The sequence below is a fragment of the Promicromonospora noduliphila genome (assembly GCF_056951025.1).
On record NZ_CM167806.1, the window covers coordinates 687,964 to 1,147,183 of the forward strand.

The following is a 459,220-nucleotide window of genomic DNA, read 5'->3' on the forward strand; positions in this document are numbered from 1 at the left end:
GTTGCGAACGTCGGACCGGAGTTCCCGACTACGACTGTGTGGAGGTTGGGCTCCTTCGAGTCTGGCCGGATATCGACCCAGACGTACGGCTGAGTCGCATCCTGGTGAATCTTGCGCTGCAGCCCTGTTTGCCTGATCGCTGCCCACGCACTCAGCCCCGCGAAAACGGTGGCGAGAACGGCAATCGCCGTTGGCAGCAAGGTGACCAATACGTTGGGCTCATCCATGGGCAGAGCGTCCCACGAGCCATGCCGGGGGCACCGGATCACACCGGGTGACATACGGATGCAGTCCAGTCCGACGCTCGCACAAGCCCCCTTGACTTGATCCAACAAGACCCCTAGACTTACGATATGCAGCGTAGGGATCTGATCAGACGGATCAACAGGATCGCCAAGGACGCGGGGGTTGCCGCCGAGTACACCGAGGGCGGCAGTCATACCAAGGTCCGCGTGGGCGACAAGCAGACCACGATCCCGCGTCACAACGAGATCAACGAGCACACCGCCCGAGGCATCCTGCGCTACCTGGAAGGGAAGAACTGATGGACGTCACTGCACACGCGACACGGTCCGGCGACTGGTGGGCCGTCGAGGTCCCCCAGATCCCGGGGCTTTTCACCCAGGCTAAGCGACTCGACCAGGTCGAGGCGCTGGTGGTCGATGCCGCCGCAATGTTGGGGCACGACGATGTACGCGTTGACGTCGTGGCCGACCTAGACGCCGACGACCGCCGTGCGATCGACGATGCCAGGGAGCGCGGCGAGCGGCTCGCCAAAGCCGAGCGCGAGGCTGCCACCGCGTCCCGCGAGGCGGTCGAGCGCCTGCGTAGCCGTGGCCTGCCCGTGCGCGACGTCGCGCGACTTATGAAGATCAGCCCGCAGCGCGTTTCGCAACTTGCCAAGGTGCCGCAGCTCCCCAAGGTGCCGCAGCTCGCCAAGGTGCCGCAGCTCCCCAAAGTTCCGCAGCATGTCTCGGAACTTGGCAAGGCACAGCAGCGCATTTCGGACCTGGGCAAGGCCCAGCGGCAACTCTCGAAGCTCGGCAAGACCCAGGCCACTGTTAAGGCCCCATCCGACAGCAAGGGTTCCTCCGCCGGCAAAGATGCGTGACGACGACTGAGACAACGTCACGGCTGTACCGGCGTTCTTGTCGGAAGGGGCCTCGGAGGACCGGGCCTCTTTCGGATGTCAGCATCCCAGCTGATGGCGCGGGTTTGGTTCCCGTCACCCGCTCCACAAGGCTCCGCCACAGGTCAGGGGTGTTTTCTGACCCGGGGTGGAGTCGCTTCGCGGCAGCATGCCGCGTCTGTGGGCCCCATACGGGCCCCAACGCCGCTCAATCCGTCTCGGATGACGTCTCGGATCCGGCGCCCTCCAGTCGACGCAGTTGCTCTTCCCACGTCTCGGCCGACTCGCCATCCTCCAGTTCGCGCACCCAGACACCATCGACGGCAACCTCCCGCGCCTCGGAGCGTGCGTCCGAACAGTTGTCACGCGGGTTCGGCGATGTGTCACATGCGGCAACTTCAAGAAGCGCCAAGTAGAGCACCGTGAACCGCGCCAGTTCGGGTTCGTCGTCGACCACGTCGCCCGTCAAGCCGAAGTTCATCGGCAGCGTCGGTTCGATGGCGTGCGCGAGCAAACCCGCTTCATCACTCGCCACGAGCTCCATGTGGGGCTTCTGGCCCTCGAAGGTGTCCCTGGCGGTTCGATACTCGCCAAGGGTCGGTTGACACGGCACGTCCGGGGCAAGCCGTTTGTCAGTGCCGGGAATGCAAGATTCCCAGCGTGCCGCCGCTGCCGTCGCGTATGCGTCCAGGGCATCGAAGTACTCGATGTACGCCGCCCGCCTGAGGTCTCTCTCCTGGGCTTCGGCGACGGCATCAGCGGCTGCGCTTGTCCCGGCCATGGTGAACCCGCCACCGATCAGAGCACCCCCCAGCCCCACTGCACCCGTTATTGCAGCTACCGCGACGTTCGACCTGGACGTTGCGGCGGTGTTCCTTGATGAAACTCTGGACTGCCCAGCAATACGGCGAGATGTCCGCATGCCCGACATTCAACAGCACCGCGTGCCCCCGGTCAGGGTGACAGGTTGACTTCACCCCAGGTCGTAACCGACCTGGGGTGAAGCCTCTCCGCCGCTACAGCGGTTCGACCCGCGTCATCTCCACGAGCTGCAGCACCAGCGCAGCCAGTCCGATTGCCTCGTCGGTCGTGCCGCCAAGTTCCAGCACGACGGCTGCGGAGATGCCCGCGAGCACAACCAGCCAAGCGCGCCGCGCCCCTCGATTTCCACTCACGTGGTCATCCTTTACACTCACGAATGTTCCTCTCTTCCGAAGCCCATGGAAAACGAGGACGTCAGGCCCCATCTGCTCGCTACAGCAGATGGGGTCACCTCGTTGAAGGAGATCGAACCACGAACCGTTGACAGTCACGTGCCGCCACCCACGACCACGCGGACACGAACCGGACCGCACGGACCGAAACAAGACCGAATCGGTCGGTCCGGTCCGTAAAACCGCAGGTCACAGAGGTATGTGAAGGGTTGGTGATCGCCCCGGTCTGCGCCACGAAGCCGTTGGCGGTGTTGGGGGATGCGGACTGGCTCTGGGCCCAGACTTAGGGCCCGGGCAGACCTGGCCACGGTCACGGACCACGCGGTCCGGGGCTTCGTCATGCTGCCGGGCGCGTGACTACTCCGCCGCCTGAACGATCTCCTCGGCGGCGATGAGCACGGCCTCCTCCACGCGGCTCCGATCCCTCGCCGCCGCGAGGGTCAGCCGGAGGCGGTCCTTCTGGCTGGGCGGCATGTCTTCGAGGAGCTGCCGCCCGTGCTCGACGAACTCGTCGAAGTGCTCGCCGAATCCGACGTCGGGGCGGACGATGCCGTCCAGCTCGACGACGTAGAACAGGTCATCGACGTGCTCGGTGCCGTCGGCGATCCGGGCACGCACGTCGTCGGGCAGGTAGTGACGGGTCGCGGCGTCGGCCATCGCGGCGTGCATGGTCAGGACCCAGTCGGCGTCTTTGGTGCTCATGATCTTGCTCCTTACGTGTGGTCTAGGTGATGGGTGCCGGGACGCGAGTGCGCCTCGGGACTCTCGACCTTGCTCCGGTGCCTACCGCTCGGCCACTGGACCGCCTGCGAAACCACTGTGTCCTACGACTCGAAGGCCTGCGCTACCCTTCCTCGCTGACGTGGCTGTTCTCCGCGGAACTATCAGTTCCGCGTAATGCCGGTACAAGTTCGGTGGGGCGACCTACCGACACGTACCGCCCCGCCCCAACCTTGGAAGTGCACTCGGATCACTCCGCTTCCAAGGGGAAGACATGCACCAACACGCGGGCGCCGCTTCAGCATGGCCAGCAGTGTGCGCTGCTCTGTGCTCGCCCACGGAAGTTATCCGTTGACCGGGCCCGGTCCGGTGGCAGTGGCGTATGTGTGCGCTAGCGAAGCCGCCGATCTGGATCAGCAACGCGCCGCCGTCACCGGGTACGCGCGCGACGAAGGCTTGGCCTTGGCGCAGATCATGACGGACCGGTTCGACGGGTTCACCATCAGTCAGCTCGTGCAGGCGGCCCGGTTCCACGACGCTCGCCTGGTCCTCATCCCAGCCGCCGCACGCCTTGCCACAGCGCGTGCGCGCGTCGCGGCCGACCTCGAGTCCCACGGTGCCGCGTGCATCGTCATCGGCGAGAAGCCAGCGGCCACGACGACGCGGCGCCCCCGGCTCGCCGAGAAACTGCCCCGACGCACCATCCCAACCACACCAGAGGTAGATCAGTGAAGACGACCGAAGACGGCGTGCGAACGCGGACCAAGGCCATGGTGGCGCTCGATATCGACGGCACTCTCCTCGACACGGGCAAGCCCGTCCCTCACGAGACGGTGGCGATGCTGGACTTGGTCCGGGCGGCCGGGCACGGCGTTGCGCTCGCCACCGGGCGGTCCCTCACCGGGGTGCTGCCCGTCGTTCGGCAGCTCGGCCTGACCGACGAGTACGCCGTGACGTCCAACGGCGCGCTCACCGCCCGTCTCGATTCCGGCGCACCTGCCGGGTACCTGATCGAGGAAGCTCACCACTTCGACGCCGCGCCGGTCATCCACCGGGCAGCCACGCTCGGATCAGAGGTGCGGATCGGTGTGGAGGAGGTCGGATGGGGATGGAGAGTAAGCCGTCTGTTCGACGACGGCCAGGTCAACGGTGACCAGAAGCAGGTCCCACTAGCCGACCTGCACAACGCTCCCGCTACCCGGGTGGTCGTCCAGGCGCCAGGCATTCGTCAGCACGCAGACCTCTTGCGCGCGACCGGCGTCACCGTGACCCCGGCTGGCCCGGATTGGCTCGACGTCACCCTCCTGGGAATCTCTAAGGCGACGGCGCTCGAAGGGATCCGCCAGCGGCTCGGGGTTGCGCCGGACCGCACGATTGCGGTTGGGGACGGCATGAACGACGTGCTCATGCTGGAGTGGGCGGGACGTGGAGTCTCGATGGGCCATGCGCCAGCCGCCGTGCGAGAAACGGCCGGTGAGGTCACGGGAAGCATCACAGAGCAGGGTGTGGTTCCCGTTCTCCGCTCGCTCGTGCCCGCCGCTGCGACCAGCGCACATCTTCCCTCGCTTGGCGCCCAACTTGTCGCGGCTCTTGCGACGGCCGCAGGCCATGCGGTTCTGCGGGTCTGGCACGGCACTGACGCCGAGTTGGTCAAGTGTGAGGTCTGGACCATCGGCCACGGACGCTGGACTCGTCACGCTCCGATCCCAGGCGGGATCGGGTCCACGATGCGTGAGATCGAGGTCGCCGCCGCTATGGCCGGCGTGACCTATCCTCTCGGCGACCTGGGGTTGCGCGCCCGGTGGACCAGGACGCCAGCCGCCCTTGATGGCCCGGACTCTTTCGCACTCCCCATCACGCACTAAGCCCACCGCTACGGCCTAACTGAAGGCCCCCAACCGCAGAACCATGCAGATCTGGGAGCCGTCGTGATGCCGGGCACTCCGTTTCACTCCGAGTTGGCTTCCGGGGCGTCGTCCGCCTCAGCCTTATGGACGAGCCAGTCGATGACAATCCGCAGGGGTGAAGAGTGCCAAAATGGCGCGACATGCCGCCCATCGATCGTGCGTTTGGCACGCTGGCGTGCTGCGACGGCGGTAGCCTGCGGACATGGCAGACGGGACAAGTATCGAGTGGACCGAAGCCACCTGGAACCCGGTCACGGGGTGCGACCGCATTTCCTCCGGGTGTGACAACTGTTACGCGCTTACGCTGTCCAAGCGCCTGAAGGCCATGGGCGCTGAGAAGTATCAGACCGACGGCGACCCGCGGACATCAGGGCCGGGATTCGGCGTAGCGACTCACCCGAGGACGTTGGAGCAGCCGTACAGGTGGCGGTCGCCGAAATTGGTTTTCGTGAACTCGATGAGCGACCTGTTCCATGCGAAGGTGCCGCTCGAATTCGTTCAGGACGTGTTCCGCGTGATGGCGGAGACGCCCGAGCACACATACCAGGTGCTCACCAAGCGGCCGCTGCGGGCGTTGCGTATGGCGACCAAGTTGCCGTGGCCGCCGAACGTGTGGTTGGGAACTTCCGTCGAGAACCAGGACACGCTGCACCGGGTCGGCCACCTGCGGCAGATCCCTGCGGCAATCAGGTTCCTGTCGTGCGAGCCTCTGCTCGGGCCGTTGGACGGCATTGACCTGAAGGGGATCGACTGGGTCATCGCAGGTGGAGAGTCGGGACCGGGTTACCGTCCCATGGACCTGGCCTGGGCGCGCGGCATACGTGACGCCTGCACGGAGTCGGGAGTGGCCTTCTTCTTCAAGCAGTGGGGCGGACGTACACCTAAGGCGCTGGGCCGCGAACTCGACGGCAAGACCTGGGACGAGATGCCCGTCGGTCTGGCGGGCTGAGGCTCAGACGAAGGTGATCCGGGTGCCTTCCGGGAAGGTACCCTTACGCTTCTGGCCATGGCAAATGATCCTGCCGTCGTCCTGCATCGGCTTGAGGGTCTTCTTCCTGACGTGCGACGCGGCGAAAGGCGTATGTATCACCACGTGCTCTTCAACCTCTTCGACCGTCACCGTCGTACCGCTAAACTTGCGGCCCAGCTCTTCTTGCAGGGGTGTCGTGTCGACGTCCATCGTGAACAGCACCGGCTGTCCGTGTAGCAGGTCGGAAAACTTGTACTCGCCAGTGGGATCTATCTTCCACATCGCCGCCTTCATGGCCTTGAGGCCGGTGTAGCTGCGGGTGCAATAGAAGATGTAGTTTCCGGTCCTGCCCTGGGAATTAACCATCGCGAAACGCTGCACGTACGGGAACTGACATACGTCTCGCAGTTGGGCTTCGTAAAGTTCGGTTAGGAACGGTCCACGCCCTTGGTCGCCCGCGGGTGGCGCCTGGGTGAAACGGTCAGTGCCGTAGAGCTGCTCGAAGCTCTTGTCCACTTGCCCGGATGTTGCGAAGCGGTTGGCGCTGTTGAAGTCGAAGTAGATGAACAACTCGCACTTGGGAAACTCGAGAAACTTCTGGAGTTGGGCCATCGACACGTCCTTGTAGCCGAACGGGTCGACGAACGCGAAGGTCGGCGCGAGCTGGTTCTCGCCGAGGGAGTCGAGAATCTTGGCCACCAAGTCGGAGAAGTTCGCGTTCGACAGGCTGACCTTGACGTTCTTCGGCAGTGCCCCCAGCTCGGCTTCGAGCTCGCCGAGGCTCTGCTGGAGCCGGGCGTAGCGGCCTCGCTCATGCTCGTTGAACAGGAACACGAACTCGCAGCCCGTCATCTTGGTTGCGTAGTGGTGCTCGGCCAGCGTCCGCAGCGCGATGACCGGCGAGCCGGGCTCTCCACCCTCGTAGATGCCTGGGCCAGCGAACCCGTCGAACATCACCACTCGCTTGTTGAACTTCGACATGATCGGGAACCACGCCCCGAGGTACGCGCGAAGGAGGTCGTGCTTAGCACGGGTGTGCGGCTCCATCTTCCAGGTCACCGTCTCGGGCATCGTCGGCTCCTCGCATCGGTTCGTGGGCGTCGTCAGACCCGCGCCCTGCGATGTAGACCCGCGACCCCGCCCCGCCGCTGCCAAGCATAGGGTTGTACGCCCAGGTAACGGCGTTCGCCGAGCCGGTTTTGTGCAGTTCACCCGCAGGCTCGCCACCATCACGGATGACGAGTAGGTGTGCCGAGATGCGACACGGCACTCCGCTGACTTTACGATCTTGCTTAGTGGCCCGAGGTCGCCCGAGCGCATGACGTGTTCTCGATCGGCCAGGCAAGACCCTCGCGCGAGGACGAGCTTGCCGCCGCTGAAGCCCGTGCCTTCACGGTCCACATGTCGGCTCGCATTGCAGTCCCCGTGGACCGCCGGCAACGTTGCCGAGTTGACCTCAATAAGATCAAGGGCGCGGCGCCGCCGGTGGGGATGCGGACCCCCGCGCTCCGGGCGCTGCGCGCACCCCCACCGCACCCCGCCTACTGCAGCGTGGATGAAAACTGCCACCACCTCCAGTCTGTGCTCGTGTTTATGCGCGCTTCCATGGAAGATGTCTGCCATGGATAACCGCGAAAGTAGCGCGTTCGGGATCGGGTTCAAAGACTGGACCGCAGGCGACCGCAGTGGACATGAAATCCAGAGTCCCGATTCTGCGCCGGATATTCTCGACGCGATCGACGGCGCGCTGGCTGGGTGGCTCACTCACTACATGAATGCAACAGCACAGATTTCAGGAGGAATCTACGGACTCCTCGAAAACCACGCTCAAAAGCTGATGCTAACTGCTGCGGTGAACGACTTCGTTGGTGTCGTTCGACACGCTCTGCATCTAGACGGTCGTTCGGCGGCGCACAGTGCCAGGGTTCTATTCGAGCATGTTGTCAACCTATATGACATTACCGGATCCAGCAAAAACACGCCTGCACGTTATAGCGAGCACAGGGTCGCCGTCGAAATGGTTGCGGCCGGTCGCCGATCCCACCTACCGCTCCTGCCACGCGCCGAGAGGAGGAGGGAGGTCGCGCGGTTGGACGCGCTAAAAAAGCGATCTGCGCCGCGCCTCGCGCGAGCCATTAAGGCATATGGTTCGTCGTTCAAGCGTCAGTGGGCCAAGGGAAGTTTGGCGGATCGGGCTGCAAGCCATGGTCTCGGCTCGCACTACGACGGCTACCGCGTACTGTCCGCAGTCATCCACGGATCGAGCGGATCTATGGCTGGTTTGGTCCGTGATATTAAGGAGGTGCCAGTGCATCGCACCGGGAACGACCTTGAACTGGCGGCGGTGGCGCTATTCGAAGGTTTGACATTCTTCAAGCTATTTATGGAGAAGATAGATACTATCAGTGACTCCTGGGAGGCCCGAAACATCATCGAGGCTACTGACGAGGCGCTTTCCGAATGGCCGACCATTCGCAACGGCTTCCGTAAACTCGATCGAAAAATGTGGCCGACCGAACCAGAGCCTGTGCCGGCGGCCTTGATTGCCTTCTACCCTGGCGGCGAAAAGTGGTATTACTACCAACCAATCGATCAGACCCTAATTTTGGCTCATCCGCCGCGCACGGAGCCACCGACTCTTGATCGGGTGCGCCGCGAGGTGAAGCGTACCGGCCCGAGGAATTCAACGGTCGGCCGATGACGGCCCTCGTTCCTGAAGTTCGCGTTGAGCCGATGAAAGGCCATCGGGAGTTCCCGGCGAGCGCGATCATGGTTCCCTTTGATCACCCTGCTGCTCGTAAGTTCCGCATGTCCAAGACGTTTCGGCGCCTTGAGCCGTGATGGGGCATCACGTCCTACTTCGCGATGTGCGTGGGTGCCAAGGTATCGTCTCCTAGGCCCCCACAGACGCTGTGTGACCCCAGACGGTGGACGCGAAACAGTGTCGGCGCAGGCGAGGTCACTCCGCCACGGCCTGTGCTACTCCGTCCAAGGAGCGCGAGGAATGCCGGCGTGGAGCAACGCGGATCTGCGGCCGGAGTCAGCGAGCTGGGGGTGCGGCCGGAAGTTCCTCGGCGAGGACGACGCATCGGAAGCTGGTGTCGTCGTCGAGCATGGTGGCTGAGGCATCGTTGAACGTTGACGGTGTGACCCGTGCGAACGGGCTGGTCCATGCACCGGCCTTGAGCTCGTACCGGTCGGGTTCCGTGGCGCTGGAGGTCCATTCCCAGCAGTTGCCGCACAGGTCGTAGACGCCGTAGACGCTGACGCCGGACTGGTAGCGGTCGACGGGTGTGGTCGACCGGATGCCAGACTCTCGCGTGTTGCACTTCGCGGGTGTCGGCTGGTCGCCCCAGGGGTACACGTCGCCGTGCGGGCTGCGAGCCGTCTTCTCCCATTCCTGGGCGGTGGGCAGGCGCTTGCCCGCCCACTCGGCGTACGCGTTCGCGTCGTGCCACGTCACGAAGACGACGGGGTGCGTGCGGATCGCGGCGGGCGCACGCCGGTCTGGCCAGTGCTGCGGCGGAGTGTGACCGGTCGCGGTGACGAAGTGCTCGTAATCAGCATTGGTGACCGGGTAGACGTCGATGTAGAAGTCCGGGAGCCACACGGGCTCACGGCTCGTGCCCGCAAGGTAGACCCCGGCGCCGACTAGAGCCATCTCCCGCCCATCGGTGGGATGGCGAATGATCTGCGTAGTCGGCAGTGACGTGCTCGGTAGTTCCTCGTCGTCGCTCTCGGTCGTGTCGCCGCCGAGCAGCTTGGCGAACCGGGTTTGAACGTCCGCTGTCGCGCGGGACAGGGCAGTGTCGAGTGCGGCCTGGTTGGTCGGGCGGATCTGCATGGTCTCGCCTCTGGCCTCCCACTTGGAGACCATCCGGTCGCTCACGCCCAGGTGCTGCGCGAAGTCCTCCAGGCTCATGCGCAGCGCGTGCCGCAACGCGCGCACCTCGACCCCGGTCCACCGCTCGACGCTCGCCACTCGTCCCCCTCGTTGCCGAGGCGTGAGACTAGCGGCCGGAGCGGTCTCGTGCACTGTTAACACTCAGAGCACCTGCTCCCCGATCTTGGCGTAGGCCTGGCGGAGGTCCGCGATCACGGGGTGGTCGCCATCGAACGTGTGATCGTCAATCTTGGTGATCGCTCGCACGCCGATCCCGGAGCTCGTGGCGAAGGCCACCGGGAAGTCCGCCAGATCCGAGACATGCACTGCCCGGCGCTGGTCGTAGCCGGCGCCGGCCAGGAGTTCCATCGTGACGCCCTCCAGGACCTCGGCCGCGGGCCAGATGACGTCGCTGCCGTCGAAGAAGCCGATGTTCCAGGTGGCGCCTTCGCTCACTGCGCCATCGGGAGCTGTGAACAGGACGTCGTCGTACCCGGCCAGGCGTGCGGTACGCCGGTGCGCGAGTGTCGCGAACAAGCCCGTCGACTTCACACTCGGGAGGTCTCGCTCGTAGACCGAGGTCCGTACTTGGAAGGGCGACAGTTCCAGCGATCCGGCCGGGCGGGACGTCACCAGGACCCGAGGCTGGGTTGCTTCCTCGGGGCTGCCGAGGGTGATGGTCGGGTCGAAGACGGTGACCCGGACCATGCCGGCACCGGTCTCGGGTGCGAACCGGCGCGCGAGGTCCCTAACGCGTTCGGTGTCCAGGTCTGCTCCGAAGAGCGCCTTGGCATCGCGGGCAAGGCGCGCCAGGTGCAGATCAAGGCCGCGCACGGCGCCGTTGTCCACCCGCATGGACGTGAAGTGCCCGTAGGCAGTCAGGGCCAGAGCCTCTAGTTCCTCAGGCGTGACCGGCACGCCATCCAGTTCCGCCGTCATGGCGCCAGTCTGCACTCCGGGCTGGCGTCAGAGAACCACCTACCCGCCTAGCGGGCCCGAAGTTCGGTGAAAGTTCGGTCCCGCGCGCAAGAGAGTTCCTTCTCAGCCCGTGGAGACGTTGGTTGGCTGGTCCTGCACTCGCCGGAACGCGGCAACCGGCGGGACATCTCCCGCCGGACAGACCAGAAGGGGAACCGGATGAACGAGAACACCACCGACACCGGGTCGGCCACGCTGATCGAGGAGCCCGTAGTGACCGAGCTGGGCTCGGTGACGAAGCTGACGCTCGGCACGCAGACGAAGGACACGGCCGACATGAAGGAGTACTACTACTGAGCGCCCACCTCGGACACCAGTAGATAAACACGACGGGAGGCCCGATGGTGATGCGTTGTTTCGGTGGAACCCGCACGGCGTCGGGTTTCCCGCTCGTTCCCGACGGGAGCCAACTGCTCCGTCTGGGGCGTGAGGTCGTCTGGACGCTCGGTGACTGGGCGGATGATCAGGTCCGGGTACTCGAAGGTCCGGGCTGGTGGTGCGCAGTCCTGGGCGATGTGGTCGCGGACCATGCCGAATTGGCTCGGCAAGCGCGCCGGTTCGCGTCCCGGCTCGATGACACGCCGCTTGCTGAGCGGGGCGGCTCCAGCCACGTGGTGTGGGCTGACGACCACGAGATGATCGTGACGGGCGACCAGGCGGGCACCCGCCTGGTGTTCCACGCCGACTATGAGGGAGCGACGCATTTCGCGTCGTCGGCCACGATCCTCGCTGACCTCATTGGCTCCGACCCGGACCCGGCGTGGTTGAGCCTGCGCCTGGCCAGTCGAGACCTCGTCCCGTCATCAAGCCGCTCGGCGTTCGACGGCGTCAGCACCGTCCCAGCGGACGGGATGCTGCTACTCGACATCCAGGGACGAGCGCGCACCGCGGCCTTGCACCGTCCGTCGCCATCGACGTCTTTCGCCGACGGCTCCGGCGCGCTACGAGAGGCGATGCTGGCCGAGGTCCGGCCGTTCGTCAGCGCTGGCACCACTGCCGACCTATCCGGTGGGCTTGACTCGACCGTCGTCGCGGCCGTGGCGAGTCGCGCGTCTGCACAGCCGGTCACGGCGCTGACGCTCGACTCCGCGCAACCCGACAACGACGACGTCGAGCGCGCGAGCATGGCCGCGGCGCTGCTGACCAACGTGCGGCACGAGACGAGGACGATCCCGGACGCGGTGCTGCCCTACACCGCGATCGACGAGGTCCCTGTCACGGACGAGCCATGGACCGATGCCGTGGTGCACGCTCGCACGGCGTGGTGGCACACCGAGTTGCTTCGCCTGGGCAGCAGGGCACACCTGACCGGAGATGGAGGAGACGCAGTCCTGGTCGGGCCGCTGGCATACCTCGCCGACTTCGCACACCATCCCGCGAGCCTGGTCCGTGAGGCACGCGGCTGGGCCACGCTGCGCAACTCCCCGAGCTTGCCGGTGATTACTGCTGCCCTCCGGCTCGCTGCTACTTCTCCCGATGCGGCGTTGGCATCGCTGGCCAGAGAAGCACTCCGGCCCGCACCCCGTGCGACATCAACGGCCGCGCAAGTGCGCTGGTTCGACCAGCCGAACACCGCGTGGCTCACCGAGGACGCACGCCGCGCAGTTGCCGGCGCGATCCGCGAGTGCCTCCTTCCGAAGCGCCCAGGCTGGTCCGTCGGCGACCATGCAGCTCGGTCGGCCGTGACCTCGTTCGCCCGGCAACAGCGCCTCGATCAACAAGCCGCCGACGTCAACGGTCTGCGGCTGGTCTCCCCGTATCTGCACGACGGCGTCGTCACCGCCGCTCTCTCGGTCCCGGCGTCCGAGCGCACGACGGTTCATGCCGCGAAGCCACTCCTGCGTGCCGCACTATCGGGGCTCGTGCCCGACGGCCTGCTGTCCCGGTCGACGAAGGGCAACTACTCCGCGCTGCACTATCGCGGGATCGCCCGGAACATGGACCTGCTGCATGACCTGCTCACCGGATCCCGCCTGGCGGACATCGGGCTGCTCGACGCGCCATCGGCCCGCCAGGCGCTGGCACAGGCCGGCCGGGGCGTCGATGTCCCGCTGGCTCGTCTGGCATCGGTCGTAGCCGCCGAAGCCTGGTACCGGGCACACGAACGACGTACCCGCGCACGTTGGACACCTGTGAGAGAGGACAAGGCATGTCTCGCTACGAGCTGGCCACTCACGTCACCATGACTCCCACGCCGGACGGCGGTTCCGTCCTGGTGGACCTGCGCGGAGGCAATCTCTTCGCGCTGAACACGACCGCGACCGTCCTCCTCACAAGCCTGACGGACCCGGCCAACGAGTCCACGACAGCGGCCGTCGAGGAACTGGCACGTGCGGACTACCAGCGCGCCGTCGAGTGGACTGACCGCCTCTCTGGCGACCTGCTTCGCCGCGGTCTCATTCAGGAGGCGGCATGAGCGTCTCCATGGCGGTCCCTGCTGCCCGCTCCGTGCCGCGTGTCATGCAGATGCAAGCGGCCATGCTGATCGTGGTGGTCATCGCCTGCCTGCGACTTCTGCCGTTCCGCGTCGTGCATGCCATGACCACCCGGCTCAACCGACTCCCCGGCAAACCAGCCGACCACACCGCCGCCCTGATGATCGTGGTCGCTGTCCGGCGCGCGGCCTCATGGTGGCCAGGACGCGCCGCCTGCCTCGAGACGTCCCTGACCGCGACGTGGCTCGCCGCATTGCGCGGCCAGCCGGTCACCTGGTGCCACGGAGTCCGACCACACCCGTACACGTTCCACGCCTGGGTCGAAGCCGGCCAGACACCGGTCGACGAACCAGCAACGACTCGCGCTTACCTGCGCACAACGTCCATCCCCGCCCGCACCATCGAGAGGAACCACCGATGACCAGCCAGGTCACAGCCGCCGTCGAAGAAACGTCCTACGCCTACTTCGTCACCGAACCTGATGGATCGAAGCTGCCCCAGTCGTCCGCCATCGCGGCGGTCTCCGAGACCTTGACCCTCCTGGACGTGCAGCCCGGCCAGCATGTCCTGGAGATTGGGACCGGCTCCGGCTACACCGCAGCCCTCCTGTCCCGCCTGGTCGGCCCTCAGGGACACGTGCACTCAGTTGAGGTCGACCCCGACCTGGTCCACCGCGCTCGCGCGCGCCTCGTCGAGGCGAGGATTACCAACGTCACTGTCACGCACGCCGACGGATACGCCGGAGACCCCGACGGGGCGCCGTACGACAGGATCGCCGCCTGGTCCACCCCGCACCTGGTACCCGCGCCGTGGATCGACCAGGCCACACCCGACGCCGTCATCGTCACCCCGGTCAAGGTTGCCGAGCTCGCGGTCGCCAACGCGATCGTCACGATCCGCCTGGCCGACGGCGTCCCGACCGTGACCGACGTACGCCCCGGGTCCTACATCGAGATGCACGACGACGTCGTCACGACGTTCGCCCTGCCCATCCGATACGTCGACGCCTCGATCCCCAACGACATCCCGAACGACACCGGGACTGACGGCGCCCCGTGGTGGCTCAGCGGCGCGCACCTGCACGACGACCCGGCCACCGCACACGACCTCCTGGATGTCATCGCGAAGTACCCGACTGAGGAGCCGTCACCGCTGACCGCCGACGAGCTGGGAGACTTCACCGCGTGGCTCTACGCCACCCGGCCCGACGGGCTGGTCACCGCTGGGCTACCCGACCACCTCCTAACCATCGGGGCCGCCACCAGCACGGGACTCGCCCTGCTCGGACGCCGCACCGCAGTCCACGCCGGGACTCAGGACGCACTAGACCTGCTCCATGAGTGGATCGCTCAGTGGCGCGACGAAGGCGCCCCCGGATGGGACCGTCTGACCGGCACCACGATCCCGGACGCCGAAGGATGGATCGTCCGACTTGAAGGGTAGGTGGGTCCAGCAACGCTGGTCGTCACGCTCTCTCCTCGGATACTGAGTTGAGGCAAGCCTCGGGTGGCGTCGGGACGTGACCAGCTACTCGACGCCATGGCTCGCGGCGGCTGGGCGACGAGCGAGGCTTGTTCGGGTTCGCTGAACCACGCCTCGATCGTCGCGTGGCGCGCCGATCCTTCATGTAGGCGAGCACCTGCGGCAGAGCCAAGGCCGCAACAATGAAGGTCACAGCTACGACCGCTTGGGGCCAGGAGGTGATCCCGGAGACCCCGAGGTCTTCGATCACCGCGCCACCTCTCGCATCCTGCGGACCGTTGCGGGGGTCATCCTGAACGCGGACGTCGGCCGGACAGTTGACGTCCGGGCGGATCCGCACCAGGGCCGCGTTGTAATCTGCACACACGGACTACTCCTCACGAGCAGGTTCGTGCCCTCGCCCGGCTTCCGCCAAGATCCCGGGCGAGGGCTTTTACTTTTCCGCACGAACGGTGCGGACACGAAAGGACGGTACGTCCGCCAATTGCGACCCGCCAACCCGAATCCAGAATTCGTCTCGCGCTTCACCTAACTTTCACATACGTCTAGGGATACCGTACGCGCAGGTCAATGTGCTAGACGTGCTAGCACATATAGCGATCCAATCGTCCCTAGAATGCCATCATTAATCCAGCCCACCGTCCGTTCGGGGGTCGCCTTGTTTTTGTCCGCACAAAAACACCGGCGAGCCGTCGATTATCGCATTACTGGGGCCAATGTCGGCGCTTAGAGAGACGGTCCTTCAGGTCGTTGCCGTCGGTCGACTCTGGCCGCTCCGGGGTACGAGGGCGCCCCTCGCCGGTCCGGCGCCTGCGTGGGCCGCAGCACAGCCTGGACCCGCCGGGCGTGATCGCGCTGGGTGAGAGTGGTGGGCGGGTCGCCAAGCAGGCTGTCTCCAGTCACGCCATAGAGATCCCGGTAGGCGGCCACAGCGGCGACTGCGTTCTGCCAGGCCTGTTCGCCGGGTCCATCGGGGCGTGGGGGCAGGTGCCGGGTCCAGGGCTCATGATCGCCGAGTGCTTCCTGGGCGAGGGCGCGGGCGCGGTCCTCGATGAGTTCGGCGCGCCGGTCGAGGGCTTCGTGGACGTCCTGTGGGAACTGTCCCTGGGCTTGTGGGACCAGCCCGGCGATCCGGTTCCGCCCGGTGGCCGCGCGGGCGGCTGCGTGGCTGAGGCGGTCGTGCAGGACGGCGGCGATGTCGTTGGCGTCGTACAGGCTCCTGGTGGCTGTGATCCGGGGCAGGAGGCGGTAGACGTCGTGCCCGTCTGCTTCGGCTCGGCGTAGTTCAGCGCATAGTGGCCCGAACGCGTCGGACTCCACGACCTGGGCGATATCGCGTCGTGTGAAGCCTTCGCCGGCCAGGGTGTGCGCAACGAGTTGGGTCCAGCGTGGGCGTTGGGCGTGGGTGGCGATGGTGTCGTACTCCGCGGCGAGCTGCGCGATGGATCCCCAGCGGTGTTCCTCGTCGCGGCGCGCCTGGTGTGCGGAGGGTTCGGCGCCGACCCGGTGCAGGATGCCCGCCAGGACGGCGCGCGCGGCGGCCTGCTCGGGCAGGTCGGGGTCGATGTTCGCACCGATGGCGTGTTCGTGGTTGTGGTTCCGGTCGGGCTGGTCGACGGGCACGAACACGGTGTTCGCCTGGCGGCCTCTCGTGAGGGCGACGTACAGGTTCTCCCGGCTCATGCTCGGGCTCGCGACCGTGTGCGCGGTGTCGACGGTGAGGCCCTGGGCGCGGTGTCCGGTGATTGCGTATCCGAGGTCGACGTGCTCGGCCACGTACGCGGCGGGCAGCCGGACCGTCCCACCACTGAGTTGTTGCCCGCGCTGACCGTTGCGGGCGTCGGTGTGCGCGTCGGGGTCGATGCGCTCGGCCGTGACCGACCCGTCCCGGTGGACGGCGGTGATCTGCCAGCGGTCGCCGTTGCGGACCCATCCGGCGTGCCCGTGGCGCAGGGTGCGGTCGTTGCGCCGGGTGAGGATCAGGTCTCCGGCCGAGGCTCGGGTCTGCCCCGCGAGGCGGACGGTGCGGCCGTCGGAGACGCGTCCGGTCAGGACGCGTTCGGCGCGGGCGCGGCGGTTGAGGTCGTTCATCGTGGCGGTGTCGGGCACGACCAGCACCGATGACAGCCCGGTCTCGGTGTCGGCCTTCCACGCCGTGTACGCGGCGGCGGTCATGTTCTCGGTGGTGCCCGCCTGGATGCGCCCGTGGTCCTCGTATGTGCGCAGGATGCCGGGGTCGCCGTCGCGCAGCCGGAGCGTGGCGTGCTTCTCCCAGCCGGAGTGGAAGCGGTGCACCTCGACCAACGTCGGAACGTCACCGCCCGTCCGGGCGCGTTCACCGGCCAGGAGCGTCAGGGCTCCGCCGGTCTCCACGGCGGGGAGCTGGGCGGGGTCGCCGACTAGGAGCACCTTCGCGCCGGCCTCCGTCGCCGCCCGGGTGAGGCGGTCCAGGGTGTGCGTCCCGGCCAGGGATGCCTCGTCCACGATCACCAGTTGCCCGGCCTTGAACCGGGCGCGGCCGTGCCGCTGCCGGGTGAGCCACATCGCGGTGTTCTCGCACTCGATCCCGAGCTCACCACTCAGGACGTCGGCAGCGGCCGCAGAGGGCGCCAGACCGACAACGGTCCCGGGCCCGTGCTGTCCTTCCCACAGGGTGCGAAGTGCACGCAGGGTGGTGGTCTTCCCGGTCCCGGCTGGTCCGATCAACAGGTCCAGGCGGCGGCCCGAACCGGCCACCATGGCGATGGCTTCGGCCTGCGAGGCGTCGAGCGCACCGTCTCGGACACCGTGGTTCAGGATGGCCCTGAGCAGGTCGGCACCCAAGTGTGGTGCGGTGCGGTCGTCCATGAGCGCGAGGAGGCGTTTCTCGGCGTCCAGCACGGCCTGGGAGGTGAACACGACGGAGTGCTTGGGGCGCAGCGTGCTGGACCCGTCCGCACGCAGCATCGCTACCGGGGTGGGTGCCAGCTCGGGTGGGGTCAGGGTGACCGAGCCGCCTTCGGTCTGCGCGACGATCCTCGCCACGACCTCGACTCGGTCCTGATGCGAAGCCATGCGCCAGTGCATGGTCTGGCGTTCGGCTTCGGCCCACAGGTTCCAGTGCTTCCACGTGGCCTTCTTGTCCCCCACCACGCCCAGCACCACGGAGGCCGCCATGTCGACCACGTCCTGGGGGACATCACCGGCCGTGAACACTTGCCCCGGTTCGGCCAGGGCAGCAGACAAAAGGCCCTGTGCCCACTCGGTGGGGTCCTGGCCCAGGATGCGTTGGGCTCGCTCGCGCCACTGCGCCGAGAGGTCGGCCAGGGACGCGATCGTCTTCGGTGGGCGGGTCTCCAGGTTCGCCTGCTCACGCAGCCGGTTGATCGTGCCTGACGACGGCGCACGCCCGTGCTTCTCGCGGTACTCGGCGATGAGCTGGTCCGCGCAGTGCTCGATCTCGGCCGACCGGTTCGAGAACTCCTCGATCAGCTCGTCACTGACGCCGACGATCTCCATCCGCGGGCTGCGGTCCTTGCCCCGGACACGGCGTTCCCACTTCACACCGAGGGCGGCGGTAAGGCGGTCGGCCAGGACCGCGTTGTAGTGCTCGCTGAACGCGACGTTCGCGTTGAACAACGCGCGCGAGTCCAGGGTGCGCCACTTGCCGTCGATCAGAGCCCGGACCTTGTTCGCGATCACCACATGGGTGTGCAACTGCGGGTCGTGCGCACGGGAGTCCCAGTGGTCGAACGCCGTGGCGACCACCCCGGTGACCTCCACCTGCATGATCGACCCGTTCCCGGCATCGGTGGCCATCCTCGTGGCCGCGATGTGGTCCTCGATAAACCGGATGGTCTCGGCCATCGCTGCCCGGTGCGCACCCAGGATCACCGCCTTCGTGTTCCGGTCCGACAGGCCCCACAGCACCGAGACCGACTTCGCGGGCGAGAACGTCAGGTCGAACCCGGCGACCGGTGTCCGCTTCCCGGCCAGCGTCTCGTCCTGGACGATCGCGTCAACGGCGGCCTGCCGGTCTTCCGGGCTGAGGTTCGCGTCCAGGGCGGCGGTCCGTTTCTCGATCCGCTCACGCAGCGTGGCGATCTTCGGGTAGGCCCGGCCCAACGGCTCGGTCGTGACCGGGTCCCGACCCGCCTCCAGGAGCCGCTGGAGCTGCGTCGTGGTCACCCGCTGCCCCGGCGCGAGCACACCGCCACCGCCGAGGCCGCTCACGCCGCGTCCCAGCCAGTAGCCCGGCGGGGTGCCTACTGCGGTGTAGTACGCGGTGACCGGGTCCATCCCCAGCCCATCACCGGGGCTGGGGAAATCGCAGTCGCCGTTGGCCACAGAACCGGTCAGGTACTCGGTGCCGTTGCCGACGCTCATCGGATGGATGCTCACCGTCACGACCCACCACCGACCCTGGGGTGTGCAGGCGAGGTGTGCGGCCATCGCGCCAACGCTGCCAGCTCGTCCCATCGCCAACGGTGCCGTCGCTCCTCAACTGCCTGAGGTGTGCTGCCTTGTGGGTAGGTGTGTGGGCTGGGGTAGGTGGTGGTTGCGTGGTTGGTGTGGTGTGGGCTGTGGTGGGTAGGTCTGTGGTGTATTGGAGTTGATGTGGTGGGCTCGGTGTGGTTTGTAGTGGTTGGGCTGGTTGGGCGGTGCTGGGTCGAGTGGGCCGGGCGGGGAGGAGCGGTGGGGTGGGACCTCCGCCACATCCGCACCCGCGCCACGGCGACGGCCCGCTCCCGGCCGCCGAGGGACGGTGCGAGCCGCAGTGGGAGGCGTCTGGGGTCCTGGCCGGCTCTCGGCCGCAGGGCACAGCTCATGGGCCGTCCATCCCGGCGACGTCACCGGGAGCCCGTCGGACCGGTCCCGCACGCAAGGGCCCGGCGCCGTCGGGTGACGGCCTCGCCGGGCCTGCGTCCGCCTTGCTCGTTCGCCGGGCTTGGCGGTCGCGGTCGTGGCGATCGACCAGGCGCCACCACGACTCGTCCAGGAGCCGGAACGCCCGCGCCTGCACCACGGCCTCGTCGGGATCGTCGGGCAGAGCCAGGGCTGCACGGCGTGCCGCCGCGTGCGCGGCCTCCCACAGCAGGGTGCTCGCCGTGGTCTCGGAGAGGCGGTACGAACGTCGGTAGGCGAGGTGACGCGCTGCCTCCGGGCGAGCACGTGCCTCGGTCCCTGCGTCCTCGATGCCCGGCCTGCGGGCCTCGTCCGGGTGACGGCCTCTCATGGCTCGCTCACCCCCATCGCGGCGAACAGCGTCTGCTGCTGCGCGGGAACGGGGGCACCGCCTGGTCGACGACGCGCACGGCGCGGGCGGGACGCTCCGGCCGGTTGCGGCGAGGCGGTGTCGCGGAGCCGCACGGGACCTGCGCGGCCAGCGGGCTCTGTTGTGTCCGTGGTTCCTGTGGCTGCTACGGGCCGTGCGGTCTCGGCGGGTGTTGTGGCCGCTGCGGGATCTGTGGTGTTCGCGAGACTCGGGGTGCCTGCGGGCCGCGCGTCAACGGTGGTGCCGACGTCGGCGCGGAGCCGCCAGTAGGTCTTCTGCGCCGTGCCGAACCCGATCCGGACGGTGTCGGCCACCTTCGGCCGGGCATTCTTCAGCGTGGACGCCGGGAACCCCACCGGGCGGCCGGCTTCGATCACCTCGGCGGCCAGAGCCTCGCCCCCGTGCGCGGACAGATGGCCGGCGATCCACTCCTTCGCGCCACACGGACGCGAGGACGATGGCGTCGATGGCGGGGTACGGCTCGCGACGGTGGCGTTGGCCGGAACAGCAACGAGGCCCGGACACCGAAGTGTCCGAGCCCCGTTCATTCGCCTGCCCTGGGAGGGATCAGGCCATTGTGTGGTTGGCACCAGCCGCCTCCTGCGCCGCGAGCCAGGCCAGCACCTTCGAGCGCCGGTAGACCACCCGGCGCGGACCGAGCCGGAACGAGTCCGGACCCTTTCCCTCGTACCGCCACCAGCGCAGCGTGTTCTCCGGTACGCCGAGGAGGTCAGAGACCTCTCGGGTGCGCAGCATCGGATCGGACTCGTCCATGATCAGCCTCCGTTGTTGTGGCAAACCTTGAAATCTAGTAGATCACGAGTTCTTGTGGCTGTAAACAAGATTCGCCGATATGGTTGGGGCGTGGCAGCAGACGAACGAGACATTCACATCGGCAAGAACCTCGCTAGCAGGCGCGGCGTACGCAGCCAGCAAGCGCTAGCCCGCGCCATGCGCAACCGAGGCTGGAAGTGGTCCCAGGCCACCGCCTCAGCCATCGAGAAAGGAGAACGCCCACTCAAACTCGCCGAAGCGATCGACCTCGCCGACGAACTGAACGTCCGCCTCGAAGACCTCATCCAGGAACCCGAACAAGCCGCCGCCACCCGCGAGGTCGGCTACCACACGCGCCAGGTCGCGTTCCACGCCGCCAGCGCAATCAAAGTGCTCGTCGAGTTCGAACGCGAACGACGGACACTCCTAACCGCCATCGAGGAAGCAACGAAGATCCCCGGCTGGGAACGTCCCCAAGCCGCAGCAGCGGCTCTGCACGAGCACACCCTCGAAAAACTGATCCACATGGCCCGAATCCTGCTCGACAGCGAGCAACTCACACCGCTCAACCTGGAATCCCTGACCCCCGACGAACTAGCCAGAGTCCTCACCGGAGACGACCCGGACCCCACGGAAGGAGACACAGATGGCCTCGATCAAGAAGAGACCGAACGGTAAGTGGCGCGCCCGCTACCGCGACGAAGCCAAGAAGGAGCACTCCCGCCATTTCGACCGCAGGACCGACGCCCAGGACTGGCTCGACGAAGTCACCGCAAGCATCGTCACTGGTACCTATGCCGACCCGCGACGCGGACGTGTCACGTTCGAGCAGTGGTGGTCGGACTGGTCCCAGCGCCAGGTGTGGGAGCGGACGACGCGTTCTGCCGCCGGCCAGGCGTACGACTGCGTGACGTTCCGACAGATCCAGATGCGCACGCTCCGTCCTTCGCACGTCGAGTCGTGGATACGGGACATGCAGAAGCGTGGACTGGCGGCTACGACGATCAAGACTCGCGTGGCCTACGTCAGTGCGTCACTCCGTGCCGCAGTGCGCGACCGGGTCATCTCGGAGAACCCCGCAGAGCATGTTCGCCTGCCGCGCGTCCGCAAGCCAGAGCACGCCATGACAATCCCGACCTCGGAGCAGGTCGGGGCCGCGATCGCGGCGTCGGCGAAGCACTTCCGGCCTTTTATCGCGGTGTGCGCGTTTGCCGGTCTTCGGCTCGGTGAAGCGGCGGGGCTCCAGCTCGGCGACGTTGACTTCCTCCGGCGAACGATCCAGATCCGCCGACAGATCCAAGGCCGCACGCCCGAGACCGCGTACGTGACCGAGCCGAAGTACGGATCGGAGCGTGTGCTCTCGGTCCCGCTCGCGCTCGTCGAACTGCTTGCCCGCCACGTCGAGGTCTACGGCACGCGTGGTGACGAGCAATGGCTTCTATCCAATGAGAACGACCGGACGTGGCTTGTCGACTCGGCCGGTCACCAGTGGCGGCGCATCCGAGCCCGCGTGACGGGCATGGACGTCTTCACCCTGCACGACCTCCGGCACTACTTCGCCTCTGGCCTGATCGCCGACGGCTGCGACGTCGTGACCGTCCAGCGCGCCCTGGGCCACGCGAACGCGAGCATGACGCTCGACACCTACTCCCACCTGTGGCCCTCCGCTGAGGACCGCACGCGCGCCGCAGCGACGAGTCTCATGGCCGATGCGCTCGGTCTTGCGGACTCTCCGCGGACTGCGGGCGCAAAGTAGCCTGCTGACCTGCGGTCCTAGTAGTAGTACGGAAACCCCGACCAGTCCGGCTCGCGCCGCTCCAGGAACGCCTCCTTGCCCTCGACCGCCTCGTCCGTCATGTACGCCAGCCGCGTCGCCTCGCCCGCGAACACCTGCTGGCCGGCGATGCCGTCGTCGGCGGCGTTGAAGGCGAACTTGAGCATCCGGATGGCCTGCGGCGACTTGGTGGCGATGATCCGCGCGTACTCCAGCGCCAGCCCCTCCAGGTCGTCGTGCTCCGCGACCTCGTTGACCGAGCCCCAGCGCTCGGCGTCGTCGGCGGAGTACTCGCGGGCGAGGAAGAACACCTCGCGGGCGCGCTTCTGCCCGAGCTGCCGGGCGAAGTAGGCGGAGCCGTACCCGGCGTCGAAGGAGCCGACGTCGGCGTCGGTCTGCTTGAACTTGCCGTGCTCGCGGCACGCCACGGTGAGGTCGGCGACGACGTGCAAGGAGTGCCCGCCGCCGGCGGCCCAGCCGTCCACCACCGCGACGACCACCTTGGGCATGGTCCGCATGAGGCGCTGCACCTCCAGGATGTGCAGCCGGCCGGCCTTGGCCGGGTCGATCGAGTCGGCGGTCTCGCCCTCGGCGTAGCGGTAGCCGTCGCGGCCGCGGATGCGCTGGTCACCGCCGCTGCAGAACGCCCAGCCGCCGTCCTTGGGGGAGGGGCCGTTCCCGGTGAGCAGTACCGTGCCGACGTCGGAGGTCATGCGGGCGTGGTCCATGACCCGGTACAGCTCGTCCACCGTGTGCGGGCGGAATGCGTTGCGCACCTCGGGCCGGTCGAACGCGATGCGGACCACCGGCAGGTCGCGCGGCTCGTCACCGCTGCGGTCGACGCCGCGGTGGTAGGTGAGGTCGGTCAGGTCCTCGAAGCCCGCGACCGTGCGCCAGCGCTGCGGGTCGAACGTCTCGGAGACCTGACGGGGGAGTTCGGTGCTCGTGCTCACGCGGGCAAGCCTAGTTCGGGCGGTGTCGGTGGTGGTGACGTGCGGAGAGCCTCAGTGCCAGGGGCCCAGGTTCGGAACGAACTTCCTCATCGCGGCGACGATGTCCTGTGAGTCCGCGAGAGCGAGCGTCACCTCTTCGGTGGTGATGGTTGGAGTCTCTATGCCTGGGTACTCGGAGTCGTGGCGGCGAAGTCGGAGAGCGCGGAACGTCCTCACGACTTTGCGTGCATTGACTCCAAGCTGGGCCTCGACACCTTCTTGGACCGCGCGATGGCCGTTCTTGTTGGTCGGTCGTAGTCCCTGTCGTGCGAGGGGTGCGGTCATGGCCTTGCGCGCGGCGTCGTAGAGCATCGCCAGGGCGCCGGCCGGGTCGTCATCGACCAGCTTGGCAGCCGAGGTGAGGTGGATGTCAGCCTGGTCGAGAAGAAACTCTGCGTGCTCCTCGGACGGTTCGACCTGCTGGAGCTCGCCTTCGTCGATGAGGTTCTGGACCTCAGGCTCGCCGACCGGCCAGCGTTCCCTACCCGTCGTCGTCCGTGGCACTCGGATCTCCTTCGTTCTCGACTAGCTCGACGATCGGCGAGCTCATGACTGTTCGCTTGAACGGGCCGTCGTCGTCCGCCCATGCGGAGGTGGAGACGCGGCGCACGTTGACCTCTCTGTGCAGCGTCTTCTCGGCTTCCTCTACGACGTCGGCGAGTTGATCACGGTCAGGATCGCCGATGACGAGCACGTCGATGTCACCAGGCACTGAACCAGGCTGCTCGTTGTAGCGAGCCGCCCATGATCCATAGATGAAGGCACGCGTGATGCCTTCGACGTCGGTGAGGAGGCCGCGAAGCACCGCCAGGGGACCGAAGGTCACCGCTAGAAGTTCTGCTAGAGGAGCGTAAACGGGGTTGTCCGTTCGTGCGCGGGCAAGTCGTGTGTTGCCGAGACGGCGGGTCGAGACGAGACCGGCCTTGTCAAGGCGGTCGATCTCGCGCAGGACGGTCGCGGGGGACACATCGACGAGCCTGGCGACGTCGGACAGGCTCTGCTCCTCTTCTGGCCGGAGGAGTACCGCCGCCAGGATGTCGCCCTGCGAGCGAGTGCGCAGAAGTGGGAGAAGTAGCGGCGCAGCTCTTTTCATAAAACCGAGTCTATCGTTCGTTTTATGAAAAGAGAGGTGGTTGAGGTCGTGTGGGTGTCGACCAGTAGGGTGACGGCTGGAGAGGAGCCCACATATGCTGATCCGCCATCGTGGTCTCGAACCGACCATCGATCCGTCGGCGTACGTCGCGCCGTCGGCCACCGTCATCGGTGATGTCCGCATCGCCGCCGGGGCCAGAATCCTGCACGGGGCCGTGCTCACGGCGGAGGACGGCGCCGTCGTCATCGGCGAGGACACGGTGGTCATGGAGAACGCGCTGGTCCGCGGGCGCGGAGGGCACCCTGCCGAGATCGGCTCCGCCGTGCTGATCGGCCCGCACGCCCATGTCAACGGCAGCAGAGTCGAGGACGAGGTGTTCCTCGCCACGGGCGTCTCGCTGTTCCCGGGCAGCGTGATCGGCGCGGGCGCGGAGGTGCGCATCAACGGCGTGGTGCAGGTCAACACCGTCGTCGCCCCAGGAGGGCTCGTGCCCATCGGCTGGGTGGCCGTGGGCGACCCGGCGACCATCCTGCCGCCGGACAGGCACGAGGAGATCTGGGCGATCCAGCGGGAGCTCGACTTCGACGGCACCGTGTACGGAGTAGGCCAGGACGCGTCGATGCGCGAGATCATGCGTGGGCAGTCGGACTACTACGGCGCGCACCGTGACGACGTGCCCGTCGTCGACAAGACCTAGTTCCGGCGGTCCAGGGGTTCGGCCGGCGCGAGCTCCTCCGGCCGGACGGCGGGCCGCGCGCCCCGCGTGGCGCCCACCGAGGCCACGACCACGCACAGCACCGCGATCCACTGCGACCAGTGCAGCAGCTCCCGGAGCACGACCAGGCCGACGAGGGCCGCCATGGCCGGTTCGAGGCTCATCAGGATGCCGAAGACGCGTGGCGGCATCTTGCGCAGCGCCTCCAGGTCCAGCGAGTACGGGACCACCGACGACAGCAGCCCCAGGCCGAGCCCCGCGACCAGGACCCACGGCTGGACCAGCGCCGCTCCGCTGTCGGCCACGCCGATGGGCACCGCCACCACCACCGCGACGAGCATGCCCAGAGCCAGGCCGTTGCCTTCCGTGGTGTGGCGGCCCAGCGCCGCGCTGACCACGATGTACAGGCCCCAGCACGCGGCCGCGGCGAGGGCGAACAGCAGGCCGACGAGGTTCACGTCGCCGCCACCGCCCATGAGCAGGAAGACGCCGGCCGCCGCGAGCACCGCCCAGAGCACGTCCAGCCATCGCCTCGAACCGAGGATGGCCACCGTCAGCGGTCCCAGGAACTCGACGGTCACCGCGATCCCCAGCGGGAGCCGGTCCAGCGCCAGGTAGAAGCAGAGATTCATCAGGCCGAGGGTCAGGCCGTAGGCGACCACCACGGTCCACGCGCGACGGCTCATGCGCGGTGAGGGCCGCCACAGGAGCAGCAGGATCGCCGCGGCGAAGAACAGGCGCAACGCGACGGTCCCGAAGCTGCCCACCTCGCTGAAGAGCTGCTTGGCCAGCGCGGAGCCGAGCTGGACGCTGACGATGCCGAGCAGCACCAGGACCGTCGGTGGGACCCCGCCGAGGCCACGCCCGACCAGACCGGTCAGTGACGGCCGGGGCGTCGGGTCGTGTCGAGCGTCGTCGTCGTTCATGGGGGCCACGCGTGGAGTATTGACGACCAGATGGTCGTGCAACACCTCATTTCGCGCACCCTGTGGATAACTCACACTCACCATCCGAACGCGACGAAGTAGTCATGCGGATCGTTAGCCTGGGCCTGTGCTGATCGGTGAACCCGTCGTCTGGTCGACGCCCCTGCGCACCCGCTTCCGCGGGATCGACGTGCGCGACGGCGTCCTCCTGCGCGGCCCAGTGGGCTGGGGCGAGCTGTCGCCGTTCTGGGACTACGACGACGAGGAGTCCTCGACCTGGCTGCGCGCGGCATACGAAGCCGCGACGATCGGCTGGCCCGAGCCGGTTCGGCAGAGCGTGCCCGTGAACGTCACGGTCCCCGCCGTCGGCCCGGAACGGGCACGGGAGCTCGTCCTGGCGTCCGGCGGGTGCCGCACCGCCAAGGTCAAGGTCGCCCAGCGCGGCCCCGACGGGACGCTCGAACCCGTCGTAGCCGAGGCCGAGCGGGTCGCCGCCGTCCGCGACGCCCTCGGGCCCGACGGCGCGATCCGCATCGACGCCAACGCCGCCTGGACGCCCGGGGAGGCCCTGGCCCACCTCGCCGAGATCGACCGCGCCGCCGGCGGGCTCGAGTACGTGGAGCAGCCCTGCGCCGACGTCGACGAGCTGGCCCTGGTGCGGCGCAAGCAGGACGTGCCCGTCGCCGCCGACGAGTCGATCCGCCGCGCGGCCGACCCGATGCGCGTGGTTCGCCAGGAAGCCGCCGACATCGTGGTGCTCAAGGTCCAGCCGCTCGGCGGCGTCCGCGCCTGCCTCGACCTGGCCGAACAGGTCGGGCTGCCGGTCGTCGTCTCGTCCGCGCTGGAGAGCTCGGTCGGGCTCGCCGCCGGCGTCGCCCTCGCGGCCGCGCTCCCCGAGCTGCCCTACGCCTGCGGGCTCGCGACGTCCCAGCTCCTGGTGCACGACGTCGTCGCGGAGCCGCTGCTGCCCGTCGACGGCGCGCTCCCCGTCCGTCGCCCCGAACCCTCGCCAGAGGCGCTCGCGGCGGCGGTCCCCGACGGCCCGACGGCGGAGCGCTGGCTCGCCAGATACCACCGACTGACCCGGATCCTGGAGGACGCATGACGATCCCGCCCGCCGTGACCGCCGCCCGCGCACTGGTCGCCGACCTGGTCAGCCGGGGTGTGACGGACGTCGTGCTCGCTCCCGGCTCGCGTAGCGCCCCCCTCGCCTACGCGGTGGCCGAGGCCGCCGACGCCGGCCGCCTCACCCTGCACGTACGGATCGACGAGCGCGCGGCGGGGTTCCTCGCGCTGGGCCTGTCGAAGGGCATGGAGGGCACGCCGGTCGCCGTCGTCACGACGTCGGGGACCGCCGTGGCGAACCTGCACCCCGCTGTGCTGGAGGCGAACCACACCGGCCTGCCGCTGATCCTGCTGACCGCGGACCGGCCGCACGAGCTGCGCGGGACCGGGGCGTCGCAGACCACCGACCAGGTCGGCATCTTCGGGTCGGCGGTTCGGTTCGCGGCGGACATCCCCGCGCCGAGCGGGCCGTTTGGCGGGGCCGGCCCGTCCGGGGAGTTCGGCGAGGTTGACCCGTCCGGCGGAGTCGATCCGTCCCGTGGGGCCGATCCGTCTGGCCCCGCCGACTTGTCTGGCCGCGTCGGCTCGTCCGGCCGCGCCGACTCGCCCGGCGGAGCCGCCGAGGCGGCGTCGCTCCGGGACCTGCGGCACATCGCGGGCCGCGCGGTCAGTGCCGCCCTGGGCTTCCGCTCCGGACACCCGGGCCCGGTGCACCTCAACCTGGCGTTCCGAGACCCGCTGGCGCCGTCGGCCCCGCTGCCCGGCCCGCCCGCGGACACCGCGCAGGAGGGTTATCCCAAGCCCGACCCGCCGCTCGTCGTGCCGGCCGTGCTGCAGCACTTCGGCTCGCCCGCGCTGCCGGGCGACCCGGCGCGCACCGTCGTGATCGCGGGCGACGGCGCGGGGCCCGAGGCGCGGCAGCTCGCCGAGGCGCAGGGTTGGCCGCTGTTCGCCGAGCCGTCGTCGGGCGCGACGGGCGGGCCCAACGCCGTGGCGGGCTACCGTGTGCTGCTCGGCTCCGACGAGCTCGCCGGGACCGTCGAGCAGGCGGTGGTCTTCGGCCGGCCCACGCTGTCCCGCCCGGTGCAGCGCCTGCTCGGCCGCCCGTCGGTCACGGTCACCGTGGTCGCACCGGGTGCGGGTCCGTGGCCCGACGCCGCGCGCAACGCCGCCGTCGTGCTGCCCGGCCTGGCTCCGGTCTGGTTCGAGGCGGCGTCGTCCGACGTCGTGCCGCCCGACGCCTCCGCGTCCGACCCTGCCGCGTCCGACCCTGCCGCGTCCGACCCTGCCGCGTCCGACCCTGCCGCGTCGCCCGAGCCGTCGGAGTTCCTGGCGCGCTGGCGCGCCGCCGGCGCGCAGGCCGCGCGCGTCCTGGACGACGTGACCAGCGACGAGGCGGTCCTCGGCGGACCCACCGCGCTCTCCGTGGCCCGGGCTGTTGCAGCCGTCCTCGGCCCGGACGACCTGCTCGTCGTCGGCTCGTCCAACCCCGTACGGGACCTGGAGCTCGTGCTCGGCCTCGACGGCCCCGGCCCCGCGGTGCTGGCCAACCGCGGCCTCGCGGGCATCGACGGCACCGTGTCGACGGCGGTCGGCGTCGCGCTCTCCGCCGCTCGCCGCGGCCTGCGCACGCGCGCGCTGCTCGGCGACCTCACGTTCCTGCACGACGTCGGCGGCCTGCTCCGCGGGCCGGACGAGCCCCCCGTCGACCTCGAGATCGTCGTGGTGAACGACGACGGCGGCTCGATCTTCGCGACCCTGGAGCACGGCGAGCTCGCCGCGACCGGCAGCGCCGCGACCGCCACGTTCGAGCGGGTCTTCGGGACGCCGCACGGGTCCAACCTCGCGCAGCTCTGCGCGGGGTACGGCGTGGACCACCAGCTCGTCAAGGACGTGCCGACCCTGCGGCACGCGCTCCAGGCGCCGAGCCATGGCGTGCAGGTGATCGAGGTGCGGGTGCCGCGCGCCGACCGGTTCGCGGAGTCCCGTGACCTGGCGAAGCGCGTGGTCGAGGCGGCGACGTCCTGACGCCTCATGCGTACGGGTCACCCGGGCGACCGCAGGTCTGAGTGCCCGGGCGACCGTGCGTTTGGCACGGAGTGGTGAGCGACGGCCACCGCGCCATGACCGGCGCCGCGGCGTGCAGGGAACTCACAGACTCATCCAAGGGTCGGGCAAGGATCGAGGTGTCAACTGGTTCTGACTTCAAGGAGGGTCACGATGACCGACCAGAACAGCACCACTCCGCAGCCGGACCAGCAGCCGTCCGGGGTGCAGCCCACGCAGCAGCTCCCGGTCGCCGGCCCGGCACCCGCCCAGAACGCGGCAGCGGGGCAGACCCCGAGCACCGCGCAGCCGCCGAGCGCGCCGCAGCCCGCCGACGCCGCGCAGTCCGCCGGCGCCGCGCAGTCCCCGGCGCCCGGACCCGCGCCGGCCCCGTACGCGGCACCGGTTCAGCACGTGACACCCGCCCAGAGCGCCCGTGCGCAGAGCGCGACGTCCGCCCATGGCATTCCTGCCCATGGCGCCCCCGCTCAGAGCCCGGCGCCCGCGCAGCACACCCCCGCTCAGAGCCCGGCCCCCGCGCAGCACACCCCCGAGCAGAGCCCGGCGCCCGCGCAGCACACCCCCGCTCAGAGCCCGGCCCCCGCGCAGCACACCCCCGCTCAGAGCCCGGCCCCCGCGCAGCACACCCCCGAGCAGAGCGCGGCGTCGGCCCAGCACTCGGCCCCCGCCCAGCCCTCGGTGCCCGTGCAGAACGCGACCCCCGCCCCGGGCCCCGGCTACGTGAACCCGTACTCCGCCCCCGCGGCCACGGCGGCCGAGCCGAAGACCAGGAACCGCGCCTGGGTACCCGTGGTCAGCGCCGCGGCGGCCGCCGCCCTGCTGGCCAGCCTGGGCACCGCCGGTGCCATCGCGGTGACCGGCGGCTCGGACGACAACGCCTCCCTGGCCGACGTCGGGCAGACGACCAGCCAGAACGTGCCCGTGCGGAGCTCGACCGAGCAGAACCCGGACTGGACCGCCGTCACCTCGGCGGTGCAGGAGTCCGTGGTCTCGATCCAGGTGGAGAGCCAGGCGGGCGGCGCGGAGGGGTCCGGCGTCGTGCTGGACACCGAGGGCCGCATCCTGACCAACAACCACGTGGTGTCCGGCGCGACGACGGTGCAGGTCACGCTGAGCGACGGCCGCGTGTACGACGCCGAGATCGTCGGCACCGACCCGACCACCGACCTCGCCGTCGTGCAGCTCTCGGACCCGCCGTCGGACCTCAAGCCGGCCACCTTCGCGGACTCGTCGGAGGTCGTGGTGGGCGAGCCGGTCATGGCGCTCGGCAACCCGCTGGGCCTGGCCAACACCGCGACCACCGGCATCGTGTCCGCCCTGGACCGCCCCGTCACGGCGAGCGCAGAGGACGGGTCCGACCAGGTGGTCACCAACGCCATCCAGATCGACGCGGCGGTGAACCCCGGTAACTCGGGCGGGCCGCTGTTCAACGCGTCGGGCGAGGTCATCGGCATCACGTCGTCGATAGCCACGCTGTCGAGCGGCATGTCCTCCAGCAGCTCCGGCTCGATCGGCCTGGGCTTCGCGATCCCGTCCAACCTGGCCAGCCAGATCGGCGACCAGCTCGTGGCGGACGGCACAGCCGAGCACGCCTTCCTCGGCGTCACGATGTCGGACGGCACGGCCACCGCCGACGGCGTGACCCGCCGCGGTGCGCAGGTGGAGACCGTGGTGGCCGACTCGCCGGCCGGTGACGCGGGCCTCCGGCAGGGCGACGTGATCGTCGCCATCGACGGCGACCCGGTGAACGGCGCGGAGTCGCTCACGGCGTTCGTGCGGGAGAAGGAAGCAGGTGACGAGTCGGTGCTGACAGTGGTGCGCGACGGCGAGACCCAGGAGATCACCGTGACGCTCGCGGTGCGGGACGAGACGACCGCCGAGGACCCGGGTTCGCAGCAGCAGCCCGGCCAGGACGGCTCCGGCTCGGACCAGACGAACCCCAACAACATCCCGGACTGGCTGCAGGACTTCTTCAACAACCAGAACCAGGGCTGAGGCCTGAGTCAAGACAACGACAAGATAATGGCAGCGAGGTCAACCGCATCGCTTATCGCGATTGGCCTCGCTGCCATTTGCCGTCCCATTCTTCTGGGTAGTATTACGCGTTCAGCGGGTGAACTTGGCGTCGCAGGCTTAAGTTGGTCGGCGTGTCTGGGACGTACACCGTGGTCAGAACCCTCGGCCGGGCGGATGCCGCGCACGACATCCTCGAGGAGCTGCCGGAATGGTTCGGCATCGACCGGTTCACGCACGAGTACGTCGAGGCGGCCGCCAAGTTCCCCAACTACATGGCGGTCGCGGCGCCCGAGCCGGTCCGGCCGGCCGGGACGCGGGGCCGGGCAGAGCCGGCCATCGGCGCCGACGGCGGCGCGGTCTCCACGGAGGACGTGCTCGGCGTGCTGCTCCTCGACCAGCGCTATCCGACGTCGGCGGAGGTGCACCTGCTCGCCGTGCGGCGCAAGCACCACCGGGCGGGCATCGGGCGCACGCTCCTGAAGCGTGTCGAGGACGACCTGCGTGCCCAGGGGGTGCAGCTCCTGAGCGTGAAGACGCTCGGCCCGTCGGCGTCGGACCCGGGATTCGACAAGACGCGCGCTTTCTACAGCGCGTGCGGCTTCCACCCGGTGGAGGAGTTTCCCGATCTGTGGGCCGACAATCCCTGCCTGCTGATGGTCAAGGCTCTTTGATCAATTCCCGGCAAGATCAGAGCGTCGACGTCGACGGAACCCCGAACAGCGCCTCCGACGCACCCGGCACGACGGCGGCGACGACGCCGCCGAGGCTGCGCTCGAGATAGCCGACGAGCTCTTCGGCGGCCAGGTCGGAGTTGATGCCGCCGTCCACGAGCGCCTGCTCGGCGAGGGCCACCCACGAGCGCACGGCGATGCGCAGCAGCTCGGAGTCGGGCACGTCCAGCTCCAGGAGCACGGCCAGGGCGCGCTCGGTCTGCTCGCGGCGGGCGTCCTCGATCACCGCGCGCACCTCCTCGTCGCCGCTGGCCGCGCCGCGGACGAGCGAGTAGAAGGTGGGCCCGTGCTCACGGACATAGGCGACGAGCCTGGTCAGGGTGCTGGCGAGGCGGTCGGCCGGCGGGAGCTCCGGCTGGGGCTCCGAGGCGTGCAGCATGGAGTCGCGTGCGCGGCGGACTATCTCGTGGTGCAGGCCGTTCTTGGAGCCGAAGTAGTAGTAGACGAGGCCCGTCGAGACACCGGCTTCGGCGGCGATCTCCTCGACGGTCACTTCGGCCAACGGGCGGTCCGCGAGGGTTGCGACTCCCAGTGCCACGAGCTGGTTGCGGCGTTCCTCCGGACGGAGTCGCGTGCGTCGGGCTGTTGCCATGCGTCGAGCATATCCGGCAAGCTTTGCGGCGCCGTCAGGGGGTCAATTGACGGTGACTCAGTAATCGCGCTAACGTCGCGACGGGACGACGGTGCAGTCGTCCTCCCATTGGCATCGAGGGGAAACCAATGAAGCTCAGCAAGATCACGGGGTCGCGCAAGGGTCGCGTGGCCCTCGCCGTCGTTCCGGTCGCCATCGCCGCCAGCGTCCTGCTCGGCGGCGTTGCACAGGGCGCAGTGCCCGTCTCGTTCGCCATCTCCGGCAGCCAGTTCAAGATCGGCGCCGACAAGCTCGAGGGCGTGGGCTTCTCGCAGTACGCGGGCGTGGCCACCGCCTCCGACGGCACGCAGCACCCGGCCGCCATCGCGAACATCAAGGACGCGAAGCTGTACAACCTGTGCCAGTCGGTCGTGCAGGACACGCCGCTGGGCAAGGTGGGCCTCCTCATCTCGGCGGGTGACGGCGACGCGCCCGCGACGGCCACCGACCTGCAGATCGGCATGAACGACCTGTCCGGTACCGCGGTCTTCAAGAACATCCGCATCGGCGTCGATGCCTCGACCGTGAACACCGCCAAGAAGGGCGACACCGGCGACTTCGCCATGGACTCGGACTCCGTCGACATCGACGGCCTCCAGCAGGTCTCGTGGAGCACGCAGGCCGCCGTCTTCCAGCTCACGGACCTCAGCCTCAAGATCACGGACGGCACCGAGTGCTTCTGAGTCCGGGTGACGGCCAGGCGAACGCCGGCCGCCCCGGACTTCGCGCGAAGCTCGCTGACTGGCGCAGGGACTTCCGCCCCTGGCGCAGGCAGCGGCCGTTCGTCGGGGGTGTGCTGGTAGTCCTCGCAGGCCTGGAGATGCTCCTGTCGGGCCCCATCAAGCTGGACCAGCTCGGCATGAACGTCGTGCTGCAGTTCGGGGTAGAGGGTGCGCAGGCGACGATCCTCCCGCTTGCGCTGGTGCTGCTCGGGATCCTGTCGATCGCCCAGCCCGTGCACCGGATCTTCTACGGCGTGATCGCGCTCGCGATCTCCGTCTACTCGATCGCTGGTGTGAACCTCGGCGGCTGGGTGGTCGGGTTCCTGCTGGGCGTGATCGGCGGCATCGTCGTCGTGTCCTGGGCGCCCTCGGCGGCGGACGCCGAGGCGGCCGAGGGACCGGCGGCGACGGGTGAGCCCGTGGCGACGGAGGAGCCTGCGGCGACGGCGGCCGAGGCCGACGTCGCTCCTGAGGCGGAAGGTGCGTCCGGCACGGGCGCTGCGTCGGATACGAACGGTGCCGATGGCGATGGTGCCGACGCCTCCGGTTCGGACGGCGACGCCCCGCCCAAGACCGATCCATCGGCGGGTGCGGCGTCTCCATCGTCGACGGCGGACGTCGCGTCCACGACGGACGTCCCACCCGCGGCAGCCACGGCCACGACCGGCACCTCGCCCAAGGCCGACCCCGCGACGTCGGACAAGGAAGCCTCGCCTGCCCCGAAGGCGGACGGCGACGCACCGCGCGCCGGCGGCGAGCCGGCCGCGGACACGGAGGCGATCCCCCAGGTGGAAACGCTCAGCAGTGCGCTGCGCGCCCTGTCCCAGAAGTCCGCGGCGGTGGTGGTCGCCAGCGCGATGGCGCTCGGCGGCATGAGCATGCCCGCATCGACGTCGGACGCCGGGACGCAGGATGACGACTCGATCTGGTGCGTGATCTTCGGCGCGTGCGAGGACGGTACGGACGACCCGTCCACCTCGCCGTCGCCGTCGCCGAGCACGTCGGACCCGGCCACCGGTGAGGACGACGCGGGCGAGGACCCGGTGGGCGACGCCGTCGACGACGTCACGGACGGCGTGACCGACCCGGCCGACGGCGGTGGGAACACCGGTGACCAGGCGGGCGACCCGGCCGACGGCGGCGCGGGTACCGGCACGGGCGACGACAAGTCCGAGTGCCAGGAGCCGACCCAGGACGGCGAGGTGCCGCCGGACGCCGGGGAGAACTCGCCGACGGACCCGTGCGGCGAGATCGACCCGCAGGCGACCATCGAGGATGCGCTGAAGACCGAGCTCGGCACGTGCGTCAAGGTGACCTTCGGCGGCAAGTACGACCTCAACATCGACCTGCCCGGCCAGTGCGGCGCCCGGGAGGACGGCTCGGTCTTCTCCCTGCCCGCCGACCTGGAGAGCCGGGACCTGACCATCCCGCTCACGGGCATCAACGGCATCGGGCTGGCGAACGTGCCGGTCAAGGGCGGCGGCGAGCGCCGGGACACCATCAAGATCTCGGCGGACAAGGTGGTCGTCGACGGCTTCTGGCTGCACACCTACGCCTACGACCACGGCACCACCGCGGGCACGGACACCCGGGCCAACTTCGTGTCGCTCGAGGGCAACGCGGAGATGTACGTGTCGTCGATCCACGCGAACCTGCCCGACGGGCAGGACCTCCTGGAGGTAGCAACCAAGGTGCTCCAGGGCGCCTCGCTCATCGAGATCCTGTTGACCGCGACGGACGCCCGGATGGGCTTCATGGGCGCGACGTCCGACATCCAGGTGTGGGATAACTTCCGCGAGCAGGTCTGGGGCGACGAGACCGACCCGATCGGCAAGGGCCCCAAGGCGGGCGACCCCTGATCCGCTGACGCCTGATCCGCCGACGCCGCAGCGTGGCGACACGAACGGCGACGAAGCAGAACCTGGGCTCGATGCTCGGGTTCTGCTTCGTCGCGGTTCTGTCCCGCTGCGCTTTCCCGGCGTGACACCGCCGGCGCTTGACCCGGCGTGACGCCGGCGCTGATGCGGCGTGACGCCGACGCTTTCCCGTAGCGACGTCGGTGCTTTCGCTAGCGACGTCGGCGCCTCGCGGCCAGCCGCCGGCGCTATCCCGGCCAGCCGCGGACGCTATCCCGGCCAGCCGCGGACGCTATCCCCGCCAGCCGCCGGCGCCCATGTGGCGCGACGCCGGCGCTACCTCGGCGAGACGCCGAGGGCGTAGCGCATCGGCTCCAGCTTGGCCTCGGACTCCGCCAGCTCGGCCTGCGGGTCCGACGCCGCCACGATGCCGCAGCCGGCGAACAGCCGGATGTGCCGCCGGTCGGTCGGGGAGATCTCGGCCGACCGCAGCGCGATGCCCCACTCGCCGTCTCCGCCGGCCCCGACCCAGCCTACCGGCCCCGCGTACCGAGCGCGGTCCAGGCCCTCGATCTCGCGGATCAGGCTGCGCGCGGCGACGGTCGGCGTGCCGCAGACCGCCGCGCTCGGGTGCAGCGCCGCCGCCAGCGAGAGGGACGACGGCGCACGCCGGCCGGACGCCGCGTGCTGGTCGGTCAGGACGCCCGTCACGTCGGTCGCCAGGTGCATGACGTTCGGCAGGTGCAGCACGAACGGCGCCTCGGGCACGTTCATGGACGAGCAGAAGGGTTCGAGGGCCGCGGCCACCGAGCGCACCGCGAACTCGTGCTCCTCCAGGTCCTTGGACGAGCGGGCGAGCTGCGCGGCGTGCAGCAGGTCGGCGTCGTCGCCGGTGGGGGCGCCGTCCGCGCCGCGGCCCGTGTCCGCGCCGTGCCGCGTGTCCGCGCCGCGCCCTGCGTCCGCGCCGTGCCGCGTGTCCTCGCCGCGCCCCGCGTCCGCGCCGGTCCCGGGGGAAGCGTTCTCGCCGGTCCCCCGGGAAGCGTCCGCGCCCCTCCCCGGAGAGGCGTCCTGGTTGTTGTTCTGGGAGGCGAGCGCGGCGGTCGACGCCGACCCGTGCTTCCGGCGGATCGTGCCCGCGAGCACCCGCGAGGCGACCAGGCCCTTCTCGCTGCGGACCAGGAGCTCCGGCGTCGCGCCGACCATGCCGTCCACGCTGAACGCCCAGCAGGCGTCGTACGTGGACGCGAGGCGGCCCAGCAGGTGCCGCGTGTCGAGCGGGTGCTCGGCGGTGGCGACGACGTCGCGCGCGAGCACCACCTTCTCCAGCTCGCCGGTGCGGATCCGGGCGATCCCCTCGGCGACCACCGCGGGCCAGTCGGCCGCGCCGACGGCGCCGTCGGCCACCACCACCCGGCCCGGCTCGGCGACCGGCTGGTGCGGGTAGGCGGACAGGAGGTCCTCGCCGGTAGGTGCTGACCGGTCGCCCACCAGCGAGATGGTCGTCATCCAGGCCCGCCCGCCCCGCCGTCCGACGACGATGCGCGGCACGATCAGGACACCGCTCGCGCGGGCCGGGTCCTCCGCCTCGTCGCCGGGGGAGACGTCGTCGAAGGCGAAGCTGCCGAACGCGACGAGGCCGCTGCCGGGCACGTCCACGTCGTCGTGCACGACGGCGCGGTCGAGCACCTGGCGCCAGGCGTCGTCGGCGTCGGCGAAGCGGCCGGGGCCGAACGTCTCGAACCGCAGCGTCTCGCCCCAGCCGACGACGCCGTCGCCGTGCCGTACCCAGGCCAGGGCGTTGGTGTCGGGGAGCCGGTCCACGAGCGCGGTGGGGTTATCGGGCAGGTCGTCGATCGCGACGGTGCGGACGACGAGCTGCGGGCCCCGCGGAGCGCCCGGCGGGCGGTCGGGCAGGCCCGGCGCGACGGCGGTCCAGGTGGCGGACGCGGTGACGCCGGTCGACGCACCAGGGGTGCCTCCGGCAGGTGAAGCGATCATCGGCCTCAGGATAAGCACGCCGCCACCCCGGGAACTGCCCGGTGTTCCCGACCTCACACCCGCGGGCTGATGCGGGGTGGGGACGCCGGGTGGTCGGTGAGGGTGCGGGGGCGGTCGGTCGGCCAGGTGCGGGCCGAGTGGTCGGCAATCCGTCAGGTGATCGGTAGTCCGTCGGGTGCGAGGCCGAGCGGTCGGCCAGGTGAGGGGCCGGTGGTCGGTAGTCCGTCAGGTGCGGGGCCGAGTGGTCGGTAGCCCGTCGGGTGATCGGTAGTCCGTCGGGTGCGAGGCCGAGCGGTCGGCCGGGTGAGAAGCCGGTGGTCGGTAGTCCGTCAGGTGCGAGGCCGTGCAGTCGGCAATCCGTCAGGTGCGAGGTCGGGTGGTCGGTAATCCGTCAGGTGATCGGTAGTCCGGAATACCGATCACCTGACGGATTACCGACTACCTGACGGACTGCCGACTACCCGACGGTCTACCGGCTTCCGACGGTTCACCGACCACAAGCCGCCCCTCCCCACCTGGGGTGCACCCCGTCTCGTGCCTTCCCGGCGTGGGAACATGGCCGCATGTCTCGTGCGAGCCTGGAGAAGAAGCCGGCCGAGGTTGCGTCGATGTTCGACGGGATCGCCGCCCGCTACGACCTGACCAACGACCTCATCTCCCTGGGCCAGGACCGGCGCTGGCGCCGCCTCACGGTCGAGGCGGTCGCCGCGATGCCGGGCGAGCGCGTGCTCGACCTCGCCGCGGGCACCGGGACCAGCAGCGAGCCGTTCGCCGCCGACGGCGCGTTCGTGGTCCCCTCCGACTTCTCGATCGGCATGCTGCAGGTCGGCAAGGAGCGCCGTCCGGACCTGCCGTTCGTGGCGGGCGATGCGACGCGGCTGCCGTTCGCCGACGAGTCCTTCGACGCCGTGACCATCAGCTTCGGCCTGCGCAACGTGGTGGACACGAGCGCGGCGCTGCGCGAGATGCTGCGCGTGGTCCGGCCCGGCGGACGCGTTGTGATCTGCGAGTTCTCCACCCCCACGTGGGCGCCGTTCCGGACGGTCTACCAGGAGTACCTGATGCGCGCGCTGCCGGTGGTGGCGGGCGCGGTGACCAGGGACAAGGGCTCGTACGACTACCTGGCCGAGTCGATCAGGAGCTGGCACGACCAGGTCTCTCTCGCCCGCCTCATGCTGGAGGCCGGCTGGGAGCACGCCGCCTACCGCAACGTCACAGGCGGCGTGGTAGCCCTCCACAGGGCAGTCCGCCCCTCCTGACCCCGCCGTCCACCTCTCCTGACTTCGGCAGTCCGCCCTTCCTGACCCTGCCGACCCTTCCTGACCCTGCCGACCCTTCCTGACCCTGCCGACCCTTCCTGACCCTGCCGACCCTGCCGACCCTTCCTGACCCTGCCGACCCTGCCGACCCTTCCTGACCCTGCCACCCCTCCTGACCCTGCCGCCCGCCCCGGCCGGGGTCGGCCGTCCGCTCTGGCCGGGGTCGGCCGCCCGCCCAGGCCAGGTCGGCAGCCGGCCCCCTGACTTCGCCCGCCTGCCACACCTGACCTCGCCAGCTCGCCCCGCCAACTCGGCAGTTCCGCCCCGGCCGGCTCAGTTCCGCCCCGCCAACTCGGCAGTTCCGCCCCGGCTGGCTCAGTTCCGCCCAGCCGAATCGGCAGTTCGCATCGAGATCGGCACAGGCCTGTAACGATCTGGGTGCCAACTGCCGACCTCACGCGAGAGTGCCGATCATGAGCGGCCAGGTAGCAGCCCCGCTTCAGGTCCCCGGGCGCCGTCCCAAGTAAGGGGAACCTTCCTACACAATCCCCCCTAAGTGTGGCTAGGGTGTCGGTGTTGTGACAGGGTTCACAAGGGCTTGTCATGAAGCCCCATCGAACCCCGCACATGAAGGACAGCAGCGGGTTCCCAACGGGGGTGAACGTGCGAGGAGTGAGACGCGACGACGCGGACGTCATCGTGGTGGGCGCCGGTCCGGCCGGCTCGTCCACCGCGCACTGGTGCGCGGCCGCGGGCCTCGACGTGCTGCTCCTGGAGAAGGGCGAGTTCCCCCGGGACAAGATCTGCGGTGACGGCCTGACGCCGCGCGCGGTCGCGGAGCTGGTCCGCATGGGCGTGCCCACCCGCGCCGAGGACGGCTGGATCCGCAACCGCGGCCTGCGCGTGCACGGCGGCGGCCGCTCCTACGAGCTGGACTGGCCCACCCTCACCACCTACCCGGGCTACGGCATGGCCCGCACCCGGATGACGCTGGACCAGACCCTGGCCCAGCACGCCCAGGCGAGCGGCGCCAAGCTGCTGCAGCGCACCAAGGTCACCGGCCCGCTCCGGGACGACGACGGCCGCGTCGTCGGCGTCACCGCCCAGCCGCTCGACCCGCGCGGCCGCGCCGAGGGCCCGGTCAAGGAGCTGCGCGCCCCCGTCGTGGTCGCGGCCGACGGCGTCAGCTCGCGCTTCGCGCTCTCCGTGGGCCGGGAGCGCCGGGACGACCGGCCCATGGGCACCGCCGTCCGCGCCTACTACCGGACGCCGCGCCACGACGACCCGTTCATGGAGTCGCACCTCGAGCTGTGGGACGGTGAGCCGGGCAAGAGTGACCTGCTGCCGGGCTACGGCTGGATCTTCCCGCTGGGCGACGGCACGGTGAACGTCGGCCTCGGCAGCGTGGCGTCCACACCGGCCCGCCAGTCCGCGGCGGGCATCGACTACCGCCGTCTGATGGAGACCTGGCTGGAGAAGAGCGCGCCGGAGGGCTGGGACCTGGTGCACGAGCCGGAGCGCGGCCCGATCCGCGGCGCGGCCCTGCCCATGGGCTACAACCGCGGCCCGCTGTACGCCGACGGCGTGCTCCTGGCCGGCGACTCCGCCGGCATGGTCAGCCCGTTCAACGGCGAGGGCATCGCCTACGGCCTGCAGGCCGGCCGGGTCGCGGGTGAGGCGATCAGCCAGGCCCGGCACAAGACCACCGACGCCGCCCGCGAGGCCACGCTCGCCACCTACGCCGACCGCATGCGCGCCGACCTCGGCGGGTACTACACCCTGGGCCGCTGGTTCGTGCGGCTCATCGAGCACCCGGAGATCATGCGGATCTGCGTGCGGTACGGCCTGCCGCGCAAGGTCGTCATGCAGTTCACGCTCAAGCTCCTGTCCGACTGCTACGAGCCCGACGGCGGCGACTGGATCGACCGCGTCATCGCCGGCCTCACCAGGGTGGTCCCGAGCTCATGAGCATTACGTCGATGAAGGGCACGTCGTCCACGAAGGGCACAGCATGAATCCCTATGTACCCGTCCTGATCCTCATGGCGATCGGGGCGGTCCTGGCACTCGGTGGTGTCGCCGCGAGCGCGATCATCGGCCCCAAGCGGTACAACCGCGCCAAGCTCGACTCGTACGAGTGCGGCATCGAGCCGACGCCGCACGCGGTGGGCGGCGGCCGGCTGCCGATCAAGTACTACCTGGTGGCGATGACATTCATCGTCTTCGACATCGAGGTCGTCTTCCTCTACCCGTGGGCCGTGGACTTCACGACGCTCGCGACGTTCGGGCTGGTGGCGATGCTGGCGTTCCTGGCGCTGATCACCGTGCCGTTCGTCTACGAGTGGCGCCGCGGCGGGTTCGACTGGGTCTGAGCAAGCAGCGACTTCATGCGCGGCGCCCCGGGGGCGCCGGGCAGCGACGCCGGGCGGGGCCCGGCAGCAAGGAGGGGACATGGGTGTCGAGGAAGCGCCGTCAGGTTTCCTGCTGACGACGGTGGAGGACCTCGCGGGGTACCTGCGCAAGGCCTCGCTCTGGCCGGTGACGTTCGGCCTGGCCTGCTGTGCCATCGAGATGATGGCGGCCGGCGCGTCGCGGTACGACCTGTCGCGGTTCGGCATGGAGGTGTTCCGCGCCTCGCCGCGCCAGGCCGACCTGATGATCGTGGCCGGCCGGGTGAGCCAGAAGATGGCCCCGGTGGTGCGCCAGGTGTACGACCAGATGAGCGAGCCCAAGTGGGTGCTCTCCATGGGCGTGTGCGCGTCGTCGGGCGGGATGTTCAACAACTACGCGATCGTGCAGGGCGTCGACCACGTGGTGCCGGTCGACATCTACCTGCCCGGCTGTCCGCCGCGCCCGGAGATGCTGATCAACGCGATCCTCGGCCTGCACGACCAGATCATGAAGGAGCCGCTGGGCGTGAACCGGATCGAGGCGGCGCGGGCCGCCGAGGCCGCCGCCATGGAGGCAACGCCCACCTTCGAGATGAAGGGCCTGCTGCGATGAGCGAGATCACGCCCGCCGGCGACCAGGGCAGCGTGCAGCCGCCCGAGGGCGCGGCCACCCTCGAGGTGGTCGAGGTGCGGCGCGGCATGTTCGGCGCCGCCGGGTCGGGCGACACGTCCGGCTACGGCGGCCTGGTGACGCCGATCGTCATGCCCGCCGCGTCGCCCCGCCCGTACGGGAGCTGGTTCGACCAGGTGGTCGACGTCCTGGCCGAGGTGCTGGAGGAGGGCACGGCCGCGGGCGGCCCGGGCTTCGACGATGCGGTCGAGAAGGTGGTCGTCGACCTGCACGGCGCCGACAGCGCGGAGGCCCCGCAGACCGAGCTGACGATCCACGTCGCCCGTGAGCACCTCGTCGCCGTCTGCCGGGCGCTGCGCGACGACCAGGACCTGCGGTTCGAGCTGTCGCTCGGCGTGAGCGGAGTGCACTACCCGTACGAGGCGGGCCGCGAGCTGCACGCCGTCTACCACCTGACGTCGGTCACGCACTCGCGCCGCCTGCGGCTGGAGGTCGCGGCGCCCGACGGCGACCCGCACATCCCGTCGACCACGTCCGTGTACCCGGCCAACGACTGGCACGAGCGCGAGACCTTCGACTTCTTCGGGATCGTCTTCGACGGCCACCCCGCCCTGACCCGCATCGAGATGCCGGACGACTGGGTGGGCCACCCGCAGCGCAAGGACTACCCGCTCGGCGGCATCCCCGTCGAGTACAAGGGGGCCACGGTGCCCCCGCCGGACACGAGGAGGAGCTACTCATGAGCTCACCCCACGAAACCACTCGCTTCGCTCGCGCTTTCGCGGGGGCCCCGAGATGAGCGCTCCCACGACGGCCCCCCACGCCACCCGGCCGGCGGGCAACGATGACATGTCCTCCACCGTCCGCGCCTTCGAGGCCTACGGCGACGGCGACTGGGACGACATCGCGCGCGAGGCGATCGGCGAGGAGCGGATCGTCGTCAACATGGGCCCCCAGCACCCGTCCACGCACGGCGTGCTGCGCCTCATGCTGGAGATCGACGGCGAGACCGTCACCGAGGCCCGCGCCGGCATCGGCTACCTGCACACGGGCATCGAGAAGAACATGGAGTTCCGGACGTGGACGCAGGGCACCACGTTCTGCACCCGCATGGACTACGTGGCGCCCCTGTTCCAGGAGGCCGCCTACTGCCTCGCCGTCGAGCGGCTGCTGGGCATCACCGACGACGTGCCCGAGCGCGCCTCGGTCATCCGGGTCCTGATGATGGAGCTCAACCGGATCGCCTCCCACCTGGTCTGCCTCGGCACCGGCGGCAACGAGATGGGCGCCACCACCGTGATGACCATCGGCTTCACCGCCCGCGAGGAGATCCTGCGCCTCTTCGAGGCCGTGACCGGCCTGCGCATGAACCACGCGTACATCCGCCCCGGCGGCGTCGCCGTCGACGTGCCCGACGGCTTCACCACGCAGGCCCGTGACGCGCTCAAGAAGGTGCGCGGGTACCTCAAGCAGCTCAGCGACCTCATGCTCGCCAACCCGATCTTCAAGGGGCGCCTCACCGACGTCGGCGTGCTGAACCTCACCGGGTGCATGGCGCTCGCGATCACCGGGCCCGTGCTGCGCTCGACCGGCCTGCCGTACGACGTCCGCAAGGACAACCCGTACTGCGGCTACGAGACGTACGACTTCGACGTCCCCACCTCCAAGGGTGCCGACTGCTACGACCGGGCGGTGCTCCGCATCGAGGAGTGCTACCAGTCCCTGAAGATCATCGACCAGACCCTCGAACGGCTCGACCGGACCGAGGGCGAGCCCGTCATGGTGGCCGACAAGAAGATCGCCTGGCCCGCCCAGCTCGCCGTCGGCGGGGACGGGCAGGGCAACTCGCTGGAGCACATCAAGAAGATCATGGGCACCTCCATGGAGGCCCTGATCCACCACTTCAAGCTGGTCACAGAGGGCTTCCGCGTCCCGGCCGGCCAGGCGTGGCAGACCGTGGAGCACCCGCGCGGCGAGCTCGGCGTGCACGTCGTCTCCGACGGCGGCACGCGCCCCTACCGCGCGCACTTCCGCGACCCCTCGTTCAACAACCTCCAGGGCGTGTCCGTGATGTGCGAGGGCGGCCAGGTGGCCGACGTCGTCGTCGCCGTCGCCTCCCTGGACCCCGTGCTGGGAGGTGTGGACCGATGACGGCAGAACCCGTACAGACCAGGACCCGCTACGACGCCGAGACCCTCGCCGCGCTGACGACCGACGCGACGACGATCATGGCGCGCTACCCGGACCCCCGGTCCGGCCTGCTGCCGATGCTGCACCTGGTGCAGTCCGTCGACGGGTACGTCAGCAAGGACGGCATCCTGTTCTGCGCCGAGATGCTCGGCATCACCGCGGCCGAGGTCTCGGCCGTCGCCACCTTCTACACCCAGTACAAGCGGCACCCCAACGGCACCTACACCATGGGCGTGTGCACCAACACACTGTGCGCGGTGATGGGCGGCGACGCGATCTTCGACGAGCTGAGCGACCACCTCGGCGTCGGCCACGACGAGACCACCCAGGACGGCGCGATCACGCTCGAACGGATCGAGTGCAACGCCGCCTGCGACTACGCGCCCGTCGTGATGGTCAACTGGGAGTTCTTCGACAACCAGACACCCGAGTCGGCGACGGCGCTCGCGGACAAGCTGATCCTCGGCGAGGACGTCGTGCCCACCCGCGGCGCCGCGTCGGTGTGCTCGTTCAAGCAGATGAGCCGGGTCCTGGCCGGGTTCCCCGACGGCCGCGCCGACGAGGGCGTCGGCGCGGGCGAGCCGACGCTCGCCGGGCTGCGCATCGCCCGCGAGCGCGGCTGGACGGCGCCGTCGGCCGAGCAGGGTGACGAGCGGGGCGTGCCGGCGGGCACCGGACCGGTCGGCCGGCCGGGGTCGAGCGCCGAGCGCAAGCCGGCCACGCCGTCCGACACCGAGGTGGGCAAGGACAAGAAGCCCGGAGAGGACGCCAAGTGACCACGCTGACTCCCGTCCTGACCGACACCTGGGACAAGGACCGCTCCTGGCGCCTGGACACCTACGAGCGCAACGGCGGCTACGCCGGGCTCAAGAAGGCCCTGACCATGGCGCCCGCCGACCTCGTGCAGACCGTCAAGGACTCCGGCCTGCGCGGCCGCGGCGGCGCGGGCTTCCCCACGGGCATGAAGTGGGGCTTCCTGCCTCCGCCCGACGGCGGCCCGCGGTACCTGGTCGTCAACGCGGACGAGTCGGAGCCGGGCACCTGCAAGGACATCCCGCTCATGCTCGCCAGCCCGCAGCACCTGATCGAGGGCGTCGCCATCACGAGCTTCGCGATCGGCTGCGACCACGCGTTCATCTACGTGCGCGGCGAGGTGCTGCACGTGTACCGGCGGCTGCTGAACGCCGTCGAGGAGGCGTACCGGGCGGGCTACCTGGGCAAGAACATCCAGGGCTCGGGCTTCGACCTCGACGTCACGGTGCACGCGGGCGCCGGCGCCTACATCTGCGGCGAGGAGACGGCGCTGCTCGACTCGCTCGAGGGCCTGCGCGGTCAGCCGCGGCTCAAGCCGCCGTTCCCCGCCGTCGCCGGCCTGTACGCGCGGCCGACCGTGGTGAACAACGTGGAGTCCATCGCGTCGGTGCCTGCGATCGTCGCCAACGGCGCCGACTGGTTCTCCTCGATGGGCACGGAGAAGTCGCAGGGCCACGGCCTGTTCTCCCTCTCGGGCCACGTCACGACGCCCGGCCAGTACGAGGCGCCGCTCGGCATCACGCTGCGCGAGCTGCTCGACATGGCGGGCGGGGTCCGCGCGGGGCACGAGCTGAAGTTCTGGACTCCCGGCGGGTCGTCCACGCCGATCTTCACGCAGGAGCACCTCGACACCCCGCTCGACTACGAGTCGGTCGGCGCGGCGGGCTCGATGCTCGGCACGCGGGCGCTGCAGATCTTCGACGAGACCGTGTGCGTGGTCCGGGCGACGGCCCGGTGGACCGACTTCTACGCGCACGAGTCGTGCGGCAAGTGCACGCCGTGCCGCGAGGGCACCTACTGGCTCAAGCAGGTGCTGCACCGCATCGAGGACGGCGAGGGCCAGGACGGCGACCTGGAGCTGCTGCTCGACCTGTGCGACAACATCCTGGGCCGGGCGTTCTGCGCGCTGGGCGACGGCGCGGTGTCGCCGATCACGTCCAGCATCCAGCACTTCCGCGACGAGTACCAGGCGCACATCGACGGCCACGGCTGCCCGTTCGACCCGAGCGCGTCGGCGCTCTTCCCGTACACCCCCAAGACACGGACACCGGGCGCCCTCGCTGGCGCCGGCGCGGGAGGTCACTGATGACCGTCACGACGAACACGCCATCGACCGAGGCCGCCCCGGTCGAGCTGGTCACCTTCACCATCGACGGCACGGAGGTGAGCGTCCCCAAGGGCACGCTGATCATCCGGGCCGCCGAGCAGGCGGGCATCCAGATCCCCCGGTTCTGCGACCACCCGCTCCTGGCGCCCGCCGGCGCGTGCCGGCAGTGCCTCGTCGAGGTGGCCATGCCGGACCGTGAGGGCAACGTGCGGCCGATGCCGAAGCCGCAGGCGTCGTGCACCATGACGGTCGCGCCGGGCATGGTGGTCAAGACGCAGCACACCTCCGCCGTCGCCGACAAGGCGCAGCAGGGGGTCATGGAGCTGCTGCTCATGAACCACCCGCTGGACTGCCCGGTGTGCGACAAGGGCGGCGAGTGCCCCCTGCAGAACCAGGCGATGTCGAACGGCCGGTCCGACTCGCGGTTCGTCGACGTCAAGCGCACGTTCCCCAAGCCGATCGCCCTGTCCACGCAGATCCTGCTGGACCGCGAGCGCTGCGTGCTGTGCCAGCGCTGCACCCGGTTCAGCGAGGAGATCGCGGGCGACGCGTTCATCGCGCTGCAGGACCGCGGGGCGCACCAGCAGATCGGCCGGTTCGACGAGGACGTGCTCGGGTTCGCCGGCGCCGAGTCGAGCACGGGCCCGGTGGACCGCCCGGTCGGGGAGGCGGTCACGGACACGTCCGGGCGGCCGTTCTCCTCCTACTACTCGGGCAACACCGTGCAGATCTGCCCGGTGGGCGCGCTCACCGGCGCGGGCTACCGGTTCCGGTCGCGCCCGTTCGACCTGGTCAGCAGCGAGAGCATCGGCGAGCACGACTCGTGCGGGTCCGCGATCCGCATCGACCACCGCCGCGGCCAGGTGCTGCGCCGGCTGTCGGGCGAGGACCCGGTGGTCAACGAGGAGTGGATCACCGACAAGGACCGCTTCGCGTTCACCTGGCAGTCCGCTCCGGACCGCATCACCACCCCGCTGGTCCGGGACCGCGCCGCCGACGGCACGCGCGGCGAGCTGCGGCCGGCGTCCTGGGTCGAGGCCCTGGAGATCGCGGCGGCCGGCCTCGCGCGGGCGCAGGACAACGGCGGGGTGGGCGTGCTGCCCGGCGGCCGCCTCACGGTCGAGGACGCCTTCGCGTGGTCGCGCTTCGCACGCACGGCGCTGGGCACCAACGACGTCGACCAGCGGGCGCGCGTGCACTCCGCGGAGGAGGCCGCGTTCCTCGGCCGCGTCGTGGCCGGGTCCGGCGTCGGCGTCACCTTCGGCGACCTGGAGCAGGCGCCCGCCGTGCTGCTCGTCGGCCTGGAGGCCGAGGAGGAGGCGGGCGTCACCTTCCTGCGGCTGCGCAAGGGCTCGCGGGGCAAGGCCGCGACGAAGGTGTTCTCGGTGGCCCCGTACGCCACCCGCGGCCTGGCCCGCCTGGGCGGCACCCTGCTGCCCGCGGCCCCCGGCACCGAGGCCGAGTGGCTGCGCAGCCTGACCACGAGCCTGACGGGCGGCCTCTCCGCCGCGGACGCACCGAGCTCCGACATCGACACCAGCGCCCTGGCCCAGCCGGGCGCCGTGATCCTGGTCGGCGAGCGGCTCGCGGGCTCGCCCGGCGCCTACGCCGCGGCGCTCGGGCTCGCCGAGGCGACCGGCGCGCGGCTCGCGTGGATCCCGCGGCGTGCGGGCGAGCGCGGTGGCGTCGAGGCCGGCCTCCTGCCCGACCTGCTGCCGGGCGGCCGCCCGGTCGCCGACCCCGCCGCACGGGCCGAGGTCGCGCAGGCCTGGGGTGCCGAGCTTCCGGCGACCCCCGGCCGCGACACCGCGGGCATCCTCGGCGCGCTCGCGTCGGGCGCGCTGGGCGGGGCCGTCGTCGGCGGCGTCGAGCTCGCCGACCTGCCCGACCCGGACGCGGCCCGCGCCGCGCTCGACGCGGCGGGGTTCGTGGTGAGCCTGGAGGTCCGCGCCTCCGAGGTGACCGAGCGGGCCGACGTCGTGCTGCCGGTCGCGCCGCCCGTGGAGCGCGCCGGCTCCTACTGGAACTGGGAGGGCCGCGTGCGGTCCTTCGGCGCGGCGCTCGAGTCCAGCGCGCTGCCCGACCACCGCGTGCTGCACGTGCTGGCCCAGCAGCTCGGGGTGGACCTGCACGCGGCGTCGCCCGCCGAGGCCCACCTCTCCATCGCGCTCACGCAGGGCGCGTGGGACGGCGAGCGGGTGGCGGTCCAGGAGGACGTGCCCGCCGAGCCGCCGAGCGTCGGCCCCGGCCAGGCGGTGCTCGCCACCTGGCGGCTCCAGCTCGACGCGGGCCGCGGCCAGGACGGCGAGCGGTTCCTCGCCGGCACGGCCAAGCAGCCCGTCGCCCGCATGTCCGCCGCCACGGCGGACGGCTTCGGGGTGTCCGACGGCGCCACGGTCGCCGTCGGCACGGCGCGCGGCTCCGTCCAGGTGCCGGTGGCGGTGACCGACGGGATGGTCGACGGCGTCGTCTGGCTGCCGCTCAACAGCGTCGGCAGCCGCGTGCACGACACGCTCGGCGCGACGGCGGGCGACCTCGTCACCGTGTCGGACGCCCAGGTCACCCGGGTGGCCCACGCGGCAGGCACCTCGGAAGGCGGTGCGCGATGAACCCGATGACGCTCGCGGCAGCGGCGCCCGGCGTCGCCGCCGACTTCTCGCAGGAGACCATCTGGGCCTCCATCGTGAAGGCCGTGCTGATCGTGGTGTTTCTGCTGACCAGCGTGCTCTTCGCGATCTGGTTCGAGCGCAAGGTGGTGGCGCGCATGCAGGTGCGCCCCGGCCCCAACTGGCACGGGCCGCTCGGCCTGCTGCAGTCGCTCGCCGACGCCATGAAGCTCCTGCTCAAGGAGGACATGACAGTCACGCGGGCCGACCGGTTCGTGTACCTGCTGGCGCCGATGATCTCGGTGTTCTGCGCGCTGCTCGTGTTCGCGGTGATCCCGTTCGGGCCCAGCCTGCCGTTCCCCTGGACCGACTGGACCACGCCGGCACAGCTCACGGACTTCCCCGTGGCCGTGCTGTACGTGCTGGCCTGCGCGTCGCTCGGGGTCTACGGCATCGTGCTGGGCGGCTGGGCCTCCGGCTCCACCTACCCGCTGCTCGGGTCGGTGCGCTCGACGGCGCAGGTGATCAGCTACGAGCTCGCGATGGGCCTGTCGCTGGTGAGCGTGTTCATCATGGCGGGGTCGATGTCGACGTCGCAGATCGTGGAGAGCCAGACGCAGATCTGGTGGCTCATCCCGCTCGCGCCGGCGTTCGTGATCTACGTGATCTCGATGATCGGCGAGACCAACCGCCTGCCGTTCGACCTCCCCGAGGCCGAGGGCGAGCTGGTCTCCGGCTACATGACCGAGTACTCGTCGATGAAGTTCGCCTGGTTCTTCCTGGCGGAGTACATCAACATGCTCAACGTCTCCGCCGTCTGCGTGACGCTCTTCCTGGGCGGCTGGCGGGCCCCGTTCCCGCTGTCCGCCATCGCGGACGGTGCGCTCAACGAGGGCTGGTGGCCGATCCTGTGGTTCCTCGCCAAGCTGTGGCTCGTCATGTTCGTCTTCGTGTGGGTGCGCGGCACGCTGCTGCGCCTGCGCTACGACCAGTTCATGGTGTTCGGCTGGAAGGTCCTCATCCCGGTCGCGCTCGGCTGGGTGGTCGTGCTCGCCGTCGTGCAGTGGCTGCAGCGTGTGCAGGGCGTCACCTACCAGCAGTTCATCCCCGTGATCATCGGGGCCGCCATCGTCTTCGTCGCGGTCATGTGGTTCTGGCCCGAGAAGAAGGAGCCGCCGGAGGCGGACACGGAGCAGGAGCCGGTCGACGTGTTCGCCGGCGGGTTCCCCGTGCCGCCGCTGCCCGGCGAGAAGCTGCCCCCGTCCAAGCGGTTCGGAAAGGAGGTTCACGGTGAGTGAGCGAAAGCCCGGCGAGTACGAGCCCCTGCGGCCGAAGCCGGGACCCATCGGGGAGCTCTTCGCCCCCGTCGCCGGCTTCGGCGTGACGCTGTCGTCGATGTTCAGGCCGACGGTTACAGAGCAGTACCCGCGCGAGAAGGTGCCCACCCAGCGCAGGTACCACGGGCGGCACCAGCTCAACCGGTACGCCGACGGGCTGGAGAAGTGCATCGGCTGCGAGCTGTGCGCGTGGGCGTGCCCGGCGGACGCGATCTACGTGGAGGGCGCGTCCAACGCGGACCTGCCGGAGAACGCGGGCCTCCAGGTGAACGCCGACGACGCGGGGGGCGCCCACATGAGCCCCGGCGAGCGGTACGGCCGCGTCTACCAGATCAACTACCTGCGCTGCATCTTCTGCGGGCTGTGCATCGAGGCCTGCCCCACGCGCGCGCTGACCATGACCAACGACTACGAGCTGGCCGGCAAGACGCGCGCGGGCATGATCTACGAGAAGCAGGACCTGCTGGCCCCGCTCTCCGAGGGCATGCTCACCGCGCCCCACCCCATGGTGGAGGGCACGACGGACACCGACTACTACAGCGGCGACGTCCTCGGCCCGACGGCGGCGCAGGTCGCCTGGGTGCGCGAGCACCGGCCGGACGACCCCACGCTCGACGCCGCGGACGCCGCGGCCTCGGGCAAGGCGCCGGCGCCCACCCAGCGGCAGCACGAGCTGCGCCCCGAGCAGGGCCCTGGCCCCGCCGAGCGGTCCGCCGGCGAGGCCGCCGTCGGGTCCGTGCGGGTCGCGGTCGTCTCGACCACCGGGTCGTCCGGGTCGGAGGTGACCGCATGACCCCCGGCGGGCTGGTGATCTCCGGTGGCGAGACCGTCCTGTTCTGGGTGGTCGCACCGCTCATGGTGCTCGCGGCGCTCGGCCTGCTGTTCGTGAAGCGGGCCGTGCACGCGGCGATGTGCCTCGTGTTCGTCATGGTCAGCATGGCCGTCCTGTACATCACGCAGGAGGCGCCGTTCCTCGGCGTCGTGCAGGTGGTGGTGTACACGGGCGCCGTGATGATGCTGTTCCTGTTCGTGCTGATGCTCGTGGGCGTCGACGCGTCCGACTCGCTCACCGAGACCATCCGTGGGCAGCGCTGGATCGGGCTGCTCATCGGCCTCGGCCTCGCCGTGGTGCTCGGCGGCGTCGTGACGCGGGCCGCGTTCCCGCCCGCCACGGGGCTGGACGGGGGCGACCCGAACGGCGTCGCCAATCCCGCGGGCCTGGCGCGCGTGCTGTTCGGCGACTACGTGCTGGCCATGGAGGCCGTCGGCGTGCTGCTCGTGACGGCCGCGGTCGGCGCGCTGGTGCTCACGCACCGCCGCCGGCTCACGCCGAAGCACACGCAGCGGGCCGTGGCGGATGCGCGCGTCAAGGCGCTGCCCGACGGCGTCGTGCTCACCCCGCTCCCGTCGCCCGGCGTCTACGCGCGGTCCAACGCCATGGACACGCCCGCGCTGGGGCCGGACGGCGAGCAGGTGCCGCAGTCGGTGTCGCGCGTGCTGCGGATCCGCGGCCAGGAGCGGTCCGCTGCGGACATCCTGGCGGTCGAGGCCGCGGCCAGAGAGGCGAGCGACGCGTCGGAGGGGAAGGCCTGATGGACATCACCAACTACGTGGTCCTGGCCGCCGTGCTCTTCGCCATCGGGGCGACGACCGTGCTGCTGCGCCGCAACGCGATAGTCGTGTTCATGGGCGTCGAGCTCATGCTCAACGCGACCAACCTCGCCTTCGTCACCTTCGCCAGGATGCACGGCGACCTGACCGGCCAGGTACTCGCCTTCTTCGTCATGGTCGTCGCCGCCGCAGAGGTCGTCGTCGGCCTCGCCATCATCGTGACGATCTTCCGTACCCGCCGCTCGGCCTCGGTCGACGACGTCAACCTGCTCAAGGGCTGAGGGGGAGACAGTGAACGACGTGATCGGGCTCGCCCCCTGGCTGGTCGGCTTCCCGCTGATCGGCGCAGCGATCCTGCTGCTGGGCGGCAAGGCCACCGACCGATGGGGCCACTGGCTCGGGGTGCTGGCCTCCGCCGCCTCCGCGGCCGTCGGCTTCGTCCTGATGTTCCGCATGATCGGTACGCCCGCCGAGGAGCGCGCCGTCGACCACCACCTGTGGACGTGGCTGTCCGCCGGCGGCCTGGACGTGGACCTCGGCATCCGGCTCGACCCGCTGTCCATGACCTTCGTGATGCTCGTGACCTTCGTCGGCACGCTCATCCACGTGTACTCCGTGGCCTACATGGACCACGACCCGGACCGGCGCCGGTTCTTCGCGTACCTGAACCTGTTCGTCGCGGCCATGCTCACGCTGGTGCTCGCCGACTCCTACCTCCTGCTCTTCGTGGGCTGGGAGGGTGTGGGCCTCGCGTCCTACCTGCTCATCGGGTTCTGGGACACGGGGCGGCCGTCGGCCCGCGAGAACGCGGTGGCGGCCAAGAAGGCGTTCGTCATGAACCGCATCGGCGACATGGGCCTGATCGCGGCGATGACGCTGCTGTTCTCGACCACCGGCGCCCTGGACTTCGCGACCACCCTGTCCGACGACGCCGTCGGCTCGCTCTCGGAGGGCATGGCCACGGCGATCGGCCTGTGCCTGCTGCTCGCCGCGTGCGGCAAGTCGGCGCAGTTCCCGCTGCAGGCCTGGCTCGGCGACGCGATGGCGGGCCCGACGCCGGTGTCCGCGCTCATCCACGCGGCCACGATGGTCACGGCGGGCGTCTACCTCATGGTGCGCTCGGGCCCCATCCTGGAGGCGGCGCCGACGGCGCAGCTCGTCGTGGTGCTGGTCGGCGCGGTGACCCTGCTGTTCGGTGCGATCGTCGGTACCGCGAAGGACGACATCAAGAAGGCGCTGGCCGCCTCCACGATGTCGCAGATCGGGTACATGATGCTCGCGGCGGGCCTGGGCCCGGCCGGGTACGCGTTCGCGATCTTCCACTTGATCACCCACGGCTTCTTCAAGGCGGGGCTGTTCCTCGGCGCCGGCTCGGTGATGCATGCGATGGGCGACCAGACCGACATGCGGCGCTTCGGCGGGCTGTCGCGGTTCCTGCCGATCACGTGGATCACGATGGGGCTGGGCTGGCTCGCGATCCTCGGGATCCCGCCGTTCTCCGGCTACTGGTCGAAGGACGGGATCATCGAGGCCGCGTTCATCCCGGTCGAGGGCCAGCCGTGGCGGGCCTGGGTGTTCGGCTCCGTCGCCGTGCTCGGCGCGGCGATCACCGCGTTCTACATGACCCGCCTGTTCTTCATGACGTTCGGCGGACGGCGTCCGCGCTGGACGGAGGGCCAGCGCCCGCACGAGGGCTCGCCCCTGATGTGGTGGCCGCTGGTGTTCCTCGGCGTCGGCTCCGCCGCGCTGGGCGCCGTGCTCGGCATCGGCGGGACGTTCACCACCTGGCTGGAGCCGGTCGTCGGGCACGCGGAGCACCACGAGCCGGTGCTCCCGGTACCCGTGATCATCACCGTCACGCTCGTGGTGGTGGTCCTCGGCGCGCTGCTCGCGTTCCGGATGTATGCGGTCCGGCTCGTCCCGGAGGAGGCGCCGCGCGGCTCCTTCCTGACCCGGGCGGCCCGCAGCGACCTGTACCAGGACGCCACCAACGAGACGCTCGTGATGCGGCCCGCACAGGGCCTGGCCCGCGTGGTGCAGGCAGGTGACCGGGACGTCGTCGACCGCGGCTGGGCCGTGCTGCCGCAGGCGGTCTCGTGGTTCGGCGGGGTGTTCCGCAAGGCCCAGAGCGGCTACGTCCGCTCGTACGCGGCCGGCATGGCGGGCGGTGTGCTCGTGGTCGCCGCCGTCGCGTGGCTCGTGGTCGGGCTCGGTGGTGCCCAGTGATCGGAGGAGAGATGTTTCCCTGGCTGACCGTGCTCATCGTCTGGCCGCTGCTCGGCGCGGTGGTGGTGGGACTGGGCGCGCTCGGTCGCTCGCGCACCGGCTCGGCGAACGCGGGGACGGGCCTCGCCCGCCCGCTCGCGCTCGGGTTCTCGCTGGTCGAGGTGGTCCTGCTGGTCGGGACGTTCGCCGCCTTCGACACGAGCGCGGCCGCCGAGTACCAGCTCACCGCCACCTACCCGTGGATCCCGCAGATCGGCGCGTCCTACGCGGTGGGCGTCGACGGCGTCGCCCTGCTGCTCGTGGCCTTGGCCGTGGTGCTGGTGCCGCTGGTGATGCTGGCCGCCTGGCGGGAGCAGGGCGGGGACGAGGTGCGCCTGCGCCGGTTCGTCGGCCTGGTGCTGCTGCTCGAAGCGTTCATGGTCGCCGTGTTCTGCGCGCGCGACGTCTTCCTGTTCTACGTGTTGTTCGAGGCCATGCTGATCCCGGCCTACTTCCTCATCGGGGGCTTCGGGCAGGGCGCCGGACGGCGTCAGGCAGCCGTGAAGTTCCTGATGTTCAGCCTGGGCGGCGGGCTGATCATGCTCGCGGCAGTGATCGCGCTGTACTTCCAGGTCCCGGTGGACCCGGAGACCGGCCTGCGGGCCTCCGACGCGTTCCTCACCGCGAACCTGGCGGGCCTCGAGCTGGACCCCGTGGTCGAGCGCCTCCTGTTCGTCGGGTTCTTTATCGCGTTCGCGATCAAGGCCCCGATGGTCCCCGTGCACAGCTGGCTGCCCGACGTCGCGGGGAACGCGAGCCCTGGCACGTCCACGCTGCTGATCTGCGTGCTGGACAAGGTGGGCACGTTCGGCATGCTGACCCTGTGCCTGCCGCTGTTCCCGGAGGCGTCGCGCTGGGCGGCCCCGTTCGTGGTCGCGCTGGCCGTGATCTCGGTGCTGTACGGGGCGATCATGGCGATCATGCAGAAGGACCTGCTGCGGCTGGTCGGCTGGACGTCGGTGAGCCACTTCGGCTTCATCATCCTGGGCATCTTCACGTTCACGCCGCTGGGCACCGCCGGGTCGAGCTTCATGATGCTCAACCACGGCCTGGCCACCGGCGCGCTGTTCCTGGTGGCCGGGTTCCTCGTGGCCAGGCACCCGGAGCGGTCGCAGCGGATCACGGACTATCGCGGCCTGCGGTCGGTCACGCCGGTGCTCGCGGGCACGTTCCTCGTGGCGGGCCTCGCGACGCTGTCGCTGCCGGGCCTCGCCACGTTCGTCAGCGAGATCATGGTGCTGATCGGCGCGTTCGGCGGGTCGCCCGCCGGCTCGGCCGCGTGGGCGATCGCGGCGGTGCCCGGCGTCGTGCTCGCGGCGGTCTACGTGCTGCTGACCTACCAGAAGATCTTCACCGGGGCGCCGGCAGTAGGGCTCGAGGCCCTGCCCGACCTCAAGGCGCGTGAGCGCATCGTCGCGGCCCCGCTGGTGGCCGGACTCCTGGTGCTCGGCCTCGTGCCGGGCCTCGCCCTGACCTACGTGGACGCGCCGGCGCAGCAGTCGGCGGAGCTCATCACGGTGGTCGACGAACCGGCGGACGCCGCCGCGCAGATGGGGAGCGACAAGTGACCGAGTTCGTGGCACCCGAGATCGACTGGCTCGCCCTCGCACCCATCCTCGTGGTGCTGGGCGCCGGCGTGGTCGGCGTGCTCGTCGAGGCCTTCGTGCCGGCGAGCTCGCGCCGCACCACCCAGATCGTGCTGACCCTCGCCGCCCTGGCCGGGGGGTTCGCGTTCGTGGCGGTCCTGTGGCCGCAGATCGTGGCGCAGCCCGTGCAGGTGGTCGGCGGCAGCGTGACCCTCACGCCGTTCGCCCTCGGCACGCAGGGCATCATCACGGTGCTCGCCTTCCTCGGCGTGCTCGTGGTGGCCGACCGCACCGCCACCGGCCAGGACGCGTTCGCGCCCACGGCCGCGGCCGTGCCGGGCACGTCGTACGAGGACCTGGCCCGCCGGTCCGGCCTGGAGCAGACCGAGATCTACCCGCTGCTGCTGTTCGCGGCGGGCGGCATGATGCTCTTCGCCTCGACCGACGACCTCATCGTCATGTTCATCGCCCTGGAGGTGCTGTCGCTCCCGCTGTACGTGCTGTGCGCGACGGCGCGCCGGCGTCGGCTCCTGTCGCAGGAGGCGGCGGCCAAGTACTTCCTGCTGGGAGCGTTCGCCTCCGCGCTGTTCATCTTCGGCGTCGCGCTGATCTACGGCTTCGCCGGCACGGTGCGGCTCCTGGAGATCGCGACGGCGGTGCAGCAGGGCGGCCTGCCGCTGGAGGGCATGACCGGGCTGCTCGTGGCCGGGGTGCTGCTGGTGACCGTCGGCCTGCTGTTCAAGGTGGGCGCCGTGCCGTTCCACGCCTGGACCCCCGACGTCTACACCGGCGCGCCCACCCCGATCACCGGGTTCATGGCCGCCTGCACCAAGGCGGCAGCCGTCGCCGCGCTGGTCGAGGTGCTGTACCGCATCTCGATCGGCGTGGGGCGCATCAGCCCGGACACGGTGCAGCAGCTCCAGATCGTCATCGTCGTCGTGGCCGTGCTGACGATGGCCGTCGGCACCGTCATCGGCTCCGTCCAGACCGACGTCAAGCGGCTGCTGGCCTACTCGTCGATCGCGCACGCCGGCTTCCTGCTGGTGGGCGTGGCGGGCTTCAACGGGCAGGTCCAGTCGTCGACGCTGTTCTACCTGCTCGCCTACGGCATCGCGACGATCGGCGCGTTCGCCGTCGTCACGCTGGTCCGCGAGCGGCGGGTCACCGTCGGCTCGGGTGAGGACAACGGTCCGGTGGAGGACGACGGCGTGGTGCTGGGCGAGGCGACCGAGCTCGCGCAGTGGGCCGGCCTTGGCCGCAGGGCCCCGTGGCTCATGGGGGCGTTCGCGCTGTTCCTGCTGTCGATGGCGGGTATACCGCTCACGGCCGGGTTCATCGCGAAGTTCGGCGCCTTCGCCGGGGCGACGTCGGGCGGCCTGTGGTGGCTCGCGGTGCTCGGTGTGCTCGCGTCCGTGGTCGCCGTCGCGTTCTACCTGCGGCTGCTGGTGATCATGGTGTTCCAGCCGGCGCCGATCACGCCGGGGGTCGAGGCGGCGGAGACTTCGGTGGGTTCCGGTTCGGACTCGGCGGGCTCGGCTGGTGCTGGCTCGGCCGGTGCGGGCTCGGCAGGCTCGGCGGGTGCAGGCTCGGCCGGCGCGGGCCCGGAGGGCTCGGCCGGCGCGGCGACCGCTACCGCCACCGCGACCAAGGCGCAGGTCACGGCCGCGCAGCGGGTGGTGGTGACCGTGGTGCGGTCCCGCGGCCCGGCCGCCGTCGCCATCGCCGTCTGCGCGATCGCCACCGTGATTCTCGGCGTTTTTCCGTCCCTGGTTCTCGATCTGGCGCAGCAGGCAAGTAAGTTCGTGCCGTGACCTCCGCACCGCTGCCGCCCCGGACGACGACGGGTACGTCGGCGTCCGCCCCGCCGGCCGCTCCGACCCACCTGCCCGACCCGACCGCGCTCGGCTTCCCGATCACGGACCCGGAGCTGGCATCCCGGCTCGCGGAACGGCTGACCGGCGTCGACGACGCGCTCTCGGAGGCCGTCACCAGCGCGGACAAGCTGGCCGACGGCGCTTCCCGGCACCTCGTCGACGCGGGCGGCAAGCGGTTCCGTCCCCTGCTCACCCTGCTGACGGCCGAGCTGGGCGACGGTGCGGCCCCCGAGGTCGTCGACGCCGCCGTGGTGGTCGAGCTGACGCAGGTCGCCTCGCTGTACCACGACGACGTCATGGACTCGGCGCCCATGCGGCGCGGGGCGCCGTCGGCCCACGTAGTGTGGGGCAACTCGGTGGCGATCCTGGTGGGCGACATGCTGTTCGCGCGGGCCTCGGCGCGCGTGGCGGAGCTGGGGCCCGAGGCCGTGATCCTGCAGTCCAGGACGTTCGAGCGGATGTGCCTGGGCCAGCTCCACGAGACCATGGGCCCTGACGACGGCGAGGACCAGGTGGCCCACTACCTCCAGGTGCTGTCGGACAAGACGGCGTCGCTGCTGTCGGCGTCGGCCCGGCTGGGCGCGATGCTCGCCGGGGCGCCGAAGGAGCAGGTCGAGGCCGTCGGCGCGTACGGCGAGAAGGTGGGCGTCGCGTTCCAGCTCGCCGACGACGTGCTCGACGTCGCGTCGTCGGGCGAGACCTCGGGCAAGACGCCGGGCACGGACCTGCGCGAGCACGTGCCGACCATGCCGGTGCTGCTGCTGCGGCAGCATGTGGAGTCGGGCGCGGCCACCGAGGAGGACGCGGAACTGCTCGCGGCGCTCGACGGCGACCTGTCCTCCGACGAGGCGCTGACGGCCGCGGTGGAGCGGCTGCGCGCGCACGCCGTGCTCACCGAGACGCGGGACCTGGCGGTGCAGTGGGCGCGCGCGGCGTCGGCCGAGCTGGCGCCGCTGCCGGAGGGACCGGTCAAGGAGTCGCTGGAGCAGTTCGCGCGGGCGTTGGCGGATCGGGCGGTCTGACGGTCTTGCTCGGTTCCACTGCAAATTGACAAACCTACACTCTGATCCGGCCGAATATTGTATATTTGCGGGGTGGAAAGTGTAGGTTTGAGTGTCGAGGACGTTGTCGATCTGCTTCGTGCCGAGGGGAGCGACGTCAGCGGCATCGAGGCAAAGGCGGCGCGCGAGGGATACCCGCAGGATCTTGCGCCGACGCTGTCGGCGTTTGGCAATATGCCTGGTGGTGGTGTCGTCGTCCTCGGTTTGGACGAGCGGTCTGGCTTCGAGGCGGTCGGCGTCTACGACGCTGCGGATGCGCAGGCTCGCCTCGCAGCCCAGGCACGCAAAGCCGTTGCTCCCCCGCTTCAAGTGTCGTTCACGACTGGAGACGTCGAAGGCGGCACAATCGTCCTGGCTCGGGTACGCGAGCTGCCGATCACTGACAAGCCCTGCGAGGTGACGGCGACAGGGCATGCTTACCTGCGTTCTTATGACGGGGACTACCCGCTCTCAGAACTCGAGCGACAGGGGTTTGTGGCGAACCGTGGGGTAGCACGGCACGATCAGGCCGCTGCCGAAGGTGCCACGCGCGATGATCTCGACGACAGTCTGGTAGGGACCTATATCGCAAACTGCCGAGCGCGGTCCCCGCGACTCGCCGCGATGCCCGATGACGAGGTCCTGCGCTCCACGCGGGTTGTCACTCGAGAGGGCGCCCCGACTCTCGCCGGGATCTACGCGCTCGGCAGCTATCCGCAGACGTACTTCCCGACGCTATCGATCACCGCGAGTGTTGCTGCCCGTCCGGAGGATCCAGTCGGGACGCGTAGCGGCGACATCGCCCATTTCGACGGGCCGCTGCCGGAACTACTCGACCAAGCAGTCGCGTGGGTCCGGCGAAATACCGCGACGCGCGTGCGGTTCGGCACCGATGGTCACGGTCGGGACGAGCCGGAGTACCCGACTGAGGCAGTGCGCGAACTCGTCGCCAACGCACTCGTCCATCGCGACCTGGGTCCGCATGCTTTGAGCACACGGGTAGTGATGACCTTGCGGAACGATCGGCTGGTCATCACGAACCCGGGCGGTCTGCATGGTCTGACCGTCGAACAACTCGGTGCAGGGACCGGCGGCAGCGCTCGCAACCAAAGCCTGTATGACATCAGCAAGGATGTACGCACCAGCGACGGACGTCGCGTGATCGAAGGCATCGGTTCTGGGATTATCACCGTCCGGCAGGCGCTGAAGGAAGCGGGAATGACCCCTCCCCATTTTGTCGATGCCGGCATCCGGTTTACCGCGATTGTGCCGGAACACGCGTTGCTGGACCCGGGCGATCTCGACTGGCTCGCAACCCTCACGGCGGCCCGTGGCTTGACCGACATTCAGAGGCATGTCCTCGCGGCGATGCGCCACGGTGAGTCATGGACGAACCGATCTCTTCGTGACAGGTTCCCGATGGACTCCACTGAAGCGCGTTCTCTCTTGACCGATCTCGTGGAGCGCGGCCTCGCGAAGGCGTTGGGAGAGGGGCGAGGACGTGCCTACAAGCTGGGGCCTGCCGCCAAGTTCCAGTTTGAGGTGGTGCCGATTCCCGTGAAGCGTCCGAAGCACGGCGAACTCATCCTGGGCATTCTCGCAAACACTCCACGTTCGGTGAGAGACCTTATCGACGCCACCGGGTTATCGGAGCGTCAGGTGAGTTACACCCTCGCACGACTCCGCGACACCGGAGACGTTGAGGTGCTCGGTGGGGCCGGGCGGCGTGGGACGCTCTATCGCCGGATCTGACGTCGCGTCGCACACAGCCATGCACGAGGACCGGAAGCTACTCAAGGAGTCGCTAGAACAGTTCGCCCAGGTGCTGGCCGACCAGGCAGCGAGAGCGATGCACTTGCTGAGCAGGTACATGCCCTACTCCAAAATGTAAGAGTAAGTGCATGTAAGAGTGGCGCCCGAGCCTGGTCAACTTGTCTATCCTTCGAGGCTTGGCGGCAGCACCATCGGGTCCCCCGGCCTCTCCGGCAGCCCGAGATCCCGCGCGAGCTGCGGCACGAACACCGCGAGCACGTCCCAGACGATCACATCGTTGACGTCGTCGTGCCGGTGCGCGGCGATGTTTCGCATACGCGCGATGCGCCGCCAGGGCACCCGGTCGAAGTGGTCGCGAACCCGTGGGTGCAGCTTCTCGCCGACCGTGGCGATCTCGATGACGAGGTAGGTGGCGGCGGCGCGCGCCTGCCAGTTCCGCTCGTCGTGGAAGGCGTCCGGCCCGGCCGCGACGATCTCGGCGGCCTGCGCGGCGAACACCGCGAGGTCGCCGAGCCGGCGTCGCGTCTGCTCGGGATCGTAGGGGCGGGTCCCCTCCCTCGGCTCGCTCGGCTGGGCCGCGTCCGGTGCCCCGGCGCCCGGCGGCTCCGGCGTCCGCTCGAAGCGGCGCTCACCCGACGTCGCACTGTTCACAGGGCGAGCGCCTCGCGCTTCGCCTGCTCGGCCGCCCTGCCGGTCGAGGCATCGTCCACGACGTCGACGTCGACCGTGAGCAGGGCTTCGAGCTCCTCGACGAGGTCGAAGTAGGCGAGCCGCGTCGCGGCGTCGGCCGCAGCCGAAACACCTACCCCACGTACCAGACAGACTCATACAATCTGGACGGGCGGCATGGGTAGTCCTGCCCGTCGAAATTCCACGACTATTCACCCACCCTCCCGGTAAGGTGCTGCCGTTGCGCCTGTGTGTGCTGTCCGGGCGACCAGACTTCGGTGGAGTAAAGAAAGAGGAGGACGCATGAGCCTGGCCTCACGCGTGTGGGAGAACCGCAGATCAGCGGCATCGATCGGCGTGGTGACTCTCTTCGGTGCGGGTCTCCTCGGGTTCGCTCTGCTGTACGAGGGCGAGGCCACCGCCGACGTCGACCTGAACGACTCGGGCGTCTGGGTGACGCAGACAGCCTCCGGCAAGCTCGCCCGGTTCAACTACGAGGCCAAGGCTCTGGACGGCGAGCTGCTGGCTGGCTCGAGCTTCGACGTCCAGCAGGAAGCGCAGCGCGTGCTCCTGGACAGCGTGGGCGACTCGTCCGCTAGCCCGGTGAACCCGGCGCAGCTCGCACTCGACTCGACCATGAAGTTCCCCGCCGGCGCGCAGGTTGCCTCGGGCGGCGCGACGATCGCGGTGTACGACGAGGAGTCGGGCAAGGCGTGGGTGATCCCGTTCGACTCGGCGGCGTTCGACGAGAAGGAGCTGAAGCCGACGCTCAAGGCTGGTCAGGGCGGCAAGCTGGCGGTGAGCAGGAACGGCACGGTGTTCCTGGCGGTCCCGGCCGACAACAAGCTGTACACGGTTCCCACCAGCTCGCTGGGCGTCGCCGAGGACGCCGAGGAGTCGTCGCTGCCCGTGTCCGCGGACGCCGAGGTTCAGGTCTCGGCGGTGGGCGACGAGCCCGTGGTGCTGGACCTGACCTCCGGGAACCTGGTGCTGCCGGGCGGGGACACGGTCGAGGTCGAGGACGGCGCGCAGGGCATGTTGCAGCAGCCGTCCGACGAGGCCGACGACGTCGTGCTGGCCACGCCGGGGGGCCTGGTCTACCAGCCGCTGGGCGGCGGGGACCTGACCATGCGGGCGGGCGCGTCGTCCGGAACTCCCTCTGCGCCCGTGCAGCTCGGCGGGTGCATCTACGGCGCCTGGACCTCCGGCCAGGTGATCCGCGACTGCGAGGGCACGGACAACGACCTCGACCAGGTGCTGGAGGGCGTCGACGACTCCATGAGCCTGGTCTACCGGGTGAACCGCGACGTCATCGTGCTGAACGACGTCGCGAACGGGTCGCTGTGGATGGCCGCCGAGAAGTTCGAGCTGGTCGACGCGTTCGAGGTCAAGGTGCCCGAGGACTCCGAGGGCAAGAAGACCGAGTCGGAGCAGACCACGCCCGAGCAGGTGGACCAGTTCGTCGCGGAGCGGGACAAGAAGAACCGGGCGCCCGAGGCCAAGGACGACTCCTTCGGCGTGCGGCCCGGCCGCACCACCGTGCTCAACGTGCTGGGCAACGACATGGACCCGGACGGCGACGTCATGGTCGTGGACGTGAAGGACGCGCCGGAGGGCGACGTGGGTGTGGACCGGGTGCTGGGCGGCCTCGCCCTGCAGGCCGACGTGCCCGCCGAGGCGTCGGGGACCACCTCCTTCACCTACGAGGTGAACGACGGCCGCGACGGCGTGGACGAGGCGACCGTGGACGTCAAGGTCGTGCCGCTCACGGAGAACAACGCGCCGACGCAGACGGGCGAGCCCGTCCTCAAGGTGGGCCAGGACGGCCTGGCCACCATCAAGGTGCTGCCGTACTTCAAGGATCCCGACGGGGACGACCTGTACCTGTCCAACGCGAGCACGGCGGACCCGCTGGACGAGGTGCGGTTCCGGCCCGACGGCACCATCGAGTTCCGCGACGGCGGCGCCACCACGGGCCGCAAGATCGTGGACATCGCGGTCGCGGACTCGCTGGGCATGCCCGTCGAGGGCAAGCTGCTCATCGACGTGGTGGCCACCAACGTGCCCCCGGTGCCGGTGCAGGACCACGTGACCGTGCTCGCGGGCGAGCCGATCACCGTGGACCCGCTGAAGAACGACTTCGACGCCAACGGCGACGAGCTGCGCCTGACGTCGGTCGCGGAGAAGGACGGGACGGAGATCGTCCCGAACAACCACGCGGGAACCTTCCGGTTCCAGAGCGACGAGCCCGGCTCCTACGACGTCACCTACCAGCTCTCGGACGGGCCCAACGCGACGATGGGTCTGGTGCGCGTCGACGTGCTGACGCCGCCGGACGAGGCCGGCTCGCCGGTGGCCGTCTCGGACCAGGTGCTGCTGCCAACCGGCGGTACGGCCCTGGTGGACGTGCTGGCCAACGACACCGACCCGGCCGGCGGTGTGCTGGTGGTGCAGAGCGTGGACGTGCCGTCCGACGCCCCGGTGAAGGTCGCCGTGCTGAACCACCAGATCCTGAAGGTCTCCGAGGTCAAGCGCCTCGGCGAGCCGGTGACGCTGAACTACACGGTCGCCAACGGCACCGGCACGACCACGGGCCAGGTGCGCGTGGTGCCCATCCCGGCGCCGGCGCAGCTCCGGCCGCCGGAGGCGGGTCCTGACCTGGCCACCGTGCACGTGGGCGACGTGGTCACGATCCCGGTGCTGAAGAACGACACCCACCCCGACGGCCTGGAGCTCACCCTGACGGACGAGCTGCAGGAGTCGCCGCCGGCGTCGGCGGGCGAGGCGTTCGTCTCGCAGGACACGGTCCGGTTCCGCGCGGGCGACAAGGCTGGCACGTTCCACGCCGTGTACGAGGTGGAGGACGCCAACGGGCAGAAGGACTCCGCGCAGGTCACGATCAACGTGCTGGACGCCCCGGAGAACACCGCCCCGCAGCTCCCGGACGTCGAGGCGCGCGTGCTGGCCGACGGGCTCGTGCGGATCCCGCTGCCGCTGGACGGTACCGACCCCGACGGCGACTACGTGACGCTCAGCTCGATCTCCGCGGCACCGGCGCAGGGCACCGCCACCATCGTGGACGGGTTCATCGACTACAAGGCCGCGGCGGACGCCGCGGGCCTGGACACCTTCACCTACCAGGTGACCGACACCCGCGGCGCGGTCGGCGAGGGCCTCGTCAGGGTGGGCATCGCGCCGGCCCCCGCCACCAACCAGCCGCCGCAGGCCGCCGACGACGAGACCACGGTGCGGCCCGGCCGCACGGTCGCGGTGGCGGCGCTGGAGAACGACACCGACCCGGACGGCAACCAGATCGGCCTGTACGAGAAGGGCTTCGAGGGCACGGAGGACCTGGAGCCCAAGGCCGTGGAGGACGACGTGGTGGTCACCGCGCCGTCCGAGGAGGGCGCGTACTCCTTCTACTACGGCATCCAGGACACCTACAAGGCGCGCGCCAGCGGCGCCATCACCGTGAACGTGGACCAGAACGCGCCGCTGCTGCGCCCCATCGCGCGCGACGACGTGGTGACGGTCGACGACGTCGAGGGTTCGGCCAGCGTGACCGTCAACGCCCTGGAGAACGACACCGACCCAGACGGCGTGGCCGCCGATCTGGAGGTCTCGGTGGACCCCGGCCTGGAGAACGTGCAGGTGGGCGAAGAGGGTGAGATCGAGGTGCAGCTCACCGAGAGCGCCCAGGTGATCACCTACACCGTGACCGACATGGACGGCCTGGAGGCCAAGGCGTTCGTGCGGGTGCCGGGCGACCAGTCGCGGCCGCACATCAAGCCAGGCCTGGAGCCGCTGAAGGCGTTCAGCGGGGAGCCGCTGACCATCGACCTGGCCGACTACGTGGTGGTCCGGGACGACCACGAGCCGCGGATCACCGAGGAGGAGACGGTCAAGGCCCTGGAGGGCACGGTCGAGGTCTCCGACCACGACACGGTGGTGTACACGTCGGCGGAGGACTACGCGGGCGCGGCCTCGGTGAGCTTCGAGGTGACCGACGGTGACGGCCCGGACGACCCCGAGGGCCTGACCTCGGTGCTGACGCTGCCCATCGACGTCACGCCGTCCACCAACCAGCCGCCCAAGATCACCGGCACGCCCGTGCTGCAGGTCGCGGCCGGTGAGGAGGCGCCGGTGGACCTGTCGCGGTACGTGAAGGACCCGGACAAGGACCCGCTGACCTTCGAGGTCGAGGGCAAGGACGGCATCACGACCACGGTGACCGGCACCACGGTGACCGGCGAGGTGGAGCCGTCGGTCTCCAAGGGCACCTTCATGCAGCTCCCGATGACGGTCTCCGACGGCAAGAACCCGCCGGTCGCGGCCGAGCTGACGGTCGAGGTCGTGGCCTCCACCCGGCCGAGGGTGCAGACGACGGAGGACGTCGTGCTCGACGCCCACCAGGGCGAGGCGACGACGATCCCGGTGCTGGCCAACGACACGAACCCGTTCCCGGAGGACGAGCTCACGCTGTCGGGCGCGCCGGCGGTCGAGACCGGTAGTGGCACCGCGACGTACGAGGGCAACCAGCTCGTGGTCACGCCCGCCGAGGACTTCACGGGCACGATGCAGGTGCGGTACACGGTGCAGGACGCGACCGAGGACCCGGACCGGCAGGTCGACGGCATGGCGAAGCTGACGGTGCTGGGCAAGCCCGACGCGCCCCGGGCCCCGCGGGTGGAGGAGGTGCGCTCGGAGACCGTGGTGCTGAGCTGGGAGCAGCCCAACAACAACGGTGCCGACATCACGAGCTACACCCTGACGACCAACACCGGCCAGGAGCACGAGTGCGCCACGACCACCTGCACGTTCGACGGCCTGCAGAACAACGTGAAGTACACCTTCACGGTCACTGCGACCAACGAGGTGGGCGACTCGGAGCCGTCGCCGGCCTCGCGTGAGGTGCGTCCGGACGAGAAGCCGGACAAGCCCGAGCCGCCCACCCTGAAGTTCGGCGACCAGAGCCTGACGGTGTCCTGGACCAACCGGTCCTACACGGACCGGTCGCCGATCGAGTGCGTCAACCTGGAGATCAGCCCGGCCCCGGCCAACGGCGTGATCCAGAAGACGTGCCAGAGCTCCAGCCCGATCACCTGGGAGGGGCTGGAGAACGGCACCGCCTACACGGTGCGGGTCCAGGCCAAGAACCAGGCCCCGGACCCGTCGGAATGGTCCGACCCGTCCGCGCCGGAGACCCCCGCCGCGCCCCCGGCTCAGCCGGCCGCGCCGGTCGCGAGCCGGGTGGACACCGCCGTCGGCGGCCAGATCAGGGTGAGCTGGACGGCGCCGGCCAACAACGGCGACGCGGTCAAGACGTACTACCTGACGGAATACCAGGACGGGAGCAGGACCAGGACACTGACGGTGGAGGGTGCCACCTCCGAGGTCATCCAGGATCGGAGCACCAACTCGACCTACACCTACACCGTCCAGGCCGAGAACAAGGCAGGCAAGTCGCCGGTCAGCCCGCAGTCCAACGGTGTGGTGCCGTACGGCACGCCCAGCGTGCCCGGTGGCGTGCAGGCCAGCCCGGGAAACCAGCAGGCCAACGTGAGCTGGAACGCGATTTCTGGCGCGGAGTTCCGAGGGCCTGGGCCCCGGTACGAAGTCTCGGCGAACGGTTCGGGCAACGCCAACGCCGGAAACGCGACCACCTACACCTACCCCGGCCTGAGCAACGGGACCACGTACACGTTCCAGGTGCGGGCCTGCAACCAGTACACCTGCTCCGGTTGGTCGGCGGCGTCTAACGAGGTGGTCCCCTATGGTCCGCCGCACCGGCCCACGATCAGCGCGACGGGCGGGAGCAACAAGGTGACGTTCACGTGGGACGGCGGAGCCAACAACGGTCGACCCACCACGGTGCGGGTGACCGGCGCGATCACCAGCACGAACTGGAGTGGCACCCAGTCGGCGAGCGCCAGCCCTGGCCAGGCCAGGGAAGCCTGCATCGTCGCCACCAACTCCGAGGGACAGTCGAGCGAGACCGTATGCGCCTCGGCGTCCGCCTTGGAACCAAGGGCGTATGTGAGCGCGGGCGGTAACCGCGACTGCTCCGAGGTCTGCAAGTACTGGGTCGTGAACTGGTCGGGCTTCGAGCCGGGCGCCCACAAGGTGGCCTGCTGGGCCGGTGACACGTCGGCCCAGGGCGGCCCGTCGTACTGGCACGACATCCACGAGCCGCACCCCACCACGTGGGACGCCAGCCCCAAGTACGACATCAGCGGTGACAGCGGTAACCAGCAGCTCCCGTGCTTCATGGGCAGGAGTTACAACGGCGTGCAAGTGGCGGTGATGATCGACGGCGTCCGATACGAAGCCAGGTCCTGGAATGCCGGCTGACGCAGGCTGACCCCGGCCCGCCGCGCCGTCCGCGGCGGGCCACGCCATCATCGATGCAACTACATCCGATAATTTCACCCGACGAACAGCGGTAACGAGCAGTAGGGAAAGACGAGATGACCACGATGACCCCCGAGCAGGCGGCCTGGTTCGCCCAGACCTTCGACCGGCTCGTCGGCAACGTCGGCCAGGCGATGCTGGGCAAGGCCCCGGTCGTGCGCCTCGCGCTGACCTGCATGCTCGCGGAGGGCCACCTCCTGCTGGAGGACGCCCCCGGCACGGGCAAGACTATGCTCGCGCGCTCCATCGCGGCGTCGGTGCAGGGCACGCACAACCGCATCCAGTTCACGCCGGACCTGCTGCCGTCGGATGTCACGGGTGTGACGATCTACGACCAGCACACGGGCAAGTTCGACTTCCACCCGGGCCCGATCTTCGCGTCGATCGTGCTGGCGGACGAGATCAACCGTGCGTCGCCGAAGACGCAGTCCGCGCTCCTGGAGGTCATGGAGGAGGGCCGCGTCACCGTCGACGGCGTCGCGCACGAGACCGGCCGCCCGTTCATGGTCCTGGCCACCCAGAACCCGATCGAGCAGGCCGGCACCTACCGGCTGCCCGAGGCCCAGCTCGACCGCTTCCTCATGAAGACGTCGGTGGGCTACCCGGACCACTCCTCCACGGTGGAGATCCTGTCGGGCTCTGCGGTGAAGGACCGCAGCCAGGCCCTGCAGCCCATCATCACCACGAAGGCCGTCACGGAGATGGCCGACCTCGCCTCGACCGTGCACACCGACACCGCGGTGCTGGAGTACGTGTCCCGTCTCGCCGAGGAGACGCGCAACGCGCACGAGGTGCGCGTGGGCGTCTCGGTCCGTGGTGCGCTGGCCCTGGTGCGCTGCACCAAGGTCTGGGCCGCCGCGCACGGCCGCAACTACGTGCTGCCCGACGACGTCAAGGAGCTGGCCCAGCCGGTCTGGGGCCACCGCTTCGTGCTGGACCCGGAGGCCGAGTTCGCGGGCGCACGCCCCGACGTCATCCTGGCCCGGATCATGGCCGACGTCGCCGCGCCGCAGGAGCGGGCCTCGGCATGACGGCGACGAGCACGATGCCCGGCACGGCGGCAGCTCCCGCGTACGGCAAGCGTCAGGAGAAGCCGCGCGGCCTCGCCGGGGCGGTGGCGGCCGGGCGGGCGCAGGTGCAGCGCGGCCGCCGCGGCTGGGTGACCTTCGCGGCCGGCGCCCGGACGCGGGCGGCGGCGGTCAGCCGTGCGCTCGCGCCGGTGCGCCGCACGTTCAGCACGTTCGGCATCGCCGTGACGCTCACGGCGGTCGCCGCCTGGGCGGCCGGGCTCATGCTCGGCTGGCTCGAGGTGCTGGTGGCCGCGATCGTCCTCACGGTGACGCTCGTGTGCGCCGTCGTGTTCGTGCTCGGCCGGTTCAAGTACGACGTCGTGCTCGACCTGGCGCAGGCCCGCGTGACGGTGGGCGACCGCGCCGTCGGCCGCCTCGACGTGCGCAACGCGTCCAGCCGCCCGCTGCTGCCGTCGGTGATGGAGCTCCCCGTGGGCACCGGCACGGCGGCGTTCCCGGTGCCGCGGCTCAAGGGCGGCGGCACGCACGAGGAGATCTTCACCATCCCGACCCGCCGCCGCAGCGTGATCACGGTGGGCCCGGTCAAGTCCGTGCGCGCCGACCCGCTGGGCCTGCTGCGCCGCGAGATGACGTGGACCGACGAGCAGGAGGTCTTCGTGCACCCGCGCGTCAAGAACCTCACCGGCTCCTCGACCGGCTTCCTCAAGGACCTCGAAGGCCGGATCACCAACGACATCACCAGCTCGGACGTCAACTTCCACGCCCTGCGCGACTACGTGCCCGGCGACGACCGCCGGCACATCCACTGGAAGACGACGGCGCGCACCGGCCAGCTCATGGTGCGCCAGTTCGAGGAGACCCGGCGCTCGCACCTGGCGGTGCTGCTGTCCACGCGTGCCGAGGACTACGCGCACGAGGACGAGTTCGAACTCGCCGTGAGCGTGTGCGGCTCCCTGGGACTGCAGGCCATCAAGGAGGACCGCGGCGTGACGGTGCTGGTCAACGAGGCCACGCTGCACGGGGACCACCGCACCCGGCTCATGGACGACCTGTCCCGCATCGAGCTCGAGTCCCGCAAGTCGAAGCTGGTGGACCTGGCCCGTTCGGCGGGGATGGCTGCCACCGACTTCTCGGTGATCGCGTTCGTCGTCGGCAGCAGGGTGACGCCCACCGAGCTGCGCGCGGCGTCGGCGCGGGTGCCCGCGGGGGTGCAGGTCATGGCCATCCAGTGCGTGCCCGGCGCGTCCCTCGGCCGGCACGCCATCGCCGAGATGGGCGTGCTCACCCTCGGCCGCCTCGGCGACCTGCCCCTCGCGCTGAAGAAGATGAGCGACGCATGAGCGACGAGAACACGCGGGGGAACCTCCCGGCGGGTGCGCAGGGCGGCCAGCCGCAGTACCGCACCGGCACGGGGTACCGGACCGGGACCGGCCGGGGCACCACCCGCCGTAGGGAAGCGGAGCACCCGCGTGCGCTGACCCGGTTCGCCCTGGTCGACGTCGCGGCGCTCGGCGTGATGCTCGCCGCCGTCGCGATCGGCTTCGGACCCGTCTGGGGCTCCCTGGGCTACCTCCTGCCGACGATCGGCGGCGCCGTCGTCGGGCTGGGTGTCGCCTGGGTGGGTGCCGCGCGGCGGTTCCCCGCCGTCATCGTGACCGCGCTCGCCGTGGTCGCCTACCTCTTGTTCGGCGGTGCGCTGGCCCTGCCCCACACCACGATCGCAGGGGTCGTGCCGACGCTCGACACGCTGCGCGAGCTGATGCTCGGCTCGGTGCAGGGCTGGAAGCAGTTCGTCACCACGGTGCCGCCCATGCAGTCGTTCCCCGACCTGGGCGTGGTCCCGTTCCTGCTCATGCTGGTCGTCTCGCTGGTGGCCGGCACCATCTCGTGGCGCGCGAAGCACGCCGTCTGGGCGGTCGTCCCGGTCGTCGTCGGTCTGGTCGGCGTGATCCTGCTCGGCACGCTCGACGCCGCACTGCCGATCGTGCAGGGCCTCGTGATCGCGATCGTCGGCCTCCTCTGGGGCGCCGTGCGGGTCATGGAGGCGCGCGTCGGCACCCACTCGATCACCACGGAGTCCAGCCGCGAGGCCACGCGACGGCTGCGTTGGTACCGCGTCCGCACGGGTGCGACGATCCTGGCCGCCGCCGCGCTCGTCGCCGGCTTCACCGGTCCCGTGCTCATGCCGGACCAGCCGCGCATGGTGCTCCGCGAGACGATCGTCCCGCCGTTCGACATCCACCAGTACCGGAGCCCGCTCGTGGCCTTCCGGCACTACGCCAAGGACGTCCGCGAGGACGAGCTGTTCACCGTCAGCGAGCTGCCCGAGAACGGTCGGGTCCGGCTCGCGACGCTCGACCGGTACGACGGCGTGGTCTACGACGCGGCCGGCGACGGCGGCGACACCGGCGTCTACACCAGGGCCGGCGAGGAGATCGCGACGGCGGACGAACGCACGCCGGTCTCGATCGACATCACGGTCACGGGGTACAGCGGCGTCTGGGTCCCCGAGATCGGCAACCTCACAGGGGTGCAGTGGAAGGGCCCGAACGCGGACGCCCAGAACGACGGCACCTACTACAACTCGACCACGAGCACCGCGATCACCACGGCGGGTGTCGAGCCGGGCGACTCGTACCGGCTGAGCACCGTGGTGCCGGAGGTGCCGGACGAGGACACCCTGAAGAAGGGCACGATCCTCGACGCCGACCTGCCGGAGACGGAGCCGACCGACCTGCCGCCGGGCCTGCCCGCCAAGGCGGCGCAGTTCACGGGCGAGGAGACCGATCCGGCCACCAAGCTGTTCCAGATCCGCGACGCCCTGCGGGACTCCGGCGTGCTGTCCAGCGGGCTCGACGGCGAGCTGCCGTCCCGCCCCGGCCACTCCGCCGCCCGCATCGACGCGCTCGCCCAGGTCGAGGAGCCCGTGGGCGACGACGAGCAGTTCGCCGTCGCCCTCGCCCTCATGGCGCGCCAGTCCGGCATCCCGGCTCGCGTGGTCATGGGCTTCTACCCGGACGAGGACAGCGACTACCAGGAGGGCGAGCCCTGGACCGTGCTGGGCGGCGACGTGCACGCCTGGGTCGAGGTGCCGTTCGAGGGTTACGGCTGGGTGCCGGTGGACGCCGTCCCCGACAAGAACCCGCAGGTCCAGCCCGAGCCCAAGAGTCAGCAGGTGCCCAAGCCGCCCGTGCTGCAGGACCCGGAGCCGCCGGAGGAGCCGGACAGGGCCAAGGCGGGCAGCGTCGAGGACGACGAGAAGGACGACGCCGAGAACGACCCCTTCGACTGGGGCCTGCTCGGGATCATCCTGCTGGCGGTCGGCATCCCGCTCCTGGTGATCGCGGGCCCGATCGTGGCGATCCTCGCCTACAAGGCCCGGCGACGGGCGGGGCGCCGCACGGCCGAACAGCCCGCCGACCGGATCAGCGGCGGCTGGCACGAGGTCGTCGACGTCGTGACCGACCTCGGGACCTCCGTGCCGCGCGGGTCGACCCGGCGCGAGAGCGCCGGGGTGATCGCCGGGGCGCACCAGGTCCCGTCGAGCCTGCAGCTCGCGCATCGTGCCGACGCGTCGGTCTTCGGACGTGAGGAGCCGACGCAGGCGGAGGTCGATGCCTTCTGGGCCGAGGTGGACCAGCTCGTCGGCGGGCTACGCTCAGGCGTCAGCACGCGACGGAGGGTGCGAGCGGCGTTGTCGCTACGCTCCGTCGTGGCACGGATGGGCGGTGGCCGCGGCTTCCTCGCAGCACTCGGGGAGATCGGGTCCCGGCGGACGAAGGAGAGTCGATGACGGACGTGGTCTGCGCTGGATGTGGGTCCACCCAGCAGGAGGGTGCGCCGTTCTGTGCCGCGTGCGGGCGGGAGTTCCCCCGTACCGGGCGGCCCGTGGTGGACCCGGCTCCGGTGCCGCAGGGCCAGGTGCAGCAGGCCGCCGCGGCGGCCCGGGGCGGCTCGGGCGCCGTGCCGATGGTGCACAACCGTCCTCCGATCACCACGGAGGTCGAGGTGTACACCGCCACGCAGATCCCGGCGGCGGGCAGCGTCCCGCCGCCGCTGGCGGAGCCGTATGCCGGTGTGGGCAAGCGCTTCGTGGCCTGGCTGATCGACGGCTTCCTCGCCGGCGTGGTGGCGGGCGTCGTCGCGGGTATCGGCATCGCGCTCGTCGACGTCCCGTCGGGTCTGACGGTGCTGTCGCAGGAGCAGGCGGCCGAGCTCGCCGCGCAGATGCTCCGGGTCTACCTCATCGCCGGTGCGGTGGCCTTCGCCTACCAGCTCGGGATGTGGATCTGGGAGTCGAGGACCGGACGCACCGTGGGCAACTCCGTCATGGGGCTGCGGACGGTCTCGGCGGAGGACCGCGCCCCGATCGGGTTCGTCCGCGTGCTGCTGCGTGTGCTCGTGCTCGCCGCGGGTTCGATCGTCTTCGGCATCGGCCAGATCGTGGTGCTGCTGAGCCCGCTCTGGGACAAGGGCGGCAAGGTCCAGGGCTGGCACGACAAGGCCGCGCGGGCGGTGGTGATCGACGTCCGTGCCCCGAAGATCGTGGTGTCGACCGGCCTCGCCCCGGTGGCTCCCGGCCCGCGGGCACCGGGTCGGCCCGCGCTGCGCACGCCGTCGCCGTCGGCCCCGGCGCAGGGGCAGTACGCCCCGGCGCAGATGCCGCCGCTGACTCCAGCGGCCCCGCAGACGCCGCAGGCGCCCGCCGCCCCGGACCCCTGGGCGTTCCCGCAGAGCCCTGCGCCGACCTCGGGTGACGGCGGCATCATCACGGGGATCCCGGGCAGCGCGCCCAGCGCGCCGCCGCCCGCTCAGCCGGCCCAGCCCGCGCCCGCGCAGCAGCCGCTGGCGCCGCAGCAGCCACCAGCGCAGCAGCAACCACCGGCGCAGCAGCCGCCCGCGCCGGCCTGGCCGGCCAAGACCTGGCCGGTCCAGCAGGAGCCCGCTCCGCCCGTGCAGCAGCCGGCGGTCCCGCCGCAGCAGCACCCGGAGTCTCGTCCGACCCGGCCCGCGACCTTCCCGAGCGAGGGCGCCGCCCCGGCGCAGCCCGTGCCGGGCGGCCTGCCCCCGCAGCGGGAGGAGCCGTCGGACGCCACCCGGATCCAGGCCCCGGTCATGGAGCCGGCGGCGGTCGTGACGGTGGCGCTCGAGCTCGAGTCCGGCGCGCGGCAGGTCATCGACGGGCCGGCGCTCGTGGGCCGCAACCCGCAGGCTCCGGCGGGCTCCCCCTTCATCCTTGTCCGGATCGAGGACCCCACGCGTTCGGTGTCGAAGAACCACGCCGAGCTGGGCGTCGACTCGGCAGGGCTGTGGCTGACGGACCGTGGCTCGACCAACGGCACCGTCGTCTCCGCGCCGGGCCGCTCGCCGCAGGTCGCGGAGCCCGGTGCCCGGGTCCGTGTGCCCATCGGCTCGACCATCCACGTCGGCGACCGTCGCCTGGTCGTGCGCCCCCACGAGTCCAGGGCATGACGGACCACGAGCAGGGACTGACGACGATCTGGGGTGCCGCCTCGCACCAGGGTCGCCGCCGGTCGCTGAACGAGGACGGGTACCTGGCCACCGGCCGGGTGTTCTTCGTCGCCGACGGCATGGGGGGCCACGAGGCGGGCGAGGTCGCGAGCTCGGAGGCGCTGGCGGCCCTCAGCGGGCTCGCCGACGTCGACCAGGTGGAGCCGGCGCTCGTCGAGGCGTTCCTGGAGATCGCGCAGCAGCGGGTCCGTGCCATCGAGACCGACTCGGGCAACGCGCCGGGGACCACGCTCACGGGCGTCCTGGTCGACGAGCGGGAGGACGTGCCGTACTGGCTGTTCGTGAACGTGGGGGACTCGCGCACGTACATGCTGTCGGGCGGGGTGCTGGCCCAGGTGAGCGTCGACCACTCCGAGGTGCAGGAGCTGGTGGACGCCGGCACGATCACCGTGGACGAGGCCCGTCGGCACCCGCGGCGGAACGTGATCACGCGCGCGCTCGGGGCGGAGGAGGGCGTCCGCGCCGACTTCCGGTACATCCCGGTCGCGCTGCACGACCGCGTGCTGATCTGCTCCGACGGGCTCACGGGGGAGCTGACCGACGAGCAGATCACGACGATCCTGCTGGAGCAGCCCGACCCGGAGCGGGCGGCGGCGCACCTGGTCGACGCGGCGATCCAGGCGGGCGGCCGGGACAACATCACCGTGGTCGTGGTCGACGTGACGGGTGTCGACTACGAGACCCTAGGCTCGTCGACGGCACCACGGCCGGGTGCCGAGCCCGACGAGGACACCCGGCCGCGGGAAGAGCACGACGCGAGAAGCCAGGGGGCCTGAGATGACGGTGCACTACAGCGAGGGTTCCGCGCGAGCGGTGGTCCGGAACGGCACGGTCGTCGTGCTGCCAGGGCCGGCGGCCGCCGGCGTCGTCGACGCGCTCTGGACCGCGCTCGACCGGTCCGACGGCGGCGTCGCGGCCACCCTCGGCGTGCTGGCGGCCGGCGGTCTGAGCGAGACGCCGCCGTTCGCCGTCGTCTCGCTCTCCGGTGGCGAGCCGGCCACCGCCGCGCACGTCGCCGTGCGCGGGACCGGCGTGAAGGTGGTCGTGAGCGCCGAGGGCGCCGCCGGCCCGGTCGAGGTGACCGGGGCCGGCGTGGTCACGTGGTCGGAGCGGGTCGTGGACGGTCCGACGTCGTTCGCGATCACCACCGACGAGGCCCCGGCGGACGAGGAGTACCCGGTGCAGGCCGCCGTGGTGCGAGCGAGCGCCCTGCGCCGCAACCTGGTGGACGTCCCGGACAGCCAGGACGCGCCGGCGAACCCTGCCGTGCGGGACTCCGGCGCCAGCCTGGGCGCCGGTGGGGGCCTCGGCGCCGGCACGAGCGGGCGCACGCCCGCGCCGCCCCTGACGGGAGTCCCGATCTTCGCGTCCGGCGGGCAGACCTCCGGCGAGACGATCGTGCCGGGAGCGCCGGACGTACCGAAGGCCGGCGCGGAGCCCGCGAGCGAGCCCGACCCGGCGCCCGAGCCCGCGCCGCTGCTCGGGCTCGGTACCGTGTCCGAGCCCGCTCCGCGCACGGACGTCAACGAGGCCACGCAGTTCGGCGCCGACGACGACTACGGTCACCTCTTCGGCGACACCATCATGCGCCGGGTCGAGGACGCGGCGGTGCGCCAGGGCGACGACGACGAGGAGGAGGGCGAGGACGAGCCGGCCGCGAAGCCCGCTCCGGCTCCGGAGCCCGTCCCACTGCCTCCCGTACCCGACCCGCCGTCGCCCGCCGACACGGCGGGGGACGCGCTGATCTCCGGGGTGCCGGGCGGCTGGACGCCGCCTGCCGGGGCTCCCGGTGGCGCGGAGCAGCCCGCCGGGGCGGCCGAGAGCCCCGCGGGGGCTGCATCCACCGAGGCGATGGACCACGACGGCGAGACCATGATGTCCTCCGACCTCGCGGCGCTCCGGAAGGCGGCGGGCACCAGCGCGCCCAAGTTCTCCGCCGGCATCCTGGCGGGTGGCCCGCAGATTCTCGGCCGCCTGTGCCCGCAGGGACACCCCAACCCGCCGACGAACGACCGGTGCCGCACGTGCGGCCAGGAGCTCGAGGGCGATGCGCAGCAGGTGTCCCGCCCGTCGCTCGGGCAGATGCTCGTCACGGGCGGCGTGCAGCCGGGCCCCGGCGGCCCGCAGGTCGTCGAGCTCGACCGGCCGGTGATCGTCGGGCGGCGCCCGCGGACCAACAACGCGTCCGCCGACCGCACCCCGCGCCTGGTCACCGTGGCGAGCCCGGAGCAGGACATCTCGCGCTCGCACGTCGAGGTCACCCTCGAGGAGTGGCACGTGCTGGTGGCGGACCTCGCGACCACGAACGGCACGACGCTCCTGCGGCCGGGCCAGCCGCCACGGCGCCTGCACCCGAACGAGAAGGTGATCGTGGTCGAGGGCGACGTGGTGGACCTCGGCGACGGCGCCACCCTGACCTTCGAGGGCATCTGGTGACCGCGCAGCGTGTGCCGCACCAGGTGACCGTGGACCATTCCAAGGGAGAAAAGTGAGTAGCAAGCGCGCCCCGTCGGCGCCGCCCCAGATACCCGGGTTCGAGTACAAGAAGCTGATCGGCTCGGGTGGCTTCTCGGACGTGTTCCTGTACGAGCAGCAGCGCCCGAAGCGGCTGGTCGCCGTCAAGGTGCTGCTCAAGGAGCACGCCAGCGACGCCCAGCGGGCGGCGTTCGACTCCGAGGCCGACCTGATGGCGATCCTGGGCAACCACCCCTCGATCGTGACGATGTACGAGGCGAGCGTCGCCGCCGACGGCCGCCCGTACCTCGCCATGGAGTACTGCTCGCGACCGAACCTCGGCGCGCGGTACCGGACCGAGCGGTTCTCGCTCGCCGAGGCGCTGCGTACCACCATCCAGATCGCCGGCGCCGTCGAGACCGCGCACCGCCTCGGGATCCTGCACCGCGACCTCAAGCCGGCGAACATCCTGGTGACGCAGTTCGGGCACCCCGCGCTGACCGACTTCGGCATCTCCTCGACGGTGGACCAGGCCTCCGCCGCCGAGGGCATGTCCATCCCGTGGTCGCCGCCGGAGTCGTTCGGCGACCCGCCCGTCGCGGGCAAGACGACGGACGTCTGGGCGCTGGCCGCCACGTGCTACACCCTGCTCGCCGGGCGCACGCCGTTCGAGGTGCCCGGCGGGTCCAACACGTCGGCGGACCTCGTGGCGCGCATCGAGCAGGCGCCGCTGCCGCCTATCGGGCGCAACGACGTGCCGCCGTCGCTGGAGCAGGTGCTGCGCATCGCGATGGCCAAGCAGCCCACGTCGCGGTACCCGTCGGTGCTGGCGTTCGCGCGGGCGCTGCAGCAGGTCCAGGTGGGCCTGGCGCGCGACATGACCCCCATCGACCTCCTCGACGAGACCGGCGCGGTGGCCGAGGAGGAGGGGGACGACGACGGCACGCGGCTGAAGAACGTCACGGCGATCGACCCGGGGCAGCAGCCGTCGTCCACCGCCTCGCCGTCGACCGGCAGCCCCGCGATGTCGTCGTCCGGCACCTTCGCGCCGCCGCCCGCCCGGGAGACGTCCGGGTGGGCGCCGCAGGCGGGCACGGCGGCCGGTGCGCGGACCGCCGTCCCGGCCATGGACGTGCCCGAGGCCAGGGTCGGGTGGGAGGCGCCGCCCGTCGAGGAGACGGTGCACCGCACGCAGGTGCCCCAGGCGCCGGAGTCCCTGCCGCAGGAGGCCGAGCCGGAGCCCCGGTCGGTGTGGGGGACCGTGGCGCTGGTGGGCGGCGCGGTGGTCCTCGTGGCGGTAATCGCCATCGGCTGGTTCGCCCTGCGCCCGGGCGGGGAGGAGCCCGACCCGGGGGATACCGCGACGGTCGCCGGCGACCCGGCCGATCCCGCCCTCGGCTACGTGCCGCCGGTCCGGGACCTGACGGGCGAGGCGAGGGGTGACGAGGCGGTCTTCATGTGGAAGCCGCCGGAGGACCAGGTGGAGGGCGAGGAGTACGGGTACCGTGTGCTGTCGCTCACCGAGGAGACGCTCTACGAGCCCTCGGTGGGTACCAGCGCGACCGTGCCGCGTCTCGACGGCGAGCCGACGTGTGTCGAGGTCGTGGTGGTGCGTTCGGGGAAGCCTTCGGCACAGCCAGAGCAGGCCTGCGTCCCGGCAGGCTGACGGATCCCGGCCGACCGGCCGGCTGACAGGGGGAGAGGGGACGACGTGGGCGATCTCGCGCTGGAGTTCTGTGGAGAGTGGTTCACCCCTGCCCAGACGCCGGAAGGGTTCGACATCGGCCGGGAGGGTGACCTCGCGATCGACGACAACCCCTACCTGCACCGGCGCTTCCTGCGGGTGACCCAGGAGGACGGGATCTGGTGGCTCTCCAACGTGGGGTCCCTGATCTCGGCGACGGTGTGCGACGCGGGCGGCGGCGTGCAGTCGTGGCTCCCGCCAGGGCACCGCCTGCCGATCGTCTTCCCCACCACCTCCATCGTCTTCACCGCCGGCCCCACCACCTACGAGATCACCGCCCAGCTCACCGACGCGCCGTACCACGAGGTCCGCTCGGAGGACCCGGAGTCCGGCGCCACCACCATCGGCTCCATCAGCTTCACCACCAGCCAGAAGCAGCTCATCGTGGCGCTCGCCGAGCACATGCTGCGGCGCGAGGGCACCGGCCTGAGCGAGATCCCACCCAGCAGCGACGCGGCGCAGCGTCTGGGCTGGGCCATGACGCGGTTCAACCGCAAGCTCGACAACGTCTGCGAGAAGCTCGACCGGATCGGCGTGAAGGGGCTGCGCGGCGGCCCCGGATCGCTCGCCACCAACCGGCGCGCGCGGCTCGTGGAGTACGCCGTCGCCTCGCGCCTGGTGACCGCCGCAGACCTACCCCTCCTCGACCTGAAGGACGACGCCTGAAGTGCGCATCAAGCTGACGCTGAACCGGCCAGACGAGTCCGGTGTGAACGTCGCGGTCACCGCAGACGCCACCGCCACCGTCCGTGACGTGGCCGAAGCCCTCTTCTCGGGTGACCCCACCCGCAACGGGGCCGCCGCGCCCGAGAACCTGACCCTGCAGGTGCTCGGCGACGGCTCGACCAACGCGAGCATCTCGGGCGGCCGGGTGCTGACCCCGACCAGCGACCTGGTCCAGGCCGGCCTGCGCTCGGGGTCGGTCGTGTCGATCGTCCGGGTCTCCGACCAGTTCGTGAACCCCGGACAGGACCGCGGCACCGCGGTCGCGCAGCTCCGCGTCCTGGACGGGCCCGACGCCGGGCGCGAGTTCCCGCTGCCGGTCGGCACCACCTACATCGGCCGCGACCGGGGCATGGACGTCCGGCTGCACGACCCGCAGGTCTCCAAGCGGCACGCGCGCGTGATGGTCGGCGAGTCCATCGAGGTGCACGACCTCGCCTCCGCGAACGGCCTGGTCATGGGCGGCAAGCGGATGACGCGAGCCACGCTGACGTCGTCGGACACCGTGACCCTCGGTGAGACGACGCTGTCCGTCGTCGCCCTGCACCGCTCCACGAGCCTCGCCCCGACCAGCCCGGTCGTCGAGTTCAACCGGTCGCCGCGCGTGGTCACGCGCTTCGGCGAGATCAAGATCAAGGCGCCCAAGCCGCCGCGGCCGCCGGAGCCCCAGCGCCTGCCGTGGCTCATGATGTTCGCGCCGATGGCGATGGGCGCCGCGATGTTCGCGATCTCCCGCAACCCGTTGTCGCTCATGTTCATGTTCATGAGCCCGATGATGATGATCGGGATGTACTTCGACCGGAAGATGTACACCAAGCGGCGGTTCCGGGAGGCGTCGGAGCAGTTCGACAAGCAGGTCGAGGCCACGGCCGAGCGCATCGACCGCACCCACGCCGTCGAGCGGGCCGTCCGGCTCGCGGAGGCGCCGTCCCTCCCTGAGGCGCTCGACGCCGTCCGCCGCCTCGGCGGGCTCATGTGGACGCACCGCCCCGAGCACCGCGGGTTCCTCACCGTGCGGTTCGGCCTCGGGTCGGCGCCGGCGCGCACCGAGTTCGACGAGCCGCGCGAGAACGACGCCATCCCCGAGCACTGGCAGCAGGTGCTGGAGCTGCAGGCGCGCTGCGCCACGATCCACGACGCCCCCATGGGAGCGGGGTTCCGGTACAGCGGCAACGTCGGCATCGCCGGGCCGAGCGGGGTGGTCGAGCCCGTCGGCCGGTCGGTCCTGCTGCAGCTCGCCGCGCTCCACTCGCCCGCCGACGTCGTGGTGACCGCGCTCACCTCGTCCCGGTCGCGCGAGGACTGGGAGTGGCTCGAGTGGCTGCCCCACACCGGCTCCCCGCACAGCCCGCTCGGGGCGTCCGACCACCTGGCCGACGACCCCGGCTCCGGCGTCTCCCTGCTGACCCGGCTCGAGGAGCTCGTCGAGGCGCGTGGCGTCAGCCTCGACGGTCCGGCGCCCTTCGTGGGTGAGCGCGACTCCGAGAAGGACCGCACGGAGGCCCCTATCAAGCCCGTGCTGCCGTCGGTCGTCGTCCTCGTCGAGGACGACGCGCCCGTCGACCGGGCCCGCCTGGTGCGCCTCGTCGAGTACGGCCCCGCCGCGGGCGTGCACGTCGTGTGGATCGCGCCCACCGTCGAGCAGCTTCCCGCCGCCTGCCGCACCTTCGTGCTGCTGAACCCCGAGTCCACGGACAACGGCGCCATGACGGGCGAGGTGCACTACGGGCAGCTCGCCTACCCCGTGCGCTGCGACGCCGCCGACCTCGCCACCGCGCGCGAGGTCGCCCGGAAGCTGGCCCCCGTGATCGACGTCGGCGCGCCGACGGACGACGAGTCCGACCTGCCGCGCTCGGTGTCCTACCTGGCGCTCGCGGGCACGGAGCTCGGCAAGGACTCGAACGGCGTGATCGAGCGGTGGAAGGAGAACCTCTCCCTCACCCCGCGCGACGGGTCGCCGCCGGTGCGTCGCAAGAGTCCCACCAACCTCCGGGCGCTGGTCGGGCACGACGGCGTCGAGCCGTTCTACCTGGACCTGCGGACCCAGGGTCCGCACGCCCTCGTGGGCGGGACCACCGGTGCCGGTAAGTCGGAGTTCCTCCAGTCGTGGGTGCTCGGCATGGCGGCAGCGCACAGCCCCGACCGCGTGACGTTCCTGTTCGTGGACTACAAGGGCGGCGCGGCCTTCGCCGACTGCGTCAACCTGCCGCACACGGTGGGCCTGGTGACCGACCTGTCGCCGCACCTGGTGCGGCGCGCGCTGTCGTCGCTGCGCGCGGAGCTGCACTACCGCGAGCACCTGCTGAACCGGAAGAAGGCCAAGGACCTCGCGTCCCTGGAGCGCACGGGCGACCCGGAGGCGCCGCCGAGCCTGATCATCGTGGTCGACGAGTTCGCGGCCCTGGTCGGCGAGGTCCCGGAGTTCGTGGACGGCGTCGTCGACGTCGCCCAGCGTGGCCGGTCGCTCGGCCTGCACCTGATCCTCGCGACCCAGCGCCCCGCCGGCGTCATCAAGGACAACCTGCGCGCCAACACGAACCTGCGCATCGCCCTGCGCATGGCTGACGAGCACGACTCCAAGGACGTGCTCGGGGACGAGATGGCCGCGCACTTCTCGCCGTCGATCCCCGGCCGTGGCGCCGCGAAGACCGGACCGGGCCGCCTCACCACGTTCCAGACCGGCTATGCGGGTGGGTGGACCAAGGACGAGCCGGAGCGGGCGTCGCTCGACGTCCAGGAGATGGACTTCGGTACGGGCCGGCGCTGGGAGCTGCCGGCCCCAGAGGTGGTCGACGACCAGGACCCCGGCCCCAACGACATCGCGCGCGTCGTCACGACGATCCGCCGCGCGGCGAGCGAGGCCGGCGTGCCGACGCCCCGCAAGCCGTGGCTGCCGGAGCTCGCGCCGACCTACGACCTGGCGCTGCTGCCCAACCGGCGTACCGACTCCCAGCTCGTGCTCGGCGTGCTGGACAACCCGCCGCAGCAGGCTCAGCCGACCGTGCACTACGAGCCCGACACCGACGGCAACCTCGCGGTCTACGGCACCGGTGGTACCGGTAAGAGCACGACGCTGCGCACCATCGCGGTGTCGGCGGGTCTGACGCACCGCGGCGGACCCGTGCAGGTCTACGGGATCGACGCCGGCTCGGGCGGTCTGTCGATGCTGGAGAACCTGCCGCACGTGGGCGCGATCATCTCGGGCGACGACGAGGAGCGGGTGACCCGCCTGCTGCGCCGGCTGCGCGACACGCTGGACCAGCGCGCCGAGCGGTACGCCGCCGTGCGCGCCGCGACCATCGACGAGTACCGGCGGCTGGCGAACAAGCCCGACGAGCCGCGCATCCTCCTGCTCGTCGACGGCATCGGGGCGTTCCGTGATGCCTACGAGACGGTCACGGGGCGCGGGTTCTCGGTCTTCGGCGCGTTCACGCAGCTCGCGACCGACGGCCGGCCGGTGGGGATCCACCTGGTGATGTCCGGCGACCGCGCGGTGTCGGTGCCGCCCTCGCTGGCCTCGACGGTGCAGAAGCGCATCGTGCACCGGATGGCCAGGGAAGACGACTACGTGATGCTCAACGTGCCGAAGGACGTGCTGACCCCCGCGTCGCCGCCGGGCCGGGCGATCATGTACGGCCAGGAGGCGCAGATCGCCGTCCTCGGCGGGGACTCGAACGCGGCGGTGCAGTCGCGTGAGCTGGCCCGGCTGGAGCAGACGATGCGCTCGGTGGGCGGTGTGGCACAGGCGCCGGGCGTCGAGCGGCTGCCCGACACGTTCACGCTCGACCAGCTCCCGCAGCGCGCCCAGGAGCTGGCCACGATCGGCCTGCGCGACTTCGACATCGCGCCGGTCGGCCTGCCGATGCGTGGCCCGTTCATGCTGGCGGGCCCGCCGGGCGCAGGCCGCACGACGGCGTTCGTGACGCTCGCGACGGCGCTGAGCCGCAACGGGGGCACGCGGCTGGTGTACATGTCGTCGCGGCGGTCGAGCGTCTCCGTCCTCGATGTGTGGGCGTCGACGTCGTCGTCGCCGGAGGAGATCGTGGAGACGCTCAAGGACCTGACGGCGGCGCTCGAGGCCGACCGGCTGGCGCCGGGACAGCTCACGGTGATGATCGAGAACTACACCGACCTCACGGGCACGGCGGCGGAGAAGCCGCTGGAGGCGTTCGTCAAGCTCGCCACCCGCAAGGAGCAGCTCGTCATCGGGGAGTCGGAGTCGTCCACCTGGAGCAAGGCGTTCGCGCTGGCCGGGCCGTTCAAGTCCGGCCGCAACGGCCTGATCCTCACCCCGGGGGACAGCGACGGCGAGATGCTCATGAACACCCCGCTGGGGCGGATCCGCCGCAAGGACTTCCCGCCCGGCCGTGGCTTCCTCCTCACCGCGGGACGGGCCACCAAGATCCACGTCGCCCTGCCGGGGTGACGGGTACACGGATGGGGAGTCCTCCCCATTTCGCGACGTCAGGGGCGATGGAATAGTTCGTGACGTCGAAGAACCGCAGGTTGTCCACCAGGACAGCCACGAACGAAGGAGCACGACATGGTTGCAGAGGGTGGCAACGTCTTCGGTCTTGACGTCGAGGCAGTCCGGAGCCTCGCCAACACGCTGCGCACGCAGGCCGAGCAGGTCCGCACCGTGGTCACGACGATCACGTCGCAGATGGGTCAGACCCAGTGGAACGGTCCGGACGCCGTGCAGTTCCAGGAGGAGTGGGACGGCACCCACTCGGCCAAGCTGAACGAGATCGCCGCGGCGCTCGAGCAGTACGGCACCACCGCTGACAACAACGCCAACATGCAGCAGGACACCTCGACCTCGTACTGACCGAGTCGAGTTCTTGCAGGCGGGCCCGGCACACGCCGGGCCGTCACCAAGGGGTGCGGGACCGACAACGGGCCCGCACCCCTTGAGGCAGTAGTGCAGTCGTACCCAGGCGATGCTCAACGCCGTCACCGGCGGGACGTGAGGAGGAGACATGAGCGGGGGAATGTACGGCGCCGACATCGAGGCGTTGCGCCTCCTTGCCGACAAGTTCGACGAGGGCAGCGGGACGCTCGACACCGTCGCTGCCACCGTGGAGGGGGCTATCCCGCAGGGGGACGGCTGGAGCGGGCCGGACGCAGAGGGGTTCCGGCAGGAGTGGACCGGTAGCCACCTGGTCAAGCTCCGGGAGACGGCCGTCGCGCTGAGCGATGTGGCCAGCAAGGTGCGGGCCAATGCCGACGCACAGGAGACCACGTCGAACGAGTACGCAGGAGGCGGTCCGGGCGGCACGGAGGTCGCCGGAGCATCCGACCGGCCGGGCAGCATCTGGGACGTGTTCGAGACCGGGGCCGGACTCATGGTCCTGAGCGATGCCTGGAAGGCGTTCAAGTACGGCCGCAACCTCCTCAACCTGTCACGTGCGTTGGACACCGCCGGCGACGCCGCCGCCGCCGCGACGACCTTCATCCGGGCCGGGATGCTGGAAGACGCCATGGGCTACATCGGTACGCTGGGTAGGGTCGGGAAGTTCCTGGGTGCCGCTGGTGGTGTCTTTGGCGTGGTCGGCGGGCTCGACCAGATGTTCAACACCCAGTACGACGGCTGGCGCGGGACCGTCGACCGGGTGATGGGTGGAATCGGCGTCGCCGGAGGCGTCGCGACGGTCGGCATGTTCCTGGGTGTCGCGGCGTTCGCGAACCCCGTGGGCATCGGTATCGCTGTCGGGGCGGGCCTGGTCACCGGTGCCTGGGCGCTGGGTAACCTGGTGGCCGACAACTGGGACACGATCTCCGCGTTCGCCTCTGACCCGTTGCCGTACCTCGCGGACGGCTGGAAGGAGACGACGGAGTTCGTCAGTGACGTCGCCAGTGACGTGGGTGACGCCGTCGGCGGTGCCGTCGATGCCGTCGGCGATGCTGCCGGAGCCGTTGGCGACTTTGTGGGAGGCTTGTTCTGATGAGCGAGAACAAAGCGATGGAGTTCGGTCCGGAGGACGTGACAGCCGCGCGGGCGACGCTTGCGCAGGCCCACGACGGCGAGGTCGTCAGCGTCGTGATCCTCACGGATGAGGAGATCATGATCCTCGACGGCCTGGAGCACGAGCAGCTCGTGCCCACCCCGTGGGTCGATGCCCAGGGCGCGGCCGACCGGACCCTCATGGGGCGGGTCGCGCTGCGGTCGCTGGTGTCCCGCGAGATGGTCCTGCCCGCCGGCTCGGACGCCGAGGGCCGGGTGACCGCGATCAAGGCGCACCCGGGCATCACCGGTCCGCTGGTGCTGCGCCGCACGGCCCAGGAGATCCTGTCGGTCGAGCGTACGAGCGCCAACGGCAAGGACTGGCTGTTCGCCTATGTGCACCACGAGGACGGCCAGTCCACCGTGTTGGAGGAGGAGATCACCGGTGCGGGGCACCACGCCTTCTCGGTGTACCCCGAGGCACTGCTGGGCGAGCGGTTTGAGAAGTTCTTCGACCCGACCGGCACGGCACTGCTGGGCACACCCCCGAAGAGCTACTCCGCGGCGGAGTTCGAGGCCGCCGTCCCCAACATGCCCCAGCTGAAGGAGGCAGTGGCGGTGAGCATTGCGTCCGGTGTGGCGCGGGGTAGCGACAAGCTGCTCAACGCGTCGGTGTATGCGGGACCGCACGGCGTGCACGTGGTGCGCGGTACCGAGCATGACGCACAGGGGACGCCGCTGACGTACACGCTCCAGGAGATCGGCTCGCGCGGGCTGCGCGCGCTGCCGAGCGAGTTGGTTCCGGCATGAGCGGCCTCGGAAAGTGGAGCCTCTGGATCGGCCTCGGACTGCTCGTCCTGGCAGTGCTCTCCAGCGTCCTGAACCTGATCCCGGTGGCCGTGATCGTCGGCATCCTGGGCCTGATCGCGGTAGGCATGGGCGGCTACGACGCTCTCTACGAAGCGGGTCGTCGGGCCGAGCTGCGGCGTCGTGCCCGCAAGGTGCAGCGCGAGCGCGAGCAGGGTCGCTGAGCCCGGGGCGCGAGGATTCTCACAGGAACGCCACGTCCCACCCCCTGAGCGGGGGGTGAGGCGCGCCTTACCCGGTCGGTAGAATCGTGGGCGGCCTTCGCTTCCCTCCTGACCTCTCGACCGGAAGGCGCCCCTTCGTGAGCACCACCCGACCCTTGCGCGTCGCCGTCGTCGGCGCCGGCCCCGCCGGCATCTACGCGAGCGACATCCTGTCCAAGACCGACCTCGACGTCAGCATCGACCTGTTCGAGCGCCTCCCCGCGCCGTTCGGTCTGGTGCGGTACGGCGTGGCCCCGGACCACCCGCGCATCAAGCAGATCATCGTCGCGCTCCACAAGGTGCTGGGCCGCGGCGACATCCGCCTGCTCGCCAACGTGGACTACGGCGTGGACGTGAAGCTCGAAGACCTCCGCCAGTTCTACGACGCCGTCATCTTCTCCACCGGGTCCATCAAGGACGCCGAGCTGAACATCCCGGGCATCGACCTGGACGGCTCCTACGGCGCCGCCGACTTCGTGTCCTGGTACGACGGCCACCCCGACGTGCCGCGCACCTGGCCGCTGGACGCCCAGCAGGTGGCCGTCGTCGGCGCGGGGAACGTCGCGCTCGACGTGGCGCGCATCCTCGCCAAGCACGCGGACGACCTGCTGCCCACCGAGATCCCGGCCAACGTGCACGAGATCCTGAAGGCCTCCCCGGTCACCGACGTGCACGTGTTCGCGCGCCGCGGCCCGGCCCAGGTCAAGTTCTCGCCGCTGGAGCTGCGCGAGCTGGGCCACGTGCCGGACGTCGACATCGTGGTGTACCCAGAGGACTTCGAGTTCGACGAGGGCTCTGAGGCCGCCATCAACTCGTCCAACCAGACCAAGCAGGTCGTGAAGACCCTGGTCGACTGGACTCTCAAGGACCCGGCGCAGAACAAGGCGTCGCGCCGCCTGCACCTGCACTTCCTGCACGCGCCGGCCGAGGTGCTCGGCGAGGACGGCAAGGTGGTCGGGTTCCGCACCGAGCGCACCGCGCTGCAGGGCGACGGCACGGTCAAGGGCACCGGCGAGTTCCACGACTGGCCGGTGCAGGCCGTCTACCGCGCCGTCGGCTACTTCGGCTCGTCGCTGCCGGAGATCCCGTACGACGACGTCAAGGGCGTCATCACCAACCGTGAGGGCCGCGTCGTCGACATCGACGGCAACCAGGTCCCCGGCGTGTACGCGACCGGCTGGATCAAGCGCGGCCCCGTCGGCCTGATCGGCCACACCAAGTCGGACGCGTCGGAGACGATCCGGCACCTCGTCGAGGACGTCACCGGCGTGGCCGACGGCGAGGCGCCGGGCGACCTGGACGGCGGCCGCACCGCGCCGCAGGGCTCGCCGGAGGCCATCACCGAGTTCCTCGCGGGCAAGGGCGTCGAGTACATCGAGTGGTCCGGCTGGGAGCTCCTGGACGCGCACGAGCGCTCGCTGGGCGAGGCGGCGGGCCGCGAGCGGATCAAGGTCGTCCCCCGCGACGAGATGGTGGCGATCAGCAGGTCGCAGGTCTGATCCCGGCCCCGTGAGCATGAGGACGGCGCGCATCCCGATCGGGTTGCGCGCCGTTTTCATCCCGGCAACCAGAGTGCGCGATCATGACTCCTGGGAACCGCCGCCCGGCGTGGCGCGTTCGGCTGGCAGGGAAAGGAGTGCGATGCACAGGCACTACAACGGGCTGAAGACCGCAGCCCTGTTCGGTGGCATGTGGGCCGTGATCCTCGGGCTCTGGGCGCTCTTCGGGGCGCGATCCAACTTCCTGTGGATCTTCGTGCTCATCGGGCTCGGGACGACGGCCTACGGCTACTGGAACTCCGACAAGCTGGCGATCCGGGCGATGCACGCGTACCCGGTCACGGAGCTGCAGGCCCCGGAGATGCACCGGATCGTGCGTGAGCTGTCCACGGCCGCCCGGCAGCCGATGCCGCGGCTGTACATCTCGCCCACCAAGGCACCCAACGCGTTCGCCACCGGGCGCAACCCGCAGAACGCCGCGGTGTGCTGCACCGAGGGCATCCTGCAGCTCCTCAACGAGCGCGAGCTGCGCGGCGTGCTGGGGCACGAGCTCATGCACGTCTACAACCGCGACATCCTGACGTCGTCGGTCGCCTCGGCGCTGGCGGGCGTCATCACGGCGCTGGCCCAGTTCCTGCTGTTCTTCGGCGGCGGCGACCGCCGGGAGGGCGGCAACCCGCTCGCCGCGCTCGCGATGGCGCTGCTCGCCCCGATCGCGGCGATGCTCATCCAGATGGCGATCTCTCGCACCCGCGAGTACGACGCCGACGAGGACGGCGCCCGCCTCACCGGCGACCCCCTGGCGCTCGCGTCCGCGCTGCGCAAGCTGGAGCAGGGCACCCAGCGCGCGCCGCTGCCGCAGGACCGCGACCTCACCAACGTGTCGCACCTGATGATCGCCAACCCGTTCCGCGGCGCCGGCATCGGCCGCCTGTTCGCGACCCACCCGCCGATGCCGGACCGCATCCGCCGCCTCGAGGCGATGGCGGGCGGCCCGTCGGGCGGGTACGGCGGGCCGACGTCGGGCCCCGACGCACCGCCGTGGGGCACGCCGCCCGGGATGCTCTGAACTCACCCGCGCGCCGCGGGTGGAATCCGTTCGTCGCGGTCCGTGGCGACGGATACGGTGGTGCCGATCCCGACCGGACGTGCAGGGGCGTCCGGGTTTTACGCAGAAGGAGCACCACACATGGCCGACTCGTCGTTCGACATCGTCAGCAAGGTCGACCGCCAGGAGGTCGACAACGCGCTGAACCAGGCCGCGAAGGAGATCTCGCAGCGGTACGACTTCAAGAACGTCGGCGCGTCGATCTCCTGGAGCGGCGAGAGCATCGTGATCGTCGCCAACTCGTCGGAGCGGGTGCTCGCCGCCCTCGACGTCTTCGAGACCAAGCTGGTAAAGCGCGGTATCTCGCTCAAGGCGCTCGACGTCGGCGATCGTGAGCCCAAGGCCTCCGGCAAGGAGTACCGCCTCGCCGCGAGCCTCAAGGAGGGCCTGGCGGGCGAGTCGGCGAAGAAGGTCACCAAGATCATCCGCGACGAGGGCCCCAAGGGCGTGAAGACGCAGATCACGGGCGACGAGGTGCGCGTGACGAGCAAGTCGCGCGACGACCTCCAGGAGGTCATCAGCGTGCTGAAGGGCGCGGACCTGGACTTCGCTCTGCAGTTCACGAACTACCGGTGAACATGCAGGTCAGCAGCCTGTTTTGGGCTTGCGGTCCGCACACAGTCCGCAAGAGCGGACGCTGAGCACAGGCTGACGGGTGGTTGCCGGGATTCCGGTGGCCGCCCGTTCGGTCTGTCAGGAGGACTTCGCGGCCTCGGCTGCGGGCTCTGCGGACAGCACCGATTGCATGAGCGACGTGGCCGCCGCTCGGGTCTTGTCCTCTGCGCTCGGCCACAGGTGCGCGTACGTGCCGAGTGTGATGGTCGGGCTGGAGTGCCCCAGAGCCCGCTGGACGGTGACGACGTCGCAGTTGTCAGCAATCAGGCCCGACGCGTAGAAGTGCCGCAGGTCGTGGAGCGTGTATGAGTCCAGCCCCACCTGACGGCGCGTCGTTCGCCACGCCTGGGACGCGCTGTTGCGGTTCCAGAGGCCCCGCTCGTCACCGTTGGGGTTCCAGAAGATCCACTGCTCGTCACCGCGCGGGGCGAACTTCTCGATGTGGCTGGAGATCATCGTCAGCAGATCGCGCGGGACGTGGATGGTCCGCTCCGAGCCGTACTTCGGCGGCTCGATGGTCGTCGTCTTTGCGGTGGAACCCTGAATCTGCCGGTTGACCGTAATCGTTCGGCGCAGAAAGTCGATGTCGCTGACCTGGAGCCCGGCCGCTTCTCCAAGTCGGAGGCCGGCGAACGAGCAGACGGCGATGAAGCCCGAGAAGTACTTCGGGGCGGCTTCCAGTGCCTTGCGCACGGCAAGCGCTTCGGGGATCGCCATCGCGGCCTCAGCGCGCCTGCGCCGAGGGAGCTTGATGTTCTTAGCCGGATCGATGCCGATCACACGATCACGAACGGCAGCCGCGAAGGCTGCCCGGACGTAGTTGAACCGCGTCGTGATGGTGGACGGCTCCAGGCCCTTCTTTCGGGTCTTGGTGGGCTGAGACATCGCCTTGACCCATTTCTCCAGGTGCGAAGGCCTGATATCCCGCATCCGAACTGATCCGAACGTGACCGACTCGAACGCGGTGGTTGCCGCTTCGGTCGTGCCGGTCGCCCAGACCTGGCGCTCGGACCATACGCCCCACCACTGGTCGAACGTGATCGCCCCGCGCTTGGGATCGGCGTACGTACCAGTCACAACTGTGGCAGTGACCTCATCCAGCCAATCCTGAGCGTCAGTCCTGCGATCGAAGTGGCGTGAGTGTTCCTTCTTGGCTTCGTCGCGGTAGCGGGCGCGCCACTTTCCGTTCGGTCTCTTCTTGATGGAGGCCATCACTTCTCCTTTGTTCCGTGGATGTCGTCCCCTCCGGGTGGGGTGGTGGAGGAGTCGGTCTTGTGTCCTGGGCGTGCTTCGTTGAGGGCGTGCTCGATCCAGCGCCGGCTTGCGGGGTTGAGGTCTGTGACGTTCCGGAGGAATTCTTCGGCTTCGTTGCAGATGTCGTTGAGGCCGTCCCAGGCGGATTCGTAGGCGTCGGCTGCATAGGTGAGGTTGCGTGCGAGCTTGGCAGCGTCGCGGTCGATGTCGGCTTCGGGGTCCAGGTCGTAGAGCGCTTCGGGCTTGACGTCGAGGACGCGTGCGGCGACGAGTCCTTCGAAGAACCGCAGTGGTCGCTGGCCGCGTTCGATCTTCTGGATGGTCTGCGGGTACATGCCGCCGACGCCGTTGCTCATGAGCGCCATGGCGAACTTCGCCTGGGTGATGCCTCGTGCCGTGCGGTACCGGCGCAGGTTGTCGCCAATGACTTCGTCTTCGTCCATGCCTTCAGCGTAACCGTTCTGGTGCGCACTGTCTCGGTACGTCAAATTGGTGTGTGATAAATTGGTGTGCTACGGAGGCGGCGCGCATCCGTGGTGGCACCGGGTCATCCCGCGCCGACGCTGTCGGAAGAGGGTGGTGCTCGTGGCTGTCACGACGGTTGCTGGAACGGATTCGAACGCGCAAGAGGACGATCCGCTGCTGCGTACCCGGGAGGTCTCCGAACTCCTGAACGTGCCGGAGAACACGCTGCGGTGGTGGCGGTACATCGGTACCGGGCCGGACTCGTTCCGGCTTGGTCCGCGCCGGGTGGTCTACCGGCGCTCGAAGGTGTTGGCCTGGCTCGCGGCGCAGGAGGCGGCCGGTGCCGACCACATCGCCTGATCCCTCCCGCAACGGCGGGCAACGGAACGGGGCTCGGACACTTCGGTGTCCGGGCCCCGTTGCCGTTGCGGCCAACGACACCGTCAGCGCCCGTACCGCGCCATCGTCCGCGCGTCCGTGCGGCGCCAGGGAGTGGATCGCCGGTTACCTGTCTGTGTGTGCGGGCGAGGCTGTCGCTGCCGAGGTGATCGAGGCCGGCCGTCTGCTCGGTTTCCCGGCGTCTACGCTCAAGAACGCCCGGCCCAAGGTGGCCGACACTGTCCGCATCGGGTTCGGGCCGGCGCAGAAGACCTACTGGCGGCTCCGCACCGGTCTCGACCACGCCGACGCATCGCCCGCAAGTGCCACAGGTCTCGCGGGCACCACAGATCCCACAACGACCGTACGGCCCGCAGCCACCACACGGCCCACGGATGCCTCAGGTCTCGTAGAGCACGCAAGTTCCGTGCGGCCCAGTGATACCGCCTCGCCGCAACCATCCCGAGCGGCCCGGCCGCGCCCGCGTCGTGGTCGGGCTGCTGCCCCGGAGCCGGAGCAGCAGCCGACGCTGTTCGCCGTGATGGGCGTGAGCGAGCCATGAGGCGCGACCATCCGAAAGAGGCCGGCGTGCCTGGCGTCCAGAACCCCGGGGCCGAGGCACACGCTCGCCGTGAGGCGGCGCGCCACCTGGCCTTCAGGCGTTCGTACCGCACCATGCGGACCACGGCGAGCGAGCTGCTGTGGGAAGCAGCGCAGCTCGCCGCCCGCCAAGCGGCCCTGGCCCTGCCGGACGACCCCGAAGAAGCCGGGGTGCAGGCCCGGGCGTTCCGGCTCCTGGACGAGTCCTGGTGGCGCCTGGTCGACCGTCACGAACGAGATCGCAAGGCCAGGCACGTTGGCGACGCGGAGGCAGGCCTGGTGGGACCGTCGTCCGACGTCGTCGAGCCTTGGAGCGCAGGCCCAGCCCGACGGGATCGCGGTGACGTTGCCGGGGTGGACGGCCCATGAGCTGGGCCCTGCGGCTGCGAGACGGTCACGACTGCACCGTCGGTCCTGTGGCGGGCGTGGCGACCGCCGTCCACGTCGCGTCCGCCATCCGGCTGGGGCGGGGGTCCCACCCCGCCGGTCCTCCCCGCCCGACCCAGCACCGCCCCATCAGCCCAACCACACCAACCAACACCACACCACACATATCCACACCCATAAACCACAGACCTACCCATCACAACCCACAACACACCAACCACACACCCACCGCCTACCCCAGCCCACACACCCACCCACAACGCAGCACACCTCAGGCAGTTGAGGAGCGACGGAACCGTTGGCGTTGGCGCGATTCGGCACCGTTGGCGCCTCGCCCGCACACCCTGCCCGCGCACCCCTGGAGCGGTGGTCGGTCATGACGGTCAGCATCCAGCCGATGAGCGTCGGCAACGGCACCGAGTACCTGACCGGGTCGGTAGCCAACGCCGACTGCGACGGCCCGAACCTCGGCGATGGCCTCGGGATGGACCCGGTGACCGCGTACTACACGGCGGTCGGCACCCCGCCCGGGTACTGGCTGGGACGCGGCATCGACGACCTCGGCGGCGGAGGCGTCCTCGCTGCCGGTGACCGGGTGACCACGACGCAGCTCCAGCGGCTCCTGGAAGCGGGCAGGGACCCGGTCACGACCGAACCCCTGGGCAGGGCCTACCCGAAGATCGTCCCGTTGCGTGAGCGGATCGAGAAGCGCACCGCCGCCCTCGACCCCAGCCTGAGCCCCGAGGATCGGCAGGCCGCGGTGGAGCAGATCGCCCAGGACGAGGAGTGGGCCGGCGACCGCCGGGCGGTGGCCGGGTTCGATCTGACGTTCTCGCCGCCGAAGTCCGTCTCGGTCCTGTGGGGCCTGTCGGATCCCACCACCAAGGCCCTGATCCTGGGCGCACACCGTGCCGCCGTGACCGACACCATCCGGTTCATCGAAGACCACGTCGCCGCTACCCGGACCGGCACCGACGCCGGGGACGGGTCGATCGCCCAGGTCGATGTCACTGGCCTGATCGCCACGGCGTTCGATCACTGGGACTCCCGCGCTCACGACCCCCAGCTCCACACGCACGTCGTGGTGCCGAACAAGGTGCGGGCGGTGACCGACGGGAAGTGGCGCACGCTGGACTCGCGGGCGTTGTTCAACGCGAACGTCGCGTTCAGCGAGCACTACGAGGCGGTCTTGTATGACCGCCTCGGCGCCAGCCTCGGCCTCCAGGGGGAACGACGCCCCGCACGCGGCAAGAACCGCAACCCCGGGTTCGAGATCACCGGCGTGAGCGACGACCTGATCACCGAGTTCTCCTCCCGGTCGGCCGACATCGAACCCGCCACGGACAAGTTGATCGCCGAGTACCGCGAGAAGCATGGGCGGATGCCGTCGCGGGGCACGATCAACCGGCTGCGCGAACAGGCGAACCTGGCTACCCGTCCGCCCAAGTCGATCGAGTCCCTGGCCGATCTCTCAGCGCAGTGGCGCCAGCGCGCTGCACGAGTCTTGGGAGAAGATCCGGGCGAGTGGGCGCGGAACCTGATCGCCCGGGCGGCCGACGAACCCGGCCGGGCGTTCACCGCCGCCGACGTACCCCACGAGGCCGTGGAGAAGGCGGCTGCCGTCGTGCTACGTGTGGTCGGGGACAAGCGGGCGACGTGGAAGCACTGGCACCTGTGGGCCGAAGCCGAACGCCAGACCATGCACTGGCGCCTGACCACCCACCAAGATCGCGTCCAGACCGTGGCACGGATCGTCGCCCAGGCCGAGGGCACCTCGGTCCTGTTGACGCCGCCGGAACTGGCACCGACACCGGACTTCCTCCTCCGGGCAGACGGCACCAGCACCCTGCGCCCCAAGCACTCCAAAGTGTTCACCTCCCAGGCTGTCCTGGACGCCGAGACCCGACTCCTGGACGCCATGACCCAGTACGCCGCGCCCCGCATCGACACCTGGCGGTTACGGGCCGTCTTCGCCGAAGGGATGCGGCGGGGAGTGCTGGATACGTCCCAGGCCGACGTCGTCACCGCCGTCGCAGCCTCGGGCCGTCGTCTGGACCTTCTCGTCGGTCCGGCCGGGACCGGGAAGACGACCACGCTGCGGGTGCTGCTCGCGGCCTGGGAACAGCAGCACGGCCCCGGCAGCGTTGTGGGCCTGGCACCCTCGGCCGCCGCCGCCGACGTCCTCGGTGCGGAGCTACGGGTCGAGTGCGAGAACACGGCCATGTGGCTCACCCGCTACCAGCACGGCCACGCCCAGTTCGAGCCGGGGCAACTGGTGATCGTGGACGAGGCGTCCCTCGCCGGGACGCACACCCTGGACCGCCTTACCCGATACGCGGCCCAGGCCGGCGCGAAGGTGCTCCTGGTCGGCGACCCCGCACAGCTCCCCGCCGTCGAGACCGGCGGCGCCTTGAACCTTCTGGTCTCCGAACGCGCCCGCACCACCGGCGACGTCCCGACCCTGACCGACGTGCACCGCTTCCACGCCGACTGGGAAAAGACCGCCTCCCTGCGCCTGCGCGACGGCGACCCGGACGTCCTGGGCGTCTACGAGAACCACGGGCGCATCCGGGCCGGGGACACCGACGAGATGACCGACGCCGCCTACACCGCCTGGAAGACCGACACTCAGGCCGGACGGTCCTCGGTCCTCGTCGTGGCCGACACCACGACAATGAACGACCTCAACCGCCGCGCCCGCGCCGAACGCGTCCTCGCCGGACACGTCTCCCACGGCCGCGCCGTGCGCCTGGCCGGAGACGTCCGTGCTTCGGCCGGTGACCTGGTCATCACCCGGGACAACGACCGCCACCTCCGATACGGGCGCGACGGATGGGTCCGCAACGGCGACCGCTGGCAAGTCCGCCGAGTCCACCGCGACGGGTCGGTCACGGTCCAACGCGTCGACCTCGAACCCCGACCGCACACCACGGTGCGCGGCGACGCCTCCAGTGGACGGTCTGGGGGCACCGTGCGGCTGCCCGCCGACTACGTGGCCCAATACCTCGACCTGGGGTACGCGATCACCGCACACCGCGCCCAGGGCCTCACCGTCGACACCGCCTACACCGTCGCGAGCCCGAGCATGAACCGGGAGAACCTGTACGTCAGTCTCACCCGAGGCCGCACGAACAACACCGTGTTCGTGCCCGTCGACCAACCCGACCGCGACCACAACCACGAACACGCCATCGGTGCGCACACCGACCCCGACCAACCCGAGCAGGCCGCCGCCCGCATGGTCCTCGCGGGCATCCTAGGCCGCGTCGGCGCCGAACCGTCTGCACACCAGGCCCGCCAGGACCAGCAACACCGCTGGGGCTCGACCGCACAGCTCGCCGCCGAGTACAACACGATCGCGGGTGCCTTCCAGCACTCCCGATGGGCGCTCCTGCTCGAACACACGCTGGTCGGGGAAGGCTTCGCCCCGGCCGAGGTCACGCAGGCCGTGGAGTCTGACGCGTTCGGAGTCCTCTGCGCCGAGCTGCGCCGCGCCGAAGCCGACGGCCACGACGTGAACCGGCTGCTACCCCGTCTCGCGGCAGCCCGAAGCCTGTATGACGCCGACGACATCGCCGCCGTTCTGCACCATCGCCTCAGCCACGCAGCCACCCGGAACAACAGTGGGCGCAACCGGATCGCTGGCCTCATCCCACGAGCCCTCGGCCACTTCCCTCAGGACATCCAAGAAGCCCTCGACGCCCGCGCCGACCTCATCGAACACCGCGCCCGCACCCTCGCCGCCCAAGCCCTCCACGACCACGAACCCTGGACCAGACACATGCCACCCCGCCCGTACGGACCGGCCGAACGTGAATGGCTTGACGGCGTCGTCGCCGTAGCCGTCTACCGCGACCTCTACGAGGTCACAGGAGACAGCCTCCTCGGCGAGTCGCCGACCATGCTGGCCCAACGCGACCACGCACGCCGCCTCCACACACTGATCCGCAACCTCGTCGGCGTCACACTTGACCAGACGAGGCGCTCTTCCAGCTCACGGGCACGAGCCCAGCCTCGGCTGATCCGGGCACAGCGCCTGGATCAGCCCGTGCGATCCCTCCCAGCCCATACGAGTTCGGTACGTGATGACCAACGCCCGCACTTGTAGACCTGGTCGCGCCATCCGACCCGCGCGGCGCACCCGCGGGGGAACACTGCGGGGTTTCCGTGATGCGGAACATCGCTAGTACTTCACCTTCTCGGAGAACACGCCCACCGCCCGCTCCGTGGCACGATGGCGCATAGCCAGAAAGCAATCCAACCTCAGTGGATTATCAGGCTCCGTTGTGTGCGCTGTTTAGGTCTGCACGACATGCACCGGCGCTGGTTGAATAGCAGGGAGTAGAGCATGGACGGACACACTCGCGGATCTGAGTGGCGGAAGTGGGATCTCCACGTCCATGCTCCCGGCACCAAGCTCGGGGATGGCTATGCTAAGAATAATGGAATCTCCGACATCGATCAGTTTTGCCAGGTTATTCACGATTCTGACGTGGCCGCCGTTGGCATCGCGGACTATTTCTCCCTGGACGGCTACTTTGCCGTGAAGGAGAGGTACCAAGAGCTCTTTCCCGGAATTGGGAAAACGCTCTTGCCAAACCTTGAACTGCGCCTTCCTGTTGCCGTCAACAGGGCGGTTCAAGAAGTTAACATTCATCTCATATTCCACCCTAGGCTAACGCGAGAGTTGGCCGGCAAATTTCTCGGACGCCTGAACACCGCGGCTACGAATGGCCCCGACCGCACAACTGTTACATGTGCCGACCTCACGAGCCAAGACCAATTCGAGAGTGCAACAGTTTCTTTGGATGCCATCAGGAATGCTATCAGAGAAACGTTCGGTGACCATGCAACCGCTCCGGGGCGGCGGCAAGACCATCTCTTGGTCATTGCTTCAGCTAAGGGTGATGGAATACGGCCTGGCGGAAGTGGCGTTCAGCGAAAACTTCTGCTGACCGACGAAATTGACAAGTTCTCGGACGCGTTCTTCGCCAACATGGGCTCGCGGGACTACTTCCTTGATGTCGGCAGGCTCGAAACTTCTGAACTAGCTGTGCCGAAGCCGGTTTTCGATGGTTGTGACGCCCACACATTCCCGGAGCTCAAGAGCACCCTCGGCAAGCAGGTTTCGGAGGAAGGGCGTCAACGAAACGTCACGTGGATCAAGGCTGATACTACTTATGCAGGCCTGCTTCAGACACTTGTCGAGCCCTCAGAACGAGTGGCAATGCAGGCAACCGAGCCTGACCTAAAAGAGCCATACAAGGTAATCAGAAGCATCAAATTCTCGGGGACCAGTGATTTTCCGGGCGAACTAGCGCTTAATCGAAATCTGAATTCGATAATCGGCAGTCGCTCCTCCGGAAAATCGGCACTGCTCGCACACATCGCGTACTCGGTTGATCCCATCGAAACGGTCCGTTTGCAGGTGCAGGCTCATGGGCTCGATGACCCTCAGGATGCCGGTCCCGCGGCAGGATTCTTTTGGCGCGAGGTGTCAGCGGTAAAATGCGACGTCGAATGGGAATCTGGAGAGGATACAAAAGGTAAGGTTATCTATATCCCCCAGAACTCCCTCTACACACTCAGTGAAAAGCCGGACGAGATAACCCAGAAGATCTCGCCTGCGTTGTTCCGCACGTACCCTGAAGTGAAGGCCGCGTATGACGGGGCAAACGGCAAGGTCATTGCTGCAAATTCAGCCATTAAGAAGGCTGTTGATGATTGGTTCAGGCTCGCCAAGCGGATCGAGGAACGTGACGAGGAGATTAGGGACCTAGGCGACAAGGCCGCAATAAGCGCGGAGAGGGACCGCCTTCAGGCCTCGATCGACCGGATCAGGACGACGGCATCCTTGACCGACGAGGACGCTATTGAGTATGAGGCAGTTTCCAGTGCGCTTGATGATAGAGCGACGCGTATTGCGGAGCTAAGTGCTGAGCTGGAGCAATTGCGCTTCTATGTTGTAACGCAGGAAGGTGCTTCTGGTGCCGAGAGCGTTCCGGGTGCAGTTGAGGTGGTGATAACGGTTGGGCCGGCGGATGCTGAGTTGCCAGAGACGGTGGCTACCCAAGTCGAGCACATCCGATCGGCTGCGGTGGAAGATCTCATCGCGAAGGTCGAATCTCAATTGGTCGCTTCAGTGATTCGGCTTAGTGAGGAGCGGAGGATGATTCGTGACGAAGTTTCCACGATCGAATCGGAGAACGCCGAGCTTATTGCACGACATGAGGCGAATGAGGAGCTAGCGGGTGTCGTCGCCGACCACAAGAAGCAGGTTGCGCGGCTCGACGATATTCGCAAGCGCGAGCAGATCAGAGACCGGCTTGTTGCTGAACAGGAAGAAGCGGGGCGGGCGATCACGAAGGGAATCGACGATCGCCGGAACGTTCTATCGGGACTAGTTGAAGTCTTTGATTCCGAGGATAGAGTGCTGGCGGATCTAAAGTTCGGTATCGAGATCGACGTACCACCTGGGGTGGTCGAACATGCCTCGCTGGGGTTCAGTCAGCGGACGACGAACGCTTACGTGAAGAACAAGGGAGACTTGGTTTCATACGGGGATGCTCAGGGTGACCCGACCGCGTTCCTGCACGCCTTGCACGGTGGTGCTGTCAAGTTGAATAAGTCCTACGATGCGAGCGCAGTCGCAGCGACTGTTCTCACGGTGACCGAGGATATTAGGTTTTCTGCGGAGTTGGATTCCGATCGTATCGGCGGGTTTAGTAGATCGTCCATGACTCCCGGAAAACAGGCTCTCTTCGCGCTGACTCTTATTCTCAACGAATCGCAAGAACCGTGGCCCCTTCTCATCGACCAGCCGGAGGATGATCTCGATAGTCGGTCGATATACGACACCATTGTGCCCTATCTTGTGGCGCGCAAGAAGGAGCGTCAAATTATCATGGTGACTCATAATGCGAATCTGGTGATCGGATCGGATTCAGAGCTTGTGATCGTCGCGAATCGTCACGGAGATGACAGGCCGAACGACGCTGGGCGCATGTTCGAGTATAGGACGGGCGCGCTGGAAAACTCTCAGGAGCTCGATAATGAGAGCCCAACGGCACTGGGTCGGTTCGGCATCAGAGAACATGCCTGTGAGATCTTGGATGGTGGCGAGGAGGCGTTTCAGAAGAGGCGCAACAAATACAAGTTTTAGCGGCGGTTCGCGGGCCTGATATCCCCGGTTTATTCATGCGATCTGGGCTCGTCGAGAGTCATCCGAAGACGATCTCGCGAAACTGTTCGCGCACACGCGTGAGGGGTTCGCGGTCGCGGGTGTAGTAGAGCTTGTTGGTGAGCAGGACCGCCCAGCGGTCCTGCTTGGGGTTGAGCCAGATGGCGGTCCCGGTGAAGCCATAGTGGGTCCACGTCTGGTCGGCGGGATCGGTGCCGGATGCCGGGTGCCAGAACAGGCCTCGTGCTGGTTCGAGGCTGCCGGTGTGGATGTTCAGGGACTCACGCGTCCATTCGGGTCCGAAGCCCGGAGGAGCCACGGTGGTGTCGGGGTCCAGTAGGTAGCGCAGGAGTATTGTCAGGTCGCCGAGGGTGGAGAACGCCCCGGCGATGCCGCTCACGCCGCCGAGCAGGCGGGCCGAGAAGTCGTGAACGGTGCCCTTGAGGTGGGCGCCGGTCTCGTCGTCGAGTTCGGTCGGGGCGCAGCGCGCGACCAGTTCCGTCGGCAGAGGACCGAAGCGGGTCTCTCGCATGCCGAGTGGGCCCCAAACTCGGTCGGTGGCGAGTTGGTCGAGCCGTTCCCCGCTCAGGAACTCGGCGAGGTAGCCGAGGATGAGAGCGGCGCGGTCGGTGTACTCCACGGCCTCGCCGGGCTCGCGGTGCAGGGCTTCGTGCAGGACGCCGTTTCGGATGGCGTCATGGTTGGTGCCGTAGAGGCTCTTGAGGTGGGCACGTAGGGGCAGGCCAGCGGTGTGGGTCAGGAGCTGGTGGGCGGTGATGCGTCCGAGGGGGCGTCCGGCGACGTCGGGCCAGAACTCACCTAGGGGTTCATCGAGGTCGAGGTGGTCGTCCTGCCAGAGTGCCCCGATGGTGGTCCAGACGGCGAGGATCTTGGTGAGGCTGGCGATGTCGAACACGGTGTCCGGTCTCATGGGCTCGTCGGGGCGTGTCGGGTCCAGCAGGCCGGTAGCTTCGTGGTCGATGGTGCCGGTCGCGTCGCCTACGGCCCATACCGCGCCGGGGTAGACGCGGTCGCGTACTCCGGCGGTTACGAGGTTACGGAGTTGTTCGGTGGTGGAGGGCATCGTTTCCTCTGCTTCTCGGATGGGCCGTCCTGGTCAGCGTAGGGGTGTCCAGGGCGGCCCGGCTGGACCTGTGTGGTTAGGAAAGGCTGTCGCTGAGCGCGACCAGTGCGGAGGCGGTGGCGGACAAGGGGAAGCGAGCGGCGTTGGTGCGCGCGGATTCACGGAGATCGTCGGCCAGGCCGGGCGCGATAAGGCGACGTAGGTTCGCCGCGACTTGATCCGGGTTGGTGAAGTCCGTGGGCAGGGCGGAATCGCCGAGGGCCTCGTCGAGTCCCGGTACCGGCTGGTAGAGCACGGGTAGTCCACAGGCTTGCGCTTCGAGGGCGACCAGGCCCATGGCCTCCAGGGTGGTGGATGGCATGAGTAGCGCGTCGTGGTTGGCGAACGTCTCCCACAGTTCAGACCGAGGCAGCCACCCGAGGTAGTGGACGTCGAGTCCGGCCCGGCGCAGTGCTGGGCGGAGCGCGTGGAACTCGTGGGGTGGCGCGGCGATGCTGAGGGTGATGTCCCTGACGTCCGCGAGTGCTCGGATAAGGCGGTCGCCGCCCTTCTCGGGGGCGAGCCTGCCCGCGTACAGCAGCCGGGTCGTGCTTTCCTGGGGCGGCCGCTGGGGAGGCGGCTCGATGAGGAGATGGTCGGGTATGCCCCAGGGGATCTTCACGACCCGATCCGCGGCTGGGGCGAGCGTGCGGAGCCGGTCTGCCATGGCCGAGGTGGGTACGACGATCGCGTTCGCACGGCGAGCTGTGTTGCGCAGGACTCGCAGTTGGTCGGGGTAGGTCTCGGCGAACAGCAGGTCGGTCCCGTGGACCAAGGCGAGTGCTGGGTGGTCCGGGAGCGTTCGTAGGACAGCCGGAGTGGCGCCGAAGGTGAGGTGTTGCAGGTGGACGACATCGACGTTCGCGGGGTCGAGCACGTCGGCCAGCGCACGGTGCAGCGCCGTGACGTATGGCGTGAAGCCGGGCTCGTCGAGGCACTTGCCGTCGACCGCAAGCAGGCCCAGACCCGCCACCGCCGGGTGCTGGTCGTGGCCGGGGTCGAGCATGAATGCTCGTGCGGGGATGAGTGGTTCGGCGCCGGTGTACAGGTCGCGGAACAGTTCCACGCTGCCGCCGGGGCTTCCGGCTGGTAGGTCGAGGAAGGTCGCCACACGAGCGGTCATTGGATGTCCTCCTGGAACTCTTCGTGGAGCCGGGAGATGTCGATGCCGTCGGTCGAGGTGTACTTGCGTCCGAGCTGCTGGTAGCTGGCCGTCGGCCCGTAGGTGCGCAGAAAGATCAGCTTGCCGAACGTCATCCCGGGGTAGATGCGAACGCGTCGGACGGCGCGGATCTCCAGCGTCCAGCGGATCGCGTGCCCGACATGGCCCAGGGGTGCGGAGACGTGGACCCAGATACCGTGACTGCCGGTGACACGGTCGCCGTTGAGCATCTGGGCGTACCGGTCAGATGCCGTCCGTTCCAGAGTTACTCCGAGGTACAGGACCCCGGGCTCCAGGACGTAACCCGACTCGGGGATAGTGACCTCGGTGAACGGCGTCGGCAGGGCGGCGTCCAGATCCGTGGCGCAGACCCGGAGCGTTGCTCCGAGGCGCCAGTCGTACGCGTTCGCGGACAACCGTTCGGGGTCGAACGGATCGATGGTGATATCCCCGGCCGCGACTGCTGCGGCGATGGCGGGGCCGGTCAGGATCATGAGGCCGCCGCCGGTCGAGGGATGTCGTGCCAGTAGCGCGAGGCCTGCGGGCCCTGCGCTGCCTGATATTTGCCCGCGTACAACTCGAGCGGGCCAGCAGCGACGAAGAACATGATCTGGCCGATCTTCATCCCAGCGTAGACACGCAGCGGGCGGGTGGCGGCGAGCATGAGGGTCCATTGGCCGTGGAAGCCGATGTCGCCGATCGGGGCGGTGATCTCCACGAACAGGCCGAGCCTGCCGACCGAGGAACGGCCGAACAGCAGCGGCACGAACTCGTCCGAGCCGACTTCCTCCAGGGTGTGCCCGAGGTAGAGCTCGTTCGGTTGCAGGACGTACCCCTTCGGCCCGATCTCGATCGTGGATGTCGGATTCGGCCGGTGCGCGTCGATGACCGAGTCCGTGTAGGTCATCAGCGTCGGGCCCAGGCGCACGTTGTAACTGTTCGGGTTGACCTGTGTGGGCTCGAATGGAGTGACTCGCAGCCGTCCGTCGCGGACTGATGCGGAGATCTCGGGACCGGTGAGGATCATGGCGTTACCTCCTGGCAGAGGACATGACGGACGGCCTGGCTGAGGTCGAGAACCGTGGTGGGCGGGCCGGCAAGCGGAAGCGTCTCGGCGAGGTAGTTCGTGGTTAGGACGCTGCCCACCCGACCGATACCCGAGTGGGTACCGACGACCAAGGGACCAGAGCGCTGCTCGAACTCGTCGAGCAGGGCTGAGAGCACGGCCCGCGGTTTGAGCCGGGCGTGCAGGATGTGGTTGCCGAACGGCTCGATGGCCATCAGGTCAGCGGCGGTCAGTACCTGCCCGAGAGGGGCCTGCCGCAGCGCGGACTCATTGAGGATCACGACGTCGGGAGCCGCGCTCGGCTGGAGGTTCCGGGCGACCTGTTCGAGCAGCGCCCGACGATCCAGGGAGCGATCCCTCCAAACGGGACCGAGGGGCCCGATCGGAGCGGTCAACTGGTCGCGGAGGAGTTGGATCTGATGGCCAACCGGCTCCAGCGAACCTGGAAGCGCATTGATGGGCTCGAACCGGGCGGTACTCGCCTCCCAGCCGCCGCTTGCTGGTGCAGCGGACGAGAAGCCAGCAGCGAGTTCAGCTCCCTTGACGATGACGGTCGAACCGACCCGCTCAGGTCCGTGACGTTCGCTGTGGCAGTGACCCGCGAAGATGACGTCGAGGAACGGGCACGCTTGCGCGAGCCGAAGATCGTGTTCGAAGCCGGAATGGGACAGCAGCACCCAGGCATCGACCTCGTGGTGGTGCTCGTCCCACAGGCCCGTGAGCGCTAAGGCGGGATCGACGATGCGGTGCCCAGAACGCTCACCCATCGGTATGGCGCCGAACGCCTGCTCACCGATAACAGCCGTCACGCCCACCCGCTGCCCACCAACGACGGTCTGGTGCAGGCGGCGAAACAGCGCCTCTCCGCTTGATGTCTCGACGGCGTTGGCGCACACGGTCAGCTCGCGCAGACTGGGCTCCAGATGATGACGCCATCCGTGATTTCCGGGGGCGACGACGTCATAGACCGAAGCCAGTATCTCCTTCTCGATCCGGCCCCGGCCGAGGCGGTAGTAGCCGCTTCCCTCGAAGAAGTCCCCGCAGTCCACGACCAGGCCGTCTCGCCGTGCCTCATGCAGCCCAGCGAGCAACGGACCGATCTCCCCAAGCTGGGAGTGCACGTCGGTCGTCGCCACGATCCGCGCCAGGACACGTTCAGTCACGGTCGCTCTTGGAGGTCCGCGCCGAGCGCACGAAGCTTGCCAGGCAGATCGACGTAGCCACGTCGAAGCTGCGCGAGCCCAGTAACCGTCGTCTCGTCGCGGGCAGTCAACGCCGCGATCAATAGCGCCGAGCCGGTCCGGATATCTGTGGCTTCCGCCGTCCCCCCGGCAAGATGCTGAGGGCCGGTCATGCGGGCCGTGGTCGCGGTCAGCGCCTCGATGTCCGCGCCCAGGCGGGCGAGCTGCGCCAGCAGGTTGCCGTGGCGTCCGGGGTTGATCGTGTCAGAGAACTCGTGCGTGCCAGGCAACCGCAGTGCCAGCGCCATCAGCGCCGGTTCGAAGTCGGCGTCCAACCCCCCTGGGTCCAGAGACGAGATGGCACGTAGGCCTTGGCCGATTCGCTCACCCTCGTCGAGGACGACGAGCCCGTCGTCCTCGACGAGCACGCGAACACCGACAGCGTTGAGCAGCCGGGCGACGTACGCGACGTCACGGCCGGCGACGCCCTCGATACGTCCGGAGCCGCCCGTGGCTGCGATCGCGCAGGCCAGGGTCCCTGCCTCGATCTTGTCCCCGGGAACCCGCCACGACGCCGGAGCATCCTCGGCACCTTGCGGCGGCTCCATCCGGAGACGGGACGGGTGCAGATCTATGCGCCAGCCGACGGAACGCAGAGCGTCGAGAATGCCGGTGAACTCCGGAGACAGGTTCGGATTGCCCAGCTCTATCCGCACCCGCCCGACGACGGCTCGGAGCACAGCCACGACGCTCGCACCCCGGGAACGGAACGGGAGATCGATCTCCGCCCGGACCGAAGTCTCCCGGGCCGTCACGTGGTACCCGGCAGCGTCCAGGTCGATCGAGTCACCGAACGCGGCGTAGACATCGAAGTGCAGATCCATCCCGCGATCCCCGATCCGACAACCACCAGGCCAGGGCAGATCGGCACGACCCTGGGCCGCCAGGAGAGCAGGCACCAGGTAGTAGGAGGCTCGGATCGTTCTGGCGGGCTCCAGATCGCCAGTACGAAGCCCCGACGCCGGACGGACCGTAACGGAGCGCCGATCATCCAGTGTGCGCTCGACTCCGAAACCAGCAGCGCCAAGAAGCGTGAGCATCACAGCCACATCCGCGCTCGACGGGATGTTCGACACCCGTACCGGTCGCTCCATGACCGCAGCGCAGGCGAGCAGCGGCAAGGCCGAGTTCTTCGAGCCGTCTACGCGGACCCTGCCCGAAAGCCGAGCGCCTGGACGAAGGACAACGGACGGTGCTGTCGCGCTGCCCAAGCCGTCGGGCTGCTGGGTGCGTGCTGTCCTATCTACGGTCTGGCTCATGCGTCTCTCCTTGGGCTGGGAACCGTGCAGCGCCGCCATGACGTATCGCGTGCGGCGCCACTTCTGCTGTGCGGAGTGCTCGCTTGAGGGCGGCTGAGGCTCCCGGGGGCGGGAGCCTCAGCCTGGATCCGCCGTCTGGGGGCGGCTCACAACCGGTCCGGGACAAGGACGGTCGCAAGTTCGGAAAGCGCGGACTGACTACACGTCACTCAGGGGAAGTTCGAACCCGGCCGGTCCATCACCGGCCACGCTGCGCCACTGCGCCCGGCGGCGACCCTCGTCCCCACGGGGGTAGGGCAGCCCGGCCTCCAGTGCAGCGGTCTCGATCGCGCGCATAGTGGTGCCGACGCCGGACGGGATCGGCGCATGCCGGGTCCACCGCCCGTCCTTGAGAGTCCAGGCCTCGCACCGAGACAGGTCCGTTCCGGCGCCGTGCCACACCCGCAGCGCCACAGGCCCTAGGGCGCTGGCCTCGGCTGTGGCGATCTGCGCGGCCAACGGAGACAGAGAACTGTCCACGGCAGGGACGAGGGAGGCCAGCACCGGCAGCACACCACCATCCGTGATCGTGCCGGTGGTCTCGTCGGCGGCGCTGCGCACGATCGCCGGCGCGTGACCCATCGCCACCGACCGCCCGGCCCAGGCCAACATCGGCAGATCATTCACGCCATCCCCAACAGCGACTGTCCGCTCGGGAGGGATGCGCAGGTGCTGGCGGACACCATCCAGCGCAACCGCTTTGTTCACGCCTCGGCCCGCGATATCGGCCCAGTCCGGTCCCATGGGGGTCACTGTGACCCCGGTCGCGTGCAGCGCGTCGGTGTACCGCCGGATCCCCGGCGCGGCGAGAACGATCCGCGTGGCAGGCCGTGCGACCAGATCATCCAGAGTGACGAGCTTCTGCTGCCCATTGAGCTCTCCCGGCTCGAACGGCTCGCTCGTCTTCCAGCCCCACCCGGCCTCCTCGACCGCGACCCGCACGCCTGGGGCGAGGTCCAGGGCACGCTGGATCACCTCGGCCGGGTCGAAGGTCCGGCCCTCCACGACGTCGTATCCCGAAGGCGCCGACCGGTCCAACCGCACCGTCAGCGCGCCGTTCGAACACACGCCCCAGCCGTCGGTCAGCCCCAGACGGGTAGCGATCGGCAAGAGGCCGACTAGGGACCGCCCTGTGGCGAGCACGATGTGGTGACCCCCGGCACGGGCCAGGTCCAGGGCGTCAACCGTTCCAGACGGGACCCGCCCGTCGTCCACCAAGGTTCCGTCGATGTCGAGTGCTACGAGCGTGCGAGTGTCCGTGACCGTCGCGGCGTTCATCGGGTGACCACCCGACGCAGTACCGACCGGACCTGCACCTCAAGGCCATCGCGCTCTCCGGTCCACACCGTGTTCCCAGGCACGAACATTCGGTGATCCAACGGCACGGTCAGTCCGAGCGTGTGGGCGATCTGCTCGCCCTCCTTCAGGTCGGATGGCAGGAGGCTGACCCGGTTGGCGGTCACGGTCACCAGCTCGATGCGGTCAGGTCCGACGAGATCGAGGAACCGCGATGCCGCAGCGAGACCGTCGTTGATGCCCGTGAGACGTCGCGTCTGACGACTTGTCGTGCTGTGCGGTGGAGTGGGCGCTTCAAGGCGCCGCGTCGCTGCTGCTCTGTGGTTCACGGGACTCTCCGAAGTTTGCCGGGCCGTCTGGGATCGGTCGTTGGGATGCGTCTGCTCGCTACTCTTGTTGCGATTCACTCGCCAGGGCAGGGCAATCAACGGGACAATCTGGAGAACGCCTGCCCGGACGGCCCGCAGGTGGGGAGGGGGCGAGGGGATGGTCAACGAGTTGCTTCGGGAGCGGCGCGAAGCCCTACCGTCGCGCCTGCGCCCCGGCGAGCCCATGTCACGCGCAGAGCTAGCGGATGCTGTGAACGCGCACGTCTGGGCCTCGACCGGGCAACGCATCGCTCTCGATGCCCATGCGATCGCTCGGTACGAGCGCGGCAAGTCGCACTGGCCCGGACAGCAGTACCGCGACGGTCTTCGCGCCGTCCTCGGAGCGTCAACGGACATCGAGATCGGGTTCTACCCGACCAAGCGCGGGAGCGCGGCGCGAGAAGTTGGTCATTCGTCCACGTGGGATCTGGATACGCTTGCCGGGCTGGCCGACCTGGGGAGCAAGTACGTGGATCTCACCCGACGGGGCCTGCTCGGTCTGGCGGCCTACTCGACCGTCGCCACCGCACTACCCAGTGAGTCGTGGTGGACCGAGATGGTCCGCCGATCAGCCGAGCGCGCCGCCCGCGGCGTGCGCTCGGTCGGACGCGGCGACCTCGAAGCTGTCCGTGAATCCGTCGCGTTCTTCTCCCGGATGGACCAACGGCACGGCGGCGGGCACGCACGAGCTGCCGCCATGCAGTACCTGACTGACGACGTCCACCGCCTTCTGAACGGATCGTTCGCGAACGACGCACTCAGAGGCGAGATGTTCTCTGCCGCTTCCGAACTGGCCTACGTCGCCGGCTGGATGGCGTTCGATAACGGTGAGCACGGCATCGCCCAGGGATTGTTCACCTCGTCGGTCAAGCTCGCGGCCGAGGCCGCCGATCCCGCGATGGCAGCGCACACACTTCGTGCGATGGCACACCAGGCGATCGACCTCGGACATCCGACCCAGGCCCAGGAACTCGCAGCGGCGTCGGTCGACGGGGACCGGTACAAGGCAGCCGCACCCCGCGAACGCGCGCTGCTGGGCGTGGTGCACGCCCGGGCACTGGCCGCGACCGGCCAGGGGAGTGCGGCGTCATCCGCGCTGCTTCGAGCCGAGCGCGACCTCTCGGCCGCGATGCCAGGCGGAGACGAGCCTGCGCGTGTGTTCTTCTTCGGGGAAGCGTCCCTCGCGCACGAGACCGGCAACACCCTGCGGGACATCGGAGACCTCGCCGGGGCGGAACAGCAACTGGTTCACTCGGTCGAGACCCGGAAGGCTGCCACATTCAAGCGGACGCATGCGGTCACGCTGGGGTATCTCGGGGACGTGCAGGCCAGGCGCGGCGAGCTTGAGCAAGCAGTAGAGACATGGAACCTGGCTCTCGACGCGATGGACGGCGTGCAGTCGGCACGGGCCCGCCAGACCATCGTGGAGATGCGCTCCGCGCTCGCCGTCTACAAGGTCACCAGCTCGGACGCCGCTATCCTCGATGAGCGAGCCAGCGCCTATCTCGCTGCCACGAACTGACCTGCGGAGGAACGTTGACCGACCCCATCGTCATGACCCCTGTCGCGCACGTCGTCGGTGGTCGCACCGAGCCGACCGACGACTACTGGGGCGGCACCCGCTCGATCATCCGGATCGACCCGGACGCCTACACCGAGGAGTCGGTCGCTGGCCTCGACGAGTTCTCCCACCTGGAGATTGCCTTCTTCTTCCACCTGACCGACCAGTCCGATCTCCACCCTGGTGCGCGCCGCCCGCGTAACAACCCGGACTGGCCCGAAGTCGGGATCTTTGGGCACCGGAACATGCGCCGTCAGAACTGGCTTGGCGTCTCGCGCTGCCGACTCCTGTCCATCGACGGCCTGGACCTCCACGTCGAAGACCTTGACGCCGTCGACGGGACTCCGGTGCTGGACATCAAGCCGTGGTTCGCGGAGATGGGGCCGCGCGGCGAGACACGGCAGCCGACGTGGGTGTCGGAGATGCTTGGTGACTACTTCGCCCCGGCCCGGGGCGAACAGCTTCAGCCCTGACTTCCGCAGGTGCTAGGGAGCCCAAGACAGACCTTTGGCCCATTGGCTAACGGGTGGCCAATTATCCTTCACCTCGACAAATTTCGAGACGAGGAGATCCGGTTGGCCGACGCTACACCAGGAACAAGTTAGCCACTCGCATTGCGCGACCGCTTGAAGGGTACTCACTGGTCTGCGCGTACTGGATCCCAGTCAAACAGAACGTCTGCATTTTCCTGCCCACGCCCGTAAGAAAATCCACGTAGACCGAGGTTTCGCTCACACGAGACGGCCGCGGTATCGAAGAGACCTGCCCCATGTTTCTTTTCCCACTGCCATGGGTGTTCGTCGTCCCAATAGTGCCGTGAAAGGTCCGAACCAGTTAGGACGAGCGGCAGGTTTGGCACGGTCTGGCCAGACGTAGTCTCGACTTCGGGCGCCCGCTCAATCAACTCGCGCAACAGATCCACTTCGTCTTTGCCAAATTCATCCTTGAGCGTGGCAAACAAGAGAAGGCATCGAACGCCCTTGGCGCCGAGTCGATCACGAAGAAACTCGAGGTTTTCAACATCGCGCCTATCTATGCGATTTCCGGCCTTGACCTCACCCAATACGAGCACCCATTGCCTATCCGCGATATAAGTGGCTACGTCAACCTCAACCAAACGACGACCGATCTTAACCGCCAGACCGAGCACGAGCGGCGGCGATTCGGCGCTACTGCGCAATTGGCGGAGCAGTGATGTCGTTGCCAGCGCTGGAAGGAGTGCTTCAATCTGGTCAGCCCTCAAGTGTGCAGCCAATCGATACCGCCACTCGGGCCGAGAGAGACCGTGGGAGAGCGCCAGATTGAACGTTTGCCCGCAGAACTCACAGCGCATCGTTGCCCCAAGTTGATCCGCAGACACATAGCTTTCAACCCGACACTCGCTACAATGCACTTTTAGCGTAGGCACAAAAATCCCACTATTGAACAAACGATTTACCCAAGCGATGGCATATTCCCGAGGTGATGGCTGCGGTCCCCCAAGGCTGTCGGGCCAGTTTCCCCGCTTTTCTTCGACCACTCTTCGCAAGTGAGGGAGTGAAACGCCAACAGGGCGGCCTGCGGCGAGAGTCACAGCAGCTCGAACTCCAGGTTGGTTGAACACGCCGCTGAACGGGCCTCCGAATTTTTCTGCGGCGCGTGTCTGGAATTTCCCTACGTCCGACTGTTCAACCTCGCACTCATCATCGTCGAAGAATAGTCTCATTACCTCAAGGTTGTATGCGAACGGGATCCGGACCTCGGCGTAATCTGCATCCAATCCAAGCACAAGTCCGTCATATCCGGTACGGGCCTGCTGGACCCCCTCCATAAAGTAGAGATTGTCGACTAGTGCCGAGTGGCGCCGCAAAGGGGGTATCGCTGCGGTGATTCGTGGATCTTGGCCTTGGACCTCATCTACCTCGACCTCTGCTGCGACCACTCCTCGTGCGAAAGCGTACTCATCCAAACTCTCGCGCAGGGGGATGCGGGGTAGGTCAATCTCGACCCACGGGGTTTCGGGGCGAAATTCGGATCGAACTGAACGCGTGAACGGCGTGTCCAAACCCTGAAAGAGAAAGCGCGGCGGCGGTGGTAGCTGTTTCGACGGTGCGGGGCGCCCCGACGCGCCTGCATAATCTTCGATCGCGGCAGACGCGTCCGCCGAGGCGTGGTCGATTCCGTAGACGTCCAGACTTCGCTTCGACCCGCCTGAGTTGGGGTCGGAGGCATTATCGTAATCAAGTCTCGAGAGCAAGTGATGGGCGAGTTCGCGTTCGCAATCTGCTGGGAGACCAATCGTGGGGTTTCCGTAAGCTCGATGATTCCAGAATGCAACTGCGTTACTGGGCTCGCTGGGTTGTATCACAAACACGCTGTCAGGAGCAGAGGGTTGAGGGCGTCGGTGCTTCTTTATGTGGATAAGTGTCGCCGACAATGCGCCGACAAGCGTTTTCGGGGATAGATTGGCCGTCGGCAGATCCGCATAGTGAATCGTCTGAAGGTTAGGCGTTGTAATTTTGTCTGCAACACCCCAAATTGCCGCCATGGACAGATCTGAGTTCTCGGCGTCCCACCGTGGGATCACCAAGTCCTCCGGATTTAGGAGAGCTTCGATCGGCAGTAGTTGCTTGCGCATCGAACGGCTCTCTTCATTGCCGAACGGACCCCAACGTCCACGGCCGCGCCAAAGCCATCCGGGCTTCCGTAGAAAATCGGCCAGGACGCCCTCTGTAACGTCGGCGTATAGCGAATCGACATCGTACGCTCGACCTAGGCGCTCAAGTTCCTCGATCGGCGTTTTGATGTCAAATATCGGCATTGAGGCACCGCCCCACACAGAACTCAATTCGGCGATCGCTAGTCGAACCTCGGCGGCCGAATTTGTATCAACTAGCATGCCTACTCGCCATGGCCGAATTGTCACCCGGCCTCGAAGCTCAGCAGATTCCCGTGCCATGCTGTGATCCTAGGGTTCGGCGCACTGAAAGTCTCGCGAGTTCGGCGTCTGCGATGGCCCGGGGCCGCTGGTCAACGTCGTCCGAACAGGCCACGCCTTCGCCTTCGCCCGTTCATGTCGAGCCTGGTCCTGCGCTTCCATCGCTGCCCCGTGCAGTCCAGTCACGCCTGTATGCCAGGGGTGCGGGGACTCGCAGTGCCCCGTGCGATCACGGGGCCCCTCGGGCTCGGCCCGGCTCGAAGAGGTTAGCGAACGTCAGAACTGCTAGATTCCAACGATCCCAACGTGGCCAGCCCAGGCCGTCTGCCAGGTACGACTTCGAACTCAGTTACAACATCCGCTCAGCGTGAAGTGTCAGCGGAAGCGCGCGTCAGTACGTGGCCAAGGGCTGACATAGGTGAGGCCGGTCATGAGCTCCTGAGCGTCGCTGTGGATCGCTACGAGACGCCGGAGCGGATCGGCTGGGTAGGGGACGTCTTCTGGGGCAGGCTGCGGAGGCAACGGGGTGGACGTGCCAGACTCCCGCTGCACCCGAAAGCAAGCCTCGTTGTGAGCCTTCCACGTGTCGTACAAGTGGGGATGCGTCCCGAGGAACCAGAAGTGCGATGTCACTAGTTGCGCAGCGTTGAGCACCTGCTCAGCCTCATCTGCATTCGACAGGCCTGCTACCGGTTGCCCATCGAGTGAATGGAGGATGTTCCTTAACTCCAGAACGCCCAGTGTGATCGCATACAGCAGAACGAGTTCACTGGTGTAGTGGTCGTACTTTGGCCAGCCGAGGAGAGCGTTCTGCCCGTACGACTCGCGACGATGGTCAACGACGGGATGGGCGTACCCGCTGAGGAAACGGTAGTGGGCCGCTAGCCGCCCGGCGTCGATGTCATCGACGAGACCGTTCTCCTTCAGGTTCTCGACCAGAGAGGACCACCTCAGATAGACGCGCCACAACGTCTGGTTCTCGCTCGCCATCTTCCGAAGCTCCTCCCTACTGATCGCCCAATCCTCGGTCTGGATGCTTGGCGGGCCTAGCGTCGGACGGTACTGCTCAAGAAGGAAGTAGTAGATGCTGATCTGGCGGCGGTTCCCGTCGCCGTCGGGCTCCGAGTACAGACCTTCGCGCACGATACGGACCTCCCCCTTTCTAGTCCGCGTCCACTCGCGAATGGTGTTGGTCCAGTCCGCGCCTGCAGCTCGGGCTTCCTGCCACTCGTCCCACTTGACCTCGTCCACGCCGCTGTAGTGCTGCACGAGCGTTCGGCCCTGGAACACAAGCCAGTCGAGCACCGTTTGCTCCAGGCCGGTACGCAGCAATGCCAGCGCCGAGTCGTAACGGAACTTGTTGGCGAGCAGGACCGCAGAGTCGAGATGGATGGCCAGTCCACGGACTCGGTCCGCCATGTCGGTCAGGTCCATGTACTGGACGCCATCCCATCGAATCAACGACGGGAAGCGCTCCATCAGTCCGTAGAGCGACGCCCATACGCGGACAAGTTCGGAATGCTGGTCATCGGCAGTCACGAAAGGATTGTGACGCGAACCTCTGCCACTGCGACAGCACACGGCGGAGGACCGTCGATCGACCCGTTGATCGACCCGTTGTCGAGACTCCCAGAGTCCCTAGACACACCTGCCGCCCTCTCGCGAGTCACCTAACACATGAAGGAGAGAAGCATCATGGACATCAGCGTCATAGATCCGGCAGAGCGCGCCCGTCTTGTCGCCGGCATGCCATCGGGCAGCGACACTCAGGTCGCCGAGCGCCTGATCGAGCGTTGCGACACTCTGGCCGAGGCCGAAGAGATCGTCCGTCGGATGACTCCCGCGTTCCCGGCGCCGCAGGCCGTACCGCCACCGATGTGGGCGAACGAGATCGACGGCCCTTGGGCGTGGGAGTACCCCGACCGGCGCTGGGCACGCCGTGTCGCGCGCAGTGGCGAGATCGCAGGCCGGTACATGGCCATCGACGCGTTCCAGTACGTGGAGGCAGACAGCGACCCGGTAGTTCTCAGCCACCCCGGTACGAACCTAGGTGACATTGACGGTCGTGAGCTCACGCCGGAGCAACTGGCGGACTTGGGGCGGTGGCTCATCGATGCGGCCGACGCCGTGCGGCGCGCTGGAGACACACTGGCGTAGGAAGCGGGAGGGCCCGAGGCCTGAGTGCTGATGCGAGTCTGGTCGTAACTCATGGGCAGGCCGTAGCGGCCGCATTGGCGCGTTCGCCGTTTCGCGTCTTTCGCGAGTCGTTTCCTCAGGGCTGCCAGAGGCTTGGGGCGCCCCGTGCGATGACGGGGCGCCCCCGGACTCGGCCCGGCTTGAACGGGCTGCCACCCTCTCCAATCGGGCGCGGTCATCCGGAGCCAGCGCGCCTTGGGCGAGGACCGGGGGAAGAGCCTACTGGCGAGGTCTGTGGCGGCGTTCAGCGGGGGCGGCTCGGTACACATCGGGTACACATGACCGCCGTCTGAGCCCATCTCACGCCACCCTCGCCAACGCACCGCGGCACCGGCAGAACCGCGAAATTCCAACGATCTCGCGGTGCCCAACCAATTCGGCGGACACCGCGAGACATACCGGTACACCCTCCGGGAGAACCCGGCGTACAGTCCAGCTCATCGTTCGCGTGGATCTGGCTCGTCTCCAGGGCGTTAGGGTGCAGCGTGGACCGTGTGCACCTTCAGAACTCGTTCGACGAGGTCTTGGACCAGGCCCTGATCTTCCATGGCTTCGCCGATCACATGAGGGACTACGACCTCTACGTCTACGCGACGGCGGATCCACGCACTGGAATCTCGCCGGAGCACCTGCGTTATCGGTTCACTCACTGTGTTCGTGCGACCGTCACGACCGCTGTGCGCCGCGATGCCTGGGCGGTGTCGCTCGGCGACGAGTTCACCGACTATTCCCAATGGGAGGGGGCCGGCGAGCCGGACGGGTACGTGTGGGGTGTGCGGTGGCACGTCCTCTATCCGGGGATCCGTCTCCTGCCGGAGTCGACCGAGGCGGGGCAATGGTCGGCCGAGCTGGGAGTCCCGTTCCACACGGCGCGCGTGGAGACGAACGCTCACGTTATCGAGCTCGTCTTCTCCGATCTCCGTATCGACCGGATCGCCCCCGGCCACACCGTCCTCTTCATCGACGAGACCGGTCCCGACGGCAAGATTCCGCTGAGATGACACAGCCACGGTGGGCCGGGCTGGGAGGATTCGACTGTGAAGGACCCGGATTCAACGATGCCAGCAGCATGGACCCACGCGGACGCATGGGTCATGACCGCCGTCGCGGGCGCAGCAGGGCCCGCGCTGAGTGACGTGATCGCTTATGGTGACGCGTGCAACCACGCGATCTTCACCGACGAGGAACTCGCCATCGGTGTGGGGCGGCTGGTCGCCTCCGGCCTCATGGAACCCGCCGCGTCCGATCGACTCACACTGACGCCTTCGGGCGTCGAACTTGCAGGCCGCCGAACGGGTGGCTTGTTCGGGCAGGTGGACTCGGTGCTGCGGCTCCTGAACCACGTTGAACTGGTCGAGGGCCGCTGGGACGTCGAGGCCGACAGCATCACCGCCGCAGTCCGCACATACCAAGACCGCGTCCGACGTCGCTGACCACACCGCGATCATGCGCATCATGCAGTCCGCAGATAGTCCGCAAGAGGTTCGCACCAGGCCGTCTGGCCCCAACGCAAACAACGGCCGGGAACGTTGGAATTCCAACGTTCCCGGCCGTCGTCGCTCTCACCACACCGTGCCGGATGTCCGGACTGCGATCCCCGTACTACCGGTGACGGCGGCCCGCGGGCCGGACCTCGGCTAGTCGAAGACTTCGAACCGGTTCAGGAGCACGCCGTCCTCGTCGGACAGCACGGCGGCCTCCAGCTCCAGCAGGGGTATCGCGTCGTTTCCGTCGTCCTGTTCGACGAACGGCTTGCCCACGTAGGGGTTCTTGCTGGTGCCGGTCGGGTCGGGGTGGTAGCGCCAGTGCGCGCCGCGGTGGCGCCGGGCGATCTCGCCGAGATACCAGACCGCGCCCTGGACGAAGTCGTCGTTGGCCGGCTCGCGCACGGCGTCCCTGGTGGCGATCCGACGGCGGAGGACCTGCTCGAGCGGCAGCAGCGAGTCCGGGCTGAAGTCCAGGTCGCCGGCCCGGCCGGTGGCGGCGGACCACTCGGGGAACCGTTGCTCGCGGACGGTCAGCCAGCGCGTGAGCCACGGGTCCGCCGGTGCGGCGCCCGAGAGTCCCGTGCGGAGGGCCGGCCGGTCCGTGCGGTGCGGTTCCCAGAAGGGGTCCTCGACCCGGTGCGCATCGGCCAGTGCCTGGATCCGTGCGTACTCGGCCGACCACACCGTGCCCGAGCGTCGGGCGAGGGCGTCGACGACGAGCCGCATGGGCTCGGCGGTCTCGCCGACGTCGAGGTCGGCGACGGGGAGGTCGGAGTCCGGGTCCCACGCCCAGGCGCCCCCGCCGATGGTGAGCAGGACCTCCCCGAGATAGCCACCGGCGGTCTCGGCGAGTCCCTCGCGGGGCGGCTGCCCGGCCGGTGTCTCGGCGAGCAGGATCTGTTCCAGGTTGTGCAGGGACTCCACGGAATGGTCGAGGGGTTCGTCGGGTCCCACGACGAAGTCCTGGAGTCCCGCAAGCATCGGCTCGAGCCGCTCGCGCCAGTCGTCGAGCTTCGCATCGGTCGCGTCCCGCATGAGGGTCACCGTATCCGCCGCGCCGAACGGCCGCTGCGGATCACCGAAGTTTCGGCCAGGGCCGAATTGGGTTGAAACGGGTGGCCGTCGGAGGTGAAGTTGCCTCACTTGTCAGAAGCCACGACGTCCGCTGTGAGAGACGTGTGCGGACGCGACGACTCATCGGAGAGGAACGCGCGTGCCCTACACGACCGAAGCTCGACGGCGCAGTTCGCGCCTGCTGGCGATCCTGATGTCGTTCGGCCTGCTCTTCGCGCTGGTGACCGTGCCGCAGGCCGACTCGGCACACGCGGCACCCCTCACCGGCAGGCTCTGCCGGGACTACTTCAACCTCCCCAAGCCCAGCAACCCGCGCACCACCATGCCGACGCCGGACGAGATCGCAGAGCTCGGCGAGCTGCCGCTGGACTACGAGAACCCCGCCGAGCCGGTGCGGAACACCGAGCTGCCGAGCGACGACCCGGAGGAGGTCCGGCGCCAGTACGGCACGGACTACCGGAAGCACGCCGTCGGTACCGAGGAGCACCTGTTCAAGCGGTGGAACGCCTACCTGAAGGCGCACCCCGAGATCGAGGACCCCAACGAGTACTTCCCGAAGTACCGCGCCTCGTACGTCACCGTGCACGACAACAACGCCCGCGGTCACGCGTTCCACAAGCTCGTCGTCGAGCGGCTCGGCCTGACCGGCGACGACTGGCTGTGCGAGAAGACGGTCGGCCCGCGGGGCAGCCGGGTCCGGGTGGACATCGTCCACCGGACCACCAGGTTCCCGATCGAGGTGAAGGCGGGTCCTGGGCACACCCCCGGCCAGACGCGCAACTACCAGGTCAACATCGGGAACGGGAACCTGTCCCGCGGGATGTTCGTCCACGCCCAGACGCCCGACGCGACGACTCGCGAGGCGATCCGGCAGGCCGGCATGGACTCGACAGAGATCCGGGCCAGGGCCAACAAGACGAACGCGGTCCCCAACCGCGGCAGCACCACGCTGGCTCCGAACCTGCGGGGGTCCATGAGCGTCGTCGACGACATGGGCCGGCAGTCGGGGCGGAACGCGGCCGAGGCCCGCCAGCTCCAGAACGTCCCGCGGGACCTCGGGGCACGTGACTACGGGTTCCGGCGGCCCGGCGGCATCGACTGGTCGACGCTCCAGCTCAACTACCTGGAGATGGACCCGGGCACCGGCGACGTCGGCTACGCCTTCGATGCGGCGGAGAACCCGGACGAGGCCGCGAACCCGTCGTTCGGCGGCGAGGAGGCGATCGACCTGACGTCGGATGCCTTCTTCACGTGGCTCGCGCTGCCCGACCAGGTGTTCTGGGTCAACCTCAACCCGGACCAGCCGGACCAGATCGTCGACCCCCTGTTCGGCGACACCGACGCCGCGCGCGTGCTGCTCGAGGCCGACCTGGAGATGAAGCGCGACTACACCAACCTCACCAACCCCGAGACCGAGGTCGGTGCGGCGTACTGGGACTCGCTGCAGACCAACCCCGACGGCAGCGTGTGCTGGCCGAGCAGCCGGCAGTGGATCACCGCCGCGCCCGCGACGGTCCGCCAGGAGGGCGACCGGCTGTACATCCTCGACGCGCCGCTCAAGGTGAACAAGGAGCGGATGGAGTTCACCACCTACCCACCGGGCTACGAGCCGTGCGAGGCGACCGACGAGGTCATGGAGCACAACTTCCAGATGCTGCAGGAGCACATCACGCCGGTGGTCGAGGAGCTGGTGAACACCGATCCGAAGTACGCCGACCTGCGCCGCGTCTACCAGGCCCGCGTCGCGGCCGCCTGGGTCAAGCAGCGCAACGCGGCGGACCCCGGCCCGTACGACGAGATCATCAGGAGCGGCGACGCTTCACGCTGGCCGGAGGGCACCGCATGGGAGCCCAGGGACGTCTGGGACGAGATGATGGAGCAGGACTGGAACCGGGTCCAGTTCGAGGTCACGCGCACCGAGATCGTCAACGGCGAGGAGTGGACCTTCACCTACCCGATCTACGGCGGCGTCGAGTGGGACAAGGCCCCGCAGGACCCGATGCCAGCCGCGAGGTTCGAGCGCGAGCACCCGGAGCTGCCGCGGACCGTCGAGGAGTCCCGGGTCGATCCCGTGAGCTACGGCGAGGAGGGCGACGTCTTCCTCGGCGGCGGGACGCTGCAGGAGCAGTCCGACCCGCCACCGGAGCCCACGCCGACTCCGACCCCGACTCCGCCGGCCGAACCGCCGGCCTCGAAGGATCCGGAGGACCCGCCGCTGTTCGCCACGGGGTGATCGCCTCCTGCGGGCCGGGGCAGTGGCCGGGGGGTGGCCGAACCGCAGGTTGAACGTGATCCACACGCCGAACCGCAAGTTTGACGTGACCCGAGCGGCCGAACCGCAAGATGTACGTGGTCCTGGTGCCGAACCGCAAGTTAGATGTGACCCGAGCGGCCGATCCGCAAGTTGCACGTGGATCGGTGCGCTGGAGCACCCGCACCTTGCGGTTCGGCCCCTCGGGTCACATACATCTTGCGGTTCGGCCGGTCGCGTCACGTTTCACTTGCGGTTCGGCCGCTCGGATCACGGGTGCGTTGCGGTTCGGCCGCCGCGGTCAGAGTAAGTTGCGGTTCGGCGGAACCCGAACCGCATGGATCTTGCGGTTCGGCCCCCGCGACCGAGGAGGCATCCGCATGACCGACGACGTGACCGACCCGGACGCGGCGGGTGTCGCGAACTTCGCGCACGAGCTGGGTGTGCTCAAGCGGCTGCGCCGTGCCGGCTGGTGGCAGGTGGGGGTCCGGGACCCCGAGTCGGTCGCCGAGCACAGCCTCCGAGTCGCCCAGCTCGCCGCGCTGATCGCGGCCGAGGAAGGTGCCGACCCGGCCCGCGCCGCCTACCTGGGCCTCTGGCACGACTCCCAGGAGACGCGGACCACCGACCTCCCGCACTCGTCGCGCGCCTACCTCACCAGGACCGTCGACAACGTGACCATCACGCGGGACCAGGTAGCCCACCTGCCCGACGCGGCGGCGAAGTCGGTCACCGAGGCCGTGACCGAGTACGAGGCCCGGGACACCCTGGAGGCGCAGTGCGCCAAGGACGCCGACAAGCTCGAGTGCCTGCTGCAGGCGCTGGAGTACCGGGCGGCCGGCCACCAGCACGTCCAGAAGTGGATCGACAGCTCCCGCGCCGGCATCACGACGTCGTTCGCAGCGCGCGTGGCCGACGCAGCCCTGGCCGGCAGCACCATGACCTGGCACGACCAGGCCCAGCCCTGACCGACAGTCTGATCTCTGTTGCTTGGTACGGCTTGTGGAGAACACGGGGGCGCCAGTGACGTCGGACCCAGCCATCCAGTGGGCCGTGACCGGCCTCTTCGCCGCCCTGAGCGCCCATTCCCTGTGGCGCCTCGCCACGACCCGCGCCCTGTTCGTCGCCCTGGGCTACCTGCTCCACCTGAGCATGAACCTCGACATGGCCGCCATGGCCTGGCCGTGGTGGTCCCGGCTCCCGGCGCTGCCCCAGCTCGCCCTCTTCTCCGCCGCCGCGGTGTACTTCGCCGCCGCGGCGGGCTGGTACGCGACCGAGGCGCTGCCCGACGGCGCGGCCGCCGTCCGCCAGCGATCGCACCATCACCAGGACGCGCGGACCCAGGCGACCCACGCGGCCATGATGCTCGCGATGGTCTGGGCGGTGGCGGTCATGAGCCGGGCGCCGCAGGCGCACCACCTCGGCCACGGCGCGGGGCTCGGCTCCTGGACCACAGCGGGAGGCGCGGCGCTCGCCGTCGGCGGCACCCTGTTCGTGGTCGACGCCGCCCGGCACCTGCGCGAGCGCGGCTCGATCTGGAACGCCACCGGGTCCGACCATCTCGCGGGCGCTCTCATGAGCTTCGGGATGGTCGCGATGTGCGGGCTCATGCTCGTCGTCTGACCGGCCGCCGGGCAGGCCCGGCGCGCGCGGCCGGTCCGGTACGCCCGTCAGACGGGTCCGGCACGCCCGTCAGGCCGGTCCGGTATGCCCGTCAGGCGGGTCCGGCACGCCCCGCGGGCTGAGATGATCGGCCGACGGCGCCGTCCGCTCAGCCCGCCTGCTGCCTCCCCGTCGTATGCCGGGGCCGCAGCGCACGCTCCAGCATCTCGGCGTCACGCGCCGTCAGGTGGTCCGCGAACCGGAGCAGCGCCCCCTCGCGGTCGCCCGTGCCTTCGAGCGCCGACAGCATCGCGGCGCTCGCGCGCTCACCCTCCGAACGGGTCGGCCGGAAGCGGACCTTCCGGGGCGACGTCGCTACCCGGACCACCTCCCCCTTCTTCTCGAGGCGGTCGAGCACCGTCAGGAGCGTCGTGTACGCCGGGACGTGCTCGTCCCCGAACGCCTCCTGGATCGCCCGCGCCCCGATCGCATCCTCGTGGTCCCAGAGGATGCGCATGACTTGCGCTTCCAGCTCTCCGCGCTCGCGAGTCCTGCCTGACATGTTGCCCTCCTGGGCAGGACCCTACTGCACGGGTGGCCGCGCGCTTCGGAGCGGGCGGCCACCCGTGCCCGCGTCAGGCCGGCTGGAGCGCCGCCGCGTCCAGCGCGCCGCTGCGGGCCTGCTCCACCAGGTCCGCGAGCTGGTCGTGGCTCATCTGGATCCGCTGTCCGAAGTCGTCGGTGATCACGATCTGCCGCTCGGGCTCGGCAGTCGGGTCGACGAACAGCTCCGGGCAGCCGCAGTCGCACTTGCCGCAGAACGTCGCCACATGAAGAAGTCGGGAGTTGTCGCTCATCACTTTCTCCTCTGCTGGGAACGGAACGGTGCGGGGCTCGCGCGCTGCCCTCTACGAGGGTCACGTACATCTCTACAAGACGTCAAGATATCGACCCGTTGCCTTCGAACCCGTCGCCGTGGTTAGACTCGCCGCGCGCGGGCCGGGCTGACCGACGCGACATCCGACGCCTGACGGCTGGAGCGAGATGACCACCGACAACCACGACGTCCCGGCAGCGCCCGAACCGGCACCGTCCGCGCCGTTGCGGGACCTCGTGCCGTTCCGGACCGCGGTGCGCACCTGGTTCGCCATCTCCTGGCAGACCTTCGGCGGACCGGCCGGCCAGATCGCCGTCATGCAGCGGACGCTCGTGGACGAGAAGCGGTGGATCGGGCAGGGCCGGTTCCTGCACGCGCTGAACTACTGCATGCTCCTGCCCGGACCGGAGGCGCAGCAGCTCGCCGTCTACACCGGATGGCTGCTCAACGGGTGGCGCGGGGGAGTGGTCGCCGGAAGCCTGTTCGTGCTGCCCGGGATGCTCGCCCTGCTGGTCCTGTCCGCCGTGTACGTCGCGTTCGGCGACACCACCGCCGTCTCGGCGGTGTTCGCGGGCCTCGCCCCGGCGGTGCTGGCGATAGTGGTCCAGGCAGTGGTCCGCGTCGGACGGCGTGCCCTGACCAGCCCCGCCCTCATGGTCCTCGCGGTCGGCGCGTTCGTCGCTCTGACGCTGTTCGCGGTGCCGTTCCCGCTCGTCGTGCTCGGGGCGGGCGTGGTCGGGTGGCTGGTGCACCGGTACGCCCCGGGCTGGATCGCCGCCCCCGCGGGCCGCGAGCAGGCCGACGGTCCGGCGCCCCTCATCCCCGACGACGCCCTGCACGCCGAGCGCCCGTCCGGCCGCCGGGCGCTGCGGATCCTGGTGCTGGGCGTCCTCGCGTGGGCGCTCCCGGTCGTGGTGGTCGCGCTGCTCACGGGCGTCGGCAGCGTGTTCACCCAGCAGGGCCTGTTCTTCTCCGGCAGCGCGCTGGTCACGTTCGGCGGCGCGTACGCCGTGCTGGCGTACGTCGCGCAGCGCGCCGTCGAGACCTATGCCTGGGTGACGCCAGGGGAGATGACCCGCGGCCTGGCTCTGGCCGAGACGACGCCTGGGCCCTTGATCATGGTGGTGCAGTTCGTCGCGTTCCTCGGCGCCTACCGCAACCCCGGCGACCTGGACCCGTGGGCGGCCGCGGTGCTCGGTGCCCTGCTGACCACGTGGGTCACCTTCGTCCCGTCGTTCCTGTTCATCTTCCTGGGCGCCCCGTACGTCGAACGGCTGCGCGGCAACCAGGCCCTCGGCTCCGCGCTGACGGCGATCACGGCAGCGGTGGTCGGCGTGATCGCCAACCTGGCGCTGTACTTCGCCACGCACACCCTGTTCGGCTCGTCGAGCGCCTGGGCCGCCGGGCCGCTGCGGCTGAGCGTCCCCGACCTCGCGACGCTCCAGCCCGCCGCGCTCGGCATCGCGGTCCTCGCGGCGCTGCTGCTGTTCGTGGTGCGCTGGTCGGTGCTGCGCACGCTCGGTGTGTGCGCGGGCGTCGGCCTCGCGCTCGGGCTCACCGGGCTGCTCTGACGGGCGGGGCCTCATCCCGGGTCCGGCCGGCGGGCACCGTTCCCCGATACGGTTGCCGCGTGATGCAGCACCTGCGCGTGGTCAGTCCGTCCGCGACCACTGCCGACGTCGTGGACCTGCTCCGGTCCAGCCCCGCCGCGACCAACGTCGTCGTGCTCCCGGACTGCGCCGTCGACCCGCCGGGCGACGTCGTCATGGCCGACGTAGCCCGCGAGGCGCTCACCCCGGTCCTGAACCGGCTGACGGAGATGGGTCTGGACCGCGAGGGCTCCCTCGCCGTGGAGGCGGTGGACACCTCGCTGTCGCACCACGCCGCGCGCGCGGAGGACGCCGCCCCCGGCCTCTCGGAGGACGCGCTCGTCTGGCACGAGGTCGTGGACCGCACGGAGTCCGAATCGCGCACCTCGCTGGGCTACCTCGCGCTCATGGCCCTGGCCACGACCATCGGCATGATCGGCGTCCTGTTCGACCAGCCGATCCTCGTCGTCGGAGCGATGGTGGTCGGGCCGGACTTCGGCCCGCTCGCCGCGATCTCGGTGGCGCTCGTCGGACGGCGGTGGCGCACCGCCGGGCGGGCCGTCGCGACGCTGGCGGCCGGGTTCGCGGCGGGCTTCGCGGCGTCCGTCGTCATGGCCCTGCTGCTCCAGGCGTGGGGGCTGGCCGACCAGGCCACGCTGCTCGCCGACCGGCCGCAGACGTCGTTCATCTGGGCGCCCGATGCCCTGAGCTGGGTCGTCGGTGCCCTCGCCGGAGCCGCCGGCATGATCTCGCTGACCACGGGCCGGTCCGGCGTCCTCGTGGGCGTGCTCATCTCCGTGACCACCGTCCCGGCCGTCGGCAACGCCGCCGTCGCGCTCGCGTACGGCGTCGGCGAGGAGACCACCGGCTCGCTGGCGCAGTTTGCCATCAACGTGGCCATGATCGTGGCGGGCGCGGTGCTGTGCCTCGTGGTCCAGCGGACCTGGTGGCGGTTCCAGGGCAAGTCCGCCGCCCGCCGCGCCGAGGTGACGAGCGACCGGTAGCCGACGACGCGCGTCGGGCGGCTACCGACGGCGGCCGCCTGCTCTGGGAACCCGGCGGACGTGCTAGCGTCCTCATGATCGTGACCTACCAGCAGGAGGTGAGACCCGTGAACGCAGTATCCGCACTGGGTGCTCCCCCGCGGCCCACGATCGCGCGACTGAGCTAGTCGCCACCGGGAGCGCCCGCCAGGCAACCGCGAAAGGCGACTCCCATGAACACAGCATCTTCTTCAGCTCTGCCGCCCACCCCGACGACGGCGTCCGACCGGTCGAGGTCCGACCGGGATCAGCCGCAGGTCGACGCCACCCGGCGGGTACCCGCATCGGGCGAACGAGCGTTGGTCCTCGGCGGCGGCGGGTCGACGGGCAACGCGTGGCTGGTCGGAGTCGTCGCCGGCCTGTTCGACGCCGGGCTGGACGTGACCACGGCCGACCTGACCGTCGGGACGTCGGCCGGCTCGACGGCCGCGGCCCAGCTCGCCGGCGCGACCCCGCCCGAACTGTTCGCCGCCGCCCGCACCCCCGTGCCTCAGCGCGGGCCTGCGCCTCAGCGCGGGACCGGCGCGGTCGGATCCGACCGGGGACGCGCTGCGGCCAGGCCGGTGGTGGACCACCTGGAGCGGACGGGCAGGATCATCGCCGCCGCCGAAGGTCCGGCCGACATGCGCCGCCGGATGGGCGCGGCGGCGCTCGAACTCGCCGCGGCGTCGGGCGGCTCCGCGCAGACGAGGTGGCGCGCCACCGTCGCCGCGCGGCTGCCCAGCCAGCTCTGGCCGGAACGAACGGTGCTCATCACGGCCGTCAACGCCTCGACCGGTGAGCCGGTCGTCTTCGACCGCTACAGCGGCGTGGACCTGGCGGACGCCGTCGCCGCGAGCTGTGCCAGCGGCTTCGCCTACCAGATCGGCGGCGGCCACTACATCGACGGCGGCTACCGGTCCAACGCCGAGAACGCCGACCTGGCGGCCGGATACCAGCGGGTGCTGGTGCTGGCGCCGTTCGGCGGCAGGACGCGGACCCCGGAGGACTGGGGCATGCATCTCTCGACACAGGCCGAGGCGTTGCGGGCGCGCGGCAGCAAGGTCGAGACGATCTTTCCGGACAGCGCCTCGGAGCACCTGTTCGGCGTCAATGCGATGGACGTTTCCTTGCGTCCGTCGGCTGCCCGGGCCGGGTATGACCAGGGGATAGCTGTTGCGGAGCGGCTTAGCGAGTTCTGGCGGTGAGGGCCAGACGCTTGCAGCGGCTGGTCCCGGCCCAGACCCGTACGACTGCGGCGGGCCCGGATGCGGTGCGGACGGCGGCGAGCTTGGACCATCCCGGAAGCGGTCTACACGAGACTCGGTGTGCGGCCGCTAGCCGTGTCGCGCAGCAGGGCGGCGTCCTGGCTCGGCGGCAGGCCGAACTGGCGCCGGTACTCGCGGCTGAACTGTGACGGGCTGTCGTAGCCGACCCGTAGCCCCACACCTGTCACGTCGCCGGGACGCGTGGCGAGCAGCAGCCGCGCCTCCTGGAGCCGGATCTGCTTCTGGAACTGGATGGGGCTCATCGCCGTCACCGACTGGAAGTTCCGGTGGAACGCCGAGACGCTCATGCCTGACAGGGCCGCCACGTCCTGGACGCGGAAGGGCTGCGCGTAGTGCTCCCGGATCCACTGGACCGCCCGGGCGATGTGGGCGAGTCCGCTGTCGGCCAGGCCGAGCTGGCGCACGGTGGCGCCCTGCTCCCCGGTGATCAGACGCCAGAGGATCTCGCGCTTGATGAGCGGTGCCAGGACCGCGGCGTCGCGTGGGCTGTCGAGCAGCCGGAGCAGTCGCACGACCGCGTCGAGGAGGGGTGCGGGAGCGTCGCTGACCACCATGCCGGGCGGGGCGGCGGCGCTGCTCGGGGGGAGGTCGCCGGGAGCGGCCTGCAGGAGGAGCTCGGCGATCAGGGCCGGCCGGAGGACGAGTCCGAAGCCGAGTGCCGGCTCGTCGGGTCGGGCCTTGGTGAACAGACCAGTCACGGGCAGGTCGACAGACGCCACCAGGTACTGGCCCGGGCCGTACTCGTGCACGCTGCTGCCGAGCGCTATCCGCTTCTCGCCCTGGGCGATCAGCGCCATGACCACGCCCGACATGGACGGCACGGGCGGCGCGGACTGGTAGACCACCGAGACCAGGACGTCGTCGAGCGTCGTCGTGTAGGTGTCGCGCCGGGCATGTCGGGCGAGCAGAGTACGCAGCTCGTCGAGGTTCCCACCGTTCATGCTGCGATCCTTGCACATTCACGATGCTCGCCAGCGCGGGAGGATCGTGCAAGCAGACAGGACGGTCGATGTGTCGGGACGGTGGGTCTCCACGGTGTGACGGACGCTCATGGGGGGCACGAGCGGCGCCGCTGACCGAGCAGCAAGACCCCACGCCGGCCGGCGCGTCAGGGCTCGAGATCAGTCACCCCCCGACCCGTCCGGAAGTCGAGCGGTACCGAGACCTGGTCGTGCGTGATCAGCCAGCCGCCGTCGTCGGCCCTGCGGAAGCCGTACGTGACCCGGACCCACATGCCGTCCGTCGTCGCGCCGGTGCGTAGCGTGCCGCTGAGCCGGCCGAAGGCGTGTCCGAAGGCGACCTGCTGGTCGACGGTGAGGGTGAGGTCGCGCAGCTCGTAGCGCACGTCCGCGAACATCGCGAAGGCGTTGGCCCAGTTCTTCAGCTTCGCCGCGATCCCGAGGTGCTGCAGGGGCGGCTCGACGTCGAACGACACGAGGTCCGGCGCGTAGAGCCGCTCCAGCGCTTCGAGATCCTTGGCCTCGACTCCCTCGATGATCCTGGCGGCGTGCTGGCGGAGCGCGATCTCGTCGTGCGTGGTCATCATCCGGTCCTCCCGGTCGGTGGTCCGGCCTGCGCCGGCCTCACCATGACGACGCGGCCGGCCGCTGGGATGTGACACGGCCCGGCCGCCCGGGCCGCGTGGCGGCAACGGGCGGCCGGGCCCAACTCAGCCGATGTCGTGAAGGCTCAGCCGACGGCCACGGGCTCCGCGGCCGGTTCGGCAGGGGCCGGCTCGGTGTGCGCGAGCGAGAGCCCCTGACCGCGCCGGCGGAACAGCAGGGCCGCCAGCACGGCGCCAAGGGCGAAGAACCCGGCGCCCCACCAGTACGCCGTCGCGTAGCTGGCGAGCGCGGCCTGCTCGCCGACCGCCTCGGTCACCGGCGCGTGGGTCGCGAGGTAGTCGGCAGCGGCGGTGGCCGCGAGGGTGTTGAGCAGGGCGGTCCCGATCGACCCGCCGACCTGCTGGCTCGTGTTCACCATCGCCGACGCGACGCCGGCGAACTGCCGGTCGACGCCCAGCGTGGCGGTCTGCATCGAGGCGGGCATGATCGTGCCCATCGCGAAGCCGAGGACCATGAGGCCCGGCAGGACGTTCGTCGCGTACGTGCTCGAGCCGTCGAGGAACGTGAGGTCGATCATGCCGAGCGCGCCCAGCGTCATGCCCGCAGGGACCAGGATCTTGGGGCCGAACCGCGGCACGAGCAGGTTGGTGCCGAGCTGCGCGGCGAGCACCAGCATCGCGATCATCGGCAGGAACGAGAGGCCCGTCTGGATCGGCGAGTACCCGAGGGTGAGCTGCAGGTAGTAGGTGACGAAGAGGAAGATGCCGAACATCCCCGCACCGGCGATCAGCACCGAGATGTACGCGGCGCCGCGGTTCCGGTCGAGGACTATCGACAGCGGCAGGAGCGGGTGCGACGCCCGCGTCTGCCAGGCGACGAACGCGGTCAGCAGGACGACGGCGGCGGCGAGGAAGCCCCACGTCAGGGGCGACTCCCAGCCCTCGGCCTCGGCGTTCGAGAAGCCGTAGACGAGGCTGAAGAGCGCGCCGGACACGAGCACGGTGCCGGGCACGTCGAGCTTGGGCCGCTGACCGCTGCGCGCGATGGACGGGACGAAGACGAGAGCGCCGACCAGGGCGAACGCGGCGATGAACACGTTGATGTAGAGGTTCCAGCGCCAGTCGAGGGCCTCCGTCAGGACACCGCCGAGCAGCAGCCCGATGGCGCCACCCGCCCCGGCGATGGCGCCGAAGACGCCGAAGGCGCGTGCCCGCTCCCTGGGGACGGTGAACGTCGTCGTCAGGACGGCGAGCGCGGTGGGGGCGAGCAGCGCCCCGAACACACCCTGCAGGGCCCGGGCGGCCACGAGCAGGTCGAACGAGGTGGCGCCGCCGCCCAGCGCCGAGGCGGCGGCGAAGCCGATGAGGCCGATGAGGAAGGTGCGCTTGCGGCCGATGAGGTCGGAGAGGCGCCCGCCGAGCAGGAGCAGACTGCCGAAGGCGAGCGAGTACGCGGTGACCACCCACTGGCGCTCGCCGTCCGTGAAGCCGAGATCGGCCTGGGCCGAGGGGAGTGCGATGTTCACGACTGTCGCGTCGAGCACGACCATGAGCTGGGCGAGCCCGACCACGACGAGCGTGATCCAGCGCCGGCCGTCGGTCGCGGGTGCTGAGGTTTCGGACATGCGCCCACCATATACGGAACTGAAGAGTTCCGGATATGGCTGGTTCAATAATTCACCTGACGGTAAGGTCGAGTCGGACAGGGAGGAGGCGGCTGCGATGACGCAGATCGAGGACGTCGAGGCGAAACCGCGCCTCGGGCGCAAGAGGGACCACACCCGCGATCCGGAGATCCTGGAGGCCGCGCTCGACGTCCTGGCCGAGACGGGCTACGACGGGATGACCATCGACATGGTCGCCACGCGGGCCAAGGCGGGGAAAGCGACTCTGTACCGCAGGTGGCCGTCCAAGGCCGACCTGGTGCTCGACGCCGTCGTGTGCATGAAGTCGCGCGACATCGACCTCGACGCGCTGCCGGACACGGGCACGCTCCGCGGCGACCTGATCGCCATGATCAAGACGCCGAGCATCCGCCAGAGCGAGCGCAAGCTCAAGGTCATGGCCGGGATCGCCTCCATGATCGCGCGCAACCCGGAGCTCGCCGCCGCGGCCCGCGACGCCATGATCGAGCCGCGCGCGTCCGTCAACCGCATCCTCTTCCGGCGCGCGATCGACCGCGGCGAGATCCCCGCGGACGCGGACGTCGAGCGGCTGTGCATGATCGGCCCCGCGATGGTCACCTACCACGTGCTCGTGCTGGGCAAGCCCGTCGACCGCGAGTTCTTGCTCTGGAGCATCGACGGCGTCGTCCTGCCCGCCGCCGGACTGCGCGCCGCCTGACCTGGTGCACGTCAACGGCGCGGCCCTCTTCGGTCTGATCTTCGTGAGTGCTTGCCTTCGCCGGCGACAGGTCGTGGCTCTGTACCTTCGGTCGCATACAACGTAGGATGTAGGTACGTACCTACATTGGGGGTGGTCGTGGATGAGCGTTGTCACTTCTCGCGAGCTGAATCACGACGTGAGTGCGGTCAAGCGTGCTGCCGCCCGCGGTCCGGTGGTCATCACGGACCACGGTCGGCCGTCGCATGTGCTACTCACCTTCGCGGACTACCAGCGGCTCACGGGCACCGACGTCAGTCTGGCGGACGCGTTCGTGATGCCGGACGAGATCGAGTTCGAACCGGTGCGTCCCGAGGGCTCGACGCGGGAGATCGACTGGTGAAGTTCCTTCTGGACACCAACGTCGTGTCCGAGCTCCGGAAGCCCGCTGAACGGCGCTCGGAGCAGTTCAACGACTGGGCCGGAGATCTGTCGCCGTCGGATACCTCGCTCTCGGTCATCACCGTGCTGGAGCTGCGGGCCGGCATCGAGTCCAAGCGGCGGCACGACGCTCGGCAGGCAGAGATTCTGGACGCCTGGCTGGAGAAGAGTGTGCTGCCCAGCTACCTGGGGCGAGTGCTGGACGTCGACCAGGCCGTGGCTGATGCTGCGGCTCGGCTCCATGTGCCTGATCGTCGGCCTGCTCACGACGCTCTCATCGCGGCGACCGCGCACGTACACGGTCTGACCCTTGCGACACGCAACGTTGCGGACTTCGAGCCCATGGCCATCCCGTTCGTCAACCCGTGGGACCGGTCGTGACCCGCCTGCCCCGCGTCGTCGCCACCGACCTCGACGGCACGCTGCTGCGCAGCGACGGGACCGTCTCCGACCGCACCCGCCAGGTCCTCGCCGACCTGGACGCGGCCGGCGTCGAGGTGGTCTTCGTGACCGCCCGCCCGCCGCGCTGGCTGACCCACCTCGCCGACACCGTGGGCGCGCACGGCCGCGTCATCTGCATCGGCGGGGCGTGCGTGCTCGACCTCGCCTCCGGCGAGACCCTCGACACCTGCGGTTTCGACGACGGCGCCGTGCGCGCCGTGGTCGGCGGCATCCGGGCCGCGCTGCCGCACGCCGCCCTCGCCTTCGAGCGGCCCGACGGCGTCGCGTTCGACCCGCACTACCCGAACCGGGAGCCGGCGCTGGACCTCGGCCTGTGGTCGGTGCCCGTCGAGGACACGCTGGGCACGGTCGGCGCTCGCGGCCCGGTGTCCAAGATCCTCGCGCTCGACCCCGCGCACGTGCCGCCGCCGGGCATCGTCGTCGACCCGCCGGAGGAGGTCCGGGCCGCGCAGGAGGCGTTCTTCACCGCGGTGCGCGCCGCCGTCGGCGACTACGCGCACCTGGCGTACTCGGGCGCCGTCGGCCTGGCCGAGCTGATGCCGCCGGGCGTCGACAAGGCCGCGGCGCTGGCCCGGTGGTGCACGCGGCTCGGCGTCGACCCCGCCGACGTCTGGGCCTTCGGCGACATGCCCAACGACCTGCCGATGCTCACCTGGGCGGGCCGGGGCATCGCCGTCGCCAACGCCCACCGCGACGTGCTGGCCTGCGCGGACGCCGTCGTCGGGCACCACGACGCCGACGGCGTGGCCGAGGAGCTGGCGGCCGTGCTGAAGGTCGCGGCGGGCTAGCCACGGAGGCCGCGCCGCGCTAGCGCGGCGCGCAGGTCCCGGGCCAGTACAGCTAGCGGCCGCCCGCGTCGTCGTCCAGCAGCGGGCTCAGGTGCTTGCTGGCGAGGGCGCGGGTCGCCTGGCGCGCGCCGGCCCTGAGGCATTCCGCCGTGCCCTCGCCGGCGAGGTGCGCCGCGAAGAACCCGGCGAAGAACGCGTCGCCCGCGCCGTTGGTGTCGACCACCTCCGCGGGCTCGGCCGGGCACTCGAACCAGCCCTCCGCGGTGCGTGCCACCGCCCCCTTGGCGCCGAGCGTGCACACCACCGTGCTCGCCCCGCGGTCCAGCAGGGCGGTCATGAGGGCCAGGTGGTCGTCCGTGCCGTCGTCGTTGAGGAAGACGTACGAGCACGCCTCGGCGAACGGCCGGTGGAACTCGGCGACGCCGTCGTAGTCGTGCAGGTCGGTCCAGAGCGTCGCGCGGCTCGCCACGGCGGCGGGCAGCATGCTCAGCCCGACGGCGCCCAGGTCCAGCACCACGTGCTCGGCGGCGGCCAGGCGCGCGACGGCGGCGGCATCGGGCGCAGGGGACGCGACGGGGACCGCGAGGTAGATCGAGAGCCGCTCGCCGGCGTCGGTCATCAGGTTCAGGTGCTGCTCCGACGCGCCGACCACCCGGCGGGCCAGCACCTCGGCACCCCGTGCGCGGCGCAGCGCGGCGAGGATCAGGTCCCCCTCGGGGTCGGTGCCGACGTCGGCCACGAGCGTGCTGGGCACGCCGAGGTCGGCGAGGTGCAGCACCTTGCCCGCGCTCGTGCCGCCCAGCGTGCGCACGGACCCGCGGGCGAACACGGTGTGCGGCCGGGGCTCGGGGAGCCGGTCGAGCCGGACCATCGTGTTCCACGTCGCCGGCCCGGCGACCACGGTGCGAGGAGTATCCATATGCATAACCCTGCCACCTGACGGCGTCCCGCTCGAAGGCGCCGCCCGGCCCGGGCTTCCGGAGGCGCCGTCCGGCTCTGCTCAGCTCGGCCGAGCCCGCGATCCCGGGCGCGTGTTTCGTTCCTCGGCCCGCACCCTGCGCCGCAGCTCCGGCTCAGCCGAGCAGCACGATGTGCATGCCCTCGACGGCGCTCGGCTCGGCCGTCAGGTCGATCGCGGCGATCCGCCCCTCGTGCACGACGAGCGTGAACACGAAGCGCGGGATGCCGCCCGGCGCCCCGGCGAACCCGACCGAGCCGTCGATCAGCGCGGGCACCGCGAGCTTCGCCCGGCCGCGGAACGACTCCGCCACCGCTGCCGCACCACGGATCTCCCGGGCCAGCAGCGGCGCGCCCTGGTCGGCGTTGGCGGCGGCCGCCTCGACGGCGGACTGGTCGGCGTGCAGCACCACGTCCGGTGCGAGCAGGGCCAGCAGCCCCGCGAGATCGCCCGTGCGAGAGGCCAGGAGGAACGCCTCGACCACCTGCCGGTCGGTGCGGGCCCCGCCGGCGGGCCCGTCGTCCTGCGTGGTGGACTGCGCCGCGAGCCCCGACTGCATCCGGCGCCGCCCGCGGCTCGCGAGCTGCCGCGTCGCGGCGACCGACCGGCTCAGCACGGGCGCGATCTGCTCGTACGGGATGGCGAACAGGTCGTGCAGCACGAACGCCAGGCGCTCGGCCGGGTCCAGGCTCTCCAGGACCACCTGGAGCGCCACGCCGACGACGTCGGCCAGCTCGGCCTCCTGCTCCGGGTCGGGGGCGCCCTCGTCCAGGATCTCCGGCGCCGGGTCGTCGGGCCGGCCGGTCGGCAACGGGTCCTCGCGGCGGGTCGACCGCGAGCGGAGCATGTCGAGGCAGATCCGGCCGGTGACCGTGGTGAGCCAGGCCGGGAGGTTGTCGATGCTCGTCGCGTCGGTGCGGTTCAGGCGCAGCCAGGCCTCCTGGAGCGCGTCGTCGGCGTCGTCCGGGTTGCCGAGCATCCGGTAGGCCACCGCCCGCAGGCGGGGGCGGTGCTGCTCGAAGGCGAGCGCGAGGTCGTCGGGGGTCATCTGTCACATCCTCGTTCTTGTGGCCGTCGGTGGGATGACGGCGCGCAGGGCGCCGATGTGACGAGCCGCGCGGCGCGGGCGCCGCTCGCAGGCATGCCCGGCCCTGGCGCCGCGGCCGAACCGGCCCGGCTCCGGCGCCCCGCTCAGACCGGACAGGGCCGGGTGACCACCTCCCCGTGCGTCGGCCGCACGGAGATCACCACGCCGTCGACGTCCCGGCCCGAGGCGGCGACCACGGCGGCGGCGGTGCAGATGATCTGGTCGACCCCGACGTCGCTGATGTCGGCGCGGCGCAGGGGCAGGTAGATCGTCACGTAGTCCCCGGCGTCCTCCACCACGGTCCGCGTGGCGGTCGTCGGCACCTCGTTGTGCAGGCCCGCCGCCGTGGGGTCGGCGTCGGCGACGAGCAGCTGGATCGCCCCCAGCACCGTGCCAAGGCGGCCGGTGCTCCTGGGGTCGGGCTGCAGCCGCCCCGCGGCGTCGACGAAGTAGAGCGTTGGACCCGCCGCCAGCCCGGTGGGCGCCTCGCCGCCGTCCTCGACGCCGCTGGGCCCGACGCCGCAGCCGCTGGTCAGCGCTCCGACGGTCAGGACGAGGGCCGCCGCGGCGGCGGGGGCCGATCTATGCATGCGCATCGTTCTCCTCCCCGTGTGGCTCGCTCGGCCTTTGGCCGGGCCGTCCGGCTGATCCTCGGCCGGGCCCTTCGTCCGGCCCGCGGCCGGTCCGTTTCTCCGGTCCGACGCCGGTGTCCTGGTCCAACCGTCGGGGCAGGCGCAGCTCGAACCGCGCGCCGGCGCCCGCGCTGTTGCGCGCGGAGACGTCACCGCCGTGCAGGCGGGCGTTCACCAGCGTGATCGCGAGGCCCAGCCCGCTGCCGTCCGACCGCGTCCGGGACGAGTCGGCCTTGTAGAAGCGGCCGAACAGCCGGTCGGTGGCGACACCCTCGGGCAGCCCGGGGCCGTGGTCGGTCACCACGACGACCACGTCGTCCGCCTCCGCTCGCACCTCGACGACGACGGGCGGGCTGCCGTGCCGCAGGGCGTTGCCCACGAGGTTGGCGACGGAGATGTCCAGCCTGCGCACGTCGACCCGGGCGGGTACCGGCCCCGGCGCGACGACGTCCACGCCGTCCCACCCCCGCGTGCGCACGGTGTCGGCGACGACGTGGGCGACGTCGACGTGCTCCAGCCGTAGCTCGACGGCCCCCGCGTCGAGCCGGGAGAGCTCCAGCAGGTCCTCGGCCAGCCGGGACAGCTTCCGGGTCCGGTCGACGGCCATCGTCGCGAGCTCCAGCTCCTCCGGCGACCGGTCGCGCGCGTCGGCCTCCAGCATCTCCATGATCGAGGTCAGCGCCATGATCGGCGTCCGCAGCTCGTGCGAGACGTCCGCGACGAACCGCCGCGCCTCCGCCTCCCGGTCGCGCAGCTCGCCGACCGACCGCTCCAGCGCCGCGGCCGTGTCGTTGAACGTGGACGCCAGGTCCGCCAGCTCGTCCCGGCCGGACGGCGTCAGGCGGGTGCTGAGGTTTCCCTCCGCGAGCTGGTTGGCGCTGTGCGCGAGCCGCTGGATGGGCCGCAGCACGCTGCGGGACACCAGGAGCGCGAGCACGACGGCCAGCGGCAGGGCGCCCCCGATGGTCAGCGCCACCACGCGCGTCCACTGGTCGAGCTGCTCCTCGGTCGGGGCGAGGTCCTGCACCACGTAGACCTCGATGCCGGAGTCACGCCGGCTGCCGTCCACGCCCGTCAGCAGGACCGGGGTGGCCAGCACCAGCTTGGGGCCCGAGTCGTCGACGACGCGCTGCACGGCGAACCGGTCGCCCGCCGCGACGTCGGCCCGCAGCTCGTCGCTGATCAGGCCGAGGGCGCTGCCCGACGCCGACGTCAGCTCCCCGAAGGTGACCATCGAGTCCTGGCCGAGCGAGGTGCGCAGCCGGTCCAGGGCCTCCTGGTCGGGCGGGTACGCCACCTCGGGCGCCAGCCGCGTGACCTGGTCGCGGACGGCGTAGACGGCGCGCCGCTGCGTCTCGTCGACGAGCGAGGCCCGCGCCGCCGCGTACCCGGCGGCGGACGCCGCGGTGGCGGCCACCATCGCGACCAGCACGAACGCGAGGACCACCCGGGCGCGCAGGCTCCTGGGCCACCAGTTCCTGGGCCGCCAGATCCGGGGCCGGGCCCCGGCCTCGCCGCTCATGCCGTCCAGAGGCCTACACCGGCCCGAACCGGTAGCCGAAGCCCCGCACGGTCTGGATGTACACGGGGGCCGCCGGATCGGCCTCGATCTTGGCGCGCAGGCGCTGCACCCCGTTGTCCACCAGCCGCGAGTCGCCGAGGTAGCTGTGCTCCCACACCGACTCCAGGAGCTGCTGCCGGCTCAGCACCTGGCCGGGCGAGCCGGAGAGCTCCAGCAGCAGCCGCAGCTCCGTGGGCGTCATCGCCACGGGGTGTCCGGCGCGGGTCACGGTCATCGCGCCGCGGTCGATCACGAGATCGCCGTAGGCCGCGGTGGCCTGCCCTGCCCGGTCCGAGGCCCCGCGCCGGAGCACCGCCCGGATCCGGGCGTCGATGACGCGGGGCTCGACGGGCTTGACGGCGTAGTCGTCGGCTCCGGCCTCCAGGCCGCTCACGACGTCGACGTCGTCGCCGCGGGCGGTGAGCATGATGATCGGCACGGTCCCGGCGGCGCGGACCCGCCGGCACACCTCGAAGCCGTCCATCCCCGGCAGCATCAGGTCCAGCACGACGAGCTCCGCCGCCTGCTCGCGGTACAGCCGGAGGCCCTCCTCACCGGTCGCGGCGGCGGCGACGTCGTGCCCGTACCTGCCGAGCGCCTTGGCGAGGCTGATCCGGACCGAGTGGTCGTCCTCGATCAACAGGATGCGGGGCATGGCTCCAGTATCGAGGACGCCCCGGGGCCCAGCCACGCCGTCGCGCCGCCTGCGACACGGTTGCGACATGACGACGACGGCGCCGGGACGCGGGCGCCGGAGCGTGGGCCGCATGAACAGAACACGACGACTCCTGACCCTCGCCGTCGCGGCCCTGCTGCTGGCCACGGCTGGCTGTACGGCGTACAGCGCCCTCGGCCCCGCCGCGGCGGCGGGCAACGACGAGAAGGTGCTCTACCTGACGTTCGACGACGGTCCAGGGGACGAGACCGTCGAGATCCTGGACCTGCTGCGCGAGCACGACGCCAAGGCCGTCTTCTTCGCGCTCGGCCAGAACCTCGCCCGGAACACCGACCTCGGACGCCGGATCGTGGCGGAGGGCCACGTGCTCGCCAACCACACGTGGAGCCACGACGACCTCACCACGCTCGACACCGACGGCCGCGACCAGGAGCTCGGGCACACCGCCGAGCTGCTCGGCCGGTTCGGCTCCGACAGCCCGTGCGTCCGGCCGCCGTACGGCGCCACCGACGACACGGTCGTGGCCGACCTGACTGCACGCGGGATGCGGCAGGTGCTCTGGAACGTCGACACCGCCGACTGGACCGGGCCCGGGGCTCGCGCCATCGCCGCCAGCCTGCTGGAGGCGCCGAGCGGCGCCGTCGTGCTGATGCACGACGGCGGCAGCGACCGCACACAGACCGTCGAGGCGCTCCGGGCGGCGCTCCCCGAGCTGGCCGCGGCGGGCTTCACCTTCGATGCCGTCCCGGGGTGCTGAGCATGAACCAGGTCATGACGGGACCGGCGGACGGCGGGGCGCGCGCGCTTCCGGCGCCGTCGGGCGACGTGCGTGGCGACACCGGCGAGACGCGGGGCGATGCCGGTGACACGCGCGGCGACGTTGCCGACACGCGTGGCGACGTTGCCGACACGCGTGGCGACGCCAGTGACACGCGGGGCGACGCGGGCGAGACGCGGGACGATGCCGGCGACAAGGGCGGAACCGCACGCCGGCCGCACCTGCCCGCCCTGGACGGCCTGCGCGGCGTGGCGATCCTCGGCGTGCTGCTGTTCCACGCGGGCCACCTCGGCGGCGGCTTTCTCGGCGTCGACCTGTTCTTCGCCCTGTCCGGCTACCTGATCACTGACCTGCTGCTGCGCGAGCTCCGGGTCAGCGGCACCGTGTCGCTGACCGAGTTCTGGGGGCGGCGGGCCCGCCGCCTGCTGCCCGCGCTGGCCACGCTGCTGGTCGTCGTCACCCTGCTGACCTGGGCCGTGGCCGACGGCGACCTGTGGCGGTCCGCGCTCTCCGACGGCCCGTGGGTGCAGGCCAACCTGGTCAACTGGCACCTGCTCGGCGAGTCGGCGGGCTACTGGGACGGGTTCGGCGCGGACCGGGTCTTCGGGCACCTGTGGAGCATCGCCGTCGAGGAGCAGTTCTACCTGGTGTGGCCGGTTCTGGTGCTGCTCGTCGCGGGGCGCTCGGGGCGCTCGCGGCGGGCGTGGCCCGACGGGGGCGTCGGGTGGGCCGAGACGGGGCGGGCCGAGATGGGGTGGGCCGAGACAGGGCGGGCCGAGACCCGGGTCGCCTGGATCGCGGCCCTCGTCTCCGTGGCATCGCTCGCGCTCATGCTGCTGCTGGTCGACCCGAGCGACACCACCCGCGTCTACACCGGGACCGACACCCGCGCCTTCTCCCTGATGCTGGGCGCCCTCATGGCGACGGGCCCGGTACGGCGGGCCGTGCAGCGGCTGGTCGGCCGGCGGGCCGGGATGGTTCTGGCCCTGCTGGTCGTCGTCCTCGCGGCCCTGTGGTGGGTGGCCGACGGCGAGAGCAGCCCGTGGCTGTTCCAGGGCGGGCTGTTCGCGCACTCGCTGCTCGCCGCCCTGCTGGTGGTGCTCTGCGTCCAGGCGCCGGGCAGCGTGGTCGCCCGCGCGCTCGGCTGGCGGCCGCTCCGGTGGCTCGGCCTGGTCTCGTACAGCCTGTACCTGTGGCACTGGCCGGTCTTCCTCCTGCTGTCCGAGGATCGGCTCGGCCTGACCGGGTGGACCCGCACCGCGATCGTCTGCGCGGTCTCGGTTGCGCTCGCCGCCCTGTCCACCGTCCTGGTCGAGAACCCGGTGCGGTTCCGGGCGGGGTGGGCCAGGGGGCGATCCGGTGTGGTCGCCTTCGTCGCGACGATGGCCGCACTGGCCCTGTTCTGGGTGGTCGCGCCGCGGCCGGCCGTCGAGGAGGTCGACGCAAGCGCCGTCGGCGGGGCCGGGTCCGGCGCCGTCGAGCCGGGAGCCGGCGGCTCGGGGGCGGGCGGCTCGGGCGGTGACTCCGGCAGGGACCTGTCCACCGTCCTGTTCATGGGCGACTCGATAGCGGCGGGGGAAGCGCTGCCGCTCGACGCCGCGATGACGGCGAGCGGCCTCACCCTGGAGTCCATCGCGTCGGACGGCGGCGGCGGAGTGGTCGGGCCCATCGCCGAGTCGACCTGGGCCGACCTGCCCGGTGCCGTCGCGTCGTCCAAGCCGGACGTGATCGTCTACCAGATCACCACGTACGACTGGGGCACGGAGCAGGAGCAGCACGCCGGCTACCAGCGGCTGGTCGACACGGCGGCCCGAGCCGGAGCCGAGGTGGTGTTCGTGCCGTTCCCGCCGATCCGGCCGGACGAGTTCTACGCGCCGCACATGGCCGAGCTCGACCGCACGGACGACGTCGCGCGGGACGTGGCCGCCGGGTCGGGCCGCCGGGCGGTGGTGCTGGACAGCGCCGTCGTGTGGGGCGACACCTACCAGCGGATACGCGACGGCAGGCCGGACCGCAGTGCCGACGGCATCCACGCCTGCCAGCAGGGCGCCGCCCGGTTCGCGGGCTGGCTCCTGGACGAGCTGGACCAGCGGTACTCCGGCTTCACCCCGGCGGACCCGCAGGAGTGGGTCGACGCCGGCTGGGCGGCCGACGACCGCTTCAAGGGCTGCTGACGGGCTTCCAGGGGCTGCCGCAGGTCCAGCACTTTGCCGCGAGGTCGGTCCGTGAGGTCGGCACTTTCTCGTGAGGTCGGCAGTTAGCATCGAGATCGGTCTAGGCCTGTGCCGATCTCGATGCTAACTGCCGACTTGGCGATGCGAACTGCCGACCTCGCCGGGCGAACTGCCGATCTCGCCGGGCGAACTGCCGACCTCGCCGTCAGGCCAGGCCTGGCCGGGGCGCCCGCCGGGTCTGGCGGATCCCGTCCGTGGTGAGCAGCACGAGCGCCACCCACACCAGCACGAACCCGACCCAGCGCGCGGGCGGCATGTGCTCGCCGAAGACGAACAGCCCCACCAGGAACTGCAGGGCCGGGCCCAGGTACTGCAGCATGCCGACCACTGACAGCGGCAGGCGGCGTGCGGCGGCGCCGAACAGCAGCAGCGGCAGGGCCGTCACGATGCCGGAGGACATGAGCAGCAGCGCGTGCCCGACGCCGTGGCCGGTGAACGTCCCGGCGCTGCCGAGCCAGACCAGGTAGCCGAGCGCGAGCGGCGTGGCGACGACGGTCTCGACCGCGAGACCCGGCAGCGCGGGGACGGTGCGGCCCACCCGGTTCTTCACGAGCCCGTAGAAGCCGAAGGACAGGGCGAGGGCCAGCGAGATCCACGGCAGCCCGCCCAGCCCGGTGGACAGCACGACGACGGACGCGACGCCGCAGCCCACCGCCACCCACTGCGCGGGCCGCAGCCGCTCGCGCAGGATGAGCACGCCGAGCAGCACCGTGAGGACGGGGTTGATGAAGTAGCCGAGGGCGGCGTCGAGCACCCGGTCGGTGTTGACGGCGTACACGTAGACCGTCCAGTTGACGACGATCAGCACCGCCGCCGCCGCGAGGGTGCCGAGGGTGCGGGGCGAGCGCAGCGCAGCGCGGAAGTCGCCGAGCTGCCGCAGGGCGGCGAGGCCGATCAGGCAGAACACGAGGCTCCACACGATGCGGTGGGCCACGATCTCCAGGGCGTCCGCGGGCTCGAGCAGCGGGAAGAACAGGGGCATGCCGCCCCAGATGCCGAAAGCGCCGATCCCGAGCGGCAGTCCCCAGCGATCGCGGTGTTGTGTCACGGCGTCACGATAGGCCGCGTGTGCAGGCCCGAACCGCGGCGTGCCCTGTGGGCCTCGTCACCCGGTCGGGGCGCCTTTTCGATTTCTCGCGGGGGCCCGTGGGGGGCTATGGTTGGCTCCGTTCACGGCTGGTTGCCCGAGCGGCCAAAGGGATCTGACTGTAAATCAGACGGCTCAGCCTTCGGGGGTTCGAATCCCTCACCAGCCACGTACCGGACGGGGCGTCATCCATGCGGATGGCGCCCCGTTCTCGTTCCCATGCGGGACGCCGGGGTCCCGGTGCGGGCCGCCGGGCGAGGCGGCGCACTTCACACCAGATTCGATTTCACGCCAGGCCGGAGGGCATGTAGAGTCTTCCTCGCTGCCCCGATAGCTCAGTCGGCAGAGCATCTCCATGGTAAGGAGAAGGTCAAGGGTTCGATTCCCTTTCGGGGCTCTGTGATCGACGCGGGGTCGTCTCACCAGCCCATCGGCCAGCCGATGGGGATCAACGGCGGACGGCCTCGCGTTCAGTCACGCGCGGCGGGGTAGCTCAGCTGGTCAGAGCGCACGACTCATAATCGTGAGGTCGCGGGTTCGAGCCCCGCCCTCGCTACCAAGCAAGTACATCTGTTCGGCGTCCCGTGCCGGACGACGAGTAGACACATGGCGCCTCCCTTCGAGGCGCGGAGGTGAGAGCCATGGCAAGCAAGAGCGCGGATGTCCGCCCGAAGATCACGCTGGCGTGCGTGGACTGCAAGGAGCGGAACTACATCACCAAGAAGAACCGCCGGAATGACCCCGACCGCCTGGAGCTGTCGAAGTTCTGCCCGCGCTGCGGCAAGCACACGTCGCACCGCGAGACTCGCTGAGTCTCGCCGCCAGCTCACACCGACGTGGCGAACGCTGACTTCGAGGGCCGGGTCTACCCGGCCAACGCCCCCTATTCCGTAGGCCGTGAGAAGATCCGCGAGTTCGCCGCCGCCGTCGGTGCCACGCACCCCGCGCACCACGACCTCGTGGCGGCGCGGGGTGCCGGCTATCCGGACCTGGTCGCCCCGCCCACGTTCGCCGTGATCGTGGCCCAGCGCGCCGAGGCGCAGTACATCGAGGACCCCGCCGCCGAGGTGGACTTCTCGCGCGTGGTCCACGCGGACGAGCGCTTCACCCACCACCGCCCGATCGTCGCCGGCGACGAGCTCACGACGGTGCTGCACGTGGACCGGATCGTCTCCCGCGGTCTCATCAGCACGGTGACCACGCGCTGCGAGATCTTCGCCCTTCCGGCCGACGCCGAGGCTCCGGCCGGCACCGAAGCCCCGGCTGAACCTCCGGCCGCCGCCGAGCAGCCCGCCACCGAGCCCCCCGGCGAGCCGGTCGCCACCGTCACCTCGACCATCGCCATCCGGGGTGCGGACGCATGACCCGCCCCGACCTCACGGCCCTCGCCGTCGGCGAAGTGATCGGTAGCCGCACCGTCACCTTCGACCGCGCCGCCCTCGTCCGGTACGCGGGCGCCAGCGGCGACTTCAACCCGATCCACTGGAACGACAAGGTCGCAGAGGGCGCCGGCCTGCCCGGCGTGATCGCGCACGGCATGCTCACCATGGGCACCGTCGTGGGCCTGGTCGTGGACTGGGCGGGCGACCCGGGCGCCGTCGTCGACTACCAGACGCGGTTCACCAAGCCCGTCGAGGTGCCCAACCCCGGCACCGCCTCGGTCGACGTCACCGCAACGGTGGGCGCCATCGACGCCGAGGCGGGCACCGTCCGCATCGACCTCACCGTCACGGTCGACGGCGCCAAGGTCCTGGGCCGCACCCAGGCCCTCGTCCGCCTCTGACTTCTTCCCGGCGGGGTCGGGTCGGCTCGACAACGGTGCTCTGACGTCGGTTCAGCAGGCTCAGCGGTGCCATGACCGTGGGAGCAGCGACATGGTGAACGTGAGTCAGTTGATGCGTCGCGGCCACCGACCCGATTTTTTCACCCGTAGGACTTCTCATGCGCCCCCCGATCGGGTGTGATTCTCTCGTCCCGTTTGTACGGAGCCCGACGAGAGGAACTCTGCGTGACGTCCCGACGACGCATCACAGCCCTGGCCGCAGCGGCCGGGATGCTCCTTCCACTCCTGCCCCTCTCGGCGGCCTCCGCCGCTCCCACGGCGACGGCGCCCGACGACGCAGTGGTCTCCTGCGCTCCGGTCCTCGCCGTCGGCTCGCTGGACGAGGCGTTCGCGGCGGCAGCCGACGTCACGGGGGTTCCGGAGGACCTGCTCAAGGCCGTGTCCTACATGGAGTCCCGCTGGGACCAGCACGCGGGCCAGGTCAGCGCCGACGGCGGCTACGGGGTGTTCAACCTCGCGGGCGGCCACGGGCTGGGCCACGCGCACGGCGCCGGCCTGCCGCTGTCGGCGATCAACGACAAGGAGGGGCCGGCGCGCGAGGGCGTCGCCGAGCTCACCCGGGCGGCCACGCTCACCGGCTTGTCCGAGGCCACCCTGAAGTCCGACGCGCAGGCCAACGTCTGCGGCGGCGCGGCGCTGCTCGCGTCCTACCAGGCCCAGGCGGTGCGCGACGGCGCCGCCGGCACCGGGCCGGCCACCACGCCGTCCGCCACCACAACCGCGTCCGGCGCCACGCCGTCCGGCACCACGACGCCGTCCGCCACCACGTCGTCCGACGCCGCACCGACGTCCGACAGCCTGGCCGCATGGGAGAACGCAGTGTCCCGGATGAGCGACATCGAGGGCTTCGTGACGCGCGTCTACACGACCCTCCGGCGCGGTGCAGGCACCACCACCCCCGCCGACGGCGCGGTGATCCTCGCGGCCAACCGGAACGTCGTCGCGCCGCGGACCGCGAGCACCAGCGACCCCGAGACGGACTGCCCGGCCGACCTCGGCTGCGAGTGGCTGCCCGCCCCGTACGAGAAGGGGTCGCCCGACCTCCCGGACAACACCGGCGACTACGGCAACCACGACCAGGCCGACCGCACCGGCGCGGGCGGGCCGACGCTCGACTACATCCTGATCCACGACACCGAGACCCTCTACCAGCCCACGGTCAACCTGGTGCAGGACCCGACCTACCTGGCATGGAACTACACGCTGCGGTCGGAGGACGGGCACGTGGCGAACCACCTCGACCCGGCCGACATCGGCTGGCACGCGGGCAACTGGTTCATGAACATGCACTCGATCGGCCTGGAGCACGAGGGCTGGGCCGGGACCGGCACCTGGTACACGGAGGCGATGTACCAGTCGTCGGCGGCGCTGGTACGGCACCTCGCGGCGGAGCACGACATCCCGCTCGACCGCGCGCACATCATCGGCCACGACCAGGTGCCGGGCATCCTGCCGGGATACACCAAGAACGTGCACTGGGACCCGGGCCCGTACTGGGACTGGGACCACTACTTCGAGCTGCTGGGCGCGCCCATCGGCGGCGACCTGGAGGCGACGACGAACGTCCAGCCGGGCGACGTCGTCGAGGTGCGCACCGGGTACGCCGACAACCCGAACACCGTGACCGGCTGCAACGAGGCCTCGCCGGGATCCGGTCCGTGCGTCCAGGGGGCCGGGACGAACTTCCGGTACCTGTACCAGGCGCCGTCGGCCGACGCGCCGCTCGCGAAGGACCCGGGCTGGAAGCCGGACGGCGCGGACGGCACCACGTACGCGAGCGACATCAGCGCGCGCGTGCAGTCCGGGCACAAGCTCGTCGTGGACCGGGTCGAGGGCGAGTGGCTGGGCGTGTGGTGGGCCGGGTCGCTCGTGTGGCTGCACAACCCGGCCGACCGCCCGGTGGTGGTGCCCGCGACGGCGAAGACCATCACGGTCGCGGGCGAGAACCCCGCGCCGGTCTACGGCCGGGCCTACCCGGAGGCGGCGGCCTACGCGGAGCACCCGGACGTCCCCGTGCAGGCCGTGACGCCCATCGAGTACACGGTCGGCGTCGGCCAGACGTACGCCGTCGCCGATGACCACGTGCCCTCCGACTACTACCGGGCCACCACGTTCGACGGCTCGGGACCCGGCGACCGCACGGTCGTGCGGGGCGACGACGTGTACTACCAGGTGTGGCTGGCGCACCGGCACCTGTTCGTCAGGGCCGCCGACGTCGAGCTGCACGACCCCGTCGTGGCGGACGTGTCCGGCCCGACCGTCCAGGGCAAGGCCAAGGTGGGCCGCATCCTCACCGCCGACGCCGGCACGTACCTCCCGGCCGACGTCGACGTCGCCTACCGCTGGCTGCGCGACGGCGAGCCGGTGCCCTGGGCGATCGGCAGCCGGTACCTGGTGACGGGCCGCGACCGGGGCACGGAGCTGACGATCCAGGTGACGGTCTCGGCTCCGGGCCACACCACGGCGACGTACATCTCGGAACCGAGGCTGGTCCCGTAGAACACAGGTGGTCGGTAAAACGTCAGGTGATCGGCACTTCAGAATGCCGATCACCTGACGTTTTACCGACCACCCTGAGCCGTCACCAGTTCTTCGTGACCCCAGGGACGTTGCTGGGGAGCGGGACGTCGCTCGGGTGGTAGACGTAGGCCAGGCCGTCGGTCGATGTCTGCCAGACCCGCTCGAAGTTCTCTCGCGTGTACACGACCCGCACCGCGTCGTTGGTCGCCCCGTGCGGGTCGTTGAGGATCGGGTCGCCGTCGGCGGTGAACCCGCGCAGCACCACCAGGTGCCCGTCGGTCTCGTACCCGGCCTCCGGCATCTCCTCCGCCGAGAAGTTGATCGAGAAGACCAGCGGGATCCCGGCCTCGATGAACCGCTCGGCCTCGGCCAGCGACCGCAGCCGCGTCACGAACGACTCCAGGCCGAACGTGTTCGCGTAGGCGGCGTTGAACGGCCAGTTGCCCGCGCCCTCGTAGGTGTAGTCCCACGTGTTCATCGCGGCGTAGTCGACCTGCGGGTCACCGTTCGGCGCCTCGATGCCCTCCAGCTCCTCCGGCGGCACCTCCAGCCCGTAGGAGTAGATCACCATCGTGGACGACGTCGGCGAGCACCACACCTGGCCGCCGCCCCCGAACTCGGGGTACTCGCCGCGGTGGATGTTCTGGCTGTACTGCGGCACGTCGAGCTCCACCTCGCGCCCGAGCGTGAAGTCGGTGGTGCCGGGGTAGTGCGAGTCGGGCAGGTACTCGTTGGTCATGGTGCTCACGGCGTCCAGGCGCGGGGAGACCCGCGTGCCCTGCGGCCGGTACAGCGTGACCCGGGTCTGGTACGCGTCCGGCTCGTGGCCCGACTTGGCGACGTACGTGTCGGTGAACAGGTACGCGTCGTCGTCGGCCTGGCCGTTCACGGAGGTGCGGTGGATGTCGCCGACGCGACCGCCCGCGGGCGCGAACTCGTCGCCCGACGCCCAGCGGCCCATCACGAACCACTTGGTCCACGTCCCGTCGGCCTTGCGGCCGCGGAACTCGATCTCGACCCACGTTCCCGTGGGCGTGTGCGCGTTCCACGAGCTCACGGACTCGTCGATCGGGTAGCCGGCCTCCACGACGGGCGACGTCCACCGGCCCGTGTCGTAGGTGACCGGCGTGCCGTCGCCGAACGGGTCGGTGTACTCGACGGGGTTGCCGCCGCGGTGCAGCACCAGCCCGCCGTGGATGCTCGGCCGCAGGTTCGAGGTCTTGCCCGCGTGGAACTCGCGCAGCTCGTCCCACGTCGTCAAGGTGATCTGGTTGTCCGACGCCGCCGTGCCCGGGTCGGGCGCTCCCGTCGCCGGCACCGCACTCGCCACGATCCCCGCCTGCACCACGAGCGCTCCCGTCGCCGCCAGCGCGAACGCCCTCGTCCGCAGATCTTTACGTATCGACATGTCTGCCTCCATGTCTACGGGCCCACCGTTCGGTGGAGTGGGCCGTGGAGGCCTATCTACCAGAGTGGGGCGCCAGACAGAAGTAAATTCGGCGCTCCCCAAAGGAGCCTGGGCGGACGGCGACCCGCCGGCCGCCCTAGTCCAGGTCGGGTACCGGGCCCGTCGTCGTGCCCTCCACCAGGGTCACGGGCAGCGTCACCGAGTCGGGCTCCTCGCCGGCGAGGAGCGAGACCACGGCCAGGCCGAGCGCCCGGCCCTTCTCGACGAGCGGCTGGTGCACGCTCGTGAGCACGTCGGGGGAGAGCCACGGCAGGTCGAGCCCGTCGAACCCGGCCACCGACACGTCCTCCGGCACGCGCAGGCCGAGCTCACGCGCCGCGATCACCGCACCGGCCGCGAGCAGGTCGGAGTGGGCGATGATCGCCGTCGGCCGGTCCCGGGCCGGCGCCCACTCGGACAGGATCTCGGTGGCGGCGTCGCGCCCGTGCTCCACGAGCGAGGCCGGCGTCTCCCACGACATGACCGGCTCGATGACGTCCCGCACGCCGGCCAGGCGGTTGCGCGTGGGTGTGCGGTCCGCCGTGGCGAGCCGGTCGGCGTCGACCAGGCCGGAGCGCTCGTCGCGGCCGAAGGGGAGCGTGATCTCCGCGATCCGCGTGTGCCCGAGCTCGACGAGGTGGCGTACGGCCTCCGCCGCGCCCCTGCGGTCGTCGACGCCGACCACCGGCACTCCGGGCACGTCCTGCCCCTCGCCGATCACCACGGGCACGCCCCTGCGCTGCAGCGCCGCGAGGTTCGGGTCGTCCCTGAGCGTGCCCCACACCAGCACCGCCACGTCCATCGCGGCGGCCTCGACCAGCGGGTCGACGGCGGCGGGCAGCCCCGCCTCCGCGGCCAGCCCAACGGACTGCGCGGTGGCGCCCTGCCGCGTCCCCGGCACGAGCAGCACGCCGAGCCCCTGCTCGCCGATCGCGGAGACCAGCCCGTGCAGCACCTGCGTGGAGACGGGGTCCCGGAACGAGCGGCCGAGCTGGTCGCCGATCACCACGCCCACGATCCCGGAGCGGCCCGACCGGAGCTGCCGCCCCAGCGGGTTGGGCCCGGAGTAGTCGAGCTCGCGGGCCGCCGCCAGCACCTTCTCCCGGGTCTCCGGGGTGATGGGGCCCGCGCCGGAGAAGGCGAGCGACGCGGTGGAGACGGAGACACCTGCCAGCTCGGCGACCTTCGCGAGGGTGGGTCGGCCTGCGGTCTGGCGGTTCATCGCGGTCCTGCTCTCGCATCGGGCACCTGGGTGGTGCGGGGACTGGGAATCTGCTGGGCTGATCCAAGATTGTGGCTTACGGTCGGGAGATTCAATCGCACCGAGGAGTTCAGTGCCTACTGCACACGCCGCCGCTCGTGCGGTCTTCGTCGTCTTCGCAGCCAGCGGGTTCGGGTTCGCGAGCTGGGCATCGCGGCTCCCGGCCGTCCGCGACGGCCTGTCGTTCTCCGAGCAGGAGATGGGTCTCCTGCTGCTCACCGGGTCCGTCGGCTCGGTCGCGGCGATCCCGCTGTCGGGCCTGGTCGTCGAGCGGATCGGCACCGCGCGGACCGTCCTGTCCTTCGCCGGGCTCCTGGTGGTGGGGCTCACGGTGGCCGGCTACGGCGTCGCCATGGGGGAGCACCTCGCCGTCCGGCTCGGCCTCATCCTGTTCGGTGTGGGCGCAGGGGTCTGGGACGCCGCGATGAACCTGGAGGGCGCCGCCGTCGAGCAGCGCCTCGGCCGCGCGGTCATGCCCGTCTTCCACGCCGGGTTCTCGTTCGGCACGGTGCTCGGTGCGGGCATCGGCGCCCTGGTGGCCACCGCGGGCGTGCCGGTGGGCTGGCACATCGTGGCGGCGGGGCTGGTGGCCCTCGTGTCGGTGGTGATAGCGGTCCGCTACTTCTCGCCCAGCACCGTGGCGGCAGCGGTGCCGGACGGCGTCGCCACCGCTGAGGCGGGCAGCGTGGACGGCGCCGGACCGGGTGAGGTGACCCCTCCGCCGTCCGGCGTGGCGGGGCTGCTCGCCGCCTGGCGGGAGCCGCGCACCCTGGCGATCGGGCTCGTGGTGCTCGCGGCGGCCCTCACGGAGGGTGTCGCCAACGACTGGGTGAGCCTGGCGGTCGTGGACGGGTTCGGTACGTCCGACGGCATGGGCGCCGTGGGGCTCGCCGTCTTCCTCACCGCCATGACGACGGCCCGGCTCGCCGGGACGCGGGCCATCGACCGGTTCGGGCGCGTGCCGGTGGTGGTGCTCTCCGCGGCGCTCGCCTTCGTGGGCGTGCTGACGTTCTCGCTGGTCCCGGTCCTGTGGCTGGCGCTGGTCGGGGTCGGCCTGTGGGGCCTGGGCGCCGCGATGGGCTTCCCGCTGGGCATGAGCGCGGCGTCCGACGAGCCACGGCGGGCCGCGATGCGGGTAGCCGCGGTCTCGACCATCGCGTACACGGCCTTCTTCGTGGGGCCGCCGCTGATCGGCTTCGTCGCGCACACCACGGGCTACCGCCTTGCAGTGCTCGTGCTCCTGGTCCCGATGGCGCTCGGGCTGGCCGTCGCGCGCTCCGTCCGGCCGCTGCCGACGGCCGCGGGGGCGCGGAGGTAGTCCACACGTCTGCGGACACCAAAAGGTTCCAGAATTGGCAGACATCACCCACGCCATGTCGAAGATGTGCACAAATCCAACCCGTCGGGTAGATAGGCTTGCACGGTGACTCCATACCCGGCAGACACCGTCCAGGCCCAAGCGGTGGTCCCCAGCCTCGCCGACCTCACCACGCTTCGAGTGGGTGGACCGGCTGCCTCGTTCGTGGAGGCCGAGGAAGAGGCCGCTCTGATCGAGGCGGTGCGGACCGCCGACGATGACGGGGTGCCGCTGCTGGTGGTGGGCGGCGGCTCGAACCTGCTGGTGGCGGACGAGGGTTTTGACGGTGTGGTCGTACGCGACACACGTACCGGGATCACCGTCGAGTCGGACGACTCCTGCGGCGGCGCCGTGGTGAGCGCGCCGGCCGGGCAGAACTGGGACGAGCTGGTGGAGCGGGCCGTCTCGGACGGCTGGGTCGGGGTCGAGTCGCTGTCGGGCATCCCTGGAACGGTCGGTGCCGCCCCCGTGCAGAACATCGGCGCGTACGGCCAGGAGCTGTCCGGCGTCGTCTCGCTGGTTCGCACCTGGGACCGGGCGGAGCGGCGGGTGCGCACCTTCTCCGTGGGCGAGCTGGGCTTCGGGTACCGCACGTCGCTGCTCAAGCGGTCCATGCACGTCGAGGAGACCTCGTGGGGTGCGGGCGACCCGGGCGCGCCCTGGTACCCCTCGCCGCGGTACGTGGTGCTGAGCGTCCAGTTCCAGTTCCGGCTCGGCACGCTGTCCGCGCCCGTCGGCTACGGGGAGCTGGCGCGCCGCCTCGGTGTCGAGGTGGGCCAGCGCGCTCCGATGAAGGACGTCCGCGAGACGGTGCTGGGGCTGCGCGGCAGCAAGGGCATGCTGCTGGACGAGCCGCTCTTCGGCGGCGAGCCGGACCACGACCGCTGGAACTCCGGGTCGTTCTTCACCAACCCGGTGATCCCCGTGGAGCACCTGGAGCACCTGCCGGAGGACGCCCCCCGCTACCCGGTCCGCTCCGCGACGCCGGAGACGACCACGGGTCCCAGCCTCGGCGCCATCGACCCGACGCTCGTCAAGACCAGCGCGGCGTGGCTCATCGAGCGGGCCGGCTTCGGCAAGGGCTTCGGCCTGGCCGGGGAGCACAGCCCGGCGCGCCTGTCGACCAAGCACACGCTCGCGATGACCAACCGCGGCGGCGCGCGGGCCGAGGACGTCATCGCCCTGGCCCGGACGGTGCGCGACGGCGTTCGCGACCGCTTCGGCGTGACCCTGGTCCCGGAGACGGTCCTGGTGGGCCTCTCCCTCTGACGGGGCGAAGCCCAGGTCACCCGGTGTGACCTGGGCTTCTTTGCGCGGACGGCCCTAGTAGACGACGACCGGCGTGCCCAGCGGCGCGCCCCAGGTGTCCCAGATCCAGTCCATCGCGCTGTTCGACACCCGCACGCACCCGTGCGACGCCGGGAACGCCGGCACCGACGACGAGCCGTGCACCGCGATGCCGCCCGTGAAGAACTTGGGCCGCCACATGTCGCCCAGCTCGAGCTGCGACGAGTACATCCGGTTCTCCTCGCGGTACACCGCGAACGAACCTCGCGGCGTGTACGCCGTGTAGGTGTTGCCCTTCGCCTGGTACGTCTCCCCGTTGCCGGACGACGCGTTGATGACCATCACGACCTGGCCGTTCTCGACCGCCAGCACGAGCTGCCGGTCGATGTCGATCTCGAGCACCTTGCCCGACGACGTCTGCGGCTGCGGCACCACGCCGTCGTCCGCCGCTGCCTGCGTGGCCGGGCCGACCACGCCGTCGCGGTACAGGCCGCCGGCCTTCTGCAGCGCGAAGATCGCCTGCTGCGTCTCGGCGCCGTACGCGTTGTCGACAGAGGTCACGAAGTAGCCGAGGTCCTGCAGCCGCTGCTGCAGCTCGCCGACGCGGTCGCTGACCTCGCCGTACTCGATGTAGTCGGGCTCCTCCGGCTCGTCGTCCTCGTCGTTCGCGCCGTTGCCCTTGCCCTCCGACCGGTCGCCGCCCTGCGACTTACCGTTGCCCTCGTCGGTCTTGTCGTCGTCGGACTCGTTGTCGCCGCCCTCGGCCGCGTCGTCACCCGGGTCCTGGCTCGCGTCGTCCTCGGGCGCGTCCGTACCGCCGTCGCCGTCGCCGCCGCTGTCGGACGGCGACTCGCTCGCCCCGGGCTCCGCGCTCTCGCTGGGTTCAGGGCTCGGCGAGCTCTCCTCGGGCGCGGGCGAGCTTGTCGTCTCCGCCTCCGACGGCGGCTCCTGCCCCGCGCCGCAGCCGGACAGCAGCGTCGCCGTCAGCGCGACCGCGCCCAGCACGCCCATGACCCGCCGACCGGCGGCCCTCGTGCCGGCCTTCCGGGCAGGCCGACCCTGTAGTACCCGCATCGTGACTCCTCCTCGGCCGCACCTTCTGGGGGTGGCACGGCACCGCACCCACGAGACGACGTCGTCCCCCCGCGAGTGTCCTGTATCTCTGACCGACGCGCGGCTGCTCGGAACCGTTGGGCGCGTCGATCGTCACCCAATCGTGACAGTACCGCCGGCGCGGACGGCGTCCAGGGCGTCGGCCGGGTCGGGCGCGGCCAGCCACGCGTCGACGTCGGCTACCAGGCGCGTCTTGGTGGCCGACGACGCCCGGCTCGCCCGGATCGACGACCTCGCCAGCGCGGCGAGCTCGGTGTCCGTGAACCCGTGCGCGGTGCGCGCGATCTCGTACTGGTCCACGAGCCGTGACCCGAACAGCAGGGGGTCGTCGGCGCCGAGCGCGACGAGGGCCCCCGCGTTCACCAGGGTGCGCAGCGGCACCTCACCCGCCTCGCTGTACACCCCGAGGCCGATGTTCGATCCGGGGTTCACCTCGAGGGCGACCCCGCGGTCCACGATCTCCGCGAGGACGCGCTCGTCCTCGGCGGCCCGCACGCCGTGCCCGATCCGGTCGGGGACGAGCTCCCGCATGACCTCGCTGATGTGGTCGGGCCCGAGCAGCTCGCCGCCGTGCGGCACGGCGGCCAGGCCGGCCCGCCGCGCGATGTCGAAGGCGGGCCCGAACTGGGCGGTGTCCCCGCGGCGCTCGTCGTTCGACAGGCCGAAGCCGACCACGTCGCCGACGCCGTCGCCCGCGTACCGGGCGGCCAGCCGCGCGAGCGTGCGCGCGTCGAGCGGGTGCTTCATGCGCGACGCCGCGACGATCACGCCCACCTCGATCCCGTGGGCGGCGCTCGCGGCCTTCGCCGCGTCGATGACGATCTCGACGGCGGGGGTGATCCCGCCCACGAACGGCGCGTACGAGGTGGGGTCGACCTGGATCTCGAGCCGGCCGGAGCCCTCGGCGGCATCGTCGGCAGCCGCCTCGTCGACCAGACGACGCATGTCGGCCTCCGAGCGCACGCACGCACGGGCGGCGTCGTACAGGCGCTGGAAGCGGAACCAGCCGCGCTCGGTGGCCGGCAGGCGGAGGGGGTCGTTGTCGACGAGGGCCTCGGGCAGCCGGACGTTGTACGCGGCTGCCATGTCGACGAGGGTCGGCACCCGCATGGATCCGGTGAAGTGCAGGTGGAGGTGCGCCTTGGGGAGAAGTGCGAGGTCGCGCATCTGCGTAGTCTGGCAAAGCGGTGGTCCGGCGGCAGCCGCGATCGTGATACTCCGCACTACTCACACATCCTGGCGGTTCATCTTTGGTGCGCGTGCGCTCCGCTCCGTATCCTGGGAGGAACATGCCCCAGATAGCCGAAATGACTGATTTGCTCGATGCGCACCAATGGACACCGGTGAACCAGTGAACGAAGAGAACACGGGCGAGGACAACACTGCGGACCTTCCGGTCCACGTCGTCCTCGGCGGCAAGTACGAGCTCGTCGACGTGCTCGGTACTGGGGCTACGTTCACGGTCTACGAGGCGCAGCGGGTGGTGCCCGCGGTGCCGGAGCCTCCGGTTCCCGAGCCTGGGGCGGGGGACGACGGCGGGGCGGCTGATGCCGCTGAGGGCGCTGGCGCGGAGGGTGCTGGTGCTGGAGGCGCCGGTGCCGAGGGTGAAGCGGGCTCGGGCAGCGCCGAGGCGAGCACCGGTGACGACGCGGCTTCCGCCGACGGCGACGCGACTGCTGAGGACGCGGCCGTCGAGGGCACGACGGCCGGGGACTCGACGGTGGAGGACGCGGCCGAGGACGGGTCCGCCACGGGCGCGTCCACCGACGAGGCGCCCGCCGCGGACGTGGACGGCGGCGCCGGCACGGACGCCGTCGAGCCGGGCGATGCGTCCGCTGACGGCGACGCGACGGCGGAAGCCGCAGGGCCCGCGGAACCGGCCGAGCCCGAGATCGATCTCGACCAGCCCCTCGTGGTCAAGGTGCTGCACCCGCACCTGGTGGACGACCAGAACGCGCGCGCCTCGCTGCGCCGCGAGGTCGAGGCGTCGGCGCTGGTGACGCACCCCGGCGTCGTGAAGGTGCTGGACTCGGGCGAGGAGGACGTCGCGGGCGCGAGCGTCCCCTGGACCGTGATGAACCGGATGCCGGGCGTCTCGCTGTCCGACCTCGCCGGCGACAGCGGCCTGCCCTGGCGCGACGCGCTGGCGATCATCGACGGTCTGCTGGAGGGTCTGGCCGCCGTGCACGCGGCGGGTCTGGTGCACCGTGACGTCGCGCCGCGCAACGTGATGGTCGACAAGCGGCCGGACGGCACGTTCGCCGTCGGCCTGCTGGACCTCGGCCTGACCCAGCCCGCCGGCGGGGACGGCGAGGGCGCGACGGTGTCCGGCTCGATCATCGGGATGTCGCCGGAGCAGGCCCGCGGCAAGCCGCTCGACGCGCGCAGCGACATCTACGCCGTCGGTGCGCTCGCGTACTACGCGCTGACCGGGCATGCGCCGTACGAGCGGGGGAACGCCGAGGACGTCCTGCGGGCGCACGTGAACGCGCCGGTGCCCGCCGCGTCGGCCCGCCGTGCCGCCGTCCCGGCGTCGGTGGACCGCCTCGTGTCCCGGGCGATGGCCAAGGACCCGGCGCGCCGGTTCCCCACGGCCGAGGCGATGCGCGGGACGGTGACGATCCTGCTCGGCGGCCCCGCCGGCCGGATGGGCACCAGCGACGAGACCATGCAGCTCGGCGTGGGTGCCGGCGGCACCGAGGTGATCGACCCGGTCGCCGGTTCCGGCACGATGAAGCTGGGCCAGGCCGACGAGAGCGCCGACCGCACCGTGATGGTCGGCGCCGTGGGGGCCGCTGGTGTCGCTGCTGCTGCCGGGGCCGGTGCCGCTGCTGGGGCCGCTGGTGCTGGCGGGGCCGCTGCTGCCGGGGCGGCCGCCGCCGTGCCGCCCCCGGAGGAGCCGCCCGCCGAGAAGAAGTCGTTCTGGCAGGCCATGACGACGGGCCGCGGGCGTGTGTGGACGATCATCGTGTTCGCGCTCCTGGTGTTCGGCGGCGCGGGCCTCGTGATCGCGAACATCCTCGGCAACGACGGCACGCCCGAGGTCACGCCGAGCGTCACCCCGTCGCCGCAGGAGCCGTCGCGGAGCCCGACGCCGTCGTCCACCCCGACCCCGTCCGAGACGGAGGAGGAGTGGACCCCGCTGCCGACGCCTACCCCGACGCCGACTCCGACGCCGACCCCCACTCCTACGCCGACGCCGACCCCCACTCCGACGCCGACGCCTACCCCGACGCCGACGCCCACTCCGACACCGACGGGCGAGCCGACGCCGACCGAGGAGCCGACGGGCGAGCCGACGCCGACCGAGGAGCCGACGGGCGAGCCGACACCAACCGGCGACCCCTCGATCGACCCGACCGCCGGCGGCGGCGCGGGAACGAACGGCGACGCGGGGACCTGATGCACGGGGCTGGCCAGGCACGGGGGCTGGCCAGGCACGGAGCTGATGGTCGGCAAAGTGTCACGTGATCGGCATTCCGGGGTGCCGATCACGTGACATTTTGCCGACCGCAACGGTGGGTACTCCCCCGGCGCCCATCCTGTGGCCAGCGCGGGACCGGTGGGGGGCGGATCAGGGCCCCGGGGCGGGTGGGGCTGGTCAGCCTCCTTGGAGTTGGCAGTTTGCCCCTGTGGTCGGCAGTTTGCCCAGCGAACTCGGCAGTTGGCATCGAGATCGGCCTGGGCCTGTACCGATCTCGATGCCAACTGCCGACGTCACAGAACCGCCGAACCTGAACCAGCCAGGTGCGCGTCTCGAACCAGCCAGGCGCCTGTCTCGCCGGGGTTCAGCACGGGGTCACAGTTCCTTGAGGCGGGTCACAGCTCCTTGAGGCGCTCCTTCAGGGCCATCGCGGCGCGGGCGCGGAGCATCGGCGCCTCGGCCTCCTCGTCCGACTCCGCGGCCGCGACCGTCGCCATGTGGGCGGCGAACCGGGCGTCGGCAGCCGCGAGGACGGCGTCCGGCTCGGTGCGGTACGCCTCGGCGACGTCGTCCAGCGCGCCGTCGTGGAAGGTCACGCCCATCTCTTCGATCGGCAGCACGACGTCGTAGATCGCCGACGCGACCGCCGCCTCGACAAGCGCCGTGATGTCGTTTTCGCCTGAGTTGTTCATGCGGGCAACCTACCGGGAGGGCCCCGGCGGAGTCTCGCAAAGGCGCCGTGCCGAGTTCCGTACCAGGTCAGGGGATCCAGCCACGCTCCTTGGCCACCGTCACTGCCGCCGTCCGGTCGGCGACGCCGAGCTTGGCGAACGCCCGGATGAGGTGCGTCTTGACCGTGGCCTCCGTGATCGACAGCTCCCGCCCGACCTCCGCGTTCGACCGGCCGCGCGCCACCAGCGCGAGCACCTCGGCCTCCCGCGCCGAGGGCCGCTCCGCCGCCGTGCGGACCGAGCTGACCAGGCGCGTCGCCACGCTCGGCGCCAGCACCGTCTCGCCCCGGGCCGCCGCCCGCACGCCCGCGACCAGCACGGCGCGGGGCGTGTCCTTGAGCAGGTACCCAGTCGCCCCGGCCTCGACGGCGCGCAGGATGTCGGCGTCGGTGTCGTAGGTCGTGAGCACCACGACCCGCGGCACAGGACCCGATGCCCCCGCGCCGAGGATCTCCGTGGTCGCCGCGACGCCGTCGAGCACCGGCATCCGCAGGTCCATGAGCACGACGTCGGGCCGCAGCTCCGCCGCCAGCCGCACCGCCTCCTGGCCGTCGGCGGCCTCGCCCACGACGTCGAGGTCGTCCTCGACGCTGAGCATGCCGACCAGCCCGGACCGCACCACCGGATGGTCGTCCACCACCAGCACCCGGATCACCGCCCCACCCCCTGTGACCCGTCCTGTGTCCCGTCCTGCGCGCGGGCGCCTCCGCCGCGGGCGCCTCCGCCGCCGGTGACCCCGGCGCCGCCCACCCCGGCGCTGCCCGCCCCGGCGCTGCTCGTGCTGACATCGCTCGCGCCGACATCGCCCGTGCCCACGTCGCCTCTGGCGTTGTCCGTTCTGGCCTCGCCTGCTTTGACATCGCCTGCTCGGCCTTCGCCTGCTCGGCCTTCGCCTGCTCGGCCTTCATCCGCTCGGGCTTCACCCGATCCGGCCTGATCCGCTCTGGTGTCGCCCTGCCCGGCATCGACCCGCCCGGCATCGACCCGCCCGGCATCGACCCGCCCGTCGTCCACCCCGGCCGGAACCCGCGCACACAACGTCGTGCCGCCGTCCCCGTCCCCCGACCGGACCGTCAGCGTGCCGCCCACCGACCGCACCCGGTCCCGCATCCCGGCCAGCCCGAACCCCTCGGTGACACCCTCGCCGATGCCCCTGCCGTCGTCGGCGACGGTGAGCGTCACCTCGCCGTCGGCCTGCCGCAGCCGCACGACGACGGACTGCGCCCGCGCGTGCCTGCGCACGTTCGCCAGCGCCTCCTGGGCGGACCGCAGCAGCACCACCTCGATCGCCGGCGGGAGCGCCCCGACGTCGTCGGCGCGGAAGTCCACCTCCAGGTCGGACTCCAGGGCGAACCGGTCCGTGAGCCGACGCAGCGCCTGGGGGAGGGAGGCGTCCTGCAGTGCGACGGGCGCGAAGGCGGCCACCAGGGCGCGGGCCTCGGCCAGGTTGTCGCGCGCGGTCTCCTCGACCAGGTGCAGGCGGTCGCGGACGGCGGCGTCGTTGCCGAGCTCGAGGGCCGCCGTGGCGGCCTGCGCCTGCATGACCACGCTCGTGAACCCCTGGGCCAGCGTGTCGTGGATCTCGCGGGCGACGCGCTCGCGCTCCGCCGTCACCCCGGCCTCGTGGTTGGTCCGCGCCAGCTCGGCCTGCGCCGCCTGCAGCTCGCCGAGGAGCCGCGCGTGCTCCTCGGCGCGCCGCATCGCGACGTGGAACCAGAGCCCCAGGCCGATCGCGAATACGAGCGACACCAGCATCTGCGGCACCACCTGGGCCACGACGGCGGCGTCGAACCCGTACCCCGCCGCGATGCCGACCGAGACCGCCACCGTGAGCACCACGCAGCCGACCAGCCCGTCGCGGATCGACTCGAGCAGCATCCAGACCTGCGCGAACGCGATGAACAGCAGGAACGACGCCACACCGCCCTGCGACACGGCCACTCCCGTGCCCAGGACCAGCACCACCAGGTAGGCCACGGCAGGCCGCCGCTCGCGGTTCCGGGCCGCCCGCGCCCCCCACAGCACGTAGGCGACCGCTATCGCGCCCAGCGCCACGTACGCGACCACGAGCTGCGTACCCCGCGTGCCCTGCATCGGCAGCGCGACGGCGGTGAGGGCGACGATCACCCCGAACGCCGCGTCCCACCACCGGACCTGCTGCTCCCACCCGGCGTACAGCCGCGCGACGGCGCGCTCACCCGCCGGCGCGCCGTCCGCCGTCGAGTCAGCCGCTGTGTCCTCCTGACGGCTTCCTCGTGCTCTGCTCCGGGCGGGTGCCTCGTCCCTCGGCTCCCGCCCTACGCTCCGCTCGTCAGCCGTCATCGTGCCGGCGCCACCGGAATGTTCGTGTGCCGACGATCAGCGCCACCACCAGCCATGCCGCCAGTACAGCAGCCGTGGCGCCGGGCTGCCAGGCCCCGGCCGGCTCGGCGACGGCGAAGGTGTCCGGCAGGAACACCGACCGCATGCCCTGCGCTATCCACTTGAGCGGGAACAGGGACGCCAGGTCGAGCATCCAGCCGGGGATCTGGCTCACCGGGAAGAACACGCCGGAGGTGAACTGCAGCACCAGGATCGGCGTGACCACCACGGCGCTCGCGGACCGACCGGAGCGCGGCACGGACGAGTACGCGACGCCGCACACCGCGCCCGTGGCCGTCGCCAGCACGAACACCCAGGCGAAGGTGGCCCAGTGCTCGGCATCGGTGGGCAGCGGGACGTCGAAGGCGAGCGCGGCGACCGCGAGCAGCAGGGCGGTCTGCACGAGCACGGTGACCAGCGACAGGAACACCTTGCCCAGGAAGTACGACGTGGCGGGCAGCGGTGTGGCCCGCAGCCGCTTGAGCGTCCCGTCGTCGCGCTCGACGGCGATCGAGATCGCGAGCGTCTGGTAGGTGGACAGCATGACGCCGGTCGCGACCATGCCGGGCAGGAAGTACTGCGCGAAGCTGACGGTCACACCGTTCGCGGCGATCGGGTCGTCGTCGCCGAAGACCGTCGCGAAGATCGCGAGCATCACGATCGGGTAGGCGAAGCCGAAGATCATCGAGTCGCGCTCGCGCACGAACTGCAGCAGCTCCACGCCGCCCCGCACCAGCCCGAGCCGGAGCGTGCCTGGCAGCCTGCGGACGGTGTCCGCCGCCGTGCCGGTCGCCGTGCTCGTGGTTGCCGTCGTGCTCATCACGCCGCCTCCTTGTCGTCGCGCTCATCGGTCGGGGCCTCGCTGATCAGGGACAGGTACACGTCCTCGAGCGTCGGGCGGGTCACGGACAGGCCGGGCACCTCGCCGTCGGGCCCGGCGTCCGCGATCAGCCGCGCGACGACGGCGGTGGGCCGGTCGGTCCGCTCGGTGCGGCGCACGCCGCCGTCGTCCCATGCGACGACGGGGGTGCGGGCCCCCGGCCCGCCGAGGGTGTCGGGTGTGCCCTCCGCCACCACGACGCCGTCGCGCACGACGACGACGCGGTCGGCGAGCTGGGCGGCCTCGTCGAGGTAGTGGGTGGTCAGCAGGATCGTGGTGCCGTCGTCCCGCAGCCCGGTCACGAGGTCCCAGAAGGAGCGGCGCGCCTGCGGGTCGAACCCGGTGGTGGGTTCGTCCAGGAACAGCAGCTCGGGGCGGCCGACGATCCCGAGTGCCACGTCGAGCCGCCGGCGCTGTCCGCCGGACAGCCCGCGCGTCCGGGTCCGCGCCTTCTGGTCGAGCCCGACGGCGGCGATCACCTCTGCCGGGTCGCGCGGGTCGGGGTAGGCGGCAGCGGTGGACCGTACCTTCTCGGCGACCGTGAGCTCGCTCAGGTCCCGCGAGTCCTGCATGACGACGCCGATGCGCGCCCGCCAGGCGCGGCCGGCCTCCCTCGGGTCCTCGCCGAGCACGGCGACGGAGCCGTCGTCCCGGTCGCGGAACCCCTCCAGGAGCTCGACGGTCGTGGTCTTGCCCGCGCCGTTGGGGCCGAGGATCGCCACGATCTCACCGCGGTGGACGTCGAGGTCCAGGCCTGCGACGGCGTCCTTGAAACCGGTGCGCGCACTGCCGTACCGCTTGCGGAGGCCGCGTACCCGCACGGCCGGGGAGCCGGATGTCTGCATGCCTCCAGCATGGTCCGCGGGCGCTCCGGACGGGACGCCCGTTCGGCTGCATCTGCTGTCCATCGTTCGGTGGACAGGGGCCCACGAGGGGCGTGCCGGGCCGCCGGGAACGAGTTCGACCTACGGCCGTGGGTACCGTACAGTTGTGCCTCGGTGATTCGATGCTCACCTCAAGTGGCGTGCCCCTCCGGGGGCCGTGCGGACATTTGACCAAAGGCATCGGACACAAAGGGTAGTGGCGCAATTGGTAGCGCAGCGGTCTCCAAAACCGCAGGTTGCAGGTTCGAGTCCTGTCTACCCTGCCAGCGTGAACCCCAGCGGGGCCGCGCGCAGCGGGCCCATGTGAGTGGACCCGGAACGGCAGTCCGCGCCGCACGGCGCGCCGGGCCACAGGAGTGGGGTAGCAGTGAGCGACACCGAGGTGATCCAGAGCGCCGCGGAGCGTCCGAGCAAGGGCGGCGGCAACATCTTCGCCCGGATCGCGCTCTTCGTGCGCCAGGTGGTGGCCGAGCTCAAGAAGGTCGTCTCGCCGACGCGCTCCGAGCTCATCACGTACACGACAGTGGTGCTGGTCTTCCTGGTCGTGGTGATGATCTTCGTGGTGGCGCTCGACTACGCCTTCGGCACACTGGCCGGCTGGGTGTTCGGCTGACCGGGTCCTCCCGGACGGCGACCGGCACGGTCGTCGTCGGCCCCGGGCGGGGGCCCGAGCCGGTCCGGGTGCGCCGGACGAGCACATGGGGCACGCTGCGCAGTACTTCGCTGTGACCGTTCTCGCCGGCCGCTGATTGTCCTTCCGCGGCAGTTTCGCGTGACAATGGGCGGACACAGCTCGTAGAAGTACGCACACCCGTGCCGGGGCGCAGCCCCGGCGCACGAAGAGAAAGCAGGTTCGTTCGTGTCCCAGGACTCTCTGGACCAGACGGAGAACGTCTCGCCGTCCGACGGCGACGACGAGGCTGTCGACGCGCCCGTGGACGCCGCGAACGCTGACGTGCCTGTGGACGCCGAGACCCCGTCCGAGACCGACGCCGCCGACGAGACGGTCGACGCCGCCGACGAGCGCCCCGTCGACGCCGACGGCGACGTCATCGTGGACGAGGTCGAGGAGTTCAAGCGAACCCTCCGCAACCAGCTCGGCGACTGGTACGTCATCCACTCGTACGCCGGCTACGAGAAGCGCGTGAAGACCAACCTCGAGAACCGCATCCAGAGCCTGAACATGGAGGACTACATCTTCCAGGTCGAGGTTCCGATGGAAGAGGTCGCCGAGATCAAGAACGCGCAGAAGAAGATCGTGAGCCGGGTCCGTATCCCTGGCTACGTCCTCGTGCGCATGGACCTGACCGACGAGTCGTGGGGCGCCGTGCGGCACACGCCGGGTGTCACGGGCTTCGTCGGGCACACGCACCAGCCGGTGCCGCTGAGCTTCGACGAGATCTACTCGATGCTCGCGCCGTCGATGCTGCCCCAGCAGGCCCAGGCCGGCCAGCAGGCGGCCGCCACGGGTGGCGCCGCCCCGGCCGGTGGCAAGGCCCCGGTCCAGGTCGACTTCGAGGTCGGCGAGTCGGTGACCGTGACGGACGGGCCGTTCGACACGCTGCCCGCCTCGATCTCCGAGATCAACGTCGAGGCCCAGAAGCTCAAGGTCCTCGTCTCCATCTTCGGCCGGGAGACCCCGGTCGAGCTGGGGTTCAACCAGGTCGCCAAGATCTGATCCGTTCGTCCCCAGCACTGCAACCGGGTCATCGCCCACGGCGTCGGCCCATCCAACAAGAAGGTAGAAAAGCATGCCCCCGAAGAAGAAGGTCGCCGGCCTCATCAAGCTCCAGATCCAGGCCGGTGCCGCGACGCCGGCCCCGCCGATCGGCCCCGCGCTGGGTCAGCACGGCGTGAACATCATGGAGTTCTGCAAGGCGTACAACGCGGCGACCGAGTCGCAGCGCGGCAACGTCGTCCCGGTCGAGATCACGGTGTACGAGGACCGCTCGTTCACCTTCATCACCAAGACCCCGCCGGCCGCCGAGCTGATCAAGAAGGCCGCCGGTGTGGCCAAGGGTTCCGCGACCCCGCACACCGTCAAGGTCGCCTCGATCACGAAGGACCAGGTCCGCGAGATCGCCACGACCAAGATGCCGGACCTCAACGCGAACGACATCGAGGCTGCCTCGCTGATCATCGCGGGCACGGCCCGCTCCATGGGCATCACCGTCTCGGAGTGATCCCGCCGTCGTGGGCGCGACAGTGCCCACGACGACCCGACAGACCAAGGTGACCGGCGGACGCCGTCGGACACCGCAGTGGCAGGGCCAACGGGCCCGCTACGACCACAAGGAGAGAAACATGGCAAAGCGCAGCAAGGCGTACCTCGCCGCCGCGGAGAAGATCGACAGCGAGACCCTGTACTCGCCGCTCGAGGCGGTCCGTCTCGCCAAGGACACCGCCACCGTCAAGTACGACGCGACCGTCGAGGTCGCGTTCCGGCTGAGCGTGGACCCGCGCAAGGCGGACCAGATGGTCCGCGGCACCGTCAACCTGCCGCACGGCACCGGTAAGACGGCCAAGGTCATCGTGTTCGCCAACGCGGCCAAGGCGGAGGAGGCCCGCGCGGCCGGTGCCGACGAGGTCGGCGGCGACGACCTGATCGAGAAGGTGGCCGCCGGCTACACCGACTTCGACGCGGCCGTTGCCACGCCGGACCTCATGGGCAAGGTCGGTCGCCTCGGTAAGGTGCTGGGCCCCCGCGGCCTCATGCCGAACCCGAAGACCGGCACCGTGACCATGGACGTCACCAAGGCCGTGTCCGACATCAAGGGCGGCAAGATCGAGTTCCGTGTCGACAAGCACGCGAACCTGCACTTCATCATCGGCAAGGCCTCCTTCACGGAGACCCAGCTCGTGGAGAACTACGCCGCCGCCCTCGACGAGGTCCTGCGCCTCAAGCCGTCGTCCGCGAAGGGTCGCTACATCAGCAAGGCGACCATGACCACGACGATGGGCCCCGGCATCCCGCTGGACCAGAGCAAGACCACCAAGCTGCTGGAGGAGGCCTCGGCCTGAGCCGAGCGCTCCAGAGCGGAGGAAGGCCCGCATCCCTCGGGCAGTTTCTAGGGGTCCTTGCAACATCTGATGGCTTATGTGGTCGTCAGTAGATCACGCAGACGCTCGGCTGGGGTATCCCAGCCGAGCGTTTGTCGTGGTCGGCCGTTGAGTTCCTGGGCGACGTGCTTCAGGTCCTCGCGGCCGTAGGCACGCAGGTTGGTGCCCTTGGGGAAGTACTGCCGCAGCAGCCCGTTGGTGTTCTCGTTGCTGCCGCGCTGCCAGGGCGAGTGCGGGTCGCAGAAGTAGACCGGGACGCCGGTCGCGACGGTGAACTGCTTGTGCGTGGCCATCTCGCAGCCCTGGTCCCAGGTCAGGGAGTTGCGTAGGTGGGCCGGCAGGGTGCCGATCAGGCCGGTCAGGACGTTACGGACCTCTTCGGCGGTGTGCCCGCCGGGTAGGTGCCCGAGCATGACGTACCGGGTGGAGCGTTCCACCAGGGTCACGATGGCCGACTCGCTGCGGGTGCCCACGATCAGGTCACCTTCCCAGTGCCCGGGCACGGCCCTGTCGGCGACCTCGGCGGGACGCTCGGAGATCATCACCATGTCGTCCACGAACCGGGGTGTGCGCTGATCCGGCGACTTGCGCGGCTTGCGGCGGGTGCGCCCGGTACGCAGCGCTGCCGCGACCTCCCGTTTCAGCGCGCCGCGGGCCTGGACGTACAGCGCCTGGTAGATCGTCTCCACGCTCACCCGCATGTCCTGGTCGTCGGGGTGCTCCTTGATCAGAGCGTGGCAGATCTGCTGCGGGGACCACCGCAGCCGCAGTCGCTCGGCCACGAACTCGCGCAGCGGCCCGTCCAACAGCAGCTTGCGTGCCTTGGGGCGAGGCCGCGACGTCGTCCAAGCGCGCTGAGCCCAGTAGGGCCGGTAGATCCCGTCCTGGGACCGGCGATCGATCTCGCGCTTGATCGTCGAGGCCGGCCGTCCCAGCGGAGCCTGTCAACTTCTCTGTGTAAAGGGCCTGGTCAGTAGGTTAGGTAGGGGTTGATGCGCTCGGGGTAGGCGAGCGCGAGCTGGGCCAGGGCCTGCTTCCAGTTCGTGGTGACCTGACCCTCGACGAGCCTGCCGTGGGCCTTGCGCTTGTCGGCCGGCAGGCCGCGTTCCTTGGCCCGGTCGCGGGCGCGTTTGTCCTCGATGTTGCAGATCGCCAGCCACAGCAGCTTGCGCACCGCGTCGTCGGTGGGGAAATGACCGCGGTTCTTGATCACCTTCCGCAGCTGGTAGTTCAGCGACTCGATCGAGTTCGTCGTGTAGATCACCCGGCGCAGCTCGGGCGGGAAGGCCAGGAACGGTGTAAACCTCTCCCACGCCGCCTTCCACGTCGCTACCGCGTGCGGGTACTTCGCCCCGAGCGGCGAGGCCTCGAACGCCGCCAGCTCGGCCTGCGCAGCCTGGTCGTTGGCGGCCGTGTAGATCGGGCGCAGGGCCGCGCTGACGGCCTTGCGATCGGTGTAGGACACGAACCGCATCGCCGCGCGGATCAGATGCACCACGCAGGTCTGGACCACGCTGTCGGGCCAGGTCGCCTCGATCGCCTCGGGGAAGCCCTTGAGGCCGTCGCAGCACACGATCAGCACGTCCCGCACTCCGCGGTTGGCCAGATCGGCACACACCGAGGCCCAGAACTTCGCGCCCTCGGCGTTCTCGATCCAGATACCCAGGACGTGCTTGATGCCGTCCAGGTCCACTCCCACGGCCAGGTGCGCGGCCTTGTTACGCACGTGCGCCCCGTCACGGACCTTGACGATGATCGCGTCGAGGTAGATGACCGGGTAGAACGCCTCCAACGGACGGTTCTGCCAGGCCATGACCTCCTCGCCGATCTCGTCGATGACGTTGCTGATCGTCTCGTGCGACAGCTCGGTCCCGATCGTGGTCGCGAGGTGGTGCTCGATATCGCGGATCGTCATCCCGCCCGCGTAGAGACTGATGATCATCTCGTCCAGCCCGCCCACCCGGCGCGCGCCCTTGGGCACCAGCATCGGGGTGAACGTCCCGTCCCGGTCCCGCGGCACGTCCAGGGCCACGTCCCCGACCTCGGTCGCGACCGTCTTGGGCGTCGTGCCGTTACGCGAGTTCTCGAACAGCTTCGCGTCCGGGTCGCCCTTGTCGTAACCGAGGTGATCGGACAGCTCGACGGCAAGCCCCCGCTCGAGCGCCGCCTTGATCATCGCCGGCAGCATCCCGCCGTCCCCGGTCAGCTTGACCTCGCCCGCATCGATCCGGGAGAACAACCCGTCCAACGCACCCGACGCGACCAGCTCCGCAGCCATCGCCGCCGTAGCGTCCTGCTTCTCGCCCGTCACAGACACACATACTCCTCTCCAAAGGCCCGTGATCAGGCCTTACACAGAGAAGTTGACACCCCCTCCCAGCGCCCGTCCGATCGCCCGCAACGAGGAACCCTCACGACGCATGTCGGCGATCCGTTCCCGTTCGGCCAGGGTCAGGAACCGAGGATGCAGCTCCCGCTCCAGCGAGCCCAGCAAAGCTCGCGACTCGACGATCGTGGTCATGCCAGTGTTGTAGTCCACCCGGCGCCCATCAGGGTAAGTGCGAGATTCCTTCGTCTTGCGGACCCCACGGTCCCAGTCCCTCGCGGTTCGCACGTTCACCCCGACTTGCTGCGCAGCCGGCCGCTGACCCACTCCCGCCGCCCGCAACCGCGCATACTCTGCCCGGCCCGGATGCGGCGGCCGCCCGCCGCCCGCACCCGGTACCCGCACGGACCGCACACCCGCCTGACGCGCCCATCTGTAAGCAGCGCTCCGGCTCACGCCAAGCCGCCGCGCAGCGACAGTGACGCTCTCCACCTGATCAAGCAACTCAAGAAACTGCGCACGCAGACTGCCGGCACCCGACGAAAACGACACGGTCCTCGCAACCCCCAGAAACTCTGGATGTTGCGAGGACCGCTAGAACCCGGCTCGGGGGATGCGGGCCTTCCTGATTTTTCCTCAGCACTTTTGTATCGAACTCGGCGTTCGCCCCTCTTGTCTGGTGAGCGGCATGCTGCCGACGTCGACCGAGGAGAGAGGGGAGTGCCTGATGGGCACCATCTTCTACCTCCCCGGATCCGCGAGCGCGGCCGTAGACTCGGCTGGTCCAAGTGGTCCACGTCCGGTATCGGACCTGGAAACATCCGCCAGCAGAGAATCCCGTGGTGCAATGACAGGATCAAGGGAGGCCCTGCCCGACGTCGACGGGTCCGGTCTCACGCTAGGCGATCGTGCTGCGATCGCACTGACCGAGTACCGCGAGGGCAACCACCAGGCGCTCGGCGAGCTCGTCCGCGAGGCGACGCCGCTGCTGTGGCACACGGTCCGCGCACAGGGGGTCGACCGTGACACGGCAGAGGACGTGGTGCAGAGCACCTGGGTGGCGCTCGTGCGGCACGCGGAGTCGATAGCGGAGCCCAAGGCCGTGCTGAAGTGGCTCCTCGTCACGGCGAAGCGCGCGGCCTGGGAGGCGGTGCGCAAGCACCGTGACGACGAGAAGCGCCGTACGGACCTCCCCGACGACAGCCCGGAGCATCCGATGTCGCTCCCGGCGAGCGATCCGCTGCCGGACGCGGAGGTGCTCCGCGACGAACGCGATCGCATCCTGTGGATGTCGCTCCAGAGACTGCCCAGACGCTGCCAGGAGCTGCTGCGTCTGGTCTCGCTCGCCGACCGGCCGGACTACCGGTACATCTCGGCGGCGATCGGAATGCCGATGGGCTCCATCGGCTCGACCCGCGGCCGCTGCTTGGCGAAGCTGCGCACCATCCTCGACGAGCAGGGGGACTTCTCGTGGGCCTGACGCCAGAACCGAACCAGGACGACGAGGCCGTGGGGGACCTCTCGTTCGACCCGAAGGGCGTGCTGGACGCTGAGGACGGCGCCGTGCTGACGCGCCTCGCCCACGCGGTGGAGGCGGTGGACCCGGTGCCGGACGAGCTCGTCGAGCGCTCGCTGTTCGCCATCACGCTGGCCGGCCTCGAGGCCGACATGATGGAGGCGGCCTACCTCGACGCGCCGCTCGCGGGCGTCCGGGGGGCCGCCGCGGCAGCACGCGCCGACGACACCGCGCCCGCCGAGGCGAAGACGATCACCTTCACGCACGACTCGCTGACCGTCATGATCAGCCTCTCCCCGGCTGCGGGCGGCCGCGTTCGCATAGACGGCTGGGCCGCGCCGGCGGCCGGCCTCTCCGTGGAGTTGCACCGCCCGGGGGTCGACGTCGTCACGGTCGCCTCCGACGAGGACGGCCGGTTCGCGTTCGACTCGGTCGAGCGCGGCCGCGCGAGCCTGGTGGTCCGCCGGACCGACGGCGGCGGCGGGGCCGTGAGCACACCTGTCATCGAACTGTGAACTGCATGAGTTCCTGAACTTCTGACATACGAATCTTGAGACCCGGCCGAGGGGCGCGGCGGGTCTGTCGAGTACGCCTATCGATGGAGAGGTACTGCTGTGAGTGAGCCCATGCCCGAGGGAATGCACGTTCGGGACCACGCCGGAGGATGGCGGCCGGTTCGCGAGGTCGATCCCACGTCGGACAGGCTTCCCGGTGGCGGGCGGGTTGCTCCGACCCGTTACGTGCGTGACCGTGTCATCGTCCGAGGCGATGCCGAAGGGGGCCACAACGCGCTGCTGGACCTGATCACGGCCCGAGCCCGCGAGAACGGTGTGACCGTGACGACGGGGGAGTTCGACCAGGCACCGTCGCGTGGGGTGGCCGACGTTCTTGGCACACGGCCTGACGTCGAGGTCCGGCTCGACGACGTGCGGGACGACTGGGACGCGCTGGGGCTGATGGCAGCCGTCGCGGAGGATGCCGGGGACGACCGCGTGCGGGTGTCGCTGGACCATGTGATAACGGGGCACCGGCAGAACGGCGGGTTCGGAGATCCGAACAAGCGGGTGCCCGCGACCTATCCGGGGTCTGCGCCGATTCGCGCCGCCAATGGGATATCGCCGTTGACGACGTCGGACGGTGTCGATCGGCCCGTCGTCGCGATTCTGGACACTGGAATCGGACAGCACCCCTGGTTCGACGAGCCGGAAACCGTCGTGCTCCGCGACGCCACGCTCGATGGCCGACCCATCGGGACCTATCCCGAGGAGGACATCGACGCAGAACGTCAGGGGCGCCGTGACGGTGAGGCATCGCACCTGGACCCGTACGCGGGCCACGGCACCTTCATCGCCGGAATCGTTCACCAGACGTGCCCCGACGCCGCGCTTCTGCCTGTCCGCGTGTACGGCGGGGATGGCATGTCGTCCGAGTGGGACTTTGCACGCACGGTCGAGCGGCTGCTGGAGTTCCATCTCCGTGGGCTCGCAGGTGTGCCCGGGTACTTCCCTGTCGACGTCGTTGTCATCGCCAGCGGCTACTACTTGGAGCACCCTGAGGACGATGACGACTACGAGGGCATCTATCGTGGTCGGCTCCGGGACCTGCGCCGAGCCGGTGTGCTCGTCGTGGTCTCAGCAGGTAACGACGGCTCCACGCGCAAATCGTTTCCTGCAGGCTGGGCGCCGCTCGTCCGACGGACGAGTGACGGGGTCGCGCCGGCTGATGTGCGCGATATGAATCCGCATTACACACCTCTGCTCGGTGTGACTGCATCGAACCCGGACGGTACGCTGGCCGACTTCAGCAACGACGGTCCGTGGATCGCTGCTGTTCGTCCTGGCGTACAGGTTCTGAGCACGATGCCGACGACATTCGACGGTGCTGCCGAGGGCAAGCGGTCGGCTGACGGTCTGCGGTACGAGGTCGATCCGGATGACTTCACGCACGGATTCGGGACGTGGAGCGGGACTTCGTTCTCGTCGCCGCGCCTTGCCGGAGAGCTCGCGAACCAGATTCTTGCGCGTCGTGCGGGTGGCCAGTCGCCGTCATCGGATGCGCGAGGACGTGTCGACGAGGCCTGGCATGCTGTGCTTGGGGTCGGGGATCTCTATTCGGAGATGCCTGGGGTGCTGACGTAATGGTGTGATCCGGAGGTCGCGGTGAGTGGGACGGGCTTGGACGCGCTCGCGGTGCGGTTCGAGCGTGCCCGCGAGTGGAACGTTCGCGTGAAGCCACGACGCGCACGTCGTGAGTTCCGGACCCTCCTCCGAGACCTCGATCGAGTGCGTGCTGTGGACCTGGCCGAGGCGGACAGGCGGACCTGGGTCTGGCTCATAGCGCGGTCCTGGATGGGACTCGCGCAGGCTGATCTGGCCTGTACCGGAGACCTTTCCGCCGCCCTTGAGCAGCTCGATCGCGCACGTGAAGCCGCGCAACTCCTCGAAGGTGTGGAGCGCCAACGCATCGAGGCCGTGACCGATGGGCAGCACGGGTTGTTCTTGCTCCGAGTCGCGGGTGAGCCAGCAGAGGCAGTACGCCTCTTTGATCGGGTCATTGCTGTGAGCGACTCAGGTGCGCCGCGCGACCTGGCGATGGCGTACCTCAACAGAGGTATTGCCTTGTCAGATCTTGGGGACGTCCACGGGGCACTGGCGGACACGCTCAAGGCTGTTCAGTATGCCGAAGCGACCGGTACTCCGATGCTCGTAGCCTTTGCGCGACACAACTCGGGCTATTACTTGAGCATGCTCGGGGATGCGCCCGCGGCCCTGGCGGAGATGGCCGCCGCGCGCGAGATCGCGCCCGATCAGGATGATGGCATCCCGATGCTGGGTCGTGCCGAGGTGCTGTACGGCGTCGGTCTCCTCGACGAGGCGGAAGCGCTCTTGGGTGAGGCGATCCCGCAACTGTTGGCGGCGGGACGACGCACAGACCACGCCATTGCCGAATACGTCCGCGCTCGTTGTCTCCTCGCGCTCTACCGCTTCGATGAGGCATCAGCACTTGCGGCCAGGGCGCGGGCTCATTTCACGGCCGCTGGCTACGAGCAGTGGGCAGTGTTGTCTCGCGTCCTGGAGTTCGAGGCGGCCCTCGCACCATTCCGTCGTGGAGGTCCTGGAGCACCTCCACTGTCGACGAGCGAGATCCGGCGGTGGGGAAGGCGAGCGCTCACCGCCGCGAGAGATGGGGATGCCGCCGGACCGGTCCTGGGGCAGCACCCGGGTCACGCCGCGCGACTGGTTGCCGCTCAGTGGTTCCTGCTCGCTGGTGACCTAGATGCTGCACGATCTGCACTGCGGGAACTTCCTCGCGGACTTACGAGTGCTCCCTTGACGATGCGGATCCAGCACTACACGGTGCAAGCAGAGTTGGCGTTTGCGGCGAACGACCGTGCGAAGGGGCTCCGCGCAGTGCGGGCAGGTTTGAACCTCCTTGCTGACCATCGAAGCAGGCTCGGTGCCGTGGAGTCGGTTACCGCGGCCGCCGCTCATGGTGTGGAGCTGACTCGCGTTGATGTCGAAGCTGCTGCGCGAACCGGACGGGCCGGAGCGCTGTTCGACGCGTTGGAGCGCGGGCGTGCCACCTTTGCTGGGGTCGGCCGAGTTACGCCGCCTGACGATCCGGAGGCCGCCGCACTCCTCGCCGAGGCACGGGGTCTTCTCGCCAGGGCTCGCGAGCTCCCCGCAGATCAGGCGAAGGAGCGTGAGCAGTTCACACGCCGAGCCCATCGTGCTCAAGACGAGGTTCGGGAACGCTCCTGGCGTCATGCGGGTAATGCGCGGGGCGTGCAGCGCCCGGTCTCGGTGCGTGAGCTCCGCGATGTCTTGGCGCAGCGCGGCCATCGCGCTCCCGTTGTCGCAAACTTCGTGTCAATGAACGGCACGCTCCGCTGTGTTCGCGTCGACCCAACCGGCGTCACCACAGTGGACATCGGCCCGGCGAACGACGTGATCGAACGCGTCCGTCGCCTCACTGCCGACTTCGCCATGGCCGCCAACGACCTGATCCCTGCACCCCTGCGCGCCGCCGCCGGCTCCTCGCTGGAGCGGAACCTCAAGGCGCTCGACAACGTTCTACTCGCCCCGCTGCGGGCTGACGGCGACCTGTACGTCGTGGCCCGCGAGCCTTTGCTCAGCGTGCCGTGGGCGGCGCTACCGTCCCGCAGCGGGCTACGCACCTCGGTCAACTCGCACGTCGGTCGTGGTCGCACGCACGCGCGACCCACCGCCCAGCGGCGGCTGCTGGCGGCAGCCGGCCCAGGCGTGGCGCATGGTGCCAAGGAGGCCCGAGCAGTCGGCCGCCAGTGGCCGGGCGCAACCGTGCTGACCGGCAAGAACGCCGTCACCGAGCAGGTCCGCACGGCGCTCGCCACGCACGACGTCGTGCACCTGGCGACCCACGGCCAGCACGACGCCGACAACCCGCTCTTCGCGAGCATCGACCTCGCGGACGGCCCGCTGTTCGCCCACGAGCTCGACGGCACGCCGCTGCCGGGATCGGTCGTGATCCTGTCCTCGTGCGAGGTCGGCGGTTCCACCCAGGTGCTCGGGGGTGAGCTGCTGGGCTTGACGTCCGTCCTCCTGCGCCTGGGCGCCCGCGCCGTGATCGCGTCGGTCGCCAAGCTCTCCGACGAGCTCGCCGCGCGCGTCATGCCCCGCCTGCACGCGCACCTGCGCGAGACCGACGACCCGGAGGCGGCGCTCGCGGCCGCCCTCACCGACGTGGCGGAGCCGGTACCGCTGGTCTGCTTCAGCTCCGTGGAGGGGCTGGCGGCCACCTGAGCCGCCAGCGACGTCGTCCCGACGGTCCACCGACGTCGTCCCGACGGCCCGGTGACGTCGTCCCGACGGCGTCGCGGCCCAGCCCGCACCAAGCCCCCGACCGCAGAGCCAGCCGGCCACCAAGCCTCCCACCTGCGACGTCGAACCGGACAGTGACATACCGCACCACGCCCCGCTAGTCTTTCCGGCCCGATGCTCCGAGGCACGGGAGAGACGAGGGGCAAAAGACATGTGGCCGGAGCTCGAGGCGGAGCTGTTGGCCGCCCGGGATCTGACCGCCCGGTCGCGGCCGGGCGACGCGCTGCCCCGGTTCCGCGAGGTCTTCGACCGGCTCCGGGTCATCGACCCCGCCGGGCTCGGCCCGGTCGACCACGAGCGCTGGGCCGAGGGCATGGTGCGCTCGCTGATGGGCGAGGCCATCGCGCTCCAGGCGGTCGAGGGCACGCTGGACAAGCCGCTCGCCCTGCTGGACGACGCCGAGGGGCGTGCCGCGACGGCACCCGCTCACGCCAGGGTCGGGCTGGCCACGGTCATCGTCGGGGCGCGTGGTCTGCTGCTGCAGCGTGCGGGCCGGCTCAAGGAGGCGGTGGCGGCCTTCGACGAGGTGCTGGCGAACCCGGCGGTGCTCCCCGCACGCGACCGCGCGACGGCCCTGCTCAACCGGGGTGCCGCCGCCATCGAGCTCGGCCGGCTGGACGCGGCGCTCCGCGACTTCGATGCGTGCCACGACGAGGCGGGGCGCGCCGGGCTGTCGAGCGTCGCGTCGCTCGCCCTGCACAACACCGGGTTCGTGCGGTACGCGCTCGGCGATCTCCCCGGTGCGCTGCAGGCCATGGCCGCCGCCCGCGCCGTCGACCCGGAGCGTGCCGACGGCGTGCTCGACATCGGCCGCGGCGCCGTCTTATACGAAGCAGGTCTGCTCGAGGACGCCGAGCAGGTGCTCACCCAGGCGATCTCCCGCATGGTGGTTCCCGGCCGCGCCCACCACCGCGCGGAGGCGGAGTACTTCCGCGCCCGCTGCCTCATGGCGCTGCACCGCTGGGACGAGGCGCGCGCGAGCGCGGCCTTCGCTCGCCGGTACTACACCGGGATCCGGCACCCGCAGCGCGCGGCGGTCGCCCGCGTGGCGGAGCTCGAGGCGATCCTCCTGCCGATCCGGCGCGGTGAGGCGCCCGTCCCCGACGACGTGCGCCGCCGTGCCGAGCAGGCGCTCGAAGCAGCGGAGGCCGGTGACGAGGTAGACCCGCTCCTGGGGCAGCACCCCGGCCTGACCGCGCGGTTCGTCGCCGCCCAGTGGTATCTCCTGGCCGACGACGTCGATGCGGCACGCGCCGTCGTCGACAACCTTCCGGAGACCATCGCCGACGCTCCGCTGACCACGCGGATCCAGCGGCAGACGGTGCTCGCACAGATCGCCTTCGCGTCGGGGGACCACGACGCAGGGGTGGCCGCCGTCCGTGCCGGACTCGCACTGCTGGCCGACCACCGCATGGGCCTCGGCTCGGTGGAGTCCGTGACCGCCGCCGCGGTGCACGGCGTCGACCTGCAGCGGACGGACGTCGAGGCCGCCGTGCGCCTCGGACATCCCACGGCGCTGTTCGAGGCGCTCGAACGCGGCCGCGCCACGTTCGCCGGGGCGGGCTGGGCCGCCAGGCCGGACGACCCGGCGGTGGGTGCGCTCCTCACGGAGGCGCGCGGGCTCGTCGCCCGGGCGCGGACGCTCACCGACCGGGCGAGCGAGGCCGAGCGCCGCAAGCTGTTCGCCCGCTCCCGCAGGCTCCTGGCCACGGCGCGCGAACGCGCGTGGCACCGCACGGGCGACGACGCGGCCACCGAGGAGCGCGCAGCCACCGTCGCAGAGGTGCGCGACCTGCTCGCCGCTCGCGACGACGGCGCCGTCGTCGCCAACTTCCTCGTGATCGACGGCGTCCTGCGGTGCGTCCGGCTGGACGCGCACGGCGCGCGGACCGTGCACCTCGGGCCGCGGGCCGAGGTCACCGAGCGAGTGCTGCGCATCCGCGCCGACCTCCTCGCGGTGTGCGCCAACGACCTCGTGCCCGCCGAGCTGCGCGCCGTCGCCCGCCGCTCCCTGCACCGCAACCTCGCCGCGCTCGACAGGCTCCTGGCCCTGCCGCTGGAGGCGGACGGCTCCCTGTACGTCGTGGGGCGGGACCCGCTGGTCGGCGTGCCGTGGACCGCGCTCCCGTCCCGCCGCGGCAGGCGCACGACCATGCGCTCGTACATGGCGCGGGGGCGGGCCCACCCCCGCCCGGGGGACGGGCACCGGCTCCTCGCCGCGCACGGCCCCGGCGTGACGCTCGGCGCGAGCGAGGTGCGGGCGGTCGGGGAGGTGTGGTCCGGCGCGACCGTCCTGACCGGTGCGGCCGCCACGACCGCCGCGGTCCGCGAGGCGCTGGCGACCCACGACGTGGTGCACCTGGCGACCCACGGCAGGCACGACGCCGACAACCCGCTGTTCGCCTCGGTCGACCTGGCCGACGGCCCGCTGTTCGCCCACGAGCTCGACGGCATGCGCTTGCCCGGGTCGGTGATCATCCTGTCGGCATGCGAGGTGGGCGGCTCGTCCCCGGTGGTCGGCGGTGAGGTGCTCGGCCTGACGGCGGTGCTCCTGCGGCTCGGCGCCCGCGCCGTCGTCGCCGCCGTCGGACCGCTCTCCGACGCCGTGGCCGCGCGGGTGATGCCGCGGTTCCACGCCCACCTGCGGGCCACGGACGACCCGGAGGCGGCGCTGGCCGCCGCACTCGCGGACGAGCCGGAGCCGGTGCCGCTGGTGTGCTTCGGGTCGCTGGAGGGGCTGGAGCGCTGAGCGTCCGGTCGGCGTCGGGACTGGGCCTGGTGCGGCGGGTGCCCCCGGGGCGGCGGCCTACGGTGGGTGCTCCCAGGCGGTGCGCCCCCGGTGTCCTCCAGGCGGCGGCCCGCGCTGTGTGGTGGAGCCAACGCTCCCCGGTGTGCCCGGCGTCCCGGGGATCGTGTAATCTTGTCGTGTAACCCAAGACCGCCGGTCGTCCGACGCTGCCCGCTTGAAAGAGCACAGGGCGGAAGAAGACCGAAGTCCCGCACAGAGCGGGGGCCTGCGCAGGTGACGAACTCGAGCGTGGCCTTGCCGCGCGAACCGAGCCCCGTGCGCCTGCGCCGGGGCTCTTTCTCGTTCCGGGGCGAAGCCCGAGGCTCATGCCCCAGGGAGCCGGTGGTACCACCACCGGAAGGATTGCCATGGCGAGGCCGGACAAGGCAGCCGCCGTCGCGGAGATCGCGGACAAGTTCCGTGACTCCAGCGCGGCCGTGCTGACCGAGTACCGCGGGCTCACCGTCGCGCAGCTCAAGGAGCTGCGTCGGTCGCTCAGCGGCAACGCAACCTACGCCGTGGTGAAGAACACGCTGACGGGGATCGCGGCCAAGGAGGCCGGTGTCGAGGGTCTCGACGCCGACCTGAAGGGCCCGTCCGCCATCGCATTCGTGACCGGTGACCCGGTCGAGGCTGCGAAGGGACTGCGTGACTTCGCCAAGGCGAACCCTGCTCTGGTCATCAAGGGCGGCGTGCTCGACGGCCGCCCGATGTCCAGCGCAGAGATCACGAAGCTCGCGGACCTCGAGTCCCGCGAGGTTCTGCTGGCCAAGGTGGCCGGCGGTCTGAAGGCCACGCTGACGCGTGCCGCGTACGCCTTCTCCGCCAAGCCCGCCCAGGTCGCCCGCGCTATCGATGCCCTGCGTCAGAAGCAGGAATCGGAGGGCGCTGCCGCCTGACCAGGTGGCCGCGCTAGAACACAACCCCTGCTTCTGGTGGGCCGCGAGCGGCCCGCGAAGCGCAAACCGAAAGGAACGCCATCATGGCGAAGCTCAGCACCGACGAGCTCCTGTCCGCCTTCGAGGAGCTCACCCTCATCGAGCTCTCCGACTTCGTGAAGGCCTTCGAGGAGAAGTTCGACGTCACCGCCGCCGCCCCGGCCGCCGTGGCCGTTGCCGCCCCCGCCGGCGGTGCCGGTGGCGAGGCCCCGGCCGAGGAGAAGTCGGAGTTCGACGTCATCCTCGAGGCCGCAGGCGACAAGAAGATCGCGGTCATCAAGGAGGTGCGTGGTCTCACGTCCCTCGGTCTCAAGGAGGCCAAGGACCTCGTCGACGGCGCCCCGAAGCCCGTTCTGGAGGGTGTCGACAAGGAGGCCGCCGACAAGGCCAAGGCCGCTCTCGAGGGCGCCGGCGCCACCGTCACCCTCAAGTGACCCCTGGCACTACCGCCTAGGTGTGACGGCGCCCGTCCCGGGCGCCGTCCGCCGACCGCAGAGCCCCGCATCCTTCGGGGTGCGGGCCTCTCGTGCGCTCGGGATCGATCGGGAATCGCGCGCGGGCCGCGCCGTCCGGGGCCCGCGGATCGCGACGGCGCTGCGCACGGACAACGACGGTGCGGATACGCAACGATTCGACACCGCGGGTGATCTCGACGTGCGGAACCCGAGGGGACTGGACATACTAGAGGGTGGTAGGTATGCTAGCGCTTTGCGCCCGCGTGTGCCCTCGACGCCTCCCCCTGCTTCCCGAAAGTCCTGGTGACATCCCCGCCTGTGGGATGCCCTCCGGCGACGGGTGAAGTCCGGCAGAGCTTCCTGCGGCACCGCAGAGCGTACAGCGTTCACCCGAACTGCAGGGAAGGACCCCTCTTGGCTGCCTCGCGCACCCCTTCAGCTCCGTCCGCCGAAGCCATTGCGAACCGTACCGCTTCCCGTCGCGTCTCCTTCGCAAAGATCTACGAGCCACTCGAGGTCCCGGACCTGCTTGGTCTTCAGACCGAGAGCTTCGACTGGCTCCTTGGTAACCCAGCCTGGCAGGCCAGGGTAGAAACTGCCAAGGCGGCTGGCCGTAATGATGTCCCGGAAACCTCGGGTCTGGAAGAGATCTTCGAGGAGATCTCCCCGATCGAGGACTTCGGCTCCTCGATGTCCCTCTCCTTCTCGAACCACCGCTTCGAGCCGCCGAAGTACACGGCGGACGAGTGCAAGGAGAAGGACTTCACGTACGCGGCCCCGCTGTTCGTCACCGCGGAGTTCGTGAACTACACCACCGGCGAGATCAAGAGCCAGACGGTCTTCATGGGCGACTTCCCGCTCATGACGGCGCGCGGCACCTTCATCATCAACGGCACCGAGCGCGTCGTCGTCTCGCAGCTCGTGCGTTCGCCGGGTGTCTACTTCGAGCGCACCCCGGACAAGACCAGCGACAAGGACGTCTTCTCCGCGAAGATCATCCCGTCGCGCGGCGCCTGGCTCGAGTTCGAGATCGACAAGCGGGACTCCGTCGGCGTGCGCGTGGACCGCAAGCGCAAGCAGTCCGTCACGGTGCTGCTCAAGGCCCTCGGCATGACCGAGGCGCAGATCCGCGAGGAGTTCGCCGAGTTCCCGTCGGTGCTCGACACGCTGGAGAAGGACCACGTCCACACCGAGGACGAGGCCCTCGTCGACCTGTACCGCAAGATCCGCCCGGGTGAGCCGCCGACGGTCGAGGCCGGCCGCGCGCTGCTCGAGAACTTCTACTTCAACCCGAAGCGTTACGACCTCGCCAAGGTCGGCCGCTACAAGGCGAACAAGAAGCTCGGTATCGACGCGGAGCTGGCCGAGTCCACGCTGTCGCTGACCGACGTCGTCGCGACCATCAAGTACCTCGCGTCGCTGCACGCCGACAAGCAGGTCATGTCCGGCGTCCGCAACGGCCAGCCCGTCGAGGTGCGCGTCGAGGTCGACGACATCGACCACTTCGGCAACCGCCGCATCCGCGCCGTGGGTGAGCTCATCCAGAACCAGGTGCGCACGGGTCTGTCCCGCATGGAGCGCGTGGTTCGCGAGCGCATGACCACGCAGGACGTCGAGGCCATCACGCCGCAGACGCTGATCAACATCCGGCCGGTCGTCGCGTCCATCCGCGAGTTCTTCGGTACCTCGCAGCTCTCGCAGTTCATGGACCAGAACAACCCGCTGGCCGGTCTGACGCACAAGCGTCGCCTGAACGCGCTGGGCCCGGGCGGTCTGTCGCGCGACCGCGCCGGCATGGAGGTCCGCGACGTCCACCCGTCGCACTACGGCCGCATGTGCCCGATCGAGACCCCTGAGGGTCCGAACATCGGTCTGATCGGCTCGCTTGCGTCGTTCGGTCGCATCAACCCGTTCGGCTTCATCGAGACGCCGTACCGCAAGGTCGAGAACGGCAAGGTCACCGACACCATCGAGTACCTGACGGCCGACGACGAGGACCGTTACATCATCGCCCAGGCGAACACGCCGCTGGCCGAGGACGGCACCTTCCAGCTCGACCGCGTCCTGGTCCGCACCAAGGGTGGCGAGACCAACGACATCCCGGGTGCCGAGGTCGACTACATGGACATCTCGCCGCGCCAGATGGTGTCGGTCGCGACGGCCCTGATCCCGTTCCTCGAGCACGACGACGCGAACCGCGCCCTCATGGGCGCCAACATGCAGCGCCAGGCGGTGCCGCTGGTCCGGTCCGAGGCCCCCGTGGTCGGTACCGGCATGGAGCGGCGTGCGGCGGTCGACGCCGGCGACGTCATCGTGGCGACCAAGCCCGGTGTGGTCACAGAGGTCTCGGCCGACCTGGTGCTCGTGGCGAACGACGACGGCACGACGGGCTCGTACCGCGTGCACAAGTTCGTGCGCTCGAACCAGGGCACGAGCTACAACCAGCGCGTGCTGGTCGACGAGGGCGCGCGGGTCGAGGCCGGCTCGGTCCTCGCGGACGGCCCGGCCACGGACGAGGGCGAGCTCGCGCTCGGCCGCAACCTGCTGGTCGCGTTCATGTCGTGGGAGGGCCACAACTACGAGGACGCGATCATCCTGTCGCAGCGCCTCGTGGAGGACGACGTCCTCTCCTCGATCCACATCGAGGAGCACGAGGTCGACGCGCGCGACACCAAGCTGGGCCCCGAGGAGATCACGCGGGACATCCCGAACGTCTCCGAGGAGGTCCTCGCGGACCTCGACGAGCGCGGCGTGATCCGCATCGGTGCAGAGGTCGGCGCGGGCGACATCCTGGTCGGCAAGGTCACCCCCAAGGGTGAGACCGAGCTGACCCCTGAGGAGCGCCTGCTGCGCGCGATCTTCGGCGAGAAGGCGCGCGAGGTGCGCGACACCTCGCTCAAGGTGCCGCACGGCGAGTCCGGCACGGTCATCGCGGTGCGCGAGTTCAACCGGGAGGACGGCGACGAGCTGCCCGCCGGCGTCAACCAGCTCGTGCGCGTGTACATCGCGCAGCGCCGCAAGATCACCGTGGGCGACAAGCTGGCCGGCCGCCACGGCAACAAGGGCGTCATCTCGAAGATCCTCCCGCAGGAGGACATGCCGTTCCTCGAGGACGGCACGCCCGTCGACGTCATCCTCAACCCGCTGGGTGTGCCCGGCCGCATGAACGTGGGCCAGGTGCTGGAGACCCACCTCGGGTGGGTCGCCAAGCAGGGCTGGGACGTCTCCCTCGCCGAGGACAAGGGCGGCGACTGGCTGGAGCGCCTGCCCGCCGTCGCCCACCAGAGCGAGCCGGGCCGCCCGGTCGCCACGCCGGTGTTCGACGGTCTGGAGGAGGACGCGCTGCGCGGCCTCTTCGGGGCGACCCTGCCCAACCGGGACGGCCAGCGCATGGTCAACCAGGAGGGCAAGGCCCGGCTGTTCGACGGCCGCTCCGGCGAGCCGTTCCCCGAGCCCGTCTCGACCGGCTACATGTACATCCTGAAGCTGCACCACCTGGTCGACGACAAGATCCACGCGCGCTCGACCGGCCCGTACTCGATGATCACGCAGCAGCCGCTGGGTGGTAAGGCGCAGTTCGGTGGCCAGCGCTTCGGTGAGATGGAGGTCTGGGCGCTCGAGGCGTACGGCGCCGCGTACACGCTCCAGGAGCTGCTCACCATCAAGTCCGACGACGTCCCGGGCCGCGTGAAGGTCTACGAGGCGATCGTCAAGGGCGAGAACATCCCCGACTCGGGTATCCCGGAGTCCTTCAAGGTGCTTCTCAAGGAGATGCAGTCGCTGTGCCTGAACGTCGAGGTGCTCTCGAGCGACGGCGTCTCCATCGAGATGAAGGAGTCCGACGACGAGGTGTACCGCGCCGCTGAGGAGCTCGGCATCGACCTCTCGCGGCGGCCCAACGCCGCCTCCTCCGTCGACGAGATCTGACAACCGGTCGGCGCCCGGGGCACCGGGCGCCGACCTGGACACCACGAGGATTTTCGAGAACTTCAGGAAGTAGGACATCTTGCTCGACGTCAACGTCTTCGACGAGCTGCGTATCGGCCTCGCCACGGCCGAGGACATCCGTGCCTGGTCGCACGGCGAGGTCAAGAAGCCAGAGACCATCAACTACCGCACCCTCAAGCCGGAGAAGGACGGGCTCTTCTGCGAGAAGATCTTCGGTCCGACCCGGGACTGGGAGTGCTACTGCGGCAAGTACAAGCGCGTGCGCTTCAAGGGCATCATCTGCGAGCGCTGCGGTGTGGAGGTCACGCGCTCCAAGGTGCGTCGTGAGCGCATGGGCCACATCGAGCTCGCCGCCCCGGTGACGCACATCTGGTTCTTCAAGGGTGTGCCGTCCCGCCTCGGCTACCTGCTGGACCTGGCCCCGAAGGACCTGGAGAAGGTCATCTACTTCGCGGCCTACATGATCACCTCGGTCGACGAGGAGGCCCGCCAGGAGGACCTGCCCAACCTGCAGAACGAGATCGACCTCGAGAAGAAGGAGATCTCCGACCGCAGGGACAACGACATCAACACCCGCGCCCAGAAGCTCGAGGCCGACCTGGCCGAGCTCGAGGCCGAGGGTGCCAAGGCCGATGCGCGCCGCAAGGTGCGCGACTCCGCCGAGCGCGAGATGGCGCAGATCCGCAAGCGTGCGGACCAGGAGCTGGACCGCCTCGAGCAGGTCTGGGACCGGTTCAAGAACCTCAAGGTCGCCGACCTCGAGGGTGACGAGATGCTGTACCGGCAGCTCCAGGACCGTTACGGCACCTACTTCGAGGGCGCCATGGGCGCGAACGCGATCCAGCAGCGCCTCCAGAGCTTCGACCTGGAGGCAGAGGCCGAGTCGCTGCGCGAGACCATCCGCACCGGCAAGGGCCAGCGCAAGACCCGCGCCCTCAAGCGGCTCAAGGTCGTGAACGCGTTCCTGACGACCACCAACTCGCCCACGGCGATGGTGCTCGACGCCGTCCCGGTCATCCCGCCGGACCTGCGCCCGATGGTGCAGCTCGACGGTGGCCGGTTCGCGACGTCGGACCTGAACGACCTGTACCGCCGCGTGATCAACCGGAACAACCGCCTCAAGCGGCTGCTCGACCTGGGCGCGCCGGAGATCATCGTCAACAACGAGAAGCGGATGCTCCAGGAGGCCGTCGACTCGCTGTTCGACAACGGCCGCCGCGGCCGCCCGGTCACGGGTCCCGGCAACCGTCCGCTGAAGTCGATCTCCGACATGCTCAAGGGCAAGCAGGGCCGGTTCCGCCAGAACCTGCTGGGCAAGCGTGTCGACTACTCGGGCCGTTCGGTCATCGTGGTCGGCCCGCAGCTCAAGCTGCACCAGTGCGGTCTGCCCAAGCAGATGGCGCTCGAGCTGTTCAAGCCGTTCGTCATGAAGCGGCTCGTGGAGCTGAACCACGCGCAGAACATCAAGAGCGCCAAGCGCATGGTCGAGCGCACCCGCCCCGTGGTCTGGGACGTGCTCGAAGAGGTCATCACGGAGCACCCCGTGCTCCTGAACCGTGCGCCGACGCTGCACCGCCTGGGTATCCAGGCCTTCGAGCCGCAGCTCGTCGAGGGCAAGGCCATCCACCTGCACCCGCTCGTGTGCGGCGCGTTCAACGCCGACTTCGACGGTGACCAGATGGCAGTGCACCTGCCGCTGAGCGCCGAGGCGCAGGCAGAGGCCCGCATCCTCATGCTGTCGAGCAACAACATCCTCAAGCCGTCCGACGGCCGTCCGGTGACCATGCCCTCGCAGGACATGATCATCGGTCTGCACCACCTCACGAGCGACCGTCCGGGCGCCGTGGGCGAGGGTCGTGCGTTCGGCTCGGTGGCCGAGGCCATCATGGCCTTCGACCGGGGTGAGCTGGACATCAACGCGCAGATCAAGCTGCGGATGTCGGACCTGGTGCCGCCGCTGAAGGGCTTCGAGGCCCCCGAGGGCTGGGAGCCGGGGCAGCAGCTCCTGTTCGACACCACCCTCGGCCGGTACCTGTTCAACGAGGCGCTGCCCGTCGACTACCCGTACGAGAACGGCGTGGCCGACAAGAAGCGCCTGTCCGCGATCGTCAACGACCTCGCGGAGCGCTACCCGAAGGTCGAGGTGGCCGCGGCGCTCGACGCGCTGAAGGACGCCGGCTACAAGTGGGCGACCCGCTCGGGCGTCACGATCGCCATCTCGGACGTCGCGGCGCCGACCGTCAAGGGCGAGATCCTCGACGAGCACGAGGCTCGGGCCCTCAAGGTCCAGCAGCAGTTCGACAAGGGTCTGATCACCGACGACGAGCGTCGCCAGGAGCTCATCGAGATCTGGACGCAGGCCACCGACCGCGTCGCGTCGGCCATGCGGGACAACCTCGAGAGCAACGCGCGGAACACCGTGATGCGCATGGTCGGCTCCGGCGCCCGTGGTAACTGGATGCAGGTCCGCCAGATCGCCGGTATGCGCGGTCTCGTGGCGAACCCGAAGGGTGAGATCATCCCCCGCCCGATCAAGTCCAACTACCGCGAGGGCCTGTCCGTCCTCGAGTACTTCATCGCGACGCACGGTGCCCGCAAGGGTCTGGCCGACACGGCCCTCCGTACGGCGGACTCGGGTTACCTGACCCGTCGTCTGGTGGACGTCTCGCAGGACGTCATCATCCGCGAGGAGGACTGCGGCACGGAGCGTGGCCTCACGCTGCCGGTCGCGGAGAAGCTGGCCGACGGCTCGCTCGTCCCGCACGACCGGGTCGAGACCAGCATCTACTCGCGCACCTTCGCGACCGACGTGGTGGACGCCGACGGCAACGTCATCGCGCCCGCCGGGTCGGACGCCGGTGACGTCGTCATCGACAAGGTGATCGCAGCGGGCATCGAGAACGTCAAGGTCCGTTCGGTCCTGACGTGCGAGTCCCGCGTGGGCACCTGCGCCAAGTGCTACGGCCGCTCCCTGGCCACGGGCAAGCTCGTGGACATCGGCGAGGCCGTCGGCATCATCGCGGCGCAGTCGATCGGTGAGCCGGGCACGCAGCTCACGATGCGTACCTTCCACACCGGTGGTGTGGCGGCCGCCGAGGACATCACGCAGGGTCTGCCGCGTGTCACCGAGCTCTTCGAGGCCCGCACCCCCAAGGGTGAGGCGCCGATCGCGGAGTACACGGGCCGCGTGACGATCGAGGACACCGAGCGGACGCGTCACCTCGTGCTGACGCCGGACGACGGCGGCGAGGAGATCAAGTACCCGGTCACCAAGCGTGCGCGCCTGAAGATCGCGGACGGCGACCACGTGACCGTCGGTACCCAGCTCGTCCAGGGCGCCGTCGACCCGAAGAAGGTGCTGCGCATCCTCGGCCCGCGGGCCACGCAGACGCACCTGGTGGACCAGGTCCAGGAGACCTACCGCAGCCAGGGCGTGGACATCCACGACAAGCACATCGAGGTCATCGTGCGGCAGATGCTGCGGCGCGTGACCGTGCTCGACTCGGGTGACTCGCAGCTGCTGCCGGGTGAGCTCGCGGAGCGCATGCGCTTCGAGGACGCGAACCGCAAGGCCGTGTCGGAGGGTGGCCAGCCGGCCGCCGGCCGTCCGGAGCTGATGGGTATCACGAAGGCCTCGCTCGCCACCGACTCGTGGCTCTCGGCGGCCTCCTTCCAGGAGACCACCCGGGTGCTCACCGAGGCGTCGATGAGCGGTCGCCGCGACCCGCTGCTCGGCCTCAAGGAGAACGTCATCATCGGTAAGCTCATCCCGGCCGGTACGGGTCTGCCCCGGTACCGCAACGTCGAGGTGGAGCCCACCGAGCAGGCCAAGGCCGAGCTCTACCCGAGCTTCGGCTACGACGAGATCGACTTCCCGACGCTCGGCATGGGCTCGGGCGAGGCGATCCCGCTGGAGGACCTGGACCTCGGCGACTTCCGCTGACCTGGTCGCCTGACCGAGAGGTCGTCTGACCGCGAGGTAGAGCGCCTGTCCGGCTCCGCACGGTTCGTCCGTGCGAGGGCCGGGCAGGCGCTCTACTTGGCGGTTCTTCGGGTGCACCTCACACCCGATTCGTTTTGACCCCCCGTAAACACGCGGGTAACCTAGGAGTCTGTGCCTGCGCCGTCGGGCCGCACCTCTTGCAGGCCGCCGCAGGGCGGCCTCGGAAGCGGCCGATGTGAGTGCGTGGGCACCCCGGCGAGAACCTCCCGGGGCACGTCGTGCCCCGACGGCGGAGCCGGGCCATCGAGCCGGTGGTAAGTGGCGTAGCAGTCCCCGTGGGGCTGTGGGTGCCGCATGCGATCGGCACGCACAAGCCAGAACCATCGACGGGGACGCCGGCAGGGCGTCGCCGAAAGCTCAAGAAGACGACGGAGACGTAGTGCCTACGATCCAGCAGCTCGTCCGCAAGGGGCGGACCTCGAAGGCCGGGAAGTCGAAGACCCCGGCCCTCAAGGGTTCCCCCCAGCGGCGCGGCGTGTGCACCCGTGTGTACACCACCACCCCCAAGAAGCCGAACTCGGCGCTCCGCAAGGTCGCCCGCGTGAAGCTCTCCTCGCAGGTCGAGGTCACCGCGTACATCCCAGGTGTCGGCCACAACCTGCAGGAGCACTCGATCGTGCTCGTGCGCGGCGGCCGTGTGAAGGACCTTCCCGGTGTTCGCTACAAGATCGTCCGCGGCGCGCTCGACACGCAGGGCGTGAAGGGCCGCAAGCAGGCCCGGTCCCGTTACGGCGCCAAGAAGGAGAAGAGCTGATGCCCCGCAAGGGTCCGGCCCCGAAGCGGCCGCTCATCGTCGACCCGGTGTACGGGTCCCCTGTTGTCACGCAGCTGATCAACAAGGTCCTGCTCGACGGCAAGAAGTCGACCGCGGAGGCGATCGTGTACGGCGCCCTCGAGGGCGTCCGCGCCAAGACCGACGGTGACCCGGTCGTGGTGCTCAAGCGCGCGCTGGACAACGTCCGTCCCGCGCTCGAGGTGCGTTCGCGCCGCGTCGGTGGTGCCACCTACCAGGTGCCGGTCGACGTGCGCCCGACGCGTGCCACCACGCTCGCGCTGCGCTGGCTCACCGACTTCTCCCGCGCTCGCCGCGAGAAGACGATGACGGAGCGCCTCATGAACGAGATCCTCGACGCGTCGAACGGTCTCGGTGCCGCGGTCAAGCGCCGCGAGGACATGCACAAGATGGCCGACTCCAACAAGGCCTTCGCGCACTACCGCTGGTAGTAGCTTCCGAGCGGCCCCGGGTGACCCCCGGGGCCGTCGGTGGATGCAGAACCGCCGGCCCCCACCCACCTTTAGACCAAGGGGTAACAGACCGTGGCACTCGACGTGCTGACCGACCTGAACAAGGTCCGCAACATCGGCATCATGGCCCACATCGATGCCGGCAAGACCACGACGACCGAGCGCATCCTGTTCTACACGGGTGTGAACTACAAGATCGGTGAGACGCACGACGGTGCGTCGACGATGGACTGGATGGAGCAGGAGCAGGAGCGCGGCATCACGATCACGTCCGCCGCGACGACCTGCTACTGGAAGAACAACCAGATCAACATCATCGACACGCCGGGCCACGTCGACTTCACGGTCGAGGTGGAGCGTTCGCTCCGCGTGCTCGACGGCGCCGTCGCCGTGTTCGACGGCAAGGAGGGTGTCGAGCCCCAGTCGGAGACCGTGTGGCGCCAGGCGGACAAGTACGACGTGCCGCGCATCTGCTTCGTCAACAAGATGGACAAGCTCGGTGCGGACTTCTACTTCACCGTCGACACGATCGTCAACCGCCTCAAGGCGAAGCCGCTCGTCATCCAGCTCCCGATCGGCGCGGAGAACGACTTCGAGGGCGTCGTCGACCTGGTCGAGATGAAGGCGCTCACGTGGCGCGGCGACACCAAGATGGGCGAGGAGTACGAGGTCGAGGAGATCCCGGCCGACCTCCAGGAGAAGGCGGAGCAGTACCGCGCCCAGCTCGTCGAGGCCGTCGCGGAGACCGACGAGGAGCTGCTGGAGAAGTACCTCGGCGGTGAGGAGCTGACCGTCGCCGAGATCAAGGGCGGCATCCGCAAGCTCGTCATCAGCTCGGAGGCCTTCCCGGTCCTGTGCGGTTCGGCGTTCAAGAACAAGGGTGTGCAGCCCATGCTCGACGCCGTGATCGACTACCTGCCGTCGCCGCTCGACGTGCCCTCCATCGAGGGCCACGACGTGAAGGACGACGAGAAGGTCGTCGTGCGGCACGCGGACGCCACCGAGCCGTTCTCGGCCCTCGCGTTCAAGGTCGCCGCGCACCCGTTCTTCGGCAAGCTGACCTACGTCCGCGTGTACTCCGGCAAGGTCGCCCAGGGCGCCCAGGTGCAGAACTCGACCAAGGGCAAGAAGGAGCGCATCGGGAAGCTCTTCCAGATGCACTCCAACAAGGAGAACCCGGTCGAGGAGGCCCAGGCGGGCCACATCTACGCGTTCATCGGGCTCAAGGACGTCACCACCGGTGACACCCTGTCCGACCCGCAGAACCAGGTCATCCTCGAGTCGATGACCTTCCCGGAGCCGGTCATCGACGTGGCCATCGAGCCGAAGACGAAGGCCGACCAGGAGAAGCTGTCGACCGCCATCCAGAAGCTCGCCGAGGAGGACCCGACCTTCCGCGTGAAGCTGGACGAGGAGACCGGCCAGACCGTCATCGGCGGTATGGGCGAGCTCCACCTCGACATCCTCGTCGACCGCATGCGGCGCGAGTTCAAGGTCGAGGCGAACGTCGGCAAGCCGCAGGTCGCCTACCGCGAGACGATCCGCCGCACGGCGGAGAAGATCGACTACACGCACAAGAAGCAGACGGGTGGTTCCGGCCAGTTCGCCAAGGTCCAGGTGACCTTCGAGCCGCTGGAGACGACGGAGGGCGAGCTCTACGAGTTCGAGAACGCCGTCACCGGTGGCCGCATCCCCCGCGAGTACATCCCGTCGGTGGACGCCGGTATCCAGGCGGCCATGCAGCAGGGTGTGCTGGCGGGCTTCCCGGTGGTCGGCGTCAAGGCGACGCTGATCGACGGTGCGTACCACGACGTCGACTCCTCGGAGATGGCGTTCAAGATCGCCGGTTCGATGGTCTTCAAGGAAGGCGTCAGGCGCGCCGACCCGGTCCTCCTCGAGCCGGTCATGGCCGTCGAGGTGCGGACGCCCGAGGAGTACATGGGCGACGTGATCGGCGACATCAACTCCCGACGTGGCATGATCCAGTCCATGGAGGACGCGACCGGTGTGAAGGTCGTTCGCGCCCAGGTGCCGCTCAGCGAGATGTTCGGCTACATCGGTGACCTCCGGTCGAAGACCCAGGGTCGCGCGGTGTACTCGATGCAGTTCGACAGCTACGCCGAGGTTCCCAAGGCGGTTGCCGAAGAGATCATCAAGAAGACCCGGGGCGAGTGAGTCCCCACAGGTCGACCCGCACAACCAACCTGTAGGAAAAACCGCAACGCCCCGCAGTTGTAGGCTTCTTGGCCGACCATCTGCAAACGTTCGGAACATCTACCCAAGTCCCAGGAGGACCCACAGTGGCTAAGGCCAAGTTCGAGCGGACCAAGCCGCACGTCAACATCGGCACGATCGGTCACGTCGACCACGGCAAGACGACGCTGACCGCGGCGATCTCGAAGACCCTCGCGGACAAGTACCCGGACCTGCCGGCGAACGTCCAGCGCAACTTCGACGAGATCGACGCCGCGCCGGAGGAGAAGCAGCGCGGTATCACGATCAACATTGCGCACATCGAGTACGAGACGCCGAAGCGTCACTACGCGCACGTTGACGCCCCGGGTCACGCCGACTACATCAAGAACATGATCACCGGTGCCGCCCAGATGGACGGCGCGATCCTGGTGGTCGCCGCCACCGACGGTCCGATGGCCCAGACGCGTGAGCACGTGCTGCTCGCCCGCCAGGTCGGCGTGCCCTACCTGCTCGTGGCGCTCAACAAGTCCGACATGGTCGACGACGAGGAGATCCTCGAGCTCGTCGAGATGGAGGTCCGTGAGCTGCTGTCGTCGCAGGAGTTCGACGGCGACAACGCTCCTGTCGTCCGCGTCTCGGGCCTCAAGGCTCTCGAGGGCGACCCGGAGTGGGTCGAGAAGATCGTCGAGCTGATGGACGCCGTCGACGAGAACGTGCCGGAGCCCCAGCGCGACCTCGACAAGCCGTTCCTCATGCCGATCGAGGACGTCTTCACGATCACCGGTCGTGGCACCGTCGTCACCGGTAAGGTCGAGCGCGGCACCCTGGACATCAACTCCGACGTCGAGATCGTGGGTATCCGCGAGCCGCAGAAGACCACCGTCACGGGCATCGAGACGTTCCACAAGCAGATGGACCAGGCTCAGGCCGGCGACAACACCGGTCTGCTCCTGCGCGGCATCAAGCGCGAGGACGTCGAGCGTGGCCAGGTCGTCGTGAAGCCGGGTTCGATCACCCCGCACACGAACTTCGAAGCGCAGGTCTACATCCTGGGCAAGGACGAGGGTGGCCGCCACAACCCGTTCTACTCGAACTACCGCCCGCAGTTCTACTTCCGCACCACGGACGTCACCGGCGTCATCACGCTGCCCGAGGGCACCGAGATGGTCATGCCCGGCGACAACACCGAGATGACGGTCGAGCTGATCCAGCCGATCGCCATGGAGGAGGGTCTGGGCTTCGCCATCCGCGAGGGTGGCCGCACGGTCGGTTCGGGCCGTGTCACCAAGATCCTCAAGTGATCCTGGAGCACTGACTCGGCTGACGGAAGTCGGCTGAACGATGGGGCCCGGGTGCTTCGGCGCCCGGGCCCCGTTGCGTGGGTAGTGGGCATCACACCGCTTTGCGTTTGGTGCCTGCCCAGTCGTATGGCAAGATTGCATAGTTGCCTGTCACAGGCGCGCTCTTTCAAGTGTCGAACAGTGTGCAGAACCGCAGTCCTTGGTCCCGGCTCGCTCGGGGTCAGCAGAGGCTGGAGCGGTCACCCTCCCGGGGAGAACCCGGACGAGGGGTCGCGGGGGTTTTCGCCTGGTCGATGCGTAGGGCGCCCCGCGGAGCACACGCACTCCGGATCTCCGGAGGCACTGTTCCGAGCAGGCTCGGCAAACGTCGTGGTCGGTCCCGGCTGAACAGTCAGGACGGATCACTTCCCAACGGCCCCGGCACCAGCAATGGTGTTCTGCGCCCGGCTGTGTCGCTCTAGGCGACACGCCCGAGTGCGTGGGTCGGTCAGTAGCGGTTCGAGAGAGAGAGTCAGACGACGCCATGGCGGGACAGAAGATCCGCATCCGGCTCAAGTCCTACGACCACGAGGTGATCGACAGCTCGGCGCGCAAGATCGTCGACACGGTCACTCGCGCTGGTGCGACGGTCGTGGGTCCGGTGCCGCTGCCGACGGAGAAGAACGTCTTCGTCGTGATCCGGTCGCCTCACAAGTACAAGGACAGCCGCGAGCACTTCGAGATGCGCACGCACAAGCGGCTCATCGACATCATCGATCCCACGCCCAAGGCCGTCGACTCGCTCATGCGGCTCGACCTGCCGGCGGACGTGAACATCGAGATCAAGCTCTGAGGCTGGAGGACATCATGACCAACCAGCAGAAGAACGTGACCGCGTTGCTCGGGACCAAGCTCGGCATGACCCAGCTCTGGGACGAGGCGGGTCGCCTCGTGCCGGTGACCGTGGTCTCCGTCGGCACCAACGTGGTCACCCAGATCCGTACGGTGGACGCCGACGGCTACGCGGCCGTCCAGCTCGCGGCCGGCCAGGTCGACCCCCGTAAGGTCACCAAGCCGCTCAAGGGCCACTTCGAGAAGGCCGGCGTGACGCCGCGCCGGCACGTGGCCGAGATCCGCACCGAGAACGCCGGCGAGTTCACGCTCGGCCAGGAGCTCACCGCCGAGGTCTTCGAGGCGGGCGCCCGGGTCGACGTCGTCGGCACCACCAAGGGCAAGGGCACCGCCGGTGTCATGAAGCGGCACGGCTTCGCCGGCGTGGGCGCTTCCCACGGTGCGCACCGCAACCACCGCAAGCCGGGTTCGATCGGTGGCGCCTCGACGCCGTCGCGCGTCTTCAAGGGCCTGCGGATGGCCGGTCGGATGGGTAACGCCCGTCAGACCACCCAGAACCTGACCGTTCACGCGGTCGACGTCGAGAAGGGTCTGCTGCTCGTCAAGGGCGCGGTTCCCGGCCCCAAGGGTGGCGTCGTCCTCGTGCGTAACGCCGCGAAGGGAGCGTGACCGCAGCCATGACCACGCAGACCGCGCTGTCCGTTGACGTCGTCGACGCCCAGGGCAAGAAGTCCGGCACGGCCGAGCTCCCCGCTGAGGTGTTCGACGTCGCCGTGAACATCCCGCTGATCCACCAGGTCGTCGTCGCGCAGCGCGCCGCCGCCCGCCAGGGGACGCACGCCACCAAGACCCGCGGCGACGTCCGCGGCGGTGGCAAGAAGCCGTACAAGCAGAAGGGCACCGGCCGCGCCCGCCAGGGTTCGACGCGCGCCCCGCAGTTCGCCGGCGGTGGCACCGTCCACGGCCCGCAGCCGCGCAAGTACGACCAGCGCACCCCGAAGAAGATGAAGGCCGCCGCCCTGCGCGGTGCGCTCTCCGACCGCGCCCGTGCGGGTCGCGTACACGTCGTCACCGGCTTCGGCGTCGACGGCGTCCCGTCCACCAAGACGGCGCTCGCCACGATCAAGAAGCTGACGGAGCGCGAGCACGTGCTCGTCGTGACGCAGCGCGACGACGTGGTGACGATCAAGTCCCTGCGCAACGTGCCCGAGGTGCACCTCCTGGTCGCCGACCAGCTCAACACCTACGACGTGCTCGTCTCCGACGACGTCGTCTTCACCGAGGGCGCGCTCGCCGCGTTCCTCGAGGGCCCGGCCAAGGGCGCGAAGGCTGTCGCCACGGAGTCCGAGGCCGAGACCGCTGAGGAGACCGCCAAGTGAGCGTCACCGTGAAGGACCCGCGCGACATCCTGATCGCGCCGGTCGTCTCCGAGAAGAGCTACAACCTCCTCGACGAGGGCAAGTACACCTTCATCGTAGACCCGAGCGCCAACAAGACCGAGATCAAGATCGCCATCGAGAAGGTCTTCAGCGTCAAGGTCGCCTCGGTGAACACGATCAACCGCAAGGGCAAGACGCGTCGCACGCGTTTCGGCCTCGGTAAGCGCAAGGACACCAAGCGTGCGATCGTCACCCTCCGCGAGGGCACGATCGACATCTTCGGCGGGCCGGTCGGCTGAGCCGGACGAGAGCAGATTGAGGACAGGTTTCCATGGGAATCCGTAAGTACAAGCCGACGACGCCCGGCCGCCGCGGCTCCAGCGTCGCCGACTTCGTCGAGGTCACGCGCTCGCAGCCGGAGAAGTCTCTGATCCGCCCGCTGAGCAAGACCGGTGGTCGTAACAACACCGGTCGTATCACCACGCGGCACAAGGGCGGCGGTCACAAGCGCGCCTACCGCGTCATCGACTTCCGTCGTCACGACAAGGACGGCGTGCCCGCGAAGGTCGCGCACATCGAGTACGACCCGAACCGCACGGCACGCATCGCGCTCCTGCACTACGCCGACGGCGAGAAGCGGTACATCATCGCGCCGAACAAGCTGTCGCAGGGCGACCGCGTCGAGGCCGGTGCCGGTGCCGACATCAAGCCGGGCAACAACCTGCCGCTGCGCAACATCCCGACCGGTACGGTCGTCCACGCCATCGAGCTCCGGCCCGGCGGCGGCGCGAAGATCGCCCGTTCGGCCGGTGCGTCCGTGCAGCTCGTCGCCAAGGACGGGCCGTACGCGCAGCTCCGCATGCCGTCCGGCGAGATCCGGAACGTCGACCTGCGCTGCCGCGCGACGGTCGGCGAGGTCGGCAACGCCGAGCAGTCGAACATCAGCTGGGGCAAGGCCGGCCGCATGCGCTGGAAGGGCAAGCGCCCGACCGTGCGCGGTGTCGCCATGAACCCGGTGGACCACCCGCACGGTGGTGGTGAGGGCAAGACGTCCGGTGGTCGTCACCCGGTGAGCCCGTGGGGCCAGCCGGAGGGTCGTACCCGCCGTCCGAACAAGTCGAGCGACCGGCTGATCGTCCGTCGCCGCCGTACCGGCAAGAAGCGCTGATAGGAGCCTGAAACATGCCTCGTAGCCTGAAGAAGGGCCCCTTCGTCGACGACCACCTGCAGAAGAAGGTGGACGCCCAGAACGAGAAGGGGACCAAGAACGTCATCAAGACCTGGTCCCGTCGGTCGGTCGTCACGCCCGACTTCCTCGGTCACACCTTTGCCGTGCACGACGGTCGCAAGCACGTCCCGGTCTTCGTGACCGAGGCGATGGTCGGCCACAAGCTCGGCGAGTTCGCTCCCACGCGGACCTTCCGCGGCCACGTGAAGGACGACAGGAAGGGTCGTCGCCGCTGAGGCGTGGGGTTTCTCCCCACCACAGCAGCGATGACCTGGACTGTCTGAGAAAAGGAAGCAGGACAGCAATGGAAGCCAAGGCGCAGGCGCGGTTCGTCCGTGTCACGCCCCAGAAGGCCCGGCGCGTCGTGGACCTCATCCGTGGCAAGCAGGCCTCCGAGGCCGTCGCGGTGCTGAAGTTCGCACCGCAGGCCGCCAGCGAGCCGATCCGCAAGGTCGTGGAGAGCGCGATCGCCAACGCCCGGGTGAAGGCCGACCGCGCGAGCGAGCGCTTCGACGAGGGCGACCTGGTCGTCTCCGCCGCGTTCGTCGACGAGGGGCCGACGCTCAAGCGGTTCCGCCCGCGGGCTCAGGGACGTGCGACGCGCATCCTCAAGCGCACGAGCCACATCACCGTGGTGCTCGCCGACAAGCAGACCGTCAAGGAAGGGGCCCGATAGTGGGACAGAAGGTTCACCCGCACGGGTACCGCCTCGGTATCACCACCGACCACCGGTCGCGCTGGTTCGCCGACAGCACCAAGCCCGGTCAGCGGTACCGCGACTACGTCCGTGAGGACGTGCAGATCCGCAAGCTCATGGGTACAGGCCTCGAGCGCGCCGGCATCTCCAAGGTCGAGATCGAGCGCACCCGCGACCGCGTCCGCGTGGACATCCACACGGCGCGTCCGGGCATCGTGATCGGCCGTCGGGGTGCCGAGGCGGACCGCATCCGGGGCGAGCTCGAAAAGCTCACCGGCAAGCAGGTTCAGCTCAACATCCTCGAGGTCAAGAACGCGGAGATCGACGCGCAGCTCGTCGCGCAGGGCATCGCCGAGCAGCTCGCGAGCCGTGTCTCGTTCCGTCGCGCGATGCGCAAGGGCATGCAGTCCGCCCAGCGCGCCGGCGCGAAGGGTATCCGCGTGCAGGTCTCCGGCCGCCTCGGCGGCGCCGAGATGAGCCGTTCGGAGTTCTACCGCGAGGGCCGTGTGCCCCTGCACACGCTCCGCGCGTACATCGACTTCGGCTTCTACGAGGCCCGTACCACCTTCGGCCGCATCGGCGTGAAGGTGTGGATCTACAAGGGCGAGACCACCGAGAAGGAGTTCGCCGCCCAGCAGGCCGCAGCCGCGCCCCGTCAGGGTCGTGGCCGTGGCGAGCGCGGTGAGCGTGGCGAGCGCGGCGGCGAGCGTCGCGGCGGTCGCCGCAACGAGCGTCCGGCCGAGCGCAGCGCCGAGTCCGCCCCCGCGGACCAGGCGGCTGCCGCTCCGGCCGCAGAGACCGGAACGGAGGCCTGACCATGCTGATCCCGCGCAGGGTCAAGCACCGCAAGCAGCACCACCCGTCGCGCTCCGGTGCGGCGAAGGGTGGTACCCAGATCGCGTTCGGCGACTTCGGCATCCAGGCTCTGGAGCCGGCGTACGTCACCAACCGCCAGATCGAGGCGGCGCGTATCGCGATGACCCGTCACATCAAGCGTGGCGGCAAGGTGTGGATCAACATCTACCCCGACCGTCCGCTGACCAAGAAGCCTGCCGAGACCCGCATGGGTTCCGGTAAGGGTTCGCCGGAGTGGTGGGTCGCCAACGTCAAGCCGGGCCGGGTCGTCTTCGAGCTGGCCGGTGTCGACGAGTCCCTTGCTCGTGAGGCCATGCGCCGCGCGATGCACAAGCTCCCGATGAAGTGCCGTTTCGTGGTGCGCGAGGGTGGTGTCTGATGGCTATCGGTACCCAGGGGCTCGCCCCTATCGACCTGGACGGCATGGACGACGAGACTCTCGTCGCCAAGCTGAAGGAGGCCAAGGAGGAGCTGTTCAACCTCCGCTTCCAGTCGGCGACCGGCCAGCTCGAGAGCCACGGCCGGCTCAAGGCCGTGCGTCGCGACATCGCCAGAATCTACACGATCCTGCGCGAGCGCGAGCTCGGCATCCGTACGGCTCCGAGCGTGAGTGAGTGAGGCAATGAGCGAGAACACGACTGCCGAGGCCCCAGAGGTCCGGCGCACGACGCGCAAGGTGCGCCGTGGCTACGTGGTCAGTGACAAGATGCAGAAGACCATCGTGGTCGAGGTCGAGGACCGGGTGAAGCACCCGCTCTACGGCAAGGTCATCCGTCGCACCACGAAGATCAAGGCGCACGACGAGCAGAACACCGCCGGCATCGGCGACCTGGTCGTCATCATGGAGACCCGCCCGCTGTCCGCTACCAAGCGGTGGCGTCTGGTGGAGATCGCCGAGAAGGCCAAGTAAGACTTCTCATCCCGCCGGGGGCGCTGCGTGACACACGTACGCGTGACGCCCCCGGCACAGCAACTATCCGTTCGACCAGGCTCGCCGGAAGCAGTCCGCGCGAGAACCAGTTCGACGACAGGAGTTCACTCACATGATCCAGCAGGAGTCGCGACTTCGGGTCGCCGACAACACGGGTGCCAAGGAGATCCTCTGCATCCGCGTTCTCGGTGGCTCCGGCCGTCGCTACGCCGGAATCGGCGACACCATCGTCGCCACCGTCAAGGACGCGATCCCGGGCGGCAACGTGAAGAAGGGCGACGTCATCAAGGCCGTCGTCGTCCGGACCGCCAAGGAGCGCCGTCGTCCGGACGGTTCCTACATCAAGTTCGACGAGAACGCCGCCGTCATCCTGAAGAACGACGGCGAGCCTCGCGGCACCCGTATCTTCGGCCCGGTCGGTCGTGAGCTGCGTGACAAGCGGTTCATGAAGATCATCTCGCTGGCTCCGGAGGTGCTCTGACCATGGCGAAGATCAAGAAGGGCGACCAGGTCATCGTGATCTCGGGTCGCGACAAGGGCAAGACCGGCCGCGTGCTCGAGGTCCTCAAGGACTCCGACCGCCTCGTGGTCGAGGGCGTCCAGCGCGTCACGAAGCACACCAAGGTGGGCCAGTCGCAGCGCGGCACCCGCACCGGTGGCATCGAGACGGTTGAGGCGCCGATCCACGTGAGCAACGTGATGATCGTCGACCCGGAGACCAAGAAGGGCACCCGCGTCGGGTACCGCCTCGAGAAGGTGGAGCGCGACGGCCGGGAGAAGACCGTCCGGATCCGCGTCGCGAAGCGCTCCGGGAAGGACATCTGATGACCGAGACGACCATCGAGGCCCCGGCCCAGCCGCGCCTCAAGCTCAAGTACCGCGAGGAGATCCTCCCGGCGCTGATCGAGGAGTTCGGCCACAAGAACGTGCACCAGGCCGGCGGTCTCACCAAGATCGTCGTCAACATGGGTGTGGGTGACGCGGCGAAGGACTCCAAGCTCATCGAGGGCGCCATCCGCGACCTCTCGGCGATCACCGGTCAGAAGCCGCAGGTCACCCGGGCTCGCAAGTCGATCGCGCAGTTCAAGCTGCGCGAGGGCATGCCGATCGGCGCGCACGTCACGCTGCGCGGCGACCGCATGTGGGAGTTCCTCGACCGCCTGCTGGCGATCGCGCTCCCGCGCATCCGCGACTTCCGCGGCCTGTCGCCCAAGCAGTTCGACGGCCACGGCAACTACACCTTCGGTCTCACGGAGCAGTCGATGTTCCACGAGATCGACCAGGACAAGATCGACCGGGTCCGCGGTATGGACATCACGGTCGTGACGACGGCGACGACCGACGACGAGGGCCGCTCCCTGCTGCGCCGTCTCGGCTTCCCCTTCAAGGAGAACTGACATGGCGAAGAAGGCCCTGATCAACAAGGCGGCCGGCAAGCCGAAGTTCGCGGTCCGCGCCTACACCCGGTGCCAGAAGTGCGGTCGCCCGCACTCCGTCTACCGCAAGTTCGGCCTGTGCCGCATCTGCGTGCGGGAGATGGCCCACCGTGGCGAGCTTCCCGGCGTCACCAAGAGCAGCTGGTAACACAACTACGCCGTAGGTCCGGCCGGTCCGTCGAGACCGTTCGGATACCCCGGCGAGGAAGGGCAAGAGCCCGATGACTATGACCGACCCCATCGCAGACATGCTGACCCGTCTGCGTAACGCGAACTCGGCGCACCACGACACGGTCACCATGCCGTCGTCGAAGCTGAAGACGCACATCGCTGAGATCCTGCAGGCCGAGGGCTACATCGCAGGCTGGACCGTCGAGGACGCCCAGGTGGGCAAGACCCTCACGATCGAGCTGAAGTACGGCCAGAACCGGGAGCGCGCCCTCGCCGGCGTGCGCCGGATCTCGAAGCCCGGCCTGCGCGTCTACCGCAAGTCCACCGATCTGCCCAAGGTCCTCGGCGGCCTCGGCGTGGCGATCCTGTCCACGTCCTCCGGCCTCCTGACCGACCGGCAGGCACAGGCCAAGGGCGTGGGCGGCGAAGTCCTCGCCTACGTCTGGTAATCCGGAAAGGAGAAAACGCCAATGTCTCGAATCGGCAAGCTTCCCGTTCCGGTCCCGGCCGGCGTGGACATCACCGTCAGCGGCGCGCTCGTGACCGTGAAGGGCCCCAAGGGCTCCCTCGAGCACACGGTGCCCGCCCCCATCAACGTCGCCCACGAGGACGCCCAGATCGTGGTGTCCCGTCCGGACGACGAGCGGAACTCGCGCGCCCTGCACGGCCTCACGCGGACCCTGATCGCCAACATGATCACCGGTGTGACCCAGGGCTACGAGAAGAAGCTCGAGATCGTCGGTACCGGTTACCGCGTCGTGGCGAAGGGTTCGAGCCTCGAGTTCGCGCTCGGCTTCAGCCACCCCGTTGTCGTCGAGCCCCCCGCTGGTGTCACCTTCGCGGTCGAGAGCCCCACCAAGTTCTCGGTCTCTGGCATCGACAAGCAGCAGGTCGGCGAGGTCGCAGCGAACATCCGCAAGATCCGCAAGCCCGAGCCCTACAAGGGCAAGGGTGTGCGCTACGCCGGCGAGAACGTCCGCCGCAAGGTCGGAAAGGCTGGTAAGTGACGATGGCTATCAAGATCCTGGGCAAGGGCAAGTCCGTCGCTCGCCAGCGTCGTCACCTGCGCCTGCGCAAGAAGATCACCGGCACCGCCGTTCGTCCGCGCCTGGTCGTCACCCGCTCCTCGCGCCACATGGTGGCGCAGGTCGTGGACGACAGCGTGGGCAGGACCGTCGCATCGGCGTCGACCCTCGAGGCCGACCTGCGTGCGTTCGACGGCGACAAGACGGCCAAGGCCCGCAAGGTCGGCGAGCTCGTCGCCGAGCGTGCCAAGGCTGTCGGCGTCGAGACCGTCGTGTTCGACCGCGGCGGCAACAAGTACCACGGTCGTGTCGCCGCAGTGGCTGACGGCGCCCGCGAGGGCGGTCTGGCCCTGTGATGACCAACGCACGGAAGAAGAGGACTCTCTGATGGCTGCAGGGCAGCGCAGCGGCGCCCCCCAGGGTGCCGCCACCGAGAACAAGGACCGCAACGACGGCCGCCAGGACCGTAACGACCGCCGCGGTGGCGGGCGTCGGGACGACCGTCGCGGGGGGCGCGAGGAGAAGAGCGCCTTCCTGGAGAAGGTCGTCACCATCAACCGCGTCGCCAAGGTCGTCAAGGGCGGCCGCCGCTTCAGCTTCACCGCGCTCGTCGTGGTGGGTGACGGCGACGGCACCGTCGGCGTCGGCTACGGCAAGGCCAAGGAGGTGCCCGCGGCGATCGCCAAGGGTGTCGAGGAGGCGAAGAAGAACTTCTTCCGCGTCCCTCGTATCCAGGGCACCATCCCGCACCCCGTCCAGGGTGAGGCCGCCGCCGGCGTCGTGTTCCTGCGTCCGGCGTCGCCGGGTACCGGTGTGATCGCCGGTGGTCCGGTCCGCGCCGTGCTGGAGTGCGCGGGCATCCACGACGTGCTGAGCAAGTCGCTCGGCTCGTCGAACGCGATCAACATCGTGCACGCGACGGTCAAGGCCCTGCAGGACCTCGAGGAGCCGGCCGCCGTGGCCGCTCGTCGTGGGCTCGCGCTCGAGGACGTGGCTCCGGCCGCGCTGCTCCGCGCGCAGGCCGCCGGCCGTGCCGAGTCGACTGCGAAGGCGGGTGCGTGATGGCTCGGCTCAAGGTGACCCAGACCAAGTCCGCCATCGGCGGCAAGCAGAACCAGCGTGACACGCTGCGGACCCTCGGCCTCAAGCGGATCGGCGACACCGCCGTGAAGGAGGACCGCGCGGAGATCCGTGGCATGGTCAAGACGGTGGCGCACCTCGTCACCGTCGAGGAGGTCGAGTGATCATGGCGGAGAACAAGCCGCTGAAGGTCCACCACCTCCGTCCGGCCCCCGGCGCCAAGACCGCGAAGACCCGCGTGGGTCGCGGTGAGGCGTCGAAGGGTAAGACGGCGGGTCGTGGTACCAAGGGCACGAAGGCCCGTTACCAGGTGCCCGCGGGCTTCGAGGGTGGGCAGATGCCTCTGCACATGCGCCTCCCGAAGCTGCGCGGGTTCAAGAACCCGTTCCGTGTCGAGTTCCAGGTGGTGAACCTGGACAAGCTCTCGACGCTGTTCCCCGACGGCGGCTCCGTCACCGTCGAGGACCTCGTCGCGAAGGGCGCGGTCCGCAAGGGCCAGCCCGTGAAGGTGCTCGGCAACGGCGAGGTCACCGTCAAGCTCGAGGTCGCGGTCGACCGCGTCTCGGCGTCCGCCAAGGAGAAGATCCTGGCGGCCGGCGGCACGGTCTCGGAGGCCTGAGACAGCAGACAGGGCCGGCGGCGCACGATGCGCGGCCGGCCCTGTGTGCTCTCTTTGATATTCCCGGAACTCGCTTGCGTATTCCCGGAGCGAACGTGGTCCCCCTGACCCCGTGAGCAACGTAGAATCCGACACGGTCTGGCTGCACCGTTGTGGTCTGGCCCACGTTCGACACACCTCGCCGGCGCCCCTCGCCGGCGACACGAGATCCCGCAACGGCGGGCCAGGAGGATAGGGTGCTCAGCGCTTTCGGCCGGGCTTTCCGGACGCCAGACCTGCGGCGCAAGCTGCTGTTCACGATCGCGATCATGGCGATCTTCCGGCTCGGGTCGTTCATCCCGACTCCCGGCGTGGACTACCAGAACGTGCAGCTGTGTATCGGTGAGCAGGGCGAGAACACCCTGCTCGGCCTGATCAACGTCTTCAGCGGCGGTGCCCTGCTGCAGCTGTCGATCTTCGCCCTCGGGATCATGCCGTACATCACGGCGAGCATCATCGTGCAGCTCCTCCGCGTGGTGATCCCGCGCTTCGAGGCGTTGCACAAGGAGGGCCAGTCGGGTCAGACCAAGCTGACCCAGTACACGCGCTACCTCACGATCGGCCTCGCGATCCTGCAGTCGACGACCGTCATCACGACGGCGCGGCAGGGCCTGCTCTTCCAGGGCTGCAGCGTGGCCACCGAGGTGATCGCGGACGACAACATCCTGACGTCCATCTTCATGGTCATCACCATGACCGCCGGTACGGGCCTCGTCATGTGGCTCGGCGAGCTGATCACCGAGCGCGGCGTCGGCAACGGCATGTCCCTGCTGATCTTCACGTCGATCGCCGCGAGCTTCCCGACGTCGCTGTGGTCCATCGCCGGTGGCGCCAACGGCGTCCTGAACTTCACGATCATGATCCTGGTCATCATCCTGGTGATCGGTCTCGTGGTGTTCGTCGAGCAGTCGCAGCGCCGCATCCCGGTGCAGTACGCGAAGCGCATGGTCGGCCGCCGCATGTACGGCGGGACCAGCACGTACATCCCGATCAAGATCAACATGTCCGGCGTGATCCCCGTGATCTTCGCCGCGTCGATCCTGGCCATCCCCGGCCTCATCGCCCAGTTCGGGGACCAGCAGTCCGACTGGGTCGTCTGGATCTCGAACAACCTGGTCCAGCAGTCGTCGCCGCTGTACATCGCGATCTACACGCTGATGATCATCTTCTTCTGCTTCTTCTACACCTCGATCACGTTCAACCCGGACGAGGTCGCGGACAACATGAAGAAGTACGGCGGCTTCATCCCCGGCATCCGCGCCGGCCGCCCGACGGCGGAGTACCTCGACTTCGTGATCACCCGGATCACCTCCGCCGGTTCCCTGTACCTCGCGCTGATCGCGCTGATCCCGACGCTGGTGCTCGTCTTCCTCGGCGTCAGCACCAACCTGCCCTTCGGCGGTAGCTCGATCCTCATCGTGGTCGGCGTCGGGCTGGAGACGGTCAAGCAGATCGACTCGCAGCTGCAGCAGCGCCACTACGAAGGATTCCTCCGTTGAGCCAGACTCCCACCACCACCTCTCGCCGCGAGCTGCACGCTCGTCCGGACCAGGAGGGCCAGGTCACGCGTCTGGTCATCATGGGCCCGCAGGGCGTCGGCAAGGGCACGCAGGCCGCGCGCCTCGCCGAGATCTTCGGGATCGTGGCCATCTCCACCGGTGACATCTTCCGCGCCAACATCAAGGGCAGCACGGACCTCGGCACGACGGCCAAGGCCTACATGGACAAGGGTGAGCTCGTCCCGGACGAGGTCACCAACGCGATGATCCGCGACCGCCTCGGGGACGAGGACGTCAAGGCCGGCTTCCTGCTCGACGGCTACCCGCGCAACGCGGCCCAGGTCGCCGAGCTGGACACCGCGCTCGCCGACTTCGGCTGGGAGCTCGACGGCGTCATCGAGCTGACGGCGGAGCGGGACGTGCTGATGGAGCGCCTCACCAAGCGCGCCAAGGACGAGGGCCGCGAGGACGACACCCCCGAGGCGATCGCCCGCCGCCTCGACATCTACGACACCGAGACGGCACCCCTCACCGCGGCGTACGCGGAACGCGGGCTGCTGGCCCGGGTGGACGGCGTCGGGGAGATCGCGGAGGTCACCGACCGCATCGTCGCCTCCCTCGCCACCCAGCTGGGCTGAGCGGTGGTCTTCGGCCGGGAGCGGATCGAGTACAAGACGCCGGACCAGGTGCGCCTCATGCGGCGGGCCGGGCTGGTGGTCGCCGACACGCTCGCCGCGGTCCGGGCGGCTGCCCGCCCCGGCCTGACTACCGCCGACCTCGACGCGGTCGCCGCCCAGGCGATCGCCGCGGCGGGCGCCACGCCGTCGTTCCTGGGGTACCAGGGCTTTCCGGCGGTGATCTGCACCTCGGTCAACAACGAGGTGATCCACGGCATCCCGGGCAGCCGCGTGCTCGCAGCGGGCGACCTCGTCTCGATCGACTGCGGCGCGATCGTCGAGGGCTGGCACGGCGACTCGGCGCTCTCGTTCGTCCTCGGCCCGGAGGGCCCCCTGGACCACCGCCTGCTCGACGACGACCTGGTCGCCTCGGGCTGTATCGACAGTCGCTCCGATCCTGCGCTCGCAAGCTCGCTCCGGACCGACGCTCCGGACCTCGCCGACATCGCGCTCGTCCGGGCGACCGAGACCGCCATGTGGGCGGGCATCGCCGCGCTGGCCTCGGCCAAGCGGCTGAACGCCGTGGGCGAGGCCGTCGAGACCGCCGTCGAGCTGGCGGGGGAGATCGCCGGCGTCGAGTTCGGCATCGTCGAGGAGTACGTCGGGCACGGCATCGGCAGCGCCATGCACCAGCCGCCGGACGTGCACAACTACCGGACGTCGGGCTCGGGCCCGCGGCTGCGCTCCGGGATGTGTCTGGCCATCGAGCCGATGATCACCCGCGGCGGGTCCGATACCAGCGTCCTCGACGACGACTGGACGGTGGTCACCGACGACGGCTCACGCGCGGCGCACTGGGAGCACTCGACGGCGATCCTCGAGGACGGCATCGTCGTGCTGACCGCCGTCGACGGGGGAGCCGAGCGCCTCGCCGACTTCGGCGTCGCGCCGGTCTCGCTGGGCTGAGCGCGGAGCCCGGCTGGCATGACGAGCGGCTGAGCCCGCCACACGACTGAACCCGCGCCGTTCGGAACGTCGTCCCGCGCGAGTCTCGTTCCGGCAACTCTTTCACCCGGGGTCTATTTAACTCCGGGTCAGTTGGCTACGATCGCCCGCGTGACCGATGAAGCCCACAGTCTGCCCGCCGCCTCCGGCGCCCGGGTGTCCGGCGCGGACGCCGGGCTCCGCGCGGACACCACCTACGCGACGCCCGCGCACGCCGAACCGGGGCCGGAGCGAGGGCCCTGGTACACGCGGATCCTCCCGGCCGTGGGCCGGGGCCTCAGGCGGTTCGGGCGCTGGCTCGCGGCGTGGAGCCGGCGGCTGGCGCCGAACCCCTTCCTCTGGGCCGGGGTCGTGCTCGGGTTCGGCACGTCGCTCATGCTGTGGGAGTCGGTGCTGCTGCTCGGCGTCGTGGTCTGGCTGCTGGGCGTGTGGCTCTGGGCCGCGCGCGGGCGCTCGGTGCTGATCGCGCTGGGCCTCGGCATCGTGCTCGGCTGGCTGCCGATGCTGTTCTTCTTCGTCGACAGCCTGCCGCACACGATGATCGGCCTGCCGGGGGTCGAGTACGACCTCTGAGCAGGTCCCCGCGTGGTGAGGCTCACGGCCCGGGGCGCGCGCCGGCGTCGTCCTGCGCTTTGAATGCTTTACGAAGTGACGTAGGCTAGATCGCTGGGTGTAGTCCGTTCAACGCCTCCAGTTCTGAACAGGGTGCCATCGGCGCCTGCCGGTCCCCGCGCATGCGGGGCGCAGGCCGAGGCACACGAGGTCGGCGGTACACGGGCACACACGACATCCACACCCGACTGTCGGCTCCGCGGGGTTCCCGCGGCGCCGTGGGCGTGGAAGCAGTCACGACGAGAGTTAGCGGAGGATATGGCAAAGAAGGACGGTGTCATCGAGATCGAGGGCAGCGTGATCGAGGCTCTGCCGAACGCGATGTTCCGCGTCGAGCTGTCGAACGGTCACAAGGTTCTCGCGCACATCTCGGGCAAGATGCGCCAGCACTACATCCGGATCCTCCCCGAGGACCGCGTGGTGGTTGAGCTCAGCCCGTACGACCTGTCCCGCGGCCGGATCGTCTACCGCTACAAGTAGTCAGTCCCCGATCCGGGGCTACGTTCCTCGCGGCCTGGCCGGAGGCGACGTCGCCGCACGATCGACCACCCACGACACTGCCGCGTGCGCACCGGGAGACCGGACGCGCGTGGCGGAGGAAAAACCCGATGAAGGTCAAGCCGAGCGTCAAGAAGATCTGCGACAAGTGCAAGGTGATCCGCCGGCACGGTCGCGTCATGGTGATCTGCGACAACCTGCGCCACAAGCAGCGCCAGGGCTGATCACGCTCCGGGCATCCGCCCGGGTCGGTGGCTGAGGCCACCACCAGCGCACCACCTCGAACCACCCTCGCGCCAGCGCGGGGGCGGGGAACCCTCGGTCCGGAGGCCGGGGCCCGCGAAGCGTCGCGGGATGGCGGTGCGGCAGACCTCCGACGAGCAGTACAGGAGCCGGAAGGCACATGGCACGTCTTATCGGCGTCGACCTCCCCCGCGACAAGCGGCTTGAGGTTGCGCTCACTTACATCTTCGGTGTGGGTCGTACCCGCGCGAAGGAGACCCTGGCCGCCACGGGCATCAGCCCGGACGTCCGCGTGAAGGACCTCGGCGACGCCGAGCTCGTCGCGCTGCGCGACTACCTCGAGGGCAACTACAAGCTCGAGGGTGACCTCCGCCGCGAGGTCGCGGCCGACATCCGCCGCAAGGTCGAGATCGGCACCTACCAGGGCCTGCGCCACCGTCGCGGCCTGCCGGTGCGTGGTCAGCGCACCAAGACCAACGCGCGCACCCGCAAGGGTCCCAAGCGCACCGTCGCGGGCAAGAAGAAGGCCCGCTGATAGCAGTCCGTGGAGCGGTCGGCTCACCGAGCTGAGACCGCCCCGGTCCGATCAGACCAGGAGATTTCAGAACACATGCCTCCCAAGACTCGTTCCGCCGCCGGCCGTAAGCCGCGCCGCAAGGACAAGAAGAACGTCCCGCTCGGCCAGGCGCACATCAAGTCCACCTTCAACAACACGATCATCTCGATCACCGACCCGTCCGGTGCCGTGGTGTCGTGGGCCTCTGCCGGCCACGTCGGCTTCAAGGGCTCCCGCAAGTCCACCCCGTACGCAGCGCAGATGGCTGCCGAGTCGGCCGCGCGCCGCGCGCAGGAGCACGGCGTCAAGAAGGTCGACGTCTTCGTGAAGGGCCCGGGTTCCGGTCGCGAGACCGCCATCCGCTCGCTTCAGGCGACCGGCCTCGAGGTCGGCTCGATCCAGGACGTGACGCCCCAGGCGCACAACGGCTGCCGTCCCCCGAAGCGCCGCCGCGTTTGATACCTGTCGCATCGCGGTGCGGCCGCGCGGTCAGACGGCCGCGGGACCGCACCGCGACGGCGACGTCCGCTCACCGCTCGCGGTGAGCACCTTCCCCGGACGGTGACAGAGATCCGCCCGGGCTGCGAGAGATCGCATGCCGTGATGCGTCATATAGCGGACGCACACTGAAAGGACACTCACAGTGCTCATCGCACAGCGCCCCACGCTGACCGAAGAGGTCATCTCGGAGAGCCGTTCCCGCTTCTCCATCGAGCCGCTCGAGCCCGGCTTCGGCTACACGCTCGGCAACTCGATGCGTCGCACCCTGCTGTCGTCCATCCCGGGCGCTGCCGTCACGTCCATCCGCATCGACAACGTGCTGCACGAGTTCAGCACCGTGCCGGGCGTGAAGGAGGACGTCACCGAGATCATCCTCAACATCAAGAACCTCGTGGTCTCCTCGGAGAACGACGAGCCCGTCGTGATGTACCTGCGCAAGCAGGGCGCAGGCACCGTGACCGCCGCGGACATCGTGCCGCCGGCGGGGGTCGAGGTGCACAACCCCGACCTGCACATCGCCACCCTGAACGACAAGGGCAAGCTCGAGATCGAGCTGACCGTCGAGCGGGGTCGTGGGTACGTGTCCGCCGCGCAGAACAAGCAGTTCGACGCGGAGATCGGGCGGATCCCGGTCGACTCGATCTACTCGCCGGTCCTCAAGGTCACGTACAAGGTCGAGGCCACCCGAGTCGAGCAGCGCACCGACTTCGACAAGCTCATCGTCGACGTCGAGACCAAGCAGGCGATCACGCCTCGCGACGCGCTCGCCTCGGCCGGCAAGACCCTGGTCGAGCTGTTCGGCCTGGCACGTGAGCTGAACGTCGAGGCAGAGGGCATCGAGATCGGTCCCTCGCCGACGGACACCGCACTGGCCGCGGACCTGGCGCTGCCGATCGAGGAGCTCAACCTCACCATCCGTTCGTACAACTGCCTCAAGCGCGAGGGCATCCACCAGGTGGGCGAGCTCGTGGCGCGCAGCGAGGCGGACCTGCTCGACATCCGCAACTTCGGTGCCAAGTCGATCACCGAGGTCAAGGAGAAGCTGGCCGAGCTCGGCCTCAGCCTCAAGGACTCGCCGCTGGACTTCGACCCGGCAGGCGCCTCGTACTTCGAGGGTGGCGACTCCGCGGCCTACAGCAGCGACGAGCAGTCGTACTGACGTCCCGCGCCCGGCGTGAGCCGGGCGCGCGGAACCACTTCCAAGGAGACAAGCAATGCCTACCCCTACCAAGGGTCCGCGACTCGGCGGTAGCCCGGCTCACGAGCGTCTGATCCTCGCGAACCTGTCGACCTCCCTGTTCGAGCACGGCCGCATCACGACCACCGAGACCAAGGCCAAGCGCCTCCGTCCGCTGGCCGAGCGCCTGATCACGTTCGCGAAGAAGGGCGACCTGTCCGCCCGCCGCCGCGTGCTCACCGTCGTGCGCGACAAGGGCGTGGTGCACACGCTGTTCACCGAGATCGCCCCGGCCATGGCCGAGCGCAACGGTGGCTACACGCGCATCACCAAGATCGGCACCCGCAAGGGCGACAACGCGCCGATGGCGGTCATCGAGCTCATCACCGAGCCCGTGAGCCCCAAGCAGGCAGTCGTCAAGGAGGCCACCAAGGCCACCGAGAAGGCCGCCCCGGTCGAGGACGCTCCCGTCGAGGACGCCGTCGAGGAGACCCCCGCCGAGGACGTCACGGACGCCCCGGCGGAGGAGACCCCCGCTGACGGGGCCGCCGCTGACGAGGCCACCGAGGAGAAGAAGTAGGCCAGAGCCGCTTCCGCCCTGCACGACGCCGGGCCGCACCTTCCGTACGGAAGGTGCGGCCCGGCGTCGTCGTCCCTGGACCACCCCAGGCCCAGCGCCGAACCGCAACCTAAGTGTCACGTCCGGCGCCGAGCCGAAACTTGATCGTCGATCACAGGTCGTATCGACCAGCAGATTTCGGTTCGGCGCCGGGGACATCGTGGGTCGGCGGAATGGGGACTGTCCGGCGGTCTAGGGTGATGCCGGGAGGTCCCAGGCGCGGGCGCCGCCTACCAGGGCCGCCGAGTTGGGGACGATGACGACGTCGTCGCCGAGGCGGGCCAGGGCCGACGGCGTGATGCACCGCGCGTTGCCGCCCCCGATGTAGAGCCGGTCCCAGTGGAAGACGGGTCGCAGCCCATCGACGACGGTGACCACGCGCCGGGACCACAGCCCGTCGCCGAGCCGGCGGCGTTCGGGCTCGCCGATGTACTGGTCGTAGGTGAGGCTCCGGCGGACGGGCGCGCGCGACCACTCCAGGTGCGGCGCGATGCGCCCGCCGTGGAACATCGCCGTCCCCAGGCCGGTGCCGAGCGTGATGACGAGCTCGAGGCCCGACGCGGCGACCACGCCGGCCCCGTGCACCTCGGCGTCGTTCAGGACGAGGGCGGGCAGCCCGAGGCGCGCAGAGATCGCCGCGCGCATGTCGAAGCTGCGCCACGCGTCGGCCAGCGCGGGCACCACGCGGGAGCGCGGCCCCGACCGGGTGATGTAGTGCGGCGTGTGCACGACGACGCCGCTGCGGATCATCCCAGGCATGCCGACCGTGACCCGCGCGGCGGGCGGCAGATCGGTGGCGATCTTCGCGATCGTGTCGACGAGCAGCTCGGGCGGCAGCGGATACGGCGTCGGCACCCGGACCGGGGTCGCGTGGGCGGTTCCTGACGTGTCGAGGACCGCCGCCTTGATCCCGCCGCCGCCGCAGTCGACGGCCAGCGTGAGGGTGTCTGCCATGAAGTCACTTTACGGACCCCGGCGCAGGGATCGGGGAAGATGGCTGGCGTGAACGAGTTCATCAGGGTCCGCCTCGACCTCGCCTACGACGGGACGAACTTCGCCGGCTGGGCGCGTCAGCCGGCGCTGCGCACCGTGGAGGGGACCCTCGAGGAGGGCCTCGGGCGGGTCCTGCGCAGCGAACAGCTCGGCCGCCCGGCGCCGCGGCTCACCGTCGCGGGCCGCACCGACGCGGGCGTCCACGCGCGCGGCCAGGTGGCGCACGTCGACCTCGACACGAGGGACTGGGCGCGCCTGCCCGGCCGTTCCACCCGCACGCCGGGCGAGGCGCTGGTGTCCCGCCTCTCGGGCGTGCTTCCTGCCGACGTCGTGGTGCGTGCGGCCGCGCCGGCGCCCGCCGGGTTCGACGCGCGCTTCTCCGCCCTGCGCCGCCGCTACACCTACCGGATCGCCGACGACGCCGCGCTGCGCGACCCCCTGCGGCGCGCACACGTCCTGTGGTCCCGCAAGCCGCTCGACGTCGCCGCGATGGACGACGCCGTCCGCCCGCTCACCGGGGTGCGCGACTTCGCCTCGTACTGCAAGCCCCGGCCCGGGGCGACGACGATCCGCGAGCTGCAGCGCATCGCGTGGGAGCGGCCCGCAGAGGGGCCCGACGCAGGGCTCGCCGTGGCGCACGTCGTCGCCGACGCGTTCTGCCACAACATGGTGCGCGCGCTCGTGGGCGCGTCGATAGCCGTGGGGGAGGGGCGCCGTCCCGTGGGCTGGCCCGCGGAGCTCCTGGCGCGGCGGGAGCGCGGCGCGGGCGTCTTCGTCGTGCCACCGGAGGGCCTGTGCCTCGAGGAGATCACCTACCCGCCGGACGACGAGCTCGCGGCCCGCGCCGACGCCGTCCGCGCGAAGCGGATGGACGAGGACGTCTGGGACGCCGCGCCGCAGGCGACCTAGGGCGGGGCCGGGGCGGGCGGGCCGCTCGCCCCGGCCCGCGGTACGTCAGGGCTCGTCGACCCAGTGGACCGCCGCTTCCTCCGCGCTCGCACCGGCGCCGTCGATGCCGGCGTCCGTGCCGTACAGGTCGTTCTCGCGGTTGCCGTCCTCCGCGGCGTAGCTGCCGGGGTCGGCGTCCGGGTCGGAGACGAGCCGCCCCGCGCGGGACGTGTCGGCGCGGTAGAGCGGGTCGACCTGCCAGATGTCCGGCTCCTCCTGGTCGAGGCGCTGGTCCATCGGCTCGCGGTGCCGCTCCTCCCACGAGGTCTCGCCCCAGTGGTTCCGCCGCGGGCGCTCCGGCGGCGAGTAGCCCTCGTCGAGGATGTCCTTGGGGCCGCGGCTGAACAGGGTGTCCTCCGACGGGAGCTGGTCGGTGTCGCCCTCGGCGATCCCGTCCGGCCCTGGCATGGTGGCTGGGGTTTCCTCGGTCATGGTCCTACCGTGACACCAGTTCGGCGCGGACGCCAGACACGGACGTGTCGAACCTCATGCCCGCGAACCCGTGCCGCACGGCCGCTACGCTTTGACCCCCGGCGAAACCGCCAGGTACTCTATTGAGTCGTTGTGCTCTGTCTCCGACGTTCCTGCGTTGGCACCGAGCCCACTCTCGTGCCGACGACCGGCCCGGACGTCATCATGACCCCCGCGCACAACGACCTGACTCTTCGGGCGCCGCTTCTCGCCCGACGACACCGAAAACGAGAAGGTTACGAACCGTGCGTACGTACACCCCCAAGCCCGGCGACATCCAGCGCGACTGGTACGTCGTCGACGCGACCGACGTCGTCCTGGGCCGCCTGGCGAGCCAGGTCGCGACCCTGCTGCGCGGGAAGCACAAGCCGACGTTCGCCCCGCACGTCGACGGCGGTGACTTCGTCATCGTCATCAACGCGGACAAGGTCGCGCTGAGCGGCAACAAGCGCGAGACCAAGCTGGCCTACCGCCACTCGGGCTACCCGGGCGGCCTCACTGCCACCCCGTACGGCGAGCTCCTGGACTCCAAGCCGGAGCGCGTCATCGAGAAGGCCGTTCGCGGCATGCTCCCCAAGACCTCGCTCGGTCGGACGCAGATGACCCACCTGAAGGTCTACGCAGGCTCTGAGCACCCGCACACGGCACAGCAGGCCAAGCCGTTCGAGATCACCCAGGTTTCGCAGCAGGCCTGAGGCCGCTGCCGGATCGCAACGCGAAGGACGCGAGGACACCACAGTGGCTGAGACCACCGTCGACATCGAGCAGGGCGCGGACGAGACGCCCAGCACCTACACCACCGAGACCGCCGCGCCGGCGACGCGCGGCTCGTCCATCACCGCCCCGGGCCAGGCTCTCGGGCGCCGCAAGGAGGCCGTCGCGCGCGTGCGCCTGGTCCCCGGCACCGGCACCTGGAAGATCAACGGCCGCACCCTCGAGGACTACTTCCCGAACAAGGTGCACCAGCAGCTGGTGAACTCTCCGCTGACCCTGGTGGAGGTCGAGGGCCGCTTCGACGTCATCGCCCGCATCACGGGTGGTGGCACGTCGGGTCAGGCCGGCGCGCTGCGCCTGGGCATCGCCCGCGCGCTGAACGCCATCGACCAGGAGGCCAACCGCGCCGACCTCAAGAAGGCCGGGTTCCTCACGCGTGACGACCGCAAGGTCGAGCGCAAGAAGGCCGGTCTCAAGAAGGCCCGCAAGGCTCCGCAGTACTCGAAGCGCTGATCCGAGCGCTTGGCTGGTGGCCCTGCTGAACAGTGTCGACACTGTTCAGCAGGGTCATCTGCATTTCCGGCGAGCGCCGGGCGCCCACTACGGTGAGCTTCGAACGATCTGAGGAGATACGGGCATGGGCAGGCTGTTCGGCACCGACGGAGTTCGGGGTCTTGCCAACAAGGACATCACGGCGGAGCTGGCGCTGGAGCTGGGGGCCGCCGCGGCGCGCGTCCTGACGGCGCAGGGTGAGCTGCTGGGCCCGAGACCGCGGGCCGTCGTCGGGCGGGACACGCGGGCGTCGGGCGAGTTCCTCGCGGGCGCCGTCGCCGCGGGGCTCGCGTCGGCGGGCGTGGACGTGGTGGTGCTCAACGTGCTGCCGACGCCCGCGCTGGCCTATCTGGTGACCGAGCTGGAGGCCGACCTCGGCGTCATGGTCTCCGCCTCGCACAACCCGATGCCGGACAACGGCATCAAGTTCTTCGCGCGCGGCGGGCTCAAGCTCCCCGACGCCGTCGAGGACGCCATCCAGGCCACGCTCGGCGACGACTGGGCGCGCCCGACCGGCGCGGACGTCGGCCGTATCCGCACGGACGGCCGGGCGGCCGCCGAGCGCTACGTGCGGCACCTGACCGACAGCGTCGGCACCACCCCTGACCACCGGCCCCTCGAAGGGCTGCGCATCGCGCTCGACTGCGCCAACGGCGCGGCGAGCGAGGTCGGCCCGGAGGCGCTGCGGGCAGCGGGTGCCGACGTCGTGGTGATGAACGCCAGCCCGGACGGCCGGAACATCAACGAGAAGTGCGGCTCGACCCACCCGGAGCAGCTCCAGGCCGTCGTGGTCGCCTCCGAGGCGGACTTCGGCGTCGCGTTCGACGGCGACGCCGACCGCTGCCTCGCCGTCGACCACACGGGCGCCATCGTGGACGGCGACCAGATCCTCGGGATCCTCGCCACCGCGCTCAAGGAGGAGGGCCGGCTGCCCGGCGACACCCTCGTGGTGACCGTGATGAGCAACCTCGGCCTGATCCTCGCGATGCGGGAGCAGGGGATCACGACGGTGCAGACCGCCGTCGGCGACCGGTACGTGCTGGAGGAGATGCGCGCGAAGGGTTACGGCCTGGGCGGCGAGCAGTCCGGCCACATCATCCTGGCCGACCACGCGACCACCGGCGACGGCGTCCTGTCGGCGCTGCACCTGGCCGCTCGGGTCAAGGCGTCGGGCAAGCGGCTGGCCGACCTCGCGGGCGAGATCGAGCGCCTGCCGCAGACGCTGGTGAACGTGCGCGGGGTGGACAAGTCCAGGGCCGGCACCGACGAGGGCGTGCAGGCCGCCGTGGCCGACGCCGTCGCGCTGCTGGGTGACTCCGGGCGGGTGCTCCTGCGCCAGTCCGGCACCGAGCCGGTGGTGCGCGTCATGGTCGAGGCCCCGGTCCAGGACGAGGCGGACAAGGTGGCGGAGGACCTGGCCGCCGTCGTGCGGGAGCGGCTCGCGCTGTAGCCGGGAGGCGGGCGTGAACGGCCCGTGAAGCGTTCGGAAGCGGGGTTCTACCAGGGGCACCCCTGATGCGGTTCAGGGGTACCCCTTGCGTAGGCTGGTCGCAGGCGCTATGAGGCGTCCTTCTCCGCCCCCCGGGTAGTGCCCGGCCGAGCCCTTTCGAGGTCCCGTGCTCGATGTCATCTCCACCGTCCTGAGCGCCACCGAGGCATGGATCCTCGCGATGGCCGCCTCGCCGTGGATCTACCCGGCCATGTTCGCGTTCGCGACCATCGACGGGTTCTTCCCGCCCCTGCCGAGCGAGTCCGTGGTGATCACGCTGACCGTCTCGGCGCACAGCACCGGAACACCCTGGATGTGGCTCGTGCTCGTGGCCGCTGCCGCCGGCGCGTGGGTAGGCGACCAGATCGCGTACCAGATCGGCAAGCTGATCGGCACCGAGCGGGTGCCGTTCCTGCGCTCGCCCCGCGGCCGCAAGGCCGTCGCCTGGGCCGAGCGCGCGCTGGCCCGCCGTGGGGCCTCGTTCATCCTCGCGGCGCGCTACATCCCGATCGGCCGCGTCGCGGTGAACATGACGGCGGGCGCCGTGGGCTACCCGCGACGCCGGTTCATGTTCATCGCCTCGATCGCCGCCGTCATGTGGGCGCTCTACTCGGCGGGGATCGGCCTGGTCGCCGCGCAGTGGCTCGGGCACGACCCGCTGCTGGCGATCGTCATCGGCGTCGTGCTGGGCGTGGCGATGGGGTTCGTCGTGGACAAGGTGGTGAGCTGGTTCTCGCGCAGGCACCTCGACGAGGTGCCGGAGCCGGTCGCCAGCGGCGCGCCGGCCGCCGCCGACGGGGGCGCCCGCGGGGCCGACCGGAGCGCGCCCGGCGCCGACTAGTGCGCGGGCTGGAGCGTCGGCTAGAGCTTGCGCAGGCGGACCCGCTGTACCGCGTGGTCGGAGCCCTTGGTGAGCACGAGCGTCGCGCGGCCCCGGGTGGGCAGGATGTTCCGCTCCAGGTTCGGCGCGTTGATGGACTCCCAGATCTGCAGGGCCCGCTCGGTCGCCTCCTGGTCGGAGAGCGACGCGTACCGGCGGAAGTAGGAGTCCGGCTTGGTGAACGCGGTGCGGCGGAGTTCGAGGAACCGGTCGACGTACCACTGCCGGATGTTCCGCGTGCGGGCGTCCACGTAGATCGAGAAGTCGAAGAAGTCGCTCACCGCGACGGTCGACTCGTCGACGGCGGACGGGCGGGCCGGCTGCAGCACGTTGAGGCCCTCGACGATCAGCACGTCGGGCTTGCGGACCACCAGCTCCTGCCCCGGCACGATGTCGTAGATGACGTGCGAGTAGACGGGCGCGCGCACCTCGGCCTGGCCCGCCTTGATGCGGGACAGGAAGCGGATGAGGGCCCGCCGGTCGTACGACTCGGGGAAGCCCTTGCGCTCCATCAGGCCCCGCCGCTCCAGCTCGGCGTTGGGGTACAGGAACCCGTCGGTGGTGATCAGCTCGACCCGCGGCGTCTCGGGCCAGCGGGCGAGCATCTCGCGCAGGACGCGCGCCGTCGTCGACTTGCCGACCGCCACCGACCCGGCCACGCCGATGACGTAGGGGGTGCGGGGTGGGTCCTCGTGCAGGAAGGTCGACGTCGCGTCGTGCAGGGTGCCGGTGGCCTGCACGTAGAGGTTGAGCAGGCGCGAGAGGGGGCGGTAGATCGCGTCGACCTCCGCCAGGTCGATCGGGTCACCGAGACCGCGCAGGCGCTCGACGTCCTCGTCGGTCAGCGGCAGCGGGGTGGACGCCGAGAGGCGGCTCCACGCCGCGCGGTCGAGGTCCACATAGGGTGAGGACGGGGCGAGGGAGAGCAGGTGCTCACCGAGGTCCGTCGTCGAGAACTGAGAAACCACCTGCAGCATTGTGCCCCACCTGTGGTGGTGCGTGGTCTTCCGCCGTGGTGCGGCCGCCCGCGCCGGGCACGGCCGGCCGCGCTGTGAACCCTGTCATGGGAGCCCGGGCGCAACGCTCGTTAGACTCGCCCGCATGTGCGGGATCGTTGGTTACACGGGAACTGCTGCGACTACGGCGGACGGCGTCGGCCCGGGTGCCGTCACGCCGTCGGGTGCGCCGCTCGACGTCGTCATCGAGGGGCTGCGGCGCCTGGAGTACCGCGGGTACGACTCGGCGGGCGTCGCGCTCGTCGCGCCAGGGCTGGACGGTGTCGCCTGGGCCAAGAAGTCCGGCAAGCTCGCCAACCTGATCGAGGTGCTCGACCACGACCCGCTGCCGGCGGCCACCGCCGCCATCGGGCACACCCGCTGGGCCACGCACGGCGGCCCCACCGACGCGAACGCCCACCCGCACCTGGCCGACGGCGACCGGCTCGCCGTGATCCACAACGGGATCGTCGAGAACTTCGCCCAGCTCAAGGCCGAGCTGCTGGCCGACGGCGTGGTGTTCCGCTCGGAGACCGACACCGAGGTGGCCGCCCACCTCGTGGCCAAGGCGTACCGGGAGACGGGCGACCTGACGGAGGCCATGACCGCGGCGGCCGGCCGGCTGGAGGGCACGTTCACGCTGCTCGCCGTGCACGCCGACGCGCCGGAGACGGTGGTGGGCGCCCGGCACGACTCCCCGCTCGTGGTGGGGCTCGGCGAGGGCGAGAACTTCCTGGGGTCCGACGTCGCCGCCTTCATCGCGCACACCAAGGAGGCCCTGGAGCTGGGCCAGGACCAGGTGGTGACCATCACTCCGACGTCGGTGGCCGTGACCGACTTCGACGGCAAGCCCGCCGAGGGCAAGCGCTACACGGTGGACTGGGACGCGGCGTCGGCGGAGAAGGGTGGCTTCGGGTCCTTCATGGACAAGGAGATCCACGACCAGCCGCAGGCCGTCGCCGACACGCTGCTCGGCCGCACCGACGCCGCCGGCGCGCTCGTGCTGGACGACCTGCGCATCGACGAGTCGGTGCTGCGCGCGGTGAACAAGATCATCGTCGTCGCGTGCGGCACCGCCGCCTACTCGGGGCACGTGGCCAAGTACGCGATCGAGCACTGGTGCCGCATCCCCGTCGAGGTCGAGCTGGCGCACGAGTTCCGCTACCGCGACCCGATCGTCGACGAGCGCACGCTGGTGGTCGCCGTGACGCAGTCCGGCGAGACCATGGACACCCTGATGGCCGTGCGGCACGCGCGCGAGCAGGGCGCCAAGGTGGTCTCGATCGTCAACACCCACGGGTCCACGATCCCGCGCGAGTCCGACGCCGTGCTGTACACGCACGCCGGACCCGAGATCGCCGTCGCCTCCACGAAGGCGTTCCTGGCGCAGATCACCGCCGCCTACGTGCTGGGCCTGTACCTGGCGCAGCTCCGCGGGAACAAGTTCCCCGACGAGATCGGCGCGCTGCTCGACGAGCTGCGGGCCATGCCGCGCAAGATCCAGACGGTCATCGAGCGCGGCGAGTACGTGCGCGCGACCGCCCGGTCCATGAAGCAGTCCGACAAGGTGCTGTTCCTGGGCCGGCACGTCGGGTTCCCCGTGGCCCTGGAGGGCGCGCTCAAGCTCAAGGAGCTCGCCTACATCCACGCCGAGGGCTTCGCGGCGGGCGAGCTCAAGCACGGGCCGATCGCCCTGATCGACGAGGGCCAGCCCGTCTTCGTCGTCGTGCCGTCGCCGCGCGGCCGCGACTCCCTGCACTCCAAGGTCGTGTCCAACATCCAGGAGATCCGGGCGCGCGGCGCGCGCACCCTGGTGATTGCGGAGGACGGCGACGACGCCGTGCGGCCGTACGCCGACGAGATCTTCTGGATCCCGCAGGCGCCCACGCTGCTCCAGCCGCTGCTCGCGGTGGTGCCGCTGCAGATCTTCGCGATGGCGCTCGCGACCGCCAAGGGCCTGGACGTGGACCAGCCGCGCAACCTCGCGAAGTCGGTCACGGTCGAGTAGCCGATCGTGCTCCGGTGATGGGCGGCGTCAGCTCGACACCGCTACGACGATCAGCAGCGTGACGATCGCGACGATCACGACGCCGAACACGACGACCATGACCACGGGGAAGGGGAGCTTGTCGTCGTCCTCCGGCATGGTGACCTCCTACGCACGAAAGGTGGCCGCCCGCAGGTACGATGCAGGCGCCACCTTTACCTCTGCATTACGCACATAGAGTGCCCTAAAACGGGCATCAGGCGCAAGACCCGATCATGCGCTCCGGTTGGCACCCGCGCCCGACGCCGGGACCTATCCTGAGCGCATGATCATCGGGACGGGCATCGACGTGGTCGACGTGGACCGGTTCATGGCGACCCTCGACCGCACGCCCCGGCTCCGCGAGAAGCTGTTCACCGAGGCCGAGCGCGAGCTGCCGCCGTCGTCCCTTGCCGCGCGGTTCGCGGCGAAGGAGGCGATCGCCAAGTCGCTCGGCGCGCCGGGCAACCTGCGGTGGCACGACGTCACGGTGCACCGCACCGTCGGGGGCCCGCCGCGGATCGACGCGAGCGGCACCGTCGCCGCCCGCGCCGCCGAGCTCGGGGTGCGGACCCTGCACCTCACCATCTCGCACGACGCCGGGATCGCGTCGGCGATGGTGATCGCGGAGGGCTGACCGGGCTACCGGGACGGCCCGGTCACTGGAGCTCCGGGATCACCTGCTTCTCGAAGAGCTCGATGCCCGTCTGGTCGTAGGCGGCCTCCTGGAAGTACGTGATCGCGTAGTCCAGGCCGCGCGCCCGCATGCCCTGCAGCCGCTCGACGATCTGCTCGGTGGTGCCGACCAGGTGCCCGGACCGCCAGATGCTGATCTCGTCCTCGCCCTTCTCCGGGGCCCACTTGCGCAGGTGCGCCTCGATCCAGGCCATCCGCTCGGCCACCTCGGCCTCGGTCTCGCCGATCACCACGTTGTAGTTCGACGACCGGGTGATCTCGCCGAAGTCCCGGCCCAGGTCCTTGCAGTGGGCCTCCAGCACCTGCGACTTGTGCGCGAACACGTCGGGCGCCCCGCTGAAGTTGGTGTACTGGGCGTGCTGCGCGGCGATGCGCAGCGTCTTCTGCTCGCCGCCGCCCGCTATCCACAGGGGGATGGACGGGACCTGGGCGCCGCCGTCGCCCACCGGGAGCTGCTGCAGCGGCTGCGGGTAGCACAGGGCGCCGTCGACCTGGTAGCGCTTGCCCTCGAACGTGCCCGACGACCCGGTGCGCCACATGCTCGCCATGATCTGCACGCCCTCGTCCAGGGCGCGCAGGCGCTCGCCCGCCGACGGGAAGCCGTAGCCGTAGGCCCGCCACTCGTGCTCGTACCAGCCGGCGCCGATGCCCATCTCGACGCGCCCGCCGGAGACCGTGTCGATGGTCGAGGCCACCTTGGCGAGGTGGGCCGGGTTGCGGTACGCCATGCAGGTGCACATCTGGCCCAGGCGGATGCGCTGGGTGGCCGCGGCGAACGCGGCCATGAGGGACCACGCCTCGTGCGTGGCCTGCGTGGTGGGCTGCGGCGTGGTGTGGAAGTGGTCGTAGACCCACGCCGACTCCCAGGCGAACTCACCGCCGGGGACGGCCTCCCCCGCGGCCTGGTTCTCCGCGCGGTGCAGAAGGGACAGCATGGTGGCCCACTGGTCGGCCGGGGCGATGTCGACCAGGTCGAGGCGCCAGCCCTGCGGGATGAAGAGTCCGAATCGCATGCCTCGACCCTATGCCGACAACGGTTCCGGGCGGGAGTGGCGTCCCAAAACGCCGGCGTGGTACCTCGGACGGCGGCGGAGGCGGCACTATAGGGCTGTGAAAGACGCGTGGAGCTCCGACGAGGTACGGAAGGCCGAAGAGCCGCTCATCGCCGCAGGTGAGCCGCTCATGGCCCGGGCGGCGTACGCCCTGGCCCAGGTGGTGCTCCGGGAGGTCGCGGCCCGGGTCGGCGGGCGACCGTCCGCCCGCGCGGCCGACCGCCCCGGTGCCGTCCGCCTGCGCGGCAGCCTCGGTTCCGACGGGCTGCCCGGCACCGCCCGGGTGCGGCCGGTCGCGGCCCGCCCCGGCCGCGCGGCCGGCGCCCGCGGCGACGTGCGCGGTACGCGCGCGCTCCTGCTCGTCGGCCCCGGCAACAACGGCGGCGACACCCTGTTCGCCGGCGCGCACCTCGCGCGGCGCGGCATGTCGGTGACGGCGGTCCTCGCGTCCGCCCGCGCGCACGACGCGGGCCGCGCGGCGTTCGAGGCCGCCGGCGGGCGCGTCGTCACGCTCGCCGACCTGCGGGTACCGTCCGTCGTCGAGTCCGCCCGCACGTCCGACGTCGTGCTGGACGGCCTGGTCGGCGTCGGCGCACGGGGCGCGCTGCGGCCGCCCGCCGGCGGCCTCGTGCGCGCGCTCGCGGAGGCCCGCGAGGCGGCGGGGAAGGCGTGGCCGTACACCGTCGCCGTCGACATCCCGAGCGGCATCGGCGTGGACGACGGCGTGGTGCTCGGCCCCGTGCTGCCCGTCGACCGGACGGTGACGTTCGGCGCGCTCAAGCGGGGCCTCCTCCTGCCGCCCGCCGCGCACCTCGCCGGCGAGGTCGAGCTGATCGACGTCGGCTTCCCCGGCGCGGCCGACCAGCGGGCCGGCGCGACGCAGCGGCTGGGGGCCGGCAGGCACGCGATGGGCGGAGCGGACACCGGGTCGGACCGCGTGCTGCGGGTCGAGCCCGCCGACGTGGCCGCCCTGTGGCCTGCGCCCACCGTGCACGACCACAAGTACACGCGGGGCGTGGTCGGCGTGATCGCGGGGACGGAGACGTACCCGGGCGCCGCGGTGCTCGCGACGTCGGGCGCCGTGCAGGCGGGCGCCGGCATGGTGCGCTACCTCGGGCCCGAGGCCGTCGGCACGCGCGTGCTGCTCGCCCGGCCCGAGGTCGTCGTCGCGGGCGGCCGCGTCCAGGCGTGGGTGCTCGGGCCCGGCGTCCCCGCCGTCGACCCGGACGAGGGACCGGACGACGACGGCCAGGCGCGCCGGATCTTCGGGGCGCTCGCTGCCGTGACCGGCGTGCTGTCCGAGGACGTGACCGGCGGCAGGACGCCCGCCGTGATCGACGCGGGCGGGCTCACGATGCTGGAGCACCGGCTCCCGGCCTGGGCCGTCCTGACCCCGCACGCGGGCGAGCTCGCCGAGCTGCTGCAGGGTCTCGGGCACGAGGTCGACCGGGCCGCCGTCGAGGCGCGGCCGCTGCACTGGGCGCGCACGGCACACCACGCGACCGGCGCGACCGTGCTGCTCAAGGGCGCGGTCACGCTGGTGGCCGGCCCGGGGGCGACGTACGCGCAGGCGGACGCGCCCGCGTGGACCGCCACCGCAGGGGCCGGCGACGTGCTCGCGGGCATCCTGGGCACGCTGCTCGCGGGCCGCTCCGCCGACGTCGTCGCCGACGAGACCCTGGCCGCGCGCCTCGCGGCCGTCGCGGTGCTGGTGCACGGCCGGGCGGCGGCGCGGGCCTCGGCGGGCGGTCCGGTCGCGGCGCTTGAGATCGCCCGGGCGGTGCCTGCCGTGGTCGCAGAGCTGCTGGGTTCCTGAATCCCGCGGCGCTCGGCATTCCAGGGATATCTGCGAATGCATGGGATTTCGGCATGCCTGAGATGTACTGAGTGAAGCTGGAATTTCCCGTATCACACCCTCGCCCTGCACGATTCATCTCTTGTCATAGACTCCCTGACGCGTCCCCATGGATATTCATCTGAGCGTCGAATAGGGGTGTGCGTGCTATCAAGCTACGGGCCTTCCGTGGTGGTGCCATCGGCGTTGTCGTCGGAATGGCAGAGCCGGGCGGGCAGCAGGGGGAGGGACCACGTGGTCCACGGGCGTGATCGAGAGCTGCGGGTCATCGGGCACTTCGCCACCGACCTGGACCCGACGGTCCTGGTCGTGCGGGGGCTGAGCGGGATCGGCAAGACCGCGACGGTGCTCCACGCGCTGAAGCAGGTGGGTGCCGGATCGTCGGCGGTGCGGGTGGTGCGGCCGTGCTCGCCACGGCCCTCTGCCCACGACCTGGAGAACAGCCGGCGCATCGACCTGTCGGCCTGGTCGGTACCCGACCACCTGGAGCACGACGGCGACTTCGACGCCGCCGGGTTCCTGCGCGCCGTGTCGGCCTGGGCGGCCGAGGACGGCGGGGAGACGGGGCCGCGCGTGCTCTTCGTCGACGACGTCGGCGTGCTGACCGCCGACCGCGCGCGCTGGCTGCAGCACCTGGCGGACGAGGCCTACGGGCAGGACTGGCGCGTGATCGCCGCCGTGCGGAGCATCGCCGTGGAGACGCTCTCCGACGACGTCGAGGTGCTCGAGCTGGGCCCGCTCGACCGGGGCTCCCTGCGCCGCGTGCTCGACCTGGAGCTGAGCATCCCGGTGGCCGCCGACGTCGTCGAGCACCTGCGCTGGTGGAGCGCGGGCAACCCGCGGCTCGCGCTGGAGCTCGCGGGGTCGCTGAGCGTCGCGGAGCTGCGCGGGGACACCTCCTGGGCCGGGCCGGACGCCGTCGGCCCGGCCGCCCGGCGCGCCTACCGCGCGATGCTGGCCGGTCTCGACCCCGCGACGATGACCGCGCTCGCCGCGGTGCCCCTTGGCGGCCCCGACATGCTCCGCAGGGACGGGCGCTCGACCGTGCGGCACCCGCTGCTGTCCCTGCTGTGCCGGGAGGCGCGCGGGGCGGACGGCCATGCCGACGGCCACGAGGCCCACCCGGTGGACCGCGACGTGACGGCGCCCGGCGCGGCGGTGCGCATCCTCGACGGGCTGCACCTGGCCGAGCTGCCCGCACGTGCCTGGGCCGTCGTGGCGGCGGCGCCGGACCCGCGCCTCGCGGCGCGGGCGGCCGGGGTGTCGCTGATGACGGGCCGCACCTGGGTGGACCACAGCGACGGACCGCTGGTGCCGGACGGCGTCGGCCCGGAGTGGACGGACCACCTGTGGTGGCGCGACCCCGACGACGTCGACCGGGCGGCCCGTGCGGCGGGCGCCCGCGTGGCGACGACCCTGCTGCGCCTCGAGGACACCGGCGACCTGCCGGACCCGGGCGCGCTCCGGGCGGACCTGCGGCAGATCGGGCCCACGCTGGGCCAGGACTGGGTGGGCGTCGACATCCAGGTGCGCGCCCTGCTGATGCTGGGCGACGTGGTGGGCGCGCGCAGCCTCCTGGCCGACCACTCCGGTGACTCGTCGGCCAGGACCGTGGCGGAGATCGTGGCGCGGGACCTCGCGGCGGCCCGCGTGGCGGCGTTCGACGGGCGCGCCGTCGACGTCCGGACGCACCTCGCGCACGCGGTGGAGCTGCGGCCCTCGGTCGACGAATGGCTGCCGGCCCGCGGGCTGCGCGCGTCGGCCGACGCCGTGATCGACGGCACGGTGCCCGCCAGCACGATGCCCGCGCAGGCCGGTAGCTGGTCGGCGCGGGCGCTGGGTGAGTACGCCGCCGACCTCGGCGCCGCGCACCTCGTCGTCGGACAGGCCGAAGGGGCCGTTGCGCTGCTGACCATCGCGCTGGAGCACTGCGCGTGGCCCTACCGGGGCCGCGTCCAGGTCCGGTGCGACCTCGTGGAGGCGGTCATGGCGTCGACGCCGCCGGCCCAGGTGGGCCCGCGGGCCCAGCGGCTGCTCGAGCCGCCCGTCGCGGCGGAGGAGCGGTCGGCGGTGGACGTCGCCGCCGCCTGGTCCCGCCTCCACGCGCTCCTGGCCGACGAGGGCGTGCCGTCGCCGACCTTCGAGGCCGCGCTGCACGCCCCGCCCGCACCCATGTCGCCCTGGCAGCGCGTGCGCACGCTGGTGGCCTACGGCCGGTACGCCGCGACGCGCGGGGGGCGGACGACGGGCACGGCGCTGCTCGACGAGGCCAGGACGCTCGTGCGGCTGTCGGGGATGGCCGGGTGGCTGCGCGGTATCGACGTGTTCCTCGCCGAGGCGAACGCGAGCGGCGCCGCGGACCCCGAGTGGGAGGTGCTCGGCCGGCCGGAGCGGGAGATGGTCCGGCTCGCCGTGCACGGCGCGACCAACTCGCAGATCGCGCAGGCGACGTTCGTGTCGGAGCGGACCGTCGTGAACCGGCTGCGCCGCGCGTACGCGACCCTCGGCATCCGGGACCGCCGGGACCTGGTCCGCCTCGCCGAGACCCGGCCGCCGGCCTGGCTCGCCGGCGGGTGACGCGCTCGAACGCAGATTTTCACCCGTCATAGGGGCTACTTTTCACCCGGCATTTCGGACGTCTTTCACTTCTCTCCGCCATTACGCCAGCGGTTGCCTCGGCCGCGCTTGTGCTCGCGCAGAACGCACGTGGAGTTGCGTTCTGTTGCGTCAGCGCACGATTACGGCCCTGCCTGGCAGGAGGCTGAGAAGCACTGTTCCCTGAGGGCCGGAGCCGGTGTGTATTGCGCCACCGCCCCGACGAACCGGACGTGATCACGTACCGATCCGGACGCTTTTCTCTCAGCGCGAATGTGGAGGAGTGAGTTCTTTTGAACCGAACGCTAGTACCGTCACGCCGACGTCGGAGGGGTGGCGTCCTGGTACGCCGATCCCTGGTGACGGTCGCGGCGACGGCAGTCGTGGTCACGGCCACCGGCTTGCCGGCAGTCGCCGTTAACAACTACCCGGACGAGCCGTCGGAGGCCGCTGCGAGCGTCCTCGACTCGACGCTCTTCCAGCGGGCGCTGCTCGCAGCCGCCTACTCGGACGCGGGCTCTGAGTCGAACCCGGGGCCGAACGAGGGCAACCTCAACGCCGAGCTGCTCGGGTCGGAGCTCATCAGTCTCGGTGACGTCGAGGTCCCCCTCGACGAGTTCCTGGACTTCGGCCAGCTCGGTGCGCTGGCCAGCAAGAGCGAGGCGTCGTCCCCAGTCGACGCGTACGCGGTCTCCGGCCTGGCCGGCGCCGACGGCGGCGTGACCCTGGACGGCGCGACCGAGGACTTCGGCAAGGCGTCCGTCGACGTGCTGTCCGTCGCGCGCCTGCTGGGCGTCGACGGCCTCACCGACCAGATCGTGGACCAGCTCCTGCTGGAGGCCGGCGCCGGTGCTGCTGAGGTCAAGGCAGAGGACGGCGTGATCCTGGACCAGGACGGCGTGGGTGGCCTCGGCCAGTACCGCGTGGGCGACCTGGACCTGTTCGTGCACTCGCCCCTCGTCGAGGACTTCGCCTCGTCGATCTACGACATCGGCGGCAGCATCGACACGACCGTCGAGAGGCTCGTCAACGAGAACCTCGACGACAGTGCGCTGACCGGCCTGTTCGACGCGGTCCCCGGCGTCCCGACGCCGTCGATCACCGTGGACAGCAACATGCAGGAGAACCTGTTCCAGTCCGTCGTGGGCGAGCCGATCACCTCGGCGAACCAGCTCATCACGATCGACCTGTCGACCGGCCAGCTGGAGATCCACCTGGACAAGCTGGTGGACAACCCCGACGAGACCGAGGGCGGTCTCAACGAGCTGCCCCCGAACTACGAGCTGGTCGACGACACGATCTACCCGCTGATCGCGGAGACCGTGCACGAGCTCATGGAGGAGATCACCAACATCCTCATCGGCGCGATCGAGGACTCGCTGAACTCGGTGACGATCAACATCGCGTTCTACGAGGAGGGGCCGCTGGGCACCCTCGACGTGTCGTGGTCGCTCCCGCTGGCCGACGCCGTGAACGGCAACTTTCCCGAGGCCGTGAACAACAGCACGGGCACGATGGCTCCGGTCGCCGAGCTCCTCGTCAACACCATCAACACGACGGGCGGTGCGCTCGCGCCGATCCTCGCGCCGGTGTACGACCTGATCATCAGCGACGAGGGTGACAAGATCTTCGACCTGCTGATCAACGACCTCAAGACCGACGGTCTCACCGCGATGAACCGCCAGCTGCTCTCGCCCGTCGTCGAGCTCCTGGCCAAGGTCATCTCGATCCAGATCAACCGCCAGGTCACGGAGACCTCCACCACGCCGGAGGGCGAGGAGGTCGTCAGCTCGCTCGACCTGTCGGCGCTCAGCATCGGCCTGCTGCCGGGTGACAACGAGCTCGGCCGGATCAACCTGGGTAACGCCGCCGTGCGCATCACGCCGGGCGGCGACGGCGGCCCGGGCGAGATCGACCCGTCGCTCACCGTGAACCCGGACACCGTGGCCCCCGGTCACTCGACCGTGGCCACCGGTGACGGCTACACGCCGGACTCGACCGCGACGGTCCAGCTCGAGGACGCCGAGGGCAACCCGGTGGGTGACCCGATCCCGGTCGAGACCGACGAGAACGGTGGCTTCACCACCGAGGTCCCGGTTCCGGAGGACGCGGAGCTCGGCGACTACACGGTCGTCGGCACCGACGACACCACCGGCGAGGCCGCTGAGGCTCCGCTGACGGTCGTCTCGGGCTCCGACATCTGCGCCATGGACCCGACGCTGACGGTCGAGCCGAGTGCCGCCTACCCTGGCGACACCGTCTCGGTCGTGGGCCAGGGCTTCCCGGCCGGCGTGCCGGTCGTCGTGCAGCTCCGTGACGCGGAGGGCAACCCGGTCGGCGACCCGATCACGGTCACCCCTGACGAGTCCTGCGGCTTCATCACGGACCTGACCGTCCCCGAGGACGCCGAGCCCGGCGACCACGTGGTCGGCGCGGAGCCCGAGGACGGCAGCGAGGGTGCCGAGGCGCCGCTCGAGATCCTCGACCCGGGCACGAACCCGCCGGGTGAGTGCACGGACCCGGCCATCACGGCCGAGCCGAACATGGTCGAGGCGGGCGACAAGGTCACGATCACCGGTACGGGCTTCCCGGCCGGCGTGGGCGTCACGATCCAGCTCCAGGACACCGAGGGCAACAACATCGGTGACCCGGTGCACGTGGTGGCCGACGAGGACTGCGGCTTCACCATCGAGATCACGGTTCCCGAGGGCACCCCGCCGGGCATCATCATCGTGGACGCCCAGCCCGACGACGGCAGCGAGGGCGCGCAGACGCCGATCGCCGTCTGCGAGTCGGTCGGTGGCGGCGACGGTCGTGAGCTGACGGCGTGGTTCGAGCACCCTGTCGTCGAGCAGGGTGACGAGCAGACCTTCTACGCGTCGGGCTTCGACGCTGGTGAGCTCGTCGTCGGCATCATCAACTCGGAGCCGCTCGCGCTCCCGGCCCAGGAGGCGGACAGCGAGGGCAACGTCCAGTGGACGTTCACGGTCACCGAGAAGCAGGAGGTCGGTACCCACCACGGCTACGCCATCAGCACGGTCAACGGCGACACCGCCATGGCCGAGTTCGAGGTCATCGCGGCCTCGGTCGGCGGCGGTGACGGCGACGGCGGTGCCGGTGACGGTGACGGCGACGGCGGTCTGGCCGCGACGGGTGCCAACGTGGCGGCCCTGATCGGCGCAACGGTGCTGCTCCTCGGCGCCGGTGCGGTCATGATCAAGCGCCGGCGCGAGATCGGCCAGGCCTTCGCCACCGCGATGGGCCGGTTCACGGACGACTCCCGAGCCGTCTGACGAGCTGAGTCTCTGACCCAGCAGGTGCCTCCGGCACGGCCGGAGTCTCCGATGCGGTAACGGCCGGCCCGGTGCGACGACGTCGCACCGGGCCGGTCCTGTCGGGCCGGTCCGCAGCGGGCCGGGGAACAAGATCTGAGGGGGAGACGTGCGCCAGGTGTCGCCGAAACGCCGGATGCTTCCGGCGATCATCGCGGCGGCCGCCATCGTCGCGCTCGTCGTGGCGGCGGTCCTGGTGGTGGAACGGGCGCAGCCCGCAGCCCCGCTCCCGCGCGACGAGGGCTCGGCGCCCGCGGGCGCGGTGGACCTGAAGTGTGCGGAGAACGAGCCCGTCGCGCAGGAGCTCGCCGGTGGTTCCACGTGGACCATGTGCTGGCGGGTCGACCCGAGCAGGGGGCTGGTGCTCGACGACGTGCACTTCACGCCTGCCGGGCACGAGCCGGTGCAGGTGCTCGCCGAGCTGTCGATCGGCCAGCTCGAGGTCCCGTACGACACCGGCCTGCGCAACACCGAGGACATCACCACGCAGGGCTTCGGCGGCAGCCAGATGATGACCCTCACCGAGACGGAGTGCCTGGGCGACCGGCTCGAGACCTACCTGCCGAACATCGGCGACGGCTCGATGGGCGGCGGTGGCGAGCGGCGGCCCGTGCTGTGCCAGGAGGTGGTCGACGGCGGGATCGCCTACCGCAGCAGCGACACCACAGGGACCGAGGTGGCCCGCCGCACCGACCTGCGGCTCGCGACCATCTCGAAGGTCGGCTGGTACGAGTACGTCAGCCAGTACACCTTCGGCAGCGACGGCAGCATCCGGTCCGACCTCGGTGCGACCGGCGACCTCTCGCCGGAGGACTACGGGAACGACCCGGCCCACGGCTGGCCGGTCGGCCCGGGCGAGACGGACTACGCCACCAGCCACTCGCACAACGCCGTGTGGCGGGTGCACTGGGCGCTCGGCGGGCGCGGCGGCCAGGTCGTCGAGCAGTACGACGCCGCGCCGACCGGCGAGCAGGGGCCGCGGTCACCGCTCGTCGAGGGCCGCCTGACCCGGATCTCGCACGAGGGCACGGCCACGGCGGCCGACCGGCGCTGGTGGCGCGTGGTGAACCCGGACGTGGTCAACGAGGACGGGCACGAGATCTCCTACCAGGTGGACCTGGGCGCGACCACGCCGTTCGAGCTCACGCAGGACCACCACCACGGCGACGGCGGCACGGGCGGGTACACCATCGCGTTCACCGAGGCGGACGACTGCCAGCTCTTCGCGACGGCCAACACGGAGGGCACCTGCGGGTCGGGCGTGCTCGACTTCGCGCAGGACGCCGCCGAGCTGTCCGACGTCGTCACCTGGGTGGCCGTCGGGTTCCACCACGTCGCGCGCGACGAGGACCAGAGCCCCATGGAGATGCACTGGCAGGGGTTCACGCTGACGCCACGCGACCTGACGGCGCAGCGGGTTGCCCCGCCGTCGGCCCGCGAGCACGTGAACGGGAAGCCCAGCGAGACGCACTGAGGCCGCCCCGGCCGCTCAGGCTCTCCGTGCCTCCACCAATGTGCGGCGGCTGTGGCAGACGAACGAGCCGTGCTCGGCGATGTGGTCGTACAGCGCGTGCAGGCGGTCGCGGTACCGGTCCACCGAGAAGTCGGGCACCGTCCACAGGACCTTGCGCAGGAAGTGCACGACGGCGGCCAGGTCGAAGAACTCCACCCGCGTCAGGGCGTCCTGGAGCTGTACCAGGTCGAGGCCCGCGTCGGCCACCGTGGCGCTGACCTGGTCCAGGTACTCGGCGTCGTGGTTCTCCTGCGGCCCCATGAGGAACTCGTACAGCGCACGGTTCGAGCCCGCGCCGACCTCCTGGACCAGCAGCGTGCCGCCGGGCGCCAGCACCCGCGCCGCCTCGGCGTACGGGAACGAGACCGGGTGGCGGCTCAGGACGAGGCCGAACCGGTCGTCGTCGAAGGGGAGCTGCGCACCGCCGCCGTCGACTAGGGTGACGATGCCGCCGAACGGCCGCAGCGCGGCCGAGGCGAGCGAGTGGTTGGGCGCCCAGGCCTCGGTGGCCCGCACCACGCCGGGGACCCGGTCGGCCAGTCCGAGTGCTTCCGCGAAGACCTCGCCGCCGCCCGTGTCGACATCGAGCACGGCGTCGACCTGACCCAGGCGCTCGCCGCACAGCCTGACGTAGCCCCAGCCAGGGCGTTCCTCGGTGGCCCGGCCCGCGAACCACGAGAAGTCCCAGCCGTCGGTCGGGATGGCGAGCCCTTCCGCGATCTCCTGCGCGAACGTCATGCCGTCGACGCTATCCGGCGGAATCCCCCGGCCACCAGCCGATATCCCCCAGCGGGGGGAGGGAGCGCGCGTCAGTCGCGGGGCAGGACCATCTCGACCTCGTCGGGGAACGGCGCGTACTCCGCTGCCTTGGTGCGGCCCGTGCGGCGCCAGCCGAGGTGCTCGTAAAAGCCGATGGCCTGGTCGTTGTCGGCGAGGCACCAGAGGCGCGGGTCGCTCATCCCGGCGACCGCCCGGTCCATCGCGGCCCGCGCGAGGCCGGTGCCCCAGCGCGAGGGGTGCACGGCCAGGTGCCGCAGCAGCCGCTCGTCGTGTGCGACGAAGCACGCCAGGCGGGCGCCACCACCCGGGCGAGCGGCGCGGCCGTCGTCGTCCAGCACGAGGATGCGGACGCCCGGCTCCGCCAGCGCCGCCTCCCACTTGGCCAGGACCTCGTCGGACGGGAACGGGTACAGGCCGGGCGGGAAGATGTGGCCGAGGGCCGCGATCCCGGCGGCACGCTCCACCTCGAGGAGCGCCTGCGCGTCCTCGGGTGTGGCCTGCCGGAACGGGTTCGGATCCATTGCCCCAGCGTACGACCCAGCCCGCGCCGGGGCACCACCGCACGAGGCGTCCGGCGAGGGCCGGTCCCCGCCCGGGTGAAGTTGGTCTGCAACATTTCCTCGAAGTGCTGTGACCTCCAGGAGATCCGCGCGTCAAGGGGGCATGGATAAAGCATTCAGTGCGGTGATGTCCCGCCTCTCGGCGCTCGATACGCTCTCGCTTCGAGTGAGTCAGGACTGGCTCGCGTTCGGCCTGGATCGGGTGGACGTGCTGGTCATCGACATTCTGACGGTCAGCGAGCTCACGGCTTTGTCGCTGGTGAGCACGCACCGGCTGTCTTTGGAGGAGCCTGATCCGGGCCGGGAGCTCGGCCTGACCAAGGTCTGGACCGGTTGGTTGGGGGACGCCTCTGATGTGGTGCCGGTCGCGATGCGGCTCACGCTCGCGGGAGGCGACGGGTGACGCGGGGCCCGGATTGTCAGCGCGGCAGGTGCGCCTCGATCTCCTCGATGATCGCCGGGTCGTCCGGGACGGTCTTGGGCGCGTACCGCCGCACCTCGCCGCCGGGCAGGACCAGGAACTTCTCGAAGTTCCAGCGGATCCTGCCGGAGTGGCCGGTGGCGTCCTCCGTCTTCTTGAGCTCGACGTAGAGCGGGTGCGCGTGGCGGCCGTTCAGCCGGATCTTGTCGAGCACGGGAAACGTGACGCCGTACGTCATGGAGCAGAACTCGGCGATCTTCTCGTTCGTGCTCAGCTCCTGCAGGAACTGGTTGCTGGGAAAGCCCAACACCGTGAAGCCCCGGTCCTGGTACTTCTTCTGCAGCTTCTCCAGGGTCTCGTACTGCGGCGCCAGGCCGCACCGCGAGGCCACGTTCACCACCAGCACGACGTCGTCCCTGTGGTCGGCCAGCGAGATCTCGGTACCGTCCATCGTCTTGAACGGGATGTCGTAGAGGGTCACCCGACCATCCTCCACCCGTTGCCCTGGTCGACGGAACCCTTCGCGCAACACTAAGTACCTGCCGGGTTAGGTTGACGGGGTGACCCACCCCGCGCCGGGCGCCCGCCGCACCCCCGGCCCCGCCAAGCACCGCCCCCCGCTGCCCGTGCGGGACGGGCTCAACCCCACGCGGCTCGTGCTGCCGCACGACCCCGACGTCGTCGCACGGTTCCCCTTCGCGCTCGACTACCTCCTGGACCGCTTCCGCGACGACGCGGACCGCCTGCGCGAGAAGCTCGCCCTCGGCGAGATCGTCACCGGCCACGGCGAGCCGCTCACCCCGGCGACGCCCTACGAGCCGCGCGGCTTCCTCTACCTGTACCGCGACCCGCCGGCGCACGAGGAGCCGATCCCCTTCGAGCCAGAGGTGCTCCACCGCGACGACGACCTGCTGGTCGTGGACAAGCCGCACTTCCTGGCCACCATGCCGCGCGGGCGGTGGGTGCGAGAGACCGCCCTGGTGCGGCTCCGGGTGGCCCTCGACCTGCCGGACCTCGCCCCGGCCCACCGGCTCGACCGCGGCACGGCGGGCGTGCTCGTCTTCACCGTGCGGCCGGAGGTGCGCGGCGCGTACCAGGAGGCGTTCGCCCGCCGCGAGGTGCGCAAGGTCTACGAGGCGGTGGCTCCCCTCCCGCCGTCCGGCGGTGCGCCCCGGCCCGGCGACGCGCGGGCCGACGGCGTCCGGGTCGCCCTCGGCGAGCCCGTCACCGTCCGCAGCCGCATCGTGAAGCGCCGCGGCGTCACCCGCGCCGAGGAGGTGCCGGGGGAGCCGAACGCGGAGTCGCTCGTCACCCTCGTCGCCGCCGACGACGCCCGGGGGCTGGGCCTCTACCGCCTGGAGCCGCACACCGGCAAGACCCACCAGCTCCGGCTGCACCTGGCGTCGCTCGGCCTGCCGATCCTGCACGACCCGTTCTGGCCCGTGCTCCGCGACACCGACCCCGACGATTTCGGCCGTCCCCTGCAGCTCCTGTCCCGTTCGCTCGAGCTCACCGACCCGCTGTCCGGGCGGCCGCGCCGCTTCGAGTCCCGCCGCACGCTCGCCGAATGGACCCGCCGGCCGCCGGCGTAGGCGTCAGACCCACCTCACCCGAAAGACCTCTACGGCTGACAGGTACGCCGGGATCCGACAGGTGCGAGAATCGACGGGATGAGCACCACCCCCGACTACCCCGCCCGCGCGGTCGTCGATCTCGACGCGATCCGCGACAACGTGCGCGCCCTGCGGACGACGGCACCGACCGCGCAGGTCATGGCCGTCGTCAAGGCCGACGCGTACGGGCACGGGCTCGCGCCGGCGGCCCGGGCGGCGGTCGCGGGCGGCGCCACCTGGCTGGGTACGGCCCAGGGACGGGAAGCGCTGGCCGTCCGCGCCGCCGTCGGACCCGGACCGCGCGTGCTGACCTGGCTGCACACGCCTGGCGCACCCTTCGCCGACCTCGTCCGCGCGGACGTCGACGTCGCCATCGCCGGCGCCTGGGCCCTCGACGAGGTGGCCGACGGCGCGCGCGTGGCCGGTCGTGCCGCGCGCGTGCACCTCAAGGTCGACACCGGGCTCGGCCGCAACGGCATCATGCCGGAGGACCTGCCGGCCGTGCTCGACCGCGTGGCGGCGCTGCGGGCGGAGGGCGCGCTCGACGTCGTGGGCCTGATGTCGCACTTCGCGCTCGCGGACGAGCCCGACGACCCCTCGGTGAAGATGCAGACCCACGTCTTCGAGGACACGATCCGGACGGTCGAGGCCGCCGGGATCGACCTCGAGGTGCGGCACATCGCCAACTCCGCCGCGACCCTGACCAACCGCGCGGTGCACTACGACCTCGTGCGCCCGGGCATCGCCGTCTACGGGCTGTCGCCCGTCCCGCACCTGGGCGTGCCGGGCGACTTCGGCCTGCGTCCGGCGATGACGCTGGAGGCGCGGCTCGCCACGGTGAAACGGGTGCCCGCGGGCCACGGCGTCTCCTACGGCCACTTCCACACCACGGAGCAGGACACGGTGCTCGGCGTGATCCCGCTCGGGTACGGGGACGGCATCCCGCGGCACGCGTCCGGCGGCTCGCTCGGCCCCGGCGGTCCGGTCCTGGTCGGCGGCGGCGTGGACGACGTCGCCGCGCCCGGCGCCGGACCCGGCACCACCCGCGTGCTGCGCGTCGCCGGCCGGGTGTGCATGGACCAGATCATGCTCGACCTGGGCCCGTACGCGTCCGAGCAGGCGGGCGACGTCGTGACCCTGTTCGGGGCGTCGGACGGGCTGGCCCGCGCCGGCGCGCCCAACGCGGAGGACTGGGCGCAGGCGGCAGGCACCATCAGCTACGAGATCGTGACGCGCCTCGGGGCGCGCGTCCCGCGCGTGTACGCGGGCACGGCAGGAAGGGAGAGCACCGGTGAGTGATGCGGGCGGGACGACGACGTCGGAGGCGGTGACGCTGGAGCTGCCCGACGCCGACTCGACGCGTGCCCTCGGCGCCGCGGTCGCGGGGCTGCTGCGCGCGGGGGACCTGGTGATCCTCACGGGTGAGCTCGGCGCGGGGAAGACGACCCTGACCCAGGGCATCGGCGCGGCGCTGAACGTGCGCGGCCAGGTCGCGTCGCCCACGTTCATCGTGGCGCGCGAGCACCCGCCGCTGCCGCGGGCCGACGGGACGCGCGGGCCCGGGCTGGTGCACGCCGACGCCTACCGGCTCGGCGGGCTGGGCGAGCTCGACGCGCTCGACCTGGACTCGTCGCTGGAGGACTCCGTGACGGTCGTGGAGTGGGGGCGCGGCCTGGCCGAGACGCTCGCCGACGACCGGCTGGAGATCGACCTGGAGCGCCCGCGGGGCGCGGCGACCGGCGGCGCGGACGAGGACCCGGAGGCGGGAACACGCACGGTGACGATCCGTGCGGTGGGGCCCCGCTGGGCGGGCGTGGACTTGGGGGCGCTGCGGGGCTGAGGCCGGGCAGCCGTGATCGGTAATCCGTCACATGATCGGCAGCCCGGAATACCGATCACCTGACGGATTGTCGACCACAACCCCTGGAATGCGCCGTAATAGGCTGGGCGGGTGGCCGTTCTTGCTCTTGATACCTCTGCAGCCGTCGCCGTCGCGCTCCTCGGGGAGGACGGCGCGCGGCTCGCGTCTCGGGCCTCCGACGAGCGGCGCAGGCACGCCGAGTCGCTCGCGCCCCTGATCACGGAGGTCCTCTCCGATGCGGGGATCGAGCGCACCGACCTGACCGCCGTCGTCGCCGGTACGGGGCCCGCCCCGTTCACGGGGCTGCGGGTCGGCCTGGTCACGGCGCGCACGCTCGGGCTCTCGCTCGGCATCCCCGTGCTGGGTGTGCCCAGCCTGGACGCCCTGGCCGTGCAGGCCGTGAGCGACCTGGGCCTGACGCCCGGCGCCGAGATCCTCGCCACCTCCGACGCGCGCCGCAAGGAGGTCTACTGGGCGCGGTACCGCGTGGTCGCGCACGAGGGCCCGCACGGCGTCCCGGTCGTGGACCGGCTCGCGGGGCCCGACGTCGACCGCGCCGGCTTCGTCGCACAGGCGCAGCTTCCCCCGCCCGACGCCGGGGGCGAGCAGCCGCCCGTCGTGATCGGCGAGGGCGCGATGCTCTACCCGGAGTTCCTCCCCGTGGCGGACGACGCGCCACTGGTCCCCGACGCGACGGTCCTGGGTCGCCTGGCGCTCGTGCGCCGGGCCGCCGGCGAGGACCTGCCGACCGAGCCCCTGTACCTGCGCCGTCCGGACGTGCACGAGCCGGCGGCCTCGACGGGCTCCACGGCCGGGACCGGCTCAGCCACGGCGGTGCCGGCCGGAGGCGCCGCATGATCACCGAGGTGCGCCTGCGCCCGCTGCGCAATGCCGACTTCGACCGTGTGCTGGAGTTGGAGCGCCAGCTCTTCGGCCGGGGCGCCTGGACCTACGGGATGCTCGCCGACGAGCTCGCCGCGCTCGGCCGCTGGTACATCGTGGCGGAGCCGGAGCGGCTCGACCGCGCGGGCGAGCAGCCCGTCGTCGGCTACGCCGGCCTGTGGTTCGACGGGGACGTCACGCAGATCATGACCATCGGCGTCGACCCGGCCGTGCAGCGGCACGGCGTGGGGCGGCAGCTCATGACGGCGCTCATCGAGCGGTCGTGCAAGGTCAAGGCCGAGGCGGTGCTGCTGGAGGTGCGGGTCGACAACCTGCCGGCCATCCAGATGTACCAGGACTTCGGGTTCCGGATCCTGGGCGTCCGCAAGCGCTACTACCAGCCCGAGGACAAGGACGCCTACACGATGCGCCTCGAGCTGGCCGACGCCCCCGACACGACACAGGACGCACCGGTGGACACGCCTGACGACGCGCCGGAGGACGCGGCGTGAGGCGGCCGTCGAAACTACCTACTCGAACCTGCTCAACGTACTAATCCGAGCTAATCCGAGCCTCGGATTAGTACGTTGAGCAGGTTCGGTCAGAGGATCGGGCGCAGACGACGAAGGGTCGCGCACTGTGAGGGAACGAGTTCTGGTCGACGCCGCCACGCTGGCGGCGGACCTGGGGATCGGCGGTGGCGCCGACCCCGTCGAGGGCGGCCCGCTCGTCCTCGACGTCCGCTGGGCGCTCGGCATGACCGACGGCCACGCGCAGTATCGCTCCGGGCACATCCCCGGAGCCGTGTACGTGGACCTGGAGACCGAGCTCGCCGCTCCGGCGTCGGCGGCGGCCGGGCGGCACCCGCTGCCCTCGGCGTCGGCGTTCCAGGAGGCTGCCCGCCGGTGGGGCGTCTCTGCCGACTCCCGCGTCGTGGTGTACGACTCGGTCGGCGGTACGTCCGCCGCCCGCGCCTGGTGGCTCCTGCGCTACTTCGGCGTCGCGGACGTGCGCCTCCTCGACGGCGGTCTCGCCGCCTGGACCGCGGCAGGGCGCGCCCTCGAACCGGGTGACGTGACGCCCGAGCCGGGCGACGTCGTCGCGCGACCGGGCGGGATGCCCGTCATCGACGCGGACGACGCGGCCGCCCTGGCCGACGGCGAAGGTGTGCTCCTCGACGCGCGCGCCGCCGAGCGCTACCGGGGCGAGGTGGAGCCCGTCGACCCGCAGGCCGGGCACGTGCCGGGCGCCGTCAGCGCGCCGACCACCGAGAACCTGGGCGCGGACGGCAGGTTCCTGTCGACCGGTGACCTCAAGCGCAAGTTCGGGAACCTGGGCGTCTCGACCGGCCCGGCCGCCGACGGGACCGGCCGCACGGTGGGCGTGTACTGCGGTTCGGGCGTGACGGCGTCGCACCAGGTGGCGGCGCTCGCCGTCGTCGGGATCGAGGCGGCGCTGTACCCGGGCTCGTGGTCGCAGTGGTCGAACGACCCTGCGCGTCCCGTCGCGACGGGGGCGTGACAGCGGGACGAGGCGCGACGGCGGGACGGGGCGTGACGGCGGTCAGACGGTGACCGTCGTGAGCGGCATCGACGAGTCCACCGGGATGTCGAGGCGGCTCGGCGCCACCCCGGCACGGACGACGGCGGAGCCCAGCGCCGCGATCATCGCGCCGTTGTCGGTGCAGTAGCGGATCGGCGGGATGCGCAGGTCGATGCCGGCCTCGGCGCAGCGCTTGGCCGCCATCTCGCGGAGCTGGCTGTTGGCCGAGAACCCGCCGCCGATGACCAGCGTGTCGATGCCGTGCGTGTGGCACGCGGCGATCGTCTTGGCCGTGAGCACGTCGGCGACGGCCTCGGCGAACGACGCGGCGACGTCGTGCACCGGGATGTCCTGCCCGGCGTCGGTCCGGGCCTCCACCCAGCGGGCCACCGCCGTCTTGAGGCCCGAGAAGGAGAAGTCGTAGGCGTGCTTGGCCTGGTCCTTCGCCGCGGTGAGGCCGCGCGGGAACCGGATGGCGGTGGGGTCGCCCTCGCGAGCGAGGCGGTCGATGTGCGGGCCGCCGGGGTAGGGGAGCCCGAGCAGGCGACCGACCTTGTCGAAGGCCTCGCCCGCCGCGTCGTCCAGGGTGGAGCCGAGCTCCGTGACGTCGGTGGCGATGTCGTCGACCAGCAGGAGCGAGCTGTGGCCGCCGCTCACCACGAGCGCCATCACCCGCTCGGGGAACGGCCCGTCCACGAGCTGGTCCACGCACGCGTGCCCGATCACGTGGTTCACGCCGTACAGCGGCTTGTTCAGGCCGATCGACAGGGCCTTCGCGGCGGACGCGCCGATCGTGAGCGGCCCGACGAGTCCGGGGCCGGCGGTGACCGCGACGGCGTCGACCTGGCCCAGGTCGACGTCCGCCTCACCCAGCGCCTTCTGGATCGTGGGGATCATGGCCTCGAGGTGGGCGCGGCTGGCGACCTCGGGGATGATGCCGCCGTAGCGGGCGTGCTCCTCCATCGAGCTCGCCACCGCGTCGACCAGCAGCTCGTCTCCACGGACCAGCGCCACGCCGGTCTCGTCGCAAGAGGTCTCGATGCCGAGCACCAGGGGTTCTGCCATGGGCTCCAGCCTAATTCCTCACCTCGACCGGTGAGATCCGCACGACCCGGTGGCCGGCCGACGTGTGCCACGTCACGGTTGAATCTGGAAATGTACGCGGCAGCAACTTGTTGTGGCGGGTATGACTGAGACCGTTCTCGAGGCCCCGGGCCTCGCCATCGACGACGCGACCGCCGACCGCCTGTTCCGCACCGCGCGGACCGTGACGACGTTCGCCGACTCCGACGTGACCGACGAGCAGCTCGCCGCCGTCTACGACCTCATCAAGTGGGGTCCGACGATGATGAACACGAGCCCGCTGCGCGTGCTCGTCGTCCGCACGCCGGAGGCCCGGCAGCGCCTCGTCGCCAACGCGCCGGAGGGCAACCAGGAGCGCATCGCGAAGGCGCCGGTCACCCTCGTGCTCGCGTACGACACCGACTTCCACGAGCACCTCGACGTGCTGGTCCCGCACATGCCAGGCGCCCGCGAGATGTTCGCCGGCGACGCCGGGGCGCGTGCCGAGGCGGCCCGCACCAGCGCGCTGCTCCAGGCCGGGTACCTGATCGTCGGCCTGCGGGCCGCAGGCCTGGCGGCCGGTCCGATGCACGGGATCTACGACGCGATCGACGCGGAGTTCTTCGCCGAGAACGGCTGGAAGAGCTTCCTGGTCGTCAACGTCAGCGCGGCAGAGGGTGCCGACACCACCCGTCCGCGCGCACCGCGCCTGAGCTTCGACGACGCCGCGCAGGTCGTCTGACGGCGGCCCGGCCCCGGCCGCTGGACGGTCGGGGCCGGTCAGCCGAGCCTGCCGCGGGGAGCGGCAGGGCACTCGTCAGCCGCGCCCCGACCGCCCGGACCCGGTCAGCCCACCAGCGGCCGCCCGGCCCGCATCTCCTCCACCATCGAGCGCACCACGGGCACCAGGTCGCCGTCGTGCGCCGCCGCCACCACCTGCTGCCGCCGGTAGGAGGGCCCGGCGCGGACGATGTCCCGCACCCCGGCCAGCTCCGCGGCGCAGCCCAGCCGCTCCGCGACGGGTTCGAGCTCGACCATCAGCTTGGCGATCGAGTCGACGACCGACCCCTGGTTGCCGTCGGCGTCCAGGATGATGGTGGCGTCCAGGCCGTAGCGCGCCGAGCGGAACTTGTTCTCGGCCACGAACCACGGCGGCAGCGCGGGCAGGGTCCGGCCCTGGTCGAGCTGCGTGGACAGGTGCTCCACCAGGCAGTGCACGAGCGCCCCGAGCGTGAGGGCCTCCGTCAGGTTGGTCGGTCCGTCGCACACCCGGACCTCCAGCGTGCCGAGCGTCGGCGAGGGGCGGATGTCCCAGTGCACCTCGTTGAACCCCTCGACGGCGCCGACGTGCAGCAGGTCGCCCGCGTACGCCTCGAGCTCCTGCCACGTCTCGAAGGCGACGGGCAGCCCGGCGCTCGGGATCTGCTGGAACAGCAGCGACCGGTTCGAGGCGTACCCCGTGTGCTGGCCCGCCCAGTACGGCGACCCGGCCGACAGCGCCTGCAGGTGCGGAAAGTAGGGCAGCATGCCGCGCATCAGCGGCAGCGCCTTGTCGCGGTGCTCGATCCCGACGTGCACGTGCAGCCCCCAGATGATGAGCTGCGCGCCCCACACCCCGGTGCGCTCGCGGATGCGCGCGTAGCGCGCCTTGTCGCCGATCTCCTGGTCGGCGGCGCGCGCGAACGGGTGCGTGCCGCCGCCCATGAGGTCGAGGCCCAGCGGGTCGGTCACCGTCCGCACCCGCTCGATCGTGCGCGTGAGATCCCGGCCCGCGTCGGCGACCGTGCGGCAGACGCCGGTCACCAGCTCGATGGTGTTCTTCATGAACTCGCCGGTGACGTGCGGGGGATAGCCGTCGGCGTCGCCGCCCTGCGGATTGCCGGCGTCGCGCGCGAGGGCGTCGAGCACCTCCGGCCCGGCCTGGGACAGTTCGGCGGTGCTGGGCTCGACGAGCCCGATCTCCCACTCGAGGCCCACGGTCGAGCGTGGGGATTCGCCGAAGCTGAGCCGCGCCGGCGAGCTCATGCGGCTCCCAGGGGTTCGACGAGAAGTACCTGTTGGCTGCCTGCCACGCGTGTGAGCACGATCGTCGCCTCCTCGGTCCCGGTGAGCACGAGCTGCTTGCGAAGTTGTTCGGGCACGACGGCGGTGCCCCGCTTCTTGATCGTGATGCGCCCGACGTTCCGGTCGCGCAGGTAGGACTTGAGCCGCTTGAGGCCGAACGGCATCGTGTCGAGCACCCGGTATCCGGTGGCGATCGGAGCCTGCGCGCCGGCGGGCTCGGCGGGCCGGGCCGACGGCAGGTCGGCGCGGTCGTCCGTGGTGATGTACGCGATCGTCGGGTCCACGAGGCGTCCGCCCAGCTCGGCCGCGGCCTGGCCCACGAGGCCGGCACGGATGACCGCCCCGTCGGGCTCGTAGAGGTACTGGCCGACGCCGCCGACGTCCGGGTCGCCGCCGTCGCCCCGGACGGTGCGGCTGAGGGTGTGCTCCTTGCCGTCGTCGTCCGTGAAGGTGCGCAGCACGAGCGCCGAGCGGCCGGGGCCGTCCGGTGCGAGCGGACCGAACCAGAGGCCGGCCTCGACCACGTCGCCGTCGACGGAGACCCACTGGGTCTCCGCGTCGTCGGGTAGCCCGTCGTGCGCGATGCCGGGGCCCACCTTGATGCCGACCGCCGGCACCGCCTCGCGCAGCGCCCAGACGGCGTCGAGCGGGGGCTCGTAGGCCCGGGGGTCGAAGATGCGGCGGCTCTGGCCGCCCGCGCCGCCGCGCACGCGGCGGGCCGGGTCGGCGTAGACGCCCTCGATCCCCTCCGCACGCAGGTCCAGCGTGAGGCCGTCGGCCTGCCGCACCTCCGCCTCGGGGAAGTGGCGCAGGTTCCACTGCGCGATGGCGGCGGTGCACTCGTCCAGGTCGGTGGCGACGACGCGGAGCCCCGTCCCGGCGAAGGCGAGCGAGTCGGCGCCGATACCGCAGGTCAGGTCGGCGACGGCGGTGACTCCCGCCTCGAGATAGCGGCGGGCGTGCAGTGCGGCGACGACGAGCCGGGTGGCCTGCTCCAGACCGTCCGCCGTGAACAGCATCCCGTCCGCGAAGTCACCGAACTTGTCCCGGGCCCTGGCGCGCAGCCGGGACTGGGTCACGACGGCGGCCGCGAGGTCCGCCGAGACGCCCCTGGCGCGCAGCGCCGTGACGGTCTTCATCGCGTCCCGCTCGTCGTACGGTGGGAGGGAGCCAAGCAGCGCCCAGCCTTCGGGGCTGAGCAGTTTGCTTAGAATCGCCGCATCCATGGGAAGATCTTTCCACGTTTGTCCTGGTCATGGCGAGTAGCGCGACGCAACCTTTTCGTAGAGATGACGAGATCCCGGGGTGTGGGTGGTGCGGCGGCCGGGCGGTGTGTGAGCTGCCCCGCCCCGTTGGCACTCGCCTTGACCGAGTGCTAGCGCCGACCTAGATTTGGGGTTGTTCACCGCCGTGGATCCCGGTCGCCGGGGCCCGTGGCGGAGGACCCAGACGTTCGTGCCCGCCGGCACCCGCGACGACGGCGGACCGTCGAACGTTCGAGCCACTCAGTCAACCAAGCAGCCGATCTCTGATCCGCTCACGAAAGAGGAGGTCCGACGTGTCGGTCCCCATCAAGCCGCTCGAGGACCGGATCGTCGTCAAGGCTCTCGAGGCCGAGACCACGACCGCTTCCGGCCTGGTCATCCCGGACACCGCGAAGGAGAAGCCCCAGGAGGGCGAGGTTCTGGCCGTCGGTCAGGGCCGCATCGACGACAACGGCAACCGTGTGCCGCTGGACGTCGCCGTCGGTGACAAGGTGATCTACTCCAAGTACGGCGGCACCGAGGTCAAGTACGCGGGCGAGGAGTACCTGGTGCTCTCGGCCCGCGACGTCCTCGCCGTGGTCGTGAGCTGACTCCAGCCCACGCCAGGTAGTAATGAGGGCCCCGCACCACACGGTGCGGGGCCCTCATCGTGTCGTCAGGCGGAGACCGACTTGCCGGCGAGGATCGCCGACCGCTCGTCCTCGCTGAGCCCACCCCACACGCCGTACGGCTCGCGCACGCGGAGCGACTGCTCGCGGCACTGCATCATCACAGGGCAGGAGCGGCAGATCGCCTTGGCGGCCTCGGCGCGCCGGCGCCGGGTCGACCCCCGCTCACCCTCGGGGTGGAAGAACAGAGTGTCGTCCGCGTCGCGGCAAGCGCCCTGGTACTGCCATTCCCACAGCTCCATCACCGGACCGGGAAGCCTCGAGATCTCCGTCATGGCGAACAACTTACAAGTTGTGCAGAAGTTGTTCAAGGGGCAGTTTTTCGTCATGCGACCCGAAACGGGTCAGCCCCAAGCGCGTCAGTACTGACCGGATTTGTTCCGCTGTGAACCGAAATCGACCGAGATCGGCGGCACGCCGGTTTTCGCAGTGGCGCGGAGAGGGTCCGGTCGGCAGAATCGAGACCATGACATCTTCGCGACCCGCCCAGAACTCGGGCGGGTCACGTACTTCCAGCCCCGGACTGGCCGTCGCTGCGGTGGCCAGACGCCTCGGGGTCGCACCGGCGACCCTGCGTACCTGGGACCGCCGGTACGGGCTCGGCCCGTCGGGCCGCACGGCTGGATCGCACCGCCGCTACACCCCGGACGACGTCGCCAGGCTGCTCGTCATGCGCCGGCTGACCCTCGAGGGCGTGGCGCCGGTCGACGCCGCCCGCGCCGCCGTCGAGGCAGGGGACGCGGAGCTGGAGGTCGCCACCCGGAGCGCCCCGGCGCTGCCCACGGTGCAGGTGGAGGGTGAGCCGGGAGACGGGGCGCCCGAGTTCACCGAGAAGTTCCTTGGCACCATCGAGGCGCCGGCCGCGGGCAAGCAGGACGACCCGGCGCGTCCGGCGTCGGGCGGCGAACGGAAGGACGAGCCGCGCGGCCGCGGGCACCTGCGGGCCCTGCCCGGCGGCGCGGTCGGACGCGAGCCAGCCGCCCCCGCCGGGTCGGGGCCGCGGTCGGCCACGTCCCCCGCGCCGACGTCGGGCCGGGTGTCCGCCCTGGTCGACGCCGCCCTGGCGTACAGCAGGACCGCCTGCGACAACCTCCTCGCGCTGGGCCCCGACGGCGACCCCGCCACCTGGTGGACCGAGCTCGTGGAGCCGGCCTGGCTGCGGCTGTCCGAGCGGACGGTCCTCGCGGGCCCCGGCGAGATGCCCGAGGTGGTGCTCGCGACGGCGGCGCTGCGCGCGCTGCGTCACTACACCGAGGAGTTCGAGCGGGCGGTGGTCGAGGCCGGCGGCCCGCCGGCCAACCACCCGAGCCGGATGCGCAAGATCGTGCTGGTCTTCGCCGCGCCTGACGAGGTGGTGCCGCTCTCGGCGCACGCGCTCGCAGCGGCCCTGGCGGCGCAGGGCTCGATGGCGCGGATCGTCACCGGCCCCGCGAGCACCCACCGCTCGGTCGAGCTGGTCACGATGGTCCGCCCGACGGCGGTGGTGCTGGCCACCACGCAGAACAAGCCCGACCTCGACGTCGTGCACGCGGTGAACGAGAGCTACCCGGAGCTGCCGATCTTCGTGGGCCTGCGGGCCGACGCCGCCGCGACGGACCTGCCGTTCGGGCCGACGGTGCAGCGGGTGCGCTCGTTCACCGGGCTGCTGCACGAGGTGCTCGCCGTCATCAAGGCGAGGTGACGCACGCCTCTGGCCGGTACCACGCCCCGGCCGAGATCTGTGGCCGCACCGGCCGTAGACTTGCTGCATGACGGACCAGACCTCGCCGGCCGACCCGTTCGGTTTTCTCGGGCTCACCTATGACGACGTCCTGCTGCTGCCTGGTTACTCCGACCTCGCGCCGTCGGACATCGACACGACGTCTCGCCTGACGCGGGAGATCTCGCTCAAGGTCCCGCTGCTGTCCGCGGCGATGGACACGGTCACCGAGTCGGCGATGGCCATCGCGATGGCGCGCCAGGGTGGCCTGGGCGTGCTGCACCGCAACCTGTCGATCGAGGACCAGGCCTACCAGGTGGACCTCGTGAAGCGGACGCAGACCGGCATCATCACCAACCCCGTCACGATCGGCCCGGACGCCACGCTCGAGGAGCTCGACACCCTCGCGGGCCAGTTCCGGATCTCCGGCTTCCCGGTGGTCGACGCCGAGAACAAGCTGATCGGCATGGTCACCAACCGCGACCTGCGCTTCACGCCCGTCGCCGAGTGGGCCACCACCAAGGTGGACGAGGTCATGACGCCGCAGCCGCTGATCACGGGCCCGTCCGGCATCTCGCGCGACGATGCCACGCTGCTGCTGCGCAAGCACAAGCTGGAGCGGCTCCCGCTGATCGACCCCGACGGCCGCATCACCGGCCTCATCACCGTCAAGGACTTCGTGAAGTCCGAGCAGTTCCCCGACTCGTCCAAGGACAGCCAGGGCCGCCTGATGGTGGGCGCGGCGATCGGCTACTTCGGCGACGCGTGGCAGCGTGCCACCGCCCTGATCGAGGCCGGCGTGGACGTGCTGGTGGCCGACACCGCGCACGGCAACGTCCGCATGCTGATCGACATGGTCAAGCGGCTCAAGGCCGACCCTGCCACCAAGGACGTCCAGGTGATCGGCGGCAACGTCGCCACCCGCGAGGGCGCGCAGGCGTTCGTCGACGCCGGGGCCGACGCAGTCAAGGTCGGCGTCGGGCCGGGCTCCATCTGCACCACCCGCATCGTGACCGGCGTCGGCGTACCGCAGATCACCGCCGTGTACGAGGCGTCGCTGGCCTGCAAGCCGGCGGGCGTGCCCGTCATCGCCGACGGCGGCCTCAAGCACTCGGGCGAGATCGGCAAGGCCATCGTGGCCGGCGCCGACACCGTGATGCTGGGCTCGCTGTTCGCGGGCTGCGAGGAGACACCGGGCGACCTGGTGCTGGTCAACGGGAAGCAGTTCAAGTCCTACCGCGGCATGGGCTCGATGGGCGCCATGTCGTCGCGCGGCAAGAAGTCGTACTCCAAGGACCGGTACTTCCAGGCCGAGGTCACGAGCGACGACAAGATCGTGCCGGAGGGCATCGAGGGCCAGGTCGCCTACAAGGGGCCGCTGGCCACGGTGGCGCACCAGCTCATCGGCGGCCTGCACCAGACGATGTTCTACACCGGCGCGCGGACCGTCCCGGAGCTGCAGGCCAACGGCAGGTTCATCCGCATCACGTCGGCATCGCTCAAGGAGAGCCACCCGCACGACGTCCAGATGACGGTCGAATCCCCGAACTACAAGGGCTTCTGACCGGAGCCGGATCCGCGAACCGGTAAGTGCGCTTCTACCCAGCCATTCGGCCCGGATTCGGGTCGGTTTTCGGGCCTGATGACTGGGTAGAAGCGCACATCGGGTGGTCGGCTCGGGGTCGGGCGCGTCAGTTCGACATGACGCGGGTGTGCAGGGTCTGGACCGCGTAGCGGGCGGACCAGAAGGCGCCGTGCTGCCACGCGGAGATCTCCGACATCCAGTCGCCCGCGAAGTAGACGTTGCCCGCACCCTGCTGCAGCAGCCGGAAGCCGGGTGACGTGGTGTTCGGGAAGGCCCAGGCGCCCTCGATGTACGGCACCTTGTGCCAGGCGATCGAGAAGGAGCTGTCCAGCTCCGTGCGGTACTTCTCGCCGTGGATCTTCACACCCTGCGCGACGGCGCGCAGCTCCCGCTGCTTCGGGCTCATGTCGGCGTAGGTGCGGGCGTTCGCGCCGGTGTTGTAGTAGCCGACGATCAGCCCCTTCCGCTCGCCGTACCCGTAGGACGGGTACCACAGGTGGGCGAGGTCCATGTCGGTCTCGGTGATCCCGCCGTAGATCCGGTGGTCGTCCTCCCAGAACCGCGACCGGTACTGCAGGCCGATCTTGCCGGCGGGCGAGCCGACGGCGAACTCGCCGAGCGCCGCGTCGATCTCCGGCCCCCAGTTGGTGTCCCACCGCCGCATGAGGCCCGCCGGCGCCGCGACGATCGCGAGGTCTGCCTCGAGCTGTCGCTCCCTGCCGTTCCGGGCGGTGTAGGTCACCTTGACGCCGTCGCTGGTGTTCTCCACACCGGTGACCGGCGAGCCGAAGTGCACGTTGTGGGCGCCGATGGCGCGCACCAGGTACTGGTAGATCGTGTCCATGCCGCCCTTCGGCTGGAACATGAGCATCGACTGCTCCCAGTTGATCTCGAACGGGAAGTACTGGCCCACCTTCGAGGCCAGCACCTCCGAGACCGTGCCGGGTCCGGGCAGCGGCGTGCCGTGCTCGTTCCACGCCGACGGGTACACCTCGAAGCCGCGGTTGCTGCCGCCCGCGTAGCGGCCGTCGGACGTGAGCGAGCCCCAGCTCCGCAGGAACGAGCGCAGGTTCTCCTTGTCCTCCGCGGTCAGTTTCTGGTCGAGGGCGCCCTGGTCTACGGCGTGGTGCAGCAGCTCGGACGTGTAGCCGAAGACGTCCGCCTTGGCGGTGCGGTAGCGGACCGGGTTGCCCGGCGTCGCGCCGGACCTCTCGTTGTACAGGTACGCGTCGGCGTTCGCGTTGGTGAACACCTCGTACGGCACGCCGAGCTCGCGGATGTAGTCCATGGTGACCATCCACTGCGCGATGCGCGCCGCGCCGGCGTTCAGGTAGATGCCGTCGGCGAACCGCGCGGTCTGCCGCACGCCGTCCACATCGGTCTCGGTGTCCCCGCCGCGGATCGTCAGCGTTCGCCCGCCGGGGCGGTGCCGCGCCTCGAGCACGGTCACCCCGTAGCCGGCCTTCTGCAGCTCGTAGGCGGACGCAAGCCCGGCCGGGCCGGCGCCGACGACGACCACCTTCTTCGCCGACCGGCCGGCCAGCGTGAAGTCGCTGCCGCGCGGGGGAGTCCAGGACTCGGCCCTCGGCTGGGCGGCGGCGGTCGGGGCCAGACCCATCGCGCCCATCGTCGCGAACAGGACGCCGGCGCTGGAGCCCGCGCCGACGGCCTGGAGGAAGTTGCGGCGGGAGACGCCGGAGGTGTCGTTCTCGGTGACCACGGTCCCTACCTCTCGTTTCGACAGGCCTGACGGGCCGCGCACCCCGGACCGGAGGCCGCAACCGTCGTCAGTACCGCGCCGGACGCTATGGAGCGCAGGTCACCGGGGCGAGTCTCCGCCGTTTCTCCGCAGTTGCCGGTAGTAACCATGTTGTTTCGGTCATTTCGGCGGAACACGGGCCGTCCTGGGCGAACGCGGACGGCACCGCGGGACGTGTTCCCGGCGCGACCCGCGACGTTCATGCCCCGGAAATGCCCCCTGGTTAGCGTCACGCGCCACCCGGTGCCAGCCGCCGGACCATCGCAGCCGTGCGCCGTCGTGGCGCCCGGCCGGCCTGTTGGAGGAGCGTCATGAAGAACCGCACCAAGCTCATCGCCGCCGTCATCGTCACCGCGGCGGTCGCCGTCCCCGGCACGGCCTTCGCCGCCTCCCACGTCTTCCGGCCCGACCCGTACCGGACCCACTCGTTCGTCACCGGGGACACCCCGCTCATCGCCGACGGCGTGGCCATCGGCAAGAACGTCTCCTGGTACAAGTCCTCGGGCCTCGGCCCCGCCGCGAGCAACACCACGCCCGGCGCGTCGGTCGAGGAGCGGTACATCCCGACCGACGTCTTCCCGGGCGGCGAGCTGCCGGACGGCGTGACCATCACCGAGGCGCAGGGCATCAACGTCCTCACCCGCATCGGCCAGAACCTGGAGCGGGCCGGCCTGTCCTACGACGACGTCATCTCGATGCGCGTGTTCCTGCAGAACCCCGAGGGCGAGGAGGAGATGGACTTCGCCGGGTGGAACCGGGCCTACCGGCAGTTCTTCGCCAACACGAACCTCTCGACCGGCGAGGTGCTCGACGTCCAGCTCGGGTCAGCGACCACCGAGCCGATGGTCGTCAACGCGGCCCGCCCGTCGCGGTTCGCCCTGGAGGTCGAGAACCTCCCGGTGGACGGATGGCTCGTCGAGGTCGAGGTGGACGCCGCGTACGGCCGCTGACCCCGGCCGTCCGTCAGGCGCCGGCCGCGTGCTGCACCGGCCACGCGCCTGACGCGCCGGGGCCCTCGAGCCCCTGCTCGCGGCGCCACTCGTTGAAGCTCACCGCCCACTGGCGGTGCGCGCCGATCTGCTGCTGGTGCAGGTCCGCCAGGGACATCCGGGCCAGGTACGGGAACCGGCGGGCCAGCGCCTCCAGCACGTCGAGCGTGGCGAGCACGTCGACCTCGGCGGTGTGCAGGTCGCCGTCCGACGTGACGCCGTACCACTCCGACAGGTCGCCCAGACGGCGCTTGCCGGGGCGGTACCGGTCCAGCCAGCGGTCGATGACCAGCGGGTCCACGACCGGCTCCACCGGACGGCCGAGCCGCTGCGGGAGGGTCTTGAGCCCGTGGCGCAGCAGCTCGGCGTCGAGCAGCGAGAGGTCGAACGCCGCGTTGTAGGCGACGACGGGGACGCCGTCGGCCAGGTGGGTCGCGAGCTCGCCGGCGATCTCCTCGAGCGCGTCCCGCGGCGCCACGCCGTGGGCACGCGCGTGCTCGGTCGAGATGCCGTGGATGGCGGCGGCCTCCTCCGGGATCTCCACACCCGGGTCCATCAGCCAGGTGCGGACCTCCGTGCCCACCCCGGGCGTGCGCAGCACGAGGGCCGCCGTGACGATCCGGTCGCCCGCGACGTCCACCCCCGTCGTCTCGGTGTCGAAGCCAAGCAGCGGCCTGTGGATCCAGGTGTCGTTCATGGTGTCCTCCCTGCTCGTCCGGGTTGTCGTAGCCCCTGCGCGGCCGCCCGGTGCGTCCACGGAGAACCTTGCCACCGGACACTGACACTGTGGCTCGTGCCACCCCGGGGATCACCGGATGCTGCGCGCCCGATCAGGTCGGATGGGTAGGCTTGGCGGGTGAGCAACGAGATCGAGATCGGACGCGGCAAGCGCGGGCGGCGCGCCTATTCCTTCGACGACATCGCGGTGGTGCCGTCGCGGCGCACGCGCGACCCGAAGGACGTCTCGGTCGGCTGGCAGATCGACGCCTACCACTTCGACCTGCCGATCGTCGCGGCCCCGATGGACTCCGTGATGACCCCGGACAGCGCCGTCGCGCTGGGCCGGTTCGGCGGCCTCGGCGTGCTCGACCTCGAAGGCCTGTGGACGCGCTACGAGTCGCCGGAGCCGCTGCTCGCCGAGATCGCGGCCCTGCCGGGCGCCGAGGCGACGCGGCGCATGCAGGCGATCTACTCGGAGCCCATCAAGCCAGAGCTCATCACGCAGCGGCTCAAGGAGATCCGGGCCGCCGGCGTCACGGTGGCCGGCGCGCTCACCCCGCAGCGCACGCAGGAGTTCTACAAGACGGTGGTCGACGCCGGCGTCGACCTGTTCGTCATCCGCGGCACCACGGTCTCGGCCGAGCACGTGTCGGGCAACGCCGAGCCGCTCAACCTCAAGCGGTTCATCTACGAGCTGGACGTGCCGGTCGTCGTCGGCGGGGCCTCGACCTACACCGCCGCGCTGCATCTGATGCGCACGGGCGCGGCCGGCGTGCTGGTCGGCTTCGGCGGCGGCGCCGCCCACACCACGCGCGTCAGCCTGGGCATCCACGCGCCCATGGCCACCTCGGTGGCCGACGTCGCGGCGGCCCGGCGCGACTACCTCGACGAGTCCGGCGGCCGCTACGTGCACGTCATCGCCGACGGCGGTGTGGGCCACTCCGGCGACATCGTCAAGGCCGTGGCCTGCGGCGCGGACGCCGTCATGCTCGGTGCCGCGCTGGCACGTGCCGCCGAGGCGCCGGGCAAGGGCTTCCACTGGGGCCCCGAGGCGCACCACCCGCAGCTCCCGCGCGGCGAGCGCGTCGAGGTGGGCACCGTCGGCACGCTGGAGGAGATCCTCTTCGGGCCGGGCAAGCAGGCCGACGGCACGCTGAACCTCGTGGGCGCCCTCCGGCGCGCCATGGCGACCACCGGATACTCCGACCTCAAGGAGTTCCAGCGGGTCGAGGTCGTCGTGTCGCCGTACCAGCCGCGGTGACCGCGCCGTCGAACCGCGAGCCGCTCGCCCCGGTCCTCGCGGCGGCTCCGGCGGCGGACGGTGAGTTCGTCGAGATCGGCGACGCCGACGTCGACCAGGTGGTCGAGCTGTGGCACGCCTGCGGGCTGACCCGGCCGTGGAACGACCCGCACCTCGACATCGCGGAGGCCCGGGCGGGCGACACGTCGACCGTCCTGGTCGCGCGGTCCGGCGGCCGCGTGGCCGCCTCGGCCATGGCCGGGCACGACGGGCACCGCGGCTGGCTCTACTACGTGGCCGTGGCGCCGGAGCTGCAGAGCACCGGACTGGGCCGGGCGGCCGTCGTCGCGGCGGAGGCGTGGCTGGTCGCGCGCGGTGCGCGCAAGATCCAGCTCATGGTGCGCACCACCAACCCGGACGTGCTCGGCTTCTACGAGCGGCTCGGCTATACCGACCAGGACTGCACGGTGCTGGGGCGCTGGATCGAGCCGCGCCGGGCGTGACCTGACTCGGTGTGACTCGGCGCGACTCGGCGTAGCCGGGTCGCGTCCGTCCGGGCCCGCATGAAGTACTGTGCGTCGTGCCGGTGCGGCCGGTGCGATCAAGACGCTATGAAAGTCAGTTTCACACATCTATCAATACGTGGTGCAGGATTTTGCGCGTAGGGTGGCCGCCATGATCGACGACGCAGCAGCCGACGCAGCCGCGAGTGGTGCCGTCGGCGGCGTGCTCGACCCCGAGCACCCGCAGGGGACCTTTGTTCTCGAACCCGGGGTGATGGCCCCGCTCGTGGCACGGATCGCGACCTCGGAGGGATCGGGCACGCACCGGTCGATGTGCCCGTTCACGGGCGCACCGCTCGTGACGTTCCCGATCTCCTCCGCCGAGGACGTCGCGGCGTCCGTGGTCCGGGCGCGGGTCGCGCAGCGGGCGTGGGCCCGCCTGCCCGTGCGGGACCGGGCCGACGTGCTCCTGCGGCTCGGCCGCATCGTCCTGGAGCGGCAGTCCGAGGTGCTCGACCTCGTCCAGCTCGAGACCGGCAAGGCGCGCCGCGCCGCCTTCGAGGAGGTCGCCGACATCGCCCAGGTCGCGCGGCACTACGCCGTGCGCGGCGAGCGTTACCTCGCCTCCCGCCGCGTGGCCGGCATGGTCCCGCTGCTCGCGGGTGTGCAGGTGCACCGCAGGCCGGTCGGCGTCGTCGGCGCCATCGCGCCGTGGAACTACCCGCTGGTGCTCGCGCTCTCCGAGGCGCTGCCCGCGCTGCTGGCCGGCAACGCGGTGGTGCTCAAGCCGGACCCCCAGACCACCCTCACCGCCCTGTGGGCGGCGGAGGCCCTGGACGACGCCGGCCTGCCGGCGGGCCTGTTCCAGGTGGTCGCGGGCGGCCGGGAGGTCGGGGAGGCGCTGATCGAGCACGTGGACCACATCGCGTTCACCGGCTCCACCGCCACGGGCCGCAAGGTCGCTGCGCGCGCGGGCGAACGGCTGATCGGCGCAACGCTCGAGCTGGGCGGCAAGAACGCGCTCTACGTTGCCGACGACGTCGACGTCGATGCGGCGGTACCCGGCATTGTGCGGGCCTGCTTCTCAAATGCGGGCCAACTGTGCGTATCCGTCGAACGACTGGTGGTGCACGAGGCGGTGGCGGAGGAGTTCGTGGCCAAGTTCGTGCGCGCCGTGCGCAACCTGCGGCTCAGCCCCGTCCTCGACTACTCGGCCGACGTCGGCTCGCTCACCTCGGCGGCGCAGCTCGACAAGGTGACGGCGCACGTGGACGACGCGCTGGCCCGCGGGGCTCGGGTGCTCGCCGGCGGGGTGCACCGCGCCGACGTCGGCCCGTACTTCTACGCGCCCACCGTGCTCGACGACGTCCCCGCGCAGGCGGTGGTCGCGCGCGAGGAGACCTTCGGCCCGGTCGTCTCCATCACCCGCGTGGACTGCGACGAGGACGCGGTGGCCGTCATGAACGACACGGAGTACGGGCTGCACGCCGCCGTCTGGTCCCGGGACGTCGCCCGCGCGCGGCGGGTGGCGGCGCGCGTCGAGACGGGGTCGGTCGCGATCAACGACGGGTACACGATGACCTGGGGCTCGGTCGCCGCGCCGATGGGCGGCTGGAAGGCCTCCGGTCTGGGCGCGCGGCACGGTGTGGCGTCGATCGACGGGACCACGCGGCAGCAGACCGTCGTGACGTCTCGCGGCGCCAGGATCGGGGCCACGCTCGACCGGCTGTACGGCCTGGGCGGCGACACGCCGAGCCGCGTGCTCACCACGGCGCTCACGGCGATGCGCCGGCTGCGCATGGCGTGAGGCCGGGGGCGGCGCTCCCCGTCTCGCGCTGCGCGTGCCACGCTCGCCTCGCGCTGGGCGCGGCGCCCGGTCTCGCGCTGGGCGCGGCGCGGCGCGCGGTGAACGGTCGTCACCGCGCCCGGGTACGCTCGCCCGCATGACGACGCAGCTCCACGCCTTCTGGAAGACCGCGAACTCGCTGCCGGTGGTCGGCGGCCTGCTCGGCAAGCGGATCTTCACCACGGCCTTCGTGCTCAAGGCCCCGTACTTCGGCAGCATCGCCCCGCGCGTCGTGGACATGCGCCCGAACTACGGTGAGGTCGTCGTGCCGAACCGGCGGCGCAACCGGAACCACATCGGCACGGTGCACGCGATTGCCGTCTGCAACGGGCTGGAGATGGCCATGGGCTCCCTCGCCGAGGCCACCGTGCCCGACGACAAGCGGTGGCTGCCCAAGGGCATGGAGGTGGTCTACCTCGCGAAGTCGACCGGCGACGTCACCTGCGTGGCCGAGACCGACCAGGCGCAGTGGGACGGCGACGACCGGGACCTGCCGGTGCGCGTGCGCGGCGTCCTGGCCGACGGGACCGTCGTGGTCGAGGGAACGATTCACCTGTGGGTCACGCCGAAGAAGAAGTGACGCGATTCGGGGAGCGCCGGGTCATCCGGCGGTGACGCGATTCCGTCCGGTTCAGCGAGGGCGTCCCGGTCAGCGCAGGGCCGTCCGGTCGGCGCGTACCGCGCCGGGTCCGCGCGCGGCGTCCGGTCAGCGTCGTCCGGTCAGCGCGGACTGGGCCGCGTCAGCGAGCGGACGGCCGCCTTCCAGCTCGCCGGCAGCTCCCGCACGTGCCACCAGGCCGCCCGCACCGGCGTCACGCTCGCGGCGCTCACGCCCACCCCCACGGCGTCGAGCCCGGCCTCCACGCAGGAGTAGAGCGCGCGGCGCAGGTGGTAGTCCTGCGTGACGACGACGGCGGTGCGCGCGCCGTACACGTCGTACGCGCGGCGGCAGGTGGCCGTGGTGTTGAACCCCTCGCGGTCCAGCACCAGCGCGTCGTCCGGGACGCCGAGGTCGTTGTCCAGGATCCAGCTTCGCATCGACGCGGGCTCGTCGTACCGGGTGCCGTCGGCGTTGTCGTGCGCGTCGCCGCTCAGGATCACCGTCGGCGCGATGCCGGCGCGGTAGAGCTCGGCGCCCGCCTCGACCCGGCGGCGCAGGTACGACGACGGCGTCCCGTCCGGGCGCAGCCCCGCCCCGAGCACGATCACGGCGTCGGCCTTCTCGATCTCGCTCGGGTCGTGCCGCACCCTGCTGTGGCCCGTGGCCTGCACGGCGACGACGGGGACGGCGAAGGCGACGGCGAGCACACCCGCGACAACGGCGGCAACCTTGAGGGGACTCACGCCGGGAAGGTTACCGTGTCGGCGAGGGTGTGATCAGCGGGAGCGTGGTCGGCAAAGTGTCAGGTGATCGGCATTCCGAGTTGCCGATCACCTGACATTTTGCCGACCACCCGGGTCATGCCGCCAGCAGGGCCAGCTCGGTGCGGAGGTTTGTCTCCGCCGGGGCCTGCCAGCGGGCGGCGCCTAGGGCCGTGCGGAAGAGGGGGGCGGTGGCCAGGAGGGTGCGGAGCACCTCGGAGCGGCCGGCGCGGAACAGCGGGTCGGGCACGTCGCAGTACTCGGCGCGGACCTGGTGCGTGTACCGCGTGTAGACGGCGGGGCTGCCGCCCAGCACGGCCAGGTCGGCGTCGCTGACCAGGGCGCCCACGACGTCGTCGGGCGCCGGGTCGTGCTCCGCCGTGACCATGACCAGGCGGGCGACCTCGTCGACGTCCGCGACGGTGACCCCGGTCCCGGCCAGCGGGCCGAGCAGCTCGGCGACGAGCTCGGCCGAGCGCTCCTCGTCCTGGCGTGCGACGCCGTCGTGCACCGCGTCGTGGAACCACAGGGCGAGGCGGGCGCGCCACAGGGCGCGGTCGGAGACGCCGCCGGTGCGGCTCGTGCCGCGGGTGCCGGCGCTGAGGGCGTTGCGCCCGGAGACGTGGCCGCCGCCGCTCGCGCCGTAGTTGTTCGTGCCGCCGGTGTCCGAGCCGAGGGCGGTGCGCCCGGGGACGCGGCCGCCGTCGTTCGTGCGGTAGTCGTCCGTGCCGTCGGCGCCGAGGGCGTCCAGCGCGTCCAGGGCCGCGGCGAGGTGCAGGGTCGTGTGGTAGACGCGGTGCGGCTCGCGCCAGCGGTCCACCAGTTCCTCGCCCGCCGCGCGGGCCAGACCCGGATCGGCCCACAGGGCGTCCCAGCGGGTCAGGAGGGCCGCCCGCTTGGCGCGGTTCCGCTCGGCGCCCGAGACCCGCAGCCCCGAGCTCGCCAGGCGCCGCGCCAGGTCCCCGCCGTCCACGGGCACCGCACCGGCCGCGACCAGCGCGTCGTACCGTTCGGCGGGGACGTCGTAGTGGTCGAGGTCGAGCGCGCGGTCCCGCACGTCGGCCCCGCGAGCGAACAGGCGCAGCTCCCGCAGCGACCCGTCGGAGACCAGGTGGGAGAACAGGGTCCCGTGCGCGGGCCAGGCCGGCGGGTCGATGAAGAGGGTCACGGAGCGAGCCTACGGCGCCCGGCGAGCCGACCCCAGCCCCTACCGACCCCAGCCCCTACCGGCCCTGGCCTTCGACCAGGGCGGTGGCCTGGCGGGCGATCGCCAGCTCCTCGTTGGTCGGCACCACCATGACGAGGGGGTTCGCGTCCGCCGGCGCCACGGAGATCACGCGGGCCTCCTTCGAGCGGGCCTCGTTCGCCGCCGGGTCGATCGTCAGCCCCAGGAACTTCAGGTCGCGCACCACGCCCGAGCGGATCCGGTGGTCGTTCTCGCCCACCCCCGCGGTGAAGGTCAGCACGTCGAGGCCGCCCAGCACCGCCGCGTACGCGCCCACGTACTTGCGCAGCCGGTGCAGGTAGACCTCCAGCGCCAGGCGCGCATCGGCGTCGCCGGACTCGGCCAGCCTGCGCACCTCGCGCATGTCGTTGGCCCCCGCCAGCCCCAGCAGCCCGGAGCGCTTGTTGAGCAGCGTGTCGACGTCGTCCGCGGACAGGCCCGCGCGCACCAGGTGGAACACGATGCCCGCGTCCAGGTCGCCGGGCCGGGTGCCCATGACGAGCCCCTCCAGCGGCGTGAGCCCCATCGACGTGTCGACCGGCCTGCCGCCGAGCACCGCCGACGCCGACGCCCCGTTGCCCAGGTGCAGCACCACCTGGCGCAGCGTCTCGGCGCCGCGGCCCTCCCCGGCCAGCTTCGCGGTCACGGCGGGATGGGTGGCCACCGCGGAGGACACGAACTCGTGCGAGGTGCCGTGGAACCCGTACCGGCGCACCCCGTGCTCAGCGGCCACCTTGCGGTCCAGCGCATAGGTCGCGGCGGGGGCCGGCAGCGGCGCGAAGAACGCGGTGTCGAAGACGGCGACGTGCGGCAGGTGCGGCAGCAGCTCGCGCGCCACCTCCATACCCGTGACGGCCGCGGGGTTGTGCAGCGGTGCCAGAGGGATCAGGTCCCGCACGGCCGCCACGACGTCGTCGTCGACCAGGGTGGGGGCCGTGAAGACGGCGCCGCCGTGCACCACCCGGTGCCCGACGGCGGCAATGCCCGCCCCGTCGAGCGACGGGCCCACCTCGTCGAAGAGGTCGAGCACGAGCCGCAGGGCCGCGCCGTGGTCCGGCACCGGGGCCTCGCGGGTCGTCTCGTCCCCGCCGGACCGGTGCGTGGTCGACCCGGCGTCCTCGCCGATGCGCTCGACGATGCCGCCGGCGACGGCCTCGCCCGACGCCGGGTCGACGAGCTGGTACTTGAGCGACGAGGAGCCGGAGTTCAGGACGAGGACTGTTGCCACAGGACCGAGCCTTTCACGAAGTCCGAGTGCCGCGGGTGCGAGGTGCGCCACGTCGCGCCGGTACGGGCGCACTGCCCGCGTCCACGGCCGAAGGGTCAGGGAGCGGAGGTCTGGGCCTGGATCGCCGTGATCGCCACCGTGTTGACGATGTCCTGCACCAGCGCGCCGCGGGACAGGTCGTTCACCGGCTTGTTCAGGCCCTGCAGCACCGGGCCGACGGCGACGGCGCCCGCCGACCGCTGCACCGCCTTGTACGTGTTGTTGCCCGTGTTCAGGTCGGGGAAGACGAACACGGTGGCGCGTCCGGCGACGTCGGACCCGGGGAGCTTGGACGCGGCGACCGACGCGTCGACGGCGGCGTCGTACTGGATGGGACCCTCGACGTCGAGCTCAGGGGTGCGCTCGCGGACGAGCTGGGTGGCGGTGCGGACCTTGTCGACGTCGGCGCCCGTGCCGGACGTGCCGGTGGAGTAGGACAGCATGGCGATGCGCGGCTGGACGCCGAACTGCGTGGCGGTGGCGGCCGAGGAGACCGCGATGTCGGCGAGCTCGTCCGACGTCGGGTCGGGGATGACCGCGCAGTCGCCGTACACGAGGACCCGGTCCTCCAGGCACATGAAGAAGACCGACGACACCGACGACGTGCCGGGCTTCGTCTTGATGATCTCGAACGAGGGCCGGATGGTGTGGGCCGTCGAGTGGGCGGCGCCCGACACCATGCCGTCGGCCAGGCCCAGGTGCACCATCATCGTGCCGAAGTAGGACACGTCGGTGACGATCTCGCGCGCCCGCTCGACCGTCATGCCCTTGTGGGCGCGCAGCCGCGCGTACTCGGCGGCGAACTTCTCTACGTGCCCGGGGTCGTGCGGGGACAGCACGCGGGCGGCCTCGATGTCGAGGCCCAGCTCGGCGGCGCGGGCGCGGATCGCCTCCTCATCGCCGAGGATCGTGAGGTCGGCGATGTGCCGGGCGAGCACCGTGGAGGCCGCCCGCAGGATCCGGTCGTCGGAGCCCTCCGGGAGCACGATGTGCCGCCGGTCGGCCCGGGCCCGCTCGATGAGCTGGTACTCGAACATGAGCGGCGTGACGACCTGCGGCCGCGGCAGGTCGAGGCGGGCGGCGAGGGCGGCGGAGTCGACGTTGCGCTCGAACAGGGCGCGGGCCGTCTCCACCTTGCGTGCCGAGTCCTTGTCCACCCGGCCGCGGGTCGTCGCCGCGGCGCGGGCCGCGCGGTAGGTGCCCAGGTCGGTCGTGATGATCGGCAGCTTGGGGCGCATCGCCTCCAGGAGCTCGGCCGGGCGGCCCTGGGGGTAGAACCCGCCGTTCAGGATGATCCCGGCCAGTGAGGGGAACGACGGCGTCAGGTGCGTCGCGAGCAGGCCGATGAGCAGGTCGGTGCGGTCGCCGGGCGTGATGACGACGGCGCCGTCGGTGAGCCGCTCCAGCAGGTGCTCGAAGCTCATGGCGCCCACCTGGACGTCGAGTGCCTCGCGGCCCAGCAGCTCCGGGTCGCCCAGCACGAGCTTGCCGCCGACGGCGTCCAGGAGCTGGCCCACCGTCGGGGCCTGGAGGAACGGCTCCTCGGGGATGGTCCACACCGGCAGGTCGGGCTGCGCCTGGGCCAGCAGCGTGCGCACGTCGAGCGCGCTGTGCGTGTCCGCGCGGTTGACCACCAGCCCGATCGCCTGCGCGTGGTGGGCCGCCAGCTCGGCGAGGCTCACGTCGGCCAGGGCGCGCACGCCCTCCGGCGTGCGCTCCCGGCCCGAGACGACGAGCAGCACGGGCGCGCCGAGGTTCGCGGCGATGCGCGCGTTGAACGAGAGCTCGGTGGGCCCGGCGACGTCGGTGTAGTCGGTGCCGAGCACCACCACCGAGTCGCAGCGCGCGGCGAGGTCGTGGTACCTCGACACGATGCGGCTCAGCGCGGCCTCGGGGTCCGTGTGCAGGTCGGCGTAGGTGACGCCGACGGCGTCGTCGTAGGCGATGTCCACGCCGTCGTGCTCCAGGAGGAGCTCGAGCACGTGGTCGCGCTCGTCCTCGTGCGCCGGGGTGGCGCGGGAGACGGGACGGAAGACGCCGACCCGCTGGCCCTTGCGGACCAGCAGGTCGAGGACGCCGAGCGCGACCGTCGACTTTCCGCTCTCGCCCTCGGGGGACGCGATGACGATGCTGCGGGTTGCGCCGGTCACATGCCGCTCCGTGTTCACTTCGTGGGATTTACCGCTACTCGTTGTCTCCACCGGTGCCGAGCGTAGCGTCAACCTGACCGTCGTCGGACTGGTCCTGGGCGTCGGGCCAGACCCAGTCGCGCACCTCCGGGATGTCGTCGCCGTGCTCCCGGGTCCAGGCGCGGGCACGCAGCCGCGCGTCCTGCATGCGCTGCCGCAGACCGGCCTGGGCGCTGCCGAGCGACGGCACCCGGTCGATGACGTCGATCACCAGGTGGTACCGGTCGAGGTCGTTGAGCATGACCATGTCGAACGGCGTCGTCGTCGTGCCCTCCTCCTTGTAGCCGCGCACGTGCCAGTGCCCGTGGCCTGTGCGGCGGTAGGTGAGGCGGTGGATGAGCCACGGGTAGCCGTGGTAGGCGAACACGACCGGCCGGTCGTTGGTGAACAGGCCGTCGAACTCGGAGTTGGTGAGGCCGTGCGGGTGCTCGGTCGCGTCCTGCAGCCGCATGAGGTCGACGACGTTCACGACGCGCACCTTGAGGTCGGGCAGCTCGCGGCGCAGGATGTCGGCCGCGGCCAGCACCTCCAGCGTGGGCACGTCGCCCGCGCAGCCCAGGACGACGTCCGGCTTCTCGCCCGCCACCTCGCTGCCCGCCCACTCCCAGATGCCCAGCCCGCGCGTGCAGTGCTCGATCGCCGTCGGCATGTCGAGGAAGTTGGGGGCCGGCTGCTTGCCCGCCACCACCACGTTGACGTACTGCCGGCTGCGCAGGCAGTGGTCGTAGGTGGACAGCAGGGTGTTGGCGTCCGGCGGGAGGTACACCCGCACGATCTCGGCCTTCTTGTTCACCACGTGGTCGATGAACCCGGGGTCCTGGTGGCTGAACCCGTTGTGGTCCTGCCGCCACACGTGGCTGGACAGCAGGTAGTTCAGGGAGGCGATGGGCCGCCGCCACGGGATGTGGTTGGTGACCTTGAGCCACTTGGCGTGCTGGTTGAACATCGAGTCGATGATGTGGATGAACGCCTCGTAGCTGGTCAGCAGGCCGTGCCGGCCGGTGAGGAGGTAGCCCTCCAGCCAGCCCTGCACCTGGTGCTCGCTCAGCATCTCCATGACCCGGCCCGCCCTGGCCAGGTGCTCGTCCACCTCGGGGCCGAGGTACTCGGCGTTCCACTGCTTGTCCGTCGCCTCGTACACGGCCTGCAGGCGGTTCGACGCCGTCTCGTCCGGCCCGAAGATGCGGAAGTTGTCGGGGTTGCGCCGGATCACGTCGGTGAGCCACTGGCCCAGCACGCGCGGTGCCTCGGACCTCGACCCGCCGGGCACGGGGACGTCCACCGCGTAGTCGCGGAAGTCCGGCAGGCGCAGGTCTTTGAGCAGCAGCCCGCCGTTGGTGTGCGGGTTGGCGCTCATCCGCAGGGTGCCCTTGGGCGCCAGCTCGGTGATCTCCGGCAGCACGCGGCCGTCGGCGTCGAACAGTTCCTCCGGGCGGTAGGACCTGAGCCACTTCTCCAGCACCGCCAGGTGCTCCGGTGTGTCCCGGGCGTTCGCGAGCGGCACCTGGTGCGCGCGCCACGACCCCGTCGTCTTCTTGCCGTCGATCTCCGCCGGGCCGCTCCAGCCCTTGGGCGTGCGGAACACGATCATGGGCCAGACCGGGCGGGCCAGGTCGCCGGAGGTGGAGCGGGCTTTGATCGCGGCGATCTCGTCGAGCACCTCGTCGAGCAGGGCCGCGAACCGGCGGTGCGTCTCCAGCGGCGGCTCGCCGTCGTCGTAGCCGCCGTCGAAGAAGTACGGCTTGTGGCCGTAGCCGACCATGAGGTCGTTGAGCTCCTGCTCCGAGATGCGGGCCAGCACCGTGGGGTTCGCGATCTTGTAGCCGTTGAGGTGCAGGATCGGCAGCACGACGCCGTCCTTGGCCGGGTTGAGGAACTTGTTCGAGTGCCAGGAGGTGGCCAGCGGCCCGGTCTCTGCCTCGCCGTCGCCCACGATCGCCGCGACGAGCAGGTCGGGGTTGTCGAAGACCGCGCCGTAGGCGTGGCTCAGGGAGTAGCCGAGCTCGCCGCCCTCGTGGATCGACCCGGGAGTCTCCGGCGCGACGTGGCTCGGGATGCCGCCGGGGAACGAGAACTGCCGGAACAGCCGCCGCACGCCCTCGGTGTCCTCGGTGATGTCGCTGTAGACCTCGGAGTAGGTGCCGTCCAGGTAGGCGGACGCGACCAAGCCCGGCCCGCCGTGGCCGGGGCCCGTGACGTAGACCGTGCTCTGCTGCCGCTCCTTGATGGCGCGGTTCAGGTGCGCGTACAGGAAGTTCAGGCCCGGCGTCGTGCCCCAGTGGCCGAGCAGGCGCGGCTTGACGTGCTCCGCGGTGAGGGGCTCGCGCAGGAGCGGGTTGTCCAGGAGGTAGATCTGGCCGACCGAGAGGTAGTTGGCCGCCCGCCACCAGGCGTCGATCCGCTCCAGGTCGGCGGGCTCCAGCTCGGCGACGCCGGTGGTGCGCCATGCGGTGGTGGGGGAGTCGGGGGCTGCTGTCGTCGTCATCGCTCACGCTCCTGCTGCGAGTTACGTGCGGGATCGGTGCCAGGTTGACTGCCACTTTCATTCGAACGCAGAACCGCCGGGTTCGCGAGAGGTGCACGCGTGTGACGTGTCAGACGTACCGGTGACGCCGGTGGCCGGTACGTCCGACCCGTCCGCGGCGGTTACCGTTGAGGCTATGCCCGTCAGTGCCCCCAGCACACCCGCTCCGCGGGTGAGCGACGCCGAAGCCGCCACCGAGCGCCGCACGTTCCTCCAGGTCGCCCGGCAGCCCCGGATGATCGGGCTGCTGCTCCTGTTCGTGCTGGCGGCGTTCGTGTGCGGACGGCTGGGCGCCTGGCAGCTCGACCGGGCGTACGAGCGCGCCGAGCTGGCCGCGCAGCAGGAGGCGGCGGAGGCAGCGGCGGCGGGGCCCTCCTGGCTCGGCGACGTGCTCGCGCCGCAGCAGAGCTTTCCCGGCGAGCTCGTGGGCCGCGAAGTCCGGGTGGCCGGCGAGTACGACCCGGCCGGCACGCTGCTGGTCCCCGGCCGCGCCCTGGAGGGGCGCACGGGCTACCTCGTCCTCACCCCCTTCCGCGTGTCCGACGACGGCACGGGCGGCGAGTCCTGGGCCGGCCTGTCGGGCGCGCCCGTGCTCGCGGTGGTCCAGGGCTGGGTCGCGTCGCCCGCCGACGCCGAGGCCCTCGTCCTGCCCGGGGGCGAGGCCACGGTGACGGGCTGGCTGCAGGCGGGCGAGTCGACGTCGGGCAGCGCAGCCGTGGTGGACGGGCAGACCGAGCAGATCGCCCTCAGCGCGCTGGTCAACGAGTGGGGCGGCCCGATCTACACGGGGTACCTCGTGGCCACGGAAGGGCCGGGATCGCCGGAGGACGGCGGCGTCGCCGCCCTGCCCCGTCCCACGCTGGACGGCGGCTCGGGCGCCAACCTGCAGAACGTCTTCTACGCGCTGCAATGGTGGGTGTTCGGCGGGTTCGCGGTGCTCCTGTGGGTCCGCCTGGTGCGGGACGAGATGGCCGGCGGGCGCCGGGGCGGCGAGCCCACCTCGGCCGACACAGGGATCGCGGGGCTGCCGGCCGGGTGAGGCGCGGGGCGTTTGGTGCGGGGTGCTCGGAGCTTGGTGCGGGGTGCTCGGAGCGGGGCCGCTCGGCGCGGGTCAGGAGAGGTAGCGCTCCTCGAGCGCGGCGAGCTTCGCCTCCGCCTCGGCGTGGATCTTCTTCTCCAGCACGAACGACATCACCGGGACCACACCGGCGAGCACCATCGTGGCCAGGCGGCCGAAGCCCCAGCGCATCTTCGACCACAGGTCGGCGACGGTGACCAGGTAGACCACGTAGATCCAGCCGTGCGCGAACGGCACCCACGCGATGAACTGCATCACGCCGTCGACGTCGGTCAGCGCGCCGAGGCCGTACTTGATGCCCATCTCGACGCAGAGGACCAGCAGCATGACACCGGTCAGGATCGCCATGAAGCGGTAGCGGGCCATGGCGCCGCGGGCCTTGCGGATGGCGGTGGCGGCTGCCTCGGCGGAGATCTCGGGAGCGGTCTGCGGGGTACTCACAACCACCGAGGATATGCCTTCTCCGCGGTGCCTTCTGTCGCTTCCACAGTGGCTCTCGCCGCCGGTCCGGGGCTGATCCTCGCATCTGGGGATAAAGCGTGGATCGATGTCAGTGGTCGTCCGTACGGTGTTGGTCGTGCGCTCCCTCCCCTTCGCCGATCCCGGCACCCCGCCTCTGCGCGGCCCGCTCACCCTGCTGCTGTGGCTCGCCCGGAAGCAGGTCCGGGTGCTGCTCGTGGCGATGGCGTTCGGCATGTTCTCGTTCGCCTGCAGCGCCTTCCAGCCGTTCCTGCTGGGCCGGATCATCGACAGCGCGAGCGAGTCGGGGCTCGGCCGGACCACGTGGGCCTGGGCGGGCACGATGCTGGCCGTCGGCCTCGCGTGGATCGCCTCGAACGCGATCGGCCACCGCTGGGACATCACGGCCTGGATGCACGCGGCCTTCCGCACGTCCCAGCTCGTGACGCGCACGGTGGCCCGGTCGGGGCACAACATCACCAAGGAGCTGCCGACGGGCGAGGTGGTGTCGTCGGTCGCCAACGACACGATGCGGATCGGCGAGGTCTTCGGCATCGCGGCGCAGACCATCGGCAGCGTCGTCACGTACGGCATCGTGGTCGTGCTGATGCTCACCCAGTCGCTCACGCTCGGGCTGGTCATCGCGCTCGGCCTGCCGGTCGTCGCCGCGATTCTCGCGCTGCTGGTCAAGCCGCTGCAGAAGCACCAGAAGCACCAGCGCGACGCGCAGGGGCGGCTCACGACGCTCGGCGCGGACACGGTCTCCGGGCTGCGGATCCTGCGCGGCATCGGCGGCGAGAAGGTGTTCACGGGCCGGTACCGGGCGCAGTCGCAGAAGGTCCGGGAGGCCGGGGTCGACGTCGCGGGCACGCAGTCGGTGCTCGACGCGCTGCAGATCCTGCTGCCCGGGCTGTTCATCGCCCTGGTCGTGTACCTCGGTGCGGCGGAGGCCATCGCCGGCCGGATCACCACGGGCCAGCTCGTCGCGTTCTACGGGTACGCGTCGTTCCTGTCGTGGCCGGTGCACCTGCTGGTGCAGTCCGTCAACGTGGTGACAAAGGCGCACGTGGCGGCGGGCAAGGTGGTCAAGGTGCTGCAGGTGGTGCCTGCGACCGGTGCCGAGCCGTCGGACGCCGCGATGCCGCCGGCCGGGGTACCGCTGGTCGACGAGACGACGGGTGTCACGCTGCCGTCCGGCCGGGTGGTCGCGCTGGTCAGCGCCGACCCGGACGAGTCGGCGCAGGTGGCGGTCCGGATGGGCCGGTTCGACGACGAGGCGGAGGCCGGCACCCCGGTCACGCTCGGCGGCGTCCGGCTGGCCGACCTCGACAAGCACGAGCTGCGCGAGCGGATAGTGGTCGCGGACGCGACGTCCGCGCTGTTCTCCGGCCGGCTCGCCGGCGAGCTCGACGTGCGGGACTCCGCCGACGCGGAGGCGCTGCTGCGCGCCATGCACATCGCCGACGCGCACGACGTGCTGGAGTCGCTGCCCGACGGCATCGACGGCGAGATCCCGGAGAAGGGGCGCTCGCTGTCCGGCGGGCAGCGGCAGCGGGTGGCGCTGGCCCGTGCGCTGCTCACCGACCCGGAAATCCTGGTGCTGATCGAGCCCACCTCCGCGGTCGACGCGCACACCGAGGCGCGGATCGCGCAGCGGCTCACCGAGTGGCGGAGGGGCAGGACCACCCTGATCGTCACCGCGAGCCCGCTGGTGCTCGACCACGTGGACGACGTGATCTTCCTGGAGGACGGGCACGTCGTCACGCACGGGACGCACCGCGAGCTGCTGGACCTGCCGACGGACGCCGACGGTGGGCGCGAGGCAGCCCGCTACCGGCGGGTGGTGGGCCGCTCGCTGGACGAGGACCTCGACACAGGGCTGGACCAGGAGCTCGACGAGCTGCTGGGCGCCGCGAACGCACAGGAAGGAGGCGCGGCATGAGCACAGGAAAGATCCTGCCGATCGCCGACGCCGCTGAGACCTGGCGGTACACCCGCGCGCTGCTCGGCCGGCACCGGACGCCCCTGGTCATCATCACGGTCGCAAACACGGTGGCGGCCGTCGCCGGGCTCGTCGGGCCGTACGTGCTCGGCAAGCTCGTCGACGCCGTGACCAGGGGGACCACCCTCGAGGTGGCGCGGAACCTGGTGCTGGTCGCCGTCGCCGCGGTGGTGCTGCAGTCGGTCATCACGCGGTTCGCGCAGCGCCGCGCCATGGTGTTCGGCGAGACGGTGTTCGCCGACATGCGCGAGGAGTTCGTCGACACCGTCACGTCCCTGCCGCTGTCGACGGTCGAGACCGCGGGGACCGGCGACCTCATCGCCCGCACCACGCGGGACATCAGCCGCATCCAGAACGCCGTGCGCTTCGGCGTGCCGCGGCTGGTGATCGCCGTCGTGACGCTCGTGCTGACGTCGGCGGCCAGCGTGGTGGTGTCGCCGCTCGTGGCGATCGCCATGTTCGTCGGCGTGCCGGTGCTCGTCGCGGTGGCCCGCTGGTACCTCAAGCGGGCCACGCCCGCCTACCAGCGGGAGTCGGCGGCGTACGCCCGGCTCGACGGCACCGTCACGGAGTCCGTCGAGGGTGCACGCACCATCGACGCGCTGAAGATCGGCCGCCGCCGTACCACGCGCGGCGACGACGACCTGCACGAGGCCTTCGAGGCGGAGCGCGGGACGCTCAACCTGCGGACCGTGCTGTTCCCGGGCGTGGACTTCGCGTTCATGATCGCGCCCATCGCGGTGCTGGTCTGGGGCGGGTTCCTGGCCTCGGAGGGCACGGTGACCATCGGCATGGTCGCCACGATCGTCATGTACACCTACCAGCTCCAGGGTCCGGTCTGGGAGCTCATCTTCTGGCTGGACGAGATCCAGGTGGCCGCCACGTCCCTGTCGCGCATCATCGGCGTCCGGCTGGTGACGGCGGACCGCACGGCCGGCGACACGGTCCCCGGGGACGAGCAGGTGCGCGGCGCCGGCGTGCGCTACGCCTACCGCGAGGGCACCGACGTGCTGCACGGGATCGACCTCGACCTCAGGGTGGGGGAGCGGCTGGCGATCGTCGGGCCGTCTGGCTCCGGCAAGTCGACCCTCGGCCGCATGCTGGCCGGCATCCACCCGCCCACGGGCGGCACGGTGAAGGTCGGCGGCGTGCCGCTCGTGGACCTGCCGCTGGAGGACCTGCGCAAGCACGTAGCGCTCGTGACGCAGGAGCACCACGTGTTCGTGGGCTCGCTGGCGGACAACCTGCGGCTGGCCAAGATCGACGCGACCGACGACGAGCTGATGGACGCGCTGCGCGCGGTGGACGCGCACGGGTGGGTCGAGGCGCTCGACGAGGGCCTGGCCACCGAGGTCGGCTCCGGCGGGTACAAGCTCACCCCGGCGCAGGCGCAGCAGGTGGCGCTCGCGCGGCTGGTGCTGCTCGACCCGCACACGCTCGTGCTCGACGAGGCGACGTCGCTGCTCGACCCGCGTGCGGCCCGGCACCTGGAACGCTCGCTCAACGGCGTGCTCGAGGGGCGCACGGTCGTGGCGATCGCCCACCGCCTGCACACCGCGCACGACGCCGACCGCGTCGCCGTGCTCGACGACGGCCGCATCACCGAGATCGGCCCGCACGACGAACTGGTCGCGGCGGGCGGCGACTACGCCAAGCTCTGGCACAGCTGGCAGCACGAGTAGTCGGCCGTCTGCCGGAGGTGTGCCCTTGCGGCTTGGGCCCTGTGCACTGACTCCGCCGGTTGGACTTCGGCAGTTGGCACCGAGGTCGGTAGTTGGCATCGAGATCGGCACAGGCCTGGACCGATCTCGATGCCAACTACCGACCTCAGCGGGCCCCGAGGGGTAGTCCTGGCCCCGAAGGGGTTAGTTCTGAGGTGGGTGCCAGCCCAGGGATGCCGAGATGCGGGCGGCGGCGTCCTGCACGATCGGGGCGAGCGTGTCCAGGCGTTCCGGCGGCATGTACGGGCGGGTTGCCGTGACGCTGATTGCCGCGACGATCGAGCCCGACGTGTCGCGCACCGGCGCGGCCACGCAGAGGATGCCCAGCTCGTTCTCCTCCAGGTCGAAGGTCACCCCTCGGCCGGCCGAAGCCTCCATGACCTGCACGAACGAGTCGGCGGTGAGCACGTCGTGCTCCAGGCCGTGCCCGGCGCCCGCCGGCCGCTCGGCGAGGAACTGCTCGCTCCACCGCCCCGGGCTGTCGAGGAGCAGCGCCTTGCCGATCCCCGTGCGGGTCAGCGGCATGCGGTGCCCGATCTGCGAGCGCATCACCGCGCCGCGCGTTCCCGGGATCTTGTCGAGGTACAGCACCTGCCCTCGGTCCTCGATGGCGAGGTGGACCGTGTCGTGCACCCGTTCCGCGAGGGCGCGCAGCACCGGCGCGGCCACACCGGTCACCGGGTTCTCCTGCAGCGCCTGGTAGCCGAGCTCGATGAGGGCAGGCCCGAGCGCGTAGGCGCCGTCGTCGAGCTGTCGCAGGTAGCCCGTCGCCAGGAGGAGCTGGAGCAGGCGGTGGGTGGTGCTGCGCCCGACCCCGGTCTCCTCGGCGATGTCGCGCAGGCGGGTCCGGCCGCGCGCGACGGCGTTGACGACGGCGATGCCGCGCGCGAGGGTCTGTGTGCCCGGCGGAGCGTGGCCGGACGGCGTGGTGCTGTCGGGCGGGGTGACCATCGGCATACCGTATCCCGATAATAGGGACGAGGTTCGTATAGTCGGGATCCCGCCTCTACGGTCCAGAACATGGCTGACGACGGATCGAGGCGCGACGCCGCGCTGGTGGCCATCGACTGGGGCACCACGACGTTCCGTGCCTGGCTCCTGGACGGCGCGGGCCGCGTGCTCGACCGCGTGCGGACCTCCGACGGTGCCCTCACGGTCTCGGCACGGTCAGGCTCGGTCGGGACAGACTCGGCTGGCGTCGGTTTCCTGCGCCCGAGCGCTGCTTACGCGGAAGCGCCTGCGGGCTTGTCGACCTCAGACTCACCGCGTGCCGACTCCGCATGGGCCGCCCGCCGACGGGCCGCCGCGTTCGAAGAGACGTTCGCGCGGCTGTGCGAGCCCTGGCTCGGCGAACATCCCGGCATCCCCGTCCTGTGCGCCGGGATGGCCGGGTCGAACCACGGCTGGGCCGAGGCCGGGTACCTCGACGTCCCGGCGGAGCTCAGCGGACTCGCCGACCGGCTGACGGTCGTGCCCGCCGGCGACTCCGTCGTCCACATCGTTCCCGGTCTGCGGGCCACGGGTCCGGACCCGGACGTCATGCGCGGCGAGGAGGTCCAGCTTCTCGGGGCGCTCGCGACCGAGGCGAACAGCCCCGGGATCGCGGACCACCCGCAAACCGTGGTGCTCCCCGGGACCCACTCGAAGTGGGTCCGGCTCGACGGCGCCCGTGTCACGGGCTTCACCACCGCCATGACCGGCGAGCTCTACGGCCTGCTGATGCGGGACAGCATCCTCGCGCGCCTGGCGATGTCGGCCGACGTCGGCCCTGAAGTATCGGATGCCTTCACACGCGGGCTCGAGACCGAGGCCGCGCGCGGGGACGAGCGCGGGCTGCCTGCGCTGCTGTTCACGGCCCGGACGCTCGTGCTGGCCGGACGGCTCGAACCCGCCGAGGTGGCCGACTACGTCTCGGGGCTGCTGATCGGCGCTGAGGTCCGGCACGCGCTCCGCGGCACCCCGTCGGGCGCCGTCACCCTGTGCGGCTCGGCGTCGACGGCGCACCGCTATCGCCTCGCGCTGGAGCGCGAGGGTGTATCCGTCCGCACCGTGGACGAGGACGTCGCCGCCCGCGGCCTCTGGCGCGTCGCCCTCGACGCCGGCCTCGCCACCGCCCTCCTGACCGCAGAGGAGCAGTTCTCGTGACCTCGCGACCGTCCGCACAGAGGCAGCCTCCGCGACCGTTCGCACGGGGCAGCTTCCGCGACCGTTCTCCCGACCACACAGGAGCAGTTCTTATGACCTCCCGTCCGACCACACAGGAGCAGCTCCCATGACCCCCCGCCCCACCGGCCTGGTCGCCATCCTGCGCGGCATCACCCCCGCCGACGCCGTCGCGGTCGCCGAGGCGGTCTTCGCCGCGGGGTTCGACGCCGTCGAGGTGCCGCTCAACTCCCCGGACCCGCTGGAGTCGATCAGCCGGATCCGCGCCGCCGGACCGGCGGGCCGAAGGGTCGGCGCCGGCACCGTGCTCACCCCGGACGACGTCCGCCGGGCCGCCGACGCCGGGGCCTCGCTGATCGTCTCGCCGAACACGCGGGCCGACGTCGTTGCCGAGACGGTCCGGCTCGGGCTCGACAGCTACCCGGGGGCGGTAACGCCCACCGAGGCGTTCGCCGCGCTGGACGCGGGCGCTCGGGCGATCAAGCTCTTCCCCAGCACCGCCGTCGGCATCTCCGGGATGCGGGCCTGGGCCGCCGTCCTGCCCCCGGACACCGGACTGGTCCCCGTCGGCGGGGTCGACGCCGGGAACCTGGCGGACTGGGCCCGGGCGGGCGCGTCGGGCGCCGGGATCGGGACCTCCCTCTACCGTCCTGGCGACGCCGCGGACGCCGTCGGCGTGCGGGCCGCCGAGTACGTCCGGATCTGGGCGCAGTCCGCCGGCTAGGCCCGCCACAAACCCAGTTCCTGGCATGACCCGAAGGCGCGTCACGACCCGAAGGACAGTCACGACTCCAGACCCCGACACAACCCGGTCCACCTGCGAAAACGTCGCCAAGTACCGGCGAAGCCCGCCAAGCACGACGCCATGAAAGCGAAAGGCACCCCGTGAAGATCACGTCGATGACGACCTTCGTCCTCCCCCCGCGCTGGCTCTTCCTGAAGATCGAGACCGACCAGGGCATCGTCGGCTGGGGCGAGCCCGTGCTGGAGGGCCGCGCCGCGACCGTCGCGGCCGCCGTCGAGGAGCTCTCCGACTACCTGGTCGGCAAGGACCCCCGCCGCATCGAGGAGCACTGGACCGTCCTGTACCGGTCCGGGTTCTACCGGGGTGGCGGCATCCACATGAGCGCCCTGGCCGGGATCGACCAGGCGCTCTGGGACATCAAGGGCAAGGCCCTCGGCGTCCCGGTGCACGACCTGCTCGGCGGGCGCCTGCGCGACCGCATCAAGGTCTACTCCTGGATCGGCGGCGACCGGCCCGCCGAGACCGCCGCCCAGGCGAAGGACGCCGTCGAGCGGGGCTTCTCGGCCGTCAAGCTGAACGGGCCGGAGGAACTGCAGTACCTCGACTCGCGCGACAAGGTGGAGAAGGTGGTCGCCAACGTCGCGGCGGTCCGGGAGGCCGTCGGGCCGGACGTCGGCATCGGCGTCGACTTCCACGGGCGCGTGCACCGGCCCATGGCCAAGGTGCTGCTCGACGCGCTGGCGCCCTACCACCTGATGTTCGTCGAGGAGCCCGTGCTGTCCGAGCACGTGGACGGGATCGCCGACGTGCTGCGGAGCTCGACCACGCCGATCGCCCTCGGGGAGCGGCTGTACTCCCGGTGGGACTTCAAGAACGTGATCACCTCGGGCGTGGTCGACGTCATCCAGCCCGACCTCTCCCACGCGGGCGGCATCACCGAGGTGCGCAAGATCGCGGCCATGGCCGAGGCCTACGACATCGCCGTCGCCCCGCACTGCCCGCTCGGCCCGATCGCGCTCGCGGCCTGCCTGCAGCTCGACGCCGTCGCGTACAACGCGGTGATCCAGGAGCAGAGCCTCGGCATCCACTACAACACCGGAAACGACCTGCTCGACTACCTCATCGACCCGGGCGTGTTCGCCTACTCCGGCGGGTCGGTCACCATCCCGCGCGGCCCGGGCCTCGGCATCGAGGTGAACGAGGACTACGTGCGCGAGCGGGCGGCGGAGGGGCACCGCTGGCGCAACCCGGTCTGGCGGCACGACGACGGCTCGTTCGCCGAGTGGTGACCGCCGGTCTGGCCGCCCGGGCCCGCCCGTGCCCGCCGCCCCGGCGTCCGGCATACCGCGCGCATACCAGGCGCCGGACGTGCGGGACGTAACTCCGCCGTGGGGCGCCGGGCCGACGCCGGGCACATAGACTTGCCGCGTGTCGTCCACCGCCCCTGACAGCCAGCCGCAGACCCCTCGCCCGGTCATCGTCGTCGACTTCGGCGCACAGTACGCCCAGCTGATCGCGCGCCGCGTGCGCGAGGCCAAGGTGTACTCGGAGATCGTGCCGCACACCTGGACCGTCGAGCAGATGCTCGCCAAGGACCCGGCGGCCATCATCCTGTCCGGCGGGCCCTCGTCCGTGTACGCGGCGGGTGCCCCGTTCGTGGACCCCAAGCTGTTCGAGGCCGGCGTGCCCGTCATGGGCATCTGCTACGGCTTCCAGGCCATGGCGCAGGCGCTCGGCGGCGAGGTGGCGCAGACCGGGCTGAGCGAGTTCGGCGGCACGGAGGTCGAGGTGTGCACCTCCGGCGTGCTGCTCGCCGACACCCCCGAGCACCAGACGGCCTGGATGAGCCACGGCGACGCCGTGCACAAGGCCCCGGTCGGCTTCGAGGTGCTCGCGACGTCGGACGGCTCGCCCGTCGCCGCCTTCGAGGACACCCGGCGCCGCCTGTACGGCGTGCAGTGGCACCCCGAGGTGCGGCACTCCGCGCACGGCCAGCAGGTCCTCGAGCACTTCCTGTACGACGGCGCGGGGCTGGCCCCCGACTGGACGCCCGGCAATGTCATCGCCGACCAGGTGGCGGCCATCAAGGCGCAGATCGGTGACGCCCGCGTCATCTGCGCGCTGTCCGGCGGCGTCGACTCCGCCGTCGCCGCCGCGCTCGTGCAGCAGGCCGTCGGCGACCAGCTCACCTGCGTGCACGTGGACCACGGCCTCATGCGGGCCGGCGAGGTGGAGCAGATCGAGCGGGACTTCGTCGCGGCGACCGGCGTGAACCTCGTCATCCGCGACGAGAAGGAGCGGTTCCTGACGGCGCTCGCGGGCGTGAGCGACCCGGAGACCAAGCGCAAGATCATCGGCCGCGAGTTCATCCGCGTGTTTGAGGACGCGCAGCGCGACATCGTCGCCGACGCCGGCGCGCACGGCGAGGAGGTCAAGTTCCTCGTGCAGGGCACGCTGTACCCGGACGTCGTCGAGTCCGGCGGCGGCGAGGGTGCTGCCAACATCAAGAGCCACCACAACGTGGGCGGCCTGCCCGACGACCTGCAGTTCGAGCTGGTCGAGCCGCTGCGCACCCTGTTCAAGGACGAGGTCCGCGCGGTCGGCCGCGAGCTGGGCGTGCCCGAGGAGATCGTCTCGCGGCAGCCGTTCCCCGGCCCGGGCCTGGGCATCCGGATCGTCGGCGAGATCACGGCCGAGCGGCTGGAGGTCCTGCGCCGCGCCGACGCGATCGCCCGCGAGGAGCTGACGAAGGCCGGCCTGGACAACGAGATCTGGCAGTGTCCGGTGGTGCTGCTCGCCGACGTCCGCTCGGTGGGCGTCCAGGGCGACGGCCGCACCTACGGCCACCCGATCGTGCTGCGCCCGGTCTCGTCCGAGGACGCGATGACGGCGGACTGGACGCGCCTGCCCTACGACGTGCTGTCCACCATCTCGACGCGCATCACCAACGAGGTGCGCGAGGTCAACCGCGTGGTGCTCGACGTGACGAGCAAGCCGCCGGGCACCATCGAGTGGGAGTGACGTCCCGCGGCCCCGCTCCCGACCGGGAGCGGGGCCGCGGTCGTTTCCAGGGGTCGATTCACCGGCCGACGGGCGTCACGGGCGGCGGGCGCTACCAGCCCACGAGCCGCGCCCACGTCAGCCCGACGACGGTGCCGAGCAGCAGGTACGGCCCGAACGCGATGCCCGTCTTCCAGCCCGCCCGCCGCCCGAGCAGCAGGACTATCGCGACCACGCCCGCCAGGAGGTGCGCGGCGAACACGCCGACCAGGAGCGTGCCCCACGAGTGCCACGTCAGCACCGCGCCAAGGCTCAGGGCGAGCTTGACGTCGCCGTACCCGACGCCGCCGCTCGGGGCCACCAGGTAGAGCACCTGGTAGAGCGCGAAGAACGCGAGCGCGCCCAGCGCGGCCCGGCCGAGCGACCCCCACGCCCCCGTGCCGAGGGCGGCCACGGTGAGCAGCAGCGCCGTCGCCCAGGTCAGGGGGAACACGAGCGCGTTCGGCAGCCGGTGGGTGTGCGCGTCGATCACTCCGAGCGCCGCCCCTACGACGGCCAGCACGAGGTACGCCGGCGTGAGCCAGCCCGGCCCGCTCGCCCAGATCGCCCACCCGGCGGCCACCACGGCGACGACGCCGATCGTCCGCGCGTACGGCGCCACCTCGGCCCGGGCACGCATGTACTGCCGGACGACGAAGGGCTCGGCCGGGCTCGTCACCGCCGGGTCGCTGGGGGCCGCCGGGTCGCTGGGGCTCACCCCCGGAGGCTAACCGCGGCGCCACGCCGACGCACCAGAAGCCGCGCCGGCAGCGGCGTGCCCCCGGCGGGCGTCATGGTCCGCCGTCCTGCCTCGCGAACGGCAGCGTGAAGTGCAGCCGTCCGCCGCCCTCCGGCGTCGTCGTCAGCTCCAGGCTGCCGCCGCGGCCCTCGATCCGGGACCGGTGCCGTTCCAGGCCGCGCAGCGGCGGGGACGGCGTCGGCGGGCCCGCGCCGTCGTCGTCCACCCGGACGTCGAAGACCCACCGGCCGGACGCCGGGTCCAGGCGGGCGTCCGCGTGCACATGGACCGCGTGCGCGTGCCCGTGCTTGAGCGCGTTGGTCACGGCCTCCTCGACCGTGTAGACGGCGACCAGGCGTTCGGCGACCGGGATGGGACTCGGGTCCCGCGCGACGAGCCGGCCGTAGCCGGGGCCCAGCGTGACCGACGTCCTGATCGTCGTGGGCAGCCGGCCGAGCATGATCTCGATCGCCTGCACCGCGCCGAGGTTGGCGCCGCTGGGGAAGACGGCGTGGCTCAGGGAGCGCACGTCCTGCTCGCGCACCTCCTCCAGGCGTTCGGCCCACTCCCGCACGTCGGCGGCCGCGTGCTTGTCGCCCTGGGTGGCGAGCCGGTCGGCGAGCTGGTCCAGGCCCGCGGTCACCGTGACGAGGCGGTGCTGCAGCGTGCCGTGCAGCTCGTCGGCGACCATGCGGCGCACGCGCAGCTCCTCGGCCTGCAGCTCGTCCACGGCCCGCGCGGCCCGGGCGTGCTCCTCCTGCCGACGGCGTTCCTCGGTGCGCGCCCGGTCGATCAGCACGGCGGCGACCAGGGCCATGACGACGGCGACTACACCCGTGACCATCCCGACCGCCCACTCCACCGCGAGATAGAGATAGTTCGACGGCGTCGTGCCGAGCGCCAGCAGCGCCACGACGCGCGCCACCGCCGCGACCGCCGAGACCACCGCTGTGCCGACGATCCGGGCCGACCACGTGCGGGACATCGGCCGCAGCGCGAAGGCCCCGACGATGACGAGCAGCCCGAACGCGAGATTCACCATCGTGAGCGCCAGCCCCTCGGCCGCGACGCCGAGGAGGCCGCGCCCGCGCCCTGCGGTCGCCAGGCCGCCCCAGCCCGCCCACTGGGCGAGGCTGAGCAGGGCGAAGACGACGAAGTTGAGCGCGGCGAAGAACAGCGCGACCCGGTCGCGGGACTTGGACGGCAGCACGGACGCCGCCGTGCGTCGTTGCGGCGTCCGCTCGCCCTCGCGCACCACGGGCTACCCCTCGGACTCGGGGGCGCTGAAGCGTCCGGGCTCGTCGGGCCGCTCGGCGGGCATGGTTTTCTCCCCGGGATATGGCGCCGCGCGGGCGCGGGCGGCGCTTGGACCAGGACTGTCTTCAGGCTCGCACGCCAAGCCGCCGACGGCGACGCCAGGGACCTACGCCGCCGACCGCACCGCGTGCACGACGAGGTTCTCGGTGGCGAAGCCGGTGGTGCCATACCGCTGCAGGCAGGTGATGACGACGAGCCGGTCGTCCCCGTCGGGGTGGTAGCCCCACACGCTCGGCGCATCGGCCGTCTTGTTCTTGTCCAGCACCTCGGCGCCGGTGACGACGTAGGCCACGCGGTCGACCACGAGCGGGTCACCGGGCTGGACGAGCACGGCCGGCTCGGCCGAGCCGGGCTCGAAGAACGCGTTCCCGGGCGCGCGGCCCTCGCGCACGGCGTGCATGGCGACGACGCGGGCCCGGGTGCCGTCCGCTGAGGTGCGGTCGGCGTCGCGGAGGAGGAACGCGTCGGTCAGGGTGGGCGGGTTGAGCGTGGCGCCCGCCGACATCTCGACCAGCGGGACGTCCAGGTCCTGGGCCGGCGCCTGGAACCGGCCTCCCGTGGGCCGCGGGTCGGCCGCCGCGACGTCGGGTGCCTCGTCGAGCACGGCGCAGCGTCCGTCGAGGTCGCGGTAGGCGGTGTCGCAGGCCGGGTCCTCGCCCAGCGCGACCCACGCCGTCGCCGCGGCGCCGACGAGGGCGACCGTGAGGGCGCCGCCCAGGATGCGGCGGACCCAGCCCCTCACCGGTGCACCTCGACGGTCGCCGGCCGCGCCCGGCGGCGCAGCATCCGTGCGCTCACCCCGGCCAGTGCGGTCAGGGCGGCGGCGACCAGCAGCAGCCACGTCCGTCCGTCCGAGAAGGCGTCTCCGCCCGTGTCCGCGACGATCCCCGAGCCGTCGGCCGTGGCGGCCGAGTCGTCGGTCTGGTCCGTGCTCTCGTCCGTGCCGGTGCCGGTGTCAGTGCCGCTGCCGCTGCCGGTGTCGGCGTCGGCGGCTCCGCCGGAGCCGTCACCCTGGGCAGTCCCGCCGCCCTGCCCGGCGCCGCCCTGTCCGCCGTCCCCCTGTCCGCCATCGCCCCCGCCGGGCGTGTCCCCGACGATCCGCAGGCTGACGTCGAAGGAGAACACCCGCTCGCCGACGAGGGCGTGGTTGCCGCTCGTGGCCTCGACGGGAAACTCGAAGCTCACCGGGACGTCGACGGTCGCGCCCCGCGCCAGCTCGGCCTCGTGGACCACCGTCGTGCCGCCCTCCAGCTCGGCGGCGGGGATCCCGTTGATGGTGAGGTCGTCGTAGAAGCTGTCGTCGATCCAGGCGGGGTCGGTGGGATTGCGGTGCGCCACGGCGTTGACGATGCTCGCGGTGAGCGTGCCCGACGTCGGCCCCTCGTTGCGTACGCGGATGGTCGACCGCCCCGAGTCGCCGGGGACGACCACGAGCTCCCCGAGGAGCGAGCCGTCCACGACGATCGAGTCGGTGGACCTGACCGCCCCGCTCAGGCGCACCAGGACCGTCCCGTCGTCGGCTCGCTCCACGGTTGCGGGAGCCGGGTTCTCGCTCGCGACGGTCTGCGTCACGGCCGACGGCGTGGTGCCGCCGGTGCTCGCAGCGGCCTGGGCGGCGGTTCCGGTGCCGCCGACGGCGAGCGCGGTCGCCAGCGCGATGGTCGCGTATCGGATGCGGTGGGTGGACATCACTGGGCCTGCTCTCGTCGGTCGGCGCGCCGGGAACGGTCCGGCGTCACTATCGACACGACGCCGTACAGGATGAGGCCGATCGCGCCGACGGTCACGGCGGTCGGGCCCCACGACACGTTGGTGGCGTGGCCGACCATCGGGATGGAGTACACGACCCGGCCCATCACCTGGCCGGGGACGATGGGATCGTCGTCGGTGCCGTTGGCGTCACCGCGCGTGACGAAGCCGGCGACCCCCTCGCCGCCCCATGCGACCTCGACCACCCGGTGGGTCACCAGCGTGGGGTCGTCGGAGACGGGCTGGAACGTGATGATGTCGCCGACCTCGACGTCCGCCGGCTCGACCGGCCGCACCACGACGACGTCGCCGGGCGAGAAGAGGGGCTCCATCGAGCCGGTCAGCACCGTGAGCGGGGTGGCGCCGAGGATCTTGGGGACCACGATCGCGGCCCCCGCGAGGGCGAGCATGGCGACCATGACCACGCCGAGCAGCACGGAGGCGACCGTGCCGCCCACGGTGCGCCGGCGCGCGGCCGGGACGCTCTGGGGCTGGGTCGTCGTCTGCGTCGTCATGACGTGCTCCCTTCGAGCCAGGCGACGATCTCGGCCACCGGGACCTCGTTCGCGGCGGCCCACTCCTCGATCTCGGCGGGCAGCTCGGTGGGGTCGACGGTCTTGACATCGATGCCGGCGTGGTCTAGGACGGCGCGCAGGTCCTGCGCCCAGTCGGGCTCCGGTACGACGTCGGACTCGGGCTGGGCGTCGCGGTCCGCGGTATCGGCCGGCGCGTCCTCCGCCGGCGCCGCATCGTCCGCCGACCCAGCGTCATCCGCTGACTCCGGCTCCTGCGCGGACTCCGGCTCCTGGGCCGGCTCCGAATCCTGTGCGGGCTCCGAGTCCTGCTCGGCTTGCCCGTCGGACTCCGGCGAGGCCGACTCCTCGACAGACTCCGCCTCGTCGCTCGGGGATGACGTCGCCCCGTCGTCCTCGGTCGACGTCGATTCACTGCCCTGGGACGACGTCGCCTCGTCGTCCTCGGACGCCCCCGACGTGTCCGTGCCCTCCGACGTGCTGTCGGCGCCGCCCTCGGACGGCTCCGGGCTCGTGTCGCCCGCGGCCGAGTCGGCGGCGAGCGCCGACGCCGAGACCGTGCCGATCGACGGGACGGCCGCCGAGTCGTCGTCGCTCCAGCGTCCCGCGTCCGCCGTGTCGTCCGAGCCGGATCTGATCTGGTCGAGCGTCGCGACAAGGTCGCCTCCCCCGAAGAGGAAGGAGGGGACCGCGGCGCCGCTGGCCCTCGTGACCTGCGTGACGGCGAACGTGACGGGGACCTCGACGGTCCCGTCGACCGCCTCGACCACGGGCAGGTCCGTGGAACCCGGCCAGGTGCCGCCCTCCGGGACGACGCCCACCACCAGCTCGTCGGTGCGCCCGTCGACGGTCAGGCCGTGGTCGCCGAGCTCGATGCTCACGGACGTGGGCACGCCGTCCGACACGTCGACGTCGGTGTCCTCGTCGAAGCGGAGCCGCAGGACCGAGGCGAGGTTGTCGCCGGCGACCTGCGCCGAGACCGTGTACGAGAAGGTCGAGACGTACTTGCGCGCGGCGGGCTGGTCCGAACGTGTGACGGAGACGTCGAGGCTGCCCGCCGTGATGGTGCCGCCGTCGACCCGTGCCCCGTCGCTCCAGGCCGCCGCGGTGGTGCCGGTCCCGCTCAGGACCAGGGCTGCCGTCAGCGCGCCCGCGGCGAGGCTGAGCGCGTGCTTCATGGTGGATCACTCCTTGACGTGAGGCTGGTGCGGGCGTGCCCCGGGCCGCCTGGTGGGCCGGCCCGGGGCGCGTCGCGCGGGGCGCGACTGCTGGTACGCGGTCAGCGCATCTGCTTGAGCGTGACGTCGACCTGGCTCAGCGTCGCCGAGGTGTCGATCAGGTCCTGGCCGCTGGTGCCGCTCGGGAAGTTCGCGACGACGTAGGCACGCAGGGTGGTGGTGCCCTCGTTGAGGTCCAGCTTCACGGTGTCGCCCAGCGTCCCGGAGCTCAGGACCCGGATGAAGTTGCCGGCGCCGTCCTCCTCCACGACCACGGTCCGCACCCCGAGGCCCTGGGCGAGGGTCCCGCTCAGGCCGCTCGGGACGTCGACGTTGAGGCCGGCCGCGATGTTGTCGCCCCGCACGGTGGCCTCAACGGTTGCCTCGCCGAGGACGAAGTCACCCGGCACGGCCTCCCAGCTCCCCAGGTTGATCGAGTGGCCGGTGACGTCGCCGGAGAGCGAGCCGAACTCGGTGGTGACGCCGGAGGGCAGGGTGGTCTCGGCGCCGAAGTCCACGTCGTCCCAGGAGAAGTCGCTCCAGATCACGGAGGCGTCGGGCCGGTCCTGCGAGGCGTCGTACCACGACATGCTGTCGCTCACGGAGACGTCCAGCGTGCCGGCCTGGATGGTGCCGCCCTGGACGGTCTCGCCGTCGGACCACAGCGCGAACGTGCCGCCCGCACCGAGCAGCAGCGCGCCGCCCGCGACACCGGCGATGATTCCCTTGGTCTTCTTGTTCATGGTCTGTTCCTTCACCTGGTTGCTGGTCGAGACCGGTCGGAACGCCCTGAGCGCGGTGACCCGTTCTCGCCGCCCCGCCGTGGGGCGTACCAAGAGACTCGCCGGGCTGGCGGCGCCCGGACGGCGCGCTTCGGGGCAACCTCGCACGGGTTTGCGTGGTAGCACGCACGCCAGGCGCCGAGAATGGGGTGCATGGTGACGCCAGTCACGCGCGTGAGCATCGTGGAGGACGAGGCGCTGATCCGGGGCATGCTGGAGGAGACGCTGACCGGTCAGGGCGCCATCCGCGTCGTCCACTCTGTGCCCGGTGTGCAGGAGGCGCGGCTGATGATCACGCCGGGCACCAGCGACGTCGCGGTGCTCGACGTGAACCTGCCCGACGGCAACGGGGTCTCCCTGGGGCTGCAGCTCCAGCGTGCCGACCCCGGCCTGGCGGTGATGCTGCTGTCCAGCGAGGACGTGATGGGCCTGTTCACGACGGTGCAGGACGAGGCGCCCAAACCGTGGTCCTACCTGTCGAAGCGCTCGAGCTTCGCCCGCGACGTGCTGGTCCGCGCCGTGGTGGCCACAGCCAACGGCCAGGTGGTCCTCGACCCGTACCTCGTCCAGCGCTCGACGCCGCGCGACGGCACCGCCGTCGCCGGACTGACCCCGGCGCAGTTCGACGTGCTGCGGCTCGTCGCGGAGGGGTGGTCCAACCAGGGCGTGGCCGACCGGATCGGCATCAACCAGCGCTCGGTCGAGAGCCACCTCAACGCGATCTACCAGCGGCTGGGCATTGACGCGGCGGACCACAACCGGCGCGTCGCGGCCGTCCTGGCGTTCCTGGAGCAGACGGGCCGCACCTGGCGCGGCTGAGGCCGGCGCCCGGCCTCCGAGGCCGGCGCGCGCAGCCGGGCTTAGGCGCAGGAGGCTGGCTCGTCCTGCCGGGCCCAGGCGCAGGCAGCGCGGTTCAGGCCCGCGTCAGCGCGGCCGCCTCCGCGTAGGCCCGGTCCGTCGCGGCCAGCACCTCCGGCCAGGTCACGTCCGACGGCGGCGTCGTCGTGCCCGCCAGCAGCCGGTCCAGGAGCTCCGGCTCGGTTGCGAGCCGGACGAGCGCGGCCGCCAGCGCGTCGTCGTCGGGCACCACGAGGCCCGTGGCGCCGTCGGCCACGCGTTCCGCGACGCCCGAGCTGGCGCGGGTGACCACCGTGAGCCCCGCGGCCTGTGCCTCCAGGGCGGCGAGGCCGAAGGCCTCGGCGACGGCGGGGGCGGCGAAGACGTCGGCGCGTGCGTAGAGCCGCTTCAGCTCGGTGGCGGTGAGGCGTCCGGGCAGGGAGACGAGATCGTGCAGCCCGCGCTTCGCGACGAACCGCAGCGCCGCCGCGCGCTCGGGGCCGTCGCCCGCAAGGGTCACGAACAGCGCGCCGTCCGGGAGGCGGGATGCGGCGTCCTCGACCGCGGCGAGCAGCGGCAGCATCCGCTTGCGTGGCGCGAACCGCGCCGCCGACACCACGTGCACGGCCGGGCCCTCGGGCCGCGCCCGCCGTTCGGTGCGCGGCACCCGCCACTCGTCGAGGTCGAGGCCGTTGGGCAGGACGGCGACGTCGGCCCCGCCGTCCGCGGTGCCGAGGATCCGGCGCAGCGGCCGGGCGGTCAGCTCGCTCACCGCCGACCAGCGCACGGGCCACCGCGACCACCCGGTCACGGCGTCGGCCGCGGCGAACAGCGGGAACGCCGTGCCCCACACGCTGTGCACGGTCAGCACGGCCGGCAGCCCGAGCCGGGTCACGGGCCGCAGCGCGGCCTGCACGGTCGGGGCGAGCACCCCCATGTGCAGGTGCACGACGTCGGGCCGCTCGCCCCGGGCGGTCGCCTCTCGCAGGCGCGTGGTCACGTGGGCGGTGGAGCGCGGGTGGACGGGCCAGCGGCCCGGGATGCGCGCCGCGATGCGGTGCACGGTGACGCCGTCCTCGACGGCGGTGCTCACCCCGTGCGCGCCGGGGGCGGCCGGCGTGGTCGTGATGACCTCGACGTCGTGCCCGGCCGCCACCTGCTGGGCGGCCAGGCGGCCGACCTGTGCCTCGATCCCGCCGAGCAGCGGGAGGTAGGTGTCCGACACATGGGTGATGCGCACGCTCGTCATCCTCGCACCGTGAGCCGGGACGCTCAGCACCACGCCGCGCGCGACAGGTGGACCGCACCTAGCGTTGAAGCATGGACGACTACACGAACGTCCCCGTCAAGGGGGCCAGGGGTGCTGGTGTGTTCGTGATCGTCGCCGGGATCGTCATGATCCTGGCGGGGGTTATCACATGGATCCTCGTCGCGAGCCAGCTCTCGGCGGAGCGGATCACCGTCTCCGAGGACTCCACGTTCCTGGGAGGCTTCCTCGCAGGTCAGCAGGTGCAGGGTCCGCTCACGGCCTACGCGCAGGCGGACATCATCAACGATCATGCCCTCGAGGCGTCGGGCGGGGCGACGTATGCAGAGCTGGCACAGGACGACCCCGTCCGCGACACCGTGATGCACGCGTCGTTCTTGCGTGCGTCGCTGTTCACCTCGGTGGTCGCGTTCGGGGTCTGCGCCCTGGTGGTCGGGCTCGGGATCGTCCTCGGCGTCATCGGTGGGGCGCTGCGGCGGCTGAGCAGGCCTGCCTAGCGCCGTCGGACGCTGGAGACCACCGAACCGACGACGAGGATCACGCCCGCCGCGCCCAGCAGCACGATCAGGGCGACGCCCAGGTCGAACACCACGCCGGCCGAGACCGCGAGGATCCCCAGCCCGACCGCTATCACGATCAGTCCCCAGACCGCCGTCGCGACGCGCGGTCCGCGCCGGGGCGCGACCTGGGTCGCGGGCTGCGCGGGCTGGGCCTGCTGTGCGGGCTGGCCCTGGTGGCCGGGCCCGTGGTGGACGGGCTGCCCTTGGTGGACGCCCCCCTGGTGGGCCGGCTGCGCGGGCGGTGCCTGGTAGGCCGGCTGTGCCGGAACAGGGCCGGTGCCGGGCGCCGGGGCAGCGGCCACGGGTGTGGCCGGGACCTCAGCGGTCTCGCGAGCCGTGTCCGTCTCGCGCACCACGTCGGTCTGGCCTGCCGGGCCCCCCACCGGCGTGAGCTGCTCGGTGTCGTCCGAGACCGGGGCGTCCTGGACGGCGTCCGTCCCCGCCTCCGCCTCGACCCGCGCCGCGGCGATGCCGTAGGCGGGGTGCACCTCGCCCTCGGGCGCCGGACCCTCGGGCGCCGGACCCTCCGGCGCAGGGCTCTCGGCCGCCACGCTTTCGGGCGCCGAAGCCTCGGGCGCCGAAGCCTCGGCCGCCTGCTCGGTCACGTCCTGCGCGATCTCCTGCGTCGGCGGTGTCGCCTGCGCGGGCAGCACCTCTGTCGTATCCGGTGTCTCCGGGTTCTTCGTGTCGTCCATGTTCTCGCTCGTGTCCTGGCCCTCGGGCCCGCCGGGGATCTCGCTCTGGTCCTTGTGGTCGTTCGTGTGCTCGGTCATGGCGTGCTCCCTCGGTTGCTGCTCTCGGAGACGACGACCTCGCCGGCCCCGGCCTCGATCTGGAGGCTGAGCACGGCGCCGTCGTCGGCGACTTCGTCGCTCTCGAAGTAGTCGTCGGAGCCGACGCCGGCCGCAGAGCGGTCCTGGTCGTCGACGTTCCACTGGACCGCCCCCGCCGCGACGGACGCGTAGGCCTCGACGGCCACGTCCTCCGGGACGATCACGACGGCCTGTCCGGCGCCGAGCTCGATGGGCACCTCGACGGGTTCGCCGGGCTCGACGCGGGACAGGTCGAGCTCCGACAGGTCGATGGTCGGGTCGCCCCAGCGGACGTAGAAGCCGTTCTCCGCCTCGCGGATGGTCTCGACGGTGATGGTGCCCTCGGTGATGGTGGCGGCCCGCGGGTTGTCGGAGTCGGTCACCAGTCCCTCGATCTCGCGCCCGCTCACCACGGCGTCGTCCACCCAGCGCGGGTCCACGCGGTCCGCGACCACGACGTATCCGAAGCCGAACAGGAGGGCGACGATCGCGAAGAACCCGAGCACGCCACTCGTGCGTCCGCGCAGGCCGGACACCAGGATGGCCACGCCGATCGCGACGGTCGCGAGGCCCAGCCAGGCCGCCGCGAAATCCGTGCGGCCGTCGAAGTAGCTCAGGCCGTTCAGGCGCTCCGCGCCCAGGAGCAGGGCGCCGAGCAGCAGGATCACACCGAAGGTGATGCCGACGGCGGTGCCGCCGGGGCCGCGCGAGGTGCGGCGCGGGGGCGGGCTGTAGACCGGCTGGGGCGGGACGGCGGGGCCGGGGCCCGGCCGGTACTGCGCCTGCGGCTGCGGCTGCCGGTACGGCGCCGGGCTCGTGCCGGTGGCCGGACCCGCGCCGGTCGCGTAGACCAGCCCGTCCGCCCGGCGGTAGTCGACCGGCGGGGCCGGGGTGAACGGCGCGGGTGTGCCGGGTGCGGGCGTCGCCCCGGGCGCGGTCGCCGTCCCCGGCATGGGGGTCGCGGTCGGCGTGCCGGACGGCGGTGGGCCCTGGCGCCGGGCCGCGTTGTTGTCGCGCTGCCGCTGGATGCCCTGGACGATCAGGTAGAGCAGCACGCCCAGGACGGTCACCCAGAAGAAGAAGGAGAGCCAGCCCCAGCCGTCGCCGTCGTCCCACCAGCCCAGCGGGCCGCCCCAGGCGAAGCCGACCAGGAAGACAGCCACCGCGCCGAGCATCGCGACGTCGAAGTTGCCGCGGACGGCCTCCTGCAGGTGGATGCGGCCGTCACGCTCGGGGAGCAGCGCCCAGCCGACGCCGTACAGGATCAGGCCGAGGCCGCCGAGGAAGAAGCTCACGATCAGCAGGCCGCGCACCAGCAGCGGGTCCCAGCCGATCCGCTCGGCGAGGCCGCCGGCGACGCCACCCACCCAGCGCTGGTCGGACCGCGGGAACAGGCCGCGGCGGATCGAGGCGAAGAAGCCGGATTCCGGGTAGGGCCGCTGCCCGGCCGGGAGGGACGCAGGGTCGGCCCTGGGGCCGGCCGCTGGGTCGGTTGCCGGATCGGCCGCAGGGCCGGCCGGGGCTGCGGGGTCCGGGCCGACGGACTTGGCGTCGGCCGGGCCGCCCGGTTCACTGGTGGCGTCCACGGGACGCGTCTCGTCGGTGCTCATGGTGTCCATGCTGGTCCTCCGGCGGCCGATCAGGCATCGGGACCTGCCCTGAACCGACCCTGGTTAGGCCTCCGCGGGACCCTGAGATCCGCCCCGGGGCGTGTTCAGGGGGCCTCGGACGTGTGACGATCAGGGGGTGAAGCAACGACTGACCCTCCGCAGGCCGGGCAAGGCCGGGCCGGGCTACAGCGGCCGCTGGGTGGCCGGTGTGGCCGCCGGGCTGGCGGCGCACACGGGCCTGCCCGTGTGGCTGGTCCGCCTGGGGTTCATCGCGCTCACCGTGTTCGCGGGCGCCGGCCTGGTGGTCTACGTCTTCTGGTGGGTGACCATCCCCGCCGGAGTGCCCACCGTGCCCGACGTGGTGCCCACCGAACGCCGTCGGCTCGCCCCGCGCCTGACCACGGCGCCCGTCGACGACGGGACCACCACCGCGTCGCTCGCCCAGCGCGTGCGGCTGTCCGGGCCCGTGTCGCGGCTGGCGGTGCGGGACATCTGGATCGGCGTGGCGCTGCTGTCGAGCGCCGCGCTCATGCTCGCGATCCGCGCGGACTGGGACCCGGTCGCGTCGTGGGTGCTGCCGGCGCTCATCGGCCTCGGCGGCGTCGCGCTGGCGTGGAGCCAGATCGACGCGACCGAGCGGGACCGGTGGGTGGGCGGCACGGGCTCCGGCCTGCGGTCGCGCGCGGCGCTGCTGCGGCTCGCCGGGGGCGTGGTGCTCACCATGCTCGGCGTGCTGATGCTCGTGGGCCAGGACACCCCCGTGAGCGTGATGATGCAGGCCACCGTGGCGTCGGTGGCCGTGGTGGCCGGCGTCGTGCTCGTGTCGGTGCCGTGGTGGTTCCGGCTGGTGCGCCAGCTCGGCGACGAGCGCGCCGCCCGCGCGCGCGAGTCCGAGCGCGCCGACATCGCCGCCCACCTGCACGACTCCGTGCTCCAGACCCTCGCGCTGATCCGCGCCCAGGCGTCCGACCCCGAGGCCGTGTCCCGCATGGCCCGCGCCCAGGAGCGCGAGCTGCGCGGGTGGCTCTACGACGACCGGCGGGAGCCGGGCACGTCGGTGGCCACGGAGCTGAAGGACCTGGTGGCCGAGATCGAGGACGCCGTCGCCCCGCTCACCGTCGACACCGTGGTGGTGGGCGACTGCCCGCCGACGGAGTACACGTCCGCGCTGCTGCAGGCCGTGCGCGAGGCGCTGCTCAACGCCTTCAAGCACGGCAGGCCGCCCGTCTCGGTGTACCTGGAGATCGCCGACGATGTGGCCGAGGCGTTCGTCCGCGACCGGGGCGACGGGTTCGACCTCGACGAGATCGCGCTGGACCGGTTCGGGGTGCGCGAGTCGATCCTCGGCCGGGTCCGCCGTCGTGGCGGCACCGCCGAGGTGGTGAGCCGCGCGGGCTGGGGCACCGAGGTGCGGCTGCGGATGCCGTTGGAGAAGATGCCGGCGAACGGTGAGCGGAAGCCGCCGGCGAACGGCGACAAGAAGACCGAGAAGAACGGCAGGGCGCGGGCGGCGACCTCCCCCGGTGCCGTGCCCACCAGTGCGGAAGGTGCGAGACGATGACTACCCAGGCGACGGCGTCGAGCAGCGGGATGGTGTCGCTCCCCGTGCCCGTGGTGCTCGTGGACGACCACCACCTCTTCCGCACGGGCGTGCGGGCCTCCCTGGACGACCGCGTGACCGTGGTGGGCGAGGCGTCGGACGTCGACTCGGCGGTGGCGCAGGTGCACGAGCACCGCCCGCCCGTCGTGCTGCTCGACGTGCACCTCCCCGGCGGCAACGGCGGCGGTGGCGCGGAGGTGGTGCAGCGCTGCACCGACCTGCTCGCGGAGGGCGTGCGGTTCCTCGCGCTCTCGGTGTCCGACGCCGCGGAGGATGTCGTCTCCGTGATCCGCGCCGGGGCGCGCGGCTACGTCACCAAGAACATCGCGCCGTCCGAGCTCTCGTCCGCCGTCGTACAGGTGGCGGGCGGCGACGCCGTCTTCTCGCCGCGGCTGGCCGGGTTCGTGCTGGATGCGTTCGGCGCGTCCGCCAACGACATCGCCGTGGCCGACGACGAGCTCGACCGCCTCTCGAAGCGCGAGCAGGAGGTCATGCGGCTCATCGCGCGCGGCTACTCCTACCGCGAGGTGGCGGGCGAGCTGTTCATCTCGATCAAGACCGTGGAGACGCATGTCTCGGCGGTGCTGCGCAAGCTGCAGCTCTCCTCGCGGTACGAGCTGACGCGGTGGGCGGTGGCGCGGAGGCTGCTCTGAGCTGGTGCCTTGGGTGGGCGGGCGGGGCTCGGCGGAGGTGATGCTCGCGAGTTCGGTCCGTTGCTCTTGCGGGAGCCCTCCAGTTCGGTCAGTTGCTCGGTGGCCGCGGCCAGTTCGGTCCGTTGCCTTGAGATCGGTCCAGCGCTGGACCGATCTCAAGGCAAACGACCGAACTCAGCGATGGGCGGCATCAAAGGGCCGAACTCAGTGAGCTCGCGGTTGCGCTACGACTTCGCCGCGTGCACAGCGATACGGCACGGTGAATGCCGCTGAGGAATACGTTGAGTGCCGGGCGCCCGCCAGTTTGGTGGCCTTCGCGCCGGCGGGTGCCCAGCACTCAACGAGCTTGTTCCGCCCAGGCGGGCGAGAGGCGCACGACGGCGCCGACCACGATCACCGCCGGCGGGCGAACCCCCACGGCGGCGGCGCGTTCGGCGATGGTCGCCAGCGTGCCGACCGTGACCCGCTGTCGAGGGCCGAAGCCGTCCTCGACGATGGCGGCCGGGGTGTCGGCGGGGCGGTCCCGCGTCACCAGGGCCTCGGCGGTGTCGGCCAGGTGGGTCACGCCCATGAGCAGCACGAGCGTGTGGTCGGGCCCGCCCGGTACGTCGGCGGCGCCGTCGTGCCCGGTCAGGACGCTGAAGCCGCGCGCGACGCCGCGGTGCGTCACCGGGATGCCAGCCGCCGCCGGCACCGAGACCGCCGACGTCACGCCGGGCACCACCTCGACCTCGATGCCCGCCACGCGGCAGGCCGCCAGCTCCTCGCCGCCGCGGCCGAGCACGTACGGGTCGCCGCCCTTGAGGCGCACGACGTCGCGCCCCGCCAGCGCGTGCTGGATCAGCAGCGCGTTGATCTCGTGCTGCGGCACCGGATGGTTGCCGCTGGTCTTGCCGACGTCGACGATCTCGACGTCGGGCGCGAGCTCCTCCAGCAGGGCGCGGGGGCCGAGCCGGTCGACGATCACAACGTCGGCCTGCGCCAGCACCGCGCGGCCGCGGGCGGTGATGAGGCCGGGGTCGCCGGGTCCGCCGCCGACGAGCCAGACGCGGCCGGGGGCTGACCGGGTCTGAGAACGGTGCCGCCGCAGCGGCAGCGCACCCGACTGGAGCTGTGCCGCCACCTCGTCCCGGATCGCCTGTGCACGGCGCGGGTCGCGGCCGGCGGTCACCGAGACGGTCACCTCGCCGCCGTCGGTCAACGGGGTGCGGGCTACCGCGGGGACCCACGCGCTGCCCACGCTCGCGTCGCCCGCGGTGACGCAGAAGATTCGGGCGCGCTCGGCGTCGTCGGCCACCTGCTGGTCCACCGCGGCGGAACCCGTGGCCGTGTGCACGAGCCAGGCGCCGTCGAGGTCGCCGGGCCGGTAGTCGCGGCGGACCCACTCCACCACGGCCGGGCTCGGGCCGTCCGTGGGCTCCGGGACCTCGGACGCGACGGGGATCCCGGACTCGGCGAGCACGGCGTGTGGCGCGACGACCCGCACACGCGCCCCCGCCTCGACGAGCGAGCGGACGCGCCGCGCGGCGACGGGCCCGCCACCAACGACAACGACGAGCCGTCCAGCAACCTTGAGCCCCAGCGGATAGATCTCGTGGCTCACGACACTGCCCTCCCCACGGTCACGGCAGAAAGGCCCGTTTCCAGCATGCGATTGCGCATGCTTCGCGGCCCGAAAGCATGCGCAATCACATGCTCGAAGCGGACCTCGCCGTTCTGGTCGCCGTCAGACATGGAGCCCGCACTCGTCCTTGTCGCGGCCCGCCCAGCGGCCCGACCGCGCGTCCTCCCCCGGCAAGGGCCGCGCGGTGCACGGCTCGCAGCCGACCGACGGGTAGCCGTCGGCGAGCAGCGGGTTCACGACCAGCCCGTGCCGCGCGGCGTACTCGGCCACCTCGTCGTCGGTCCACGCCGCGATCGGGTTGATCTTGACCACGCCGTTGCGCTCGTCCCAGCTCACGAGCGGCGCGTTGGCCCGCGCCGCCGTCTCGCTGCGCCGCACGCCCGTGGCCCAGGCCTCGTAGCCCTCCAGCGCCTTCTTCATGGGCGCCACCTTGCGCATCGCGCAGCACGCCTCGGGGTCGCGGTCGTGCAGCCGGGGCCCGTACTTGGCGTCCTGCTCCGCCACGGTCAGCTCCGGGCGGACGTCGATGATGTTCACGTCCAGCTCGATCTCGGCGGCGCCTCGCGTGCCCAGCGTCTCCGCGAAGTGGTACCCGGTGTCGCCGAACAGCACGTCCACGAACGGGAACTGCTCCGCGACCAGATGCGACAGCACGGTGTCCTGCATCGAGGAGGCCACGGCCATCCACGGCCCGAACTCCCGGACCGCCCACGCGATGACCGCATGGGCGTCCGCCTCGGGGTTCCCGGACGAGGCGTGGAGCTGCGCCTGCCCGCGCTCCACCACGGCGCGCAGTTCCTCCGGCGTCCGACGGCGGCGCCTGGCCCGGGCGAACGGACGCGCCTGGCGGATGCTCTCGCGGGCGGCGGCGCGGGCGCGCACGCGCGCGAGGCGCGGGTTCACGCCCGGGCCCGGCCCGGAGAGCGACAGAGAGGAGACGGGTGCCTCTTCGGTGGTCGTCATCGCAGGGCCTCCTCGTCGGCGCGGTGCGCCCACTGTGCGAACGTCTCGTCACCCTTGTGGTCGGCGTCGTACCGGCGCACGACGCGCTCGACGTAGTCGCCGATCCCGTCGGCGGTCACCTTGAGCCCGCGCACGGTGCGCCCGAGCCCGTCGTCGTCCCGGTCGGTCGACGTCAGACCGCCGCCGAGGTGCACCTGGAAACCGGGCACCTGGTTGCCGTCGTCGTCCCGCACGAGCTGGCCCTTGAGGCCGATGTCGGCCGTCTGGATGCGCGCGCACGAGTTGGCGCAGCCGTTGACGTGCAGGCTCAGCGGCCTGCGGTCCTTCCGGTCCCCGAGCCGCTCCTCGAGCTGTGCGATCGCCTGCGCCGCCGTTGCCTTGGTCTCGACGATCGCGAGCTTGCAGTACTCGATGCCGGTGCAGGCGATCGTGTTCCGGCGGAACGGGTTCGGCCGGGCCTTCAGGCCGAGCTCGGCCAGGCCGGCCACGAGCGGCTCCACCTGGTCCTGCGCGACGTCGAGCACGAGCACCTTCTGCTGCGGCGTCAGGCGGACGCGACGGCTGCCGTGCGCCTCGGCGAGGTCCGCGAGCCGCGCAAGGGTCTCGCCGGAGACCCGGCCTACCGTCGGTGCGGCGCCCACGTAGAACAGGCCGTCGTGCTGCTCGTGGACGCCCACGTGGTCGGAGCGGTCCTCCAGGCCCAGCTCGGCGGGCGTGGGCGGCGCGACGCCGTCGGGCAGCCTGCGGCCCAGGTACTCGTCCTCCAGGACCTTGCGGAACTTCTCGATGCCCCAGTCGGCGAGCAGGAACTTCAGGCGCGCCTTGTTGCGCACCCGGCGGTAGCCGTAGTCGCGGAAGATGCGGACCACGCCGTGCCAGACGTCGGGCGCCTCCTCGGCCGTGACGAACACGCCCAGCCGCTCCGCGAGGCGCGGCGCGGTCGAGAGGCCGCCGCCCACCCACACGTCGTAGCCGATCCCCAGCTCCGGGTGGTCGACGGCGACGAAGGAGATGTCGTTGATCTGGTGCACGACGTCGAGGCTCGGGTGGCCGGTGATCGCGGACTTGAACTTGCGCGGCAGGTTGGCCAGGGCCGGGTCCCCGATGAAGCGCTCCTGGATCTCCTCGATCACGGGCGTCGGGTCGATCAGCTCGTCCTTGGCGATGCCCGCCACGGGGCTGCCGAGGATCACGCGCGGGACGTCGCCGCAGGCCTCGGTGGTGCTCAGCCCCACGACTTCGAGACGGCGCCAGATCTCGGGGACCGACTCGACCTCGACCCAGTGGAGCTGGATGTTCTGCCGGTCGGTGAGGTCGGCGGAGCCGCGCCCGAACTCGGTGCTGATGCCCGCGATGGTGCGGAGCTGCTCGGTCGACAGCGCCCCGCCGTCGATCCGGACCCGCAGCATGAAGTACTCGTCCTCGAGCTCGTGCGGTTCGAGCAGGGCGGTCCGGCCGCCGTCGATCCCGGGCTTGCGCTGGGTGTACAGGCCCCACCAGCGGAACCGGCCGTGCAGGTCGTCGCCGGGGATCGAGCCGAAGCCCTCCTTGGCGTAGATCTGCTCGATGCGGTCGCGCACGGCCAGCGGGTCGGACTCCTGCTTGAACTCCTCGTTGTGGTTCAGCGGCGCGGTGCCGTCGACCTTCCACTGACCGTTCGGCCGTTGGCTGTTCGGCCGGGCGGTCCGCCTCGTCGCGGGCTTCGCGGGCGCGTTGTCCGACGGCGGGCTCTTGGGCGCTGCCGGTGTCTTGGGTGCCGTGGGTGTGCGGCGGGCGTCGGTGCCGGACGGGGTGGGAGCCGTGTTCACCATGTGGCGGGGTCCTGTTCGTGCGGGGCGCGCGGGCGTGGAGCTGGCTGGGGGAGTGGTGCGCGTCGTACGGGCAGGAGGCCGTTTCCCGGGGATGACCAGGGACTCAGCGCTGCGGGCCGGCGGCGCGCGCTGACCTTGCGGGGACGAGGGGCGCGTCAGAGCTGACAGCTGCGACAGCGGTCGCAGGCACACATGGTCATGTCGTACATCGGCATGGCATGCACGGGCATCGCGTGACGGGTGGTCACGGGGTGGATGCGCGCTGCCTTGGTCATGCCGAAGACCGTAACCCCGGCTCCTGGGGCGCGGAAGACCACGTCCACATAGTGGATATCTATTAGGTGCATCGATGTTGCCTATGTGTTTCCCTATCGATTCAGTGCGGAATCGGCGAGCGCGGATAAGATGCGGCCATGGAGTTCCTCTACAACGTCTTCGTGTTCCTGCACTTCGCGAGCTGGGCCCTCGTGTTCGGCGGGTCGATCGCGTCGATGCGCACGAAGGCCCTCTACAAGGGCGTCTCGCACGGTGCACTGGGCGCGCTCGTGGCGGGCGTGATCATGGTCGGCATCGCGGAGATGGCCGGGCCGTTCGGCGCGGAGCTGAACATGGCGAAGATCGGCGTCAAGCTGGTCATCTCGCTCGCCGTCGCGGTGCTGGCCGTGCTCGCCGTCCGCAAGGGTGAGGACGTCTCCTCGGGCCTCAAGGGCTCCGTGCTCGGCCTCACCTTGGTCAACATCCTGGTGGCCGTGTTCTGGAACTGATCATCGACCGCTAGGGTGCGGCCGTGAGCGTTCTGGGAGAAGTACTCGTCGGTGTGGCCATCCTCGCGGGACTGGTCGGCATCGTCGTCCAGGTGCTGCCTGGGGCCGTGCTCGTGCTGGGCGGCATCCTCGTGTGGGCGATCTTCACGGGCGGTGTCGAGGCGTGGGTCGTGTTCGGCATCGCCGCCGCCGCGATCGCCGTCGCCGAGGTGGCCCAATGGGTCCTGGCCGGGAAGCACATGCGCAAGGCCGAGGTGCCCTGGCTGACGCTCGCCGTGGGCGGCATCGCCGGCATCGTCGGCTTCTTCGTGGTGCCGGTGATCGGCCTGTTCCTGTTCTTCGTGGGCGCGATCTTCCTGCTCGAGTGGGCGCGCCGCCGCGACGTCTCGGAGGCGTGGGGCTCCACCAAGGCGGCCGTCCAGGCCACCCTGATCACCATCGGCGTGCAGCTCGTGGGCTCGCTGATCGCGGCGGGCGCCTGGGTGGTGGGCCTGTTCCTCACCTGATCGACGGGCCCGGCCGCGACGGCGCGGGCGGTCGACGGCGCGAAGCGGACCTCCTCCCGGGGCACTCAGCCGGCCCGGGGGTTACGGGGTCGGGAGGTCGAAGACCAGGAGGGTGCTTGATGCCGTCGCTACGATGGCGCCCGAACCGTCCCGCACCACGCCCTCGGTGAAGCCCACTCGGGAGCCGGCCTTGACCACCGTGCCCTCTGCGGTGAGCGGGCCGCCGTCGCCGCGGACGGCCTTGAGGTAGCTCACCTTGATCTCCATGGACGTGTAGCCCTTGCCCTGGGGCAGCACGGACTGGATGGCGCAGCCGCACACCGTGTCCAGGAGCGTGCACATGACGCCGCCGTGCACGGTGCCGATCGGGTTGTAGCAGGACTCGTCCGGGGTGGCCGTGAACGTGACCCGGCCCTCCTCGACCACGTGGATGTCGAGGCCGAAGTGGTCGGTGATCGGCGGCGGGGGGATGATGCCGTCCCGGATCTGGCGGAGGAACTCGATGCCGGACATCGTGGGCACCTGGGCCGCGATCTGCAGGGGCTCGTACCAGGTCAGCGGGCGGGTGCGCGGCTCGCCCCAGGCGCCGGGCGCCGCCGCGGCCGCGTTCCCAGGCGCTTCCGCGGCCTTCGCGGACGGCGCCGCCGCGGCGCTCGCAGACGGCTCCGCGGCCGCGTCGACGGGGGTGCTCGCCGGGGCGTCGGGCTGCTGTGTTTCGGACATGTTGGCAAGGGTAGTGTCCGGCTCATGCAGGCAGCCGACCTCTCCCTGATCCGCACCGTCTCCCGCCCCGCCGTCCACCCCGACGGCACCTGGGCGGTCGTGGCCGTGACCCGGCCCGACCTGGACGCCGATGCCGTCGTCGGGCAGCTCTGGCGGGTGCCCCTGGTCTCGACGGGTCCGACGGCCCCAACGACGCCGACCCCCTCGCCCGCTCCAGCCGGCCCGATCCCAACCGGCCCCACCCACGAGACCCCCCGCCGCCTCACCCGCGGCTTCCGTGACACCGAGCCCCGCCTGTCGCCCGACGGCGCCTCGGTCGCCTTCCTGCGCGCGCAGGCACAGGGCCCGGCGCAGCTCTGGGTGCTGCCCGTCGGCGGCGGCGAGGCCGTGCAGGTCACGGACCGCAAGCTGGGCGTGAGCGACTTCCGCTGGTCGCCCGACGGCAAGCGCCTCGCGTTCCTGAGCCGCGAGCCCGAGCCGGGCCGGTACGGCACGGTCGAGGGGATTCCGGCGGGCGCCGAGGGGCCGCGCCGCATCACCGGGTGGAGCTGGACGCGCAACGGCCTGGGCTACCACCGCGACCGCCCGCAGCACGTGTTCCTCGTCGACGTGCCCGGCGCCGACGACGAGCCTGTCGTCCAGCCCGCACCGACGTCGGAGGGCCCGGCCGACCCCCGCCCCACCGTGCCGGAACCGCGCAGGCTGACCACGGACGACGTCGACCACAACGGGATCGCCTTCACGCCCGACGGGGGTTCGGTCGCCGTCCTGACGGAGCGCGAGCAGGGCGCAGGGCAGCCGGCCCGGAACGCCGTGCGCGTGCTGCCGCTGGGCGCCGGCGCGGCCGGTGGCGGTTCGGAGGTCGAGCTCGGGACGCTCGCCCCGAGCGCGATCGCGTTCGGCGTGGGCGGCGAGCTGTACGTGCTCGCGCAGGACCTCGGCCCGGAGGGCAAGGACTTCGTGGCCCGCAACGCCGCGCTCTACGTCCTGTCCGCGTGGGCCGACCCCGCGCCCCGCCGTCTGACGGACCCGGAGACGCAGGGCGTCGTCGGCGAACCCCTCCCGCTGGCCGACGGCGGCGTGCTGCTCGCCCTCGAGAGCCGCGGCACCCAGCAGGTGGTCCGGGTCGGCGACGACGGGTCCACGACCCAGCTCACCAGCGGCGACGTGGTGGTCTCGGGCTTCGGCGTCGGGGGCGGGACGCTCGCCGTCGCTTACGGCGACCCGGGCAGCTACGGCGATATCGGGGTCGTGGACCTGGCCGGCGCGCAGGCGGCAGCGAGCACGGGAACTGCGGCGGGCGCGGGGACGGCGGCGGGCGGCGAGATCCCAGGAGGCCGCGCGCCTCGGCGCGTGACCGACTTCTCTGCACCGCTGCGCGCGACCGGCATCGTGACGCCGAAGGAGCTGACCGTCGCCGGACGCGACGGTTACCCCGTGCACGGCTGGGTCGCGGTGCCGGAGGGCACGGGCACGCACCCGACCCTCCTGATGATCCACGGCGGCCCCTACTCCTTCTACAGCGTCGGCCTGTTCGACGAGACGCAGGTGCTGGTCGACGCCGGGTACGCCGTCGTGTACTGCAACCCGCGCGGCTCCGCGAGCTACGGGCAGGCGCACGGCCGCGCCATCCGGCAGGCCATGGGCACGGTGGACCTGCACGACGTGCTCGACTTCCTGGACGGCGCGGTCGCCGCGGACGGGCGGCTGGACGGGTCCCGCGTGGGCGTGCTGGGCGGCTCGTACGGCGGGTACCTCACGGCCTGGACCATCGCGCACGACCACCGGTTCGCCGCCGCGATCGTGGAGCGCGGGTTCCTCGACCCGGACGTGTTCTTCGGGACCAGCGACATCGGCTCGTTCTTCGGCTCGGAGTACGTGGGCGACACGCCAGAGCAGGTCGCGGCGCAGTCGCCGCAGGCCGTCGCTGGCCAGGTGACGACGCCGACGCTCGTGCTGCACTCCGAGCTGGACCTGCGCTGCCCGCTGTCCCAGGCGGAGCGCTACTACTCGACGCTCAAGCGGCACGGCGTCGAGACGGAGCTCGTGGTCTTCCCCGGCGAGAACCACGAGCTGTCCCGGTCGGGGCGGCCGCGGCACCGGCAGCAGCGCTTCGAGGTGATCCTCGACTGGTGGCAGCGGCACCTGCCGGTCGGATGAGAGCATCGATGGCGTGCAGATCATCACCACCCCCCTCTCCGGCCTGTCCCCCGAGATCGCCTACGCGGTCTGGCAGCTCCGCCAGGACGTGTTCGTCGTCGAGCAGGACTGCCCGTACCACGACCTCGACGGTCGCGACCTGGAGCCGGCGACCGTGCAGGTCGTGATGCTCGGCCAGGCCGCACCAGATTCGGTGTCCGACGGCGGCACCCGCGTGCTCGGCACCGCGCGCGTGCTCGACGACGGCGACGTCTGGCGCATCGGCCGCGTCGCCCTGGTCAAGGGCGCACGGGGCAAGGGCCTGTCCGACGAGATCATGCGCGCCGCCCTGCGCCACATCGCCGCGGCGGGCGACGGCCGGGACGTCCTGCTCGACGCGCAGTCGCCGCTCACGGGCTGGTACGGCAAGCACGGCTTCGTGGCGGACGGCGAGGAGTTCCTGGAGGACGGCATCCCGCACACGCCGATGCGGCTGGTGCAGGCCTGAAAAAGCCTGGGCGCCGGGCGCCGTCGGGCATAGCGTCGGGGCCGTGACCGACGACGTGCGCAGCCCCGACCGCCCCCTCGACGACCCCGCCGACGGCGAGTTCCCCGAGAGCGTGGCCGCGGGCTACGACGGGCCGGGCGGCGCCAACGCCCCCGAGGTCGTGACACCCGCCGTCGACCTGCTGGAGGAGCTGGCCGGCGAGGGTCCCGTGCTGGAGCTCGCGGTGGGCACCGGCCGCATCGCGGCGCCGCTGGCCGCCCGGGGTGTCCAGGTGGGCGGTATCGAGCTCAGCAAGGCGATGGCCGCGCGGATCCCCGGGAAGCCGGGCGGCGAGGCCGTCGGCGTGACGATCGGCGACATGACCTCGACCCGGTTCGACGGGTTCGGCGACGCCGTGGTGCCGGGCGACTTCAGCCTCGCCTACCTGGTGTTCAACACGATCAGCAACGTCACGACGCAGGACGGGCAGGTCGACGTCTTCCGCAACGCCGCGGCGCACCTGCGGCCGGGCGGGCTGTTCCTCATCGAGGTGGGCGTGCCGGACCTGCGCCGCCTCCCGCCGGGGCAGGACACCGTCCCGTTCACGGTGGCGCCGGGTGCGGCGGGCGGCGGCTACGTGGGCTTCGACCGGTACGACGTCGCGACGCAGCTCTTCACGTCGAACCACGTGACCGTGCGGCCGGACGGCGCGGGCGAGTTCCGGGTGGTCCCGTTCCGGTACGCCTGGCCCGCCGAGATGGACCTCATGGCGCGTATCGCCGGGCTGCGGCTCCGGGACCGCTGGGCGGACTGGGACCGGTCGGCGTTCACCGCCGACTCGACCAAGCACGTGTCGGTCTGGGAGAAGCCCGCGACGGCCTAGTAGGCGACGGTCTAGTAGGCGACGGTCTAGTAGGCGCCGCGGCCCGAGACCACGGCGCGGGCCGTCTGGCCCAGGATGGCGAGGTCCTGCAGCGGCGTCCAGTTCTCGGCGTAGTAGACGTCGAGCCGGACCGCCTCCTCCCACGGCAGGTCGGACCGGCCGGAGACCTGCCACATCCCCGTCATGCCCGGCTTGACCAGGAGCCGGCGCCGCATGCGCTCCTCGTACTTCGCCACCTCGTGCGGCAGCGCCGGGCGCGGGCCCACGAGGCTCATGTGCCCGCACAGCACGTTGAAGAGCTGGGGCAGCTCGTCGAGCGAGTACCGGCGCAGCACGCGGCCCACCCGGGTGATGCGCGGGTCGGTGCGCATCTTGAACAGGGGGCCCGCCGCCTCGTTCCCTGCGGCCAGCGCCGTCACCTGCCGGTCGGCCCCCGTGTGCATGGTGCGGAACTTGACCATCCGGAAGATCTTGCCGCCGCGGCCCACCCGCTCGGACAGGTAGAACAGCGTGCCCCTGCTGGTGAGCTTCACGGCCAGCCCCACGCCGAGCAGCACCGGGAGGACGAGCAGCGTCAGCAGGGCCGCGAGCACCCAGTCCATCGCCTGTTTCACGCGGAACTTCGGGCCCTCGAACCGGGGCGCGGCCACGTGGAGCAGCGAGAGGCCCGGCGCGGGGGCCACGGTGATGCGCGGCACCGCGACGTCGGCCAGCTCGGCCGTGAGCATGAGGTCCACGCCCACCCGCTCGAGCTGCCAGCCGAGCCGGCGGACCACGTCGGTGGTGATCCGGTCGGACGCGCTCACGGCGACGGCGCTCGCGCGGACCAGGGCCGCCGCCTCGCCGACGCGGGACAGGTCGCCCAGCACGGGGACGCCCGCCACCTGGTCGCCGGCCACCGCGTCGCGCGGCGTCGTCCCGGACGGCGTCTCGCCGGGCGAGGTTCCGCCGTCCGCGGGTTCGTCGGACGGCAGGCAGGCACCCACCACGACGAAGCCCCGCTCGGGTGAGTCGTTGAGCAGGCGGACCACGCGCGCCGCCTGCTCGCGATGCCCGACCACCAGGACCGGCGTCATGCAGCCCTCACCGCGGCGCCGCATGCGCAGCACCCACTGCCGCCAGCCGTGCCGTGCCCCGATCAGTCCGGCCAACCCGAGCGGCAGCGCGACCGCCTGCGCGAGCACGTCGCGCACCTCGACGAACGTGGTGAGCCAGGCCGCCAGGGCGAGCAGGCTCACGGCCGTCCACGTGGCGTCCAGGACCCGCTGGTACTCGCCCGGGCCGTGGCCGACGACGCGCAGGTCGTACGAGCCGCGCAGCGTCAGCGCCGCGATCCAGACCGCGGCCACGACGCCGGGCAGCACCAGCGACCGGACGACGCCGGGCTGGCCCGACGACCCGAACATTCCGGCGGCGTCGAGCAGGTAGGCGACCACCGCGGCGCCGATCACGACAGCGGCGTCGGTGACCCGCAGCCGCGTGCGATATTGCCGCTGCCATTGCGGCTGGGCGAGTGTGGCGCGGATATCGTGAAATCCATGGGAAGGACGGCTTTTCGCCCGCACCTGCGCTGTTTCAGGTCGAGTTTCGAAACCGCCGCCTACCGTCTGGGTCGCCACGTCGAATCCCTTCTTCACACTGACAGATGACGAGTTTTGAGCGCACTCGGTCGAGGGCGCGACGGAGCGTCGCGTGGAGCCGTTCGGAAGTGGTCCAGGCTTTGTCGGAGGCGGGCTTCGGGGCGTTTCTCGTGCCCGGTTCTCGTAGCCTTTCCTCAGTTCAATGGTATGAGGAGCACAACATTCTGTCGTCCCGATAGAGACAGTTCACCCGAGGCTTCACCCGTTTCTGTGAAGGGGCTAAAAAATGCACGGAGGTGGGCGTTGGCTGTTTTTCATCCGACCCGTTACGTATGTGGAAAAGAAATAACGGAATTGCCGTCAACTGCGGTAAACAGTGCTCGGCGAAACCTCGCTCAGCGCGCCGTCGGCCTCGGTGAACTCGTCCCCGGTCGCCGGGCAGCGCCACGTGTCCGGGCCGGTGCGTTCGAGCGGTACGCCGGCGCGGCCCACCCACCGGATCCGCCGGGCGGGCACGCCGGCGACGAGGGCGAAGTCCGGCACGTCGGCGGTCACCACCGCGCCAGCGGCGACTGTGGCCCAGCGGCCGATCGTCACGGGTGCCACGCACACCGCCCGCGCCCCGATCGCGGCGCCGGTCCGGACCGTGACCCCGACGGCCTGCCAGTCGTCTGCGGTCTTGACGGTGCCGTCCGGGGTGACCGCCCGGGGGTACAGGTCGTTGGTCAGCACGGCCGCCGGGCCCACGAAGACGCCGTCCTCCAGCACGGCCGGTTCGTAGACGAGGGCGTAGTTCTGCAGCTTGCAGCCGTCGCCGACCAGCACGCCCGGCCCGACGTACGCGCCCCGTCCCACGGTGCAGTCGGCGCCGACGACGGCGTCCTCCCGCACCTGGGCGAGGTGCCAGATGGTGGTGCCGGCGCCGAGCGTCGCGCGCTCGTCGACGTCGGCCGACGCGATCACGCGCGCGGCGGTCCCGTTCGCGGTCATGGTGCCCCCTTGGTGGTCATGGTGGAGGTCAGTGTGCTCGGTCGCGGACGAAGGCGTGCAGGCTGCCGGCGGTCTCCAGCATCCCGCCGGTGAGCTCGTCGTCGTCGACGCTGATCGCGAACCGGTCCTCGAGCGCCGTGACGAGCTCCAGGACGGCCAGCGAGTCGAGCTCCGGCAGGGTGCCGAAGAGCGGCGTCGCCGCGTCGAACGTGCCCACGCGGTCCTCGATGCCGAGGGTCCTGCCGAGCACGTCGAGCACGTCGGCGAGCGTCACGTCGCTCGTCGTGCCGTCGGTCGCGGTGCCGTCGGTCGCGGTGCCGTCGGTCGCGGTGCCGTCGGTCGCGGTGCCGTCGATCGCGGTGCCGGCTGTCGCGGTGCCCGGCACCGCACCGGCCGGGCCGTCTGTCACGTCACTGCTCATCGTGTCTCCTTGTCGGTGCGGTCGGTCGGCCTCATACGAGCACCTCGGCGGGCGCCGGGTGGCTGAGGAACGCGGTGGGGCTGGCGGTCAGGCCGTAGGCCCCCGCCTGGAGCACCACCACGAGGTCGTCGGGTTCGGCGCGGGGCAGCGGGACGTCGTCGGCCAGCAGGTCGAGGGGCGTGCACAGGCAGCCGACGACGGTCGCCTGCTCCAGCTCGCGTGCGTGCTCGCCGTCGCGCGCCGCCAGGCGGTCGACGGCGTGCTGGGCGGGCGCCTGCTGGAGCAGCCCTGATGGGGCGGACGCCCGCTGCACCAGCACCGGATAGTTGCGCCGGATCACCTGCCCGAGGTTCCCGGACGCGGCGAGCTGGTGGTGCATGCCGCCGTCGACCACCAGGTAGGTGCGCCCGCGGGAGACCTTGCGGTCGATGACGCGGGTCACGTAGTAGCCGGCCTCGCCCACGAGGTACCGGCCCAGCTCGAGGTGGACGTCGGCGTCGGGCAGCGCGGGCGCGATCCGCTCCTCGACCACGGCCGTGAGGCTCTCGCCCACGCGGGCGAGGTCGACGGGCCGGTCGTTCGGGAAGTACGGGATGCCCAGGCCGCCGCCCAGGTTCACGTAGCGCACGGGTCCCGGCGCGTGCTCGGCGAGCGCGACGATCAGGTCGGCCGTGGCGCGCTGGGCGTCGGCGATCCGCTCGGCGGAGAGGTTCTGCGACCCGGCGAAGACGTGGAACCCGGTCAGGTCCACGCCCGTCGTCCGCAGGTAGCCGATCAGGTCGGGGACCTGCTCGGCGTCGACGCCGAACTGCTGCGGGCCGCCGGACATGCGCATCCCCGAGCCGCGCACCGCGAAGTCCGGGTTGACGCGGATCGCCACGCGCGGGACGACGCCGAGCGCCTCACCGGCGGCGACGACCCGGCGGGCCTCGGTCTCCGACTCCAGCTCGATCAGCACGCCCGCCGCGACGGCCGAGCGGATCTCCTCCGGCGTCTTGCCGGGGCCGGCGAAGCTCACGTGCCGCGGGTCGGTGCCGGTGTCCAGGGCGGTGTGCATCTCGTGCGCCGAGGCGACGTCGAGCGCGTCCACCAGTCCGGCGAGGTGCTGCACGACGGCGGGCATCGGGTTGGCCTTGACGGCGTACCCGAGGCGCACCCTGCTACCGAACGCCGCGCGGACCTCGCCGACCCGGTCGGTGATGCGCTGCCGGTCGTAGGCGAAGAACGGCGTGGACCCGACGCGCGCGGCCAGGCGCGTCAGGGGCACCCCGCCGACGACGAGCTCGTCGCCCGCCATCGGGAGCGCCGCGACGGCCGGGTGCGGGGCGACGGCGTCCGCGGAGCGGCGGTCCGTCGCGGTTGCGTCGGGCGCGTCCGTGGCGGGTACGGCGGGTACGACGGCGTCCGTCGGGGCCGTGCCCGTCGTCGCCGTCATGCGGAGACCCCAGCCGTGACCTGCTCCCGGACCGCTACGCGGTCCAGCTTGCCGTTGGGGTTGCGGGGCAGTGCGGCGACCACGCGGACCTCCGCCGGCAGCATGAACGTGGGGAGCGACTGGCGCATCTCCTTGAGCAGGCGGTCGGTGTCGACCAGCCGGTCCGTGCCGGCCGGCCGGTCGCCGTCGGCCTCCTCGGGCGCCACGGCCACGAGCACGATGCGCTGGCCCAGGCGGGCGTCCGGCACGCCGAGCGCGACGGCCTCGCGGACCAGGCCCGTGCCGAGGGCGGCCTCCTCGACCTCGGTGGGGCTCACGCGGTAGCCCGACGTCTTGATCATCTCGTCCGCGCGCCCCACGAAGTAGAGGTACCCGTCGGCGTCGCGCACCACGGTGTCGCCCGACCACACGGCCGGCTCGGGGACGGCGCGCCAGGGCTCGTCGTACCCGGGCACGGGGCGGAACCGCGCCGCCGTCCGCTCCGGGTCGTCCCAGTAGCCGAGCGCCACGAGGCTGCCGCGGTGCACCAGCTCGCCCGGCTCGTCGTCGGCGCAGGGTGTGCCGTCCGGGCGGAGCACCAGGACCTCGGCGTTGGGGATGGCCCGGCCGATCGAGTCGGGCCGCTCGTCGACCTGCGCGGGGTCGAGGTAGGTGGAGCGGAACGCCTCGGTGAGCCCGTACATCAGGTACGGCGCCGCGGTGGGGAACAGGTCGCGCAGCTCGCCGAGGAGCGTGCGGGACATGCGGCCGCCGGTGTTGGCGAAGTACCGCAGCGCGTGCCGCGCGCGCGGCGGCCAGTCCACCGACGCGAGCTGCGTCCACAGGGGCGGCACGCCCGTGATCCCGGTGACGCCGTACTTCTCGCACGTCGCGGCGACGTCGCGGGGGAGCAGGTAGTCGAGCAGCACGGCGTGCGCGCCGACGGCGAAGGCGGTGGTGAGCTGGCTGAGGCCCGCGTCGAAGCTCAGGGGCAGCACGGCCAGGAGCACGTCGTCGGCGGTGTTGTGCAGGTAGCCGGAGACGCTGGTCGCGCCGACGACGAGGTTGCGGTGCGACAGCACGACGCCCTTGGGTGATCCCGTGCTGCCGGACGTGTACAGGATCGCCGCGATGTCGGTGTCGGGGCCGGGCTGGGTCTCGGCCTCGGTGGTCGCGTCGTGGGCGAGCGGGTCGCCGTCGAGCGGGTTTGCCGGCGCGTCGGAGGCCGATGTCCAGCGGGACACCGTCACGCCGGGCAGGTCGTCGGCCGCGCCGTCCGGCAGGTCCGCGGGCTGGTCCACGAGCAGCACGGTGGTCAGCCCGGTGTCGCCCAGGTGGTCGCGGACGGCGGCCAGCCGGCCGGGCGACGTGACCAGCGCCCGGGCGCCCGAGTCGCGCACGACGTGCGCCACCTGCTTGCCCTTGAGCAGCGGGTTGACGGGCACGAACACACCGCCGGCCACCGAGGTGCCCCACAGCGCCGCCACCGTCTCGAACCGCTTCTCGAGGTAGACCGCCACCCGGTCGTGCCTGCCCACGCCGAGCCCGGCGAGGTGCGCCCCGGCCTGCCGCACGGCGTGCCACAGCTCCGCGTACGTCAGGGTCGCGTCACGGGCGGAGAGCGCCGGGGCGTCGGGCCGCAGGCGCGCCTGTCGTTCCAGAAACTGGTGGATGGCGGTTGTCACGAGGATCACCGTAGGCGTGGGCCGTCATTTACGGCAGGGTAAGTCGAGGGTGAATAAGGCCCACAAGCGGGTGAACCACGAAGAGGTGAAAAGACGCTGCCATAGCGGGGTGCGCGGTGCCGTGTCAATGGTTCGTATCAGGGGTGTGAGGTGAATTCCTGCGGCTCGGCCGAAAGTCATCCACGCCCTACGGCGAATGGCATAGTGAATTGCGCCCCAGGATGGTGATTTCACCTCTCGGCGCGCTTTTCACCACGGCACCTGGGTCAGCTCGCTGTACAGGTAGCTGACCGACTCGGGCGGCCGGCCGGTCCGGCTGAGGTACATCGTGGGGCGCTGTGCGGAGAGCGGGACGGAGTGCCACGGCCGGGGGCCGCTGACGCGGTGCTGCGTAAGGGTGAACGGCAGCCCGTGGGCGAGCAGGATGTGCCGGTACACCGCCGGCGCCGCGGCGCGGAACACCTCGCGGTCGCTCACGTGGAGCACGGACGCGAACAGGCGCAGCCCCTTGCGCCGCACCGCGCGGAACACCACCCAGCACGGTCTCCCGTCGACGACGGCCACGACGTGCCGGGCCGCGGCGGAGTCCGCGTGGTCGCGGTACGCGGCGAGGTCGGCGCCGGTGAGCGTGGCCTCGATGTCGGCCCGTGCGCTGATCAGCCGCACCGTCGACCGCGCGGGCAGGGGGAGGTTGACCACGAGCGCGCCCGCCGTGTCCAGGCGCGTGAAGCCGAGCCGCTCGTTCAGGGGGACCACGGTGCCGCTCGGGGAGAGGTCGGTCAGCTCGCGGTCCCGCTGGGCGAGCATCGCGCGCAGCAGGCGCAGCGAGTGGTGGCGGAACTCGTCCAGCACGCACCACGCCGCGAGGTTGCACACCGCGCGGCGCGGGCCCGGGCCGCCGGCGTCGGAGGCATCGGGAGCCTCGGAGTAGAGCCCCGCGTACACGCCCACCACCAGGCCCTCGGACTCGAGCAGGAACCCGTGGTCGGGGTGGCTCGTGGCCCACGTGGGGCGCAGGGACCGCGCCCACTGCTCGGGCGTGAGGGTGTTGTTCAGGTGCACGCTGAGGAATTCGCCCACGCGGGGCAGGTCGCCCGTCGTGATCGGGGCGAGCGTAGCTCCTCTCGAATCTTCCACACCGGCGAGTATGGCCCCAGGAATGCGCGGCAAGAGGTGGCGTGGCGGGTGAAAGGCGCCGCCCGGACGGTTTTCATCCGTTGCATCTCATCCGTGATTTCCCCGCGGCGCCACGGTATGCATTTCTCACCCGGGTACTCACCCGCTCGTGGGGTGCCGCTGGAATGCCCGACACGCCACCATCGGGTCATGGTCTCAGGCGAACGGGTCGGGCACGCGCGCGTGCGGAGCGTGCTGCTGGTCGCACCCGCGTGCGACGGGAACGACGTCGGCGAGTCCTGGCTCGCCTACCAGTGGGCGCACCTGCTGTCGCAGCGCTTCCGCGTGACGCTCCTCTCGACGTACAAGCGGGGCCACGTGCCGCCGTCGCAGCAGCTCCCCGACACGAACGTCGTGGAGTGGCCGGAGCCGCCGCTCGTGCACCGGGCGGAACGCCTGAACAGCCTGCTCCAGCCGGCGTACGTGCCGTTCTGGTCCCGCGCCCGGCGCTATGTCCGATGGCGGCTCGCGGCGGGTGAGCGGTTCGACGTGGCACATCAGGCGACGCCGGTGGCGCTGCGCTATCCGTCGCCCGTCGTCGGCCTGGGGCTGCCCCTGGTGGTCGGCCCGGTGGGCGGCAGCCTGACGTCCCCGCCCGCGTTCGTCGGCGAGGAGGGGGCCACCCCGTGGTACCAGCGGCTGCGGCGCCTGGACGGGTTCCGGCTGCGGCACGACCCGCTCCTGCGCTCGACCTACGAGTCCGCGGACTGCGTGGTGGGCATCGCGCCGTACGTGCGTGAGCTGCTCTGCGACCTCACGCTGCGCCGGTACGAGACGCTCAGCGACGTGGCGGTGCACGGCGTCCGGCCGGAGGTGGACCGCACGGGCCGTTCGGGTCCGGTGCGGCTGCTGCACGTCGGCCGCCTGGTGCGCACCAAGGGGGCGCGTGACGCGATCCGCGCCATGGCACGGTTGCGTGACCTGCCGGTGGTGCTCGACCTCGTCGGCGACGGCAACGACCGCCAGGCGTGCGAGGACCTGGTGCGTGAGCTGGACCTGACCGACCGTGTGACCGTGCACGGTGCCGTGCCCCGTGCGGAGGTCGACCGGTTCTACGAGCGCGCCGACGTCTTCGTCTTCCCGAGCTACCGGGAGCCGGGCGGCGCCGTGGTCCTGGAGGCGATGGCGTACGGGCTGCCGTTGGTCGTGTGCGACCGCGGCGGGCCGGGCGCGAACGTTTCCGACGCGTGCGCCGTGCGGGTGCCCGCCGAGTCGCCGGAGCAGCTCGCACGGGACGTGGCGGCGGCGGTCCGGCCGCTGGCCACCGACGCGGGCCTGCGGCGGCGGATGGGGCGCGCGGCCCGCGAGCATGTGGCGGCCACCCACCTGTGGGACCGCCGGATCGACCGGATGGCCGACCTCTACGAGGAGGTCGCGGCGCGGCATCCCGCCGTCGAGCGGAGGTGAGCGGATGAGCGAACCGGATGGGCGTGCCAGGATGGATCGCATGGGTTCTCCGTCCTGGCGGACGGCGCTCCGGTGGCTCGTCGGCGCGCTGCTCACCGCTGGGCTCACCACGCTTGCCGCGGCGCCTCCGGGCAGGCTCCTGGGCGGGCCGGAGGCGTCTGATCCGGCTGCGTCCGAGCTTTCTGCGTCCGATTCCGGTGCGCCTGATTCTGCTGCGCCTGATTCGTCTCCGTCCGATTCGTCAGTGTCCGATTCGTCAGCGTCCAGCTCACCGGCGTCCGGTCCGACGGCGTCCGATCCGGCCGCCTCCGGTCCGTCGGCCTCGCCTGGGGGCGCGCCGTCGGCGGGTACTCCCGCGGCTGGAGCCGCCACGCCGATCACGTTCCCCACGGCCACGAGCGCCGGGCTGCCCGAGGGCTGGACGCCGAAGCGCACGCACACCGGGGACCTGTGGATCCGCGCCGCGGGGACCGTGGTCGAGGACCTGCGGATCACGAACGGCACCATCTACGTGACGGGGAAGAACGTGACGCTGCGGCGGGTGCACGCGGTGGGCTCGAAGGTGGTGAACGACCCGGGCGACGCCTGCGGTTCGGGCCTGGTGGTCGAGGCGTCCGAGTTCGTGCCAGGGTCAGCGCCGACGCGTGACACCGACCTTCCGGTGATCGGGACGGGCGGCTTCACGGCGCGCAACGTGGTCATCGACGGCACTCCCGAGGGCATTCGGGTGGGCGCCAAGAAGTGCGGCGACGTCGTCGTCGAGCGGTCGTACATCCGAGTGGTGCCGCCCGAGATCTGCCAGGACTGGCACGGCGACGGCATCCAGGGCTACGGCGGGGGCAGCGTGACGGTGCGGACGACGCGGATCGTCATGCGCGAACGGGCCGACTGCTACGGGACTGCCCCGTTCTTCTACCCGAGCGGACAGGGCAACACGGCGCTGACCGTCGACGGGCTCCTGGTCGAGGGCGGCGGCTACTCGTTCCGCGCGGGCACGCCTGGAACGGTGCGCAATCTCCAAATCGTGCGCGATACCTGGGGCTACGGGCCGGTGGACGTGCTGTGCTCGGCGCTGAGCGCCTGGCAGGCGCACGTCGTGACGGTGCGCAATGGGCGGACGACGCCCGGGGCCGCGATCGAGTGCGGCGGGAGCGGCAACTAGCTGCTCCTGGGCTTGCGTGATGTGGTGCTCATCGGCGAGCACGTTTTCGCGCGACGCACTGCTTGGGTGCTGCCGCACCCGTCCTGACGGCTTCCGGCTCGGTGGCGAAGGTCAGGAGGGTGGGCCGGTCCACAGGGGATCCGCTGCGGCCGGGTCCACCTGGTAGGGCTGATGGCCGGCGCGGAGAATCACCACCCGGCCTGTCGCCGCCGGGTTGGTCAGCAGCTCGACGATCGTCGCGGCGATGAGTGCGGGGTCGATGAGTCCGCCGCTGCGCCGCTGCTCCTCGGGGGTCAGCCGGTCGAACTCGCGCACGGCCCGCGGGAGCCCGATCCAGTGCGGCACCACGCAGTTGACGGTCACGGAGTGCTCGGCCGCAGCATCGACCAGGGCGGTGGTGAACCGGATCAGTCCCGCCTTGGCCGCCCCCTACTCCGGGGACCCGTACGGCGTGGACTCCCAGCCACCGCTGGACGCCACGTTGACGACCGAGCCGCCCCCCGCCGCGGCCATCAGCGGCAGGCTGAGCTGGGTGGCCAGCATGGGCATCACCAGGTTGAGGTCGATGCTCCGTCGCCAGTCCTCGCCGGCCGGGTACTGCGGCCCGGGGAGCCATCCGCCGGCGTTGTTGACCAGCGCCTTTAGCGGTCCGAGCCGATCGGCGGCGTGCACCAGCTCGGTGACCTGGTCGGCGTCCGAGACGTCGGTGTGCACGAAGATGGCGGTGCCGTCTTGCTCCTTGATGGTGCGCACCTGGCGCTCGCCAGCTTCGGCGTCGACGTCGCCGATGACGACGTGGAAGCCGAGCGGGAGCAGCGCCGAGACGACGTGGCTGCCCAGACCGCCGGCGCCGCCGGAGACGATGGCTACCGGCTTGTCCATGGGACCTTTGTACTCCACGTAGGGAAGTCGTCGTCATCGCAGACGGAGGTCATCCTCAAGTGCAAGCAGCTCCTCAAGCGCCTTGCGCTGATCCGCGATGAGCTCGCGATGGAAGGTCTGGAGGTCCTTGGTCTTCACGCGGGTGTGGGTGCCGACCTTGTGGGACGGCAGGCGCCCGCTGCGGATGTGCTTCATCAGGGTCGTCCGGCTGACGCCCAGTTGCTTGGCTGCGACCGAAGTCGTCAGCTCGTCTGGCAGCGACCCGACGATGACAGTTCCACCTGCGGCGACCTGTTGGAGCACGGCGGCCAGGAACTGACTGAAGTCCCTGGACAGGTGAGGGTCGTCGGGCAACGCAACTTCGGCATTGGTAGTCGAGATGGACACCTCAAGGTGCTCCGCGAGTCGTCCCGCTTCAGCTCTTTGGTGCTCATCGGCGAACACGTTCTCGCGCAACGTGGTAGACATCGCGACCCTCCCGCAGGGACTTGTTCTGACAGTTATAACTGTCACACGCTTTCATTTATGACGCGCGGGAGGTGTGAGCTGGCGCGGCGATGTCCACATGTTTCTGAAGTGTGGGCGGCATGGTTGCTGGTGTTCACAGGGAGGATGCGGGATCGTTGTTCCTACGGACGTCGCGGTGCGCGTTCCGGGATCTTCGGATGGTGGGAGCGGGATGAAGCGGCGACGTGACCGGCTTGCCAATCGGCGTCGGGCACTGGGGTTGAGCCAGGAGGCGCTGGCCGAGCGGCTTGGGGTCGAGCGCACCACGATTGCCCGGTGGGAGTCGGGCGGGACTCAGCCTTTGGCGTGGTTCCGGCCGCGGCTGGCCGGTGTTCTTCAGGTTTCGGTGGATGACCTGGACGTGATGATCCGTAATGTCGAGGAGCAGGCCGACGCTGGTGACCGCGACCCGTCCCGGTTGCGTGTCGCGATCTGTGGAAGCCGGGCGGCTGGCACCGACGGTGCGCTGATCGATGCGACGGTGGCGGAGCTGGCCCGGTTGGTGGTGGCGCAGAATCTTGAGGTCAACCACGGGCCGGTCGGGGTGGGTATCGAGGTCATGACGTATGTGGCCGACCAGTTCCGCCCCTCGGGCTTCAGCATGACTACCGCGCTGTTCGGTAGGGAGAACGTGGTCCGGGGTGCGGACTTGTTTCTTGTCGTCGGTGGTGGTGCGGGGACTGCTGCGGAGGTGGCGCTGGCGCGGCAGGCGGGAGGGACGATCGTGCCGTTTCCTCGCACCGGTGGTACTGCCAGTCGTTGCTTTGAGCAGATGCGCGCTGACCCGCGTCAGCGTGGTGGACTTGCCGAGCCGGTTCTGGACGAGATCGCGGCCTGTGAGAACTCGGCGCAGTACGGCATGCTCGTGGAGCGCATTGTCTCGATGAAGGTGGAGGCTCGAAATTGACCAGCCGTCCGTATGTCGTGCTCTCCGTCGCGGTGAGCCTTGACGGTTATATCGACGACGCCACGCCTGAGCGGCTGCTGTTGTCCAACGACGAGGACTTCGACCGGGTCGACAGTGTGCGGGCAGGGGTCGATGCGATCTTGGTCGGGGCCAGCACGATCCGGGCCGACAACCCTCGTCTGCTGGTCCGGTCCGAAGAGCGCCGGGCGAAGCGGGTCGCCGAGGGGCTGCCGGAGTCGCCGATCAAGGTCACGATCACCGCGAGCGGGGACCTGGATCCGGAGGCGAAGTTCTTCACGGCCGGCGCCATCGACAAGGTCGTCTACACCCCAGCCGCAGCCGCACCGGGCTTGTCCGACCGGATGGGCACCGCCGCCACAGTGGTTGGGCTGGCGGACGACGTGGACCCGGCCCAGATCCTGGATGACCTGGCGGCGCGTGGTGTGGGTCGGCTGATGATCGAGGGCGGGGGCACGGTCCACACGATGTTCCTGTCCGCTGGGCTGGTGGACGAACTGCATGTGGTGTTCGCACCGTTCTTCGTCGGTGACGCGCGGGCCCCGCGCTTCGTCAATCCGGCTGGGTTCCCGCAGGACAGCAAGCACCGGATGGTCCTGGCCGAGGCGCGGGCCATCGGTGACTGCGTGCTGCTGCGCTACCTCCCGCAGCGGTGAGCAGCACACGATGAGCGACGCCACGGGGTCCCGGGATCGGGAGCTGCTGGAGCAGGCCATCGGCCTGGCGTGGCGATGCCCGCCGTCCGAGACGGCGTTCTCGGTCGGCGCGATCGTCGTCGCGGACGACGGGGCTGTGCTCGGTGCGGGGTGGTCACGGCGCAGCGATCCCCACGAGCACGCCGAGGAGGCCGCGCTGGCCGATGTTGCCGAGGCCGATCGCCCTCTGCTGGGTGGTGCCACGATCTACACCTCGCTGGAACCGTGCAGCAGCCGGGCCTCACGACCGATCACGTGCACCCAGCACATCCTGAACGCGGGCATCCCGCGGATCGTGTACGCCTGGCGCGAGCCGGACCTGTTCGTCGACTGCGTCGGCGCCGAGACGTTGCGCGCTGCCGGGCGTGAGGTACGTGAGCTGACCGACCTGGCCGACGCAGCGCGCGAGCCGAACCGGCACCTGATCGGCTAGTACCTGCCAGTCGCTGACAGAGCGAACGGACCGGCAACCGACCCCTGACCTGTACCGGGTCGGGGGTTCTTTGCTGCCCCGGACCATGCCGCGGCCCTCTAGATCCGACGCTGTTCGTGCAGGTCAGGGACGCGGTGCTACAGCGCTGCGACAGGACTGCGGCGCCCGTGCAATGGGCGCGAACACCCGCCTCGGATTCGATGAAGGCAAGCGGGCGGGCGACGCCCATCACACGGTCGTCGCTCGCTCGCGGTCACTTCCACGACACATGAGTGCGAAGGCAGGGGAGCCTGATGAGGACCACCGAACCCGAGGGCAGTAAGCGACTGGACACCGCCCTTCGCGTCGTCATCGGCATTACCGAGACGGTCGGGCAGGACCGCATCGAACTGGTCACGTTTACACGCGACCGTGTCTGCCTCCAGCCCAGGGTTCTCGCCGACGGTGAGGCGATCGCACGGACCCTTGGCCTGGACTTCCCGATCGACCAGCGCATGTTCGTCCCCGGGCACACCCTGTGGACGGGTGTACTGGACGGCCTGGAGGTCCAGGTCCGTGGAGCCCTGCGCACTCTGACCGGAGCGATCCAGTGACCGGCACCCGCCCGACCGCGATCGGGTACGTCAGCGGCCCCGACCATGCAGCACTGGATCGTCAGCGCGACCTCGTGACCCACCACGCCCAGGTCGAAGGGCTGGCACTGGAACGAATCATGACCGACCGGTTCGACGGGTTCACGATCAGCCAGCTCGTCGCGGACGTGCTAGCCACCGAAGCACGGTTCGTGCTGATCCCCGACGGCGTGCGCATGGCCGACGCCCAGGCCCGGGTCGCGCTGGACCTCCAAGCGCACGGCGCAGCCTGCATCGTGATCGCGAGCCCCGAGACCCGGAAGCAGGAACAGCCATGAGTCGTCAGGACACCCTCGAGAGCCGGACGGCCCTGATCGCTCTCGACATCGACGGCACGCTTGTGGCTCCGGGAACAACGCAGATACCGGACGAGGTGCGCATCGCCGTGGCTCGTGTTCTCGCCGATGGGCACCATGTGGTGCTTGCCTCTGGGCGATCCCTGGCCGGTGTGCTGGCCATCGCCCACGGGCTGGGGCTGACCGACGGCTGGCTGGTCGCCTCCAACGGCGGGGTCACTGCCCGCCTGGACGGAGCGACACCTGATGGCTACGTACTGGAGGACGCGCAGAGCTTCGATCCGGCGCCCGTCGTGCAGCTCGCCCGTGCCGCCTTTCCCGGCATCCGGATCGCCGCGGAGCGGGTAGGGCGGGGCTACGACGTCACCCATGTGTTCGGGCCGGGCGAGGTCAACGGCGCCCAGCAGATCGTGTCGCCCGATCAGCTTGGTAGCCAGCCCACGACACGACTGATCCTCCAGGGCCCGGACGCCGAGCGTCTCCTCGACCCGGTGCGCGCCGTCGGCGTCACCGCTACCCCGGCAGGTGCCGGCTGGGTGGACGTCACCGCGCCCGGTCTGAGCAAGGCGACCGCGTTGGAGAAGGTGCGAGCCAATCTCGGCGTCGAGTCGACCCGAACGGTCGCCGTCGGCGACGGGGAGAACGACCTGGAGATGCTGTCCTGGGCCGCCCGCGGCGTCGCGATGGGACACGCCCCGGCAGTCGTGCGTGAGATGGCCGGCGACGTCACCGGCACCCTCGACGAGCACGGCGCCGCCGCCGTGCTGGACGCGCTGCGCACGGGGGCGGTGCCGTGACGCCCACATCCTGAGCCGCCGCTCCCCACTCCGCCGCGTGAGCCATACCGGCCCCGGTGCGCTCCGACGCGCCCAAGACGGCCCGCCTGGATCCATTACGCACGACGAAAGGGACTACGCAATGACCTTGCCCGGAATCCCCACGTACGTCGAGCCCGACACCACCCTGCGCGTCAAGATCGGCGACACCTGCGGTCTGACCTGCACGTTCTGCCACAACGAAGGCACACCGGTCGCCGCAGACAACCGGAACCGCACGGCCGGCACCTTCACCATCGGCGGCCCGAGCGGGCGCATGTCGATCTACGCCGCCACGAACGGCGCCACGTTCCTCCCCGCGCCGATCCCGGCTGACGAGCGGTTCGGGAAAGTCCTCGCAGACCTGCACGACGCCCTGGACCTGACCGAGGTCCACCTGACCGGCGGCGAACCGACCCTGCACCCTGGCGTGGCAGACCTGACCAGGATCGCGGTCGAAGCCGGATACACGGTCGGCATGACATCGAACGGCGAGAACGGCGGCAACGTCCTGCCGGACTGCGCCGACGCAGGACTGGACCGGGTCAACTTCTCCATCTTCGGCACGACCGCCAACGAGCTGGCCGAGGTCCAGCACGCCAAGTACCGCAACCCGAAGCTCGCCGAACGCAAGATCAAGGAACTGCACCGCTCGATCAGCGCGTGCGAGGAACGGGGCGTCAAGGCCAGCGCCAACATCGTCGTCCTGGACGACAGCCACGCGCCGCGGGTGCACCGGCTCCTGGACGAGTACTCGCCCCACCTGACCGTCCGCCTGCTCAACTCGCTCGACCACGGCGCCGCCTCGGTGAACGCTATCGAGCAGATCCTTGCCCAGCGCGGTGCGGTACCGGAGGCCAACTACGTCACCGCCGGCGTGTCGGGGTCACGCACCGCTTACCGGCTACCCGACGGGCGGCGCGTGTACTTCAAGCAGATCCGACCGGTCCGGCTGCCCAAGACCTGTGCCGGCTGCCAGTTCAACAACGACACCGACTGCGAGGAAGGGTTCTACGGCGTACGCCTTTACTACGATCGCGACGGCCAGTACCAGGTCGGCGTCTGCATCCAACGCATGGACCTGTGCCAGCCCATCGACGAGTTCCTCGCCAGCGGCCTGCGCGACGAGATCCTCGACCTGCGCAAGGCCGAGTACCGCGAGCTCACAACCCGCACAGCCACCTGATCACGGCACCACTGACCAGCACGAAGGGACCCACCCATGCCGATCGAGCACGAGGGCAAGATCCTGGACATCGACCCCGCCGCCGTCGAGCAGACCATCCTCGACAAGGGCGGCCGCAAGGTCGGCGAGAAGTTCATGCGCCGCTACGTCTACGACATCGTGCCCGGCGACCTGTCCAAGTGGATCCGGCTGCGCGACACCGGCCAGCAGGTCACGCTGACGGTCAAGGAGATCCGCAGCGACGCGATCGACGGCACCCACGAGACCGAGGTCGTCGTGGACGACTTCGACCAGACGAACACACTGCTCGGCCTGCTCGGCTTCACCGCCAAGTCCTACCAGGAGAACAAGCGGGTCAGCTTCCTGCTGGACGGCGCCCAGGTCGAGATCGACACCTGGCCACGCATCCCCACCTACCTGGAGATCGAAGCCGCCTCGGCCCAGGACGTGATCCGCGTCGCGGCCCTGCTCGGCTACACCGAAGCCGACCTGACCGGCGAGAACACCCTCAAGGTCTACGCCCGCTACGGCATCGACCTCACCACCATCCCCGACCTCCGCTTCTGAGACCAGATCTGGTGCGCTCTGGTCGCCGAACCGCAACGACGCGCCGGGACGGTTCGAAGCATCGGCGTGTCGCTTCGGTTCGGCGACGGCACAGACGACCAAGTTGCGGTTCGGCGGCCGGGAATCCCGGCAGGTGCCCTGCCAACTCACACCCGCAAGCTGACGTCCGTCCCCGCTACCCCAGCCGCTGAACACCCAGGGCAACGATCATCCCGCCCCCGAACAGGACGAGGAAGGCGCCCGCGATCCTGGTGAGCCACGGCAGGATGCGATCCATACGGGCAAGGGCCCGGCGGGAACCGAGGACCACGGCGACGAACACATCCCAGACCAGGACGACGGAGAACATCCAGGCGCCGTAGAACACGAGCGTCAACGGCGTGGCGGCCCCGACCGCGGCGGCGAGGCTGACGTAGAACAGGGCGTTCTTCGGGTTCAGCAGGCCAGAGGCAAGACCAAGACCGTAGTTCCGCAGCCAGGTCGTGCGCTGGATTCTCGGGTCGTGGTCGAGGTCGATCCGCGCTCGCGAACCGAGGAACGTCACGCCGATGAAGATCACGAAGCCGCCGCCGATGAGTTGAATCGCGTCGAGCAGCAGGGGGTGCGCGATGAGCGAGACGCCGGAGAACGCGGCGGTGATGAATATCCCGTTCGCGGTGGCGATGCCCAGGCATGCCCCGGTGGCGTTGCGCCATCCGCTGGTCATCGCCGTGCGGGCGATGAGGAAGAAGTCGACGCCGGGGATCAACAGCGCCAGGAAGTGCGCGACGGCGACGGCGACGAACTGTTCCATCTCTCCTCTGTCTGCCTGACGATCAACCCGTCGAGCATCCAGGGCGGCGCGTGCCGTGGTCTTGTACGTTCTTGCAGTCAGCCCCGGTACGTGCCGGGCGAGGCCGCGACGTGTGCGCGGAAGACGCGGTGGAAGTGGCTCTGGTCGGTGAACCCCAGCGCGTGCGCGGTCTCGGCGATCGGCCGCCCGTCACGCAGCATGTGTCGTGCCTGGACGATGCGGGCGTTCTGCCGCCAGGCCAGTGGCGAGAGCCCCGTAGCGCGTCGCATCGCACGGACGAGCTGATACTTCGTCATGCCGACCAGTCCGGCCAGTTCGTCGAGAGCCGGATTCGAATCGTCTGAGCGAAGCCGATCCATGACCGGAGCGAGCCGGCCGAGCAGCTCGGGGTCGGCATCACTGGCCGCACGATGCGCAGGCGCGGCGGCCTCGATCTCTGCGAACAAGCCGGCCAACCGCGACTCGAGTGGTTCACGGGCCTCGTCGGTGAAGACCGCGTCGCTCAGGGCGCTGACCCGGGCATGCAGGTCCGGACGCGGCAGCACTCTGATCCCGTGGAACAGGCGGCTCGCCTCCTGGTCCGGCGCGAGAGAGACCGCCCAGTCCTGATCCATGTGGATCATCTGGTACAGCCAACGGCCTTCGTCCGGATTACAGGCGTGCACCTGGCCGGCCGGGATGACGACGACGTCACCCACCTCCAGACGGATCGTTCCGTCGAGCGAGCCGGTCAGCACCGAACTTCCCGCGTCGATCGCGCCTATCGAGAACGCGTCGTGGGCATGCTGCCGATAGGACGAGTTCTCCTGGCACGAACGCCGGGCCTCCAGATGAGGCAGCGTGGTGCTGCGCCCGAACTCCGCCACGCGACCTCCTCCGCCGAGTCCCGACACCGGGTGCGAGCGGTGCCGATGGCATCCCAGGCTACGCGGCGCGGTGCCCCTCACACCCGCGAGCTCACGTCCCGCTCCCACGTCGAGAAGTCCCCCGCCCGCACCGCTCGACGCGCCCGCACCCGCCCCGCGAGTACGACCCCGACGAACACCGGCGCTTTCACCGCCAGCGCCGGCCGTTCCCGGACCACCCGCCAGAGGTCGCCGAGCGTCGTGCGCGCGTCCGGCCCCCGCAGGCCCGCCCGGTCCGCCTGGACGTTGCCGGTCGTCACGCGCGTCCGCCGTCGGACGACGTCGCGCAGCGTGCGCGCCGGGTGCACGACCACCGCGACGTTCTGCACGACGGCGCGCTCGGCGGGCGCGAACGCCTCCGAGAGCACCAGGTCGTCCGCCATCACCTCGGGCAGCGCGGCGACCCGGCGGGCGCCGTCACGCGACACCGCCAGGACGCCGCGCCCGAACAGACCCGCGCGCACGGCGGGCAGCTCCTCCCAGACGTCGTAGTACCAGCGGGCGAGCAGCGTGACCCCCGTGCGGGGCATGGTCCGGCGCGGGGCGGCGACGGCGATGCCATCGCGCCCCACCGTTGCCGCGAGCCGCGCCACGCCGTCGGCGGTGATCTCGACGTCGGCGTCCAGGTACACCCGCGGGAAGGCCGTGGCCACCTGGTCGGCGGCGCGCAGGGCGCGGGCCTTGGAGGGTTCGGGCAGGTCGAGCACGGTGACCGGGTAGCGGGCGGCGACGGCCGCCGTGCCGTCCGTGCAGCCGTTGCACGCGACGACCGTCTCGAACCGACCCGGCGTGGCGCACAGCGCCTCAAGGAGCCGGCCGATCGTTCGCTCCTCGTTGTGTGCGGGAATGATCACCGATGCGACGGGCGGCCCGGGCTCACCAGCCCCGGGCACGCCTGGCCCCGACGCGCCCTCACTCATCGCGGCAGCACCGCATCACTGGCCCCGAGCACCGCCGGCCGCAGCCCCGGCCGCACCAGCGCGCGCAGCGTCGGCCACGACGCGCGGTGCCCCAGCAGCCCGCGCCGCAGCTCCACGAGCAGGGTCAGCGTGTAGTACAACCACGCCGCACCGGTGCCCCGACGGCGCCTGATCAGCCGCACCCGGTTCAGCATCTGCATCGTGTGCGTCTCGTGGCTCGTCCCCGATCCGCCGCCCACGTGCATCGCGCCCGCCTCCGGCGTGTACACCGTGGTCCAGCCGCGGTCCCGGGCGCGGAGCGCGAAGTCGGTCTCCTCCGAGTACAGGAAGTACGACTCGTCGAACCCGTCCACCGCGTCGAAGCACTCCCGCGTCACGAGCCAGATCGCGCCGACCGCCCAGTCGACGGCGTGCTCGTCGGCGTAGGCCCGCTCGTCCTCGATGCGCTCGGTGAACAGCGGGACGCCGGTGAAGCTGAGCCCGCCCGCCCGGGCCACGGACGGCGTCCGGCGCAGCGTGGGGGACAGGCTCCCGTCGGCCTCGCGCGTGCGCGGCGCCACGATGCCGACGCCGGGCCGGCGCAGCACCCGCAGCATTCGCGGCACGGCGTGGGCGTCGAGCTCGACGTCCGGGTTGAGCACCAGGATCGCCTCACTCGGGGGTGCATGCCGCACGGCGCGGTTCATGCCCGCCCCGTACCCGTCGTTCACGCTCTCGACCACGAGGCAGTCGTCCCGCTGCCGCAGCAGGGCGAGCGTCCCGTCGGTCGAGCCGTTGTCCACCACCACGGTCCGGTAGGCGACGTCGCCGAACGCGGCGGGCAGACTGTCCAGCAGCGCCCCGACGTGGCGCGCGCTGTTGTAGGTGACGACGACGGCGGCGACCTCGGTCCCGGCCTCGCCGTCGTGCCGCGGGCCGGCCATCAGCGCAGCCCCTTGACGAAGGTCCGGGCCGAGTCCTTGACCCGGGTGGTGTACCGGTCGCCGTGCCGCAGCCAGCCGGCGACGTCGTCGGCGCCGTCCGTGGCGCGGAGGCTGAACCTGGCCTGCCGCCACGTGCCCGGCCGGGCCAGCGCCCGGTCGCTGGTGTAGACGCGGTCGTAGCGCAGCCGGCGCAGCGCGGCGAGCGTCGCGCGGTCGTACCGGCCGAGCGGGCAGGCCGCCGTGCTCACCGGCTCGCCCAGGGTCTCCTCCAGCCGGCGGCGGGCGACCACGAGCTCCTCGTGCTGGTCGGCGGCGCTCAGCCGTCGCCACACACGGTGGTGCATGCCGTGCGACCCGACGCCCATCCCGGCCTTGCGCAGCGCGCGGACCTCGTCCGCCGACACGTAGCCAGGGCTGTCGAGGCGGCCCGCGATGACGAAGAACTCGGCGGCCCGCCCCCGCTCCGCCAGCTCCGGCAGCGCGACGGCGACGTCGGACGTGTTGCCGTCGTCGAAGCTGAGCCGCACGTCCGGACGCTCGGCGACCAGGTCGAGCACCCGGCGGAACGTGTCGGCACGGATCCAGTAGGCGGCCTCCTCGGCCGGAACGCCTTTCGGGGGCGTGCCGATGCCGTGAAAGCAGAGATTGATCATTTGTTTATCGTCGTGGACGGACCCTCGCCGCGTAATGCGGCCGCGGGTGATTGTCCGGGTGATTCCCGGCGCGCGGCGGACCTGGCTTCCTCGAGGTCGCGCAGCGCGCCGGAGAGGCCGATCAGGAGAAACAGCGTGCCCATGGTCATCGGGAACGCGAAGGCGTCGAAGAAGCTCATGCTGACGAACCCGACCGTGACCGAGGCGGTCAGGGCCAGCGCCAGGTCCCTGGACCGGGCGTCGGTGCTCATCGACCGCGCGCGCAGCAGCACCCGCACCGTCGCCACCCCCAGCCAGCAGTACAGGGCCGTGCCCACCACGCCGACCGTCACCAGGAGCAGGAGGTACTGGTTGTCGAGGATCCGGTAGGTGGGCAGGAACGTGCCCAGCCCGCGGCCGAACAGCGGGTCGCGGGCGATGAACTCGCCCACCAGCTCGAACGAGCCGGTCCGGGAGGCGATGCTCGGGTCCTCGGCGGCCCCCGTGAACAGCCGCAGGATCGACGACAGCATGTTCGGCGCCACCGCGAACCCGGCAACGGCACCCACGCCGACGACGGCGAGCATGACCCGGCGCCGCGGCCACGGCCAGCCGATCAGCATGATCACGACGCCGATCGCCACACCCACGTACGCCGAGCGGGAGCCGGTCAGCGGCACGAGCGCGAGCAGCGCGGCCGCGGGGGCCCACCGCACCAGCCAGTGGCGCGCCGTCTGCTGGAACCCCACGTGCAGCGCCAGCGGCAGCAGCATGGTGACGAGCACGCCGTACTCGATCGGGTGGGTCGCCAGGCCCTGCGGGCGGATCCGCCCGTCGCGCTCCCCGAGCTCGTACGGGGCGGTGAGCGTCAGGCCGGGCACCGAGAGCCGGTCCACGAACAGCTCGCCGAACACGAACTGCGCGATCCCCAGCAGCGCCAGCACCCCGCCCACGAACGCCAGCCGCCACACGAGCGCGTCGAGCCGGACCCGCGAGCCGATCCCGTCGTGCGCCACGAGCAGCGTGCCCGACCAGGCCAGCAGCGCCAGCACGGCGACGTCCGCCGGGCTCGTCTCGGTGGACACCACCGGCCGCGACATCGCGATCACGTACGTGACCCCGACCGCGAACAGGAACAGGCCGAGGGCTATCCGGATCGGCCGGAGCCGCGGCGACGTGGACCGCGCGGCGGACACCCGCACCAGGATCCACAGCAGCAGGCTGCCGAGCCCGAACACCATCGACGGCGCGCCCGCGCTGCCCAGCGGCCCGATGACCAGCTTGGACGGGACGGCGAACAGCAGCACCAGGTAGATCGACAGCCAGGTGACGGCGTCGAAGTGCGTACCGCGGCGGAGCACCGGACCCGGCGCGGCGTGCCGCATGGGCGCCGCATGACGCACCGACACCGCCGGCCGGGTCAGGGTCACCGGGGCTCCGCGCTGGACGCCCGGGCGGGCTCGTCGTCCGGGCGGCGCTCGCGGGTGTCCCGCGGCGGGTTGTGCCACGGTGGCGGCACGCTCGGCGCGAACGACGGCGGCGGATCGGGGAACAGGGGCCCGGCGGGCGGCTCGGCAGGCTTCGCGGCGGGCGAGGCCGCCGGCTCGGCGGGCCGCCCGGCGGCCTGCGGCGCGGCGGTCCGGCCGGCCCCGCCCGCCGCCGGCTTCTGCCGGTTCCGCTCCCGGCCGCGCAGGATCCCGTCCAGGGCGACGGCCGCGACGCCGGTCGCCACGAGGCCGCCGGCCACGGCCGCGATGAGCATCCGCACCGTGCCGCTCGTGTCGGTCTCGGTGCGCTCGTCCTTGGCGAGCACCAGCGTGGACATGATGGCGTTCTGCGGCACGTCCACCTCGTCCTGGAGGCGCTGCAGCTCCACGGGGATCGACGCCGTGAGCAGGTCCAGCGTCTCGAGCGTGCGCTGCGGGCTCTCGTCCGTCACGTCGACGGCGATCACCGGCCCGCGCGTGGACTCCTCGATGGCCACCACGTACTCGGCGTCGGGCGAGCCGGACGTGAACCGGGCCTTGGCGACGTCGCTCTCGTAGTACGCGACCACCACGCGGGCGGGCAGGTCGAGCCCGGCGAGCGCGAGGAACGGGTTGCCGCCCTCGCCGACGGCCTGCTCGGACGGCACCAGTAGGACCAGCGCGCGGGCGGTGTACACCGGCGGGGCGACCACGGTGGCGCCCCACGCCAGGGCGGCGGTCGCGAGCAGCCCGACCACCGTCACCCACCACCGGCGCCCCAGGGCTGCGATCACGTCGAGGAATGACATTTCTTCACCCTTTCCGGGCGTTTCACGCCGCGCTCGACAAAGGTATCGTGCCGGAGGCGGGGAAAGGAATGAGATGTGGGATTCCCGCCGGAATTTCGCCCACTCCTGATTTTCGCCCGCCCCGTGAAATGCCGGAGGTCCGATGACGCTCTGGGACCTGGTCCGTGCGGCGCTGCGGCACTGGCCCGTCCTGCTGGTGGGTGCCCTCGTGACGCTCGGGGTCATGTACGCCACCACGCTCGACGACGGCGTCTACTGGAGCCGCACGCAGGTGGTGTTCCTCGCGCCGTCGAGCGCCGCGTACCCGAACGCGCTGCGCACCACCTCCGAGGACCTGATCATCACGGCAGGCGTGGTGGCCAAGGCGGTCTCCGGGCCGGCCGAGGTCACCAAGTACGCGTCCCCCGACGCGACGCTCGTCGGCGAGGGCGTCCGCGACGGCTGGTCGATCCGGCTGCCGGACACGGGCGGTCAGTGGGCCACCAACTTCGCCCAGCAGGTGCTGTACGTCGAGGTGGTGGGCGCGACGGCCGAGGAGGTCGCGGCGCGGCAGAACGCGATCGTCGGCCAGATCGCCGACGAGCTGGACCGCCTGCAGCGCGACGCCGGTGTGGCCCCCGTCAACGACATCAGCGTGACGGTGGCCCCCGAGTCGACGGTCGTGCACCAGGTGCAGGGCTCGACGGCGCGGAGCGTCGGGATGGCCGGCGTGCTCGGCGTCGGCGCCACGCTCGCCGTCGTGGTGCTGGCCGAGGCGCGCGCCCGGCGCTGAGGGGTCGTCACCGGGCCGGGCCACGAACCTCGTCCTCGATGATGCGGGCGACCAGCTCCTGCGTCGGTGCCCAGGACCGTCCGACCACGCTCGCGGCCGCCTTCTCGGCGTAGGCGGCCACGTCGGGGCGGGCGACGGCGGCCGACAGCCCCGCCGCGATGCCCTCCGCCGTCGGCTCAGCCCAGCCGACGTACGGGTTGGGCAGGTCGGCCCGGGCCAGCGGTGAGTCGTTGACCACGGGCACCACGCCGGCGGCGAGCATCTCCTCCGCCACGAGCGAGATGTTGGTGAACGACATCGCGAGACCCGTGATGACCTGCCCGTACAGGGTGTTCAGCTCCGCGGGCGTCAGGCGGCCGTGGTACGTCACCGGGAACGGCAGGTCCGTCGGCCGCGAGCCGTAGACATGGATCGGCTGGTCGGGGTGCGTGCGGTGGAAGCGTTCCAGCGCGAGGCGGGCGAGCAGGTAGCCCCGGCGGTCGACGTCCGGCTTCGCGTAGAGCACCACGCCCGACCGGGGCGCCTCGTCCGCGGGGAGGTGGTAGGTGTCCGTGTCGCACCCGAACGGCACGACGTCGCTGTCCAGGCCCAGCTCGGACCGGAGGCAGCCGGCTACCATCTCGCCGAGCGCGATGCGGCGGAACGGGAACCGGTAGGTCATGGCGGCCAGCTCGTACTCCGACCCGCGCGCGTAGAAGTACGGCTCGTAGTCCTGGATGAAGTACAGGCGGTGGGCGGGCCGACGGCGGTGGGCCACCACGACGTGCGCGGACTCCCACGACGACGCCACCACGGCGTCCACGCCGCTGATGCCGTCGCGCGCGTCCCGGACCTCCGCCCGCACACCGGGCCAGCCGCGCCGCAGGTCGGCGGTCCGCTGGGCGACGTCGAGGCCGTGCCGGTCGTAGAGGAACACGACGCACGTGTGCCCGCGCGCCTCCAGCCCCTCGACCATGCGGAACAGCGTGGTGTGCCCGCCGGAGCCCGCCGCGGGCGGCGACGTCACCCAGCCGACGGTCAGCGGCCGGTCCACCGGCGCAGCGGCAGGCACCGGCAGCGCCGCCGGGACCCGTCCCGCGACGTCCGCCGGGTCGAGCTGGAAGCTGAGCGACCGGGCGTCGGTGGCCCGGTAGGCGCGTGCGGCGAGGCGCTGCTCCACCCCGTGCACCCCCGCGCGGCGTATCCGGCGAGCCGTCGCCATGGCCTTGGCCAGGCGGTCCCCGAGCTGGTCCACGATGTCTTCTCCGTTCGTCACAGGCCGGACGTCGCCCAGCGCAGGTACAGCAGCTCGGTGCGCGCGCGGCGGGCGACCCGGCGCACGACGGCGCCCGGCCCCGGGCGCCCGGCCCGGCTCGCCCGGCGCTGCACGCGCGCCGTCGCGCGCCAGGTGGCGGACGGCGGCCAGACGCCGGCCGCGAACGCCAGGTAGTCGGCGGGCGAGCGGTCGGTGGCCGAGCGGTCGGCCGGCGGTTCCGGGCTGTCGACCGACTCCGGGCGGTCGGCGGCCGCCGCCGCGTATCGCAGCGCGTCCTCGGCAAGCGCGATCCGCGCCCGGTCGTGCAGCGCCGCCGCGTCGGGCAGCCGGTCGCCGACGTTGGCGAACAGCCGGTCGTAGGCGTCCGCGCGGGCCCGCAGGTCCAGCAGCGCGCCCGCGCCCTCGTTCACGCTCAGGCTGGCCGCGTGCTCGCGGTGCAGCGCCTGGTCGGCGCCGCCCACGTAGGCGACGTCGCCGACGGCGGCCAGCCGCAGCCACATCTCCACGTCCATGGTGAACCGGAGCTCCGGGTCCAGCGGGCCGACGTCCTTGAGCAGGTCGGCCCGCATGACCACCTCGGGGGAGGTGATGCAGCTCACGCCCGTGCGGCACCGCTCGGCCAGCCATGCCCGCCCGTCCCAGACGGTCCAGGTCAGGTCGCCGAGCGCCGGCTCAGGCTCCGTCCCGTCGTCGAAGTGGTGGGGGTGGCCGTAGACCAGCCCGACCTCCGGGTGCTGCTCCAGCACGGCGGCCGCGCGCGCGAGCGCGCCGGGCGGCAGCAGGTCGTCGGCGTCGAGCCGCACCACGAGCTCGCCCGTGCTGGCTGCCCAGCCCCGGTTGAACGACTCGACCTGGCCCACGTTCCGCTCGTTGGCCACGATGTGCACCCCCGGATGGCCGGCCGCCAGGCGGCGGGCGACGGCGAGGCTGTCGTCCGGCGAGGCGTCGTCGACGATGATCACCTCGACGTCCACGCCCACCTGGGTCACGAGGCTCTCGACGGTCTGCGGCAGGAACCGGCCGTAGCCGTAGCACGGCACCACCACCGACACGCGCGGCCGCGACCGCGGGGCGGCGGGCGCCAGGCGCCGGACCGTGCGCGGGGACAGCGGCGACCGCACCCACCGGCCGAGCCGGTGGGCGAGCCCGCCGCGTTCCGTCGCGTGCCGGTCCACCCAGGCGCGCCACGCCGTCGCCGCCCGGTCGACCGCGCCCTGGCCCGTGCTCATCAGACCACCACCCGGGGTGCGGACCGCCCGGTCAGGGCGTCGCGCACCGTCCGGACCACGCGCTCCTGCTGCTCCGCCGTGATGCCGGGGAACATCGGCAGGGAGAGGATCTGGTCGGCGTGCGCCTCGGCCCGCGGCGCGAGCCCGGGCCGGAAGCCCAGGTGGGCCGTGGCCGGCAGCAGGTGCACCGGGGCCGGGTAGTGGATGCCGTGCCCGATCCCCGCTGCCGCAAGGGCCCCGGACACCGCCGCCCGGTCCGGCGTCCGCACCACGTACAGGTGCCACACGTGCGCGGCGCCCGGCAGCTCGCGGGGCGCCACGACCTCCGGCACTTCCCCGAGCGCGTCCGCCAGCAGGTCCTCGTACCGTTCCGCCGCGGCGGACCGCTGCGCGTTCCACGCGTCGAGCCTGGTCAGCTTCGCGGACAGGACGGCGGCCTGCAGCGCGTCGAGCCGCGAGTTGGCCCCGACCTCCAGGTGCTCGTACCGGTCGACGCCGCCGTGGTTGCGCAGGCGCCGCGCCCGCAGGGCGACGTCGTCGGACGACGTCATGACCGCGCCGCCGTCGCCGAACGCGCCCAGGTTCTTGCCGGGGTAGAAGCTGGTGGCCGCGACGTCGCCGGCCCCGCCCGAGCGGAAACCGTCCCGGCTCGCGCCCTGGGACTGGGCGGCGTCCTCGACGAGCAGGACGTCGGCGCCGACCACCTCGCGCAGCCGCGCCACGGGCGCCATCTGCCCGTACAGGTGGACGGCGACGACGGCCCGGGTGCGCGCGGTCAGCTTGTCCGCGACGTCCTGGGGGTCCAGCAGGTAGTCGTCGTCGACGTCGGCGGGTACCAGCGTGGCGCCGCAGCGCAGCACGGCCTCCGCCGTCGCGAAGAACGTGTTGGCCGGGATGATCACCTCATCGCCCGCGCCGATGCCAGCGGCCCGGAGGCCGATCTCCAGCGCGTCCGTCCCGTTGCCGACGCCGACGGCGTGCCGCGCCCCCGAGTAGGCGGCGAACTCCTGCTCGAACCGGTCGACGTCCGGCCCCAGCACGAACCCGGACGTGCGCAGGATGCGGTCCCAGCGCTCGCGGACGTCGTGCTCGATCTCGGCGGTCTGCCGGGCGAGGTCGAGGAACGGTACGGGCTGCTCGGGGTGCTCCGCAGGCGCGGTGTCGCGCGGCGGCGCGGTGTCCTGCGACGTGGCCGGGGCGGTGGTGGTCGTGGCTTCGGTCATCGGGTCGTTCCTCTCGGTCGTGCCGTCGGGACGGCGCTCGCCGCCGAGGCCTCCGCTCGTTCGGGATAGTGCGGTCCGGACTCGTCGGCCGGTCGCTCGGGGCCGCGCTCCGCGCCGTCGGCGGGCCGTCCGTCGCCAGGCTGTCCGTCGCCGGGCCGTCCGTCGTCGCGCTGTCCGTCGGCGGGCTGTCCGTCGCCGGCCGCCTGGTCGTCCGACTCGTCCGGCCCGTCCAGGGCCGCCCGCGCGGCGCGCCAGCGCGGCGCCACCCACGCGAGCGTGGTGGCCGCGTACAGGGCGAGGGTGATCGCGCCGCCGAGAAAGCCGCCCAGCAGCGGGTCGTCGACCCGTGCGGCGACGAGCAGGCCCACGGCGACAGCGCCCACCGCCGCCAGGCCGGGCACGGCGAGCGCCCTGGCCAGCCCGCCGACGTCGTCCCGCGACCTGCGCAGCAGCACCAGGTAGGCGGGCACGAGCACGGCGACGGCCACCGCCGCCTGCGCCACGCCGACGCCGAGGCTCCCGCCGGCCCGCGCGCCGAGGAGCGTGGCGGGCACGAGGGCCACCAGCCAGACGCCCTGCACCACGAGGACGCCGCGCGAGCGGCCGAGTGCGTACAGGTACCCGGCCAGGACGTCGGCGACCACGCGCACGGCGCCGACGGCGGCGAGCGGCACCAGGATCTGTGCGGCGGGCTCCCACCGGCCGCCGTAGACCAGCACGACCACCGGGTGGGCCAGCGCCGCGAGCATGGCCGCCGCGGCGGCGACCGCCCACCACACCGGCCCGAGCAGCGGGACCAGCGCGGCCTGGGCGCGCTCGCGGACCTGGGAGAAGGCGGGCAGCGTGACCGAACGGAGCGCCTGGCCGACCAGGGTCATGGGCCACGTCGAGATGTTCGCGGCGAGCACGTAGTACCCCAGCTCGACGGCGCCGGCGGTGTTGCCGAGCACCACGCGGTCCACCGAGAGCAGCACCCAGGACAGCAGGTTGGCGGCCGCGACGGGCAGCCCGAACGCGAGCACGGACCGCGCGACCGCTGGATCCCACGAGAACCGCAGCCGCGTGCGGGTGAGCCAGAACTGGGTGGCGACGCCGCACGCCTGACCGGCCACCCGGCCCACCGCGAGGCCGACCAGGCCGTGGCCGAGCGCCGCGAGCACGAGGGTGACCACCGCGCCGACGCCGAAGTCGATGGTGGTGGAGCGGAACAGGCCGCGCTGGTCGAGCCGCCGCTGGAGCGTGGCGAAGGGCACCACGCCCACGCCGGCCAGCAGGAACGTCCCCGCCAGGATCGCGATGGGGCCGGCGGCGCCGGGGCCGCCCATCGCGGAGGCCAGCGCCGGTGCGGACAGCGCCGTCGCCACGGCCAGGAAGCTCCCGGTGAGCACGCCGAGCACGGCCACGGGGCCGGTGCGGCGCGCGAAGTCGGGGCTGCGGACCAGGTCGGCGCTCAGGCCGAGGTCGGCCAGCGCCATGACCACGCTCTGCACGGTCAGGGCTATCGCGTAGAGGCCGAACTCCTCCGGCGACACGATGCGGGCGATGACGATCCCCAGGCCCAGGTTCCCCAGCCGCACGACCACGGTCCCGGTCGTGCTCCAGCGCAGGGCCCGCCCGACCTTGCCGCTGAGGGACTGCCCGTCAGCCACCGGCCTGCCTCTCCCGCAGGCGCCCGCGCGCGGTGTCCCGCACGACGATCGCCGCCGTCCGGCCCAGGGACACGGCCGAGCGGCGGCCGGAGACGACGGCGGCGCGGTAGATCTGCTCGAGCTGCCGCGCGGCGGCGCTCAGCGAGAACCGCTCGGCCACGACGTCGCGCCCGAACGCGCCGAGCCGGTCCCGCAGGTCGGGATCGCGCAGCAGCGGGTCGAGCTCGGCGGACAGCTCCTTGACGCCCGCGCCGCCCGAGCCGTACCAGCCCTGGTCGAGGAACATCGGGAGCGTCCCGTCGTCGAGCCGGCGCCAGAAGCCCTGCTCGCCCTGCACCACCACGGGCTTGCCGAACGCCATGCCCTTGAGCACCGAGCTGCCCATGCCCAGCACGACGTCGGCCGCCTCGTACGCGGGCCGCGGGTCGTTCAGCGGGCCCGCGACCACCACGGCACGCCGGCCGAGGGCGGCGTCGACCGCGGCGGCCCGCGCCGCGACGTCGGCGGCCCGCGGGCCGTCACCCGCCACGAGCAGCCGCAGCGGGCTGTCCGGGCCCGCGCGCTCGACCAGGGTCATCGCCTCCAGGACGCCCGCCGTCTTGTCGAGGTCGTCGGAGAGCCGGCAGACGACGGACAGCACCACGTCGTCGGCGCCGAAGCCCCACTGCTCGCGGGCCGCCTGGCCCGTGCTGCCCGGAGCGTTCGCGACGGTGTCGATGGGCGGCTCCATGAGCCGCACGTCCCGGTACCTGGCCGACGCCTCCTGCGCGAGCTGGCGGGTGCCCACGATGAGCGGCACGTGCCGGGGGATGTATCCGGAGACGTACATCGACAGGGTGGTCACCACGGCGGGCGTGCCCAGCAGCAGGTGCGGCCCGAGCGCCACGTCGATCGCGGGACCCCACTCGTAGGCGTGCACGACGTCGGCACGCAGGCGGCGGACCGCCGCGACGGCCTGCGCCATGTTCCGGGGCGACGGCCAGGTCAGGTGGGTCGGCAGCGTCACCATCTCCAGCCCGAACCGGCGCGCGACGCCCCACAGCGCGCCGCCGGGTGGCGCGAGCACGACGACGTCGTGTCCAAGGGCCGCCGTCTCGCGGGCGAGCTCCAGGGCGTTGAGCTGGCTGCCGCCGATCTCCATGTGGTGCACGTAGACGACGATCCTCATCGCGGGCCTCCGACGGGGCGGTCGGTCAGGGCGCGCGCGGGCACGCCCGCCCAGGTCTCGCCGTCCGGCACGTCGCCGAGCACGACGGCGCCCATGCCCACCACGGCGCCCGCGCCGATCCGTACGCCCGGGCGCACCGCCGCGTTCATCCCGAGGTAGGCGCCGCGGCCGACCCGGACGCCGCCGCCGAGCGACACCCCGGCGGCGAGGGTGGCGAAGTCGGCCACCACGCAGTCGTGGGTCACGGTCACGCCGGGCATCGCGACCACGTGGTCGCCGATCCGGGCGTCCGCGGTGACCGTCACGCCGGCCAGCAGGATCGAGCCGGTACCGACGGGGCATCCGGCGGGGTTGCGCACCGACGGGTCGAGGACCCGGGCGAACCGCGCCTGGGGACTCAGCCGGTCGTGCACGGCGGCGCGGGTGCGGCTCGGGCCGATGCACAGCAGCAGGCGGGCGTCGGGATGCGCCGCGGCCACCCGCACCGGGCCCAGCACGAGCGCGCCGCCGACCGTGGGCGGCAGGTCGGCGTACCGGTCGTCGAGGATGCCGAGCACGTCCTGCCCGGTCTCGGCGAGCACGGGCAGCACCTCGCGGGCCAGCCCGCTCGCGCCGACCAGCAGCACCGGCCCGTCCCCCCGCCGCGTCACGTCACCGCTCCCCGTAGCCGCGGAGCACGTGGACCACGCGGTCCAGGTCGCCGTCCGTCATCTGGTGGTACAGGGGCAGGATCAGCGTGCTCGCCGTCAGCCGCTCGGTCACGGGCAGCGGCGCGTGGTCCCGGTGGGCGTGCGCGGGCTGCAGGTGCGCGGCCATGATGCCGCGCCGGGCGGAGATCCCCGCCGAGGCGAGCGCGAGGAGCAGCCCCTCCCGGTCCGTGCCGTACGGGGGCAGCACCTCCAGCCACAGCGACTGCACGTTGCTCCGGCCCCAGGCGGGGTCCTCGACGAACCGCAGGCCCGGCACGTCCGACAGCTCCTCGCGGTAGCGGGCGGCGAGCTGCCGCCGTCGGGCGACGATCTCGGGGAGCCGGCCGAGCTGCACCAGGCCGACGGCGGCCTGCAGGTCCGTCATGCGGAAGTTGAACCCGACCTCCCCGTACTCCTCCGGCGGCGACACGAGGGCGACGTGGCGGTCCGCCGCCGAGACGCTCATCGCGTGCTCCCGCAGGCGGCGCGCGCGGGCGGCCCAGTCCGGGCGGCTCGTGGTGAGCATCCCGCCCTCGCCCGTGGTGAGGATCTTGCGGGGGTGGAAGGACCAGGCGGCGATCTCGGCGCCCGCGCCCACCGGGCGGCCCTGGTAGGTCGAGCCGGCGCCGCACGCGGCGTCCTCGATCACCACGATGCCGAGCGGGTCGCACAGCGCGCGAAGCTGCGCGAGGTCGACGGGCACGCCGGCCTGGTCGACGGCGATGACGGCACGGGTGGCCGGCGTGAGGGCCTCGGCCACCGTCTCGACGGTGAGGTTGCCCGTGCCGGCGTCGACGTCGGCGAACACGGGCCGGGCGCCCACGTAGGTGGGCGCGTTGGCCGTCGCGACGAACGAGAAGGAGGGCACGACGACGTCGTCCCCCTCGCCCACGCCCGCCACGACCAGGGCGAGGTGCAGCGCCGTCGTGCAGCTCGACGTCGCCACTGCGGCGCGAGCGCGCATGGCCTCCGCGAACGCGGCCTCGAACGCCGCGACGCGCGGGCCCTGGGCAACCCAGCCGGACTCGACCACCTCGGTGATCGCGGCGACCTCCTCCGCGCCGAGCCACGGCTTCATGACGTCGATGCGGTCCAGGCCCGGTTCGACGGCGGTCATGCGCCCACCTCCGCGGCGGGTGCGGCCGTGGTCGCGGGCGCGCTCGGCGCGGCCGCTGGTGTGCCGTCGGTGGCGGACGGCGCCACCCAGTTGCGGTCCTCGATGCGGCTCAGCATCTCCTCCGGACTCTCCGGGCGGCCGCGGAACCACTCGACGAGGTCGGCGACCCCCTGCTCGAAGGTGGTGCGCGGCGCGAACCCGGTCAGCTCCCGGACCAGGGTGTTGTCCACGAGCAGGCGGCGCACGTCGCCCGGCCGGGCCTCCAGGCGCACGGGGTCGAGATCAGGGCGGCCGACCAGTCGGGCGACGGTGGTCGCGAGGTCGTTGATGGTCACCTCGGCGCCCGAGCCCACGTTGACCGTGCGCCCGACGGCGGCGTCGCACTCCGCGATCTCGGCCAGGGCGCGTGCCGTGTCGGTGACGTGCAGGAAGTCGCGCGTCTGCTCGCCGTCGCCGTAGACGAGGGCGGGCAGGCCGCACAGCGCCCGCACGATGGTGCGGGGCAGCACCTCGCCGCTGTCGCCCTCGAAGTGGCTGCGCGGGCCGTAGGTGTTGAACGGCCGGACCACCACGACGGGCGCGCCGTGGGTGCGGAACGCGGCGCGCGCGTAGGCCTCGCCGGCGAGCTTCGACCCGCCGTAGACCGTCTCGGGCCAGGTCGGGTGCCGCTCGTCCATGGGCGCGTACTGCGCGGTGCCGAACACCTCGCTGGAGCTGACGTGGACGAACCGGCCGACGCCCGCCGCGCGGGCGCGTTCGAGCAGCTCCAGCGTGGCGGTCGCGTTGACCTCGTGGTTCTCGCGCGGGTCGTGCAGGCTGTGCCGCACCCCGAGGCAGGCCAGGTGGAAGACGACGTCGGCCTCGCCGACCAGGCCGAGCGCCGCCTCGCTGCGGATGTCCTCGGCGACGAGCCGGACCCGCGGGTCGTCCTCGTGCTGCGCCAGGTTCGCGCGCCGCCCGTTGACCAGGGAGTCGACGACGGTGACCGATGCGGCGCCCCTGCGCAGCACCAGCTCGTCGACCAGGTGGCTGCCTATGAACCCGGCGCCGCCCGTGACCAGGACGTTCGCCCCGCGCAGCGCGCTCATGCGGCACCACCCGTCGGCCCGCCGCTGAGCTCCAGCGCCGGCAGGGTGCCGGTCTCGACCGGGGACACGCCCCCGCCGACGGCGAGGCTGCGGTCGGCGGCCTCCAGCACGTCGAGCACCCGCAGGCCCGCCATGCCGTCGGTCAGGGGCGGCCGCCCGGCGTGGATGGCGTCGGCGAGCTCGCTCACCATGGCGCCGAGCGCCTCCCGCTCCTCCAGCGCGGGCGACCAGGTGTCGCCGAGGCGGTAGGAGATCGTCGCGGCCCGGCGCTCCAGACTGTCGAGCGCCTGGGTCTCCAGGTCCACGCCGCGGTCGTAGACGCTGATGCGCTGCTGCGGGTTCAGGTCGTCCCACACGAGCGTGCGGCGCGACCCGCCGATGGTCATGCGCCGGATCTTGGTGGGGCTGAGCCAGTTCACGTGCACGCTCGCCACCGCGCCGCCCGGCAGGGGGAGCACCAGGTAGCCGACGCAGGACTTGCCCGCGCCGATCGGGTCGGCGCCGTGCGCGGCCACCGACTGCGGGCGCAGCCCGCCCGGCAGCACGAAGTCGATGATCGACAGGTCGTGCGGCGCCAGGTCCCAGAACACGTCGACGTCGGGCTGCACCAGGCCGAGGTTGATCCGCACCGAGTCGATGTACAGGATGTCGCCCAGCTCGCCGTCCGCCACGAGCTGGCGGATCTTCCGGGCCGCCGGCGTGTAGCAGTAGGTGTGGTCGGTCATCAGCACCAGCCCGCGGGCCCGCGCCTCGGCGACCATCTCCACCGCGGACGCCGCACGGTCGGCGATCGGCTTCTCGACCACCACGTGCTTGCCCGCGCGCAGGGCGGCCATGGCGATCGGGTGGTGCGTGCCGGCGGGGGTGGCGATCGCCACGGCGTCGACGTCGTCCCGGCCGAGCAGCGCGGTGAGCGAGGTCTCGACGTCGGCCCGGCCGTTCGCGTTCGCGACCCGGGCCGCGCGGTCCGCGTCGAGGTCGCACACCGCCGCGAGCTCCCAGCGGTCCGACGTCGCGAAGTTGCGTGCCAGGTTGGGGCCCCAGTAGCCGGCGCCCACCACGGCCGCCCGCAGACGTTTCTGGTCCATGCTGCCTTCTTCCGGTATCAGCTCGGATCGGCCCGGAGAACTTCCTTTTCCTGGCTCCGATCAATGTACGGCCCGGCTCAGCGGTGCACTGGCCGGTGCGTTTCGAAATCACCCGGTGGGCGGCCCTTCTTCACCCACGGGCGGATTTCACCCAGGGGTGAAAGAGCAATGTGCTCGGGCGCGCCTGGAATTCCCGCGCCCGGCATTCATCCGTGCGTCCCGGACAGGACTTCGGCGCGGCCCGTCAGGCCGTCGAACACCCGCACGTAGGTCTCGGCCTGCCGGCGCCAGGACAGCTCGCCCACGATCCGGGCGCGCCCGGTCCGGCCCATCTCGCGGGCCCGGTCGGGGTCGTCGAGGATCTCGAGGATCGCGTCGCCCAGCGCCGCCGGGTCCTCGCCCGCGACGTAGAGCGCGGCCTCGCCGGCGCTGCGCCGGGTCTCGGTCAGGTCGGTCGCCACGACGGGCAGCTCGTGCGCCATGTACTCCAGCGTCTTGTTCATGGTGGAGCGGTCGTTGAACTCGTTGGGCGGATCGGGCGTGACCCCCAGGTCGGCGCTGGACAGCCACCGGCCGATCGCCGTGTGGTCCACCCGCCCGGTGAAGTGCACCCAGGGGTCCAGCCCGCGCCGCGTGCACTCCGCGCGCAGGTCCGCCAGCGCGTCCCCGAACCCGAGCAGCGCGAAGCGCACGTCGGTGCGCCCGCGGTCCTGCACCACGTGGTCGGCGGCCGCGAGCAGCCGGTCGACGCCGTCCTGCGTGCCCATGATCCCGACGTAGCACACCAGGTGCTGCGCCACGCCGTGCTCGCCCAGGTCACGGGCCCCCGGCTCCGGTTCGCCGCGGCGCATGAGGTCGCCGTCGGGCGTGCTCAGCACCACAGAGCTGCGGCTCGGGTCGACATTCCCGCGCTCCAGCGCGATCTGCCGGTACGAGCCGTTCGTGGAGATCACGTGGTCCGCGCTCCGGTAGGTCGCGCGCTCCAGCGCCAGCAGCGCCCGGTACAGCAGGCCCTGCTTGCCGAACTTCGCGACGTACACCTCCGGGCACAGGTCGTGCTGGTCGTAGACGAAGCGCACCCGGCGCCGCAGCCGCCACAGGAGCGCGAGCAGCCAGTACGTGTCCGGCGGGTTGCACGCCTGGATCACCTGGAACGGCGCGTCACGGTGCACGCGTCCCGACGCGCGGGCAGTGCGCCACCAGCAGACCACGAACTCGCGCACGTAGCCCACGAGCCCGCGCGCCTCCGGCGGGGGCGGGTAGGAGTGCACGGTCACCTCGTCGACCTGGAACCGGGCGGGCTCGTCCGGGTTCTCCTGCGGGCAGATCACGCTCACCCGGTACCCGGCGTCGGTCAGGGCGCGGCACTCGGACCGCACCCTGCGGTCGATCCGGAACGGCAGGTTCTGGATGATCACCAGAACGTGTGGCGCTGCGGAATGCATGGGAGAAAGTGTTGTCGCATCGCCGCCCGGCAGAAAGCCGTTGAGGGGGTGAACACGGGATTCACCCGGGGTGTTCTCCTGGGGGTGCGGGTCGAAAGATCACCCGAATCTCACCCGGTTTCGTGGTGGCATTTCTCGGCCTTCTCTGGGTGCGCACAAGGCGCCCCGCGCAACGGAGTCAGGTATTTCGGCGGTCCTTCATGGCGGCTCGTAGGCTCACCTTGCTGATCGGGTGCATCTCCCGCCAAAACACAGGTGTGATCTGCGTCACACGCGAGCCGCGCTTCGACAGGGTGAACGTCCCCTGAGCGGATTCGATTCATCCGCTGAAAGGCTGCTGACGAGATCCGTTCTCTAGATGGTGCTCGGGGCAACGTGCGCTGACCTGACCGACTTGAACGTTTGTCCATGTTGACCGGTTCATTGCGTTCAGTGAGGCTTCCGGCTGGAAAGTCCGACCTTGAGGGTGCCGTCTTTGTCATCTGGATGCTCGGACTGGTTCGTCGATTGCAGTCCGGTCGGAGGCCCCGTGGTGAACGCTCGTACTCGAGCTATGAGTCCTGGTTGGCGTGGCTTAGGGCTGGCGACGCGGTCGCGCCGCGTGGCCGGCGGGGTCCTGGCCCTGATCATGGCGGGGTCGATCGCAGGGCCTGTGTCACCACCGGCGGTGGCTGGTGACGTGCTGGACTGCTCGACGGCCTCGGCCTTGACAGAGGCGGCTGCGCGAGATGTCGCGCTGGCCTGTGGCACGGAAGTGGTCGTCGAGTCGCTGACGGACCCTTGGTCGACCACGACGATCTTGCCTGACGGGTACGCAAAGCTGTCGGCCAGCGTCGATGCCGTCCGTGCTCCTGATCCGGCCGACGCGGACGGGGATGGCACCCCGTGGCAGCCGGTGGACGCCACGCTGCGCGGTGCTCCCGCGAACGGGCGGATCGAGATGATTGCCCCGGCAGCCGATCTGACGTTCTCGGCCGGCGACATCAGTGGTTCGGGCTCGGGCGGCCCGCTTGCTTCCCTGACCACGGCGGAGGGTCACACGGTCACCGTGGACGTGCCGTTCGACTTGCCCGTCCCAGTCGTGGATGTGGCTGCGGGGCAGGTGGTCTACCCGTTGGCTCCCGGTGTGGACGTGATCGTGACTCCGAACTCGGACGGGACGTCGTTCTCGGAAGTGATCCGCGCAGAGTCGGCTGATGCACTCGGCGCGGTGCCGGAGCTGGACGGGTTGACGGGCGATGGTCTGGTCTTCCCGGTGACTTTGTCCGACGGCCTGGCGGTACGTCCCACTGCGGTGGGCGGGTTCGAGGTGACGGAAACCGCGACGGCGCGGGTGGTCGCGGAGCTGCCGGCCGCGCGAGCCTGGGATTCGGCGGCGGACGCGGTGCTGGCGCCTGCCCCGGAGGCGGCCCTGTCCGACGTGTCGACGGAGCTCGCGCCGTCGGCCGCAGCGGCCGGTTCGGAGGTGCTGGTGGCACCGGACGGTGAGCTGATCGGTGCGGATGGTGTGGACGAGCGGCGGGCCGAGGCGCCGGTTGCCGGGGATGCCGTGGAGTCGCTGAACGCCGAGCTCCTCACCGGCATCCAGGTCCCGTCGGGTGCTGACGCTGGGGTTTCCGTCCGCCTGGATCCGGACGCACTGGCGGGGATGGCCGGCGCCATCCACGTTGACCCGACCACGGGCACGAGGAATCCGGGCGGCAAGGCGGTGATCCAGTCCGCGTACCCGTCGAGCGTGCACTACAACGACGCGACCAGCTTCCCGATCGGTGCATGCACCGCGACCATCGGCTGCCCAACGACGAACGTCATCCGGTCCGCCTTCCAGTGGACCGGGATGACCACGATCGCGAGCCTGAAAGGCTCGGATATTCGCGAGGCGACGTTCAGAATCTTTGGCAGCCACACCTATGCATGCTCTAGTCGTGTGACTCAGCTCTACCGGACGGCTGCGATCTCCAGTTCAACGACGTGGAACAACTTCACGACGTCGGGCAAGTGGCAGTCGTTGGTTGCGGAGAAGGACATCCATCACAAGCCCGCGTGCAACAACGACCGGGACATCGAGTGGAACATCGGGACAGTTGCGAGATGGGCCGCTGACAACAACTCCGCTCGAATCACCCTGGGCCTCAAGGGCACGTCCACCTCGGACGTCTACACGTGGAAACGGTACGAGAACCCCCGTCTTGAGATCATCTACAACCGGGCGCCGAAGCCTCCGATCGCGAAGGAGATGAAGCTGCTGTACGAGGCGCAGCTGCCAGAGGCGTGCTCGACGTCGGCGGGCAGCGCCCCGTCGTTCCCGAACACGTCGGGGATCGTGATGCGGGGTATTGCCCGGGACGTGGACTCGACGCAGGTGCGGGTGAAGTTCAGGGTCGTGACAGCCGGGGGCACCGAGGTGTTCTACACGGAGAACTGGTCGGCGACCCAGGCGCCGCCGGCAACCTTCGAGCGCTCGATCCCGTCGACAGCGTTGTCCGGGGGCGGCATATTCCGGTGGCAGATGGCCGTGCAGGATCTCCTGGACGGCTCCGGGGACCGGAACACCACCTGGGATCAGTCGCCGAGCTGCTACTTCAAGGTCGATCTCACCAATCCCGGCACACCAACCATCTCCTCGAGCCAGTACCCGGACGGCGAGATCTCCGGTGGAGTGGGTGTGAACGGCTCGTTCACCCTGGACTCGCCCTCCTCGGACGTCGTGACCTACAAGTACTCGATGAACTCCGACGGGCTGGGGTCGTCGAAGGCTCCGTCGTCCCCAGGTGGTCCCGTAACGGTGGAGTTCGCGATGAACCGGCCGGGGTCCCATCTGTTGTACGCGGAGGCAGTCGATGACTCGGGGCGCACGTCTAGCACGCGCACATACCGGTTCACCGTGGACTTCCCGACCACGGCCGGGTACTGGCACATGGACCAGTTCACCCCGATCTCCGGGGCGACCGATCTGAACACACCGGACGCTGGGGCATTGGGGCATACATTGCGGCTCTCGGGCGGAGTAGGTCGCACGCCCGGACCGTTCGCACTGAACTTGAGACGCCCCGGGGACACCGCTTTGGTCTTCGACGGAGGCACATCGGACACCGCATTCACAGCCGGCCCGGTCGTGAACACGTTCGGCTGTGCCTCGGATACGACCGGCCCCGCAGGAGTGCCAGACGGCAAGACCGAGGACCAGGGCCTGAAGGCGAACGCGTGCACGACCCGAACGGGTAGTGGGGACTACGGCGCGGGGTTCACGGTCTCGGCGTTCGTGCGGGCTGACGAGGCCGGGTCGGTGAACAAGGTCGCGGTTTCCCAGGACGCGGTGGTTCAGGCGGGGTTCAACCTGGGCAAGCTCGCCGGCGATTTCTGTCCCGCTAACCCGGCGACCGGGGTCAAGCCGGTGACGTGCTGGGCGTTCTGGACCTATGACGAGGACGGCGGTGGGTCGGCGAACCTGAAGGCGACTTCGACCCGCGCGATCACCACCGGCGAGTGGGTGCACCTGGCCGGCGTGTACAACGCGTCCGCGGGCGAGCTGAGCCTGTCGGTGTGCCCCGTGCCGGTCGATCCCGATGGACGCGACCCTGAGGGCACGGGGATCCCGGTGGTCGACCCGGACGTGGGAACGGTCGACTACGCGGGCACGTCCTGGTCAGGCAATGGTGCGGTGCAGGTCGGGCGGTCCAAGTTCAACGAGGCGGCGACCTACAACTGGCGCGGCGCGATCGACGAGGTTCGTCTGTACAACGCGCCGCTCGGCAACGGGCAGATCACCGCGATCTGCACTGGTGACATGACCGGTGGGGCAGAGCTGGAAGACGGCGACGGCGATGGTGCGGTCGTGGGCAACCCGGGGGATATCCCGCCCGGTGGCGGCGAGTGAGAGGGCTGACGACCATGACAACCAAGATCACGTCTACCCGCATGCCCTCGACAGGAACGCGCAGGGCATTGACCACGATGATCTCCGGGATCGCCGCGGTCTGCGTCATCTTCTCGACCACCGCCGGACCGGCAGCGGCGGCTGTGCTGCCTTCCCTCGCCGAACGGGCGACCTGGAGCCTCGAAGAGCGCCAGGAGCACGGCGAGGACTTGTGGGGTAAGGACGCGGTCGAGGGTGCGGAACCCTTGACCGCGCACGAGAAGAAGACGATCCCGGTCAAAGCTCCGCCGGAGATAGTCAAGGGCGGCCCGACTAATGACGCCGCCGATACCGGCAACGACGATGACGCAGGCGTGCCGCTGGCGAGCCTTGCACCGGGTGCGGTGTCTCTCGAGCCCGGCGTCGGCAAGCCCGCGCGTGGCAAGGCCGGTGACCTGCCGGTCACGGTGGAGCACCCCAGGGCGCCTGGCAAGGACGCCGAGACAGCGGCCGACACTTCCGCACCGGTGCGGGTCCGCGCACTGGGCGCGGCCGCAGTTGAGCGGGCGGGCTTCACCGGCGCCCTGCTGACCGTCACGAACGACGCGGCCGGGCGGGCGGACGCCAAGACGGGCTCGTCCGTCGTGGATCTAGCCGTGGACCTCAGCGGTCTGGATGTCTCTCCGGACTGGGTCTCGCGCGCACGGCTGGTGCAGATGCCGGCGTGTGTGCTGACCACGCCCGACGTGAGGGGTTGCAGGGACCAGACCGAGCTGCGTCCCGCAGACGGCTCCCTGTCATCCGACAGCACGTCGGGCCGAGCGGTCGCGGCCCGGGTCAAGTTGCCTGAAGCTAGCCCGGCCATCACCGATGCGGCCGGGCGACAGGTTGGAGGCGCCGAGCCGATGGTGCTCGCGCTGGCCGCAGGCGTCTCTGGCGATCAGGGCGACTGGTCGGCCACATCGCTGGACCCCTCGGCGTCGTGGGGCGTGACCGGAAACACGGGGTCGTTCACCTGGTCCTATCCGATGCGTACCCCGCCGGCACCCGGTGGCCTAGCCCCCGAGGTCGCGCTGAACTACGACTCCGGCAGCCTCGACGGCAAGGTCGCCTCGACCAACTCCCAGGCTGGCGAGATCGGCGATGGCTGGTCGTTGTCGACCGGTGGATACATCGAACGCTCCTACGTTCCGTGCGCGCAGGACACCGCCGGCAGCGCGAACAACGCAAGCCACAAGACTGGCGACCTGTGCTGGAAGTCGGACAACGCCAGCCTCGTGCTCGGTGGTAAGGCCGGCGAGCTGATCAAGGATGGCAGCTCGGACACGTTCCGCCTGGCCGCGGACGACAACACCAAGGTGCAGCGGTTCCGCGGGGACGACGCGAGCACGCCAGGCTGGAACGCCGACAACGACAAGGAGTGGTGGAAGGTCACCACTTCCGACGGGACGCAGTACTTCTTCGGGCGGGCTCAGACTGCAGCCGACGGGGTGTCTACATTTTCGACCAGCACAGTGCGGGTGTACGGCAATCATCCCGGCGAACCGTGCTACAACAGCAGCGCATTCTCGTCGTCGGCGTGCGTGCAGGCATGGCGGTGGAACCTGGAGTATGTGCTGGACACCTCCGGCAACACGATGACGTACACGTACAACCGGGAGTTCAACTCGTACGGGCACAACAACGGCGGCGGAGTGTCCGACTACGAACGCGGCTCGACCATCAATCAGATCTTGTACGGGTCCCGTCAGGGTTCGGAGGCCACCGCACCGGCCCGAGTCGTGTTCTCGAAGGTCGAGCGCTGCCTGGTCACGACGGACTTCGATTGCGCCACGAGCAAGATGGAGGCCAACCCGGGCAGGTGGCCCGATGTGCCCACCGACCTGGTCTGCGCTACGAGCGCCACCGAGTGCCCGAACCTCTACTCTCCGTCGTTCTTCTCCACCAGGCGTGTTACCGCGGTTACTACGCAGATCAAGACCGGTACCACGTGGGAGGACGTGGACAAGTGGACGCTCGCGCATTCGTTCCCCGATCCCGGTGGTGAGACTGGCAAGCAGCTCTGGCTGGAGTCGATCGAGCACGACGGACTCGCGGCAGATGCCGCGGCAGATGACGTGACGGACCTGCCGCTGGTCACGTTCACTTGGGCGGGCGCGCCGAACCGGGTCGACACCCAGACCGACGGGCGGCCGTCAATGCACCGGTTCCGTGTCTCCCAGATCCAGTCGGAGTCCGGCGGAGCGATCAGCGTCACTTACTCCGCCCCGGACTGCACGGCTAACTCGAAGCCGACCAACCCGTGGACAAACACTCGCCTCTGCATGCCGGTGTACTGGACCCCGGCGGGGGCCGACACTCCGGTGCTGGAGTATTTTCACAAGTACGTCGTGACCGCGACCCTCGAGAACGCGCGGATTCCTGGTTCCCGTAACGTCGAGACGTACTACACGTACGAGGGCGACCCGGCATGGCATTACGACGACAACGAGCTGGTGCGACCGAAGCAGCGCACCTGGGGCCAGTGGCGTGGATACGAGATCGTCGAGACGAAGAAGGGTGAGACCGGTATCTCCGATCACCCGCAACTACGCACTCGCGTCCAGTACTTCCGAGGAATGCATGGCGACCGCCTCAACGCCGACGGAGGAACCACCAGCGTCCAGGTGGACGGGATCAACGACCTGGACCAGTACGCCGGCATGGAACACCAGAACATCACCTACAACGGTGCCAGCGAGGTCGAGCGGATCAAGTCGACGCCCTGGCGGTCGACCGCCAGGGCAACCGACTCGCGCGGCAAGTCGGCGTATCACACGGGCGTGCAGAAGACCGAGACGATCACGGCGGCGCCCGACCTGGCGGCCGGCACCCGGACCGTCGTGACGGAGACGGAACTCGACGACACCTACGGCCTGCCGGAGAAGGTCCTCGAGCGTGGCGACACGGCAAAGACCGGCGACGAGACCTGCACAAGCACTACCTACGTGCGCAACCCGGGCAAGAACATCCTCGAGACCGTGCGACGTTCTCACACCGTCGCCGGGGTTCAGTGCGACCCGAACCCGGTTGTCCCTGAGGACGTGATCGCGGACAAGCGGTACGGCTACGACGGCGAGGACGTTGGGGTCCTACCGACAAAGGGCCTTGTCACCAAGACCCAGGAGGTCAAGGCGTACAACTCTGGGAGTCCGTCGTACGTGGACGTCGAGCGCACGACGCACGACAGCTACGGCCGTGTGCTCACGAGCACCGACGCGTTGGGACGCACGACGACCACCAGTTACACGCCGACCGAGGGCCTACAGACCGGCACGACAGTAAAGTCGCCGGATCCAGACGGAACCGGGCCTCTGACTCAGCACACCACGATTACGGAGCTGGACCCTGCGTTCGGTGTCCCGCTCAAGGTCACCGACCCGAACGGGAACATCACCAGCGGCAAGTACGACGGGCTGGGTCGCCTGGTCGCGGTATGGGAGCCTGGGCGCGTGCAGGGTACTCACACGGCGAACACGACGTTCGCGTACACGGTGCGGGACACCGGTGTGAATGCCGTGACCACCAAGACGCTCAACCACGACGCGAGTGCTTACCTGACGTCGACGACGATCCTGGACGGCCTGCTGCGGGATCGTCAGACGCAGTCGCCATCGGCGGACCGCGACAACCCCGGCCGCGTCGTGACGGACACCCTGTACGACACGCGGGGCCTGCCTCACATCACCTACGACAAGTGGTTCGGCACCGGTGCTCCTGCAACGACCGTTGCCTACCCCACGACCGGTACCGGAGACGACCAGTTCAAGTTCGTCGTGCCGTCCTCGACCGTCACCCAGTTCGACGGCGCCGGCCGGGCCGTTGCAGAGATCGAACGCTCCGGTGCCGACGAACGCTGGCGCACCACGACCACCTACCGGGGCGACCGAACCCTGGTGAACCCGCCCACCGGCGGAACTCCGACTATGGAGATCACCGACGCACGCGGAAACGTGGTCGAACTGCACCAGTACCTCGGTGGGAGCCCGTCCGGGACGTCGCAGGTGACCCGGTACACGTACAACGCCGCCAACCGGCTCACGAAGGTGACCGATGCTGCCACCCCGGCGGCGAACTCCTGGTCGTACAAGTACGACCTGCGCGGCCGGCAGATCGAGTCCTCGGACCCGGACAAGGGCACGTCGTTCACCACGTACGACGACGCCGGACAAGTCACCTCGACCACCGACGCGCGGGGCGAGAAGCTGGTCAACATCTACGACGCGCTGGGCCGGAAGATCGAGACCCGGGACGACACCACGACGGGAGCGCTCCGTTCTTCCTGGGCATACGACACGCTCGAAAAGGGGCAACTGACCTCCAGCACGAGGCACTCCGGCGGAGTGGTGCTGACCACCTCTGTGACAGGGTACGACCACCACTACAGGCCGCTGGGCCAGACGGTTACTGTGCCCACAAACACCGCCCTGCCGTCAGGGCTGACTGGCTCGTACACGACCGAATACACCTACACGGCGACCGGTCTGCCCAAGACGACCTACCTGCAGCGCGCGGGGAACCTGCTTGGGGAGACCGTCACCACCACCTACGACTCGGCGAACCAGCCGTACCAGATGATCGGCGGCGCCGACGGCGCGTACGTCGTCGACTCGGAGTACTCCGAGTACGGAGACCTGCTGTTCGCTGACCTCGGCGGAAACTGGTCCGTGGGAGCGCGGTGGACGTACGACATCAATACCCGTCGTCTCACCGAGCAGTCCGTGACCCGCGAGGGCGCCGACGGGGACGATCTGGTGGCGCGCTATGTCTACGACGATGCGGGCAACGTGCTGGGTATCAAGAACAACCCCACCGCGACAGGCGTGAGCCCGGACCGGCAGTGCTTCAGCTATGACGGGTTGCGGCGCCTGACCGAGGCTTGGACCCCGGGCAACGGGGACTGTGCCGCCAGCAACCGGACTGTGGCCGGGCTGGGTGGGGCGGATCCGTACTGGACGTCATACACCTATGACGCCGTGGGCAACCGCAAGTCCGTGACCCAGCACGCGTCGACCGCGAACGGCGGGGACAAGACCAGCACGTACGCGTATCCGGCTGCGGGTGGTGCGGCGGGCAGTAAGCCGCACGCCGTCACAGGTGTGACCACGAAGAACAGTTCGGGTGCGACCACGGGCACCTCCTCGTTCTCCTACGACCAGGCGGGGAACATGACCGGTCGTACTTTGGCCGGCCAAAGTGCGCAGACCCTGGTCTGGGACGCCGAGGGCGAGCTGACCTCGGTGGCGCAGGACGGTAACGGGGACGGTGACACCGCCGACGCGGCCGAGACGGACAAGTACCTGTATTCGGCTGACGGGGAGCGTCTGGTCCGGAGCCAGGACGGTGCCTCGACTCTGTACCTGCCGGGTGGGATGGAGTTGACCGCGTACGACGACGGCCGGGCGTCCACCGCGAATCGCTACTACATGTTTAACGGGAAGACGATCACGACCCGAGCGGCGGTTGGGGCTACCGGACAGACGACGGTCATCCCGGACCACCACGGCACCCCGATGCTGCAAGTTGACCAGTCTGCCAACCGGGTCACTCGCCAGTACACCGACCCGTTCGGAGCCACCCGTGGCGCGGTGCTGGGTGACGCTGATGCGGACGGGCGGCTGGACGGCACCAACCCGGTCTGGGTCGGGGACCACGGATATCTCGACAAGCCCGAGGACAGTACCGGGTTCACCGCGATCGGGGCACGGATGTACGACCCTGTGCTGGGAAGGTTCATCAGCGTGGACCCGGTGATGGACCTGACCGACCCACAACAATGGAACGCGTACTCGTATGCGAACAACATGCCGGTCACGCTGTCGGACCCGACTGGCAAGAATCCCTATGCGCACGACGGTTATATGAGCAATCCGAGGCCGCAGGCGCAGGAGGCATTGCCGAAGGATCCCAAGACCAAATCTGGGGCCGGCGTCGCCCGTCAGGCGCCGACGGCCGGGCAGCCAGGGACTTACGTGCCACCACCCGCCACCTCCACTAGCTATGGCGGCGGATATTACTCGGCGGGAAGTGGTGCCGGAGGAAGCTCCGGTGGCGGCACCGGCGACAGTACCACCCGAAAGCCCGTGGTGAAAGAACCACTGGATCTGAAAGCTAAGTCGAAGAGTAACAATCCGCTCGACAATAGCGCTCACTGGCAGCAGTGGAAACGTTATGGCGAGGCGACCGCGGACGGGGCGCAGAAGGCTGGCGATTGGATCGCGGGTAAGGCGAACATGGTTTGGGAGTGGTCTCTTGACCATAAGCACGAACTGGCGAACTGGGCTGTCTTTGGGCTTGGAGTAGCTGCTGGTGTGACGTGCGTCTTGACGGCTGGTACTGCGTGCGTGGTCATGGGACTCCTTGCGATCGGGGCTGGGGCGGCCAACAATGCGTGGAATGGGATGCCGGCTGAGCAAGTTGTGGGCCTCGCCATATTCCAAACGGTTACACTGGGCTGGGGGGCAGGCATCGGCCAGGGGTTGACCTCGGCGGGTGCGTCCGCAGGGCTCGGGACAGTAGCCGGCCTCGTTACAGGACTGCCGGGCGCAGTCTGCCTGGGTACGGTGAGCAAGGTCGGATCGACAAGATGCTGAAGGTGCGAATGGAATCTGGCTTCTCGCTCGCTGGGAGTGGCGCCAAGGAACTTGCGCGGTTTGATGCCGGAGGCGTGAGGCATGCTGTCACGATCTTCAGATGGGTGATAGTTCTAGTCGCGTTTCTTTGCGGCCTCGGGGGGTTCTGGGTCGGGGTATGGATCTTTGTGATCCTGAATCTTGCGCTGATGGTCGCCGTTCGAAGCTTGATTGTCGCATATTCGACCGGCGTATATGTGCGCGACTTGGTCGGCGAGCGCTGGTATCCGTGGCGCACGATCGAACGATTCGAGGCGCTGGCCTTCGTGCGAATTATCGACGTGAATGGCGATGCTCATGATTGTTGGGCAGTGCAGCGTGCAAATATTTCACGGGCACTCGGTCGGGTGTCGCGAGTTGATCGCGCGGCTCAGATCCTCGAGGGGATCCTAGCCGATCAGAGAGAGCACAGTGGGCCGGGGGATGTGGTGCGAAATGTTGCGTGGTTGAGTGTTTGGGAATGGGCTCAGGCTTTGTTGCTCGTGCCTGGAGGCGCGCTTATCGGTGCTTGGATATCTGCATGAGGAACGTAATTGCGTGTGCCGTCGCGGCGGTGGGCTTGACCCTATTTGGTGGTTCGTTTCCTGTCGCGCTTGGAGTAGCATGGGCTCTGCCGCTGCTCGCTGGCGCGATGATGGCTCGTATCAGCCGTCAGGAGCACGAGGCCGAAGCTTCAAGAGACGTCGAACGACAGAAGTCGCGGCGGTTGTCTGCCCTCGCGGTCCTGCTCTATTGCCTGACTGCCGTCGCGTTGACGGTAGGCGTTGGTGTTGTGTGGTGGATTGAGCATGGCATGGCGGACCTCATGTACCCCCGCACGGCTGGGATCATTCTGGCGTACTCGATAGTCGTCATTTTGCTAGGTAGGGCGGCTGGCCATCACGCGCGATGGCACCCGTCGTCGTGGACGGCGAGGTTACTTTTCGGTGACGAAAGATACCGTCGCCCGCCATCGGATAATGGTGTCGATAAGTGATGTGCAGTCGTTCGTTAAATGTGTCTCGGTAGCTGATGGCAGCGCTAGACCGCCACGGGCACTCCGATGCTGCAGGTTGACCAGTCGGCTAACCTGCGGCATCAGCCAAGTATGTCGGCCCGTTCGGCTCTTCCGGCGCTGTTCTGGGCTCGTGGAGGAGCGACGAGGTGGCTGTCAATCAATGGGTGCCCGGCGCGAGGGTCGTACTGCTGCCCGGAGCAACCGGGGCCAAACTGGCCAAGATCGAGGTCGGCCTTATCTTGGCGCTCTTTCCCCTCTTGGTGATACTTGTAGCCGGAATGGCGATCACAGGTGGTGGATATGCGTCCTCACCTTTCCTGACCCTGGTGATGATTCTTGTTGCCTGCGACGTCATCTCCTCGTCCGTCGTTTCAGCCCTGTGCAACCGAAAATTCCCGTGCCGAGGCGAAGGCCGGCTACACGACATCGGCACGTCGCTTCAACGATGTCGACCAGGTGGACGCCAATACCGGACACGTGATTCGGATCGCCGGCGAGCCTCCTCTGACCCGCGGTCAATACGCCGACAGGACTGAGCAGATCAGTGCGTACATCCGGGAGACGTCGGCCAGGAACCAGGACGGTTTCGACTCCGCGGATGGCGGTAGCGCTGCCAACGGGCGCAGAGGGTGAGCTTGCCAGTGTGGTGCGGGACGGGTGCGTAGCCGCGCGGCTCGTCCCCAGTGTCAGTCAGCCCGCCTAGGCTTAGGGGCGATGACTTCCCTCTTCGACAGCCTCTCCCTGCCCGGCCTCGATCCCGCGTCGCCGGGTGACGAGGCGCGTCTGCCCCGCACCGCCCCGCGGTGGGACGACGGACCGGACGAGGGCGACCCGGGCGAGGCGGCGCTGCCCGCCGAGCCGGACTGGCTGGCTGGCCTGCCGCACGAGTCCGAGGTACCTCGGGCGCGGGGCGCGTTCGCGCACCTCGACCCGGAGGAGCTGCTGGACGGGCTCAACCCGCAGCAGCGGGCCGCCGTCGTGCACGAGGGTGGGCAGCTCCTCATCGTGGCCGGCGCCGGGTCGGGCAAGACGCGCGTGCTGACGCACCGCATCGCCTACCTGCTGGCCACGGGCCGGGCGCGCGCCGGGGAGATCCTCGCGATCACGTTCACCAACAAGGCAGCGGCCGAGATGCGCGAACGCGTCGAGGGCCTGGTGGGCCCGGCCGCGAACCGCATGTGGGTGTCCACGTTCCACTCGGCCTGCGTGCGCATCCTGCGCCGCGAGGCGGCGAACCTGGGCCTGAAGTCCAGCTTCAGCATCTACGACGCCGCCGACAGCCAGCGCCTCATCACCCTGGTGACGCGCGAGCTGAACCTCGACCCCAAGAAGTACCCGGCGCGCGGGCTGTCGAACAAGATCAGCGACCTGAAGAACGAGCTGATCGACCCCGAGACCTACGTGCGGCAGACCGGCGCGAACGCGACGGAGGAGGCGCTCGCGGAGGCGGCTTCGGCGGCCGCCGGGGGCATCCGGCGGCCCTGGGGCGGGCAGTCGGCGGAGGAGCGCAACACGACGGCGCCGAAGTTCGACCAGGTCCTGGCCGACGTCTACACCCGCTACCAGGCGCGCCTGGCCCAGGCGAACGCGCTGGACTTCGACGACATCATCATGACCACGGTCAACCTGCTCCAGGCGTTCCCGAACGTCGCCGAGCACTACCGCCGGCGGTTCCGGCACATCATGGTCGACGAGTACCAGGACACCAACCACGCGCAGTACACGCTGGTGCGCGAGCTCGCGGGGGTCGGCACCGACGACGACAGCGGGCTGGACCCGGCCGAGCTCACCGTCGTCGGCGACTCCGACCAGTCCATCTACGCGTTCCGCGGCGCCACGATCCGCAACATCCTGGAGTTCGAGAAGGACTACCCGGACGCCACGACGATCCTGCTGGAGCAGAACTACCGCTCCACCCAGAACATCCTGAGCGCCGCCAACGCGGTGATCTCCCGGAACGCGGGCCGCACGCCCAAGCGCCTGTGGACCGACTCGGGGGCCGGGGCCAAGGTCGTGGGCTACGTCGCGGACGACGAGCACCAGGAGGCGCGGTTCGTCGCCGACGAGATCGACAAGCTGGGCGACGCCGAGAGCGTGCGACCCGGTGACGTCGCGATCTTCTACCGCACCAACGCGCAGTCACGTGCGCTCGAGGAGGTGCTGGTCCGCGTCGGCCTGCCGTACAAGGTGGTCGGCGGCACGCGATTCTACGAGCGCCGCGAGGTCAAGGACGCCGTCGCCTACCTGCGCGCGCTGGCCAACGAGGACGACGACGTGAACCTGCGTCGCATCCTCAACGTGCCCAAGCGCGGGCTCGGCGACCGCGCCGAGTCGCTGGTGGCGTCGTTCGCGGACCGGGAGCGCATCTCGTTCGGGGCCGCCCTGGAGCGGGCCGACGAGATCCCCGGCATGACCACCCGCTCGCTCAAGCCGCTGCTTGCCTTCCGCGACATGATGCGAGAGCTGCGTGCCCTGGTCGACCAGGGTGCCCCGCCGGCCGAGGTCCTGGGCGCGGTGCTCGACCGCACCGGCTACCTCGCGGAGCTGCGCGCGAGCGACGACCCGCAGGACGAGGGACGCGTCGAGAACCTGGCCGAGCTGCACGCCGTGGCCGTCGACTTCGGCGAGACCGATCCCGAGGGTTCCCTCGCGGACTTCCTGGAGCGGGTCTCCCTGGTCGCCGACAGCGACCAGATCCCCGACGAGGACGTGGCGGACGGCGCGGCCGAGGAGGCGCCGAAGGAGAACCAGGGCGTCATCACGCTCATGACGCTGCATACGGCCAAGGGCCTTGAGTTCCCCGTCGTCTTCCTCACCGGCATGGAGGACGGCACGTTCCCCCACATGCGCTCCCTGCACGACGACGCCGAGCTCGCCGAGGAGCGCCGCCTCGCCTACGTGGGCATCACCCGGGCGCGCGAGCGGCTGTACATCACACGGTCGTCGACGCGGGCGGCCTTCGGCATGGCGAACGAGTTCCCGGAGAGCCGGTTCCTGCAGGAGATCCCTGAGGAGCTGTGGGACTGGCGGCGCCGCGAGTCGTCGACGGCGGCGATCCGCGCGGGCCGCGGCGGCTGGAACGGCGGGTACGGGTCGGGCGGTTACGGCTCCGGCGGGCGCGGCTCGGGCACGGGCTCGACGTGGTCGTCGGGCCGGTCCGGCGCACGTGGGCGAGGCTCGCGCAACGGCCCGGTGACGTCGTCGGGCGGCGGGCAGGCCAACCCGTTCTCGCCGCAGAAGAAGGCGGGCGCGAAGGGCGGGTTCGGCGGGATCAACGTCCAGAAGGACATCCCGAACCTGGAGATCGGCGACCGCGTCACGCACGACGCCTACGGGCTCGGCACCGTGGTGGACGTCGAGGCCAACGCCGTGGTCAAGATCGACTTCGGCACCAACGGCACCAAGCGCATCGCCCTGAAGTACACGGCGGTCACCAAGCTCTGACGGTGTGCACCCCGTCAGAGCCGGCTCAGCCGTGGCTGCCGGGCAAGGGTGTCAGACCAGCGTCCGCCGGGCCCACGTGCGGAAGTCCGTGGTGGGCAGGCCGAGGGCCCGGGCGTGTTCCGGCCGGGCGGGCGAGCCGTTCGCGTTGATCTGCTCGACCGTGTTGACCATGGCGGGCAGCAGGCCGCGCTCGACGGCCTGCTGCGGGGTGAGCACGGGCGCGCTGATCGTGCGGCCGGTGACCTCGCTGAGGATCTCGGCGGTCTGGGTCATCGTGAGCATCTCGCCGGCGAGCTCGACGTCCATGCCGTCGAGCCTGCCGGGCTCCGTGAACGCGATGGCCGCGGCCTCCCCGATGTCGTCGACGGCGATCCAGGGAATCCGGGTGTCCGCAGCGAACCCGGTGATGATCGTGCCGCTGGACCAGTCCCCGAACAGGTAGGACCAGCCGGTCAGGTTCTCCATGAAGGTCGCCGGCTTGAGCACCGTCCAGTGCTCGAAGCCGCCGGTACGAACCGCCTCGTCCACAGCGGCCTTGCTCTCCCAGTAGTGCTTGTCCCAGCGACCCTCGGCCCAGCCCGGCTGGTTGCGGTGGAACTCACCGGCGCCGGAGACGCTGCTGTGCACGACGTGCGAGACCCCCGCCTTGCGGGCGGCCTCGACCACGTTGCGGCCTCGGGCCACCTCCGCATCGCCCGCCAGGTTCGTGACGTCGGGGTACGGGATGGAGAACAGGCCGTCCACCCCCTCGGCCGCTGCGAGCAGCGACGCGACGTCGTCCAGGTCGCCGATGACCAGCTCGGCGCCCCGCTCCTTCAGGGCCTGAGCTTTCGCGGAGTGCGGGTCGCGGACGAGGGCACGGACTTGGACCCCGCGGTCGAGCAGGGCCCTGGCGGTGGCCCCGCCCTGGTTGCCCGTCGCGCCGATGACCAGAACCTTCATGCTGCCTCCTGGGTTAAGTGGGGTGCTACCCCGGTTTATTGGCTCGGCCACGATATGGGGGACCACCCCATTTTGGCAACGCCAGAGCAGGAGAGCCAGGGGACAGGGTTCACATTCCGGACTTCTACGCGTCGGCCAGTTTCGGTACCGTCCGCTGCATGGTCCTGATCGACGGCGCTCGGTTTGCTCCGGTCGCCCGGACGGCCCCGACACCGGCTCGAAGGTCAGAACAAGAACCGGACCCGGCCACCGCCCACGGCCCGCGGATCCCGGGCCTGGACGGCCTGCGGGCGCTCGCCGTGCTCGCCGTCGTGGCGTTCCATCTGGCGCCCGCCTGGGTTCCCGGCGGGTTCCTCGGCGTGGACGTGTTCTTCGTGATCAGCGGGTTCCTCATCACCACGCTGCTGCTGCGCGAGGTCGCGAGCACGAGCTGGATCCGGCTGCCGCGGTTCTGGGTACGCCGGGCGCGCCGGCTGCTGCCCGCCCTCGGGCTGGTGCTGGTCGCGAGCATCCCGGTGGCGCGGCTGGTCGAGCCGGACCTCACCGTCGGGATCGGCCGGCAGCTCCTCGGTGCGCTGACGTTCAGCACCAACTGGGTGGAGATCGCAGCGGGCACCGACTACTTCGACGAGTCCCAGCCGGAGCTGCTGCGCATCCTGTGGTCGCTCGCGATCGAGGAGCAGTTCTACCTGGCCTGGCCGGTGCTGCTGGTGGTCCTGCTGATCACCGTGCGCTCGGCGGCCTGGCGGGTGCGGGTCGTCGTCGCGGCAGCGCTCGGGTCCGCGCTGGCCATGACGCTCCTGCTCACACCGGCCTACGGCACCGGCGTCGACCCGACCCGCGTCTACTACGGCACCGACACGCACACGTTCGGGCTGCTCCTGGGCGCGGCGATGACACTGCGCTGGGCCAAGGCCTCCCCGGTGCTGCAGGGCGTGCGCGCCCGGGTGGTGCCGCCGCTCGCGCTGGCCGGGCTGGTCGCGATGTTCCTGCTGCTGCGCAGCGACTCGCCGCTCACCTACCCGCTCGGGCTCCTGGCCGCGTCGCTGCTGGCCCTCGTCCTGGTGCTGGCGTGCGATGCGGCGCGCACCGAGCCCACCTGGTTCGTCGCCGTCCTGGAGACGCCGCTCCTGCGCTGGGTGGGCGACCGGTCGTACGGGATCTACCTGTGGCACTGGCCCGTCGCCTGCGTCGTCACCGCCGCGGTGGGCGCGCAGCCGGGCACGGCGTGGTTGGGCGTCGGCGTCGGCCTCTCCGTGGTGCTGACGTTCCTGGTCGCGGCGGCGTCGTACCGGTGGGTGGAGGTGCCCGTGCGGCGGCTCGGGTTCCGCGGCTCCGGCCGGGCGCTGCTCGGCGCGGTGCGCTCCTCCGCCGTCGTGCCGAAGGCGGCGGTCGTGGTGGCGGTGCTCGCCGTGTTCGGCACGGGCGCCTCGGTGGCGTCGGCTCCCGGGCGGACGGCGACGGAGCTCGCCATCGCGGCCGGCGTCCAGGCCGGTCTGGACGCGCAGGCCACGGACACTCAGGCCGCCGCGCTGCCCGGCGCTCAGGACGACGCCGGGCGGGCCGGCGCTCCGGACCCGACGTCCCGCACCGACCACCCGCGGCCCGGACAGAAGCTGCCGTTCGGCGCGCAGGGCGGGGCGCACGTCTCGGCCTTCGGCGACTCCGTGCTGGCCGCGGCCACGCCGACCATCCTGGCGCGCTACCCGCGGGCGTACGTCCGGGGCGTCGTCAGCACCGACTGGCTCGACGCCGTGCGCATCATCCGGACGGCGAAGCACGAGGGCCGCCTGCGCGACACGGTGCTGCTCAACTTCGGCACCAACGCGGGCTTCCAGCTCGACGGTTCGGTCGCCGCCGCCGAACGGGTGCTCGACATGATCGGGCCCGACCGCCGGGTGGTCGTGGTCAACAGCGTGGGGATCAGCTACTGGATACCCGACGCGAACAAGACCCTCGACCGGATAGCGGCGGGCCGCCCCAACGTCGCGGTGGCCGACTGGCACGCGGTGGTGAGCAAGCGGCCGGGCCTGCTGCACTCGGACGCGACGCACCCGAACCTGGACGGGGTGGAGGTCTACACGGACCTGGTGGAGCGGTCGTTCGCGGCGCTGGGCTGATCGGCCGCGGTTCCGCGGCGGGCCGGCGGCCGGCCGAGCCCTGAAACGGCTTGGCGCCCCGCGCCCGCTTTAGGCCACTATGTGTCGCCATGAGGATCCTGGTCTCGGCGGGTCGCCTGTTCGTGGCGCACTGGCCCGCGCTCCTGACGCTCGGCCTGCTCGGCGTCGCCGTGCGCAACGGCGCCATGTGGGGCGCCGTCGAGCTCAGCCAGTGGAACTCGTTCGTGGCGCAGCTCCTGCTCATCATCAGCCCGCTCGGGTACCTCATGCCGGTGATCGGCATGCTGTGGGTCTGCCGGCAGTCGCTGCCGAGCCTGAGCGCGCCGAGCCCCGCCGCACCGACTCCCGGAGTCCCCGGCATGCTGCCCGCCTCGCGCACGCCGATGATGCCGTCGGAGGGCCGCGAGCGGCACCTCATCGACATCGCCCTGTCCGTGCTGGTCCCGTTCCTGGTCGTCTACGAGGTCGAGGGCCTGATGGACGCCGACCGCGACCGGTTCATCAACGAGGCCGCCGCCGACGAGCTGTTCAACGACGCCTTCAGCGCGCAGGGCGTCGACTTCATCGCGCGGCTCGGCGTCTGGAACGGCTGGACCCTGATCGCGATAGTCGCGGCCGCGTTCGTGCTGCGCTGGCTGCTCGGCCGGCTGGAGGGCAAGCTGCACTTCCTCGGCCTCGCCGTGCTCGGCGGGTGCCTGGAGATCTACTGGACCAACCAGGTGGCCGGCCAGATCGAGAAGATCGAGCTCGGCCTGTGGGACGTGGCGGCGGACCGGCAGCTCGTCGCGGCGGCGGTCGGTGTGGCCGGCGCCGCGCAGGAGAGCGTGGGCGAGACGGGCAACGCCGCGGCGACCTTCGTCGTCGACGGGTTCGTGTCGGTTCTTGAGTCGCTCGACGTCGTCCTCGTCGCGCCGCTGGCCTGGCTCGCCATCGGCGCCGTCGTGCTGGGGCACAAGCTGATGGAACCGCCGTCCACGGAGCACCGCTGGCTCGACCGCATGACCTGGCTCCCACGCGGGCTGCGCTCGGTGCTGGAGTCGCTCACCGAGGACCTGCGCGCCCGGTTCGCCGCGCTGGGCGACGGGCTCAAGCTGATCGTGCGCGGCGGCCTCGGCCCCATGCTCGTGTTCTGCCTGGGCTATCTCGTGATCATGCGGGTGCCGTACGGCCTCGGCTGGCTCCTGCGCGCCGTGACCGGCCCGGTCGAGACCGACACCTGGCTCGCCTTCAGCCCCATGGAGTCGGCGGCCGGGCTCGCCATCGCGCTGGCGCTCGCCGCGGCGCTGATCGCCGCGACGGTGGAGGCCCTGGTCGAGCGCGGCCTGGTGGTCCGCGAGGAGGACGACGACGCCGTCGGCCCCGCCGCCGCACGTCCGGGCACAGCTACGGCAGGTCGACCGTCACGTACTCCGGACCCCCGAATCCCAGCCGCACCTGCGTGATCTCCGCGCCGGGGTCGGCGATCACGTACGAGGTGACGTCCCACTCGGGCTGCTCGCTGACGAAGCCCACGGCGTCCGGCGTCGCGCAGCGGTTGGAGCTGCCCAGGATGTCCGTGGTCGACTCGCCGTACCGCGTGCCCTCCGCGGACACGAGGATGATCTGGCACAGCGAGAGGTCGGTCTGCGGCTCGGCCGCGAAGTGCACCTTGATCTCGTACGCGACCGACCCCTCCGGGATCGTCACCGGGTCGCCGTAGCTGGGCGCGGGCAGCCGGTCCACCCGCTCGACGCCCGTCACCGTCGCGTCGATCTCGCGCAGCACCCAGGTGTTCTCCCGCTCCGGCACGTCGAGGCCGAGGTCGTAGTACTCGCCGGCCAGGTGGGCCGGCTCGCCCAGGGCCACCCGGTCCACCTCGTGGTGCAGGCCGGTGGGCCACCAGTACGCCCACACCCGGAACGACGACGCCCCCGCGGCCACCACGACCGCCACCGGCAGCAGCACTAGCCAGACGACGTTGAGCCGCCACCAGCCCTTGCGTCGCACCGGCGGCGGGGTGCCCGGCGGGATCGCGCCCGGCAGCATGCCGGGAGGCAGGCTCGGCGCAGGCCCCGCTCCCTGACCCGGGCCCGGCACCGCCGGCGTCACCAGCGTCGTCATCCCTCGTCACCTCCTGCGCTCGCCGTCGCGTACCCGGGCTCCTCGGGCGACACGGTCTCCTCCGCCTCCCACAGCTCGTCGGCCTGCTGAGCGGAGATCCCCAGGTCGACGACGGCGACGGCGTCGCGCCGCTGGCCCGCGTGCTCCTCGCTCTGGTCGCCGCGGGCGAGCCGCACCGTCGCCCCCGCCAGCGCGTCACGGGGCACGTCGAAGCAGTACGTGGTGCGCCACGCGTAGCCCGGCTCAGCGCTGGCCGCGGGCGAGCAGCCGGCCAGGTTGGTCGGCCAGAACGTGCGGCCCTGCGCGTCCGTGACCTCGGCCCCGCTGAACGCCGTGTCGCCCTGCGTGGCCCGCCAGGTGGCGTCCACCACCAGGAACGTGCCGCCCGCCGCTGCGGCCTCGCTCAGCCCCGTCAGGGTGTCGGCGACCCGCACCTCGGTCACCGTGAGCTCCGCGTAGGTCAGGTCCAGGGTCTCGCCCACCGTCCCCTCGACGACGAACGGCGCGTCCACGCTCGTGTCCTGCGGCACGTAGGTCACGAGGGCGCAGCCCGCCACCACCCCGCCCAGCACCGTCACGGCGCCTTGCCAGGTGATCCTCCTCCGCCGGTGCCTCACTGCTGCCCCGCCGCGTCGTTCGTGGTCTGCTGGCCCGCCGCCTGCTGGCCCGCCGCCTGCTCGCCCGCCGCCTCGCTCGCGGCCGGCTCGCCCGCCGCCTCGTTGGCGGCCTGCCCGCCGCCGGCGTCCGGCCGGTCCGTGTCGACCGGGATCCGCCCGCGGAGCGCGACCTCGCCGGGCAGCCAGTAGCCGTTGTCCAGGCTCAGTGCGCTCTCCTCCAGCCACTCCAGCTCCACCACCTCGAGCGGGATCACCTCGCCCGACCACCGGCCGCTCTGCTCCCAGATCAGCGCCACCCGGTACGTCACACCCGGGTTGAAGATGCTGATGCTGGTCGAGTCCTTGACGTTGAGGATCGTCGCGGACGGGAGCTCGGGCTCGTCGGCCTCGGCGTCCTCCTCGGGATCGGCGCTCGCGGAGGGATCTGCCGCCGGGTCGACGGCGCCGTCGGGCGCGGTGCCGGCGTCGGCTCCGGTCCCGGAGCCGGCCACCGACCCGGTGTCGGCGCCCAGGTCCTCCAGCGGCGTCTCGGGGATGATGCCCACGTTCTGGGGCGCCGGGAACGCGTTGGCCAGCGTGACGGGGTACTCGGGCACCTCGCCGGTGTTCGTGACCTCCGCGACGACGGCGAGCATGTGGTTGCCCGGCGCCGGCACGAGGTAGGAGAGCTCGTCGGCGGTGGCGGCCTTGACCACGGTCACCTCGAAGGGTCCCACCTCGATCGGCGTCCCGGTCAGCAGCGGGTCGGCCTGCGCCTCCACCTCGCTCCACGCCCCGAACGGGGAGATGGCGACGAGCGCGGCGGCGATACCGGCGCCGACGCGCTGCATCGTCGACATGTCGTCGGCGACGGCGGAGACCACGCGGCGGCCGAGCCGGAACGCGAGATCGGGGCCGTCGGTGCGGGCGTGCTTCATGGCCCCCGATGGTAGCGGCGCATGACGGACAACTCGGGCGCGGGCTGGCGGCGTCGAAGGGCCGGACCCGATCCCATTCCCTTCGAGACCGAGGTTCCTTGGCTTTGAGGGGTCGCAAAGCCAAGGAACCTCGGTCTCGAAGGGAGGGTTACGCCGCCTTGCCCGCATCCTCCGCGAGGTGGCGGATGCGCTCGACGTCCGCTCCGGCGTCGGACAGGAGGCGGTGGGCCGGCGAGTCCGCGCGCGTCATGCCGAGCAGCAGGTGGCCGCCGTTGATCTCCTTGGAGCCGAGGCGGATCGCCTCGCGGAGCGCCAGCTCGAGCGACTTCTTGGCGTCGGCGGTGAACGGGATGTGCTTGCGGCGTCCGCGCAGGCTGCGGCCCGCACGGGCCAGCGCGCCCTCGCCGAACGTCTCCTCCGTGCGGCGCGTCACCTCGTCGAGGTCGATGCCGACGGCGGCCAGCGCGGCCGAGTCGAGCGCGTCGCCCGCCTGGATGCTGGCCCGGGCGCGCTCGACGAGGTCGGCCACGTCGAGGCCGCCGTCGGACAGGGCGGTGCGGGCCGGGCCGTCCTGCTCCGCGAGGGCCACGAGCACGTGGCGGGTGTCGATCTGGTCGCTGTGCGCCTCGCGCGCCACGAGCTGGGCCTCGACGACGGCGGAGCGGGCGTCCTTCGTGAATCTCTCGAACATCAGATCCTCCTGTTGTGCTTCTTGTGCACCGCCTGCCGGGAGACGCCGAGCGCGTCCGCGATCTCCTGCCACGACCAGCCGAGGCGCCGCGCGCGCTCCACCTGGAGCGTCTCGAGGCGGTCGGCCAGCTCCCGCAGGGCCCGGACGGCGCGCAGCCCCTCCCGGGGGTCGTCCCCGGCGGCGGATGCGGCGAGTGCTTGCTGGGTCATGTGTCAACTATGGTTGACAATGCCTGAATTTGTCAACTCTGGTTGACGCGTGGCTGGAGCTTGATGCGTCGGGCGCTCAGGCCGCCCGGGTGATCCGAGCGTCTGGCGCGTGGCGAGGCTCGGCTGGCGGCCAGGGTTGCTGACAGGTCTGTAAGTGGGGGTAGCCTCGACGGGCCGACACCAGGGGGGTGCCGGGCGTCCGACGACGGGCGCACTCACGACGAGGGAGTCGTTCATGCACAGCACTCGCATCCTGGGGCGCGGGATCGCCGCCCTGGCCGCGCTCACGGCGATCGTGGCAGGACCGGCCTACGCGGCCGTGACCGGCGGTGTCGTCCAGACCGGGGCCGCCCAGGTCAGCACCGCAGCAACCTCCGGGGACGATGCCGAGGCCACCGAGCACGCCGCCGTCGGACAGGTTGGAGTCGAACAGACCGCCGCGGAGCGGACCGCCGTCGGACAGACCGCCGTCGAACGAGCCGCCGTCGGAAGCGCCGAACAAGCCGCCGTCGGGACAAGCGCCGAACAAGCGGCCGCGCCCGCCAGGGACTGCACCGTGCCGGCAGGCACGAGCCAGGTCGACGTCGAGCTCGACGGCGTCGCCTACCCCGTCCGGGTGCACGTACCGGACGTCGCCCAAGGTGCCAGGCACCATGGCGACGCCCTGCCGATGGTCCTCAACCTGCACCCCAGCAACGGGAACGCGGAATCGATCTCTGCCTACAACGACCTGGACCTGACGGCCGACGAGCACGGGTTCGTCACGGTGGCGCCGAACGGCGTCATCCCGGCCGCCGACCCGAACCCCAACCAGGTCTGGTTCTGGAACGTGCCCGGCGTGCCGACGACGGCGGGCGCGTACCCGCCGCCGGACACGCGGGACGACGTCGTGTTCCTCACCGCCGTGATCGACACGATGGTGGGCCTCGGCTGCGCCGACCCGCACCGCGTCTACGCGACCGGGCACTCGGGCGGCGCCCGCATGGCGTCGGCGTACGCCTGCGCGCGGCCGGACAAGGTCGCGGCGATCGCGCCGGTCGCCGGTCTGCGCGCCGGCCGCCCCTCGCCCGACGACCCCGCGGCGGTCGAGCTGCAGTCGTGCGCGCCGGAGCGCAGCGTCCCGGTCATCACGTTCCACGGCGACGCCGACACCGTGAACCCGTACCAGGGCAACGGCGACAAGCGCTGGGGCTACACCACTCAGCTCGCCGTGCAGTCGTGGGCGCGGATGAACGGCTGCCAGACCGGGCCGAGCGTCCGGCCGGTCACCGAGCACGTGACCGCCGAGACGTACACCACATGCCGCGGCGGCGCCCACGTCGTCCTCTACAAGGTGGCCGGCGGCACGCACAGCTGGCCCGGCGGCAACGACGACACCGCCACGCAGGAGATCGAGGCGTCCGAGCTGATCTGGGAGTTCTTCGCGCAGTACCGCAGGTGACCGCGCGCACCCCGACGCCCGTGGTGCCGAGCCGCGGAAAACCGCCGCTCCGTTCGGAACCACGGGCGATCGAGGGCTACCCTGTACCGGGGTGTCTTGACGTCGAGACATCGCTTCAGCCGGGCTCCGGGCGATACCGACGTCCTGGGCCGCATCCCGATGGAAGGACGCAGCAGGGTGGACCTGTTCGAATACCAGGCGCGCGACATCTTCGAGAAGCACGGCGTGCCCGTGCTGGGCGGGGTTGTCGCGACGACCCCCGAGGAGGCTCGCGAGGGCGCCGAGAAGCTGGGCGGCGGTACCGTCGTCGTGAAGGCCCAGGTCAAGACCGGTGGTCGCGGCAAGGCGGGCGGCGTCAAGCTGGCCCACTCGCCCCAGGAGGCCGCTGAGAAGGCCGGCGAGATCCTCGGCATGGACATCAAGGGCCACACCGTGCACCGCGTGATGGTCGCGCAGGGCGCCCGGATCGCCGAGGAGTTCTACTTCTCCGTGCTGCTGGACCGGTCGAACCGCAACTACCTGGCCATGTGCTCCGTCGAGGGCGGCATGGAGATCGAGCAGCTCGCCGTCGAGCGGCCCGAGGCGCTGGCCCGCATCGCCGTCGACCCGGCCGTCGGCATCGACGAGGCCAAGGCCGCCGAGATCGTGGACGCCGCGGGCTTCGCCGAGGACATCAAGGGCAAGGTCGCCGAGGTCATCCGCACCCTGTGGACAGTCTTCAAGGCGGAGGACGCCACGCTGGTCGAGGTGAACCCGCTGGTCAGGACGGAGGACGGCGAGATCGTCGCCCTCGACGGCAAGGTCTCGCTCGACGAGAACGCCGCCTTCCGGCACCCGGACCACGCCGAGCTCGAGGACTCCGCCGCCGCCGACCCGCTGGAGGCGAAGGCCAAGGAGAACGACCTCAACTACGTCAAGCTCGACGGCGAGGTCGGCATCATCGGCAACGGCGCGGGCCTGGTCATGTCCACCCTGGACGTCGTCGCGTACGCCGGCGAGAAGCACGGCGGCGTGAAGCCCGCCAACTTCCTCGACATCGGCGGCGGCGCGAACGCCAAGGTCATGGCGAACGGGCTGGACGTGATCCTGAACGACGAGCAGGTCAAGGCCGTGTTCGTGAACGTGTTCGGCGGCATCACCGCGTGCGACGAGGTCGCCAACGGCATCGTGGGCGCGCTGGACATCCTCGGCGACGAGGCGTCCAAGCCGCTGGTCGTCCGCCTGGACGGCAACAACGTCGAGCTGGGCCGCCAGATCCTGACCGAGCGCAACCACCCGCTCGTCACCCTCGCCGACACCATGGACGGCGGCGCCGACCTCGCCGCCGCCAAGGCCGCGGCCGCCGCCTGAGCCCGCTGAAGACTTCGAAAGCAGAGACCAGAAGACAATGTCGATCTACCTGAACCAGGACTCGAAGATCATCGTCCAGGGCATCACCGGCGGCATGGGTGCCAAGCACACCGCCCTGATGCTGGACTCCGGCGCGCAGATCGTCGGCGGCGTGAACGCCCGCAAGGCCGGCACCACGGTGACCCACAAGGACGCCACGGGCGCGGACGTCACGCTCCCCGTGTACGGCACCGTCAAGGAGGCCATGGCCGAGACCGGCGCGGACGTCTCCGTCGTCTTCGTGCCCCCGGCCTTCACCAAGGACGCCGCCATCGAGGCCATCGACGCGGGCATCGGCCTGCTCGTGGTCATCACCGAGGGCGTGCCCGTGCAGGACACGGCCGAGATCTGGGCCTACCTGCAGGGCAAGGAGACCCGGATGATCGGGCCGAACTGCCCCGGCATCATCACCCCGGGTGAGTCGCTCGCCGGCATCACCCCGCACACCATCACGGGCAAGGGGCCGATCGGCCTCGTGTCCAAGTCGGGCACGCTGACCTACCAGATGATGTACGAGCTCAAGGACTTCGGCTTCTCGACCGCCATCGGCATCGGCGGCGACCCGATCGTCGGCACCACGCACATCGACGCGCTCGAGGCCTTCGAGAACGACCCGGAGACCAAGGCGATCGTGATGATCGGCGAGATCGGCGGCGACGCCGAGGAGCGCGCCGCCGAGTACATCAAGGCGCACGTCACCAAGCCGGTCGTCGGCTACGTCGCGGGCTTCACCGCCCCCGAGGGCAAGACGATGGGCCACGCCGGCGCCATCGTGTCCGGCTCGGCGGGCACCGCCGCCGCGAAGAAGGAGGCCCTTGAGGCCGTCGGCGTGAAGGTCGGCAAGACGCCGTCCGAGACCGCCGCGCTGATGCGGGAGATCCTGCAGTCGCTCTGACGCTGTGGTAGCCGCGTCGGACGCCCGGGTCACCCGCGTGACCCGGGCGTCTGGCCTGTGGCGCGTCCGCAGCGGGCGGACGGAGCGCGGCGGGCGGGCCGTGCGCGCCGCGGGCGGGCGGTGCGCACGGCCGCGCGAAGCGGCCTTTTACACCGGATCGTGCGGAAAACTCCATATCTCGCCGTGATTTTCCCCGGGTTCACCCCGGGCCACGCCGGAGCAGATCCCCGTGGTGACGCCGACGAGCGGGTGAAGATTGGCGGGTGAGCGCACCACCCCGCCCGAGCACGACCCCTCGCACCTCCGGCGCCAGCACTTCCGGCGCCCGGTCGAGCCGCCCGGCCGGTAGCCCGGCCGGCGTCCGTCCCGCCGCCCGTCGCGGCCGCGTGGTCGAGGAGCCGTCCACCCCGGAGGAGCGGCCGCTCGCGCTCTCCCACCTCGTCGCGGGCTTCCTCTCCGCCGCGCAGGCCCTCGTGCTGTCCCTGGCGGTCGTGGTGCTCCCGGCCGTCGTCGCCTACCTCGTGGGCTCCGCCGCGCTGTCCGCCGACGCCCCGGACGACGGCGCCCAGGTGCGCTCCGCCGTCGACGTTGCGATGGGCATCTGGCTGCTCGGCCACGGCGTCCCGCTCACGGCCGACGGCGTGACGGTCTCCCTCGCCCCGCTCGGCATCGCCGCCCTCGCGCTGTTCGCCACGTACGCCTCGGCCAAGCGCTTCGCCACGACGTCGGTCCGGGCCTGGGCCGCCGGCACCGTCACCTACGCCCTGTGCACGACGGCGGTCGCGGCCCTCGCGGGCAGCGCACCCGGCTGGTCGCTCGCCCTGGCGCCCCTGGGCGGCCTGGTCATGGGCGGGCTCGGCATGGCGCTGGGCATCCTGGCCCGGCCGGACGCCCCGACTCCCGCGGAGATCGGCGAGCGCGCCGAGGAGCTGGCGCTCCGGCTCACCGGCGTCGACCTGGTCCCGGCGACCCTGCGCCTCGGGCTGCGCGGCGGCACAGTCGCCGTCGCGCTGCTGGTCGGCGGGGCCGCGCTGCTGGTCGGGGCGTGGGCGCTGGCGGGGCGCGCGACGTCGTCGGACATCATCAACGCGCTCGAACCGGGCTGGACCGGCGGGATCGTGTTCGCCGTCGCGCAGCTCGCGCTGCTGCCCAACCTTGTGCTGTGGGCGCTCGCGTGGCTCGCCGGGCCGGGCTTCGCCGTCGGCGAGGAGACCAGCTTCACGCCGTTCGGCCTGGTCTCCGGACCGCTGCCCGCGATCCCGCTGCTCGGGGCGCTGCCCGGGGCCGACTGGGCGAACCCGGTCAGCGCCTGGGCACCCCTGCTCGTGATCGCGTGCGGTGTGGTGGCCGCCCTGTTCGTGTGGCGGCGGCTGGAGCCGGCGCTGGTCCGGTGGTCCGACGTCGGCTGGGTGCTCGGCGGCATCGTGTGCGTGCCCGCCGTGCTCGTGCTGCTGGGCCAGTGGGCGGCGTCGGGTGCGGGCGGCCCCGGCCGCCTGTCCGAGGTCGGGGCGAACCCGCTGGTGACGGCGGGTCTGGTCTCCGCAGAGGTCGGCGGGGGAGCGGCCGCGGTGCTGCTCGGCGCGAAGCTCGACGTGGTCGCGCGGCGCGGCGAGCTCGGCGAGGACCTGGTGGCGTGGCTGCGCCGCCCGGCGCCGGTGCGGGCCGACGGCGGTGCGGGGGATGTGGCGCCGGAGGATGCGGGGCCGGAGGACGGGGCGTCGGAAGACGGCGCGCGGGATCTCGCGGCAGAGCTCGGGCTGGGTGATGAGCCGGGGCCACTCGGCGGGCCGGGGCGCCCGGCCGCACCGATCGGGGACGTGACGCAGCAGGCAGATGACCGGGCACCGGGGGCCGACGCCGGAAAGTAGGCTGACCTCGTGCAGACACCCTCCGGTCACCCCGTCGAGTCCACGTCCGCCCAGCGCGTCGTCGTCCTGGTGTCCGGGCTCGGTTCCAATCTCGCGGCCCTGCTCGCCGCGCACGAGGAGGCGTCCTACGGGGCGCGGGTGGTCGGCGTGGTGACCGACAACCCCGCCGCGGGCGCCCTCGACCTGGCGCGGGACGCCGGGGTCGCGTCCGTCGTCGTCTCCACCAAGGACTTCGAGGACCGGCCCGCGTGGAACCTGGGGCTGGCCGAGGCCGTGGCCGTGTTCCAGCCAGACCTCGTGGTGCTGGCCGGCTTCATGCGCATCCTCGCGCCGACGTTCGTGCGCCGGTTCGAGGGCCGGATCGTCAACACGCACCCCGCCCTGCTGCCCTCCTTCCCTGGCGCGCACGGCGTGCGCGACGCGCTCGCCCACGGCGTCAAGGTCACCGGCTGCACGGTGCACGTCGTGGACGACGGCGTGGACACCGGTCCGATCATCGCCCAGGCCGCCGTGCCGGTCCTGGAGGACGACGACGAGCCGACGCTGCACGAGCGCGTCAAGGTCGCCGAGCGCGCCCTGCTGGTCGAGACGGTAGGCCGAATCGCCCGCGAGGGCCTCTACGTGGCAGGCCGCAAGGCGTCGATCGGCCGCTGAGCCGCCGCCGCGGTGGGGCTTTCGGATCGAGCCGCGTCCGGGTTGCGCTCGCTCGAAGCGTAGGTGCCGGGTCCGCTGAATCTTGTTCACTCTGGACACGACTAATTCGCCTGCGCTGAACTCTTCAGCTCAGCCCGCAAAGCCGGGGCATTGCCGAACGCATTTCAGCCCAGCCGGCACCTCCCTGCGGCGCGTCGCGGCTCGTCGCCTGCGAGACCGTCACGGTGGACATTTCACCCGAGCGACGTGCCCGACCGTTACGTTGTGCGGCGTGACCGCAGAGACGCCAGCGCCGCAGGCCCCGACCGCTGTCCCGCCGTCCGGTGTTCCGCTTCGGCGTAACCAGGCCTACCTCCTGCTCACCACCGGGCGGTTCGCGCAGGCCATCGGGGCCGGCGTCGGCACGTTCGCCATACCGCTGCTGGCGTTCGAGGTCACCGGCTCGGTGGGGCAGGCGGGCCTGGTCAGCGGCGTCGGCCAGGTGGGTGCGCTGCTGGCCACGCTCCCGGCGGGCGTCGTCGCCGACCGGGTGAACCGGCGTCTGCTGCTGCTCGTCGCCGCCGCGACGGGCGCCGCGCTCTGGGCGACCGTCGCGGCCGCCGGCCTCGCGGGGACCCTGAGCGCGTGGCACCTGGCGGTCGTCCTGTTCGGGTCCTCGATGGTGAGCGCGTTCGTGAACCCGGCGTCGGGCGGCGCGCTGCGCGCCGTCGTGCCGGCCGAGCAGATGGCCAGCGCCATGGCCGTGAACCAGGGGCGGATGGCGGCGGTGGCCCTGTTCGCGGGACCCGTGGGCGGGTTCCTGTACGGCATGGCGCACGTGCTGCCGTTCGTGGCGTCCGTGGTCGGGCACGCGATCGAGGTGGTGGCCATCTCGTTCGTGCGCAAGCCGCTCAACGGCGAGCGGACCGAGCGGACCCACCCCCTGACCGACCTGCGCGAGGGCCTGCGCTTCGTGGGCGCCGTTCCGCTGTTCCGAGCGGTGCTCGTGCTGATCACGCTGCTGAACCTCACCTCGATCGCGCTGATCGTGGCCATCAACCTGGAACTGGTGCGCACCGGAACCGACCCGCGGCTCATCGGGCTGGTCGACGCGTGCGCGGGCATCAGCATGCTGGCGGGCGCGATCGTCGCGGGCCCGATCGTGCAGCGCACCCGGGTCGGCCGGTTCGGGATCCTGACCGTCGGCCTGCTCGCCGGCGCGCTGGTCGTCATGGCGCTCGCGCCGACGTACTGGGTGTTCGTCTCGATGCTGGCGGTCGGTGTGTTCCTCTACCCGGCGCTCAACGCGGGCTTCACCGGCTACCTCACGGTGATCATCCCCGACCGCATGATGGGCCGGGCCACCTCGCTGCTCGCGCTGACGGGCCTGGTCGCCGCGCCGGCCGCGCCCGTGCTGGGCAGCGCGCTCCTGGAGGGCTGGGGCATCGGCGCCACGCTGTGGGTCATGGTGGGCGCCATAGCCTGCCTGCTCGTCGCCCTCGCCCTGACCAGGCCCCTCATGCGGATCGGCCGTCCCGACACCTGGGCGGCCGACGCGCTCGAGTGGCCGACGCCGCCGCCGTCGGCCACCTGAGGTTCGGCCACCTGAGGTTCAGACGGCGGACCAGCCGCCGTCCGACGCGACGACCGTGCCGTTGACGTTCACCGAGTCCCGCGACAGGAGGAAGGTGATCGAGGCGGCGAGCTGCTCTGCCGTGGCCAGGCTCGGGATGTTGGCCTGGTAGGGCCGCAGGACGGGTCCGCCGAACTCGGCCGCCTCTGGCACCGGCATGCCGGTCGCGACGCCGCCGGGCGCCACCGCGTTGGCCCGGATCCCGTTCTTCGCGTACATGACGGCTGTCGACCTGGTCAGGCCCACCACCGCGTGCTTCGACGCGGTGTAGGCGGCGCCGGCGGCCGAGCCGCGCAGCCCGGCCTCGGAAGCCACGTTGACGATGCGCCCCGCGCGCGCCGCCAGCATGCTCGGTACGACGGCGCGGGTGAGCCGCATCGTGCCCTCGAGGTTCACCCGCAGCACCCGCTCCCACATCGCGTCGCTCACCTCGTGCACGGCGGACATGTCGTCCATGATCCCCGCGACGTTGGCCAGGGCATCGATGCGGTCGCCCGCCGCGTCGACGATGCGCGCGACGTCGTCCTGGTTCGAGATGTCTCCCGCCACGGGAACCACCTCCGCGCCCGCCGGGAGGCTGGTCAGCGCGGCGACGAGCTCGTCCAACCGGTCCGCCGAGATGTCCGCGGCCACGACCCGGCCGCCCTCGCGGGCCACGCGGGACGCGACGGCCCGGCCGATGCCGGAGGCCGCGCCCGTGACGACGACGGTCTGGCCGGCGAACCGGCCGGGCGTGATCTCCTCGGCCCAGCCGGCCGCGGCCGGCGAGCCCTGGGCGGCCTCCGCGGACGCGGCCTCCCCGGACGCCGCCTCCTCGGGCGCGGCCGCCCGGTACGCGGCCATCATCCCTTCGAGCGCCTCGGCGGGGAACCGGCCGCCCGACAGCGCGACGAGCTGCTCCAGCGGGAGGCCGCGGGCGGGGATGAGCGAGTCCGGCGTGGCCCCGCCCTGCGCGAGGAGGCCGGCGAGGATCTGGGCACCGACGGGGTGGTCGAGCCACTCGCCGACGGTGGAATGAACGGTCAGTGCCATGGTGTGCTCCTCGGACGATCTGGTACCGGACAACTCTGTCCGGTACCTACACTACCGCCATGACCGGTGTACTTCGCGATCCCCGCCCCAGTGAGGTTCCTCGCAGCCCGCGGCGCCGCGGGGGAGCGCCCAACCTCGGACCCCGCGCTGCGGCGGGCAACCGTGCGGCGCTGCTCGCGGCCGCGCGCGAGGTCTTCGGGTCGGCGGGCACCAACGCGCCGCTCAGTGCGGTCGCCAGGCGCGCCGGCGTCGGGCAGGGCAGCCTCTACCGGCACTTCCCCGAGCGGCTGGACCTCGTGGTCGCCGTCTTCGAGGAGCAGGTGGTGGCGGTCGAGGAGCTGGCCGCCACGCCGGATGCCGCGCTGCCCGACCTGCTCGGGCTGGTCACCCGGCACGCCGTCGACTCGGTCGGGTTCGTGGACCTGGTCCGGTCCGGCGTGCCGGACGAGCGCGTGGTCGCGCTGGGCGAGCGCGTCGCCGCGGTGCTGGCCACCCGGCTGGAGGGTGCGCTCGCGGCGGGCGAGGTCCCGGCGGGGACGACGTCGGACGACCTGCTGCTCGCCGTGGCGATGGTGGCCGGCGGGCTGTCGCAGGCCGGGGCGGAGGTGCGCGCCCGCCGCGCGGCGCGCGCCTGGGAGCTGCTCGGCTTCGAGGTACGGATTCCCGACGCCGGATAGCGCCCCCGCCCTCCGGAGCGCCCGCCTCCCGGCTCACGACGAGCGGCGCCGCGCCGCGTGCCCACCGCCGATCCAGCCGAACACCGCCGCCGGTCCGATCGTCGAGCCGGGCCCCGGGTAGGTGCGCCCCATCACCGACGCCGTCGTGTTCCCCGCCGCGTACAGGCCCGGCAGCACCGAGCCGTCCTCGCGCAGCACCCGCGCATGCTCGTCGGTGAGCAGCCCGCCCTTGGTGCCGAGGTCGCCTGGCACGATCCGGAGCGCGGAGAACGGGCCGCGCTCGATCGGCGCGAGGTTCGGGTTGGGCCGCACGTTCGGGTCGGAGTAGTAGCGGTCGTAGGCGGAGTCGCCACTCGGTCCGGTGCGCGAACCCGCCCGCGCCCAGGACGACGCCGCCCCGCGTCCGGATCGTGCGCCGGCCCTGCGGCGAGCCGACGACGGCGCCGGCCACCACGCCGTCCTCCACCAGCAGCTCGACCAGCGGCGTGCTGAGCCGCACCTCCGTGCCCTGCTCCCGCACGATCTCCATGAGCGAGCAGGCCAGGGCCGCGCCCATGCCCACCAGCTTCTTGCCGGTGAGCAGGCCGCCCAGCACGCGGAACACCAGCCGGGCGCCGCGCACGAAGCCCGATACGGTGGACCAGGCCCGGCTCAGCTCGTAGAAGTCGTCGTTCAGGACGGGGAGCGGCACGCCGTCCCCCACGCGGGACCGCTCGATCCAGTCGCCGAGCCGCCTGGTGTCGTACGGCCGGGGCTCGATCGAGCGACCGATCTTGCCGCCGGGCCGCTCGGGGTAGTAGTCGGGGTACTTCTTCGCGGGCGACCAGCGCATCCCGTGCCGCTCCAGCGCGGTGACCACCTCGCCGACGGTGTCGACGAACGCCTCGCGCCGGGCGGCGGAGCTCGTCGGGCCGACGTCGCCGATCGCCGCGGCCATGTAGGTCAGCGCCTCCGCGCGGGAGTCGGCGATCCCCGCGCGGCGCATCACCGGGTTGGCCGGCAGCCACAGCCCGCCGCCGCTGCGCATCGTGGTGCCGCCCCACCGGTCCGCCGACTCGACGACCAGCACCTTCGCCCCCGCGTCGGCGGCGGCGATCGCCGCGCTGAGCCCTGCGGCGCCGGTCCCCGCCACCAGTACGTCGACCACTTCTTCGTGCGCCATCGTGGGGTCCCTTCATGGGGTTCGGCCGCATCGGATGTAGTCCGAGCGGCAACCGGACTCCATCGTCCGGTTGCCGCCAACCTACTCCTGAACCCGGTGCGTACTGCAAGACCTTGGCCGGGTGGAAGGGCCGTGGGGTGGGAGAAGGTTTCTCAAACTCTCGTCATCCATGGTTTCATGTAGAGAGTTTGAGAAGGAGGCCGAGCATGTCGGCGGACCGGTTTCTTGACGGCGCGACGGCGTTCCGGGCGGCCGAGGCGCGCGCGGCGGGGATCAACTCGCACGCGCTGCGACGGATGGTCGACACAGGACGGCTGATCCAGTTGTCGCGGGGGCTGTACCTGCCCGCTGAGGCAGATGGGGATCTGGACTTGCTAGAGATCGCGACAAAGGCGCCCCGCGCGACGCTGTGCCTGACCAGCGCGCTTGCGCGCCATGAGCTGATCGACGACATTCCGGCGGCTCACGATCTGGCGCTTCCGCGAGGCAGCCACCGCCCGAATCTACGCGCGCCCGCACGATGGCATGCGTTCGACGAAGCCACTTTTGAGATCGAGCGCGGATCTGAGGCGATCGCCGGGGCGTCTCCGCAAGCGTCGATCGCGATCTACTCGCCGGCGCGATGCATCGTCGATGCCTTCAGGATGCGGAACGTCACGGGATATGAGACAGGTATAGACGCGTTGCGTGTGTGGTTGACGGGTCGTGGCAACCATCCCGCCGAGCTGCTCCGTATCGCTCGTCGGCTTCCCAGGGCGGAAGGTCCACTACGTACAGCATTGGAGTTCCTCACGTGAGCCCGAACTCGCCAGGCGTCACGCCTCGCGCTTCCGATATCCGGGGTGACGCCGCCGAAGTCGGCCGAGACAGGTACTTCGCAGTACGGCGCCTCGCGGTGCGGCACGGCCGCGCGGCCGCCGAGATGCTCATGCTCTACAAGGACGTAGCCGTCCTTGGCTACCCGCCGGCCATGGTTGTCGCCGAGAAGTATGTGACTGCGATCGCGCGCGGGGCGGCGTCCACTCGTTGGCGGGACTTCGTCGATCTGCGAACGATCAGCCACCTGCTCTCCTTTGGCGCCGTCGAGCTGAGGGCGTCGCTCGACGTTGTCGCCAAACATCGGGGGGTTGTACTTCGTCCTCTCCGGGACGTGCTGGAGCCCGACTACGGGACGACCGGGCAGGCGAAGTATGCGGCATGGCGGCGCAAGAACGGGCTGGAGGACATTGCGCCCGAAGAGTTTGCCGATGCCCTGGAAGCGGCCTGTTCGTTCGTCGATCCCGTCGCGGGACACGACTCCACCTCCGGAGGAGTGCGTTGGGATCCGGCAGCGCTTCGGTGGGTCTGAAGTGAGTCCGTGAGCCACCCGGGGTGCGGCGCAAGGCCCGGGCCGGTACCGCCGCCCCGCTAGACTGCGCATGGCCGTGACTGGCGAGGGTGGGTCACCACCGGGGAGCGGCCGAGCGACCCGTGATGCGCGCCGCCCGCCTGGGTGCCAGGGTTTTCCGCGAAGCTACCTCCGAGGAGAACCGCCATGTCCGGCGCACCGTCCACCCCCGACGTCCAGCTCACCGACGACTCGCAGCGACCCGTGCGGCGCGCCCTGCTGAGCGTCTACGACAAGACCGGCCTCATCGAGCTCGCCACCGCGCTGCACGGCGCAGGCGTCGAGCTGGTCTCGACCGGCTCCACCGCGGCGAAGATCACGGAGGCCGGCATCCCCGTCACCCCGGTCGAGCAGCTCACGGGCTTCCCCGAGTGCCTGGAGGGCCGCGTCAAGACGCTGCACCCGCGCGTGCACGCCGGCATCCTCGCCGACACCCGCAAGCAGGACCACCTCGACCAGCTCGCGCAGCTCGACATCGCGCCGTTCGAGCTCGTCGTCGTCAACCTCTACCCGTTCGCGGCGACGGTCGCGTCGGGCGCCGGGCCGGACGCCGTCGTCGAGCAGATCGACATCGGCGGACCGTCCATGGTGCGCGCCGCCGCGAAGAACCACCCGTCGGTCGCCGTGGTCGTGGACCCGGCCGCCTACTCCGCCGTCGTCGACGCCGTCCGTGCGGGCGGGTTCACCTACGCGCAGCGCAAGGCGCTCGCCGCGCAGGCCTTCGTGCACACCGCGACGTACGACGTCGCCGTGGCCTCGTGGATGGGCAACATCGTGTCGCCCACGGACGAGGTGACGGTCGACGGCGAGCCGCAGCACTCCGGCTTCCCCGCCTGGGTCGGCGGCACCTGGGACCGGTCGGACGTGCTCCGCTACGGCGAGAACCCGCACCAGCGCGCCGCCCTGTACACGCGCGGCGACGGCGGCACCGGGCTGGCCCAGGCCGAGCAGCTCCACGGCAAGGCCATGAGCTACAACAACTACGTGGACGCCGACGCCGCATGGCGGGCCGCCTGGGACCACGAGGGCCCGGCGGTGGCGATCGTCAAGCACGCCAACCCGTGCGGGATCGCCGTCGGCGCCCACATCACCGACGCGTACGTCAAGGCGCACGCCACGGACCCGGTCAGCGCGTTCGGCGGTGTGATCGCCGCCAACGGCGTGATCACGGCGGCGACGGCGGAGCACATCGCGCCGGTGTTCACCGAGGTGGTCGTGGCGACGGGCTTCGAGCCGGACGCGCTGGAGATCCTGCGGGCCAAGAAGAACGTCCGGCTGCTGGTCGTGCCCAAGGCGCCGTCCGCGGTCGTGGAGACCCGGCCCATCTCGGGCGGGCTCCTGATGCAGGCCACCGACCGGTTCCAGGCGCCGGGCGACGCCCTGGAGAACTGGACCCTCGCGACCGGCGAGGCCGCCTCGCCCAAGATGCTCGCCGACCTCGTCTTCGCCTGGCGGGCGGTGCGCGCCGCCAAGTCGAACGCGATCCTGCTGGCGCGCGACGGGGCGGCCGTCGGCATCGGCATGGGTCAGGTGAACCGCGTGGACTCGTGCCGCCTCGCGGTCGAGCGCGCGAACACCCTGGCCGACGGCGTCGAGCGGGCGAGGGGTGCCGTCGCGGCGTCGGACGCCTTCTTCCCCTTCGCGGACGGCCTCCAGGTGCTGCTCGACGCCGGGGTGACCGCAGTGGTGCAGCCGGGCGGCTCGATCCGGGACGACGAGGTCGTCAAGGCGGCGGAGGCGGCCGGGATCACCATGTACCTCACGGGCACGCGGCACTTCGCCCACTGATTCACCTGGCTGGGGGCGCGCGTCCGGCTCAGACGACGGCGTCCTTCAGCTTGACCGCCGGGTCCAGGGCGCGGTCCAGGTCGACCTCCAGCGGCACGCCGCGGTTCATCAGCTTGCGCACCTGCCCCACCTCGCGCGGTGAGTCGACGAGCAGCAGGGCCCGGACGGTCGCCACGCGGTGGCCGTCCGGGGTCCGGCGGGGGTGCCGGTCGAGCGCCCGCTCCAGGTAGAGCGCGGCCCAGCCGCCCGACGCTCGCCCGTCCGCCACCCGCCCGTACGCCGCCGGGCTGTTCGCTGCCGGCTCGTCCGAGGCCCGACCGTCCGCCCCCGGACGGTCGGCCGCCGGGCCGCCGCGCAGCACCACCTCGTCGAACGGCGACGGCACGCCGAAGAGCGCCAGGTCGTGCCCGAGCTGCTGCGAGAAGACGTACGGCGCGTGCGCCGGAACCGGGGCGAGCCCCAGCCGCTCGCGCACGTGCTCGGGCTCCGCTGCGCGCTCGTCGAGGCCCAGCAGGGCCCGGACCGTCGGCTCGGGGTCGTGCAGCGCCGCCGACCAGTGCCCGCCGGGGACCGGCCCGAACACCGGGTGCTCGCGCGTCGCGATGTCGCCGACGGCCCAGACGCGGCGCAGCGCGTCGAGGTGCAGCCGGCCCGCCCGGTCGGTCGGCGAGTGCAGCCCCATGAGCCGGCCCGCGCGGTTGACCCGCAGCCCGCCGTTCGCGTCGAGCGGCAGCGATCCGGCGAGCCAGCCCGTCGCCGGCCGCGCGCCCACGGCGGCCAGCACGAGGTCGGCCTCCAGCACCCGCCCGTCGGCCAGGGTCACCGTCCCGCCGTCCTGCCCGTCGTCGCGCGGCCGCACCTGGTCGACGGCGACGCCCGTGACCAGGGTGACCCCCGCGTCGTCGTACCAGGGCGCGAGGAGGCCGCCGACCTTGCGGCCGAGCTGCCGTTCGAGCGGCACCGGGCCGGCCTCCACGACCGTGACGCGCGCGCCGGCGCCCGCCGCGACGCCGGCGACCTCCGCGCCGATCCACCCGGCGCCCACCACCACGAGCCGCATCCCCGGCACGACGGCGGCGCGCAGGCGCTCGGCGTCGGCAGCCGTGTGCAACGTGACCGCCGCGTCCCAGCCGGCGGGGCGGACGGCGGCGCTGCCGCAGGCGAGCACCACGACGTCGGCCACTATCGAGTCGCCCGACGCCGTCCGGACCACCGCCCGCTCCCGGTCCACCTCGAGGCGGGTGGCCGGGTCGGCGAGCCGCAGGTCGTCGGCGAGCGTGGTGAGGTCGATGCCGAGGTCGTCGGAGAGCCAGACCGGCTCCGTGCGCTTGAGCAGCTCCTTGGACAGCGGGGGGCGGTCGTAGGGCGGCAGGCCCTCCGCGCCGAGCACCGTCAGGTGCCCCTCGAACCCGTGTTTCCGCAGCGCAGCGGCCGTTTGTGCGCCCGAGAGCCCCGCACCCACGACGACGACGCTGCGGGGGACCTGAGCTGAACGCGAGGGCATGGACCTCACGGTAACTCGCGCTCCGCCAACCCGGGAGACAACCTGGGCACGTGCTGTCATTCAGGTTGCAAGCCGGTCACGGCACACAGAATCGCGACGTTTCGGTTGTACCCTCGTGCCGTGGATCTCAGTGAGACGCGGACCGCCCCCGGTGCCACGACGCTCCTCGAGCCGGGTTCGGCCGGAACGGCTACGCTCGAACGCACCGCAGAGGCCGGTCCGACGACGGCCGCCACCACGACCAGCCAGGAGCTCGACCGCAGTGAGGCCGTCAGCGGCGAGGTCTCCGACATGACGCCGGAGCTGCAGCGCAGCAACCTGGCGATCTGGCTCGTCCTCGGTGGTGTCGTGCTCTCGGTCCTGCTCGGCATGGTCACTGGCGCGCGGGTCGGGGCGATCGGCATCAGCGTGGTTCTCGTGGTGTGCGCGATCTTCCGCGCGGTGCTCGACAGCCCGGTCGGGCTCGTCATCCGCACGCGGACCGTCGACATCGTGCTGTACGGCGGCACCGCCGTGCTGATCGGCGCGCTCGCGGTGGCGACGCCCAGCATCTGACGCTCGGCACATCTGACTGGATCTGACGGCGTGGGCGCGTCAGCGCCCGACAGCGGCGGGCCGCCTCAGCGCTCCGCGCCCTCCAGCGAGCCGGTCACCAGCTCCTCCGACTCGACCACGCACAGCACGCGCCGGTCACCTTCGGCCCAGCTCTCCTCCGACGGCGCGATCGGCCAGTACAGCAGCTCCGACTTGGCCCACTGCCTGCCGACGAACCGCGCGAACTGCGGGTAGCAGTACGCGTCGGCGGCGTCCCACAGCGCCTGCTGGGTCGGCGGCTCGCCGCCCTGCCCGAGGCTGTCGGGCGCCGTCGTCTCGGCGTAGATCTCCCCGCCGTGCGCAGTGGTGCACGGCACCACCGGGATCCGGTACAGCGTGCTCTGGCCCGCGGTCGCCGCGGTGTCGAAGCAGTCGCCCACCTGCAGGTCCGGGATCTCCGCCCCGGCGGTCGCCGTGGTGTCCGACGACGGACCGGGGTCCTCGCCCAGGTCCAGCTCGCGGTCGGGGGTCGGCAGGACGTCCGGCTCGGTCGCCGGGTCCTCCGCGTACGGATCGGCGTAGGGGTCCTGGTACGGCTCGGCCGTCGCGCCGCCGTCGGGGACCGGCGTGGCGGACGGCGTCGGGGCGGTGAGCACGGGGCCGTCGTCGGCCGGCGTGAGCCCGAGCGGGCCCGCCAGAGCCGGCGGGACGAACGACCGGGCGGTCGAGACGAGCTCCGGCGGGAGCGACGCCGCGTAGGTGGGCGCGGCCGCGAGGCCGATCGCCAGGCCGACGATCCCCACCGCGCCGACGGCGACGGCGCCCACGGAGAAGTCGAGGGTGCGCAGCGAGGACTTCTTCGCGCGGCGCACGTTGCCCGTGCCGTTGGCCTCGACGGTGCGCATCGAGTGCACGAGGGCGGGGATCGCGAGCGGCCAGAACAGCAGGAACGCCGCGACCACCCAGCCGACGCGGGTCGGGTAGGGCAGCTCGGAGGCGTCGGCGGAGCTGGCCCCGGTGCCGGAGCCCTCGTCGGACGACGTCGCGTCCGGCTTGCCGGGCTCGTTGTCCGCGGCCTCGGGTGTTTCGTCGGCGGCCTCGGACGTGTCGTCGCCGGCCTTCGGCGCGTCGCCCGCCTGGTCCGGCGTCTTCTCCGACGGCGTGCCCTCGCCGTCGCCGGACGACGTCGCGTCCGGCGTGCCGGCCTCGGGCTCGGTCGCCTCAGCCGGCGGGCCGGCCGTCTGCCTGGAGTCCGTCGCGGCCGTCGTCTCCGGCTCCGGCGCGGCCGGTTCGGTCGCGTCGCGGGGCGTCTGCCTGGTGTCGGCCATGATTCCGGATCGTAGCGGTGGCGGGCGGTCTCCCGGAACCGCCGCCCGGCCCAACGTTCGGGTGGTCGGGACCGAGCGAGGCCGCACCTCCTGTGCGGGAGGTGCGGCCTCTGGCGTCGTGCACGTGCTGCGAGCGGTCAGGCCTTGTCGTCGGCCTTCTTCTCGGCCTCGGTCGCGTCGGGGCCCGAGACGGTCGAGGCGGGCTCCTCGGCCGTGGCGGTGGACGGCGCGGTGACGAGCTCCTGCTCCTCGATCTCGTCGAGGTCGTCGTCGTCCTCGTCGTCGTCCTCCTCGAGCTCCTCGGCCGCCTCCGGCTCGGCCGAGGCGAACGCGCGGTAGAACAGCGCGGCCAGGGCCGCACCGACGAGCGGGGCGATCCAGAACAGCCAGAGCTGGCGGCCGGAGCCGTCGCCGCCCCAGTCGTTCGCGAAGAGCGCGGCGGCCGTGGAGCGGGCCGGGTTCATGCCGGTGTTGGTCACGAACCACGAGACCAGCGTCAGCGCGGCGATGCTGAGGCCCACGGCGACGGGGGCGTAGCCGATCCTGCTGCGCGGGTCGTTGACGCCCAGGTACACGCCGACCAGCACCGCGGAGACGATGACCTCGACCAGCAGCGCCGGGAGCCAGTCGAACTGCGCCTGGCCCTGCGTCTGCAGGTAGAGCGGGGAGTGCTCGGCGAAGCCGTTGACGGCCGAGTCGAAGGCGTCGGGCGTGGTCTCCTGGCCCATCAGCGACAGGAGCGTCTGCGGCACCGTCGCGAACAGCACGGCGGCGGCGAGGATCGCGCCGACGAGCTGGGCACCCCAGTAGCTGAACATGCTGCTGACCGAGATCCGGCCGCCGAGCCAGGCACCCAGCGAGATGGCCGGGTTGAAGTGCGCGCCGGAGACCCGGCCGACGGCCGAGGCACCCGCGATGTAGGCGAAGCCAGCGCCGATCGCCACGCCGAGCCCGCCGACCGTGTTCAGCGGGCTATAGACGAGCACACCCACGATCACGAGCGTCAGCAGGAACGTGCCGAAGGTCTCGGCGAGCAGGCGGGAGAGGAGGCTGGGCGACTGCTCCTCGACCTCGGTGGCGCCGCTGGTCGCGGCGAGGTCCTGGGACATGAAGTCAGATCCTTTCAGTGGCACACCGGTGCGGTGCGCGTCATGGCAGCGTGCAGTGCGATGTCGCGCACATCCTGCCATTACCCGCCTGAGCAAAACCTGAACACGCGCGGGCTTTTTCTTCACCGTACCCGCGCTGACGGGGACGGCATCCTTTGTGCAAGAGTGGGGCCCATGACTGAACCCGTGAATGTCACCGTCACCGGAGCCGCTGGCCAGATCGGGTATGCGCTCCTCTTCCGCATAGCCGCGGGCGAGATGCTCGGCGCGGACACGCCGGTACGGCTCCGCCTCCTGGAGATCCCGCAGGCCGTCGCCGCCGCAGAGGGTACCGCCATGGAGCTCGACGACTGCGCCTTCCCGAACCTCGCCGGCGTCGAGATCTTCGACGACCCGGTCAAGGCCTTCGACGGCGTCAACGTCGCCCTCCTCGTGGGTGCGCGCCCGCGCGGCGCCGGGATGGAGCGCGCCGACCTGCTCGAGGCCAACGGCGGCATCTTCGGCCCGCAGGGCCGCGCGATCAACGACGGCGCCGCGGACGACGTCCGCGTGCTCGTGGTCGGCAACCCCGCCAACACCAACGCCCTCATCGCGGCGTCGAACGCCCCCGACGTGCCGTCCACCCGGTTCACCGCGATGACCCGCCTGGACCACAACCGCGCGCTCTCGCAGGTCGCGGCCAAGACGGGGACGCCGGTCGCGGACATCAAGAAGCTCACCATCTGGGGCAACCACTCCGCCTCGCAGTACCCCGACCTGTTCCACGCGGAGGTCGGCGGCCGCCCCGCCGCCGACGTCGCCGCGGACACCGCCTGGCTCACGGACGACTTCATCCCGACCGTCGCCAAGCGGGGCGCCGCGATCATCCAGGCACGCGGGGCGTCGTCGGCGGCGTCGGCGGCGAACGCGGCCATCGCGCACGTGCGCGACTGGACGCTCGGCACGCCCGAGGGCGACTGGACGTCGGCGGGCCTGTGGTCGTCGGGCGAGTACGGCGTCCCGGAGGGGCTCGTCTCCTCGTTCCCCGTGACGTCGGACGGCGGCGAGTGGAAGATCGTCGAGGGCCTGGAGATCGACGAGTTCTCCCGCGCCCGGATCGACGCGAGCGTCGCCGAGCTCGCGGAGGAGCGCGACGCCGTCCGTGCCCTCGGCCTCATCTGACGGCCCCGCTGCGACGCGCAGGTCAGGCGTACGGGACCCGTACGCCTGACCCGGCGTGGGGTGAGGTGCGTCTCGTGATTCCGGGGAGACCGGGCCTCTCAGGTATCTTGATATCGAGAGATCGGCACATTCCACTAACCCGGGGAGTCAGCCACACCCATGTCCACGATCATCTATACCCACACGGATGAGGCCCCGCTTCTGGCGACGTACTCGTTCCTGCCGATCGTCTCGGCCTACGCGGCCAAGGCCGGTGTGGACGTCGAGACCCGCGACATCTCGCTCGCCGGCCGGATCATCGCGCAGTTCCCGGAGCGGCTCACGGACGAGCAGCGCCAGCCGGACGCCCTCGCCGAGCTCGGCGAGATAGCGCACGACCCGTCGGCGAACATCATCAAGCTGCCCAACATCTCGGCGTCGGTGCCGCAGCTCAAGGCGGCCATCGCGGAGCTTCAGAGCCTCGGCTACGACCTCCCGGATTTCCCGGAGAGCGTCGAGACCGACGAGCAGAAGGACGCGCGCGAGCGCTACGGCCGCGTCATGGGCTCCGCGGTGAACCCGGTGCTGCGCCAGGGCAACTCCGACCGCCGCGCCCCGGCGTCGGTCAAGAACTACGCGAAGGCGCACCCGCACCGCATGGGCGCGTGGACGCCGGAGTCGAAGACGAACGTGGCGACCATGGGTCACGACGACTTCTTCTCGAACGAGAAGTCCGTGATCATCCCGGCCGACGACACCCTGCGCATCGAGCACGTCGCTGCCGACGGCACGGTGACCGTCCTCAAGGACGGGCTGAAGGTCCTGGCGGGCGAGGTCGTCGACGGCACGTTCCTCGACGCGGCCGCGCTGGACGTGTTCCTCGCGGAGTCGATCGAGCGGGCGAAGGCCGAGGGCGTCCTGTTCTCGGTGCACCTCAAGGCCACGATGATGAAGGTCTCCGACCCGATCATCTTCGGCCACGTGGTGAAGGCGTTCTTCAAGCCGGTCTTCGAGAAGTACGGCCAGGACCTGGCCGCCGCCGGCCTGTCGGCCAACGACGGCCTGGGCGGCATCTTCGCCGGCCTGGCGGCGCTGCCGAACGGCGCGGAGATCCGCGCCGCGTTCGACGCCGCGCTGGCCGACGGCCCGAAGATGGCCATGGTCAACTCGGACAAGGGCATCACCAACCTGCACGTCCCGTCCGACGTCATCGTCGACGCCTCGATGCCCGCCATGATCCGCATCGGCGGCCACATGTGGGGGCCGGACGGCGAGGAGGCGGACACCCTCGCCGTGATCCCCGACTCGTCCTACGCCGGGATCTACCAGACGGTGATCGACGACTGCCGCGCCAACGGCGCCCTCGACCCGGCCACGATGGGCTCCGTCCCGAACGTAGGCCTCATGGCGCAGGCCGCCGAGGAGTACGGCTCGCACGACAAGACCTTCGAGATCGCGGCCGACGGCGTGGTTCGTGTGCTGGACGGCGCGGGTGCGGTGCTGATGGAGCACGCCGTCCGCGCCGGTGACATCTGGCGCGCCTGCCAGACCAAGGACGCCCCGATCCGCGACTGGGTCAAGCTGGCCGTGACCCGGGCCCGCCTCTCGCAGACCCCCGCCGTGTTCTGGCTGAACTCGCGCCGCGCGCACGACGCGAACCTGATCCAGAAGCTGGAGCAGTACCTTCCGGAGCACGACACCGAGGGCCTCGAGATCCACGTCATGGACCCGGCGGAGGCGACGGCGTTCTCGCTCGCGCGCATCCGCCAGGGCCTGGACACCATCTCGGTGACCGGCAACGTGCTGCGCGACTACAACACCGACCTGTTCCCGATCCTCGAGGTCGGCACGTCGGCCAAGATGCTCTCGATCGTGCCGCTCATGAACGGCGGCGGCCTGTTCGAGACCGGCGCCGGCGGCTCGGCCCCGAAGCACGTGCAGCAGCTCGTCGAGGAGGACTACCTGCGCTGGGACTCGCTCGGCGAGTTCTTCGCGCTGGCCGCGTCCTTCGAGCACCTCGCCGTGCGGGAGGGCAACGCCCGCGCCCAGGTGCTGGCCGACACCCTGGACCGCGCCACGGGGACGTTCCTCAACGAGGACCGCTCGCCCGGCCGTCGTCTGGGGACCATCGACAACCGCGGCTCGCACTTCTACCTCGCCCTGTACTGGGCGCAGGAGCTGGCCACGCAGTCCGACGACGCCGAGCTGGCCGCCACCTTCAAGCCGCTCGCCGAGGCGCTGGCCGCCGGCGAGCAGGCGATCGTGGACGAGCTGCTCGCGGTCCAGGGCAAGCCGGCCGACATCGGCGGGTATTACCGGCCGGACGACGCCAAGGCGACTGCGGTGATGCGCCCGAGCGCGACCTTCAACGAGGCCCTCGCGTCCCTCTGACGTCGCCTCCCGCGCCACCCGTCAGACGCTCAGGCCGCTCCGGCGACCTGGGCGTCTGACGTGTGCGCCGGTTCCTGACCGGCGGCGTGACGTGCGTCGCTCTGTGGAAAAAGAGGCAGGGACTGTCGGTGTCTCGACGTAGCCTCAGGAAACCATGATCGACGCGCCGCAGACCCCAGACACCACGCCCGTTCCCGAGGCGTCGCCGCGTCCTGCGCCCGTCCCGATGGACGAGCCGGAACGCCGGCTCGACTGGCGGCGCCTGCGCGGTCCGGTCGCCGTCCTCGCGCTGCTGGCGCTCGCGGCCGGCGCCGTCGGCCAGGCCCTCGGCACGGCCGCCGCCGGCGAGCTGGCCGAGCACGCCACCGTCGCCGGCCTGCTGCTGCTCGCCCTGTGCGTCGTGGGCGGCGCGCTGCTCGACGGCGTCGGGCAGGTGGTCTGGGCCGGCGTCGTGGACCGCGCGGAGGGCAAGCTGCGCAGCGACCTGCTCAGCGCGGCGCTCCGGCAGCCGCTCGCCACGCTGTCCGAGCAGGCGGTGGGTGAGGTCCTCGACCGCGTCGACGACGACACGCACGCCGTCGGCACCCTGGTGCGCCGCCAGCTCTGGGGTGCCGGACGTACGGTCGTCGGCACCGTGCCCATGTGGATAGTCGCCGGTATCACCTGGTGGCCCGCGTGGTTCCTGTTCCCCGTGCTCGGCGCGATCGTCGGCCTGCTCGTCCGGCCGCTGCTCGGCGAGATCGCACGCCGCAAGGTGATCGAGGAGGCCGCGTGGACCGACCATGCGGCGGCCTTCGAGGAGGCGGTCGCCGCCCGGAACGACCTGCGCACCAGCCTGGGCCAGGCCTTCGCCGTGCGGCGCCTGGCACAGCTCTCCGCGATGGTGCACCGCAAGTTCCGTGAGGTGGTGCGGGTCGAGGAGCGTCTGCTGCGGCGTGCCGGCCTGGTGATGTACTCGCTGCTCGCGGGGACCGCGGTGGTCTGCGCGCTGATGGCCTTCGCCGGCGACCTGTCCGTGGGGCAGCTCGTCACGCTGTTCCTGGTCACCGCGATGTTCGTGGGCCAGATGGACAACCTCGTCCACCACCTGCCGGACATCCAGGAGGGCCTCGGCGCGGTGCTGCGCCTGCGGCAGATGCTCGCGGTGGAGCCGGAGCCGGAGGGCGGTGACGACGTGCCGGACGGGCCGCTCGACCTCGAGCTGCGCGACCTGAGCTTCGCGTACGCGGAGGGCACGTTTGCCCTGGCCGACGTCGACCTGACGGTCCCGGCGGGAGAGACGGTGGCGCTCGTCGGGCGCACCGGCTCGGGCAAGTCGACGCTCGCCGCGCTGCTGTCGCGGGCCATGGAGCCCGAGCGCGGGACGGTGTTCCTCGGCGGCGCCGACGTGCGCGACCTGGACCTGCAGAAGCTGCGCGGCGCGGTGGGCGTCGTCACCCAGCGCACGGAGATCATCGCGGGCACGCTCGCGGAGAACATCGCGCTGTTCGCGGACGTACCGCGCGCGGACATCGAGGGTGCGGTGCGCGAGCTCGGCCTGACCGACTGGGTGGCGGGCATGCCCGACGGCCTCGACACCCTCCTCGGCCCCGGCGGCACCACGCTGTCCGCGGGCGAGGAGCAACTTGTGGCGTTCGCGCGGCTCCTCGTGCGGCACGTGCAGCTCGTGGTGCTCGACGAGGCGACCGCGCGGATGGACCCGCTCACCGAGGCGCGCGTCGTCGCGGCGTCCGACCGGCTGCTCACCGGGCGGACCGGCGTGCTGATCGCGCACCGGCTCAGCACCATCGAGCGGGCCGGCCTCGTGGCCGTGCTCGATCACGGCCGCGTGGTCCAGCAGGGCCGGCGCGCGGTGCTCGCCCGCACGCCGGGGCCGTTCCGCACGCTCCTGGAGGCGGGGGCGGCCGACGGGGCCCTGGACGACGCCGCATCCAGGGGCGGGGCCGATGCCTCCGCCGACGCCCACGCCCAGTCCGTCGTCGCCCCCGCCACGCCTGCCGAGAGCGACGGCGGACCCGATGGGGACGGAGCGTCGGGCGGCGAGACCGCCGCCGAGGTGGACGCGGTCGGCGGCCGCCGCCGGACGGGCACTCCGCCCGACCTGCCGCAGCCGGGCAACGGGCCGAGCCTTGCGCGCGGCGTGCTGCACGCGCTGGTCGTGCGCCCGCTGTGGGGCGTGGTCGGCGCCCTCCTGTTCTTCCTGGCGAGCCTCGTGGCGGCCCAGGGCGCGGTGAGCGGCTTCCTGTGGGGGCGCACGGTCGAGGAGCTGCAGTCGGGCGACCTGCCCGTCGGCCTGCTCGTCGCGCTCGCCCTGCTGCTGCTCGCGCAGCCGCTGTTCATCTCCCGCGCGCTGGGCGTGTACCCGCGCTGGTGGATCGAGATCCTGCTGCGGATCCGCATGTCGGTCATGCACGGGCAGACCCGCCAGTACCGGCTCCCGGCCACGCCGCCCGGCGAGGTGGTGGCCCGGTCCATGGACGCGGACCGGTTCGTGCGGTACGCGGACCGCTGGGTCGACTTCGTCAACGGCCTCCTGATCGTGGTCGCGACGGCGCTGATCAGCGGGACGTGGACAGCCGGGGCGGTGCTGCTGGCCGTGATGGTGATCTCGGCGGGTGCCTCGGCCATCGGGCGCCCGATCGCCGGCCGCTCGGCCGCCGGCTCCTCAGCCGCCCGGGCCCGGTTCGGCCGCGCCCTCGTCTCGGCCCTGGACTCGGCACGCACGGTGAAGCTCGCCGCCCGCACGCCGGACGTGCGGCGGCACCTGGGCGAGGTCGATTCGGGCCGGGTGCGCGCCGCGATCTTCGAGCACCGCGTGCAGGCGGTGCTGGACTCGGTGCCGATCGTGACCCTGTACGTGGGCGTCGTCGCCGCGTGGGCGTTCCTGCTCACCGACCGATGGGACCTGGCCACGACGCTGCTCGTCGCCAACGCCGTGACCGGCTTCGCGTGGTTCGGCGTCGTGGCGGGCGCCGTGGTGACCGAGGCGCCGGGCACGCGCGCGTGGCAGGTGGCGACCGCCCGGTTCGCCGACGGGGCCGACCTCGTCTCGTCCCAGCCCGGGGTCGACCTGGTGACGGGCATTGCGCCCGCACCCGAGCCGGCCCGCCGCGAGCCCCTGGACCGCCTGGAGCTGCGGGACGTGACCGCCGTGCACGACGACGGCACGATCGGCGTCTCCGACGTCGACCTGGAGATCCGCCGCGGGGAGCTCGTGCTGCTGCTCGGGCAGGTCGGGTCGGGCAAGTCGTCGCTGCTGTCCGCGCTGGCCGGGCTCATGGAGCACACGGGCGACATCCTGTGGAACGGGACCGAGGTGACCGACGCGCAGGCGTTCCTGCGCCCCGGCCAGGTGGCGCACGTGGCCCAGGTGCCGCGCGTGCTGTCCGGCTCGTTCGCCGACAACGTGCGCCTCGACCACGCGCGCGACATCGTCGGCCCGGTCCAGGGTGCGCGGCTCGGGCAGGACATGGAGGAGGCGGGCGGCCCGCACGCCCTCGTGGGGCACCGCGGCGTGCGCCTCTCCGGCGGTCAGGTGCAGCGGCTCGCGCTCGCGCGGGCGCTCGCCGCGGACACCGAGCTCCTGCTCGCGGACGACGTCTCCAGCGCGCTGGACGCCTCGACCGAGATCGAGCTGTGGGCCGCCCTGCGGGAGCGGGGTACCACGGTGGTCGGCGCGACGTCCAAGCGTGCTGCGCTCGCCCGCGCCGACCGGGTGGTGGTGCTGGTCGAGGGCAAGGTGGCCGACGTCGGGCCGTGGACCGGCCTCGCGCCGCGGTGGAGCCACCTCGCGGGCTGACCCGCCTAGGCCGCGGGCATGCGCGGGTCAGCCCGCCGCGGTAGCGCGAAGACCAGCAGGAAAGCGACCACGGAGAGCGCGGCGCTGGTGCCCATCGCCAGGGTCGCCGAGTGCCCGAAGGCCTCGGCGACCACGTCGGGCGTCGGGCGGCCGGGCGGGAACGTCAGCGACCCGAAGAGCACCGAGCCCACGACGGCGATACCCGCCGCCGAGCCGACCCGCTGCATGGTGCCGATCACTCCGGAGGCGGCACCGGCCTCGTCTCGGTCCACGGTGGCGACGATGAACTGGGCGTTCGGCGCGATGAACAGGCCGCTGCCGATGCCGCCGACCAGGAGCGGCGCCGCGAGGTGCCAGTGGTTCAGGTCGCCGGTGGGCACCAGCCAGAGCACGAGCCACACCGACACGAGCCCTGCGGCGACCATCGCCGTGCCGACGACGAGCACCAGGCGTCCCAGCCGGTGCGCCAGACGCTCGCTCTGCGAGGCGCCGACGATCGAGCCGATGGCGAACGGCACGGAAACGAGGCCCGAGGCGAGGGCCGAGTGGCCCAGCCCGGACTGCCAGAAGATCGAGATGGTGAAGAAGATGCTCGTGAAGGCCGCGAAGTAGACGAGCGCGAGGACGACGCCGCCGGTGAACGCCGCGTGCGAGAACAGGTGGGGCGGGACGAGCGGGTTGCCGCCCCGCGCCACGACCCCGCGCTCCCAGAACGCGAACCCGACGAGCAGCAGCAGGCCGGCCCCCAGGGACGTCCAGGTCCACCAGGGCCACCCGGCGTCCTCGCCCTCGATGAGCGGCACGAGGATCGCGACGAGCGCCACCGACACCAGCAGGAGGCCCACGACGTCGACCCCGCGCGCGGTGGTGCCCACGACGATCCGGGGCACGAGCGCGACCGCCGCGGCGACGGCGATCACCCCGAAGGGCAGGTTGACGAAGAAGATCGAGCGCCAGCCCTCGTCCTCGCCGAAGGCCTCGATGAGCAGGCCGCCGATGATCGGCCCGAGCGCGGTGGAGAACCCGATGGACGCGCCCATCACCGCGAACGCCTTGCCGCGCGTGCGCCCGGCGAACATGAGCTGGATCAGCGCGGTCACGGCGGGGAAGAAGATGCCGCCGCACAGCCCCTGGACCACGCGGGCCACGATGAGCTCGACGGCACCGGACGCCAGGCCGCACCAGAGGCTGGCGAGCGTGAACCCGGCGAGGCCCACGACGAACACCCACTTGTGGCCCACCCGGTCACCTACCCGGCCGGAGGGGATGAGCGCCAGCCCGTAGGCCAGCGCGTATCCAGAGATGATCCAGGACAGCGTGCCCTCCGACGCGTCGAGCGACGTGCGGATGGTCGGCAGCGCGACGTTCACGATGGTCGTGTCGAGCAGAGCCATCGACACGCCGAGGATGAGCACCGCCAGGGCGAGCCACGAGCTGCGCGGGGCCGCGTCCGGGGCGCGGTCGGGGGCCGCGGGGGAGGTGGTCACAGGCTCAGCCTAGGGTGGCAGGGCATCGGCCGGCGCCTGATGGAGCACGCCCACGAGCGCGGCCGGGAGCGCGGCTGCGCCCTGGCCCAGCTCACCTCCGACAAGCAGCGCCCTGACGCGCACCGCTTCTACCGCACGCTCGGCTACGAGCAGTCGCACGAGGGCTTCAAGCTCCCGCTCTGATACCGCGGACCCGTGGACGAAACAGGTCCGCCTCCACCACGCACTTACGCATGCTTCGCGACCGGAAACCGTGCGCAAGAGCGTGGCGGAGGCGGACCTTTCTGCTGGCCCGGCGAGCGGTCGGTCAGTTCGCCCAGGCGGACCCTTGCTGCAAACTTCTGCAAGCGTTACAGTCGCGCTCGGTCCACACTGGCGTTCCGGACGACGAAGGGGTCATCCATGTCTCGCACCGCGCGCCCGCGCCCGGTTCAGCTCCGCCCGCACGTCCCGCGTGCCGCACGGCACCGCGCGGCCGCCGCGCTCGGCGTCGTCACCCTGGTGGCCTCGCTCGGGCTTGCCGCATCGGCGTCGGCCACGGCGAGCCCGCCGTCGTCCGCCATGGCGAGCGCCCCCGCGGGCGCGGCCGGAGTGACCGATGCGGAGGACCGCACCGCCGCCCTGGTCGGCAACCTTCAGGACGAGCTGGGCTGCGCCGCCGACTGGGACCCCGCCTGCGCGGCTACCGAGCTGGCCCCCCAAGCAGACGGCACCTTCGCCGCGGAGTTCGAGCTGCCGGCCGGCACCTACGAGTACAAGGCGGCGCTGAACGACTCGTGGGACGAGTCCTACGGCCGCGACGGCGGCCCCGACAACGTCCCGCTCCACCTCGGCGGGGCGGCACGGGTTCGCGTCACCTACGACGACACGACCCACCGTATCGCCCTGACCCCGCTGACCCTGGCCGGCGACTACACGGAGGCCGACGACGCCCTGCTGCGCGAGCCCGTCCGCCAGCCGGGCAGCGACGAGCGCTTCTACTTCGTGATGACCGACCGCTTCGCCGACGGCGACCCCGCCAACAACACCGGCGGCCTGACCGGCGACCGCCTCGAAACCGGCTTCGACCCAGAAGACAAGGGCTTCTACCAGGGCGGCGACCTCGCCGGCCTGCGCGAGAACCTCGACTACATCGAGGGCCTCGGCACGACGGCGATCTGGCTCACCCCGAGCTTCCTCAACCGCCCGGTCCAGGGCTCCGGCAACGACGTGAGCGCCGGCTACCACGGCTACTGGATCACCGACTTCACGCGGATCGACCCGCACCTCGGCACCAACGCCGAGCTGGAGGCGCTGATCGACGACGCCCACGCGCGCGGCCTCAAGGTCTACTTCGACATCATCACCAACCACACGGCCGACGTCGTCGACTACGCCGAGGGCACCTACGACTACGTGGACCAGGCCACGGCCCCGTACACGGACGCCGACGGCAACCCGTTCGACCCGGCTGACCACGCCGGCACGGGCAGCTTCCCCGAGCTCGACGCCGCGACCAGCTTCCCGTACACGCCGGTGATCGACCCGCAGGACCAGGACGTCAAGGTCCCGGCATGGCTCAACGACCCGACGCTCTACCACAACCGGGGCAACTCGACCTGGTCCGGCGAGTCCGTCACCTACGGCGACTTCAGCGGCCTGGACGACCTGATGACCGAGCACCCCACCGTCGTCGACGGCTTCGAGGAGATCTACAAGGCGTGGATCGACCTCGGCATCGACGGGTTCCGCATCGACACGGTCAAGCACGTGAACTTCGAGTTCTGGGAGGAGTGGAGCACCGAGATCCAGGACTACGCCCGCGCCCAGGGCAGGGACGAGTTCTTCACGTTCGGCGAGGTGTTCGACGCCGACGCCACCAAGACCTCCCCGTACGTGCGCCGCACGGACATGAGCTCGGTGCTCGACTTCTCGTTCCAGTCGGCCGCCGCGAGCTACGCGAGCGGCAACAGCGCGCAGCGCCTCGCGGACCTGTACGCCTCCGACGACCTGTACACGACGCCGGACAGCAGCGCGTCGGCCCTGCCGACGTTCCTCGGCAACCACGACATGGGCCGCGTCGGCTACATGCTGGCGGGCGCCGAGAACCCGCTCCAGCGCGACGAGCTGGCGCACGAGCTCATGTACCTCACCCGCGGCCAGCCGGTGGTCTACTACGGCGACGAGCAGGGCTTCGCCGGCACGGGCGGCGACAAGGACGCCCGGCAGACGCTCTTCGCGACCCAGGTCGACGAGTACGCGAACCAGCCGCTCGTGACGGGAGAGCAGGCCGGCAGCGTGGACCGGTACGACACCGACGCGCCGCTCTACGAGCACATCGCCGCCCTCGCGGCGCTCCGCGAGGAGCACCCGGCCCTGGCGACCGGCGCCCAGATCGAGCGCTACGCCGAGGACGGCGCGGGCGTCTACGCGTTCTCCCGCGTCGACCGCGAGGAGCAGGTCGAGCACCTGGTCGCCGCCAACAACGCGGCACAGCAGCGCACGGTCACGTTCGACACGCTCACCCCGGGCGCGACGTTCGACCCGCTGTACGGCACCGACACCCCGGTCACGGCCGACGCCGACGGCGCGGTGACGCTCACCGTCCCGGCGCGCTCCGCCGTCGTGCTGGTCGCCGACCGGACCGTGGGCGCCGACTCCGCCGGAACCATCACCGTGGTCCCCGGCACGAGCGCCCGGCCGGGGGCCGCGGTGACCGGCGTGGCCCCGGTCGCCGCCGGGGTCGACGACGCCTGGGCGGAGACCTCCTTCGCCTGGCGCGCGGTCGGCACCGACGAGTGGCACCACCTGGGTACAGCGGAGGACACGACACCGCGCGTGTTCCACGACGTCGGCCCCGGCGGCGACACGCTCCCCGAGGGCACGCTCGTCGAGTACCGCGCGGTGACCAGGGACGCCGATGGCGACCGTGCGGCCGCCAGCTCGTACGCGTCGGTGGGCGTGGACGTGAGCGGCGTCGCCGACGACCCCACCGACCCGGACATCGACCTGGTCACCGTGCCCGGCTCGCACAACAGCGAGATGGGCTGCGCCGGCGACTGGACGCCCGACTGCGAAGCCGCCCGCCTCACCCTCGCCGACGACGGCACCTACACGGGCACGTTCGAGCTGCCCGCCGGCTCGTACGAGTTCAAGGTGGCCGTGAACGGCTCCTGGGCGGAGAACTACGGCGCCGACGGCGTGCGGGACGGCGCCAACATCCCCTACTCCACGGGCGGCGGCCCGGTCACCTTCACGTGGGACCCGGAGACCAAGGTGCCCAGCGTGCGGGTCGGCACGCCGGGCACACCCGGGGAGGGCCAGCAGGCCGCGCACTGGGTACGTGAGGGCCTGGTCCTGGTCCCCGCCGCCGACTTCGGCACAGGCGACATCTGGGCGCTAGAGACGGGCGCGCCGCAGGCGCCGACGTCGTACCCGCTGCGCCCGGCCGGCGGCTCCGGCGACGTGCCCGCCGACGTGGCCGAGGACTTCCCGCACCTGGCGAACCACCTCGCCCTGGAGGTCGAGGGCATGGACCGGGCCACGGCGACGTCGGCCCTGCAGGGGGCGCTGCGCCTCACCCGGCACGACGGCGAGACCCTGACCGCCACCACGGGTGTGCAGCTCCCGGGCGTGCTGGACGACCTGTTCGCGACCGACCGCACGCTCGGCGTGACCTGGCAGGACCAGGACCGCAACCACGGCGGCAAGCCTGCCGGCAAGCAGGCCTCGTTCGCCCTCTGGGCGCCGACGGCCCGCGGGGTGACGTTGCAGGCCTGGCCGGCCGGCGTGTCGCTGGACACCGAGCCGCGCACCTTCGCGATGCAACGGCAGCCCGACGGCGCCTGGACGCTCGACGGCGGCAGGGCGGTGCGCGGCCTCGACAGCCGGTTCGAGCGCCCGAAGGGTGGTCATGGCGGCGGAGCGAGCTGGCAGGGCGTCCGCTACCGCTACGCCGTCGAGGTGTACGTGCCGAGCACCGGCCAGGTCGAGACCAACGTCGTGACCGACCCCTACTCGGTGAGCCTCACGCTCGACTCGACCCACTCGGTCGCCGTCGACCTGGACGCGGCCGCGTGGCAGCCCAGGGTCTGGCGCACCACCCCCGCGCCGGTCGTCGAGGACGCCGTGGACCAGACGATCTACGAACTGCACGTGCGCGACTTCTCCAGCTCCGACGAGACGGTGCCCGAACGCCTGCGTGGCACCTACGGCGCGTTCGGCGTGCGGGGCTCTGACGGCATGACGCACTTGCGCTCGCTGGCCGACGCCGGCCTGACCACCGTGCACCTGCTGCCCACCTTCGACATCGCGACGATCCCGGAGGACCGCGCCGACCAGACCACGACGGGCGACCTGTCCGGGTTCGCGCCCGACGGCACGGAGCAGCAGGCCGCCGTCGCCGAGGTGCAGGGCCAGGACGCCTTCAACTGGGGCTACGACCCGTACCACTTCATGGCCCCGGAGGGTTCCTACGCGGTCCGGGCCGACGGCGGCGCGCGCGTGGCCGAGTTCCGCTCGATGGTCGGCAACCTGCACGGCGCGGGCCTCCAGGTGGTGCTGGACCAGGTCTTCAACCACACCGCGGCATCGGGCCAGGACCCGAAGTCGGTGCTGGACCGCGTGGTCCCCGGCTACTACCACCGGCAGAACGCGACCACCGGCGCGGTCGAGACCAGCACCTGCTGCCAGAACGTCGCCACGGAGCACGCGATGGCCCAGAAGCTCATGGTGGACTCCGTGGTCACCTGGGCTCGCGACTACCACGTGGACGGGTTCCGGTTCGACCTCATGGGCCACCACTCCCGGGCCAACATGGAGGCGGTCCGCGCGGCGCTCGACGAGCTCACGCTCCGGCGCGACGGCGTCGACGGGAAGAGCGTGTACCTGTACGGCGAGGGCTGGAACTTCGGCGAGGTCGCGGGCAACGCCCGCTTCGAGCAGGCCACGCAGGGCCAGCTCGGCGGCACGGGCATCGGCACCTTCAGCGACCGCCTGCGCGACGCCGTCCACGGCGGCTCGCCCGTCGACGGCGCGTCCCTGTTCACCCAGGGTTTCGGGACAGGGCTGTTCACCGACCCGAACGGCAATACCGCGCGGCTGGGCGACCCGGCGACCGTCAACGACGGCGGGGCCGACGAGGCCGCCGACCTGGCGCACCAGACCGACCTGGTGAAGCTCGGGCTGGCCGGCAACCTGCGCTCCTTCGAGGTCACGACCTTTTCGGGGGAGCGGGTCAGGGGCGAGGACCTGGACTACCGGGGCTCGCCCGCCGGGTACGCGGACTCGCCCGAGGAGGTCGTGACCTACGTCGACGCGCACGACAACGAGACGCTGTTCGACCTGCTCGCGCTCAAGCTGCCCGCCGACACCCCGATGACCGACCGGGTGCGGATGAACACGGTGTCGCTGGCCACGGCCGCGCTGTCGCAGTCGCCGTCGTTCTGGCACGCGGGCACGGACCTGCTGCGCTCCAAGTCGCTGGACCGCAACTCGTACGACTCGGGCGACTGGTTCAACACGATCGACTGGTCGGGCAAGGACAACGGGTTCGGCCGCGGCCTGCCGATGGCGGCCGACAACGAGGACAAGTGGCCCTACCAGCGGCCCCTCCTGGCGGACGCCGCCCTCAAGCCGGACGCCGACGACATCGCGTTCGCCTCGGCGCAGGCCCGCGAGCTGCTGGAGCTGCGGCACTCGACCGAGCTGTTCCGGCTGGGCTCGGCCGACCTGATCGAGCAGAAGGTCACCTTCCCGGGCTCGGGGCCGGGCGCCGTGCCCGGCGTGATCGCCATGTCGATCGACGACCGGGCCGGCGCCACCGACGTCGACCGGAGGCTGGACGGGGTGCTGGTGGTGTTCAACGCGTCGCCGACGTCGGCCACCGTCGAGGTCCCGGAGCTCGCGGGCCGCGACTACGCGCTCTCCCGGGTGCAGGCGCGCGGGTCGGACGCCGTCGTGCGGCAAACGGAGTGGGAGGCCGCCGACGGCACCGTGACAGTCCCGGCGCGCACGGTCGCCGTCCTGGTGGACCCGAGGGGCTGAAGCACGGGCCGCGTCGCGACGTCCCGCCGTCGCGACGCGGCCCGTCGAACGGCTCCGGACTGACAGCGCTGACAATTCTTCGGCGGAGTCCCTTGACTCGGACTCGCCGGGGGTGAATCGTGTGCCTCAGTTGGTCCGGCGGCGTAGCCGGCCTTCGCACGACGCAAGGGAGCTTCATGCGCACGGCACGATTCCTCATCGCACCCGTCACCGCGGCGGCACTCGCCGTCTCGCTCGGCGCCTGTGGTTCCGGCGGGGGCGAGTCCGACGCCTCCACGATCACCGTCGCCTACCAGAAGTTCGGCAACTTCACGCAGGCCGACACCCTGTTCAAGGACGTCAAGGCCGACTTCGAGGAGGCCAACCCCGGCACCACGGTGGAGCTGGTGCCGATCGAGGCACAGCAGAACGACTACTTCACCAAGCTCGCCCTGATGAACCGGTCGCCCAGCACCGCGCCGGACGTCATGTACGAGGACACGTTCATGATCAAGTCCGACGTCGAGGCCGGCTACCTGCAGCCGCTCGACGACTACCTCGCGGAGTGGGAGGACTGGGAGCAGTTCGGCGACGCCGCCCGGGAGGCGGGGCTCGGCGACGACGGCAAGACCTACGGCGTCCCCATGGGCACCGACACCCGCGGCCTCTGGTTCAACAAGGAGGTGCTCGCAGGCGCCGGCCTGCCCGAGGACTGGGCGCCGGCGTCGTGGGACGAGCTGCTGGAGGCGGCAAGGGCCATCAAGGAGTCGGACCCCGATGTCGTGCCGTTCAACATCTACTCGGGCAAGCCGCAGGGCGAGGCCGCGGTGATGCAGGGCTTCGAGATGCTCCTGTACGGCACGGGCGACACCCTCTACGAGGACGGCAAGTGGGTGCTCGGCTCGCAGGGCTTCGTCGACGCCCTCGGGTTCATCGAGACCGTGTTCTCCGAGGGTCTCGCGCCCACGCCGCAGCAGGCGCTCGACACCAACATAGGTAACACGGTGCAGGCCGAGTGGCTGCCGGAGGGCAAGGTCGGCATCGCGCTGGACGGCTCGTGGGTCGCGGGCAACTGGCTCGAGTCGGGCGTCGCGCCCTGGCCCGAGTGGTCCGAGGAGATGGGCACTGCGCCCATGCCCACGCAGGACGGTCAGGACCCGGGTGCCGTGAGCATGTCGGGCGGCTGGACCCTCGCCATGGGCGCGGGCTCCGAGAACCCGGACGCCGCGTTCGAGTTCATCTCCATGGCGCTGAACCGGGAGAACTCCCTGTGGTTCGACGTCGCGAACAGCCAGATCGCGGTGCGCACAGACGTCGCGGAGGACCCCGAGTACACCGCGTCCAACCCGACCACCGAGTTCTTCACCGACCTGGTCGACGTGACCAACTTCCGGCCGGCGACCTCGGACTACCCCAAGGTGTCCAACGAGATCATGGTCGCGATGGAGTCCGTCATGACCGGGCAGCAGACACCGGAGGAGGCCGCGGCCGTCTACGACGAAGCGGTAGCCGGCATCGTCGGCGAAGAGAACACCGTCCAGGGCTGAGTACATGGCCGTCACGTCCCGCGGCGTGGCGCGAGCGGTACCGCTCGCGCCCGCCGTCGTCCTGCTCGTGCTGTTCATGGTGGGCCCGGTGGTGTGGTCGTTCTACGGCTCCTTCACCAACACGGCGCTCACCGGACCCACCGCGCTGAACCCGGAGTGGATCGGGTTCGACAACTACGTCGCGCTGATCGGCGACCCCGACTTCCCCAAGTCGCTGTGGCTCACCGTCGTGTTCGTGTTCCTGTCCGCCGTCGTCGGCCAGAACGTGCTCGGCCTCGCGCTGGCCGGGCTGCTCCGCTCGGCGGTGCGGCCCGTGCGGTCGATCGCCTCGACCGTCGTGGTCGCGGCCTGGGTGCTGCCCGAGATCGTCGCCGCCTTCGCCGCGTACGCGTTCTTCCACTCCGAGGGCACGCTGAACACCCTGCTCGGCGGGCTGGGGGTGGCCGGGCCCGACTGGCTGTACGCCACCCCGATGCTCGCCGTGGTGGTCGCCAACATCTGGCGCGGCACCGCCTTCTCGATGATGGTCTACTCGGCCGCGCTCGCGGAGGTGCCGCCCGAGCTCACCGAGGCCGCGCAGCTCGACGGCGCGAACGGGATGCAGCGGCTGGCCTGGGTGACCCTGCCGGTCATCCGGCGCAGCATCTCGACCAACCTCATGCTCACCACGCTGCAGACCCTCTCGGTGTTCACGCTGATCTACGTGATGACCGGCGGCGGGCCCGGCACGGACAGCTCCACGCTGCCGATCCTGGCCTACCAGGAGGCGTTCAAGTTCGCGCAGGTCGGCTACGGCACCGCCATCGCCACGGTGATGATCGTCGTGGGCGGGATCTTCTCCGTGATCTACATCCGCGCGCTCCGACCGGAGGTGGACTGATGGCCGGCACGATGACCCAGCCCGCCGCGACGAAGACCGGCGGCGGCGTGGCGGTCGGCCCGCTGGCCGGGCCGCGCGCCCGGGCGACCAAGGTGGCGGCCAACCTGGTCCTGCTGGTGATCGCCGTGTGCTTCCTGCTCCCGATGGCGTGGGTGGTGGTCGCGTCGTTCGACGCGGAGGCCACGCTCTCCTTCGGTCTGCCCGACGCCGTGACCACGGCGAACTTCTCGGCGATCCTGACGCCGGAGCTCACGTGGCTGCCGCTGTGGAACGCGTTCGTGCTGTCGGCGGGGTCGGGCGCCATCACGGTGGTCGTGGCCGTGCTGGCGGCCTACCCGCTGTCGCGGTACCGCATGCGGTTCGGCAAGTACTTCCTGTACACGGTGCTGTTCGGCACCTGCCTGCCGATCACGGCGATCATGGTCCCGGTGTACGCGCTGTTCGTGCAGCTCAACCTGCTGGACTCGCTGCCGGGGACCGTCTTCTTCATGGCGGCGACGTCGCTGCCCATGGCGATCTGGATGACCAAGAACTTCATGGACTCCGTTCCGGTGTCCCTGGAGGAGGCGGCGTGGACCGAGGGCGCCTCGGCCATGCAGGCGCTGCGCCTCGTGGTGCTGCCGCTCATGCGGCCGGGGATCGCCGTGGTGTTCATCTTCGTGTTCGTGCAGGCGTGGGGGAACTTCTTCGTCCCGTTCGTGCTGCTGCTCTCCCCGGAGAAGCAGCCGGCGGCCGTGAGCATCTTCGCGTTCTTCGGGCAGTACGGGTCGGTCGCGTACGGGCAGCTCGCCGCGTACTCGCTGCTCTACGCCGCGCCGGTGCTCGGGCTGTACGTGCTGGTCAGCCGGATCTCGGGCTCGGCGTTCGCCCTGGCGGGCGCGGTCAAGGGCTGACGGCGTCCTCGGCCCGGGTGAGAGGTCCGCTTCCATCACGCGGTCATGCACGAGAACGGCCACGGGAGCATGCGCAACACCGTGATGGAAGCGGACCTCTCCTACCGCCGGAGCTAGGACCCTGCGGGAGTGGACACGACCGCTCGCGTGACTGGACGAAGGCGAGGTAACCTTGTGTCAGCCGCCTCCCGCGTGGAGTGTCGGAAGTGAAGCCGGGACCCCCTGATGGACGTCAGGAGCCCGGCATCGCGCATTTCTACGGCAGTTCGATGTTGATGACGTCGATCCGGCCCATGTCAGCGAGGACGTTGGCACGGCCCGACTGGGCACCGTTGACCGCACCTGCGACCGCGTCAGGGATCCACAGCATCGGCTCGTCCTTCGGACGGGCGAACTCGATTCGGATCGACGAGCTGATCGAACGCTTACCGCGCAGAGCTTTGACGAGGCGTAGGTCGCGCTCATTGAGAGCAGGGTGCCGGGCTTCGAGCCAGACCTGCGCGACACCCAGATTGTCGAGCTCGTACAAGAGACGTTCAGTGCAGATTCGGCGTGCCCGCTCTTGTCGCCGGGCATCCAAGGGCGTTCCGACGACGACGAGATTGACGACGTCGTGGTTACCGATGGTCGCCGCAACCTTGGCTTGACGTTCCCGAGTCTCGTGACGCCAGTGCAATCGCTCGGCCCCCTTCTCCGTAACCGCACGCAGGTCATCGCGTACCTCGTCGCACGCGGACGGGTCGGCGATGGCCGCTGCCATGAGATACGTCCCATCCGAGCCGTCTCGCGTAGCCCGGATCGACTCGTCGACCCATGCATGGAGATGGAAATCGTCGACGTCGGGGGACCGTGGCTCAGAGCGCATTCCGCAATCTTCATACACCAAAGCATCCGTCGCTCGGCAAGCGCCTGTTGCATATACGCAACGGCTGTAACGCCCTGGTAGGCACAGCATGACGGACTATCCTGGGAAAGGGACGGGCAGTAGCCCCAAGAAGCTAGCCCGAGAGCCTTCCGGACGGTCGCGTCTCGGGCTTCGCGCTTGTCTACGCTCGGGCCACCCGCGCCGTCAGCGGAACACCACCGTGCGGCGGCCGTCGAGCAGCACCCGGCGCTCGGCGTGCCACCGCACCGCCCGCGCCAGGGTGCGCCGCTCGACGTCCTCGCCGATGCCGACCAGGTCCTCGACCGTGCGGGAGTGGTCCACGCGCTCGACGTCTTGCTCGATGATCGGCCCCTCGTCGAGGTCACCGGTCACATAGTGGGACGTGGCGCCGATGATCTTCACGCCGCGGTCGTGGGCCTGCCGGTAGGGCCCCGCGCCCTTGAACGAGGGCAGGAACGAGTGGTGGATGTTGATGATCTGCCCGCTCAGGTCGCGGCACAGCTCGTCGGAGAGGATCTGCATGTACCGGGCCAGCACCACCAGCTCGGCGTCGGTCTCCTTGACCAGGCCGCGCAGCGCCGCCTCCGCCTCCGCCTTGGTGTCCTTGGTGACGGGCACGTGGTGGAACGGCTTGCCGTAGAACGTGGCGATGTCCTCCAGGTCTCGGTGGTTGCCCACCACGCCCACGACGTCGATGGGCATGCGCTGCGACCGCTCCCGGTACAGCAGGTCCACGAGGCAGTGCGCGGCCTTGGACACCATGACCAGCGTGCGGATGCGCCGGCCGACGACGTCGAGCGTCCACGTCATGTCGAAGCGGCTCGCCACCTGCGTCATCGCCAGGGTGAGCTCGTCGCGGGACACCGTCGACTCGACCTGCACCCGCATGAAGAACAGGCCCGACGCCGGATCGCCGAACTGCTGCGACTCCGTGATGTTTCCGCCGTGCTCCGCGAGCATTCCCGCGACCGCGTGCACGATTCCCGGCCGGTCCGGGCAGGACAGGGTGAGGATCCAGTGGGTGGCTGCGGTCGCGTCGTTCACGCGGTCAGGCTAACCCGCCGCCGCGGCAGAGGGCTCGCCCTGTCCGAGCTCGCGCCGCATCACCCAGCGCCGTCGGCCCCCGCTGACGCCGGAGGTCTCCGCCGCGCGCTCGAAGCCGGCCTGCTCGAACAGGCGCACCGTGCCCACGTAACCGCTGATCACGTCGACGCGGTCCGCGCCGACGTCCGCCGGGTAGCCCTCGACCACCTCGGCCCCGTGCGCCCGCGCGTGCTCCACCGCGCCGGCCAGGAGGTGGTGCATGAGCCCCCGCTTCCGGAAGCCCGCACGGACCACGAAGCACACCGCCACCCAGGCGTCCCGCTCGTCGACGAACGGGATGGTGCGCGAGTTCATCAGCCGCCGGTAGGTGGACCGGGGCGCTATCGAGCACCAGCCGGCCACGACGTCGTTCACGTAGGCCAGCACCCCCGGGCCGGGCTCGCTGGCGCAGAGGTTCTGCATGTAGCCCGGCGCCTCCTCGACCGGGACGCGGCTGTCCCGGTAGGCCATGCACCAGCAGCCGTTGCCGCCCGGCTTCTTGACCCCGACCACCTCGTAGAAGTCGTCGTACCGCCCGACGGCGGAGCGCACCTCGACCCGCACGTCGGGTCCGTCCGGCCAGCGGGCCCTCTCGTTCGCCATGCCCTCAACCTACGCCGGACCACTGACAGTCGTTCGAGCGGTGGGCGCCGTCGACCTGGGCGCGTCACCTCTGAGACGATGGGGCCATGAGCAACTCCACCACGACGATCGCCCTGGTCGAGGACGACCACGCGGGCGAGCTCCTCACGCTGCGGCGCGCCGCGTTCGTCACAGAGGCCCAGCTGTACGACGACCCGCACATCCCGCCGCTCACCCAGACCCTCGCGGAGCTGCGCGAGGACCTGGCGCGGGAGGACGTGGTGACGATCGGCGCGTGGGAAGGTACGCGGATGATCGGCTCGGTGCGCGTGGAGATCGAGGGCGAGAAGGCCACGCTCGGCCGCCTCGCGGTGGCCCCGGACAAGCAGGGCCGCGGCATCGGTACGGAGATGCTGTTCGCGGTGCTGCCGTTCCTGCCTGAGCAGACCACGGAGATCTGGGCCTTCACCGGCAAGGACTCCAAGCAGAACCTCACGATGTACACCAAGCACGGCTACGAGGAGCAGTACGACAAGGCCGCCGGCGACCTCACGTACACCTACCTGCGCCGGGTTCTGGGCGCCGCGGGTGCCCAGAACGTGCCGCGGGAGGGTTAGTCGGCTCCGTAGCCCCAGGCGTGGTAGGACTCGATCTCCAGCCACGCGTTGAACCGGGGGCGCACCCGGTTCGGGTACGGGTTGCCGCCGTAGTGGACGGAGAGCCGGTCGATCCCGGCCAGGCCCTCGTCGGGCGTGATCGTCACGCGCCCCTGGAGGCTGATGTGCCGGTACCAGTTGTCGCCGTCGAGCACCGTGAGCGAGACGCGCGGGTCGGCGCGCAGGTGGTCGAGGCGCTTGCGGGTGCCGTCGACGTTCAGCAGCACCCGGCCGCCGTCGTACAGGTACCAGGTGGCCACGGAGACCGGTGCGCCGTCGGACCGGAGGGTCGCCATGACCGCTCGGTTCGGTCGCTCGAGGACCTTGACGAGGTGCTCCGGGATCGGGGGTCTGGCCACTGCGTGCTCCTTCGACGTCGGTCGGAGCAGCAAATCAGGAATCGAGGCCCACGCCAAACGCATCGAGCGAGCGGAGCAGCGTGTTGCGCCGTCCGCGCTGGTGGTCCGCCCGGTCCAGGGACCACCGGGCGGTCCGGATCCCGGCCGCCGCGATCGGTTCCGGCGGGAAGGGCGGGGGCACCTGCCGCACCATCCGGAGCGCGGTGCGCTCGGTGTCGGGGCAGCCGTCGAGCACGTCGAACCGGTCCAGCATGACCTGTGCAGCGAAGTGTGCGGCGGCGGTGCCGTGCCTGGCGAACCCCGCCGCGTACTGCACCCGCCCGCCGGCGCCCTGCCCGAAGAACGGGCCGGGCCGGGTGGACAGGTCGGCCGCGCCGGACCACTTGTGCGTGAGGCGGATGCCCTCGAGCTGCGGGAATGTCGTCAGCAGGTGCTCGGCCAGCCGGCGGAAGGTCTCGGGCCGGTCCTCGTACGTCCCGTCCACGCGGCCGCCGGAGGGGTGGACGGCGTCGTACCCGCCGAACACGATCCGGTCGTCGGCCGTCAGCCGGTAGGTGTGGGACTGGTTCGCCAGGTCGGTCAGCCCCTGCCGCCCGCGCCAGCCGATCGCCCCCAGCAGTCCGGCGGACAGCGGCTCCGTGGCGACCAGGTACTCGTAGACGGGCACGGTGTGCCGGCGGTAGCGGCGCAGCAGGGACGGGAACACGCTGGTCCCGAGCAGCACACGGTCCGCCCGCACGGTCGCCTCGCCCGCCGGCGAGGCGGTCCGCAGGACGACGTCGCCACCAGCCTTCCGGGCCGGCGGGACCAGGCGGGTCACCCGCGTGCGCTCGAAGATCTCGACGCCGAGCTCGCTCGCACAGCGGGCCAGCTCGGCGGCCAGCCGCGCCGGGTGCACCAGCGCGGCGTCGTCGGGGCGGGCCAGGCCCGCCTCGTAGGTGGGGCTCGCGATCTCGGCCCGCAGCTTGGCCCGGTCGAGGAAGGTGTGCGGGACGCCGGAACGGGCGGCGTCGCGCGCCGCGTCCTGCAGCCAGTCGATCTGGTGCGGCTCGACGGCCAGGTCGACGACGCCGGTGCGCTCCCACGCGCAGTCCAGGCCGAGGCTGCCCACCGCGGCCTCCATGGCCGCCAGGTTCTCGTGGCCGAGGCGGGTCAGGACGTCGAGCTCGTCGGGCCGACGGCCGCGGCCGGTGGCGCGGCCGTGCCCGAGGGAGGCTGCGCAGAACCCGCTGTTCCGGCCCGACGCGGCCCAGCCGACCGACCTCGCCTCGACCAGCACCACGCGCGCGCCGGGGTGCCGCTGCTTCGCCCGGAGCGCCGACCACAGACCGGTGTACCCGCCGCCGACCACCGCGATGTCGGCCCGGACCGGCGCCGACAGGGCCGGATACCCGACGGGCTCGCCCAGGTCGTCCTGCCAGAGCACCGCTTGACGCGTCCCTGCCAACGCATGATCGACAACCGACCTGGCCGGGATGTTTCTGTCGAAGACGGTCTGGTGCAGTCGTGCCATGCCGCAAATCTAGCCAATGTCCGGTGACGGCCGGTTTCAGCGGGATGAGCGGTAGGTGACGGTGCGGGCGGGGCTGCTCAGTCGCCGAGGCAGATCGTCTCGTAGCTGCGCTCCGCGTCGAAGCCCAGGTCGAGCTGGTCCCTTGTCCCTTCAGGGCAGTCGTTCGCCTCGAGGATGAGCGCGACGACCTTCCGCGCGCCGCCCGACGCGCAGGGGACCTCGGCTCCGGCCTCGTCCACGCAGTCGTCCGCCATGAGCTGGCCGCCGCCCATCCCCGGGTCCCCCGGGTGGTCGTCGGACAGGTTGCGCGCGCAGACCGCCTGCGTGTTGCCGCCGGCCTGGCCGTCCTTCTGGAAGACGACGTCGGTGCCGGCCGGGCAGTGCATCTGTGCCACCGACACGGCGTCCTGGATGTCGAGGATCGTGACCGTCGCGCCGGGATCGTCGCACGCCAGCGGGCGGTAGGTCGCCGTGGCCGGGTCGGCGCCCTCGCTCGCCGCATCCGGTCCAGCGCACGAGTCGACGGCCCAGGTCGCGCCGGTGTCCTCGCCGCCGTCGGGGCCGAAGAAGTAGAACGCGACAGCCGTGATCACGCCCGCGGCGACGAGGAACGCGACGACGGACCAGATCCGGTCCCTCCCGGAGCTCTTGCTCTTGTCCTTGCGGTCGGGGGCGGCGCCGTCGTCGCCGCGCGTCGGGAGCTGGCCGGACTGGGGCCGGGCGCCGAACTGGCCGGGCTGCCGACCCGGCAGAGGCTGACCCGATCCGAACTGCCCGGGCTGCCGACCCGGCAGAGGCTGGCCCGCCGGGAACTGCCCCGACTGCGGGCGGCCGCCGTGCGGCGGTGGACCGTTCGGCGCCTGGCGCGGCTGTGCGCCGCTCTGCGGCCGGCGGTTCTGGCGGTACGGGTCTGGCTGGTGTTCCGGAACGCCTGCGTCCGGTGACACGGGGGATGGCATGTGCGGCACATTAGCGACGTAGGGGTGAAGAGGGAAAGGGTCTCAGGTACTTTCGCTGCAATTCCGGGCCTGATGGTGTATAAGGACACCGATACCGGCCGTGCGGGCAAGGGTTTCCGGGTGCCCGGGCACCGGCTCCTACGGCCGCTGCTACGATCGTCGGGTCGCAACTGGCGTCAGGTGGATCACCACCGGGGAGCGACGAGTCATGCCGACGACGGGTCGTTCGCCTGGGCCCTGGGTCACCGACAATTCCCCGTCCCGCATGAATCGAGGAGCTATGAGCGCATCGACTCCCGACCCGCTCGCCACCCCGCTCGCCGAGCTCGACCCCGAGATCGCCGCCGTCCTGACCGGTGAACTCGCCCGCCAGCGCGACACGCTCGAGATGATCGCGTCCGAGAACTTCGTGCCGCGCGCCGTGCTGGAGGCCCAGGGCTCGGTCCTGACCAACAAGTACGCAGAGGGCTACCCGGGCCGCCGGTACTACGGTGGCTGCGAGCAGGTGGACATCGCGGAGAACCTCGCGATCACCCGCGCCAAGGACCTGTTCGGCGCCGAGCACGCCAACGTCCAGCCGCACTCCGGCGCCCAGGCCAACGCCGCGGTGCTGCACGCCCTGATCAACGCGGGCGACAAGATCCTCGGCCTGGAGCTGGCCCACGGCGGCCACCTCACGCACGGCATGAAGATCAACTTCAGCGGCAAGCTGTACGACGTCGGCGCCTACGGCGTGGACCCGCAGTCGCACCGCATCGAGATGGACGAGGTGCGCAAGAAGGCGCTGGAGCACCGCCCCGACGTCATCATCGCGGGCTGGTCCGCCTACCCGCGGCACCTCGACTTCGCCGCGTTCCGCGAGGTGGCCGACGAGGTGGGCGCCAAGCTGTGGGTCGACATGGCGCACTTCGCCGGGCTCGTCGCGGCGGGGCTGCACCCGTCGCCGGTACCGCACGCCGACGTCGTCTCCTCGACCGTGCACAAGACGATCGGCGGGCCGCGCTCCGGCTTCATCCTCGCCAAGGAGGAGTTCGCCAAGAAGATCGACTCCGCCGTCTTCCCGGGTCAGCAGGGCGGCCCGCTCATGCACGTGATCGCCGCCAAGGCCGTGGCGTTCAAGGTCGCGGCGACAGACGCCTTCAAGGAGCGCCAGGAGCGTACGGTGCGCGGCGCGCAGATCATCGCGTCGCGGCTGTCCGAGCCGGACGTCGCGGCCGCGGGCGTGTCCGTGCTGACCGGCGGCACCGACGTGCACCTGGTGCTGGTGGACCTGCGCAACTCGCAGCTCGACGGCCAGCAGGCAGAGGACCTTCTGCACGACGCCGGGATCACCGTGAACCGCAACGCCGTCCCGTTCGACCCGCGTCCGCCGCGCGTCACCTCGGGCCTGCGCATCGGCACCCCGGCGCTCGCCACGCGCGGGTTCGGCGACGCCGAGTTCACGGAGGTCGCCGACATCATCGCCACGGCCCTGAAGAACGGCGCCGCGACCGACATCGACGCCCTCTCGGCGCGCGTGGCGAAGCTGACGGCCGAGTTCCCCCTCTACCCAGGTCTCTGACTAGATCCGTCGGGTGCCGGGCTGTGTGTCGAGCACGCATGCCCAGCACTCGCCGAGGGAGGTACGCATGAGCGCACAGATTTTGGATGGGAAGGCGACCGCCGGGGCGATCAAGGCGGAGCTGAAGGACCGGGTCACGGCGCTGCGCGAGCGCGGCGTCGTCCCCGGCCTCGGCACGCTCCTGGTGGGCGACGACCCGGGCTCGCAGTGGTACGTGGCGGGCAAGCACCGCGACTGCGCCGAGGTCGGCATCGCGTCGATCCGGGAGGACCTCCCGGCCGACGCCACGCAGGAGGACATCGAGGCGGCGGTACGCCGGCTGAACGACGACCCGGCCTGCACCGGGTACATCGTCCAGCTCCCGCTGCCCAAGGGCATCGACACCAACCGCGTGCTGGAGCTCGTCGACCCCGACAAGGACGCCGACGGCCTGCACCCCACGAACCTGGGGCGGCTGGTGCTGCGGGTCAACGAGGAGATCACGTCCTCGCTGCCCTGCACGCCGCGCGGGATCATCGAGCTCGTGGAGCGGCACGGCATCAAGCTCGCGGGCAAGGAGATCGTGGTGCTGGGCCGTGGCGTCACCGTGGGCCGCCCGATCGGCCTGCTGCTGACGCGGCGCGCGGTGAACGCGACGGTCACCCTGACGCACACCGGCACCCAGGACCTCGCCGCGCTGGTCCGGCGGGCCGACGTCGTCGTGGCCGCCGCGGGCGTCAAGGGCATCGTGACCGGCGAGATGGTGAAGCCGGGCGCCGTGCTGATCGACGTCGGCGTCTCCCGCGAGACCGACCCGGCCACGGGCAAGTCGCGCGTGGTGGGCGACGTCTCGCCCGAGGCGGCAGAGGCCGCGGGCTGGGTGTCGCCCAACCCGGGCGGCGTCGGCCCGATGACCCGGGCGATGCTGCTGGCGAACGTCGTGGAGTCGGCGGAGCGGGCGCTCGCCGGCTACTGACTCTCGTTCACCATGCAGTTGCTGCCAGCAGCCCCCGGTTCTTGGCAGCAACTGCATGGTCGTCCGACAGGCGCCGTCCGATGATTTTCCGCCGGTAGCCCGGTCGAACTGGGGGGACGGGGCCGACGGGGGCCCCACCAGCTCAAGGAGGTACATCATGGTCACCGTCCGCCCGCACCTCTGGTTCGGCAACAACAAGGCCGCCGAGGCGGCCGCGTTCTACGCGGAGCACATCCCCGGCTCGTCCGTCGACACCGTGCAGAAGGCGCCCGAGGGCGTGCCGGGCGTCGAACCGGGTGCCGACTTCGTCGTCGAGTTCACGGTGGCGGGCCAGCCCGTGATCGGGCTCAGCGCCGGGCCGGCCTTCACGCTCGACGACGCGTTCTCGTTCTACCTCCGGGTCGAAGGCCAGGAGGAGGTGGACCACTACTGGGACCTCCTCACCGCCGACGGTGGCGCGCCGGGCCCGTGCGGCTGGTGCAAGGACAAGTTCGGGGTGTCCTGGCAGGTCGTGCCCAAGGAGCTGGAGGACCTCTGCGGCACGTACTCGACGCCGGCCGAGATCGCCACGATGAGCGCGATGCTCAAGATGGGCAAGATCGACGTCGCGGCGCTGCAGGCGGCGCACGACGGGGCGTGACCGGGCGGGGGCGGGGCGGACTGTCAGGGGTGGCCGTTAGGCTTCCCGGGTGCCCCTGATCGTCGCCACCGCCAATGTCAACGGGATCCGCGCCGCCGTCCGCCGCGGCATGGACGCCTGGATCGCCACCCGGACGCCGGACGTGCTGCTGCTGCAGGAGGTGCGCGCGCCCGACAAGGTCGCCCGCGAGCTGCTCGACGGCTGGCACGTCGCGCACGCGGAGAGCGAGGTCAAGGGGCGGGCGGGGGTGCTCGTCGCGTCCCGGCTGCCGATCGGCGCGGTGCGCACGGGCCTCGTGGCCCACGGGCCGGACGGCGACGTCGAGGCAGGTCCCGACACCGGCAGATGGATAGAGGCCGACGTCGAGCTGCCCGGCGGCGGCACGTTCACCGCCGTCTCCGCCTACCTGCACTCCGGGTCGACCAAGCCAGGCGAGGAGCACACGATGGTGGCCAAGTACGCCTACCTGAAGAAGGTGACGGCGCGCCTGGCCGAGCTCTCCGTGGTGGAGGCGCCGGCCGTGGTCGCGGGAGACCTCAACATCGCCCACCAGAACGTCGACATCAAGAACTGGAAGGGCAACCTGAAGAGCGCCGGGTTCCTGCCCGAGGAGCGTGCCTACGTGACGCGGTGGCTCGACGAGCACGGGTGGACGGACCTCGGGCGAGTCCACGCCGGGGACGGTCCTGGCCCGTACACCTGGTGGTCGTGGCGAGGTGCGGCGTTCGACAACGACTCCGGCTGGCGCATCGACTACCAGCTCGCGAACCGGGCCCTCGCGGGTGCGTGCCGCAAGGTCGAGGTCGACCGCGCGCCCACCTACGCGGAGCGCTGGAGCGACCACGCCCCAGTCGTTGCCACTTATGAGCTCTGACCGCTCGCCTTGTTGAGCGCGGGACATTCGCGGGTCGGGACCGCCTGAACCCGCAGGCGTCCCGCGCTCAACGCGGCGAACCGGTCAGGCGGCTGGGGCCGACGGCGGGGCCAGCAGGAACGCGGGCGCCGTCAGGCCGGCGTCGGCGAAGGCGTCCGCCACCGCCTGGGCCACCGTGTCGACGTCGGACAGGCGGACCAGCGCGATGGCGCTGCCGCCGAACCCGCCGCCCGTCATGCGGGCGCCCAGCGCGCCGGCCGCCATAGCCGTATCCACGACCAGGTCGAGCTCGCGGCAGGAGATCTCGTAGTCGTCGCGCATCGACGCGTGCGAGGCGAGCATGAACGGGCCGACGTCGGCCACGCGGCCCTCCCGGACCAGGTCGGCGAACCGCGCGGTGCGGTCGATCTCGGACACCACGTGCCGGACCCGGCGGCGCAGGACGCCGTCGGGATCGTGCGGTTCGAGCGCGCCCAGCGCGCGGTCGATGCCCATGCCGCCGAGGGTCGGCGCGATGTCGCGCAGCGAGTCCAGGCCCAGCAGCTCCGCCGCACGCTCGCAGGCCTCGCGGCGATCCCGGTACTCGCCCGAGACGTGCGAGTGCTCGGCCTTCGTGTCCACGACCAGCAGGGTCAGCCCCGCGGTGGCCAGGTCGAACGGTACGGGCACCCCCGACTCCAGCGGCTTGAGCCCTGGCCGGAAGTCGAGCAGCAGCGCGTGGCCCTCGCGGCAGCGCAGCGACGCCGACTGGTCGAGGCCGCCCGTGGGCGCGCCGGCTATCTCGTTCTCGGCGCGGCGGCAGGCGTCCACGAGCTCGGCGAGTCCGGCGTCGGACGCGCCGAGGCCGAGGTCCGCCACCGCGTCGAGCGCCACCGCGACGGCGGCCTCCAGCGCTGCCGACGAGCTCAGCCCGGCCCCGAACGGCACGCACGAGTCGACGGCGGCGTCGAACCCGCTCGCCTTGTGGCCCGCCTCGGTCAGGGCCCAGGCGACGCCGGCGACGTAGGCGCCCCAGCCGTCCACCGCGCCGGGCGCGACGTCGGACAGGCGCGCCTCCCACACACCCTCTGCCTGTGCCGACACCAGCCGGACCAGGTCGTCCTCGCGCGGCCGCAGCGCGATGTAGGTGCGGTGCGGCAGCGCCGTCGGGAGGCAGAGCCCTGCGTTGTAGTCGGTGTGCTCGCCGATGAGGTTGACCCGCCCGGGGGCGGACCAGACGCCCGTGGGGGCGCCGTCGAACGAACGGGTGAAGAGCTCGTCGACCCGGTGCGCACCGTCTTCGGTGGTCCAGGCATCGAGCCAGTTGATGATGGTCACGGAAACGATTATTGCCCGTCGGGCTGGGTCGGCTGACAGCCGGTCAGGCAGCGAGACTCGTGGGCGGGCGTGTCCGGACGGCGGGCTGCGCTCACTCTCGGACGGCGGCGAGCACCTCCTGCTCCTCGTCACGGGTCAGCCCCGTGACCTTGGCGTCGGGTGTGGCGCGGAGCCATGCGAGGGTGTCGCGGGCCGTCTCCGCGAACGGCCGGATCGTCAGACCCGCCGCCAGCGAGGACGTGACATCGTGCGTCAGGAAGCCGGCGTCGGCCGGGTCGTTGATCCAGAGCGGGATCGACCGGGGCCCCGACCACTGTGCGACCTCGTGCTCGGCAAGCACCTCGGGGGCGACGGCGACCAGCTCGGGGTCGCTCTCCGCGCCGTCGGCCACCTGGGCGAGCAGCTCCGACCGGGACAACGGCGGGCTGACGGCGTCGAAGTCGCCCGTGGTGCCCTGCTCGGCCGCGGTCACCATCCACTCCGCGAGGTCGCGGACGTCGACGAGCTGGACCCGGTCGTCGACCGGTTCGGGGACCAGGACGGGCAGGCCGTCCTCCGCCGCCTGCGCGAACCGGGCGGGCCAGTAGGTGAACCGGCCGCTCGGGTCACCGGGCCCGACGATGAGGCCCGGCCGGATCACGAGCGCCGCCGCGGTGCCGGACCGGACCGTGTTCTCGCAGGCCACCTTCATGGCGCCGTAGGTATCGGGGCTCGCGAGCGGGTCCTCGTCGGTCTCGATCGGGTCCAGCAGGGGGAGCGTCGCGGGGGTGCCGCCGATGGTGGCCGTGTCGGCGTAGACGTTCACGGTCGACACGAACGTCCAGTGGGCGTCCGGGAAGGCGGCCACGGCGCTGCGTACGTGCGACGGGATGCGGGAGACGTCGACGACGGCGTCGAACCCGGCGCCCTCCAGCTCCGCCGGGACGGGCTCGGCGCGGTCCCAGCGGACGAGCGTGGCGCCGTCGGGCACCGTGCCGCTCACGCCGCGCGCCGCGCAGGTGACGTCGTGCCCGCGGGCCACCGCGGTCTCCGCAACAGCGCGGGACAGGAAGACCGTTCCACCGAGAACCAGGATTCGCATGGTGCCCACCGAACCGCATCGGGACGGTGGGTGCCAGGGAGTTGTCTTGATATCTGCTGGTGGCGAATCTTCTGCGGGGCGAATGGTGCCTGGCTGTCGTCCGATGCCGGCCGTCGCCGATGTTGATCCGCGTCCGGTGTTGGGTCGGGAAACCCGTGGTTGAGCCATCCCTGCTCGCACTGCGGCCCTGGCCAGGCTCGCACTGCGGCGCCTCGCCCGGCGCCGTTCTGCTGTGGGCAGATGGGGGTCAGTTGAGTGAGCTGTACGAACGTGTGTGCGATAGATTGGTGTCATGACGCGAACCGGTGAGGCATCCACTAGGGCAGGCGACCCGCCCGCTCAGCCGGTGCTGCCCCGGAGCGGCACAAGGCTTCCTACGGTCGCCAATGTCGTTGATGTGGCGGATGTGCGCGTGATGCGTGAGCGGTTGGCCGGTCTGATTCTGCCGGGTGCCTCTGACATGGGCGCTGACGGCGTGCCGGACACTGCTTCCACTGCTTCCATGGGTCCCGTGGTGTCGCGGGACGTGCAGGCTCAGTGGGTGGACCTGTTGGGTGAGCTGGAGGCGGTGAAGAACGCGGTGACCGCTACCCAGGCGCGGTTGGCCGTCGCGCTCGATGAGGCCACGAAGTCCGAGGAAGCTTGGCAGGGCATCCGGGCGGAGCGGCGTGGTCGTGGTGTGCCCAATCAGGTCGGCGCGGCTCTGCGGTGCAGCCCGCACGCCGGCGCCTCGTTTCTGAGCACGGCCCGGGTATGGGTCACCGGTATGCCGCACACGTTCGAGGCGTTGCGGGCGGGTGTGCTCTCGCAGTGGCGTGCCACGCTGCTGGTGCGGGAGACCTCGCACCTGTCGGTCGAGCACCGCGCCCAGATCGACGAGCAGGTCTGCGGCCCCGCGAACCTGGCGGCACTGGCCCGGATGGGCACCAAGCGCCTGGTTGCGCGGGTCAAGGAACTGGCGGCACAACTCGATGTGCAGGCGTGCGTGAACCGGCACGCCAAGGCCGTGGGGGAGCGGCGGGTGTCGGTGCGTCCGGCCCCGGATCTGATGGTGTACCTGACCGCTCTGGTGCCGATGCAGCAAGGCATCCAGGCTTACGCCCAGTTGAAGGCCCACGCCGAGGCCACCAAGGCCACCGGGGATGAGCGGGGGACCGGGCAGATCATGGCCGACACGTTGATCGAACGCGTCACCGGACGCCAGCCCGGACAGGCGGACGGGGTGCCGGTCACGATCAACCTGCTGGTCTCCGACCAGACCCTCCTCGCGGGTGGTGACCAGCCGGGTGTGGTGGTGGAGGGCGCTGCGGCGGGTGCGGGCACCGTTCCGGCCCCGGTGGCCCGGAACCTGGTCGCTCACGGGATCGATGCGGATGCGGTGTGGTTGCGGTCGATCTACGTCGACCCCCGTGGTCGCCTGCTGGCCACGACCTCCACGTCACGGTTCCACCCACAAGGCTTGGCAGCGTTGTTGCGCGCCCGCGAGCAGGGGATCTGTGCCACCCCGTGGTGTGATGCCCCGGTGCGGCACTTGGACCACATCACCCCGCACGCGCAGGGCGGGGTGACGAGCCTGGACAACGGGCAGGGCCTGTGTGCCCGGTGCAACCATGCCAAACAGGCACCCGGCTGGTCGCAGAAGGCTACTCAGGTTGAGGGCCGGCACGCGGTCGAGACGATCACCCCGACGGGGCACACGTATGCCTTCATCGCGCCCACACCACCGGCACCGGTCAGGACCGGTCACACGGAACCGGGCAGGACGGGTGACGCGCCACTGCTCGGGAGCGACGGCACGACACAGGGCCGGACCGGCGACACGGAACAAGTCAGGGCTGGTGGCACGGCCCCAGGCCGTCGCACCGGTCTGCTCCGTGACCCCGGCACGCCACCGGCTCGGAACGCCACCCGACCGCCCCAGAACACTGTTCCGACCGAGGACCCAACCAGGGATACCGCCCCGACGGTCCCCGGCTGGACCCCGGCCGTCGGCATGAACGGACCCCGCAACGGACGCATCCCACGCAGCCGGTACAGCATCGGCTGCCACACGCGACGAGACCGGGGCACCATCGCCTACCGGCCGAATCAGACTCGACCGAGCCAGAGACCGAGACCAGGCCGTCGAGCGTCCCGAAGGACCCACAGGGCCGACCTCTCCTGGACCCACCTCGCCTGACTTCACCATCCCTGACGCCGCCGCCCCGAACACCGCCTGACACGCCCACCCTCCGCAGCACCGCCGCTGTTCCGGCGTTGGTCCAAGGTGACCTACCGGCCACGGCGCCGAGTCAGACTGGGCTGATCCCGAGCTGCATCCCCGCGAGCCCGCGCTTGCGGCTGGTCAGGGACGCCGCGACCTCGCGCAGCACCTTCGCCCCCGGCGAGTCGGGCGCCGTCAGGACCACCGGCGTCCCGGCGTCCCCGCCCTCGCGGACGGCGACGTCGAGCGGCACCTGGCCGAGCAGCGGCACGTCCTTGCCGACCACCTCGGTGAGCCGGGCCGACACCTTCGCGCCGCCGCCCTCGCCGAAGATCGGCAGCCGGGTGCCGTCGGGCTGCTCCAGCCACGACATGTTCTCGACAACGCCCACCACGCCCTGCGACGTCTGGGTCGCCACCGACCCGGCGCGCTCGGCGACCTCGGCGGCCGCCGCCTGCGGCGTCGTCACCACCAGGATCTCGGACGACGGCAGGAGCTGCGCCACCGAGATGGCGATGTCGCCGGTGCCGGGCGGCAGGTCGAGGAGCAGCACGTCCAGGTCGCCCCAGAACACGTCGGCGAGGAACTGCTCCAGCGCGCGGTGCAGCATCGGCCCGCGCCAGACCACCGGCTGGCCCTGCGGCACGAACATGCCGATCGAGACCACCTTGACCCCGTGCGCGATCGGCGGCAGCAGCATGTTGTCCACGCGCGTCGGCTGCCGGTCCACGCCCAGCATCCGCGGGATCGAGAAGCCGTAGATGTCCGCGTCGATCACGCCCACCGACAGGCCGTCGGCGGCCAGCGCCACCGCGAGGTTCGCCGTCACCGACGACTTGCCCACGCCGCCCTTGCCCGAGGCGACCGCGAACACCTTGGTCAGCGACCCCGGCTGGGAGAACGGGATGACCGGGTCGCCCGCGCCGCCGCGCAGCTTCGACCGCAGGGACGCGCGCTGCTCCGGCGTCATGACGCCCAGGTCGACGTCGACCCCCGCCACCCCGGCGACAGCCGTCGCGGCCGCCGTCACGTCCTTGACCAGCGTCGACTTCATGGGACAGCCCGCGACGGTGAGGTCGACGCCGACGGTCACCCGGGCGCCGTCGGCCGCCGCGCCGTCGATGGACACCGACCGGACCATGCCCAGGTCGGTGATGGGGCGCCGGATCTCGGGGTCGAGCACGCCGGCCAGCGCGTCACGGACGCGCGCCTCGAGCGTGGGGGAGTCGACAGGGCTCATACCTCGATCCTATGGCCGCGGTCCAGGGGTTCCCGGATCGAGGTCTGGTCCTTACGGTGACGGTCAGTTGCAGTGACCGTCAGTTGGGGACGGTACGCTGCGTCACCACCAAGGGTGGGGAGGCCCTCATGACCGAGTCACGCGTGCCAGCGCGAGTTCGGCGTGTCGCCTCCGAGGACCAGGCGCGCGAGCTGGCAGCCATGCTGCAGCGGCAGGGCCGCGGCTGGCCGGTGGTGGTCATCTCGACCCCCGCCGGGCACGACGCCCCGTTCGTGGACCCGCAGCGGGTGCTCGACGACGTCGCCGGGCTCGCCGAGGTCGTCGTCATCCCGACGGGCGACGTGTCGTGGGCGTTCTCGTCGGGCATGCCGCCGGACACCCAGGTCTACGGCGGCGCCTCCCGCGTCTACGGCACCGACCTGGAGTGGGTGCACCAGCCGCGGCGTTCGCCGCTGCACTTCGCCTACTCCGCGGAGGAGGACGCGCGCGTGCGCGACCGCCTGGTCGGCGATGTCATGCGGTTCGCGGTGCGCGCGGGGCTCGTGGGCGCGGCGCCGTCCGCCCCCGACGCCCCGACCGTCGAAGGGAAGGTGCTGGGCGTGCTCGGCACGCGCGCCCTGGTCAGCACCGACGACGGCGGTCAGGCGACGATCGCGGAGGAGCTCGTCTTCTCCTCCGTCCCGCTGGCGCGCGTGCTCGCGCCGGGCATGCGGGTGACGGGCCTGCTCGACCCGGCGCGCCGCCTCCTCGACATCCGCGGCATGCTGCCCGACGCCGACACGTTGCGCCGGGCGGTCGACGTCGCCTACCGCGTGGGCCAGGTGGTCCTCGGCCGGGTCGAGGACGTCGCGGACGACGCCGTGCTCATCGCCCTGGCGCCCGGCGTCCGCGTGCGGGTCCGCCGCCCGGAGATCACCGGCAACGACCAGGACCTGCTGACCGACCTCTTCACCCAGGGCGAGGTGGTCGCGGCCCGCCGGATGCCCGCACCGCTCGGCGGCCTCGCGCTGCGGCTGGACGACGTCGACGAGTCGGCGGACGAGGCAGTCCCCGCCATCGCGCTGCTCGACGGCGGGCCGCCGTGGCTCGAGCCGCCGCCCGAGCTGCCGCCGGAGGAGGCGCCGCTGATCAGGCCGGGGGATGCCGCATCGCTGGTCGCGCTCGGGCAGGTCCGGGCCGAGCATGGCCGAGCGCCGTCGGTGGAGCCCGACGGCGTGCCGGCGACCACGCCTGCCCGTGCACCGTCGGCCAAGTTCGGGGAGCCGGCCGCTCCGCCCACGCCCGCGGACCTGTTCGGCGTGCGCCCAGCGGGCTCGACGGCGGCCGCAGCGCCCGGCCGCGAGAGCACGGAACCCGGCCAGGAGCGCGAGGCGACCCGTTCGCCCGGGGTGAGCGCCGCCGTCGGACCGGGGCCGATGCCTCCCGCCGGCCAGCGGACGCCGACGCCGGGAGACGTGGCGGCCTGGCGCGCGGGTGGACCCGACTCGCTCGGCGCGCCTGCCCCGACCGAAGCGGCGTCGGAGCCCGGCGGCAAGGCACCGGCCGAGCTCGCCGGCAAGGCGGCCCGCGACCTCAGCCTGTCCCTGGACGCCGCGAAGGCCAAGGTGGCGGCGCTGGAGAAGGCCCTGCTCGACGACAAGGTCAAACGCCGCCAGGTCGAGCTGGAGGTCGACCGGCTGGTGGGGCGCGTCGGCGAGCTCACCGAACGGCTCGACCGCAGCGAGCGCCGCGCCGAGCACCAGGGCACCGCGCTGCGCAAGGCGCGCCAGGAGGCCGCCCGGCTCCGCCGCGCGCTGGGCGAGGCGGAGGTCGAGCTGCCCGAGGAGCGGTACTTCGTCGACGACGAGGAACAGCTCAGGTTCGAGGTGCTGGCCGAATGGGCCAGGGCGATCCCCGCCGCGGAGAAGGCCGGGCGTCCGCTCGCCGACTACGTCCTGGGCCCCCGGTTCCTGGCCTCCCTGACCGACGTCGAGGGCGTGAGCCGCGACCGCGTGGTCTGGACGCTGGTCATGGTGCTGACCGGGCTGGCGCCCGAGATGAACGGCCTGCAGGTGCACCGCCTGCGCACGGGCGCGGGTGGCGACGACCCGGTCCGGCAGCGCGACGACGGCGCCGTGTGCTGGCGGGTGGCGCTGCAGGTCAACACGCCGTCGGCCCGGAGGCTGCACTACTGGAAGCTGCCGGGCGGCGGCTACGAGCTGTCGCGGGTGGTCCTCCACGACGACGTGGAGCCGTGACGGCGCTCGAACACGTCACGGCTCCGCCCGATCAACGGCAACCGGTGTCTTCCGGCACTGCGGGACCGCACAGGTAGAAGTCCCAGTCGTTCTCGACGATGTGCTCTTTCCCGTCCGGGGTCGTGTAGGTGAACCGCACGTCCTTCAGGTGCGCGCCGGAGGGGTTCCCTTCCACGCTGAAGACTATTTCGTCGAAGCGGCCGCTGAGGGGTGGATCGCCTTCCTTGCGGCAGGGTCTATCGACAGACATGCTTACGAACTTCTGGTCGAAGGGCGCCACGCTCCGCCGAGACGGCTTCTCCGGCGTGCCGTAGAGCCGGCCAATAGGGCTCCCTTTCTCAACGGTGAAGGTCCGGGTGTACACGTCAACCGAAATCGGTTCCAGGCCTGGTGTGCTCGACCAGTCGACTCCCGTGATCTCGATTGGGCCATCGCCCTGGGCGACGCAGGGCATGAAGCTGCCGAACATGCCGTGCCACGTATTCCCGCGCTTAGCCTCGTCCGGCTGCGCCAGGCCACTTAATCCAGAACCTGGATAGACTGACAGCGGATGCTGTAGGTCATCAGGGTGCGGTTCAAGAGCCGGGGTCGCCGTTGTGCAGCCCATGAGGCAGATGGTGACACTGAATATGCTGATGGCATATGTGAAGGTTGATCTATTCATGTTCCCCGATCGGCGAAAGGGCGGACGTGCAGAGGTGGAGACGACGGGCGTCTCCACCTCTGCCGCCTCTGCCAGGTCAGCTAGTTCTGGTATCGCAGCATCATCTTGCCGGCAAGCGCGGGGAAATCCTCCCTCCCGCACAGTGCCTTACCATTTCCACCGATGTCATATTCCAGGCGCTTAAAGGTCGCGTACTGGCTCTTTGACTGGAGGTTGATCCCAACCATATCCTTAATGATCACTCCGCCGCCATTTTCGTAAGCGTGTCCACTAGAGAGTGTTCGATGCCATGGTCCAGGATCTTGCGGCGCACACCTTTCGTAGGCCTTTGGTCGGTCGATACTAATGGAATTGGTTCCACCTGTCTCGAATCGTGGCCGTACCCTCGTGCCCGTTCCGAATTCTTCGACCCATGGGCCGCAATGCCCGTCGGGCTCTCTTTCGTGTCGAACGTACGGCATTTCATATCGGCCATACCGGACTTCGACTCGGTAGGATCGATAGTCATTGTTCCACAGGAACTCTTTGGCCCATTGCGATGTCACTGTCTTGGTGCCAGTTCGTGAATAGCTGACGCCTTCGACGGATGCGGCGATACCGGCGGTTATGTGATGTTCGCTCGAATTCTCGTACACCATGCGGGCCTTGGAGTTGTAAGGATCGTCTTTTATAGTGTAGGTCGCTGCGACCTTCGCCCAGAAGTTTCTTGAGCCGACGAGCGTGCCTTCCCCGCCCCATACGATGCAGCTCGTGGCGAGTTGGCCGGCGTCACCATCATCGAGAGAGCTCTCGGGTACGCAATCGTCCGTGGGGGTCTCAACGCCCTCACACTCGTCAGAGGGTTCGACGGCCTCGACCAGATCGACCGAGGGCGTGGACACAACAGAAGGACCCAGCTCTGCCAGGTCCTCGGCGGTGTAGCTGGCGTCGATCCAGGTCTCGCCGAGGCCTGTCGTCACAGAGCGCGCGGTGAGCGCGGTCATCCTCGTCAGGCCCTCGGGCCGATTGATGACCTGGATCTCGAAGTCGACTGCACCGGTCGTGCTTACATAGTCCGACGGAATCGTGTCGACCGATGTATGGACCGAGATCACCCCTCCGCTGACCGAGGTCACGGCGTCCACGACATGCAGCTCGAACTTGTCGCCGTCAACGAGCTGCTGGTCGAACTCGGGCGACGGCCACGCGTGCACCAGGACTTCTGTGGTCGCCGGGGCAAAGGAGCCATCCGGCAGGTTCACGGTGAACGCTACAGGCTGCTCGGCCTCCTGATCTCCTTCCGCGGCTGTCGCCAACGGCACGCTGACCAGGGTTCCGAGCGCCAACGTTGTCGCCGTCGTGAGTGCTACGACGGTCGCAAGATTGCTCTTGGCGCCGCCGATCAGGCCAGGGGGCCTGCTTGTCACCATGATGTCCCTCCCGTTGCTCCAGGACGGCGTCACTAGGACGCCGACGATTGCGGCCAACGTAACGGGCAAAGGCGACGAAGGCTCCCAAAGAGTGGGTGATGTTATTGGACGGCGCCCCGACTGGCAGTGCAAGCGGAACCGTTGACGCGTTGAGCAGGGTCGGCCTGAGCGAGAGCTTTACCTGTGCGAGTCCGAGACGTCGGAAGGCGTGCGCTCCGACTGCTGCGCGCCGCCCGCTCTGCCGCGGTCCTTCTCGTCCAGCTCCTCCAGGAGGTTGCGGATCTCCGAGCGCACGAAGTCGCGCGTCGCGACCTCCGACAAGGCCAGCCGCAGCGCCGCCATCTCGCGCGCCAGGTACTCCGTGTCGGCGAGGTTGCGCTCGCCGCGCTGCCGGTCCTGCTCCGCCGTGACGCGGTCGCGGTCGTCCTGCCGGTTCTGCGCCAGCAGGATCAGGGGCGCGGCGTAGCTCGCCTGCAGCGACAGCATCAGGGTGAGCGCCGTGAACCCGTTGGCGGCGCTGTCGAACCGCAGGGCCTCCGGCCCCCACGAGTTCCAGGCCAGCCAGACCATGCAGAACACCGTGAGATAGATGAGGAACCGGGGCGTGCCGAGGAACCGGGCGATCGCCTCCGTGGCCTTCCCGACGGCGTCCTCGTCCACTCGGATCCGCGGGATCAGGCTGCGGCGCTGCGCGAGCGGGGTGTCCAGGCGGTCAGCCACGGGTCGCCTCCTTCCGGGCGGACCCACGCGCCGGGGGCGCCGACTGGGCCACCGTCTCGAGGCGGTCGTCGTCGCTGTCGCGCCAGTCGTCCGGGAGGATGTGGTCCAGCACGTCGTCGACGGTGACCACGCCCAGCAGCCGGCGCGCGTTGTCGAGCACGGGCAGCGCCAGCAGGTCGTAGGCCGCGAGCAGACGCGTCACCTTGCCCACCGACGCCTCGTGGGGCAGCCACTCCGTGTCCGTGTCCAGCACGGAGGCGACGGCGGCGTGCGGGGGTTCCCGCAGCAGCCGCTGGAAGTGCGCGACGCCGAGGAACCGCCCCGTCGGCGTCTCCAGCGGCGGCCGCACCACGAAGACCATGGAGGCCAGCGCCGGGGGCAGCTCGGCCCGCCGGATCTGGGCCAGGGCGGTGGCTATCGTGTCGTCCGCGCCGAGGATCACCGGCTCGGTGGTCATCAGGCCACCCGCGGTGTCCTCCGCGTACTCCAGCAGCCGCCGGACGTCGGCCGCCTCCTCCGGCTCCATGAGGTTCAGAAGCTGAGCCGCCTGCTCGTCGGGCAGCTCGTTCAGCAGGTCGGCGGCGTCGTCGGGCTCCATGACCTCCAGCACGTCGGCCGCACGGCCCACCTCCAGGCCGGACAGGATCGACACCTGGTCGTCCTCCGGGAGCTCCTCCAGCACGTCGGCCAGGCGTTCGTCGTTCAGCGCGCCGGCGATCTCCAGCCGCCGCGCCGTGCCCAGGTCGCGGATCACGTCCGCGAGGTCGGCCGCGCGCATGTCCTCGTACGCCTCCAGCAGACGGGCGGCGCCCTGTTCGGCGGACCGCGCCGTCAGGTCAAGGACGGCGTCGACCGGGACCGTCAGCGTGGAGCCGCGGCGGAACGGGGCGGACCCCCGCGCCGCACGGCGCCGCACGAAGAGCTGGTCGACCAGCCAGTCGCCGGTGCGCTGCTGCGCGATCGAGACGTCCTCGATGGTGACCTCCCCCGAGCCGTCCTTGAGCTGGACACGCCGGTCCAGCAACTCGCCCAGCACCACCGACTCCATGGCCCGCTGCTCGAACCGCCTCAGGTTCACCAGGCCGGTGCTGATCACCTGGCCCTGGTCGATGCTCGTCACGCGGGTGAGGGGAAGAAAGACGCGGCGCCGGCCCGGGACCTCCACCACCAGGCCGACCGCCCGTGGTGCACCCTTCGCCCGGACCAGCACGACGACATCACGAACCCGGCCCACCTGGTCCCCGATGGGGTCGAAGACCACGGTGCCTGCCAGGCGTGCGACAAAAACCCTGGTGCTGGCGCTCACGCTGGTCAGCCTACGGCCCGGCTCGGCGCGATGCTCCTCGCCACTATCGGCCGGGTAGGGGAGACTATGGGGTATGAGCATGTCTCGCCCGGGTGCCGTCCCGAAGGTCCCGACCCTGCCGGCCGGTGACGAGGTAGCTGCGTACTCCACGTACCTGGAGGCGCAGAAGGCAGTCGACTACCTCTCCGACAACAAGTTCCCCGTCGAGAACGTCACCATCGTGGGCACCGACCTGCGCATGGTCGAGCGCGTCACGGGACGCCTCACCTACGGCCGGGTGGCGCTCGCGGGCGCCCTGTCCGGCGCGTGGTTCGGCTTCTTCGTGGGGTTGCTGCTGACGCTGTTCGCGGGCTCGTCGGGCTTGCAGGTGATGTTCGCAGGCATCGCGCTCGGCGCCGGCTTCGGCCTGCTGTTCTCGATCCTGTCGTACGCGTTCACGGGCGGGCGGCGCGACTTCACGTCGTCGTCGCAGATCGTGGCGGCCACCTACGCGATCCTCTGCGGCCACGAGCACGCCGGCGACGCGCGGGCGCTCCTGATGCGCTCCCCGAGCGGGCTGGGCAAGGCCCGCGGCGCGGGTGTCGGGGCTCCCATGGCGCCCGCGGTCCCCGCGGCTCAGGCCCCCGGCGCGCCGACGGCGCCCGCCGCACCGCCGGCCTCCCGGCCGACCGACCCGCGCTGGGTCACGCCGACGGGTGAGCCCCGGTACGGCGCGATGCGGCCGGGTCCTGGGGCGGGAGCAGGTGCTGGGGCGGGAGCGGGTGCTGGGGCGGCGACGCCGGCCGATGCACCGTCGGACGCACCGGACGCGCCGGCTGAGCCGCCGGCCGGTGGTGGGTCGGCCCGCGACGACGCGCCGGTCGAGCCCCAGGCCGCGCCGGGTCAGGCGGACACCCCGGCTGACCAGCGCCAGGACGAGGCGACCGACTCGGACGACGTGCCGACGTCGCGCACGTCGCCCCCGCGAAACCCCTACGCACCCCCAACGGAGGACCAGAAGTAACGCGAACTGCGTCTGACCTCGGTCACTTGAACAGCACCCGGCGATGAGTTCGGTCGGTTGCCTTGAGATCGGTCCATTAACCGACCGATCTCAAGGCAACCGACCGAACTCATCGCCCCGGGCGTTCAAGTGACCGAAGTGGTGGGCGTTTGTGGGGTGGCCGCGGATTCACATGTGGGCCCCCTGAGCCCATGTGACAGGGGGCTTCAGCGGTTCTAGCGCGACGGCTGCCCTGTGGATATCGCACTTGTGCACAGTCCACACGGGCTTGGGCTCCCCGACCGCCGGCGTTGATGCAATGTCGGTGCATGGTCGATGTAGTGATCCCCGCGGTCACCCTCACGCTGGAGGAGAACCGCAACAAGCTGTCCGCTGCGGCTCGCGCGGGCGAGGTCCTCAGAGTTCGGCGCGGTGCGTACTGCGTTCCTGGCGAGATTCGTGTCGACGGACCCTCAGGAGCTCCGCGGGAAGAGCGCAAGAAGGCGCTGGCTCGCGTTGGTGCACTGCATGCTCAGCTCAGCGCACAGCACGTCTTCAGTCATGCCTCCGCAGCGCTGCTCTGGGGGTGCCGTGTCTGGACAACACGGCCCGAGACACACGTTTACCAGCACTATCGTGCGTCAGGTCACTCCGCCAACGACGTTCGGCGGCACGTCTGGACCCTTGCTGGACGAGAAGGCGCGCGCCGACGCCATCCGCCGAGCCGGCGTCACCATCGAGCGCGTAACTGCTTCGGACAAGCGCGACGTCCCCGCGATGATCGCCCGATTCGCCCAGCACCTGCCACCAGACATCGTCTCGGCCGCCCGCAGGAACCCCCGACTGCCCCCCATCTGAGGGCACAACCTCGGTCCAATGCACAGAGCCACCCATGAACTCGGTCGGTTGTCCTGAGATCGGTCCATTAATGGACCGATCTCAGGACAACCGACCGAACTCATCGCCGCAGGCGTTCAAGTGACCGAAGTCGGGCCGCCCGGCCCCGCTCAGCGCAGCGCGGCCATCCAGGCCTCGACGTCCTCCGGGCGGCGGGGGAGTGCCGCCGAGAGGTTCTCGTTGCCGTCCTCGGTGACCAGCACGTCGTCCTCGATGCGTACGCCGATGCCGCGGAACTCCTCTGGCACGGCGAGGTCGTCCGCCTTGAAGTAGAGGCCCGGCTCGATGGTGAACACCATGCCCGGCTCCAGCGTGCCGTCGAGGTAGAGCTCGCGGCGCGCCTGGGCGCAGTCGTGCACGTCGAGGCCCAGGTGGTGCGACGTGCCGTGCACCATCCAGCGGCGGTGCTGCTGACCGTCGTCGGAGAGCGCGACGGCGGCCGTGACGCCGTCCGGCAGGAAGCCCCACTCCTCCAGGCGCTCCGCGATGACCTCCATGGCCGCCGCGTGCACGTCGCGGAACTTCGCACCGGGCTTCGCGACGGCGAACGCCGCGTCGGCCGCGTCGAGCACCGCCTGGTAGATCTTGCGCTGCACGTCGGTGTACTCGCCGTCGACCGGCAGCGAGCGCGTGATGTCGGCGGTGTAGAGGGAGTCCACCTCGACGCCGCCGTCGAGCAGCAGCACGTCGCCCGAGCGGACCTCGCCGTCGTTCCGGATCCAGTGCAGGGTCGTGGCGTGCTCGCCCGAGGCCGCGATGGTCTCGTAGCCCACCGCGTTGCCCTCCAGGCGGGCGTGCCCGTCGAAGGTGGTCTCCACGACGCGCTCGCCGCGCCGGTGCTCCACCGCGCGCGGCAGGGCCCGGACCACGGCCTCGAATCCCTCGATCGTGCGGGCGACGGCCTCGCGCATCTGCGCGATCTCGTACTCGTCCTTGATCAGCCGCAGCTCGGAGGTGGCCTCGACGAGGGCCTCGTCGGTCAGCGCCTCCTCGGCCTCCGCCTCCAGGCGCAGCTCCTCGACCAGCGTCTCGATCGCCTCGTCCGCACCGCTCACCACGAGCAGGCGGACGCCGCCGTCGCCCACGTCCTTGGCCAGCGCGTCGCCCAGCTCGTCGATGTGCCGGGCCTCGATGCCGGTGAGGGCCTCGATGTCGGCCAGCGACGGGCGGGCGCCCACCCAGAACTCGCCGTAGCGCGCGTCGGCGTAGAACTCCTCGTTGTCGCGCGCCGCGAGGGGGCGCACGTAGAGCACCGCGTGGTGGTTCGACCCGGCGTCGCCCGCGCCGTCCTCGACCGGGTGCAGCACCAGGACGGCGTCCGGCTCCTGGTCGGTGCCCAGGCCCGTGAGGTGCGCGAACGCCGAGTGTGGCCGGAACCGGTAGTCGGTGTCGTTGGAGCGCGTCTTGAGCGAGCCCGCCGGGATCACGAGGCGCATGCCGGGCAGGCGCTCGGAGAGTGCCGACCGCCGGGCGACGGTGAACGGCGCGGCGGCCGACGCCGTCAGGCCGAGCTCGGCGCGCGGCGCCCACTGCGACATCACGAAGTTCTTGAACGCGGTGGAGGACGGGCGGTGCGAGCGGTTGGCGCCGCGGTCGGCGGTCGCCTGCTCGTCAGGCTGCGAAGTGGTGGTGGGCTCGCTCATGGGCCCAGTGTTTCACGCGCTCCGGCCGAAGTCGGCGAGCGCCCTGGTGAGCGCCCGGTTGAAGGCGGAGGGCGCCTCCGTGCAGACGTCGTGCCCCGCGTTCGGGATGACGATGAGTGCACCCCTGCGGGCCGCCGCGAGGTGCCGCTGCTCCTCGATGCGCATGGCGTCGCGGGCGCCGTTGACGAACCAGACGGGCACGCGGGCGGCGCGCACGTTCGCTATCGAGGAGCGCCCGGCGAGGTGCGTGAGGGCGTCGGTGACGACGTCCCAGGTGGGGCGGTACATCTCGGCGGTCTGCCGCGGGGCGATCTCGACCTCCCGCAGGTCGGCGCCGGCGGGTGCGCTCCGGAGCGGGCGGAACGGGAGCCGCAGCGACGGCACCGACAGCCGCGCGCGGTGCACGCTCGGGTGCACCACGCGGCCGGTCATCCGGCGGGCGAGGTAGGCGGCGCCGGCCACGTTCTTCGCGACGTCCCGGTAGAGCCGCACGGGCTTGCCCTTGGGGTCCGACGTGCAGCCGGCGGCCAGCACGCCCACCAGGCGGTCGGTGGTGTCGGGCCGGGCGGCCCAGGCGAGCGACGTGTAGCCGCCCAGCGACAGTCCGACCAGGGCGACGGGCCCGGCGGGGAGGGAGGCGACGGCGTCGTCCAGCACCTCGAAGGCGCCGTCCATGCTGAACCGGTCGTGCCTGCGCGCGCCGTGCGCGGGCAGGTCGACGGCGACGGCCTCGTGGCCGGCCGCGCGCACGTGCTCGACCTGGCTCTCCCAGATCGCGCCGGAGCTGCGCATGCCGTGCACGAAGACGACGCTCGTGCGAGCGCCGTCCGGGGTCCTGTGGTGACTGCTGTTCATCCCGTCGATGATGCGGGACCGGCTTGCGCGGGCGGCGTACGACGGCGGAACAGGGCGTGAACGTGCTGTGTGGGCTTCCTGCCGCGCTTCCAGGGCCGGGCCGACGACGGCGGGGGTGCTGCACCTCACGCCGCAGCGCACGCCCAGGGGCCCGGTCGATCTCTACCCTGGTGGGGTGATCGACCTCCACACGCACTCCACCGCGTCGGACGGCACCGACTCGCCAGCGCGGCTGGTGGAGGTGGCGGCCCGCGCCGGTATCACCACGCTGGCCATCACGGACCACGACACGACGTCGGGCTGGGCCGAGGCCGCCGAGGCGGCGAGCCGCTACTCGGTCGGCCTGGTCCGCGGCGCCGAGATCTCGGCGCTCGCCCGTACCACGGGCTGGGGCACCGGCGTCCACCTGCTGGCCTACCTGCACGATCCCACGCACCCCGGCCTCCTGGCCGAGACCGAGCGCACGCGCGCCGACCGCGAGTCCCGGGCCCGGCGCATGGTGGACCTGCTGGCCGAGGACTTCCCGATCACCTGGGAGGACCTGCTCTCCCAGACGCAGCCGGGCACCACGATCGGCCGCCCGCACCTCGCGGACGCGCTCGTGGCGGCCGGTGTGGTGCGGGACCGCGACGAGGCGTTCGCCACGATCCTGCGCCCCGGCACCCGGTACTACCTGGGCCACTACGCGCCCGACGCCGTCGCGACGGTCCGCGCCGTGCGCGCCGCCGGCGGGGTGCCGGTCTTCGCGCACCCGGGAGCCGACGCCCGCGGCCGGATCGTCCCGGACTCGATCATCGAGGAGCTTGCCGAGGCCGGGCTCGCGGGGCTCGAGGTGGACCACCGGGACCACACGCCGGACACCAGACGCCGGCTGCGTGACCTTGCCGAGTCGCTGGACCTGCTGGTCACGGGGTCGAGCGACTTCCACGGCGCGGGCAAGCAGAACCGGATCGGCGAGAACACGACCGAACCGGGGGCGCTGGAGGCGATAGCGGCGCAGGGGGCACTGGAGGTGCTCCGGTGAGCTGGTTCGACGTCGCGCTCTTCACCGAGGTGTTCGTGACGCTGTTCGTGATCATGGACCCGCCGGGCACCGTGCCGGTGTTCCTGGCCCTGACCTCGCGGATGACCGCGCACGACCGCCGTCGGGCGGCGCGCACCGCCATCTTCGTCGCGTTCGGCGTGATCGTGGTGTTCGCGCTGTTCGGTCAGCTCCTGCTGGAGCACATGGGCATCTCGCTCGCGGCGCTGCAGGCCTCCGGCGGCCTGCTGCTGCTCCTGGTGGCGCTGGAGCTGCTCATGGGCAAGATGGACGCCGGCGAGACCGACTCCGACGGGAACGCCAGGAACGTGGCCCTCGTGCCGCTCGCGACGCCGCTGCTGGCCGGGCCGGGCACGATCGTCGCCACCATGGTGTTCGTGCAGCAGGGCGTGAGCGCGGGGGAGTCCGCGGTGGGGCACTACGCGTCGATCGGGATCGGCATCATCGCGGTGTGCGTGTGCACGTGGGCGGCGATGCGGTTCGCGGGCGTGGTGCACCGGGTGCTCAGGGACTCCGGGGTGACGCTGGTCACCCGGATCGCCGGCGTGCTGCTCGCGGCGATCGCCACGCAGATGATCGCCAACGGCGTCATCGAGTTCGTGCGCACGGTCTGACCCCGTCAGACGTCGATCGTCTCCAGGGTGACCGGCACGGGCTTCTCCGGGAGGAGCCCCTCGGCCTCCCGCACCTTCTTCTTCATGGGCAGCACGTAGCCGCCGTCGCGGTCGCTCGGGAAGACGGACGTGGTCCAGGTGGTCTTCCCGACCGTCACCCGGACCCGGATCGAGCCGAACCCCCGCGGCGGCAGCGGGAGGTCGGCCAGCTCGTCGGAGTGCTCCGGCGGCACGGTGACGAACCACCAGGAGTCGGTACGCACCTGCCACTGCCACAGGGGAGCGGTGAACTCGATCTGCACCCGCTGAGCCTGTCAGAAGCTCGAGAAACTGTCAGACCCACGGGTCACCGGGGTGTGATCCGTGGGTCTGACACGTTCCTGGGTCAGGACGTGGCCTGGGTGCCGTCGGCCGGCCGGCCGCCCCGCGTCCGGCGGCGGTTGCGGCTCCGGCGGCGCGGGCGCCCGTCGTCCTCGCTGCCCGACGCCGGAGCGCCAGCGCCGGTGTCGCCCGAGGTGCCGGCGCCGCCGTCGGACCGGGACGCCGACCGGGGCTCACCGTGCGTGCCGCCCTGCCGGCCGCCCGAGCGGGAGCCGCCGGAGCGTCCGCCGAACCGCCCGGACCGGGAGCCGCCCGAACGCCCGCCCGAGCGGGAGCCGCCGCTGCGCTTACCGGTCTCGCCGAGGTCCTCGACCTCCTCGGCGTCGAGCCCGGCGAGCTTGCGCTCCGACTGGGGCAGGCGGCCCTTCGTGCCCTCCGGGATGCCCAGGTCCGTGAACAGGTGGGGTGACGTCGAGTACGTCTCGACCGGCTCGGGGAACCCGACCTCCAGCGCCTTGTCGATGAGCGACCAGCGCGGCACGTCGTCCCAGTCCACGAACGTGACGGCGGTGCCGGTGTTGCCGGCCCGGCCGGTGCGGCCCACGCGGTGCAGGTAGGTGCGCTCGTCCTCGGGGCACTGGTAGTTGACCACGTGCGTCACGTCCTCGACGTCGATGCCGCGGGCGGCGACGTCGGTGGCGACGAGCACGTCGATCTTGTCGTTGCGGAAGGCGCGCAGCGCCTGCTCCCGGGCGCCCTGGCCCAGGTCGCCGTGGATCGCGCCGGCGGCGAAGCCGCGCGTGGTCAGCTCCTCGGCCACCTTCGCGGCCGTGCGCTTGGTGCGCGCGAACACGATGGTGCGCCCGCGGCCGTCGGCCTGGAGCAGGCGGGCCAGCACCTCGACCTTGTCCAGCGCGTGCGCGCGGTACACGACCTGCTTGATGTTCTTGACGGTCGCGCCCTCGTCGTCCGGCTCGGCGGCGCGGATGTGCGTGGGCTGCTTCATGTAGCGGCGGGCCATCGAGACGACGGCGCCCGGCATGGTCGCGCTGAACAGCATGGTGTGCCGCTGCGCCGGGGTGCGGGCGAGGATCTTCTCGACGTCCGGCAGGAAGCCGAGGTCAAGCATCTCGTCGGCCTCGTCGAGCACCACCGTCGCGGCCCGCAGCAGCGTGAGGTGGCCCTGGTTGATCAGGTCGATCATGCGGCCGGGCGTGCCGACCACGACGTCCACACCGGACTTCAGCGCCTCGATCTGCGGCTCGTAGGCGCGGCCGCCGTAGACCTGCACGATGCGGACGCTCCGCTTGGCGGACGCCGTGCCCAGGTCGTTCGCGACCTGCACGGCGAGCTCACGCGTCGGCACGACGACGACGGCCTGCGGCTTGCCGGGGGCGACGAGCTGGTCGTAGCCGGGCTCGCCGGGGGCGACGACGCGGTGCAGCAGCGGCACGCCGAAGCCGAGCGTCTTGCCGGTGCCGGTCTTGGCCTGGCCGATGATGTCGTGCCCGCTCATCGCGACCGGAAGGGTCATCGCCTGGATGGGGAACGGGTGGGTGATGCCGGAGTCCTTCAGCGCCTCGACGATCTCCGGGCGGACGCCGAAGTCCGCGAAGGTCACGTTCTGCGCCTGGATGGCGGACGGGGTGGAGTAGTCGGGCCCCGAGCCGGTGGCCGGCACGGGGCTTGTCACGGTGGCCGCGCTCGCGGCCGGGTTCTCGGTGGTAGTCACTGGCGCCTTCATCTCTCGCGGCGCGGTGGGCCCTCATGGCCCGGCGATCGCGCCTTCGTGCGGCAGCCGATCGTGGAAATCATCGCGCGCCGGGGCACGGGGCCCAGGCTGCGCGTCCTGTGGGGGCGGCCTCGCAGGAGGCCGGAGCACAGGCTCGGGGGTCGGAACGTGACGACCGGGCAACCGATGTACGGCATTCATCGTACGCGAACGATGTTTCCGCGCGGTAAGCGAACCGGGTTCAACCGGACCACGAGTAATGAACGCCACGTGGCGGACGGCGCGAGCGGGCGCCGTCCGCCACGTGGCGGCGGGTGCGGGCTCAGACCGCGCCGAAGCCGACCTTGCGCTGCTCCTCGGTGCCGATCTCGACATAGCCGATGGCGTCGCCGGGGATGATCACGCGGCGGCCGCGGGAGTCGGTCAGCTCGAGGGGGCCACCGGCCAGGGCCTTCTTGACGGCCGTCGCTACGGCGTCAGCGCTCTCCTCCGTCTCGACCGTGACCTCGCGCGGGAGGTTCTGCACACCGATGGTGACGTCCACGTTTACTCCAGTTCGGTCGGGGATTGCGCCGCGTGCCCGGGGGTCCGGTCACCCGGCCTGACGATCCTAGTCACGCTCCGGGACGGTCGGCCCGCGGTTTCGCCGTGAGCCGATCGGCAGGCGGCGTCCTGCGTCCCTGTGGACAGAATCGTGGGCGGACGGGCGGCCGCGTGGCACCATGGTCGGCGTGGGTAGTCCGACGTCCCAGCGGCGGGCCGGCAGGCACGCCGGTGCGGACGCGCCCGCAGGGGTCGGGTCGGAGGGTGTCGGACGCCGGACGACGCGCAGCCCCCGGCGCGCGATGGTCGCGCTCGGCCTGTGCTTCGCGGTGGGGATGCTCGGCGGCGTGGTGGCGACCATGACCACCGAGCCGGACGCGTCCGCCGCCGTCGTGGCCGGAGCGGTCGAGGACAGCCTGGGCGCCGCGGCGGGTGACGCGGTCCGGAACGCCTACGAGGCGGCGCGGTCCGGCAACCGGGTGTCGCCGCCCGCGCCGGTCGCCTCGGCCGGTGCCGGGGTGGGTGTGTCGGCGCCGCCTGCTGCGGCGAGCGCGCCGGCCGTCGAGAAGTCGGCGCCACCGTCGCCGCCCGCACCCAGCCCACGTCCTGAGCCGACGCCGGAGCGTGGCTCCGGGCTGATCGGTACCAGGATCTCGGTCGAGCCGGAGCTGTCGGGGAAGCTGCTCGTCGTGGAGGGGTCCCGCCCAGCGCCCGCCAAGGGGACGGTGTGGCGGGTGCAGATCGCCGTCGAGAAGGGCCTGCCGGTGGACCCGAAGGCGTTCGCGGAGGCCGTGCTGGCGACGCTGAACGACCCGCGCGGCTGGCACGGCGCGGACGGCTCGACCTTCGCCTGGACCGACTCCCCGCGGTACGACGCGCGTGTGGTGCTCGCGAGCCCCGGCACCACCGACGAGCTGTGCCTCCCGCTCGACACCATCGGCGAGCTCTCGTGCGGCATCAACGAGACGGCGGTGCTCAACTTCAAGCGCTGGGTCAAGGGCTCGAAGGCGTGGGCGAACATCGGCCGCTATCGCCAGTACCTCGTGAACCACGAGGTGGGGCACGTGATCGGCTACCACCACGACCTGTGCGCCGGCAAGGGCGAGCACGCGACGATCATGGTGCAGCAGACCACGACGACCAGCGGCTGCATCCCGGAGGCCTGGCCCGCGCCGGACGCGGACTGATTCGCCGCCCGACTGTGACCAATCGGGCATTCCCGACGCTCCCGCGCGGGGCCCCGGGGAGTGTCAGTGGCTCGTGGTTCGATCGTCCGCGTGACACCGACCCCCACCCTCGCGCCGCCCCTGACATCGGAAGAGGAACGTGCCGTATCGCTCGACGAGAGCCAGGCGGCCGCCGTCGAGTCCGCGCTGAGCCGGCGCGCGACGCTGGTCCTCGGTGCGCCCGGGTCGGGCAAGACGACGGTGGCCTGCGAGGTGGCCGTCCGGGCGCTCACGTCAGGGGTCCGGCCGGAACGGGTGCTGGTCCTCGCGTCGTCGCGCCGGGCAGCGGCCCGTCTCCGGGACGAGGTGGCGGCCCGGGCGGGGCGCACGGTCGGCGCGCCGATGGTCCGCACCGCGTCGTCGGCGGCGTTCGCCGTGCTGCGTACCCGCGCCGCGGCGCTCGGGCAGCCGACCCCGACCCTGGTCTCCGGCCCGGAGCAGGACCTGGTCCTGGCCGAGCTGCTCGCCGGGCACGTCGCGGGCGAGGGCCGGCCGCTCACGCTGCCCGCCGGCCTGCCGGAGGAGTCGCTCGGCCTGCGCGGCCTGCGCCAGGAGCTGCGCGACCTGCTGATGCGTGCCGCGGAGCGCGGGCTCGGGCCGGTGGAGCTCGACGAGCTGGGCCGCGCGAACGACCGCCCCGAGTGGGTCATGGCCGCCCAGCTCTACGAGGAGTACCTCGACACCATGACGCTGCGGCTCGCCACCCCCGACGCGAGGCCGCGCTTCGACCCGGCGGTCGTGATCGACGAGGCCGCCGAGTCCCTGCGCTCGTGGGAGGACGAGGTGCCCGGCGTGCCCCGGCCGGCGTGGGACCTGGTGGTGGTGGACGACTACCAGGAGGCCACCGCGGCGACAGTCCGGCTCCTGCGCGTGCTGCACGATCCATGGGGCCTCGGCAAGCTGCCGCAGGCGAGCCAGGACACCCTGTGGGGCGAGGGGGACGGGGCGCGCCTCGTGCTGCTGTCCGACCCGGACTCCGCCGTGCAGACCTTCCGCGGCGCCGCGCCGGGCCTCACCGGCCGGGCCGCCGCGCCGTCGGGCCCCGGGCGCGCCTTCGGCGCCTTCGACGCCGAGACGGTGGTGCTGGGCACGGTCTGGCGGCAGCGGCCGGAGCTGCGTGCCGTGACGCGCGCGGTGACCGACCGCATCCCGGTGTCGGCGAGCGCGCTGCACCGGCGGGCGGCGGCACGCGCCGACGAGCCGGGAGCCGGGGGCGCCGACGTGGAGTCGGCGCCGTCCGTCCAGGTGGCCGTGCTCGCGGGCGCGGCACAGGAGGCGGCCTGGATCGCGCGCGAGCTGCGGGCGGAGCACCTGCTGCGCGGCACGCCGTGGGAACGGATGGCGGTGATCGCGCGCAGCGGCACGCGGCTGGCGGCGCTGCGGCGTGAGCTGGTGTCGGCGTCGGTGCCGGTCGCGCTGCTCGGGTCGGACCTGCCGCTGCGGGACGAGCCCGCGGTGGCCCCGCTGCTGGCGGCCGTGCGGACGTGTGCGGCCGCGCCGCGCGGGAGCCTCGAGGCGCTGATCGCGGAGGAGCTCGACGGCACCGTACCGGCGCTGGACCCCGAGACGGCGGCGCTGCTGCTCGTCTCGCCGATCGGTGGGCTCGACGCGGTGGCGCTCCGCCGGCTGCGCCGCGCGCTGCGCTCGGAGGAGCTCTCGGCGGGCGGCGGCCGCACCTCCGACACGCTGCTGGTCGAGATGCTGGGCGACCCGGCGCACGCGGCGCTCCTGCCCGCGCCGGTGCGGCGTGGACCGCTCGCCGTGGCGCGGGTGCTCGCCGCCGGACGGGAGGCCGCGCGGGAGCCGGGCGCCACCGCGCAGACGGTGCTCTGGGCCGTGTGGGCGGCGACCGGCCTGGCCGAACGGTGGAGCGCAGCCGCCCTCGACGGCGGCCCGGCGGGCCTGCGCGCCGACCGCGACCTCGACGCCGTGCTCGCGCTGTTCCGCGCGGCGGAGACCTTCGTGGACCGGATGCCCGGCGCGCCCGTCGCGGCGTTCGTCGACTACCTGGCGTCGCAGGACCTCCCGGCCGACTCCCTCGCGGCGTCCGCCCAGGGCGCCGGCGCCGTCGAGGCGCTCACGCCGCCCGGCGCGGCCGGGCGGGAGTGGGACCTGGTGGTCGTCGCGGGCGTGCAGGACGGCGTGTGGCCCGACCTGCGGCTGCGTGACTCGCTGCTCGGCTCGCAGGCGCTCGTGGAGCTCATCGCGGGCCGGTCGGAGGACGGCCGGGTGGTGGGGTCGGAGGCCCGGCGCCAGGTCCTGACGGACGAGCTGCGCGCCTTCGCCGTCGCGGTCTCCCGCGCCCGACGGCGGCTCCTGGTCACCGCCGTCGAGGACACGGAGGAGGCACCCAGCGTCTTCTGCGACCTCGTGTCCCCCCGGGGCGACGGCGGCGACGGGCCCGACCCGCGGCGGGTCCCGGTCGGTCCGCCGCTCGACCTGCGCGGCGTGGTCGCGGCGGCACGGTCGGAGCTCGTGCGGACGGCGGCGGCGCGGTCGGCGTCGGACCCGGCCGGGGTCGAGCGCGCGGCGAGGATCGAGCCCGCCGCCGCGCTGCTCGCGGACCTCTCGGCCGCCGGGGTCGCCGAGGCGGACCCGAGCACCTGGTACGGCGTGGCCGGCGTCTCCAGCGAGATCCCGCTGTGGGGTGCCCAGGAGACCGTGACCGTGTCGCCGTCGAAGGTCGAGACGGTGACCACGTGCGCCCTGCGCTGGGCGTTCGAGACGGCGGGCGGCACCAGGCCGGACGCGACGCACCAGACGCTCGGCACCCTGCTGCACTCGATCGCGCAGAGCCACCCGAAGGGCTCGCTCACCGACCTCAAGCAGGAGCTGGACCGGCGCTGGCCGGAGCTCGCGCTGCCCGACGGCTGGCCGTCGCTCCAGCTCCGCAAGCGCGCCGAGCGGATGGTGGAACGGCTCGCGGACTACCTGAGCGACTCGGGCGAGCCGCTGCTGGTCGAGGCCGACTTCGACCTGCGGGTGGGCCGCGCGCGGCTGCGCGGCCAGGTGGACCGCGTGGAGGACGCGGGCGACGGCGGTGTGACCGTGGCCGACCTCAAGACCGGCAAGACCGCGGCCAGCAAGGACAAGGCGGCGGAGAACCCGCAGCTCGGCGCCTACCAGCTCGCCGTGGAGGAGGGCGCGCTCGACCTGCCCGACGGCACGGTGAGCAAGGGCGCGAGCCTCGTCTACGTCGGCACCGAGACGGTGTCGGCCAGCGTGCGCAACCAGCCGGCCCTCGCCCCGGACGACGAAGGTAGGAGCTGGGCGCGCGACACGGTCGAGGGCGCCGCCGACACGATGGCCGCTGCCCGGTTCGCAGCGAGGGCCAACGACCTGTGCGAGGTGTGCGCCGTGCGGCGGTCCTGCCCCCTGCAGCCCGAGGGACGGAAGGTGGTCGAGTGATCGGGCACGAGCCGGAGATCCGGCTGTCCGCGCGCGCGATCGCGCGCCTGCTCGGCCGGCACGAGCCCACCGACGAGCAGGTCCGCGTCATCGAGTCGCCGCTGGAGCCGGCGCTCGTGGTCGCGGGCGCCGGGTCCGGCAAGACCGAGACCATGGCCGCGCGCGTGGTGTGGCTCATCGCCAACAAGCTGGTCCACCCGGAGCAGGTGCTGGGCCTGACCTTCACGCGCAAGGCGGCGGGCGAGCTCACGCAGCGTGTGCAGACCCGGCTGGCGCAGCTCAACCGCGCGCTGGGCGAGGAGTCGGGCGAGGCGCTGGCCGGCCTGGACCTCGACCGGCCGACGGTCGCCACCTACAACGCCTACGCCGCCTCCCTGGTGGCCGACCACGGGCTGCGCCTCGGCGTCGAGCCCAGCGCCCGCCTCCTCGGCCAGGCCGAGCAGTGGCAGCTCGCGTCGCAGGTCGTGGAGTCCTGGGACGAGGACCTCGGCACCGACAAGGCGGTCAGTACCGTGACCGGCGCGGTCGTCGCGCTCTCCGACGCCCTGGGCGAGCACCTCGTCGACCCGGCCGACGCGCGCGACCGGCTGACCGAGATGGCCGAGCACCTCGAGTCGGTCCCGCTCGGCCCGCGGCAGAAGAAGCGCACCAAGGACGTCGACAAGCTCATCGGCTCCGTCGCCGAACGGGCGCGGTTCGTGGACCTCGTGGTCGAGTACCGGCGCCGCAAGCGGGTCGCGGAGGCGCTCGACTTCGGCGACCAGGTCTCGTTCGCCGCACAGCTCGCCCGCGAGGTGCCGATGGTCGGCGCCGCCGAGCGGGTCCGGTTCGAGGTGGTGCTGCTCGACGAGTACCAGGACACCTCCTACGCCCAGGTCGAGCTCCTGTCCGGCCTGTTCGGCGGCGGCCATCCCGTCACCGCCGTCGGCGACCCGCACCAGTCCATCTACGGGTGGCGTGGCGCCTCCGCGGCGGGCCTCGCGCGCTTCCCCGACCGCTTCCGGCGGGACGACGGCGGCCCTGCCGCCGTCCACTACCTCTCGACGTCGTGGCGCAACGACGCCGCGGTCCTCGCTGCCGCGAACGTGGTGTCGGGCCCGCTGCGCGCGCGGACGGGCGCGGCCACGAGCGTCGAGGTCCCGCCGCTGGACCTGCGTCCGGACGCGGGCGACGGCGTGGTGTCCGCGCACGTGGCCGCGACCCTGGAGGAGGAGGCGGAGGCCGTCGCCGAGTGGGTGGCGGAGCGCTGGCGGCCCGGCGCCCACCCGGACGGGCGGGCCACGGCGGCCGTGCTCTGCCGGGCGCGCGCGCAGTTCCCCGCGATCGAGGTGGCGCTGCGCCGCCAGGGCCTCCCGGTCGAGGTGGTCGGCCTGGGCGGCCTGCTGTCCACACCGGAGGTGGTCGACGTCGTCGCGCTGCTCCAGGCCGCGCACGACCCGTCGCGCGGCGACTCCCTGCTGCGCCTGCTCACCGGCCCGCGCCTCAACCTCGGCGCGGCCGACCTGCACGCGCTGGGCTCCTGGGCGGCCGACCTGGCGCGGCTGGACGACCCGCGCCGGGCCTCGGCGACCGCGACGCCCGCGGCGGCGGCGGCGGCGGAGCCGCCCGAGGTGGAGGACGCCGACCCCCGCGTGGTCGAGGGCGACGTCACCGACCACCGCTCGATCGTCGATGCGCTCGACGACCTGCCGCCCGTGGGCGAGCCGGCCCGCGACGGGCGCGTCCTGTCCGAGGACGCGCACCGGCGCCTGGCCGCGCTGGCCCGCCTGCTGCGCGACCTGCGCGGCCTGACCTACCTCTCGCTCCCGGAGCTGGTGGTCCAGGCGGAGCGCGCGCTCGGCCTGGACGTCGAGGCGGCCACGGCGGCCGCGCTGACCGGGGCCGGCGTCGGGGGAGCGGTGAGCGACCGCGGCCGCGAGCACCTCGACGCGTTCCGGGACGTGGCGGCGTCGTTCGCGCAGTCGTCGGACACGGCGACGCTCGGCGCCTTCCTCGCCTGGCTGGGCGTCGCGGGCGAGCGCGAGCGCGGCCTCGACATGCCGGTGCACGAGCCGGACCCGGACGCCGTCCAGGTGATCACCGCGCACGCCGCCAAGGGCCTGGAGTGGGATGCCGTAGCGGTGGCGGGCCTGGCCGACGGCGCGTTCCCCGCGTGGGACCGGGGGTCGCGGTCGGGGGAGTCGTCGTCGGGCTGGCTGTCCGACCTGGGCGAGCTGCCCTACCACCTGCGCGGCGACGCCGACGACCTGCCGGCCTTCCGCTGGGAGCACGCCTCCGACACCAAGGACCTGGTCGCGCTGCGCGACGAGTTCAAGCTCGAGTGCGGCGAGCACCGCCTCGCCGAGGAGCGCCGGTTGGCCTACGTGGCGTTCACGCGCGCCCGGCGCGAGCTCTTCCTCACGGCCTCGTGGTGGGCCACGTCGAGCCGTCCGCGCGAGGTCTCCCCGTTCCTGGCGGAGCTCGCCGAGGCCGGCCTGGTCGCCACCGACCTCTGGGCGCCCACACCGGAGCCGGACGCCGAGAACCCGCGCAACGCCGAGGAGGTCACGGCACTCTGGCCCGCCCAGGGCCCGGCCGGACCCGGTGAGCAGGGCGCCGACCAGGCCGCCGCCGTCGAGCAGCAGCCGACCGCCCGCGACGTCCTGCGCGCCACCGCCGCGCTGGTGGACGAGGCGGCGGAGGAGCGGCTGGCCGCGCTCGCCGCGCTGCGGCTCCCCGCCGATGCGCTCACCGCGCCGCAGGACGTCCTCACCGACGCCGCCGGCCACGACCTGGTCGACCTGGCCCGCATGCTCCTGGCCGAGCGCGACCGGCACGCCGACCGGGAGGTGGCGTTCCCCGCGCACGTGTCGGCGTCCGGCCTGGTGCGGCTGGCCGCCGACCGCGACGCCTTCGCCCTGCAGCTCCGCCGCCCCGTGCCGGTGCAGCCCACCGTGCACGCCCGGCGGGGTACCAGGTTCCACGAGTGGGTCGAGCAGTTCTTCACGTCGGCCACCCTGCTCGACGTCGACGACCTGCCCAGCGCCGAGGACGACGACCTGCCCGACGACACCGACCTCGACAAGCTGCGCGACACGTTCCTCGGCTCGGAGTGGTCGGCCCGCACGCCCATCGCCGTCGAGGCCGACGTCGAGACGCCGGTGGCCGGCGTCATGCTGCGCTGTCGCATGGACGCCGTCTTCCAGGACCCCGCCGTGGGCCCGGACGCCGTCGTCGTGGTGGACTGGAAGACCGGGCGCGAGCCGCTCGACGCCGCCGCCCGGGCCGCCCGCGAGGTGCAGCTCGCGGTGTACCGGCTGGCGTGGTCGCGCTGGACGGGCCTACCGCTGGACCAGGTCAGCGCCGCCTTCTACTACGTGGGCTCCGACACGACGGTCCGCCCGGACCGGCTGCTCGACGAGGCCGAGCTGGAGGCGCTCATCCGGGGCGAGTCGTGACGGCCGCGGCGAGTCGTGACGGCGGGGCCTCAGCCCTCGTCGAGCGTAGCCTCGTCCAGGTCCTCCAGCATCGAGGTCGCGTCCTCGATCACCTCGGGCAGCTTGTGCCGCACGCCGTGCAGCAGCCACCGCGCCAGCGCCAGCTCGCCGACCAGCATCGCGCGCTCGGCGAGGCGCGAGTCGCTCAGCTCGGTGCGGCGTAGCTGGTAGGCCTCCATGATCGAGTCGACCGCCTCCAGTGGCGCAGCGGCGATGAGCCAGGCGAGGTCGTCGGCCGGGTCGGCCACCCGGGCCTCCGCCCAGCCCGACACCGCGACCACCCGCTGCCGGTCCACGAGGAGCTGGTCCGGCGCCAGGTCGCCGTGCGTCACGACGGGCCGGAACTTCCACAGGGACACGTCCTCCAGGGCCGTCTCCCACCGCCGCAGCAGCGTGGGTGGGACCCGCCCGGTCCGCGCCGCCTCGTCCACCTCGGTGAGCCGGCGCTCGCGGTACTCGGACGCGGTGTAGCTGGGCAGCCCGCAGGTCTCCACCACCGACGTCGGCAGCTCGTGGATCGCGGCGATGGCCCGGCCCAGGTCGGCGGCCAGTCCCGGACCCGGCTCCAGCGCCTCGACGTCCAGGTTGCTGCCGATGATCCGGCGGTGCACGACGGCCCGGCCGCCCTCCGGCAGCAGCGCGTAGCCGGCGACCTGCGGCACAACGAACGGGAGCACGCCCGTGTCGATGTACAGCCGGAGCGCGTCGAGCAGCTCGATCTCGGCCTCCAGCGCCGCGCCCGCCACCGTCGTCCGCGGGGCACGCACCACCCACTCCTGGTCGTCCTGACCGGTCACGACGGCGACGTCGTAGTCGCCGGCGACCTCACCGACCCGCACCGACTGGGCGTCGAGTCCCGGCACGGCGGCGGTCGAGAGGGCGGCGAGAGCGAGGGGCGTGCGCGACACGTGCTCACCGTAGAGCAGCGCTCGCCGTCGCTCCGGGCAGGACCATGGCGTGTCCGCCCAGTCACGCGTCGGGTGCGCCGAGATTGCGTCCGCGAAACCGAGACCGCGTCCAAGAGCATGCGAACCGATGGGCCGCTAACGTCGTCTCGTGCGTCCCCTCGACCTCCCCTTCTCCCGTGCCGCTCACGACCGCGCCGCGCACCGCCGGGCCGAGCCGCGCCTCGTCGACGACCTCCGCAAGGAGCCGGGCACCAGGACACTGCTGCTGCGCGGGGACCGAGTGGCCACGGCCGGGTCGCGGGTGGCGCTGTTCGCGCCCGACGACGTCGCGCACCTCGCCGTGCGCACGCACCTGTTCCTCGGGGAGGCCGACGGCGCCGCCTACCTCGCGGCGGTGCTGCCGGAGCCCGACTCCGGTGCCGAGCGCCTCCTCGACCTCCAGGACGACCTCGACGTCGAGTGGACGGGCCTGCGCACGCTCGACGTGCCCGACCTGGAGCAGGGCCTCGTGGTCGAGGCGTTCGCCCTGGCCCGGTGGCACGCCCTGCACACGCACTGCCCACGGTGCGGCGCGCCGACCGAGGTGACGCACGGTGGCTGGGTCAGGCACTGCCCCGCCGACGGGTCGGACCACTTCCCGCGCACCGACCCCGCGGTGATCATGGCGATCACCGACGCGGACGACCGCCTGCTCCTGGCGCGCGGCCCCGAGTGGGGCCCGGGCCGCCGCTCGGTGCTGGCGGGCTTCGTGGAGCCGGGCGAGGGGCTTGAGCAGGCGGTGGCGCGCGAGACGGCGGAGGAGGTCGGCGTCGTCGTCGACCCCGGGTCGATCGAGTACTGCGGCAGCCAGTCCTGGCCGTTCCCCGCCTCGCTCATGCTGGCCTTCCGCGCCCGGGCGACGACGACCCGGCTGGTGCTGCAGGAGGACGAGATCGCCGAGGCGGGCTGGTTCACCCGCGAGGACGTGGCCACGGCGCTCGCCGACGGCAACCTCAGCTCGTACGGCCGCACCTCGATCGGGCGCTCCCTGATCGAGGACTGGTTCGGCGGCCCGCTCGAGAACTGAGCGCCCGGGAACTGAGCGCCCGGGACCTGAGGGACCGCCGCGAACCAGACCCCGTCCGGTCCTAGTCGTCGATCCGCACGCGGTAGACGTCGCCGTCGCGGAGCAGCACCGCGTCGAGCTGGTCGGTGGCCGGGTACCCCTCGGCCCGCCAGTCGCTCATCAGGTCGGCGAGGCGCGCCGCCGTCGGCGAGCCGACCGGGCGCGCGATGAAGTGCGCAGCGGTGACCATCGCGACCTCAAGGGTTCCGGCGCGCCCGCCGGTGTCGCCAGCAGGGCCGGGCGCCCGGAAGCCGAGCCCTATGCCCTCGCCGAGCTCGGTGGCCGCCGTGAAGAGGCCGCGGGGGCGCATCGCGAGGAGCCAGTTCTTCAGGTCCATGAACTCGCCGGGCGAGCCAGGCCACGGTTCGGCGTGCCCCGTGCGGAGGGTCGTGAGGAGGTCCTCGCCGGCCGCCCGGTCCGGACTGCCCGTGGCCAGGTAGTAGCCGGGGTTGTCCGCCCCGGTCACGACGAGCACGGTGGGCGGCACGACGGGCGCGCCCAGTGGCGCGTACCGGCCGGCGTGCACCGTGACTCGCGGCCCGCCCGGCGTCTTGACGATGTGCGCCACCGCGTAGGCACCGGGCAGGTCGGAGACCAGGCACCCGGTGACGAGCCCGCCGTCGAGGGCGAGCTGGTCGAGCCACGCGGCGGGGATGGCGGCGGGCGTGGCGGCGACGTGGATCCGGTCGTACGGCGCGCGGCCGGGATGCCCGGCCAGCCCGTCGCCGACGGCGGCGGTCGCCCGGTGCCCGTGCTCGGCGAACAGGGCGCCAGCGCGCCGGGTCAGGCGCTCGTCGGCGTCGATCGTGAGCACGTGGCCGGCCGGCCCCACGATGTGGGCCATGAGCGCGGCGGAGTAGCCGGACCCGGTGCCGACCTCCAGGACGCGCAGGCCGGGACGCAGGTCGAGGGTCCGCAGGTGGCGCACGGTCGCGTGGACGGGGACGACGGGCCACACCGCGTCGCCGCCGGGCCCGAGGTAGAGCTCGGCCGGGATCGTGCGGGCGGCCTCCGCGACGACGTCGGGGTCAGGGGGAGGGCCGGTGAGGTCGCTGGTCATGATGCCGGTCTCCGTGCGTGCTCAGGCGGGGGTCGGGCGCTGCAGGAGGCCGGTGCCCTGCACGAGGGCCTGCAGCACGGTCGCGGCACCGTGCTCGTGGATCGTGCCGGTGACGCTCTTGGCCAGGGCCCGGATCGGCGCGGGGGCGTGCCCCATCGCCACGCCGTGCGCCGCCCAGGTCAGCATCTCGCCGTCGTTCCAGCCGTCGCCGATGGCGACGGTGTGCGCGAGGTCGACGCGGAGCAGGCCCCTGATCGTGTCGAGGGCCGTCGCCTTCGACAGGCCGTGCGCCGTGACGTCCACCCAGTCCTGGGTGTTGGGCGTCGCCGTGACCCCGAGGTGCCGCAGCGGCTCGACCAGGCTCGTGACGTCCGGCCCGGCCAGGATCGCGCGCGTGACCGGAGCCGCCCACAGCTCGTCGTCGTGGTCGACGACGCGCTGGGCGCCGTTGACCTGCGCCGGCTCGAACGGGTGCGTGACGTCGTAGCCCCACCCGACGACCTCGACCCCGATCCGCACGTCGGGCATGCGCGCGCGGGCGAGCCGGACCACGGGGTGCACGTCGAACGTGCGCTGCTCGTGCAGGCGGTAGCCGCCCGGCGCGTCCGGGGCCAGCCGGGCCGTGACGGCGCCGTTCGAGACGACTATCCACCCGCCGTCGAGCCCGAGGTTCCGCGCGACCGGCAGCGCGCCGGTCAGCGACCGCCCCGTGGCGAGGACGACGTGGTGGCCGGCCGCACGCGCCGCCGCCACCGCGCGTGTGGTGACCAGCGGGACGTCCATCCCGGTGTCCAGGAGCGTGCCGTCGATGTCGAGCGCGACCAGGTACGGCCCGCGCCCGGTCGTCGTGAGGTGTCCTGCGTTGCGCCCAGTAGCCATGGTCCTCGTCCCTCGCCGAGTCCTCGCCCGCCTCCCGGGCGCACCACGGTCAACTCTCGGAGCTGTCAAGGCGTCGAGGTGACACAGTTTGTGTCACAGACGGGCGATAAACGCGGGACGGACCTGTCGGACATAACGCCGGAGGCCGTAGGGTGACAGATGCCCGCTACCTGCACCGACGAGGGACACGAGATGACTGACGACGACTCCATCGGTCGCCGGATCGCGCGTCAGCGCAAGGCCCGCGGGATGATCCAGATCGCCCTGGCCCAGGAGGCCGGCGTGAGCGTCTCGCTGCTGCGCAAGGTGGAGCAGGGTTCGCGGGACGCGTCCCAGCCCGTCGTCGCCGCCCTGGCGAAGGCGCTGCACGTCGACATCACCACCCTCACCGGCCAGCCCTACGACCGCGAGGGGCCGCGCCCCGACCGGGTCCACACGGCGATGCCGAACCTCCGCCGCGCGCTGGCGTGCTGGGACCTGCCGTCGGAGCTCGACACGCCCCCGCGCCCTCCGGCCGAGCTCGCGCGCGACGCGGCGCAGATCGCGACCCTCTACCAGCTCGACCGGAACTTCGAGGTGGCGCAGCGGCTGCCGGCACTGCTCGTCGAGGCGTTCGCGATGCTGCACGACAGCGAGGGCGACGAGCGCGAGGTCCTGTTCGACGCCCTGATGGGCATGTTCTACGCCGCGCACGCCGTCACGTACCAGACGGGCTACGAGGATCTCTCGACGATCGTCGAGGACCGCATCGCGTGGATCGCCGCCCAGTCCGGCGACCCGGTGCGCAAGGCGTTCGCGAGCTGGGTGCGCACCACGTCCCTCATGCGGATGGGCGCCTACGACGCCGGCCTGCGCATGCTCGGCCGCTCCCTCGACGACGTCGACCCGGGAGCGCAGGAGCACACGGCAGCGCTGCGCATGGTCGGCTCGCTCCACCTGCGGTCCGCGATCCTCGCGGCGCGCGCCAACCGGGCCGACGACGCCGTCGCGCACGTCGCAGAGGCGCGTCAGGCCGCAGAGCACACCGGCGCGGACACCGACAACGACTGGCGCAACCTCGCGTTCGGGCGGACGAACGTGGAGATCCACGCGGTGGCCTCCGCCGTCGAGTCGGGTGACGGTCCCCGTGCCCTGACCCTGGCCGACGACGTGCGCTTCTCGGACGACGTCGTGCGCCGGCTGCCCATCCGCGTGGGGCACCACCACATGGACGTGGCGCGCGCGCAGCTCTGGCAGGGCAGGACCGACGGCGCGCTGCTGAGCCTGGAGAAGGCGAAGAAGTTCGCGCCGCAGCAGACACGTCACCACCCGACGACGCGCGAGGTGACGCGGATGCTGGTGCGCGCGCACCGGCGGGCGAACGAGCCGCTGGCCAGGTTCAGCGCCTGGCTCGGCCCGGACACGGACTGGTAGGGCGCCAGGGACCGGGAGCCGGCCCTCGGATCAGCCGGCCAGCGCCCGCTTCACCTGGACGAGGCTCGGGTTGGTCTCCGCCGTGCCGTCCGGGTACACCACGGTCGGCACGGTCTGGTTGCCGCCGTTGACCTGCTCCACGAAGGCGGCGGCCTCCGGCAGCTCCTCGATGTCGATGACCGTGTAGCCGATCCCCTCCGAGTCGAGCTGCGTGCGCAGCCGACGGCAGTACCCGCACCAGCTCGTCGAGTACATCAGGACGGTGCCGTTCTCGGGGAGCGGCGTGATCGTCTCGGACATCCGTCCTCCTTGTCAGTGGTTGCTGCGAGAATCGCAGGCGATGCTCACCCAGACCAACTCCGCCGGCGGTCCGAATCATCCTGGACCGCTGAGTCCCGACGCGATCCTGACCGCTCTCGACCCCGAGCAGCGCGAGGTGGCCCTCGCGCTCAACGGGCCGGTGGTCGTGCTCGCGGGAGCCGGCACGGGCAAGACCCGCGCCATCACGCACCGCATCGCGTACGGCGTCCGCATCGGGGCGTACAAGCCGACCAGTGTGCTGGCCGTGACGTTCACGGCGCGCGCGGCGGGGGAGATGCGCACCCGGCTGCGGGACCTCGGCGTCCAGGGGGTGCAGGCCCGCACGTTCCACTCGGCGGCGCTGCGCCAGCTCGGCTACTTCTGGCCGCGCGTGGTGGGTGGCGCCCCGCCGCGGCTGCAGGAGTTCAAGGCGCCGGTCGTCGCGGAGGCGGCGCGGCGCGTGGGCCTCAGCGTGGACCGCGTGGCCGTCCGGGACCTGAGCAGCGAGGTCGAGTGGGCGAAGGTGTCGCTCGTCCCGGCCGACGACTACGAGAAGGCGGTGCACGCGACCGGCCGCGAGACGCCGTCGGGCTACGACGCGCAGGCGGTGGCTCGCCTCATCGCCGCGTACGAGGACGTGAAGACCGAGCGCGAGGTCATCGACTTCGAGGACGTGCTCCTCATGCTCGCGGACATGCTGAACAGCAGCAAGGCCGTGGCGGACGAGGTCCGCTCGCAGTACCGCCACTTCGTCGTGGACGAGTACCAGGACGTCTCGCCGCTCCAGCAGTTCCTGCTGGACCAGTGGCTGGGCGGCCGCAAGGAGCTGTGCGTGGTCGGCGACCCGTCGCAGACCATCTACTCCTTCACCGGCGCCACCCCGCGGCACCTGCTGGACTTCCGGCGCACCTTCCCGGACGCGCAGGAGGTCCGCCTCGTGCGCGACTACCGCTCGACGCCCCAGGTGGTGAACCTTGCCAACGAGGTGCTCAGGCGTGCGGGGCGCGCGGGCGGCGCGCACCAGGCGCTCGAGCTCGTCGCCCAGCGCCCGGCCGGCCCGCCGGCCGCCTTCACGGCGTACGACGACGACGAGGCCGAGGCGAAGGGCATCGCCGCCCGGGCCGCCCGCCTGATCGAGTCGGGCGTCAAGCCGAGCGAGATCGCGGTGCTGTACCGCACCAACGCCCAGTCGGAGGCCTTCGAGGCCGCGTTCGCCGACGCCGGCGTGGGCTACCTCGTGCGCGGCGGGCAGCGGTTCTTCGAGCGCAAGGAGGTGCGCGACGCGCTCGTGCTGCTGCGGGGTGCCGCGCGCTCGGCCGACCCGGAGCTGCCCATGCCGGACCAGGTCCGCGACATCCTGGCGGCGGCGGGCTGGGCCGACCAGCCGCCGTCGGCCCGCGGGGCGGCCAGGGAGCGCTGGGACACGATGCAGGCGCTCGTCTCCCTCGCGGACGACCTCGCCGCCGCGGCGACCCCGGAGAGCCCTGCGACGGTCGCCACGCTCGTGGCCGAGCTCGACGAGCGCGCCGCCGCGCAGCACGCGCCGACGGTCGAGGGCGTCACGCTCGCCTCGCTGCACGCCGCGAAGGGCCTGGAGTGGGACGCGGTGTTCCTGGCGGGGCTGAGCGAGGGCCTCATGCCCATCTCGCTCGCGGAGACGGACGAGGCGGTGCACGAGGAGCGCCGGCTGCTGTACGTGGGGATCACCCGCGCGCGCGAGCACCTGGAGCTGTCGTTCGGGCGCTCGCGCAACCCCGGCGGGCGCCCCACGCGCAAGCGCACGCGGTTCCTCGACGGGCTGTGGCCGGACGAGCCGCGCGCCGCCGGCACCCGTGCGGCGCCGAAGGGCCAGGCCCGCGCGCTGCTGACCGGCGAGCACGACGTCGCGCTGTTCGACGCTCTGCGCGACTGGCGGCTCGAGGTGGCCCGCGAGACCGACAAGCCCGCCTACACGGTGCTCACGGACGCCACGCTGGCCGCCATCGCCGAGATCCGACCTTCGGGCACGGCCGAACTGGCTCGCGTGAACGGCATCGGCCCTGCGAAGATCGACAGGTACGGCGCCGCGATCCTCGCGATCGTGGCCGGTGCGCCGGGCTCCTGAGAGGTCCGAAAAACTTCTCGAAGAAAGTTCGGAAAAAGAGTTGGCTCGCCGTGGCGGGCCGACATAGTGTTCAGATGTCCCTGACAGCAGTGGGCGAGACCGAGAGGTCTGGCCCGGATCGAGTGAGGAGGTGGGTGCATTGGAGATGAACCAGATTCCGCAGACGGATCTGCGTGTGTGCAAGAACGTGCTCGGCTACGAGCTCGTTCCGGCCAACGGCGCAGCTCTGTCTTTCCGCGCGCGCACCCACCGCGGAGGCAGCAAGCCGTCCGCTCCCGCACCCGACTCCGCGTCTCCAGGAGACTCACCGGTCTGACGACCGAAGAGATCCAGGCCGCGGAGTCCATCTAGGACCCGCGGCCTTAAATCTTTGTCCGGAGTCCCGGCCCCACGAGGGCCGGCCGGCGGAGGCCCAGCCCGGGTCCTGTTCCCCCAGACGTTCATCGACGACGTTCATCCTTCAGGACACAGGAGACAACCGTGCGCCTCACTGCGCTCCTCGACACTCTTCCCCAGGGCGGCTCGGGGCCCTGGGACCCGCCTCAACACCCCGTCACGAGCGGGACCGGTTCGGACTCGGCGGAGTTCAACCGGCTGATGGACACACTGCTGCCGTGCCGTACCAACGACCCGGAGCTGTGGTTCGCCGAGCACAGCGCGCAGGTCGAGCAGGCCAAGGCGCTCTGCCGCACCTGCCCCCTGATCGAGGGCTGCCTGGCCGGCGCCCTCGAGCGCAACGAGCCCTGGGGCGTCTGGGGCGGCGAGGTCTTCGTCGACGGCGTCGTGGTCGCCCGCAAGCGTGGCCGCGGCCGGCCGCGCAAGTCGGAGAACGTCGCCGCGGCCTGACCCGAGGGACGTCGGGCGTCAGGCCGGCAGGACCACGCACCCGCAGCGCGGGTGCGGCTCCGCCGGCCTGACGCGGGGGAGCCCGGCCGGGAGAGAGATCTCCAGGCACGCGCCGACGGCCGCGGGCCGGTGCCCGTCCAGCTGGGCGAGCACCTGGCTCGCGGCCGTCGCCGCTGCTACGGCGGCGAGGGTCGCCTCGTGCGTCGGCTCCGGCGTCTTGCGGAGCTGGGCGGCCAGTGCGGGCCACTCGCGGTCGGCGTCGGCGAGCGTGAGGTCCACGCAGGTCACGCACGCGGACCGGCCGGGCCGGACGAGCGGGCCCACCACCATGTCCGCCTCCCGCACCACGACCGGCAGGTGGGGCACCCCGAGGCCCAGCAGCCGCTGGTACCGCGCCGGGTGCGCGGCATGCGGCTCGGTCACCACCACGACGTCGAGGGCGGTCGGGTCGAACCCCAGGCCGCCCGCGCCGCCGTCGTCCACCTGGACCGCGACGCGCGGGGCGCGGTCCGCCAGCAGGGACCGCACGGTCTCGTCGCGCGCCTGTCCCACGGAGACCGCCCGCAGGCCGCCCAGCCCGACGTCGGTGGTCTGCACCGGCAGCGGGTCGTGCAGCACGAGGCCGCCCACCCCGGCCGTCGCGAGATGCAGGGCGATCGCGGTGCCCAGCCGGCCGAGGCCGACGACGCCGACCACCCGTTCGGCGCGCTCCGCGAGGGTGGCCAGCCCGGCGCCGTCGGGCCGCAGCATGCCGAGCACCGTCGCGTCCGCGGCGCCGTCGGCCGGTGCGGTCACCGCCCCCACCGTGCCCGGTACCGGGACCAGTACCCCCGCCCGGAACAGGGCGGTCATGATCTCGTCGCGCCGCTCGGCGGGCACCCCGCACCGCGCCGCCGACTGCTCGACCGTCACGTGCCGCCGTTCGGCGATCTCCCCGAGCCACGTCTCCTCCGCGGGCGTGAGCCCCGACAGCACGAACGACCAGCGGGGGTCCGACCCGCACTGCACCTGGCCGCCGCCCCGGCTGAGCACGGGCGTACCCGGCCGCAGCCGGAGGAGGGGTGTGCGCTTCATGCCCACCACGATGCCCGACGGCGGAGCCCGCCCCGGGCCGTCGTCCACAGTTCCAGAGGTATACCCAAAGCATTCCGCGGGGCGGAAGTTCCCGTGTGCGCCCAGAGCCGAATGGGCCGCCCAGGGGTTGCCGACCCGGTTACGGTGACACTATGAGCGACCAGCACCAGCCCGGCGATACCCCCCAGTCGTGGGAGGAGATGCTGCGCTCCATGCTCGGCGACGGCGCAGACGAAGTGATGGCAGAGATGCGCGAACGGGGCATCGACCCGACGGCGCTCGGCGGACCGCCCGACCCGGTGATGATGCAGTACGCACTGGCCCAGGTGCAGAAGATGCTCTCGGCGGAGGGCACAGGGCCGGTCAACGCGGACGTCGCGCACGACGTGGCGCGGCAGGTCGCCGTCAGCGAGGGTGACCCGTCCCTGACGGGCAAGCAGGCCAAGGACGCGACGGAAGCACTCGCGGTGGCCGAGCTCTGGCTCGACGCGGTGACCGACCTCCCGCCCGCGGGCGGGACGAGGCGTGCCTGGAGCCGGTCCGAGTGGGTCGAGGCGACGCTCCCGGTGTGGCGGGAGCTCGCGGCACCCGTCGCCTCGTCGGTCTCGGAGGCGCTGGCCACGGTGCTGCGCGACCAGCTCCCGGAGGGGGTCGACGACGGCGAGGCCGTTCCCGGCATGCCGGCGGGCGTGCTGCACGGGCTGGGCGGCTCGATCGACCCCACCCAGATGATGCGCCGGCTCGGCTCGGCGGTGTTCGGCATGCAGGTCGGCCAGGCCGCCGGCACGCTCTCGCGCGAGGTCTTCGGCGCCACCGACGTCGGCCTGCCGCTGCTGGACAGCCCGGACACCGTGCTGCTGCCCACCAACGTGGCGGCCTTCGCGGACGGCCTGGACGCGCCGCTCGAGGAGGTCCGGCAGTTCCTGGCGGTCCGGGAGGCCGCGCACGCCCGGCTGTTCACGCACGTCCCGTGGCTCCGGTCGCACCTCCTGTCGATCGTCGAGCGCTACGCGCGCGGCATCACCATCGATCTCGACGCGCTCGAGTCGCAGGTGCGCGACATCGACCTCGCCGACTCCGACGCGCTGCGCAGCGCACTGTCCGGCGGGGTGTTCGGGCTGCAGAACACCGACGAGCAGAAGGCGGTGCTGCTGAACCTGGAGACCACGCTCGCGCTGGTCGAGGGCTGGGTGGACGAGGTCAGCGCCATCGCGGCCCTGCCGCACCTGCCGCACGCCATCCCGCTGCGCGAGATGATCCGCCGCCGGCGTGCCGCCGGCGGGCCTGCCGAGCAGACGTTCTCGACGCTGGTCGGCCTGGAGCTGCGGCCGCGCAGGTCGCGCGACGCCGCGACGCTGTTCTCGATAGTGGCCCGCGCCCAAGGCCCCGCCGGACGTGACGCCGTGTGGGACCACCCGGACCTGCTGCCGGGCACGGAGGACCTCGACGACCCGTCGGGCTACCTGGTGCGGCGCGAGGCCGCGGAGAACGAGCACGCCGACGTGGACGCGGCGCTCAAGGAGATCTTCGGCGAGGACCCGACCGAGGGCGAAGGCCCGGCCGAGGACGAGGACCCGACCGACGACGGGCAGGCCGGCGAGGCGAAGTAGCTCAGGCGTCGTCGCCGTCGTCGGAGGTGGCCTGGCCCGGCTCGTCCTGCGCGAACGACGCGCCCTCCAGGAAGCCGCGCGCCCGGTCCGTCTTGGGGTAGACCTCCAGGATCTTCCAGAACTCCGGGCCGTGGCCGGCGTGCAGCAGGTGCGCCAGCTCGTGCAGCAGCACGTAGTCGAGCACCCAGGACGGCATGCCCTGCAGCCGGGTGGAGATGCGGATGGAGCCGTCCAGCAGGGTGCACGACCCCCAGCGCCGGCCCTGGTTTGCCGACCAGCGCACGCTGGAGGGCCGGACCCGGTCGTCGAGATACTTGGCGGCGAGCTCGCCGGCGCGCTCCATCAGCTCGTCGTCGGACGGGCGGCGGCGCCGCTCCTTGTCCTCAAGCCGGGCTACCATCTTGGCCACCCACTCTCGTTCCTGAGCCCGAGAGAAGCGCGCGGGAATCGCGACGATGGTTCGTCCACCGTCGCGATATGCGCTCACCGTGGCGGTGCGACGGCGGCTCCGGCGCACCTCCACGGACGTCAGGGCGTCGTGGGCCACGGAAAGACCGTATCGGTTATCGGCGCCGCCGTGGGGTATAACACACCGTTCGGGTGGAAAATCTTTGCACAACGGCGTAATGGGTAGCGTGCGCCGACCCCCATGGACCGGGGCACGGGCGGCTTTCACGAAACCCCCAGCCGAGTGAGGAATGATGGGCCGGTGACCGACATGCGCGACCTCCCGCACGCCCAGCAGTCCGAGCCGCCGCCGTTCGAGGACGCGGCGGACGCGGTCGCGCCGATCACGCGCCGTACCGTGACGCTCGGCGTGTCCCTGCTGGCCACGGCCGTGCTGGCCGCGGTGGCGCTGGTGTCCCCTGCCCCGTACGCGATGCGTTCGCCGGGGCCGACGGAGGACACGCTGGAACGCAACCTCATCCAGATCGAGGGCGCCCGCACCTACGAGTCCACGGGACAGCTCCGCCTGACGACCGTGTCCGTGCTGGGCGGCCCGGGCTACCCGATGATGGCGGGCCAGGTGATCCAGGGCTGGCTGGACCCGCAGCGTTCGGTGCTCCCGGTGGAGGCGATCTTCCCCGAGGCCACCACCCAGGAGCAGCAGCAGGAGCTGAGCCAGGCCGAGATGGTGTCGTCGCAGGAATCGGCGACGGCGGCCGCGCTGACCGAGATCGGCTACGACGTGCCCGCCGTGCTCGACGTCGCAGGGACCGAGGAGGGCTCGGGGGCCGCCGGCAAGCTCCGCGAGGGCGACGTCATCGAGTCGTTCCAAGGCGAACCCGTCGGCACCTACGCGGACCTCATCGACGGGCTGGCCGAGACGCAGCCGGGGGACGACGTCACGCTCGGCGTCCGGCGCGGCGAGCGCACGCTGGACGTCACCATCACCACCGGCGACAACGGGCAGCGCGCCGTCCTCGGCGTCTTCATCGACCCGCAGTACGACTTCCCCGTCGACGTCTCCATCGAGATCGAGAACATCGGCGGGCCCAGCGCAGGCACCATGTTCGCGCTCGGCATCATCGACAAGCTCACGCCGGAGGACGAGGCGAACGGCGAGATCATCGCGGGCACGGGGACGATGAGCCCGGAGGGCACCGTCGGACCCATCGGCGGCATCGAGCAGAAGCTGTACGGCGCCGTGCGCGACGACGCCGAGTGGTTCCTCGCCCCGGCCGACAACTGCGCCCAGGTGGTGGGCAACGTGCCGGACGGGCTGAACGTGGTGCGGGTGGCGACGCTCGCGGAGGCGCGCGACGCCGTCGAGCAGATCGGGCGCGGCGAGGGCGCCGACCTTCCGACGTGCTCCTGACGCGCTCATGACGTAGCTGTCGACCCGTTGACCGGCGTGTTGCACATCTGGAGGATGTGGGAACCTTGTGCCGGGAACCATGATCAGCACCTGGCCGTTCCACCGTGGTACGGCCCAACCATTGATGACGTGAGGTAACGCAGTCGTGTCCTTCGCCGCAGCACCTCGCCGCCCCTCCGGCGGCGCCCCCCGAGCCCGACGCCGCAGTCCGCTGGGGGTGGCGATCGTCGCGGTCGCCGTCGTGATCGCAGCCCTGCTCCTGCTAGCGCAGTTCTGGACCGAGGTGATGTGGTTCGGGCAGCTCGGCTTCTCGCGGGTGATCTGGACCGAGTGGGGCATGCGGGCCGCCCTGTTCGTCGTCGGGTTCGTGCTGATGGGCGGGGCCGTGTTCTGGTCCTTCACGGCCGCGTACCGGTCGCGTCCCGTGTACGCGCCGAGCACGCCGGAGCAGGCGACGCTCGACCAGTACCGCGAGGCGGTCGAGCCGCTGCGCCGGGTCGTGATGATCGCTGCGCCGGTCCTGGTCGGCTTCTTCGCCGGGGTCGCGGCGTCGGCGCAGTGGCGTGCGGTGCTGCTCGCGTTCAACAGCGAGCCGTTCGGCGAGACCGACCCGCAGTTCAACATGGACATCGGGTTCTTCGTCTTCACCCTGCCCGCGCTGCGGTTCAGCGTCGGGTTCCTCATCTCGGTGGTCGTGATCGCCGGCATCGCCGGGCTGATCACGCACTACCTCTACGGCGGGCTCCGGCTCGGCCCGGCCGCGGCCGGCGGGCCCCGCACCACCTCGGCAGCGCGCATCCACCTGGCCATCATCGGCGCGGTGCTCCTGCTGCTGGTCGCCGCCAACTACTGGCTCGACCGGTACTCGATCCTGACCAACGCGGGCGACCGCTTCGACGGCGCCTCGTACGCCGACGTGCACGCCGTGATCCCCTCCAAGGGCATCCTCGCGGTGGTCGCGATCTTCGTCGCCGCGCTGTTCGTCGTCACCGCCTTCCGGGGCGACTGGCGCCTGCCGGCGATCGGCGTCGGGCTCATGGTGGTGTCCGCCATCGCGATCGGCGGCATCTACCCCGCCGTCGTGCAGCGTTTCCAGGTCAACCCGAACGCGCAGGAGCTGGAGAGCGAGTACATCCAGCGCAACATCGACGCGACGCTGGCGGCCTTCGGCATCGACGACGTCGAGAAGGAGCAGTACGACGCCACGACGCAGGCCGAGGAGGGCGCACTGCGCGAGGACGCCGACACCGCCGCGTCGATCCGGCTGCTCGACCCGCAGGTCGTGTCGCCGTCGTTCCGCCAGCTCCAGCAGAACAAGCAGTACTACAACTTCAACGACTCCCTGTCGGTCGACAAGTACGAGATCGACGGCGAGTCCAGGGACACCGTGATCGCGGTGCGCGAGCTGAACCTCGACGGTCTGGGGCAGGACCAGCGCAACTGGGTCAACGACCACACCGTGTACACGCACGGCTACGGCGTCGTCGCCGCCTACGGCAACCAGCCGGGCCCCGACGGGCGCCCCGCCTTCTTCGAGGGCGGCATCCCGTCGCAGGGGGCCATCACCGACAAGGAGGGCGGCTACGAACCGCGCATCTACTTCAGCCCCAGCACCACCACCTACTCGATCGTCGGCGCGCCGGAGGGTACGGAGCCCTGGGAGCTCGACTACCAGGCCGACGACGCCGAGGACGGTGGCCAGGTCAACACGACCTTCACCGGCGACGCCGGGCCGGAGGTCGGGTCGTTCGGCAGCAAGCTGCTGTACGCGCTGAAGTTCGGCGAGGAGCAGCTCCTGTTCTCCGACCGCGTGACGAGCGAGTCGCAGATCCTCTACGACCGTGACCCGCAGGAGCGCGTCCGCAAGGTCGCTCCCTGGCTCACCCTCGACAACCGGGTGTACCCGGCGGTCGTCGACGGCCGGGTGAAGTGGATCGTCGACGCGTACACCACCACCGACGCCTACCCGTACTCGACGTCGACCCCGCTGGACGAGGCTGTCGCGGACACCCTCACCCAGCAACAGCAGCAGCAGACGGGCGCCCCGGTCGAGCTGCCGGAGGAGGTCAACTACATCCGCAACTCGGTGAAGGCGACGGTCGACGCCTACGACGGCTCGGTCGACCTGTACGCGTGGGACGCCGAGGACCCGGTGCTGAAGGCCTGGAGCAACATCTTCCCGACGTCGGTCAAGCCGATCGAGGAGATCTCCGGCGACCTGATGAGCCACCTGCGCTACCCCGAGGACCTGTTCAAGGTGCAGCGCACCCTGCTCAGCCAGTACCACGTGACGGACTCGGCCGAGTTCTTCTCGGGCCAGGACTTCTGGAACAACCCGACCGACCCGACGTCGGAGGCGACCACCGCGCCGCTGCAGCCGCCGTACTACCTGACGCTGCAGATGCCGGGCCAGGACGAGCCGTCGTTCTCCCTGACGTCGACCTTCATCCCGGGCGGTAACACGGACCGCGAGGTGCTCACCGGGTTCCTCGCCGTCGACGCCGATGCCGGGAGCGAGGACGGCCAGAAGGCCGAGGACTACGGCAAGCTCCGCCTGCTGGAGCTGCCACGAGATACCACGGTGCCCGGCCCCGGCCAGGTGCAGAACAACTTCGACTCGAACCCGACGATCTCCGAGCAGCTCAACATCCTGCAGATCGGCGCGTCCACGGTGCGGCGCGGCAACCAGCTCACGCTGCCCGTCGGCGGCGGTCTGCTGTACGTGCAGCCGGTGTACATCCAGTCGACGGGCGGCACCCAGTTCCCGCTGCTGCGCCGGGTGCTGGTCGCGTTCGGTGACGACATCGGCTTCGCCGAGACCCTCGACGAGGCGCTGGACCAGGTGTTCGGCGGTGACTCGGGTGCCGAGGCCGGCGACGCGGGCTCGGCCGGCCCCGACGACGTGCCCTCCGACGAGCCGACGGAGGAACCGGGCACCGAGCCGACCGAGGAGCCGGCGCCCGACCCCACCGACGCCCCGTCCACGGAGCTCGACGCCGCGCTGCAGGAGGCGGCCGACGCCATGGACGACGCCAACGCCGCCCAGCGCGAGGGCGACTGGGCCGCGTACGGCGAGGCGCAGGAGCGTCTGCAGCAGGCCCTGGAGGACGCGATAGCGGCGGAGGAGGCCCAGAACTCGGCGCCGTGACGCGCGCTCAGCCGAGCCTGCGGGCGACCACCACCGAGTTGATGACGTCGTCGGTGGGGTGCACCACCTCCAGTACCTCGAAACCCGGCATCGCGCTGTGGTCGACGGGCGGGTACAGGAGGGTCCGCAGGCCGCGCGCGCTGCGCGCGAGCAGCAGCGCCCCCGGCCGCATCGCGCTGCCCACCCGCCGCAGGATCCCCGCCTTGGCCGACGGCGTCTCGCCCACCAGCGCGGCGAGCACCACGACGTCGTGCTCCGCGAGGCCGACGTCGGCGGCGTCGGCCTGCGCGAACCGGACCGCCGTGGCCGCGGTCCGGTTCGCCACCTGGCGGGCGAGGCCCACGGCGGCCCAGTCCCGGTCCAGGCCGACGACGGCGGCGCCCAGCGCGTCGGCGTAGCCGAGGGCACTGAGGGGGAGCGGCCCGCTGCCGAGCACGGCGACCGACGTCGGCGTAACGCCCGCGTGGGTGATCAGGCGGGTCTCCAGGGCCGTGAGCCGGTGGTAGTTGTCGAGGTAGGGGAACGCGGCGAGCGCGGCCAGCGGGTCGGGCGCTGCGGCGATGCGCTCGGCCCACTCATGCTCGAGCGCCGTCTCGCCGCGTGCCGAGAGGTCGCGGATGGCATCCCTGCGCCGGTGGACCTCCGGATGCGCGAGCACGGCCTCGGCCTGCCGGTCCGGCGTGGCGAGGACCGCTTGCACCAGGCCGTCGAAGAGGGCGTTGGTACGGGGGCCAGGCCGCAGGTGGGGCAGCGCGGCAAGCTGTTCGGTGAGGTGAACGATCCGGTCGGCGGTCAGGGTGGTCTCGCTCAGCTCCGTCGTCATGCGGTCGATCGTTCCACGGCCGGATCGGTTCGATCGCCTGTGACCTGCGTCTCGACCCGGACCGCTGGTTTGCGTTCGTCCCTACGGGTGCGTAAGGTGGTAGTCACCGACGCGGGGTGGAGCAGCTCGGTAGCTCGCTGGGCTCATAACCCAGAGGTCGCAGGTTCAAATCCTGCCCCCGCTACGAATCAGGCCCGGAGATCTGCGGATCTCCGGGCCTGAAAGGTTTGTAGGACTTGACCACCGCAACAAGAACGCAACAGATTGGGCTGCTGGGCGGCCCATCCGCGCCGGATCTGGGGTTCGAGTACGGAGAGTGCTGGAACTCGACGGAGGAAGGTCCGCACCTGTTGTGCATGGACGCCTTCACCACATCCCAGAGCGGCGGACCCGATGTGGGTCTGGAGCCGCTGCTGAGTACGGAGGAGCTGGCCGAGTATCTCGGGATACCGGTCGCCACCCTCCAGGACTGGCGAGTGGACCACAAGGGTCCGCGCGCCATCATCGTCGGCCGCCGCGTCAAGTACGCAGTGAGCGACGTGCGTGCGTGGATCGCGCAGCAGCGCGAGTCACGCCCTGGCGACGGCACGGACGGGCGGTGATCGACATGGGACGACCGCGCACACCAGTCGGCACCTTCGGTGAGATCTGGCTCGCAGATCTCGATAACGGCACTGTCGAAGCCCGCACCTGGTACCGGGACGACGACGGAAAGTCGCGCCAGGTGCGAGCCACCGGTCCGACCGACACGGCAGCCAAGATCGCGCTCAAGGCCGCGATCGCCACCCGGGGTACTCGCTCGGGCTTCGGCGACCTGACACGAAACAGCTCCTTCACCGAGCTGGTGGACCTGTGGCTGGAGGACCTCGACCTGGAGGACTCGATCGCTGAGAGCACGCGCGCGCTGTACGAACGGAACATGCGCCACCTCGTGATGCCAGCCTTCGAGAACTTCACACTGCGGGAGTGCACCGTGGGGCGCATTGACCGGTTCCTGAAGTCGGTCGCCAAGAACGGCAGCCCCAGCATGGCCAAGCAGGCCAAGACAGTTCTGAGCCTCGCGTTTGGTCTCGCAGTCCGATACGAGGCTCTGGCGAGCAACCCGGTGCGAGACACCAAGCGGATCAAGAAGGCCGACACCGAGACGGTTGCACTGACTCTCGACCAGATCCAGGCGATCAGGACGGCGGCGTCCGAATGGAGGCGCGAAGACGGCCTGCCAGGCCCCAAGCCAGACGGCCAGCTGGAAGCGATCATCGAGGTCATGCTCGGCACATCCTGCCGGATCGGTGAAGTGCTCGCGCTGCGAAAGTGCGACGTCGACCTGGACTCCGACCCGGTACGGGTCAGTGTCCGCGGCACCATCGTGTACATCAAGGGCAAGGGCACGTTCCGGCAGCCGAGGCCCAAAACATCGTCCTCGGCCCGGACCGTCGCGGTCCCGTCGTGGACCGCAAAGGTGCTGAGCGAGCGGCTCGCCAAGATAGACGGAGAGCGCTCCGACCACCTGGTGTTCTTTAGTCGGAACGGCACACCCTTGACGACGGCGAACGTACGTCGTCGCCTGCGCGCGGTCTTGGCAAAGGCCAAGATCGAAGGTGTAAGCCCGCACGCTTTCCGACGCACGGTTGCGACCGAGGTAGAGCGGTCGGCCAACGTGGAGCTGGCGGCCAAGATGCTGGGACACACGTCCACGGAGATCACCAAGACGCACTACATCGAGAAGGACGACCGGGTGGACCCGGTGACCGCGCAGATCCTCGAGCGGCTGGCCCCTTCCAAGCTCAAGTCCGAGTCCGAGTCCGCGAAACTGTGATCGTAGGTATGACACCACGCTCCGTCTGTCCGGGGTGATCGAAGGGGGCCAGGTCCGACACGGACCTGGCCCCCGAACGCTCCGCCTGGAACTTAAGCCTTCAGGGCGTACCAGCGGTGTTGGTCCTGCCGTTCCCGCCGTTCTTGGCAGGCGCGATCGGTCAGGCGGTCGATGGTGGTGGCCAGATCGGCCAGTTCGCAGGGCCGGGCTCGAACTTGGGGTTCCCGGTCGGATCCATGGTCGGTTCACCGCCTCGGCCAGAGCGCCGGCGCCGAGTGCAGCGGAATGCGGTGGCCCCGTTGTACGGGACTCGCGTGGGTCGTGTGTCAGAGCGTGGGCCCATCGTGGCCGGGCTCTGGTGAACCGGCCCGGGTTTGATGCCGCTGCTGTTTGAGTCCGAGAGGATGAACAGCATGCCGAAGAAGATCGATCCCCAGCTGCGTGCGAGGTGCGTACGACTGGTGCGCGAGCACCAGCAGGAGTACCCCACCCTGACCGCGGCGGTGACAGCGGTTGCTCGCCAGGAAGGTGTCTCGAAGGAGTCGGTGCGGCGTTGGCTGGCTCAGGCCGACGTCGACGACGGAACTCGGCCCGGTGTCACCAGCGAGGAGTCCGCCGAGGTCAGACGCTTGAAAGCCGAGGTCAAGCGGTTGCGGGAGGACAACGAGATCCTGCGGAAGGCCTCGATTTTCTTCGCGGGGGAGCTCGACCCCCGAAACCGCTGATCTGCGCGTTCATCGACGAGATGAGGAGTCAGGGCTACGCAGTCGAGTCGATCCTCCGCGTCCTGCACCAGCAGGGCCTGCCGATCGCTGCGAGGACCTACCGGGCCTGGAAGCGCCCGACCCGTATCGCGGACCGCACGATCACCGACGCCGTGGTCGAAGACACGGTCCGCGACCTCGCGTGGACGTTCAACGACGTCACCGGGCGCAAGCAGATGACTCCGGAGGGCCTGTACGGGCGGCGGAAGTGGCTCGCCCTGCTCCGCCGCCAGCACGGCCTGGCCGGCACGTCCCGCGGTGCGGTCGACCGGGCGATGCGGGCCCTCGGTCTTCAGGGTGTCGTCCGGGCGAAGAAGCTGCGCACCACCATCCCGAGCTCGGACGGGAAGCGTGCCGGTGACCTGCTGGGCCGCGACTTCACGGCCCCTGCACCGAACCGTGTGTGGGTCACCGATTTCACCTATGTCCGCACCTGGGCCGGGTTCGTCTACGTCGCGTTCGTCCTGGACGTGTTCGCCCAGCGGATCGTGGGCTGGCACGCCAGCTCCAGCAAGAAGGTCGAGTTGGTCATGACACCGCTGCGGATCGCGCTGTGGCAGCGCGAGAGGGAAGGAAACCCTGTCTCACCTGGGGATTTGATCCACCACAGCGATGCCGGGTCTCAATACACGGCGATTCGCCTGACCGAACACCTCGCCCTTGAAGGCATCAACCCGTCGATCGGGACCGTGGGCGACGCCTACGACAACGCCCTGATGGAGACCGTGAACGGCCTGTTCAAAGCGGAATGCATCCGCACCACCGTGTTCCACGCCGGCCCCTACCGCACCCTCGCGGACGTCGAGTACGCGACCGCCGGCTGGGTCGACTGGTACAACAACCGACGCCTCCACGGCTCTCTCGGGATGCTCACCCCGATAGAGTTCGAGACGCTCCACTACCAGGCACTCACCCGAGAGCCCGAACCCGCAAAGTAGCGGCAGGGAACCCGGGCCGGTTCACTGGCCTGTTCGGCTCGTTGGTGGGCGGTGTGGGGTGAGGCGGGTGCTGGTGCGGGTGCCGTGCCTGTGCGTGCAGCTGGAAATCGATCGCGAGGTTCGTCTGTTCGTTGAGTACGTCGCCGAGACGCCCCGTTGCTTGCTGGTGATTCCAATGCTCTTCTGCTTCGTCCACACGTTGCTGTCCGGCCTCGACGACGGCCGGTCGCAGGGGTCGGGGGTCCATTCCGAGGCGGACTGCGGTGGCGATGAGCGCGGTGAAGTCGTCGGTGTGGTTGGCGTGTTGGAGTAGCCCGTCGGCGATGGGGGCCTGCTGGGCGGTGAGGTAGGTGGCTGCTGCTGCCGTGGCGGCGAGCTGGGGTCGTTGTTGGGTTGGTGCGGCGCGGAAGGTGCGTACCAGGGCGCTGGTCCGCGCGTCCATGAGGGCCTTGGCGCCGGTGATGGCGTGGGCGAGGACGACGTCGCGGCCGAGAGAGTCGAGGTTGATCAGGTGGGCCAGGATGCGCATCTGTTCCAGGCCGTTGCCTGGGCCTGTGGCCAGGGTGTCGAGGGCTTGTCGGGCGATGTCGGCTCGTTGCCGGGGTGACTGGTCGCGCAGGGAAGCGGCCGTGCTGGTGTCGAGTGGATCGAACAGCGGGGCCGGCAACGGGGCCACGGATTCCATGAGAGCTTCCCGAGTGGGTGCGGGCGCCGGGTGGCCCTGTAGTACTGCTGGCGGCACGACACCGGCCAGGGGGACTGCGGGCCCCCAACGGCCCGTGGTGGGGTCCAGGAGGCGACCGTGGCCGTTGTGGACATGGACCTGTTCGGGTTGTACGTCGAAGGCCTCCTGGAGTGCGTCGGCCAGGGCTTGTGAGCGGGTGGGACCGTCGGGGCCGTAGCCGGTCACGATCAGCCGGGCGACGGCGTGTTCCCGGAGGGCGCGGGCGAGGTGTGCGGTGATCTCGTCGGCCGTCTCGTGGTCGTCGTCGGGGCCGTCGTTCCAGTCGACCGTGGCGAGCACGAGGTTGTTCTTGTCGGCGTCGAATGCGCCGATGACGATGTGCTGGTCGCCGAGCTGGTAGCCGATCGCGTAGGGGAGCTGGGCGAGGTAGTCAGCCAGCCCGACGTACCGAGCATTCATCGTGATGCCGTCCTTCCCGGTTCGCATGGGCGGGTGCTGTCCTGTGCAGGGCCTGCTGGGTGCCGGGGCGTGCGGAGGCCCGGGGGTTTAGAGGTCGATCTCGGGGGCGGGCGCGGGGCGCGACGTGTCCGGCGGAGCCTGCTCGGAGGCCTCCATGGACGGCGGCCGGAGGCCGCGCTGTTCCGATGGTGCGGGGAGCCCGTTGTGCCGTAGTGGTGTGCTGATGCCGGACAGGATCTTGTGGGCCACGTCGTAGGCGAACTTGCCGACAGCGTGCACGAGCTGGGTGATCTGGTCTGGTTCCAGGGACAGGGGGATGTGTCTGCTCGGGAAGGGCACGGGGGCCGGGTCCAGGCCGGTGGCGGTCAGGACGATGTGGGTGGCCGAGGACGTGATGACGTCGATGGTGTCTTGCAGGGCCGGGCGAGCTCGTTCGGCGGTGGGCTGCAGGGTCGCGCTGGTCACGGCGTAGGCGAGTTCGGCAACGCGCTGGTTCTGCGGCGTCCAGCCCGGTATCCACACGGCACGGTCCCGGTGATCGATCAGGGCCCGGGGCCGGTCGGCGTCGTAGGTGTAGGACAGGTCGTACTTGAGCCGTTCGAGTTGGGCCGCCAGGTCGTCCCACACGCGTTGCGCCAGCTTCTGCGTTCCGATCTGGCCGGCGGGTTCTGCGGGATCGAAGGCCTTGCCGCCTTCCCAGGCGTCTTCTGTGCCGTCTTCGTGGTGTCCGGTGGGTGTGACCTCGGCGAGGCTGTACAGCCGGGCCTGGGCTTGCCCGGGACGCTCGGCGGCGTCGTATCCGAGGGCGTCGTTGGGGACCTGCCATCCGGCGTCGTGCCATTGGGCGGCGGTGCCCAGGACGCGCGGGAACGGTTCGTCCGCGTGGCGTCGCCCGGTGGTGATGTGCTGGGTGTGCTGCCACGTGACGGAGATGATGTCCGCGAAGGCGTGGCCGCGCAGGTGGGCCACCTGGGCGAGGAACTCGCCCCAGTGCCCGTCAGGATCGAAGGTCGCTATCTGGACCGGGACCCGGTCGGAGTTGGTGTCCACAAGAACGGTCCTTCCCAGGGGATGGTGGTGTGGTCACCGGGCAGGTGTGCTCAGGAGACCCAGGAGCTCCCGGGCGGGTGGTCTCCGGCGACGACGCTGCGCCACCAGGGGCGTGCCGCAGATGTGGTCCGTGCCCGGGAAGCCCGTGGGGCGCTGCGCGGGGTATCACGCTCGGGGTTGCGTGCTCTGTGTAGGACAAGGGACGGTCACCCGAGGGAGCAACGTCATGACGTCGACACACGGGCCGGGCAGAGCCTTCGTGGCGGCCGCGCTCGTGATGGTGGTGCCGTTGCTGGTGGCGACCCGGTGCACCGTGCCGGTGACCACGACGGGCAGTACGGCGCCCGAGCTCTCGTGGCAGGTCCGGGATCAGCAGACCGGTCAGCGCTTCACGTTCAGCGATGGCGATACGCACTACGCTCCGGCCGAGGCGAGCCTGAGCGTCACGTTGCAGGTCCAGGACGACGGCGGGATCCGGTCGATCGACTTCTATGGGAGCCAGGTGGGCCGGTGCCAGGACTCCCTGGGCGACGTCGACAAGACCTACCGTGACCAGCGTCTGGACTTCACCGGTGACGCGGCCGACGGCACGGCGCCCGCAAGGTGGACGGCCGGGTTCCAGACCATCACCGGGACCTGTCCTACCGGTGGGGCGGCGTGGGTGGACGCCGAGCTGCATGGGTATGCGAGCAACTTCTCGGGCCTGGACCGCAGTACGACGCTGCACGTGCGGATCCCGCTGCCCTCGGCACCCGTCGACTGACCACCGCCCGATCCCGCCCGCGTGCAGCTGACCGGCTTGGGGGTGTTCACAGCGACGGCCCGTCCGGGTCGGTGCCCTGCGCGGGCCGGTCGGTGTCACCGCCCGGGGCGCGGGGAGGCCGGCGCTGGCCGCGCAGGCGTGCTACGACGCGTCGCGCGTCGTCCAGGTCCGCTACCCGGGTCTCGGTCGGCAGGTTCGGCCCCTGGTGTCCCTCAGGATGCAGGTAGGGGATGGGTGCGTCCAGGTCCGGTCCGGTGGTGTCGGTTGCGGCGAGCCCGCGCCCCCGGGCGGTGGTCGTGATGTCGCGCAGGGCCTGGGCCAGGCTCGCCTGGAACCCGCCGGGCTCGGGCAGGACGGTCGTGGTGGGCGGCCCCCAGGGGTTGTCCTGGCTGGTGAGGGTGCCCAGGACCCGGTCGGGGTAGCAGTCGTAGTACGCGCTGAGGTGCACGGCGCGGCCATCGCGGGTGACCTGGACCGCCTCGACAAACCCGACCGACTCTGCCGGGCCGGCCTGGGGCATGTGAGGGCTGGTGGCTGGTGGGGTGTCGTGCTCGTGGCGGCGCAGCAGGAGCAGGTCGACGGGACCGTCGTTGCCGGGCGTGTTGCGCAGGGCTCCGGCCGGAAGGCGCACCGCGCCCAGGAGTTCGGCGCCCCGGGCGATCAGGTGCCGGGGCTGCGGGTCGGGGTGGTCCAGGAGCTGGCTGCCGGCCAGGACGACGATGATGCCACCTGGGCGGGCCAGCAGGATCGAGCCGAGTGTTTGGTCGACCTGGAGCCTCCTGTGGTGCGCGTCGTTGGCCGGGTCCCGCAGTACGACGTCGTTGAGGGGCGTGTTCAGGATGACCAGGTCGAACCGGTTCTCGGACTCCCCGGGGCGGCGCAGGCGCAGCCCGGTGGGTGGCCGGGCCGGGCCGGCGATGGTGCCGGTCAGCTCGCTCATCGTGGCGTGTGGCAGGCGCCGGTCGTCGGCCCGAACGCCTGCGTACACCTCGGGGTCCTCGCCCCAGACAAACATCCGCCCCCCGGCCACACCGAGGCCCCGCAGGGCCGGCCACAGCGCCGAGGCGATCAGCTCGTGCCGGCTGGTGGCGTCCTGGTCGTCGTGGTCGCGCACGGCGGCCTGGTCCGCGAGGCGGGCGATGCCCGGGTCGGGACCGTGGCCGTGGCCGGTGGGTGGGGTGTGGTTCGCGTCCATGGCCGGCTCACAGTCCCGGTCCGGCCGGTGGCGTGTCCCCCGGGCGGTCGGCCGGCCTGGTCGGCGGGGACAGGGAAGCCGTCGATGGCGCTGGTCGCGTGGACCGGCGGGGCACGGTCGGTCCAGGCGTCGGGGGCTGGTCTGGTGGTGTCCGCGGGAAGGCGGCGGTCAGGCCTTGCGTGGTCCCACGCCGGGCGATCCCGGACAGCACGTCGTGCAGCGCCCGCCCCAGGTCGGGACCGCCGACGTCGTGCTCGTGGGCCAGGGTGAGCACGGGGCCGCGGTCGGTGCGCGCGAGGTGGGGTGTGCCCAGGACGTGTTCGGGCATCTCGTCGTAGTACTCGTTCACCACGGTGGGCGTGCCGTCGACCTTTGCCGGGCTGAGGAACACGAACGGCATGCTGCGCACCCGGTCACCGTCGGGCCGGCGCCGCAGCACCAGCAGGTCCACCGCGTGCCCGGTGGCGGATGCGGGGCCGGGCTGGGGTGGTGCGTGCAGGAGGCCGGCGGGGAGGCGGGCGGCGCCGACCAGGTCGGACAGGTCCAGCATCTGGTGGCGGTGCTTGGCGTCCGGGATGTCCAGCACCTGGTGGGACACGATCGCCACGGTGAACCCGCCCGGGCTGGTGTGCCGCATCGCCTTGAGCACCATCCGGCCCTGCAGGTCCACCAGGGTCGCCGTGTTCTGCGGATGCCGTGCCCGCAGGTCCACCTGCGGGGCGTTGTGCACGATCACGTCGTACACCTCGGGCGGGCCTGGTGTGCGCCGGTGCAGGCGCAGCCCGTTGTGCGGCCAGCCCGCGGGTGGGATCGCGGCGACGAACTCCCCGGTGTCTACGGCGCTGGGGTGCGGCGCCCCGGCGAGCGCCGCTGGGTCTTTCCCGGAGACCAGCATCCGCCCGTGGTCCACGCCCAGGCGGCGCAGCATGGCCCAGATCTGCCCGGCCACCAGGGCACTGCCTGTGCGTGTTGGATCGGCCGAAGCCTGCCCCGCCGGCTCCAGGCCGTAGGGTCCCGGGGCGGCCGGTTGCGGGCGGGCGGGTCCTGGGCTGGTGTCGTCGTGGTCGGTCATCGTGGTCTCCCTTCCCGGCCGGGTGCCTGTGCCGGGAAGGTGCGCCGCCGACCACACGACGCATGCCACGGGATCGAACCGCGCGGATCATGCCGGTGCGGGCCGGCCCAGGCCCGACCAGGGACGGCCTGGTGAAGCCACCTATCCGGCGGAGCGCTGAGGTCGGCGGACAGCGACGGCCGGTGGGACGTCACGAACGACGGGCACCAGGACGCGGCCCGCTGGCGACGGGGTAGTCTGCGGCGGTGCCTGACGATGCCCGGCTCACTGGCGGGGAGCTGTTCACGCTCCTGAATGCGCCAGTGGCCGAGTTCTGGGCGTACGCGTTGTCGAACCTGCAGGCCAACACCGCACGCGGCCTTCTCGCGGAGTACCTGGTCGCCAAGGCAGTCGGCGCCACCAGGCCCCGGGTGGAGTGGGACGCGTTCGACGTGCAGGCACCGGACGGGACCACGATCGAGGTCAAGACCAGCGGCCACTCACAGGCCTGGCCGCGCACCGGCGCGCCCGTCATCGGGTTCTCGGGACTGCCGGGCCGCCCGGGCAAGACCTCATGGCATGCCGCCACGAACACCACAGGCCCAGCTCACGTTGCCGATGTCTACGTGTTCGCCGTCCACACCACCACGCAGCACGAACCGTACGACGGCCTGGACATCACCAGGTGGCAGTTCTACGTCCTACCCGGCGCAACGGTCAACGACACCGGGCAGGGCTCGATGCGCCTGTCCACCGTCCTGCGCCTGGGCGCCCGGCCGGTGGCCTGGACCGGCTTGCGCGACGCGATCAGCGAAGCCGCCGTCACGGAGCGACCAGCATGAGCGGGCAAGGGCTCCAGGCAGGACTGGGTTCTGACTGCCCTGGGCCGGGTCGAAAAGTGGTTGCCAGTGCGGTCGCCTCGACGAGTCCAAGCGGTGTCCCACCCGGCGGCCGGTGACCCGTGCCAGGCTGTCCAGGCGTCAATGTGAAACCCGGGTCGGAGATCGACCGCGAGGGGTCGCGATCCCTGGCTTGGCCTCGGCCGCCTGGATGGTGCCCGTGCAGCCGTTACAGAGCGGGTGTGTCCGGATCGGTGCCTCGCGAGTGTGGCGTGTTCTCGGGCCGTGTCGGGCGCGAGCGGCTGACCGGCGGCCGCGAGGGTCGTTCCTGAGCGTAGAGGCGGGCGTCGATGGCGTTGTCGATGTGCGTGGTGAGAGCGTCTGACAGCCCGATCTGGAAGTCGCCGCTGAGCGGGGCGACCGTGGTCAGGTCGGGTTCGATCGGGTCGGGGACGATGTTGCCGATTGCTGCCCAGGGCGCGCGGGCGTAGCAGGTGTTGATCGGCATGGCTGGCGCGTCGCGGATCTGGACGGGGCTGCGGTTGATGAACTCCAGGCCGGCCGGTGGGTGTCCGGGTTCGCGGCGGCGCAGCAGGAGCAGGTCGACCGGGCTGTCCTGCAGAGGTGCCTGGCGCAGCGCGGAGGCGGGCAGCCGGACTGCGGCGATCAGGTCGGCCTGCCGTGAGATCGAGCGCCGCGGTTGCCCGTCGGGCCCGTCCAGCAGTTGGCGGTGGGCCAGGGTGACCAGGAGCCCGCCGGGTCGCAGCCATGTCAGGGCGCCCTGGATGACCGCGTGGTGACTCATCACGATGTCGATCTTGTTGTCCCGGGCCAGGAGCCGGGTGTCGGCTTGGGGGAGGTTCGCGATGACCAGGTCCGCGGGACCGTCGGTGTCCTCGGAGGCCGTTCGCAGGCGCAGGCCAGTGTGTGGCCACTGGTCGCCGCCGGGCAGGTCGGCGGCCATGACCTCATGGCCTTGGTAGCCCTCGATGTAGTCGGTGACACGGGGCGTGCCGGGTGGTGCTCCGGCGAGCAGGTCGATGTCCGGCCCGACGGCCAGGAGCCGTCCGGTCGTGTACTCCAGTGCCTTCAGGTGCGGCCACAGCTGCGCCGCGATGCTCCAGTGTGCCCGGGCGGCTGGGGTCTCGTAGTGCCTGCCCCTGGCCAACACGTCCAAGACCGTGTCCGGGCCGGCCTCGACGAACTTGATCGAGCCCACCTCGAACTCTTCGCTGTCCTCGAAGTCTTCGCTCTCTTCGAACTCCATGGCCTGGTCCTCCTGCCTCGTTGTCGTGCGTCGGTATCGATGTCGTGGATGGGGTTGCGGCACGGGCCTCAGGTCTCGTGGTGTTAGCGCGTCGTGTCCGGGTCTGGTGCAGGTCGATCCCAGTCAGCGCCGTTCTGCCGGTCGTCGTCGCGCTCCGGGTCGATCGGGGCAGGGTCGTTCGTGGGGGGTATGGGCAGGTGCCACGCTCTGCGTAGACGCTGGAGGCGGCGGGTGCGGGCGTGGGTGATCTCGGCGAGGGCTTCGGCTTCCGCCTGGCGTCGGCGGGCGAGGTCGTGGGCGACGAACACGGCGAAGTCGGCGGTCCGGTCGCTGATGGCGGTCTCGGTAGGACTGGTGGCGGGTTGTTCGCCGGGCCAGGTGGTGCGGCGGGTGGGTCGGTCGGTGCTCAGGGTGGTGCCGCACCGCTGGACCCAGTCCCGTAGCCGGCGGCGGGAGTCGCCCAGGTCCCGCAGCCACATCAGCGGTGAGCCGGGGTGGGCGTCGGGGGCGTGGGCGGCCAGCCATGCGGTGCGCAGCGCGGACAGCTCCCAGACCAGCTCGGGGTGCCGGTGCCACAGCGGCGGCAGCTCCTGCGGGGTCAGGCCGAAGTCGTCGCGCAGCCAGTACACGAACGCGTCCAGCTGCCACCACTCCTGCTCGGCCTGCAGGGCGTCCAGGGTGTTCCAGTTGACCGGCACCACTGGCTCCGGCTGCGCCGGTGTCAGGCCCGTGTCCGAGCCGAGCCCGTAACCACCGAACTTGTCACCATCGTCGCCTTCGTCGTCGTAGGTTCCGTCGCCGTGCCCGGTCTCGTCCGCGTTGTCCATGGTGGAAGCGGTCACACCGGGGTGATCCTGACGGTCGATCGCAAACCCGAGCTCGTCGACGTCTTCGCCCGGGTCGGGTAAGGGGTCACCGGGCCGCCAGCCCATGATCCGAGGCGGCGCATCCCGCGAACCCGCCACGCCTGGGTCCTGGATGCCGGCCGGCCCGACGCTGGCCTGTCCGACCTCCACCTGCCCCACCTCGACGTCGGCGCCGGCGGGGCCGACCGCGTCCTGCCGGCTGCCGTCCTGCCCGCTGCCGGTGCCGCCAGGGCCGCGCGGGCCGGTCTGGGAGGGGTCGTGGTCGGTCGGGTCCGGTTCGGGTGCCCGCCCCGGGTGCGTGCTCATGACCCCTGGCCTGCGCTGGCAGAGCTGCCGCCTGTCGCCCCCGTGGGGAGGGTCGTGGTGGTGGCGCGGGGGTTGGTGGGGCGCAGCGGGCGGCGGGTGCGGGTGACCTTGTACCGGGTGCGGGCGGCGTCGTGCCCCAGCCGGCGGGCGACGAACTCCTGGCAGGTCACCTTGATGCCGTCGCGGGTGATGGTGAAGGCGTGGACGTACCCGGAGGCGACGAACGCGTCTCCGGGACGAAACCGGGTCCGGGCATGCTGGGTCGCCTCGTGGTACACCACCAGGTCACACGTGACGACCTCGCCGGCGATGAACGTGCCCTGGTCGTAACGCCAGTTCTGGGCCCTGACCGTGGCACGCAGCAGCGGCACACCGGTCGGGGTGGTGCCCGGCCGCAGCCCGGTCAGGAACACGCCCTCCAGGCTCTGCCTGGTCGGGATCACCCCGGGCCCACCCTGCTCCTGCCCGCGCTGGTCCTGCCCTCGCAGGTCCGCCGTGGTCGGGTCCGGGGTGGTCGGGGCTGGTGAGGTCGAGTCGTGTCCGTCGGGTCTGGTGGGGTTGGTCATGATCGCTCCTGCACCGTGAGGTCGATCGGCACCCGTGGGCGCCGGGGTCAGACCCCAGGTGCGCCCCGAGCGCCACCCACACGCGCGAATGCCAAGGGCTCAAGGGACCGTTCGCCGACGTGAGCACCGGGCCAACGGCCGACGCCCCCCACTACCCCGCCTGCAGAGCACGCCAGCAGTAGTGCGTCACCACCGGTGCGTCCATGACGTCGTGGCGAGGTTGACACCGACGACGGCCGACGTTGGATGCAGCGGGCGAGCGCGCGTCCACGGCTCCGCCGACGTCAACCCGTTCACCGGCACGGGTACCCGGCGGTCGATCGGCAGCGCTGGTCCGGGGCCGGCAGCGCGCCCTGGTTCGGCCGGCGGGCGGTCACCGTGCCCGACGGGCAGGCCCTGGCCGGCCGTCTTCCCGGCTGGCCGCGTCCGGCAGGCCACCCGCCATGACGCCACCACAGCACCACCTCGGCCAGTGCGCCATCACCCCGGGGACCCGTTCGCACACCTTCGTGCGCCAGAGGTGCCTTCGCTCACAGGGCCCCTCGCTCGCAGGAAGGGGACCAGGTTGATGTTCACCGTTCGCGGGAATCGGCCCCGAAGCAGTCCCGAGCGTCCGCACCCAGGGGGTGGGCCGGCTCACCGAGCTCAAACTCACCGAGCTCAAAGGGGTCACGGCCTCCCGCACGACCGTCGTACCTCTTGCCGCCGCACCGCACCTGGGCTCGTGCCGGCGGGCACGGTCCGTGCAGTGAGGCCGTGGGCGGTGAGGTCGTGCGGGGTGAGGTCGTGCGTGCTCCGTGCCGTCCGGTGGGCAGCCGTGGGCCTGCGGCCCGCGGCGGGGATCCGGTCTGTGGCCGGTCCATCCGGTGAAGGGTCTGGGCCCTCCATCGTGCCGGTCGGAGGGCTCTGATGCGCGGGCTGCTTGGTGGGTGTCTGGTGCTGATCCAGGCGGCGATGCTGATGCCGCTGATCCTCCATGCGGTCAGGTCCCGCTCTGCGAAGGGGGTCGCTCTGGGCGGGGAAGCGATGTGGGCGGTGGCTGGGCTGGGGTGGGTGGGCTACGCCCTACCGGCCGGTGACCATGCGGTCGTGACCTCCGGGCTGCTGGCCGCGACCGGGTCCGGGCTGCTGACCGTCCTGCTGTGGCCCCACGCCAGTGACGGGCAGCGACGTTCCGCGACCGTGCTGGCCGCTGTGACCGCGGTCGGGCTGGTCGCGTGCGCGCTCGCCGGTGCCGCCGGGCTGACCCTCGGGCTGAGCGTGTTCGGTGTGGTCCAGTTCTGGCCGCAGGCCTGGACCTCGATCCACGCTCTGGTCACCGCCCGCACGACCACGGGGGTCACCCTGTGGGGTGCTGGATTGCGCGTCGTGTACACGGCCGGGTGGGCCCTGTACGCGGGGGCTTGGTTCTGGTGGGGCATACCCGCCAGCGAGATCGCCTGGCCCCTGGTCACCTGGGGCCTGACGGGCCTACTCGCCTTCGGAGCCCAGGCCCTGGCCGCGGCACAACACCACAAGGCTCCCGCCTGATTGGTGACGCCTGACCGGCGACGCATGGTGAGCGACGCATGGTCGGCGACGGCGCAATGCACGGGCACGTCGTGTTGCCACCCACCACGTCGTGCGCCTCCGGAACCGGACTCACGGAGACCCGGCCGACCCGGCCGGTCCGGCCGACCCGAGTGTCGTGACGCGGGTCTGCGCAGACCTCGCCTGCGCAGATCCCATGGTGCCGCAGCGGGTGATCACCACCGGCGTATCATCGAACGCATGTTCGAGAATGGTGGGGTGTCGCCGTTGGAGGCGGCGCGGACCGTCCTGCGCACGGCGGAGCGCCGGGTCGGGGTGTGTCACCGCTCCGAGGCGCTCGCACCGCTCCGGGGCGCGCCGGCGCCGTTGACGGGCCTGTTGCCCGGTGGGGTGCTGCCGGCGGGCGCGGTGGTCACGGTGCGCGGTTCGGCGGGCTTGCTGGTCTGGCTGCTGGGCGCCGCCCAGCGGGGCGGGTGGCTGGTGGTGGTCGGCTGGCCGCACCTCGGGCTGGTGGCGCTGGCCGAGGCCGGGGTCGACCTGGAGCGGGTGTTCCTGGTCCCGGACACCGGCGGTCAGGCCGGCACGGTGCTGGCGGCCCTGATCGGCGGCTTCGACGTGGTGGTGGCCGGAGCGGGTGAGCGGGTGAGTCTGGCGGAGCAGCGTCGGCTGCTGGCCCGTGCCCGGCAGCACGGCACCACGATCCTGAGCACCCAGCCCTGGCCGGGCGCGGCCCTGGGACTGCAGGCAGGCCGTACTACCAGGGGCGGCCTGGACCGCGGGGATGGTTACCTGCGCGAGGCACGCCTGTCGGTCCTGCGCACCTCGAGTGCCGACGGGCCCGGGCGCTGGTTCACGGTCCACTACGACCGCGACAGCGTCATCACGGTCCAGGCCTCGGCGCCGGAGTTGGGCACGCGAGTGGGCATGCGGGGGTTGGGCACGCGGGCGTCGGCCGGGTGACCGGCCCTGGGCCTGCCGGGACGTGATCCACTTGCTGCACAGGATGTCACAGGCTCAGGCCGGCCTGTGGAGTTCCGGTCCAGGGACGGGTCCGGGGCCGGCTCGGCGCCAGTGCCGCGCCGGGCGCCGTCACGCCCGGAGTTGTCGCGCGGGGTGCTGTCGTGCTGATCGCGGTCGTGCTGTGTCGCCGCGGGCGGGAGTCCGGGGGCGGTCAGTCGTAGTCGGGTGGCGGTGCCGCCGATCCGCTTGAGGGTGCCCTGGACCTGCTGGCCTAGGCGGGCCCGGTCGGCGACCGGGACCAGCAGTGGTGAGGCACCGGTGCCGGGCAGGACCCGGCTCAGGACGTGGTCGGGGTGGGTGGCGAAGTACTCGTTGATCCTGGCCCGATGGTCCCCGAGCCGGACCGGGGACAGGTCGGTGAACGCCAGGCTCGCGGCGCGGGTCCCGGCAGGGCGGCGGCGCAGCAGTACGACGTCCAGCGGTGTGCCCGGTCCGCCGGGCCCGGGGCGCGGGGGCAGGCGCAGCGCGCCGAGCAGGTCGGCCTGCCGGGCCAGGGCCCGGCGCCGGCTGGGGTCGGGACCGTCCAGGAGCTGCGGGTGCACCAGGGACACGCTGATCTCACCGGGAGCCGTCAGTGTGACGCCCTGGGACAGGTATCTGGCCCCGTAGTCGGCCACGGCTCGCCCCAGGTCGGGTGTGGTGGGCCATTGTTTGAACGGGACGTCCTGCAGGACGACGGTGAGCTGCCCGCGGTACTCGGGAAGCCGGGGCAGGTCGGCGGGCAGGTGCTGCAACTGGATGCCCGCGTGCCCGGCCGCCTCGGGGATGGTCGCGACGAAGGACGCGACGAAGGAGAGGTACCCGGCGGGCGTGCCGGTGCGCCGCAGGTGGGGTGGCCGGCCGGCCAGGGCGTCGCTGTGGGCGCCCCGCCCGCCGACCAGCCCGCTGTGGTAGCCCAGGGCGCGCAGCACCGGCCACAGGTGCCGGCCCACCTGCCAGGCATCGGCGATCGCACCTGGGTCGTCCACGCCCAGCCCGCGCCGCACCGCACCCACTGGCGGAGTATCCACTGGCGGACTGGTCCTGGCACCGGCGTCCGCGGCAGGCCGGGCCGTGCCGATGCCGGTGGTTGAGGTGTTCATCGGGTTGCTCCTGTCGCTGAACGGTCTGAGCCCCACTGGTCTGGACGTCTCGAGGCTTCCGGTGGGTGGGCTCGGTCGCGGGTGCCGAGCGGTGGCCACGCACCCCCGGGCGTGGCAGGACGGCCTGCGGTGTCACAGGGGCGGGACGGTCAGATCCGCGGTCTGCGAGGGACGCTCGGTCGGGCCGGGTTCGGGGCGTGTCGGCGCGGTCGGACCCGGCGTGACCCGGGCCGTGACTGGGCCGGTCCCGCCCGGTGTTCCCCTGTCCGGTGTTCCCTTGCCCGGGGTGTCGAGGCCCGTGCCTGGTCGGGTTGTTGTTGCGTGGGTGCGGGCGATCTGGTCCAGCACCCGGGGCAGGCGGTGCCGCCAGGTCTGGTCGCGGTCCAGGACGGCGAGCTGTTCCATGTCCCACCGGTCCGTCCTGGGCACCGGCAGCCCCAGCACATGGCCGTCGTGAGGCTTCTGGTAGTAGGAGCTGACCGCCATCCCGGTGCCCGGCATCCACCGGGCCCCCGGCACCACCAGGCCGGCCTGCGGCCCGGGTGACCCTGGTGACCGCCGGCGGAAGATCAGCAGGTCGAACGGGGCATCGCACCGGGCGTCGGCACGCAACGCGTTCGAGGGCAGCCGCGCGGCCCCGAGGAAGTCCGCCACCCGGTTGACCCGGTCCCAGTTTCCGTGCCCGGAACCGTCCTGGCCCGAGCTGTCGGTGCCGGAGCCGGCCTGGGTGGGATCGTTCACGGTGGCGTTGTCCAGGATCGAGTGGTTGGCCAGCGCGACGACCAGCCCGCCCGGGCTGGTGCCGGCCAGCGCCTGGGTGAGGTGCTCGTGGAAGCGCAGCTGCTGGCGGGACCACGCGTACGTGCTGCGCAGGTGCACGTCGAGCCCGACCTGGGAGATGACCTGCACGGCGAACGGGCCACGGGCACTGGTAC

The 459,220-nt window shown here is 71.2% G+C and carries 395 protein-coding genes, 5 tRNA genes, 4 pseudogenes and 2 riboswitches (2 of these 406 running past the window's edge); of the genes and pseudogenes, 243 read left to right on the forward strand and 161 right to left on the reverse strand.

What is annotated here, in order from left to right; all coding sequences use genetic code 11:
* Positions 1–227, reverse strand: the 5' end (the start) of a protein-coding gene (locus AC0QU1_RS02945) for a DUF8453 domain-containing protein (RefSeq protein ID WP_483574212.1). The gene continues 352 nt to the left of window position 1, outside the view; only the first 227 of its 579 coding nucleotides appear in the window; its start codon is at positions 225–227; the stop codon falls past the left edge of the window.
* Positions 228–353: 126 nt separating this feature from the next.
* On the opposite strand from AC0QU1_RS02945, the gene AC0QU1_RS02950 reads away from it, so the two are divergent.
* Both AC0QU1_RS02950 and AC0QU1_RS02955 read left to right on the forward strand, forming a co-directional pair.
* Positions 354–545: a hypothetical protein gene (locus AC0QU1_RS02950; RefSeq protein ID WP_483574213.1), complete on the forward strand. Its 192-nt coding sequence runs from the start codon at positions 354–356 to the stop codon at positions 543–545.
* Positions 545–1,111: a hypothetical protein gene (locus AC0QU1_RS02955; protein WP_483574215.1), complete on the forward strand. Its 567-nt coding sequence runs from the start codon at positions 545–547 to the stop codon at positions 1,109–1,111. The genes AC0QU1_RS02950 and AC0QU1_RS02955 overlap by 1 nt, the downstream gene beginning before the upstream one ends.
* 226 nt (positions 1,112–1,337) lie before the next feature.
* Here the strand turns inward: AC0QU1_RS02955 and AC0QU1_RS02960 are convergent, their stop codons facing one another.
* From AC0QU1_RS02960 to AC0QU1_RS02970, 3 genes are all read right to left on the reverse strand, one after another.
* The gene (locus tag AC0QU1_RS02960; RefSeq protein WP_483574217.1) at positions 1,338–2,051 is read right to left on the reverse strand and encodes a hypothetical protein; all 714 of its coding nucleotides are present in this window, start codon (positions 2,049–2,051) and stop codon (positions 1,338–1,340) included.
* Positions 2,052–2,145: 94 nt separating this feature from the next.
* Entirely contained in the window at positions 2,146–2,304 is a 159-nt protein-coding gene (locus AC0QU1_RS02965; protein ID WP_483574218.1) for a hypothetical protein, read from the reverse strand.
* Positions 2,305–2,700: 396 nt separating this feature from the next.
* Positions 2,701–3,045, reverse strand: coding sequence for a hypothetical protein (locus tag AC0QU1_RS02970; protein WP_483574220.1), 345 nt, complete (start codon positions 3,043–3,045; stop codon positions 2,701–2,703).
* 345 nt (positions 3,046–3,390) lie between these two features.
* Between AC0QU1_RS02970 and AC0QU1_RS02975 the strand changes: the two genes are divergently transcribed.
* The 3 genes from AC0QU1_RS02975 (at position 3,391) to AC0QU1_RS02985 (ending at position 5,919) form a co-directional block, all read left to right on the forward strand.
* On the forward strand, positions 3,391–3,795 hold the full coding sequence (locus AC0QU1_RS02975; RefSeq protein ID WP_483616375.1) for a hypothetical protein: 405 nt from the start codon (positions 3,391–3,393) through the stop codon (positions 3,793–3,795).
* The gene (locus tag AC0QU1_RS02980) at positions 3,792–4,928 is read left to right on the forward strand and encodes an HAD family hydrolase (protein WP_483574223.1); all 1,137 of its coding nucleotides are present in this window, start codon (positions 3,792–3,794) and stop codon (positions 4,926–4,928) included. Before AC0QU1_RS02975 ends, AC0QU1_RS02980 begins: the two co-directional genes overlap by 4 nt.
* Positions 4,929–5,172: 244 nt before the next feature.
* On the forward strand, positions 5,173–5,919 hold the full coding sequence (locus AC0QU1_RS02985; protein ID WP_483574224.1) for a DUF5131 family protein: 747 nt from the start codon (positions 5,173–5,175) through the stop codon (positions 5,917–5,919).
* Between the two features lie 3 nt (positions 5,920–5,922).
* On the opposite strand, the gene AC0QU1_RS02990 is transcribed toward AC0QU1_RS02985, so the two are convergent.
* Positions 5,923–7,011 (reverse strand): three-Cys-motif partner protein TcmP, encoded by a 1,089-nt coding sequence (locus tag AC0QU1_RS02990; RefSeq protein ID WP_483574225.1) that lies wholly within the window; start codon positions 7,009–7,011, stop codon positions 5,923–5,925.
* Between the two features lie 550 nt (positions 7,012–7,561).
* Between AC0QU1_RS02990 and AC0QU1_RS02995 the strand changes: the two genes are divergently transcribed.
* Positions 7,562–8,641: a DUF5677 domain-containing protein gene (locus AC0QU1_RS02995; protein ID WP_483574226.1), complete on the forward strand. Its 1,080-nt coding sequence runs from the start codon at positions 7,562–7,564 to the stop codon at positions 8,639–8,641.
* Positions 8,642–8,980: 339 nt separating this feature from the next.
* On the opposite strand, the gene AC0QU1_RS03000 is transcribed toward AC0QU1_RS02995, so the two are convergent.
* Positions 8,981–9,922 (reverse strand): SUMF1/EgtB/PvdO family nonheme iron enzyme, encoded by a 942-nt coding sequence (locus tag AC0QU1_RS03000; RefSeq protein ID WP_483574227.1) that lies wholly within the window; start codon positions 9,920–9,922, stop codon positions 8,981–8,983.
* A gap of 63 nt (positions 9,923–9,985) precedes the next feature.
* Complete coding sequence (locus tag AC0QU1_RS03005) at positions 9,986–10,762, reverse strand: aminotransferase class IV (protein WP_483574228.1); 777 nt, start codon at positions 10,760–10,762, stop codon at positions 9,986–9,988.
* 198 nt (positions 10,763–10,960) lie between these two features.
* On the opposite strand from AC0QU1_RS03005, the gene AC0QU1_RS03010 reads away from it, so the two are divergent.
* The 5 genes from AC0QU1_RS03010 to AC0QU1_RS03030 are packed head-to-tail and all read left to right on the forward strand — an operon-like array spanning position 10,961 to position 14,679.
* Positions 10,961–11,098, forward strand: a complete 138-nt coding sequence (locus AC0QU1_RS03010; RefSeq protein ID WP_483574229.1) for a lasso RiPP family leader peptide-containing protein — start codon at positions 10,961–10,963, stop codon at positions 11,096–11,098.
* A 44-nt stretch (positions 11,099–11,142) separates the two neighbouring features.
* Entirely contained in the window at positions 11,143–12,987 is a 1,845-nt protein-coding gene (locus AC0QU1_RS03015) for an albusnodin/ikarugamycin family macrolactam cyclase (protein ID WP_483574230.1), read from the forward strand.
* Positions 12,951–13,217, forward strand: a complete 267-nt coding sequence (locus tag AC0QU1_RS03020) for a hypothetical protein (protein ID WP_483574232.1) — start codon at positions 12,951–12,953, stop codon at positions 13,215–13,217. The genes AC0QU1_RS03015 and AC0QU1_RS03020 overlap by 37 nt, the downstream gene beginning before the upstream one ends.
* The gene (locus AC0QU1_RS03025) at positions 13,214–13,657 is read left to right on the forward strand and encodes a lasso peptide biosynthesis B2 protein (RefSeq protein ID WP_483574234.1); all 444 of its coding nucleotides are present in this window, start codon (positions 13,214–13,216) and stop codon (positions 13,655–13,657) included. Before AC0QU1_RS03020 ends, AC0QU1_RS03025 begins: the two co-directional genes overlap by 4 nt.
* Positions 13,654–14,679, forward strand: a complete 1,026-nt coding sequence (locus AC0QU1_RS03030) for a protein-L-isoaspartate O-methyltransferase family protein (protein ID WP_483574236.1) — start codon at positions 13,654–13,656, stop codon at positions 14,677–14,679. Before AC0QU1_RS03025 ends, AC0QU1_RS03030 begins: the two co-directional genes overlap by 4 nt.
* A 765-nt stretch (positions 14,680–15,444) precedes the next feature.
* Here the strand turns inward: AC0QU1_RS03030 and mobF (AC0QU1_RS03035) are convergent.
* From mobF (AC0QU1_RS03035) to AC0QU1_RS03045, 3 genes are all read right to left on the reverse strand, one after another.
* Complete coding sequence (mobF, locus tag AC0QU1_RS03035) at positions 15,445–19,083, reverse strand: MobF family relaxase (RefSeq protein ID WP_483616377.1); 3,639 nt, start codon at positions 19,081–19,083, stop codon at positions 15,445–15,447.
* A 439-nt stretch (positions 19,084–19,522) separates the two neighbouring features.
* On the reverse strand, positions 19,523–19,933 hold the full coding sequence (locus AC0QU1_RS03040) for a hypothetical protein (protein WP_483574240.1): 411 nt from the start codon (positions 19,931–19,933) through the stop codon (positions 19,523–19,525).
* A 606-nt stretch (positions 19,934–20,539) separates the two neighbouring features.
* On the reverse strand, positions 20,540–20,746 hold the full coding sequence (locus tag AC0QU1_RS03045; protein WP_483574241.1) for a helix-turn-helix transcriptional regulator: 207 nt from the start codon (positions 20,744–20,746) through the stop codon (positions 20,540–20,542).
* A gap of 90 nt (positions 20,747–20,836) precedes the next feature.
* Between AC0QU1_RS03045 and AC0QU1_RS03050 the strand changes: the two genes are divergently transcribed.
* Positions 20,837–21,424 (forward strand): helix-turn-helix domain-containing protein, encoded by a 588-nt coding sequence (locus AC0QU1_RS03050; RefSeq protein WP_483574243.1) that lies wholly within the window; start codon positions 20,837–20,839, stop codon positions 21,422–21,424.
* Positions 21,393–22,502 (forward strand): tyrosine-type recombinase/integrase, encoded by a 1,110-nt coding sequence (locus AC0QU1_RS03055; RefSeq protein ID WP_483574244.1) that lies wholly within the window; start codon positions 21,393–21,395, stop codon positions 22,500–22,502. The genes AC0QU1_RS03050 and AC0QU1_RS03055 overlap by 32 nt, the downstream gene beginning before the upstream one ends.
* 17 nt (positions 22,503–22,519) lie before the next feature.
* Here AC0QU1_RS03055 and AC0QU1_RS03060 read toward each other — a convergent pair whose 3' ends face one another.
* Genes AC0QU1_RS03060 through AC0QU1_RS03070 form a run of 3 tightly spaced genes read right to left on the reverse strand, consistent with a single transcriptional unit; the run spans position 22,520 to position 24,605 of the window.
* Positions 22,520–23,473, reverse strand: a complete 954-nt coding sequence (locus AC0QU1_RS03060; protein ID WP_483574246.1) for a 1,4-dihydroxy-2-naphthoyl-CoA synthase — start codon at positions 23,471–23,473, stop codon at positions 22,520–22,522.
* A gap of 51 nt (positions 23,474–23,524) precedes the next feature.
* A complete protein-coding gene (locus AC0QU1_RS03065) occupies positions 23,525–24,016 on the reverse strand; it encodes a HEPN domain-containing protein (protein ID WP_483574248.1) in 492 nt (163 codons plus the stop codon).
* The gene (locus tag AC0QU1_RS03070) at positions 23,994–24,605 is read right to left on the reverse strand and encodes a hypothetical protein (protein ID WP_483574249.1); all 612 of its coding nucleotides are present in this window, start codon (positions 24,603–24,605) and stop codon (positions 23,994–23,996) included. Before AC0QU1_RS03070 ends, AC0QU1_RS03065 begins: the two co-directional genes overlap by 23 nt.
* Before the next feature lie 94 nt (positions 24,606–24,699).
* Between AC0QU1_RS03070 and AC0QU1_RS03075 the strand changes: the two genes are divergently transcribed.
* Positions 24,700–25,302, forward strand: a complete 603-nt coding sequence (locus AC0QU1_RS03075; protein ID WP_483574250.1) for a gamma carbonic anhydrase family protein — start codon at positions 24,700–24,702, stop codon at positions 25,300–25,302.
* Here AC0QU1_RS03075 and AC0QU1_RS03080 read toward each other — a convergent pair.
* Complete coding sequence (locus AC0QU1_RS03080; protein WP_483576621.1) at positions 25,299–26,246, reverse strand: EamA family transporter; 948 nt, start codon at positions 26,244–26,246, stop codon at positions 25,299–25,301. The two genes, AC0QU1_RS03075 and AC0QU1_RS03080, sit on opposite strands and share 4 nt — an antisense overlap.
* A 127-nt stretch (positions 26,247–26,373) precedes the next feature.
* Here AC0QU1_RS03080 and AC0QU1_RS03085 point away from each other — a divergent pair, with 127 nt between their 5' ends.
* From AC0QU1_RS03085 to AC0QU1_RS03100, 4 genes are all read left to right on the forward strand, one after another.
* Complete coding sequence (locus tag AC0QU1_RS03085; protein ID WP_483574251.1) at positions 26,374–27,351, forward strand: o-succinylbenzoate synthase; 978 nt, start codon at positions 26,374–26,376, stop codon at positions 27,349–27,351.
* The gene (gene menD, locus AC0QU1_RS03090) at positions 27,348–29,339 is read left to right on the forward strand and encodes a 2-succinyl-5-enolpyruvyl-6-hydroxy-3-cyclohexene-1-carboxylate synthase (RefSeq protein WP_483574252.1); all 1,992 of its coding nucleotides are present in this window, start codon (positions 27,348–27,350) and stop codon (positions 29,337–29,339) included. The genes AC0QU1_RS03085 and menD overlap by 4 nt, the downstream gene beginning before the upstream one ends.
* A gap of 192 nt (positions 29,340–29,531) precedes the next feature.
* A complete protein-coding gene (locus AC0QU1_RS03095) occupies positions 29,532–31,373 on the forward strand; it encodes a S1C family serine protease (RefSeq protein WP_483574253.1) in 1,842 nt (613 codons plus the stop codon).
* A gap of 170 nt (positions 31,374–31,543) precedes the next feature.
* On the forward strand, positions 31,544–32,065 hold the full coding sequence (locus AC0QU1_RS03100) for a GNAT family N-acetyltransferase (RefSeq protein WP_483574255.1): 522 nt from the start codon (positions 31,544–31,546) through the stop codon (positions 32,063–32,065).
* Positions 32,066–32,081: 16 nt separating this feature from the next.
* Here the strand turns inward: AC0QU1_RS03100 and AC0QU1_RS03105 are convergent, their stop codons facing one another.
* Complete coding sequence (locus tag AC0QU1_RS03105; RefSeq protein ID WP_483574257.1) at positions 32,082–32,717, reverse strand: TetR/AcrR family transcriptional regulator; 636 nt, start codon at positions 32,715–32,717, stop codon at positions 32,082–32,084.
* 128 nt (positions 32,718–32,845) lie between these two features.
* On the opposite strand from AC0QU1_RS03105, the gene AC0QU1_RS03110 reads away from it, so the two are divergent.
* Both AC0QU1_RS03110 and AC0QU1_RS03115 read left to right on the forward strand, forming a co-directional pair.
* On the forward strand, positions 32,846–33,439 hold the full coding sequence (locus AC0QU1_RS03110; RefSeq protein ID WP_483574258.1) for a DUF6230 family protein: 594 nt from the start codon (positions 32,846–32,848) through the stop codon (positions 33,437–33,439).
* Positions 33,430–35,337, forward strand: coding sequence for a DUF6114 domain-containing protein (locus AC0QU1_RS03115; protein ID WP_483574260.1), 1,908 nt, complete (start codon positions 33,430–33,432; stop codon positions 35,335–35,337). Before AC0QU1_RS03110 ends, AC0QU1_RS03115 begins: the two co-directional genes overlap by 10 nt.
* A gap of 333 nt (positions 35,338–35,670) precedes the next feature.
* Here the strand turns inward: AC0QU1_RS03115 and AC0QU1_RS03120 are convergent, their stop codons facing one another.
* A complete protein-coding gene (locus AC0QU1_RS03120; protein WP_483574261.1) occupies positions 35,671–37,332 on the reverse strand; it encodes an isochorismate synthase in 1,662 nt (553 codons plus the stop codon).
* 563 nt (positions 37,333–37,895) lie between these two features.
* On the opposite strand from AC0QU1_RS03120, the gene AC0QU1_RS03125 reads away from it, so the two are divergent.
* From AC0QU1_RS03125 to AC0QU1_RS03210, 18 genes are all read left to right on the forward strand, one after another.
* On the forward strand, positions 37,896–38,591 hold the full coding sequence (locus AC0QU1_RS03125; protein WP_483574263.1) for a demethylmenaquinone methyltransferase: 696 nt from the start codon (positions 37,896–37,898) through the stop codon (positions 38,589–38,591).
* Positions 38,592–39,254: 663 nt separating this feature from the next.
* Positions 39,255–40,559: a geranylgeranyl reductase family protein gene (locus tag AC0QU1_RS03130; protein WP_483574265.1), complete on the forward strand. Its 1,305-nt coding sequence runs from the start codon at positions 39,255–39,257 to the stop codon at positions 40,557–40,559.
* Between the two features lie 43 nt (positions 40,560–40,602).
* Positions 40,603–40,962 carry an NADH-quinone oxidoreductase subunit A gene (locus tag AC0QU1_RS03135; RefSeq protein ID WP_397413033.1) on the forward strand — a complete coding sequence of 120 codons (360 nt, stop codon included), beginning with the start codon at positions 40,603–40,605 and terminating at the stop codon, positions 40,960–40,962.
* A gap of 79 nt (positions 40,963–41,041) precedes the next feature.
* Entirely contained in the window at positions 41,042–41,593 is a 552-nt protein-coding gene (locus AC0QU1_RS03140; RefSeq protein WP_483574267.1) for a NuoB/complex I 20 kDa subunit family protein, read from the forward strand.
* Positions 41,590–42,354, forward strand: coding sequence for an NADH-quinone oxidoreductase subunit C (locus AC0QU1_RS03145; RefSeq protein ID WP_483574269.1), 765 nt, complete (start codon positions 41,590–41,592; stop codon positions 42,352–42,354). Before AC0QU1_RS03140 ends, AC0QU1_RS03145 begins: the two co-directional genes overlap by 4 nt.
* Positions 42,355–42,460: 106 nt before the next feature.
* Positions 42,461–43,762, forward strand: coding sequence for an NADH-quinone oxidoreductase subunit D (locus AC0QU1_RS03150; protein WP_483574270.1), 1,302 nt, complete (start codon positions 42,461–42,463; stop codon positions 43,760–43,762).
* The gene (nuoE, locus tag AC0QU1_RS03155; RefSeq protein ID WP_483574271.1) at positions 43,759–44,577 is read left to right on the forward strand and encodes an NADH-quinone oxidoreductase subunit NuoE; all 819 of its coding nucleotides are present in this window, start codon (positions 43,759–43,761) and stop codon (positions 44,575–44,577) included. Before AC0QU1_RS03150 ends, nuoE begins: the two co-directional genes overlap by 4 nt.
* Positions 44,574–45,920: an NADH-quinone oxidoreductase subunit NuoF gene (nuoF, locus tag AC0QU1_RS03160; RefSeq protein WP_483574272.1), complete on the forward strand. Its 1,347-nt coding sequence runs from the start codon at positions 44,574–44,576 to the stop codon at positions 45,918–45,920. The genes nuoE and nuoF overlap by 4 nt, the downstream gene beginning before the upstream one ends.
* Positions 45,920–48,550, forward strand: a complete 2,631-nt coding sequence (locus AC0QU1_RS03165; RefSeq protein ID WP_483574273.1) for an NADH-quinone oxidoreductase subunit G — start codon at positions 45,920–45,922, stop codon at positions 48,548–48,550. Before nuoF ends, AC0QU1_RS03165 begins: the two co-directional genes overlap by 1 nt.
* Complete coding sequence (nuoH, locus tag AC0QU1_RS03170; protein WP_483574274.1) at positions 48,547–49,845, forward strand: NADH-quinone oxidoreductase subunit NuoH; 1,299 nt, start codon at positions 48,547–48,549, stop codon at positions 49,843–49,845. The genes AC0QU1_RS03165 and nuoH overlap by 4 nt, the downstream gene beginning before the upstream one ends.
* A complete protein-coding gene (gene nuoI / locus AC0QU1_RS03175) occupies positions 49,838–50,677 on the forward strand; it encodes an NADH-quinone oxidoreductase subunit NuoI (protein WP_483574275.1) in 840 nt (279 codons plus the stop codon). Before nuoH ends, nuoI begins: the two co-directional genes overlap by 8 nt.
* Positions 50,674–51,477 carry an NADH-quinone oxidoreductase subunit J gene (locus tag AC0QU1_RS03180; protein WP_483574277.1) on the forward strand — a complete coding sequence of 268 codons (804 nt, stop codon included), beginning with the start codon at positions 50,674–50,676 and terminating at the stop codon, positions 51,475–51,477. The genes nuoI and AC0QU1_RS03180 overlap by 4 nt, the downstream gene beginning before the upstream one ends.
* Positions 51,477–51,776, forward strand: a complete 300-nt coding sequence (nuoK, locus tag AC0QU1_RS03185) for an NADH-quinone oxidoreductase subunit NuoK (protein WP_020016046.1) — start codon at positions 51,477–51,479, stop codon at positions 51,774–51,776. The genes AC0QU1_RS03180 and nuoK overlap by 1 nt, the downstream gene beginning before the upstream one ends.
* 19 nt (positions 51,777–51,795) lie before the next feature.
* A complete protein-coding gene (nuoL, locus tag AC0QU1_RS03190) occupies positions 51,796–53,721 on the forward strand; it encodes an NADH-quinone oxidoreductase subunit L (protein ID WP_483576622.1) in 1,926 nt (641 codons plus the stop codon).
* 11 nt (positions 53,722–53,732) lie between these two features.
* Complete coding sequence (locus AC0QU1_RS03195) at positions 53,733–55,328, forward strand: NADH-quinone oxidoreductase subunit M (RefSeq protein WP_483574278.1); 1,596 nt, start codon at positions 53,733–53,735, stop codon at positions 55,326–55,328.
* On the forward strand, positions 55,325–57,157 hold the full coding sequence (gene nuoN, locus AC0QU1_RS03200; RefSeq protein ID WP_483574279.1) for an NADH-quinone oxidoreductase subunit NuoN: 1,833 nt from the start codon (positions 55,325–55,327) through the stop codon (positions 57,155–57,157). Before AC0QU1_RS03195 ends, nuoN begins: the two co-directional genes overlap by 4 nt.
* Positions 57,154–58,242, forward strand: coding sequence for a polyprenyl synthetase family protein (locus tag AC0QU1_RS03205; protein ID WP_483574281.1), 1,089 nt, complete (start codon positions 57,154–57,156; stop codon positions 58,240–58,242). Before nuoN ends, AC0QU1_RS03205 begins: the two co-directional genes overlap by 4 nt.
* A gap of 87 nt (positions 58,243–58,329) precedes the next feature.
* Positions 58,330–60,012 carry an ATP-binding protein gene (locus AC0QU1_RS03210; protein ID WP_483574282.1) on the forward strand — a complete coding sequence of 561 codons (1,683 nt, stop codon included), beginning with the start codon at positions 58,330–58,332 and terminating at the stop codon, positions 60,010–60,012.
* A gap of 183 nt (positions 60,013–60,195) precedes the next feature.
* Here AC0QU1_RS03210 and AC0QU1_RS03215 read toward each other — a convergent pair whose 3' ends face one another.
* Positions 60,196–60,684 carry a HepT-like ribonuclease domain-containing protein gene (locus AC0QU1_RS03215; RefSeq protein ID WP_483574284.1) on the reverse strand — a complete coding sequence of 163 codons (489 nt, stop codon included), beginning with the start codon at positions 60,682–60,684 and terminating at the stop codon, positions 60,196–60,198.
* 321 nt (positions 60,685–61,005) lie between these two features.
* Here AC0QU1_RS03215 and AC0QU1_RS03220 point away from each other — a divergent pair, with 321 nt between their 5' ends.
* The 17 genes from AC0QU1_RS03220 (at position 61,006) to AC0QU1_RS03300 (ending at position 88,794) form a co-directional block, all read left to right on the forward strand.
* On the forward strand, positions 61,006–67,053 hold the full coding sequence (locus tag AC0QU1_RS03220) for an Ig-like domain-containing protein (protein WP_483574286.1): 6,048 nt from the start codon (positions 61,006–61,008) through the stop codon (positions 67,051–67,053).
* Between the two features lie 116 nt (positions 67,054–67,169).
* Positions 67,170–68,144 (forward strand): AAA family ATPase, encoded by a 975-nt coding sequence (locus AC0QU1_RS03225; protein ID WP_483574287.1) that lies wholly within the window; start codon positions 67,170–67,172, stop codon positions 68,142–68,144.
* The gene (locus AC0QU1_RS03230) at positions 68,141–69,484 is read left to right on the forward strand and encodes a DUF58 domain-containing protein (RefSeq protein ID WP_483574288.1); all 1,344 of its coding nucleotides are present in this window, start codon (positions 68,141–68,143) and stop codon (positions 69,482–69,484) included. Before AC0QU1_RS03225 ends, AC0QU1_RS03230 begins: the two co-directional genes overlap by 4 nt.
* A complete protein-coding gene (locus tag AC0QU1_RS03235) occupies positions 69,481–71,937 on the forward strand; it encodes a transglutaminase TgpA family protein (RefSeq protein WP_483574290.1) in 2,457 nt (818 codons plus the stop codon). Before AC0QU1_RS03230 ends, AC0QU1_RS03235 begins: the two co-directional genes overlap by 4 nt.
* Positions 71,934–73,616 (forward strand): RDD family protein, encoded by a 1,683-nt coding sequence (locus AC0QU1_RS03240; protein ID WP_483574292.1) that lies wholly within the window; start codon positions 71,934–71,936, stop codon positions 73,614–73,616. Before AC0QU1_RS03235 ends, AC0QU1_RS03240 begins: the two co-directional genes overlap by 4 nt.
* Positions 73,613–74,452, forward strand: coding sequence for a PP2C family protein-serine/threonine phosphatase (locus AC0QU1_RS03245; protein ID WP_483574294.1), 840 nt, complete (start codon positions 73,613–73,615; stop codon positions 74,450–74,452). The genes AC0QU1_RS03240 and AC0QU1_RS03245 overlap by 4 nt, the downstream gene beginning before the upstream one ends.
* Position 74,453: 1 nt before the next feature.
* A complete protein-coding gene (locus AC0QU1_RS03250; protein WP_483574295.1) occupies positions 74,454–76,112 on the forward strand; it encodes an FHA domain-containing protein in 1,659 nt (552 codons plus the stop codon).
* 52 nt (positions 76,113–76,164) lie between these two features.
* Positions 76,165–77,796: a serine/threonine-protein kinase gene (locus tag AC0QU1_RS03255; protein ID WP_483574297.1), complete on the forward strand. Its 1,632-nt coding sequence runs from the start codon at positions 76,165–76,167 to the stop codon at positions 77,794–77,796.
* A 45-nt stretch (positions 77,797–77,841) separates the two neighbouring features.
* Positions 77,842–78,540 (forward strand): hypothetical protein, encoded by a 699-nt coding sequence (locus tag AC0QU1_RS03260; protein WP_483574299.1) that lies wholly within the window; start codon positions 77,842–77,844, stop codon positions 78,538–78,540.
* A 1-nt stretch (position 78,541) separates the two neighbouring features.
* A complete protein-coding gene (locus tag AC0QU1_RS03265) occupies positions 78,542–83,023 on the forward strand; it encodes a type VII secretion EssC family protein (protein ID WP_483574300.1) in 4,482 nt (1,493 codons plus the stop codon).
* A gap of 117 nt (positions 83,024–83,140) precedes the next feature.
* The gene (locus tag AC0QU1_RS03270; RefSeq protein ID WP_483574301.1) at positions 83,141–83,425 is read left to right on the forward strand and encodes a WXG100 family type VII secretion target; all 285 of its coding nucleotides are present in this window, start codon (positions 83,141–83,143) and stop codon (positions 83,423–83,425) included.
* A 151-nt stretch (positions 83,426–83,576) separates the two neighbouring features.
* Entirely contained in the window at positions 83,577–84,542 is a 966-nt protein-coding gene (locus AC0QU1_RS03275; RefSeq protein WP_483574303.1) for a WXG100 family type VII secretion target, read from the forward strand.
* A complete protein-coding gene (locus AC0QU1_RS03280; protein WP_483574305.1) occupies positions 84,542–85,351 on the forward strand; it encodes a hypothetical protein in 810 nt (269 codons plus the stop codon). The genes AC0QU1_RS03275 and AC0QU1_RS03280 overlap by 1 nt, the downstream gene beginning before the upstream one ends.
* Positions 85,348–85,572, forward strand: coding sequence for a hypothetical protein (locus AC0QU1_RS03285; protein WP_483574307.1), 225 nt, complete (start codon positions 85,348–85,350; stop codon positions 85,570–85,572). Before AC0QU1_RS03280 ends, AC0QU1_RS03285 begins: the two co-directional genes overlap by 4 nt.
* Before the next feature lie 137 nt (positions 85,573–85,709).
* Complete coding sequence (locus tag AC0QU1_RS03290) at positions 85,710–87,110, forward strand: FAD-dependent oxidoreductase (RefSeq protein ID WP_483574309.1); 1,401 nt, start codon at positions 85,710–85,712, stop codon at positions 87,108–87,110.
* 142 nt (positions 87,111–87,252) lie between these two features.
* Entirely contained in the window at positions 87,253–88,179 is a 927-nt protein-coding gene (gene htpX / locus AC0QU1_RS03295) for a zinc metalloprotease HtpX (protein WP_483574310.1), read from the forward strand.
* A 120-nt stretch (positions 88,180–88,299) separates the two neighbouring features.
* Complete coding sequence (locus AC0QU1_RS03300; protein ID WP_483574312.1) at positions 88,300–88,794, forward strand: YajQ family cyclic di-GMP-binding protein; 495 nt, start codon at positions 88,300–88,302, stop codon at positions 88,792–88,794.
* 117 nt (positions 88,795–88,911) lie between these two features.
* On the opposite strand, the gene AC0QU1_RS03305 is transcribed toward AC0QU1_RS03300, so the two are convergent.
* Positions 88,912–90,045, reverse strand: a complete 1,134-nt coding sequence (locus tag AC0QU1_RS03305) for a tyrosine-type recombinase/integrase (RefSeq protein WP_483574313.1) — start codon at positions 90,043–90,045, stop codon at positions 88,912–88,914.
* Positions 90,045–90,530, reverse strand: a complete 486-nt coding sequence (locus AC0QU1_RS03310) for a helix-turn-helix domain-containing protein (RefSeq protein WP_483574315.1) — start codon at positions 90,528–90,530, stop codon at positions 90,045–90,047. The genes AC0QU1_RS03305 and AC0QU1_RS03310 overlap by 1 nt, the downstream gene beginning before the upstream one ends.
* A 142-nt stretch (positions 90,531–90,672) precedes the next feature.
* Between AC0QU1_RS03310 and AC0QU1_RS03315 the strand changes: the two genes are divergently transcribed.
* The 4 genes from AC0QU1_RS03315 (at position 90,673) to AC0QU1_RS03330 (ending at position 99,079) form a co-directional block, all read left to right on the forward strand.
* A complete protein-coding gene (locus AC0QU1_RS03315; RefSeq protein ID WP_483574316.1) occupies positions 90,673–90,912 on the forward strand; it encodes a helix-turn-helix transcriptional regulator in 240 nt (79 codons plus the stop codon).
* Between the two features lie 606 nt (positions 90,913–91,518).
* Entirely contained in the window at positions 91,519–91,899 is a 381-nt protein-coding gene (locus AC0QU1_RS03320) for a hypothetical protein (RefSeq protein WP_483574318.1), read from the forward strand.
* Between the two features lie 394 nt (positions 91,900–92,293).
* Positions 92,294–96,025, forward strand: coding sequence for a MobF family relaxase (mobF, locus tag AC0QU1_RS03325; protein WP_483574320.1), 3,732 nt, complete (start codon positions 92,294–92,296; stop codon positions 96,023–96,025).
* 240 nt (positions 96,026–96,265) lie between these two features.
* Positions 96,266–99,079: a TrlF family AAA-like ATPase gene (locus AC0QU1_RS03330; protein ID WP_483574322.1), complete on the forward strand. Its 2,814-nt coding sequence runs from the start codon at positions 96,266–96,268 to the stop codon at positions 99,077–99,079.
* Positions 99,080–99,137: 58 nt separating this feature from the next.
* Here the strand turns inward: AC0QU1_RS03330 and AC0QU1_RS03335 are convergent, their stop codons facing one another.
* From AC0QU1_RS03335 to AC0QU1_RS03370, 8 genes are all read right to left on the reverse strand, one after another.
* Complete coding sequence (locus AC0QU1_RS03335; RefSeq protein WP_483574323.1) at positions 99,138–100,181, reverse strand: serine hydrolase domain-containing protein; 1,044 nt, start codon at positions 100,179–100,181, stop codon at positions 99,138–99,140.
* Between the two features lie 76 nt (positions 100,182–100,257).
* Positions 100,258–101,343 carry a glycosyltransferase family 4 protein gene (locus AC0QU1_RS03340; protein WP_483616379.1) on the reverse strand — a complete coding sequence of 362 codons (1,086 nt, stop codon included), beginning with the start codon at positions 101,341–101,343 and terminating at the stop codon, positions 100,258–100,260.
* Positions 101,340–101,876, reverse strand: coding sequence for a dCTP deaminase (locus AC0QU1_RS03345; protein ID WP_483574326.1), 537 nt, complete (start codon positions 101,874–101,876; stop codon positions 101,340–101,342). The genes AC0QU1_RS03340 and AC0QU1_RS03345 overlap by 4 nt, the downstream gene beginning before the upstream one ends.
* Positions 101,873–102,409, reverse strand: a complete 537-nt coding sequence (gene dcd, locus AC0QU1_RS03350; RefSeq protein WP_483574327.1) for a dCTP deaminase — start codon at positions 102,407–102,409, stop codon at positions 101,873–101,875. Before dcd ends, AC0QU1_RS03345 begins: the two co-directional genes overlap by 4 nt.
* The gene (locus tag AC0QU1_RS03355) at positions 102,406–103,611 is read right to left on the reverse strand and encodes a metallophosphoesterase family protein (protein WP_483574328.1); all 1,206 of its coding nucleotides are present in this window, start codon (positions 103,609–103,611) and stop codon (positions 102,406–102,408) included. Before AC0QU1_RS03355 ends, dcd begins: the two co-directional genes overlap by 4 nt.
* Positions 103,608–104,948 (reverse strand): UDP-N-acetylglucosamine 1-carboxyvinyltransferase, encoded by a 1,341-nt coding sequence (locus AC0QU1_RS03360; RefSeq protein ID WP_483574329.1) that lies wholly within the window; start codon positions 104,946–104,948, stop codon positions 103,608–103,610. Before AC0QU1_RS03360 ends, AC0QU1_RS03355 begins: the two co-directional genes overlap by 4 nt.
* A gap of 198 nt (positions 104,949–105,146) precedes the next feature.
* Complete coding sequence (locus AC0QU1_RS03365) at positions 105,147–106,265, reverse strand: HAD family hydrolase (protein ID WP_483574330.1); 1,119 nt, start codon at positions 106,263–106,265, stop codon at positions 105,147–105,149.
* Positions 106,262–106,612 (reverse strand): hypothetical protein, encoded by a 351-nt coding sequence (locus AC0QU1_RS03370; RefSeq protein ID WP_483574331.1) that lies wholly within the window; start codon positions 106,610–106,612, stop codon positions 106,262–106,264. Before AC0QU1_RS03370 ends, AC0QU1_RS03365 begins: the two co-directional genes overlap by 4 nt.
* 157 nt (positions 106,613–106,769) lie before the next feature.
* On the opposite strand from AC0QU1_RS03370, the gene AC0QU1_RS03375 reads away from it, so the two are divergent.
* Together AC0QU1_RS03375 and AC0QU1_RS03380 are read left to right on the forward strand one after the other, a co-directional pair.
* On the forward strand, positions 106,770–108,173 hold the full coding sequence (locus AC0QU1_RS03375; protein ID WP_483574332.1) for an NsdA family TPR-like regulatory protein: 1,404 nt from the start codon (positions 106,770–106,772) through the stop codon (positions 108,171–108,173).
* Positions 108,174–108,187: 14 nt separating this feature from the next.
* Complete coding sequence (locus AC0QU1_RS03380; protein WP_483574334.1) at positions 108,188–108,685, forward strand: SAM-dependent methyltransferase; 498 nt, start codon at positions 108,188–108,190, stop codon at positions 108,683–108,685.
* Positions 108,686–108,849: 164 nt separating this feature from the next.
* Here the strand turns inward: AC0QU1_RS03380 and AC0QU1_RS03385 are convergent, their stop codons facing one another.
* Together AC0QU1_RS03385 and AC0QU1_RS03390 are read right to left on the reverse strand one after the other, a co-directional pair.
* Positions 108,850–111,150, reverse strand: coding sequence for a hypothetical protein (locus AC0QU1_RS03385; RefSeq protein ID WP_483574336.1), 2,301 nt, complete (start codon positions 111,148–111,150; stop codon positions 108,850–108,852).
* Positions 111,151–111,504: 354 nt separating this feature from the next.
* Positions 111,505–112,668 carry a hypothetical protein gene (locus AC0QU1_RS03390; protein ID WP_483574337.1) on the reverse strand — a complete coding sequence of 388 codons (1,164 nt, stop codon included), beginning with the start codon at positions 112,666–112,668 and terminating at the stop codon, positions 111,505–111,507.
* A 156-nt stretch (positions 112,669–112,824) separates the two neighbouring features.
* Here AC0QU1_RS03390 and AC0QU1_RS03395 point away from each other — a divergent pair, with 156 nt between their 5' ends.
* The 3 genes from AC0QU1_RS03395 (at position 112,825) to AC0QU1_RS03405 (ending at position 114,758) form a co-directional block, all read left to right on the forward strand.
* Positions 112,825–113,286 (forward strand): hypothetical protein, encoded by a 462-nt coding sequence (locus AC0QU1_RS03395; RefSeq protein WP_483574338.1) that lies wholly within the window; start codon positions 112,825–112,827, stop codon positions 113,284–113,286.
* Positions 113,287–113,810: 524 nt separating this feature from the next.
* On the forward strand, positions 113,811–114,326 hold the full coding sequence (locus AC0QU1_RS03400) for a YxiG-like protein (protein ID WP_483574339.1): 516 nt from the start codon (positions 113,811–113,813) through the stop codon (positions 114,324–114,326).
* A gap of 93 nt (positions 114,327–114,419) precedes the next feature.
* Positions 114,420–114,758, forward strand: coding sequence for a hypothetical protein (locus AC0QU1_RS03405; RefSeq protein WP_483574340.1), 339 nt, complete (start codon positions 114,420–114,422; stop codon positions 114,756–114,758).
* 204 nt (positions 114,759–114,962) lie between these two features.
* On the opposite strand, the gene AC0QU1_RS03410 is transcribed toward AC0QU1_RS03405, so the two are convergent.
* A complete protein-coding gene (locus AC0QU1_RS03410) occupies positions 114,963–115,847 on the reverse strand; it encodes a hypothetical protein (protein WP_483574342.1) in 885 nt (294 codons plus the stop codon).
* A 178-nt stretch (positions 115,848–116,025) separates the two neighbouring features.
* On the opposite strand from AC0QU1_RS03410, the gene AC0QU1_RS03415 reads away from it, so the two are divergent.
* The 3 genes from AC0QU1_RS03415 to AC0QU1_RS03425 all read left to right on the forward strand — a co-directional run bounded on the left by AC0QU1_RS03415 (position 116,026) and on the right by AC0QU1_RS03425 (position 119,760).
* Positions 116,026–118,119, forward strand: a complete 2,094-nt coding sequence (locus AC0QU1_RS03415) for a hypothetical protein (protein ID WP_483574344.1) — start codon at positions 116,026–116,028, stop codon at positions 118,117–118,119.
* Positions 118,120–118,517: 398 nt separating this feature from the next.
* A complete protein-coding gene (locus AC0QU1_RS03420) occupies positions 118,518–119,105 on the forward strand; it encodes an HD domain-containing protein (RefSeq protein ID WP_483574346.1) in 588 nt (195 codons plus the stop codon).
* 55 nt (positions 119,106–119,160) lie between these two features.
* A complete protein-coding gene (locus AC0QU1_RS03425) occupies positions 119,161–119,760 on the forward strand; it encodes a DUF5134 domain-containing protein (protein WP_483574348.1) in 600 nt (199 codons plus the stop codon).
* 148 nt (positions 119,761–119,908) lie between these two features.
* Here the strand turns inward: AC0QU1_RS03425 and AC0QU1_RS03430 are convergent, their stop codons facing one another.
* Positions 119,909–120,301, reverse strand: coding sequence for a BlaI/MecI/CopY family transcriptional regulator (locus tag AC0QU1_RS03430; RefSeq protein WP_483574349.1), 393 nt, complete (start codon positions 120,299–120,301; stop codon positions 119,909–119,911).
* Positions 120,302–120,374: 73 nt separating this feature from the next.
* Positions 120,375–120,596 (reverse strand): hypothetical protein, encoded by a 222-nt coding sequence (locus AC0QU1_RS03435; protein ID WP_483574351.1) that lies wholly within the window; start codon positions 120,594–120,596, stop codon positions 120,375–120,377.
* Between the two features lie 187 nt (positions 120,597–120,783).
* Between AC0QU1_RS03435 and chrA the strand changes: the two genes are divergently transcribed.
* The 3 genes from chrA (at position 120,784) to AC0QU1_RS03450 (ending at position 124,435) form a co-directional block, all read left to right on the forward strand.
* Positions 120,784–122,187, forward strand: coding sequence for a chromate efflux transporter (gene chrA, locus AC0QU1_RS03440; RefSeq protein ID WP_483574353.1), 1,404 nt, complete (start codon positions 120,784–120,786; stop codon positions 122,185–122,187).
* Positions 122,188–122,249: 62 nt separating this feature from the next.
* Complete coding sequence (locus AC0QU1_RS03445) at positions 122,250–123,209, forward strand: DUF389 domain-containing protein (RefSeq protein ID WP_483576623.1); 960 nt, start codon at positions 122,250–122,252, stop codon at positions 123,207–123,209.
* Between the two features lie 212 nt (positions 123,210–123,421).
* On the forward strand, positions 123,422–124,435 hold the full coding sequence (locus AC0QU1_RS03450) for a patatin-like phospholipase family protein (RefSeq protein ID WP_483574355.1): 1,014 nt from the start codon (positions 123,422–123,424) through the stop codon (positions 124,433–124,435).
* Between the two features lie 104 nt (positions 124,436–124,539).
* On the opposite strand, the gene AC0QU1_RS03455 is transcribed toward AC0QU1_RS03450, so the two are convergent.
* From AC0QU1_RS03455 to AC0QU1_RS03465, 3 genes are all read right to left on the reverse strand, one after another.
* Positions 124,540–125,457, reverse strand: coding sequence for an AraC family transcriptional regulator (locus AC0QU1_RS03455; protein ID WP_483574357.1), 918 nt, complete (start codon positions 125,455–125,457; stop codon positions 124,540–124,542).
* 167 nt (positions 125,458–125,624) lie between these two features.
* Complete coding sequence (locus AC0QU1_RS03460) at positions 125,625–126,059, reverse strand: YybH family protein (protein ID WP_483574358.1); 435 nt, start codon at positions 126,057–126,059, stop codon at positions 125,625–125,627.
* A 146-nt stretch (positions 126,060–126,205) separates the two neighbouring features.
* Positions 126,206–127,705: a DHA2 family efflux MFS transporter permease subunit gene (locus AC0QU1_RS03465; RefSeq protein ID WP_483574360.1), complete on the reverse strand. Its 1,500-nt coding sequence runs from the start codon at positions 127,703–127,705 to the stop codon at positions 126,206–126,208.
* A gap of 97 nt (positions 127,706–127,802) precedes the next feature.
* On the opposite strand from AC0QU1_RS03465, the gene AC0QU1_RS03470 reads away from it, so the two are divergent.
* The 4 genes from AC0QU1_RS03470 (at position 127,803) to AC0QU1_RS03485 (ending at position 130,093) form a co-directional block, all read left to right on the forward strand.
* Positions 127,803–128,423, forward strand: a complete 621-nt coding sequence (locus AC0QU1_RS03470; RefSeq protein WP_483574362.1) for a TetR/AcrR family transcriptional regulator — start codon at positions 127,803–127,805, stop codon at positions 128,421–128,423.
* A gap of 142 nt (positions 128,424–128,565) precedes the next feature.
* Positions 128,566–128,805 carry a type II toxin-antitoxin system Phd/YefM family antitoxin gene (locus AC0QU1_RS03475; protein WP_129788432.1) on the forward strand — a complete coding sequence of 80 codons (240 nt, stop codon included), beginning with the start codon at positions 128,566–128,568 and terminating at the stop codon, positions 128,803–128,805.
* Positions 128,802–129,224, forward strand: a complete 423-nt coding sequence (locus tag AC0QU1_RS03480) for a type II toxin-antitoxin system VapC family toxin (RefSeq protein ID WP_483574363.1) — start codon at positions 128,802–128,804, stop codon at positions 129,222–129,224. Before AC0QU1_RS03475 ends, AC0QU1_RS03480 begins: the two co-directional genes overlap by 4 nt.
* Positions 129,221–130,093: an HAD family hydrolase gene (locus AC0QU1_RS03485; RefSeq protein WP_483574365.1), complete on the forward strand. Its 873-nt coding sequence runs from the start codon at positions 129,221–129,223 to the stop codon at positions 130,091–130,093. Before AC0QU1_RS03480 ends, AC0QU1_RS03485 begins: the two co-directional genes overlap by 4 nt.
* A gap of 52 nt (positions 130,094–130,145) precedes the next feature.
* On the opposite strand, the gene AC0QU1_RS03490 is transcribed toward AC0QU1_RS03485, so the two are convergent.
* From AC0QU1_RS03490 to AC0QU1_RS03510, 5 genes are all read right to left on the reverse strand, one after another.
* Positions 130,146–131,012 carry a carbohydrate kinase family protein gene (locus AC0QU1_RS03490; protein WP_483574367.1) on the reverse strand — a complete coding sequence of 289 codons (867 nt, stop codon included), beginning with the start codon at positions 131,010–131,012 and terminating at the stop codon, positions 130,146–130,148.
* Between the two features lie 154 nt (positions 131,013–131,166).
* Positions 131,167–132,099 carry a sigma-70 family RNA polymerase sigma factor gene (locus AC0QU1_RS03495; protein ID WP_483574369.1) on the reverse strand — a complete coding sequence of 311 codons (933 nt, stop codon included), beginning with the start codon at positions 132,097–132,099 and terminating at the stop codon, positions 131,167–131,169.
* A gap of 143 nt (positions 132,100–132,242) precedes the next feature.
* Positions 132,243–132,728 (reverse strand): hypothetical protein, encoded by a 486-nt coding sequence (locus AC0QU1_RS03500; RefSeq protein WP_483574370.1) that lies wholly within the window; start codon positions 132,726–132,728, stop codon positions 132,243–132,245.
* Positions 132,721–134,292 carry an ATP-binding protein gene (locus AC0QU1_RS03505; protein WP_483574371.1) on the reverse strand — a complete coding sequence of 524 codons (1,572 nt, stop codon included), beginning with the start codon at positions 134,290–134,292 and terminating at the stop codon, positions 132,721–132,723. The genes AC0QU1_RS03500 and AC0QU1_RS03505 overlap by 8 nt, the downstream gene beginning before the upstream one ends.
* A gap of 13 nt (positions 134,293–134,305) precedes the next feature.
* On the reverse strand, positions 134,306–134,986 hold the full coding sequence (locus AC0QU1_RS03510) for a response regulator (protein WP_483574373.1): 681 nt from the start codon (positions 134,984–134,986) through the stop codon (positions 134,306–134,308).
* 112 nt (positions 134,987–135,098) lie between these two features.
* On the opposite strand from AC0QU1_RS03510, the gene AC0QU1_RS03515 reads away from it, so the two are divergent.
* Together AC0QU1_RS03515 and AC0QU1_RS03520 are read left to right on the forward strand one after the other, a co-directional pair.
* Complete coding sequence (locus AC0QU1_RS03515) at positions 135,099–135,764, forward strand: polysaccharide deacetylase family protein (protein ID WP_483574374.1); 666 nt, start codon at positions 135,099–135,101, stop codon at positions 135,762–135,764.
* Positions 135,765–135,766: 2 nt separating this feature from the next.
* Positions 135,767–137,959: an SGNH/GDSL hydrolase family protein gene (locus AC0QU1_RS03520; RefSeq protein ID WP_483574376.1), complete on the forward strand. Its 2,193-nt coding sequence runs from the start codon at positions 135,767–135,769 to the stop codon at positions 137,957–137,959.
* 205 nt (positions 137,960–138,164) lie between these two features.
* Here the strand turns inward: AC0QU1_RS03520 and rarD are convergent, their stop codons facing one another.
* The gene (gene rarD, locus AC0QU1_RS03525; RefSeq protein ID WP_483574377.1) at positions 138,165–139,067 is read right to left on the reverse strand and encodes an EamA family transporter RarD; all 903 of its coding nucleotides are present in this window, start codon (positions 139,065–139,067) and stop codon (positions 138,165–138,167) included.
* Positions 139,068–139,193: 126 nt separating this feature from the next.
* On the opposite strand from rarD, the gene AC0QU1_RS03530 reads away from it, so the two are divergent.
* The 7 genes from AC0QU1_RS03530 (at position 139,194) to AC0QU1_RS03560 (ending at position 143,448) form a co-directional block, all read left to right on the forward strand.
* Positions 139,194–139,275 (forward strand) — tRNA-Tyr (locus tag AC0QU1_RS03530).
* Positions 139,276–139,430: 155 nt separating this feature from the next.
* Positions 139,431–139,503, forward strand: a tRNA-Thr gene (locus AC0QU1_RS03535).
* 85 nt (positions 139,504–139,588) lie between these two features.
* A tRNA-Met gene (locus AC0QU1_RS03540) sits at positions 139,589–139,665 on the forward strand.
* An 82-nt stretch (positions 139,666–139,747) separates the two neighbouring features.
* Positions 139,748–139,918, forward strand: coding sequence for a 50S ribosomal protein L33 (gene rpmG / locus AC0QU1_RS03545; protein ID WP_483574378.1), 171 nt, complete (start codon positions 139,748–139,750; stop codon positions 139,916–139,918).
* A 24-nt stretch (positions 139,919–139,942) separates the two neighbouring features.
* The gene (locus AC0QU1_RS03550) at positions 139,943–140,470 is read left to right on the forward strand and encodes an FAS1-like dehydratase domain-containing protein (protein ID WP_483574379.1); all 528 of its coding nucleotides are present in this window, start codon (positions 139,943–139,945) and stop codon (positions 140,468–140,470) included.
* Complete coding sequence (locus AC0QU1_RS03555; protein WP_483574380.1) at positions 140,467–140,889, forward strand: MaoC/PaaZ C-terminal domain-containing protein; 423 nt, start codon at positions 140,467–140,469, stop codon at positions 140,887–140,889. Before AC0QU1_RS03550 ends, AC0QU1_RS03555 begins: the two co-directional genes overlap by 4 nt.
* A gap of 225 nt (positions 140,890–141,114) precedes the next feature.
* Positions 141,115–143,448, forward strand: coding sequence for an N-acetylmuramoyl-L-alanine amidase (locus AC0QU1_RS03560; protein ID WP_483574382.1), 2,334 nt, complete (start codon positions 141,115–141,117; stop codon positions 143,446–143,448).
* Positions 143,449–143,530: 82 nt separating this feature from the next.
* Here AC0QU1_RS03560 and AC0QU1_RS03565 read toward each other — a convergent pair whose 3' ends face one another.
* Together AC0QU1_RS03565 and AC0QU1_RS03570 are read right to left on the reverse strand one after the other, a co-directional pair.
* Complete coding sequence (locus AC0QU1_RS03565) at positions 143,531–144,877, reverse strand: C39 family peptidase (RefSeq protein ID WP_483574384.1); 1,347 nt, start codon at positions 144,875–144,877, stop codon at positions 143,531–143,533.
* A gap of 136 nt (positions 144,878–145,013) precedes the next feature.
* Positions 145,014–146,138 carry a LacI family DNA-binding transcriptional regulator gene (locus AC0QU1_RS03570; RefSeq protein ID WP_483574386.1) on the reverse strand — a complete coding sequence of 375 codons (1,125 nt, stop codon included), beginning with the start codon at positions 146,136–146,138 and terminating at the stop codon, positions 145,014–145,016.
* 112 nt (positions 146,139–146,250) lie between these two features.
* On the opposite strand from AC0QU1_RS03570, the gene AC0QU1_RS03575 reads away from it, so the two are divergent.
* Both AC0QU1_RS03575 and AC0QU1_RS03580 read left to right on the forward strand, forming a co-directional pair.
* The gene (locus AC0QU1_RS03575; protein WP_483574388.1) at positions 146,251–147,495 is read left to right on the forward strand and encodes an MFS transporter; all 1,245 of its coding nucleotides are present in this window, start codon (positions 146,251–146,253) and stop codon (positions 147,493–147,495) included.
* A gap of 105 nt (positions 147,496–147,600) precedes the next feature.
* A complete protein-coding gene (locus AC0QU1_RS03580) occupies positions 147,601–148,803 on the forward strand; it encodes a UDP-N-acetylmuramate dehydrogenase (RefSeq protein ID WP_483574390.1) in 1,203 nt (400 codons plus the stop codon).
* 54 nt (positions 148,804–148,857) lie between these two features.
* On the opposite strand, the gene AC0QU1_RS03585 is transcribed toward AC0QU1_RS03580, so the two are convergent.
* Together AC0QU1_RS03585 and AC0QU1_RS03590 are read right to left on the reverse strand one after the other, a co-directional pair.
* Positions 148,858–149,895, reverse strand: coding sequence for a L,D-transpeptidase family protein (locus AC0QU1_RS03585; protein WP_483574391.1), 1,038 nt, complete (start codon positions 149,893–149,895; stop codon positions 148,858–148,860).
* 132 nt (positions 149,896–150,027) lie between these two features.
* Positions 150,028–151,101 (reverse strand): adenosine deaminase, encoded by a 1,074-nt coding sequence (locus tag AC0QU1_RS03590; protein WP_483574393.1) that lies wholly within the window; start codon positions 151,099–151,101, stop codon positions 150,028–150,030.
* 184 nt (positions 151,102–151,285) lie between these two features.
* Between AC0QU1_RS03590 and AC0QU1_RS03595 the strand changes: the two genes are divergently transcribed.
* Positions 151,286–153,337: a serine/threonine-protein kinase gene (locus AC0QU1_RS03595; protein WP_483574395.1), complete on the forward strand. Its 2,052-nt coding sequence runs from the start codon at positions 151,286–151,288 to the stop codon at positions 153,335–153,337.
* A gap of 416 nt (positions 153,338–153,753) precedes the next feature.
* On the opposite strand, the gene AC0QU1_RS03600 is transcribed toward AC0QU1_RS03595, so the two are convergent.
* The 5 genes from AC0QU1_RS03600 to AC0QU1_RS03620 form a co-directional block, all read right to left on the reverse strand.
* Positions 153,754–154,050: a hypothetical protein gene (locus tag AC0QU1_RS03600; protein ID WP_483574397.1), complete on the reverse strand. Its 297-nt coding sequence runs from the start codon at positions 154,048–154,050 to the stop codon at positions 153,754–153,756.
* 67 nt (positions 154,051–154,117) lie between these two features.
* Positions 154,118–154,744 (reverse strand): response regulator, encoded by a 627-nt coding sequence (locus AC0QU1_RS03605; RefSeq protein WP_483574398.1) that lies wholly within the window; start codon positions 154,742–154,744, stop codon positions 154,118–154,120.
* Entirely contained in the window at positions 154,741–156,411 is a 1,671-nt protein-coding gene (locus AC0QU1_RS03610) for a sensor histidine kinase (protein ID WP_483574399.1), read from the reverse strand. The genes AC0QU1_RS03605 and AC0QU1_RS03610 overlap by 4 nt, the downstream gene beginning before the upstream one ends.
* Positions 156,401–157,270 (reverse strand): ABC transporter permease, encoded by an 870-nt coding sequence (locus AC0QU1_RS03615; protein ID WP_483574401.1) that lies wholly within the window; start codon positions 157,268–157,270, stop codon positions 156,401–156,403. Before AC0QU1_RS03615 ends, AC0QU1_RS03610 begins: the two co-directional genes overlap by 11 nt.
* Entirely contained in the window at positions 157,270–158,175 is a 906-nt protein-coding gene (locus tag AC0QU1_RS03620) for an ABC transporter ATP-binding protein (RefSeq protein ID WP_483574402.1), read from the reverse strand. Before AC0QU1_RS03620 ends, AC0QU1_RS03615 begins: the two co-directional genes overlap by 1 nt.
* A 229-nt stretch (positions 158,176–158,404) precedes the next feature.
* On the opposite strand from AC0QU1_RS03620, the gene AC0QU1_RS03625 reads away from it, so the two are divergent.
* From AC0QU1_RS03625 to rplA, 5 genes are all read left to right on the forward strand, one after another.
* Positions 158,405–158,480: transfer RNA gene (locus AC0QU1_RS03625), tRNA-Trp, on the forward strand.
* 101 nt (positions 158,481–158,581) lie between these two features.
* Positions 158,582–158,827, forward strand: coding sequence for a preprotein translocase subunit SecE (secE, locus tag AC0QU1_RS03630; RefSeq protein WP_483574403.1), 246 nt, complete (start codon positions 158,582–158,584; stop codon positions 158,825–158,827).
* A gap of 246 nt (positions 158,828–159,073) precedes the next feature.
* Complete coding sequence (nusG, locus tag AC0QU1_RS03635) at positions 159,074–159,892, forward strand: transcription termination/antitermination protein NusG (protein ID WP_483574405.1); 819 nt, start codon at positions 159,074–159,076, stop codon at positions 159,890–159,892.
* Between the two features lie 73 nt (positions 159,893–159,965).
* Positions 159,966–160,397, forward strand: coding sequence for a 50S ribosomal protein L11 (gene rplK, locus AC0QU1_RS03640; RefSeq protein WP_171103620.1), 432 nt, complete (start codon positions 159,966–159,968; stop codon positions 160,395–160,397).
* Positions 160,398–160,518: 121 nt separating this feature from the next.
* Positions 160,519–161,235 carry a 50S ribosomal protein L1 gene (rplA, locus tag AC0QU1_RS03645; RefSeq protein WP_483574407.1) on the forward strand — a complete coding sequence of 239 codons (717 nt, stop codon included), beginning with the start codon at positions 160,519–160,521 and terminating at the stop codon, positions 161,233–161,235.
* 74 nt (positions 161,236–161,309) lie between these two features.
* Here the strand turns inward: rplA and AC0QU1_RS03650 are convergent.
* From AC0QU1_RS03650 to AC0QU1_RS03665, 4 genes and pseudogenes are all read right to left on the reverse strand, one after another.
* Positions 161,310–162,209: pseudogene (locus AC0QU1_RS03650) on the reverse strand (IS30 family transposase); the annotation flags it as partial.
* A gap of 35 nt (positions 162,210–162,244) precedes the next feature.
* Positions 162,245–163,552 (reverse strand): IS256 family transposase, encoded by a 1,308-nt coding sequence (locus AC0QU1_RS03655; RefSeq protein WP_483576624.1) that lies wholly within the window; start codon positions 163,550–163,552, stop codon positions 162,245–162,247.
* 96 nt (positions 163,553–163,648) lie between these two features.
* A pseudogene (locus AC0QU1_RS03660) lies at positions 163,649–163,927 on the reverse strand (helix-turn-helix domain-containing protein); the annotation flags it as partial.
* A 144-nt stretch (positions 163,928–164,071) separates the two neighbouring features.
* Positions 164,072–164,152: pseudogene (locus tag AC0QU1_RS03665) on the reverse strand (hypothetical protein); the annotation flags it as partial.
* A gap of 295 nt (positions 164,153–164,447) precedes the next feature.
* On the opposite strand from AC0QU1_RS03665, the gene AC0QU1_RS03670 reads away from it, so the two are divergent.
* From AC0QU1_RS03670 to rplQ, 44 genes are all read left to right on the forward strand, one after another.
* Positions 164,448–165,080: an RNA polymerase sigma factor gene (locus AC0QU1_RS03670; protein ID WP_483574408.1), complete on the forward strand. Its 633-nt coding sequence runs from the start codon at positions 164,448–164,450 to the stop codon at positions 165,078–165,080.
* Positions 165,071–165,631, forward strand: coding sequence for a hypothetical protein (locus AC0QU1_RS03675; RefSeq protein ID WP_483574410.1), 561 nt, complete (start codon positions 165,071–165,073; stop codon positions 165,629–165,631). The genes AC0QU1_RS03670 and AC0QU1_RS03675 overlap by 10 nt, the downstream gene beginning before the upstream one ends.
* A 99-nt stretch (positions 165,632–165,730) precedes the next feature.
* Positions 165,731–167,254, forward strand: coding sequence for a S8 family peptidase (locus tag AC0QU1_RS03680; protein ID WP_483574412.1), 1,524 nt, complete (start codon positions 165,731–165,733; stop codon positions 167,252–167,254).
* A gap of 153 nt (positions 167,255–167,407) precedes the next feature.
* Positions 167,408–169,897: a CHAT domain-containing protein gene (locus AC0QU1_RS03685; RefSeq protein WP_483574414.1), complete on the forward strand. Its 2,490-nt coding sequence runs from the start codon at positions 167,408–167,410 to the stop codon at positions 169,895–169,897.
* A gap of 229 nt (positions 169,898–170,126) precedes the next feature.
* Positions 170,127–172,724, forward strand: a complete 2,598-nt coding sequence (locus AC0QU1_RS03690) for a CHAT domain-containing protein (RefSeq protein WP_483574415.1) — start codon at positions 170,127–170,129, stop codon at positions 172,722–172,724.
* Positions 172,725–173,131: 407 nt separating this feature from the next.
* Positions 173,132–173,662: a 50S ribosomal protein L10 gene (gene rplJ / locus AC0QU1_RS03695; RefSeq protein WP_483574417.1), complete on the forward strand. Its 531-nt coding sequence runs from the start codon at positions 173,132–173,134 to the stop codon at positions 173,660–173,662.
* An 83-nt stretch (positions 173,663–173,745) separates the two neighbouring features.
* The gene (gene rplL / locus AC0QU1_RS03700) at positions 173,746–174,135 is read left to right on the forward strand and encodes a 50S ribosomal protein L7/L12 (protein WP_483574419.1); all 390 of its coding nucleotides are present in this window, start codon (positions 173,746–173,748) and stop codon (positions 174,133–174,135) included.
* A gap of 435 nt (positions 174,136–174,570) precedes the next feature.
* Positions 174,571–178,083, forward strand: coding sequence for a DNA-directed RNA polymerase subunit beta (gene rpoB / locus AC0QU1_RS03705; protein ID WP_483574421.1), 3,513 nt, complete (start codon positions 174,571–174,573; stop codon positions 178,081–178,083).
* A 79-nt stretch (positions 178,084–178,162) separates the two neighbouring features.
* On the forward strand, positions 178,163–182,047 hold the full coding sequence (locus AC0QU1_RS03710) for a DNA-directed RNA polymerase subunit beta' (RefSeq protein WP_483574422.1): 3,885 nt from the start codon (positions 178,163–178,165) through the stop codon (positions 182,045–182,047).
* Between the two features lie 439 nt (positions 182,048–182,486).
* Complete coding sequence (gene rpsL / locus AC0QU1_RS03715) at positions 182,487–182,861, forward strand: 30S ribosomal protein S12 (protein ID WP_020016109.1); 375 nt, start codon at positions 182,487–182,489, stop codon at positions 182,859–182,861.
* Positions 182,861–183,331: a 30S ribosomal protein S7 gene (gene rpsG, locus AC0QU1_RS03720; protein ID WP_020016110.1), complete on the forward strand. Its 471-nt coding sequence runs from the start codon at positions 182,861–182,863 to the stop codon at positions 183,329–183,331. The genes rpsL and rpsG overlap by 1 nt, the downstream gene beginning before the upstream one ends.
* 93 nt (positions 183,332–183,424) lie before the next feature.
* A complete protein-coding gene (fusA, locus tag AC0QU1_RS03725) occupies positions 183,425–185,527 on the forward strand; it encodes an elongation factor G (RefSeq protein WP_483574425.1) in 2,103 nt (700 codons plus the stop codon).
* Positions 185,528–185,652: 125 nt separating this feature from the next.
* Positions 185,653–186,849 (forward strand): elongation factor Tu, encoded by a 1,197-nt coding sequence (tuf, locus tag AC0QU1_RS03730; protein ID WP_483574426.1) that lies wholly within the window; start codon positions 185,653–185,655, stop codon positions 186,847–186,849.
* A gap of 523 nt (positions 186,850–187,372) precedes the next feature.
* On the forward strand, positions 187,373–187,681 hold the full coding sequence (gene rpsJ, locus AC0QU1_RS03735; protein WP_019146773.1) for a 30S ribosomal protein S10: 309 nt from the start codon (positions 187,373–187,375) through the stop codon (positions 187,679–187,681).
* A 14-nt stretch (positions 187,682–187,695) separates the two neighbouring features.
* Positions 187,696–188,349: a 50S ribosomal protein L3 gene (rplC, locus tag AC0QU1_RS03740; protein WP_483574428.1), complete on the forward strand. Its 654-nt coding sequence runs from the start codon at positions 187,696–187,698 to the stop codon at positions 188,347–188,349.
* Between the two features lie 8 nt (positions 188,350–188,357).
* Positions 188,358–189,059 carry a 50S ribosomal protein L4 gene (gene rplD / locus AC0QU1_RS03745; RefSeq protein WP_483574430.1) on the forward strand — a complete coding sequence of 234 codons (702 nt, stop codon included), beginning with the start codon at positions 188,358–188,360 and terminating at the stop codon, positions 189,057–189,059.
* A complete protein-coding gene (gene rplW / locus AC0QU1_RS03750) occupies positions 189,056–189,358 on the forward strand; it encodes a 50S ribosomal protein L23 (RefSeq protein WP_253835543.1) in 303 nt (100 codons plus the stop codon). Before rplD ends, rplW begins: the two co-directional genes overlap by 4 nt.
* A 32-nt stretch (positions 189,359–189,390) precedes the next feature.
* Positions 189,391–190,227 carry a 50S ribosomal protein L2 gene (rplB, locus tag AC0QU1_RS03755; protein ID WP_483574432.1) on the forward strand — a complete coding sequence of 279 codons (837 nt, stop codon included), beginning with the start codon at positions 189,391–189,393 and terminating at the stop codon, positions 190,225–190,227.
* A 14-nt stretch (positions 190,228–190,241) separates the two neighbouring features.
* The gene (gene rpsS / locus AC0QU1_RS03760) at positions 190,242–190,523 is read left to right on the forward strand and encodes a 30S ribosomal protein S19 (protein WP_171103653.1); all 282 of its coding nucleotides are present in this window, start codon (positions 190,242–190,244) and stop codon (positions 190,521–190,523) included.
* 68 nt (positions 190,524–190,591) lie between these two features.
* Positions 190,592–190,963 (forward strand): 50S ribosomal protein L22, encoded by a 372-nt coding sequence (gene rplV / locus AC0QU1_RS03765; RefSeq protein WP_119139904.1) that lies wholly within the window; start codon positions 190,592–190,594, stop codon positions 190,961–190,963.
* Positions 190,963–191,799: a 30S ribosomal protein S3 gene (rpsC, locus tag AC0QU1_RS03770; RefSeq protein ID WP_483574434.1), complete on the forward strand. Its 837-nt coding sequence runs from the start codon at positions 190,963–190,965 to the stop codon at positions 191,797–191,799. The genes rplV and rpsC overlap by 1 nt, the downstream gene beginning before the upstream one ends.
* A gap of 2 nt (positions 191,800–191,801) precedes the next feature.
* Positions 191,802–192,218, forward strand: coding sequence for a 50S ribosomal protein L16 (gene rplP, locus AC0QU1_RS03775; protein WP_119139900.1), 417 nt, complete (start codon positions 191,802–191,804; stop codon positions 192,216–192,218).
* Entirely contained in the window at positions 192,218–192,457 is a 240-nt protein-coding gene (gene rpmC, locus AC0QU1_RS03780) for a 50S ribosomal protein L29 (protein WP_116673593.1), read from the forward strand. The genes rplP and rpmC overlap by 1 nt, the downstream gene beginning before the upstream one ends.
* A gap of 4 nt (positions 192,458–192,461) precedes the next feature.
* Positions 192,462–192,749: a 30S ribosomal protein S17 gene (gene rpsQ, locus AC0QU1_RS03785; RefSeq protein WP_483574435.1), complete on the forward strand. Its 288-nt coding sequence runs from the start codon at positions 192,462–192,464 to the stop codon at positions 192,747–192,749.
* A gap of 133 nt (positions 192,750–192,882) precedes the next feature.
* The gene (gene rplN / locus AC0QU1_RS03790; RefSeq protein ID WP_020016123.1) at positions 192,883–193,251 is read left to right on the forward strand and encodes a 50S ribosomal protein L14; all 369 of its coding nucleotides are present in this window, start codon (positions 192,883–192,885) and stop codon (positions 193,249–193,251) included.
* A 2-nt stretch (positions 193,252–193,253) separates the two neighbouring features.
* The gene (gene rplX, locus AC0QU1_RS03795) at positions 193,254–193,595 is read left to right on the forward strand and encodes a 50S ribosomal protein L24 (RefSeq protein ID WP_483574436.1); all 342 of its coding nucleotides are present in this window, start codon (positions 193,254–193,256) and stop codon (positions 193,593–193,595) included.
* The gene (gene rplE, locus AC0QU1_RS03800; protein ID WP_483574438.1) at positions 193,595–194,167 is read left to right on the forward strand and encodes a 50S ribosomal protein L5; all 573 of its coding nucleotides are present in this window, start codon (positions 193,595–193,597) and stop codon (positions 194,165–194,167) included. Before rplX ends, rplE begins: the two co-directional genes overlap by 1 nt.
* Position 194,168: 1 nt before the next feature.
* On the forward strand, positions 194,169–194,354 hold the full coding sequence (locus tag AC0QU1_RS03805) for a type Z 30S ribosomal protein S14 (protein WP_020016126.1): 186 nt from the start codon (positions 194,169–194,171) through the stop codon (positions 194,352–194,354).
* A gap of 73 nt (positions 194,355–194,427) precedes the next feature.
* Positions 194,428–194,826, forward strand: coding sequence for a 30S ribosomal protein S8 (gene rpsH / locus AC0QU1_RS03810; RefSeq protein WP_483574440.1), 399 nt, complete (start codon positions 194,428–194,430; stop codon positions 194,824–194,826).
* A 21-nt stretch (positions 194,827–194,847) separates the two neighbouring features.
* Positions 194,848–195,384, forward strand: coding sequence for a 50S ribosomal protein L6 (rplF, locus tag AC0QU1_RS03815; RefSeq protein WP_483574441.1), 537 nt, complete (start codon positions 194,848–194,850; stop codon positions 195,382–195,384).
* Between the two features lie 2 nt (positions 195,385–195,386).
* Positions 195,387–195,758, forward strand: coding sequence for a 50S ribosomal protein L18 (gene rplR / locus AC0QU1_RS03820; protein ID WP_483574442.1), 372 nt, complete (start codon positions 195,387–195,389; stop codon positions 195,756–195,758).
* A 31-nt stretch (positions 195,759–195,789) separates the two neighbouring features.
* Positions 195,790–196,464, forward strand: coding sequence for a 30S ribosomal protein S5 (gene rpsE, locus AC0QU1_RS03825; protein WP_483574444.1), 675 nt, complete (start codon positions 195,790–195,792; stop codon positions 196,462–196,464).
* Positions 196,464–196,646: a 50S ribosomal protein L30 gene (gene rpmD / locus AC0QU1_RS03830; RefSeq protein ID WP_171103670.1), complete on the forward strand. Its 183-nt coding sequence runs from the start codon at positions 196,464–196,466 to the stop codon at positions 196,644–196,646. The genes rpsE and rpmD overlap by 1 nt, the downstream gene beginning before the upstream one ends.
* Positions 196,647–196,648: 2 nt before the next feature.
* Complete coding sequence (gene rplO, locus AC0QU1_RS03835) at positions 196,649–197,101, forward strand: 50S ribosomal protein L15 (RefSeq protein ID WP_483574446.1); 453 nt, start codon at positions 196,649–196,651, stop codon at positions 197,099–197,101.
* 236 nt (positions 197,102–197,337) lie between these two features.
* Positions 197,338–198,639, forward strand: coding sequence for a preprotein translocase subunit SecY (secY, locus tag AC0QU1_RS03840; RefSeq protein WP_483574448.1), 1,302 nt, complete (start codon positions 197,338–197,340; stop codon positions 198,637–198,639).
* 80 nt (positions 198,640–198,719) lie between these two features.
* Positions 198,720–199,277, forward strand: a complete 558-nt coding sequence (locus AC0QU1_RS03845) for an adenylate kinase (protein WP_483576625.1) — start codon at positions 198,720–198,722, stop codon at positions 199,275–199,277.
* Positions 199,278–199,280: 3 nt separating this feature from the next.
* A complete protein-coding gene (locus AC0QU1_RS03850) occupies positions 199,281–200,222 on the forward strand; it encodes a type I methionyl aminopeptidase (RefSeq protein ID WP_483574449.1) in 942 nt (313 codons plus the stop codon).
* A 150-nt stretch (positions 200,223–200,372) separates the two neighbouring features.
* Positions 200,373–200,834 carry a hypothetical protein gene (locus AC0QU1_RS03855; protein ID WP_483574451.1) on the forward strand — a complete coding sequence of 154 codons (462 nt, stop codon included), beginning with the start codon at positions 200,373–200,375 and terminating at the stop codon, positions 200,832–200,834.
* 297 nt (positions 200,835–201,131) lie between these two features.
* Positions 201,132–201,353 (forward strand): translation initiation factor IF-1, encoded by a 222-nt coding sequence (gene infA, locus AC0QU1_RS03860; RefSeq protein WP_020016137.1) that lies wholly within the window; start codon positions 201,132–201,134, stop codon positions 201,351–201,353.
* Positions 201,354–201,481: 128 nt separating this feature from the next.
* Positions 201,482–201,595 carry a 50S ribosomal protein L36 gene (gene rpmJ, locus AC0QU1_RS03865; RefSeq protein ID WP_003956441.1) on the forward strand — a complete coding sequence of 38 codons (114 nt, stop codon included), beginning with the start codon at positions 201,482–201,484 and terminating at the stop codon, positions 201,593–201,595.
* 179 nt (positions 201,596–201,774) lie between these two features.
* Positions 201,775–202,149, forward strand: coding sequence for a 30S ribosomal protein S13 (gene rpsM, locus AC0QU1_RS03870; RefSeq protein WP_119139878.1), 375 nt, complete (start codon positions 201,775–201,777; stop codon positions 202,147–202,149).
* A gap of 75 nt (positions 202,150–202,224) precedes the next feature.
* A complete protein-coding gene (gene rpsK, locus AC0QU1_RS03875; RefSeq protein WP_377225099.1) occupies positions 202,225–202,629 on the forward strand; it encodes a 30S ribosomal protein S11 in 405 nt (134 codons plus the stop codon).
* 184 nt (positions 202,630–202,813) lie between these two features.
* Positions 202,814–203,830, forward strand: a complete 1,017-nt coding sequence (locus AC0QU1_RS03880; protein WP_483574481.1) for a DNA-directed RNA polymerase subunit alpha — start codon at positions 202,814–202,816, stop codon at positions 203,828–203,830.
* A 55-nt stretch (positions 203,831–203,885) separates the two neighbouring features.
* Positions 203,886–204,428: a 50S ribosomal protein L17 gene (gene rplQ / locus AC0QU1_RS03885; RefSeq protein WP_483574483.1), complete on the forward strand. Its 543-nt coding sequence runs from the start codon at positions 203,886–203,888 to the stop codon at positions 204,426–204,428.
* Between the two features lie 231 nt (positions 204,429–204,659).
* Here the strand turns inward: rplQ and AC0QU1_RS03890 are convergent, their stop codons facing one another.
* Positions 204,660–205,421 (reverse strand): ROK family protein, encoded by a 762-nt coding sequence (locus AC0QU1_RS03890; RefSeq protein ID WP_483574484.1) that lies wholly within the window; start codon positions 205,419–205,421, stop codon positions 204,660–204,662.
* A 39-nt stretch (positions 205,422–205,460) separates the two neighbouring features.
* Here AC0QU1_RS03890 and AC0QU1_RS03895 point away from each other — a divergent pair, with 39 nt between their 5' ends.
* Positions 205,461–206,369: a tRNA pseudouridine synthase A gene (locus AC0QU1_RS03895; protein ID WP_483574485.1), complete on the forward strand. Its 909-nt coding sequence runs from the start codon at positions 205,461–205,463 to the stop codon at positions 206,367–206,369.
* Positions 206,370–206,414: 45 nt separating this feature from the next.
* Here AC0QU1_RS03895 and AC0QU1_RS03900 read toward each other — a convergent pair whose 3' ends face one another.
* Entirely contained in the window at positions 206,415–206,840 is a 426-nt protein-coding gene (locus tag AC0QU1_RS03900) for a DUF5709 domain-containing protein (RefSeq protein WP_483574486.1), read from the reverse strand.
* 284 nt (positions 206,841–207,124) lie between these two features.
* Here AC0QU1_RS03900 and rplM point away from each other — a divergent pair, with 284 nt between their 5' ends.
* From rplM to AC0QU1_RS03920, 4 genes are all read left to right on the forward strand, one after another.
* Positions 207,125–207,574: a 50S ribosomal protein L13 gene (gene rplM, locus AC0QU1_RS03905; protein WP_483574488.1), complete on the forward strand. Its 450-nt coding sequence runs from the start codon at positions 207,125–207,127 to the stop codon at positions 207,572–207,574.
* A 43-nt stretch (positions 207,575–207,617) separates the two neighbouring features.
* Positions 207,618–208,106 carry a 30S ribosomal protein S9 gene (gene rpsI, locus AC0QU1_RS03910; protein WP_483574490.1) on the forward strand — a complete coding sequence of 163 codons (489 nt, stop codon included), beginning with the start codon at positions 207,618–207,620 and terminating at the stop codon, positions 208,104–208,106.
* 124 nt (positions 208,107–208,230) lie between these two features.
* Positions 208,231–209,595, forward strand: coding sequence for a phosphoglucosamine mutase (glmM, locus tag AC0QU1_RS03915; RefSeq protein ID WP_483574491.1), 1,365 nt, complete (start codon positions 208,231–208,233; stop codon positions 209,593–209,595).
* 166 nt (positions 209,596–209,761) lie between these two features.
* Positions 209,762–210,475 (forward strand): DedA family protein, encoded by a 714-nt coding sequence (locus tag AC0QU1_RS03920; protein ID WP_483574492.1) that lies wholly within the window; start codon positions 209,762–209,764, stop codon positions 210,473–210,475.
* Between the two features lie 20 nt (positions 210,476–210,495).
* Here AC0QU1_RS03920 and coaA read toward each other — a convergent pair whose 3' ends face one another.
* Positions 210,496–211,491, reverse strand: a complete 996-nt coding sequence (coaA, locus tag AC0QU1_RS03925; RefSeq protein WP_483574494.1) for a type I pantothenate kinase — start codon at positions 211,489–211,491, stop codon at positions 210,496–210,498.
* Positions 211,492–211,615: 124 nt separating this feature from the next.
* Between coaA and glmS the strand changes: the two genes are divergently transcribed.
* Together glmS and AC0QU1_RS03935 are read left to right on the forward strand one after the other, a co-directional pair.
* On the forward strand, positions 211,616–213,517 hold the full coding sequence (gene glmS, locus AC0QU1_RS03930; RefSeq protein WP_483574496.1) for a glutamine--fructose-6-phosphate transaminase (isomerizing): 1,902 nt from the start codon (positions 211,616–211,618) through the stop codon (positions 213,515–213,517).
* Positions 213,518–213,821: 304 nt separating this feature from the next.
* Positions 213,822–214,172 (forward strand): holo-ACP synthase, encoded by a 351-nt coding sequence (locus AC0QU1_RS03935; RefSeq protein WP_483574497.1) that lies wholly within the window; start codon positions 213,822–213,824, stop codon positions 214,170–214,172.
* A 22-nt stretch (positions 214,173–214,194) separates the two neighbouring features.
* Here the strand turns inward: AC0QU1_RS03935 and AC0QU1_RS03940 are convergent, their stop codons facing one another.
* A complete protein-coding gene (locus tag AC0QU1_RS03940; RefSeq protein WP_483574499.1) occupies positions 214,195–215,244 on the reverse strand; it encodes a TIGR03560 family F420-dependent LLM class oxidoreductase in 1,050 nt (349 codons plus the stop codon).
* A gap of 97 nt (positions 215,245–215,341) precedes the next feature.
* Between AC0QU1_RS03940 and AC0QU1_RS03945 the strand changes: the two genes are divergently transcribed.
* The 4 genes from AC0QU1_RS03945 (at position 215,342) to AC0QU1_RS03960 (ending at position 224,539) form a co-directional block, all read left to right on the forward strand.
* Entirely contained in the window at positions 215,342–217,099 is a 1,758-nt protein-coding gene (locus AC0QU1_RS03945; protein WP_483574502.1) for a bifunctional ADP-dependent NAD(P)H-hydrate dehydratase/NAD(P)H-hydrate epimerase, read from the forward strand.
* Between the two features lie 273 nt (positions 217,100–217,372).
* Entirely contained in the window at positions 217,373–219,715 is a 2,343-nt protein-coding gene (locus tag AC0QU1_RS03950; RefSeq protein WP_483574503.1) for a helix-turn-helix domain-containing protein, read from the forward strand.
* A gap of 377 nt (positions 219,716–220,092) precedes the next feature.
* A complete protein-coding gene (locus tag AC0QU1_RS03955; RefSeq protein ID WP_483574505.1) occupies positions 220,093–223,026 on the forward strand; it encodes a choice-of-anchor G family protein in 2,934 nt (977 codons plus the stop codon).
* A 157-nt stretch (positions 223,027–223,183) separates the two neighbouring features.
* A complete protein-coding gene (locus AC0QU1_RS03960; RefSeq protein ID WP_483574507.1) occupies positions 223,184–224,539 on the forward strand; it encodes a copper amine oxidase in 1,356 nt (451 codons plus the stop codon).
* 15 nt (positions 224,540–224,554) lie between these two features.
* Here AC0QU1_RS03960 and AC0QU1_RS03965 read toward each other — a convergent pair whose 3' ends face one another.
* Both AC0QU1_RS03965 and AC0QU1_RS03970 read right to left on the reverse strand, forming a co-directional pair.
* Positions 224,555–225,316: a class I SAM-dependent methyltransferase gene (locus AC0QU1_RS03965; RefSeq protein ID WP_483574509.1), complete on the reverse strand. Its 762-nt coding sequence runs from the start codon at positions 225,314–225,316 to the stop codon at positions 224,555–224,557.
* A 71-nt stretch (positions 225,317–225,387) separates the two neighbouring features.
* Positions 225,388–225,879: a GNAT family N-acetyltransferase gene (locus AC0QU1_RS03970; protein WP_483574510.1), complete on the reverse strand. Its 492-nt coding sequence runs from the start codon at positions 225,877–225,879 to the stop codon at positions 225,388–225,390.
* Positions 225,880–226,021: 142 nt separating this feature from the next.
* On the opposite strand from AC0QU1_RS03970, the gene AC0QU1_RS03975 reads away from it, so the two are divergent.
* Positions 226,022–226,321, forward strand: a complete 300-nt coding sequence (locus AC0QU1_RS03975; RefSeq protein ID WP_483574511.1) for a hypothetical protein — start codon at positions 226,022–226,024, stop codon at positions 226,319–226,321.
* 16 nt (positions 226,322–226,337) lie between these two features.
* On the opposite strand, the gene AC0QU1_RS03980 is transcribed toward AC0QU1_RS03975, so the two are convergent.
* Positions 226,338–226,820, reverse strand: a complete 483-nt coding sequence (locus AC0QU1_RS03980; RefSeq protein WP_483574512.1) for a glutathione peroxidase — start codon at positions 226,818–226,820, stop codon at positions 226,338–226,340.
* Between the two features lie 79 nt (positions 226,821–226,899).
* Here AC0QU1_RS03980 and AC0QU1_RS03985 point away from each other — a divergent pair, with 79 nt between their 5' ends.
* The 6 genes from AC0QU1_RS03985 (at position 226,900) to AC0QU1_RS04010 (ending at position 232,216) form a co-directional block, all read left to right on the forward strand.
* Positions 226,900–227,931 (forward strand): pseudouridine synthase, encoded by a 1,032-nt coding sequence (locus AC0QU1_RS03985; protein WP_483574513.1) that lies wholly within the window; start codon positions 226,900–226,902, stop codon positions 227,929–227,931.
* A 78-nt stretch (positions 227,932–228,009) separates the two neighbouring features.
* A complete protein-coding gene (gene alr / locus AC0QU1_RS03990) occupies positions 228,010–229,251 on the forward strand; it encodes an alanine racemase (protein WP_483574514.1) in 1,242 nt (413 codons plus the stop codon).
* Entirely contained in the window at positions 229,244–229,792 is a 549-nt protein-coding gene (gene tsaE / locus AC0QU1_RS03995) for a tRNA (adenosine(37)-N6)-threonylcarbamoyltransferase complex ATPase subunit type 1 TsaE (RefSeq protein WP_483574516.1), read from the forward strand. The genes alr and tsaE overlap by 8 nt, the downstream gene beginning before the upstream one ends.
* Positions 229,793–229,903: 111 nt before the next feature.
* Positions 229,904–230,671 (forward strand): tRNA (adenosine(37)-N6)-threonylcarbamoyltransferase complex dimerization subunit type 1 TsaB, encoded by a 768-nt coding sequence (gene tsaB, locus AC0QU1_RS04000; RefSeq protein WP_483574518.1) that lies wholly within the window; start codon positions 229,904–229,906, stop codon positions 230,669–230,671.
* Positions 230,668–231,207 carry a ribosomal protein S18-alanine N-acetyltransferase gene (gene rimI, locus AC0QU1_RS04005; RefSeq protein WP_483574520.1) on the forward strand — a complete coding sequence of 180 codons (540 nt, stop codon included), beginning with the start codon at positions 230,668–230,670 and terminating at the stop codon, positions 231,205–231,207. The genes tsaB and rimI overlap by 4 nt, the downstream gene beginning before the upstream one ends.
* Before the next feature lie 127 nt (positions 231,208–231,334).
* A complete protein-coding gene (locus tag AC0QU1_RS04010) occupies positions 231,335–232,216 on the forward strand; it encodes a sulfurtransferase (RefSeq protein WP_483574522.1) in 882 nt (293 codons plus the stop codon).
* 42 nt (positions 232,217–232,258) lie between these two features.
* Here the strand turns inward: AC0QU1_RS04010 and tsaD are convergent, their stop codons facing one another.
* A complete protein-coding gene (tsaD, locus tag AC0QU1_RS04015; RefSeq protein WP_483574524.1) occupies positions 232,259–233,302 on the reverse strand; it encodes a tRNA (adenosine(37)-N6)-threonylcarbamoyltransferase complex transferase subunit TsaD in 1,044 nt (347 codons plus the stop codon).
* A gap of 121 nt (positions 233,303–233,423) precedes the next feature.
* Here tsaD and AC0QU1_RS04020 point away from each other — a divergent pair, with 121 nt between their 5' ends.
* Entirely contained in the window at positions 233,424–234,041 is a 618-nt protein-coding gene (locus tag AC0QU1_RS04020; RefSeq protein ID WP_483574526.1) for a malonic semialdehyde reductase, read from the forward strand.
* A 104-nt stretch (positions 234,042–234,145) separates the two neighbouring features.
* Here AC0QU1_RS04020 and AC0QU1_RS04025 read toward each other — a convergent pair whose 3' ends face one another.
* Both AC0QU1_RS04025 and AC0QU1_RS04030 read right to left on the reverse strand, forming a co-directional pair.
* Positions 234,146–235,324, reverse strand: a complete 1,179-nt coding sequence (locus AC0QU1_RS04025) for a glutamate--cysteine ligase (RefSeq protein WP_483574528.1) — start codon at positions 235,322–235,324, stop codon at positions 234,146–234,148.
* Complete coding sequence (locus AC0QU1_RS04030) at positions 235,321–236,589, reverse strand: class I SAM-dependent methyltransferase (protein ID WP_483574530.1); 1,269 nt, start codon at positions 236,587–236,589, stop codon at positions 235,321–235,323. Before AC0QU1_RS04030 ends, AC0QU1_RS04025 begins: the two co-directional genes overlap by 4 nt.
* 332 nt (positions 236,590–236,921) lie before the next feature.
* Between AC0QU1_RS04030 and groES the strand changes: the two genes are divergently transcribed.
* Positions 236,922–237,218 carry a co-chaperone GroES gene (groES, locus tag AC0QU1_RS04035; RefSeq protein WP_253869104.1) on the forward strand — a complete coding sequence of 99 codons (297 nt, stop codon included), beginning with the start codon at positions 236,922–236,924 and terminating at the stop codon, positions 237,216–237,218.
* Between the two features lie 65 nt (positions 237,219–237,283).
* Here groES and AC0QU1_RS04040 read toward each other — a convergent pair whose 3' ends face one another.
* Positions 237,284–237,571 carry a WhiB family transcriptional regulator gene (locus AC0QU1_RS04040; protein ID WP_020016179.1) on the reverse strand — a complete coding sequence of 96 codons (288 nt, stop codon included), beginning with the start codon at positions 237,569–237,571 and terminating at the stop codon, positions 237,284–237,286.
* Positions 237,572–237,762: 191 nt separating this feature from the next.
* On the opposite strand from AC0QU1_RS04040, the gene AC0QU1_RS04045 reads away from it, so the two are divergent.
* Both AC0QU1_RS04045 and guaB read left to right on the forward strand, forming a co-directional pair.
* Positions 237,763–238,977 (forward strand): MerR family transcriptional regulator, encoded by a 1,215-nt coding sequence (locus AC0QU1_RS04045; protein ID WP_483574532.1) that lies wholly within the window; start codon positions 237,763–237,765, stop codon positions 238,975–238,977.
* Positions 238,978–239,044: 67 nt separating this feature from the next.
* Entirely contained in the window at positions 239,045–240,559 is a 1,515-nt protein-coding gene (gene guaB / locus AC0QU1_RS04050; RefSeq protein ID WP_483574534.1) for an IMP dehydrogenase, read from the forward strand.
* Positions 240,560–240,686: 127 nt separating this feature from the next.
* On the opposite strand, the gene AC0QU1_RS04055 is transcribed toward guaB, so the two are convergent.
* Positions 240,687–242,300: a flavin monoamine oxidase family protein gene (locus AC0QU1_RS04055; RefSeq protein WP_483574536.1), complete on the reverse strand. Its 1,614-nt coding sequence runs from the start codon at positions 242,298–242,300 to the stop codon at positions 240,687–240,689.
* Between the two features lie 350 nt (positions 242,301–242,650).
* Here AC0QU1_RS04055 and AC0QU1_RS04060 point away from each other — a divergent pair, with 350 nt between their 5' ends.
* Positions 242,651–243,289 (forward strand): Rid family hydrolase, encoded by a 639-nt coding sequence (locus AC0QU1_RS04060; protein WP_483574538.1) that lies wholly within the window; start codon positions 242,651–242,653, stop codon positions 243,287–243,289.
* A 13-nt stretch (positions 243,290–243,302) separates the two neighbouring features.
* On the opposite strand, the gene AC0QU1_RS04065 is transcribed toward AC0QU1_RS04060, so the two are convergent.
* Positions 243,303–244,025 (reverse strand): exonuclease domain-containing protein, encoded by a 723-nt coding sequence (locus AC0QU1_RS04065; RefSeq protein WP_483574540.1) that lies wholly within the window; start codon positions 244,023–244,025, stop codon positions 243,303–243,305.
* A 159-nt stretch (positions 244,026–244,184) separates the two neighbouring features.
* On the opposite strand from AC0QU1_RS04065, the gene AC0QU1_RS04070 reads away from it, so the two are divergent.
* The 4 genes from AC0QU1_RS04070 to AC0QU1_RS04085 all read left to right on the forward strand — a co-directional run bounded on the left by AC0QU1_RS04070 (position 244,185) and on the right by AC0QU1_RS04085 (position 248,217).
* Positions 244,185–245,309 carry a GuaB3 family IMP dehydrogenase-related protein gene (locus tag AC0QU1_RS04070; RefSeq protein WP_483574542.1) on the forward strand — a complete coding sequence of 375 codons (1,125 nt, stop codon included), beginning with the start codon at positions 244,185–244,187 and terminating at the stop codon, positions 245,307–245,309.
* Complete coding sequence (locus tag AC0QU1_RS04075) at positions 245,306–245,791, forward strand: GNAT family acetyltransferase (protein WP_483574544.1); 486 nt, start codon at positions 245,306–245,308, stop codon at positions 245,789–245,791. Before AC0QU1_RS04070 ends, AC0QU1_RS04075 begins: the two co-directional genes overlap by 4 nt.
* Positions 245,792–245,963: 172 nt before the next feature.
* Positions 245,964–247,598: a succinic semialdehyde dehydrogenase gene (locus AC0QU1_RS04080; RefSeq protein WP_483574546.1), complete on the forward strand. Its 1,635-nt coding sequence runs from the start codon at positions 245,964–245,966 to the stop codon at positions 247,596–247,598.
* A gap of 136 nt (positions 247,599–247,734) precedes the next feature.
* Positions 247,735–248,217, forward strand: a complete 483-nt coding sequence (locus AC0QU1_RS04085) for a hotdog fold domain-containing protein (protein ID WP_483574548.1) — start codon at positions 247,735–247,737, stop codon at positions 248,215–248,217.
* A 140-nt stretch (positions 248,218–248,357) separates the two neighbouring features.
* On the opposite strand, the gene AC0QU1_RS04090 is transcribed toward AC0QU1_RS04085, so the two are convergent.
* The 5 genes from AC0QU1_RS04090 to AC0QU1_RS04110 all read right to left on the reverse strand — a co-directional run bounded on the left by AC0QU1_RS04090 (position 248,358) and on the right by AC0QU1_RS04110 (position 256,165).
* The gene (locus tag AC0QU1_RS04090) at positions 248,358–248,981 is read right to left on the reverse strand and encodes a SanA/YdcF family protein (protein ID WP_483574550.1); all 624 of its coding nucleotides are present in this window, start codon (positions 248,979–248,981) and stop codon (positions 248,358–248,360) included.
* Between the two features lie 115 nt (positions 248,982–249,096).
* Complete coding sequence (locus tag AC0QU1_RS04095) at positions 249,097–250,167, reverse strand: DUF4031 domain-containing protein (RefSeq protein WP_483574552.1); 1,071 nt, start codon at positions 250,165–250,167, stop codon at positions 249,097–249,099.
* Between the two features lie 55 nt (positions 250,168–250,222).
* Positions 250,223–251,452 (reverse strand): acetate/propionate family kinase, encoded by a 1,230-nt coding sequence (locus AC0QU1_RS04100; RefSeq protein ID WP_483574554.1) that lies wholly within the window; start codon positions 251,450–251,452, stop codon positions 250,223–250,225.
* A gap of 95 nt (positions 251,453–251,547) precedes the next feature.
* Positions 251,548–253,641, reverse strand: a complete 2,094-nt coding sequence (gene pta / locus AC0QU1_RS04105; protein WP_483574556.1) for a phosphate acetyltransferase — start codon at positions 253,639–253,641, stop codon at positions 251,548–251,550.
* Positions 253,642–253,675: 34 nt separating this feature from the next.
* Positions 253,676–256,165, reverse strand: a complete 2,490-nt coding sequence (locus tag AC0QU1_RS04110; protein ID WP_483574558.1) for a phosphoketolase family protein — start codon at positions 256,163–256,165, stop codon at positions 253,676–253,678.
* A gap of 175 nt (positions 256,166–256,340) precedes the next feature.
* On the opposite strand from AC0QU1_RS04110, the gene AC0QU1_RS04115 reads away from it, so the two are divergent.
* Complete coding sequence (locus tag AC0QU1_RS04115) at positions 256,341–257,243, forward strand: SURF1 family protein (protein WP_483574560.1); 903 nt, start codon at positions 256,341–256,343, stop codon at positions 257,241–257,243.
* Between the two features lie 72 nt (positions 257,244–257,315).
* On the opposite strand, the gene AC0QU1_RS04120 is transcribed toward AC0QU1_RS04115, so the two are convergent.
* The gene (locus AC0QU1_RS04120) at positions 257,316–257,723 is read right to left on the reverse strand and encodes a DUF3817 domain-containing protein (RefSeq protein ID WP_483574562.1); all 408 of its coding nucleotides are present in this window, start codon (positions 257,721–257,723) and stop codon (positions 257,316–257,318) included.
* A gap of 106 nt (positions 257,724–257,829) precedes the next feature.
* Here AC0QU1_RS04120 and AC0QU1_RS04125 point away from each other — a divergent pair, with 106 nt between their 5' ends.
* Positions 257,830–259,683, forward strand: a complete 1,854-nt coding sequence (locus AC0QU1_RS04125) for an ABC transporter ATP-binding protein (RefSeq protein WP_483574564.1) — start codon at positions 257,830–257,832, stop codon at positions 259,681–259,683.
* The gene (locus AC0QU1_RS04130) at positions 259,680–261,425 is read left to right on the forward strand and encodes an ABC transporter ATP-binding protein (protein WP_483574566.1); all 1,746 of its coding nucleotides are present in this window, start codon (positions 259,680–259,682) and stop codon (positions 261,423–261,425) included. Before AC0QU1_RS04125 ends, AC0QU1_RS04130 begins: the two co-directional genes overlap by 4 nt.
* A gap of 183 nt (positions 261,426–261,608) precedes the next feature.
* Here the strand turns inward: AC0QU1_RS04130 and AC0QU1_RS04135 are convergent, their stop codons facing one another.
* A complete protein-coding gene (locus AC0QU1_RS04135) occupies positions 261,609–262,415 on the reverse strand; it encodes an IclR family transcriptional regulator (protein ID WP_483574568.1) in 807 nt (268 codons plus the stop codon).
* A 69-nt stretch (positions 262,416–262,484) separates the two neighbouring features.
* On the opposite strand from AC0QU1_RS04135, the gene AC0QU1_RS04140 reads away from it, so the two are divergent.
* From AC0QU1_RS04140 to guaA, 4 genes are all read left to right on the forward strand, one after another.
* Positions 262,485–263,609: a 2-dehydro-3-deoxygalactonokinase gene (locus tag AC0QU1_RS04140; protein ID WP_483574570.1), complete on the forward strand. Its 1,125-nt coding sequence runs from the start codon at positions 262,485–262,487 to the stop codon at positions 263,607–263,609.
* Between the two features lie 127 nt (positions 263,610–263,736).
* Complete coding sequence (locus tag AC0QU1_RS04145) at positions 263,737–264,351, forward strand: 2-dehydro-3-deoxy-6-phosphogalactonate aldolase (RefSeq protein WP_483574572.1); 615 nt, start codon at positions 263,737–263,739, stop codon at positions 264,349–264,351.
* A gap of 176 nt (positions 264,352–264,527) precedes the next feature.
* On the forward strand, positions 264,528–265,661 hold the full coding sequence (gene dgoD, locus AC0QU1_RS04150; RefSeq protein WP_483616382.1) for a galactonate dehydratase: 1,134 nt from the start codon (positions 264,528–264,530) through the stop codon (positions 265,659–265,661).
* A 139-nt stretch (positions 265,662–265,800) separates the two neighbouring features.
* Positions 265,801–267,393 (forward strand): glutamine-hydrolyzing GMP synthase, encoded by a 1,593-nt coding sequence (gene guaA / locus AC0QU1_RS04155; protein WP_483574574.1) that lies wholly within the window; start codon positions 265,801–265,803, stop codon positions 267,391–267,393.
* A 91-nt stretch (positions 267,394–267,484) separates the two neighbouring features.
* On the opposite strand, the gene AC0QU1_RS04160 is transcribed toward guaA, so the two are convergent.
* From AC0QU1_RS04160 to AC0QU1_RS04190, 7 genes are all read right to left on the reverse strand, one after another.
* Positions 267,485–268,129, reverse strand: a complete 645-nt coding sequence (locus AC0QU1_RS04160; protein WP_483574576.1) for a prepilin peptidase — start codon at positions 268,127–268,129, stop codon at positions 267,485–267,487.
* A gap of 73 nt (positions 268,130–268,202) precedes the next feature.
* Complete coding sequence (locus AC0QU1_RS04165; protein ID WP_483574578.1) at positions 268,203–269,408, reverse strand: sensor histidine kinase; 1,206 nt, start codon at positions 269,406–269,408, stop codon at positions 268,203–268,205.
* 165 nt (positions 269,409–269,573) lie between these two features.
* Positions 269,574–270,209: a sortase family protein gene (locus AC0QU1_RS04170; protein WP_483574580.1), complete on the reverse strand. Its 636-nt coding sequence runs from the start codon at positions 270,207–270,209 to the stop codon at positions 269,574–269,576.
* The gene (locus tag AC0QU1_RS04175; protein ID WP_483574582.1) at positions 270,206–271,156 is read right to left on the reverse strand and encodes a hypothetical protein; all 951 of its coding nucleotides are present in this window, start codon (positions 271,154–271,156) and stop codon (positions 270,206–270,208) included. Before AC0QU1_RS04175 ends, AC0QU1_RS04170 begins: the two co-directional genes overlap by 4 nt.
* On the reverse strand, positions 271,156–271,731 hold the full coding sequence (locus AC0QU1_RS04180; protein ID WP_483574583.1) for a signal peptidase I: 576 nt from the start codon (positions 271,729–271,731) through the stop codon (positions 271,156–271,158). The genes AC0QU1_RS04175 and AC0QU1_RS04180 overlap by 1 nt, the downstream gene beginning before the upstream one ends.
* Complete coding sequence (locus tag AC0QU1_RS04185) at positions 271,728–272,927, reverse strand: hypothetical protein (RefSeq protein WP_483574584.1); 1,200 nt, start codon at positions 272,925–272,927, stop codon at positions 271,728–271,730. Before AC0QU1_RS04185 ends, AC0QU1_RS04180 begins: the two co-directional genes overlap by 4 nt.
* A 101-nt stretch (positions 272,928–273,028) precedes the next feature.
* Positions 273,029–273,709 (reverse strand): alternate-type signal peptide domain-containing protein, encoded by a 681-nt coding sequence (locus AC0QU1_RS04190; protein ID WP_483574585.1) that lies wholly within the window; start codon positions 273,707–273,709, stop codon positions 273,029–273,031.
* A 192-nt stretch (positions 273,710–273,901) separates the two neighbouring features.
* Between AC0QU1_RS04190 and AC0QU1_RS04195 the strand changes: the two genes are divergently transcribed.
* A complete protein-coding gene (locus AC0QU1_RS04195; RefSeq protein ID WP_483574587.1) occupies positions 273,902–274,567 on the forward strand; it encodes a response regulator transcription factor in 666 nt (221 codons plus the stop codon).
* Positions 274,568–274,661: 94 nt separating this feature from the next.
* On the opposite strand, the gene AC0QU1_RS04200 is transcribed toward AC0QU1_RS04195, so the two are convergent.
* Positions 274,662–275,825 (reverse strand): glycosyltransferase family 4 protein, encoded by a 1,164-nt coding sequence (locus AC0QU1_RS04200; protein WP_483574589.1) that lies wholly within the window; start codon positions 275,823–275,825, stop codon positions 274,662–274,664.
* Between the two features lie 80 nt (positions 275,826–275,905).
* Here AC0QU1_RS04200 and AC0QU1_RS04205 point away from each other — a divergent pair, with 80 nt between their 5' ends.
* Positions 275,906–276,349 (forward strand): aromatic ring-opening dioxygenase LigA, encoded by a 444-nt coding sequence (locus tag AC0QU1_RS04205; RefSeq protein ID WP_483574591.1) that lies wholly within the window; start codon positions 275,906–275,908, stop codon positions 276,347–276,349.
* Here AC0QU1_RS04205 and AC0QU1_RS04210 read toward each other — a convergent pair.
* Together AC0QU1_RS04210 and AC0QU1_RS04215 are read right to left on the reverse strand one after the other, a co-directional pair.
* Positions 276,346–277,185 carry a hypothetical protein gene (locus AC0QU1_RS04210; protein ID WP_483574593.1) on the reverse strand — a complete coding sequence of 280 codons (840 nt, stop codon included), beginning with the start codon at positions 277,183–277,185 and terminating at the stop codon, positions 276,346–276,348. The two genes, AC0QU1_RS04205 and AC0QU1_RS04210, sit on opposite strands and share 4 nt — an antisense overlap.
* Positions 277,182–278,834, reverse strand: coding sequence for a PspC domain-containing protein (locus tag AC0QU1_RS04215; RefSeq protein ID WP_483574595.1), 1,653 nt, complete (start codon positions 278,832–278,834; stop codon positions 277,182–277,184). The genes AC0QU1_RS04210 and AC0QU1_RS04215 overlap by 4 nt, the downstream gene beginning before the upstream one ends.
* A 136-nt stretch (positions 278,835–278,970) precedes the next feature.
* On the opposite strand from AC0QU1_RS04215, the gene AC0QU1_RS04220 reads away from it, so the two are divergent.
* Together AC0QU1_RS04220 and AC0QU1_RS04225 are read left to right on the forward strand one after the other, a co-directional pair.
* Positions 278,971–280,395, forward strand: coding sequence for an ATP-binding protein (locus AC0QU1_RS04220; protein WP_483574596.1), 1,425 nt, complete (start codon positions 278,971–278,973; stop codon positions 280,393–280,395).
* Positions 280,392–281,087, forward strand: a complete 696-nt coding sequence (locus AC0QU1_RS04225) for a response regulator (protein WP_483574597.1) — start codon at positions 280,392–280,394, stop codon at positions 281,085–281,087. The genes AC0QU1_RS04220 and AC0QU1_RS04225 overlap by 4 nt, the downstream gene beginning before the upstream one ends.
* A 337-nt stretch (positions 281,088–281,424) precedes the next feature.
* Here AC0QU1_RS04225 and cobA read toward each other — a convergent pair whose 3' ends face one another.
* The 3 genes from cobA to AC0QU1_RS04240 all read right to left on the reverse strand — a co-directional run bounded on the left by cobA (position 281,425) and on the right by AC0QU1_RS04240 (position 285,485).
* Positions 281,425–282,690, reverse strand: a complete 1,266-nt coding sequence (gene cobA, locus AC0QU1_RS04230; RefSeq protein WP_483574599.1) for a uroporphyrinogen-III C-methyltransferase — start codon at positions 282,688–282,690, stop codon at positions 281,425–281,427.
* 123 nt (positions 282,691–282,813) lie between these two features.
* The gene (locus tag AC0QU1_RS04235) at positions 282,814–283,674 is read right to left on the reverse strand and encodes a phosphoadenylyl-sulfate reductase (RefSeq protein ID WP_483574601.1); all 861 of its coding nucleotides are present in this window, start codon (positions 283,672–283,674) and stop codon (positions 282,814–282,816) included.
* Positions 283,671–285,485 carry a nitrite/sulfite reductase gene (locus AC0QU1_RS04240; RefSeq protein WP_483574602.1) on the reverse strand — a complete coding sequence of 605 codons (1,815 nt, stop codon included), beginning with the start codon at positions 285,483–285,485 and terminating at the stop codon, positions 283,671–283,673. Before AC0QU1_RS04240 ends, AC0QU1_RS04235 begins: the two co-directional genes overlap by 4 nt.
* Positions 285,486–285,898: 413 nt before the next feature.
* Between AC0QU1_RS04240 and AC0QU1_RS04245 the strand changes: the two genes are divergently transcribed.
* Positions 285,899–286,249 (forward strand): hypothetical protein, encoded by a 351-nt coding sequence (locus AC0QU1_RS04245; protein ID WP_483574604.1) that lies wholly within the window; start codon positions 285,899–285,901, stop codon positions 286,247–286,249.
* 23 nt (positions 286,250–286,272) lie between these two features.
* Entirely contained in the window at positions 286,273–286,755 is a 483-nt protein-coding gene (locus AC0QU1_RS04250) for a DUF456 domain-containing protein (protein WP_483574605.1), read from the forward strand.
* Between the two features lie 81 nt (positions 286,756–286,836).
* On the opposite strand, the gene AC0QU1_RS04255 is transcribed toward AC0QU1_RS04250, so the two are convergent.
* Entirely contained in the window at positions 286,837–287,478 is a 642-nt protein-coding gene (locus AC0QU1_RS04255) for a PaaI family thioesterase (protein WP_483574606.1), read from the reverse strand.
* Between the two features lie 24 nt (positions 287,479–287,502).
* Here AC0QU1_RS04255 and AC0QU1_RS04260 point away from each other — a divergent pair, with 24 nt between their 5' ends.
* The 3 genes from AC0QU1_RS04260 to AC0QU1_RS04270 are packed head-to-tail and all read left to right on the forward strand — an operon-like array spanning position 287,503 to position 290,987.
* Entirely contained in the window at positions 287,503–289,638 is a 2,136-nt protein-coding gene (locus AC0QU1_RS04260) for a S9 family peptidase (RefSeq protein WP_483574607.1), read from the forward strand.
* Positions 289,639–289,651: 13 nt separating this feature from the next.
* A complete protein-coding gene (locus tag AC0QU1_RS04265; protein ID WP_483574609.1) occupies positions 289,652–290,125 on the forward strand; it encodes a GNAT family N-acetyltransferase in 474 nt (157 codons plus the stop codon).
* A 43-nt stretch (positions 290,126–290,168) separates the two neighbouring features.
* Complete coding sequence (locus tag AC0QU1_RS04270; protein ID WP_483574610.1) at positions 290,169–290,987, forward strand: methyltransferase domain-containing protein; 819 nt, start codon at positions 290,169–290,171, stop codon at positions 290,985–290,987.
* A 26-nt stretch (positions 290,988–291,013) separates the two neighbouring features.
* Here the strand turns inward: AC0QU1_RS04270 and AC0QU1_RS04275 are convergent, their stop codons facing one another.
* The 6 genes from AC0QU1_RS04275 to AC0QU1_RS04300 form a co-directional block, all read right to left on the reverse strand.
* Entirely contained in the window at positions 291,014–292,438 is a 1,425-nt protein-coding gene (locus AC0QU1_RS04275) for a sugar transferase (RefSeq protein ID WP_483574611.1), read from the reverse strand.
* Positions 292,439–292,927: 489 nt separating this feature from the next.
* Positions 292,928–293,557, reverse strand: coding sequence for an acyltransferase (locus AC0QU1_RS04280; RefSeq protein WP_483574612.1), 630 nt, complete (start codon positions 293,555–293,557; stop codon positions 292,928–292,930).
* Between the two features lie 28 nt (positions 293,558–293,585).
* Positions 293,586–293,978, reverse strand: coding sequence for an acyl carrier protein (locus tag AC0QU1_RS04285; protein WP_483574613.1), 393 nt, complete (start codon positions 293,976–293,978; stop codon positions 293,586–293,588).
* A gap of 31 nt (positions 293,979–294,009) precedes the next feature.
* On the reverse strand, positions 294,010–295,413 hold the full coding sequence (locus tag AC0QU1_RS04290; protein ID WP_483574614.1) for an alanine racemase: 1,404 nt from the start codon (positions 295,411–295,413) through the stop codon (positions 294,010–294,012).
* Complete coding sequence (locus AC0QU1_RS04295) at positions 295,410–297,077, reverse strand: acyl-CoA ligase (AMP-forming), exosortase A system-associated (RefSeq protein WP_483574616.1); 1,668 nt, start codon at positions 297,075–297,077, stop codon at positions 295,410–295,412. Before AC0QU1_RS04295 ends, AC0QU1_RS04290 begins: the two co-directional genes overlap by 4 nt.
* Before the next feature lie 249 nt (positions 297,078–297,326).
* The gene (locus AC0QU1_RS04300) at positions 297,327–298,214 is read right to left on the reverse strand and encodes a hypothetical protein (protein ID WP_483574617.1); all 888 of its coding nucleotides are present in this window, start codon (positions 298,212–298,214) and stop codon (positions 297,327–297,329) included.
* Between the two features lie 189 nt (positions 298,215–298,403).
* On the opposite strand from AC0QU1_RS04300, the gene AC0QU1_RS04305 reads away from it, so the two are divergent.
* Both AC0QU1_RS04305 and AC0QU1_RS04310 read left to right on the forward strand, forming a co-directional pair.
* Complete coding sequence (locus tag AC0QU1_RS04305) at positions 298,404–299,660, forward strand: glycosyltransferase (RefSeq protein WP_483574619.1); 1,257 nt, start codon at positions 298,404–298,406, stop codon at positions 299,658–299,660.
* Between the two features lie 244 nt (positions 299,661–299,904).
* The gene (locus AC0QU1_RS04310) at positions 299,905–300,822 is read left to right on the forward strand and encodes a hypothetical protein (protein WP_483574621.1); all 918 of its coding nucleotides are present in this window, start codon (positions 299,905–299,907) and stop codon (positions 300,820–300,822) included.
* Positions 300,823–300,933: 111 nt separating this feature from the next.
* Here the strand turns inward: AC0QU1_RS04310 and AC0QU1_RS04315 are convergent, their stop codons facing one another.
* From AC0QU1_RS04315 to AC0QU1_RS04325, 3 genes are all read right to left on the reverse strand, one after another.
* A complete protein-coding gene (locus AC0QU1_RS04315) occupies positions 300,934–301,185 on the reverse strand; it encodes a hypothetical protein (RefSeq protein ID WP_483574623.1) in 252 nt (83 codons plus the stop codon).
* Positions 301,186–301,251: 66 nt separating this feature from the next.
* Positions 301,252–301,704: an SDR family NAD(P)-dependent oxidoreductase gene (locus AC0QU1_RS04320; protein WP_483574624.1), complete on the reverse strand. Its 453-nt coding sequence runs from the start codon at positions 301,702–301,704 to the stop codon at positions 301,252–301,254.
* Positions 301,705–301,737: 33 nt separating this feature from the next.
* Positions 301,738–302,172 carry a helix-turn-helix domain-containing protein gene (locus tag AC0QU1_RS04325; protein ID WP_483574625.1) on the reverse strand — a complete coding sequence of 145 codons (435 nt, stop codon included), beginning with the start codon at positions 302,170–302,172 and terminating at the stop codon, positions 301,738–301,740.
* 211 nt (positions 302,173–302,383) lie between these two features.
* On the opposite strand from AC0QU1_RS04325, the gene AC0QU1_RS04330 reads away from it, so the two are divergent.
* From AC0QU1_RS04330 to AC0QU1_RS04365, 8 genes are all read left to right on the forward strand, one after another.
* Entirely contained in the window at positions 302,384–303,118 is a 735-nt protein-coding gene (locus AC0QU1_RS04330) for a helix-turn-helix transcriptional regulator (protein WP_483574627.1), read from the forward strand.
* The gene (locus AC0QU1_RS04335; RefSeq protein WP_483574629.1) at positions 303,115–303,792 is read left to right on the forward strand and encodes a RibD family protein; all 678 of its coding nucleotides are present in this window, start codon (positions 303,115–303,117) and stop codon (positions 303,790–303,792) included. Before AC0QU1_RS04330 ends, AC0QU1_RS04335 begins: the two co-directional genes overlap by 4 nt.
* Positions 303,793–303,802: 10 nt before the next feature.
* Positions 303,803–304,264 (forward strand): deaminase, encoded by a 462-nt coding sequence (locus AC0QU1_RS04340; protein WP_483574631.1) that lies wholly within the window; start codon positions 303,803–303,805, stop codon positions 304,262–304,264.
* Between the two features lie 293 nt (positions 304,265–304,557).
* The gene (locus AC0QU1_RS04345; RefSeq protein WP_483574633.1) at positions 304,558–304,857 is read left to right on the forward strand and encodes a hypothetical protein; all 300 of its coding nucleotides are present in this window, start codon (positions 304,558–304,560) and stop codon (positions 304,855–304,857) included.
* Positions 304,854–305,174, forward strand: coding sequence for a hypothetical protein (locus tag AC0QU1_RS04350; RefSeq protein WP_483574635.1), 321 nt, complete (start codon positions 304,854–304,856; stop codon positions 305,172–305,174). The genes AC0QU1_RS04345 and AC0QU1_RS04350 overlap by 4 nt, the downstream gene beginning before the upstream one ends.
* Positions 305,171–305,989: an HAD family hydrolase gene (locus AC0QU1_RS04355; RefSeq protein WP_483574637.1), complete on the forward strand. Its 819-nt coding sequence runs from the start codon at positions 305,171–305,173 to the stop codon at positions 305,987–305,989. The genes AC0QU1_RS04350 and AC0QU1_RS04355 overlap by 4 nt, the downstream gene beginning before the upstream one ends.
* Positions 305,990–306,110: 121 nt before the next feature.
* On the forward strand, positions 306,111–307,193 hold the full coding sequence (locus tag AC0QU1_RS04360; RefSeq protein ID WP_483574638.1) for a radical SAM protein: 1,083 nt from the start codon (positions 306,111–306,113) through the stop codon (positions 307,191–307,193).
* Between the two features lie 36 nt (positions 307,194–307,229).
* Complete coding sequence (locus AC0QU1_RS04365) at positions 307,230–307,760, forward strand: class IV adenylate cyclase (protein WP_483574640.1); 531 nt, start codon at positions 307,230–307,232, stop codon at positions 307,758–307,760.
* Between the two features lie 175 nt (positions 307,761–307,935).
* On the opposite strand, the gene AC0QU1_RS04370 is transcribed toward AC0QU1_RS04365, so the two are convergent.
* From AC0QU1_RS04370 to AC0QU1_RS04400, 7 genes are all read right to left on the reverse strand, one after another.
* The gene (locus tag AC0QU1_RS04370) at positions 307,936–308,553 is read right to left on the reverse strand and encodes a LysE family translocator (protein WP_483574641.1); all 618 of its coding nucleotides are present in this window, start codon (positions 308,551–308,553) and stop codon (positions 307,936–307,938) included.
* 77 nt (positions 308,554–308,630) lie between these two features.
* Positions 308,631–309,419 carry a helix-turn-helix transcriptional regulator gene (locus AC0QU1_RS04375; RefSeq protein ID WP_483574642.1) on the reverse strand — a complete coding sequence of 263 codons (789 nt, stop codon included), beginning with the start codon at positions 309,417–309,419 and terminating at the stop codon, positions 308,631–308,633.
* 77 nt (positions 309,420–309,496) lie between these two features.
* Positions 309,497–310,312 (reverse strand): glycosyltransferase, encoded by an 816-nt coding sequence (locus tag AC0QU1_RS04380; protein WP_483616384.1) that lies wholly within the window; start codon positions 310,310–310,312, stop codon positions 309,497–309,499.
* A 62-nt stretch (positions 310,313–310,374) separates the two neighbouring features.
* A complete protein-coding gene (locus AC0QU1_RS04385) occupies positions 310,375–311,301 on the reverse strand; it encodes a glycosyltransferase family 2 protein (RefSeq protein ID WP_483574645.1) in 927 nt (308 codons plus the stop codon).
* Positions 311,301–311,954 carry a polysaccharide deacetylase family protein gene (locus tag AC0QU1_RS04390; protein WP_483574647.1) on the reverse strand — a complete coding sequence of 218 codons (654 nt, stop codon included), beginning with the start codon at positions 311,952–311,954 and terminating at the stop codon, positions 311,301–311,303. The genes AC0QU1_RS04385 and AC0QU1_RS04390 overlap by 1 nt, the downstream gene beginning before the upstream one ends.
* Complete coding sequence (locus AC0QU1_RS04395; protein WP_483574649.1) at positions 311,951–313,363, reverse strand: O-antigen ligase family protein; 1,413 nt, start codon at positions 313,361–313,363, stop codon at positions 311,951–311,953. The genes AC0QU1_RS04390 and AC0QU1_RS04395 overlap by 4 nt, the downstream gene beginning before the upstream one ends.
* Positions 313,360–314,208 (reverse strand): Wzz/FepE/Etk N-terminal domain-containing protein, encoded by an 849-nt coding sequence (locus tag AC0QU1_RS04400; RefSeq protein WP_483574651.1) that lies wholly within the window; start codon positions 314,206–314,208, stop codon positions 313,360–313,362. Before AC0QU1_RS04400 ends, AC0QU1_RS04395 begins: the two co-directional genes overlap by 4 nt.
* Positions 314,209–314,350: 142 nt before the next feature.
* On the opposite strand from AC0QU1_RS04400, the gene AC0QU1_RS04405 reads away from it, so the two are divergent.
* Complete coding sequence (locus AC0QU1_RS04405) at positions 314,351–314,980, forward strand: hypothetical protein (RefSeq protein ID WP_483574653.1); 630 nt, start codon at positions 314,351–314,353, stop codon at positions 314,978–314,980.
* Between the two features lie 7 nt (positions 314,981–314,987).
* Here AC0QU1_RS04405 and AC0QU1_RS04410 read toward each other — a convergent pair whose 3' ends face one another.
* The 10 genes from AC0QU1_RS04410 to AC0QU1_RS04455 form a co-directional block, all read right to left on the reverse strand.
* Positions 314,988–316,235 carry a rhamnosyltransferase WsaF family glycosyltransferase gene (locus AC0QU1_RS04410; protein ID WP_483574655.1) on the reverse strand — a complete coding sequence of 416 codons (1,248 nt, stop codon included), beginning with the start codon at positions 316,233–316,235 and terminating at the stop codon, positions 314,988–314,990.
* Entirely contained in the window at positions 316,232–317,464 is a 1,233-nt protein-coding gene (locus AC0QU1_RS04415) for a glycosyltransferase family 2 protein (RefSeq protein ID WP_483574656.1), read from the reverse strand. The genes AC0QU1_RS04410 and AC0QU1_RS04415 overlap by 4 nt, the downstream gene beginning before the upstream one ends.
* The gene (locus tag AC0QU1_RS04420) at positions 317,464–318,687 is read right to left on the reverse strand and encodes a DegT/DnrJ/EryC1/StrS family aminotransferase (protein WP_483574658.1); all 1,224 of its coding nucleotides are present in this window, start codon (positions 318,685–318,687) and stop codon (positions 317,464–317,466) included. Before AC0QU1_RS04420 ends, AC0QU1_RS04415 begins: the two co-directional genes overlap by 1 nt.
* On the reverse strand, positions 318,684–320,336 hold the full coding sequence (locus AC0QU1_RS04425; protein ID WP_483574659.1) for an oligosaccharide flippase family protein: 1,653 nt from the start codon (positions 320,334–320,336) through the stop codon (positions 318,684–318,686). The genes AC0QU1_RS04420 and AC0QU1_RS04425 overlap by 4 nt, the downstream gene beginning before the upstream one ends.
* A complete protein-coding gene (locus AC0QU1_RS04430; RefSeq protein WP_483574661.1) occupies positions 320,329–321,504 on the reverse strand; it encodes a glycosyltransferase family 4 protein in 1,176 nt (391 codons plus the stop codon). Before AC0QU1_RS04430 ends, AC0QU1_RS04425 begins: the two co-directional genes overlap by 8 nt.
* Positions 321,501–322,154, reverse strand: coding sequence for a NeuD/PglB/VioB family sugar acetyltransferase (locus tag AC0QU1_RS04435; protein ID WP_483574663.1), 654 nt, complete (start codon positions 322,152–322,154; stop codon positions 321,501–321,503). Before AC0QU1_RS04435 ends, AC0QU1_RS04430 begins: the two co-directional genes overlap by 4 nt.
* 1 nt (position 322,155) lies before the next feature.
* The gene (locus AC0QU1_RS04440; protein ID WP_483574664.1) at positions 322,156–323,310 is read right to left on the reverse strand and encodes a DegT/DnrJ/EryC1/StrS family aminotransferase; all 1,155 of its coding nucleotides are present in this window, start codon (positions 323,308–323,310) and stop codon (positions 322,156–322,158) included.
* Positions 323,307–324,398 (reverse strand): dTDP-glucose 4,6-dehydratase, encoded by a 1,092-nt coding sequence (locus AC0QU1_RS04445; RefSeq protein ID WP_483574665.1) that lies wholly within the window; start codon positions 324,396–324,398, stop codon positions 323,307–323,309. The genes AC0QU1_RS04440 and AC0QU1_RS04445 overlap by 4 nt, the downstream gene beginning before the upstream one ends.
* Entirely contained in the window at positions 324,395–325,486 is a 1,092-nt protein-coding gene (locus tag AC0QU1_RS04450) for a Gfo/Idh/MocA family protein (RefSeq protein ID WP_483574666.1), read from the reverse strand. Before AC0QU1_RS04450 ends, AC0QU1_RS04445 begins: the two co-directional genes overlap by 4 nt.
* A 206-nt stretch (positions 325,487–325,692) precedes the next feature.
* Positions 325,693–326,931, reverse strand: coding sequence for a glycosyltransferase family 4 protein (locus AC0QU1_RS04455; RefSeq protein WP_483574668.1), 1,239 nt, complete (start codon positions 326,929–326,931; stop codon positions 325,693–325,695).
* Positions 326,932–327,484: 553 nt separating this feature from the next.
* On the opposite strand from AC0QU1_RS04455, the gene AC0QU1_RS04460 reads away from it, so the two are divergent.
* The 4 genes from AC0QU1_RS04460 (at position 327,485) to AC0QU1_RS04475 (ending at position 341,899) form a co-directional block, all read left to right on the forward strand.
* Complete coding sequence (locus AC0QU1_RS04460; RefSeq protein WP_483616386.1) at positions 327,485–330,808, forward strand: LamG-like jellyroll fold domain-containing protein; 3,324 nt, start codon at positions 327,485–327,487, stop codon at positions 330,806–330,808.
* 14 nt (positions 330,809–330,822) lie between these two features.
* A complete protein-coding gene (locus tag AC0QU1_RS04465) occupies positions 330,823–337,419 on the forward strand; it encodes an RHS repeat-associated core domain-containing protein (protein WP_483574670.1) in 6,597 nt (2,198 codons plus the stop codon).
* A complete protein-coding gene (locus AC0QU1_RS04470) occupies positions 337,413–337,982 on the forward strand; it encodes a hypothetical protein (RefSeq protein WP_483574671.1) in 570 nt (189 codons plus the stop codon). The genes AC0QU1_RS04465 and AC0QU1_RS04470 overlap by 7 nt, the downstream gene beginning before the upstream one ends.
* 1,187 nt (positions 337,983–339,169) lie before the next feature.
* Complete coding sequence (locus AC0QU1_RS04475) at positions 339,170–341,899, forward strand: UvrD-helicase domain-containing protein (protein WP_483574673.1); 2,730 nt, start codon at positions 339,170–339,172, stop codon at positions 341,897–341,899.
* Between the two features lie 51 nt (positions 341,900–341,950).
* Here the strand turns inward: AC0QU1_RS04475 and AC0QU1_RS04480 are convergent, their stop codons facing one another.
* Positions 341,951–342,841, reverse strand: a complete 891-nt coding sequence (locus AC0QU1_RS04480) for an NmrA/HSCARG family protein (RefSeq protein WP_483574674.1) — start codon at positions 342,839–342,841, stop codon at positions 341,951–341,953.
* A gap of 158 nt (positions 342,842–342,999) precedes the next feature.
* Here AC0QU1_RS04480 and AC0QU1_RS04485 point away from each other — a divergent pair, with 158 nt between their 5' ends.
* Together AC0QU1_RS04485 and AC0QU1_RS04490 are read left to right on the forward strand one after the other, a co-directional pair.
* Positions 343,000–344,961: an acyltransferase family protein gene (locus AC0QU1_RS04485; RefSeq protein ID WP_483574676.1), complete on the forward strand. Its 1,962-nt coding sequence runs from the start codon at positions 343,000–343,002 to the stop codon at positions 344,959–344,961.
* An 89-nt stretch (positions 344,962–345,050) separates the two neighbouring features.
* Positions 345,051–346,403, forward strand: a complete 1,353-nt coding sequence (locus tag AC0QU1_RS04490; protein WP_483574678.1) for a hypothetical protein — start codon at positions 345,051–345,053, stop codon at positions 346,401–346,403.
* Here the strand turns inward: AC0QU1_RS04490 and AC0QU1_RS04495 are convergent.
* The 5 genes from AC0QU1_RS04495 to AC0QU1_RS04515 form a co-directional block, all read right to left on the reverse strand.
* Positions 346,345–347,061 carry a hypothetical protein gene (locus AC0QU1_RS04495; protein ID WP_483574680.1) on the reverse strand — a complete coding sequence of 239 codons (717 nt, stop codon included), beginning with the start codon at positions 347,059–347,061 and terminating at the stop codon, positions 346,345–346,347. The two genes, AC0QU1_RS04490 and AC0QU1_RS04495, sit on opposite strands and share 59 nt — an antisense overlap.
* The gene (locus tag AC0QU1_RS04500; protein WP_483574682.1) at positions 347,058–347,639 is read right to left on the reverse strand and encodes a hypothetical protein; all 582 of its coding nucleotides are present in this window, start codon (positions 347,637–347,639) and stop codon (positions 347,058–347,060) included. Before AC0QU1_RS04500 ends, AC0QU1_RS04495 begins: the two co-directional genes overlap by 4 nt.
* Before the next feature lie 35 nt (positions 347,640–347,674).
* Positions 347,675–348,595 carry a hypothetical protein gene (locus AC0QU1_RS04505; protein WP_483574684.1) on the reverse strand — a complete coding sequence of 307 codons (921 nt, stop codon included), beginning with the start codon at positions 348,593–348,595 and terminating at the stop codon, positions 347,675–347,677.
* A gap of 148 nt (positions 348,596–348,743) precedes the next feature.
* Entirely contained in the window at positions 348,744–349,286 is a 543-nt protein-coding gene (locus AC0QU1_RS04510; RefSeq protein ID WP_483574686.1) for a Clp protease N-terminal domain-containing protein, read from the reverse strand.
* Positions 349,286–349,495 (reverse strand): helix-turn-helix domain-containing protein, encoded by a 210-nt coding sequence (locus tag AC0QU1_RS04515; RefSeq protein ID WP_483574687.1) that lies wholly within the window; start codon positions 349,493–349,495, stop codon positions 349,286–349,288. Before AC0QU1_RS04515 ends, AC0QU1_RS04510 begins: the two co-directional genes overlap by 1 nt.
* Positions 349,496–349,730: 235 nt before the next feature.
* Here AC0QU1_RS04515 and AC0QU1_RS04520 point away from each other — a divergent pair, with 235 nt between their 5' ends.
* From AC0QU1_RS04520 to AC0QU1_RS04545, 6 genes are all read left to right on the forward strand, one after another.
* Positions 349,731–350,936 (forward strand): CE1 family esterase, encoded by a 1,206-nt coding sequence (locus AC0QU1_RS04520; RefSeq protein WP_483574689.1) that lies wholly within the window; start codon positions 349,731–349,733, stop codon positions 350,934–350,936.
* Between the two features lie 177 nt (positions 350,937–351,113).
* Positions 351,114–352,286 (forward strand): ADP-forming succinate--CoA ligase subunit beta, encoded by a 1,173-nt coding sequence (gene sucC / locus AC0QU1_RS04525; protein ID WP_483574691.1) that lies wholly within the window; start codon positions 351,114–351,116, stop codon positions 352,284–352,286.
* A gap of 37 nt (positions 352,287–352,323) precedes the next feature.
* Positions 352,324–353,220: a succinate--CoA ligase subunit alpha gene (gene sucD, locus AC0QU1_RS04530; protein WP_483574693.1), complete on the forward strand. Its 897-nt coding sequence runs from the start codon at positions 352,324–352,326 to the stop codon at positions 353,218–353,220.
* A 263-nt stretch (positions 353,221–353,483) separates the two neighbouring features.
* Positions 353,484–355,088: a cell division protein PerM gene (locus AC0QU1_RS04535; protein ID WP_483574695.1), complete on the forward strand. Its 1,605-nt coding sequence runs from the start codon at positions 353,484–353,486 to the stop codon at positions 355,086–355,088.
* Positions 355,089–355,097: 9 nt separating this feature from the next.
* Complete coding sequence (gene purN / locus AC0QU1_RS04540; protein WP_483574697.1) at positions 355,098–355,742, forward strand: phosphoribosylglycinamide formyltransferase; 645 nt, start codon at positions 355,098–355,100, stop codon at positions 355,740–355,742.
* Between the two features lie 271 nt (positions 355,743–356,013).
* Complete coding sequence (locus tag AC0QU1_RS04545; RefSeq protein ID WP_483574698.1) at positions 356,014–357,315, forward strand: MFS transporter; 1,302 nt, start codon at positions 356,014–356,016, stop codon at positions 357,313–357,315.
* An 18-nt stretch (positions 357,316–357,333) separates the two neighbouring features.
* Here AC0QU1_RS04545 and AC0QU1_RS04550 read toward each other — a convergent pair whose 3' ends face one another.
* Positions 357,334–358,386 (reverse strand): SDR family NAD(P)-dependent oxidoreductase, encoded by a 1,053-nt coding sequence (locus AC0QU1_RS04550; protein WP_483574700.1) that lies wholly within the window; start codon positions 358,384–358,386, stop codon positions 357,334–357,336.
* Positions 358,387–358,445: 59 nt separating this feature from the next.
* On the opposite strand from AC0QU1_RS04550, the gene AC0QU1_RS04555 reads away from it, so the two are divergent.
* Positions 358,446–359,063, forward strand: a complete 618-nt coding sequence (locus AC0QU1_RS04555; RefSeq protein WP_483574702.1) for a TetR/AcrR family transcriptional regulator — start codon at positions 358,446–358,448, stop codon at positions 359,061–359,063.
* Positions 359,064–359,096: 33 nt separating this feature from the next.
* On the opposite strand, the gene AC0QU1_RS04560 is transcribed toward AC0QU1_RS04555, so the two are convergent.
* Positions 359,097–359,375, reverse strand: a complete 279-nt coding sequence (locus tag AC0QU1_RS04560; RefSeq protein ID WP_483574703.1) for an FAD-binding protein — start codon at positions 359,373–359,375, stop codon at positions 359,097–359,099.
* Between the two features lie 64 nt (positions 359,376–359,439).
* Positions 359,440–360,225, reverse strand: a pseudogene (locus AC0QU1_RS04565) (FAD-dependent oxidoreductase); the annotation flags it as partial.
* A 206-nt stretch (positions 360,226–360,431) separates the two neighbouring features.
* Here AC0QU1_RS04565 and AC0QU1_RS04570 point away from each other — a divergent pair.
* The 3 genes from AC0QU1_RS04570 (at position 360,432) to purH (ending at position 363,400) form a co-directional block, all read left to right on the forward strand.
* The gene (locus tag AC0QU1_RS04570) at positions 360,432–361,022 is read left to right on the forward strand and encodes a type IV toxin-antitoxin system AbiEi family antitoxin domain-containing protein (RefSeq protein WP_483574705.1); all 591 of its coding nucleotides are present in this window, start codon (positions 360,432–360,434) and stop codon (positions 361,020–361,022) included.
* Positions 361,019–361,573, forward strand: a complete 555-nt coding sequence (locus tag AC0QU1_RS04575; RefSeq protein ID WP_483574706.1) for a nucleotidyl transferase AbiEii/AbiGii toxin family protein — start codon at positions 361,019–361,021, stop codon at positions 361,571–361,573. The genes AC0QU1_RS04570 and AC0QU1_RS04575 overlap by 4 nt, the downstream gene beginning before the upstream one ends.
* Positions 361,574–361,639: 66 nt before the next feature.
* A riboswitch (ZMP/ZTP riboswitch) is annotated at positions 361,640–361,726 on the forward strand.
* Positions 361,727–361,759: 33 nt separating this feature from the next.
* On the forward strand, positions 361,760–363,400 hold the full coding sequence (gene purH / locus AC0QU1_RS04580) for a bifunctional phosphoribosylaminoimidazolecarboxamide formyltransferase/IMP cyclohydrolase (protein WP_483574707.1): 1,641 nt from the start codon (positions 361,760–361,762) through the stop codon (positions 363,398–363,400).
* A gap of 28 nt (positions 363,401–363,428) precedes the next feature.
* Here the strand turns inward: purH and AC0QU1_RS04585 are convergent, their stop codons facing one another.
* Complete coding sequence (locus tag AC0QU1_RS04585; RefSeq protein ID WP_483574708.1) at positions 363,429–364,904, reverse strand: FAD-dependent oxidoreductase; 1,476 nt, start codon at positions 364,902–364,904, stop codon at positions 363,429–363,431.
* Positions 364,905–365,024: 120 nt separating this feature from the next.
* On the opposite strand from AC0QU1_RS04585, the gene AC0QU1_RS04590 reads away from it, so the two are divergent.
* Positions 365,025–365,459, forward strand: a complete 435-nt coding sequence (locus tag AC0QU1_RS04590; RefSeq protein ID WP_483574709.1) for a DUF3017 domain-containing protein — start codon at positions 365,025–365,027, stop codon at positions 365,457–365,459.
* 65 nt (positions 365,460–365,524) lie between these two features.
* On the opposite strand, the gene AC0QU1_RS04595 is transcribed toward AC0QU1_RS04590, so the two are convergent.
* Both AC0QU1_RS04595 and AC0QU1_RS04600 read right to left on the reverse strand, forming a co-directional pair.
* Complete coding sequence (locus AC0QU1_RS04595; protein ID WP_483574711.1) at positions 365,525–366,766, reverse strand: septum formation family protein; 1,242 nt, start codon at positions 366,764–366,766, stop codon at positions 365,525–365,527.
* A 137-nt stretch (positions 366,767–366,903) separates the two neighbouring features.
* Positions 366,904–367,875, reverse strand: coding sequence for an MIP/aquaporin family protein (locus AC0QU1_RS04600; protein WP_483574712.1), 972 nt, complete (start codon positions 367,873–367,875; stop codon positions 366,904–366,906).
* A gap of 174 nt (positions 367,876–368,049) precedes the next feature.
* Here AC0QU1_RS04600 and AC0QU1_RS04605 point away from each other — a divergent pair, with 174 nt between their 5' ends.
* From AC0QU1_RS04605 to AC0QU1_RS04615, 3 genes are all read left to right on the forward strand, one after another.
* The gene (locus AC0QU1_RS04605) at positions 368,050–369,036 is read left to right on the forward strand and encodes a malate dehydrogenase (RefSeq protein ID WP_483574714.1); all 987 of its coding nucleotides are present in this window, start codon (positions 368,050–368,052) and stop codon (positions 369,034–369,036) included.
* Positions 369,037–369,195: 159 nt separating this feature from the next.
* The gene (locus tag AC0QU1_RS04610) at positions 369,196–371,406 is read left to right on the forward strand and encodes an NADP-dependent isocitrate dehydrogenase (RefSeq protein WP_483574715.1); all 2,211 of its coding nucleotides are present in this window, start codon (positions 369,196–369,198) and stop codon (positions 371,404–371,406) included.
* A 154-nt stretch (positions 371,407–371,560) separates the two neighbouring features.
* The gene (locus AC0QU1_RS04615) at positions 371,561–375,205 is read left to right on the forward strand and encodes an ATP-binding cassette domain-containing protein (protein WP_483574717.1); all 3,645 of its coding nucleotides are present in this window, start codon (positions 371,561–371,563) and stop codon (positions 375,203–375,205) included.
* 5 nt (positions 375,206–375,210) lie between these two features.
* Here the strand turns inward: AC0QU1_RS04615 and AC0QU1_RS04620 are convergent, their stop codons facing one another.
* Positions 375,211–376,692: an MFS transporter gene (locus AC0QU1_RS04620; protein ID WP_483574719.1), complete on the reverse strand. Its 1,482-nt coding sequence runs from the start codon at positions 376,690–376,692 to the stop codon at positions 375,211–375,213.
* Between the two features lie 24 nt (positions 376,693–376,716).
* Between AC0QU1_RS04620 and AC0QU1_RS04625 the strand changes: the two genes are divergently transcribed.
* From AC0QU1_RS04625 to AC0QU1_RS04645, 5 genes are all read left to right on the forward strand, one after another.
* On the forward strand, positions 376,717–376,875 hold the full coding sequence (locus AC0QU1_RS04625) for a GNAT family N-acetyltransferase (protein WP_483576626.1): 159 nt from the start codon (positions 376,717–376,719) through the stop codon (positions 376,873–376,875).
* Between the two features lie 219 nt (positions 376,876–377,094).
* Positions 377,095–382,716 (forward strand): pullulanase-type alpha-1,6-glucosidase, encoded by a 5,622-nt coding sequence (pulA, locus tag AC0QU1_RS04630; protein WP_483574721.1) that lies wholly within the window; start codon positions 377,095–377,097, stop codon positions 382,714–382,716.
* Between the two features lie 176 nt (positions 382,717–382,892).
* Positions 382,893–384,242 carry an extracellular solute-binding protein gene (locus AC0QU1_RS04635; protein ID WP_483574723.1) on the forward strand — a complete coding sequence of 450 codons (1,350 nt, stop codon included), beginning with the start codon at positions 382,893–382,895 and terminating at the stop codon, positions 384,240–384,242.
* A 4-nt stretch (positions 384,243–384,246) separates the two neighbouring features.
* Positions 384,247–385,122, forward strand: a complete 876-nt coding sequence (locus AC0QU1_RS04640; protein ID WP_483574724.1) for a carbohydrate ABC transporter permease — start codon at positions 384,247–384,249, stop codon at positions 385,120–385,122.
* Complete coding sequence (locus AC0QU1_RS04645) at positions 385,122–386,015, forward strand: carbohydrate ABC transporter permease (protein WP_483574726.1); 894 nt, start codon at positions 385,122–385,124, stop codon at positions 386,013–386,015. The genes AC0QU1_RS04640 and AC0QU1_RS04645 overlap by 1 nt, the downstream gene beginning before the upstream one ends.
* Positions 386,016–386,271: 256 nt before the next feature.
* Here the strand turns inward: AC0QU1_RS04645 and AC0QU1_RS04650 are convergent, their stop codons facing one another.
* The 3 genes from AC0QU1_RS04650 to AC0QU1_RS04660 form a co-directional block, all read right to left on the reverse strand.
* Entirely contained in the window at positions 386,272–386,775 is a 504-nt protein-coding gene (locus AC0QU1_RS04650) for a hypothetical protein (RefSeq protein ID WP_483574727.1), read from the reverse strand.
* 309 nt (positions 386,776–387,084) lie between these two features.
* A complete protein-coding gene (gene purU, locus AC0QU1_RS04655) occupies positions 387,085–387,945 on the reverse strand; it encodes a formyltetrahydrofolate deformylase (RefSeq protein WP_483574729.1) in 861 nt (286 codons plus the stop codon).
* Positions 387,946–387,954: 9 nt separating this feature from the next.
* Positions 387,955–388,587, reverse strand: a complete 633-nt coding sequence (locus AC0QU1_RS04660; RefSeq protein WP_483574731.1) for a GNAT family N-acetyltransferase — start codon at positions 388,585–388,587, stop codon at positions 387,955–387,957.
* An 86-nt stretch (positions 388,588–388,673) separates the two neighbouring features.
* Here AC0QU1_RS04660 and AC0QU1_RS04665 point away from each other — a divergent pair, with 86 nt between their 5' ends.
* On the forward strand, positions 388,674–389,183 hold the full coding sequence (locus AC0QU1_RS04665) for a GNAT family N-acetyltransferase (protein WP_483574733.1): 510 nt from the start codon (positions 388,674–388,676) through the stop codon (positions 389,181–389,183).
* On the opposite strand, the gene AC0QU1_RS04670 is transcribed toward AC0QU1_RS04665, so the two are convergent.
* The 3 genes from AC0QU1_RS04670 to AC0QU1_RS04680 form a co-directional block, all read right to left on the reverse strand.
* On the reverse strand, positions 389,180–389,581 hold the full coding sequence (locus AC0QU1_RS04670) for a PPOX class F420-dependent oxidoreductase (RefSeq protein ID WP_483574735.1): 402 nt from the start codon (positions 389,579–389,581) through the stop codon (positions 389,180–389,182). The two genes, AC0QU1_RS04665 and AC0QU1_RS04670, sit on opposite strands and share 4 nt — an antisense overlap.
* A 34-nt stretch (positions 389,582–389,615) precedes the next feature.
* Positions 389,616–391,094 carry an NAD(P)/FAD-dependent oxidoreductase gene (locus AC0QU1_RS04675; RefSeq protein ID WP_483574736.1) on the reverse strand — a complete coding sequence of 493 codons (1,479 nt, stop codon included), beginning with the start codon at positions 391,092–391,094 and terminating at the stop codon, positions 389,616–389,618.
* Positions 391,095–391,171: 77 nt separating this feature from the next.
* Complete coding sequence (locus tag AC0QU1_RS04680; protein WP_483574737.1) at positions 391,172–392,053, reverse strand: hypothetical protein; 882 nt, start codon at positions 392,051–392,053, stop codon at positions 391,172–391,174.
* A gap of 156 nt (positions 392,054–392,209) precedes the next feature.
* Positions 392,210–392,296: riboswitch (ZMP/ZTP riboswitch) on the forward strand.
* 37 nt (positions 392,297–392,333) lie between these two features.
* Here AC0QU1_RS04680 and glyA point away from each other — a divergent pair.
* From glyA to AC0QU1_RS04700, 4 genes are all read left to right on the forward strand, one after another.
* Positions 392,334–393,614, forward strand: coding sequence for a serine hydroxymethyltransferase (gene glyA / locus AC0QU1_RS04685; RefSeq protein ID WP_483574738.1), 1,281 nt, complete (start codon positions 392,334–392,336; stop codon positions 393,612–393,614).
* Between the two features lie 67 nt (positions 393,615–393,681).
* Complete coding sequence (locus tag AC0QU1_RS04690) at positions 393,682–394,569, forward strand: bifunctional methylenetetrahydrofolate dehydrogenase/methenyltetrahydrofolate cyclohydrolase (protein ID WP_483574740.1); 888 nt, start codon at positions 393,682–393,684, stop codon at positions 394,567–394,569.
* Positions 394,570–394,726: 157 nt separating this feature from the next.
* On the forward strand, positions 394,727–395,209 hold the full coding sequence (locus AC0QU1_RS04695; RefSeq protein ID WP_483574742.1) for a VOC family protein: 483 nt from the start codon (positions 394,727–394,729) through the stop codon (positions 395,207–395,209).
* A gap of 49 nt (positions 395,210–395,258) precedes the next feature.
* Positions 395,259–396,083 carry an exodeoxyribonuclease III gene (locus AC0QU1_RS04700; RefSeq protein WP_483574743.1) on the forward strand — a complete coding sequence of 275 codons (825 nt, stop codon included), beginning with the start codon at positions 395,259–395,261 and terminating at the stop codon, positions 396,081–396,083.
* A gap of 84 nt (positions 396,084–396,167) precedes the next feature.
* On the opposite strand, the gene galK is transcribed toward AC0QU1_RS04700, so the two are convergent.
* A complete protein-coding gene (gene galK, locus AC0QU1_RS04705; RefSeq protein WP_483574744.1) occupies positions 396,168–397,400 on the reverse strand; it encodes a galactokinase in 1,233 nt (410 codons plus the stop codon).
* A 91-nt stretch (positions 397,401–397,491) separates the two neighbouring features.
* Positions 397,492–398,481: an NAD-dependent epimerase/dehydratase family protein gene (locus AC0QU1_RS04710; RefSeq protein ID WP_483574745.1), complete on the reverse strand. Its 990-nt coding sequence runs from the start codon at positions 398,479–398,481 to the stop codon at positions 397,492–397,494.
* 415 nt (positions 398,482–398,896) lie between these two features.
* Here AC0QU1_RS04710 and AC0QU1_RS04715 point away from each other — a divergent pair, with 415 nt between their 5' ends.
* On the forward strand, positions 398,897–400,660 hold the full coding sequence (locus AC0QU1_RS04715) for an HNH endonuclease (protein WP_483576627.1): 1,764 nt from the start codon (positions 398,897–398,899) through the stop codon (positions 400,658–400,660).
* A 112-nt stretch (positions 400,661–400,772) separates the two neighbouring features.
* Here the strand turns inward: AC0QU1_RS04715 and AC0QU1_RS04720 are convergent, their stop codons facing one another.
* Positions 400,773–401,924, reverse strand: coding sequence for an Mrp/NBP35 family ATP-binding protein (locus AC0QU1_RS04720; RefSeq protein WP_483574746.1), 1,152 nt, complete (start codon positions 401,922–401,924; stop codon positions 400,773–400,775).
* Positions 401,925–402,052: 128 nt separating this feature from the next.
* Here AC0QU1_RS04720 and AC0QU1_RS04725 point away from each other — a divergent pair, with 128 nt between their 5' ends.
* Positions 402,053–404,161 (forward strand): S1 domain-containing protein, encoded by a 2,109-nt coding sequence (locus AC0QU1_RS04725; protein WP_483574747.1) that lies wholly within the window; start codon positions 402,053–402,055, stop codon positions 404,159–404,161.
* Between the two features lie 31 nt (positions 404,162–404,192).
* On the opposite strand, the gene AC0QU1_RS04730 is transcribed toward AC0QU1_RS04725, so the two are convergent.
* The 4 genes from AC0QU1_RS04730 to AC0QU1_RS04745 all read right to left on the reverse strand — a co-directional run bounded on the left by AC0QU1_RS04730 (position 404,193) and on the right by AC0QU1_RS04745 (position 408,260).
* A complete protein-coding gene (locus tag AC0QU1_RS04730; protein ID WP_483616388.1) occupies positions 404,193–404,768 on the reverse strand; it encodes a hypothetical protein in 576 nt (191 codons plus the stop codon).
* 137 nt (positions 404,769–404,905) lie between these two features.
* Positions 404,906–406,234, reverse strand: a complete 1,329-nt coding sequence (locus tag AC0QU1_RS04735) for a hypothetical protein (RefSeq protein ID WP_483574750.1) — start codon at positions 406,232–406,234, stop codon at positions 404,906–404,908.
* A gap of 177 nt (positions 406,235–406,411) precedes the next feature.
* Entirely contained in the window at positions 406,412–406,954 is a 543-nt protein-coding gene (locus AC0QU1_RS04740) for a DUF1003 domain-containing protein (RefSeq protein ID WP_483574752.1), read from the reverse strand.
* Entirely contained in the window at positions 406,947–408,260 is a 1,314-nt protein-coding gene (locus AC0QU1_RS04745) for a magnesium transporter MgtE N-terminal domain-containing protein (RefSeq protein WP_483574754.1), read from the reverse strand. The genes AC0QU1_RS04740 and AC0QU1_RS04745 overlap by 8 nt, the downstream gene beginning before the upstream one ends.
* A 73-nt stretch (positions 408,261–408,333) precedes the next feature.
* On the opposite strand from AC0QU1_RS04745, the gene AC0QU1_RS04750 reads away from it, so the two are divergent.
* Positions 408,334–409,263 carry a YflT domain-containing protein gene (locus AC0QU1_RS04750; RefSeq protein ID WP_483574755.1) on the forward strand — a complete coding sequence of 310 codons (930 nt, stop codon included), beginning with the start codon at positions 408,334–408,336 and terminating at the stop codon, positions 409,261–409,263.
* A 663-nt stretch (positions 409,264–409,926) separates the two neighbouring features.
* Positions 409,927–410,100, forward strand: coding sequence for a hypothetical protein (locus AC0QU1_RS04755; protein ID WP_483574757.1), 174 nt, complete (start codon positions 409,927–409,929; stop codon positions 410,098–410,100).
* A 149-nt stretch (positions 410,101–410,249) separates the two neighbouring features.
* Here AC0QU1_RS04755 and AC0QU1_RS04760 read toward each other — a convergent pair whose 3' ends face one another.
* Positions 410,250–411,782, reverse strand: a complete 1,533-nt coding sequence (locus AC0QU1_RS04760; RefSeq protein ID WP_483574759.1) for an aminopeptidase P family protein — start codon at positions 411,780–411,782, stop codon at positions 410,250–410,252.
* A gap of 12 nt (positions 411,783–411,794) precedes the next feature.
* On the reverse strand, positions 411,795–412,637 hold the full coding sequence (locus AC0QU1_RS04765) for an alpha/beta fold hydrolase (protein WP_483574760.1): 843 nt from the start codon (positions 412,635–412,637) through the stop codon (positions 411,795–411,797).
* 175 nt (positions 412,638–412,812) lie between these two features.
* On the opposite strand from AC0QU1_RS04765, the gene AC0QU1_RS04770 reads away from it, so the two are divergent.
* Positions 412,813–413,661, forward strand: a complete 849-nt coding sequence (locus AC0QU1_RS04770) for a PHP domain-containing protein (protein WP_483574762.1) — start codon at positions 412,813–412,815, stop codon at positions 413,659–413,661.
* The gene (locus tag AC0QU1_RS04775; RefSeq protein WP_483574763.1) at positions 413,658–414,293 is read left to right on the forward strand and encodes a MarC family protein; all 636 of its coding nucleotides are present in this window, start codon (positions 413,658–413,660) and stop codon (positions 414,291–414,293) included. Before AC0QU1_RS04770 ends, AC0QU1_RS04775 begins: the two co-directional genes overlap by 4 nt.
* 5 nt (positions 414,294–414,298) lie before the next feature.
* Here AC0QU1_RS04775 and AC0QU1_RS04780 read toward each other — a convergent pair whose 3' ends face one another.
* From AC0QU1_RS04780 to AC0QU1_RS04790, 3 genes are all read right to left on the reverse strand, one after another.
* A complete protein-coding gene (locus AC0QU1_RS04780; RefSeq protein ID WP_483574765.1) occupies positions 414,299–414,595 on the reverse strand; it encodes a DUF1905 domain-containing protein in 297 nt (98 codons plus the stop codon).
* Positions 414,596–414,678: 83 nt separating this feature from the next.
* The gene (locus AC0QU1_RS04785) at positions 414,679–416,358 is read right to left on the reverse strand and encodes a DEAD/DEAH box helicase (RefSeq protein ID WP_483574767.1); all 1,680 of its coding nucleotides are present in this window, start codon (positions 416,356–416,358) and stop codon (positions 414,679–414,681) included.
* Between the two features lie 310 nt (positions 416,359–416,668).
* Positions 416,669–416,890 (reverse strand): DUF3107 domain-containing protein, encoded by a 222-nt coding sequence (locus AC0QU1_RS04790; protein WP_483574769.1) that lies wholly within the window; start codon positions 416,888–416,890, stop codon positions 416,669–416,671.
* Positions 416,891–417,077: 187 nt separating this feature from the next.
* Between AC0QU1_RS04790 and AC0QU1_RS04795 the strand changes: the two genes are divergently transcribed.
* From AC0QU1_RS04795 to AC0QU1_RS04805, 3 genes are all read left to right on the forward strand, one after another.
* Entirely contained in the window at positions 417,078–418,076 is a 999-nt protein-coding gene (locus tag AC0QU1_RS04795; RefSeq protein ID WP_483574770.1) for a DUF3152 domain-containing protein, read from the forward strand.
* Between the two features lie 90 nt (positions 418,077–418,166).
* Complete coding sequence (locus AC0QU1_RS04800; protein WP_483574771.1) at positions 418,167–421,523, forward strand: ATP-dependent helicase; 3,357 nt, start codon at positions 418,167–418,169, stop codon at positions 421,521–421,523.
* Positions 421,520–424,960 carry an ATP-dependent helicase gene (locus tag AC0QU1_RS04805; protein ID WP_483574772.1) on the forward strand — a complete coding sequence of 1,147 codons (3,441 nt, stop codon included), beginning with the start codon at positions 421,520–421,522 and terminating at the stop codon, positions 424,958–424,960. The genes AC0QU1_RS04800 and AC0QU1_RS04805 overlap by 4 nt, the downstream gene beginning before the upstream one ends.
* Before the next feature lie 29 nt (positions 424,961–424,989).
* Here AC0QU1_RS04805 and AC0QU1_RS04810 read toward each other — a convergent pair whose 3' ends face one another.
* Positions 424,990–425,907 (reverse strand): macrolide 2'-phosphotransferase, encoded by a 918-nt coding sequence (locus tag AC0QU1_RS04810; RefSeq protein WP_483574774.1) that lies wholly within the window; start codon positions 425,905–425,907, stop codon positions 424,990–424,992.
* Between the two features lie 148 nt (positions 425,908–426,055).
* On the opposite strand from AC0QU1_RS04810, the gene nudC reads away from it, so the two are divergent.
* Entirely contained in the window at positions 426,056–426,973 is a 918-nt protein-coding gene (gene nudC, locus AC0QU1_RS04815; RefSeq protein ID WP_483574775.1) for an NAD(+) diphosphatase, read from the forward strand.
* Positions 426,974–427,034: 61 nt separating this feature from the next.
* On the opposite strand, the gene AC0QU1_RS04820 is transcribed toward nudC, so the two are convergent.
* Together AC0QU1_RS04820 and AC0QU1_RS04825 are read right to left on the reverse strand one after the other, a co-directional pair.
* Positions 427,035–428,072, reverse strand: coding sequence for a protein-L-isoaspartate O-methyltransferase family protein (locus tag AC0QU1_RS04820; RefSeq protein ID WP_483574776.1), 1,038 nt, complete (start codon positions 428,070–428,072; stop codon positions 427,035–427,037).
* Positions 428,073–428,093: 21 nt separating this feature from the next.
* On the reverse strand, positions 428,094–428,951 hold the full coding sequence (locus AC0QU1_RS04825) for an HAD family hydrolase (RefSeq protein ID WP_483574778.1): 858 nt from the start codon (positions 428,949–428,951) through the stop codon (positions 428,094–428,096).
* Between the two features lie 192 nt (positions 428,952–429,143).
* Between AC0QU1_RS04825 and AC0QU1_RS04830 the strand changes: the two genes are divergently transcribed.
* Positions 429,144–430,364 carry a helix-turn-helix domain-containing protein gene (locus AC0QU1_RS04830; RefSeq protein WP_483574780.1) on the forward strand — a complete coding sequence of 407 codons (1,221 nt, stop codon included), beginning with the start codon at positions 429,144–429,146 and terminating at the stop codon, positions 430,362–430,364.
* Positions 430,365–430,394: 30 nt separating this feature from the next.
* Here the strand turns inward: AC0QU1_RS04830 and AC0QU1_RS04835 are convergent, their stop codons facing one another.
* On the reverse strand, positions 430,395–430,664 hold the full coding sequence (locus tag AC0QU1_RS04835) for a mycoredoxin (RefSeq protein ID WP_483574781.1): 270 nt from the start codon (positions 430,662–430,664) through the stop codon (positions 430,395–430,397).
* A 40-nt stretch (positions 430,665–430,704) separates the two neighbouring features.
* Between AC0QU1_RS04835 and AC0QU1_RS04840 the strand changes: the two genes are divergently transcribed.
* Complete coding sequence (locus AC0QU1_RS04840) at positions 430,705–432,768, forward strand: ATP-dependent helicase (protein WP_483574782.1); 2,064 nt, start codon at positions 430,705–430,707, stop codon at positions 432,766–432,768.
* A gap of 480 nt (positions 432,769–433,248) precedes the next feature.
* Positions 433,249–433,614 (forward strand): WhiB family transcriptional regulator, encoded by a 366-nt coding sequence (locus AC0QU1_RS04845; protein WP_483574783.1) that lies wholly within the window; start codon positions 433,249–433,251, stop codon positions 433,612–433,614.
* Between the two features lie 18 nt (positions 433,615–433,632).
* Here AC0QU1_RS04845 and AC0QU1_RS04850 read toward each other — a convergent pair whose 3' ends face one another.
* The gene (locus tag AC0QU1_RS04850) at positions 433,633–434,688 is read right to left on the reverse strand and encodes a ThiF family adenylyltransferase (RefSeq protein WP_483574784.1); all 1,056 of its coding nucleotides are present in this window, start codon (positions 434,686–434,688) and stop codon (positions 433,633–433,635) included.
* 152 nt (positions 434,689–434,840) lie between these two features.
* Between AC0QU1_RS04850 and AC0QU1_RS04855 the strand changes: the two genes are divergently transcribed.
* Complete coding sequence (locus AC0QU1_RS04855) at positions 434,841–436,298, forward strand: zinc-dependent metalloprotease (RefSeq protein WP_483574786.1); 1,458 nt, start codon at positions 434,841–434,843, stop codon at positions 436,296–436,298.
* 1 nt (position 436,299) lies between these two features.
* Here the strand turns inward: AC0QU1_RS04855 and AC0QU1_RS04860 are convergent, their stop codons facing one another.
* Positions 436,300–436,845 (reverse strand): M48 metallopeptidase family protein, encoded by a 546-nt coding sequence (locus AC0QU1_RS04860; RefSeq protein ID WP_483574788.1) that lies wholly within the window; start codon positions 436,843–436,845, stop codon positions 436,300–436,302.
* Between the two features lie 171 nt (positions 436,846–437,016).
* Between AC0QU1_RS04860 and AC0QU1_RS04865 the strand changes: the two genes are divergently transcribed.
* Both AC0QU1_RS04865 and AC0QU1_RS04870 read left to right on the forward strand, forming a co-directional pair.
* Positions 437,017–438,117, forward strand: coding sequence for a YlbL family protein (locus tag AC0QU1_RS04865; protein ID WP_483576628.1), 1,101 nt, complete (start codon positions 437,017–437,019; stop codon positions 438,115–438,117).
* A 217-nt stretch (positions 438,118–438,334) separates the two neighbouring features.
* A complete protein-coding gene (locus AC0QU1_RS04870; RefSeq protein WP_483574790.1) occupies positions 438,335–441,265 on the forward strand; it encodes a UPF0182 family membrane protein in 2,931 nt (976 codons plus the stop codon).
* Positions 441,266–441,272: 7 nt separating this feature from the next.
* Here the strand turns inward: AC0QU1_RS04870 and AC0QU1_RS04875 are convergent, their stop codons facing one another.
* Positions 441,273–442,088 (reverse strand): nicotianamine synthase family protein, encoded by an 816-nt coding sequence (locus AC0QU1_RS04875; protein WP_483574792.1) that lies wholly within the window; start codon positions 442,086–442,088, stop codon positions 441,273–441,275.
* A gap of 110 nt (positions 442,089–442,198) precedes the next feature.
* Here AC0QU1_RS04875 and AC0QU1_RS04880 point away from each other — a divergent pair.
* The 4 genes from AC0QU1_RS04880 to AC0QU1_RS04895 all read left to right on the forward strand — a co-directional run bounded on the left by AC0QU1_RS04880 (position 442,199) and on the right by AC0QU1_RS04895 (position 445,606).
* A tRNA-Met gene (locus AC0QU1_RS04880) sits at positions 442,199–442,272 on the forward strand.
* A 52-nt stretch (positions 442,273–442,324) separates the two neighbouring features.
* Positions 442,325–442,690, forward strand: a complete 366-nt coding sequence (locus AC0QU1_RS04885; protein WP_483574794.1) for a helix-turn-helix domain-containing protein — start codon at positions 442,325–442,327, stop codon at positions 442,688–442,690.
* A gap of 5 nt (positions 442,691–442,695) precedes the next feature.
* Entirely contained in the window at positions 442,696–443,904 is a 1,209-nt protein-coding gene (locus AC0QU1_RS04890) for a tyrosine-type recombinase/integrase (protein WP_483576629.1), read from the forward strand.
* Between the two features lie 413 nt (positions 443,905–444,317).
* Positions 444,318–445,606, forward strand: a protein-coding gene (locus AC0QU1_RS04895; protein ID WP_483574796.1) for an IS3 family transposase whose coding sequence is annotated in 2 segments (ribosomal slippage) — positions 444,318–444,591 and positions 444,591–445,606 — 1,290 coding nt in all. Because the reading frame shifts where the segments join, the coding sequence is not laid out codon by codon here.
* Here the strand turns inward: AC0QU1_RS04895 and AC0QU1_RS04900 are convergent.
* Positions 445,578–446,777, reverse strand: coding sequence for a hypothetical protein (locus AC0QU1_RS04900; RefSeq protein ID WP_483574798.1), 1,200 nt, complete (start codon positions 446,775–446,777; stop codon positions 445,578–445,580). The two genes, AC0QU1_RS04895 and AC0QU1_RS04900, sit on opposite strands and share 29 nt — an antisense overlap.
* A gap of 60 nt (positions 446,778–446,837) precedes the next feature.
* Positions 446,838–447,800, reverse strand: a complete 963-nt coding sequence (locus AC0QU1_RS04905; RefSeq protein WP_483574799.1) for a hypothetical protein — start codon at positions 447,798–447,800, stop codon at positions 446,838–446,840.
* A gap of 226 nt (positions 447,801–448,026) precedes the next feature.
* On the opposite strand from AC0QU1_RS04905, the gene AC0QU1_RS04910 reads away from it, so the two are divergent.
* Positions 448,027–448,563: a hypothetical protein gene (locus AC0QU1_RS04910; RefSeq protein WP_483574800.1), complete on the forward strand. Its 537-nt coding sequence runs from the start codon at positions 448,027–448,029 to the stop codon at positions 448,561–448,563.
* Between the two features lie 46 nt (positions 448,564–448,609).
* On the opposite strand, the gene AC0QU1_RS04915 is transcribed toward AC0QU1_RS04910, so the two are convergent.
* Both AC0QU1_RS04915 and AC0QU1_RS04920 read right to left on the reverse strand, forming a co-directional pair.
* Positions 448,610–449,758, reverse strand: a complete 1,149-nt coding sequence (locus tag AC0QU1_RS04915) for a hypothetical protein (protein WP_483574802.1) — start codon at positions 449,756–449,758, stop codon at positions 448,610–448,612.
* Between the two features lie 7 nt (positions 449,759–449,765).
* A complete protein-coding gene (locus AC0QU1_RS04920; RefSeq protein ID WP_483574804.1) occupies positions 449,766–450,830 on the reverse strand; it encodes a hypothetical protein in 1,065 nt (354 codons plus the stop codon).
* A gap of 245 nt (positions 450,831–451,075) precedes the next feature.
* Here AC0QU1_RS04920 and AC0QU1_RS04925 point away from each other — a divergent pair, with 245 nt between their 5' ends.
* Positions 451,076–451,651 (forward strand): hypothetical protein, encoded by a 576-nt coding sequence (locus tag AC0QU1_RS04925; protein ID WP_483574806.1) that lies wholly within the window; start codon positions 451,076–451,078, stop codon positions 451,649–451,651.
* Between the two features lie 226 nt (positions 451,652–451,877).
* Here AC0QU1_RS04925 and AC0QU1_RS04930 read toward each other — a convergent pair whose 3' ends face one another.
* The 3 genes from AC0QU1_RS04930 to AC0QU1_RS04940 all read right to left on the reverse strand — a co-directional run bounded on the left by AC0QU1_RS04930 (position 451,878) and on the right by AC0QU1_RS04940 (position 454,653).
* Positions 451,878–452,915, reverse strand: coding sequence for a P-loop NTPase family protein (locus tag AC0QU1_RS04930; RefSeq protein ID WP_483574808.1), 1,038 nt, complete (start codon positions 452,913–452,915; stop codon positions 451,878–451,880).
* A gap of 83 nt (positions 452,916–452,998) precedes the next feature.
* Entirely contained in the window at positions 452,999–454,087 is a 1,089-nt protein-coding gene (locus tag AC0QU1_RS04935; protein ID WP_483574810.1) for a hypothetical protein, read from the reverse strand.
* Positions 454,084–454,653, reverse strand: coding sequence for a hypothetical protein (locus AC0QU1_RS04940; protein WP_483574812.1), 570 nt, complete (start codon positions 454,651–454,653; stop codon positions 454,084–454,086). The genes AC0QU1_RS04935 and AC0QU1_RS04940 overlap by 4 nt, the downstream gene beginning before the upstream one ends.
* A 1,089-nt stretch (positions 454,654–455,742) precedes the next feature.
* Between AC0QU1_RS04940 and AC0QU1_RS04945 the strand changes: the two genes are divergently transcribed.
* Positions 455,743–456,183, forward strand: coding sequence for a hypothetical protein (locus AC0QU1_RS04945; RefSeq protein ID WP_483574814.1), 441 nt, complete (start codon positions 455,743–455,745; stop codon positions 456,181–456,183).
* Between the two features lie 240 nt (positions 456,184–456,423).
* Positions 456,424–457,143, forward strand: coding sequence for a DnaE2-dependent mutagenesis accessory factor ImuA' (locus AC0QU1_RS04950; RefSeq protein ID WP_483574816.1), 720 nt, complete (start codon positions 456,424–456,426; stop codon positions 457,141–457,143).
* On the opposite strand, the gene AC0QU1_RS04955 is transcribed toward AC0QU1_RS04950, so the two are convergent.
* Both AC0QU1_RS04955 and AC0QU1_RS04960 read right to left on the reverse strand, forming a co-directional pair.
* Positions 457,044–458,285, reverse strand: coding sequence for a hypothetical protein (locus AC0QU1_RS04955; protein WP_483574818.1), 1,242 nt, complete (start codon positions 458,283–458,285; stop codon positions 457,044–457,046). The two genes, AC0QU1_RS04950 and AC0QU1_RS04955, sit on opposite strands and share 100 nt — an antisense overlap.
* Before the next feature lie 132 nt (positions 458,286–458,417).
* On the reverse strand, positions 458,418–459,220 hold the 3' portion of the coding sequence (locus AC0QU1_RS04960; RefSeq protein ID WP_483574820.1) for a hypothetical protein. It continues 313 nt past the right edge of the window; only the last 803 of its 1,116 coding nucleotides appear in the window; the start codon falls outside the window, past its right edge — the gene reads right to left on this strand; its stop codon occupies positions 458,418–458,420.

What these genes read in the sequence shown, in the direction of transcription:
- AC0QU1_RS03610 (WP_483574399.1), bottom strand. Translation starts at nt 156,411, where the DNA reads ATGACGGCTGACGAGCGGAGCGTAGGGCGGGAGCCGAGGGACGAGGCA.
- AC0QU1_RS03330 (WP_483574322.1), top strand. Translation starts at nt 96,266, where the DNA reads ATGGACGGACACACTCGCGGATCTGAGTGGCGGAAGTGGGATCTCCAC.
- chrA (WP_483574353.1), top strand. Translation starts at nt 120,784, where the DNA reads ATGACCACCGACAACCACGACGTCCCGGCAGCGCCCGAACCGGCACCG.
- AC0QU1_RS04760 (WP_483574759.1), bottom strand. Translation starts at nt 411,782, where the DNA reads ATGAGCGAGCCCACCACCACTTCGCAGCCTGACGAGCAGGCGACCGCC.
- AC0QU1_RS04365 (WP_483574640.1), top strand. Translation starts at nt 307,230, where the DNA reads ATGCCGATCGAGCACGAGGGCAAGATCCTGGACATCGACCCCGCCGCC.
- AC0QU1_RS03435 (WP_483574351.1), bottom strand. Translation starts at nt 120,596, where the DNA reads ATGAGCGACAACTCCCGACTTCTTCATGTGGCGACGTTCTGCGGCAAG.
- dcd (WP_483574327.1), bottom strand. Translation starts at nt 102,409, where the DNA reads ATGATCCTCACCGGTCCCGAGATCTCCGCATCAGTCCGCGACGGACGG.
- AC0QU1_RS04190 (WP_483574585.1), bottom strand. Translation starts at nt 273,709, where the DNA reads ATGAACAAGAAGACCAAGGGAATCATCGCCGGTGTCGCGGGCGGCGCG.
- pulA (WP_483574721.1), top strand. Translation starts at nt 377,095, where the DNA reads ATGTCTCGCACCGCGCGCCCGCGCCCGGTTCAGCTCCGCCCGCACGTC.
- menD (WP_483574252.1), top strand. Translation starts at nt 27,348, where the DNA reads ATGACGATCCCGCCCGCCGTGACCGCCGCCCGCGCACTGGTCGCCGAC.
- rplE (WP_483574438.1), top strand. Translation starts at nt 193,595, where the DNA reads ATGACCGAGACGACCATCGAGGCCCCGGCCCAGCCGCGCCTCAAGCTC.
- AC0QU1_RS03405 (WP_483574340.1), top strand. Translation starts at nt 114,420, where the DNA reads ATGACCGCCGTCGCGGGCGCAGCAGGGCCCGCGCTGAGTGACGTGATC.
- rplX (WP_483574436.1), top strand. Translation starts at nt 193,254, where the DNA reads ATGGCGAAGATCAAGAAGGGCGACCAGGTCATCGTGATCTCGGGTCGC.
- AC0QU1_RS03015 (WP_483574230.1), top strand. Translation starts at nt 11,143, where the DNA reads ATGGTGATGCGTTGTTTCGGTGGAACCCGCACGGCGTCGGGTTTCCCG.
- AC0QU1_RS03005 (WP_483574228.1), bottom strand. Translation starts at nt 10,762, where the DNA reads ATGACGGCGGAACTGGATGGCGTGCCGGTCACGCCTGAGGAACTAGAG.
- AC0QU1_RS03900 (WP_483574486.1), bottom strand. Translation starts at nt 206,840, where the DNA reads ATGACCGAGGAAACCCCAGCCACCATGCCAGGGCCGGACGGGATCGCC.
- AC0QU1_RS03450 (WP_483574355.1), top strand. Translation starts at nt 123,422, where the DNA reads ATGAACACAGCATCTTCTTCAGCTCTGCCGCCCACCCCGACGACGGCG.
- AC0QU1_RS03135 (WP_397413033.1), top strand. Translation starts at nt 40,603, where the DNA reads ATGAATCCCTATGTACCCGTCCTGATCCTCATGGCGATCGGGGCGGTC.
- AC0QU1_RS02995 (WP_483574226.1), top strand. Translation starts at nt 7,562, where the DNA reads ATGGATAACCGCGAAAGTAGCGCGTTCGGGATCGGGTTCAAAGACTGG.
- AC0QU1_RS03360 (WP_483574329.1), bottom strand. Translation starts at nt 104,948, where the DNA reads ATGAGCCAGACCGTAGATAGGACAGCACGCACCCAGCAGCCCGACGGC.
- rpmD (WP_171103670.1), top strand. Translation starts at nt 196,464, where the DNA reads ATGGCTCGGCTCAAGGTGACCCAGACCAAGTCCGCCATCGGCGGCAAG.
- AC0QU1_RS03030 (WP_483574236.1), top strand. Translation starts at nt 13,654, where the DNA reads ATGACCAGCCAGGTCACAGCCGCCGTCGAAGAAACGTCCTACGCCTAC.
- AC0QU1_RS04025 (WP_483574528.1), bottom strand. Translation starts at nt 235,324, where the DNA reads ATGAGCTCGCCGGCGCGGCTCAGCTTCGGCGAATCCCCACGCTCGACC.
- AC0QU1_RS04650 (WP_483574727.1), bottom strand. Translation starts at nt 386,775, where the DNA reads ATGGCAGCGGCCATCGCCGACCCGTCCGCGTGCGACGAGGTACGCGAT.
- AC0QU1_RS04490 (WP_483574678.1), top strand. Translation starts at nt 345,051, where the DNA reads ATGAGGATCCTGGTCTCGGCGGGTCGCCTGTTCGTGGCGCACTGGCCC.
- AC0QU1_RS04515 (WP_483574687.1), bottom strand. Translation starts at nt 349,495, where the DNA reads ATGACCCAGCAAGCACTCGCCGCATCCGCCGCCGGGGACGACCCCCGG.
- AC0QU1_RS04460 (WP_483616386.1), top strand. Translation starts at nt 327,485, where the DNA reads ATGAGTCCTGGTTGGCGTGGCTTAGGGCTGGCGACGCGGTCGCGCCGC.
- AC0QU1_RS04145 (WP_483574572.1), top strand. Translation starts at nt 263,737, where the DNA reads ATGACCCCCCGCCCCACCGGCCTGGTCGCCATCCTGCGCGGCATCACC.
- AC0QU1_RS04210 (WP_483574593.1), bottom strand. Translation starts at nt 277,185, where the DNA reads ATGACCGAGCACACGAACGACCACAAGGACCAGAGCGAGATCCCCGGC.
- rpsJ (WP_019146773.1), top strand. Translation starts at nt 187,373, where the DNA reads ATGGCGGGACAGAAGATCCGCATCCGGCTCAAGTCCTACGACCACGAG.
- AC0QU1_RS03690 (WP_483574415.1), top strand. Translation starts at nt 170,127, where the DNA reads ATGTGGCCGGAGCTCGAGGCGGAGCTGTTGGCCGCCCGGGATCTGACC.
- AC0QU1_RS03230 (WP_483574288.1), top strand. Translation starts at nt 68,141, where the DNA reads ATGACGGCGACGAGCACGATGCCCGGCACGGCGGCAGCTCCCGCGTAC.
- nuoH (WP_483574274.1), top strand. Translation starts at nt 48,547, where the DNA reads ATGAACCCGATGACGCTCGCGGCAGCGGCGCCCGGCGTCGCCGCCGAC.
- AC0QU1_RS04475 (WP_483574673.1), top strand. Translation starts at nt 339,170, where the DNA reads ATGACTTCCCTCTTCGACAGCCTCTCCCTGCCCGGCCTCGATCCCGCG.
- AC0QU1_RS03445 (WP_483576623.1), top strand. Translation starts at nt 122,250, where the DNA reads ATGCAGCACCTGCGCGTGGTCAGTCCGTCCGCGACCACTGCCGACGTC.
- AC0QU1_RS04730 (WP_483616388.1), bottom strand. Translation starts at nt 404,768, where the DNA reads ATGGGCTGCACAACGGCGACCCCGGCTCTTGAACCGCACCCTGATGAC.
- AC0QU1_RS03805 (WP_020016126.1), top strand. Translation starts at nt 194,169, where the DNA reads ATGGCGAAGAAGGCCCTGATCAACAAGGCGGCCGGCAAGCCGAAGTTC.
- AC0QU1_RS03125 (WP_483574263.1), top strand. Translation starts at nt 37,896, where the DNA reads ATGTCTCGTGCGAGCCTGGAGAAGAAGCCGGCCGAGGTTGCGTCGATG.
- AC0QU1_RS03655 (WP_483576624.1), bottom strand. Translation starts at nt 163,552, where the DNA reads ATGGCTGCGGAGCTGGTCGCGTCGGGTGCGTTGGACGGGTTGTTCTCC.
- AC0QU1_RS04355 (WP_483574637.1), top strand. Translation starts at nt 305,171, where the DNA reads ATGAGTCGTCAGGACACCCTCGAGAGCCGGACGGCCCTGATCGCTCTC.
- AC0QU1_RS04725 (WP_483574747.1), top strand. Translation starts at nt 402,053, where the DNA reads ATGACCGAGTCACGCGTGCCAGCGCGAGTTCGGCGTGTCGCCTCCGAG.
- AC0QU1_RS04865 (WP_483576628.1), top strand. Translation starts at nt 437,017, where the DNA reads ATGCGCGACCTCCCGCACGCCCAGCAGTCCGAGCCGCCGCCGTTCGAG.
- rplD (WP_483574430.1), top strand. Translation starts at nt 188,358, where the DNA reads ATGACCACGCAGACCGCGCTGTCCGTTGACGTCGTCGACGCCCAGGGC.
- AC0QU1_RS03300 (WP_483574312.1), top strand. Translation starts at nt 88,300, where the DNA reads ATGGCCGACTCGTCGTTCGACATCGTCAGCAAGGTCGACCGCCAGGAG.
- AC0QU1_RS04635 (WP_483574723.1), top strand. Translation starts at nt 382,893, where the DNA reads ATGCGCACGGCACGATTCCTCATCGCACCCGTCACCGCGGCGGCACTC.
- AC0QU1_RS04520 (WP_483574689.1), top strand. Translation starts at nt 349,731, where the DNA reads ATGCACAGCACTCGCATCCTGGGGCGCGGGATCGCCGCCCTGGCCGCG.
- AC0QU1_RS03570 (WP_483574386.1), bottom strand. Translation starts at nt 146,138, where the DNA reads ATGAACCGCCAGACCGCAGGCCGACCCACCCTCGCGAAGGTCGCCGAG.
- AC0QU1_RS03010 (WP_483574229.1), top strand. Translation starts at nt 10,961, where the DNA reads ATGAACGAGAACACCACCGACACCGGGTCGGCCACGCTGATCGAGGAG.
- AC0QU1_RS04030 (WP_483574530.1), bottom strand. Translation starts at nt 236,589, where the DNA reads ATGGATGCGGCGATTCTAAGCAAACTGCTCAGCCCCGAAGGCTGGGCG.
- AC0QU1_RS03430 (WP_483574349.1), bottom strand. Translation starts at nt 120,301, where the DNA reads ATGTCAGGCAGGACTCGCGAGCGCGGAGAGCTGGAAGCGCAAGTCATG.
- nuoE (WP_483574271.1), top strand. Translation starts at nt 43,759, where the DNA reads ATGACGGCAGAACCCGTACAGACCAGGACCCGCTACGACGCCGAGACC.
- AC0QU1_RS03195 (WP_483574278.1), top strand. Translation starts at nt 53,733, where the DNA reads ATGTTTCCCTGGCTGACCGTGCTCATCGTCTGGCCGCTGCTCGGCGCG.
- AC0QU1_RS03465 (WP_483574360.1), bottom strand. Translation starts at nt 127,705, where the DNA reads ATGTCCGAAACCTCAGCACCCGCGACCGACGGCCGGCGCTGGATCACG.
- AC0QU1_RS03285 (WP_483574307.1), top strand. Translation starts at nt 85,348, where the DNA reads ATGAGCGGCCTCGGAAAGTGGAGCCTCTGGATCGGCCTCGGACTGCTC.
- AC0QU1_RS04110 (WP_483574558.1), bottom strand. Translation starts at nt 256,165, where the DNA reads ATGACGACGACAGCAGCCCCCGACTCCCCCACCACCGCATGGCGCACC.
- purH (WP_483574707.1), top strand. Translation starts at nt 361,760, where the DNA reads ATGTCCGGCGCACCGTCCACCCCCGACGTCCAGCTCACCGACGACTCG.
- rpsH (WP_483574440.1), top strand. Translation starts at nt 194,428, where the DNA reads ATGACTATGACCGACCCCATCGCAGACATGCTGACCCGTCTGCGTAAC.
- AC0QU1_RS04405 (WP_483574653.1), top strand. Translation starts at nt 314,351, where the DNA reads ATGACGCTCTGGGACCTGGTCCGTGCGGCGCTGCGGCACTGGCCCGTC.
- AC0QU1_RS03020 (WP_483574232.1), top strand. Translation starts at nt 12,951, where the DNA reads ATGTCTCGCTACGAGCTGGCCACTCACGTCACCATGACTCCCACGCCG.
- AC0QU1_RS03600 (WP_483574397.1), bottom strand. Translation starts at nt 154,050, where the DNA reads ATGAACAACTCAGGCGAAAACGACATCACGGCGCTTGTCGAGGCGGCG.
- htpX (WP_483574310.1), top strand. Translation starts at nt 87,253, where the DNA reads ATGCACAGGCACTACAACGGGCTGAAGACCGCAGCCCTGTTCGGTGGC.
- AC0QU1_RS04215 (WP_483574595.1), bottom strand. Translation starts at nt 278,834, where the DNA reads ATGAGCACCGACGAGACGCGTCCCGTGGACGCCACCAGTGAACCGGGC.
- AC0QU1_RS03335 (WP_483574323.1), bottom strand. Translation starts at nt 100,181, where the DNA reads ATGCCCTCCACCACCGAACAACTCCGTAACCTCGTAACCGCCGGAGTA.
- AC0QU1_RS03305 (WP_483574313.1), bottom strand. Translation starts at nt 90,045, where the DNA reads ATGGCCTCCATCAAGAAGAGACCGAACGGAAAGTGGCGCGCCCGCTAC.
- AC0QU1_RS03150 (WP_483574270.1), top strand. Translation starts at nt 42,461, where the DNA reads ATGTCCTCCACCGTCCGCGCCTTCGAGGCCTACGGCGACGGCGACTGG.
- AC0QU1_RS04175 (WP_483574582.1), bottom strand. Translation starts at nt 271,156, where the DNA reads ATGTCCACCCACCGCATCCGATACGCGACCATCGCGCTGGCGACCGCG.
- AC0QU1_RS03365 (WP_483574330.1), bottom strand. Translation starts at nt 106,265, where the DNA reads ATGAACGCCGCGACGGTCACGGACACTCGCACGCTCGTAGCACTCGAC.
- AC0QU1_RS03500 (WP_483574370.1), bottom strand. Translation starts at nt 132,728, where the DNA reads ATGCATAGATCGGCCCCCGCCGCCGCGGCGGCCCTCGTCCTGACCGTC.
- AC0QU1_RS04245 (WP_483574604.1), top strand. Translation starts at nt 285,899, where the DNA reads ATGGAGTTCCTCTACAACGTCTTCGTGTTCCTGCACTTCGCGAGCTGG.
- AC0QU1_RS04125 (WP_483574564.1), top strand. Translation starts at nt 257,830, where the DNA reads ATGTCAGTGGTCGTCCGTACGGTGTTGGTCGTGCGCTCCCTCCCCTTC.
- AC0QU1_RS04710 (WP_483574745.1), bottom strand. Translation starts at nt 398,481, where the DNA reads ATGCGAATCCTGGTTCTCGGTGGAACGGTCTTCCTGTCCCGCGCTGTT.
- AC0QU1_RS04320 (WP_483574624.1), bottom strand. Translation starts at nt 301,704, where the DNA reads ATGGACAAGCCGGTAGCCATCGTCTCCGGCGGCGCCGGCGGTCTGGGC.
- AC0QU1_RS04550 (WP_483574700.1), bottom strand. Translation starts at nt 358,386, where the DNA reads ATGGCACTGACCGTTCATTCCACCGTCGGCGAGTGGCTCGACCACCCC.
- AC0QU1_RS03940 (WP_483574499.1), bottom strand. Translation starts at nt 215,244, where the DNA reads ATGCGATTCGGACTCTTCATCCCGCAGGGCTGGCGCCTCGACCTGGTC.
- AC0QU1_RS03345 (WP_483574326.1), bottom strand. Translation starts at nt 101,876, where the DNA reads ATGATCCTGACCGGCCCCGCCATCGCCGCAGCAGTCGCGGCCGGGGAT.
- AC0QU1_RS03055 (WP_483574244.1), top strand. Translation starts at nt 21,393, where the DNA reads ATGGCCTCGATCAAGAAGAGACCGAACGGTAAGTGGCGCGCCCGCTAC.
- AC0QU1_RS03555 (WP_483574380.1), top strand. Translation starts at nt 140,467, where the DNA reads ATGACCCGCCCCGACCTCACGGCCCTCGCCGTCGGCGAAGTGATCGGT.
- AC0QU1_RS04480 (WP_483574674.1), bottom strand. Translation starts at nt 342,841, where the DNA reads ATGAAGGTTCTGGTCATCGGCGCGACGGGCAACCAGGGCGGGGCCACC.
- AC0QU1_RS03590 (WP_483574393.1), bottom strand. Translation starts at nt 151,101, where the DNA reads ATGCGCGACCTCGCACTTCTCCCCAAGGCGCACCTCCACCTGCACTTC.
- AC0QU1_RS04850 (WP_483574784.1), bottom strand. Translation starts at nt 434,688, where the DNA reads ATGAAGCGCACACCCCTCCTCCGGCTGCGGCCGGGTACGCCCGTGCTC.
- AC0QU1_RS03395 (WP_483574338.1), top strand. Translation starts at nt 112,825, where the DNA reads ATGGACATCAGCGTCATAGATCCGGCAGAGCGCGCCCGTCTTGTCGCC.
- AC0QU1_RS04195 (WP_483574587.1), top strand. Translation starts at nt 273,902, where the DNA reads ATGGTGACGCCAGTCACGCGCGTGAGCATCGTGGAGGACGAGGCGCTG.
- AC0QU1_RS04415 (WP_483574656.1), bottom strand. Translation starts at nt 317,464, where the DNA reads ATGAGCACGGGCCAGGGCGCGGTCGACCGGGCGGCGACGGCGTGGCGC.
- AC0QU1_RS03245 (WP_483574294.1), top strand. Translation starts at nt 73,613, where the DNA reads ATGACGGACCACGAGCAGGGACTGACGACGATCTGGGGTGCCGCCTCG.
- AC0QU1_RS03420 (WP_483574346.1), top strand. Translation starts at nt 118,518, where the DNA reads ATGACCGACGACGTGACCGACCCGGACGCGGCGGGTGTCGCGAACTTC.
- AC0QU1_RS03975 (WP_483574511.1), top strand. Translation starts at nt 226,022, where the DNA reads ATGGATAAAGCATTCAGTGCGGTGATGTCCCGCCTCTCGGCGCTCGAT.
- AC0QU1_RS04610 (WP_483574715.1), top strand. Translation starts at nt 369,196, where the DNA reads ATGTCCACGATCATCTATACCCACACGGATGAGGCCCCGCTTCTGGCG.
- AC0QU1_RS03275 (WP_483574303.1), top strand. Translation starts at nt 83,577, where the DNA reads ATGAGCGGGGGAATGTACGGCGCCGACATCGAGGCGTTGCGCCTCCTT.
- AC0QU1_RS04910 (WP_483574800.1), top strand. Translation starts at nt 448,027, where the DNA reads ATGACGTCGACACACGGGCCGGGCAGAGCCTTCGTGGCGGCCGCGCTC.
- tsaD (WP_483574524.1), bottom strand. Translation starts at nt 233,302, where the DNA reads ATGGCAGAACCCCTGGTGCTCGGCATCGAGACCTCTTGCGACGAGACC.
- AC0QU1_RS04205 (WP_483574591.1), top strand. Translation starts at nt 275,906, where the DNA reads ATGGACGACTACACGAACGTCCCCGTCAAGGGGGCCAGGGGTGCTGGT.
- AC0QU1_RS03110 (WP_483574258.1), top strand. Translation starts at nt 32,846, where the DNA reads ATGAAGCTCAGCAAGATCACGGGGTCGCGCAAGGGTCGCGTGGCCCTC.
- glmM (WP_483574491.1), top strand. Translation starts at nt 208,231, where the DNA reads ATGGGCAGGCTGTTCGGCACCGACGGAGTTCGGGGTCTTGCCAACAAG.
- glmS (WP_483574496.1), top strand. Translation starts at nt 211,616, where the DNA reads ATGTGCGGGATCGTTGGTTACACGGGAACTGCTGCGACTACGGCGGAC.
- AC0QU1_RS04915 (WP_483574802.1), bottom strand. Translation starts at nt 449,758, where the DNA reads ATGGACGCGAACCACACCCCACCCACCGGCCACGGCCACGGTCCCGAC.
- AC0QU1_RS04400 (WP_483574651.1), bottom strand. Translation starts at nt 314,208, where the DNA reads ATGTCATTCCTCGACGTGATCGCAGCCCTGGGGCGCCGGTGGTGGGTG.
- AC0QU1_RS04680 (WP_483574737.1), bottom strand. Translation starts at nt 392,053, where the DNA reads ATGCCATCCCCCGTGTCACCGGACGCAGGCGTTCCGGAACACCAGCCA.
- AC0QU1_RS03935 (WP_483574497.1), top strand. Translation starts at nt 213,822, where the DNA reads ATGATCATCGGGACGGGCATCGACGTGGTCGACGTGGACCGGTTCATG.
- AC0QU1_RS04835 (WP_483574781.1), bottom strand. Translation starts at nt 430,664, where the DNA reads ATGTCCGAGACGATCACGCCGCTCCCCGAGAACGGCACCGTCCTGATG.
- AC0QU1_RS04385 (WP_483574645.1), bottom strand. Translation starts at nt 311,301, where the DNA reads ATGGCCGGCCCGCGGCACGACGGCGAGGCCGGGACCGAGGTCGCCGCC.
- AC0QU1_RS03460 (WP_483574358.1), bottom strand. Translation starts at nt 126,059, where the DNA reads ATGACCACGCACGACGAGATCGCGCTCCGCCAGCACGCCGCCAGGATC.
- rplQ (WP_483574483.1), top strand. Translation starts at nt 203,886, where the DNA reads ATGCCTACCCCTACCAAGGGTCCGCGACTCGGCGGTAGCCCGGCTCAC.
- sucD (WP_483574693.1), top strand. Translation starts at nt 352,324, where the DNA reads ATGTCGATCTACCTGAACCAGGACTCGAAGATCATCGTCCAGGGCATC.
- AC0QU1_RS03615 (WP_483574401.1), bottom strand. Translation starts at nt 157,270, where the DNA reads ATGAGCACGACGGCAACCACGAGCACGGCGACCGGCACGGCGGCGGAC.
- AC0QU1_RS03180 (WP_483574277.1), top strand. Translation starts at nt 50,674, where the DNA reads ATGACCCCCGGCGGGCTGGTGATCTCCGGTGGCGAGACCGTCCTGTTC.
- AC0QU1_RS04455 (WP_483574668.1), bottom strand. Translation starts at nt 326,931, where the DNA reads ATGCATTCCGCAGCGCCACACGTTCTGGTGATCATCCAGAACCTGCCG.
- rplO (WP_483574446.1), top strand. Translation starts at nt 196,649, where the DNA reads ATGGCGGAGAACAAGCCGCTGAAGGTCCACCACCTCCGTCCGGCCCCC.
- AC0QU1_RS04920 (WP_483574804.1), bottom strand. Translation starts at nt 450,830, where the DNA reads ATGACCGACCACGACGACACCAGCCCAGGACCCGCCCGCCCGCAACCG.
- AC0QU1_RS04060 (WP_483574538.1), top strand. Translation starts at nt 242,651, where the DNA reads ATGAAGAACCGCACCAAGCTCATCGCCGCCGTCATCGTCACCGCGGCG.
- AC0QU1_RS04370 (WP_483574641.1), bottom strand. Translation starts at nt 308,553, where the DNA reads ATGGAACAGTTCGTCGCCGTCGCCGTCGCGCACTTCCTGGCGCTGTTG.
- AC0QU1_RS04930 (WP_483574808.1), bottom strand. Translation starts at nt 452,915, where the DNA reads ATGGAGTTCGAAGAGAGCGAAGACTTCGAGGACAGCGAAGAGTTCGAG.
- AC0QU1_RS03970 (WP_483574510.1), bottom strand. Translation starts at nt 225,879, where the DNA reads ATGGATCCGAACCCGTTCCGGCAGGCCACACCCGAGGACGCGCAGGCG.
- AC0QU1_RS03495 (WP_483574369.1), bottom strand. Translation starts at nt 132,099, where the DNA reads ATGACCCCCGACGACCTCGCGCTCGCCTTCGAGCAGCACCGCCCCCGC.
- AC0QU1_RS04940 (WP_483574812.1), bottom strand. Translation starts at nt 454,653, where the DNA reads ATGACCAACCCCACCAGACCCGACGGACACGACTCGACCTCACCAGCC.
- AC0QU1_RS04900 (WP_483574798.1), bottom strand. Translation starts at nt 446,777, where the DNA reads ATGCGAACCGGGAAGGACGGCATCACGATGAATGCTCGGTACGTCGGG.
- AC0QU1_RS03620 (WP_483574402.1), bottom strand. Translation starts at nt 158,175, where the DNA reads ATGCAGACATCCGGCTCCCCGGCCGTGCGGGTACGCGGCCTCCGCAAG.
- AC0QU1_RS02960 (WP_483574217.1), bottom strand. Translation starts at nt 2,051, where the DNA reads ATGCGGACATCTCGCCGTATTGCTGGGCAGTCCAGAGTTTCATCAAGG.
- AC0QU1_RS04615 (WP_483574717.1), top strand. Translation starts at nt 371,561, where the DNA reads ATGATCGACGCGCCGCAGACCCCAGACACCACGCCCGTTCCCGAGGCG.
- AC0QU1_RS03670 (WP_483574408.1), top strand. Translation starts at nt 164,448, where the DNA reads ATGACAGGATCAAGGGAGGCCCTGCCCGACGTCGACGGGTCCGGTCTC.
- alr (WP_483574514.1), top strand. Translation starts at nt 228,010, where the DNA reads ATGAGCACCACCCCCGACTACCCCGCCCGCGCGGTCGTCGATCTCGAC.
- AC0QU1_RS03475 (WP_129788432.1), top strand. Translation starts at nt 128,566, where the DNA reads ATGAGCGTTGTCACTTCTCGCGAGCTGAATCACGACGTGAGTGCGGTC.
- rplJ (WP_483574417.1), top strand. Translation starts at nt 173,132, where the DNA reads ATGGCGAGGCCGGACAAGGCAGCCGCCGTCGCGGAGATCGCGGACAAG.
- AC0QU1_RS04180 (WP_483574583.1), bottom strand. Translation starts at nt 271,731, where the DNA reads ATGACGACGCAGACGACGACCCAGCCCCAGAGCGTCCCGGCCGCGCGC.
- AC0QU1_RS03250 (WP_483574295.1), top strand. Translation starts at nt 74,454, where the DNA reads ATGACGGTGCACTACAGCGAGGGTTCCGCGCGAGCGGTGGTCCGGAAC.
- AC0QU1_RS04390 (WP_483574647.1), bottom strand. Translation starts at nt 311,954, where the DNA reads ATGATCAATCTCTGCTTTCACGGCATCGGCACGCCCCCGAAAGGCGTT.
- AC0QU1_RS04665 (WP_483574733.1), top strand. Translation starts at nt 388,674, where the DNA reads ATGAGCAACTCCACCACGACGATCGCCCTGGTCGAGGACGACCACGCG.
- AC0QU1_RS03165 (WP_483574273.1), top strand. Translation starts at nt 45,920, where the DNA reads ATGACCGTCACGACGAACACGCCATCGACCGAGGCCGCCCCGGTCGAG.
- AC0QU1_RS04785 (WP_483574767.1), bottom strand. Translation starts at nt 416,358, where the DNA reads ATGAAGGCGCCAGTGACTACCACCGAGAACCCGGCCGCGAGCGCGGCC.
- AC0QU1_RS04280 (WP_483574612.1), bottom strand. Translation starts at nt 293,557, where the DNA reads ATGACCGCGAACGGGACCGCCGCGCGCGTGATCGCGTCGGCCGACGTC.
- rpsK (WP_377225099.1), top strand. Translation starts at nt 202,225, where the DNA reads ATGCCTCCCAAGACTCGTTCCGCCGCCGGCCGTAAGCCGCGCCGCAAG.
- AC0QU1_RS03565 (WP_483574384.1), bottom strand. Translation starts at nt 144,877, where the DNA reads ATGTCGATACGTAAAGATCTGCGGACGAGGGCGTTCGCGCTGGCGGCG.
- AC0QU1_RS03145 (WP_483574269.1), top strand. Translation starts at nt 41,590, where the DNA reads ATGAGCGAGATCACGCCCGCCGGCGACCAGGGCAGCGTGCAGCCGCCC.
- rpsM (WP_119139878.1), top strand. Translation starts at nt 201,775, where the DNA reads ATGGCACGTCTTATCGGCGTCGACCTCCCCCGCGACAAGCGGCTTGAG.
- AC0QU1_RS04330 (WP_483574627.1), top strand. Translation starts at nt 302,384, where the DNA reads ATGAAGCGGCGACGTGACCGGCTTGCCAATCGGCGTCGGGCACTGGGG.
- AC0QU1_RS03240 (WP_483574292.1), top strand. Translation starts at nt 71,934, where the DNA reads ATGACGGACGTGGTCTGCGCTGGATGTGGGTCCACCCAGCAGGAGGGT.
- AC0QU1_RS04305 (WP_483574619.1), top strand. Translation starts at nt 298,404, where the DNA reads ATGGTCTCAGGCGAACGGGTCGGGCACGCGCGCGTGCGGAGCGTGCTG.
- nuoK (WP_020016046.1), top strand. Translation starts at nt 51,477, where the DNA reads ATGGACATCACCAACTACGTGGTCCTGGCCGCCGTGCTCTTCGCCATC.
- AC0QU1_RS04260 (WP_483574607.1), top strand. Translation starts at nt 287,503, where the DNA reads ATGCAGGCAGCCGACCTCTCCCTGATCCGCACCGTCTCCCGCCCCGCC.
- AC0QU1_RS04440 (WP_483574664.1), bottom strand. Translation starts at nt 323,310, where the DNA reads ATGACCGCCGTCGAACCGGGCCTGGACCGCATCGACGTCATGAAGCCG.
- AC0QU1_RS04555 (WP_483574702.1), top strand. Translation starts at nt 358,446, where the DNA reads ATGACCGGTGTACTTCGCGATCCCCGCCCCAGTGAGGTTCCTCGCAGC.
- AC0QU1_RS04830 (WP_483574780.1), top strand. Translation starts at nt 429,144, where the DNA reads ATGACTGACGACGACTCCATCGGTCGCCGGATCGCGCGTCAGCGCAAG.
- guaB (WP_483574534.1), top strand. Translation starts at nt 239,045, where the DNA reads ATGACGGACCAGACCTCGCCGGCCGACCCGTTCGGTTTTCTCGGGCTC.
- mobF (WP_483616377.1), bottom strand. Translation starts at nt 19,083, where the DNA reads ATGAGCGTCGGCAACGGCACCGAGTACCTGACCGGTTCTGTGGCCAAC.
- AC0QU1_RS04715 (WP_483576627.1), top strand. Translation starts at nt 398,897, where the DNA reads ATGCGTGAGCGGTTGGCCGGTCTGATTCTGCCGGGTGCCTCTGACATG.
- coaA (WP_483574494.1), bottom strand. Translation starts at nt 211,491, where the DNA reads ATGCTGCAGGTGGTTTCTCAGTTCTCGACGACGGACCTCGGTGAGCAC.
- AC0QU1_RS03235 (WP_483574290.1), top strand. Translation starts at nt 69,481, where the DNA reads ATGAGCGACGAGAACACGCGGGGGAACCTCCCGGCGGGTGCGCAGGGC.
- AC0QU1_RS04875 (WP_483574792.1), bottom strand. Translation starts at nt 442,088, where the DNA reads ATGACGACGGAGCTGAGCGAGACCACCCTGACCGCCGACCGGATCGTT.
- AC0QU1_RS03470 (WP_483574362.1), top strand. Translation starts at nt 127,803, where the DNA reads ATGACGCAGATCGAGGACGTCGAGGCGAAACCGCGCCTCGGGCGCAAG.
- rplR (WP_483574442.1), top strand. Translation starts at nt 195,387, where the DNA reads ATGGCTATCAAGATCCTGGGCAAGGGCAAGTCCGTCGCTCGCCAGCGT.
- rimI (WP_483574520.1), top strand. Translation starts at nt 230,668, where the DNA reads ATGATCACCGAGGTGCGCCTGCGCCCGCTGCGCAATGCCGACTTCGAC.
- AC0QU1_RS04065 (WP_483574540.1), bottom strand. Translation starts at nt 244,025, where the DNA reads ATGAACGACACCTGGATCCACAGGCCGCTGCTTGGCTTCGACACCGAG.
- AC0QU1_RS03040 (WP_483574240.1), bottom strand. Translation starts at nt 19,933, where the DNA reads ATGAGAGGCCGTCACCCGGACGAGGCCCGCAGGCCGGGCATCGAGGAC.
- AC0QU1_RS04470 (WP_483574671.1), top strand. Translation starts at nt 337,413, where the DNA reads ATGCTGAAGGTGCGAATGGAATCTGGCTTCTCGCTCGCTGGGAGTGGC.
- rplC (WP_483574428.1), top strand. Translation starts at nt 187,696, where the DNA reads ATGACCAACCAGCAGAAGAACGTGACCGCGTTGCTCGGGACCAAGCTC.
- AC0QU1_RS03225 (WP_483574287.1), top strand. Translation starts at nt 67,170, where the DNA reads ATGACCACGATGACCCCCGAGCAGGCGGCCTGGTTCGCCCAGACCTTC.
- AC0QU1_RS03340 (WP_483616379.1), bottom strand. Translation starts at nt 101,343, where the DNA reads ATGACCGCTCGTGTGGCGACCTTCCTCGACCTACCAGCCGGAAGCCCC.
- AC0QU1_RS03095 (WP_483574253.1), top strand. Translation starts at nt 29,532, where the DNA reads ATGACCGACCAGAACAGCACCACTCCGCAGCCGGACCAGCAGCCGTCC.
- AC0QU1_RS02970 (WP_483574220.1), bottom strand. Translation starts at nt 3,045, where the DNA reads ATGAGCACCAAAGACGCCGACTGGGTCCTGACCATGCACGCCGCGATG.
- AC0QU1_RS02990 (WP_483574225.1), bottom strand. Translation starts at nt 7,011, where the DNA reads ATGCCCGAGACGGTGACCTGGAAGATGGAGCCGCACACCCGTGCTAAG.
- AC0QU1_RS04340 (WP_483574631.1), top strand. Translation starts at nt 303,803, where the DNA reads ATGAGCGACGCCACGGGGTCCCGGGATCGGGAGCTGCTGGAGCAGGCC.
- AC0QU1_RS04570 (WP_483574705.1), top strand. Translation starts at nt 360,432, where the DNA reads ATGTCGGCGGACCGGTTTCTTGACGGCGCGACGGCGTTCCGGGCGGCC.
- AC0QU1_RS03070 (WP_483574249.1), bottom strand. Translation starts at nt 24,605, where the DNA reads ATGAAAAGAGCTGCGCCGCTACTTCTCCCACTTCTGCGCACTCGCTCG.
- rpmJ (WP_003956441.1), top strand. Translation starts at nt 201,482, where the DNA reads ATGAAGGTCAAGCCGAGCGTCAAGAAGATCTGCGACAAGTGCAAGGTG.
- AC0QU1_RS04695 (WP_483574742.1), top strand. Translation starts at nt 394,727, where the DNA reads ATGGTCACCGTCCGCCCGCACCTCTGGTTCGGCAACAACAAGGCCGCC.
- AC0QU1_RS04450 (WP_483574666.1), bottom strand. Translation starts at nt 325,486, where the DNA reads ATGGACCAGAAACGTCTGCGGGCGGCCGTGGTGGGCGCCGGCTACTGG.
- AC0QU1_RS04955 (WP_483574818.1), bottom strand. Translation starts at nt 458,285, where the DNA reads ATGAACACCTCAACCACCGGCATCGGCACGGCCCGGCCTGCCGCGGAC.
- glyA (WP_483574738.1), top strand. Translation starts at nt 392,334, where the DNA reads ATGAGCGCATCGACTCCCGACCCGCTCGCCACCCCGCTCGCCGAGCTC.
- AC0QU1_RS04240 (WP_483574602.1), bottom strand. Translation starts at nt 285,485, where the DNA reads ATGGTGAACACGGCTCCCACCCCGTCCGGCACCGACGCCCGCCGCACA.
- AC0QU1_RS04080 (WP_483574546.1), top strand. Translation starts at nt 245,964, where the DNA reads ATGATCGACGACGCAGCAGCCGACGCAGCCGCGAGTGGTGCCGTCGGC.
- AC0QU1_RS04285 (WP_483574613.1), bottom strand. Translation starts at nt 293,978, where the DNA reads ATGAGCAGTGACGTGACAGACGGCCCGGCCGGTGCGGTGCCGGGCACC.
- AC0QU1_RS04225 (WP_483574597.1), top strand. Translation starts at nt 280,392, where the DNA reads ATGACTACCCAGGCGACGGCGTCGAGCAGCGGGATGGTGTCGCTCCCC.
- AC0QU1_RS03410 (WP_483574342.1), bottom strand. Translation starts at nt 115,847, where the DNA reads ATGCGGGACGCGACCGATGCGAAGCTCGACGACTGGCGCGAGCGGCTC.
- rpsS (WP_171103653.1), top strand. Translation starts at nt 190,242, where the DNA reads ATGCCTCGTAGCCTGAAGAAGGGCCCCTTCGTCGACGACCACCTGCAG.
- AC0QU1_RS03585 (WP_483574391.1), bottom strand. Translation starts at nt 149,895, where the DNA reads ATGCGGGTACTACAGGGTCGGCCTGCCCGGAAGGCCGGCACGAGGGCC.
- AC0QU1_RS03220 (WP_483574286.1), top strand. Translation starts at nt 61,006, where the DNA reads ATGAGCCTGGCCTCACGCGTGTGGGAGAACCGCAGATCAGCGGCATCG.
- AC0QU1_RS04950 (WP_483574816.1), top strand. Translation starts at nt 456,424, where the DNA reads ATGTTCGAGAATGGTGGGGTGTCGCCGTTGGAGGCGGCGCGGACCGTC.
- AC0QU1_RS04325 (WP_483574625.1), bottom strand. Translation starts at nt 302,172, where the DNA reads ATGTCTACCACGTTGCGCGAGAACGTGTTCGCCGATGAGCACCAAAGA.
- rplL (WP_483574419.1), top strand. Translation starts at nt 173,746, where the DNA reads ATGGCGAAGCTCAGCACCGACGAGCTCCTGTCCGCCTTCGAGGAGCTC.
- AC0QU1_RS04840 (WP_483574782.1), top strand. Translation starts at nt 430,705, where the DNA reads ATGCTCACCCAGACCAACTCCGCCGGCGGTCCGAATCATCCTGGACCG.
- infA (WP_020016137.1), top strand. Translation starts at nt 201,132, where the DNA reads ATGGCAAAGAAGGACGGTGTCATCGAGATCGAGGGCAGCGTGATCGAG.
- rplB (WP_483574432.1), top strand. Translation starts at nt 189,391, where the DNA reads ATGGGAATCCGTAAGTACAAGCCGACGACGCCCGGCCGCCGCGGCTCC.
- AC0QU1_RS04890 (WP_483576629.1), top strand. Translation starts at nt 442,696, where the DNA reads ATGGGACGACCGCGCACACCAGTCGGCACCTTCGGTGAGATCTGGCTC.
- AC0QU1_RS04605 (WP_483574714.1), top strand. Translation starts at nt 368,050, where the DNA reads ATGACTGAACCCGTGAATGTCACCGTCACCGGAGCCGCTGGCCAGATC.
- AC0QU1_RS03310 (WP_483574315.1), bottom strand. Translation starts at nt 90,530, where the DNA reads ATGGACGAAGACGAAGTCATTGGCGACAACCTGCGCCGGTACCGCACG.
- AC0QU1_RS04600 (WP_483574712.1), bottom strand. Translation starts at nt 367,875, where the DNA reads ATGTCCCAGGACCTCGCCGCGACCAGCGGCGCCACCGAGGTCGAGGAG.
- AC0QU1_RS03515 (WP_483574374.1), top strand. Translation starts at nt 135,099, where the DNA reads ATGAACAGAACACGACGACTCCTGACCCTCGCCGTCGCGGCCCTGCTG.
- AC0QU1_RS03270 (WP_483574301.1), top strand. Translation starts at nt 83,141, where the DNA reads ATGGTTGCAGAGGGTGGCAACGTCTTCGGTCTTGACGTCGAGGCAGTC.
- AC0QU1_RS03510 (WP_483574373.1), bottom strand. Translation starts at nt 134,986, where the DNA reads ATGCCCCGCATCCTGTTGATCGAGGACGACCACTCGGTCCGGATCAGC.
- AC0QU1_RS03105 (WP_483574257.1), bottom strand. Translation starts at nt 32,717, where the DNA reads ATGGCAACAGCCCGACGCACGCGACTCCGTCCGGAGGAACGCCGCAAC.
- rplV (WP_119139904.1), top strand. Translation starts at nt 190,592, where the DNA reads ATGGAAGCCAAGGCGCAGGCGCGGTTCGTCCGTGTCACGCCCCAGAAG.
- AC0QU1_RS04115 (WP_483574560.1), top strand. Translation starts at nt 256,341, where the DNA reads ATGCCCGTCAGTGCCCCCAGCACACCCGCTCCGCGGGTGAGCGACGCC.
- AC0QU1_RS03025 (WP_483574234.1), top strand. Translation starts at nt 13,214, where the DNA reads ATGAGCGTCTCCATGGCGGTCCCTGCTGCCCGCTCCGTGCCGCGTGTC.
- AC0QU1_RS04825 (WP_483574778.1), bottom strand. Translation starts at nt 428,951, where the DNA reads ATGGCTACTGGGCGCAACGCAGGACACCTCACGACGACCGGGCGCGGG.
- AC0QU1_RS04345 (WP_483574633.1), top strand. Translation starts at nt 304,558, where the DNA reads ATGAGGACCACCGAACCCGAGGGCAGTAAGCGACTGGACACCGCCCTT.
- rplA (WP_483574407.1), top strand. Translation starts at nt 160,519, where the DNA reads ATGGCAAAGCGCAGCAAGGCGTACCTCGCCGCCGCGGAGAAGATCGAC.
- AC0QU1_RS04430 (WP_483574661.1), bottom strand. Translation starts at nt 321,504, where the DNA reads ATGAGGATCGTCGTCTACGTGCACCACATGGAGATCGGCGGCAGCCAG.
- AC0QU1_RS03075 (WP_483574250.1), top strand. Translation starts at nt 24,700, where the DNA reads ATGCTGATCCGCCATCGTGGTCTCGAACCGACCATCGATCCGTCGGCG.
- AC0QU1_RS04645 (WP_483574726.1), top strand. Translation starts at nt 385,122, where the DNA reads ATGGCCGGCACGATGACCCAGCCCGCCGCGACGAAGACCGGCGGCGGC.
- AC0QU1_RS03385 (WP_483574336.1), bottom strand. Translation starts at nt 111,150, where the DNA reads ATGGCACGGGAATCTGCTGAGCTTCGAGGCCGGGTGACAATTCGGCCA.
- AC0QU1_RS02950 (WP_483574213.1), top strand. Translation starts at nt 354, where the DNA reads ATGCAGCGTAGGGATCTGATCAGACGGATCAACAGGATCGCCAAGGAC.
- AC0QU1_RS03520 (WP_483574376.1), top strand. Translation starts at nt 135,767, where the DNA reads ATGAACCAGGTCATGACGGGACCGGCGGACGGCGGGGCGCGCGCGCTT.
- AC0QU1_RS04465 (WP_483574670.1), top strand. Translation starts at nt 330,823, where the DNA reads ATGACAACCAAGATCACGTCTACCCGCATGCCCTCGACAGGAACGCGC.
- AC0QU1_RS04445 (WP_483574665.1), bottom strand. Translation starts at nt 324,398, where the DNA reads ATGAGCGCGCTGCGCGGGGCGAACGTCCTGGTCACGGGCGGCGCCGGG.
- AC0QU1_RS03280 (WP_483574305.1), top strand. Translation starts at nt 84,542, where the DNA reads ATGAGCGAGAACAAAGCGATGGAGTTCGGTCCGGAGGACGTGACAGCC.
- AC0QU1_RS04640 (WP_483574724.1), top strand. Translation starts at nt 384,247, where the DNA reads ATGGCCGTCACGTCCCGCGGCGTGGCGCGAGCGGTACCGCTCGCGCCC.
- AC0QU1_RS04020 (WP_483574526.1), top strand. Translation starts at nt 233,424, where the DNA reads ATGACTGAGACCGTTCTCGAGGCCCCGGGCCTCGCCATCGACGACGCG.
- dgoD (WP_483616382.1), top strand. Translation starts at nt 264,528, where the DNA reads ATGACGACCTTCGTCCTCCCCCCGCGCTGGCTCTTCCTGAAGATCGAG.
- AC0QU1_RS03505 (WP_483574371.1), bottom strand. Translation starts at nt 134,292, where the DNA reads ATGAGCGGCGAGGCCGGGGCCCGGCCCCGGATCTGGCGGCCCAGGAAC.
- AC0QU1_RS03455 (WP_483574357.1), bottom strand. Translation starts at nt 125,457, where the DNA reads ATGAACGGTGGGAACCTCGACGAGCTGCGTACTCTGCTCGCCCGACAT.
- AC0QU1_RS04135 (WP_483574568.1), bottom strand. Translation starts at nt 262,415, where the DNA reads ATGGTCACCCCGCCCGACAGCACCACGCCGTCCGGCCACGCTCCGCCG.
- AC0QU1_RS04750 (WP_483574755.1), top strand. Translation starts at nt 408,334, where the DNA reads ATGAGCATGTCTCGCCCGGGTGCCGTCCCGAAGGTCCCGACCCTGCCG.
- AC0QU1_RS03895 (WP_483574485.1), top strand. Translation starts at nt 205,461, where the DNA reads ATGGCTGGCGTGAACGAGTTCATCAGGGTCCGCCTCGACCTCGCCTAC.
- AC0QU1_RS04935 (WP_483574810.1), bottom strand. Translation starts at nt 454,087, where the DNA reads ATGAGCACGCACCCGGGGCGGGCACCCGAACCGGACCCGACCGACCAC.
- AC0QU1_RS04495 (WP_483574680.1), bottom strand. Translation starts at nt 347,061, where the DNA reads ATGACGACGCTGGTGACGCCGGCGGTGCCGGGCCCGGGTCAGGGAGCG.
- AC0QU1_RS04235 (WP_483574601.1), bottom strand. Translation starts at nt 283,674, where the DNA reads ATGACGACCACCGAAGAGGCACCCGTCTCCTCTCTGTCGCTCTCCGGG.
- AC0QU1_RS04660 (WP_483574731.1), bottom strand. Translation starts at nt 388,587, where the DNA reads ATGGCGAACGAGAGGGCCCGCTGGCCGGACGGACCCGACGTGCGGGTC.
- rpsG (WP_020016110.1), top strand. Translation starts at nt 182,861, where the DNA reads ATGCCCCGCAAGGGTCCGGCCCCGAAGCGGCCGCTCATCGTCGACCCG.
- AC0QU1_RS04185 (WP_483574584.1), bottom strand. Translation starts at nt 272,927, where the DNA reads ATGAAGCACGCGCTCAGCCTCGCCGCGGGCGCGCTGACGGCAGCCCTG.
- AC0QU1_RS04690 (WP_483574740.1), top strand. Translation starts at nt 393,682, where the DNA reads ATGAGCGCACAGATTTTGGATGGGAAGGCGACCGCCGGGGCGATCAAG.
- AC0QU1_RS03140 (WP_483574267.1), top strand. Translation starts at nt 41,042, where the DNA reads ATGGGTGTCGAGGAAGCGCCGTCAGGTTTCCTGCTGACGACGGTGGAG.
- AC0QU1_RS03490 (WP_483574367.1), bottom strand. Translation starts at nt 131,012, where the DNA reads ATGGATACTCCTCGCACCGTGGTCGCCGGGCCGGCGACGTGGAACACG.
- AC0QU1_RS03080 (WP_483576621.1), bottom strand. Translation starts at nt 26,246, where the DNA reads ATGAACGACGACGACGCTCGACACGACCCGACGCCCCGGCCGTCACTG.
- AC0QU1_RS04510 (WP_483574686.1), bottom strand. Translation starts at nt 349,286, where the DNA reads ATGTTCGAGAGATTCACGAAGGACGCCCGCTCCGCCGTCGTCGAGGCC.
- AC0QU1_RS04360 (WP_483574638.1), top strand. Translation starts at nt 306,111, where the DNA reads ATGACCTTGCCCGGAATCCCCACGTACGTCGAGCCCGACACCACCCTG.
- AC0QU1_RS04585 (WP_483574708.1), bottom strand. Translation starts at nt 364,904, where the DNA reads ATGCCCTCGCGTTCAGCTCAGGTCCCCCGCAGCGTCGTCGTCGTGGGT.
- AC0QU1_RS03845 (WP_483576625.1), top strand. Translation starts at nt 198,720, where the DNA reads ATGGGCCCGCAGGGCGTCGGCAAGGGCACGCAGGCCGCGCGCCTCGCC.
- AC0QU1_RS04820 (WP_483574776.1), bottom strand. Translation starts at nt 428,072, where the DNA reads ATGACCAGCGACCTCACCGGCCCTCCCCCTGACCCCGACGTCGTCGCG.
- rpsQ (WP_483574435.1), top strand. Translation starts at nt 192,462, where the DNA reads ATGAGCGAGAACACGACTGCCGAGGCCCCAGAGGTCCGGCGCACGACG.
- AC0QU1_RS02985 (WP_483574224.1), top strand. Translation starts at nt 5,173, where the DNA reads ATGGCAGACGGGACAAGTATCGAGTGGACCGAAGCCACCTGGAACCCG.
- AC0QU1_RS04420 (WP_483574658.1), bottom strand. Translation starts at nt 318,687, where the DNA reads ATGACCGAAGCCACGACCACCACCGCCCCGGCCACGTCGCAGGACACC.
- rpsE (WP_483574444.1), top strand. Translation starts at nt 195,790, where the DNA reads ATGGCTGCAGGGCAGCGCAGCGGCGCCCCCCAGGGTGCCGCCACCGAG.
- AC0QU1_RS04255 (WP_483574606.1), bottom strand. Translation starts at nt 287,478, where the DNA reads ATGTCCGAAACACAGCAGCCCGACGCCCCGGCGAGCACCCCCGTCGAC.
- rpmC (WP_116673593.1), top strand. Translation starts at nt 192,218, where the DNA reads ATGGCTATCGGTACCCAGGGGCTCGCCCCTATCGACCTGGACGGCATG.
- mobF (WP_483574320.1), top strand. Translation starts at nt 92,294, where the DNA reads ATGACGGTCAGCATCCAGCCGATGAGCGTCGGCAACGGCACCGAGTAC.
- AC0QU1_RS03375 (WP_483574332.1), top strand. Translation starts at nt 106,770, where the DNA reads ATGGTCAACGAGTTGCTTCGGGAGCGGCGCGAAGCCCTACCGTCGCGC.
- AC0QU1_RS04040 (WP_020016179.1), bottom strand. Translation starts at nt 237,571, where the DNA reads ATGACGGAGATCTCGAGGCTTCCCGGTCCGGTGATGGAGCTGTGGGAA.
- AC0QU1_RS04130 (WP_483574566.1), top strand. Translation starts at nt 259,680, where the DNA reads ATGAGCACAGGAAAGATCCTGCCGATCGCCGACGCCGCTGAGACCTGG.
- AC0QU1_RS04290 (WP_483574614.1), bottom strand. Translation starts at nt 295,413, where the DNA reads ATGACGGCGACGACGGGCACGGCCCCGACGGACGCCGTCGTACCCGCC.
- AC0QU1_RS04765 (WP_483574760.1), bottom strand. Translation starts at nt 412,637, where the DNA reads ATGAACAGCAGTCACCACAGGACCCCGGACGGCGCTCGCACGAGCGTC.
- AC0QU1_RS04855 (WP_483574786.1), top strand. Translation starts at nt 434,841, where the DNA reads ATGAGCGACCAGCACCAGCCCGGCGATACCCCCCAGTCGTGGGAGGAG.
- AC0QU1_RS04505 (WP_483574684.1), bottom strand. Translation starts at nt 348,595, where the DNA reads ATGAAGCACGCCCGCACCGACGGCCCCGATCTCGCGTTCCGGCTCGGC.
- AC0QU1_RS04485 (WP_483574676.1), top strand. Translation starts at nt 343,000, where the DNA reads ATGGTCCTGATCGACGGCGCTCGGTTTGCTCCGGTCGCCCGGACGGCC.
- AC0QU1_RS04595 (WP_483574711.1), bottom strand. Translation starts at nt 366,766, where the DNA reads ATGGCCGACACCAGGCAGACGCCCCGCGACGCGACCGAACCGGCCGCG.
- AC0QU1_RS04140 (WP_483574570.1), top strand. Translation starts at nt 262,485, where the DNA reads ATGGCTGACGACGGATCGAGGCGCGACGCCGCGCTGGTGGCCATCGAC.
- rplF (WP_483574441.1), top strand. Translation starts at nt 194,848, where the DNA reads ATGTCTCGAATCGGCAAGCTTCCCGTTCCGGTCCCGGCCGGCGTGGAC.
- AC0QU1_RS02955 (WP_483574215.1), top strand. Translation starts at nt 545, where the DNA reads ATGGACGTCACTGCACACGCGACACGGTCCGGCGACTGGTGGGCCGTC.
- AC0QU1_RS04675 (WP_483574736.1), bottom strand. Translation starts at nt 391,094, where the DNA reads ATGGCACGACTGCACCAGACCGTCTTCGACAGAAACATCCCGGCCAGG.
- AC0QU1_RS03890 (WP_483574484.1), bottom strand. Translation starts at nt 205,421, where the DNA reads ATGGCAGACACCCTCACGCTGGCCGTCGACTGCGGCGGCGGCGGGATC.
- rpmG (WP_483574378.1), top strand. Translation starts at nt 139,748, where the DNA reads ATGGCAAGCAAGAGCGCGGATGTCCGCCCGAAGATCACGCTGGCGTGC.
- AC0QU1_RS03120 (WP_483574261.1), bottom strand. Translation starts at nt 37,332, where the DNA reads ATGATCGCTTCACCTGCCGGAGGCACCCCTGGTGCGTCGACCGGCGTC.
- rplK (WP_171103620.1), top strand. Translation starts at nt 159,966, where the DNA reads ATGCCCCCGAAGAAGAAGGTCGCCGGCCTCATCAAGCTCCAGATCCAG.
- rplP (WP_119139900.1), top strand. Translation starts at nt 191,802, where the DNA reads ATGCTGATCCCGCGCAGGGTCAAGCACCGCAAGCAGCACCACCCGTCG.
- rplN (WP_020016123.1), top strand. Translation starts at nt 192,883, where the DNA reads ATGATCCAGCAGGAGTCGCGACTTCGGGTCGCCGACAACACGGGTGCC.
- AC0QU1_RS04735 (WP_483574750.1), bottom strand. Translation starts at nt 406,234, where the DNA reads ATGGTGACAAGCAGGCCCCCTGGCCTGATCGGCGGCGCCAAGAGCAAT.
- AC0QU1_RS04720 (WP_483574746.1), bottom strand. Translation starts at nt 401,924, where the DNA reads ATGAGCCCTGTCGACTCCCCCACGCTCGAGGCGCGCGTCCGTGACGCG.
- AC0QU1_RS03045 (WP_483574241.1), bottom strand. Translation starts at nt 20,746, where the DNA reads ATGGACGAGTCCGATCCGATGCTGCGCACCCGAGAGGTCTCTGACCTC.
- AC0QU1_RS04045 (WP_483574532.1), top strand. Translation starts at nt 237,763, where the DNA reads ATGACATCTTCGCGACCCGCCCAGAACTCGGGCGGGTCACGTACTTCC.
- AC0QU1_RS03965 (WP_483574509.1), bottom strand. Translation starts at nt 225,316, where the DNA reads ATGACGTTCGCGCAGGAGATCGCGGAAGGGCTCGCCATCCCGACCGAC.
- AC0QU1_RS04085 (WP_483574548.1), top strand. Translation starts at nt 247,735, where the DNA reads ATGACGACGCAGCTCCACGCCTTCTGGAAGACCGCGAACTCGCTGCCG.